The sequence below is a fragment of the Phenylobacterium sp. LjRoot219 genome (genome assembly GCF_964252995.1).
In the GTDB taxonomy this organism is placed as follows: Bacteria; Pseudomonadota; Alphaproteobacteria; order Caulobacterales; family Caulobacteraceae; genus Phenylobacterium.
In genome coordinates this window covers 438052-882521 of record NZ_CAXUQI020000001.1, presented here as the reverse complement: position 1 = coordinate 882521, position 444470 = coordinate 438052, and the positions used below count along the sequence as shown (strand labels likewise).

Below are 444470 nucleotides of genomic sequence, written 5' to 3'. Positions count from 1 at the left end.
GGATCGCCACGTCGTGGACCACCTGGTCGTAGCCGCGCTGCAGGAAGGTCGAATAGATCGCCGCGAACGGCTTCATCCCGTCGGCCGCGAGGCCGGCGGCGAAGGTCACCGCGTGCTGCTCGGCGATGCCGACGTCGTAGCAGCGCTCCGGAAACTTCTGGCCGAACAGGTCGAGGCCGGTGCCCGACGGCATGGCCGCGGTGATGGCGACGATCTTCGGGTCGCGCTCAGCCTGTTTGACCAGTTCGGTGGCGAACACCTTGGTGTAGCTCGGCGCATGGCTCTGCGCCGGCTTGGCCTGCTGGCCGGTGACCACGTCGAACTTGACCACGCCGTGGTACTTGTCCGCCGCGTTCTCGGCCGGGGCGTAGCCCTTGCCCTTCTGGGTCACGACGTGGACCAGCACCGGCTTGTCGGCGATGTTGCGGGCGTTCTGCAGCACATGGACCAGGGCGTCCATGTCGTGGCCGTCGATCGGGCCGACGTAGTAGAAGCCCAGCTCCTCGAAGAAGGTCCCGCCGGTCACCATGCCGCGGGCGTACTCCTCGGCCTTGCGGGCCGCCTCCTGCAGGGGGCGCGGCAGGGCGCGGGCCACCGACTTGCCGAGGTTGCGCAGCGACTGATAGCCGCCGCCGGAGACGAGCCGGGCCATGTAGGCGCTCATCCCGCCGACCGGCGGGGCGATCGACATGTCGTTGTCGTTGAGGATGACGGTCAGCTGCTGGGTGGTCTCGCAGGCGTTGTTCATCGCCTCGTAAGCCATGCCGGCGCTCATCGAGCCGTCGCCGATCACCGCCACCACCTTGTTGTCGCGGCCGTCGCGGTCGCGCGCGGCGCAGAAGCCCAGCGCCGCCGAGATCGAGGTCGCGGCGTGCGCCGCACCGAACGGGTCGTACTCGCTCTCCGCCCGCTTGGTGAAGCCGGACAGCCCGCCGCCCTGGCGCAGGGTGCGGATCCGGTCGCGGCGGCCGGTGAGGATCTTGTGCGGATAGGCCTGGTGGCCGACGTCCCAGATCAGGACGTCCTTGGGCGTCTCATAGACGTGGTGCAGGGCGGTGGTCAGCTCGACGACCGCCAGCCCGGAGCCCAGATGGCCGCCGGTCTGCGAGACAGCGTCGATGGTCTCGGCGCGCAGTTCGTCGGCCAGTTGCCTCAACTCGGCGATCGAGAGGCCGCGGATGTCCGCGGGCGAGGAGACCTTGTCGAGCAGGGGAGTGATGGGCGCCATGAATTCAACTGCCGCTGGTGCGGGACGGTGGACTAGCTTCGGCGCTCTAGCACGAAATCGACGCTATCCCGCAGGAATTCGGCCGCCGGACCGAACGGCTCCAGGTGCGACTTGGTCTGCTCGACGAGCAGCTCCAGCCGCTCGCGCGCCGCATCGGCGCCCAGCAGGGTAACGTAGTTGGTCTTGCCCTTGTCCGCATCCTTGCCGGCCTTCTTGCCGAGCAACGCCTCGTCTCCCTCGGCGTCGAGCAGGTCGTCGACGATCTGGTAGGCCAACCCAAGGTCCTGGGCGAAAGCGAGCAGCGCGTGGCGCTGGCTATCGGTCGGCCGGGCGATGATCAGCGGCAGCTCGAAGGCCGCGGCGATCAGCGCGCCGGTCTTCAGCCGCTGCATGCGGGCCACCGCGCCGAGATCGTCGCGCACGCCGATCAGGTCGATCATCTGGCCGCCGCACATCCCGCGGGCGCCGCTGGCCTGGGCCAGCTTGAGAATCATCTCCGCACGGACGGAGCCGTCCTTGTGCGTGTCCGGGTGCGCCAGGATCTCGAACGCGGCGGTCTGCAGGGCGTCACCGGCGAGCACGGCGGTCGCCTCGTCATAGGCCTTGTGCACCGTCGGCCGGCCGCGGCGCATGTCGTCGTCGTCCATGCTCGGCAGGTCGTCGTGGATCAGGCTGTAGGCGTGGATGCACTCCAGCGCGCAGGCCGCGCGCAGCACCGGCCGGTCGTCGAGGTCGAACATCCGCCCGGTCTCGAGGGCGAAGAACGGCCGCAGCCGCTTGCCCGGGCCCAGCGCCGCATAGCGCATGGCCTCGGTGAGCCGGGATTCCGGCCCCTCCGCACGCGGCAGCAGCTCGTCCAGCGCCACCGTCACAAGATCGGCCGCCTCGGCCGCGCGCTGGGCGTGCAGGCTTTGCATCAGTTGAACTCGGCCGGCTCGACCGCGGGCGCGCCGCCGGCGCCCTGGACGATCTTCTCGACCCGCAGGCGGGCGGCCTCGAGCCGCGTCTCGCAGTGCGTCTTCAGGGCGGCCCCGCGCTCGTAGAGCCGGATCGAATCCTCCAGCGGCGCCTGGCCCGATTCGAGCCGCGCCACGATCTGCTCCAGCTCGGCGAGGGCCTGCTCGAAGGAAAGGGTCTGGATGTCGGGAGCTTCGGACATTGGCCGAACCTAGAGCCCGCTTCTGCCACGGTCCACCGGCTTTACGTTGCGCACGTTCGCCGAACGCGCCGGATGCCTCGCCGACGCGCGGAAGCCGCCGACGGCGTCCCCTTTTCCGTCACCGCCCGGCCTGTCCGGGCCATCCAGCCCAAGGCGCCGACCTCAGCTATGCGGAACAACTTGCAGATCGGTCGCCCGGAGGAGCCGGGCGAGGAGGAAGAGAGAGCGCCTACCGCGCGCGCTCGAAGCGGCGCATCGACCAGTATTTCCAGCCCTCGCTGTGGGCCAGCTTCCAGCCGCGGCGTTTTAGCGCGCGGCCGATCATGAAGTTGAAGAAGCCATGGGCCAGCACGACGACGTCCTCGCCCTGGGCGGCCATGCGCTCGAGCATGTCGGCGGCCTGATCGGCGCGGGCCTCGGCCTGGCGGCGGGTCTCCTGGCCTTCGTGATGGTTGAAGTACCACCACCAGACGCGGGCGATGAATCCCCAGGTCGATGGCGACAGCCGGATCCACGACGGCCAGTTGGGCGGCGGCAGCGGCGCCTCGATCAGTATCGCCTCGCGGACGAACTCCCGCCCCTGGGCCAGCTTCTCGGCGCTTTCGACAGCCCGCTGGCGGGTCGAGGAGATCAACGCGCCGCAGCGTTCGACGAAGCCCATCAGCACCGCCGGCGGGCTCTGGCCGGGCAGCAGGCCGAGGACCTCGTACTTGGCCCAGAACTCGCGGTACTCGCGGGCGCTCAGCTTCACCTTGCGCGACAGCGCCGGCTCGCCATGACGCGCCAGCACGATCGCGCCCGTGCGGGTGTTGGTCGACGCGGCGGGAACCTCGGCGGTCAAAGCGCTGGCCATTCCATCAGGACGGCCGCGACGCCGAAGCGTCCGGGCCGCGTTCCCTACCCCTCTGCCAGGGCCCTGACGTGCGCAAGCGACGACAGGCCCAGAGCCTCAAGGTCGTAACCGCCCTCGAGCGAGGACACAACCCGGCCCTTGGCGTGACCCCGTGCGACCTCGAGGATCGCCCGGGTCGCCCAGGCGAAATCTTCCGCCTCCAGACTTTGCCCGGCCTGGCCGATCGGGTCGGCGCGGTGGGCGTCGAAGCCGGCGGAGACGAGAATCAGGTCCGGGGCGAAGGCGTCGACCTTCGGCAGCAGGCTGGCGAAGGTCGCGCGCCACTGCTCGGCCGACGCGCCGGGGGCCACCGTCGCATTGACGATGTTCGGCGGGTCGTCCTCGCACGGCTGGCCGCTGCCCGGCCACATCGGGAACTGCTGGATGGAGGCGAACATCAGCTCCGGGTGGCCGCGGAAGGCCGCCTCGGTGCCGTTGCCATGGTGGATGTCGAAGTCGATCACCGCGACCTTCTGGAAGCCGGCGGCCCGGGCCGCGCGGGCCCCGACCGCGACGTTCGAGAAAATGCAGAAGCCCATCGGCGTGTCGGGCCCGGCGTGATGGCCCGGCGGCCGCACGGCGCAGAACGAGCGCTCGATCTCGCCGTGAGCGGTCGCCCGCACCGCCGCCACCACCGCGCCGGCGGCGCGGCGCGCGGCCTGCACGCTGCCGGCCGACAGAAAGGTGTCGGGATCGAGCTGCAGCACCTGGCGTCCCGGCGACAGGTTCAGCACCCGCTCGACGTAGGCGCGCGGGTGCACCAGCTCCAGGTCGGGAGTCTCGGCCAGCGGGGCGTCGAAATAGTCCAGACAGAGGTCGCTCGCCTCGTCCAATGCGTCGATCACGGCGGTGAGCCGCTCCGGCCGCTCCGGGTGGGTGGCGCCGGGACGGTGGTCGAGCATGTCGGCGTGGGTGTAGAGCGCCACATCCATGACTTCACTATCTCAGTCCGAACCCCGCCCATTGCAAGGACCGATGCTACGCCGCGCCGGTCCCGACGACGCCGAGACCGTGGCCGCGCTGGGCGCGGCGACGTTCAGCGAGACCTTCGGCCACCTCTATGCGCCCGAGGACCTCGCAGGCTTCCTGACCGCAGCGCACGGCGTCTCCCGCGCCCGGGCCGATCTGTCAGACCCCGGCAAGGCGATCTGGCTGCTCGAGGCGGCGGGCGAGGCGATCGGCTACGTCCTGGCCGGCCCCTGCGACCTGCCGCATCCGGACGCGGCGGCCAGCGACGGCGAGATCAAGCGGCTCTACCTGCTCCAGCGGGCGCAGAGCGGCGGCTGGGGCGGACGGCTGTTCGACGCAGCGCTGGCCTGGCTGCAGGCGGCCGGGCCGCGCGCCGTCTGGATCGGCGTCTGGTCGGAGAACCACGGCGCGCAACGGTTCTACGCCCGGCGCGGCTTCGAGAAGGTCGGCGAGTACGGATTTACGGTCGGCAAGACGATCGACCGGGAATTCATCTTGAGGCGGACTGCGGAGAGTTTTTCTAACGGGCGGCGTTAGCGGCGCTGCAGAAGACATTCTTTTGCCTAAGTGAAGCGTGTTTACCGAAGAAATATTGCACCGAATTAACTCTTTGGATATGTCCGCCCCCGCGCGCCGACCGCATTGTGCTGCTATATCGGCCCGCTCACGGAGGCGCTTGGGACTAAGATGCTCAGGATCGGCTACGTTCGGTTGCGGGATGAGGCTTCAGCGGTCGAAACGACCGCGCTGAAAGCGCTCGGATGCCATGTGGTTCGCGCCGAGGAATCTCCGGGCGAAGACGAGGCCGCGGTCCTGATGTCGATCCTGGATTTCGTCGGCTCCGGCGATCAGCTGGTGGTCACCCGCCTGAACAACCTCGGCGATTCCGCACGCGCCATCCTCGACGTGCTCGACCGGCTGCAACAGCGCGGCGCGGTCTTGGTCATCGCCGATCCCGAACTGACCAGCGAAGGCTCCGGCGGCCGCGCCCTGCGCGCGGCGCTCGAGGCGGTGGCTTCGGTCGAGCCGCAGCCGGCCCTGCGCCGCCGCCGCCCCGCCGCCGACGAGATCCTCGAGCTGCAACGCGCCGGCGTCGGACCGGTGGAGATCGCCCGCCGGCTGGGCGTCTCGCGCATGACCGTCTGGCGCAAGCTGAAGGCCGTCGAGGCCTAGCTGATCGCGCCCCCCGACATCCGCCCGCGCCGGCGGCTGTCATGGTTTGTCACATTGCCGATATCCGGCAGCAACTGCGCCGAACAATTGATCCCCCCGTGAGCCGCCCGCCCTTTTGAGCCGGCGGCCACGGGAGAGGATGCATGATCACCACCGCCGCCCCGAGGGGCAGGTTCTGGCGCACGGCCGCGCTCTGCGCCCTGGCCGCCGCGCCGTCCGTCGCCTTCGCTCAGGTCACCCCCGAAGGCGTGCAGCAGGCGATCGTCACCGTCGAGGATCCGCTCGAACAGGAGACGGTGTTGAGCACCGAGCGCGCGGTCCGCAGCACCCGCGGCGTGTTCCGCACCCCCTACAACGACACCTACCTGCGCGCCTATGTGCACAAGGAGGCCGGCAAGGTGCGGTTCGAGGTGCGCCAGTCGTTCAACTACGCCGGCTCCTACCGGCAATTCGAACAGGTGAACTACGAGACCGCCCGCCTGCCGGCCTCGGCCCAGGTCCGGCTCCTCGAGAGCAACCGGGAGCACTGCCAGGCGATCGAGTTCGCTATGGCCTGCCTGGAGAAGGTCGCCTTCGAGGTCAGCGAGGCGGAGCTGCGGCGGATCGCCCAGGCCTCCGGCGGCGACCTGCCCGACGCCTGGGAGCTGAAGTTCAAGGCCGCCTACGGCCAGGACCACCGCGCCACCCTGCCCAAGGCGGAGATCCAGGGCCTGCTGCGCGCGGTCGACGCCTACCGGACCGCCCGCAACTTCGCCGCGCCGCAAACCGAGCTGGCGCTCAACGACGCGGAGGCGGCCCGATGAGAATTGCACTCTTCGCCGCCTTCGCCATGCTCGCCGTCTCGGCCGGCCCGGCCGCCGCCGGCGGTCCGCAGGCCTCCGGCCTGTGGCTGACCGAAGCGGTCGCCCGCGAGGCCGCCGCCACCGTCACCGTCCGCCACCGGAACGCCGCCTGCCTGGACGCGGCCGCGCAGCAGCTCTCGGCCCAGCCGGGGGTCCGCAAGGTCGCGGTCGGCCGCGCGGCGCTGCGGGTCACCTACCCGACCCCGGCGCTCGCCGCCGAGGCGGCGGCGCAGGTGCGCTCGGCGGTCGACGCCGCCTGCGGCGCGGCGACCGTCGCCGGCGCCGACCCGGCCGTCCCCGACGCGGCCAATCCGTCCGTGGCCAATCCGTCCGTGGCCGGATCGTAACGGCCGCGACCAGAACAGCAGGCGCTTTGACGCAGCCGACAGATGTCTTTCGGTCGACGCCTTGCAGTCAGGGCGCCTGCACTTAAATAAAGCCCCGCTTTGGTGGCGTAAGCGACGCGTGCAAAGGGCGGTATGTTCGAACTGAATCTGGATCTCGCCTCGCCCGGATCCGCCACAGTGCTTGTCGTCGAGGATGACTCCGCCCTCCGCGGCCTGCTGATCCGGACGCTGCGCGAGAACGGCTACCGGCCGCTGAGCGCCGCCTCCGGCGGCGAGATGCTGCGCTGCCTGCAGGGCGGCCCGGTCGACCTGATCCTGCTCGACGTCATGCTTCCGGGGGCGAACGGTTTCGACCTCTGCCGGGCGGTGCGGCGGACCAGCGACGTGCCGATGATCATGCTGAGCGCGCGCGGCGACGAGGCCGACCGCTTCCTCGGCCTCGAGCTCGGCGCCGACGACTACGTCGCCAAGCCGTTCAGCGCCCGCGAACTGCTCGCCCGCATCCGCGCGGTGCTGCGGCGCACGGGGGCCGAGCCGCGGCGGGTGGAGATTTCGCGTGGTCAGCTGCGGTTCGGCGGCTGGGTGCTGGATCCGGCGCACCGCGAGCTGGTCTCGCCGGAAGGCGCCGCCGTCGACCTGTCGGGCGCGGAGTTCGACCTGCTGCTCGCCTTCGTCAGCCAGCCGCAGCGGGTGATCGGCCGCGAACGCCTGCTGGAGCTCTCGCGGGCGCGCATCTCCGACGCCTCCGACCGCAGCATCGACGTGCTGGTCAGCCGGCTTCGCCGCAAGCTGCGCCGCGACGGCGAGGACGGCGTCATCATCCGCACCGTGCGCGGCGTCGGCTACATGTTCGCCCTGCCGGTCGAGCGCAATTGAACAGCTTCCGCCTGCTGCCGCAGGGACTGATCGGCCGCGCCACCCTGGTGGTGATGTGCGCGGTGCTGATCGAATTCTTCGGCAGCTTCATCCTCTACGAGCACGACGAGATCCGCGCCTCGCGCACCGACCAGGCGCGCGAGGTCGCCGAACTGCTGGCGACCGCGGCGAAGGTGCTCGATAAGTCGCCGGAATCGGCCCGCCCGGCGGTGGCCGAGTCGCTGGCGACCGGCCGGGTGAAGGTCTCATGGCAGTGGGTCACCGGCTTGCCGAGCGCGAACGGCGCCGGCGAACTGACTGAGGTGCGGCGGATCATGGAAGCCTGGGAGCCGAAGCTTCACGCCGGCGACCTCAGGCTACAGATCGCGCCGAGCAAGAGCGTCGTCACCCCCAGCCGGCTGAGCGCGGCGGTCGAGCTGCGCGACGGCTCCTGGGCCGAGGTCTCCACCGACCTGCCGAAGAGCGTCCGGCGGCTGGTGGTGCAGCGGCTGGTCTCGGCGGCCATCCTCTGCGCCGGCGTGCTGGCGGCCGCGGTGCTGCTGCTGCGCAGCATGGGCGTGCCGCTGCGCGTGCTCGCCCACGCCGCCGAGACGGTCGGTCACGGCCGGGTGGTGCACGTGCCGGAGGAAGGCGCCCGCGATCTACGGCGGGTGGCGCGCGCGTTCAATTCGATGCAGCGGCGGATCGCCGACCTGCTCGCCGCCCGCACCCAGGCGCTGGCCGCAGTCAGCCACGACCTGCGCACGCCGCTGTCGCGGCTGCGGCTGCGGGCCGGCATGGTCGCCGAGCCGGAGACCCGCGTCGCCCTCGAGCGCGACGTCGACGAGATGTCGGCGATGCTGGACTCCCTGCTCGCCTATCTGGGCGGCCAGCACGAGAGCGAGCCGGCGCGGCTGACCGACGTCGCCGCCACCTGCCTCACCCTGGTCGATGCGGTCTGCGACGCCGGCGGCGAGGCGCGCTACCGCGGGCCGGACCAGCTGATGGCGACCGTGCGGCCGACGGCGCTGAAGCGCGCCGCCGACAACCTGGTGCAGAACGCGATCACCTACGCCGGAAGCGCGGAGCTGAGCCTCGCGCTGGAGGGGCGCGAACTGGTGCTGGCGGTCGAGGACGACGGACCCGGCATCCCCGAGGACCAGCTGCACCGGGTGGTCGAGGCCTTCCAGCGGCTCGACGACGCGCGCGCCCGCAACACCAGCGGGCTCGGCCTGGGCCTGAGCATCGTCGAGCGCATCGCCGCCGGCGAAGGCGGCGTGCTGCGGCTGAGCAACCGGCCGCAGGGCGGCCTGCGCGCCGAGATCCGGCTGCCGCAGGCCGGCTAGCTCCCCCTACTTCACGTCCCAGACCAGCGGCAGGTTGCGGATCGACATCAGCCCCGGGAAGACCGTGGAGTCGGCGCCCGGCTTCACCCGGAACTCGGGGATGCGGTTGAACCACTCCTCGAGCAGGATCCACAGCTCGCGCCGGGCGAGCGGCGCGCCCAGGCAGCGGTGGACGCCGCCGACGAAGGTGAAGTGCCGGTTGATCGGCCGCGCCGGGTCGAAGGTCCGCGCGTCGGGAAACTGCGCCGGGTCGAAGTTGCCCGAGCTGTTGAGGCAGGTGATCGACTCGCCGGCCTTGATCGTCACCCCGTGCCACTCGAAGTCGTGCTTGGCGCTGCGGCCCGAGCTGAGGATCGGCTGGGTGCGGAGGAACTCCTCGACCGCAGTCTCGATCAGCTCCGGATGGCCGCGCAGGCGGGTCTGGATCTCCGGTTCGAGCGCCATGCGGCGGAACATCTGGCTGATGGTGGCGGCGACCGTGTCCAGCCCGCCGAGCCAGAGGAACCAGACCATGCCGATCTTCTCCTCCTCGGTCGGCGCCCGCCCCTCGATCTCGCCGTGGACGATGCGCGACACCAGGTGGTCGTCGGGATTGGCCTCTTTCTCGGCGATGAAGCCGCGCAGGAACTCCAGCACGCCGCGCAGCGCCGCCTGCATCTTCCCCAGGTCGTTCGAGTGGAGGATGTCCCATTCCCAGTCGAGGAACTGGTCGAACATCGGCGGCGGGAAGCCCATCAGGCCCATGAAGATCCGCACCGGGTAGACGCGGCCGAAATCCCAGGCGACGTCCACCTCGCCCTTGGCGGCGAACTCCTCGATCATCTCGACGACCACGTCGCGGATGTGCGGCTCCATCAGCTTCAGCCGGGCCGGCGAGAAGTGCGGCATCAGGTACATGCGGTACTTGGCGTGCTCGGGCGGATCGACCGCCAGCGGGATCGAGCGGAAGGTCTCGCCGATCAGCGCCTGGAACTCGGCGGTGCCCTTGTTCGAGAAGGTGTCGTTGTCGGTGTAGACCCGCTCGATGTCGTCATAGTGGGTGACGACCCAGTTGCCCTTTCCGCCGCCGAGCGCGCTGGGTCGGGCCTGGGGCGCATTGTAGAGGATGCGCGGTATCTCCGGCCCGTTCAGCCAGTCGAAGGGCTCGTAGGGGTCGCGCAGGTCGTTGGGCACGGAGCCCATCGCGAAGGAGATGTCGACCACCCGGTCCTTCGGCACATGCGGCGGAACCGGAACGTCGACCCGGATCGAGTCCAGCGTGCGTGGTTTTGTCATTGTCACCTCCCGCGGCGAGCCTTGCGCGCGCCGGGGGCGGGGCGCAAGCCGTCGCGCTGATCGTCTCTGACCGGGCCGCCAAGACTTCGCCCCAGCGATCGACGACCGGCCGAGGTCAGCCGCCCGCCGGTCCGCGACACACTTTGTCACGCGGCTGCTGTCGAGCAGCAAAGCGCCTCCGCGAAAAGCAGCCTGCGGCGGCGGTCCACTTATCCCCCGTACGGTGGACTATCCCCAATCTTCCACCGGCCGTCCGAGACCGTCGCCGCATCCCCCGCATCCGGAGGCTGCCCATGGACCACGTACTCGAACGCGCCGCGCGTTTTCGCGACCAGGTTTCCCCCCAGCAGCAGGCGCTTTACCGGCGGCTCGCCAGCGACGGCCAGAGCCCGAAGGCGCTGATGATCTCCTGCGCCGACAGTCGGGTGGTGCCTGAGATCATCACCCAGGCCGCGCCGGGTGACCTGTTCGTCTGCCGCAACGCCGGCAACATCGTCCCGCCCTTCTCCCAGGCCAACGGCGGGGTCTCCTCGGCCGTCGAATACGCGGTGATGGCGCTCGGCGTGCGCGACATCGTCGTCTGCGGTCACTCCGACTGCGGGGCGATGAAGGCCTTCTCCAACCCGGCGGCGCTCGCCCGCATGCCCAATGTCGCGGCCTGGCTGCGCCACGCCCACGCCGCGCACAGCGTGGTCTGCTCCGCCTACCACGGACTGGACGACCACCAGGCCACGCGCGTGCTCGCGCTGGAGAACGTGGTGGTGCAGATCAACCACCTGCGCACTCATCCCTCGGTCGCCTCCGGCGTGGCGCGCGGCGAACTGACCCTGCACGGCTGGTTCTTTGACATCGAGACCGGCGACATCCTCGCCCTCGACGGCGACAGCGGGCAGTTCACCACGGTCCGCGAGAACGCGCCGCTGCCGGTGGCGCTGTCGGCGACGCCGCGCCTGGCCGCCGCCGACCTGCTGCGGGACAACGCCGCATGACCGCCGTCCCGGTCAGTTCGGAGACGCCCGGCGACGCGCAGGCGCCCGGGCGCACGATGCGCGACGTCACCGCCTCGGTGGTCGTCTTCCTGGTCGCCCTGCCGCTGTGCATGGGCATCGCCGTCGCCTCCGGCGTGCCGGCGGAGAAGGGCCTGATCACCGGCATCATCGGCGGCCTGGTGGTCGGCGCGCTGGCCGGCTCGCCGCTGCAGGTCAGCGGCCCGGCCGCCGGCCTGGCGGTGATCGTCTTCGAGATCGTCCAGCGCCACGGCCTCAGCATGCTGGGGCCGATCCTGTTCCTGGCGGGGGTGATCCAGCTGGCCGCCGGCGCACTCAAGCTGGGCCAGTGGTTCCGCGCCATCTCGCCGGCCGTGGTGCACGGCATGCTGGCCGGCATCGGCCTGCTGATCGTCGTCGGCCAGATCCATGTGCTGTTCGGCGACGGGCCGAGCCCGCACGGCCTGCAGAACCTGATGGCCATCCCCGGCGCCTTCCTCAGCCTCAACCCGACAGGTCTCGGCGCGGCGGAGTCGGCCTTCCTGGTCGGCGTCGCGACCATCGCCGCCATGCTGGTCTGGGAGAAGATCCGCCCGGCCAAGCTGAAGCTTGTCCCGGGCGCCCTGCTGGGCGTGCTGGCCGGCGCGGGCGTGGCCGCGGCTCTGCAGCTGCCGGTGCAGAAGATCACCGTGCCAGCGTCGATCCTGGGCGCGATCACCCCGCCGGACGCCGGCTCGCTGGCCAGGCTGGCGGAGCCGGCGCTGCTGGTCACCGCGATCGCCATCGCCTTCATCGCCTCGGCCGAAACCCTGCTGTCGGCGGCGGCGGTCGACCGGATGCACTCCGGTCCGCGCACCCGCTACAACAAGGAGCTGGCCGCCCAGGGCTTCGGCAACATGCTGTGCGGCCTGGCCGGGGCCCTGCCGATGACCGGGGTGATCGTCCGCAGCTCGGCCAACGTTCAGGCCGGGGCGCAGACCCGGCTGTCGACCATCCTGCACGGCGTCTGGATCCTGGCCTTCGTCGCCCTGCTGCCGTTCGTCCTGCGGCAGATCCCCAGCGCGGCGCTGGCCGGGGTGCTGGTGGTCACCGGCTGGCGGCTGGTCAGCCTGCAGCACGCCAAGCACCTGTTCGAGCGGCACGGCGTGCTGCCGACCGTCATCTGGGCCGCCACCTTCGTCATGGTCGTCGCCACCGACCTGCTGACCGGGGTGCTGGTCGGCATGGCGCTGACGCTGCTGGAGCTGATCCCGAACCTGCGCCGGCTGCGCCTGCGGATCCGGGCGCATGACATCACCCCGGACGAGCGCGAACTGAGCCTGGAGGGCGCGGCGACCTTCGTGCAGCTGCCGAAAATCGCCAAGGCGCTGGAGTCCGCCCCGCGGGAGGGGATGATCCGCCTGAACCTCGAGCGGCTCTCCAGCCTCGACCACACCTGCGCCGAGGTGCTCACCGAGTGGCTGCGCGGCCGCCGGACGAGCGGCGGGCGCGTCGAGGTGCAGGCGCATGAACCGATGCGCCAGCGCCTGGCCCTGGCCGGCGAACACGGCTGAGCCGGGGCGTCGGGCGGCGGTCAGACCAGGCCAGCACCGCCGCCCGACACAGTTTGCAACACGGCTGATGCGAGCCGGAAAGACACCGCTGACAGGTTCCGCGCGCCCTCCCCGGCGTCAGTAGGACCCGCAAGTGCCCAAGTCTGCGTATGCCCTGTTCGGCGTGGCCGCCGCCTGGCTGGCCGCCGGCCCCGCCGCCGCTCAGGCCGGGACCATCAGCGCCGAGGAGGCCGCAGGGCTGCGGGCCGAGATCGCCGTCTTGAAGGCGCAGATCAACGGCCTGGAGCAGCGCCTGTATCAGGCCGCCTCCGCCCCGCCGGTGCTCCAGATCCCCGCCCCGCCCGCCAAGCCGGCGGAGGAGACCCGCATCCGCTGGAAGGGCTCGCCCGAGTTCGTCAGCGGCGACCGCGCCTTCAAGGTGAAGGGCCGCATCCAGGCCGACGCCGGCTACGTCTCGCAGCCGCCCGGCCTGGAGGATCCGGCGTTCGGCTTCGCCAACGAGTTCCGCCGCATCCGCCTGGGCGGCGAAGGCGCGCTGGGCGCCGGCATCGGCTACAAGCTCGAGCTGGAGCTCTCCGACAACGCCGTCGACCTGGTCGACACCTTCGTCACCTACGAGACCGGCCGCTGGCTGGTGACGGCGGGCAACCACAACGCCTTCCAGGCGCTCGACGAGCTGACCGGCGACACCACGGGCTCGTTCATGGAGCGGGCCGCCTTCACCGACGCCTTCAACTTCGAGCGGCGGCTGGGGGTCTCGGCGCAGTACCGGAGCAAGCCGTGGCTGGTGCAGGCCGGCGTCTTCACCGACGACGTCGAGGCGCTCTCCGACGCCAGCGACGGACCGGACGGCGGCGACGAGAACGACAGCTTCAGCCTCGACGCCCGGCTGGCCTTCGGGCCCCGGCTCGGCGACACCCAGCTGCACCTCGGCGGCTCGGCCCATTGGCGCAAGCTGAACCGGCTGGCCGACGCCACCACCCGCTACCGCCAGCGGCCCTATCTGCACGCCAACAACAGCCGCATCGTCGCCACCCCGGCGCTGAGCGTCGACCAGGAGCTGAACTACGGCCTCGAGGCGGCGCTGATCCGCGGCTCCTGGCATCTGGCCGGCGAGGGCCACTGGCTGCGGGCGCGCCGGCCGGGCGCGCCCGACGCGGCCTTCTTCGGCGGCTATGGCGAAGTCGGCTGGTTCCTGACCCGCGGCGACGGGCGCGGCTATCGCGACGGCCAGTTCACCCGCAACGCCCCGGCCCGGCCGCTGGGCGACGGCGGCTTCGGCTCGCTGCAGCTCAACCTGCGCTACGACTATCTCAGCCTCAACGACGGCGCGATCCGCGGCGGCGTGCAGCGCGGCTACCTGGGCGCGCTGATCTGGGCCCCGCTGCGCGACCTGCGGATCAACCTGAACTACGGCTACCTCGACTACCAGGACGCCGCCCTGGCCGCCGTCGGGGGCGAGCGCGATTACGGCGTCCACGTCGGCGCCGCGCGCTTCGAGCTGGACTTCTAGCCGGTCGTTCGCCTGGACATCGCCGACCCGCGGCTCCATTTTCCCGGCTCAAACAGCCGTTCGCCGCCGCGGGCGCGCCAACCAGAGGATGGGCCGCCCGCGAGGGCGCTCAGGTGGGGACCGCCGCGATGTTCATGCGCTTCTTCACCGAGCTGCGCGAGGCCAAGGTCCCGGTCACCCTCAAAGAGTACCTCATGCTGATGGAGGCGCTCGACAAGGCGGTGATCGACCGCCGGGTCGACGATTTCTACTACCTGTCGCGCGCCGCCCTGGTGAAGGACGAGCGCAACCTCGACAAGTTCGACCGGGTGTTCGGCCACGTCTTCAAGGGCCTGGAGCGGATCGAGGGCGACGAGGCCGCCGACATCCCGACCGAGTGGCTGAAGAAGATCTCCGAGAAGTTCCTCACCGACGAGGAGAAGGCGCTGATCGAGTCGCTCGGCGGCTTCGAGAAGCTGATGGAGACCCTGGCCGAGCGGCTCAAGGAGCAGCAGAAGCGCCACGAGGGCGGCAACAAGTGGATCGGCACCGGCGGCACCTCGCCGTTCGGCGCCCACGGCTACAATCCCGAAGGCGTGCGCATCGGCCAGGACAAGGGCCGCCACGGCCGCGCCGTGAAGGTCTGGGACAAGCGCGAGTACAAGAACCTCGACGACTCCGTCGAGCTCGGCACCCGCAACATCAAGGTCGCGCTGCGCCGGCTGCGCCGCTGGGTCCGCGAGGGCTCGGCCGAAGAGCTGGACATGCCCGGCACCATCCGCGGCACGGCGGAGAAGGGCTACCTCGACATCCAGCTGCGCCCGGAACGGCGCAACAAGGTCAGCGTGCTGCTGTTCCTCGACATCGGTGGCTCGATGGACGGCCATATCAAGGTCTGCGAGGAGCTGTTCTCCGCGGCCCGCTCCGAATTCAAGAACATGGAGTTCTATTACTTCCACAACTGCCTCTATGAGGGCGTGTGGAAGGACAATCGGCGGCGCAACGTCGAGAAGGTCCCGACCTGGGACGTGCTGCACAAGTTCCCGCACGACTACAAGGTTGTCTTCGTCGGCGACGCCAGCATGAGCCCCTACGAGATCACCCACGCGGGCGGCTCGGTGGAGCACTGGAACGAGGAGGCCGGCGGCGTCTGGCTGCAACGGGTCGCCGACATCTACGAGCACCTGGTCTGGCTGAACCCGGTGCCGGAGCGCCAGTGGGAGCACACCAATTCGGTCAACCTGATCAAGCAACTGGTCGGCGGCCGGATGTTCCCGATGACGCTGGACGGGCTGGAGCGGGCGATGAAGGAACTGGCCCGCTGACCGGGCCCGAGCGCACCGGCGACCTGCTCGCCGACGACGGCGCCGAGAACGACGAGGCGCAGGCGGCGACCAAACAGGCCATCTTCCTCACCGCCGAGCGGCTGTGCGCCCTGCGGGGCTTCCAGAAGGTCTCGGTGCGCGAGATCACCGCCGAGGCCGGGGTCAACCTGGCGGCGGTGAACTACCACTTCGGCTCCAAGGACGCCCTGCTGTTCCAGATCTTCCGCCGGCGTGCGGGCGAGTTGAACCGCGAGCGCGCGCGCCTGCTGCACGCCGCCCACGACCGCCACGCCGGCGCGCCGCCGGTGCGCGAGATCCTGGAGGCGCTGTTCGCCCCGCCGCTGAGCTGGTCGGAACCGGCGAACCCGCGGCGCGTGTCGATGCAGTTCATCATCCGCGCACGCTCGGAAGGCACCGCCGAGATGCGCGAGGCGCTGCAGCACGACGTCTCGCACCTGGAGCGCTTCGCTCAGGCGCTGATCGCCGCGCAGCCCAACCTGCCGCGCGAGACGGTCTACTGGCGGCTGCATTTCTGCCTGGGGATGGTCCACAACTGCCGCCCGGCCGAGTTCGAGCGGCTAAACCACCTCTCCAGCGGGCTCACCGCCGGCGGTGACGCCGCGGACCTGCTGGCGCGAATGCTCGACTTCGCTGAAGCTGGGTTCCACTCCGGAGTTGGGGCATGACCATGGTGCGAGCGCTGACGACAGCTGTGGCGATCGACAGCGGCCTGCTGCTCAGGCTGCGTTCGCTCGGCCTCGCCTGTGGGCTCGCCACGAGCTTCGCCTTCCCGCTGGCGCTTTCGCCGCTGCTCGACCCCAGCCAGGCCGACTGCTTCGCCCATTGGTCCTACGCCGTCGGAGAGTTGCTGGCTTTGCTGGCGAGCTTCACCATCGGGTTTCGGCGCGCGCCGTCGACCGTGCTGGCGAACGGGCTGCTGACCATCCCATGGGCGATCGCGGTGGGCGCCAACTGCCATCTGTGGATCGCGCTCTGGACCGGCGAGACGATGGCCCTGCCCCACGCGATGTGAGGCCGCTCAGAAGCCTTCCTGCGCCACCACCGCGGTGACGGCGGCCTTGCGGAAGCGGATCCCCCGGTAGTGCGTCTCGCCACCCTCGTCGGGGCCGCCGGTCAGTTCGAGGAACTGCGCCCAGTCATCCTCCGGCAGCAGCAGGACCAAGTCGGCGTGGTCGCCGGGATAGGCGTCGATCTCGCGGTCGGCCTCCTCGCGGATGTCCCGGACGTCGGCCTTCGCCGGATCGTGCTGGTCGAGATGGCTGGGCTCGGGGGTCGTCATGCCGGGGCAACCCGCAGCGACCCGCGTGGTTCCGCCCCTCTTCAGCCCTTAGTCAGGACCAGCGTGCCTTCCAGCATGGCCATGCGCTTGAACGACGGCGGCAGAGCGGCGTCGAAGCTTTTCAGGATGTCCATCGCCCAGTCCGGCAGCGGCAGGTCAATGCGGCCGGTGGCGAGCCGCAGCTGGATCGGCGCGATCAGCTGGTAGAGGTTGGCGCCGTCGTTGTTCGGCACGATGCGGATCTCGGTGAAGCCCACGTCCTGCGCCATGGCGGTGATGCGCTCGCGCGAGAACAGCCACTTGTCGTCCAGCGCCTTGAACGCCGCCGTCGTCGGGTCGGGATCGGTCCGCGCCGCGGTGTCGATCACCATGTTGCCGAGCACCCGCTCGACGAGCGGATCGAGTGGATCGCCGCGCAGCCTGGCCTCGGAGAGGATCCGTTCGTAGGCGAGGCGCATGATCCCGTAGCCGTCGAACGGCTCGAAGAAGATGGCGTGGCCGCCGGGCTTCAGCGCCCGGGCCGCCGCGGCCAGCCCGGCCTTCGGCCGCTCCAGGTGGTGCAGGATCGCCGCGCCGGTCACTAGGTCGAAGGCGCCAGGGGCCACGTGGTCGCTCATCGCGTCCATCTGCACGCAGACCGCCTGCTCCACCGCGCCGGTCTCGCGCAGGTAGGCGCCGAGCATCGAGAGCAGTTCGCCGGACAGGTCGGTGGCGATGCTGCGCGCGCCGGGGAACAGCCGCATGCACGGCACGATCGAGTTGACGCCCGAGCCGCTGCCGAGGTCGAGGATCAGCGGCCGCTCGGCGACCGTGACGCCGGTCTTCTCCAGCCCCTGATTGAACAGCTTTTCGAAGTGGTCGCTGGCGGCGTAGCGCTGATGATAGTCGCCGGCGTTGGCCTTGAACTGGTCGGAGATCACCGCCGTCGAGGCGTCGTCCTGGATCTTCCAGACCAGCACGTCGGCCCCGTCTGCGACGCACGGCGCCAAGGCCGAGACGAACAGCGGCTGGGCCCAGGCGGGCAAGGCCGCGGGCGTCGCGACTTGCGCCTCGATCGGGCGGGCCGCTGCAGGCTTGCGGCGCAGAAGGCCAAACAGCGAAGACATCATTCCACCCCGATCGCGAACACGGCCGCAGGAGGCCGGGCGAACCCGCCCCCGTCAAGCCTGCCAAGCTGAGCTACGCCGCCGATCGGGCCGCAATTAGGCGGCCAGCGCCCAGGCGAACTTCAGGTCCTCGACGAACATCTCGTAGGCGCGGGCCTTGGCGGCGGCGTCCGGCACCCGCAGCAGGTAGGAGGGATGGTAGGTGACCACGCCCTGCCCCTGGTCCGGCAGCTGGATGGCGTGCTGGCGCATCTCGGCGATCGGCTGCGGCTTGCCGAACACCGCCAGCGCCGCCGTGGCGCCGAGCGCGACCACCACCCGCGGCCGCACCAGCCGCCGTTCGCTGTCGAGCCACCAGCGGCAGGCGCTCACCTCGCCGGTATCCGGCGTCTTGTGCAGCCTGCGCTTGCCGCGCAGCTCGTGCTTGAAATGCTTCACCGCATTGGTGACGTAGGTCTCGGCCCGCGGCACGCCGGCCGCCGCCAGCGCCTTGTCCAGCACCTGGCCGGCCGGACCGACGAACGGCTGGCCGGCGAGGTCCTCCTGATCGCCGGGCTGCTCGCCGACGAACATCAGCCGCGCCGTGCGCGGCCCCTCCCCCGCCACGCCCTGGGTCGCCTCGCGCCACAGCTCGCAGCGTCGGCAGAGCTGCACGCCGGCGACGATCTCCTCCAGGCTGGTCGGCGGCTGGCCGTCCCACGGCGCGTCGCGGCTGGCGCGCTGGGCCTGGCGCACGACGCGGCGGGTGGGTTCGGAAGGGGCCTGACGGACCATGTCTTCGACTTGCGCCTCGGCGCGGGCGATCAGCTCCGGAATGAGGCGCGCCTCGGGCAGGTTCCGCCAATAGCGCTTGGGCATCTCGCGCTGCATCGCGTGCGGGTTCAGCCGCGCCGGGTTGAAGATCGCCGCATAGTAGGTGCGCCAGTAGTCCTCCAGCGCATCCGCCGGCGGCGCGTCAGCTGGATCGGCGCCGGGCGTGAAGGCGAGCGCCTGCGTGTCCCAGTGCACGCAGACGTCCGGCGTCAGGATCGAGAAGCGCATGTTGGCGAAGCGCCGGGCGAAGAAGGGCGCGACGGACTCGGCCACCCGATGCGCCGGCTCGAACCAGGCGACGAAGGCCTCCTGCCCTTCCGCGTCGGCGACCTGCCGGAAGCGGACGAAGGCCTTCATCTTGTGCGCCGCCTGCTCGACCTGGCGCGCGTAGCTGCGGGCCTTGGCGACCTCCGGATCCGAAGCCACGTGCAATAGATGCGGCTCCTCCGCCAGCCGCCACAGCAGCCGGTAGAGCAGGTCGAAACGCTCGTTCGAGCGGTGCAGCACCACCGCCTCGGCCAGCTCCAGGAACTCGCGCGGCACGTGGAAGATCGCGCGTTCGACGCTCCCCCGCAGCGGCGACTCCCGGCCGCTCAGCGCTGTGCCGGCGAACAGCTCGCGCCCCTCCACCGTCCACAGCACGTCCGGCGGCCGCACACCGCGCGCCCGCAGGCTGCGGGCCGCCCCGCGCCAGCCCTCGAAGTCGATCTCCGAGGCGAGGCGCGCGACCTGCATCAGAACAGCCTCAGCTGTTCCGGCGCGGGCGCGACCCGCTCCCGCAGGTCGGCCCGGTCGGTCAGCGCGCCGGGCGTCCAGTCGGCGGTGACGATGAAGGGCTTCAGCTTCTCGATGCTGCGGGCCAGCCGCTTCACGTCGTCGAGGCTGATGCGCTTGTGCCGCCGCGACGCGATCAGCCGGTCGACCACCTTCACCCCCAGGCCCGGCACCCGCAGCAGCCGCTCGCGCTCGGCGGTGTTGAGGTCGACCGGAAATGCGCCGCGGTGCTTCAGCGCCCAGGCCAGCTTGGGATCGATGGCGAGGTCGAGGTCCTCGCCGTCGCCGACGATCTCCGCCCGCGCAAAGCCATAGAAGCGCATCAGCCAGTCGGCCTGGTAGAGCCTGTGCTCGCGCATCAGCGGCGGCCGGGCGAGCGGCAGCCGGGCGCTGGCGTCGGGGATTGGCGAGAAGCCCGAGTAGTAGACCCGCCGCAGCTTGTAGGCGCCGTAGAGCGTCTCGGAGCGTTTGAGGATCTCGCCGTCGCTGGCGGCGTCGGCGCCGATGATCATCTGCGTCGACTGGCCGGCGGGCGCGAACTTCGGCGGCCGGGCCTTGCGCGCCGGCGCCTTCGCCGCCTCGGCGGCGAGCCGCACCGCGCCCATCGACCGCTTGATGCTGGCCAGGTCCTTCTCCGGCGCCAGCCGGGCCAGGCTCTCGTCCTTCGGCAGCTCGATGTTGATCGAGACCCGGTCGGCATAGAGCCCAGCGGCGTTGACCAAGGCGGGCGAGGCTTCCGGGATCAGTTTCAGGTGGATGTAGCCGCGGAAGTCGTGGACCTCGCGCAGGGTGCGGGCGACCCGCACCATCTGCTCCATGGTGTAGTCGGCGCTCTGGATGATGCCGGACGAGAGGAACAGCCCCTCGATGTAGTTGCGCTTGTAGAAGCCGAGCGTCAGGTCGACGACTTCCTCGACGCCGAAGCGGGCGCGCGGGATGTTCGACGACACCCGGTTCACGCAGTAGGCGCAGTCGTAGACGCAGAAGTTGGTCAGCAGGATCTTCAGCAGGGAGATGCAGCGGCCGTCCGGTGCATAGGCGTGGCAGATGCCCATCGCCTCGGTCGAGCCGACCCCGCGGCCGCCCACCGAGTCCCGCTTGCCGGCGCCCGACGAGGCGCAGGAGGCGTCGTACTTCGCCGCGTCGGAGAGGATGGCGAGCTTGCGCTTGAGGTCGAGAACCGCCATGCGCCCACCTTAATGTTCCATTTTTGTTCCGTCTAGCGCGTTGCAGGTGAAACGGCGCAGCTCGCCCTGCGACGGATCGCCCTCGACACGCCGCGCGCCGGCTCTAACTTCGCGCCCATGAACGCGATCACAGAGGCGAACCGCGACGGCATGGTCCTCCTGCGGGGCGCCGAGTTCTGGATGGGCTCGGAGGACTTCTATCCGGAAGAAGCGCCGGTGCGGCTGGCCAACGTCGGCGACTTCTGGATCGACGAGCGGCCGGTGACCAATGCGCAGTTCGCCCGCTTCGTCGCCGAAACCGGCCATGTGACTTTCGCCGAGAAGGCGCCGGACCCGGCCCAGTACCCCGGCATGGATCCGGCGATGGCCAAGGCCGGCTCGGCGGTGTTCACCCCGACCCGCGGGCCGGTCGACCTGGGCGACCCGTCGCAGTGGTGGCGCTTCGTCTTCGGCGCCGACTGGCGGCATCCGCGCGGGCCCGACAGCGCGATCGACCGGCTGATGGACCATCCGGTGGTGCAGATCGGCTACGAGGACGCCGCGGCTTACGCCGCCTGGGCCGGCAAGGCGCTGCCGACCGAGGCCGAGTGGGAGTTCGCCGCCCGCGGCGGGCTCGAACGCGCGGCCTACGCCTGGGGCGAGGAGCTGGAGCCCGGCGGCCGGGCGATGGCCAACACCTGGCGCGGCGACTTTCCCTGGCGGCGCAAGGGGCCGATGGGCGCGCTGACCTCGAAGGTCGGGGCCTATCCGGCGAACGGCTACGGCCTCTACGACATGATCGGCAACGTCTGGGAGTGGACCACCGACTGGTACGCAGAGACCACCGCGGCGACGCAGGACGGCTGTTGCGGGCAGCCGCGCGCCCGGCTGGCCGACGAGGCCGAGAGCTATGATCCGGCCAGCCCGGCGGTGCGCATCCCGCGCAAGGTGATCAAGGGCGGCTCGCATCTGTGCGCGCCCAGCTACTGCCGCCGCTACCGCCCGGCCGCGCGCCACCCGCAGGCGATCGACAGCCCGACCTCGCACATCGGCTTCCGCTGCGTGGTGCGGGCATAGGTCCGTGATCTAGTCGGGCCGATTTTCGACCGCTCACCCCGGCGAAGGCCGGGGCCCAGATGAAATCCACCGGGCGCCCAGGCTGAATCTGGGTCCCGGCCTTCGCCGGGATGTGCGGTGATCTGGGTGGCTAGTCGCTACTTCGGGCAGGCCGCCGTCACGAAGTCCACCCGCCCCGCGGCGGCTTCCTCGCGCAGCACCTTCGAGCTGGTGTCGAAGCTGACGTCGGCGCCGTCGGGGACGTTGACCCGCGGATTGCCTCCCCACCAGAGCACCCGGCAGGTGCGCTTCTTGATCCGCCAGCCGTCGGCGGTGCGCACCAGCAGGTCGTCGTACCAGCCGGTCCCCTGCCAGTGGTCGCCGCCTTCGGTCCCCCGCTTGATCAACAGCCAGGTGCTGTAGACGAAGCTGTTGGCGAGGTCGCCCTTCACCTCCACCAAGTGGTTCATCATCACGTGCTGGGTGGAGTCGAACGGCGTGTGATAGGCGGCGAAGTCGCGCTTGAAGCTCTCCAGGTCGCGCCAGTGCGCCGGGTCGGCGTAGTCGGCGTCGACATCCGGCGTGAAGATCCGGTCGAACAGGTCCCAGCGCTGCGTATCCATCGCCAGCGCATAGAGGTTCAGCGTCCTGACGATCGCCGCTTCGTCCCGCTCCGACATCCCATCCTCCCTGGATTTCGCGCCGGTTCGAGCCGGCGGTTCTAGTCGCTGAGTTTGCCCACCAGCCGCTGGGTCGCCAGTTCGCGCAGCGCGCCGGTCTTGACCTTCTCGCTGCCGGTCACCGCGAACTCTTCCTCGCGGAAGAACAGCACCTCGCGCGGCACCTTGAAGCTGGCCAGCTGCGCCTTGACGAGGTCGGTGACCGCCTTCGCCTGCAGGCTCGCGCCGTCGTGCGGGACGATGCAGGCGACGACCATCTCGCCGAGCGTCTCGTGCGGCACGCCGACGGTCTGGGCGCGCTTCACGCCGGGGATCGCGGCGAGCACCGCGTCGACCTCGACCGGCGAGACGTTGGCGCCGCCGGTCTTGATGATGTCGGTCAGGCGACCTTCCCAGAACAGGTAGCCGTCGGCGTCGACGTAGCCGCCGTCGCCGGTGCGAAAGTAGCCTTCCGCGTCGAAGGTCTCCTCGGCCGCCTTGCCGATGTAGCCGACCATCAGCGTCGGCCCCTTGATGGCGATCTCGCCGCGCTGGCCGCGCGGTACGACCTCGCCGGTCGCCGGATCGAAGACCTTGAGGATATTGCCCGGCAGCGGCTGGCCGTAGCTGCCGCGGTACTCGGCCTCCGGGGTGTTGGCGCACACCGCGGTGTTGATGGTCAGGGTCTCAGTCGTGCCGAACGCCGGGCACATCTTCCAGTCGGTGCTGACCGTCGGATGGTCGTAGATCTTCGAGCCGTAGGTCACGTAGTGCAGGCTTGAGAGGTCGACGCTCGGCCACTTCTCCGAGGCCTCCAGGCGCGCCCACTGGTGCGGCCGGCCGATCGCGAAGCTGACCCGCTCCTGCTCGATCAGCTCCAGCGCCTCCTCGGCCTGGAACAGCGGCTGCAGCACCACCGCCCCGCCGGTCGACAGCGCATAGCCGACCACCTGGGAGATGTTGCCCGACCAGAAGAAGCCGTTGCCTGTCCAGCAGCGCACCGGATGGTTCACCGGATCGAGGTCCATGATCCGCGGCCAGCGCCACCACTGGATCGCGAAGGCCCGCTGGGTGTGGACGATGCCCTTCGGCAGGCTGGTGGTGCCGGACGAGAAGAACAGCGCGCCGAGGTCGGACGGCCTGGTCGTGGCGTCGCGCGCATCGACCAGGGCGGCCGGCACGTCGCGGCCCTGCGCCAGGAAGTCGGCCCAGCGCTCGACCGCCGCCCCGTCGGGCGCGGCTGCGCCGATCGGGTCGGCGACGCTGTCCAGCACCACCAGCCGCTGCAGGAACGGGAACTTGGCCGAGGCGAGCTGGCCCGGCGCGGCGGTCGTGATCCTAGGCTCGAGCTCGCAGAGCATCGCGCCGAAGTCCTTCTTCAGCACCTGGCGGTCGTAGAGCAGGATCGAGACCGCGCCGGCCTGCAGCAGGTATTCGAGCTCGGCCGGGGTCGAGAAGGTGCTGAGCGAGACGGTGACCCCGCCGGCCAGCGCCACGCCGAATACGCAGGACAGGTACTCCGGCCGGTTGGTCATCAGCACGCCGACGCGGGCGTCCTTGCCCATGCCGGCGGCGATCAGCGCCTGGGCCACCTCGACCGAACGCGCCCACAGCTCGGCGTAGGTCCAGGACACGCGGCCTTCGGGGCCGCGCATCACCAGCGCCTCGCGCTCGGCGAAGCGGCGCGTCACGTCCCGCGCGTAGCCGCCGATCGTCAGCGGGCCGAGGCCGGGCTCCTCGTGGAGCTCCGCGCCGCGCACGATCGACAGCTGTTCGGACGGCGCCATGCTCATGCCGCTCTCTTTCACCAGGCCCACGCTCAGTTCGGCAGCTGAACTTCAGCCTTGCCGGTGAGGATGGTGTCGCCGTTCTGGGTGGTCATCTTCAGCTGCACCTGGACCAGCGGGAAGCCGTTCGGCCCCTGCTCGATCTTGTCGACCACCTCGGCGTCGATGAAGGTCACGTCGCCCTCGAAGGCGGGACTCCGGAACTGCGTTTTCGAATGCCAGATGTAGCCGTCGTGGCCGGCCCAGTAGGCGATGGTGTCGAGGAACCAGGCGTTCATCGACGCGCCGTAGCCGTAGGCGCCGCCCATGCCGATGTTCTCGGCCTTCTCCTGGTTGATGTGGCCGCTCGACGGGCCGTGATAGAGGCCGTCGCCCATCCGCGGGTCGACCTTCCGCGCCTCGTGGTCGTAGGTCATGTCGGCGCCGAAGCCGGCGTCTTCCTTCGCCGGGTCGTAGACGCCGTCCGGCACGTTCCAGCGCCAGGTGCCCCAGATGTTCTGCTTATGCGCGCGGCACTCGTTGGCGAAGCTGACCACCGAGTGCGGCCCGACCACGCGGCGGGGCAGCTTGTCGCCGACCTTGACGTCCTCATAGCGGGGCGACTTGCCCTCGCGGTTCGACAGGATCCATTCGTGGCGCAGCTTGTGGATCTCGGCCAGCTCGTCCTTGGTCCACTTCTTCGGCGCGCGCTTCTCCTTGCCGTAGGTCCCGCGCTTGTTGGCCTCCTCGACTAGGTAGCGGATCGCCGTCGCCCGCTCCTTGGCGACCAGCGCGCCATGCTGGTTGCGGTGGAGGGTGTCGCCGCGGGCGAACATCGTCGGGCCGGCGAAGGCGGTGTCGGTGACGCTGTAGCCGTCGAAGCGGCGCTCCTGGGTCAACTTGTCGCCCGGGCGCACCGGCGTGCCGTAGAACCACCACTCCTCGCCGGCGAAGATCAGGTGGGTGCCGGGCACCTTGCCGACGCAGGCCGGGTGGCAGCCGTGGCCGTAGTCCATCGCCACGGTGAACGACTGCGGCGCGACGAGGCCGCCGAACTTGGACTCCTTGGCGAACTGCTCGTCCCAGTGGATCGGGTTCGCGTAGTCGAGCGCCTGCACCCAGCGGCGGATGTCGGTGGCGCTGCACTCGTCCCAGAACTCGGCGAACACCACGGGCTTGCCGATCCACTTGTCGACGTCGCTGGTGTCCAGCTTCACTTCAGCGCCCTCGGACTGGGACATAACTCACCTCGCTTGCAGACAGACCGCCCCTAGGGGCGCCTCCTCTCTGGCGGAGCGGGTGGGGCAATTCTCGATACGAGGCGAAAAGATTTCTGCAGTTAGCGAGAGGGCCTTCCTCCCCTGCGCAGCGGGGGAGGGGGACCGGTCGCCGAGCGAAGCGAAGAGCGGCTGGTGGTGGGGGCGAGCGGCCGCTACGCCTCCGCCTCTGCCGCTTTCGAGACGGGTGCGCCCTGCGCACGGCTTGCCCCCTCCCCCGCTTCGCAGGGGAGGAAGGGCGCAGGGGAAGGAGCCGCCAACTTGCACATCGAGCGTGCAGCCGCTGCGCAGTTTTTCAGCGGAGTCCAAGCCAATCGGCGCCCAGCGGAAAATCCGGCGCCGCCCCCGATTGCGCCGGTTTGCCCACGGTTTATGCGCGCTCTGCCCGGCGAGCAGGCAAGCTTGACCGTAAGAACACTGCGAGAAGACAAAGGGGACATCGCGTGGCGGGAGAATTAACGCGTGCAACCTGGGCGGCGGCGATCGCCCCGCTGGCGGCGCAGGCCTTCGCCGGCGCGGCCCAGGCGCAGCCGGCGCAGGCCGCGGCCAACCCCGGCCACACCGCCTGGATCCTGTCGGCGACGGCGCTGGTGCTGTTCATGACCCTGCCCGGGCTGGCGCTGTTCTACGGCGGGCTGGTGCGCGCCAAGAACGTGCTGTCGGTGATGACCCACTGCGTGGCGGTCGCCTGCCTGGTCTCGGTGCTCTGGCTGCTCGGCGGCTATAGCCTGGCCTTCTCCGGCCCCGGCGCCTGGATCGGCGACCTCGCCAAGTTCGGCCTGCCCGGCGGCCGCGCCGGCGTCACCGGCGAGATCCCGGAGGCCGTCTTCTTCGGCTTCCAGATGACCTTCGCGATCATCACCCCGGCGCTGATCGTCGGCGCCTATGTCGAGCGCATCAAGTTCGCCGCCGTGCTGCTGTTCAGCGGGCTGTGGCTGTACGCCGTCTACGCGCCGGTCGCCCACTGGGTGTGGGGCGGCGGCTGGCTCGCCCAGCTCGGCGTGCTGGACTACGCCGGCGGGCTGGTGGTGCACGCCACCGCCGGCGTCTCGTCGCTGGTGATCGTCGCCATGCTCGGCCCGCGCGACGGCTTCCCGAAGGAATTGCAGCCGCCGCACAACCCCGGCATGACGATGATGGGCGCCGGCATGCTGTGGGTCGGCTGGTACGGCTTCAACGGCGGCAGCGCCCTGGCCGCCAACGCCGCGGCCGGCTCGGCCCTGATCGCCACCCACCTGTCGGCCGCCACCGCCGGCCTGGTCTGGGCGCTGCTCGAGCGGCTGCGCTTCGGCCGCTCCAGCATGGTCGGCCTGGTCACCGGCGTGGTCGCCGGCCTCGCCACCGTCACCCCGGCCTCCGGCTTCGTCAGCCCGACGGCCGGCGTGCTGCTCGGCGGTCTGGGCAGCCTGGTCTGCTTCGGCGCGGTGGAGCTGGTGAAGCACCGCTGGAAGATCGACGACAGCCTCGACGTCTTCGCGGTCCACGGCGTCGGCGGGATCCTCGGCACCCTGCTGGTCGCCGGCCTGGCCTCGGCCGACCTCGGCGGCGCGGGCTATGCGCAGGGCATGACCATGGCCCGCCAGTTCGGCGTCCAGGCGCTGGGCGTGGCGGCGGTGTGCGCCTGGTCGGCGATCGCCTCGATCGTGCTGGTGCTGATCTGCCGCGCGACGGTCGGCCTGCGGGTCAACGACGACGACCTCGAGGAGGGCCTCGACATGTCGGCCCACGGGGAGCGCGCCTACACCATCTGAGGGCGCGCTCCGGCGCTCCGGCGCTCCGCCTCTCATTTGAGCGTGTGCCCAATTGTGGCGGGCGCATTCTGAGCATGCGAGCGGCCCGCGCCCCCCTATCACCCGGATGGTCGCCGGCCCTGCCCACGCCCGGCGTGCGCAAGGCCGTCCGGCTGTCTATTCGGCCGGCTCTGCGGCTGCGCGACGTCCGGCGACGGGCGTGGCCGCCGGGGCGGCGGAAGCGGTCGTCAGGCCGCGGACGCCGGGGATCGGCGGGGCGCCGGACGGCAGCGGCGCGGACGGTTCGCGAACGAACGCCAGGATGTCGCGCCAGACCGTCGGCCCCTGGAGATCGCGCGTCATCAGGTGCCAGCCCCGCCCGTAGTAGGCCGTCTGGTCGGTGGCCTTCAGCTTCCGCGCCGCCTTGAACGCGGCCTCTTTGGGAATGATCTCGTCGTTCGCCCCGTAGAGGTAGAGCGTCGGCACGCCGGCGCGCCCCACCGTCTCGAACGCCCGGTCCATCAGGCCGACCAGGCCGTAGAGGGTGTCGGAGCGCGCGCCCCAGACCATCAGCGGATCGCGGCCCATGGCGATCAACTCTTCGCGGTTGTCGGTCGGCTGGATCTTGCGGGTCAGCCAGGCCGGCGGGGTGTAGACCTTGCCGGCGGTGAAGTTGGCCGCCAGCCACAGCATCGTCCGGTAGGGCAGCGGCTGCTCGCGCCAGCCCCACACCGCCGGCGACAGCAGCACCAGCCGGTCCGCCGCCGGCGGCCGGTCGGAGGCGAAGGCCTCGGCCGCCACCGCCCCGCCCATGCTTTCGCCGGCGACCGCGACGATCGCGTGCGGATAGCGCTGGCGGGCCAGGGCGACGACGGTGCGCAGGTCTTCCATCATCAGGTCGTCGCCGGCCCAGATCCCCCGGCTCGGCGAGCGGCCGAAGCCGCGCTGGTCGTAGGCCAGCGTGGTGACGCCCTGCTCCGCCCACCAGGGGGCGGCCATGTGGAAGGCGTTGGCGTAGTCGTTCATGCCGTGCACGCCGACGATCACCGCCCAGGGCTCGCCCTCAGCCTCCCAGGTGGTCAGGCCCAGGCGCGCGCCGTCGAAGCTGACCACCGCGTCGGTCTCCAGCCGGGGCCCGGAGAAGCCGAACGGCGGTGCCCCGGGGCCCTGGGTCAGCATCGGCGTACAGGCCGCCAAGGTCAGGGCGGCGAACAGAACGGCGAGAAATCGCGTCATGAACTCGAACGGTCGTGGCGGCGGGGCGCTCGCCCCGAACATAGGGGAGAACCTTGGGTTCGAGCCAGAGGGTGTAAACCCGGAGCGTGGCGACCGCGGCCTGTCCCAGGCGATATCGCCCGCGCCGGTCGGCGTTAGGATGCTGTCCCGCGGCGGCGGCTCGCCGCGACCAGAAGCCGGAGGCCGCATGGCCGACACGCCCCCCGGACCCGAGGCGCCCGCCAAGATCGAGGGGATCTTCCGCAGCGGCTCGATCACCGCGATCAGCGTCGTGGTCGGCTTCTCGTTGGCCTTTCTGGTGCGCTGGAGCGGGCTGCCGGGACGCTGGGCGGAATCCGACCTCTTCGCGGTGGCCGGCATCACCCTGGGCGTGGCGCTGCAGATCAAGGCGCTGGTCGACCTGCTGGCCGTGAAGTCGGTGATCGTCACCCACTACGAGCGGGCGATCCGCATCTTCGTCGTCGGCCTGATCCTCGTCGCCATCGGCGTCGTCGCGGCGATCTTCGCCCAGATGATTGGCCACGGCGGCGTGGTCCTGCACGGCTGACGCCGGGATCAGCTCTGCAGGATCGCGGCCACGCTCCGGCGCAGCTCGGGCACGACCTCCGCCTCGAACCAGGGATGGCGCCGCAGCCAGCTGGTGTTGCGCCACGACGGATGCGGCAGCGGCAGGACCGCGGGCGCGAGCGCGCGCCAGTCGCGCACCGTCTCGGTCATCGACCGTGCGCCGCCGAGCGCCCAGGCCTGGGCGTGGCCGCCCACGAGCAAGGTGAGTTCTACGTTCGGCAACTTCGCGAGCAGCTGCTCGCGCCACAGCGCCGCACAGCGCGGCGGCGGCGGATAGTCGCCGCCCTTCGGGTCGGTCCCCGGGAAGCAGAAGGCCATCGCCGCCACGCCGATCTCGGCCCGGCCGTAGAAGGCGGCGCGATCGACGCCCATCCAGTCGCGCAGCCGCTCCCCGGAGGAGTCGTCGAACGGCAGGCCGCTCTCGTGCACCCGCCGGCCCGGGGCCTGGCCGCAGATCAGCAGCCGGGTCTGCGGCGCGACCCGGACCACCGGCCGCGGCTCGTGCGGCAGCTGGCCGGCGCAGGCGCGGCAGCCGCGGATCTCCTCCAGCAGCGCGGCCAGGGCGCGCTCGGGCGGCTGCGAGCGCACGCGCGCGGACGTCGGATCGCCCCTCGTCACGCCCGCTGTCGGGCGCGCATCAGGCGCCCTCTTCCGACGCCGGCGCGCCGGCGGGCTCCGGCAGGCGCAGGCGGTAGACGCCCTTGAAGTCCTCCGGGTCGGCCGGCTTGCCGTGTCGGGTGATCACCAGCTGGTTCTGCCGCGCGAGGCCGACGGCGGTGGCGCGCACATGGCCGAGCAGGCGACGCCAGCCTTCGGGTTCGACCGCACGGGCCACGTCCTCGGGCGATATGGACTTGCCGGGCGCGACCTTCGCCAGAAGGTCGAAGATCGCGGTTTCAACTTGGGCGCTCATCAGCCACCTCGTTTTAGGGTTTCGCGGGCGATCACCACCTGCTGGATCTGGCTGGTGCCCTCGTAGATGCGGAAGATGCGCACGTCGCGGTAAAATCGCTCGACGCCGTGATCGGCGACGTAGCCGGCGCCGCCGAAGATCTGCACCGCGCGGTCGGCGACCCGGCCGACCATCTCCGAGGCGAACAGTTTGGCGGCGGCCGCCTCCAGCGTCACCGCCTGGCCGGCGTCGCTCTGACGCGCCGCCTCCAGCGTCAGCGCCCGGGCGGCCAGCGCCTCGGTCTTGGAGTCGGCGATCATCGCCTGCACCAGCTGGAAGCTGGCGATCGGCTGGCCGAACTGCTTGCGCTCGCTGGCGTAGGCGACGCAGTCGGCGACCAGCCGCTCGGCGATGCCGACGCAGATCGCGGCGATGTTGATCCAGCACCTGCATGGCGATCTTGAAGCCCGCGCCTTCGTCGCCGAGCCGGTTCTCGGCCGGCACGCGGACATTGTCGAAGATCACGTCGCAGATGTGCGCGCCCTGCTGGCCCATCTTGCGCTCGGGCTTGCCGACGCTGAGCCCGGGCAGGCCACGCTCGACGATGAAGGCCGAGACGCCGGCGGCGCCGGCCGTCGCCGGATCGGTGCGGGCCATGACGGTGAAGAGGTCCGCCCGGTCGGCGTTGGTGATGTAGCGCTTGGTCCCGCTCAGCACATAGGCCTCGCCGTCGCGCACCGCCCGGGTCTGGATGTTGGCGCTGTCGGAGCCAGCTTCCGGCTCGGTGAGCGCGAAGGAGATGATCTGCGCGCCGCTGGCGATGCCCGGCAGGTACTTGGCCTTCTGCGCGACGGTCCCAAAGCGCACCAATCCCTGGCTGCCGATGCCGACGTTGGTGCCGAAGGTCGAGCGGAAGGCCGGACTGGTGCGGCCGATCTCGAACGAGACCAGCGTCTCGTCCTCCACCGACAGCGCCAGGCCGCCGTACTCGGCCGGGATCGACAGGCCGAACAGGCCCAGCGCCTTCATCTCCTCGACGACGTCCGCCGGCACTCGGTCCTGCTCGCCGACCTGCGCCTCCAGCGGCCGCAGCCGCTCGGCGACGAACCGGCGGACGGCCTGAAGCAGCGCTTCGCGGGTGTCGCAGTCGAGGGCCATCTTCGTTCCTTGGCGGCGACCGACGCTTGTCCCGGCGCGTGGGCAAACCTAGTCAGGCAGGTCCGCCGGGGCAAACTCCGCGGGCTCGTCGGCGCCGCCGCCGGTGATGAGTTTCCGCGGCGCGCTGAAGAAGATCAGAACACCCGAGGGTTAGTGCGCCCGCGGGCGCGAATTCGCCCCCTGCTGAGCGATCGCCCAGCAACTTGCCGCCAAGGTCGCGAGGCTATGCGCGCAGGAGATATTCCCGACTGAGGCGTCGCCTTGACGCCACAGCTGCGCCGTCTGAGACAATCCGCCCCAAGTATACAAAGCAAATATTGGGGAGAAATCATGCGGCTCAGGAAGTCATTTCTGGCGGCGACGGCGTGCGCGTCCGCACTCCTCGCAGCCATGCCGGTGGCGGCGCAGGAAGCCCAACTTTCGGAAATCATCGTCACCGCCCGCAAGCGTCAGGAATCGATCCTGAACGTCCCGGTCGTCGAAACCGCGATTCCGCAGGAGCAGCTTGAGCGCTTCCAGACCCAGGACCTGAGCGACCTCGCCACGCGCGTCCCCGGCCTGAACCTCGGCGAGTCGGTGCTGTCGATCGGCACCCAGGTGTCGCTGCGCGGCGTCGGCACCAGCACGCTCGACGCCGGCGTCGACCAGTCGGTCTCGCTGAACCTCGACGGGCTGCAGCTCAGCCAGGGCCTGGCCTACTCCAGCGGCTTGTTCGACGTCGGCCTGGTCGAAGTGCTGAAGGGCCCGCAGGCGCTGTTCTACGGCAAGAACAGCCCGGGCGGGGTGATCTCGATGCGCACGGCCGACCCGACCGACCGGTTCGAGGTGATGGTGCGCGGCGGCTACGAGTCCCAGGCCCAGGAAGGCCGCGGCGAGATCGTGATCTCCGGCCCGGTGCACGAGACCCTGAAGCTGCGGCTCGCCACCATGTATGCGGAGCAGGCCGGCTACTTCAAAAACTTCGCCACCGGCCTGGCGCCGACCGGCGCGATCACCCCGCGCAACAAGCGCACGGGCTTCGAGAACTTCGTCGCCCGCGGCACGGCGCTGTGGAATCCGACCGACAAGTTCAGCGCGCGGCTGAAGGCCAACTACGTCTACGACTACATGGACGGCAGTCCGGCGCAGCAATACACCTCCTGCCCGGACGGCGTCGGTGCGGTGCCGGGGTTCGGCATCCCGTTCCTCGGCGGCGGCGAGGACTGCCGCAAGGACCGGGTCTTCCGTATCGTCGACCTCTCGCCGACGGCCTTCCTCGGGGTGAAGAACGCCGGCATCCCCTTCGTCGAGACGACCCAGCAGTTCGGCACCCTGGAGCTGAACTACAACCTGACGCCGGAACTCGCGCTGACCTCGACCACCGGCTACTACCACCTGAAGTCGTCGAGCCTGATCAACGGCACGCAATCGACCTTTGCGGCGACGCCGCTCGGCGCGGCCAACGACTTCCGCCGCGAGGAATTCACCCAGGAAGTCCGGCTGAACTCCGACTGGGACCACCCGGTGAATTTCACGGCCGGCGGCTTCTATCAGGACGCCGAGCTGTCGAACCTGATCAACCTGTACGGCAACACCGCGCTGCTGCTGCCGCCGCTGCTCGCTAAGGGCCAGCACAACCTCGACATCGAATCCCTGTCGTTCTTCGGCCAGGTCCGGTGGGACGTGTGGGAGGAGCTGGAAATCTCGGCCGGCGCGCGCTGGACCGAGGAGAAGCGCTCCGACAGCCCGGTCAACCTGATCACTGGCGTGGCGGTCCCGGTCACCCTCGCCGTTCCGAAGATCAAGTCGGACAACATCTCGCCGGAACTGACCGTGACCTGGCGGCCGACCGACACCTTCACGGCGTTCGGCTCGCTGAAGCGCGGCTATAAGTCGGGCTCCTTCACCATCACCACTCCGGCGATGGACGGCCTGAACAATTCCTTCGGCGACGAGAAGGTCGAAGGCGGCGAGGTCGGGCTGAAGAGCCGTCTGCTGGATCGCCGGCTGGCGATGAACCTCGCCTACTACAACTACCGCTACACGGGCCTGCAGGTCGGGGTGAACTCGCCGGCGGTGAACGGCCTGCCGGTGATCCGCACCCTCAACGCCGGCGCGGCGCAGGTGTACGGCGTCGACTTCGACGCCAGCTACCGGCCGCCGCAGGTCGAAGGCCTGGGCCTGAACCTGGCGGTCAACTGGAACCACGCCCGGTTCAAGACCCTGGACAACGTTCCCTGCTGGGGCGGCCAGATGATCTCCGAGGGCTGCGACCAGCTGCTGAACCCGATGACCGGGCTCTACACCTCGCAGAGCCTGTCCGGCGGCCGGCTGGTGCGGGCCCCCGACTGGCAGGCCAGCTTCGGCTTCGACTATGAGCGGGCGATCGGCGACGGCCTGACCCTGGTCGTCAGCAACGCCAACCAGTACTCGTCGAAGTATCTGGCCAACCTCGGCGACCGCGCCGACTTCTACCAGCAGGGCTTCATCAAGTCGGACCTGACCCTGGCGCTGCGCGGGGCGGACGAACGCTGGGAGGTGGCGCTGATCGGCAAGAACCTCACCGACCGGCTGACCGCCGGCAACTGCATCAACTTCAACGCCGCCAACGGCCAGATCCTCGGCGGCCAGGTCACCGGCGGCACGACCCGCGGTCCGGCCGGCGTCGACGAGGTCGGCTGCTTCGCCGATCGCGGTCGTGAGCTGTGGGTCCGCGTGACCTTCCGGCCGGCCAACTAAGCCGGCGGCCGACCAGAGATACGGGGCCCGTCTCGCAGGAGGCGGGCCCCGTTTTCATGTCGGGGCAGGTTCGCGTTCAGGGCTTCGTGGCGGCCCGAATGTGATGCTCGACCCGGGGGTCCGGGATCAGCCACATCAGCGCCGTCCCGGCGTAGCAGAGGCCCGACAGGCGCGTGTCGACATAGGCCAGGGCGATGCCGGCGACGTACAGCACCGGTGAGAGCTTGCTCTTCAGGTCGCGGCCGAGCGCCCGGTGCAGCGCCCCCTCCGCGCCCTGGTCCCGGAAGATCACCGCCTGCATGATCCCCCAGGCGAGCGCCGCCATCAGCAGCGAGACGCCGTAGAGCGCGGTCGGCGTCGGGGCGAACTGGTTCTCGCCCATCCAGGCGGTGGTGAAGGGGATCAGCGACAGCCAGAACAGCAGATGCAGGTTGGCCCACAGCATCGCCCCGTTCACCCGCTCCACCAGCTGGAAGAAGTGGTGGTGGTTGTTCCAGTAGATGGCCACGTAGATGAAGCTCAGCACGTAGCTGAGGAACACCGGCCAGAGCCGCGCCAGGTCCGCCAGGGTCGTCCCGTGCGGCGGCTTCAGCTCCAGCACCATGATGGTGACGATGATGGCCAGCACACCGTCGGTGAAGGCCGTCAGCCGGTCGCGAGACATGTTTCAACTTTCCCTGAGCGCGGCCCGAGCCTGCCCCCGCCCCGGCGGAGCCGCAAGCCGGGCCGCGCGCAGCGGTCACCAGAGCGGGCGTTCCTGCAGCGCCGTGCGCCGCTCACGGATGATCCGGTCGCGCTGTTCGGGCGTGACGCGGGCGGTGTCGGCCGGTAGCGCCTTGCGCAGCTCGGCGAGCTTCACCTTGCGCACGGTCGGGGTCGGCGTCGCGTCGCAGTCGGCCCAGCGCCCCTGGATCAGGCCGGTCGGATAGCCGGCGGTGTCCAGCCAGTTGGCCACGCCGGGGTCCTTCGCCGAGACGACGATCCGCAGCACCCCGTCCTTGTCGACGCCGGCCTGGGCGTCGTTCAGGCTGGAGTGGTTGTTGTACCAGTCGGTGGTCTCGTAGAGGTCGTTGGTCAGGATCAACGAGCGGTAGCCGCACTTGGCCGGCACCGGGGTCTCGATGATCAGCGCCTCGTCGTCGCGCAGCTCATAGGCGCCCTCGTAGTAGGACTGGCCGGTCAGCAGGCCGGCGGTCTGGCTAATGCCGAACACCTTCAGCTTGTTGACGTAGCCTTCCTGGCGAAGCTTCTCGACGTGGTCGACGAACAGCAGGGCGATGAAGTTCACCGCGCCCGGCAGCCGGCGCAACCGCTGCTCCAGCTCCGCCGCGTTCGGCCGCGAGCGGCTGGCGGGGACGTCGAGCCGCTCGATCGTCAGGGTCGGATCCTGCTCCTTGCCCCAGTCGGCGCTGACCATCCGCACCAGCAGCCGGGTGGTGGTCGGCTCCAATTTCCACCAGTCGCCGGTGTAGCCCTTCGGCCGCTCGGCGCTGAGGATCACGTCGAAACGGCCCTGGGCGTCGACACCCACGTCCGCCAGCTCGTGGCGCGGGCGCGGGGCGCCCTCCGGCCTGAAGCCCGGCTCGCCCGGGCTGGGCGGCGACTGCGAGACGTTGAACAGCCGCAAGGCGCCGCGCACGCCGCGCAGCCGATAGACGCCCTCGGGCCGCACCCGCGCGGTGCGGTAGACGGTGTCGGCGTTGGGCTGGCCGACGTTCAGCACCTGGCCGATCTGCGGCATGAAGACCGGATGGTCGGGATCGCCCGCCAGCGCGTCGAAGGCCTGCGAGGTCAGCGCCTCGAGCGCCAGCCGGCCGATCTCCTGCTGCACCTGCGGATCGTTGCGCTGATCCTCCGGCAGCCTGGCGAGCATGCGGCTCGGCAAGGTCCGCAGGCTGTCGACGAACTCGTCCCAGCCGGCGACGGTCGGCCCGCTGGCTTCAGGCTTCTGCGGCACGGCCGACTGCGCCCGGGCGGCCAGGCCCGGCAGCGCCAGCAGGCCGGCGAGCGGGATCAGCCACTTCAGGTGTTGCTTCTTCATGGAACGCGTTCCTCCCCTGGTCCCGTCCCATCAGGTCGAACCTGATCCGGGCGGGCCCTCATCGTTGGTTTTGGGCGCGTTCCGAGGTTGCGAAACGCGCCCAGGCCACAGCCAAGCCGTTCAGTAGCGCGCGCGCAAGGTCACACCCCAGGTCGCCGGGTCGCCGAGGGCGGCATATATCGCCCCGGTGTTGCCGAGCCCCGGCGCGCGGGCGGTGAAGTACTTCTTGTCGAGGATGTTGCGGCCCCAGACATAGGCGTCCCAGCCGCCGTCGGCGGCCCGCACGCCGAGGCGGGCGTCGACCAGGTTCAGGCTCGGCAGCCGGCTGTAGATGCTGTCCGTGGTGTTCGAATAGATCGACGAGCGGAAGCTGTCGTCGACGGCCGCGTAGGCCTCGACCTCGCGGGCGCCGAGGGTCAGCGGCTGGCGGAATTCCGCTCCGGCCGAGACGCTCCAGAGCGGCACCCCGGCCAGCGGCCGACCGCTCAGGTCGCAGCTCGTGCTCAGGATGTTCTCCAGGCCGCAGGGCGCGTCCGGATAGGATTTGTAGTTGGCGTCGTTGTAGGCGGCCGAGGCGTAGAACGAGAGATGCCGGTTCGGCTCGGCGCGCAGGTCGACCTCAACGCCCTTGACCTCGACTTTCGGGATGTTGGCCAGGTAGGTCTTGGTCGTGCCGGTGACGACCATTGTGCCCTGGTAGTCCTTGTCGCGCTGGTAGTAGGCCGCCACGTTCAAGGTCACGCGGCGATCGAGGAAGCGGGTCTTCAGGCCGATCTCGGCGCTGTCGACGGTCTCCGGATCGATGGTGGCGCTGGCCCCCGCCGGCAACTGGCTGAGGTTGATCCCGCCCGAGCGATAGCCCCGCGCCAAGTTGCCGTAGGCCAGGATGTCGTCGGTCGCCTGGTAGGCCAGGTTCAGCTGGCCCGAGACATCGCTGTCGTCGGTCTTGGCCTTGTACGACACCGGGACCGCCAGCGCCGCGCGCAGCGCGGCCAGCGGCGCCAGCGGCCCGGTCAGCGGCGCGCCGCCGCCGACCGTCTGGTCGAACCGGCCCTTTTTATTGTCCTGGGTGTAGCGCAGGCCGCCGGTCAGCCGCCATTGGTCGGTCAGGTGCAGGGTCGCCTGGCCGTAGGCCGCATAGCTGGTGGTGTCGGCGCTGGAGGTGGTGTCGAGCCCATAGCCGTTGGCGACCACCGCCGGCACGCTCGGGCCGAACAGCAGGTAGCTCGCCGCGTCGCCGTAGCGCTGGGTCGAGTAGCCCTTGATCTGCTCACGGTAGAAGTAGAGGCCGGCCACATAGTCGAGCTTGTTCTCGCCGGCCGAGGCGATGCGGAACTCCTGGGTGAACTGGTTCTGGTGATTGACCTGGTCGGCCTTGGTCATCACCGACAGCGGGCTGTAGTCGACGTCGTTGCGCGGCCACCAGTTCCAGAACCGCCAGGCGGTGATCGAGCTCAGCACGTACTTCGGCTGGGCCCAGTCAGCCTGCAGCGACACGCCGCCGCTCTCCTGCTGCGCCGACACCGTGTTGTTGGCGTTCGCGTGCCGCTCATAGGGATCGACCACCGGCGTGTAGCCGAAGGCCTGGGCGATGCTGCGGTAGTTCTTGCCGTTCGGCGGCGTCACGATGCCGGCCAGCACCTGGTAGCAGCAGTTGGCGGTCTGCCGGCTGTAGTCGCCGATGAAGCGGACCTTCAGCTCCTCGTTCGGCTGGTAGAGCAGCTGGCCGCGGGCCGAGAAGTTGCGGTAGCCGTTGACCTTGTCGCCGTCGAAGTCGTTGGTCGCCAGGCCGTCGCGCCGCGAGGTCGACAGCGACAGCCGGCCGGCCAGCACGTCGCCGACCAGCGGCCCGGAGACCGCGCCCTTGGCGACGAAATAGCCGTAGCTGCCGCCGCTCACCTCGCCGACCGCCTGAGGCGTGAAGGTCGGGCTGGCGGTGGTGATGCTGATCGCCCCGGCGGTGGTGTTCTTGCCGAACAACACGCCCTGCGGGCCCTTCAACACCTCGACCCGCTCGACGTCGACCAGGTCGAAGGTCGCCTGCGCCGGGCGGTTGAAATAGACCTGATCGACGTAGAAGCCGACGCCCGGCTCGGTGCCGTCGCTGGCCACCCCGGTGGCGTTGCCCAGGCCGCGGATGTTGATGCTGGAGTTCCGCGGATTGAACGCGGTGAACTGCACGCTCGGCACGAACTTCACCAGCTGGGCGAAGTTGTTGGTGTTGGTCTGGGCGATGAAGTCGCCGCCGACCACCGACACCGCCAGCGGCGCCGACTGGGCGCTTTCGACCCGGTGGCGGGCGGTGACCACGATCTCGCCGACCGAGCCTTCCGGAACCGCGTCGGCGTCGTCGGCCGCCGTGTTCGCCGTCGCGTCGGCCGCAGCGTCCGACGTCGTGTCCGCCGCCATCGCCGGCGCGGCCGCCATGGCCAGGGCGGCGCAGGCCACGGCGCCCAGCAGGCTGGCGCGGCGGCGGCCGGCGCCGCGATGCGGCGAGGTCGAGAGCTCGGCGTAGGATCGGTCGGTCATGGCGATGCGTCTTCTTGTTCTTGACGGAAGGCGCGGCCGCGAACGGCAGCGCTGCTTCCGCCTTAGCCGCAGCGCCGCGGATCCCGGGCCAGAGATTTTCTATAATTCCCATGAGAATTGTAGACTTTCAGTTCAGACCACCGATCGCCGAGAAAGTTCGCCATAGGGCTCGAAGAGAGAGGTGGCGGATGACGACTTCACACGGCGATCGCACGCGGAGCGTCATCCGCCGCACTGCCCTGGCCACGGCGGCGATCGCGGCCTTGGTTGCCGCCGCGGCGACGCCGTCCGGCGCCGCGCAGGCGCCGGTTCCGGTGCTGGCCACGCCGGCGCAGATCGCGGCGGAGACCACCCTGCTGCGGCTGCTGCAGGACCCGGAGATCAAGGCGGCTCAGGCCCGGCTGCGGGCTGAGCTGGCCACCCGCCCGACCGGCCAGACGCCGAGCGGCGCGGCCCGCATCGACGAGGCGATCGCCCAGTGGACCAATTCGGTGATCTTCAAGGAGATCGCCGCCTGGCGCGCGCCGGACATCCTGTGGGGCACCGACGACACTCCGCGCACCTGGCTCGGCCACACGGTCGGCGGGGTCGGCACCGCCGGCGACAATCCCGACAACATCTACCGGCTCGCCTATCTCGACGGGGCCGGGCGCTACGAGATCCTCGGGCAGGTCGATCCGGCGCATCGCCCGGCGCAGCTGAGCCTGGAGATCGTCCGCGGCGACGGCGGGCTGCCGACCAAGGCCGACACCAAGAAGACCAACGGCGCCGACCTCGGCAACCAGGTGGCGATGCTCACCGACCGCGACCTGGCGATCGGCCCGGACGGCCGCTTCCGTCTCGTCCTGGGCGGCGCCGACGGCGGTCCCGCCCAGGTCGCGCTGCCGCCCCGGCCGCTGACGGTCGGCATCCGCGACACCCTCTCCGACTGGAGCCAGCGGCCCAGCCGGCTGACGATCCGCCGGCTCGACGCCGGCGCGCCGGCGCCCGCCGACCCCGCGGAGCTGCGCCGCCGGGTGCTCGCCAAGCTGGAGGACTATGTGCGCTTCTGGTCGGCCTTCGGCGACGGCTGGTTCGGCGGGCTCGCGCCCAACAGCATCGGCGGGCCGGTCGCCCGCGACGGCGGCTGGGGCTTTGTCTCCGGCGTGCGGTTCAAGCTCGCGCCGGGCGAGGCGATCCTGGTGACCACCACCGCCGGCGGGGCCAGCTACACCGGCTTCCAGGCGACCGATCCGTGGATGATCGCCGCCGACGCCACGCGCCACCAGACCAGCCTCAACTTCTCGCAGGCGCGGCCGAACGCCGACGGCAGCTTCACCTATGTGATCGCGCCGACCGACCCCGGCGTCGCCAACTGGATCGACAGCGCCGGCCTCGCCGAGGGCTACGCAGTGCTGCGCTGGCAAGGCCTGCCGCCCGGCGCGACCAAGGACGGCCTGGTGCGCGACTTCCGCCTGGTGCGCATCGCCGAGATCCAGGACCTGCCCGTGCCCCGCGTCACCCCCGAGCAGCGCCGCGCGCAGCTGGCGGCGCGAGCCGACGGCTACGCCAACCGGGTGCGGTGATCTTCACGTCCGCCATGGCCCGGCTTGTGCGGGCCACCCAGCCCCAGGCGCCGGCCGCAGCTGCTGCGGAGCGACATTGGGATGGGTCGCCCGGACAAGCCGGGCGATGACGGAGAGGGGCTACATCCCCGCCTTCGCCGCAGGCCGCGCGCGCATCGCCGCGGCCCAGCGGTTGAGGTTGGCCAAGGTTTCCGGCGGGCGGAAGCGGATCAGCCGGGCGAAGTCGAGGCCGATGAAGGCGGCGATGTCGGCGATGGTCAGGCGCTCGGCGGCCAGCCACTCGCGCCCGGCCAGGCGCGCGTCCAGGAACTCCAGCCCCTTCAGCGCCTCGGCCTGGTTGTAGGCCGCGACCGCCGGATTCGGCGCCTCCAGCACCGCCAGCGGCGGGGCGGTGTGGCGTACCCAGAACATCGTCGGCGTGGCCACCAGCATCTCGGCGCGGCGCAGCCACATCTCGATGACCGCGGTCTCTTCGGGCGTGCGGCCGAACAGGTTGGGCTCGGGGTGATGGCTTTCGAGATAGCGGCAGATGGCGATCGACTCGGTGATCACCACGCCGTCGTCGAGCTCCAGGGCCGGCAGCTGCGCCAGGCCGGACTTGTCCAGGTAGCCGGGCTGCTTGTGCTCGCCCTTCATGATGTCGAGCGCGACAATCTCGACGTCGTTCACGCCCTTCTCGGCCATCACCCAGCGGACGCGGCGCGGATTGGGCGCGAACGGCGTATCGTAGAGTTTCACGGCGTACGGACTCCCCTCGTTGCGGAAAGGGGAGCCCGCGCGCCGAGGCAGGTCAAGCCGCGGTGACTTCCGCGTCGGTGTAGAGCTGGGCCTCGCGGCGGATCAGCACGTCGGCGAGGAACCAGTAGGCTTCGCCCCAGGCGTTCAGCACCTCGTCGGTGGCGGCTTCGCCGAGCACGTCGCGGATCGCCGGGAGCAGGGCCTCGGCGACCTTCGGATAGTGCTCCGGCTTCACAGCGGTTTCGACGTGGCGCTCGGCCATGCGTTCCACCGCGCCGGCCAGCGCCGGCAGGTTGTCGACATTCTGGGCGAAGGCGACGATGGCGGCGGCCAGCCGGCGGGGCTGCTCGCCCGAGGCCTGCGCGGCCTGGTCGAACATGTGCTTGATCGACGCGTCGACGAACAGGCGCTCATACATGCGGGTGGTGATCGCGACGCCGTGCTGCACCAGCACCGGCGCGGTGGCCTTCACGATGGCGATCGACTCCGGCGACAGCGGCTTGGTCATGAGAGTGGTCCTTGGAAAGCTTGGCCGCCAGAACGGCGACGCCTTTCCAATACCGGCGGTCGGCAATCCCGCCTACTCCGGGGCGTTACGGAGTTGCGATTACATCGTGGCCTGATGATTTCGCCAGCGCCAAGCTTGCGCCCACCGTCACGGCGATGTTGCGCCGACCCGCCCGGACCCGCGCAGGCTTCCCGGCGAATCGGCGGTAATGAGGCGGTTAAGGACCAGCCGCGGAGACTCCCAGGTGCACCAGACCGGCCTCACCCGGGCGCTCTCCACCCCGGCCCTGCTGGCCTTCGCCGCCGCCGGCCTGCCGATCGGCGCGCTGCAGCTCGCCCTGACCGTCCAGCTGCCGCGCTACTTCGCCAGCCACATGGGGCTGAGCCTGGCGGTGGTCGGCGCCGCCTTCGCCATGGTGCGAGCGATCGACATCCCGCTCGACCCCTTGCTGGGGCTGGCGATGGACCGCACCCGCAGCCGGTTCGGCCGCTACCGCCTGTGGGCGCTCGGCGGCCCGCCGGTGATGATGGCGGCGCTCTATGTGCTGATGCATCCGCCCGGCGCGGTCGGCGAAGCCTTCCTGATCGGCGTGCTGCTGGTGATGTACCTCGGCTATTCGGCCATGTACCTGGCGCAGCTGGCCTGGGCGACCAGCCTCGCGCCGACCTACCAGGAGCGCTCGCGGATCTTCGCCGCCATTATCTGGCTCAGCGTCCTGGGCTCGGTCTCGGTGCTGATCGTCCCGGTGGTGATGAACAGCCTCGGCTATTCCGACGCCCAAGGGGTGGAGGCGATGATCTGGTTCGTGATCATCGCCGCGCCGCTGACCACGCTGCTGATGGTCGCCCGCACCCCTGAGCGGATCGCCCCGGACCATACGGCGCATTTCACCCTGCGCGACTACGGCCGGCTGATCACCCAGCCGAACGTCGTGCGGCTGATCATCTCCGACCTGTTCATCCAGATGGGGCCGGGCTGGATGGCGGCGCTCTACCTGTTCTATTTCACCACCAAGCGCGGCTTCGACACCGGCCAAGCCAACCTGCTGCTGCTGATCTATGTCGCCGCCGGCTTCGTCGGCGCGCCGGCGACGGCCTGGCTGTCGGCGCGGCTCAACAAGCACCGCGCGCTGATCGTCTGCACCACCGCCTATTCGCTGTGCCTGATGGCGGTGCCGTTCCTGCCCTACGGCGACCTGCTGGGCACGGTTCCGCTGATGCTGGTCGCCGGGGCGGCCTTCGCCGGCTTCCTGGTGTCGCTGCGCGCGCTAACCGCCGACATCGCCGACGAGATCCGCCTGGAGACCGGCCGCGAGTGGACCGGGCTTATCTTCGCCCTGACCAACGCCACCACCAAGCTGGCGACGGCGATGGCGATCTTCCTGACCTTCCGGGTGCTGAGCGAGGTCGGCTTCGACCCGAAGGTCGGCGCGGTGAACACCGAGCGCGCCCTGCGCGGGTTGGAGATCGCCTTCCTCGCCGGGCCGATCGTATTCGTGATGATGGGCGGCCTGTGCTTCGTCGGCTACAAGCTCGACCGCGAACGCCACGCGGAGATCCGCGAGAAGCTCGAGGCGCGGGACCGGGCGCACGGGGGGGATAAATAATCCGCTCGTCCCGGCGAAGGCCGGGACCCAGATCCCGGACGCCGAAGTCACCGAAAGGCCGCCAGCGGATCCTGCCCCGGCGCTCAGGCTGAACCTGGGTCCCGGCCTTCGCCGGGATGAGCGGCTAGGTCACGCCAGCTTCCTGGCGATCTCCAGGAACACCTTCGAGGCCGGGCTGTCCGGGGTCGTCGCCACCAGCGGCCGGCCGCTGTCGCAGGCTTCGCGCAGCGGCATCTCCAGCGGAACCTGGCCGAGCAGCGGGACGCCGAGGCGCTCGGCCTCCGCCGCCGCCCCGCCTTCGCCGAAGATCGGCAGCTTCGCGCCGGTCGTCGGATCGGCGAAATAGGCCATGTTCTCGACCACGCCGAGGATCTCAGCGCCCATCTTGCGGAACATGGTGGCCGCCCGCCGGGCGTCGATCAGGGCGATCTCCTGCGGGGTGGAGACGATCACCACGCCGTCCAGCTTGAGCCGCTGGGCGATGGTCAGCTGGATGTCGCCGGTGCCGGGCGGCAGGTCGACGACCAGCACGTCCAGGGGCTCGGCCTCGTCGCCCCAGTGGGAGCCGATCAGGGTGCGCACCGCCGAGGACGCCATCGGCCCGCGCCAGATCGCGGCGTCGCCCTCCTCGACGATGAAGCCGACCGACATCACCTTCACGCCCCAGGCCTCCAGCGGGATCAGCCGCTTGTCGGCGTCGAACGTCGGCTCGCCGGCGACCCCCAGCATGTGCGGCGCCGACGGGCCGTAGATGTCGGCGTCGAGCAGGCCGGCGCGCAGGCCGCGGCGGGCGAAGGCCACGGCCAGGCTGGCGGCGACCGTCGACTTGCCGACCCCGCCCTTGCCGCTGGCGATGGCGATGACTTTTTTCACGTGATCCGGGCGCACGGCCTCCGGCATGTGGCCGAGCTTCGCCTGCGGATCCTCCGACACCTTGGCGCGGCGGCCCTCGACCTTCGGCGGCGCCGGCGCGGCGCTCTCGGCGGTCAGCACCACATGGGCGCTGGCGATCCCGCTGGCCTGGATCAGCGCCGCCTCGGCGGCGTCGCGGACGGGGGCGTAAAGCGCAACGTCCGCCGGCGGAACTTCCAACATAAACGCCGCCCGGCCGGCCCGCAGGATCAGCCCGCGCACCAGGCCAGCTGCGGCTAAGCCTTTGCCGCTCTTGGGATCCTTGACCGCGTCCAGGGCGGCGAGAATGGCTGCGCGGTCGGGAACTGGTCCGTCGCTCATGACGCCTATGGCTTGCCTTGCTTGAGAAGGAACCTCATATCCGGCGGACAGCGCCGGTTTACAAGCCCAACGGGGGCTTGGTCCGACCCGGCTGCGCCCTGGAGCCAGCTTGACCAAGACGCGACGCGGCTGATGCCCTGGAACGACAACGCCAACCCTGGCCCCTGGGGCTCGCCCCCCGATGACGATCGGCGCAACCAGCCGCCACGCCCGCCGCAAGGCGGCGGCCGCGGCCCGCGCCGGCCCGGCGGACCCGATCTGAACCCGAACCTCGAGCGCCTGCGGATGCGGCTGCGCCAGTTCCTCGGCGGCCCCGGCGGGGTTCGCCCTGGCGCGGTCGCCGCCATCGCCGGCGGCGTGGTCGGCCTGTGGGCGCTCTCCGGCTTCTACGTCGTGCAACCGAACGAGGAAGCGGTCGTGACCACCTTCGGCGCCTATTCGCGCTCCGAGGGTTCGGGCCTGCGCTACCACTTCCCGGCGCCGATCGAACGCATCGAGAAGGTGCCCGTCACCTCGCTGAACCGCATCGACATCGGCGGCACGGCGGACGCCGACGTGCCGCAAGAGAGCCTGATGCTCACCGGCGACGAGAACATCATCAACCTCGATTTCAGCGTCACCTGGCGGGTCGACAACGCCTCGCGCTTCGTCTTCTCGACGCGCAATCCGGAAGTCGCGGTCAAGGACGTCGCCGAAAGCGCCATGCGCGAAGTCGTCGGCAAGATGCCGCTGCAGGAAATCCTCACCAAGGGCCGCGGCCAGGTGCAGATCCAGGCCGCCGAACTGATGCAGAAGACGCTCAACGCCTGGGGCGTCGGCGTCGTCGTGGTCGAGGTGCAGATCCGCTCGGCCAACCCGCCGCAGGAGGTGGTCGCCGCCTTCCGCGAGGTCGCCAACGCCGGTCAGGACGCCGAATCCGCGGTCAACGAGGCCAACACCTACCGCAACCGCGTGATCAACGAGGCCAAGGGCGACGCGGCGCGCATCGTGCAGTCCGCCCAGGGCTATCGCGAACAGTCGGTCCGCGAAGCGCAGGGCGACGCCGCGCGCTTCGACCAGATCTATGGCGAATACCGCCGCGCCCCGGCGGTGACCCGCGAGCGGCTCTATCTCGAGACCATGGAACGGGTGCTGCAGAAGTCGAACAAGGTGATCGTCGACGGCAAGGGCGTGACCGCCCCGATCGTCCTGCCGCCTGACGTCTTCCAGCGCCGGGCTCCGCCCCCTGCCCCGTCTGCGCCCGCGCAGACCGGCGACCAGGCGCCAGGCGCCTCCGACCAGAGGAGGGCCGCCCAGTGACCCGTCGACAGCTGACCACCTGGGGCGTGACCGCCTTCGCCCTGCTGGTGATCCTCTCCAACACCCTGTTCATCGTCGACCAGCGGGAATCCGCGCTGGTCGTGCGCTTCGGCGAGCCGGTGCGGGTGATCAACGCGCTGGGCAAGGGCGGGCCCGGGCTGAACATCAAGACGCCGTTCCTCGACCGGGTGATCCGCTTCGACCGCCGCAACCTCGGCCTCGAGGCCGACCAGGAAGAGGTGATTTCGGCCGATCAGGAGCGGCTCGTCGTCGACGCCTTCCTCCGCTACCGGATCTCCGACCCGCTGCAGTACTACCGGACCCTGCGCGACGACCGCACCGCGGCCGCCCGGCTGGAGCCGCTGGTCAACTCGGCGCTGCGCCAGGTGCTGGGCTCGACCACCTCGACCAACATCATCTCCGGCCAGCGCGCCGGGCTGATGGCCCAGACCAAGGCCGACGTCGCCCGTCGCGCCCAGGCCGGCCGGTTCGGCATCGAGGTGATCGACCTGCGGATCAAGCGCGCCGACCTGCCGGCCGCCAACCAGGCCGCCGTCTACCGTCGGATGCAGACCTCCCGACAACAGGAGGCCGCGCAAATCCGCGCCGTCGGCGAGCAGCAGAAGCGCGAGATCATCGCCGGCGCCGACAAGGAAGTGGCGATCACCCTCGCCACCGCCACCGAGGAGGCCGAGACCACCCGCGGCCAAGGCGACGCCCAACGCACGCGGATCTTCGCCCAGAGCTTCGGCCGCGACCCGGGCTTCGCCAGCTTCTACCGCTCGATGCAGGCCTACGACACCGCGCTCGGCCAGGGCGACTCGACCCTGGTGCTGTCGCCGGACAGCAGCTTCTTCCGCTACTTCGAACGCGGCGCGGGGCGGTAGGCGCGAGGGTCGGTGGCGAGCGCCGCGCGCCTGGCCAGCCAGGCCGCGGCGGCTTCGCCCTCGGCTCGGGACCTCAACAAGGCGGCTTCGTCACCGCGGCGAGATAGGCCGGATCCCGCAGGACGTCGGTACCGCCGAGAATGCCGTCAGGTAGTGGAGCGCGCGGCAGGGGATCCAGGCGGATGTAGTGCACGCGCCAGCCGGCGATCTTCCAGACGCCGTCGATCTTCCGGTAGAGCTCGTATTCATACCCGAAGCCCTGCTGGCCTCGGCGCTCGCCTGTGGCGGGGTCCGGCGCGAATTCGATGTAATCGTTGACCGCCCATTCGCCCCGGGCCTCGGTCGGGCTGGCGAAGGTGATCTGGGGCAGGAAGGCGCGGTGGACCGAGGTCGCGTTCTCCAACTGGCCGGCGACCGTCGCCACGAAGGCGTCGCCGCCCTCCACCGTGAAGCCGCCGCCGAAGTCGAAAACTCCCTCCGATGGCGTGAACACGGCCCGGTAGCCGTCCCAGTCCTTGGCGTCGACCGTGTGCACGAAGCGGGCCTTGAGCTCGAGGATCGCCCGGTGATCGACGAGCTCCTGCAGCAGCTGTTCGGACATCGGCTTCTCCTTCGGTCACCGCCGCGAGCATGCCACCAGCCGTGACCAGTCACTCCATCCTGGAGTCGCCGCGCCCTGGGGATATCGAGAGGCGTGCACCGGTGCCCCCTTCCAACAGCGCCCGCACCTCGTGCAGGTCGCCGGCGATGCGGACGCAGAGGTCGTGCATCTCCTCGGTGGGGTCGAGCAGGTCCGGGACCATGATGGTCATCATCCCGGCGGCTGCCGCAGCGCGGACGCCGTTGTGCGAGTCTTCCAGCGCCAGGCAGTCCTCCGGCGCGACGCCGAGCGCCGCGGCGGCCTTCAGGAACGGGTCCGGGTGCGGCTTGTGGTGGGTCTGCAGCTCGCGGCTGATGATCGCGTGGAAGCGCTCGACCAGGCCGTGCTGGCCCAGGCTGTGATCCACCGCCCGCCGGGTCGAAGAGGTGGCGACGGCCCGCGGCAGGCCGCGGACGTCCAACAGGTCGATCAGTTCGACCACGCCGGTCTTCAGCGCGATGCCGGCCGCGGCGATGGCGTCGAAATGATGCGAAACTCCGTCGCGCCAGAGCGCCAGGTCGAAGCCGGCCCCGAAGTGCTCGACGACGATCAGGTCGCTGACGTGCCCGGGCAGGCCGACCAGCCGCTGGAACAGCGAAAACGGCATCTCGTGGCCGGAGCCCTGGCAGGACGCGGCCATCGCCTCGAACACCACCTGCTCGGTGTCGACCAGCAAGCCGTCCATATCGAAGACCACGGCTTTGACCGGGCGGGGGAGCGCCATTCTTCACCAACTCCGCTCTTCCCCGCGAAAGCGGGGATCCAGGCTTTTTGCGTTCCGGCTACGCCGGGGCCCAGGCGCTTCAGGAACAGAAAACACCTGGGTCCCCGCTTTCGCGGGGATGACCGGATATAGGGCGGGCGCGGCGCCCTTACGGTCAGTCCGTGACGAACTGGTCGGCGCGGTAGCCCTGGAAGTAGAGCAGCGCGGTCAGGTCGGCGTGGTCGACCTTGGCGTCGGCCTGGGCCGCGACGATCGGCTTGGCGCGGTAGGCGACGCCCAGGCCCGAGGCCTCGATCATCGCCAGGTCGTTGGCCCCGTCGCCGATCGCCAGGGTCTGCGACAGCGCGAGCCCGAGCGCTTGGGCCTCTTCCCTCAGCGCCGCGAGCTTGGCCTCGCGGCCGAGGATCGGCTCGCCGACCTGGCCGGTCAGCGCGCCGGCGGCCTCGATCAGGGTGTTGGCGCGGTTGTCGTGGAAGCCGGTGGCCTGGGCCACCCGGCTGGTGAAGAAGGTGAAGCCGCCGGACACCAGCACGCAGCGCGCGCCCTGCTCGCCCATGGTGCGCACCAGGGTCCGCGCGCCCGGATTGAGCTTCACCCGCTCGTCGTAGGCGGCCTGCAGCGCCGAGAGCCCCAAGCCCTTCAGCATGCCGACCCGCTCGCGCAGCGCGCCCTCGAACTCCAGCTCGCCGCGCATCGCCCGCTCGGTGATCTCGGCGACCTGCGCCTTCACCCCGGCGTAGTCGGCCAGCTCGTCGAGGCATTCGACGTTGATGATGGTGGAGTCCATGTCCGCCAGCAGCAGCCCCTTGCGGCGCTGCGCGATCGGCTGCACGGCGCAGTCGGTCGCGTGGTGGGCAAGCGCGTCGAGCGCCAGCTTGCGCACCGCGCCGAGCTCGCCCTCCAGATAGATGTCGACCGCGCCCGGGCCGAGCGGCTCATGCGCCTTGACGGGGAGATCGGCTCTTGCGAGCGCTTGATCGACGGCGGCTTCGGCCGCAGCGAGGGCCCCGGGGTCGGGGCTGACGAGGGTGAGCACCAGTTCCATGCAGCGCCGCATCTGGCTGATCGCCGGCCCCACGGCAAGCGGCAAGTCGGCGCTGGCGCTGCGGCTGGCCGCCGCGACCGGGGCGGAGATCGTCAACGCCGACTCCATGCAGCTCTATCGCGGACTTCGCGTGCTGACCGCCGCCCCGAACGCCGACGAGGAGGCGCGCGCCCCGCATCACCTGTTCGGAACCGTCGACGCCGCCGACGGCTGGTCGGTCGGCCGCTGGCTGCGCGCGGCGACCGAGGTGCTGGCGGAGATCGAAAGCCGCGGCCGGCCGGCGATCGTGGTCGGCGGCACCGGCCTCTATTTCGCCGCCCTGACAAAGGGCCTGGCCGAGGTCCCGCCGGTGCCGGCCGAAGCGCGGCGCGCCGCCGAGGCCGAGTTCAAGCAGATGGGCGAGGAAGCCTTCCGCGCCCGCCTCGCCGCCGTCGATCCGGCCGCCGCCGCCCGCATCGCCGCCAACGACCGCCAACGGCTGGTGCGCGCCTGGGAGGTCTACGCGGCGTCCGGGACCTCGCTGACCGACTGGCGGCGGACCGGCGAGCCCGCCCTGCCGGCCGAGGCCTGGCGCGGGGTCGCGCTGGAGCCGCCGCGCGAGGTGCTCTACGCCCGCTGCGACGCGCGGCTGGAGACGATGGTGCGCGAGGGCGCGCTGGAGGAGGTCGCCGGCCTGGCCCTCCGCGCGCTCGACCCGGCGCTGCCGGCGATGAAGGCGGTCGGCGTGCGCGAGTTGGCGGCCCACCTGCGCGGCGACGCCTCGCTGGCCGAGGCGCTCGAAGCGGCGCAACGCGAGACCCGCCGCTACGCCAAGCGCCAGCTGACCTGGATGCGCGGCCAGATGGCCGACTGGCCGCGGATCACCGCGCCGGACGCCGAAGGCCAATGGGCGGAGTTCGCGGCGCTGCAAGGCTGAACGCCCCCTCCGTCTCGGCGCGTGCCGCGCCGATCCACCTCCCCCGCTGCGCGGTGGAGGATCTAGGCCCAGATGCTCCACCGCGGAGCGGGGGAGCTGTCGGCGCAGCCGACTGAGGGGGGGTTTCGGCGCCGCGGCCACACCAGCGCCTGAGGCAGTTTCTTCCCCCAGCCGCCCGCTTGACCTGCTGGCACGGGCATGCGAAAGCCTCGACGCTCATTCAAAGAGAATTCCCGTGCGCACCGTGCTCGTAATCGTAAGGCGACCGTCCTAAGGACTGACCCCCGCGTCAGGCCTTTCCGGTCGCTCGTCCCAGGCCCCTCGAAGGGCCTTTTTTATTGCCCATTTGGCCGCTCAGGCCCGTTTTCCAAAAAGGTCGCATCCCATGACCGCCGCCACGCTCGAAGCCCAGCAAGACACCATCTCCGGCGCCGAGATCGTCGTGCGCGCCCTGCTCGATCAAGGGGTCGACGTGCTGTTCGGCTATCCGGGCGGCGCGGTGCTGCCAATTTACGACGCGCTGTTCAACGAGCCGAAGCTGCAGCACGTGCTGGTGCGCCACGAACAAGGCGCGACCCACGCCGCCGAAGGCTACGCCCGCTCGACCGGCAAGCCGGGCGTCGTCCTGGTCACCTCCGGCCCCGGCGCGACCAACGCCGTCACCGGCATCGTCGACGCGCTGATGGACTCCATCCCGATGGTGGTCTTCACCGGCCAGGTGGCCACCCACCTGATCGGCACCGACGCCTTCCAGGAATGCGACACCATCGGGATCACCCGGCCCTGCACCAAGCACAACTACCTGGTGAAGTCGGTCGAGGACCTGCCGCGGATCATCCACGAGGCCTTCCACATCGCCACCTCCGGCCGTCCGGGCCCGGTGGTCATCGACATCCCGAAGGACGTGCAGTTCGCCAAGGGCGTCTACCAGGGCCCGAAAGAGGTGAAGCCGGCGCACAACTACGCGCCGCGCACCAAGGGCGACCCGTCGCGCATCGCCGAGGCTGCGGCGCTGATCGCCAACGCGCGCCGGCCGATCCTCTACACCGGCGGCGGCGTGATCAACGCCGGCCCGCGGGCGGCCGCGCTGCTCCGCGAGTTCGCCGCCCTGACCGGCGCGCCGGTCACCTCGACCCTGATGGGCCTGGGCGCCTTCCCGGCCTCGGACAAGCAGTGGCTGGGCATGGTCGGCATGCACGGCTCGTTCGAGTCCAACAACGCCATGCACGACTGCGATGTGATGATCGCCGTCGGCGCGCGGTTCGACGACCGGGTGACCGGCCGGCTTGACGCCTTCGCGCCGACCTCGCGGAAGATCCACATCGACATCGACCCGTCGTCGATCAGCAAGAACGTGCGCGCCGACATCGGCATCGTGGGCGACGCCGCCTCGGTGCTCGAGGACCTGATCGCGGTCTGGAAGCAGCGCAACTACAAGGTCGAGCCGACCGCGCTGACCGACTGGTGGAAGCAGATCGAGGCCTGGCGGGCGCGCCAGTCGTTCCGCTATCGCCAGGACGACAAGCTGATCAAGCCGCAGCACGCCATCCAGCGGCTGTACGAGCTGACCAAGGACCGCGACGTCTACGTCACCACCGAGGTCGGCCAGCACCAGATGTGGGCGGCGCAGTTCTTCCACTTCGACAAGCCGAACCACTGGATGACCTCGGGCGGCCTGGGCACCATGGGCTACGGCCTGCCGGCCGCGCTCGGCGTGCAGATGGCCCACCGCGACGCCCTGGTCATCGACATCGCCGGCGACGCCAGCGTGCAGATGACCATGCAGGAGATGTCGGCGGCGGTTCAGCACGATCTGCCGATCAAGATCTTCATCCTCAACAACGAGTGGATGGGGATGGTGCGCCAGTGGCAGCAACTGCTGCACGGCGAGCGCTACTCGCACTCCTATTCGGCCAGCCTGCCGGACTTCGTGAAGATGGCCGAGGCGTTCGGCTGCGTCGGCCTTCGCGCCGAGCATCCGGCCGAGCTGGACGACAAGATCCGCGAGATGATCTCGGTCAACAGGCCGGTGATCTTCGACTGCCGGGTGACCAAGGAAGAGAACTGCTTCCCGATGATCCCGTCCGGCAAGGCGCACAACGAGATGATCATGGCCGAGGAGTCCCGCGACCTCGGCTCGATCATCGACGAGGCCGGCAAGCGGCTGGTCTGAGCCACTAAGAACCGGTCATCCCCGCGAAAGCGGGGACCCAGGCTTTTTGAACCACGAAAGGCACGAAAAACACGAAAGAGCGCTCGGCCGGACCGATCCCGCTTCGGGTCGTGTTTTTCGTGTCTTTCGTGGTTCCCTGAACTGCCCGCACCGCGCTCCAAAAAAACCTGGATCCCCGCTTTCGCGGGGACGAGCGGCGGGTAGAAGGCGGCCATGTCCAAGACCACCCCCGCCACCGTCGCGCTCGACAAGGCCGGCGTGCGCTACGCGCTCGCCACCTACGCCTATGACCCCGACGCCGACCGGGTCGGGCTGCAGGCCGCCGAGGCGCTCGGCGCGCCGGCGGGCGAGGTGCTGAAGACCCTGATCGTCAAGGCCGACGGCAAGCCGGCCTGCGTGGTGCTGGCCTCCGACCGCGAGGTCAGCATGAAGAAGCTGGCCGCCGCGCTCGGGGCCAAGGCGGCCGAGATGGCCCCGGTCCCCGAGGCCGAGCGGATCACCGGCTACCGGGTCGGCGGGGTCAGCCCGTTCGGCCAGAAGAAGCGCCTGCCGACCGTGCTCGACGCGGCCGCGGCGGAGCTGGCGGAAGCTTTCGTCAACGGCGGCCAACGCGGCCTGCAGGTGCGCCTTGCGCCTGCCGAGCTGGTGCGGGTGCTGGACGCCAAGGTCGCGGCGGTGGCGGCCTAGGCGACGAAAATCCGGCCGCCGCCGTCGGAACCGTTGGCCTTCGCACGTCCTTCGCAGGAACCTGCGACCCTGGTTCTCCGAGCCCAACGGGAGAGACGCTGCGATGAGCAATCACGGCCGTTACATCTGGTACGAGCTGATGACCTCCGACGTGGAGGCGGCGAAGCGCTTCTACGGCGACGTGGTCGGCTGGACCCATGAAGACATGTCCGCCGGCGACATGACCTACACCGTCCTGAAGGCCGCGGACGCGCCGTCCGGCGTCGCCGGGATGATGACCATCCCGGCCGAGGTGAAGGCGATGGGCGTGCCGCCGAACTGGACCGGCTACGTCTGCGTCGACGATTGCGACGCCGCGGCGGAGAAGGTCCGCAGCCTCGGCGGATCGGTGATGCGGCCGCCGGAGGACATCCCCGACATCGGCCGCTTCGCCGTGGTCGCCGACCCGCACGGCGCGGTGTTCGAGATCATGAAGCCGGCGCCGATGGACGGCGGCTGGCCGGACACCCCGCCGGGCGCGCTGGGCCACACCAGCTGGCACGAACTCTACGGCGGCGACCCGGCCGAGGGGTTCGGCTTCTACGAAGCGATGTTCGGTTGGAAGAAGGGCGACACCCTGGATATGGGGCCGATGGGCCCCTACCAGCTGTTCTCCAACCAGGACGGCGTCGTCGGCGGGATGATGAAGAAGCCCGAGCAGGTGCGTCAGCCAGCCTGGCTCTACTACTTCCAGGTCGGCGACATCGACGCGGCCGTGCTGCGGGTGACCAACGGCGGCGGTAAGGTGGTCAACGGTCCGATGGAGGTCCCGGGCGGCGACTGGATCATCCAGGCCGTCGATCCGCAGGGCGCGATGTTCGCCCTGGTCGGCAAGCGCGGGTAGCCCTAGCGGGCCCCGATCCGCGCCAGCACCTCGCGCGGGATGGCGTACTGCTCGACCACCGCCGCGCGGTCGAGCATGCCCATCACCTCGCGCTGGACGAAGAAGCACCAGGCCGCGTCGGCCGCCGCCTTGAGCGCGGCGGCGCGGCCCTCCTCGCCCTCATGCGCCCGCAGCGCGGCGAGCGCCTTCTCCAGCTTCTCGCCCACCCGGCCGAGCGACGCCGCCTGCTCCTGCAGCAGCTCGTAGCGCAGCACCGCCTCGCCGGTCTCGATGCCGAGACGCTTTGACAGGCTCTGGGGCATGCGCAGGGAGGACATCGGCGGAATCTGGAGGCGCCGTCAGCGGTTGCAAGCTTGACCGTTGACACGCGAACGATGTTCGCGGAACGTTCTGGCATGCTCGACCGCCTTCAGTTCCACTGGTTGAGTACAGACATGGCCGCGACGTCGCACGCCGCGGCTGGAGCGGCAGCCCCGCGGGCGTCAGGACGTTTCAACTCATCATCCCGATTACGGCGGCCTCTACCCGTGGGAGCGGGGCTTCGACGAAGTCTTCGGAGCGGCGGCCCCGCAGCTCTGGGATCCGGCGCTCAACACCAAGGTTGCGGCGAACGGCGGCGTGTGACAGGTCACGCGCGACCTTTCGCCGGACGTTGATCATGACCACCGACCCGCAACCCGCCTCCGTCTACGACCTCGCCCACGAGGAGGAGCCGGAGAACCTCGCCACCTTCGCCGTGCTGGTGGACAACGAGCCGGGCGTGCTGCACCGGCTAGTCGGGCTGTTCGCCGCGCGCGGCTACAACATCGAGAGCCTGACCGTCGCCGAGACCGACCGCCGGGCGCACACCAGCCGGGTGACCATCGTCACCCGCGGCACGCCGCACGTGCTGACGCAGATCGAGGCGCAGCTGGAGAAGATGGTCTCCACCCGCCACGTGCAGGACGTCACCCGCGACCCCAATGGCCTGGAGCGCGAGCTCGCCCTGGTGAAGGTCCGCGGCGCGGGCCCCGAGCGGGTCGAAGCGCTGCGCGTCAGCGACATCTTCCGCGCCCGAGTGATCGACACCACCCACGAGAGCTTCGTCTTCGAGGTCACCGGCGCGCCGACCAAGATCGACAGCTTCATCGAACTGATGCGGCCGCTCGGCCTGGTCGAGGTCTCCCGCACCGGCGTGCTGTCGATCCAGCGCGGCGTCGAGGCGCTGTAAGCTAAGACCCTCCCCTTCGGATCTACCTCCCCCACGTCCACGTGGGGGAGGTAGTGTTCGGGAACTGCCACGGCGCTTCCCGAGCTTGATCCCCATGCGCTCCGCCCTGCTCGCCCTCGCCGCGCTCGCCGTCGTCGCCACGCCGGCCCAGGCGCAGTTCGGCTTCGGCCGCCGCCCGCCCCCACCTGCGCCGCCGCCCGGCGAGGCCGGCGGCTGGCCGTTCCCGCCGCCCGATCCGCAGAGCTGGTGGGACGAAAAGCGGCCCGACGCGCCGGAGGCCGCCGATCCGCTCGGCGGTCGCCGGGTGCCGCGCGGCCAGCGCCTGCCGAGCGTCGACAACGGCGTCGAACCCGCCACCTACCGGCTCTGGGGGCTGATGCCGCTGCAGTGGCAGCTGCTGCGCGGCGACGAGATGGTGCTGGAGGTCTGGGTGCGGCCGGCGCGCAACGTGCGCCAGAGCATCGTGCGGATCACCGTGCGCAATGACGGCCGCGCCTTCGTCCAGGGCCGCGCCGGCTACGCCTGCTGCGACGCCGGCATCGGCCGGCGCATCGGCTTCGACGCCGAACTGCCGCAGGGCTCGGCGCAGAGCTTCCTGGCGCTGCGCGACCTGCCGATCTGGTCGACCCCGCGCGAGGTGCAGGTGGTGCGCGACGCCGCCACCACCGACGTGGTCTGCGTCTCTGGCGTCGGCTACGACCTGACGCTCTTGACCGCGCAGGGCGCGCGCAGCCTGCATCGCGACTGCGACGACATCTCGATCGGCCAGACCGCCGACGTGCTGGAGCCGGTGCTGCGCGCCGCGCTTGGCCGCGAGCCGCGGTTCGACGTGCTGTTCCGCAACAAGATCGACTTCAGCCCCGAACGCCAAGCCTACCAGGAGTTCGCCGCCGGCGGCGGCGTGCTCAAGGCCGCGCCGCACAGCCGCACCGTCGCGCCGGGGCTGGAGAACGCGCCGCAGCCGGAAGGGCCCTGAACCCGCGCAGTTCGGTTGACCGAAGCCGGCCGCGCGCCCTAACGCTCGCGCCGCATGGCCGCCCAGACCCCCTCGCTTCGCTTCCTCATCTCCGTCGCCGCCCTGGTGGCGCTGGCCGCCGTGATCGTCGACGGCTGGCATGACCTGTGGCTGCTGAGCCAGGTGCAGGCCCCGGGGGCGGACTATTCCTGCTTCTGGGCCGGGGCGAAGGCGGCGCTGAGCCGACCGGACAAGCTCTACGACTTCGCCTACATCACCGGGCTGCAGGGCTGGCCGCTCGGGCCGCAGAACCTGCGCCCCTACATCTATCCGCCGTCGGCGCTGTTCGTCTTCACGCCCTTCGCGCTGATGCCCTACTGGGCCGGCTTCGCGCTGTGGGTCGGGCTCACCGCCGCCCTGTTCACCTGGGCCGGGGTCAAGGCCGGCGCGCCCTGGTTCCTGATCCTGGCGCCGCCGGCGCTGCTGATCCTCAACTGCGGCCAGGTGACCTTCCTGGTCGGCGGCCTGGCGATCGCCGCCTTCGCCCTGCGCGAGCGCAGCATCGCGGCGGGCGTGCTGCTGGGGCTGGCGGCGGTGGTGAAGCCGCAACTGGTGCTGCTCGCGCCGATCGCCCTGATCGCCGACGGCCGCTGGCGCACCCTGTTCGTCATGGGGCTGACCGGCTTGGTGGTCTGCGCCGCCGCGCTGGCCGCGTTCGGCCTGCAGCCCTGGCTCGACTGGCTGGCCGCCCTGCCGCGGTTCCGCGAGGTGATCTTCACCCATCCCGGCCTGGTCGCCGACGCGGTCACCCCCTACGCCTTCCTGGAGCACCGCGGCCTGCCCGGCGCCTGGGCCTATGCGCTGGCCCCGCTGGCCGCCGCCGCGGTCTGGTTCGCCTTCAAGAAGCCGCTCGCCCTACCCGACCGGCTGATCGCCTTCTTCGGCGCCGGCCTGGTGCTCACCCCCTATGCGATGAACTACGAGCTCGCCCTCTTCGCGCCGGCGGTCGGCGCCTATCTGATGCGCCGCAAAGACAAGCTCTGGCCGCTCTATGTGCTGCTGGCCGCGGCCCACTACCGCCTGCCCTGGACCTTCGCCTCGGTGCTGCCGGTGCTGCTGCTGCCGGCGGCCGGCTACCTCTCGCAGCGGCTCGAAGCCGGCTGGAGCGCACGGCCCGTCTTCAAATCCTGAGCCGCAGCCCCTATATGTCTCTGCGTCGGGTTCGCCCGACTATGGAGATAAACGCGCACGTAATAAGCGGACTGGACCCGGGTGCGATTCCCGGCGGCTCCACCAATCTTCCCCCGGGTTATCGCCGGAAAGCCAAGTATTTGCTTGGGGAAGCATGGGGCCGATCAGCATCGACAGACGTGTAATGGTGTTAGCTTTCTCTCGGCTTGACCCACCGTTCCGGGTCTTTAACTAACTGCGAACGATAACTTCGCTCAAGAAGTCCGTCTCGCCGCGTAAGCGGTGCGATAGATTTCGACCTAAAGCCCTAACGTCTTAGCAGCGTTAGGCGGGGCCGGAGGGAGCCTGGCAACAGAATCCCTCCACTTCCCTCGGCAATCTTTTCGAGACGGCCGCAAAATCAGGCGGTTGGGCCTTTGCGCTGCGCCGCCCGCAGGCTATTTTTTAGACGCGTGTTTCGTCGGAGATTCCATTGCCCCAGGACCCGCCGGCCCAGGATTTGATGCACTACGAGGCGATGGCTCAGGACGCCCTGCGCGGCGTCGTGAAGGCTGCGCTGAAGCGCGCCGCCGCACCCGAAGGCCTGCCCGGCGCGCACCACTTCTACATCACCTTCAAGACCGACGCGGCCGGCGTGTCCGGACCTGTCGACCTGCTGGGCAAGTACCCCGACGAGATGACCATCGTCCTGCAGCACCAGTACTGGGACCTGGCGCCGGGCGAGACCTTCTTCTCGGTCACCCTGCAGTTCGGCGGCCAGCCGAAGCGGCTGAGCATTCCCTACGCGGCGGTCACGCGGTTCTACGACCCCAGCGTCCAGTTCCTGCTGCAGTTCGAAGCGCCGGCCGCGGCGGCGGGCGGCGACTCCAAGGCCCTGGCCGCAGCGCCCGAACCGGAGGCGGCACCGGCCGGGCCGGAAGGCGCGGCGAAAATCGTCTCGCTCGACCAGTTCCGCAAGAAGTGAGCCCTAGCGAGTGCGGCGCCTGATCAGAGCCGCACTTTCGCTGATGGTCTGGCTCGGCGTCGCGCTGCCCGCCTGCGCCGCGCCGCCGCCGGACCCCGCCGCGCCGTTCGCCGACTGGGCCGCCGTGGTGGTCGCCGGCGATTGGCACGCCAGCTCCGGCCGCCCCTCGGAAGCCTTCGACAACGCCCGCCGCGACGTCGGCGCGGCGCTGCGCAGCGCCGGGTTCCAGCCGCAGAACCTGCGCGAGCTCTCCGCGCGTCCGGCCCGCTACCGGCCGCGGCCCGCTCACAGCGACATCGACAGCGTCTATGCGGCGCTGAGCGAACTTGCCGGGCGCACCCAGGGCGGCTGCCTGGCCTACATCACCTCGCACGGCCAACCGCAGGGGGTGGTCGTCGACGACGATCTGCTGGAGCCCAGCGTGCTGGGGGCCATGCTCGACGACGCCTGCGGCGGCCGTCCGACCGTCGTCGTCATCTCGGCCTGCTTCTCCGGCGTCTTTGTGCCGGAGCTCGCCGCGCCGAACCGCATGGTGCTGACCGCCGCCCGCGCCGACCGCACCTCGTTCGGCTGCGGCGAGAGCGACCGCTACCCCTATTTCGACGACTGCTTCCTGCGCGCCTTCCCCGCCGCCCACGACTTCCGCCAGCTCGGCGCGGCGGTGCAGAGCTGCGTCGCGCGGCGAGAAAAAGAGACCGGCATGGCGCCGCCCTCCGAGCCGCAGCTGTCGATCGGCCCGGCGCTGCGGCCGCTGCTGCCGCTCTACGCCCTGCCGGCGACCAACGCGGGAGCGGCGCAATTTTGAGGGACTCAATTTGCGCCCTACAATCGGGAGACATCCTAATCGAGCCGGGTGACGCCTGATGCGGTCCTGGGTTTCAGCAGCGCTCGCCCTGACGGCTGCGCTCACGGCGGCCTTCCCGACGCAGGCGCAGGAGCCTGCGCCGGCCGCAGTCCCGTCCGTCCCGGCGAGCGTCAGCCCGGCGCTGCCGAAGGGGCCGATTCCCTACACCGCCCTGGCCGCCAAACCGCGATCGAAACCCAAGCCGGCCACCCCGACCGTCGCCGCCGCTCAGCCGGTCGCGGGCCTGGCCGCCGCATCGAGCACTCCGCCGGCCGCGCTGCCGACGCTCCCCCCCGGCGTACGGGCCGACGCCGGCGCCAAGCTCGCCGCCGGCCAGCCGATCCCGCCGGCCCAGCTCGAGGCCTTCGTCGACGGAGTGGTCAGCCAGGCGATGGCGCGCGAGCACATCGCCGGCGTCACCGTGGCGGTCGTGCAGAACGGCCAAGTGCTGCTGAAGAAGGGCTACGGCTTCGCCAGCCTCAGCCCCCGCCGGCCGGTCGACCCCGACCGCACCCTGTTCCGGGTCGGCTCGATCTCGAAGACCTTCACCTGGATCGGGCTGATGCAGGAGGTCGAGGCCGGACGTATCCGGCTCGACCAGCCGGTGAACCTCTACCTGCCGGAGCGCGTGCGGGTGCGCGACCAGGGCTACGACCGGCCGGTGCGCGTGCGCGACCTGATGGCCCACGCGGCCGGTTTCGAGGATCGCGCCTTCGGCCAGCTGTTCGTCCGCGATCCCGACTATGTGCGCCCGCTCGAACTCTATCTGCGGCGCGAGCGGGTCCGGCGGGTGCGGCCGCCAGGCCAGGCCGCCAGCTATTCCAACTACGGCGCCGGACTGGCCGGCGAGGCGCTGGCCTATGTCACCGGCCGGCCGTTCGAGCGGCTGATGGAGGACGAGATCTTCCTGCCGCTCGGCATGGGCCGCACCACCTTCCGCGAGATGCGCCCCCCGAAGGCCTGGCTGCCCGCGCCGATGCCGGCGGCGCTGGCCGCCGACGTGTCCGACGGGTTCCGCTGGACCCGCGGCGGCTTCGAGCGGCGGCCCTACGAGTACATCGGCCAGATCGCGCCGGCCGGCTCGGCCTCGTCCACCGCGGGCGACATGTCGCGCTACATGCTGGCCCTGCTCGGCGGCGGCCAGCTCGGCGGGACCACGCTCTACGGCTCGCGGACGGCGCAGGCGTTCCGCACCCCGATCCTGGCGACGCCGCCGGGGATCAACGGCTGGGCCCACGGCTTCATCGTCGAGACCCTCCCGGGCGAGCGCCGCGGCTACGGCCACGCCGGCTCCACCGTCGCCTTCATGTCCAACATGGTCACCGCGCCGTCGCTGAACCTCGGGGTGTTCGTCGCCGCCAACACCGACACCGGCGAACGCCTGGTGCTCGCCCTGCCCGCGGCGATCGTGCGCGAGTTTTTCGCTGCGCCGCAGCCGTTCCCGCGGGCCGGCTCGTCGGCGCTGGCCGCCGCGCCGGAGCGGTTCGCCGGCCGCTATCTGTCGAGCCGCCGGGCCTACGGCGGGCTGGAGGGTTTCGCCGGGCGGCTGGCCGGCGACGCGGTGGTGCGGATCACGCCCGAGGGCCGGCTGGTCACCACCGACGGCGGCGTCCAGAAAGCCTGGGTGCCGGAAGGCGATCCCGCCGACGGGCGGTTCATCGCCCTGATCGGCGACGAGCGCCTGGCCTTCACCATGCGCGACGGCCAGGCCACCGGCTTCATGAACGCGGCCAACGTGCAGCGTTTCGAGCGCACCTCCGCCTGGCGCTCCCCCGGCACGCTCGGCCTGCTGGCCGGGCTGACCGTCGGCGCTGCGATCGTCAGCCTGGCCGGCGCGATGCTGCGCAACCGCCGCGAACTGCGCGAAAGCCAGGTCCAGAGCCGCGCCGCGCTGGTGCAGAACCTGCAGGCCGGGCTCTGGCTGATCGCCATGGTCAGCTTCGGCGTCTGGGGCGCCGGGGTGCTGGCCGATCCCGCGCGGCTGGTGTTCGGCTGGCCGGGGCCGCTGCTGATCACCGCCTCGGCCTGCGCCCTGGTCGCCGCGACGCTGACCCTGCCGACCCTGCTCGCCCTGCCGGCGGTCTGGCGCGGCGGCCGGCGGGTCGACACCTGGCCGGTGTTGCGGCGCACGGCCTTCACCGTAACGGCGGCGATCTACACCGCCTTCGCGGTGCTGCTGGCCCAGTCCGGCGCGCTCAGCCCCTGGGGCCTGTGAGCGCTTACGCCCGCTCTTCCCCGCGCAAGCGGGGACGAGCGGCGGGCGAGCGCCTAGGACCCGTAGCCGCGCAGCTGCTGCACCGACATGTCGTGATCGGCGGCCAGTTGCTGCAGCTCGATGATGTTGCCGTCCGGATCGCGGCCATAGACCGTCTTGATGCGGCCGCCCTCCACCGAGGTCGGCGGCGCGTGGAAGGTCATGCCGTTCTGCGACAGCCGCGCGTACTCGGCGTCCACGTCGGTGACGTCGAGGCAGATGTGCGTGTAGCCGTGGTCTGACGGGTTCAGCCGGTCGGCGTAGCGCGCGGCCGGGCGCTGGTACTCGAACATCTCGATGTAGGAATTGGCCGCCTTCAGCATCACCACCTTGGAGGCCGAGCCCTTGATGCCGACGATGGTGTCGATCTCCGGCGAGTCCGACCATTCGAAGCCGGTGCTCTCGACCACCTCGAAGCCGACGACGTCGCGGTAGAAGGCGACCAGCCGGTCGAGGTTGGGGGTGTTGATGGCGACGTGGTGAATGCCTCGGATCACGGCGCAGCCTCATTGGTCTGTCGGCGCGGGGCGCGCTTGCTGCGGCCGCCGCGCGGCGTTTCCTCTGCCCCCAGGTTCGACGCCGCGCTTGCGGGATGTCAACGCGGCGCGCGGCAGGTCGAATTTACCTGGCGCGCTACAGCGCCGGCCGGTCATAGATAAATTCAATCGACAACAATCAGATCATCGATTGGACCTTCGCGAGCGGAGCGGCTATCTCAACCGGCGTCAACTCGCACAAGGGAATCTCAATGTCGCTGATCGGCACCGAAATCAAATCGTTCACCGCCCAGGCCTTCAAGGAAGGCAAGTTCATCACCGTCTCCGACGGCGATCTGAAGGGCAAGTGGTCGGTCGTGTTCTTCTATCCGGCGGACTTCACCTTCGTCTGCCCGACCGAGCTCGAGGACCTCGCGGACAACTACGCCGCGTTCAAGGAGCTCGGCGTCGAGATCTACAGCGTCTCCACCGACACCCACTTCGCCCACAAGGCGTGGCACGACACCTCGGCCGCCGTCGGCAAGATCAAGTACACCATGGTTGGCGACCCGACCGGCCAGATCAGCCGCAACTTCGAAGTGATGATCGAAGACGTCGGCCTCGCCGACCGCGGCACCTTCGTGGTCGACCCGGACGGCAAGATCCAGATCGTCGAGATCAACGCCGGCGGCATCGGCCGTGACGCCTCGGAACTGCTGCGCAAGGTGAAGGCCGCCCAGTACGTGGCCAAGCACCCGGGCGAAGTCTGCCCTGCCAAGTGGCAGGAAGGCGAAAAGACCCTGGCTCCGTCGCTGGACCTGGTCGGCAAGATCTAAAGCCAAAAACAAGCCGCCGCCCCATGCAGGGCGGCGGCGCCCTGGCCTCGCGTCGAGGCCGACTCTTTCTCTCGGAGCGCCGCAATGTTGGACACTGGTCTGAAGGCCCAGCTGAAGGGCTACCTGCAAAACCTGGCCATGCCCGTGGAGCTCGTGGCCTCGCTCGACGACGGCCCGAAGTCGCGCGAGCTCCAGGAACTGCTGAACGACATCGCCGAGCAGAGCGACAAGGTGACGGTCGTGACCGACGGCGAGGACGCGCGGCGTCCGTCGTTCGAGATCCGCCGCGCCGGCACGGACGTGAAGGTCGGCTTCGCCGGCCTGCCGATGGGCCACGAGTTCACCTCGCTGGTGCTCGCGCTGCTGCAGGTCGGCGGCCATCCGCCGAAGGTCGAGGCCGCGGTGATCGAGCAGATCCGCGCGCTGGACGGCGACTTCCTGTTCGAAACCTATTTCTCGCTGTCGTGCCAGAACTGCCCCGACGTGGTGCAGGCGCTGAACACGATGAGCGTGCTCAACCCGCGCATCCGCCACGTGGCGATCGACGGCGCGCTGTTCCAGGACGAAGTCAGCGCCCGCCAGGTCATGGCCGTGCCGACCGTGCTGCTGAACGGCAAGGAGTTCACCCAGGGCCGCAAGGGCCTGGAAGAGCTGCTGGCCATGCTCGACACCGGCGCGGCCGCCCGCGCCGCCGAGGCGCTGCGCGCCAAGCCGGTGTTCGACGTGCTGGTGGTCGGCGGCGGTCCGGCCGGCGCGGCCGCGGCGATCTACGCCGCGCGCAAGGGCATCGCCACCGGCGTCGCCTCCGAGCGGTTCGGCGGCCAGGTGCTGGACACCATGGCGATCGAGAACTTCATCTCGGTTCCCGAGACGGAGGGCCCGAAGCTGGCCGCAGCGCTCGAGACCCACGTGCGTAGCTACGAGGTCGACATCATGAACCTGCAGCGGGCGGTCTCGCTGAAGGCGCCGAGCGCGCCGGGCGAACTGGTCGAGGTGGAGTTCGAGAGCGGCGCGACCCTGCGCGCCAAGTCGGTCATCCTGTCCACCGGCGCCCGCTGGCGGCAGATGAACGTCCCCGGCGAGCAGGAGTACCGCAACAAGGGCGTGGCCTACTGCCCGCACTGCGACGGCCCGCTGTTCAAGGGCAAGCGCGTGGCGGTGATCGGCGGCGGCAACAGCGGCGTCGAGGCGGCGATCGACCTGGCCGGCATCGTCAAGCACGTGACGCTGATCGAGTTCGACGCGCAGCTGCGCGCCGACGCGGTGCTCCAGCGCAAGCTGGCCAGCCTGCCGAACGTCACCGTCGTCACCTCGGGCCAGACCTCCGAGGTGCTGGGCGACGGCCAGCGGGTCACCGGCCTGCTCTACACCGACCGGACCAGCGGCGAGAGCCATACGGTCGAGCTGGAAGGTATCTTCGTGCAGATCGGCCTCGTGCCGAACACGGAGTGGCTGAAGAGCTCGGGCGTCCAGCTCAGCCCGCGCGGCGAGATCGAGACCGACGGGCGCGGCGCGACCTCGGCCCCCGGCGTGTTCGCCGCGGGCGACGCGACCACCACGCCGTACAAGCAGATCGTCATCGCCATGGGCGAAGGCTCCAAGGCGGCGCTGTCGGCCTTCGACTACCTGATCCGCCTGGCCCCGGCGGAGCAGGAAGCCAAGGCCGCCTGATCCCCGGCCCGGCCTGATCCGGCCTACGGCCTGACAAGGCGCCGTCCGCGCACCCGCGCGGGCGGCGCTTTGCGTTTCCGCGCGGCGCAGCTAGCGTCCGGCCGACGGCAGGCAGGCGGCTCGGCGAAACGAGCGGCCCCGCCGGACGGGAGGTCGCGATGGGGGCGCGTGGGGGAGGTGTGCGCGGCGCAGGCGCGCGTCTGACGCCATGAGCGCCGCCGCCGCGAACCGCGGCCCGATCACGCTCGGGCTCATGATGGCGACCATCATGAGCATTCTCGACACCACGGTCGTGAATGTCGCCCTGCCGCACATGCAAGGCAGCCTCTCGGCCTCGCCGGAGCAGATCACCTGGGTGATCACCTCCTACATCGTCGCCACCGCGGTCACGACGCCGCTCAGCGGCTGGCTGGCGGCGCGGGTCGGCTTAAAGCCGATGCTGCTGATCTCAGTGCTCGCCTTCACCATCGCCTCGATCCTCTGCGGCATGGCGACCAACCTGCCGCAGATGGTGCTGTTCCGGGTTCTACAGGGCGTCGCCAGCGCGCCGATCGCCCCGCTCTGCCAGGCGGTGCTGTTCAACATCAATCCGCCGGAGCGCCACGGCCGGGCGATGGCCCTGTTCATGATGGGCAACGTCGTGGCCCCGGTGGTCGGGCCGATCGTCGGCGCCCTGCTCACCGAGCATCTCTCCTGGCGCTGGTGCTTCTACATCAACCTGCCGGCGGGGATCGGCTCCATGCTGCTGCTCTGGCGCTATCTGCCGAGCGAGACGCGCGAGCAGCGGCAGTTCGATTTCCTCGGCTTCGGCGCGCTGGCGGTGGCCATCGCCTCCTTCCAGCTGATGCTCGACCGCGGCCCCACGCTCGACTGGTTCAGCTCTCGCGAGATCTGGCTCGAGGCGGTGATCGCGGCGATCGGCTTCTGGGTCTACCTGACGCACACGCTCACGGCGAAGCATCCGCTGTTCGACCCGGCGCTGGTCCGCGACCGCAACCTGGTCGCCGCGACCAGCTTCAACTTCGCCTTCAACATGCTGCTGATGTGCGGGATCACCCTGCTGCCGCTGATGATGCAGGGGCTGATGGGCTATTCGGTGGTGCTGTCCGGCCTGGTCAGCGTGCCCCGCGGCGCGATGATGATGGCGGTGCTGCTGGTCGTCGGCCGGCTCGACGCGGTCGTCGACCGACGCCTGCTGGTCGGCGTGGGGCTCATGCTGTGCATCGCCGGATTCTGGCAGATGGCCCGCTTCGACCTGTCGATGACGCCGCAGCAGATCATCTGGGCCGGCGTGCTGCAGGGCGTCGGCCAGGGCATCGCCTTCGTGCCGCTGGCGACCCTGACCTTCGCCACGATCGACCCACGGTTGCGGCCGGACGCCTCGGCGCTCTCCAACCTGATGCGCAACCTCGGCGGCAGCATCGGCGTCGCGCTGATGCAGGCGCTCACCGCCTACAACGGGCAGAGCATGCACGCCTCGCTCGCCGAGCACACCTCGCCGACCGACCCGGTGGTTCGCGCCGGCCTGCCGGCATGGCTGTCGCCGGAGACGGTCGAAGGCGCCTTGCGGCTGAACGCCGAGATCACCCGCCAGGCCACCATGGTCGCCTACGTCGACAACTTCCGGCTGATGGTGATCCTCGGCCTGTTCTGCATCCCGCTCGTGCTGCTGCTGCGGCCGCCGCCGAAGACCGCCGCCGCGCCGCCGCCGGTCGACGTGCACGTCGGCTGATCACCTGCCCTTCCGCCTCCGGCGTCCGACGGTCATGGTTCTCGCCGAACGCCATCAGCCGAGGAGTCCCGCGATGTACCTGGAACTGCTCGTCAGCACAGGCATGGTGGCGCTGACCGTGATCATCCACGCCCTGGGCCTGTCGGGCATCCGCAGGATCGCCGACATCTTGCTGCTGCGCGAGCGGGACATGACGGCGCCGCCGCGCCTGCGGCTGATCCTGCTGGTGGTGCTGGGCCTGTTCCTGCTGCACGGCTTCGAGATCTGGCTCTACGCCGGCCTCTACCAGCTGCTCAACGCGGTCGAGACGGTCCGCGGCGCGGTCTACCTGTCGACCGTCGCCTACGCCACGCTCGGCTACACCGAGGAGATGATCGCCGAGCACTGGCACCTGGTCGCTGCGGTCGAGGGGATCAACGGCATCCTGCTGCTCGGCTGGACGACGGCCTTCTTCGTCACGACCATGGAGCAGCTGCAGCGCCGCCGCCGCCTCGCCGAGGCGCGCCACCTGCGACGAGCGGCGCGACGCGACACGAGCGCCTAGCGCGGGCGCGAGGTCGTGCTGGCGGGTGGCAACTTCATGAGCTCCGCCGCCGATTGCCGCGTCTGGATGTCGAAGCTTCTGGGATCGCCCGGCTCGGGAACCGCCTTGAGACCGTCCAGCGGGATCTGCACCAGCTTGTCGGGGGTCGGATCGCGCTGATCCAGCTCGACGAGCAGGCCGATGATGCGGCCGTCCGCGTCGGTGACGACCCCTTCGACTTCGCCGATCTCACGGCCCGAGAGGTCGACGAGATCGGCGTCTTCCAGTTGGCCGCGCGTCAGGCCGAGCGCGTCCGCTTGGGCGAGGGCCAGCGAGGGCGCCGCGCAGATGGCCACGACGGCGCAGATCAGGGCGTACTTCATCGGTCCTCCAAAGCCTGTCCGCTCGCCGGCGGCCTTGGCCGGCGGGGGCGAACACAGCTCAACACACGCCCTGGGACAGCGGCATTGGGTGAACCCTGGGGCCGGGCTCAGGGCTTCCCCGGAGAGGTTGCCCCGCCCTTTCGCTGAACCCGCACGGCGCTTCGTGCGTAAGGCTCCTGCCACCGGAGCCGCGGCGTGTTCGAAATCTCCAGCCACCACGTCCTGCTGGCCGCGCTCGGGGTGGCGATCATCCTGGCCTACTGGTTGCCGCGGTTCTTCTCCGGCCGCGAGCCGGCGGCCTATGCGCTGCTGATCGGCCTGGGCTGGGCCCTCTTCGGCTGGATCCCCGGCCTGTCGGCGGCGCTGAGCCCGCTGGCCGCGCCCAAGGCCTGGGAGATCGGCGCCGAGCTGTGCGTGCTGTTCGGCCTGTTCGGCGTCGGCCTGCGGATCGATCGGGTCGCCGGCCTGGCCCGCTGGGGGCCGACCATCCGGCTGCTGGCGATCGGCATGCCCCTGACCATCCTCGGCGTGGCGCTGCTCGGCTGGGCGGCGGCCGGCATGACCCTGGCCGGGGCGCTGCTGCTGGGTTCGGCGCTGTCGCCGACCGACCCGGTGCTGGCCAGCGACGTGCAGGTCGGCCGGCCGACTGAGGGCGGCGAGCATCCGGTGCGGTTCACCCTGACCACCGAGGCGGGTCTGAACGACGGCCTGGCCTTTCCCTTCGTTCACCTGAGCCTCGCGCTCGCCGCCGCCGCCGCGGTCACCCCGGAACTGCTCGGCGTCTGGGCGCTGCGCGACGTCGCCTATCGCATCGTCGTCGGCGCGGCCTGCGGCGTCGGCATCGGCTGGACGCTCGGCAAGCTGCTGTTCGACATCCCGCGCGAGAACGCGCTGGCCAAGTCCGAGGCCGGGGTGTTCGCCCTGGCCGGCGTGTTCGTCGCCTACGGGCTGACCGAACTGGCGGAGGGCTACGGCTTCATCGCCGCCTTCGTCGCGGGCATGACGCTGCGGCGCGCGGAATCCGACCACGCCTTTCACGTCCGGCTGCACGACTTCTCCGAGACCCTCGAGCATGCCCTGACGGCGGTGATCCTGGTCGGGCTGGGCGCGGCGATGCCGGCGTTACTGACCGCGCTGGACGCGCCCGGCGCGCTGATCGGCCTGGGCCTGATCTTCCTGGTGCGGCCGGCGGTCGGCGCGCTGGCGCTCTGGCGTTGCCGGCTGCGCCTGCGCGAGCGGGCGGTGGTCGCCTTCTACGGCGTCCGCGGCGTCGGCTCGGTCTACTACCTCAGCTACGCCGGCGCGCACATGACGCTGACCAACGAGGCGCAGCTCTGGGCGATCACCGCCTTCACCATCCTGACCTCCACGGTGGTGCACGGGTTTTCGGCGGCCATCGCGGTCGAGCGGGCGACCGGCGAGCGGCAGACCGACTAGCCTCGTAGCCGCGTCATCGGCTCAGCTGTAACGGGCCACAGGATTTCTACGCTTCAAACTCGATCAACGAAGTAGGATTTTGGCGACCGTTCCGTGTGCGAGAGCGTCATGCCCACCTCCAAAGTCCCTCCGTTCGACCTCGGCGCGCCGCTCCCGCCCTTCCGGCTGCCGGAGCCGCTCACCGGGCGGCTGGTCGGCCCGGAGGACTTTCCGGAGGCGCAGGCGATTCTCGTGGCCTTCCTCTGCAACGACTGTCCAGACGTGCAGCACTTGGCCGGCGCGCTTAGCGCGCTCACACGGGACCTCGACCTGCTGGGGCTGCGAACCCTGGCGGTGAACTCCGCGGAGGCTCCGCCCGACGCGGTCGCCGCCGAGGCGCTGCGCCAAGGCTATGTCTTCCCCTATCTGATCGACCAGACCCGGGCGGTCGCCCGGGCCTATCAGGCGGTCTGCACGCCGGACTTCTACCTGTTCGGGCGCGACGGCCGGCTCGCCTACCACGGTCGGTTCGACGACACGCGTTTCGGCGGCGGCCGACCGGCGCACGGCGGCGATCTGCGCCGGGCGATCACGCGGGTGCTGAAGGGAGAGCCCGCGTCCGACCACCAGGTCGCGGCTCAAGGCTGCGGCCTGTGGCCGACGCCCGCGACACGCGCGGCGGCTAGAACAGGTTGAAATCGACGTCGAAGCTGTAGTCGAGCGTGATGCCGCCGGTCCATTGGTTGCGCGAGCCCAGGGTGCGGACGATCGGGCTGTCGGCGGCCTGGTCGCCGAGGCGCGCCAAGCCGGCGTCGGCGGTCACCCGCCAGTGGTCGCTGATGCGATAGGCGACGGCAGCCCGGGCGCCGAAGTAGCGCGAGCCGCTGGACGGGTCATAGGCCTGGTCGATCGCTGCGTTGGCCGCCGCCTCGTCCGGAGTGACCCCGAAATACCGGTCCATGTAGCGATGGTCGGCGTAGCCGAACCGCGGCCCGATCGAGGCGTCCCAGCGCTTGCCGGTGTAGACGAAGTCGAACCCGGCGTCGCCCAGCCAGCCGGTGTGGCCGGTCACGCCCTTCCGTCCCTCCAGGTGCACGCGGAACCAGTTGGTCGGCCAGAGGTCCAGGAACAGCCCGGGCTCCGCTGCACGATCCACCTTGCGCAGGCCGGTGAGCTCGTCCTTGTCCTTGCGGCTGCGCCGGAAGGTCAGCACCGGCCCTAAGGTGACGTACTGCGTGTCGATCACGGCGAAGGTTGCGCCCGGGTCGGGCGGATTGAACCGGCGGTAAGGGCTGATCCGTCCGATGGTGATCCGCGGCGAGGCGTTCAGCTTCGTCTCGTCGGACCCTTCCCAGGCGGGCCCGGCGGCGGCCCGACCGCCGACCGTCACGACCCACGGCTCGGCCCAGGCGGCTTCGCCCGCCGCGGCCGCCAGCAGGCCCCCCGCCGCACCTGCCATTCGCTTCCAGATTTTCAGCATCGGGCTCCCCAACCTTGACGGTTGCTCGCGTCAAACGCGCGAGAGCCCACGGTTGTTCTCGCCACAGCGCCGCTCCGGCCCGCGACGTCCGACGCCCGGCGCCGCTTGGCGCTTTCAGCCATTCGCCTCATCCGCGAATTATTTACGAGTTCGCGCACACCGCGCTGGCGGACGAACACCCCGAAACGCCCACAAGCCGCTGATCCAACAGCACTTTGCGATCCGTCGCCGGACCGGGGCGTTAGCGGGTCTTAACCGATCTTAAGACCGCGTTTACCAAATCACTGGGAAATTACTGCCTAGCAACGGGCGGGGGGCTGCCTGACGCGACGCCTTTGTTGGGGGAAGGACGCCTGCGTTGAGTAAGGTTCTGGCGGCGCTTCAGAAGTTCGGGATCGGGCGTTTGGTCGCCCTGCTCGGCATCGGCGCCGGCGTGGCCGCCGCGCTGTTCGCCGTGACAATGAACCTCGGCGAACCGCAGGCGCTGCTCTACGCCAACCTCGACATGAAGGAAGCCGGCAGCATCACCCAGGCGCTGGACCAGGCCGGCGTGAAGTACGAGGTCAAGGGCGACGGCTCGACCCTGATGGTGGCGCGCGACCAGGTCGCCTCCACCCGCCTGATGCTGTCCTCTAAGGGCCTGCCGACCACCGGGTCGGTCGGCTACGAGATCTTCGACAACGCCAATGCGCTCGGCCAGACCGACTTCGTCCAGCAGCTGAACCGCCAGCGCGCGCTGGAAGGCGAGCTGGCCCGCACCATCCAGGGCCTGGACGGCGTCACCTCGGTGCGCGTGCACCTGGTGCTGCCGAAGCGGCAGCTGTTCGAGGAAGAACCCGAGCAGCCGTCCGCCTCGGTCAACATCCACGCCGGCGGCCGCGAGCCCGGCGCCGAGCAGGTGCGGGCGATCCAGAACCTGGTGGCCGGCGCCGTGCCCGGCCTGAAGCCCGACCGCGTCACCGTCGTCGACCAGCACGCCAAGACCCTGTCCGGCGGCGAGCAGGGGATGGCGGCGGAGTCCGACAGCCGCAAGGCCGACGTCGAGCAGCGCATCGCCAAGCAGGTGAAGACCCTGGTCGAAGGCGTCGTCGGCGCCGGCAAGGCGCGGGTCAACGTCACCGCCGACCTGCAGCTCGCCCAGGTGACCGTGCAGCAGGAGACCTTCGACCCCGACGGCCAGGTGATCCGCTCGGAGTCGACCACCGACGAGAACTCCCGCCAGAACGAGCCGGACGCCAGCGGCCAGACCTCGGCCAGCGCCAACATCCCCGGCGCCGGCGGCGAAGCCAGCTCCAACTCCTCGGCCAGCGGCCGGCAGGAATCGACCACCAACTACGAGATCTCGCGCACCACCCGCACCGAGGTGCAGTCGCCCGGCGAGGTGAAGCGGCTCTCGGTGGCCGTCGCCGTCGACGGCCTCACCGCCCCCGGCAAGGACGGCAAGCCCGGCGCCTACACCCCCCGCAGCGCCGAGGAGATGCAGCAGATCGAGCAGCTGGTGCGCTCGGCCGTCGGCTTCAACCAGGACCGCGGCGACCAGATCACCGTCGCCAACGTGCGCTTCCCCAGCGCCGAGGACCCGGACGGCGTCACCACGGCCAGCCCGCTGATGGGCTTCGACAAGAACGACGTCATGCGCAGCGCCGAGCTGGGCGTGCTGGCGGTGGTCGCCGGGCTGATGATCATGTTCGTGGTGAAGCCGCTGCTCGCCCCCTCGGGCGGCGGCAAGGGCCGGGGCAAGGCCCAGGCCGGCGACCTGACGGCGCTGCCGCCGGTCACCCGCGTCGCCATGACCCCCGACGGCCAGCCGCTGCAGCTGACGGTCGACCCGGTCACCGGCCAGCTGGCCCTGCCCGGCCCGATCGGCGCCGGCGGCGAGCTGGACCAGAAGATCGACATCGCCCGCATCGAGGGCCAGGTGAAGGCGAGCTCGGTGAAGCGGGTCGCCGAGTTCGTCGAGCGTCATCCGGAAGAGTCCGTGGCGATCCTCCGTAGCTGGCTGCACGAGTCATGAAGCTGCCCGCCGTCAAAAAAGCCATCACCGACCCCGCGCGTCTGACCGGGCCCGAGAAGGCCGCGGTGGTGCTGCTGTCGCTCGGCGAGGAGCACGCCCAGGTGTGGCAGGCGCTCGACGAGGAGGAGATCAAGGAGATCTCCCAGGCCATGGCCAGCCTCGGCACCGTGCATTCCGCGGTGGTCGAGGACCTGCTGGTCGAGTTCGTCTCCGGCATGACCGGGGCCGGCGCGATCATGGGCTCGTTCGAACAGACCCAGAAGCTGCTCTCGGCGATCATGCCGCCGGAGAAGGTCGACCAGCTCATGGAGGAGATCCGCGGGCCGGCGGGTCGAACCATGTGGGACAAGCTCGGCAACGTGAACGAGGCCGTGCTCGCCAACTACCTGAAGAACGAATACCCGCAGACCGTCGCCGTGGTGCTGTCGAAGATCCGCTCGGAGCACGCCGCCCGGGTGCTGGCGGCGCTGCCCGAGGACTTCGCGCTGGAGTGCGTCACCCGCATGCTGCGGATGGAGCCGGTGCAGCGCGAGATCCTCGACAAGATCGAGCAGACCCTGCGCACCGAGTTCATGTCGAACCTGGCCCGCACCTCGAAGCGCGACAGCCACGAGCTGATGGCCGACATCTTCAACTCGTTCGACCGCCAGACCGAGGCGCGGTTCATCACCGCCCTGGAGGAGCGCAACCGCGAGTCCGCCGAGCGCATCCGCGCGCTGATGTTCGTCTTCGAAGACCTCGGCAAGCTCGATCCGGGCGGCGTGCAGACCCTGCTGCGGGCGGTCGAGAAGGACCGGCTGGGGCTGGCGCTGAAGGGGGCCTCGGACACCCTGCGCGAGATGTTCTTCTCCAACATGAGCGAGCGGGCCGCGAAGATCATGCGCGAGGACATGGAGACCATGGGGCCGGTGCGCCTGCGTGACGTCGACCAGGCGCAGATGGCCATGGTGCAGGTCGCCAAGGATCTCGCCGCCAAGGGCGAGATCATGCTGGCCGGCTCCAACGACGGCGACGAGCTGGTGTATTGATGACCGGCGCCTCGCATCAGAAATTCGCCTTCGACACCGAGTTCGACGCGGCCGGCGAGGTCGCCTATGTGGCGCCCCGCCCGAAGCGCAGCTTCACGCCGGAAGAGGTCGAGGAGATCCGCCAGCAGGCCCGCATCGAGGGCGAGCGCGCGGCGATCACCAGCATCAACGCCCAGCAGATGGCGGCGCTCAACGAGATCTCCCGCGCCTGCAGCCTGGCGCTGTCGACCCTGGCGAACGTCGCCCACCAGCACCGGGTCGGAGCCGCCGAGCTGGCGCTGGCCTGCGGCCGGGCGGTCGCCGGTGCGGCGCTCGACCGCTTCCCCGAGGCCCCGGTGCACGCCGCCCTCGAGGCGCTGGCCCGCGAGATCGAGGCCGCCCCCCGGCTGATCGTCACCGCCGCGCCGCAACTGGCGGAGCTGCTGCAGGGTCAGCTGGACGAGGCCGCCAACCGCGCGGGGTTCACCGGCGCCATCCAGGTGCGCGCCGACCTCGCGCTTGGCCAGCACGCCTTCACCCTCGATTTCGGCGACGGCGCGGGCGGCTTCGACCCGGCCGCGGCCGCCGAACGCGTCACCCAGGCCCTGCACGCGGCGCTGGCCGCCGAGGGCCTGCATGGCGAAGCCCTGACACCTGGCGGCGAAGGCTGACCTCCCCATGTCCAACGATCTCAAGCTCGACGAATTCCACGACGGCGGCCTGCCCGACGCCGGCGGCGGCGAGGACAAGAACGCGGGCGATCTCGCGCCGGTGTTCGACGTGCCGGTCAACATCTCGGCGGTGCTGGGCCGGGCGCACCTGTCGGTCGCCCAACTGCTGCAGCTGGCCCAGGGCAGCGTGCTCGAGCTCGACCGCAAGGTCGGCGAGGCCATCGATATCTATGTGAACAACCGCCTGGTGGCGCGCGGCGAGGTCGTCATCGTCGACGAGCGGCTGGGCGTGACCATGACCGAAATCATCAAGGACGGCGACGCGCAGGCCTGACGGCCGGCGCGGCAGGTAAGGAGACGGTACCATGCGACTTCTGGTCGTCGGTAAACTGAACGGGCAGCTCTCCAGCGCGGCTAAGCTGGCGATGACCGCAGGCGCCAAGGTGAGCCACGTCGAGACCATCGAGGCGGCCACCCACGCGTTGCGCGCCGGCCAGGGCGCGGACCTGCTGATGGTCGACTACCAGCTCGACATCCGCGGGCTGATCCTGGCCAACGAGGCCGAGCGGATCCGGGTGCCGGTGGTGGCCTGCGGCGTGGCGGCCGACGCCGCCGGCGCCGCGGCGGCGATCAAGGCCGGGGCCAAGGAGTTCATCCCGCTGCCGCCGGACGCGCAGCTGATCGCCGCGGTGCTGGCGGCGGTCGCCGACGACAACCGGCCGATGGTGGTCAACGACCCGGCGATGCTGAACGTGCTCGGGCTGGCCGACCAGGTCGCCGGCTCCGAGGCCTCGATCCTGATCACCGGGGAAAGCGGCGCGGGTAAGGAAGTCATCGCCCGCTACGTCCACCAGAAGTCGCGCCGGGCGCAGAAGCCGTTCATCAGCGTCAACTGCGCGGCGATCCCCGAGAACCTGCTGGAGAGCGAGCTGTTCGGCCACGAGAAGGGCGCCTTCACCGGCGCCGTGGCCCGCCGCATCGGCAAGTTTGAAGAGGCCAACGGCGGCACCCTGCTGCTCGACGAAATCTCCGAAATGGACGCCCGCCTGCAGGCCAAGCTGCTGCGCGCGATCCAGGAGCGGGAGATCGACCGGGTCGGCGGCGCCAAGCCGGTGAAGGTCGACATCCGCATCCTCGCGACCTCCAACCGCGACCTGATCCAGGCGGTGAAGGAAGGCACCTTCCGCGAGGACCTGCTCTACCGCCTGAACGTGGTGAACCTGAAGCTGCCGCCGCTGCGTGAGCGCCCGGGCGACATCATCGCCCTGGCCGAGCACTTCGTGCGCAAGTACGCCGCGGCCAACGGCGTGCCGGAGCGGCCGCTCTCGGCCGAGGCGCGCCGCCGGCTGGTGGCCCACCGCTGGCCCGGCAACGTCCGCGAGTTGGAGAACGCCATGCACCGCGCGGTGCTGCTGGCGAGCGGTCCGGAGATCGAGGAGAACGCCATCCGGCTGCCGGACGGCCAGCCGCTGGCCTCCGCCGACCCGCACGCCCGCACCGCCCAGGTCGCCTCGCTCGCCGCCGAGACCGCCACCCGCGGCTTCGTCGGCCAGACGGTCGCCGAGATGGAGCAGCAGCTGATCCTCGACACCCTCGAGCACTGCCTCGGCAACCGCACCCACGCGGCCAACATCCTCGGCATCTCGATCCGCACCCTGCGCAACAAGCTGAAGGAATACACCGAGGCCGGGGTGCCGGTGCCGGCGCCGCAGATGGGCGCGAGCGCGGCCTGAGCCCATCCTCCCCCTCGGGGGAGGTGGCGCGCAGCGCCGGAGGAGGCTTCCTTTCAGATGCGGATCGACAGCACTGACGCGCTTCTGAGCGGAAGCCCCCTCACCGCCTGCGGCGCGGAGCATCTTGGCTCCATCCACCGCTCATCTCCGCGAAAGCGGGGACCCAGGCTTTTTCTGTTGCGCGACTCCATCGAGGTTCAGCCTGTGGCTAAGCTTCGTCAGACCAAGAACACCTGGGTCCCCGCTTTCGCGGGGATGAACGGGATTTGGCCGCATGGCTGACGCCTCGATCCCAGGCCCGAACGCGATCCCGACCCCGAAGGAGATCTGGGGCTGGGTGGCGCGTGGCGAAGTCGCGCTCGCACTGGGCGTGGTCGGCATCGTCGTCCTGCTGATCCTGCCGATCCCGGCGATCCTGCTGGACTTCTTCCTGGCGATCTCGATCGCCACCTCGGTGCTGATCCTGATGACGGCGCTGATGATGCGCCGCCCGCTCGACTTCACCAGCTTCCCGACCGTGCTGCTGGTGGCGACGCTCTTCCGGCTCGCGCTGAACATCTGCACCACCCGGCTGATCCTCAGCCACGGGCATGAGGGCTCGCACGGCGCCGGCAAGGTCATCGAGGCCTTCGGCACCCTGATGATGGCCGGCAACTTCATCATCGGGGTGATCGTCTTCGCCATCCTGGTGGTGGTGAACTTCGTCGTCATCACCAAGGGCTCGAGCCGGATCGCCGAAGTCGCCGCGCGCTTCACCCTGGACTCCATGCCCGGCAAGCAGATGGCGATCGACGCCGACCTGTCGTCCGGCCTGATCGACCAGGAGACCGCCAAGGTCCGCCGCAAGGAGCTGGAGCAGGAGAGCACCTTCTTCGGGGCCATGGACGGCGCCTCGAAGTTCGTGCGCGGCGACGCCGTCGCCGGCCTGGTGATCCTGGCGATCAACGTCATCGGCGGCATCCTGATCGGCGTCATCCAGCACAAGGTGCCGATCGGCGAGGCGCTCTCGACCTACACGATCATGTCGATCGGCGACGGCCTGGTCAGCCAGATGCCGGCGCTGATCATCTCGATCGCCGCCGGCTTCCTGGTGTCGAAATCGGGCGTCGAGGGCTCGGCCGACAAGGCCTTCGTCAACCAGCTCGCGCGCAATCCGATCAGCCTCGGCATGGTCTCGGCCACCGCCGGCGTGCTGGCGCTGGTGCCGGGCATGCCAATCCTCCCGTTCGCGGCGATCGCCGCGGGGGCCGGCGCGCTCGCCTGGCGCCGCTCGCACAAGGCCGACGATCCGACGGTCAGCATCACCCAGGACGGGGCGGCCGCCGAGCCGGAAGAGGAGCCGATCGCCGCCAGCCTGGCGATCGACGAGATCAAGATCGAGCTGGGCTACGGCCTGCTGGGCCTGATCAACGACCTCGAGGGCCGCCGGCTCACCGACCAGATCAAGGCGCTGCGCCGGACGCTGGCCACGGAGTTCGGCTTCATCATGCCGGCGGTGCGGATCCTCGACAACATGCGCCTGCCCTCGCAGGGCTACTGCATCCGCATCAAGGAGATGGAGTCCGGCCAGGGCGAGGTGCGCCTCGGCCACCTGATGGCGATGGACCCGCGCGGCGGCCAGGTCGAGCTGCCCGGCGAGCACATGCGCGAGCCGGCCTTCGGCCTGCCGGCGACCTGGATCGACGACTCCCTGCGCGAAGAGGCGACCTTCCGCGGCTACACGGTGGTCGACCCGGCGACCGTGCTCACCACCCACCTGACCGAGATCCTCAAGGAGAGCATGCCGGACCTGCTCTCCTACGCCGAGGTGCAGAAGCTGCTGAAGGAACTGCCGGCCGAGCAGAAGAAGCTGGCCGACGACCTGATCCCCAACGTGGTCACCGCCACCACCGTCCAGCGCGTGCTGCAGTCGCTGCTGCGCGAGCGGGTGTCGATCCGCGACCTGCCGTCGATCCTCGAAGGCATCGGCGAGTCCGCGCCGCACACCACCTCGGTGACCAACCTGGTCGAGCAGGTGCGCACCCGGCTGGCCCGCCAGCTCTGCTTCGCCAACCGCGGCGACGACGGCACCTTGCCGATCATCACCCTGTCGCCGGACTGGGAGATGGCCTTCGCCGACGCGCTGATCGGCGCGGGCGAGGAGAAGCAGCTGGCGCTGGCCCCGTCGCGGCTGCAGGACTTCATCCGCGGCGTGCGCGAGAGCTTCGAGCGCGCCGCCCTGGCCGGCGAGAGCCCGGTGCTGCTGACCAGCCCGGGCATCCGGCCCTACGTCCGCTCGATCATCGAGCGTTTCCGCGGCCAGACGCCGGTGATGAGCCAGAGCGAGATCCATCCCCGCGCGCGGCTGAAGACGGTCGGGCAGATCTAGAGACCCGCCCCCTCGCCGCCGTCATCGCCCGACTTGTTCGGGCGACCCATCCCGCCATCCTTCCGCAGCAACTGCGCCCGGCGCCTTGGGCTGGGTGGCCCGGACACGCCGGGCCATGACGGGTTCGGAGGATGCGCCGCGACGTCTCGGCCGTTGCAGCCTGCGGCCGGCGCTGGTAGCGGTTCGAGAAAGGGGCGACCACGGCTCCGGTTAGTCTGGGAAACGGATGCGGCGACCTCTGAACAGACCTCAAAGCCCGGGCGCAGCCCTGATCTGGGACCTGCTCACCTTCGAGCGGCTGATGACCAACCAGGTCGTCCACCTGATCTACTGGGCCGGACTGGCGATCATCGCCGTCGGCGTGTTCGGCTTCATCGGCGCCGCCGTCGGCGTGGCGATCCGCGACCCCTTCCCGTTCGGCGTGCTGATGGCCGTCCCGGTGGTCGTCGTCGGCCTGATCGGCATGGGCGCGCTGGTGCTGCTGTGGCGCTCGTTCTGCGAGTTCTACGTCGCCATCTTCAGGATCTGTGAAGACCTCTCGGCGATGCGCGCCGACATGGAAGCCGAAAAGCGCCTCCCGCGCTGAGCCCGCGCGCCCCGCGCGATTAGGCGGGACAGCGGCCGACTTCGCGTGTCTCCTCCCCATAAGCACGGCGGGAGGAGACGTCAGATGGGCGATCTGAGCGGCAAGCGCGCCTTGGTCACCGGGGCCAGTCGCGGGGTGGGCTTCGGCATCGCCAAGGCCTTCGCCGCCGCCGGCGCCGAGGTTGTCGCCACGGCGCGCAACACGCACGCCCTCGAAGACCTGCAGCAGCAGATCCAGGCCGACGGCGGCCGGGTCACCATCCTCGCCGGCGATCTCGCCACCCGCGAAGGCGCGCGCGACGTCGCGCGGCGCAGCGGCGAGATCGACCTGCTGGTCAACAACGCAGCCCTGGTTACCGGCGCCCAGCACTCGCTGCTGGTCGAGGACGACGCCGCCTGGGACCTGGAGTTCGCCGTCAACCTGATCGCGCCGGTGACGCTGATCCAGGCGCTGGTTCCCGGCATGGCGGCGCGCGGCGGCGGCGTGGTGATCAACATCTCCTCGATCGCCGTGCAGCGGCCGAACCCGATGCACGCGGCCTACGCCGCCTCCAAGGCCGCGCTCGAAGTGGTGACCCGGGCCGCCGCAATCGACCTCGGCCCGAAGGGCGTGCGGCTGAACGCCGTGGCGCTGGGCATGACCGCGACCGAGGCCTGGGACGACCTGCTGCCGACGGGCGTCACCCTGGAGCAGATGGGCCGGCGGGTCGCACCGATCGGCCGCGCGACCACGGTCGGCGAAGTCGCCGCGCTGTGCCTCTATCTGGCGAGCGACGCGGCGGCGGCGATCACCGGCACGGTGCTGACCATCGACGGCGGCGCGACCGCGGGCGTCTACACCCCGGCCTGAGCCGCCGCAGGGGATGACACCCCTCCACTGCTGTGCGCATGCTCAGCATCGAGAAGCCGGAGCCACGAAGCATCCGGCCGCCGGAGGAGATGCACATGCCGTTGGTCAGCGACCTGGCCCTGAGCCACCTGCCGCTCGAGGAGCCCGACTTCGCCCGGGATCCGACGCCGTTCATGAACGCGGCCCGCGGAAAGCATCCGTTCCTCGCCACCAGCAACCTCGGTTACGTCGTCACCGAGTACCAGGCGATGAAAGAGATCCTGTACCAGGACGCCCATCTGCACATGCCGAACGCCCAGATCGTGCAGCTGATGGGGGCCGAGGGCACCGGCTGGGGGCGGTTCACCAACGAGATGATGCTGTCGCGCTCCGGCGCCGAGCACCAGCGGCTGCGCGGGAGCGTCGCCGAGGCCTTCACCCCGCGGGCCGTCAACCGCCTGCGGCCGCTGATGCGCAAGGTGGTCTCGGACCTGCTGGACGACTGGGCGCCGAAGGGCGCGTTCGACTTCGCCGACTTCGCCTCCTACTTCCCGATCCGGGTGATGTTCGGCCTGATCGGCGGCTCGCCGGAGGTGATCCCGCAAATCCGCTCGTCGCTGGAGACGCAAGGGTCGAGCTTCGCCCTCGACCCGACCAAGATGCCGACCATCGAGGCGGCCTATCAGGTGCTCTGGCGCTTCGTCGACGAGCAGATCGCCGAGCGCGGTCCGAACGCCGGCCACGACGACCTGCTGGACGCGCTGATCGAGGCCAACACCTCCGGCGCGATCAACGACGTCGAGCTGCGGCAGACGCTCCTCTTCCTGTTCGGCGCCGGCTACGACACCTCGAAGAACCTGCTGACGCTGATCATGCACGCCATGCTGCAGGATCCGCCGATGTGGGTCCGCTGCGCCGAGGACCGGCCCTACTGCGACAAGGTCGTCGAGGAGGCGCTGCGCCACACCAGCCCGGCCAACCCCTACCGGACCGTGCTGGAGGAGTTCGAGTACCGCGACGTGCGGTTCCCCAAGGACTGCATGCTGATCTTCCCGCTCGGCGTCGCCGGCCGCGACCCCTCGGCGTTCGACGAGCCGGCGCGGTTCAATCCCGAGCGCACCCACGCGAACCGCCAGATCGCCTTCGGCCGCGGCATGCACATCTGTCTCGGCCAGTATCTCGCCCGGGCGCAGATCGAGGAAGGCGTGCACCTGATCGCCCAGCGGCTGACTCATCCGCGCGCCACAGCCAAGGAGACCTGGCGGCCGTTCCCCGGCGTCTGGGGCCTGAAGACCCTGCCGATCGCCTTCGACCCGGCCCCGCGTCGGCCGGACGAGGACGCGGCGACCGCGACGGCCGAGGCCGCGCCGCGCGGCTGCCCGGTCTCCGGCGCCGCGGGCCGCTAGCGCCATGGATCTGGGGCTGAAGGGCGCCGCGGTCTGCATCAGCGGCGGCACCAAGGGGCTGGGCCGGGAGGCGGCGATCGCCTTCGCCCGCGAAGGCGCCCGGGTCGTCGTCACCGGCCGCGGGGCCGAGGCGCTGGCGCGCACCGTGGCCGAGCTGCAGGCGGCCGGCGCGCCCGACGCCTTCGGCCTGCAGACCGACGTCGGCGAGTTGGCCAGCATCGACGCGGCCTTCGGCGAGATCACCGCGCGCTGGGGCGAACTGAACACCCTGATCAACATGGCCGGGCCGACCGACCCCAGTCCCGGGGCCGACTTCAGCGAGGCGCCCGACGAGACCTGGCGGCACTACCTCGACGTCGGGATCATGAGCGTCGTGCGCTGCACCCGCGCCGCGCTGCCCTTGATGCGCAAGGCCGGCTGGGGCCGGGTGGTCAACATCTCCTCGGTTTCGGCGCGGGTCGGCTCGCCGTTCGAGGCCCCCTACATGACCGCCAAGGCCGGGCTGAACGGCCTGACCAAGAACATGGCCTGGGCGCTGGCGAAGGAGAACATCCTGATCAACGCCGTGACCCCGGGGGTCTTCACCACCGAAGCGCTGCGGCACTACATGCAGGTCACCGGGGCGACGGCGAAGTACGACCCGGACAACCTGGCCGACATCTGGAGCTGGATGCGCGAGGTGCAGGGCGGGCGCCACGGCGGCGTCATCGGCCGCGTCGCCCAGCCTTCGGAGATCAACCCGCTGCTGCTGCTGCTGGGCTCGCCGGCGAACAGCTACATCGTCGGCGCCAACATCCCGATCGACGGCGGCACGGACTTTTCGATGGGGTGACCCCAGACTGTCATCCCGGTTTCGCGCAGCGAAAACCGGGATCCAAGAACACGGCGATGAAGGCGACGCACCGCGCTTTAGTCGGCCAGCGCCGTGTTCTTGGATCCCGGACGCGACGCTGACGCGCCGCTCCGGGATGACAGGTTAGAACCTACCGCCCGCCGGCGACCCGCCGCAGGCCGAGTTCGTCCATCTGCGCGGCCTCGAGCCGGCCGGCCTTCTTCGCCGCCAGCACCTGGGCCTGCTCGGCGACCTGCTCGTACTTCTTCTGGGTCTCGAACGCCTGGGCGAGCGCGTCGCGGGCGCCCTGTTCTTCCGCCTGGATCTGGCGCAGGTCGTGGCGCACCGCCTCCATCCGCACCTTCAGCGCCTCCATGTAGCTGACGATGCGCCAGCCCAAGCTGGGGTCCTGGGCGGCGGCGGCCTGCTCGGCCTCGCCCTCGGCGTGCAGCATGGCCAGCCGCATCTCCACCTGCGCCCGCACGTCGGCGATCTCCGCCAGGCGCTTCTGCAGCGTCTCCACCTCGTAGTTGGAGAGCTTGATCAGGGACTGGGCCCAACGGGTCATGCGGCTTCACTCAGGATTTGGCCCAGGCGGGCGAAAGACTCGTCCAGGCCGCTCGCGTCGTGCGGGTCCTGGGAGAGGAATTCTTCAAGGGCGGGGTTGAGCACGATGGCGCGGTCGACTTCCGGATCCGCGCCCTGGCGGTAGGCGCCGATGCGGATCAGCTCCTCCATGTTGGAGTAGGCCGACAGCGCCCGGCGCGCGCCTTTGACGATGTCGCGCTCGTGCGGGTGCTGGCAGCCCGGCATGGTCCGGCTGATCGACTTCAGGACGTTGATGGCCGGGAACCGGCCGCGCTCGGCGATGCCGCGTTCCATGACGATGTGGCCGTCGAGAATACCGCGCACGGCGTCGGCGATCGGCTCGTTGTGGTCGTCGCCGTCGACCAGGACGGTGAAGATGGCGGTGATCGGACCGGCGGTGGTGCCGTCCGGCCGGATCGGCCCGGGTCCGGCGCGCTCCAGCAGCTTCGGCAGCTCGGTGAAGCAGGTCGGGGTGTAACCCTTGGTGGTCGGCGGCTCGCCGGCGGCTAGGCCGATCTCCCGCTGGGCCATGGCGAAGCGGGTGACCGAGTCCATCATGCACAGCACCTCGAGGTCCTGGTCACGCAAGTACTCGGCGACGGCCATGGTCATGTAGGCCGCCTGGCGGCGCTTCAGCGCCGGCTCGTCGGAGGTGGCGACCACCACCACGGCTCGCGCCAGCCCCTCCTCGCCCAGAGTCTCCTCGACGAACTCGCGCACCTCGCGGCCGCGCTCGCCGATCAGGCCGACGACGACCGCGCCGCAATCGGCGTTCTTGGCCAGCATCGACAGCAGCACCGACTTGCCGACGCCGGAGCCGGCGAAGACGCCGAGCCGCTGGCCGCGGCAGCAGGTGGTGAAGACGTTCATCGCCCGCACGCCGAGGTCGAGCCGTTCGCCGACCCGGTCGCGGGCGTGCGCCGGCGGCGGCGGCGCGCGCAGCGGATAGGCCGCCACGCCCTGCGGCAGCGGACCCTTGCCGTCGATCGGATTGCCGAAGGCGTCGATTATGCGGCCGAGCCAGGCCTGGGTCGGCCGCACGCTGGCGGCCTGCGGCTCGATGCGGATCTCGGCGCCCGGGGCCACGCCCTCGACCGGGCCGAACGGCATCAATAGCGCGCGGGTCTCGCGGAAGCCGACCACCTCGGCGGCGAGCGGGCGCTCGCCGACCCGGTCGATCTCGGCGCGCGCGCCGACCGCCAGGCGCGAAAGGCCGCCGCGGGCCTCGATCAAGAGGCCGTTCACCGCCGCCACCCGCCCGGAGACGGTCAGAGGATCCAGCCGCTCGACCGCGGCCACCAGACTACGCAAGGAAGATGAGCCCCTAAACCCGCCTGGAGGGTCGGTGCTTCGCTCTTAACCAGTCGTGAAGATCTGGGGCGCTGGTGTGGCCGCGAAATGGCGAAGTTCGCCTAAAGGGCCATGGTCCCCACAGGCCTTGTCATCCCGGAAGCCTCGCAGCGGCTGTCCGGGATCCAAGAACACGGCCCTTCAGAAGGATTTCGAGGCGGCGAGACGGCGAATAGCGCCGCCTCCCGTGGTTTGGATCCCGATCTTTCGCTGGCGCGAAAACCGGGATGACAGCCCGGGATCGGAGCCCCGCCTGCGTCGCCGGCCTGTCCACTCACAAAAGATTCAACACACCCCGCCGGACCCGCCCTGGGACCGCTTGCTCGCCTGACTCAAATCGGATTAACGATTTCAGTCATCGGGGAAGGCTTCCATTAACCAGTTTTAAATGGCCTCGCGCGCAGCTTAACGACGAGGTTCTGGGCGGATTCCAAGAATCCCTTGGGCGAACGGGGACGCAGTAGGAGAAGCTTATGCGCGTACTGTTGATCGAGGACGACAGCGCGACTGCGCAGAGCATCGAACTGATGCTTAAGTCCGAGGGTTTTAACGTCTACACCACGGATCTGGGTGAAGAAGGCGTCGATCTGGGCAAGATCTACGACTACGACCTGATCCTGCTGGATCTGAACCTTCCGGACATGAGCGGCATGGACGTGCTGCGCACGCTGCGCGTCGGCAAGATTAATACGCCGATCATGATCCTGTCGGGCACGGCCGAGATCGACACGAAGGTGAAGACCTTCTCCGGCGGCGCCGACGACTACATGACCAAGCCGTTCCACAAGGACGAGCTGGTCGCCCGCATCCACGCCGTGGTCCGCCGCTCGAAGGGCCACGCGCAATCGGTCATCCGCACCGGCGACATCGTCGTCAACCTGGACGCCAAGACCGTCGAGGTGAACGGCATCCGCGTGCATCTGACCGGCAAGGAATACCAGATGCTCGAGCTGCTCTCCCTGCGGAAGGGCACCACGCTCACCAAGGAGATGTTCCTCAACCATCTCTACGGCGGCATGGACGAGCCGGAGCTGAAGATCATCGACGTCTTCATCTGCAAGCTGCGCAAGAAGCTGGCGGCCGCGGCCGACGGCATGCACCACATCGAAACCGTCTGGGGCCGCGGCTATGTGCTGCGCGACCCGCACGAGAGCGAAGTCGCGGCGTAAGCGCCGCGCGACGAATGTGTTGAGACGCCCGCCCTTCGGCGGGCGTTTTCATTTGCGGCCACGTCTTCAGCAACGACCGGGCCGGAAGCGGAGGGAGGAGCCGTGGGGCGGTCGATCGCGCTCTTTCTGGCGCTCGTCGCCGGGCTCCTGTTCGCCTGGAGCGAACTGCGCCTGCCCGCCGTCGCGCCGGCCGACGCCCCGCTGCACGCCTTTTCCGCCACGCGCGCCATGGCCGATGTGCGCCGCGTCGCCGCCGCGCCCCACCCGACCGGCTCGGCCGCCAACCATGCGGTGCGCGACCGGCTGAAGGCGCGCATGACCGAGCTTGGCCTGGCGCCGCGGCTGCGCCGGGACGACGCCCTGGGCCCGCCCCGCGCCGACGCCCTGTACGGCGGCACGGTCGAGACGCTGATCGGCGTGCTGCCGGGCGCCGACCGCAGCCAGCCGGCGCTCGCGGTGATGGCCCACTACGACAGCGTCCCCGGCGCGCCGGGCGCCGCCGACGACGGCGCCGGCGTCGCCACGGCGCTGGAGATCATCCGCGCGCTGCGCGCCCAGGGCGTTCCGGCGCGCGACGTGGCGCTGATCCTCACCGACGGCGAGGAGGCCGGCCTGCTCGGCGCGCGCGGCTTCTTCGCCGGCGACCCGCTCGCGCGACGCCTCGGCTTCGTCCTCAATCTGGAGGCGCGCGGCTCCGGCGGGCGGGTGCAGATGTTCCAGACCGGCCACGCCAACGGCGCGGCGATCGGGGTCTTCGTCAAGACCGCCGTCCGCCCCTCGGCCGGCTCGCTGTTCGGCGAGGTCTATGCGCGGCTGCCGAACGACACCGACTTCACGCTCGCCCGCGCCGCCGGCCTCGGCGGCTTCAACTACGCCTTCACCGGGCGGGCCTTCGACTACCATTCGCCGACCGACACGCCGCAGCACCTGCAGCGCGGCGCGCTGCAGGACATGGGCGCGCAGGTCCTCGCCGTGGCCGAGGCGCTGGCCTTCGCGCCCCACCTGCCCGAGCCCAAGCCGGACGCGGTCTACGGCGTGCTCGTCGGCGACCTGATGCTGGCCTACCCGGCGGCCTGGGGCTGGGCCCCGCTCGTCCTCGCCGCGGGGCTGATCGCGCTGGCCCTGGTCCGCGCGCGCCGCCGCCGCGCGCTGACCTGGGGCGAGGTCGCCCACGGCGCCGGCGCCGGGCTCTACACCCTGGCCGCGGCCGTCGCCGTATTGCACCTGGCCGGCGCGCTCGCCGGCGGCGGCGATCTCGGCGCGCAGCGGCTGCTGGCGGTCGCGCGCCGCTGGGAGGCGGCGCAGCTGCTGCTGATGGCCGGCGTGCTGATGATCGCCACCGCCGAGGCGCTCGACGCGGCGGCCGCGCCCCGCCGCGGCGCTCGGCCTGATCTGCGCGGCGGCCAGCTGCGCCCTCGCCGGCGGGATCGATCCCGTGGGCCTCGGCGCCGGGCTCGCCGCAGCGGCGCTGGCGCTGGCGATCGGCCGCGAGCCGATCGGCCGGCCGAGGGCCTGGGCCGGCGTCCTGCTGCTCGGCCTCGGCGCGGCGACGGCGGCGCAGCTCGCCGCGCCCCAGGCGGCCTATGTTCTGGCCTGCGCCGCTGCTGCTGGGCGCGCTCGCCGCGACGGTCAGCGCCCTGGCCGCCGACCGCCGTCCGGGCCGGCTGGCGGCGATGACCCTGCTGGCGGCCGCCGCGATCGGCTGGGCCGGCGTCCACGCCCACCTGATCGCAATCGTCGCCGGCCTGCCGCCGCTGCTGGTCGTGCCGCTGTTCATGGCCGCGCTGAGCGTCTGGCCGCTCGCCCAGCCGGCGGCCGGCGCGCCGCCCGAGCGGCTGACCGGCCGGGCGCTGCTGCTCGCCGGGGCGGCGCTGGCGCTGGTCATCCGCCTCGACGCCCCGTGGAGCGCGCGCCACCCGCAGCCGAGCTTCGTCGCCTACCAGCTCGACCAGGACGCCGGCCGCGCCTGGCGCGTGACCCATCCGCAGTTGCGCTCCGCCTGGTCCGACGCCGCGCTGCGCGCCGACGGCGGCCCGATCGCCCCGTTCCGGCATTGGGCCTGGGATCACGAGATGGCCGCGGCGCCGGCACCGCCGACGCCGGCTGCAGCGCCGCAGCTCACGATCGCGCGCAATCTGGCCGGCCAAGTCGCGCTGACCGCGATCCCGCCGCCCGGCGCGCGGGTGCTGACCCTGCAGCTCGCGCCGGAGACGGCCGTGCGCCTGACGCAGGTCGGCGCCGCGCCGACCGAGGTGACGCTGCCGGCCCGCCGCTGGACCCAGCTGCGCTGGAGCGCCCCGCCCGCCGAAGGCCTCAGGCTGATCCTGGATGCGCCCCCCGGAGGCGGCCTGCAGCTGCGCTGGGCGGCGGAGTTCGACCGCTGGCCGGCCGGCGTCGCCGCGCCGCCGAAACCGCCCCCGCGGGTGATGGCGACCGGGCGTTCCGGCGCCACTGTGATCACCGGCGCCCGACGGCTGACTTGGTGAGCAGCCACATTTTCGGCTAAGCCAAGGCCATGAGCGACGTCGTCATCTATCACAACCCGAACTGCGGCACCTCGCGCAACACCCTGGCCCTGCTCCGCGAGAAGGGGCTCGAGCCTCAGGTCGTCGAGTACCTGAAGACCGGCTGGACCCGCGAACAGCTCCAGGACCTGCTCCAGCGCATGGACGCCTCGGCGCACGACATCCTGCGGGTCCGCGGCACCAAGGCCGAGGAGCTCGGGCTGACCGATCCCTCCGCCTCGAACGAGGCGCTGATCGCGGCCATGATCCTCGACCCGGCCCTGGTGAACCGGCCGATCGTCGCGACCCCGAAGGGCGCGGCGCTGTGCCGGCCCGCCGAGATCGCCCTAACCCTGCTTTAGGGCGCGCAAGGCCGCAACGCCCCCTCAGTCAGCTTCGCTGACAGCTCCCCCGCGCGCAGGGGAGCAGCGCCCGCCCCTCCCCTGCGAAGCGGGGGAGGTGGATCGGCGCAACGCGCCGAGACGGAGGGGGCGCGCCCCGCCCCCGCCCCATTCCGGGCCAAATCGCGACCAAGCGTGACAAATCGCGCAGCCGCCGCCGCCGGCAGATCAAGGCATCTTCCGACGCAATAGGGGCGGCGCGGTCAGGTTAGCTTGACCGTTGGCGGGGCTTGACCCTCACTGTCTAAAGCGGAGGCGTAATGCAGGACTTCCGACTGCCTGAGCTTTGTCGGCGGCATGGCCCGCGGGCGCTTGGCTGCGCCGGCGTGGCGATGGCGCTGCTCATGGGTTGGAAGACCGCCGAGCTTTTCCTCGGTTCGCACATGCCGACCGCGCAGCCGGCCGGCCCGGTGCAGACCGTCGCCCAGGTCGCCCGCCCGGTGGTCGCCGCGCTGGAGACCGTTCCGGTCGAGGTGCTGCGCGGCGAGACCCTCGCCGAGGCGGTGCAGCGCACCGGCGTCGCGCCCGACGAGGCGCGCCGCGCGGTCGACGCCCTGGCCGAGGCGATGGACACGGTGAACATCAAGGCCGGGATGGCGTTCGAGGCCATCGTCCGGCCGAACGCCGACGACGCCCACGCCCAGCTGGTCAGCCTGTCGCTGCAGCCCAGCCCGGCCAAGGCGGTCACCCTCTCGCGGACCTTCGACGGGGCGCTGACCCTGAAGGAGATGGAAGAAAAGATCCTCGACCACACCGTCGCGGCGAACGGCGAGATCGAGGGCTCGCTCTACGAGAGCGCGACCAAGCTCGGCGCGACGCCGGCGATCACCGCCCAGGTGGTCAAGCTGTTCGCCCACAAGCTCGACTTCCAGCGCGACATCCAGCCGGGTGACGACTTCAAGCTGGTGTTCGACCGCAGGATCACCGAGAGCGGCAAGACCGTCGAGGTCGGCGACCTGCGCTACGCCGAGCTGCACGGGGTGAAGTTCTACCGCTTCGAGCGCGGCCGCGGCGAGGCCGAATACTTCGACGAGAACGGCAAAAATATCAAAGGCTTCCTGCTGCGCACCCCGGTCGACGGCGCGCGCATCACCTCCAAGTTCGGCCTGCGCCGCCACCCGGTGCTGGGCTACACCCGCGCCCACCAGGGCATCGACTTCGGCGCCGGCACCGGCACGCCGATCCTCGCCGCCGGCGACGGCGTGGTGGTCGAGTCCGGCCGCAAGGGCGGCTACGGCAACTGGCTGCGGATCAGCCACTCCGGCGGCTGGGACACCGGCTACGGCCACATCTCGCGCTACGCCCGCGGCGTGCGCAAAGGCATGCGCGTGCGGCAGGGCCAGGTGGTGGCCTACGTCGGCTCGACCGGCCTGGCGACCGGCCCGCACCTGCACTACGAGATCTTCCAGCGCAACAAGCGGGTCAATCCGCAGAGCGCCAAGGTGCCGCAAGGCACGGTGCTCGCGGGCCGCGAACTCAAGGCCTTCAAGGCCGAGAAGGCGCACATCGACGGCCTGCTGGCCGCGTCCGGGACGCCGCAGAGCCTGGCCCAGGCCGAGACGGCGAAGTCGCTGCGCTGAACCCGCCTAGGCTGCTGGCCAGACTCCGCCGCATCTGATTTGCTCCAGGTTTGAGCGGATCAGAGGCGGCCGTGGGCAACAGCATCACCAGCCAGTACGCCGAGCTCGCCAAGCGGCGCGCCAACGCGCTGCCGGCCGAGCCGACCCCCGACGAATTGAACGAACTGCTGCGGCTGCTCGGCCGCTGGCGCTCGCGGGTGCTGGCCAACACCTACCTGGTGCGCGAGGGCGCGCGCATCCGCGGCGGCCCCTTCGCCGGCATGGAGTACGTCAACGCCGCGACCGAGGGGGCGCTGATCCCGCGCCTGCTCGGCACCTACGAATCCGAGCTGCATCCCTACCTCAAGGCCTTCGCCGACCAGGGGGTCGACACGGTGATCGATGTCGGCTGCGCCGAGGGCTACTACGCGGTCGGCCTGGCGCGGATGATGCCCGAGGCCGTGGTGCACGCCTTCGACATCGACGAGGCGGCGCGCACCGCCTGCGCCGAACTGGCGGCCAAGAACGGGGTCGCCGAGCGAGTGCGGATCGGCGGCGCCTTCGCCCCGCAGGATTTCCAGGCCTTCGCCGGCCGCCGCGCGCTGGTGATCGTCGACGCCGAGGGCGCCGAGCTCGACATCCTCAAACCCGACCTCGCCCCGGCGCTGGCCGGCATGAACGTCGTCGTCGAGACCCACGACGTCTACCGCCCGGGCGCGCTGCAGGAGATGGCCCGCCGCTTCGGCCCGACGCACGAGCTCATCCTGGTGCGCCAGCAGCCGAAAGTGTTCGAGCTGCCCGGCTGGCTGCAGGAGCTGCCGCACCTCGACCAGCTGCTCGCCGTCTGGGAATGGCGCGCCGCGCCGACCCCCTGGCTGGTGATGCGCCCGAAGGGCTGACGGCGCAGTCAATATCGGGAACCACGAAAGACACGAAAAACACACGAAAGGGGCCCGGCGCTGAGACGCGCTAGAACCCTTCGACCGGCCCAAAGGCCGGTCAATCAAAAACCCGGCGGCTCCGGCCATAGCCCTGCCAGCTCGGCCCTTTCGTGTTTTTCGTGCCTTTCGTGGTTCGTTTCAGCCCCGCAGCAGCACCCCCGCTTCGCCGTCCAGCCACGCCAGGCCCGCGGGCGACGCCGGGGTAGTTGACGAGACCTCGACCGCCGGCAGCAGGGTGTCGACCCGCCAGAGGCGGACGAGGTCGCCGACGGTCTGGCGCAGCAGGTCCGGCTCGACCTGTTCGAACCCGTCGAACGGCGCGGCCTCGCCGTGCCGGAACGGGTTGGTCGACAGGCTGATCCGGAAGCCGTCGGCGTCGCGCACGCAGTAGGCGGCTTCCGCCTCGAACACTCGATCGAGCCCCTGCGCCAGCTGCCGCTGGGCCGGGATCTCCTCGGGCAGCTCCTCGAACCGGCCAAGGGTGAACAGCGCGTGGTCGCCGCAGACCACCAGCCCGCCGTCGCGCCGCCGCTGCACCCCGTCGCGGATCTCGGCCGTAAGCCGCAGGCCGGCCATCAGCCCGGAAGAGTTCGGCTGCAGGCGCCAGTCCTCGACATAGATCCCGCTCGGCGCCCACTCGATCAGCGAGCTTCCCACCCGCTGCAGCACGCCCGGCTCCGGCCATTTGTCGTAGGGCTGGAAGGCGCTCCAGTTGTTCCAGGCCATCCGGTCGCCGGCCCAGCCGGTGTCGGCGACGCCGCCTTCGACGCTGGCGAGCAGGGCGAGCTCGTCCGGGCTGAAGCCGTCGAGGTCCGCCTTGCCCTCGGCCGACGGCCGCCAGCGCGGAATCCGCAGGTCGCCGGTCAGGCCGTGGCTCTGGATCCAGATCACCGTGGTGTCGGTGTCCTCCCGGCCGGTCGCATAGGTGATGCAGCGGCGCTTCCAGCAGCCGAGCGTCCAGTCCGGGACCGCCAGCGGCTTGGCGAACGGCGCGTCGCGCGCCAAGTCCTCGAGGGTCATTGGGCGGTCTCCGTCTGGCGGGCTTCCTGGCCGAAGCTGGAGAGGCCGCGCGCGTCGTCCGGCAGCACCAGCTCGCCGCTGGCGCGACGGGCCTTCAGGTAGGCGAAGGTCTGGGCGGTCTGGGCCAGCAGGTGCGCGCCGGAGACGATCGGCGGGTAGGCCGACGGGCGCTCGGCGCTGACGAACCGCGGCAGCGGCTCGACCACGGTGTCGTAGTCGCAGGTGGCGAAGAACGGGAAGGAATAGCGCTCCTCGCCGACCTTGCGGACCCGGTGCGAGGTGGCGACGAACTCGCCGTTGGTCAGGGCTTCGAGCATGTCGCCGATGTTGACGACGAAGGCCCCCGGAACCGGCGGAGCGTCGATCCACTCGCCCGCCCCGTTCAGCACCTCCAGGCCCGGCGCGGTGCCGTAGAGAATGGTGAAGCACTCGTAGTCGGTGTGCGCGCCGATGCCCTGCTGGTCGGGCGCGGCGTGCGGATCGAACGGGTAGTGGATCAGCCGCAGCTGGCTGGGCGGCGACTGGCGCTGGGCCTCGAAGTGATCCTCCGGCAAGTCCATCGCCAGCGCGAAGGCGCAGAACAGCCGGCGGGCCAGCCCGGCGATCGCGGCGTAGTACCGGGTCGCCGCCTCCGGGAAGCCGGGCAGCTCAGGCCAGAGGTTGGGGCCGAGCAGCGGACGCCGGTCCTCGCCCTGGTAGTCGAGGTTGACGTCGAACGCCTCCTTCTTGTCGATCTTGCCGGAAGCGAACACCTCCTCGCCCTCCGGGACGTAGCCGGAGTGGTTCACCGAGCGGCCGATGTAGCTGGCCATCTTGGTCTCCATCGGCTGGGCGAAGAAGGCCGCGGCCGTGGCTTCCAGTTCGGCGATCAGCTCGGCCGGGACGTCGTGGCCGGTCACATAGAGAAAGCCGACCTCGCGGGCGGCCTTGCCGACCGCCGCGGCGGCGGCCTGGCGCAGCGCGGCGTCGTCGGAATAGAGGCCGGAAATATCGACGAGGGGCACGGCGCCGAACGCACGGGACATGGCGAAGGTCCTTGGTGACTGAAGCTGCCGGTTATTACGGTTCGAGATTTTCGTAATAAAAGGTGCACCGCGCCACGGAGCCCCCGAACCCTGCCGAACGACTACGAGTCAGGCGCCCGCAGACCCCGGCGCCGCTTGAATCGGCGCCGGCCGCGATCTGCCGGCCTCCGCCCCCGCCGCGCTCGCGTTATTACGAAAATGCGATCCAGTAACACCAGCGCCCCGGGGGCGGGCGGCGAGCAGAAGGGTGTTGCGAATGAAAAGTTGGATTTCCGGCGGGCTGCGGATCGCCGCCGTCGCCGCCGCCTGCGGCCTGGCGCTCGCCGGCTGCGGCAAGTCGCAGGACAAGGCGGCGACCGGCCCGACGGGGGCGGCCGGCGAGCCGGTGGCGATCGGCTGGAGCGTCTACGCCGGCTACATGCCGCTGCCCTACGCCCAGCAGGCCGGCATCGTCGACCGCTGGAACAAGAAGTACGGCGTCAACATCAAGATGGTGCAGATCAACGACTACGTTGAGAGCCTGAACCAGTACACCGCCGGCAAGCTGCAGGGCGTGGCGACCACCACCATGGACGCCCTGACCATTCCCGCGGCGGGCGGCCACGACACCACCTTCGTGGTGATCGGCGACTATTCGAACGGCAACGACGGCATCGTCCTGAAGGACGGCAAGACCCTGGCCGACATCAAGGGCCGGGCGGTGAACCTGCCGCAGTACTCGGTCTCGCACTTCATGCTGGCCCGGGCCCTGGAGAACGCCGGCATGTCGCTGGCCGACGTGAAGATCGTCAACACCTCCGACGCCGACCTGGTCGCCGCCTTCGGCGCGCCGCAGACGGTGGCGGTCGCGGCCTGGAACCCGATGCTCGACGACGTCGCCAAGATGCCCGGCGCCACCCAGGTGTTCTCGTCCAAGGAGATCCCCGGCGAGCTGATCGACGGCATCGTCATGGACACGGCGCTGGTGAAAGCCAACCCGAACGTCGCCAAGGCGGTCGCCGGGATCTGGTACGAGACCATGGCGCTGATCAAGGCCGGCGGCGCGCCGACCGACGACGCGCTGGGCCAGATGGGCAAGCTGTCCGGCACCGACCTCGCCGGCTTCCGGAACCAGCTCGACCGGGCCTACCTGTACGCCGATCCGAAGGCCGCTGCGGCCTTCATGGAGAGCGCCGACCTCGCCTCGGGGACCGATCGCGTGCGACGGTTCGCCTTCGAGCAGGGCATGTTCGGCAAGGGTGCGAAGTCGGTCGACGAGATCGGCGTCGAGTTCCCCGGCGGCAAGGTGCTGGGCGACCCGGCCAACGTGAAGCTGCGCTTCGACCCCACCTTCGCCAAGCTGGCCGCGGCCGGCGGGCTCTGATCGACGACCGGCGGACGGCTCGCCCGTCCGCCGGAGTTCTCACCTCAATTTCCGCTCATCCCGGCGAAGGCCGGGATCCAGATCCAGCCTAAGCGCTCTGTGGGTTTCACCTGGGCCCCGGCCTTCGCCGGGGTGAGCGGATCAGAACACGATCACCGAGCGGGCGATCTCGCCGGTCTTCATCTCGGCGAAGGCCTCGTTGACCTGCTCCAGCCGGATGCGGCGCGAGATCAGCTCGTCAAGCTTCAGCCGCCCCTGCAGGTAGAAGTCGACCAGCCGGGGCATGTCGAGCGGGAAGCGGTTCGAGCCCATGTTCGAGCCTTGTAGCCGCTTCTCCTGCAGCAGCGTCGAGCCGCGGATGCTGACCATCTGCTTCGGCGGGATCATGCCGACGACGGTGGCGGCTCCGCCGCGGCCGAGCATCTCGAAGGCCTGTTCGGCGGTCTTCGGCAGCCCGATGCATTCGAACGCGTGGTCGACGCCGCCCCTGGCGAGGTCGCGCACCGCCGCGACCGGGTCGCTGGTCGCCGCATTGACGAAGTCGGTGGCGCCGAAGGCGCGCGCCAGCGCCTCCTTCGAAGCGGCCGTGTCGATGGCGATGATCCGCCCGGCGCCGGCGATCAGCGCCGCGTTGATCGCCGACAGGCCGATGCCGCCGCAGCCGAGCACCGCCACGGTCTGCCCCGGTTCGACCCGCGCCGTGCGCACCACCGCGCCATAGCCGGTGATGACGGCGCAGCCGATCAGCGCCGCCCGATCCAGCGGCATGTCTTTGCGGATCGCGACCACCGCATGCTCGTGGGTGAGGATCTGCTCGGCGAAGGCCGACAGGTTGAAGTAGTTCGGCAGCGGCTGCCCGCCCAGGCTGAGGCGCGCCGGCTCGTCCTGGCCGCGCTTGACCTCGTCGGAGACGCAGAGGTTCAGCCGCCCGTCGACGCAGTAGTTGCAGTGGCCGCAGAAGGCGCTGAGGCAGGTGATCACGTGGTCGCCCGGCTTCACCGTGCGGACCTCGGCGCCCACGGCCTCGACGACGCCGGCGGCCTCATGCCCCAGGACGACCGGCTTGCCGATCGGATAGGCGCCCTCGATGAAATGCAGATCGGAGTGACAGACGCCGACGGCGGCGGTGCGGATCAGCACCTCGTGCGGCCCGGGCTTGTCGATCTGCACCTGTTCGATCTGAAGCAGTTGGCCCACCTCGCGCAGCACCGCAGCCTTCATCGCGTCGCCTCCGTTCAACCGCTCCAGCCTTATCGCCGACACAGCCCGTCCGCCACGCCGCGGCGACCAAAAGTAGTCGACAGGCCCGGCTGCCCTGCCGCATGACGGGGCGACGCGGAGCTCCGATGGATCAGGCACAGTCGAAAGCAAGCGAGGCCCGCGAGACAAGCCAGACCACGGCGGTCTTCCTGGCTTTCCTGCGCCAGGGGCTGACGGCGTTCGGCGGCCCGGTCGCCCATCTCGGCTATTTCCGGCGCGAATTCGTCGAGCGGCGCGGCTGGGTCAGCGAGGGCGCCTTCGCCGACCTGCTGGCGCTGTCGCAGTTCCTGCCCGGCCCCGCGTCGAGCCAATTGGCGATGGCCATCGGCCAGCGCCGCGCCGGCTGGCCGGGGCTGATCGCCGCCTGGATCGGCTTCACCCTGCCCGCCGCGGTGGCGATGATCGCGCTGGCCTATCTGGCGCCCAGCCTGACCGCGATCTGGGGCGGCAGCTGGCGGCACGGGCTGATGGTCGCCGCCGCGGCGATCGTCCTGCAGGCGCTGGTGGCGATGGCCCGGACCCTGGCGCGCGGGCCGGTGCGCGCCGGCATGGCCATTGGCGCCGCCGCCGGCCTGGTCGTCGCCCAGGGCCCGATGGCGCAGATCTTCACCCTGCTGGCCGGCGCGGCCTTCGGCTACGCCCTGCTGCGCGACACCCCGGCGACGGACGCGCCCGACCTCGAGCCGGCCGGCCCGGCGGCCTACCGCCCGGCGGTGCTGGCGCTGGCGGCGTTCGCCGTGCTGCTCGCCGGCCTGCCGTTCGCCGCGGCGGCGCTGGACGACCCGACACTGGGGCTGGTCAGCGTCTTCTACCGCGCCGGGTCGCTGGTGTTCGGCGGCGGCCACGTGGTGCTGCCGCTGCTGGAGTCCGAGGTGGTCGGCCGCGGCTGGCTGGATCGCCAGACCTTCCTCGCCGGCTACGGCGCGATGCAGGCCCTGCCCGGCCCCCTGTTCAGCTTTGCGGGCTTCGTCGGCGCCTCGCAGCAGATCGCCGTCTCCGGCTGGGCGGGCGGCCTGCTGGCGGTGACGGCGATCTTCCTGCCGAGCCTGCTGCTGGTGGCCGGGGTGCTGCCGTTCTGGGACCAGCTGAAGCAGCGGCCGGAGGCGCGCGGCGCGCTGGCCGGGGTCAACGCCGTGGTGGTCGGCCTGCTGGCCGCGGCGCTGTGGGACCCGGTGCTGACCAGCGCCGTGCGCCGGCCGACCGACTGGGCGCTGGTCGCCGCGGCCTACGTCTTCCTGGCGGTGGCGCGCCTGCCGCCGTGGCTGGTGGTGGTCGGCTTTGCGCTCGCCACCGGCTTCCTGACCCGCTGATCGTCCCTGCCGCTCAGCCCTGCGCCTGGGCCGGCGCGCCAGCGGGCGCGCCGCTCGGGAAGGCCGGCAGCCGGCCCTTCATCACGCCGAAGCTCGGCAGCTTCGGCAGGCTGAAGCTCCAGCGCCGCTTCGGCGGCAGACACGACTCCAGCGCCGCGATCAGCTCGTGCGCCGGGCCGTCGTTGAGGAAGTGATTGGCGCCCGGGGTGCGGACGAAGCGGATCGGCCGGCGCATCGGGGTCTCCGCCGCCAGCCGCTCGGCGACCTCGATCGGGGCGAAGTCGTCCTTGTCGCCGTGGATCATGTGCACCGGGATGTTCAGCCGCGTCAGGGCGCGCTTGGCGTGGACCAGTTGCGGGCCCTGGCCGGAGGTCTCCATCACCGCATGCCGCAGGTCGCGCGGGATCATCTTCAGCGCCCGGCCGCCCAGGTCGATCAGCCAGCGTGCGGTGGGCCCGGTCTCGGCGAAGAAGCCGGAGAGCATCACCAGGGCGTGCGCCCGGCCGGGATTCTCGGCGGCCATGATCGCGGCGATCGCCGCGCCGTAGCTCTGGCCGACCAGCAGCAGCTTCTGCCCCGGCGCGGCGCGCAGCACCGGCGCCAGCGCCTCGGCCTGGACGCGGATGTCGGGCACCGGATGCAGCGGCTCGGAGCCGGCGTAGCCCGGCCGATCGACGACGATCATCTCCCGATCGGTCGGCAGCTCGACCATGGTCTCGGCCCAATACTCGGCCCAGGACGGCGCGCCGGTGATCACCACGATCCGCCATGGCGCCGGGCGCTCGCGCGGGGTCTCCAGCGCCGAGATCCGCCAGCCGTGTCCGCCGCCGGAGCTGAAGCTGATGCGCCGCAGCACCGAATCGGGAAAATCGGCGGAGGTCGGCGCATGCTCGGCGCGCCCGGTGGCGGCGCACTCCAGGCAGGCCCAACCCATCGCGAGAACGCCCTTCGGCCGTTTGCGAACCACAGCGTAACACCCCAATGTGAACACTCTAGCCTCTGACGGCTAACGCGCCTTTTCCGCCTTGGTTCGCGGTATTGCGCGGGTTGATCCGCCGCCGTGGCCCGGCCGCCACGTTGCGGCGGCGGCGGCCTTGCTTGTGCGCCCTTGCCCCGGCCTGTAAAAACCAGCGTTATCGGAAACTGCCGTGCAAGGAGCAGGCGCATGACCCATGCGGCCGCCGGCGTTGAGTTCCTGGAAGACAAACGCAATGCGATGACCGCCTCGCTGGCGCGCAACTGGTGGGCCGTGGCGCTGCGCGGCCTGGTGGCGCTGGCGTTCGGCGTGGTCGCCCTGTTCATGCCGGGCGTGACCCTGGCCTCGCTGGTGCTGGTGTTCGCCGCCTACATGCTGGCCGACGGCGTGCTGACCATCGTCGCGGCGGTGCGCGCCGCCACCCGGCAGGAGCGCTGGGGTTTGCTGGTGCTGGAAGGTCTGGCCGACCTGGCGACCGGCGCGATCGCGCTGCTGATGCCGAAGGCCGCGCTGTTCGCCTTCATCATCCTGGCCGCGGCCTGGGCCGTGGTCTCCGGCGTGCTGATGCTGAGCTCGGGCTTCAAGCTGCGGGCCGACCGCGGCCGGATCTGGCAGATCCTCGGCGGCTTCGCCTCGATCGCCTGGGGCGTGCTGCTGCTGCTGTTCCCGGCCCCCGGCCTGCTGGTGCTGACCTGGTGGCTGGGCGCCTACGCCCTGCTGTTCGGCGCGACCCTGCTGGCGCTGGGGATCTCACTGCGCTTTACCCGCAACAAGGACCCCGCCGCGGCCTAGGCCGCAGGCTTGGTCACGACCATCATGTAGTTGACGTCGACGTCGCTGGAGCGCGACCAGCGGCCGGTGAGCGGGTCGTAGGCGACGCCGAACGGCCCGGTCATCTCCAGCGGCTCGCCGGCGACGAAGCCGCGCAGTTCCTCGGGCTTGAGGAACTTCTTCCAGTCGTGAGTGCCGGCCGGCACCCAGCGCAGCACGTACTCCGCGCCGAACTTGGCCAGCGCCAGCGCCTTCAGCGTGCGGTTGAGGGTGGCGACGATCATCACCCCGCCAGGCGCCAGCAGCCGCGCGGTGTCGCGCAGGAAGGCGCCCGGATCGGCGACGTGCTCGATCACCTCCATGTTCAGCACCACGTCGAACCCCGGCTCGCCGGCGGCCAGCAGCTGCTCGGCGGTCGAGGCGCGGTAGTCGATCACCAGGCCCTGCTCGGCGGCGTGCGCCGCGGCGGTGCCGATGTTGCGCTCCGAGGCGTCGACGCCGGTCACCGAAAAGCCCAGCCGCCGCATCGGCTCGGACAGCAGGCCGCCGCCGCACCCGATGTCGAGCAGCCGCAGGCCCTCGAACGGCTGGCGCGGCGCCCCGTCGCGGCCGAAATGGGCCAGCGCGGTCTCGCGGATGAAGCCCAGCCGCACCGGATTGAAGCGGTGCAGCGGGGCGAATTTGCCGTTCGGATCCCACCATTCCGCGGCGATCCGCGAGAAGCGTTCGACCTCGGCGGGATCGATGCTGGACTTCGGCGGGGCGGCGGGACTGGTCATGCCATCTCCATTAACGCGCCCCGACGCGCAGGCGAAGTGCGCAGGCCGGTTGCTCCGTGATCCGCGCCCCGCTAGAAGGCTCCGCCTTTTGCGAGAAGAGAGAGCCCTTCGACGCCCATGTCCCGGCTGGTGATGAAATTCGGCGGCACGTCCGTGGCCGACCTGGAGCGCATCCGCCGGGTCGCGCGCCTGGTCAACGCCGAGGTGGAAGCGGGCCACAAGGTGGCCGTGGTGGTCTCGGCGATGTCCGGCAAGACCAATGAGCTGGTCGCCTGGACCGACGGCGCCGGCGCCGCGTCCAAGGGCCTGCGCCCGAGCGACGACGAATACGACGTGGTGGTGGCCTCCGGCGAGCAAGTAACCGCCGGCCTGCTGGCCATGACGCTGCGCAACATGGGCGTGCCGGCCCGGTCGTGGATGGGCTGGCAGGTGCCGATCATCGCCGACGACGCCCACGGCCGCTCGCGCATCGACGACATTCCGCCGGAAAAGCTGGCCGCGGCGATGGACGCCGGGGAAGTGGCGGTGATCGCCGGCTTCCAGGGCGTGACCCGCGACGGCCGCATCGCCACGCTCGGCCGCGGCGGCTCCGACACCAGCGCGGTGGCGATCGCCGCGGCGCTGAAGGCGGTCCGCTGCGACATCTACACCGACGTCGACGGCGTCTACACCACCGACCCGCGCATCGAAGCCAAGGCCCGGAAGCTCGCCAAGGTCTCCTACGAGGAGATGCTGGAGATGGCTTCGCTGGGCGCCAAGGTGCTGCAGACCCGTAGTGTCGAGCTCGCCATGGCCCAAGGGGTGCCGGTGCGGGTTCTGTCGAGTTTCGTTGAGCCGGGCGAAGCGCCGGGCCAGGGCACCATCGTGTGCGACGAGGAGGAGATCGTGGAAAAGCGCATCGTGAGCGGGGTCGCCTACAGCCGCGACGAAGCGAAGATCAGTCTCTTCGGCCTGCCCGACCACCCCGGCGTCTCGTCGGTGATCTTCGGCCGCCTGGCCGACGCCAACGTCAACGTCGACATGATCGTCCAGAGCCACGCGCGCGCCGAAGGCCACGCGAACATGGAGTTCACCGTCGGCAAGCGCGACGCCCAGCGCGCCGTGGAGATCGTCCGCGCCGCCCAGGCCGAGATCGGCTTCGAGGACGTGGCGGTCAATGAGGACGTCGCCAAGGTCTCGGTGATCGGCGTCGGCATGCGCAGCCACGCGGGCGTCGCCAAGTCGATGTTCAGCGCGCTGGCCGACAAGGGCGTCAACATCCAGGTGATCTCCACCTCGGAGATCAAGATCAGCGTGCTGATCGACGCCGCCTACACCGAACTGGCGGTGCGCGCCCTGCACGCCGCCTACGGCCTCGACCAGCTGTAAGGCCACGGCGGCGGCCTACCTAAACTCCGGTCATCCCCGCGAAAGCGGGGACCCAGGTGTTTGTCGTCGCCCGCCATCGCCCGCTGAGCCCGAACAGAAAAAGCCTGGATCCCCGCTTTCGCGGGGACGAGCGGCTGGAATTCAGCGAACCGTCCGCGTCATCCGGAACGCCGCCCAGGTCCCTGCGAGCGCCAGCGGGATGGCGATCACGAACACCGAGACCGAGGCCGCCCGCGCGGTCTCGGCGGTCAGCCCGTCCGAAAACCCGACCAGATTGGCCGCCGCCCCGGACAGCGCCGCGCCGGCCGCGGCCCCGGTCTGGCGCACGGCCATGATCGCCGAGGTGCCGATCGCCCGGTCCTCAGCCGACAGCGCGGCCATGACCCGCTGCGACATGAAGCTCCACGACAGACCGAACGCCACGCCCAGCAGCGTCGCGCCGACCAGCACCCAGAAAAGCGGCTGGTCGGCCATCGCCCAGGGAAGGATCAGCACGCTGGCGACCAGACAGAGCGCGCCGGCCCGCACCCAGGCAGCGTCGAACTTTTCGAGCCGGCCGGTGACCAGGAAGGCTGCAGCGGTCCAGGCCAGCGACTCCACGCCGATCACATAGCCGGCCAACAGCGGGGAATAGCCGCGCAAGGTCTGCAGGATCGGCGGGCCGTAGATGGCGAAGCCCATCGAGGCGGCGGTGAGCAGGAACATGCTGGCGTAGCCGGAGCCGACCACGGTGCCGAGTTGCGCCGCCTCCCGCGGCAGCAGGCGGATGCGCGAGCGCGCGTCGAGTTGCAGCACCAGGACCAGCACCAGGAAGCCGCCGGCGATCAGCGCCAGCGAGAGCGACGGGCGCGGCGCGAGGTCGGCCACCGCGATGGCGCCGACGCCGATCGCCAGCACCCCGAGTTGCAGCCAGGGCACGCCCGCGCCCTCACGGCGCGACTGGGTTCCGCGCAGCAGCCAGCCCGCCGCGATGCTGAAGGCCACGGCCTGCACCGTGAACAGCCAGAACACCCCGCGCCAGTCGTCGCCCGCCGCGTAAAGCCCGCCGACCAGCGGTCCGAGCAGCGTCGCCACGCCCCAGACGCCGGAGACGGTGGCGAACACCCGCGCCAGGTGGCGTTCGGGAAACAGCAGCGCGATGGCGACCATCGAAAAGCCGCTGATCCAGCCGGTCCCGAGCCCCTGCAGCAGGCGACCGGCCAGGAAGGTGAAGATCTCCGGCGCGAGCGCGCTCATCACGCAGCCGACCGCGGTCAGCAGGCCGGACAGCACCGTGGCCACCCGCAGGCCGAAGATCTCCGACACCCGCCCGGCGCTCGCGCCGGCCAGGATCGCGCCGACCAGGAAGCCGGCGATCGACCAGCTGAAATAGGCGTAGCCGCCGAGGTCGACGCCGACGCTAGGCATGATGGTGGCGGTGACCAACGCGTCGGCGGCGTTCAGCCAGACGCCGAGGCAGATCAGGGCGAACTTCGGCAGGCGGCCCTCGGCCAGCAGGTCGCCCCAGCCCCTCGCGTTCACACTGACTTCGGCCATGGGGGCGAGCCCTACCGGAACCGCTCCGTTTCGGCGAGCGTCAGGCGATCACAGAGTCGGAGGCCGACGCGGCCGGCCCGCGCTCCAGCCAGCCGGCCTGACGCACCGCCGCGACGGACGAGCGGGCCACCGGCGCGCTCAGGCCGTTGGTCAGCACCAGGCGCAGGTTGCGGCCGTCGGCGACGACCCCGGCCACCGCCTTCTCGGCCACCCACCAGGAGCGATGCACCCGCAGGCCCGGCGCGCCGCCCAGCGCGGCCACGCCTTGCGCGAAGGTCGCGAGCACCAAGCTGGAGCCGCGCGCGGTGTGGACCCGCACATAGTGGTCCTCCATCTGCAGGCAGAGCACCTCGCCGGGCGCGACGCCGAGCAGGCCCGGCGCCGGCGACGGCGGCCCGCCCGACGGCTTGCGCCGCCGGGTGCGCATGACGACGAACAGCGCCACCTGGGGCGCCGTGATCGTCAGGCCCTCGAGGTACCAGACCAGCGGCGTGAGTCCGGGCACGTGCCGGAGCCTCGGCCAAAGGCTCGTCGCCAAGGTCCAGCTGACCACGCCGAAGGGGACCGACAGCACCGCCACATAGAGGGCGATCGCGACCCAGGCGAGCGGGCGCGAACCCAGCCGCCGAAGGATCAGCGCGGCGCCGCCGCCGAACACCGCAAACCCCAGCCAGGCCAGCGCCACCCAGTAGGCGACGACCTGCCAGAACGGGCCGTTGAGAAAGCTGCCGAACGGTCCGAGCAGCCCGAGAAAGCCGCCGATAGCCGTCGCCACGGCGACTCCTACGGCCCAGCTCCCCCACGGTGCGCGCGACATCCCCTCGGACATGCCCCCTGTATATCGCTGTTCGCCGTCCTGCGAACCCGTTCGCCGGTTCGCGAAGCGGCGCTGGCGGACCCGCGACGGCCGCCGCGAGATGAGCGTCTCAACCAAATCGGACAACGCAGATGCTCCACCGCACCCCCCTGCTCGCCCTCGCCGCCCTGCTGCTCAGCGCCACGCTCGCCCGGGCCGGCGTCAGCTTCCAGCGCCTGACGGTCCCCGACCCGCAGGGCGCGCCGATCGAGGTCGGGATCTGGTCGCCGCAGGCCGACCCCGCCGCGCCGCCGCCGCGCACCCGCCGGCCGCTCGTCGTCATCTCGCACGGCACCGGCGGCGGCCTCGAAAACCACGCCGACACCGCCAAGGCGCTGGCCGAGGCCGGCTTCGTCGCCGCCGCCCTGACCCATCCGGGCGACAACTGGCGCGACCTGAGCCGCCAGGGCCGGATCTGGGAGCGGCCCGGGCAGTTCCTGAGCGTCGTCGACTACCTGCTCACGGCGTGGCCCGGACGCGCGACGCTCGACCCGGACCGCGTCGGCGCCTTCGGCTTCTCCGCCGGCGGCTTCACCGTCCTGGCGGCGGCCGGCGGCGCGCCCGATCTGGCGCTGACCCGGCCGCACTGCCAGACGCACCCCGACTACTTCGACTGCCGCCTGATCACCCGCACCGGGGCCGCCGCGCCGGCCGGGGTGACGTGGCCGCACGACAGGCGGATCAAGGCCCTGGTAGTCGCCGCCCCGGCGCTGGGCTTCACCTTCCGCGACGGGGGTCTGGCCGCGGTCCGCCAGCCGGTGCAGCTGTGGCGGGCCGGGAACGACCAGATCCTGCCCGCCCCCGACTACGCCGAAGCGGTCCGCCAGGCGCTGCCGCAAGCGCCTGACTTCCACACGGTCCCGGACGCCGGGCATTTCGACTTCCTGGCGCCTTGTTCCGCAGCGCTCGCCCAGCGGGCGCCGGAAATTTGCGCAAGCGCGCCGGGCTTCGACCGCGCAGCCTTCCACGCCGACTTCAACCACGAGGTGGTGGACTTCTTCCAGCGGACGCTCGGCCAGCCCCGCTGACTGCGCCTTACGCCCAAAGTCACGCCAATCGCTCCGCTCGCCCCCTTTCCGTCTCCGTAGGACGCGATAAAAGCTGCTAGAGACCTGCAGTGGGACGGGAAGGATTCTGAACAGCGGATGCCGGCCACGGGGATTGCGATCCGGGGACAACGGAGCCTGCTCAAGCAGATCCGTGAGGCTCTAGCCGGCGGCGGCCCGGCCCAGGTGCGCCTGGACCTGGTCGTGCGGACTATCGCCCGCTCGATGGTCGCCGAGGTCTGCTCGCTCTACATGCGCCGCTCCGGCGGCGAGATGGAGCTGTTCGCCACCGAAGGCCTGGACCCGGGCGCCGTCCACCTGACGCGGATGAAGCCGGGCGAAGGCCTGGTCGGCGAGATCATGCGCTTCGGCCGGCCGCTGAACCTCGCCAACGCCCCTGAACACCCGACCTTCTCCTACCGGCCGGAAACCGGCGAAGACCCGTTCCACGCCTTCCTCGGCGTGCCGCTGCTGCGCGGCGGCCGGGCGATCGGCGTGCTGGTCGTGCAGAACCGCACCGAGCGGGTCTACACCGAGGACGAAGTCGAGGATCTGCAGATCGTCGCCATGGTGCTGGCCGAGATGGTGGCCGGCGGCGAGCTGATCGGCCAGGAGGAGCTGAAGGGCGTCGAGATCGCCCCGCGGCGGCCGGAGCGGCTGAAGGGCTCGAAGTTCGGCGACGGCCTGGCCTATGGCGTGGTGGTGCTGCACGAGGCCCCGGTCACCCCCTCCCAGCTGCTGGCCGAGGACGTGGCCGCCGAGGAAATACGGCTGAAGACCGCGATCACCGCCCTGCAGGCGCAGATCGACACCATGCTGGAGGGCCAGCACGGCCTGGTCGAGGCCTCCTACGAGGTGCTCGAGACCTACCGCATGTTCGCCCACGACCGCGGCTGGAACCGCAGTCTCGAAGACGCGGTGAAGAACGGCCTGACCGCCGAGGCCGCGGTCGAGCGGGTCCGCTCGGAGCATCGCGCCCGGCTCGGCCAGGCGCGCGATCCCTATCTGCGCGAACGGCTGCACGACCTCGAGGACCTCAACGACCGGCTGCTGCGGCATCTGTCCGGCGACGCCCACGTCGCCCGCGAGCTGCCGGAGAACGCGATCCTGATCGCCCGCAACCTCGGGCCGGCGGATCTGCTGGAGTACGATCGCAAGAAGCTGCGCGGCCTGTTGCTGGAAGAAGGCTCGGCGGCCAGCCACGCGGCAATCGTCGCCCGGGCGCTCGACATTCCCTGCGTCGGCCGCCTCTCCGGCCTGCGCGACCGGGTGTCCGAAGGCGACATGGTGATCGTCGACGCCGAGACCGGCGAGGCCTACCTGCGCCCGCGTCCCGACGTCGTCAAAGCCATCCAGGCGCGGATCGACGTGCGCCGGCAGCGGCGCGCCGAGTTCGCCAAGCTGCGCGACACTCCGGCCTTCACCCGCGACGGGGCGAAGATCACCCTGCTGATGAACGCCGGCCTCGATGTCGACCTCGACATCCTGGCCGAAACCGGGGCGGAAGGCATCGGCCTGTTCCGCACCGAGTTCCAGTTCATGGTCGCCGAGGAGATGCCGCGGTTCAACGCCCAGGCGGCGCTCTACGAGCGGGTGATGGACGCCGCCGGCGACCAGCCGGTCACCTTCCGCACCCTCGATCTCGGCGGCGACAAGGTGCTGCCCTATCTCGAGGCCGAGCGCGAGGAGAACCCGGCGCTGGGCTGGCGGGCGATCCGCATGGGCCTGGACCGCCCGGCGCTGCTGCGCCTGCAACTGCGCGCGTTGATCGCCGCCTCGCGCGGGCGGCCGCTGCGGATCATGTTCCCGCTGGTCGCCAGCGTCGACGAGTTCCGCGCCGCGCGCGCCCTGGTCGACACCGAGGTGGCCTGGGCGCTGCGCCGCGGCCGCGCGGCGCCGTCGCGGCTCGACGTCGGCGCGATGATCGAGGCGCCGTCGCTGATCTGGCACCTGGACGCGCTGCTGCCGATGACCGACTTCGTCTCGGTCGGGACCAACGACCTGATGCAGTACATGTTCGCCGCCGACCGCGGGAACCCGCGGGTGTCGGATCGCTACGATCCGCTGTCGCCGCCGGCGCTGCGCTCGCTGGAGCAGATCCAACGGGCCTGCGCCGAGACCGGTACCCCGGTCAGCGTCTGCGGCGAGATGGCCGGCCGCCCGCTGGAGGCCTTCGCGCTGGTCGCCCTCGGCTTCGAGCGCCTGTCGATGCCGCCCGCCGGCGTCGGCCCGGTGAAACAGATGGTGCTGTCCTGCGACCGGGAAGCCGCCCGCCGCGGCGTCTCGGCCCTGCTCAAGGGCAGCGCCGGCTCGGTGCGCAACGAAATCGAGACCCTCGCGCGCAAGATCTACCTGGCGGTGTAGGAAAGCCTGTGCGCGTGACTGAACACCGCATTGAGCACCACCGTTACGCGTGTTACCCAAGACTTAATCCAATCACGTCCAAACTCCTCGGGTTGCGCGTCTTCGCGAGCCCGATCGACGCGGCGAAAGCAGGGGTCTGACGGCCATGCCGCTCGACAATGGCGGGGCAAGCGATCTGGACCTGTCGGGTGACGACAGCGGTTCGGCGCGGGCCGCCCCGACACTGCAGAGCGGCGCCGACCTCGGCCAGGCGCTGCGCGCGGTGCGCGAGCACCAGGGCCGCAGCCTGAACGACCTGGCCGACGCCACCCGGGTCAAGCTCACCTACCTGTCCGCGCTCGAGGAGATGCGCCTCGAGCTGCTGCCCTCGCGGCCCTTCACCATCGGCTACATCCGCGCCTACGCCCAGGCGCTCGGGCTCGATCCCGAGACGGCGGTCGAACGCTTCCGGGCCGACGAGCCGGTGCTGGACGAGCCGCTGCGCGCCCCGCTCGGCGTCGAGGACGAGCGCGATCCGCGGCTCAACACCATGATCGTCGGCGCCTGCGTGGTCATCGCGGCGGTCTTCATGTGGAACATCGCCCGCCGGGCGATGATGGAGGAAGGCCCGCCGCCGCCGACCGCCTCGGAGGTCGTCGCCGCCCGGGCGCTGGCCAACGCCAAGGCCGGCCCGATCGTCTTGGGGATGCCGCTGCCGACGCCGGTGGAGTCGACCACCCCGCCGATCTACGAAACCCCCGGCCTGGCCGAGGCGGTGGTCACCGAGACCGGCGTCATCACCCTGCAGGGCCAGCCGAAGACCATCGACCAGCTGCTGCTGGCGCCGCCGCCGACGCATCTGCCGCCGACCTTCGTGCCCAAGGGCAAGGTCTACGGCGCGGCGGCGAACGAGCCCTCCGCCGTGACCATCCAGGCGCTGAAGTCCTCGTCGCTGATGGTGCGCGGGGCCGACGGTTCACTCTACTTCGCCCGGCAGCTCGCCGGCGGCGAGGCGTTCCGCGCGCCGCAGACCAGCGGCCTGACCCTCGACGTCAGCGACCCGAACGCCTTCCAGGTCTTCGTCGGCGGCCGCTCGCGCGGCGTGCTGCCCGCCGCCCAGGCCTCGGTCAGCGGGCTCGCGGGCGCCGCGCCGACGCCAGCCGCGCTCCCGGTGCACCGCGCCGCGACCGCCCCGGCGCCCGACCGGCCGCTGCCGCGGCGACGCCGGCCCCGGCCCCTGCGCCGGCCTCCGCCACGCCGCGACCGGCCGGCTGAACGCGCCACTTCGGGTGAAGGCTTGGGGTTTACCCCTAAAGCCCCTATTTTCGCCGCCGCCATGACCGTCCAAGACCACACCCACGTGCGCCCCTGGCGCGCCATTCAGCGCCGCACGTCGCGCAAGATCCGCGTGGGCTCCGTCGAGGTCGGCGGCGACGCGCCGATCACCGTGCAGTCGATGACCAACACCGTGACCGCCGATGCGGCCGCGACCATCGTGCAGATCCGCCAGCTGGAGGAGGCCGGCGCCGACATCGTCCGCGTCTCCTGCCCGGACGAGGACTCCACGGCGGCGTTCAAGACCATCGCCCGAGCCGCGAAGGTCCCGCTGGTCGCCGACATCCACTTCCACTACCGGCGCGGGATCGAGGCGGCCGAAGCCGGCGCCGCCTGCCTGCGGATCAATCCGGGCAACATCGGCTCGCCCGACCGGGTGCGCGACGTCATCCGGGCGGCCCGCGACCACGGCTGCTCGATGCGCATCGGCGTCAACGCCGGCTCGCTCGAGCGCGAACTGCTCGAGCGCTACGGCGAGCCCTGCCCCGAGGCGATGGTCGAAAGCGCGCTGAACCACGCGCGCATCCTGCAGGACCACGACTTCCACGAGTTCAAGATCAGCGTGAAGGCGTCCGACGCCTTCATGACCGTCGCCGCCTACCAGATGCTGGCCGAGGCCATCGACTGCCCGCTGCACCTGGGCGTCACCGAGGCCGGCGCGCTGCGCACCGGCACGGTCAAGTCCTCGATCGGCATCGGCAGCCTGCTGTGGGCCGGGATCGGCGACACCATCCGCGTCAGCCTGGCGGCCGATCCGGTGGAGGAGATCAAGGTCGGCTTCGACATCCTGAAGTCGCTCGGCCTGCGCCACCGCGGGGTGAACATCATCGCCTGCCCGTCCTGCGCGCGGCAGGGCTTCAACGTCATCGCCACCGTCGAGACCCTGGAGCAGCGGCTGGCGCACATCTCCACGCCGATGAGCCTGTCGATCATCGGCTGCGTGGTGAACGGCCCCGGCGAGGCGCTGATGACCGACCTCGGCTTCACCGGCGGCGGCAAGGGCGCGGGCATGGTCTATGTGGCCGGCAAGCCGGACCACAAGATGGACAACGAGCGGATGGTCGACCACATCGTCGGCCTCGTCGAGACGCGCGCCGCCGAGATCGAGGCGGCGAAGGCGGCCGAAGAGCTCGCGGCGGAAGTGGGCGCCGCCGCCGAGTAGGCCACCCTTGCCGGCTTCCGACATCCGGGCTTAGCTGCCCGCGCAACAACGGGAGACCGCAATGTCGGCTGACGGCAACTGGAAGATCACCATCTCGACGCCCATGGGCCCGCAGGAGGTGACCGCGTCGATCACCACCCAGGGCGACAGCTTCACCGGCAAGAGCGAAAGCGCGATGGGCTCCCAGGAGATCAGCGGCAAGGTCGCGGGCGACACCCTCACCTGGCAGGCCGAAATCACCAAGCCGATGCCGCTGACGCTGGACTTCGAAGCCAAGGTCGACGGCGACAAGATGACCGGCACCGTCAAGCTCGGCGCCTTCGGCAACGCGCCGCTGAACGGCCACCGGATCTAGGAAACTCCGTCATCCCGGACGCGCGCAGCGCGATCCGGGACCCAGGGGCGGTCGCACTGCAGCCCTCTGGGTCCCGGCTCTCCGCTTCGCTGCGGCCGGGATGACGACTGATTATTGCGCCGGCGCCGGCGCAGGCGCCTGGTCCGCCGCGCGGCTGGCGGCGTCGCCGACATTGGTCGCCGCGTCGCCGACGCTCCGGGCCGCGCCGGACGCGCTGTCGGCCACGCTCGAGGCGGCGCCGGTCACCGCGCTGGTGCGCAGGTCGTCGTTGCGGCTCTGGTTCAGCAGGAAGAAGGCGACGATCGCCACCACCGCCAGCACCGCCAGGCCGAGGATGAGACTGCCGACGCCGGAGCCGCCGCGGTCCACATAGGTTGTGCCCCCCTCGTCGCGCTCGACGATGCGTTCCCGGGTGGTCCCGTCGTTGCGCTCCGTTACTCTTTCGGTCGCCATGTGCTCGTCTCCTCATGTGCCGCGCCGTAACCCGCTCACGGCATTTTGCGTTCCGGCCGGCGGTTTTTCCGCGCGCGCCTGTGGTTTTCACGTCCCGGGGGCGGCGCCGCGCCGCGTTTGGCATCCGCCGCGCCAGACGGTAGAGGAAGCGCCAGCCCGTTTTTGACAGGACCGACCTTGCGACTTCCCCAGGCCAGGCTCGACCAGGTGCTCGACCGTTTCCGCGAGGTCGAGGCGCGCATGGGCGCGGCCAGCGACGGCGGCGAGATCGTCCGGCTGTCGAAGGAGCACGCCGAACTGCGGCCGGTGGCCGAGGCCGTGCTGTCGCTGGAGCGCACCCGCTCCGAGCTGCCGGAGCTGGAGGCCATGCTGACCTCCGGCGACCCCGACATGGCCGAGATGGCGCGCGACGAGCTGGAGGCGCTGAAGGCGCGGCTGCCGGCCCTGGAACACGGGGTCGCCCTGCTGCTGGCGCCCAAGGACCGCGACGAGAACGCCTCGGCGATCCTCGAAGTCCGCGCCGGCACCGGCGGCGACGAGGCCGCCCTGTTCGCCGGCGACCTGTTCCGCATGTACCAGCGCTACGCCCAGAGCCAGGGTTGGCGGGTCGAGATCGATTCCCTCACCGAGGGCGAGATGGGCGGCTACAAGGAAATCGTCGCGGCGATCACCGGCGACGGCGTGTTCGGCCGGCTGAAGTTCGAGAGCGGCGTGCACCGCGTGCAGCGCGTGCCGGCCACCGAGGCCCAGGGGCGCATCCACACCTCAGCCGCGACCGTGGCGATCCTGCCGGAACCGGAAGACGTCGAAATCGACATCCGCGACCAGGATCTGCGCATCGACACCTATCGCTCGTCGGGCGCCGGCGGCCAGCACGTCAACAAGACCGACTCCGCCGTCCGCATCACCCACCTGCCGACCGGCATCGTCGTCACCAGCTCCGAGAAGTCGCAGCACCAGAACCGCGCGCGCGCCATGAAGGCGCTGAAGGTGAAGCTGTACGATCAGCAGCGCGAGGCCCTGGACAACGCCCGCGCCGACGCCCGCAAGAGCCAGGTCGGCTCCGGCGACCGCTCCGAGCGGATCCGCACCTACAACTTCCCGCAAGGCCGGGTGACCGACCACCGCATCAACCTGACGGTCTACAACCTGCCGAAGGTGCTCGAAGGCGAAGCGCTCGACGACATCATCGACCCGCTGATCGCCGAGGACCAGGCCGCCCGGCTCGCAGCGCTGGAAGACGAGTTCGCCTAGGGCGCCCCCTCAGCCGCGTCACCAGGGCAGCACCGTCTGGCTGTTGCGGCGCAGCCAGCCGGCCTGCCGCTCCAGGATCGCCCAGGCCAGCCGGGCCTGGTTGCGCACTCCGCCTGAGGACGGACCGACGCCGTCGGCCATCCGCGCACCGCGCGAGCCGATCGGCCGCTCCGGACCGGTGGTGGAGTCGCGCGCGGTCTGGTGCTCCATCTCGGCGTTCAGCTCCCCGCCCAGCAGCACCACCACGATCGAGACCCAGATCCACATCATGAACACCATCACCGTCCCGAGCGGGCCGTAGGTGGCGTCGAAATTGGCCAAGTGGTTCACCCACCAGGAGAAGCCCAGCGAGGTGACGATCCAGGCCACCGCCGCGGCGCCCGCGCCGAGCATCACCCAGGACCAGCGGGCCGGCCGGCGCGACGGCCCGTAGCGGTAGACGACGGCGAACACGCAGGCCGTCAGCAGCAGCAGCAACAGCCAGCGCAGCGGCACCAACAGCGTCTCGCCCAGCTCGAGCAACCTGAGCACGATCGGGACCGCCACGAGGATCGCCGTGGCCGCGGTGGCGAACACCAGGCCGGCGAAGGTGAAGCCGTAGGTCACCACCCGGCGGTAGAAGAAGTTGCGTTTCTCCCGCTCGCCGTAGACGACGTTCAGGCCAAGAAACAGCGCGTTCATGCTGGCGTTCGCCGCCCACACCGACAGGAACAGGCTGACGACGAAGGCCAGCGACAGGGCGTCGGTCCGGGCGGTCGCCAGCCGCACCATCTGTCCCTCGATCAGCGACAGCGCGCTGGCCGGCACGAAGGCCGCCAGGTCCGACAGCTGCGCGCTGACCTGGTCGACGTCGAAGAACAGGCCGTACAGCGAGACAAAGGCGGCGGTCGCCGGGAAGATCGCCAGCAGGGTGTAGAAGGTGACGCCGGCGGAGATGGCCATCACCCGGTCGCGGCCGAATTCGTGCCAGGTGCGCCACAGCACGTCCTTCCAGCCGTCGGGCGGGATCTGCGCCGGCGAGGCGGCCAGCCGCCCACGGGCGGGCTCGGCCGCCTCGTAGAGCGCCGGCAGCGTTTCCGGCGGCACCAGCCGCTCGGGCGGGGAATCGGACCGCGCCTGCAGCCAGAGCACGGCCAGCAAGGCCATCCCGGCCCAGGGCGCGGCGCGCACGGCCCACCCCGCCAAACGCGCCCCGGCCGCGCGATCCCCATCCCTGCCCTGGCTTGCGTCCACCGCCGCCCCTCAAATGGTCACGCTCGCCTAACCGCCCGGCCGTGGTCTCCGTTCCGCTTGTCGGGACGCCGCGCCGCGGTTAGACGCCTGCCGCATGTGCAGGGGAACGCTGTCCGGCCTCTATCGGCACCCGGTGAAGGGGTTCACGCCCGAACCGCTGGCCGAAGTGACGCTCGCGCCGGGCGAAGGCTTCCCCTTCGACCGGCTCTGGGCGGTGGAGAACGGCCCGTCCGGCTTCGACCCCGCGGCCCCGGCCTTCGTGCCGAAGCAGAAGTTCACCGTGCTGGCGAGCCTGCCGCGGGTCGCGGCCGCCACCACCCGCTATGACGCGGCGAGCGGCGTGCTGCACGCCGCGGCCGCCGGCCTAGCCCCCTTCGCCGGCCGGGTCGACCGGGCCGAGGGCCGCGAGGCCTTCGCCGCCTGGGTCGCCGAACTGCTCGGCGAGGAGGCACGGGGGCCGCTGAAGATGATCGAGGCGCCGGCTGAGCACCGCTTCACCGACCACCCGCAGGGCCAGGTCTCGGTGGTCAATCTCGCCAGCGTGCGCGACCTCGCCGCCCGGCTCGGCGTCGAGGTCGATCCCCTGCGGTTCCGCGCCAACCTCTATGTCGACGGCTGGCCGGCCTGGGTGGAGAACGACTGGACCGGCGCGACTGTGCGCCTGGGCGCGGCCGAGGCGACGATGCTGAAACCGATCGTCCGCTGCGCGGCGACCCATGTGAACCTTCAGACCGCCGAACGCGATCTGGAGGTGACGCGCGCGCTGTTCGACAACTATGGCCACATGCATTGCGGCATCTACCTGCAGGTGACTTCCCCCGGCCGCGTGGCGCCGGGCGATGTCGTCGAGGGGCCTGGCCGCGGCGATCCGGGAGCCTGAACGACATGGCCTTGAACCTCGTGCAAGCCTGGACCCGCGCCCGGCGCGAACTGGAAGCCGCCGGCATCGCCGGGCCGGTGATCGACGCCCGCCTGCTGGTGGAGGCCGCCGCCGGCGCCACCCGGGTGGACATCGTCTCCGATCCCTACCGCGCGCTCACGCCCGAACAGGAGGCGACGCTCGAGGACTACCTGGCCCGCCGCATCCGCCGCGAGCCGGTCAGCCACATCCTCGGCCGCAAGGGGTTCTGGAAGATCATGCTGCAGGTTACGCCGGACGTGCTGACCCCGCGGCCGGACACCGAGACCGTCGTCGAATACGTGCTGCGCGACTTCCCCGAGACCGCCGCCTGGTCGGTGCTGGACCTCGGCGTCGGCTCCGGCGCGATCCTGCTGTCGATCCTGGCCGAGCGGCCCGCCGCCAAGGGGCTAGGCGTCGACGTCTCCGAGGAGGCGCTGGCCGTGGCCCGGGAGAACGCCGCCAATCTTGGCCTCGCCGGCCGCACCGCCCTGTTGCGCGGCGACTGGACCTACGGGCTGGGCGACGAGAGCTTCGACCTGGTGGTCTCCAACCCGCCCTACATCGCCAGCCATGTCATCGCCGAGCTCGAGCCGGAGGTGCGCGACCACGAGCCGCGCCTTGCGCTGGAAGGCGGCCCCGACGGGCTCGACGCCTACCGCGTCCTGGCGCCGGAGATCCTGCGCGTGCTGAAGCCCGACGGCCGCTTCGCCGTCGAGATCGGCTACGACCAGAAGGACGCCGTCGAGGCGCTGTTCCGTGACGCTGGGGCCTTCAACGTCGCCACCATCCGCGATCTCGGCGACCGCGACCGTGTTGTCACCGGCTCGAAAAACCCCTTGGAAAAGAAGACCTGACTCGCTACACCTCGAAGTGTCTCCACCCAAATCGCCGGACTGAGGCAGACACGTCCAACGACGGACGTTCAGCCCGACCCGGCAGGCGCGACGCTTCTTAACAAAAAGCCTCTCGCTTCGAGCTTCCGGGCGGAAGACGGGGAATTAGCGTCTTCGAGACTCCCGCGGGCGATCTGCCCGCACACGCTGAAGGCTAGCGCAGAGACCTCAATGAGGTCCGCTCAAGGAAGAGCCAAACGGTCTTATGAGAGATTTCAAGGGCATGAAGCGTCAACGCGGCCGCGGCCGTGGCGGCGGCGGTGGGGGCGGCAAGCCGCAGCAACAGAACGCGAACCGGGCCTTCGATTCGAACGGTCCTGACGGCGTCAAGGTGCGCGGCAACGCCCAGACCGTGTTCGAGAAGTACCAGCAGCTGGCGCGCGACGCGACGTCGGCCGGCGACCGGGTGTTGGCCGAGAACTACCTCCAGCACGCCGAACACTACTTCCGCCTGCTGCGGGCGCTGCAGCCGCAGCGGCCGGCGTCCGAGATCCTCGGCCGCGACCAGTTCGCCTCCGGCTATGACATCGACTTCGAGGACGAGGGCGCCCAGGCCCAGTCCGAAGCCGCCGACGAGGCCGCCTCCGAAGCTGGCGAAACCGAGGGCGAAAGCCGCGACAACCGCTGGCAGGCCCGCGACGAACGTCCGCGCGACGACCGCCAGCGCGATGACCGGCAGCGCGACGACCGGCCGCGGGACGAGCGTCCCCGCGACGACCGCCAACGCGACGATCGCCAGCGTGATGATCGGCCGCGCGACGACCGTCCGCGGGACGACCGCCCGCGCGACCGCTTCGAGGGCCGTGACCGCGACGACCGCAACCGCGACCGCGACGGCCAAGGCGGCCAAGCTGGCCAGACCGGCCGCCGTGACCGCTGGCGCGACGATCGTCCGCGCGACGATCGCCCGCGCGGCGAACGCACCGGCGGCGGCGAACGCGCCGGCGAGGAACGCCGTGGCGAGCGCGCCGAACGCCGCGAGGACCGTCCGGAGCGCGAACCGCAACCGGCGCTCGAGGCCCAGGCCGCCGCGCCGGCCCCCGTCGCCGAGGAGCGTCCCGCGCAGCAAGTCCTGCGCGCCGCCGACGGCGGCGAAAGCCATGCGCCGGCCTTCCTGCAGGCGCCCGCCGCGCCCCGTCCGGAAGGCGGCGAAGAGGAGGCTCCGGCCAAGCGTCCGCGCCGCCGCCGCGCTCCGCGCAGCTTCGAAGGCGGCGACGCCCCGCCGAGCAGCAGCGAGACCGAAGGCGCCTGACGCCGGAAGGTCTTGAAAGACAAGAAAGCCCGCGGGGAGACCCGCGGGCTTTTTCTTTGGACGAAGCCTAGCGCGCCCTCCGTCTCGGCGCTTCGCGCCGATCCACCTCCCCCGCTGCGCAGGGGAGGAGCGGCGCCGCTGCTCCCCTGCCTGCGGGGGAGCTGTCAGCGAAGCTGACTGAGGGGGCGTCCTAGAGCTGGTTGACCTCGCCGCAGCCGCACTTCACGACCACGTCCTTCAGCTCGGCCGGATCGATCGCGGCGTGGATGACGCTGTTGCAGGCGCCGCAGCGGTAGCCGGTGTCTTCGGCGCCGGCCTTCGGCGGCTCGGCGCAGATCAGGGTGCGGCGGCCGATGAACAGGCCCGGCACGGTGCGCATCTGGATGAACGACATCGGTGTCCCTCAAAAAAACTGTACAGCTTTGCGGGGGTCCTTACCGCATCGCACAACGCTGTTGCACGCTTTTTGCTGCGTCGCCGAACAAAGATATCCCTCTGACTGTGAAATGTTCACGACGGAGGCGGTTGGCGCCGCGCCGGGAAGCGCGTTAGCTGGCCGGCGATGAGCCACGCTTGCGATCACGCCGACGGGGCGCACCCCGGCCTGAAGGGCCCCGCGCTGCAACGCGCGCTGGCGACGGCCGAAGCGCGCTGCCTCGACAATCAGGAGCGGCTGACCACGCCGCGCCGACGGGTGCTGGAGCTGCTGCTGCAGGGCGACGCGCCGTTGAAGGCCTACGATCTGATCGCCGCCTTCGGCGAGGCGGGCGTCCCGGCCAAGCCGCCGACCGTCTATCGCGCGCTGGAGTTCCTCGAGCGCCTGGGATTCGCCCACCGCATCGAGAGCCTGAACGCCTATGTGCCCTGCCGGCTGAGCGACACCCCGCACAGCGCCGCCTTCCTGATCTGCGACTGCTGCGGCGCGGCCGAGGAGTTCGAACCCGACTTCGCCGCCCAGCTGAGCGCCGCCGAGCATCGCGGCTACGCGGTCCGTGCGGTGACGCTCGAGGCTCGCGGCCTCTGCCCGGCGTGTCGGTCCTAGCCGCGCTCTAGCGTCCCCGTGCGCAAGCAGATCTTCCTCGACTGCGATGGGGTGCTGGCCGACTTCGACCGCGGCGCCGAGCAGATCCTCGGGCTGCCGCCCAGCCTGTTCGAGGCGCGCCACGGGTCGGGCGAGTTCTGGCGCCGGCTGGCCCAGGCCGACGGCTTCTTCGCCAACCTCGCGCCGATGCCGGACGCCTACGCGCTGTACGAGGCGGTGCGCCACAAGACGCCGGTGATCCTGACCGGCATGCCGCGCGGCGCCTGGGCCGAGCCGCAGAAGCGGCGCTGGACGGCGAAGTACTTTCCCGGCGTGCCGGTGATCACCACCATGGCGGCGCTGAAGCACGAGCACCGGCACCCCGGCGACGTGCTGGTGGACGACCGCGACAAGTACCGCAGCCTCTGGGAGGCGAACGGCGGCGTGTTCGTCCACCACACGTCGGCCGCGGACTCGATCGTCGAGCTCCGGGCCCGCGGCTTCCTCGACTAGGCCTTCACCAGAAGACCGAGCGCACCACCTGGACGATGCGGCCGTTGTAGCCGTCGACCAGCAGCACGTCGGGACCGACGCGCACCCAGTCGTAGCCATACGGCGGCTCCGGCAGGTCGTAGCGCCAGGAGTCGATCAGCCGATATTCCGGTCCGTACCAGCCCCGCGGCAGGACCTCGTTGTAGCGCCAGGCGCGGACGTAGTAGCCGCTCGGCGGCCGCCACACGTGCCCGCGGTAGCGCGACGAGCTGCTGTAGACCGGCGGATAACGATGCCGCTCCCAGCGCGGCCCGTCGGGCCGGCCATGGTTCCGCCCCTGGTCCCAGTCGCGGCGCCCGTCATCGCGCCGGTGATCCCCGCCCCGGCGGTCGTCGCCGCGATGATCGTCGCGCCCGCGCGGGTCGCCGCCGCGATCGGGCCGGGCCTCAGGCCGCGGTTCGGGACGGCGATCGCCGTCGCGCTGCGCCCAGCCCGAGCGATCGGGACCGCGCTGGCCGCGGGCATGATCGCCGCCGCCCTCGCGCCGACCCGGGTCGCGCCGGGCGTCGTCGCGGCGGCCGTCGTCCTGGCGGCCACCCTCCTGACGGCGGTCCTCCGGGCCGCGGCGCTCGCCCTCGTGCGGCCGGCTGCGGTCGGGCCGATCGTCGCCCCGTTGATCGTCGCGGCGTCCCTCGTGCGGCGGCCGCATCTGCGGCGCAGCCGGCGGCGAATGCTGCTGCTCGCGCGCCTGGGTCTCGCGCATCCGGCGCAGGATCGGACTGTTCTCCTGGGCGAGCGCGTTGGTGGCGACCCCGGCCAGCAGCAGGGCCGTCAGACTGACAATCTTCACGTTCATCTTGTGTGTGTTCCGCACGGCCAGGCGGGCCGCAGATGTCCCCTTGGCCCGGGTTATCGTGCGGTCTGGCTGAACCCCGCTTGAATGGCGGCCGCGGCCAAGCCAATTTTGCAGCGACAAGCGGAGCTGGAGTGCGCGTGACCGCGATCCCCAACGACATCATCGGCTTCTGGCGGGCCGCCGGACCTGAGAAATGGTACGCCAAGTCCGACGCCTTCGACGCGGCGATCCGGCTGAAGTTCGAGCCGGTGCACCACGCCGCCGCCCGCGGCCAGTACGACGCCTGGGCCGCGACCGCCGAGGGCGCGCTGGCGCTGCTGATCCTGCTCGACCAGTTCCCGCGCAATCTCTACCGCGGCTCCGGCCACGCCTTCGCCACCGACGGCAAGGCCCGCGCCGTCGCCCGCGCCGCCATCGAGGCGGGCTTCCACCTGGCGGTGGACGCCGAGTTGCGGCAGTTCTTTGTCTTGCCGTTCGAGCATTCCGAAGACCTCGCCGACCAGGACTTCGGCCTGGCGGTGGCCACCGAACTCAGCGACGGCCACGTACTGAAGTGGACGGTCCTGCACCGCGACATCGTCGTCCGCTTCGGCCGTTTCCCGCACCGCAACCCCTGCCTCGGGCGCAAGACCACCGCCGAGGAGCAGGCCTTCCTCGACGACGGCGGGTTCGCCGGCTGAGGCACCCTCCCCCTGACTGTCATCCCGGTTTCGCGAAGCGAAGACCGGGACCCAAGAACACGGCGCGCCAGATAGGGGCGCAGCGGCGCCGCTTGAGCCCAAGCCGCCACGCCGTGTTCTTGGATCCGGGTGCCGCGGCGCGGCTTCCGGGATGACATTTGAAGACGACTCGGCCCGCCGAAGGGTAATCTGGCCGCCATGAACGCCGTCCCCGCCCCCGACGCCCAGGCCGCCGCCGACCATCCGGAGCGGCAGTACCTCGGCCTGCTCGCTGACATCCTGCAGAACGGGGTCCGCCGCGAGGACCGCACCGGCGTCGGCACGCTGGGCGTGTTCGGCCGGCAGATGCGCTTCGACCTGGCCAAGGGCTTCCCGCTGCTGACCACCAAGAAGCTGCACCGCAAGTCGATTATCCTCGAGCTGCTGTGGTTCCTGCGCGGCGACACCAACGTCCGCTGGCTGCAGGAGCGCGGCGTCAGCATCTGGGACGAATGGGCCGACGCGGACGGCGAGCTGGGTCCGGTGTACGGCAAGCAGTGGCGGTCCTGGGCCGCGCCGGACGGCCGGGTGATCGACCAGATCGCCGGCGTCGTGCACAGCCTGAAGACCAATCCCAACAGCCGCCGGCACATCGTCAGCGCCTGGAACCCGGCCGACGTCGACGACATGGCGCTGCCGCCCTGCCACTGCCTGTTCCAGTTCTTCGTCGCCGACGGCAAGCTCTCCTGCCAGCTCTACCAGCGCTCGGCCGACGTCTTCCTCGGCGTGCCGTTCAACATCGCCAGCTACGCGCTGCTGACGATGATGGTGGCCAAGGTCGTGGGCCTCGAGCCCGGCGAGTTCGTGCACACCTTCGGCGACGCCCACCTCTACCTGAACCACCTCGAGCAGGCGCAGCTGCAGCTGACCCGCGAGCCGCTGCCGCTGCCGGTGATGCACATCGCCGACCGGCCCGACCTGTTCAGCTTCGAGTACGAGGACTTCAAGCTGGAGGGCTACAAGCCCCACCCGGCGATCGCCGCGCCGATCGCGGTCTAACCCAAACCAATCCGTCATCCCGGCCGAAGCGTAGCGCAGAGCCGGGACCCAGGGGCGACGCGCATGGTTCCTGGGTCCCGGATCGGCCTTTCAGGCCGTCCGGGATGACGATCCTTATGGGCCTACATCGACGGCCGGCCCTCGTCGCCGTCGGCGAAGGCCTGGATCTTGGCGCGGATGAAGGCGTCCGGCGAGGCGGCGTGGCGTTGCAGGTCCGCCAACACCGTGTCGTCGCTGGGGATCAGGATGCGGCCGTCGCGCATGCCGTCGGCCAGCACCACCGCCACCTGGTCCGGCGTCATCAGCTTGTAGTGCCGGCCGGGCCCGCGCATCGCCACGTCCTTCGACCAGGTCTTCATCCCGTCCATCACCCCGGTCATCACCGGGCCGGGGGCCAGGCAGCTGACCCGCACGCCCTTCGGCTCGAGGTAGAGCGCCAGCGACTCGGTCATGGCGATCACCGCCGCCTTCGAGGCGACATAGGGCAGCCGGTTGGCGGCGTAGGGGTAGAGGCCGGCGAAGGAGGCGGTGTTGACGATGTGACCGCGGCCGCGGGCGATCATCTTCGGCATGAACAGCTCGCAGCCGCGCACCGCCGAGAACAGGTTCAGCTCGACGATCCGCCGCCATTCGGCGACCGGGATGTCCTCGGGATTGCCGCTGAGGATCACGCCGACGTTGTTCATGACGATGTCGAGCTCGCCGAACGCCCGCTCGGCCCGGGCGCCCGCCTCGGCGACCGACTCGTCGCGGGTGACGTCGCAGGCGATGGCGACCGCCTCGCCGCCCGCCGCGGCGATCAGCCCGCAGGCCTCCTCGGCGCCGGCCAGGTCGATGTCGGCGATGGCGACCCGCGCGCCGCGGCGGGCGAACTCCTGGGCGACCGCCCGGCCGATGCCGCGCGCGGCGCCGAAGATCAGGGCGCTGCTGTTTTCGAAAGGCGGCTGCAAGACGCGCTCGGACATGGTTCCTCCCAGAACTCTCAGATCAATTGAGAGCACTCTAGTCCGAGTTCACGCCCGCCGGGAACCGCCATGACGCCGCCGCGCCGCGTGCTAAGAAGCTGCATGCACCGGATCATCCTCTCCGCCGGCCCGATTGCGCGGGCCCGCAACGGCGTCATCGGCGAGGACGGCGGCCTGCCCTGGCGGCTGAAAAGCGACCTGGCGATCTTCCGCGCGGTGACCATGGGCAAGCCGGTGATCATGGGCCGCAAGACCTGGGAGAGCCTGCCGAAGAAGCCCTTGGTCGGGCGCACCAACATCGTGCTGTCGCGCGACGGCTCGTTCGAGCCCCAGGGCGCGCTGGTCTGCGAGGACTTCTCCGAGGCGGTGCAGATCGCCCGTGAACAGGCCGAGGAGGACGGCCAGCAGGAGGTCTGCGTGATCGGCGGCGCCTCGCTGTTCGCCCTGGCGGTGCAAAAGGCCGGGCGGCTCTATCTCACCGAGGTCGAGGCCGAGGTGGAGGGCGACGTCAGCCTGGCGCCGATCGACGAGAGCCGCTGGCGCGAGGTCCGCCGCGAGAGCCACCCGGCTTCCGAGCAGGACGAACACCCCTTCACCTTCCGCGTGCTGGAGCGCCTATAGTCCCCCGACCATAGAGGGAGGCGCGCGATGGAGATGGCGGTCGTCTGCGAGGGGCTGGAGTTCCCCGAGGGACCGGTGGCGATGGCCGACGGCTCGGTGATCGTCGTCGAGGTCAAGGCGCAGCGGCTGACGCGGGTTTTCCCCGACGGGCGCAAGGAAGTGGTGGTCGAGACCGGCGGCGGGCCGAACGGCGCGGCGGTCGGGCCGGACGGAGCGATCTGGATCGCCAACAACGGCGGCGCCTTCTTCTATCCGGACCAGTATCAGGGCGGCTCCATCCAGCGCTACGACCTGACGAGCGGCGAACTCACGACCGTCTACGAGGCCTGCGACGGCGTCCGGCTGATCACGCCGAACGACCTGGTGTTCGACCGCCAGGGCGGGCTCTGGTTCAGCGACCATGGCCGCTCGACCGACGAGGCCCGGCTCTACGGCGCGCTCTACTACGCCCGGCCCGACGGCTCGCGCATCAGCCGGCAGCGTCGCCGGCTACAGTCGCCGAACGGCGTCGGCCTCTCGCCCGACGAGACGGTGGTCTATCTGGCCGACACCGAGACCGGGCGACTGTGGGCCCTCGACGTGGTCGAGCCTGGCGTGCTGACGCCGCAGGAGCGCCACCTGCCCGGCCGGCTGGTCGCCGGCCTGCCCGGACTGCAGGCGTTGGACAGCCTGGCGGTCGAGGCGAGCGGCAAGGTCTGTGCGGCGACCATCGGCGACAGCGGGATCACCGTCTTCGATCCGGACGGGACGACCGAGCTGGTCCGCGCGCCGGACCTGATGACCACCAACATCTGCTTCGGCGGGCCGGACATGCGCGACGCCTGGATCACCGGCTCGATGTCGGGGCGGCTGTACAAGGCGCGTTGGCCGCGCCCCGGGTTGAAGCTCAACTTCAACGGCTGAGCGCCCGGTCTGGACTCTTCGGCTTCCTTGCGCCAGACGCACCGCCATGGACGACGGCGCTCTAGACCCGAAACTTGCTGCGCGCGAAGCGGCCTATGCGATGCCGCTGGAAGCGATCAATCCGGCCAATCCGGAGCTGTTCCGCACCAACAGCTTCTGGCCCTACTTCGAGCGGCTGCGGAAGGAAGACCCGGTTCACTGGTCGGTCTCGCCGGTCGAGGCGGTCGGCGGCTACTGGTCGGTCACCCGCTACAACGACATCGTCGCCGTCGACACCGACCACGAGAGCTTCTCGTCCGAGCCGGCGATCGCCCTGCCCGATCCGCCGGCCGACTTCCAGTTGCCGATGTTCATCGCCATGGACCCGCCGCGGCATGAGCAGCAGCGCAAGACCATTGCGCCGATCGTCTCCGGGCCGAACCTCGCCCACCTCGAGCCGCTGATCCGCGAGCGCGCCGGCACGATCCTCGACGAGCTGCCGATCGGCGAGGAGTTCGACTGGGTCGACAAGGTCTCGATCGAACTGACCAGCATGACGCTGGCGACCCTGTTCGACTTTCCGCAGGCCGACCGGCGCAAGCTGAGCCGCTGGTCGGACGTGGCGACCGCGCCGCCGAACAGCCCGGTGTTCGAGCCGGGCCGCGGCGAGGAGCAGCGCAAGCAAGAGCTGTTCGAGTGCGTCGGCTACTTCGGCCAGCTGTGGAACGAGCGGGTGAACGCCCCGCCCAAGCCCGACCTGATCTCCATGCTCGCGCACGGCGAGGCGACGCGGAACATGGACCGCATGGAGTATCTCGGGAACCTGGTGCTGCTGATCGTCGGCGGCAACGACACCACACGCAACACCATCACCGGCTCGGTGCTGGCGCTGAGCCAGAACCCGGAGCAGGACCGCCTGCTGCGTGCCGACCACGGGCTGATCCCGGCGATGGTCTCCGAGACGATCCGCTGGCAGACGCCGCTCGCCTACATGCGCCGCACCGCGACCCGCGACGTCGAGCTCGGCGGCAAGCTGATCCGCAAGGGCGAGAAGGTCGCCATGTGGTACGTCTCCGGCAACCGCGACGAGACCGTCATCGAACGGCCCGACGACTTCTGGATCGAGCGGCCGCGGGTGCGCCAGCACCTGTCGTTCGGCTTCGGCATCCACCGCTGCGTCGGCAACCGCCTGGCCGAGCTGCAGCTGAAGATCATCTGGGAAGAAATCCTCAAGCGCTTCCCGAAGATCGAAGTCACCGGCCCGCCGACCCACGTCTATTCGGCCTTCGTCAAAGGCTACGAGCGGCTGCCGGTGGTGATCCCCAAGCGGAACTAGGCCGCTCACGTCCGTCACCCCGCGGGATGATGTGCTGTATTGCGGCCTGGGGCCTACTCGACCGGATCGAGGAATTCGACCTGCGGCTCGGCGGCGATCAGGCTGGCGAGGTCGCCCATCGAGGCCTGGAAGTAGTCGGCGGCGGCGTGCGCCTCGAAGGCGGCCTGATCGCGGTAGAACTCGATCATCTTATAGCCGTTCGGTTCGGTCCGGCTCCGGGTCAGCTGATAGACCAGCACCCCGGGCTCGTTGGCCTTCACCTTCGCGGCCATGCGCAGGAACAGCCGCTCGAACGCCGCGCCCTTGCCGTCCTGGATCCTGACGCTGGTCACTACGCTGATCATGCCGTCCTCCCACGTTCTTTGAGGCGAACGCTAGAGGTGGCGACGGGCGGGCTCAAGCACACACGGCATAGCCCGGCTCGCCCGGGCCATCCAGCCTGAGGCCTCAGCTGTTGTGGAAAGGCATGGGGATAGGTCGCCCGGACCAGCCGGGCGGTGACCGAACGGGCGGTGAGCGCCTTAGCTGCGCTCGTTCCAGCCGTAGGCGACCCAGTGATGGCCGCCGAGGTGCCGGGCCTCGATCAGATCGGTCTTCTTGCGGCGCGCGTGCGCCGTGCGGCGCGCGCGCAGCGCCAGGCCGGCGAAGGCCAGGAGCGCGCTCGCCATCACCGCGATGACCGCCACCGTCGCGGCGGCGAACACCGCCATCACCGCACCGACCACCACCGCCGCGGCCGTAGCCAGCGTGCCGCCGACAGCCACCAGGCTGCGGAGCGCGGATCCTTGCCGGGCGGCGAATTCTTTCACCATGGCGTCCTCAATTCAGCCCTGGCGCGGGCTGTGGAAACATTTTGGTCCACAAGCGACTAACGTCAACCAGAGATGATGGTTGAAATGTCGGATGGGCGACTATGCCGCCCCCGGCATCGCCAAGGTCCGGCGCTCGCGCATCACCGTGTCGAAGGCGGCGTTGATCGACGCGGCCTTCGCCTCGGCCACCTCGATGAATTCGTTCGGCAAGCCGCGCGCCCGGGCCCGGTCGGGGTGGGCCTCGGAGAGCTGCGCCTTCCAGGCGACGCGGACCTCCGCGTCGCTCGCGTCGTGCAGTACGCCGAGCACCGCATAGGGATCGTGGCGCTCCAGGCCGAGGTGGGTGGCCTTCAGCCGGCGGAAGGTCAGCGGGCTCTGGCCGAACAGCTCCGAGACCCGCTCGAGATAGGCCAGCTCGTCGGCGGTCAGCACGCCGTCGGAGGTCGCGACGAAGAACAGTCCGTCGACGACGTCTTCGAGCAACTGCGGGCAATGCCGGTAGCGCTTGGCCAGCCGGCGGGCGTAGCTTTCGAAGCCGCGGGTGGTCTGGCGCGCGAGATGGAAGAGACGCCGCACATTGCCTTGGCTGCCGTCCTCCGGCTGGAACACGCCGGCGAAGGCCTCATATTCCACGGCGTGGGCCTGGCCGTCGGCCTTGGCGAGCTTGGCGCCGAGCGCCGTGACCGCCGTGGTGAAGGCCGGATCTTCACCCGGCAAGCCGGGCGGGCAGACTGGACAGTCCGCCTCGTCAAGATTTCGGACCGCCAGGCCCGCTATTTTGCGCCAGAAGCTCATCGGAGTTAGGTGGAACAGCCCTTAAGACGCCTCGAACTGCAATACAACGACACCACTGTTGGGAGACATTAAGTTTTGGACATCGCCTGGAGTTTCGCCATCGACCGCGGCGGGACCTTCACCGACGTGATCGGCCATGCGTCGGACGGGCGGGAAACCTCGCTCAAGCTGTTGTCCTCCTCCCCGGCCTACGCCGACGCCGCGGTCGAAGGCATGCGGCGGATCCTGAGCGCCGCACCCGGCCAACCGTTCCCGGCCGAGCGGGTGACGATGATCCGCATGGGCACCACGGTCGCCACCAACGCGCTGCTCGAGCGCGCCGGGGCCAAGACCCTGTTCGTCACCACCGCCGGGTTCGCCGACGCCCTGGTGATCGGCGACCAGTCACGCCCGGAGCTGTTCGCGCTGGAGATCCGCCGCCCCGCGCCGCTCTACGCCGGCGTCGTCGAGGCCGACGAACGGCTGGGCGCGGACGGCGCGGTCGTGCAGCCGCTCGACGCCGCGGCGCTGCGCGCGCGCCTGCAAGCCGCGGTCGCCGAGGGCTTCCGGTCCTGCGCCATCGCCTTCCTGCACTCCGACCTGAACCCGGCGCATGAGTTCGCCGCCGGCGCCCTCGCGCGCGCGGCCGGCTTTTCCTTCGTCGCCCTGAGCCACGAAGTCTCGCCGCTGCCGCGGTTCCTGCCGCGCGCCGAGACCACCGTCGCCGACGCCTATCTGACGCCAGTGCTGCAGGCCTACGTCCGGAGGGTCGCCGAGGCGGTCGCCGGCGCGCCGCTCTACTTCATGACTTCGGCCGGCGGTCTGGTGCGGGCCGAGGCGTTCCGCGGCCGCGACGCGGTGGTCTCCGGTCCGGCCGGCGGGGTGGTCGGCGTCGCCGAGACGGCGCGGCGCGCCGGGGCTGCGGCGGCGCTCGGCTTCGACATGGGCGGCACCTCGACCGACGTCTGCCGCTTCGCCGGGCAGCTTGAGCGCCGGGATTCCGCGAAGGTCGCCGGCGTGCGGCTGCGCAGCCCGATGCTCGACGTCGAGACGGTGGCCGCCGGCGGCGGTTCGATCCTCGCCTTCGACGGCCTGCGCGCCCGGGCCGGCCCGGCCAGCGCCGGCGCCGACCCCGGCCCCGCCTGCTACGGCCGCGGCGGGCCGGCGACGGTGACCGACGCCAACCTGGTGCTCGGCAGACTCGATGCGACCGCCTTTCCGGCGGTGTTCGGACCGAATGGCGACCAGCCGCTCGACGCCGCGGCGGCGCGCACCCGGCTGGCGGCGCTGGCGCAGGCGATGGGCGCGCCCAGCGTCGAGGCCGCCGCCGAAGGCTTCGTCGCCGTCGCCGTCGAGCAGATGGCCCAGGCGGTGCGGCGGATCTCCACCGAGCGCGGCTTCGACCCGCGCGAGCACGTGCTGACCGCGTTCGGCGGCGCCGCCGGCCAGGTCGCCTGCGCCACCGCCGAAGCCCTCGGTGTCGGCGAAGTGCTCTGCCCGCGGCAGGGCAGCGTGCTGTCGGCCTGGGGCATCGGCGAAGCGCAGCTGAGCGCGCTGCGCCAAGCCGGGCTGGAGGCGCCGCTGGACGCCGCCGGCCTCGCCGCCGCCGAGCGCCGGCTGGCCACGGTCGAGGCCGCAGCCCGCGCGGCGCTGGCCGAGCAGGGCGGCGCGGCCTCCACGGTGCGCCGGACGCTGCGCCTGCGCTACGACGGCGCCGATGCCGAATTGCCGGTCGTCCCGGACGCGGAGCCCGCGGTGCGCGCGGCCTTCGAAGCCGCCCACCAGCGGCTGTTCGGCTTCGTCGAGCCGCAGCGGACGATCCTGATCGCCGCGGTGGAGGCGGAGGCGATCTCCACCTCCGCTCTCCCCCGCGAAAGCGGGGGCCCAGGCGTTTTGCCTGCCGACGCTGCTGACGAACAAAAGAGCCTGGATCCCCGCTTTCGCGGGGACGAGCGGGTGAAGGTGTTTGCCGGCGGGGCGTGGCGTGATGCGCCGCTCATCGACGCGGATGCGCTGCGGCAAGCCGACGGCCCGGCGCTGATCGTCCGTCGCGACACCCAGATCGCCGTGCTGCCCGGCTGGCGCGCGGAAGCCGAGGCCGACGGGCTGATCCGACTGCGCCGCACCGGCGCGGCAGCGGTGCAGGCGACCGACCTGACGCGTCCCGACCCGGTCACCCTGGAGCTGTTCAACCGCCGCTTCATGGGCGTGGCCGAGGCGATGGGCGCGGCGCTGGAGCGCACCGCCCATTCGGTCAACATCAAGGAGCGGCTCGATTTCTCCTGCGCCTTGTTTGACGTCGACGGCGGGCTGGTGGCCAACGCCCCGCACATGCCGGTGCACCTGGGCTCGATGGGGGCCAGCGTGCGCGCCGTGCGCGACCGCCATCCCGAACTGCGTCCCGGCGAGGCCTTCGCGCTGAACAACCCCTACGCCGGCGGCACCCACCTGCCGGACATCACCGTGGTCATGCCGGTGTTTGTGGAGACGGGCGCCTTCCCCGCCTTCTACGTCGCCGCGCGGGGCCATCACGCCGACGTCGGCGGGATGCAGCCGGGGTCGATGCCGCCGTTCTCGCGCAGCATCGAGGACGAGGGCGTGCTGCTCGACGCCTTGCCGATCATGCGCGGCGGCCGGTTCCTCGAGGCGGAGACCCGGGCGGCGCTGGCCGCCGGGCGCTGGCCGGCGCGCGCGCCGGAGCGCAACCTCGCTGACCTGAAGGCGCAGATCGCCGCCTGCCAGGCTGGCGCCGCGGCGGTGCGGGCGATGATCGAGGGCTTCGGCGGGGAGACCGTCGACCGCTACATGGGCTTCGTACAGGACAACGCCGCCGCCGCGGTGCGCCGCGCGCTCGGCCGGCTGGCGGACGGCGCCGGCCGCGCCCCGCTCGACGCCGGCGGCGAGATCGTCGTGCGCACCGAGGTGGACGCCGCCGCCGGCCGCGCCACCCTCGACTTCACCGCCTCGTCGGATCAGCTGGACAGCAATTTCAACGCCCCGTCGGCGATCGTCGACGCCGCCGCGCTCTACGTCTTCCGCACCCTGGTCGACGACGACATCCCGCTGAACGCCGGCTGCCTGCAGCCGCTGGAGATCCGCACCCGCGAGGGCTCGCTGCTGAACCCGCGCCCGCCGGCCGCCGTGGTCGCCGGCAACGTCGAGACCAGCCAGCACGTCGTCGACGCCCTCTATGCGGCGCTGGGGGTGATGGCCAACGCCCAGGGCACGATGAACAACTTCACCTTCGGCGACGAGGCGCGGCAGTACTACGAGACCCTCTGCGGCGGGGCCGGCGCCACCGCCACGGCGGACGGGTGCGACGCGGTCCACAGCCACATGACCAACTCGCGGCTGACCGATCCGGAGATCCTCGAGCGGCGCTTTCCGGTGCGGGTCGAGACCTTCCACATCCGTCGCGGCTCCGGCGGAGCCGGCGCGCGACGCGGCGGCGACGGGGTGGTGCGGCGGATCCGCTTCCTCGCGTCGATGTCCGCGGCGCTGCTCGCCTCACGCCGGACGCATGCCCCGCAGGGCTTGGCGGGCGGCGGGCCCGGCCGTCCGGGGAGCCAGCGTTTGCTCAGCCCGGACGGGACGGCTACACCATTGGCAGGCTGTTTCTCGGTCGAGGTGCGGCCGGGCGATGCGATCGAGATCGAGACGCCGGGAGGCGGCGGGTTCGGATCGGCCGCAGACGCGTTGAATAGTCAGGCTTACACTTGAGGTTCACCGCCGCATGATTTCGCTCGCGCTCGCCGCCGGCCTGTTGCTCGCCGACACCCCCGCTGTTCAGGAGGCGGTCTCGCCCGCGGCCGAGGTCGCGGCTGACCCGACCCATCTGGCCGTGCCCACCGGCGCGCCGCGCGAGGACTACCCGTTCGTCGCCTGGTGCTACGGCGTGCTGTCCGGCTATCTCGACCTGCACGACCAGGTGATGCCGGAGGTGACGCGGATTGAGTCGACCTGGAGCCGGCCGGGCGCCAACCTCGCCGACGACCTCAAGGTCTACGCGACCCAGCAGCGCCAGGGGCAAAAGGACCTCGAACGCTTCAAGGCCGCGCTGGTCGCCGCCGAGAAGGCCAGCCTGCAGCCGATCAACGCCGCCGGCGCCGCAGCCGTGAACCGCGGCCGGGCGGTGTGGATGGCCGGGCCGCAGGTCAGCAAGGCGCGGCTCGCCCAGGAATGGATGAGCTGGAGCCTGCCGGCGCGCTGTCCCGCCGTGGCCGCGACGCTGGAGAAGCGCTCGACGCTGCTGGGCGCCTCGCTCAAGGTGAACGCCGAGACCGAGGTCGCGCCGGAAACCCAGGCCGCCGCGCCGGCCCCGACCGCCTCGAACTGAGCAGCGCCCCGCCGACCTGGGCGGGGTCCGACCCTTCACATGCTCGCCTCGCTGTTGCTGTACCTGGCCGTCGTCAACCTAGCGACGTTCGCCGCCTTCGCGTTCGACAAGCGCGCGGCGGCGCGCGGCGACTGGCGCATTCCCGAGCGCCGCCTGCTCAGCCTCGCGGCCGCCGGCGGCGGGCCGGGCGCGGCGGCCGCCCAGCGCCTGCTGCGACACAAGACCCGCAAGGAGCCGTTCGCCAGCCGGCTGCGGCTGATCCTGGCGGTGCAGGCGATCGCCGCCGGCTTCGGGCTCTGGCTGCTGCGCTGACGCTGGGCTCGCTCGCGCCGCAGCCCGTGCGTGACCAAAAAACAACCCTGGCGAGAAAATATGCTTTGACGCCTGCGGACTGTCGGCTTTTGGGCAGACCGCCGGCGCAGGCTGTGGAACCTTTTCCGCGACGGGGGACGGGCGCGTGGCGGATTATCTGCTCTACGGCATCGACGAGACCGGCGAGGCCGTTTTCTCCGAGGTGGTGAACGAGTGCGATCGCGCCGCGCTGCGCGCGCGCGCCCACGAGCGGCTGCGCGACTGGCCGGCCGTCGAGATTTGGGAAGGCCCGATGTGCGTCGTGCGGATGCGGCGCACCACCGCCTAGGCGCGCCGATTAAAGCCAAGCTCCAGGGATCGATCCCACGGCTGCGCCGTTATCAGAGATCCACTCTAGGAGACTCGATGGCCCACCTCCGCAAGAAGCTTCCCTGCTGCCCTGGCGACGGCGAACTGCGCTATCGCGGCTTCCGCGGCCCGGTCCACTACGAGATCCAGGGCGAACCCTCGACCCTGCGTCCCGGCCCGGCCCGCCTGCGCGGCTCGCTCAGCGCCACGCCCGAAGTCGCAGAAGACGTCTTTCGCGCCGGCGAGGGGCTGCTGACCCTCGAGAGCGGCACGCAGTTCCGCATCACCCTGCTCGGCCACTCGGCCGGCAGCGAAACCGCCTATTTCGAGATGCGCATCTAGCGCGGCGTCAGCGCGGCCGGGTCTGAAAGCGCATGCCGAAGGAGACCGGCCGGTCGCGCGCGCCGTCCAGGCGCATCCGCTCGGCGACCGCCTGCAGCGCCGCGGCCTGCGCATCATAGCGCGCGACCTCCTGCCCGCTCTGCCGGACGATCCACTCGCCGGCGGCCTCTACCACCTCGTACATCGACAACTCACCACAATATTTCAACCGACGCGTTAGGCCCTACGGGTTAACGCAACCTCGCGCTGGGTCTGCGGCACGACGCCGCAGCTGCACGCGGGGGCCGGCCGATTGCTTCCAGATTGGCAGCAATCTTGTGCCCTCAGTGCGGTTTCCACGAAATTTTGAAACACTATCTTGCCTCTCGAACGGCGCCGCTGGGCGCCTCGAGAGGATCTGAAAGATGATCGAGAAACGTCCCTTCGCGGCGCTGGGCGGCGCCGACCATGGCTGGCTGAAGGCCCGCCACCACTTCTCCTTCGCCAACTACTTCGACCCTGCGCGGGCCAGCTGGGGCGACCTGCGGGTGTGGAACGACGACGAGATCGCGCCGCGCTCCGGCTTCCCGCCGCATCCGCACGCCGACATGGAGATCATCACCTATGTGCGCGAGGGGGCGATCACCCACCAGGACAGCCTCGGCAACGAGGGCCGCACCGAAGCCGGCGACGTCCAGGTGATGAGCGCGGGCTCGGGCATCCGCCACGCCGAGTTCAACCTCGAGCCGGAGACCACCCGGATCTTCCAGATCTGGATCCAGCCGACCGAGCGGGGCGGCGCGCCGGTGTGGGGCGCGCGGCCGTTCCCGAAGGCCGACCGCGCCGGGCGCTTCGTCACCCTCGCCTCCGGCCTGCCGGAGGACGGCGACGCGCTCCCGATCCGCGCCAACGGCCGGGTCGCCGGCGCAACGCTGAAGGCGGGCGAGACGACCGAGTACGAGCTGGGCGCCGGGCGCCACGCCTACCTCGTGCCGGCGGTCGGCGCGGTGGAGCTGAACGGCGTGCGGCTCGACGCGCGCGACGGCGCGGCCGTCAAGGACGAGCCGGTCCTGCGGATCACCGCGCTGGAAGACGCCGAAGTGGTGCTGGTTGATGCGGCCTAGGCTTACCTCCCTCACGCCCCGCGTGGGGGAGGAGGACCGCCCGCCGAAGACCGGGGGGTGGTGGGGGCAAGCCCCAGACGCGGCGGATCAACGGCGTTAAGCACCGCTGCGCTAAGTTTCGATTGGTTTTCCGAGCGGCGCGTCGCTGCCCGCGGCTCGCTCCCCCGCTGCGCGAGGGAGGCAGAAACCCCGCCTAGTGGAGGCGCGGGATCTCGACGACCGCCTCTTCCCACTCGCCGGATTCTTCGCGGATCAGGACGTAGCGCTGCTCCGCGCCGGGATAGCCCTCATAGGCCGCGCCGGCGGCGCGCAGGGCGTCGGCGCGCGAGGCGAACGCGCCCAGCTCGCCGTCTTCGTCGTCGACAAGCATCCACCGGCCGCTCTTGGCGACCACCGTAAGGTCGAACATTGGCTGATCCCCCACCAAGGATGACGCAGTTATGTCATCCTCTGCGCCGTCGCGCGCTGAGGTTGAGCGTCGCAGGGGCGCGACCGAATGGCGCAGTCAGCCTTCGCGGAAGTAGGGCTCGACGGGGCCGGTCAGCTTGATCGTCAGCTGCTTGCCGCGGCGGTCGCGCTTGTCGCCGAGCGCCAGGCGCACCCAGCCCTCCGACACGCAGTACTCGTCGACATTGGTCTTGTCTTCGCCGCGGAAACGCACGCCGACGCTGCGGGCCAGCGCCTCGGCGTCGTAGTAGGGGCTGTCCGGGTCGGTCGAGAGCCGGTCGGGAGGTGTGTCGCTCATGGGCGTCGCTCTGTCATGACCTGTCGGCGCGATCAAGCGGCCAGACGGGTGGCGACGTCGTCCGGCGTCTCGAACAGCCAGGTCGGCGAGCGTTCGGCCAGCAGTTCGCGGCGGGCGTAGCCCCAGGCGACCGCGCCGCAGGCGAGCCCGGCCTGGCGCGCGGCCTCGATGTCGCCGGTCTGGTCGCCGATGCAGAGCGTGTCGCTCGGCTTCATCCGGGCGCGGCGGACCACCTGGCGGAACTGCGCCGCCTTGCCGAACAGCGGCGCGCCGCAGGCGTAGTGCTCGATCAGCGCGGCCGCCTCCGGCCCGAGGATGCGCTGCACGTTGGCCGCGGAGTTGGAGCTGACCAGCCCCAGCACCACCCCCTGCCCGGCCAGCCGGCGCAGCAGCGCCTTGGCGCCGGGGAACAGCTGGATGGTCTCGGCGTCCTGCGCCACGCGCCGGCGCAGGTGCTGGGCGATGAACGGCAGTTGCCAGGCCGGCGCCCCCAGGCGGCTGAGGATCTGCCGCGTGTCGCAGCCGCGCAGGGTCTCGATCTCGGTCGCGCACGCCTGGCGGAAGCCGAACCGGGCGGCGAGCGGCGTCAGCTCCCCGACCATCCAGCCCGCGCTGTCGGCGAGGGTGCCGTCGAAATCGAAGATCACCAGCTTGTACATGAAGCGTGGCCGCCGTGGTTTTCGGAGCCGCTGCGCCTAAGCCCCCGCCCCGACGAGGTCAAGCGCCGCGTTTTAAGCATTGGTTAAGCCTGTTGCTGCGCCGCAGCGTCCCCCGAGACCTCGGGTGTCGCCGCGCCCGGCGAACCGGTGCAAGGTGCGACCCGATGTCCCTGCTCGCGCCGCTGCCGACGCTATCCGCGCGCCCGCTGGCCTGGCTGCGCGCGCGCTTCCGCGCCAGCGAAGCCTGGTTCATCGCCCTGGCCATCGCCGTCGGCATCGGCGCCGGCGTCCTGGCGGTGATCCAGAGCCGGCTGGCGCACGGGCTGCAGGAGCAGTTCTTCGGCATCTCCCCGCTGGCCCGGCTCAGCGCGACGACCAACCTCGATCCGTGGAGCCTGCTGTGGCTGCCGGTCGGCGGCCTGGTGCTGGCCGGCTACACCCGGCTGGTCGGCTTCTGGAAGCGGCCGGTGATCGACGTCGTCGAGGCGAACTCGCTGTACGGCGGCCGGATGTCGCTGCGCGGCAGCCTGGTGATCTGCGGCCAGACGCTGATCTCCAACGGGTTCGGGGCCTCGGTCGGGCTGGAGGCGGCCTACGCTCAAGCCGGCGGCGGGCTGGCCTCGTCGCTCGGCCAGCGACTGCGGCTGCGCCGGCACGATCTGCGCACCCTGGTCGGGGCCGGGGCCGGCGCGGCGATCGGCGCGGCCTTCGGCGCGCCGCTGACCGGGGCCTTCTACGCCTTCGAGGTGGTGATCGGCTCCTATGCGCCGTCGATGATCGCCCCGGTCGCCGCCGCCTGCCTCGCCGGAGTGGTGGCGGCCAACACCCTGGGGGTGGATTCCTACGCCATCCACATCAGCGTCACCCAGACACCGGACGTCCCGGCCTATGCGCTCTACGCGGTGCTGGGCGTGATCTGCGCCGTGTTCGGCATCCTGCTGATGCTGCTGGTCGCACGCGGCGAGCAGTTCGCCAAGGCGCTGCCGATGCCGGCCTGGGCGCGCTACCTGCTGGGCGGCCTGGCGCTGGCCGGGCTCGCCTGGATCGAACCGCAGACCCTGTCCTCCGGCCACGGCGCGCTGCATCACGACCTGATCTTCGTCATGCCGCTGGTCACGCTGGCCAGCATCCTGTGCCTGAAGACCCTGGCCTCGGTGCTGGCGCTGAGCATCGGCTTCCGCGGCGGCCTGTTCTTCGCCTCGCTGTTCCTCGGCTCGTTGCTGGGGCAGATCTACGCCCGCCTGCTGGCGATGACCGACCTGCCGGCGGCGCTGCTGCCGCAGAGCGCCGCGCTGGTCGGCATGGGGGCGCTGGCGACCGCAGTGGTCGGCGGGCCGCTGACCATGAGCTTCCTGGTGCTGGAGACGACCCACGACTTCGGCGTGACCGTCGCCACCCTGGCGGCGTCGCTGGTGGCTTCCAGCCTGGTGCGCGAGCGGTTCGGCTACTCCTTCTCGACCTGGCGGCTGCACCTGCGCGGCGAGACCATCCGCAGCGCCCGCGACGTCGGCTGGGTGCGCAGCCTGACCGCCGGGCGGATGATGCGCACCGACGTGCCGACCATCGCCGAGACCACCACCCTGGCCGAGTTCCGCCGCCGCTTCCCGCTCGGCGGCCCGAGCCGGGTCGTGCTGCTGGACTCCGAGCACCGTTACGCCGGCATCGCCCCGACCGCGGCCGCCTACGTCGAGGGCCACCCGGCCGACGAACGGGCCGCGGCGCTGGCGCAGAACAAGACCGCCACCCTGACGCCGGCGATGAACATCGCCGAAGTGATGCAGGCCTTCGACGCGGCGCAGACCGAGGAGCTGGCGGTGGTCGATCCGTCCGGCGAGGTGCTCGGCGTGCTGGCCGAGGTCTATGTCTCGAAACGCTACGCCAAGGAGCTGGAGCGGGCCCAGGAGCAGCTGTTCGGCGAGGCCTAGACGGGACGCTAGCTGAAGGCCCGCCAGAAGAAGACCACCGTGGTGACGTAGCTGATCGCCAGCGTCACCGCCCGCACCCAGACGGCCGGCAGCTTCAGTCCGAGCCGTGCGCCCAGCACGCCGCCCACGACGCCGCCCAAAGCCAGCGGCGCGGCGCGGCCCCAGGCGATCAGGCCGAGCGCGGCGAACAGCACGCAGGCCGCGGCGTTGGCGCAGGCCAGCAAGAGGGTGCGCGCCGGCGCCAGGCGGGGAATCGGCAGGTCGGTGATCAACACCCAGGTGGCCATCATCAGCAGCCCCACGGCGCCGCCGAAGTAGCCGCCGTAGATCCCGAGCGCGAACTGCACCGTCGCGGCGCCGGCCGCGGGCAGGGTGAAACCGGAATGCTCCAGGGCGCGACGCGCCTGCGCTCCGAACGTCAGCGTCAGGCTGGCGACCAGCAGCAGCCAGGGCACGATCGCCCGGAACGCCGCCTCGCTGGTCAGGTGCAGCAGCCAGGCGCCCAGCGCCCCGCCGACCAGGGTCAGCCCGACCATCGCCCGCATTGGCAGCGGTCCGAATGGCGTCAGATGGCCCCGCAGCGTCCAGGCGCTGGCCGCCGCGCCGGGCAGCAGGGCGGCGTTGCTGGTGGCGTTGGCGACCGTCGGGGGCAGGCCGCTGGCGAGCAGCGCCGGAAAGGCCACGAAGGTGCCGCCGCCGGCCAGGGCGTTCATGGCGCCGGCCAGGATCCCGGCCCCCGCGAGCCCCGCCGTCTGAAGCCAGCCGTCCACCCGCGCCTCATGCCTTGGCCGCAGGCGTCCGTGCAAGCCCGCCCGACATGCTTACCAAAAGCTTAAGCGTGTGGCGCCCTGCGTGCTAGGACTCAGGGTGGGAGGTCCCGTTATGAGACTGTTGGCCTGGGTCGCGCTGGCGGCCTGTGTTTCGTCCGCCCCGGCGCTCGCCGCGCCGCTGGCTTCGCCATTGACGGCGCCGCCTGCGGCCGCCGCGGAGACTCCGGCGGACTCGGTGCGCATCGCCATGCGCCAGGAGACCCTCCCCCCCGGCGGCAAGTTGGCCGAGCATCGGCAGGAGGGCGAACGCTACCTGTTCGTGGTCTCCGGCCGGCTGAAGGTCTCGAATCTGGTCACCGGCGATGAGCAGATCGTCGAAGCCGGCAAGATGGCCGCCGAGCAGCCGGGCGACTGGCATGTCGCCGAGGCGCTGGGGGCCGAGCCGGTGTCGCTCTACGTGATCGACCGCACGCCTGCGGAGGCCGCCGCGGCCACCGTCAGCCGCGCAGGGAACTGAGGGTCTTCGTAAGGTTTTCGACCTAGGCTTGCGGGACGTCGAAGTCGTCGCCAGCCTGGGGCAGCGTGGCTTGACCGCCAAGGAGGAGAGACCGGATGAGAGAGGTCATGCGAGACGATCCCTTCGGCCGCGAAGATGCGCCGCCTGAGCTGCGTCTCCCCCCGGTGCAGCGCGCGCTTCGCGTGGTGCGCCCGGTCGGCGACGCCCTGGCGCGCCACAGCCGCGACGCGGCCGACGTGGTCACCCGCCAGAGCCAGACCTTCGGCCGCTTTTCCGCCGCCCAAGTGAAGGCCCGCCCCTTCGCCACGGCCGCGGTGGCGCTGGCCGCCGGCGCAGTGCTCGGCGCGCTGCTCTCGCCGCGCCGCCGGGGCCACTGACCGACCGCTCTCGCAGCGGCGCCGCACTAGGCGCCGCTGATCGCGCGACGTAGCCTTTTTGCGAGGGACGCCTCGGGGGGATCGATCGTGATCAAAGCTCTCTTATGGGGCGCCGGTGCGGCGCTGCTGACTGTGTCGGCCGCCGTCGCCGCCGCGCCCGCGCCGCCCGCCTGGGTCGTCCAGCCCGGCGCCGAGACCTGCCGCACCGAACTCGAATTGGTCGGCCTGTCCGGAAACACCGTCTCCGCCGCGCTGATCTCCGACGGCGCGCAGGTGGAGCTGACCTTCGCCCGGGCCGACGCCCCGGAGCGCGCCTTCCTGCCGATCCGCGTCGACCACAAGCCGTTCGCCAACCTCGTGCTGCGTCAGGCCGACGGCCGCACCGCCATCCAGCTCAGCGCCGACAGCCTGGCGGCCCTGCGCAAGGGCGCGACGCTGCAGATCGGCTGGCTGGCGGACGAGCCGGTGCAGATGGGCCTGAAGGGCTCGGAACAGGGCCTCGCGGACCTGCGCACCTGCGGCGCCCAGGTCGCCGCGCGGTTCCGCGCGCAGCAGGCTGCGCGCCAGGACGCCCGGGCCCGGGACGAGGCCGAGGCCCGGGCCGAGGCGCTCGCCGACGAGCAGATGGCCGCCGCCAAGGCGCAGAAGGCGGCCGCCGAGGCCGCCGCCGAGCGCGACGCGGCCGAGGCCGAACGGCTGCACGCCGCCGCGGACGCCGCACGCCAGCGCGCCCAGGCCGAAGCCGAACGCGCCCGCCAGCAGGCCGAGGCGGACAGCTACCCCTACGCCCGCGTCCGGGTCTATCGGGAAGACCCGCGCTACCGCGACGACCCGCCGGAGCCTTACGACCGCTACGAGCGCTACGACCCGCCCGCGCGCTACAGCCGCTGGTGAGCGGGCGCGCGGGCCGGGCGCTACTCCGGCGAACGATCGTTAGGCCGTCCTTATCCCTCGCGTGCGAGCACGGGTCCGATCGATCCCGCGCTTGTCGGAGTGGCGACGCCCGCAAAGCGCGTCAGGCGAAAGTGGACGCCGGTTTCGCCGCCCGACGCGCTCTAAGTGGATCCGCTGGCCGGCACGGCCAGCGGGGCGGCTTCGGTGCGTGTCTGCTTTCCACGCCGCCGCAGCAATGCTGATGTGGGGGCCGGCCGCGCCCTGACAACGGGTCTCGGAACCACGCCCTGTCGGGCGCAAACAACAAGACGTGTCGCTGGAGGATACCGCCCGATGGCCAAGCATCTGTTCTTCGCCTTCACCGCGCCGCAAGCCGGGCGCGAGGACGAGTTCAACAGCTGGTACGACAGCACCCATCTCGACGACGTGCTGCGCGTCGAAGGCATGGTCTCGGCCCAGCGCTTCGAGGTCTCCCCGCAGTTCGGCACGCCGGACATCCTGCCGCCCTACCTCGCCATCTATGAGGTCGAGATCGCCGACGACAATCCGGAGGCGCTGGAGGAGCTCAGCCGCCGCGCCGGCACCGCGCTGATGCGGATCACCGACGCGCTGGACATGAACTCGGCGAAGACTTTCCTGGCCACGCCGATCACCGATCGGCGGACGCCGTAGTCTACGAAGTATTAAGTATATATTCTTCTTAGCGTTAATCTGTATTTCACGGCCGCGCGGCATCATCCTGCAAAAATAAGTGGGGTTAAGATGCACACGCTCAGACTGGTCGGGGCGAACGACGACGACGTCGTCGACACCCGACTGCTCAACGGACACTACGACGAACTGCTCACTGACTTTCGCCGGCGCATGGACGCCGCGCTGAAAGTCTTGCGAGAGTATGAAGAAGCCGTCCGTCAGGGGGATTACTTCTGATGCGCCCCGCGGAGGGGACCGGCGGCGGCCTGAAAGTGCTGATCGTCGACGACGAGCCGGTCAACCGACTGGTCCTCGCCCGCATGGTGGAGTTGCTCGGCGCGCAGTGGCTGGAGGCCGCGAGCGGCGACGAAGCGCTCGACCTGCTGCGTGCGCAGGCCGTCGACGTCGTGCTGATGGACATCCAGATGCCGCGCATGAGCGGCATCCAGACGGTCGAACAGCTGCGCGCCTGCCCCGGGCCCAACCGGCAGGCGCCGGTCGTCGCCGTCACTGGCGACACGACGCGCGACCGGCGGGATTACTTGCAGCTCGGCTTCGACGATTACGCCAACAAGCCGATTTCGCTGGCGGCGGTGCAGGCGATGCTGACTGCGCGCCGACAGGGCGCCGCGGCCCCCGGCCTAAGAGCCTACGGCTAGGCGAGAATCCCACAAAGCACTCGGAAAGATGGTTCCTGAACATAATACAGTTAGCGATAGTAAAACGGCCATGTATCCAATACACGGCCTGATGGTCGAGGAGACCACCGCCGCGGCGGCGCAGCTGCGGCAGCAGGCGACCGCGCTGGCCGCCGCCGTGGCCCGCTTCGAACTCGGCTCCGGGCGACCGGCCGCCGCCAGCTACGAGGCGGCCCCGCCGGCGAGACCGGCGGCCGAGGCGGCCCCGCGACGGGTCGCCAACGGCGGCTGGAGCGAGTTCTAAGCGCCCGGCGAACGCCCCCGTCTCCCGCCTTCGGCGGGATCCACCTCCCCGCTACGCGGTGGAGGATCTGAGCGCCAAGATGCTCCACCGCTTTAGCGGGGGAGCTGTCCGCGAAGCGGACTGGGGAGGCGTTTTTCTCCGGTGCGAGGGCCCGTGGGCGCTGGGGGTCACCCCGCGCGTCGGCGCGTGGCCCGCCAGATCAACCAGCCGCCCCAGAAGACCAGGCCCTGGGCGATGGCGGAGATCAGCGCCGTGCCCGCCAGGCCCAGGTCCATCATCGCCTGCACCGCGCCGGGCTCCTGGCTGTTGCTGATGTAGATCAGGACCGCGATCGTCAGCGCGCCGACGAGAAACAGCGCAGCGCCCGCCAGCGCCTGCCGCAGCGGCGCCCGGCCTCCTGAATGCGTCTGCGCCATCGCCTCCGATCCTCCGTTCCCGACGCCGCCCGGATCCTGCCGCGGCGGCGACCGGCGCGCCTTGATCCGCCGCAATCAGCGCCGCGCCGTCAGTAGAACGAGTTTGCAGTCCGGTCGGTCCGCCGGCTGGAAGGTGAACTGCTCGAAAGTCAGCCGCCCGTCCTGCGGATGGTCGAAACGGCGCACGCCGCCCTCCTCGCGCGCCAGGACCGCCTGTTCGTCCCACAGGGCGAAGAATTGCGCGTCCTCGCTGCGCAGGTCCTCGACCAGGCGGCGCATCTGCGGATCGGCCAGGCTGCGGCTGAAGTCCGCGCGGAACTCGGCGATCACACGGCGCACGCGGTCCGGCCAGTCGACGATCAGCTGCCGCGCCTGCGGCTCGCGGAACAGGTAGCGCAGCAGGTTGCGCTCCGGCCCGCCCAGCCAGCCGGCGAACAGCCGCTCGGCGGCGGCGTTCCAGCACACCGCGCTCCAGCAGCGATCGAGCCCATAGGCGGGACCCTCGAAATGGGCGACCGCCTCGGCCAGACCGGGCGGCGCCTCGGCGGCGCTGGCCGGCGCGGCCGGATCGCGGCGGCCGGCCAGCTCGAACAGATAGGCGCGCTCGGCGCGGGTCAGCTGCAGGGCCGCGGCGACCCGCGCCAGCGCCTCGGGCGAGGCGGAGACCTCCCGCCCCTGCTCCAGCCAGGTGAACCAGGTGACGCTGACGCCGGCGAGTTGCGCCGCCTCCTCGCGCCGGAGCCCCGGCGTCCGTCGCCGGCCGCCGGCGGCCAGGCCGGCGGCGTGCGGCGCAAGCCGCTCGCGGTGCGTTCGGAGGAAGGCCCCGAGAAGCCGGCGCTGTTCGCTCGAAGCCGTGGTCATGGCGCCGTATATACCAGGATAACGCCTCATATTGTACCCGGTTAAGAACGCCGCAGACTGGAGCGACAAACAGGAGCTCGCCATGACCCAAGACCGCCCCCGGGCCCACGACGCCGTCGTCGACGCCCAGTTCGGCCCGCAGGCCGCCGCCTATGTGCAGAGCGCGGTCCACGCCTCCGGCGCGGATCTCGACCAGTTGGAGGCGATCGCCGCCCAGGCGCGCCCGGCCCGCGCCCTGGACCTGGGCTGCGGCGGCGGCCACGTCGCCTACCGGCTGGCCCCGCACGCCGGCGCCGTGGTCGCCTGCGACCTGTCGGCGGAGATGCTGGCGGCGGTGCGCCAGACGGCGGCGGCGCGCGGGGCGGCCAACATTACGACCGAGCTGGCGGCGGCCGAGCAGCTGCCGTTCGACGACGCCTCGTTCGACTTCGTCGCCTGCCGCTTCAGCGCCCACCACTGGCGTGACTTCGACGGCGGCCTGCGCCAGGCCCGGCGGGTGACGCGCGCCGGGGCGCCGGCGGTGTTCATCGACGTCGTCGCCCCGGGGCGGCCGCTGCTGGACAGCCACCTGCAGGCGGTCGAGCTGCTGCGCGACACCAGCCACGTGCGCGACTACACGATCGCCGAGTGGACCGCCGCGGTCGGGCGGGCGGGCTTCACCGTCGAGGCGGTCCGCCGGCTGCGGCTGCGCATGGAGTTCGCCAGCTGGACCGAGCGCATGCGCACGCCGCCCGTCCAGGTCGAGGCGGTGCGGGCGCTGCAGCGGCAGGCGTCGGACGAGGTCCGCGGGCACTTCGCCATCGAGCCGGACGGCTCCTTCCTGCTCGACGTCATGGTGCTGGAGGCGACGGCGGCCTAGCCGCCCGCCTGACCAGACCTGGGTCAGATCCTACGGACCGCTCTCCCCGGCGAAGGCCGGGGCCCAGGTGAAACCCACGAAGCGCTCAGGCCGAATCTGGGCGCCGGCCTTCGTCGGTATGAGCGGAGAATGGCTCGTCGCGCTTTAGGCGTCGCAGGTCTTGTCGTCGGCGGCGTAGATCGCCCCGCGCGCCGCCTTCAACGCCTCGCGGCAGGGGCAGGCGGCCTGCTCGATCACCCTCAGCTCCAGCACCTCCACCTGGCCGCGGGCGGTGCGCAGCGCGCCGGCCGCCTGCAGCGCGGAGACCGCCGCGGTGACGGTCGTGCGCTGCACGCCCAGCATCTGCGCCAGGGCTTCCTGGGTCGCCGGCAGGGTGTGGCTGCCATCGCAGCTGCGCTCCAGCGCTTCGAGGATGGTGCGGCAGAGCCGCGCCTCCACGGCGTGCAGGGCGTTGCAGGCGACGAACTGGCGCGCCTCGGTCAGCAGGATCTCGACGTACTTGTGCACCGCGACCCGCAGCGCCTCCGAGGCGTCGTACATGCGGCGGTAGTCCTCCGCCGTCATCACCCAGGCCTCGCCCTCCACCAGCACCTCGGCCTGGAGGGCGCTCTGGCGCGTGCCGCAGGCCTCGAAGACCCCCAAGGCGCCGTCCCAGCCGATCATCCCGGTCTGCACCGCCTCGCCGGCTGGCATGGTGCTGATCACGCCGATCAGCGCGCCTTCAGGAAAGTAGACCTTGGCGACCTCGTCGCCGGCCCGCTGCAGCACCTGGCCGCGCGGGAGCTTGATGTCGCGCATGTGCGGCTCGAAGCGCGCGCGGGTCGCCGGCTCCAAGGCGCCAAGCAGCCAGTTTCGTCGCCTCGCCATCGTCCGCACCGGACCTTGCGCCCACGGGCGAACAGCCTCGCACGCCCCCTGGCGCGCAGCGCTCACATTCGTGTGTCGGGCTACGCTTTGCCGGCGGCGGCCGCGCTTCGCCCGCAAGGGCCTGGACGCCGCGGACCTTTTGACGGCAAGACGCCGGGGCGCCGGCCAACGCGCCGACCAGAGGGGGACGCCGAGGTGAAACAGCTGCGCCACGCCGCGCGCCGGGCGCCGTGACCGCTATCTCCGCCGCCAGCCGCGGCCCGATCACCCTCGGGATCATGCTGGCCACGGTGATGGGCGCGCTCGACACCACCATCGTCAACGTCGCCATGCCGCACATGCTGGCGAGCCTCTCGGCGTCGCCGGAGCAGATCACCTGGGTGATCACCTCCTACATCGTGGCCACCGCGGTCACGACGCCGATCTGCGGCTGGCTGGCCGCCCGGTTCGGGCTGAAGCTGATGCTGCTGGTCAGCATCGTCGGCTTCACCGCCACCTCGATCCTCTGCGGGATCGCCACCAGCCTGCCGGAGATGGTGCTGTTCCGCGTCCTCCAGGGCGTGTTCGCCGCGCCGGTGATGCCGCTGGGCCAGGCGGTGCTGCTCAACATCAATCCGCCGGAGCGGTTCGGGCGGGCGATGGCGCTGTTCACCATGGCCGCCGTGGTCGCCCCGGTGGTCGGGCCGGTGGTCGGCGGCTACCTGACCGAGGACTTCTCCTGGCGCTGGTGCTTCTACATCAACGTGCCGACCGGGATCGCCGCCTTCCTGCTGCTGTGGATCTTCCTGCCGAAGGAGGCGACCGCGCCGCGGCGGTTCGACTTCCTGGGCTACGCCTCGCTGGCGGTGGCGGTGGCCTCGTTCCAGCTGATGCTGGACCGCGGGCCGTCGCAGGACTGGTTCTCGTCCAGCGAGATTTGGGCCTGGACGCTGGTCGCCGCGAGCGGTTTCTGGATCTACGTCACCCACTCGCTGACGGCCAGCGAGCCGCTGTTCCCGCCGGCGCTGCTGCGCGACCGCAACTTCGTCACCGCGACGATCTTTGGCTTCTTTTTCAGCGTGCTGATGTTCTCCAGCCTGACCCTGATGCCGCTGATGATGCAGGGGGTGCTGGGCTATTCGGTGATGTACTCCGGCGTGCTCAGCATGCCGCGCGGGGTGATCATGCTGGTGATCCTGCAGATCATCGGGCGGGTGGACGCGCTGGTCGACCGCCGCATCCTGGTGACCCTGGGCCTCAGCCTGATCGTGCTGGGCTTCTGGGAGATGACCAAGTTCGACCTGTCGATGACCGGCCGGCAGATCGTCTGGGCGACCCTGCTGCAGGGCGTCGGCCAGGGCATCCTGTTCGTGCCGCTCGCCACCCTGTCGTTCGCCACCATCAGCCCGGCGCTGCGCGCCGACGCCTCGTCGATGAGCAACCTGCTGCGCAACCTCGGCGGCAGCGTCGGCATCGCCATCACCCAGGCGGTGACGGCGACCAACAGCCAGAGCATGCACGCCGCGCTGGCCGCGCACGTGCGGCCGGACGATCCGGTGTTCCGCGCCGGCCTGCCGCCCTACCTGTCGCCCGACACGCTGCAGGGCGCGATGGCGCTGGACGCCGAGATCAATCGCCAGGCGACCATGGTGGCCTATGTGAACGACTTCCGGCTGCTGGTGGTGATCGGCCTGCTGTGCATCCCGCTGGTGCTGCTGCTGCGCCAGCCGCGCGGGACGACCGCCGCCGCGAACGCGGCGGCGGACGCCGCGCACTGAGGTCAGGACGCGCGGCTGAGCCGCGCCGCCACAGGCTCAGCGGTCGGCGCCTGCCCGCCCACCCGGAAGCGATAGATCAGCTCCGCCAAGGCGCGGGCCTCGCCGGCCAGCGCGCCGCTCGCCGCCGCGCTCTCCTCGACCATCGCGGCGTTCTGCTGGGTGATCTGGTCCATCTGCTGCACTGCAACGTTGACCTCGCGCACGCCGCTGGCCTGCTCCTGGCTCGAGGCGGCGATCTCGGCGACCACCGTGGTCATGGCGGTCACCTGAGCGGCGATCCGCTGCAGCGCCTCGCCGGCGCGCCCGACCATCTCCGCGCCCTCGCCGACGTGGCTGCGCGAGGCGGCGATCAGGCCCTTGATCTCGCGCGCCGCGTCGGCCGAGCGCTGGGCCAGAGCGCGCACTTCGGACGCCACCACCGCAAAGCCCTTGCCGGCCTCGCCGGCGCGGGCGGCCTCGACGCCGGCGTTCAGCGCCAGGAGGTTGGTCTGGAAGGCGATCTCGTCGATCACCCCGATGATCTGGCCGATCTCGCCGGCCGAGCCTTCGATCTGGCGCATGGCGGCGACCGCCCGGTCGACAACCTCGCCGCTCGCGGCCGCCTCGGCGCTGGCCTTGCCCACCAGCGCCCGCGCCGCCTCCGCGCCCTCCGCCGTCGCCCGCACGGTGGCGGTGATCTGGTCGAGCGCCGCGGCGGTCTCCTCCAGGCTTGCGGCCTGCTGCTCGGTGCGACGCGACAGGTCGGCCGAGGCCTGGCTGATCTCGCCGACCCCGGTCTCCATCGCCCCGGCGCCCGCACGGATCGCGCCCAGGGTCCGCTCCAGGGTCTCCATGGCCGCGTTGAAGTCGCCGCGCAGCGCCTCGTACTCGGGCGCGAACGGCTGGTCGATCCGCGCCGTCAGGTCGCCGCCGGACAGTCCGGCCAGCGCCGCGGCAAGGCCCTGCACCACCTCCGACTGGCGGCGGACGGCTTCGGCCCGCTCGGCCTCGCTGGCCGCGCGCTCGGCATCCGCCGCCAGCCGGGTCCGCTCGGCCTCCTCAGTCAGCCGCGCCCGCTCCAGCAGCCCGTCGCGGAACGCGTGCAGCGCCCCGGCGATACGGCCGGTTTCGTTGCGGTCGGCGACGCAAGCGATGGCGATGTCGGTGCGCCCGGCGTTCAGCCGGTCGATCGCCCCCAGCAGTTCGGCGAAGCGCCGGCGCAGGCCGACGGCCACGGCGCCCGCCAGCGTCGCAGCGGCCGCGACCGCCAAGCCGGCGACCGCCAACTGCAGCGCCAGCTGCAACTGCAGCCGGGCGACGCGGGCCGCCAGCAGCCGTTGCAGTTCGCCGGCGCTGGCGTTGAACAGCTTGTCGGCCTCGGCGCCGACCATCGCCGACGAGGGGACCGAGAAAGCGAAGCCGCTCAGCACCATGGCCGCCTCCCGGTCGGCCTCGGCCACGGCGCGGGCGAGCGTCGCCGCCGGGCCGGCGAGTGCGCGCCGAGCCGCCGGGTCGGGGTTCTTGCTCATCGACCGCTGCAGTTCGGCGGCGCTGGCCAGCAGCCGCGAGCGGGCCAACAGCACGCCGTCGCGGTCGCCGCGGGTGGCGGCGTCGTCGAGCGCCGCGGCGGCGCTGACCAGGGCCGGCGCGCGGACCGTCACCACGTCCATCATGTAGAAGCTGGCGAGCTCCGGGTCGAGCGTCAGGTTGGAGCCGTCGGCGACCGCGCCGATCAGCGCCGCGCCGGCCGCGGCGCGCGCCGCCCCCTCGGGCGCGGCGGCGTAGGCTCGGTAGGCGGCGGCGTCGGCGAACCGCCCGCCGCTCGCCGCCAGCGGCTTGCCGCTGCGCATCGCCCGCCAGATGTCGCGGACATAGTGCGCGCCGGCGACCTCGCGAGCGGAGAACGCCAGCTGGCCGACCTGACTGTGCAGGTGCAGCCCGCCGAGGAGCAGGATCGGCGCGCTGAAGACGGCGCAGAGCAGCGTCAGGCGCGCGCCGAGGGAAAGCCTGGAATTGAGAGGTCGGAACATTGCGGCACCATGTTGCGGTGCAGCATCGCTAGTTCCCCAGGCTTGCCGAAACCTTCCCCGGGCGTGACACCTTTGTGAAATCTTCCGCCGGTCAGAGCGCCGTCCGGATCCCCGCCAGGTAGTCCATTTTCCCGACCGGGACGCCCTTCGCCCGCAGGATGTCGTAGGCGGTCACCCCGTGGAAATAGAAGTTCGGAGTCGAGAACGAGAACAGGAAGGCCTCGGCGGAGAACACCCGGCGGGCGCTGGGGACCTCGAACAGCACCTCCTTGCCCTCGAGCGCGTTGACCGCCTCCGGCGTCCATCCGCACAGCTCGGCCTCGGCGTCGGCGATCGCCTTCTGCAGGCCGGCGTAGCCGACCGCGTCGAACTGCGGAAAGCTGAAGGCCCCGTCGCGGACGTTGGCCAGCGCCCCGGCCGAATGCTTGGCAGTCAGCAGCACCTGGCGGAACAGCGGGAACATGTCCTCGGCCAGCCGCCATTCCAGTAGGCTGTCGGGCTCGACGCCGGTCGCCTGGGCGTGCGCCAGGCCCTTGTCGAGCACCCCGCGGATCCCGCCCAGCACCTGCAGAAAGTTCGGCACGGTCGCCTCATAGAGGGTGATCGCCATGGACGTTTCTCCGGATCTCGTGGGGTGGCGCGGACCTTAGCCGTTGCGCGGCGCGCCGGGCAACGCGCGCGCGGGTTTGAGCGCGAGGGGTCCGCATGCTACCTCCCGCGGCTTCGAGAAGGACCCCGAAAGACAACATGGCTCTGAAAGTCGCCATCGTCGGCCTGCCGAACGTCGGCAAGTCCACGCTGTTCAACGCGCTGACCCAGACGGCCGCGGCCCAGGCCGCGAACTATCCGTTCTGCACCATCGAGCCCAACACCGGCGACGTGGCGGTGCCCGAGCCGCGGCTGGACGCGCTGGCCGCCATCATTCCGTCGAAGGAGATCATCCCGGCGCGGATGAACTTCGTCGACATCGCCGGCCTGGTGCGGGGCGCCTCCAAGGGCGAGGGGCTGGGCAACCAGTTCCTGGCCAACATCCGCGACTGCGACGCGGTGGCCTTCGTCGCCCGCTGCTTCATCGACGACGACATCACCCATGTCGAAGGCAAGGTGGATCCGCTCGCCGACCTGGAGACCATCGAGACCGAGCTGATGCTCGCCGACCTCGAGAGCCTGGAGAAGCGCGTCTCCAACCTCGAGAAGCGCGCCAAGACCGGCGACAAGGAAAGCGCCCAGACCCTGCGCCTCGTGCAGCTGGCGCTGACCGAGCTGAACGCCGGCCGCCCGGCCCGCAAGGCCGAGGTGTCCGCCGAGGACGACAAGGCCTGGCGGATGCTGCAGCTGCTGACCTCCAAGCCGGCGCTCTACGTCTCCAACGTCGACGAGGCCTCGGCCGCCACCGGCAACGAGCTGTCCGGCCAAGTGAAAGAGCGCGCCAAGCGGGACGGCGCCGACCACGTGGTGATCTCCGCCCAGATCGAGAGCGAGATCGCCATGCTGGACCCGGCCGAACGCGCCGAGTTCCTGGAGACCCTGGGCCTCACCGAGCCCGGCCTGAACAAGCTGATCCGCGAGGCCTATCACCTGCTCGGCCTGCAGACCTACTTCACGGTGGGGCCGAAGGAGGCCCGCGCCTGGACGATCCACAAGGGCGACACCGCCCCGCAGGCGGCCGGCGTGATCCACACCGACTTCGAGAAGGGCTTCATCCGCGCCGAGACCATCGCCTACGACGACTACGTCCGCCTGAAGGGCGAGGCGGGCGCGCGCGAGGCCGGCAAGTTCCGTCAGGAAGGCAAGGAGTATGTCGTCCAGGACGGCGACGTGATGAACTTCCGCTTCAACGTCTAGGCTAAACGCCCCCTCCGTCTCGCGCCTTGCGGCGCGATCCACCTCCCCCGCTTCGCGGTGGAGGATCTGGGCGCCAAGATGCTCCCCTGCGCAGCGGGGGAGCTGTCCGCGCAGCGGACTGAGGGGGCGTTTAGCCCTTTGCCAAGGAGACCTGCGATGGGCGAGACGATCCGCTTGAAGAGCCGCTTCGACGGCTTCGAGTTCGCCGCCTATCACGCGCCGCCGCGCGACGCCCGCCGCGGCGGGCTGGTGCTGGTTCAGGAGATCTTCGGGGTCACCGAGCACATCCGCGAGCTGTGCGACGGCTTCGCCGAGGACGGCTACGAGGTGATCGCCCCGTCGCTCTACGACCGGGTCGCGCCGGGCTTCACCGCCGACTACAGCCCGCAGAGCATCGAACAGGGCCGCGAGCTGTCGCAGGCCGCGCCCTGGGACCAGGTGCAGGGCGACCTGCAGGCGGCGATCGACGCCCTGGCGGCCAACGTCTTCGTCACCGGCTTCTGCTGGGGCGGAGCGGCCGCTTGGCTGGCGGCCTGCCGTTGCGACGGCCTGACCGCGGCGTCCTGCTTCTACGGCCGGCGGATCAGCGAATTGCTCGACGAGACGCCGAAGGTCCCGACCATCCTGCACTTCGGCAAGACCGATCCGACCATCCCGCCGGAGAAGGTCGAGGAGATCCGCGCCCGCCACCCGGAGCTGCCGATCTACCTCTACGACGCCGGCCACGGCTTCGTCTCCGACCGGCGGGCCGACTATGACGCCGACAGCGCGCGACTGGCCCGGCTGCGCACCCTGGCGCTGTTCTCGCGCAGCGGCGGGGCCCGCGGCGAGGTCTAGGCCGGCGCCGCCGGGTCCGGGCTTTCGATCGACGAACCGCGCGGGCCATACACTTCTTCCGTCATCGCCCGGCTTGTCCGGGCGACCCATCCCAACGTCATTCCGCTACGGCTGGAGCCGGCGCTTTGGGCTGGACGGCCCGGACAAGCCGGGCCGTGACGGGTGGAAAGAAGCAACAGGAGGGCTCACCGCTCCTCGATCAGCGCCCGCACCTCCGGCCGGCGCTCGAGGTCGCGCACCAGGACGGCCTGGGCGGCGAGGATGCCGATGCCGGCGGCGTAGGCCGAGAAGACGTTGGCGCGGTAGGCGCCGGTCACCGCCACCGAGGCGACCTGCCAGTAGATGAACAGCGCCGCGCCAAGCAGCAGCAGCAGGCCGGTGACGATCGAGCCGGGGGTCTGGCCGAAGCCGGCCTGGAAGCTCATCCAGACGTAGCGGGTCAGCCCGCGCCGCACCGGCCTGATCAGCAGCGGCGCGATCAGCGACGCCACCAGGAACATCGCCGGCCAGAGCAGGACCCAGCGCAGCACCAGCGCCTCGCCGCCGGGCAGCCGGCTCAAGCCATGCACCGCCGCGGCCGCGTAGATCAGGCTGGCGACCACGACGGTCATATCCTGCATCCGTTTGAAGTTGCGCCAGGCGCGGGTGTAGGAAGCCATGCGCCTCGCATTTTGCCGCCCCTTCGGGGCAGGCGTAAGGCGCCGCACGGTCCGGTCGCGGATCGATCGCCGCTCCGATATGTTGCGCCGTCCGTGCGCCCTTCAGCCCTGCTCCTCGCCGTCACCGCCCTCTGGCCGCTCGCTGCGCGCGCCGGCGAGACCGCGTGCTGGTACGAGGCCGGCGTATTGGTGGTCCCCGCCGAGGTGATGGGCGTCGCCGGCGACTTTGTGCTCGACACCGGCGCGCCGCGCACCCTGCTGGCCGAGACCCAGGCGCAAGGCGCGGGCTACGCCGAGACCGAGCTCAAGGGCTCGGTGCGGCTGGCCGGTCTCGAGCTGGCCGACCGGCCGGTGCAGGTGATGAAGCTCGACGCGCGGCTGCGGCCGCTGCCGACCCCGGTCGCCGGGGTGATCGGCGCCGACGTGCTGGCTGGACGGGTGCTGGACGTCCAGTTCGCCCCGTGCCGGGTGGCGATCACCGCCGCCGGCGAGGCGCCTTCGTTCGGCCCGGCGGTCCGGCTGCCACTGACCTGGCGCAGCGGCCGGCCGACAGCCCCTGCCGAGGTCTCTGACGGCGCTCGCGTGCTGGGCGGGGACTTCGTGCTGGCGACCGGCTCGGACGCCGCCGTGCGGCTGCGCGACGACCTCGCCGACGCGCCGGGCGCGGCCGAGCGCGAGGCGCTCTATCCCGACGGCGCGGTGCGGCCGCGGCTGCGGGCGTTGTCCTTCGCCGGCGACCTGTTCGAGGCCCAGCCCAGCGGGCTGGCGTCCCGCGCCGAGCTGGATGCGGTCGGCGAGATCGGCGGGCCGGTGCTGTCGCACTACCGCCTGCGGTTCGACTTCGCCGGCGGCGAGCTGCTGCTGGCCAAGCAAAAGGGCCCGCCGGATCGCTCCGACGGGCCCTGAAGGCTCAAACCTGCGCCGCGGCCTAGTGGGCCACGTTGCGCCAGATCCGGCGGTAGCTGGCGTACAGCAGGCCGGTCAGCAGCAGCAGGTAGATCATCGCGCCGAAGCCGAAGGCCTTGCGCTCTTCCATCTTGGGCTCAGCGGCCCAGGCCAGGAAGGCGCCGACGTCCTTGGCTTGCTGGTCGATCGTCGACGGCGTGCCGTCGTCGAACGTCACCTTGCCCGGCGCCAGTTGCGGCGGCATGGCCAGGAAGCCGCCCGGCGGCACGTGGTCATGCGAACCCGACCAGAAGGCCGTCACGTCGCCCGCCATGTAAGGGTTGTAGTGCTGGCCCGGCGGCACGGTCAGGCCGGCCGGCGGCTCCACATAACCCGACAGCAGCGAGGCGAGGTATTGAGCCCCGCCATGGCGCGCCTTGGCGATCACCGACAGATCCGGCGGCAGGGCGCCGCCGTTGGAGGCGCGCGCCGCCGCTTCGTTCGGGAACGGCGACGGGAAGCGGTCCGCCGAGCCGGCCGGCCGCGTGATCGCGTCGCCCGTCTCCGAGTCGACGTCGGGAACCTGCAGGTCGGCGGCCAGCGCCTTCACATACGGGTTGTCGTTCGGGTTCGGGTACTTCGGGTCGTAGAACGGCCCGCCCTTCTGGCCGAGGTTGCGGAAGTACATCAGGTTCATCGAGTGGCAGGCCGAGCAGACCTCCCGATAGACCTTATAGCCCCGCTGCAGTTGCGCCTTGTCGAAGCGGCCGAACGGCCCCTCGAAGGAGTATTCGATCTCCTTCGGGTGCTTTGCGCCGCCGGACGCCTGGGCTTGGCCCGCAATGAGGGCGAGCCCAAGCGCCGCGAGAGTCAAACCTTTACGCAGCATCTTGCGCTCAACCCTTCTTTTCAGGCGACGCCACGGCGCCGGCCGGCGTGGTGGCGGGGTGCGACAGAACCGGCTCGGAGATCGACTCCGGCACGGGCAGCGGGGTCTCGGTGAGGCCGAGGATCGGCAGAACGACCAGGAAGTAGCCGAAGTAGTAAAGGGTCGCGACGCGGGACAGCCACACGAAGCTGTTCAGGTCGGCGTCGCCCAGCGTGAAGCTGGTCAGCCCTGGGATCACCGGATCGTCCGGCAGCTTGGCGCCGCAGAAGCCAAGCACGACGCCCGCCAGCAGGAAGAGGAAGAAGTAGAGCTTCGCCGTCGGCCGATAGCGCATCGAGCGCACCTTGCTGGTGTCCAGCCAGGGCAGGACGAACAGCACGCCGATCGAGCCGAACATGGCCAGCACGCCGCCCAGCTTGTCCGGCACCGCGCGCAGGATCGCGTAGAACGGCAGGAAGTACCATTCAGGGACGATGTGCGCCGGAGTCACCAGCGGGTTGGCCGGGATGTAGTTGTCGGCGTGACCCAGGACGTTCGGGTTGTAGAAGACGAAGTAGGCGAACAGCAGCAGGAACACGCCGATCGCGAAGCCGTCCTTCACCGTGTAGTACGGATGGAACGGAACGGTGTCTTCCTTGGACTTCACGTTGACGCCGAGCGGGTTGTTGTTGCCCGGGACGTGCAGCGCCCAGATGTGCAGGAACACGACGCCTGCGATCATGAACGGCAGCAGGAAGTGCAGCGAGAAGAAGCGGTTCAGGGTGGGGTTGTCGACCGCGAAGCCGCCCCACAGCCAGGTGGTGATCGCTTCACCGACGATCGGCAGCGCGCCCAGCAGGTTGGTGATCACGACCGCGCCGTGGAAGCTCATCTGACCCCAGGGCAGCACGTAGCCCATGAAGGCGGTGGCCATCATCAGCAGGTAGATGACGCAGCCCAGGATCCACAGCACTTCGCGGGGCGCCTTGTAGGAGCCGTAGTAGAGGCCGCGCAGGATGTGGATGTAGACGGCGACGAAGAACATCGAGGCGCCGTTGGCGTGCATGTAGCGGACCAGCCAACCGTAGTTGACGTCGCGCATGATGCGCTCGACCGACGCGAACGCGTGGTCGACGTGCGGCACATAGTGCATGGCCAGCACGATGCCGGTGATGATCTGGAAGACCAGCATCATCGCCAGGATGCCGCCGAAGGTCCACCAGTAGTTCAGGTTCTTCGGCGTCGGGAAGTTGATCGCCGTGTCCATGGCGAACCGGACGACCGGCAGGCGCATGTCCAGCCAGCGTTCGATGCCGGTCTTCGGCTCGTAGGTGGAGTGTCCGCTCATATCCGTCAGCCCACCTTGATCTTGGTGTCGGAGAGGAAGCTGTACTCCGGAACCGCCAGGTTCAGGGGCGCGGGGCCCTTACGGATACGCCCGGAGGTGTCGTAGACCGACGCGTGGCAGGGGCAGAACCAGCCGCCGTACTCGCCGCCGCCGAAGGTCGGCACGCAGCCCAGGTGGGTGCAGGTGCCGACCAGCACGAGGTACTGCGGCTTGCCGGGCTTGTGGCGCGCGGCGTCAGGCTGCGGATCGCGCATCGACGCCCCGTCGTCCTTCACCGCCTCGGCGATTTCCTTTGCGGTGCGGTAGCGGACGAACAGCGGCTTGCCCCGCCATTTCACCGTCACCTGCTGCCCCTCGGCGACCTTGGCCAGGTCGAACTCGATCGAGGCGAGCGCCAGGGTGTCGCCCGCCGGGTTCATCTGGTCGATGAACGGCCAGGCCAGAGCCGCGACAGCGCCGACCGCGGCGGCTCCCGCTGCGATGTGGATGAAGTCGCGACGGCTCGGGTCTTCGCCCGAGACGTGCGGGTCGGGTCTATCGCCCACGACGGTGTCGGCCACCTAAAGCTACCCTTCGAATTTGAGCGCGCCTTCAATTCCCCCGAAGGGCGCCCAGGCTTGAACCCGGCCAGGAGGTCTGGCCGGGCGTTTCTTTTCCAGGACCGGTCGCGGGCTGGACCAATCGGCGGCAGCTGAATTGCGAATGTTTCGCAACGCTTGCCGCGTGATTCGTCTCTTTACGCCCCGGCCTAATCCGTGGCCGTTCGCTTAGAATGCGCTTGGCCCTTTTTCAACCCGACATTCCGCAAAACCTTGGCGCGGCGGTGCGCCTGGGAGCCTGTCTCGGCGTCCCAGTGGACGTAATCGAGCCCTGCGGCTTCCCGCTGTCGGATCGCGCGGTGCGCCGCGCGGCGATGGACTACGCCGACCAGGCCGAGATCCGACGCCACGCCAGCTGGGCGCGCTTCCTCGAGGCCCCGGAGCGGACGGGCGGCCGGCTGCTGCTGTTCACCACCCGCGGAGCCCTTCCACCGCTTCCAGTTCCAGCCGGACGACGTGCTGCTGTTCGGCCGCGAGAGCGCCGGCGTGCCGGAAGAGGTCCATCAGGCGGCGGACGCGCGGCTGTTCATCCCCCTGATCGGCGGCGCGCGTTCGCTGAACCTGGTCAACGCCGCCGCCATGGCGCTCGGCGAGGCCCTGCGCCAGACCGGCGGGTTCGGACCGTCATAAGGCCCGTCGTCCCGGACGGCCGCAGGCCGATCCGGGACCCAGGGGCCGTGCGCACCGCCCTGGGTCCCGGCTCTTCGCTTCGCTGCAGCCGGGATGACGGCGAATTATGTGGCGTTGTCTCCTCCCCCTCCGCATCCGCCCGGAGTTCTCAGGCGCGCCTATCCGGGCTAAGCCCCTGCGCCATGACTGAGACCCCTGCCCTGGATGAGAAGAGCCTGCGCGCGCGGGCGTGGTTCGACAGCCTCCGCGACCGCATCGTCGCCGAGTTCGAGCGGCTGGAGGACGAGGCCCCGGCCGACCTCTATCCCGGCGAGTCCGGCCGTTTCGAGCTGAAGCCCTGGGACCGGCCGGCCGGCGGCGGCGGGGTGATGGGCTTCCTGCGCGGGCGCTTCTTCGAGAAGGTCGGCGTGCACATCAGCCTGGTGCACGGGAGCTTCACCCCGGAGATGGCCGCGACCATGCCGGGCGCCGACGCCGATCCGCGGTTCGTCGCCACCGGGATCAGCCTGATCGCCCACCTGGTCAATCCGCGGGTGCCGGCGGTGCACATGAACACCCGCTACCTGGCCACCACCGCCGGCTGGTTCGGCGGCGGCGCGGACCTGACGCCGCTGATCGACGAGCAGCGCAGCCAGGACGCCGACGACGCCAAGCTGTTCCATGCGGCGTTCAAGACCGCCTGCGACAAGCACGATCCGGAGTGGTTCCCGCGCTATAAGGCGCGCTGCGACGAGTACTTCTTCCTGCCGCACCGCAACGAGCCGCGCGGCGTCGGCGGAATCTTCTACGACCACCACAATTCCGGCGACTGGGAGCGCGACTTCGCCTTCACCCAGGACGTCGGCGAGGCCTTCCTCGACGTCTATCCGAAGATCGCCCGCCACCGCATGGACGAGCCCTGGACCGACGCCGACCGCGCGCAGCAGCTGATCCGCCGCGGCCGCTACGTCGAGTTCAACCTGCTCTACGACAAGGGCACGATGTTCGGCCTGAAAACCGGCGGCAACATCGAGTCGATCCTCAGCTCGATGCCGCCGATGGTGGCTTGGCCGTAAGGCTAAATCCGTCATCCCGGCCGGAGCGCAGCGGAGAGCCGGGACCCAGGGCGGCGCGCACCGCCCCTGGGTCCCGGATCGGCCCTTCAGGGCCGTCCGGGATGACGAGCTAGAATTTCCTCACACCACCGTGCGCCTGGGCGGCGCGCCGTCGGCCAGGGCGTCGGCGAGCGAGCGCAGGGCGCGGTCGAGCACTCCGCGCTGGCTGGGCCCGCCGAGCGAGATGCGCGCGCCGGACGGGTGGTCGGGCGCCGTCGCGAACGCCTGCGCCGTGACCAGCGCCAGACCGCGCGCCTGGGCGGCCAGCTGCAGCCGCTCGGCCGAGGCGCCGGCCGCCAACGGCAGCCAGACGTGGATGTTCTCCGGCCCGCCTTGGGCCAGCGGCAGCGCCGCGGCCGCCAGCGCCCGGCGCGCGCGGGTCTCCGAGCGAACCGCCGCCAGCAGCGCCTCAGCGGCGCCTTCCTGGATCCAGCGGGTCGCCACCGCCGCCATCAGCGGCGGCGGCATCAGCGCGGTCGCCCGCAGGGCGTCGGCGACGCGCTCGGTCCAGGCCGGCGGGCAGACCAGATAGGCGATGCGCAGGCCGGGGCTGAGGCACTTCGCCAGAGTGGCGACGTGGAAGGTGCGCTCCGGCGCGAGCGCGGCGATCGCCGGCGGCGGCGCCTGCAGCAGCCGGCTGTAGGGGTCGTCCTCGACGATCCAGATGTCCGCGGCGACGGCCTGCCGCGCCAGCGCCTCGCGCCGCGCGGGCGGCAGGGTGGCGGCGGTCGGGTTCTGCATGGTCGGCACCAGGTAGAGCGCCTTCGGCCGCTCCCGTCGGCACAGCGCCTCCAGAGCCTCGGGGATCAGCCCGGCCTCGTCGGCCGGACAAGCGATCAGCCGCAGGCCCAACTGCTGGGCGACGCCGAGGAAGCCGGGATAGGTCAGCGGCTCGCAGACCACCGCGTCGCCCGGCCGGCAGATGGTCGCGAACACCGCGGCGAGCGCCGCCTGGGCGCCCGGGCTGACCAGCAGCCGATCGGGCGCGACTGGACCGAGCGTCGGCTCAAGCCAGCGGCCGCCCGCCGCGCGCTGGCCGGCCGTGCCGAACCCCGGGTGGTAGGCCATCAGGATGCCGGCGTCGGCGCGCTCGAGGATCGCCGCCGTCGTCTCGCGCAGCAACCGGCCGAGCGACAGCCCCTTCGGCGGCGGCGGCAGGTTCATGCTGAGGTCGACCAGCCCCGGGTCGTCGTCGTCGGTCCGGGCGCGGACGAAGGTGCCGCGGCCGACCGCGCCCTCCACCAGGCCCTGCGCCTGGGCCGTGGCGTAGGCGCGGGTCACGGTGGTCAGGTCGACGCCCAGCCGCTCGGCCACCGCGCGCTGCGGCGGCAGCCGGTCGCCGGGCTGCAGCTCGCCGGCGCGGATCGCCTGCTCCAGCGCCCGCACCAGCGCCAAGTAGATCGGCCCGTCCTGGCCGCGCGCGCGATCCAGCCAGCTTCCCTCGGTGACAGCCACCCTTGCACCCTCGCCAAGATTCCATACAATATCTACGTAATGTATGGATTGCGTCCAGCATTGTATGGAAGGGTCGCTGGGATGACCACCGAGTTCAAAACCCCGTCGAGCATCAGCGCAGGGCTGCGCTGCCGCTGTCCGCGTTGTGGCGAAGGCCATGTGTTCAGCCGGTTCCTGACCGTCGCCGACGCGTGCGAGGCGTGCGGGCTGGACCTGAAGTTCGCCGATCCGGCCGACGGCCCGGCCTTCTTCGTGATGACCGGCGTCGGCATCCTGGTGACCGCCGTCTGGGCGATCTGGGCGGTGGTCGCGCAGCCGCCGATCTGGGCGCAGTTCGCCGTCGTCGCCCCGGCGCTGATCGGCGGCTGTCTGGCGACGCTGCGGCCGGTGAAGGCCTGGCTGATCGCCGAGCAATATGTGCACAAGGCCGAGGAAGGCCGCTGGCGCAGCGTCGGCGCGCACGGCAAGGCCCCGGAAGGCTACAACCCCCGCGGCTGGTAGGCCGGCTCAGCCCGCGGTGCGGGCGAGGAAGTCGCGGATCCAGCCGCCGACCCGGGCGCGGTCGTCGGGCGCCTGGTAGCTAGCCACCGCTTGGTCCGCCTGCTGGTCGCTGAACAGCTTGCCGCGGCGGTTCTCGATCAGGGCGATAGCGTAGTCCGGCTCGAACTCCGGGTGCAGTTGCAGCGAGATCGCCGGCTGGTCGCGGTAGGCCAGCGCGCCGAACGGGGTGAAGTCGCAGGCGGCGAACACCTCGGCCGCCGGCGGCTTCTCGACCACCTGGTCCTGGTGCGACCCCGGCAGCCGGATCTGGGCCACCTCGTCCATCCAGGGCTCGCGGCGCAGCACGTCATAGGTCTGCTCGCCGACGCCCCAGCCCTTCGGCGACTTGATGACCTTGCCGCCGAACGCCTGGGCCATGACCTGATGGCCGAAGCAGATCCCGACCAGCGCCGCCCGCCCCTTGGCCGCGTTGAGGAAGCCCATCAGCTCGCCGATCCACGGCGTGCCGTCGTAGACGCCGCTGGAGGAGCCGGTGACCAGGTAGGCGTCGCAGGCCTCGGGCCGCGCCGGCAGCTCGCCCTCGTCGACGGCGAAGTCCGCGTACTCGTAGGCGCCCTCGCCCAGCAGCTGGCGGAACATGTCGGGATAGGAGCCGAACTGGTCGACGCCCCGGGGTGGCGCGCCGGTCTTCAGGATCCCCAGTCTCACGCAACCAACTCCTGTAACTTCACCAGCGCCGCGTCGCGGTTAGCGGCGAAGTCGCCGTCGATCCACCAGGCCTCCAGCGCCCGCAGCGTTTCGCCGACCTTCGGCCCCTTCGGCGCCCCGGCCGCCAGCACGTCTGCTCCGCTCACGGGCAGCACGGGCGGGGTCCAGTCGCGGCCGATCGCCAACAGATCCCGCCAGCCGTCGGCCTCGTCGGCTCCAGCGGCCGCCCAGTTCAGCTTCACGCGATCGACGAAGGCCTGGCCGCCAAGCCGGTAAATCGCCGCGTGCGCCGCGTGCGGCGCGAGGCCGGCGGCGAGCTCAGGCGCCGGCTGAAGCGCGGCCGCCAGCCGGTCGCGCTCGGCGTTGGACAGTCGCAGTCGCGCGGCGGTCCGCGCGCCCTCGTCGGCCGCGTCGGGCAAAAGCGCCGCCAGCCGCAGCAGCGGCTGGGTCTCGGACCGCGCCAGCTCCAGGCCGACCAGCGCCTCGAAACGCGCCAGGTCGAGCGGCCCGGGCAGGATCACCGACAGCACCCCGGTCTGCTGCATCAGCCGCACCGCCAGGCGCGGATCGGTCGCGGCGAGCAGCTTCAAGAGTTCAGTGGAGATCCGTTCGGCGGCGAGGCTGGCCACCTGGTCCTTCAGCGCGGTGATCGCCGCGATCGCCGCAGCGTCGGGCTCGCCGCGGCCGTACCAAGCCAGGAACCGGAAAAACCGCAGCGAGCGCAGATGGTCCTCGCGCAGCCGCATCTCCGGATCGCCGACGAAGACGATGCGGCCGGCGCGGGCGTCGGCGACCCCATGCCCGGTCGGGTCGAAGATCTTCCCGTCGCGGCTGGCGTAGAGCGAGTTCAAGGTGAAGTCGCGCCGTTCGGCGTCCTCGCGCCAGTCGGTGGTGAAGGCCACCACCGCCCGCCGGCCGTCGGTCTCGACGTCGCGCCGCAGGGTCGTCACCTCGAGCGGATGGTGCTGGAAGACCGCCGTCACCGTGCCGTGCTCGACGCCGGTCGATACGGCGCGCACGCCGCCGGCCTTCAGCGCCTTGATCACCGCCTGCGGCGTGAGCGAGGTGGCCACGTCGATGTCGGCGATCGGCTGGCCGATCACTGCGTTGCGTACGCAGCCGCCGACGAAGCGCGCGCAGTCCGGTCCGCCGGCCGCCTCCAGCGCGTCGAACACCGCCGTCGTCGCCGGCGCCGTCATCCACGGCAGCTGTCCGAGCGTGTCGGTCACGCGAGCGCCGCGCCATAAAGCCGGTGGTAGAGGCAGCGCAGGATCTCCGCGGTGACGCCCCAGATGAAGCGCTCGTCGTGGACCATGGCGTAGTACTGCCGCGTCCGCCCCTCGCCGAAGTCGTGGTGGTGCACCTGGTGGTTGGCCGGGTCCATCAGGAAGCCGAACGGGGTCTCGAAGACGTCGGCGACCTCGTCGGGATTGGGCTGCAGCTCGAAGCCGTGGCGGATGAAGCCGACCACCGGGGTGATCAGGTAGCCGCTGTGGGTCACCATCGGCGTCGACAGTCCGGCGAGCGAGACGTAGCGGCGGTCCAGCCCGACCTCCTCCTCCGCTTCGCGCAGCGCGGTGTCCCAGGCCGTTTCGCCCGGGTCGCGGCGGCCGCCCGGCAGGGCGATCTGGCCGGTGTGCCGGCGCAGGGTGTCGGCCCGGCGGGTCAGCAGGACGGTGTAGCCGCGCGGCCGCTCGACCAGGCCGATCAGCACCGCCGCCGGCATCGGCGGCCCGTCGAGCATTTCGGCGACGTCCGGCTCGATGTGCACGCCGTCGACCGGCTCGCGGTCCTCCAGCGGGTCCAGGTGATGGCCGATCCAGTCGCGAATGTCCGCCGCCCGCGTGGTCTCGTTCACTGGGCCTGCGCCTCGACCGCGCCGATCGGGAACCAGGCGCCGTTGGAGGCGAGGCCGAACTCGGCGCCGCGCGCCGTCGCCCGCTCCTCGGCGTGATCCACCAGTTCGTAGAACACCGGCCGCGTGATCAGCGCCTCCAGCCCGCCGCGCACGTGGACATAAGGGCGTGGCTCGCCGGCGGCGTCGGTCTCCACCCGGATCGGGTGGTCGGGCCCGGCCTCGACCTCGTCGCCGACATTGGTCAGGAAGCGCAGCGCGCCGTCCTCCACGCGATCCACCCGCACGGCGACGAACGGCGCGTCCTCGACGGCGATGCGCAGCTTCTCGTGCGGGGTGACCAGATAGATCCCGTCCGGATCCCGCCGCAGCACGGTGGAGAACAGCCGCACCAGCGCCTCGCGGCCGATCACGCCGCCCTCGTGCACCCAGGTCCCGTCCTTGCGGATGACGATGTCGATCTCGCCGACGTTGGGCGGATTCCACAGGTGCACCGGCGGCAGGCCGCGGGCCTTCGATCCGCCGTTGGCGGCCTGCGCCGCCGCGACGATGTCTCCCAGCCCCGGCTTGTCCTGCTTCGCGCCCATGGCGGGAAGGTAGGCGGCGCGGGCGGCCGCCTCAAGCCGGCTCAGCGCGCCTCGACGCTGCCGGCGAAGTCCTCGCCCAGTTCGGCGAAGGCGCGGACCAGCACCCGGCGCTGGTCGACCGGGCCGGGCATGCGCACCTGGCGCGCCGGTTCGGCGGCGAAGCCGAAGCGGGCGAAATAGGGACCGTCGCCGACCAGCAGCACGGCCGCCTCGCCGGCCGCCCGGGCGGCCTCGCAGGCGCGCTCGACCAGCAGGCCGCCGACGCCGCCGCTGCGCTGATCGGTGTCGACCGCCAGCGGGCCCAGGAACACCGCCGGCGTATCGCCGACCTGCACCCGCCACATCCGCACCACGCCCGACAGCCGCCCGTCGATCCAGGCGCAGAACGACAGCTCGGGCGCGAAGTCGGCGAACTCGCGCACCCGCTCGGACGACTTCACGAAACGGCCAGGCCCGAAGGCGCGGTCGAGCAGCGCCTCGATCGCGGACTGATCTTCCGGGGTTTCATGAGTGAAGCTGAGCGCGGACAGGCTCGGGCTGGGCTCTACGGACATGGACCTTGGAACTGCGGCGGCGTCGGGAGAGGCCGGCGCAGCGCGCTTCGGCCTTGGGTTCAGCGGAGCGCGCCAGAGGCGCAGGCGGATCTTGATCGTCGCATATGACAGTCTCCGCGCCGGCGGGAGCGCGCGCAGTACGGCCACAAGCCCGGCGCGTCAACCGCGCGGTTGCCGTCAGGCCCGGCGCGCGGCAGGTTCGCGACCCCATGGCTGAGCTCCCCTCCGACGCCGTCCCCTCCGCCCGCGCCCTGCTGAAGGAGCGCGACTATCTGTTGTTCTGGGGCTCGCGCTGGTGCGGCGCGTTCGCCGCGCAGATCCAGAGCGTGGCGCTCGGCTGGCACATGTACGCCCTGGCCCGGCAAACGATGAGCGTCGAGCAGTCGGCCTTCCTGGTCGGGATGATCGGGCTGGCCGCCTTCGTGCCGGTGTTCCTGCTCACCCTGCCGGCCGGCGAGGCGGCCGACCGCTACGACCGGCGGAAAGTGGCGCTGGCCTGCCTGGCCGGCGAGATGGTCACCGCCCTGGTGCTGACGCTGGCCGCCTGGCGCGGCTTCGCCACCCCGGCGCTGCTGCTGCTGGTCGCCGCCCTGTTCGGCGCGGCGCGCGCCTTCTTCGCCCCGGCCAACACCGCCATGGGGCCGATGCTGGTGCCCCGCGAACTTTTGCCGCGGTCGATCGCCTGGAACTCGCTGGCCTGGCAGTCGGCCTCGATCGCCGGCCCCGCGGTCGCCGGGATCCTGGTCGCCATCTCCCCGGCGCACGCCTTCGTCACGGCGCTGATCCTCTATGCGGTCTCGGCGCTGTTCGTCGCGGCGATCCGCAAGAACACCAAGCCCGAGCGCCAGGCCGGGTCGCGCTGGACGCTGATGAAGGAGGGGCTGGCCTACGTCTGGCGCGAGCGGATCGTGTTCGGCGCTATTTCGCTCGACCTGTTCGCGGTGCTGCTGGGCGGGGCCACCGCGCTCCTGCCGGTGTTCGCCCGCGACGTGCTGCATGTCGGCCCCGAAGGCTTCGGCCTGCTGCGCGCCGGCCCGGCGATGGGGGCGACGGTGATCGCCCTGTGGCTCGCCGCCAATCCGATCCGCAGCCGCGCCGGGGGCTACATGTTCGGCGGCGTCGCCGTCTTCGGCCTGGCGACCTGCGTGTTCGCACTGTCGAAGACCCTGTGGCTGTCGGTGGCGGCGCTGGCGGTGCTGGGCGGGGCCGACATGCTCAGCGTCTACATCCGCCAGACGCTGATTCAGCTGGTGACGCCCGACGTGATGCGCGGCCGGGTGGCGGCGGTGTCCTCGGTGTTCATCGGCGCCTCCAACGAGCTCGGCGAGTTCGAGAGCGGCGTGGTCGCCCGCTTCCTCGGGCCGATCGGGGCGGCGCTGTTCGGCGGGATCGGCGCGCTCGGGATCACCGTGCTCTGGGCCCGGCTGTTCCCGGAACTGCGCAAGGCCGACCGGCTGGTCTGAGCCTTTTGAACCGCTCGCCCCGGCGGAGGCCGGGGCCCAGGTGAAGCCCACCAAGTGCTCAGGCTGAATCTGGATACCGGCCTTCGCCGGTACGGACGGTGCTTTTCTAACCCGCCAGCTTCGCCAGCGCCGCGCCGCTGACCCGCCGCACGGTCCAGTCGTCGAGCGCCTCGGTGCCCAGCGCGTCGTAGAAGCCGATCGCCGGCGCGTTCCAGTCGAGCACCGCCCATTCCAGCCGGCCGAGCCCTTCATCGACGCAGCGCCGGGCCAGACGCCGGAGCAGCGCCTTGCCGGCCCCGCCGCGGCGCGCGGCCGGCCGCACGAACAGGTCCTCGAGATAGATGCCGGCCCGGCCCTTGAAGGTGGAGTAGTTGTAGAACCACAGCGCGAAGCCGACCGGCTCGCCGTCGAGCTCGGCGATGTCGCACCAGGCCCGCGGGCTCGGGCCGAACAGGTCGCGGGCGATGTCGGCCTCGCTCGCCTCCACCGCGTGCGACAGCCGTTCGTACTCCGCCAGCTCGCCGATGAAGCCCATGATGGCGGCCGCGTCGGTCGGCGCGGCCGGGCGGATGATCAGGTCGGTCATGCCTGGACCTTCGTGAAGTCCGGCCGGCGCTTCTCGAAGAAGGCGGAAAACGCCTCCTTCGCCTCCGGCGATTTCAGCTGGGCGTAGAAGTGGGTGAACTCCTCGCCGATCCGCTGGGTCAACAGCGCCGGGTCGCGCATCAGCGCCTTGGTGACCGCGACCGCGGCGGGCGGCTGCTGGGCGAGCAGCCGGGCCGCCTCGCGCGCCCGGCCCTGCACCTGGTCGACCGGCACGGCGGCGTTGGCGATCCCCCAGGCCTCGGCGGTGCGGCCGTCGATGCTCCGGCCGAGCGCGAACAGCTCGAAGGCCCGGACGTGGCCGATCCGCGCCGGCAGCAGCAGCGACGAGGCCGCCTCCGGGGCCAGCGCCAGGTTGACGAACGGGCAGGACAGCAAGGCGTCCTCGGCGACGTAGACCAGGTCGCAGTGCAGCAGCATGGTCAGGCCGATGCCGACGGCGCGGCCCTGGACCGCGGCGACCAGCGGCTTTTTGGCGTTGGCCAGCGCCAGCAGCAGCGGCTCGCCCGACGGGGTCTCGGGAACCTGGCCGGCGTTGATCGCGGCGAACTCGGAGATGTCGTGGCCGGCGGTGAACATATCGCCGTTGGCCTGGATCAGCACCACCCGGGCCTGCGGATCGTCATTGGCCGCGTCGATCGCCCCGCCGAACTGCGCATAGATCTCGGTGGTCAGCGCGTTTTTCTTGTCGGGCCGGTTCAGCGTGATCGTCAGCACGCCGTCGGTCTTGTCGACCAGCACCTGGTCGGTCATGCGGGCGCCCTCCTGTCGCGAGCAGCCCTTGTCGCCCGTGCTGGGGCGAGGCGCAAATTCGGGAAACAAAACTTGTCATCCCGGCTCTCCGCTACGCTCCGGCCGGGATGACGGAATATGGTCCTACGCCCCCACCCGCCGCGGCGAAAACCGCTGCGCCCAGGCGCGCAGGGTGGCGGCGTCGGTGACCCCGGCCTGGCGGGCGACGATCTTGCCGCCCTGGAAGACGAACAGCGCCGGGATACTCTGCACGCTGAACTGCGCCGCGAGCCCCGGGTTGGCGTCGACGTCGACCTTGATGAACCGGGCGTCGGGCTCCAGCTCGGCTGCGGCGCGGGCGAAGATCGGCGCCATCGCCCGGCACGGCCCGCACCAGGCGGCCCAGAAGTCGACGATCAGCGGCAGGTCGCTGCTGGCCAGGTGTTTGGCGAAGCGCGGCTGGTCGAGCGCCGCGGGGACCCCGTCGAACAGCGCGCGATGGCAGCGGCCGCACTTGGCCCCGACGCCCAGCCGTTCGACCGGCAGCCGGTTGACGCTGTCGCAGTGGACGCAGACGACGTGCAGGGGCTCGGCCATGATCAACCTCCGCCGATGAAGGTGGCGAGGCGGCGCGCGGTTTTCACGCCGGCGCGGCCGTAGCGGCGATCAAAAATCAGCGAGCGGCGTCGCGATTGCTAGGAATCCGCGCGGTCGGCCCAGTCGCGCTCGGAGAACCAGGTGCGCAGCGCCTTCAGGAACGGCACCGCCTCGCGGAACTCCTCGAGCGTGAAGGCTTCGCGCAGGCGGTCCATCTTCGGACGGATCGCAGCGACCGCGGCCACATAGACCTCCATCCCCTTGGCCGTCACCCAGACCTGCTTCTTGCGGCCGTCCTCAGGGCAGGGATCGATGCGGATCAGGCCGGCGGCTTCGAGCCGCTGCAGGGTGCCGGTGACGACGCTCTTCGGCGCATTCAAGATCTGCGCGATCTCCGCCGGACTGAGGCCCTCGCCTTTCATGTCGAGCACCCGCAACAGCTCGTACTGCGGAACGGTCAGCGTTTCCGGCAGGCACTCGGCGATCTGCTCATGCACCCCGTGGTCGATCAGCCGGATCAGGCCAAAGACCTGCAGGACGGGATGGTCGATCGGTTGCGAGGCCATTCGGAGCCCTTTCGTTCAGCTCCGAACTATCTAGCGATGAGGCCTGCCCGATCAAGCGCCGGACGCCCCCGCCGCGGAACTATCGCCTCCGCGGCGTCGGTTCGGGCGACAGTGCACCATCCCGCCCGTTAGGGGAGCGGGACGTGACGGCGCCGCACGTCGGATCGGAAGAGCGCGGGGGCGCAGCTACGCCCGCCGGCTCCGCACCATGCCGACGATCCACAGCAGGACGATCGCGCCCAGGGTCGCGACCACCAGGCTCATGATCCAACCGTTCGGGCCCATCCCTATCGCCGTTGCGATAAAGCCGCCGAGGAAGGCCCCGATCACGCCGACGATCAGATTCGTCAGCAGGCCGTGGTTCCGCTTCATCACCTTCTCGGCGATCCACCCCGCGGCGATGCCGATGACGATCCAGCCAATGATGCCGATGCCTTGGTCCATATCTCTGGTCCTCGCTGCAATCGGCGCATGAACGCACAAGGACAGTTGAGGTTTCGACGCCCGGCCGCAACCGCCGCCTAAGGCGCAGTCAGATGAACAAATGCAAACAAATCCGCTCCGGCTGCGTTCATGGCCACGGCTGTTTCCTAGGACCATCGCTTCCTGGAAGCGCCCAGTTCAAAACGAAAAGAGGACGTCCCTCATGAAACGTATCCTGCTGACCGTCGCCGCCGCCTCCGCCGTCCTGGTCTCGCTGCCCGTCGCGGCGAACGCCGCACCCTGGCAGTCGATCAACCAGCGCCAGGCGAACCTCGAACGGCGCATCGAGCAAGGCGTGCGGCGCGGCGACCTGACCCGGCCGGAAGCCGTCCGACTGCGGTCTGACTTCCGCGACCTCGAGCGGCTCGAGCGCAACTACCGCTACTCCGGCGGCGGTCTGAGCGGCTGGGAGCGGCAGGACCTCGATCGGCGCTTCGACCGGCTGTCGAACCGCATCTACGCCGAGCGGCACGACCGCCAGGACCGCGTTCGCCGGTACTGACGGCGCCGCTCCGGTCAGCACGCCAGCCTGATCGGAACGGCCCCGGGGGCGGTCGAAAGACCGCCCCCGGCTTGTACTAGGAAGACGCAGGCGGGGCGGTCGCGAGACCGCCCCGCTTTCACGTTCAGACCAGATAGATGCGCCGCAACTCGACGACATCGGCGTCCGAGAGGCCGAACTTCGCCTTGGACAGCGCGACCGGCCCGCCGAACTTCCGGTCGATGGCCGCCAGCGCCTTGCTCATCACCGCCGGGTCGGAGCCCAGCATCACCTCGATCACGTCGCGCGGCATGCGGGCGAAGGCCTTCGCATGCTCGTCGGGAACGCCGGCGGACGGCGCTTGCGCGACCTTCGACAGGTACATCGACGGCGGCGTGTAGACCTGGGTCAGGCCGTAGTCGGCGACCACCGTCTCGCGCGGCACGCCCAGCACCGACAGGATCAGCGCCGCGGCCATGCCCGTGCGGTCCTTGCCGGCCGAGCAGTTGAACGCCAGCGTCTCGCCCCGCTTCAGCCGGGCGAACATGTCGGTGTAGTGCGGCGTCAGCATGTCGACGAACTCGACATAGGCCGTCGCGAAGGTGTCGATCGCCTCCTGCCGGGTGGTGACATGGGCCATCCCCGCCATCGACATCATGTCGTAGTCGGTGGCGACCACCGCCGGGCCGGCCCCCGCCTTCAGGAAGGCGTTCGGCTCGCTCGTCCGCTCCTGCTTGCTGCGGAAATCGCAGACCGCCTGGATGCCGAGGTCCGACAGGTAGCGCATGTCCGCTTCGGTCAGGCCGTTCATCACGCCCGAGCGGTAGATCCGGCCCCAGCGCACCTGCCGGCCGTCGGCCGAGCGGTAGCCGCCGATGTCGCGGAAGTTGCGGCCGCCCTTCAGCGGCAGCAGGCGCTCGGCGACCCGGACCTGGGCGCCGTCCGGCGTGCTGAGCAGGAAGTAGGGCCGCGGCGAAACCGGCGCCGCCAGCTCGGCCTGGGCGCCCTGCAGGCCGGTCTTCAGCAGGCGCATCTTCTGGCGCGGCGCGTCTGCGTCGGACGACACCAGGATCGCCACCGGCCGCTTCTGCTCGGTCCAGGCCAGCCGCACGGCGTCGGCGCCGGTGCGGGTCGCCTCGCCGGTCATCGGCGCCTTGGCGAGCGCGGCCGGCGCGACGGCCAGCACGCCGCCGCCGACGGCGGCGATCAGGAATTCACGACGATCCATAGTTCCTCCGGACATGATGCCCGGGCGGCCTCGTCGCCGCCCGCGCCCTGGGTGAAAATCAGTACTGAAGCTTGGCCTCGACCCCGAAGGTCCGCGGGTCGTTGAAGATGCCGTAGGCGCCGAGGGCCGAGCTGAAGCTCTTCACGAAGAGATGCTCTTCGTCGAACAGGTTGCGCGACCACAGCGACACCTCCAGCGTCGCGGCGTCCGTCAGGCGGATGTCGCTGAGCGCCAGCCGACCGTTGACGATGAAGGAGTCGTCGCTGAGCGTCGGATCGCTCGGGGTGCTGTACTGGCCGTCGGAGTAGTTGCCGTCGAGGTGGGCCCGCAGCAGAGCGCCGAACGCCGGCCGCTCGTAGTCGGCCGAGATGCTGGCTGCGTTCTTCGGCGCGTAGGTCGGATAGACCGTGGCGATGGAATTGGTGAACGGATTGAACGCGTCCGACAGCTCGATGTCGGTGTAGGCGTAGCTCGCCGACAGCGTGAGCCCGTCGACCGGCTGGATCGAGCCGTCGATCTCCACACCCTTAGTCGTGCCGGAGGCGGAGTTCGTCGTCTCCTGGGTGGTGCGGTTGTTGCCGATGATCAGGACGGTGAAATCGACCTGGGCGTCCTTCAGATCGCCGTAGAAGGCGGCGATGTTGAACCGCCCCCGGCGCTCCCAGAACTCGGTCTTCGCGCCGACCTCGAACATCGAGACCTTTTCCGGATCGAACGCCCGGAAGGTCAGCGAACGGGTGTTGCCGCCGCCCGACTTATAGCCAGTGCTCCACTTACCGTAGACGTTGACGTTGTCGGCCAGGTCGCCGGCGAGGACGACCAGCGGGTCGAACCGGTCCCAGCTGTCGTCGAGAGGGATCACGCCCGTGACGCGGACGCCGCTGGCGTCGACATAGCTCGGCAGGGCGCCGTTGACGGTGTCGAGCGAGCCCTTCTTGGCGTCGTGCGTGAAGCGCCCGCCGACGGTCAGGTGCACCCGCTCGTCCAGCACCGGCGGCGTGTAGACCGCCTGGCCGAACACGCCGTAGCTCTCGGTGGTGACGTGGGCCGCTCGGTCGATCTGCACGGCGTTCAGGTCGAGCGACAGCGTCGTGTAGGCGGTGCCCGTCGCGTTCCACTGCATGGTGTTCGGCGCCTGGGCGTTATCCCGCACCTTCTCGTGGTAATAGAAGGCCCCGGCGGCGAACTCGAAGTGATCGAGCTCCCCAATCGCCTGGAATTCCTGGCTGTACTGCTCCTGATTCACCTGCGCGAGGCTGTAACGGGAGAAGGTCCCGTTCGGGAAGAAGGGCGATAGGTTCGGGGCGTTGTCGTACTGGCTCTGGTCGAGCTTGCGGTAGGCGCTGATCGACTTCAGCGTCAGGGTCTCGGACAGCCGCCAGTCAAGGTTGAGGTGGTGGCCCCACGTCTTGCCGACGCTCCACTGCAGCGGGACGCCGACATTCGAGTTCTCGGCACGATCCGGCTGCGCCGGGTTCGCGGGAGCCAGCGGCAGCGAGCCCTTGCTGACGACCTGCAGGTAGTAGGGCGTCGTCGCGTCGTACGAATAGTCGAAGGCGTAGCTGGCGCGGAACGCGTCCGTCGGCCGCCACAGCGCCTGGCCATGGAAGCCCTTCCGGTCGAAGGCGTTGAAGTCCTGCTGGCCTGAGGTGGTCGGGTTCTTCACCGTGCCGTCGCGCTTGGTGATCAAGCCGTCCAGCTTGACGGCGACGTCGTGGAACTCCGGCAGGTTGACGTGAGCTTCGGCCTTGTAGCTGTTGTAGTTGCCGTAGCCAGCGATCATGTCGACGCCGAATTCACCGGTGGGATCGCGGGTGACGATGCTGATCGCCCCGGCTTCGGTGTTGCGGCCGAACAGGGTGCCTTGCGGGCCCTTCAGCACTTCGATCCGCTCCACGTCATAGAGCGCCGAGCCCAGGCCCTGGGCGCGGCCGAGGTAGACGCCGTCGATGTAGACGCCGACCGCCTGATCGCGCGCCGGCTGGTTGGCGTCGCCCACGCCGATGCCGCGCATGCCGATCAGCAGCGCCGAGCTGCGCGAGAAGAAGGGTGCGATCCGCAGCGACGGGATCGCCCCGTCGGAAAGGTCGCCGAGCGACTGGATGTGCCGGTTGGCGAGCGCCTCGGAGCCCATCACCGCCATCGAGATCGGCGTCTCCTGCAGGTTGGTGGCGCGCTTTTGCGCCGTCACGACGACCTCATCGAGCGCAATCGCCTCCGCCTCGGCGGTCGCCGCGGCGCTCGCCTCGACCGCCGCATCGACGTCCGCCGCCCACGCCGGCCCCGCCACGATCAGCGCCGCGGCGCTCGCCAGAAGCCCCGCGCGCCGCGCGAACGAACGTTGAAGTCCCCGTCTCATCACACTTCTCCGAAATCCCCGACCCGCGGTGCGGGCGACGGGGTGCGGTACAGACGGCGTGTGAAACTGGAACGACTGTTATGTTGCAGTCTTACGACGCACGGTGGTCTCCCGCAAGGCTTGCGCCCGAGCGCGGGCCCCAAGACAATGCGGCGATGTCCAGCCGCCCGTCGGCCGCGCGCGCCGCGGCCTCCTCCACCAAAACGCCGGAAGTCGGGGAAGCCGCGAGTCGGGCGGAACGCCTCGTCGCCGCCGCCGCGCTGCAGATCTCCGAGCACGGACTGGCGGCGGCCTCGGCCCGGTCGGTCGCCGCGACGGCGGGCGCCTCGGCCAGCGCGATCAACTACAACTTCGGCGGAATAGAACGACTGTTATCCCTGGCGTTTGAACAGGGAACCGCGCGCACCGCCGCCTGGCTGGAAGCGCGTCGCCAGGAGCTGGACGCCCTGCCCCGCACGCCCGACGGCGCGGTGCGGGCGCTGGAGCACGTCGTGCGCGAATGGACGCTCGGCGCGCGGCCGCTGGCCCTGCTCTACCAGGAGCGGCGGGCGGTCGCCCCGGCGCACGGCGGCGGCCCCTGGACCGCGCTGTGGCGCGACTTCTGGCTGGCGACCGCCGACGACTTCGGCCTGGACGCGGCGCAAGGCCGGCTGATGCAGCTGTTCTTCGAATCCGAGGGCCTCTACCACCTGTCGGCCTGGTCGCCGGCGCTGGAGGGGGCGGTGCTGCGCGAACTCGCCGACCACTTCGGCGCCGTGTGGCTGGGCGCCTCGCCGATGCCGGCGATCGGCGCGCTGGCCCAGGCCGAGCGCAGCGCGGGCGCGCTGACCTACGGGACGCTGACGCCCGCGGCGGCGCGCATCGCCGTCGCCGCCGCGGCCACCGCCGAGGCCGGCCTGGGCGGCCTGACGCACCGCGCGGTGGCGGCGCGCGCCGGCGTCACCACCGGAGCAGTGACCCACCACTTCCGCACCATCGAGGAGCTGACCGCCGGCGCGATCCGCGGCCAGGTGCTGGCGCTGACCCCGCCGGACGGCGAAGCCGGGACGCGCTCGGTCGAGGACAGCCGCAGCCGCGAGGAGTTCATCGCGACGATCCGCCCGCACACCCTGCGCGACGGGCCGGCGGGTCCGGCGCTGGCGCGGCGCAACCTGTTCCTCGCCGCGGTGCGCCGGCCCGAACAGGCCGCCTGCGCCGCGGTCATCCGCTTCGCCCACGGCGGCACCACCCGCCGCGGCCTGCAAGGCCTGCTCGATCTGCCGCCCGAAGTGTTGTCGCTGCGCGCCGCCGTGCTCTCGCGCCTGCTGTCGGCGATCTGGTACGCCACCGCCGCGGACCCCGCGCCGGTCGAAACCCGCGCCCGGCTGTTCGAGGCGATCAGCGCGCGCGCCTTCGTCCCCGAAGCCGGCTAGTCAGGGCGCATGGCCAAAGACCAAGCCACCCAGCCAGGACGCGGCGCGCTAGGGGCCATCTATCAGCAGCCGTACCTCCTGCTGGTCCTGACCACCCTGGCGTGGGGCGGCAACGCCGTGGCCAGCCGGCTGGCGGTCGGCGAGATCTCGCCGATGCTGCTCACCGCCGGCCGCTGGAGCCTGGTGCTGGCGATCGTCGGCGTGCTGGGCCGCGACGCCATCGCCCGCAACGCAGCCCGGATGCGCGCCCAGTGGCGGCCGATCCTGGCGATGGGCGTCTGCGGCTTCACCGCCTTCAACGCGCTGTTCTACGTCGCCGGTCACCTGACCAGCGCGGTGAACATCTCGATCCTGCAGGGCTCGATCCCGATCCTCGTCATGCTCGGCGCGCTGGCGCTGCATCAGACGCCGGTCAAGGCCGGCCAGGTGCTGGGCATGCTGATCACCCTGGCCGGGGTGCTGACCGTCGCCAGCCACGGCGACCTCGCCGGGCTGGCGCGGCTGCGGTTCAATCCCGGCGACCTGCTGATGCTGGTCGCCTGCGTGCTCTACGCCGGCTACACCCTGGGCCTGCGCGGCCGCGAGGGCGTCTCGACGCTATGGTTCTTCGCCGGGCTGGCGGCGGCGGCCTTCGCCAGCTCGCTGCCTTTGGCCTTCGCCGAACTCGCGCTCGGCCAGGCGGAGGCGCCGACCGGGCGCGGCTGGGCGATCCTGCTCTACGTCGCGCTCGCCCCGTCGTTCGTCGCCCAGCTGTTCTACATGCGCGCCGTGCAGCTGATCGGCCCGGCCCGCGCCGGCCTGTTCGTCAATCTTGTCCCGGTGTTCGGCGCGCTGCTGGCGGTGCTGCTGATCGGCGAGCCGTTCCGCCCGCATCACGCCGCAGCCCTGGGCCTGGTGCTGCTCGGCATCGCCCTGGCCGAGACCTCCGCACGCCGCGCCGCGCGACGCGCCGTGGCCTGAGGCGCGACCGCGGGCCGCAGGCCCGCCGCCTTGGTGTGGCCACAACAGCTTGGCAGTGGCGCGGGCAAACTAGAACCGCAGGGGACCTGCATATGCGCAAGACGGTCATCGCCGCCGCCCTCGCCGCCCTCGTCATACCCGTCGCCACCTCGGCGCTGGCCGACCCGCCGCCCTGGGCCCCGGCGCATGGCCGCCGCGCCAAGGAGCGGATCTATGACGACCACGGCCGCTACTACGAGCCGCGGCCGGTCAGCCGCGAGCGGACCTGGCGCGGCAAGGATGGCCGCTACTATTGCAAGCGCGACAACGGCACCACCGGCCTGGTGATCGGGGCCGCCGCCGGCGCCCTGGTCGGCCGCGAGCTCGACGGCGGGCGCGACCGCATGACCGGCACCATCCTGGGCGCCGCCGCCGGCGGCCTGCTCGGGCGCGAGATCGACCGCGGCCCGGTGAAGTGCAGCTAGGCGCGGGCTTAGAGCGCACTTTCTGAACCGCTCTCCCCCGCGAAAGCGGGGGCCCAGGCGTTTTTTGCTGTCCAGGCGGCGGCCTGAAGCTTCCGAACATAAAAAGCCCGGATCCCCGCTTTCGCGGGGACGAGCGGATGAAAGGGGGCTTCTAGGCCGCCCGGCCGAGGCCTTCCTTCAGGCCCTGGCGCGCCAGTTCGTCGGCGCGCTCGTTGAGCTCGTGCCCGGCGTGGCCCTTGACCCAGCGCCAGTCGACCTCGTGGCGCTGGCGCGCGGCGTCGAGCCGCTTCCACAGGTCGTCGTTCTTCACCGGCTTCTTGTCGGCGGTCAGCCAGCCCCGGCGCTTCCAGCCGTGGATCCACTCGTGGATGCCCTTCTGGACGTACTGGCTGTCGGTGTGCAGCTCGACCTTGCAGGGCTTGGTCAGAGCCTCGAGCGCCCGGATCGCCGCCATCATCTCCATGCGGTTGTTGGTCGTCGCCGGCTCGCCGCCCTTCATCTCCTTGCGCTTGTCGCCGTAGATGAGGATCGCGCCCCAGCCGCCGGGCCCCGGATTCCCCGAGCAAGCGCCGTCGGTGTAGATCACCACCTGCGGGGTCATGCGGCGGCTCCGAACAGCACCAGGTCAGGGGCTGCGCGGTGCACCGCCAGCTTGCGCTCGTATTCCAGCGGGTCGTGCGGCTTCACCAGGGCGTCGGCCGGGGTCGAGCCCCAGTCCTGCAGCCGGGTCAGGAAGAAGCGCATCGCCGCCCCGTGGGCCAGCACCGGCAGCGCTGCGCGCTCGGCGCCGCTCAGCGGCCGGTGCGTCTCATAGCCGGCGACCAAGGCGCGTGCGGCGGTGATGTTGAAGCTGCCGTCCGGCTCGAAGCACCAGGCGTTGAGCGCGATGGCCAGGTCGTAGGCCAGGGCGTCGTTGCAGGCGAAATAGAAGTCGATCGCGCCGGCGAACTCCTTGGCGTGGAAGAAGACGTTGTCCGGGAAGAAGTCGGCGTGGATCACCCCGGCCGGCAGGCCGGTCGGCCAGGCCCGCTCGAAATGCGCCAGGTCGGCCTCGATCGTCGCCTTCAGGCCCGGCTTCAACGCCTCCGCCGCGGCGCCCAGCGGCGCGAACATCGGCGCCCAGGCGGCCTGGCCGAGGTCGTTGGCTCGGGTCAGCGGAAAGCCGTCGGCGGCCAGGTGCAGCCGGGCCAGCCCCTCGCCCGCCGCGCGGCAGTGCGCCACGCTCGGCCGGCGCACCGACATACCGGGCAGGAAGCCGACGATGGCGCACGGCTTGCCGCGGATCCGCTTCAGCGCCTCGCCCTGGCGGTCGGCCATCGGCGCTGCGGACGGATAGCCGTGCTGCGCCAGCCAGCGCATCAGCCCGAGGAAGAACGGCAGCTCCTCCTCGCGGGTTCGGCTTTCGTAGACGGTCAGGATGAACCGCCCCGCGTCCGTCTCCAGCAGGAAGTTGGAGTTGGAGACCCCCTCGGCGATGCCCTTGAAGCTAAGCGCCTCGCCAAGATCGAAATCGGCCAGAAGCTTGGCCAGCTCGTCGTCCGTTATGTCCGTATAAACCGCCATGCGCGCTGCCCTGCGCGAGCGCGCCGGGCAGGTCAAGACACCTCGGACGCCGCGTGGTAGGTTCGGGAGCTTTCGGAGGAGCTGTCTATGATCGCGCTGAAGGTCGAAAAAATTGGCGACCAGGTCGCTGTGATCCTCAACGAAGAAGCCATCGACTTACTGAACGCCAAGGTCGGCGGCGTGCTGCACCTCGAGCCCACGCGCGACGGCCACGTGCTGGCGGCGGTCACGCAGGAAGTCTGGGTCGAGGACCCGCACGCCCGCGGCCGCGCCTTCCTCAAGCGCTACAACCGGACCTTCGAACAGCTGAGCTGAGACGTTCGATAAAGGGCCGAGCGCCCCTCCCCGCTCACCCCCGCGAAAGCGGGTTCTGTTCCGATGCGACAGAAGAGCGGCGCCTGCCTGGGCGACAAAAACGCCTGGATCCCCGCTTTCGCGGGGACGAGCGGAGTGGTGATTACTCGACCAGCGCCCGCGGCAGCTTGAAGCTGACCGTCTCCGGCTCGGCCTCGGCCTCGGCGACGGTGAGGTCGAAGCTCTCGCGCAGGCGGTCGAGCACGCCGTGCACCAGCACCTCGGGAGCCGAGGCCCCGGCCGTGACGCCGACCGTCCGCGCGCCCTGCAGCCAGGCGAGATCGAGCGCCGCGGCGTCCTCAATCAGATAGGCCGCAGCGCCCGCCCGGCGGCCGACCTCGGCCAGCCGCACCGAATTCGACGAGTTGGCGCTGCCCAGCACCAGCAGCACGTCGCTCTTCGCGCCGATCGACTTGACCGCCTCCTGGCGGTTGGTGGTCGCGTAGCAGATGTCTTCCTTGTGCGGCGCGGCGATCGCCGGGAAGCGGGCGCGCAGCGCGGCCACGATCTCGGCGGTGTCGTCGACCGACAGGGTGGTCTGGGTGACGAAGGCGACATTGGCGGCGTCGCGCGGGGTGAAGGCCTGGGCGTCGGCGACGGTCTCGATCAGGGCGACCGCGCCGTCGGGCAGCTGGCCCAGGGTGCCGACCACTTCCGGGTGGCCGGCGTGACCGATCAGCACGATCTCGCGCCCGGCGTCATAGTGCCGCTGGGCTTCGACGTGCACCTTGGAGACCAGCGGGCAGGTGGCGTCGAGGTAGAGCATGTTGCGCGCCCGCGCCGCCGCCGGCACCGCCTTCGGCACCCCGTGGGCGGAGAAGATCATCGGCCGGTCGGCCGGCGCCTCGTCCAGCTCCTCGACGAACACCGCGCCCAAAGAGCGCAGCCGCTCGACCACGTGCCGGTTGTGGACGATCTCGTGGCGCACATAGACCGGCGCGCCGTACTTCTCGATCGCCCGCTCGACGATCTGGATCGCGCGGTCGACCCCGGCGCAGAAGCCGCGCGGGCTGGCGAGCAGGACGGTGAGCTTGGGAAGCGGACGGGGATCGGACATGGGCGCGGAATCTAAGGGGTCGCGCCTCTCGCCGCCAGCCGCGTTGCGGCCGCATTCGTCACGCTGTACTTAGGCTCAACACCCGCGCGCGCTTCTCCGCGCCCCTTCTCGATTGATGGACGCCTTTCATGCGCCGCCTGCTCCTCGCCGCCGCAGCCTTCGCGATGGCGGCCACCTCCCTGCCCAACCTGGCCCACGCCCAGGGCGCTCCTGGCGGCGACCAGCAGGACGACGCCGCGTCGAAGAAGAAGAAGTCCGACGAGTGGGGCGACAAACAGGCGCCGCTGCCGGCGATGCGCAACGCCGGCCCCTGCCCGTTCGTGAAGACGCTGTACGACGCCGCCCGCTACGTCGAGTTCAAGGGCGCGCAGGAATCCTCCAGCGCCGTCGGCTTCACCGGCGAGATCCAGGGCGTCTCGGCGTCCTGCGCCTACAAGAGCGACGACCCGATCCGCGTGGAGATGAACCTGCTGTTCGAGCTCGGCCGCGGTCCGCAGGCCGAGGGCTCGTCCAAGACCTTCCGCTACTGGGTGGCGGTGACCGACCGCAACCGCGAGGTGATCGCCAAGCAGAGCTTCGAGCTGCCGGTCAACTTCCCGGCCGGTCAGGACCGCGTCTACAAGTCCGAGACCATCGAAGGCATCGTCATCCCGCGCGCCACGCCGACGGTGTCGGGCGCCAATTTCGAGGTCCTGGTCGGCTTCGAGGTGACGCCGCAGATGGCCGCCTTCAACCGCGAGGGCAAACGGTTCCGGCCGAACGTCGCGCCGACCGTCGCCTCGCAGGATAAATCCAAGCGCCAATGAGCGATCTGAAACGGACTCTGAGCGAAGCGGTCCAGACCGCCTTCGCCAGCCTTGGCTTGCCCGCCGAGCTTGGCCGGGTGACCGCCTCCGACCGGCCCGACCTGGCCGACTTCCAGTCGAACGGCGCGCTCGCCGCCGCCAAGCGCGTCGGCAAGAACCCGCGCGAGCTGGCGACCGCCGTCGCCGAACAGCTGGCCAGCGATCCGCGGCTGGCGTCGGTCGAGGTCGCGGGGCCGGGCTTCATCAACCTCAAGCTCGCCGAGGGCGAACTGTCGCGCCGGGCGAACGAGATCGCCGCCGACCCGCGCGCCGGGGGCGAGACGGTCGAGGCGCCGCGCCGGGTGCTGGTCGATTACGGCGGCCCGAACGTCGCCAAGCCGATGCACGTCGGCCACCTGCGCTCGTCGATCATCGGCGAGTCGCTCAAGCGGCTGTATCGCTTCCGCGGCGACGAGGTGGTCGGCGACGCCCACTTCGGCGACTGGGGCTACCAGATGGGCCTGCTGATCGGCGCGGTGACCGACGAGAACCCGACGATCGCCGCCGCCGTCGAGGCGCTGAACGCCAAATTCGATCGACCGGCCGACCTGCCGGCCAGCTGGACCGAGCTGGAGCCGGCGGAGTTCGAAGGCGTCACCCTGGCCGACCTCGACCGGCTCTATCCGGAGGCCGCGGCCAAGGGGAAGAGCGAGCCCGCCTACCGCGACCGGGCGCGCAAGCTGACCGCCGAGCTGCAGGCCAAGCGTCCCGGCGCCTACCTGCTGTGGCGGCGCTTCGCCAAGGTCACCCGCGTGGCGCTGGAGCGCGACTTCCATGCGCTCGGCGTCGACTTCGACCTGTGGAAGGGCGAGAGCGACGTCGACCCGCTGATCCCGTCGATGGTCGACGACCTCGCCGCCAAGGGCCTGCTGGTCGACGACCAGGGGGCGAAGATCGTCCGGGTCGCGCGCGAAGGCGACAAGCGCGAGCTGCCGCCGCTGCTGGTGGTCTCGTCGGAAGGCTCGGCCATGTACGGCACGACCGACCTGGCGACGATCCTCGACCGCAAGACCAGCTTCGATCCGCAGCTGGTGATCTACTGCGTCGACCAGCGCCAGGCCGACCACTTCGAGATCGTCTTCCGCGCCGCCTACCTCGCGGGCTACGCCAAGGACGGCCAGCTGGAGCACATCGGCTTCGGCACCATGAACGGGACCGACGGCAAGCCGTTCAAGACCCGCGAAGGCGGCGTCCTGAAGCTCAACGACCTGATCCAGATGACCCGGGAGAAGGCGCGCGAGCGGCTGCACGAGGCCGGCCTCGGCGAGAACCTGCCGGAAGCCGAGTTCGAGGCGATCGCCCAGAAGGTCGCCGTCGCGGCGCTGAAGTTCGCCGACCTGCAGAACTTCCGCGGCACCTCCTACGTCTTCGACCTCGACCGCTTCACCAGCTTCGAGGGCAAGACCGGCCCCTATCTGCTGTACCAGGCGGTGCGGGTGAAATCGCTGCTGCGCAAGGCGGCCGACGAGGGTGCGAGCGCCGGGCCGGTGGTGATCGCCGAGCCGGCCGAGCGCGACCTGGCGCTGACGCTCGACGCGTTCGATGCGGCGCTGGTCGAGGCCTACGATCGGTACGCCCCCAACGCGGTCGCCGAGCACGCCTACCGGCTGTCGCAGAGCTTCTCGAAGTTCTACGCCGCCTGCCCGATCCTGCAGGCCGAGCCGGCGGTCCGCGCCAGCCGCCTGACGCTGGCCCAGACGACGCTGCGCCAGCTGGAGCAGGCGCTGGAGCTGCTGGGGATCAGCGTTCCCGAGCGGATGTAGGCGCTTCGCTTCCTCTCCCGTGCAACGGGAGAGGGGGACCGCGCGCCGAAGAGCGCGTGGTGGGGAGGGCGAGCCGCCGGCAGGGCGGTTCAACCTGAAATTCCGCTCAATCGCCGCGGCCGGCTCAGCGGCCGCGGCCTTCCCTCTCCACCGCCCGGTGTTCCCCGGGCGGTCCCCCTCTCCCGCACGCGGGAGAGGAAGAAAGGGCGCCGGGGTCGTCTCCGGAAGGCTCTGGCCCCGGCGGGTCCAGCCAGCGGATCGCCGTCAGCGGCGCGCCCACAGATCCGCCCGCCAGCTCGTCCTGCGCCCAGGCCTCTTCGGCGAGACGCGTCCAGTCGGGCGCCAGGCCCAGGTCATGGCAGACCCGGGCGATGATCTCGCTGACCGGCCGCGCCGTCAGCTCGCCGTAGATGTCGTCGTCTTCGAGCCGCTCATAGGCCTCGTCGGCCAGCCGCTCGCCCTCGGCCTCGTCGGCCGCCTCCGCCCGGATCAGCCGCTCGACGATGCGCTCGACGCGCGCTTTACGCGCCGCCTGCGCCTCCCGCCTTTCGCGGCCGGCCTCGGCCTCACAGCGGACCCGCCGGCGCACCGCCTCCTCGTCCAGCGCCTGCAGCTCCTTGACCACCCGCCCCTGCAGGGCGACCGTCAGCCGCACCGCCCGCGACACCCGCGCATAGGCCAGCGCGACGTCGCCCGACGCCCCGGGCGGCGCCACGGGCGCCGCTTCGGCTGCGTCATCCTCCGCGGCCTCCGCCGCCGTCGCCCGCCGCTCGACCGAAAGCGCGATGTTCAGCCCCGCCTCGGCCAGCCGCCCCAGCACCGCCAGCTGCCGCTCGAGCACGGCCCGCAGCGCGGCGGCGGCCGCCGCCGGAGCGGCTTCGTCCGCTGGCATCGCGGCGGCTGAGGGGGTGGCGGAATGGGACATTGGCGAACATTGCGAGAACATTCGCCCAATTTGTCAAGGCGTGCGGTCCGGCGGCTCCGGCGCCGGGAACGGACAGCGGTCCGTCCGCCCCGAGACGCAACCGACAGCCGATGGATGGACAAGTTAGAAAAGAGGCTGCGGTACGGCGGAGGGCAGCTTCGCCATTTGGTCGAACGCGCTCGACACCGAAGGCCCGCGGATCGTCGGCGTGTGCGCCCCGACGATCACCTCAATGTCGAGCCTCACCAACTTCTCGACCTCGGCCTTGAGCCGGCCTTCGTCCACCAATGAAATCCAGGGGCAGAGAGAATGGTGGTGAAAACGCACCATGCCCTCTGTCCACATCTGGGCGGGCATCTGATCCACGTAGTCGACCAGGTCTGTGGGCATGGGCGCGCAGAACGCGTCCGAGGAGTAGTAGACGCGGGTCATGGGATCAAACAGACCGCGGGTATAGGGGCTGTCGTAGACGGGCGGCCGGACGGCGCGGAGAACGCGATCTCCGACATCCAACAGCTCGCCGTCGTCGATCAACCGCATGCGCTCAAGGGGAACGCCCAGGCACGCCGCGGTACGAAACGAGCCCGCCCGGCTCGCGACGACGGTCGCATTCGGGCACCTCTCAAGGGCCTCGATGAGATTGCCGGCGTGGTCGCCGTCGTCGTGAGTGACGTAGATCCACCGTATCGCCTCGGGCTCGACGAGTGAGAACACGTCGCGGAACCAGTCATCCCGGCTCGTGACGATTCCGGTGTCGACGATGATCGGCTCGCGCGCGCGGATGAGCATGGAATTCATGCTCGTGGCCAAGCCGCCCAGAGACGGCACGGCGGCGCGGATGACAAACGTGTCGGGAGCGACCTCGAGCGGCCTTTGCCGCAGCAATTCGGGCGAAAGGTTCAGTCCGGAAGCGGTCACAGGAACCTCCGAGGAGCCTAGGCCGAGATGAACGCGGTTTGGACTATGCACTGATGCTCGCGGAACGGTAGTTCGGCGGCAGGAACGAACGCTCGCATGTGATGCAGGTCGCGCCAACGGGTTTGGCTTCGCAACGGGCGGCGATTTTCGGGAATGGGTATCCTGTCCCCATATCGCACCGCCCGTGAGACCCGCGCATAGGCCAGCGCGACGTCGCCCGACGCCCCGGGCGGCGCCACGGGCGCCGCTTCGGCTGCGTCAGCCTCGGCGGCCTACGCCGCCGTCGCCCGCCGCTCGACTGAAAGCGCGATGTTCAGCCCCGCCTCGGCCAGCCGCCCCAGCACCGCCAGTTGCCGCTCGAACACCGCCCGCAGCGCGCCGTCGGCCGCCGCCGGGGCGTCGGAGGCCCCCGGGGTCGCGGCGGCTGAGAGGGTGGCGGGACGGGACATTGGCGAACATTGCGAGAACATCCGCGGAATTTGTCAAGGTGTTTGGGCCGGAGCCAGCACCGATAGGCGGCTGAGCAGCGGCAGGAGCGGGCCTTGGCTGCCGGCTGAATAGCGGGAGGGACGCTGCCTGCCCCTCAGCAGTTGCTTCCGACCTTGTCAGATTGGACCGCAACGCAGAACGGACCGATGGCTCAGCACATCCATCAGAGCCGGCGCTGATAGCTTCGGAGGGCAACCGCAATCAGGCGAGGCTAGTCCTCCTCGTCCTCATCGCCGTGGTCGAACACTGTGTCCCTGCCCTCAAGCGAACGACGAAGGCGACGAAGGCAGGCGTCAATCCAGCTCTTGACCTCCTTTCCCTCGCCCGCAGCCTCCATTCGCGACTGCACTAGCGACGCGTCCATCAGCCGGTCGAGCGTCAACTGATCGATGCCGTGGCCGGGTGGGACGACGAGTGCGGCGAAGGACGCTCGGCCCTCATAGGTGCTGAGTTGTCCTGTCAGGCTCTCACGAAGCGAATTGTCCCAGTTACCCGTGTTGCTCAGCGCAAACAGCGCCTCGCAGTTCGGAATGCGACGAAGGAGGCGTCCCTCCGTGAGCGCGGACCTGTAAAGCTTGTCGGTGCTGTCCCGGAGATCTTCTGTTTCGCGTCGGTCGAAGATGAACTCGCCACGCCTTTCGCCCTGCGAGTGATGCGTGAGGCCCCAGCGAAATAGGTGCTTCCGAAGGATGCCCGGCGACAGGATGAGATCGCCATCGTCCACGAGCGCCGCAACGATCTTCTGCACGCGCCCAGCCTCGCTCCTTTCGCGAAGTCCTAGGCGAAAGAGTTGCGCAATTGCATCGTCTGCCACTGCGAAATGCGGCTCAGGCTCCAAGTACCAGTCGTGATCGCGCACGAGAGCGCGAGAAAGGGTGCGGAAAAATGGGACATCCCCGCGCTCAGGGAGCTTGAGCAAGAGATCGTCAAGCCGGTCGAGAATCGGACGCAGTTCGCCCTCGGCCAACAAGCGCCGCAGCGCGAGGGCGAGTTCCGCTTCATCGGGCTCATGCCAAAGCCGCTCAACGGCCACGCGTGAGGTGATGCCCGGTGCATCGCCGAGATAGAGCGTGCGAACCAGATTGCGTCGCCGCGAGAGGCGCTCGCCGCTGTTCTCGCGCCCGCCCTCACCGAACCGGGGAAAAAGAAGCTGCAACAGTTCCTCGTGCGGCTTTGCCGTGACGCCTAGTGCCTCGTCGAGACTTGGCTCCATCTTCTCGATGCGCTCCACGACGCGTCGCGTCATTTCCGGGGCGTTGGGATCGTCGACGAAAGCTTCCAAGTTGCGCGCAATGGCATCCCGCAGCGCCGGAGCCTTGGTCAGGAGCCAGCAATATCCCAGTAGGTCGGCGGCGCTGACTTCCAGTCTCAGCATTCGGTCGAGAACGGCGTAGGCTCCGGCCAGCCGCTTAATCTCCCGTGGCGTCGAGACAGCGTTGCGGATGCACGCCACGACCTCGATTTCGCTGTCCGTCAGGTCGGGTGGAAGCTGAACGCCGTGGTGTTCTAGAAGCCTGTCAAGCAGCCGCTCGACATCGTGCGTAAAGAGCGGCCGCAGCGGGATCGGATGCTGAACGATCTTTTCTAAGTATGCCTCGCCCGAGCGGCGACGCGACTCGCCCTCGCCACGTCCTAGAGCATCGGCAACACGTTCGGGATCGTAGGCGACGAGGTACGAAATCCCCTTGATGTCTCCGACCGCCTTCACAAGTTGGGCGACCGCGCGCACGTCGTCGTCCTCGATCCGGTCGAGCTCGTCGATCAGGACAACGACCGCAACCTCGGCTTTCTCAAGCTTCTCTTCGAGGGCGCGGCGTTCCTCCTGAGGCAAGAGGTCCTTGGGGCGCGTGATGAGTTTCAGTCCCGCGAGGCCTTTCAGAATTGCCTTCCCCACCCATGCCGGCGCCACCGTATCTGCGGCGAACGCCACAACTTGCCCGCCTGCGCTAATGTCCGCCCGATACTTGTCCAGCGCGGTCCGGGCCTCACGGACCTTCTCCGAGGAGCTCCGCCCCAACGCATCGCGAAGTTCGTCGAAAAAGGCTGCGAAGAGTTCATCGCGGCCCTGGAATAGCCAGGGATTGAACGTGGCGACTGCGACGTGCTCGACGCCTCCGAGGTGGTCGGCGAGCAGGTTCACGATGCTTGACTTGCCGGAGCCCCACTTGCCCGTCAGGCCCACGACGATGCCAGTTGCACGGCGCGCCACGAAGCGGCCGTCGTCATCCTTCTCGTCGTAGACCAGCGCGCGAGCTAGGTTCTCAACGAACGGAGTACGGTCGAGCCGGTCGTCGCGAGCACGCTCGATCGGCCGATCCTGAGCGAGGTCGGACATATAGCAGAGCTTATTCAAATGCGATCGCTGCGTCAGCCTCCCCCCCGCCGAGCGGCCCCTCCCCCTCCCCGCCACTCCCGCGTTGACTCCGCCGCGCCTCTCGCCCACCTTCCCGCCGACTCTCGCGGGAGATACCGGATCTTCGAGTCCGGAGCCGAAGGCGCAACCGCCCCGGAAACGCTCAGGCACAACGGACCGCGACGAGCTGATGCACGCTGGAAAGTAGCCGCCGGTTCCCGGTCGGCTCGCCGAAGGAGCAGAGGGCCGCCAACCATCGGCGGAACCCGAAATCTCTCAGGCCCCAGGACAGCGGGGGCGCGAAACGCCGGGACGCGGGTTCCGGCCGTTCGCTGGTCATCAGCCGGAGTCCGCCCATGTCCGACCAGTCGCCTGAACACCCGTCCGGCAAGGTCCTGAAGACCACGCCGCTGAGCGAGGCGCATGTGGCGCTGGGCGCGCGCATGGTCGAGTTCGCCGGCTACCAGATGCCGGTGCAGTACCCCGAAGGGGTGCTCAAGGAGCACCTCTGGACCCGCGAGCACGCCGGCCTGTTCGACGTCAGCCACATGGGCCAGGCCCGGCTGCGCGGGGCCGACCCGCTGGCCGCCTTCGAGACCCTGACGCCCGGCGACTTCGCCGGCCTGAAGCCCGGCAAGCAGCGCTACTCGCTGCTGCTCAACGCCGACGGCGGGATCGTCGACGACCTGATGGCCGCGCGGCCGGACGACGACGGCCTGTTCGTCGTCGTCAACGGCGCCTGCAAGGACAATGACTACCAGCTGATCAGCGCGGCGCTGGCCGGGACCGCCGAGGTCGAGCGGCTGGAAGACCGCGCGCTGATCGCCCTGCAGGGGCCGGAGGCCGCCGCCGTGCTCAAGCAGCACGTGCCCGAGGCCGCGCTGATGACCTTCATGGAGGCCCGCACGCTGCCGGGCTTCGGCGTCGAGCTGATCGTCTCGCGCTCCGGCTACACCGGCGAGGACGGCTACGAGATCTCCATCCCGGCCCACGCCGCGACCACCGTCTGGAACACCCTGCTCGCCGACCCGCGGGTCAAGCCGATCGGCCTGGGCGCGCGCGACTCGCTGCGACTGGAGGCCGGCCTGCCGCTCTACGGCCACGACCTGGACGAGACCGTCTCGCCGATCGAGGGCGACCTCGGCTTCGCCCTCGCCAGGCGCCGGCGCGAGGCCGGCGACTTCCCCGGCGCGGCGCGGATCGGCCGCGAGCTGGACGCCGGCCCGGCGCGGGTGCGCGTCGGCCTGAAGGTGCTGGAAGGGGCGCCGGCGCGCGAAGGCGCCGAGATCGCCGACGAGGACGGCGCCGTGATCGGCCGCGTCACCTCCGGCGGCTTCTCGCCCAGCCTGCGGCAGGGCATCGCGCTGGGCTTCGTGCCGCCGCTGTTCTCCGAGCCGGGAACCCGGCTGAAGGTCATCGTCCGCGGCAAGCCGCAGGCCTGCGAGGTCGCCAAGACCCCGTTCGTCACGCACCGCTACGTCCGCAAGCTCTAGTGTGCTGGATCTGAAGTTCGCCCGCACATCGGTCGCGCGCCGAGCGAACTTCAGATCCGAAAAGCACACTAGAAACATATATTTGCTAGTGTCCTGATCGATTCCGAAGTTCGCCAGAGCCCGCCACAAGACGCATGCGAACTTCGGAATCGGGACACTAGAGCAGGATAGGTTCAAACGGAGTCGTTTCCCCCCAGATCCCGCTCATCCCGGCGAAGGCCGGGATCCAGATTCAGCTTGAGCGGCTCGTGGGTTTCACCTGGGTCCCGGCCTTCGCCGGGACGAGCGGGTTAGAGGATCAGCCTAACCTCAACCCGCTTTAGTCACGAAGAGAGAGAGATCCGCATGCGCTTCACCAAGGACCACGAGTGGGTCGAGCTGAACGGCGATATCGCCACCGTCGGCGTCAGCGCCTACGCCGCCGAGCAGCTGGGCGACGTCGTCTTCGTCGAAGTCCCCGAGGTCGGCCGCCAGGTGAAGGCCGGTGACGGCTTCGCCGTGGTGGAGAGCGTCAAGGCCGCCTCCGACGTCTACGCCCCGGTGTCGGGCGAGGTGGTCGAGGCCAACGGCGAGCTGTCCGCCGCCCCCGAGACCGTCAACGCCGCGCCAGAAGCCGCCGGCTGGTTCGCCAAGGTCAAGGTCGCCAACCCGGCCGAAGTCGAGGCGCTGATGGATCGCGCCGCCTACGAAGCCTATCTGCAGACCCTCTAAACCGGCCGCGCCGAAGAGACCTTGCCCGCATGCGCTACCTGCCCCTGACCCCCGACGACCGCGCCGAGATGCTGAGCGTCATCGGCGCGCCCGACGTCGACGCCCTGTTCTGTGACGTGCCGGCGGCCGCCCGGCCGAAGGACCTGTTCGACCTGCCGCTGCACGCCGGCGAGCTGGAGGTCGAGCGCGAGCTGGCGGGCCTGGCGGCGCTGAACCGGCCGGCCGGGGCGGGACCGTCCTTCTGCGGCGCGGGGGCCTACCGGCACCATGTGCCGGCGAGCGTCGACCACATCATCCAGCGCTCGGAGTTCCTCACCAGCTACACGCCCTATCAGCCGGAGATCGCCCAGGGCACGCTGCAGGTTCTTTTTGAGTTTCAAACGCAAGTCGCCGCCCTCACGGGGCTCGAAGTGGCGAACGCGTCGATGTACGACGGCTCCACGGCCTGCGCCGAGGCGGTGATGATGGCCCAGCGGGTCACCCGCCGCGAGAAGGCGATCCTCTCCGGCGGCCTGCATCCGCACTACGCCGCCACCACCCAGACCATCGCCCACGCCGAGGGCATGGAAATCGTCCGGCTGAAGGCGGCGATCGACGCCGAAGCGGCGGTGATCGACGCGATCGACGCCGAGACCGCCTGCGTCGTGGTGCAGACCCCGAACGTGTTCGGCGTGGCCACCGACGTGACCAAGATCGCCGAGGCGGCCCACGCCGCCGGCGCGCTGCTGATCGTGGTGACCACCGAGGCGGTGTCCTTCGGCCTGCTGAAGTCGCCCGGCGCGATGGGCGCCGACATCGCCGTCGCCGAGGGCCAGTCGATCGGCAACGCCCTGAACTTCGGCGGCCCCTACGTCGGCCTGTTCGCCGCGCGCGAGAAGCTGGTGCGGCAGATGCCCGGCCGGCTGTGCGGCGAGACCCTCGACGCCGAGGGCCGCCGCGGCTTCGTGCTGACGCTGTCGACCCGCGAGCAGCATATCCGCCGTGAGAAGGCGACCTCGAACATCTGCACCAACTCCGGCCTGTGCGCGCTGGCCTTCTCGATCCACCTGTCGCTGCTCGGCCAGACCGGCCTGCGCCAGCTGGCCGAGATCAACCACTGCCGCGCCCGCGAGCTGAAGGCGGCGCTGGCCACCCTGCCCGGCGTCGAGATCCTCACCGCCCGGTTCTTCAACGAACTGGCGATCCGCGTGCCCGGCGACGCCGCGGCCCTGGTCGAGGCGGCGCTGGCCGACGGCGTCGTCGCCGGCGTGCCCTACTCGCGCCTGGATCCCCACGCCAGCCTGGACGACGTCCTGCTGCTGGCCGCCACCGAAACCACCACCTCCGACGACATCGCCGCGCTGACGCGCGCCCTGCAACGGAACCTCGGCCGATGAGCATGAACACCGTGGGCCGCCCGACCCGGCCGGACACCGCCAGCGCCGCCGCGAGCGACGCCCCCGCCTCGCTGACCGGCGCGCGCGGCCTGCTGCAGGACGAGCCGCTGATCTTCGAGCTGGGCGGCTGGGAGAAGACCGGCGTCGACCTGCCGCCGGTCGATTTCGACGCCGCCGACCTGGGCGACCTGGTGCGAGCCGAGCCGATCGGCCTGCCGGGCCTGTCGGAACCCGAGGCGGTGCGCCACTACGTGCGTCTCTCGCAGAAGAACCACGCCATCGACCTGGCGCTCTATCCGCTCGGCTCGTGCACCATGAAGCACAACCCGCGGCTCAACGAGAAGATGGCCCGGCTGGCCGGCTTCGCCGACCTGCACCCGCTGCAGCCGGCGTCGACGACGCAGGGCGCCCTCCAGCTGATGGACCGGCTGGCTCACTGGCTGAAGACCCTGACCGGCATGCCGGCGGTGGCGCTGACGCCGAAGGCCGGCGCGCACGGCGAGCTCTGCGGCCTGCTGGCGATCAAGGCGGCGCACGAAGCCGCCGGCCACGGCGAACGCCGCCGGGTGCTGGTGCCGACCTCGGCGCACGGCACCAATCCGGCGACCGCCGCCTTCGTCGGCTACTCGGTGCAGGAGATCGCCCAGACCGAGGACGGCCGCGTCGACCTCGCCGACCTCGCCGCCAAGCTGGGAACGGACGTCGCCTGCATCATGGTGACCAACCCGAACACCTGCGGCCTGTTCGAGCGCGACATCATCGAGATCGCCCGCCTGACCCACGCGGCCGGGGCCTACTTCTACTGCGACGGCGCGAACTTCAACGCCATCGTCGGCCGGGTGAAGCCGGGCGACCTGGGCGTCGACGCCATGCACATCAACCTGCACAAGACCTTCTCGACGCCGCACGGCGGCGGCGGGCCGGGCGCCGGACCGGTGGTGCTGTCGGCCGCCTTGGCGCCGTTCGCGCCCGCCCCCTGGGTGACCCATGGCGCCGACAACCTGGTTCTGACCGAGGAGGCGATCGGCGAGGCCGCCCAGGCCTTCGGCCGGCTCAGCGCCTTCCACGGCCAGATGGGCATGTACGTGCGGGCCTACGCCTACATGCGCAGCCACGGCGCCGACGGCCTGCGCCAGGTCGCCGACGACGCGGTGCTCAACGCCAACTACGTCAAGGCCCGGCTCTCCGACGTCATGAGCCCGGCCTTCCCCGAAGGCCCGTGCATGCACGAGGCGCTGTTCGACGACGCCTGGCTGGAAGGCACCGGGGTGACCACCCTCGACTTCGCCAAGGCGATGATCGACGAGGGCTTCCACCCGATGACCATGTACTTCCCGCTGGTGGTCCACGGGGCGATGCTGATCGAGCCGACCGAGACCGAGTCCAAGCGCGAGCTGGACCGCTTCTGCGAGGCGCTGCGGGCGCTGGCGGCGGCGGCCAAGGCCGGCGACGTCGAGCGCTTCAAGGCCGCGCCGCGGCTCGCCCCGCTGCGGCGGCTGGACGAGACGCTGGCGGCCCGCAAGCCGCGGCTGACCTGGCGGCCGGAGCCGGCTGTGGCGCCGGCGCCATTGGCCGCGGAATAGCACAGCCGTCGCGACCGGCCGGACAGAAGGTCACCTTTACGCCGCGCCTGCCCGTTCACATATGATGGACAGCGCGGCTCCTCCGAACCTCCCCTCGTTCGGCCGCGCCGTCTCGAGTCGCATGTCCGTGTCCATCGCCCTGCCTTCCTTGCGCGAGAGCGCAGCCGCTGGCGGCTGCGCCCGCACGCTGCTGACCCGGCTCGGCCGGCTGCTGCTGCTGACGCTGGGCGGGCTGGTGCTGCTGGTCGGGCTGATCCTCGCGCCCCTGCCCGGCCACGTCGGCCTGCCGCTGCTGGTCGTCGGCCTGATGATCGTGCTGCGCAACTCCTTCGCCGCCAAGCGCCGCTTCCTGCGCCTGCAGCGGCGCTATCCGAAGCTGGTGTTCCCGGTGCGCCGGCTGATGCGCCGCAAGCCGGAGATCGTGCTCGTGCTGTGGCAGCAATACCTGCGGCTGGAGCGCCTGGTGCTGCCGCGCAAGGCGCGGTTTGCGGTCAAGGCGCGGCGCGGGGTGAAGCGCAAGCTGCGGCGCGCCGATCCCCCGGAAGTGGCGGCCTAGCCGCACGGTGTGGCGCCGCCGCCATAAGCCGACGAATAGCAGCGGCGCCCCAAGAATTAACCGAACGTTGCCTTTACGCCGCCATACCAGCCTCACATATCTGAGACACGCGGCTCGCCACGCTCTCCCGCTCGGGGCCGCGCAATAGGTTGTCGCCCGTGTCTCTCGCTCCGCCGTCTTTGCGTTTTGTTCGTGCGTCCGACGAACTCGCTCGCGAGGTCGTGACACGGCTGGCGCGCTGGCTTCTGCTCGGGCTTGGCGGCCTGCTGATCCTGGCCGGCTTCATCATCGCCCCGCTGCCCGGCCCGCTCGGCCTGCCGCTGACGGTGATCGGCCTGATGATCGTGCTGCGCAACTCCTTCGCCGCGCGGCGTCAGTTCGTCCGCCTGCAGCGCGCCCAGCCGAAGATGGTGTTCCCGATCCGCCGGCTGCTGCGCCGCGAGCCCGAGGTGGTGCTGGTGTTCTGGCAGCAGTACCTGCGCGTCGAGCGCATCGTGCTGCCGCGCCGAGCGCGCTTCTCGGTCAAGACCCGCCAGAAGCTGAAGCGCAAGCTGCGGGCGCGGATGGCCGCCCGCTAGGCACGCCGCCGACGGGCTCGCCCCGATCCACCCTTCTGGCGCGACGCGCGCAACAGGCCCTTGCGTCCCAATATGTTATAACATAACACCTGAGCCATAAGCCTCAGGGGGACGCCATGACGCTGCGCAGCCTGCTTTTCCTCGCCACCAGCCTCAGCACGCTGGCCGGCGCCGCACTGGCGCAGCCCGCGCCGCCGACCGAGGTCGCCGAGGTGGTGGTGCAGGCGACGCCCCTGGGCCACACCTTGGCCGAGGTGGCGACCCCGGTCGCCCAGATGAAGGGCGAGGCGCTGGTGCATCGCCGCCAGGCGACGCTGGGCGAGACCTTGCAGGGCATCCCCGGCGTGAACTCCGACACCTTCGGCGGCGGCGCGAGCCGTCCGGTGATCCGCGGCCAGACCGCGCCGCGGGTGAAGGTGCTCTCCGACAGCTCGGAGCTGATGGACGCCTCGGCGGTCTCGCCCGACCACGCGGTGACCACCGAGCCGTTGCTGGTCAAGGAGATCGAGGTGCTGCGCGGGCCGAGCGCCCTGCTCTACGGCGGCGGCGCGATCTCCGGCGCGGTCAACATCATCGACAGCAAGATCCCGACCGAGGCGCCCCAGCGCGGCGTCGAGGGCGTCGCCGAGCTGCGCGCCGGGACCAACGCCGACGAACGCGCCGGGGTCTTCGGCCTCACGGTCGGCGGCGCGAACGCGACCGGCCAGGGGCTGGCGCTGCACTTCGAAGCGGTGGGCCGCTCGAGCGGCGACTACAAGGCCAAGGCGCGGGTGCCGGGGACCTACAACGACACCTCGACGGTGTCGGTCGGCGGCTCCTGGATCGCCCCGCGCGGCTACCTCGGGGCGGCCTTCACCCACCAGCAGAGCGAATACGGCCTGCCGGGCCACAGCCATGAGTTCGAGGCCTGCCATCCGCACGGGACGGTGCTGCATTGCGGCGACCATGCGGACGACGACGACCACGATCATGATCACGACGCCGGCGGCGAGGACGTGCCCTTCGTGAAGCTCGACAGCGAGCGCTGGGACATCCGCGGTGAGTACCGCGAGCCGTTCGCCGGCGTCGAGCGCGTGCGGCTGCGCGCCGGCTTCACCGACTACCGCCACGACGAGATGGACGAGAACGTCGTCGCCACCACCTTTCTCAACAAGGGCCACGACGCCCGCGTAGAGCTGGAGCACAAGCCGCTGCTGGGCTGGCGCGGCGCGATGGGCGTGCAGACCGCCAAGAGCGACTTCAGCGCGCTCGGCGAAGAGGCCTTCCTGCCGTCCACCGACACCCGCGCCACCGGGATCTTCATCTTCGAGGAGCTGCAGCGCGGGGCCTGGCACTTCGAGGTCGCCGCGCGCAAGGACTGGCAGAAGATCGACGGCGCCGACGTCGTCGGGACCGACCACGATCCGTTCTCGCTGTCGGCCTCGGCCCGCTGGAATTTCAGTGGCGGCTATTCGCTGGCGCTGTCGGCCTCGCGCTCGCAGCGCGCCCCGACCGCGCAGGAGCTGTACGCCGACGGCGTGCACCTGGCGACCAACACCTTCGAAATCGGCGATCCGGGCCTGAAGGTCGAAACCGCCAGCACTCTGGACCTGACCTTCCGCAAGACCTCCGGCGCGACCACCTTCACGCTCGGCGTCTTCCACAATCGCATCAACGACTACATCTTCGCCGAGACGCTGGATCAGTTCGAGGAGTTCCGGCTGATCCGCTACGCCCAGCAGGACGCCCGCTTCACCGGCCTCGACGGCGAGCTGAGCCACGAGGTCTCGCCGGAGGTCAGCGCCACGCTGTTCGGCGACTATGTGCGGGCCAGGCTGACCGACGGCGCCGGCGACCTGCCGCGGATCCCCGCCGGCCGGCTGGGCGCGCGCGTCAACGGCGATTGGAGCCGGCTGAACGGCGAGCTCGAGTACTACCACGTGTTCGAACAGGGGAAGGTCGCCGCCTTCGAGGACAAGACGCCCGGCTACGACATGGTCAACGCCACGGTCGGCTACGACCTGCTGACCGGCGACCGCGACCTGGAGGTCTACCTGCGCGGGACCAACCTGCTCGACAAGCTGGCGCTGAACCACGCCTCCTTCATCAGCCGCGCCGCGCCCCTGCCTGGCCGGACCTTCGTGCTCGGCCTGCGCACCGCCTTCTGACGGCTCAGGCGGCCAGCTCGCGCCGCAGCGTCGCGGACAGGTGATCGGCGCTGCGCAGCGCCAGGGCGACGATCGTCAGCGTCGGGTTGGCCCAGCCCGAGGTCGGGAACAGCGAGCTGCCGGCCACGTAGAGGTTCGGCACGCCGTGCACCCGGCCCTGGGCGTCGGTCACGCCGTCGCGGGGGCTCGCAGACATGCGCGTCGTGCCCATGTGGTGATAGCCGCCGAACGGGTGGGCGCTGACCGTGTCGGCGCGCCAGGTCGCCTCCACCTCGCTCAGCCAGTCGGCCGCCTCGACGCGACCGAGCCCCAGGCGGGCGAACTCGGCGCCGACCACTTCGATCAGGGTACGGACGCTGTCGACGTCGAGCTGGCTGGTCCGCCAGTCGAGCGCCACGCGCGGCAGCCCCAAGGGGTCGGTCTGGTCGGTCAGTCGGACGCGGCTTAGAGGGTTCGGCGCCTGTTCGGCGCGGATGGAGAGGCACAGATCACGCTGGCCCAGCCGGTGCATGAGCCACGGCCGGAGCGGATCGGTCCGCCGCTTGACCCATTTGGCGGCCTTCTTCGTCGCCCGCCGGAACGTCCGGCCGCGACGGTTCGGACCGATGCTGTGCTTGATGCGCATATAGGCCCGCAGACCCCAGAAGGCCTCCTGGCCGGCCGGCGGGCGCAGCCTCAGCGTCAGCGAGGAGTTGAGAATGCCGCGCTCAGCCTGCAGCGCGTCGGAGGGCCGGATCAGCGCGCCGATCTCCTGGCCGTCGACCAGGTGGGTTCGGCCGAACGCGTCGAGCAGCCGCCAGGCTGCGCCGTGAAGAATGCGGCCGCCGCGGGTATGCGGATGCTCCATGAAGTAGCGGCCGACCTGATCGTGGGCGTTGCCGAGCCCCTGCGGCGCGACCGACCGCGAGGCCAGCAGCAGGCGCGGGTTCTCGACGCCGCCGGTCGCCAGGACGACGGCCTGCGCGTCCACCTTCAAGGCTGCGCCGGTCAGGGATTTTGCGGCGACCCGCACCACCCGCCGCCCGTCGGCGCTGAGCTCCAGCTCGGTCGCCGTCGCGTGGGTGACGACCGTGGCGCGGGGGTGCTCCACCAGGTCCTGGCAGGCGTCGAAGACGAAGCGGTTGAACCGGCGGTCGAAGGTCCACAGGCTGAGTTGCAGCCGCGCGTCGGCGAACTCCGGCGGCCGCACGCCGGCGCCGCGTAGGCCGGCCAGGTCCGGCGGCTGCTCCGGCAGGTCGAACAGCCGCCGGGCCGGACCGTAGTAAGGGGAAAGGTCGCTCCAGCCGATCGGCCAGCCGGAATGCGGCACCCAGGCGCGCGTCTCCAGGTCGATCGGATCGAGTTCGACGACGCGGCCGCCCCAGATGGCGGTGGTGCCGCCAAAGAACCGCAGGCGCGCGTCCTCAAGGTCGTAGTAGGGCTCGCCGATGTTCGCCCCGGCGTTCAGTCCGGCGGTCGCGGGCTCGTAATCCAGGCCGCCGCTTTCCAGCAGCACGATGCCGTGGCCGAGCTCCAGCAGTCGTCGCGCGGCGGTGATCCCGGCGGCGCCCGCGCCGATGATGCAGACTTCCGTCTGCAGGGCCTCGGGCCGATCCGCATCCTGCAGGTCCAGGTGCATTCGCCAAGGCTAGGAGTGGGCGCGCGCGCCGCAATGTCCTGCGGTCCTGGAATGCAAAAAGGCCCCGGAGCGTGCTCCGGGGCCTCTTCGTACGCTTGGCGCTGCGAACTATTGCAGCTTGGAGGCGATCTGGCTGATCGCCGCGTCGACCAGCGGGTCCGCCTTGGCGCCGGCGAGGCGCTGGGCGAGCATGGTCTCGGCGGCCTGGGCGGCCATTTCGGCCGCCACGGCCTTAACCTCGGCCGCGGCCTGCATCTCGGCCGTGGCGATCTTGCGTTCGGCGACCGCTTGGCGGCGCGCCAGGCTCTCGGCGAGCTTGGCCTTCGCGTCCGCTTCCAGACGCTCGACCTGGGCCTGGGCCTGGGCGAGCATTTCCTTGGCGTGACGTTCGGCTTCGGCGCGTTCGGCCTTCAGCGTCTCGAGCAGGGCCTGGGCTTCCTCACGGATCCGAGCCGCTTCGTCGAGATTGGCCTGAATGGCCGCCGACTGAGCGTCCAGCGCCGCGGCGACCTTCTTCGGCGCCTTGGCCCCAAAGACCACGATGGCGAGGAAGATGACCAGGCCGGCGGCGACCCAGAATTCCGCGTGCGCGGGATTGAGCAGTGCGGGCATCAGGCCACCCCTTCCGGCGTGCGGGCGGTGAGCGCGGCGTCCACCTCGGACCGCGAAGGCGCGGCCCCGGTGAGCTTGGCGACAATGGCTTCAGCCGTGTCCGCCGCGATCTGGCCGACGTTGGTCATCGCCTGATCGCGCATGATGCGGATCCGCTCCTCGGCCTTTTCCAGTTCGGCCTGGAGGCGCTGGTCCTCGGCGGCTTGGCTGGCGGCCAGATTGGCTTGCGCCTTGGCGCTGGCGTCGGCCGCGACGCGACGCGCCTGGGCGCGGGCGTCTTCGGTCTCCGCCTTGGCGGCGGCGGCCTGAGCGTCAGCCTCGGCCTGGACCCGACGCGCCTGCTCCACCGCATCAGCGATGGTCTGGGCGCGGGTGTCCTGGATTTGGCGCAGGCGAGGCACGAAGACCTTCGCCAGCAAGGCGTACAGGACGGCGAAGACCACGAGCAGCCAGATGATCTGGCCGCCCCAGTATTCCATCCGGAACTGCGGCAGGCCGCCGCTTCCGTGCGCTTCGGTGGTCGCCGTCGTGTGCTCGGCGGCGGGCGCGTGCCCGTCGGCGTGCGGGACGACGTCCATCTCGGTGTTGGTTTCGGCGGCCATCAGGCTTCGTCGATCCTAAGACGGCGAGGCGGGAGCAAGCTCCCGCGCTCGCGCAACGCTATTTAGCTGAAGAGGATGAGCAGGCCGAGCACGAAGGCCAGGATGCCCAGGGCTTCGGTCAGAGCCGCGCCCAGGATCAGGTTCGTGAACTGGCCGCCGGCGGCCGACGGATTGCGGGTCGCGCCTTGCAGGAAGCCCGAGAAGATCATGCCCACGCCGATGGAGGCGCCGAGCATGCCGAGGGTCGCGAGGCCCGCACCGATGAACTTAGCCGCAGCCGGATCCATGTTTTTAGTCCCGTTTGGTTATGAGAGTGGAGGTTGTTGACTTGAAGTTTCGGCCGTCAGTGATGATGGCCGAGGTTCACCACGTCGTTGAGATAGACGCAGGCGAGAACCGCGAAAACGAAAGCTTGCAGAAACGCCACCAGGAACTCGAGCGCGGTGAGCGCCACCACGCCGCCGAGCGCCAGGGCCGCGCCGGGGATGCCGAGCAGGCCGAGGCCGCCGCTGGCGGCCAGACCGCCCAGCGAGACCACGAAGCCGGCGAACACCTTCATCGCCACGTGGCCGCCGAGCATGTTGCCGAACAGACGAAGCGCGAGAGTGACCGGACGCAGCAGGAAGGAGATCACCTCGATCGGGGTGACCAGCGCCAGCATGTACCACGGCACGCCCGAGGGCACGAACAGCTTGAAGAAGCCGAGGCCGTTGCGGGCGAAGCCGACGATCAGCACCAGGAGGATGGTGATCGCGCCGAGGGTCGCGGTGACCGCCAGCTGCGACGTGGCGGTGAACACCAGGAACAGACCCAGGATGTTCATCACCAGGATGAACAGGAAGATCGTGAACAGGAAGGGGAAGAACTTCCGGCCTTCGTGGCCGATGATCCCCACCGCCAGATTGTCGATATAGTTGAACGCGCCTTCGCCGATCACCTGCAGGCGACCGGGCACGACCTTCGGGCTGGCCGTGACGACCGCCATGAAGGCGATGATCAGGCCCGCAGCGAGCGTCATCGCCAGCGTCGAGTTGGTGAACGCCATATCGATGACGCCCACCCCCGGCAGGGTGATGTCGGGGAGGTCCGCGATTTTCGCGACCTCAAACTGATGCATCGGGTCGGCCATGCCGCCTCGGTCTCCGTCAATCGTCGTCTTTGTCGTCGTCGGGGCCGAGGTCCTGCGGAGAACCCCACTCCTGCGCAGCTTCAGCGCTCATCGCCTGGGCTGACCGTACGGCCATCCAGATCGACACGCCGAAGCCCAACAGGACCCCGATGATCAAACCCCAAGGCCCCGTATTCGCGAACCAATCGATCGCGAACCCGAATCCAAACCCAACCATCACCCCGCCGACGAGTACGCCCAGCAAGCGGTAGCCGTAGCCGGCCGCATGCGAGCCATAATCGCTCACCTCCGGGGTCGTCCGCGCCTCAAGCGCGCCGGCCCGTTGTTGAAGGCGTCGAATCGCCTCTTCGCGCGTCTCTTCCGGGGGCGGCATCGTCGCTAGATCTTCCAAGCGACCACGACGTCGCCGCCGCGGCGGGGCTTCCAAAGTCGCGCGGAACCTATAGACGGCGGTGCGGTGCGTCAAGGCTAGGCAGATATTGCCTAACCGACTGATAAATCTGAACTTCTCGCCGCGCGGCACGATCTGCCGCACGCGCCACGCTACGATCTCGAAATATCACGGCGGACTTGCGGCGTCACAGCGGCTGTGGACAAGCCTTCGCGGCTTTGTGGCGGCCTTGCGAGACGCCGCGAGGAATAGGCATCCTCGGCTCCGGATCCGCGCGGAGAGCCTGCTGTTGAGCCTCGCCCTCGAAGAATCGGCCGCGGTCACGACGCCCGCGCGCGGCGGCCCGCGAGCGTTTCTCAGCCGTCACAAGGCGGTGCTCTACGCCTTCCTCGCCAGCCGGCTGGCGCTGTTCGCGGTCGGGCTGATGACGCAGATCTTCATCGAGCCGTTCTCCAGCCAGGTCAGCCCGCTGCAGCTCACCGATTCCGCGGCGCTGCGGATGTGGGGCCAGTGGGACACCGGCTGGTACGTCACCCTCGCAACCGCGGGCTACGCCGCCGAGCCGGGGCTCGACGGGCAGGTGAACTGGGCGTTCTTCCCGGCTTTTCCGCTGCTCTCGGCGGCGCTGGCGCAGCTCACCGGCCTGCCGGTGTTTACCGCCATGCTGGTGGTCTCGAACCTCAGCTTCCTCGCCGCCCTGTTCCTGATCCACCGCTTCGCCCAGGACGAATTCGATCCCCGCACGGCGGACCTCACCGTGGCGCTGATCTGCGCGGCGCCCGGCAGTTACATCTTCTCTTCGGCCTACACGGAATCGCTGTTCCTGCTGGGACTGTCGGGCTGCCTGCTGCTGCTGCGGGCCCGCCGCTGGCTGGCGGCCGGCGGCTTCGCAGCCCTGGCGGTGCTCACCCGCAACCTCGGCGTCGGCCTGCTGCTGCCGTTCGCCTTCGCCGCCGCGCCGGGCCTGTGGGGGCTCGGCCGCCAGGTCCTCGCCGGGCGCCTGGAGAGCCGGCGACCGTTCGTTAGCGAGACCCTCCGCGTCGGCGTGGGCATGGCCCTGCCCGTCCTCGCGCTCGCCGGCTTCTGCCTGTTCCTCTACGCCCGCACCGGCGATCCGCTGGCCTTCGTCACCGCCCAGCAGGCCTGGGGCCGAGATCTGCGCATTCCATTCGTCCGGCCACTGACCCCGCTGATCGCCGGCGATCTCACCGCGAGTCAGGTGTTCAGTTTCGCCGCCTGCTGGCTGTCGCTGAGCCTGGTCGCCGCGCTCGCCTTGATGCGCCGCTGGTCGCTGTTCGCGCTCGCCGCCTTCCTGACGCTGGCGCCGATGGCCTCCGGGCTGACGTCCTATGCGCGGTACTGCCTGGTGGCGCTGCCGCTGTTCCTCGCCGGCGCGAAGCTGCTCGCGTCGCGCCCGGCGGCGGCCGGCGCCGCCTTGGTCACCTTCGCGACCCTCAACGGCTTCCTGATGGTCGCCTGGACGCTCTGCATGGAGGTGACCGCGTGAGCCTCGAACGGATCGCCGCCCGCCTGATCCTCTTCGGCCTGGTGGTCGTCGTCGGCTTCCTGCTGCTGCAGCTGGCGCGCAAGGCCGACCACGCCTACGCGAATCGCCAGACCCCGACGGCCGGGACCAGCCAGCCGGCGGCGGACTGACCCTCGGCCCGCTTCCGCGCCCCTACGGCGCGAGATCCAGCCGCACGGATTGCAGCCCGACGCCGAGCTGACGGCTGTCCGTCGACGGACCCACCGCGCTGGGGGCCAGCGGCCGATCGACCTTCAGCACGACATTCAGCTGGGTCCCTGAAACCAGCGCGCGCGGAATGCGCACCTGATATTCGGCGGGCGGCCCGGCGAGGGTCCAGCGCCCGACCGGCTGGCCGCCCACCATCACCGACACGCCCTGGCCTTCCGGGAACGGCTGGACGACGGCGGTCAGCAGAAGGTCGCGCTCGGGCGCGGCCGGCAGGCGGAAGACCAGTTCCGGCGCAGCGCCGTCCGACCAGACGCCCCACCCCTCCGGCCGGCTCCAGTCGCGGGCGAGCATGCAGCGGAACTGCGGTGTGTCCGGCGCCAAGGCGACAGTCTGGCCGATCGGGAAGGACGCGGCCGGCGCCGGGCGCAAGGCGAACGGATAGCGGGCGTTCGCCGGCGGGATCACCAGGACCCGGTTCACCAGCTTGATCCGGGCAGGATCGACGCCCCCCGGGATGCAGCCGTCGGTAAGGATATAGAGATGCCGCGGATTGAGCTCCCCGCGCAGGAACTGGCGCCGCGCGGCTTCCTCGAACGCCTTCTGCGCCGGATTCTCCCGCGCGGTGTACATGACGTTGACAGGCCGGCTCAGCGACGAGGCGCGCCAGGCGATCTCGTAGAACAGCTTGCCGTCGAGGTGCGGGTCCGGCGGCTGGAATTCGACGACGTCGGCGCTGGCGATCAGCGCCTCCCACTTCTTGCTGGAGGTGAGCACCCAGGTCTCGGGCTGCGCCGCCTCGGCGGTGAGGGCGCGCGCGGCGGTCGTGAAGCCGGGCAGATCGAGGAACTGCAACACGATGGCCGCCAGGCCGACGCCGAGCGCCGCCACCCGCCGCAGCGTGAACACCAGCTCGAGCGCGACCAGGATCAGCACGTAGGCGCAGGGCCAGAACAGCCGCCCCGAGGCGCGGAAGGTGCTGGTCAGATGGAAGGGGATCCAGTCGTACTCGTTGCTGGCCACGTTGCGGGCGTGCAGCTGAATGTCCTCCGACAACGCCAGCCCGGTGAGCACGAACAGCGCGGGCGCGAGCCAGGCCAGCCAGCTCATCGTGCGCAAGCGCCGGCGGGCGGTCGGCGAGACCAGGGCGGCGACGATCGCGACCGCCACCACCAGCAAGAGGCCGGCGCCGAGGTACTGGAAGCCTTCGAAGACCTGGCCCTCGCCCTGCGGCGCGACCGGCAGGAAGCGCGAGTAGCCGGGCGTGCCCGGATTGATCAGCGCGTCCAGCGCCATCGAGTAGTAGCCAAAGCCGCCAGCGTCGCCCTTGTAGCCGCCGAGCGCGCCGGTCGCCCACAGCGCCGCCACCGGCAGCGCCGCGACCGCCGCCGACCGCGCGGCCAGCGCCGCGAGCCCGCCCAGGGACAGGCGGCGCAGCATCGGCCAGGCCCGCCGCATCACGTCCGAGCCCCAGATCGCCGCGTTCATCGGCAGGAAGTAGGGGTGGATCAGCGCCGACAGCAGCAGGATCACGGCGAACCACAGGTCGCGCCGGCGCTCGCGCGGGACGTTGAGATAGACGTGCAGCGACGCCAGGATCGTCCAGTGGGCGCAGAGGTTGGCGTGGCCCATCCGGTTGATCAGCGTCGGCGCCAGCGTCAGCAGCGTGGCCCCCAGCACCCGCAGCCAGCGATCCTCCGTCGCGTGGCGCAGCAGGGCGTAGCCGACGAAGAACTGCAGCAGGAGGCAGCTGAACAGCCACGGCCCGACGAACTGGAACGGCGTCGGCAGGACCGCGGCGAACGGCTTGAGCAGCAGCGAGACCAGCGGATTGGAGTCGGTGAAGGTCACCATCACGCCGTTCGGCCAGGCCAGCAGCTCCGTGGCCCCGAGCGGCCAGCGCCAGGCGTCATGGCGCAGCGCGTTCCAACCGATCGCATTGGCGCCCCAGTCGCCCTGCAGCAGCCAGCGCGTGTTGGTCGGGATCAGGATCTGCCAGTGGAAGAAATAGAGGAAGATCCCGACCGGGATCGCCGCCATCGCCACATAGAACAGCAGGCCGGGGGAGCTCGCGCGCGTTTCGCTCGTCATGGCCTCTGATTACCAACGGTTGTGAAACTGCAAAGCTTAAAGATGCTCCCCCGCAGGGGGAGCTCCGCCGAAGGCGGTGAGGGGGTTGAAGGCCGCTGTCGCCGTGGGCTGCAACCCCCTCCGGCGCTCCGCGCCACCTCCCCCTGGGGGGAGGACCTGCTCGCCTGTCCCTACTGCGCGGCGATCGCCTCGGCCTGGTGCAGGTCGACCGAGACCAGCTGCGAGACGCCGCGCTCGCCCATGGTGACGCCGAACAGCCGGTCCATCCGGGCCATGGTCACCGGGTTGTGGGTGATGGCGATGAAGCGGGTCTTGGTCCGCTTGGTCATCTCGTCGAGCATGTTGCAGAAGCGGTCGACGTTGGCGTCGTCGAGCGGCGCGTCGACCTCGTCGAGCACGCAGATCGGCGCCGGCTGCGCCAGGAACACGCCGAAGATCAGCGCGGCGGCGGTCAGCGCCTGCTCGCCGCCGCTCATCAGGCTCATGGTCGCCAGCCGCTTGCCCGGCGGGCAGGCGTAGATCTCCAGCCCCGCCTCCAGCGGATCGTCCGACTCCACCAGCCGCAGCTCCGCCTGGCCGCCCTCGAACAGGGTGGCGAACAGGGTCTTGAAGTGCCCGTTGATCACGTCGAAGGCGGCCAGCAGGCGCTCGCGGCCCTCGCCGTTCAGCTCGTCGATCCCCTGGCGCAGCCGGGCGATCGCGCCGGTCAGGTCCGAGCGCTCGGTGTGCATGGTCTGCAGCCGCGCGGCGTGCTCGGCGGCCTCCTCCTCGGCGCGCAGGTTGACCGCGCCGATCCCCTCGCGCTGGCGCTCCAGATTGTAGAGGTGGGACTCCATGCCGCCGGCGTCGGTCGGGATGGCCACCGCCTCGTCGGCCAGTTGCCGGGCCAGCTCCATCGGCTCGACCCGGGCGGTCTCGCGGATCTGGGTGGTGATCTCGACCAGCCGCTGCTGCGCGGCCTCGGCGTGGGCGGCCAGGCTCGCCCGCACCTCGCGCGCCTCGGCGGCGGCGGCGTCGGCGGCGCGCAGCGCCCGGTCGGCCTCGCTGCGCTCGCGGTCGCCGGCGGCCAACGCGTCCGACGACTTGGCGCGCCGCGCCTCGGCCGCAACCAGCTCGTCGAGCAGGGCGGCGCGGCGGGTCTCCAGCGTTCCCGGCGCCTCCTTGGCCGCGCGCAGGCCGGCCTCTGCCTTGTCCCGCGCCTCGACCAGGCCCTCCAGCCGCTTCGCCGCGGCCTGAGCCCTGCGGGTCCAGTCGTCGCGATCCTTGGTCAGGCTCTCCAGCCGACGGGCGCGGCCGGCGCGCTCACGGACCTCCTGCTCGAGCGCGCTGCGCGCGGCGTTGGCGGCCTCGCGGGCGGGGGCCTGCGCGGCGCGCGCCGCGGCCAGCTGGCGCGGCAGGTCGGAGGCCGGGGCGCCGTCGCCGGCGTCGGCGCGCGCCGCGTCGAACGCCGCCTGGTGTTCGGCGACCTCCGCCCCGAACCGGCCGATCAGTTCGTCGAGCGAGGCGGCCTGGGCCTCCTTGCGCGCGGCCTCCTGCTCGAACCGGGCGAGCGCCTGGCGGGCGGCGGCGGCCTTCTGTTCCCAGCTCGGCGGCTCGCGGCGGGCGGCCTTCAGCGCCTCCTCGGCGGCGCGCTGGGCCTGGGCGGCCTGGCCCAGGGTCTCGCGGGCGGCCTTGGCGCGCGGCTCGAGCGCCTCGATCTCGGCCTCGAGCTCGGCGAGCCGGGTCTTCTGCTCCATCCGCACCGCGGCGGGCTTGGGCGCCTCGGCGCGCGCGGTGAAGCCGTCCCAGCGCCAGAGGTCGCCCTCGCGCGACACCAGCCGGCAGCCGGGCGCGATCTGGCTTTGCAGCCGCTCGCCGTCGGCGCGCGCGACCAGGGCGGTGAACGCCAGCCGCGCGGCCAGCGCCGCGGGCGCCTTGACCAGCGAGCCGAGCGGCGCAGCACCGTCCGGCCAAGTCGGCGGCCCAGCCTCGCGCCCGCCCCAGTAGGCCGGGGCGTTGGCGTCCAGCGCCGCGTCCAGGTCGTCGCCGAGCGCCGCGGCCAGCGCCGCCTCGTAGCCGCGGTCCGGGCGGACGGAATCCAGCGCCGTTGCGAAGCCGCCGCGACGCGCCTGGCTGGCGACGCTGGCCAGCGCGCGGGCCTCGGCGGTCAGCCGGCCGAGCTGTTCGTCGAGCTTGCGCGCCGCGTCGCGCGCGACGGCCTCGGCCTCGATCGCCTTGGCGCGGGTCTCTTCGGCGGTCTCCAGCGCGGCGCGGGCGGCGGCCAGCGCGGCCTCGGCGGTCTGCAGATCCGATTGCGCCTGGGCCGCCTGAGGGCTGGCGACCACGCCGATCGCCTCGCGTTCGCGGCGGGCCTGGTCGAGCGCGCGCTGGCTGCGGACCACCCGGGCTTCCGCCTCCTGCACCCGCTGGACGGCGGCGCGGCGCTGGGCCTCGTCGGCGGCGACCTGAGCGGCGAGCCGCTCGACCTCGGCGTCGGCGGCGGCGCGGGCGGCTTCAGCCGCCTTGGCCGCGGCCTCCAGCTCCGGCGTGCGTTCGGGCGCCGCGGCGATCGCCGCCTGCAGCGCGCCGAGATCCGCGAGCAGCCGCTTCAGCGCCGCGTCGGCGTCCTCGACGATATGTGCTTCGCGTGCGCGGTCCGCATCGATGCGGGCGATCTCGTCCGACCGCCAGGCGATCTCGGCGGCGAAGGCCTCGGCCTCGCGGTCGAGCCGATCCTTGTCGATCGCCAGCTTGTGCAGGATAGCGGCGGAGACCGTCTCGGCCTCGCGCAATGGCCGCAGCGCCGCTTCGGCGTCGGCGGCCCGCTGGGTCGCCTGGCCGGCGGCGCGCGCGGTGTCCTCGACCGCCCGGACCGCGGCGTGCATGTCCGAGGTCAGCCGCTGGGAGGTCTCGCGCGCCTCGTTCCAGCGGGCGTAGAGCACCGCCCCCTGCAGCGCGCGGATCTCCGCCGACAGCTTCTTGTAGCGTTCCGCCTGGCGCGCCTCGCGCTTCAGCCGGTTGAGGGCCGTCTCCAGCTCGCGGGAGACGTCGTCCAGGCGCGCGAGGTTGGCCTCGGCGGCCTTCAGGCGCAGCTCCGCCTCGTGCCGGCGCGAGTGCAGGCCGGAGACGCCGGCCGCCTCTTCCAGGATCATCCGGCGGTTCTGCGGCTTGGCGCCGATCAGTTCGGAGATCTGACCCTGGCGCACCAACGCCGGCGAGTTCGAGCCGGTCGAGGCGTCGGCGAACAGCAGCTGCACGTCCTTCGCCCGCACCTCGCGGCCGTTGATCCGGTAGGTCGAGCCGGCCCCGCGGTCGATCCGGCGCACCACCTCCAGCACCGGATGGTCGTTGAACGCCGGCGGCGCGCGGCGGTCGGAATTGTCGATGGTGAGCTGGACCTCGGCGTGGTTGCGCGAGGCCCGGCCGCCGGAGCCGGCGAAGATCACGTCGTCCATGCCGCCGGCGCGCAGCGCCTTGGCGGAGTTGGCGCCCATCACCCAGCGCAGCGCTTCCAGCAGGTTCGACTTGCCGCAGCCGTTCGGCCCGACGATGCCGGTCAGGCCGGGCTCGATGCGGAACTCGGTCGGCTCGACGAAAGACTTGAAGCCCGAAAGGCGCAGCCGCTGGAAGTGCACGGCGCGGCTCCGGCCTAGAGCAGGATGCGGTCAGGCGAAATCGCCCGGCCACATCCGGCTCTAAGAGCGAAGATCTGCACGCGCTCCAGCCGCAAAGCCGGTCTCCACGTTTGCTGGCCGCGTCCTACTTGCCGGCCGCGGCGATGGCGGCGTCCAGCTGTTGCAGGCTCATCTCGCCCTCGAACTTCACGCCGTTGACGAACAGGGTCGGCGTCGAGTTGACCCCGGAATCGAGCGCCGCCTTGACCCGGCCGTTGAGCGCCTCGAGCGAAGCCTGGTCGGTCAGGCAGGCGTCAAACTGCGCCTCGCTCAAACCGTTGGCCTTGGCGATGTCGACGAAGATCGGCTTGAGATCGCCGTCGTTCCAGCGCGCCTGGCTCTCGAACACCTCGCCGACGACCTTGAAGTACTTCGACGGCCCGGCACAGCGCGCCATCAGGAAGCCGGCGGCGGCGACCTCGGCCGGCGGGGTCAGCATCTCGCGCAAGGTGAAACGCACCTTGCCGGTGTCGACGTACTTGGCCTTGAACGCCGGGAAGACCTCGGTGTGGAAGCTCGCGCAGTGCGAGCAGCTCATCGAGGCGTACTCGACGACCTGGATCTTGGCCTTGGGCGAGCCCAGGCTCATGTCGCCAGGTTGCGCGGGCAGCTTCGCCGGCGCGGCCAGCGCGGGCGCAGCCGCCGCCACCGCGGCGGCCAGGGCCGAGATCAGGGCGAGGCGGCGGCTCGGCATCATTCTTACTTCTTCGACGCCGCGGCGACGGCTTCGCTGAGCTGGGCCAGCGTCACCTCGCCCTCGGCGATCTTCTTGCCGTTGACGAAGAAGGTCGGCGTGCCGGTCACCTTGTCGTCGCCCGCCCGCTGCACCCGCGCGTTCAGCGCCTTCAGCGCCTCGGGGTCGGAGACGCACTTGTTGAACTGCGCCTCGGTCATGCCGGCCGACTGGGCGATGCGCAGCAGCACGCCGCGGAAGTCGCCGGTCTGGAACATCTCGTTCTGGTTCTTGAAGATCGAGTCCAGCACGGTGAAGTACTTGTCCGGGCCGGCGCAGCGCGCCACCAGGAAGCCGGCCGCGGCGACCTCTTCCGGCGGCGTCAGGAACTCCTTCAGGGTGTAGTGCACCTTGCCGGTGTCGATGTACTGCGCCTTGAAGGTCGGGAAGACCTCGTTGTTGAACTTGGCGCAGTGGCTGCAGCTCGCCGAGGCGTACTCGACGACCTTCACCGGGGCGTCGGCCTTGCCCAGGGTCATGTCGCCCGCGCCTGGGCCGGTGGCTCCGCCCTTGTTGCAGCCCGCGATGCTGAGCCCCGCGACGGCGGCGGCGACGAGGAGGAGACGGCGGCTCAGCATCGGCGGATCCCTTGAATTAGGAAGGAAGTAATAGAGCCCGATTCCCGGGGAATCGAATCCAAGCTCAGCTTTGGCGGCGGAGCACGCCCCGGCCGAGCCTGAGGAGCGCGTCCTTCAGCGGCCCGTCGGGCGCCTCGGCGAGGCCCTTGACCAGCTGCGCCTCCTGGGCCGCGTCGAGCGGCGCGGCGCGCTTGCGCGGCTTGACGGCGGACGGCTCGACGCTCGGCCGCAGCGGGCCCTGGACGATGCGCAACTTCTGCACCGCCTCGGCGCCGAGGAACAGGTTCACCCGCGCCAGGATGTCTTGCGCCTGGTGCTGGATGATCGCCGCCGCCGGACCGGCGACCCGGATCTCCAGCGACGACGGCGCGCCGTTGCGGCCCTTCACCAGCTTCACCGGTTCGGTGCGGCGGGCGACCTCAGGACCGACGATCTCGCGCCAGCGGGCGGCGAGCGCGCCCGGTCCCTGACCGAAGCGGGTGTCGAGCTCCCGCAGCGTCTTGTTCAGCGCGCGGCCGGCCGGCGGCGGCGGCCGGCGCTGCGGCCGCGTGCGCTTGGCGGCGAGGATCGCCAAGGCTTCTTCACGCGTGGGGAGGGGCCGGCGCATGGCGGCAATGTAGCGGGCGCTCGGCCGAGAGGCGAGACGCCAGGTGACGCGGCCTGCCTGGCTCCAGCCCCGGTCCGCCGCGAAAAACGCCGTTCGCCATTTGATCGGCGTCATAAGCCCCGCCGCCCAGGCTGGGCCAAGCTGGCCGGCGGTAGCTTTAGGAAACGCCGACATGCCGATCATGCTTTGGGACGCGAGCCTGGACATTGGGGTCGCCGCGATGAATCAGGAGCACCAGAAGATCCTGGACGCGATGAACCAGATCCACGACGCCCGCGCCGAAGGAAAAAGCGGCCAGGCGGTCAACGACCTGGTGGCCCGGCTGGGCGCGGTCTGCATCAGCCACTTCGCCGACGAAGAGGCCTATATGGCGCGCATCGGCTATCCGGAGCTGGAGCGCCACAAGCAACTGCACAAGCGACTGCTCGAGCAGTTCGGCCAGCACGCTCAGGCCATCAAGGCCGCCAGCGGTCGTCCGACCGACGAGTTCTTCCACTTCCTGAAGTTCTGGCTGAGCTCCCACATCAAGGGGATCGACATGCGCTACGGTCCCAAGGCGGCGTAGCGCGCGCACGGAGGCTTTTGCGGCGGCGCAGCGACAGTGCTAGCGACAGCACGTGACGCCCGCCGAACTCCGCGCCGCCCTGCTCGCCTGGTATGACGAAGGCGCCCGCGACCTGCCCTGGCGGGTGCGGCCGCAGGCCCGCGCCGCCGGCGTCCGCGCCGATCCCTACCGGGTGTGGCTGTCGGAGGTGATGCTGCAGCAGACCACCGTGCCGCACGCCACGCCCTACTTCCTGAAGTTCACCGCCCGCTGGCCGACGGTCTCGCACCTGGCGGCGGAAGCCGACGCCGAGGTGATGGCCGCCTGGGCGGGGCTCGGCTACTACGCCCGCGCCCGCAACCTCCTGGCCTGCGCCCGCGCGGTGGCGCGTGACCACGGCGGGATCTTTCCGGACACGGAGGACGGCCTGCGCGGCCTGCCCGGGCTCGGCCCCTACACCGCCGCGGCGGTGGCGGCGATCGCCTTCGACCGGCCGACCAACGTGGTCGACGGCAACGTCGAGCGGGTGATGGCCCGGCTGTTCGCGCTGGAAGCTCCGCTGCCGGACGCCAAGCCCCAGTTAAAGACGCTGGCCGCCGGCCTAGTCGCCGACGAGCGGCCCGGCGACTGGGCCCAGGCGCTGATGGACCTCGGCGCGACGGTCTGCCGGCCGAAGGCGCCGCTGTGCGACCGCTGCCCGATCGCCGGCCCCTGCGCCGCGCGCGTCGGCGGCGCGCCCGAGACCTATCCGCGCAAGCTGGCCAAGGCCGCCCGGCCCCACCGCTTCGGCGTCGCCTATGTGCTGACGCGGGGCCCCGAAGTGGCGCTGGTGCGCCGGCCGCCGAAGGGGCTGCTGGGCGGAATGCTGGCCTTGCCGACCTCCGACTGGCGGGCCGCGCGCTGGAGCGAGGCCGAGGCGCTGGCCGCGGCGCCGGCGCTCGCGCCCTGGCGCGGCGTCGGCGAGGTCGAGCACGTCTTCACCCACTTCTCGCTGACCCTGCAGCTGCTGCGGGCGGAGGGTGAAGCCGACGGGGTGATCTGGTCTCCGCGCCGCGACCTCGACGCCCTGCCGAGTGTCTTCCTCAAGGCGGCGCGGGCGGGATTGTCGAACCTGCTCTAGGCCAAACTGTCATCCCGGAATGCGCGCAGCGCATATCCGGGATCCATGAGCACCGAAGATGAAGGCTGGCCGCGGCGGCGGCTCGTGGCCCCTCGCCGTGTGCTTGGGTCCCGGACAGCCGCTGCGCGGCTTCCGGGATGACAGCCTATTTGGAGGCCCGCTCGCGCAGGATTTCGCTGAGGATCAGCTCGACTTCCGCCGCCTTCGGGAAGCCCTGGAAGACGCCGAACTGCAGGACGAACTCGCGCAGCTCCTCGGCGGTGATGTCGCCGCTGTCGAGCGCGGCCTGCATGTAGGTCTTGATCGCCATCGGCGCGCGCGCGGCGCAGACGCAGGCCAGGGTGATCCAGCGCCGCGAGCGCAGGTCGAGGCCGGGACGCGACCAGACCTCGGCGAAGACGAAGTTCTGCGCCGCCTCGGTGAAGGGCGAGCTGGCCGGATGGATCGGCCGGCTCATGACCGTCTCGAACGTCTCGGCGCCGCGGGCGGCGCGTTCGTCTTTGTCGGCCATGGCTCGCCCCTTAAGTCGAAGCTGGATCAGATCGTGATCTGGCTGCGCACCTTGGCCCGCAGCACGTCGATCGGCGCCAGGCCCTTGTCCGACTTGAAGTGCCAGTATGTCCAGCCGTTGCAGGCCGGCGCCGACTGCACCAGGGCGCCGACCTTATGGATCGAGCCGGTGTGCTCGCCGACCGCCAGGCTGCCGTCGGCGCGGACGCGCGCGGCGTGGCCGCCCTTCGGATCGTAGAGGATGTCGCCGGCGCGCAGCAGGCCCGCCTCGACGATCTGGCCGAACGGGATCCGCGGCTCGGACTTCTTGGAGCCGGTGACCATCACTTCTTCCGGCGCCGCCTGGACGATCCGGGCGATCCGCTCGCGGGCGAGCTTCACGTAGGCCTCTTCCCGCTCGATGCCGATGAACCGGCGGCCCAGCCGCTTGGCCGCGGCGCCGGTGGTGCCGGTGCCGAAGAAGGGGTCGAGGATCACGTCGCCCGGCTTGGTCGAGGCCATGATCAGCCGGTGCAGCAGCGCCTCGGGCTTCTGGGTCGGGTGCGCCTTGGCCCCGGTCTCGTCCTTCAGCCGCTCCTCGCCGGTGCACAGCGGCAGCGTCCAGTCCGAGCGCATCTGCAGCTCGTCGTTCGCCATCTTCATGGCGTCATAGTTGAAGGTGTAGCGCTTGCCGCCCCGGCTCTTGGTCGCCCAGATCAGGGTCTCGTGCGCGTTGGTGAACCGCGTGCCCTTGAAGTTCGGCATCGGGTTCGACTTGCGCCAGATGATGTCGTTCAGGATCCAGAAGCCCAGGTCCTGCAGCGTCGCGCCGACGCGGAAGATGTTGTGGTAGCTGCCGATCACCCACAGCGCGCCGTCGTCCTTCAGCACCCGGCGGCATTCCTTCAGCCAGGCCTTGGTGAAGGTGTCGTAGGTCTCGAAGCTCTCGAACCGGTCCCAGTCGTCGTCGACCGCGTCGACCTTGGAGTTGTCCGGCCGCAGCAGCTCGCCGCCGAGCTGCAGGTTGTAGGGAGGATCGGCGAACACCAGGTCGACCGAACGGTCCGGCAGTTTCTTCAGCTCTTCCAGGCTATCGCCTTGGATGATCGTCTCGGACGAAAACGCCATCACCACCCTCGCGGAATCAAGACTCCGACTTCTCACGCGCATGGTGAAGGTCGGGTTGCGAAATATGGTGAATGAGAAGTTACGGGGGGATTTACAGCCAGCGAATCAGCTCGCTGGACCGACCTTGCGGAAACAGCCAAGCTTCGCCCCAAGCGCCGCCAAGGCGCACGGGAGGAGAAACCGCAGATGTCGAGATCACCGGGCAATTTCGGGACGTCGGCGCGGGCCGGGCTGCTGGGCCTGGCCGCTGCGTTGTTCGCCTCGACGGCGATGGCCGCCACCCCACCCACCACCGCTGTCGCGGTGCCGGGCAAGCCGGCGCTGTTCCTCGGCGCCTATGACATCGGCCAGCTCGGCTACACCGTCGAGGAGGTGTTCCTCTCGGGAACCGCGAACGCCTACAAGCTGGCCGGGCCGCCCACGGCCGACGGGCGCTGGGACGCCGGGCCCGACGCGTCCGCCCCCTACGCCACCCGGCTGGTGGTCATCCGCCCGACCGATCCGGCGAAGTTCAACGGCACGGTCGTGGTCGAGTGGCTGAACGTCAGCGCCGGCGCCGACGGCGCGCCGGATTGGAACGTCATGCACCGCGAGCTGGTCCGCAACGGCTACGCCTATGTCGGGGTCTCGGCGCAGAAGGTCGGCATTGAGGGCGGCCCGAGCCAGAGCATCGGCCAGCCGCTGAAGACCACCGATCCAGCGCGCTACGCCAAGCTCAGCCATCCCGGCGACGCCTACGCCTACGACATCTTCTCGCAGGCCGGCGCGCAGCTGCGCCGGGTCGACGGCCCGCTCGGGGCGCTGGCGCCGAAGCGGCTGATCGCCGTCGGCGAGTCCCAGTCCGCGGTCTTCCTGACGACCTACGTCAACGCGGTCGATTCGCTGGCAAAGGTCTACGACGGCTTCATGATCAACTCGCGCTTCGGTCCCGGCGCAGCGATCGACGGCCGCTCGATGATGGTCGCCGGCGACAGCCTGCCCAAGGCGGTGAAGCTGCGGCCCGACCTGCGGGTCCCGACAATGACGGTGGTCACCGAAACCGACCTGCTCAGCACCCGCCTGCCCGGCTTCCTGGCCGCACGCCAGCCCGACAACGAACGCCTGCGCACCTGGGAGATCACCGGCGCGGCCCACGCCGACAACTACTTCTTCAAGGCCGGCTACATCGACTCCGGCAAGACGCCGCTGGCCACGCTGGCGGCGGCCTACGCGCCGATCAAGGACGCGCCTGGCGGTTCGCTCGACAAGCCGATGAACCCCGGCCAGCCGCACCACTATGTGCTGAAGGCCGGCCTCGTCGGCCTCGACCACTGGGTCCAGACCGGCAAGCCGCCGGCCCACGCTAAGCCGATCGAGGTCGCCGCCGGGCCGCCCGCCAGCTTCGTGACCGACGCCAACGGCATCGCCAAGGGCGGCGTGCGCACGCCCTGGGTCGACGTCCCGACAGCGCGGGTCTCCGGGGTCGGCAACTCCGGCGGCGTGCTGGGCTTCCTGGCCGGCGTCGGCGAGCCCTATGACGCCGCCACGCTGCAGCGCCTCTACCCGGGCGGCGAGGCCGACTACCTGAAGAAGTTCGAAGCCTCGCTGGACGCCGCGATCAAGGGCGGCTTCATCCTGCCGGCCGACCGCGAGGAGATCCTCGGCCTGGCGAAGATCAGCTACGGCCGCTGAGCCTTCGGCGGCGCGGCCTACTCCGCCGCGTCGCCGAGCTCTTCGAACGCCAACTCGTCCTGCACCACCAGGATCTTGCGCGGATCGATGCCGGCCAGCACCAGCTTCACCGGGTTCCAGGCCCGGCGGTGGATCTCGCAGGGCCCCAGCGCCACCAGCGCTTCGAGGTGCACCGGGGCGTTGTAGCCCTTGTGGCTGGCGAAGCCGTAGCCGGGATAGACGCCATCCATCTCGACCATCAGCCGGTCGCGGGCGACCTTGGCCAGGATCGAGGCGGCGGCGATGGACTTCGACTTGGCGTCGCCACCGACCACCGTCTTCACCTCGCAGGGCAGCTTGAAGGGATAGTTGCCGTCGACCAGGGCGTACTTCGGCTGCACCGCCAGCGCCTCGACCGCGCGGCACATCGCCAGGCCGGTGGCGTGCAGGATGTTGAGCTCGGCGATCTCTTCCACCGAGGCGAAGCCGACGCCCCAGGCCAGCGCCTTGGCCTTGATCTCGATCTCCAGCGCTTCGCGCGCCTTGGCCGTGAGCTTCTTGGAGTCGTCGAGGCCCTTGATGACCTTGCGGGTGTCGAGGATCACCGCGCCGGCGCTGACCGGCCCGGCCCAGGGACCGCGCCCGGCTTCGTCCACGCCGCAGACCGGTCCGTCGATGAAGGCCTTCTCGAGGATCATGGTGGGACCCTGCGCTGTCCTTCTCGGAGCCATCAACGCGCCATCGCTTTCACCGGTTCGTACCGGAAACAGGTGGTGAGGTGGTCGTTGACCAGTCCGGTCGCCTGCATCCAGGCGTAGACGATCACCGGGCCGACGAACTTGTAGCCCTTGGCCTTCAGCGCCTTGGAGATTTCGACCGCCAGCGGGGTCTGCGCCGGCACCTGGCCGACCTCGCTCCAGCCGTTCTGCAGCGGCTTGCCGTCAACGAAGCTCCAGCAGAAGGCGGAGAAGTCCTCGCCGCGCTCGCGCATGTCCAGATAGATCCGGGCGCTGGCGATCGCCGCGTCGATCTTGGCGTTCGAGCGGACGATGCCCGGATCGGCCATCAGCCGGGCGCGCTCGGCCTCGCCGTAGCGGGCGACCTCCTCCGGATCGAAGTTGTCGAAGGCGGCGCGAAACGCCTCGCGCTTGCGCAGGATGGTGATCCAGGCGAGCCCGGCCTGGAAGCCGTCGAGCACCAGCTTCTCCCACAGCGCGCGGGAGTCGTACTCGGGCGCCCCCCACTCGGTGTCGTGGTAGGCCTCATAAAGCGGGTCGCCGGCCATGCCGCGCCAACCGCACCTGTGCAGGGGGTCGTCCATCGGCGGCGACTTTCAGCCGAGCTTGCGCGCCAGCACAAGCCCGCACGTCGGCGGAATCCGGACGCGGCGTCCAACCGCCGCAGCGCTACTTCGCCGACACCGCCAGGCTGTAGTCGGCGACTCCGCCGCGCCGCGCCGCGGCCCGGACCAGATAGACCTGCAGCCGATAGGGGCCGGAGGCCGGCGTCACGCCGCGAAAAGCGTTGCCGGCGGCGCTCGAGGCGCCGTCGAACAGCACGCCGCCGTCGGGACGGGTAATCGTCAGGTAGAGGAAGCGGCTGCGCGAGGTGAGCCGCGCGTTCAGCGTCTGGCCGCGCCGCAGGGTCAACCGGTACGCCCGCGCATCATGGCCGCGCACCGTGCCGGTGACCGTCACACTGCTGGCGCCTGGCGGGAAGCGCAGGTCGACGGCGGCCGGCGCGGGCGCGCCCTTGCCCGGCGGCGGCGGGGCCGGCCCGCAGGCGCCGGCGTACTCGACCTGATTGATGGTGATGAACCGGGCGTCGGCGAGCTGCACCTCGGCGCAGACCTCTTTGTTGCTCCAGTAGCCGTAGCGCGAGCCGCCGATCGCCGTCGACTTGACCTGGGTGTAGCCGCGCCGCTGCAGCGTCTTCTCGCCGCTGCTGGCGTAGACGCCGACGAGGTCCGCCAGATCCTTCGGCGGCGCGGCGTGGGCGACGCCGCCCAGCAACGTCGCGCCAACGCTCGCGCCCACGACGAAGCGCTTGATCGAACCGGCCTTCATCAGCTTCCGCCTCGCAGGTGAAGCCCTGACAGCGCGACCATAGGACGGCGCCGCCGGCGCGGCCTTAGCCTAGGGCGTGTTCGCCCAACGCCTCGGCGATCCAGGCCGGCCGCTCGACCCGCACCGGCCGCCCGTCGACCTCCAGCCCGCCGGCGATGCGGTCGAGCCTGAGCATGGCGATGGCGCGCCCGTCGATTCCTGCGCAGACCTCGCCGGCCCGCAGGGTCCCTGCCAGCACCTCGGCGCCCGGCGGTGGCGGCGGGCCATCGAAGACGATCGGCAGCATGCGGGTCTTGATCTGCCCGCGGCGCTTCATCCGCGAGGTCGTCTCCTGGCCGACGAAACAGCCCTTCTTGAAGTCGATCCCGTGCAGCAGGTCGAAATTGGCCTCGATCGGATAGGTCTTGTCCGAGCCCCAGTCCGCCGTCCCGGGCACGCCGAGCGCCAGGCGGTGGGCGTCATAGGCCGCCTCGTCGGCCACCACCGCCTCGGCCGGCGCGGCCGCGCCGTAGCCGCGCAGCCCGAGTTCGGGGAGACGGGGATCCGCCACCCAAATTTCCCCCGCTCGTCCCGGCGAAGGCCGGGATCCAGATCGGAGGGCGCCGGGCTCGTCATCTGGGCCCCGGCCTTCGCCGGGGCGAGCGGAGAAGAGAACGGCAACGCCAGCCTCGTCCGGCGCGATCTCGACCTTGGCCCGCAGGCGGAACATCGACAGCCGCTGGACGATCGCCGCGCGGTGCTCGGCGGCCACGTCGAGCCAGCAGCCGTCGGCGCGGCCGACCACGAACAGGTCCCACAGCAGCCGGCCCTGCGGCGTCAGCAGGCCGGCGAACCGCGCCTCGCCGACCGCCAGGGTCTCGACGTCATGGGTCACCTGGCCCTGCAGGAAGCTGCGCCAGTCGGGACCGCTCAGGGCGATCAGGGCGCGGCTGGGAAGCTCGGCGAACATCGGCGGGGTGATCATGAGGACAATTTGGGCGCGGCGGCGGTGGAGCGCCAGCGGAGGCCGGCATATAGAGGAAGGATGGCTCGTGGGTCTTTCCCAATTCTATTCATTACGGCGACCAACATCGGCGACGCCGTGCTCGCGTCGGGCCTGATCAAGCGCCTGGCCGACGAGATTCCGAACGCCCGCTTCACCATCGTCGCCGGCCCCGCGGCCGCGCCGCTGTTCGGCTTCGTGCCGAACCTCGACGAGTTGATCGTCTTCGCCAAGCAGAAGGACGGCAGCCACTGGTTCGACCTGTGGCGCAAGGTGCGCCGGCGGCGCTGGGGGCTGGTGGTGGACCTGCGCGGCTCGGCGATCTCGCGGCTGGTCTCGACCAAGCGCCGGGCGGTGCACCGCAAGCTCGTCGGCGAGCCGATACACAAGGTGATGGAGGCCGCCCGCGTCCTGAAGATCGAGGACCAGCCGGCCGCGCCCTACATCTGGACCTCGCCGGAGGTGGAGGCCTACGCCGCCGATCTCACCGCCGGCCAGGGGCCGATCCTGGCCATGGCCCCGGCCGCCAACTGGGTCGGCAAGACCTGGCCGCTGGAGCGCTTCAGCCGCGTGGCGATGAAGCTGCTCGGGACCGGCGGCCCGCTCCAGGGCGGGCGGCTGATGGTGCTGGGCGCTCCCGGCGACCGCAAGACCACGCTGGGCCTGAAGGACTGCGTGCCGCGTCACCGGTTCATCGACCTCGCCGGCCAGGTCGACCTGGTCACCTCCTTCGCCTGCCTGAAGCACGCGCGGCTGTTCGTCGGCAACGACAGCGGCGCGATGCATCTGGCCGCCGCTTCCGGCGCGCCGACGCTCGGCCTGTTCGGACCGTCCGACGACCGGCGCTATGCGCCCTGGGGACCGAACGCCCGGCTGGTGCGCGGCGGCCGCAGCTTCGAGGAGATCATGAGCGGCGACCCGGGCTCGGCCCAGGCGGTGTGCCACATGATGGACTTGAGCGTGGACCGGGTCTACGAGGCCGCGCGCGCGCTGCTCGCCGCCACCGAGCCCAAGAAGACCGCGCCATCCCAGAGCTAAAGGACGCCCGCCATGGCTGAGACCTTCGACCTGATCGTTCGTGGCGGCGAGGTCATCAACCACGCCGGGCGCGGGCTCGCCGACGTCGGCGTCCGCGGCGGCAAGATCGTCGCCGTCGGCGACCTCGGCCAGGCCTCGGCGGGCGAGGTGTTCGACGCGACCGGCCTGACCGTGATGCCGGGGGTGATCGACAGCCAGGTGCACTTCCGCGAGCCGGGGATGGAGTGGAAGGAAGATCTCGAGACCGGCAGCCGCGCCGCGGTGCTGGGCGGCGTCACCGCCGTGTTCGAGATGCCCAACACCGAGCCCACCACCACCGACCCCGAGGCGCTGGCCGACAAGCTGGCCCGCGCCGCCGGGCGCATGCACTGCGACCACGCCTTCTACGTCGGCGGCACCCACGAGAACGCCGACTTCCTCGGCGAGCTGGAGCGGCTGCCGGGCTGCTGCGGGATCAAGGTCTTCATGGGCGCCTCGACCGGCAGCCTGCTGGTGCAGGACGACGCGGGCGTCGAGCAGGTGCTGCGCCACGTCAACCGCCGCGCCGCCTTCCACTCCGAGGACGAGTACCGTCTGGCCGACCGCCGGCCCTTGGCGCGAACCGGCGACTGGACCAGCCATCCAGAGGTGCGCGACGCCCAGTCGGCGATCCAGTCGACCGAGCGGCTGGTGCGGATCGCCCGCGCGCTCGGCAAGCGCATCCACGTGCTGCACGTCACCACCGCCGAGGAGATCGCCTACCTCGCCGCGCACAAGGACGTCGCCAGCGTCGAGGTCACCCCGCAACACCTGACGCTGGCCGGGCCCGAAGCCTATGAGCGGCTGAAGGGCTACGCCCAGATGAACCCGCCGATCCGCAGCGCCGAGCACCGCGCCGGCCTGTGGGTCGGGGTCGCCAACGGCGTCGCCGACGTGATCGGCTCGGACCACGCGCCGCACACCTCCGAGGAGAAGGCCCGTCCCTATCCGGCCTCGCCCTCCGGCATGCCCGGCGTGCAGACCCTGCTGCCGGTGATGCTGACCCACGTCGCCGAGGGCCGGCTCAGCCTGGAGCGGCTGGTCGACCTGACCAGCCACGGCGCCCACCGGGTCTTCGGCCTTGCCGACAAGGGCCGGCTGGCGGTCGGCTTCGACGCCGACCTGACCATCGTCGACCTGAAGGCCCGGCGGACCATGACCCATGCGATGATGGCCAGCCGCGTCGGCTGGACGCCGTTCGACGGCATGGAGGCCAAGGGTTGGCCGATGGCGACCATCATCCGCGGCCGGATCGTCATGCGCGACGGCGAGATCGCCGCCCCGCACCTCGGCCAGCCGGTGCGCTTCCACGAGACCCTCGCCGGCTGACCACGCCGCGATCCTCCGCGACCGGATACCTATCAAGCTAAATAGCCAGCCGGCGCCGGCCGGTGCTATCGCCGTTGGGCTCGGGCGTACTGCGCGGCCGAGGCGGAGCGGCTGTAATGGGTGCGGCGGAGCACGAGGCCGGAAGAGCGCCAGATCCGGCGAGCGCGGCCGCGCCGCACGTCCGGCCGGCGCGGCCGACGGCGTCGGTCCGCTCGCGGCTGGTCGGGCTGGTGCTGATCCTGCTGATCCCCGGCCTGCTGCTCGCCGGCATCCTGCTCTGGAGCCTCGAGCGGCAGGTCAGCCTGACGCAGGAGCGCCAGATGCTCGCCACCGCCCGCACGCTGGCGCTGGTCATCGACGGGCGCATCAGCGAGCAGATCGCCACCCTGGAGGCGCTTTCGGTCTCGCGGGAACTGGGCCGCGCCGACTGGACCGAGTTCGCGGACCAGGCGCGCACCGCCCTGAAGGGATCAGATTCCTGGGTCATCGTCTGGGATCCGACCGGCCGGCAACAGGTCAACACCTTCAGTGACGCCGCCCCCAAGGTGACCCTGCCGCGGTCGCGTGCCGGCAGCAACGCCTGGTCGGGACGGCGCGGCCGCGTCTACATCTCCAACCTGATCTATGGGCCGGTGGCGCATCAGCCGGTCGTCGTCGTGATGAAGCCGGTGGTGCTGGACGACGGCAGCGCGGTGAACCTCAGCGTCGCGACGAGCGCCGCCAGTTTCAGTAAGCTGCTCGCCCGCCAGGAGCTGCCGCCCCGCTGGAGCGCGGCCGTCCTCGACGGCCAGGAGCGGGTCGTCGCCTTCAACCCGGACGGGGAACAGTACGTCGGCCGCCAGACCTCCCCCGCCATGCTGGCCGCCATGGAGGCCGCGCCGCGCGGCGTCGTGCGCAGTCTCAAGATCGGCAAGCTGCAGGTGATGGCCGCCTTCGACAAGCTGCCGGCCTACGGCTGGTCGGCGGCGGTGGCGATGCCGCGCGACGAGGCGTTCGGCGCGGTCCGGCAGGCGATGCTGATGGGGGTGATCATCGCCACCCTGCTGCTCACCGCGGCGGTGGTCTTCGCGCTGCGGATCGGCCGGCGGATCGCCCAGCCGGTCGAGACCGTCGCCCAGGCGGCCAACGAGTGGGTCGCGGGCGGCTCGCCGAGCTTTCCGACCGCCACCGGCCTGGTGGAGACCGACCACCTGAGCGCCGCCTTCGCATCGGCGCTGAAAGCCGTCGAGGACCGCGACCAGCGTCACCGGCTGCTGATCAACGAGCTCAACCACCGGGTGAAGAACACCCTGGCGACCGTGCAGTCGATCGCCATGCACACCCGCAAGACCGCGGGCTCGGTCAGCGACTACCACGACGCCCTGGAAGGCCGCGTCGTGGCCATGAGCAAGGCGCACGAGATCCTGACGCGCACCGAATGGAAGGGCGCCGAGCTCGGCGTGCTGGCGCGCGAGGCGCTCGACGCCTTCGCCGGCCCGCAGCTCAGGATCGAGGGCCCGCCGACCCAGGTCGGGCCGACCGATGCGCTCAACCTGGCGCTGGTGCTCTACGAGCTGGCGACCAACGCCTCCAAGCACGGGGCGCTGTCCGAGCCCGGTGGCCAGGTGTCCTTAAGCTGGACGCCGCAGGACGAAGGGACCCGGGTCTCCTGGGTGGAGAGCGGCGGACCGCCCGTCGTCCCGCCGACCCGCGACGGCTTCGGCTCGCGGCTGATCCGGCGCGCCACCGTAGCCTTGCAGCCGTCGAACCTGATCTTCGCGCCGGAAGGCCTGCGCTGCGAGTTCACGGTCCATTCGCCCGTCGCCTGAGCAGGGCTTTCCAAGCGGCGCCGTGCTTGGAATAAGTCACGCCATGGGTCTCGACGGCGCCACGGCGAAAGCCCCGATCCGCGACGCCTTCTACGCGCCCCGCCGCCTGGAGGTGGAGCAGCGCGCGCGCGGCGAACTGGTGCTGCGCAACATCACCCCCTACTCCGAGCGGTTCCAGACCCAGACCGCCGCGCTCGACCACTGGAGCCAGGTCGCGCCCGACCGCGTCTGGCTGGCCGAGCGCTCCGGCGACGGCTGGCGCACGCTGACCTTCGCCGAGGCCAGGGCCCGCGTCGAAACCCTGGCCGCCGGCCTTGTCGAGCTGGGGATCGCCGGGCCGCGGCCGCTGGTCATTTTGTCGCCCAACGCCATCGACCACGCCCTGATCGCCTACGCGGCGATGAGCCAGGGCATGCCGATCGCGCCGCTGTCGCCGCAGTACGGCCTGCCCGGGGCCAACCTCGCGCGGCTGGCCCACGCCTGCGCCACCCTCAAGCCGGCGGCGGTCTACACCCAGGACGCAGCGATCTTCGCCGAGGGGCTGGCCAGCGCGGCGCTGGCCAGCCTGCCGGTGATCGCCGCGCGCCACGCCCGGCCCGGCGACATCCCGCTCGATCGGCTCTACCGGTCCGGCGCGCGGGCGGCCGCGGCCGCGCCGGACGACCACGCCAAATACCTGCTGACCTCCGGCTCGACCGGCCTGCCGAAGGCGGTGATCTGCAGCCACCGCACCATAAGCCTGAACTCGGCGCAGATCGCCGCCTGCTTCACCGATCCCGAACCGCCGGTGATCGTCAGCTCCGCGCCCTGGAGCCACAGCCTGGGCGCCAATTCGGTGCTGCACATGTCGCTGCACCGCGGCGGGTCGCTGTACATCGACGGGGGCCAGCCGACCGCCGCGCGGTTCGGCGAGACGCTGCGCAACCTGCGCGCGGTCGAGGCCACCTACCAGTACATGGTGCCGGCCGGCTGGAGCCTGCTGGTCGAGGCGCTGGAGACCGACCCCGCGCTGGCGCGGACCTTCTTCGCGCGGGTCAGGGTGATGCTCTATGGCGGCGCGGCGCTGGGCCAGGCGGTCGGCGACCGCATCCAGGCCTGCGCGGTGCGCACGGTCGGCGAGCGGGTCACCTTCTCCAGCGGCTATGGCGCGACCGAGACCGGCCCCAGCGCCTGCAGCGTGCACTGGCCGAACGACCGGATGGGGCTGATCGGCCTGCCGATTCCCGGAACTGCCGTGCGGTTGGTCCCGGCCGCGGACAAGCTGGAGCTGCGCGTAAAGGGCCCGCAGCTCACGCCCGGCTACCTCGGCCAGCCGGAGCTGACCGCCGCCGCCTTCGATGACGAGGGCTTCTACCGGCTGGGCGACGCAGTGCGGCTGCGCGACCTGGAGGACCTCGCCCAGGGCCTGGCGTTCGACGGGCGGCTGTCGGAGAACTTCAAACTGTCCAACGGCTCGTTCGTCAGTTGCGGCGAGCTGCGGATCGGCGCCGCCGGGGCGATCGGCGGCGCGGTCACCGACGCCGTCGTCTGCGGCGAGGGCGAAGCCGGCGTCGGCCTGCTGCTCTATCCCAACCCGACCCTGCCGCCCGAGGCGGTGGCCGCGGCCGCCCGCCGGGGGATCGAAGCGTTCAACGCCCGGACCACCCACGCCACCGCCCGCGTCGCCCGCGCCCTGGTGCTGGCCGGGCCGCCGGAGCACGCCTGCGGCGAGATCACCGACAAGGGCTACATCGCCCAGCCGATCGCCCGCGCGCGCCACGCCGAGACCATCCGCCGGCTGTTCGCCGACCCGCCGGGCGAGGAAGTGATGGTGTTCAACGGATCCACGAGCTCAGAGCCCCTGGCTGTCATCCCGGAAGTCGCGCAGCGGCTGTCCGGGATCCAAGAACACTGACGTCGGCCGCCTCGCGACGACCGCGCCACGCCGTGTTCTTGGGTCCCGGTCTTCGCTTCGCGAAACCGGGATGACACTCGAAGTCCGCCCTAGTCGCGCAGCTCCGGAAAATCCTCCTCGCGGTGCTCCTCGACCGGCCGTTCGCCAACCCGCGCCCGCTCCACCTCCAACCGGCGCAGCTCGACCCGGCGGATCTTGCCGGAGATGGTCTTCGGCAGCTCGATGAACTCGATCCGCCGCACCCGCTTGTAGGGCGCGAGGCTCGTCTGGATGTGGCGGAACACCGCCAGCGCCGTCTCCCGGCTGGGCTCGTGGCCGGGCGCGAGCGCAATAAAGGCCTTGGGCGTCGCCAGGCGCACCGGATCGGGCGCCGGAACCACCGCGGCCTCGGCCACCGCCGCGTGCTCGATCAGGGCGCTCTCCAGCTCGAACGGGCTGATCCGGTAATCGGACGCCTTGAACACGTCGTCGGCGCGGCCGACGTAGGTGAACCAGCCGTCGGCGTCGCGGCTGGCGACGTCGCCGGTGCGGTAGAAGGCCCCCGAGACCGGCTGCACGCCGCCGTCCTCGGCCTGGTAGCCGCGCATCAGCCCGGCCGGGCGCGGGCTCAGGCGGAGCGCGATCTCGCCCTCGTCGACCTCGTTGTCGTCGGCGTCCAGCAGGACGACGTCATAGCCGGGCAGCGGCCGGCCGACCGAGCCCGGGCGCACCGGCTGGCCGGGCGAGTTGGCGATCTGGGCGGTGGTCTCGGTCTGGCCGAAGCCGTCGCGGATGGTCAGCCCCCAGGCCGCCTGCACCGCGGCGATCACCTCGGGATTGAGCGGCTCGCCGGCGCCGCAGAGGTTGTTCAGCCGCGTCGCCCACTGGGTCAGGTCTTCCTGGATCAGCATCCGCCAGACCGTCGGCGGCGCGCACAGCGAGCTGACGCCGTGTTCGGCCACCGCGTCGAGCAGGGTGCGGGCGTTGAACCGGCCGAAGTTCGGGATGAACACCTCGGCCCCGGCGTTCCAGGGCGCGAAGAAGCAGCTCCAGGCGTGCTTGGCCCAGCCCGGCGAGGAGACGTTCAGGTGCACGTCGCCGGGGCGCAGGCCCAGCCAGTACATGGTCGACAGGCTGCCCGCGCCGTAGCTTGCGTGGCTGTGCATCACCAGCTTCGGCTTCGCCGTGGTGCCGGAGGTGAAATAGAGCAGGATCGGATCGTCCGCCCGGGTCGGCCCGTCCGGCGAGAAGGCCGCCGGCGCGTCCAGCAGCGCATCGAAGCTGGTCCAGCCCGGCCGCGCGCCGCCGACCACGACCCGGGTCACGTCGGGGCCGAGCCCGTCGAACTTCGCCGCCAGCGCCGCGTCGGTGATCCAGGCGCGCACCCCGCCCTGGGTCATCCGCGCGGCGAGGTCCTCGGCGGTGAGCAGCGTCGTCGCCGGAATGGTCACCGCGCCCAGCTTCATCGCCGCCAGCATGGTCTCCCACAGCGGCGCGCAGTTGCCGAGCATCAGCAGGATCCGGTCGCCGCGGCCTACGCCGAGCGCGCGCAGTCCGTTGGCGACCCGGTTCGAGCGCTCCGACAGCTCGGCGAAGGTTCGCGTCGCCGCATCCTCGCCGACGATCCGCAGCGCCGTGCGCGTCCCGGCCTCGCCCCGGGCCAGCTCGGCGTCGAACCAGTCGAGCGCCCAGTTGAACGCGTCGAGCTGCGGCCAGCGGAACTGGGCGCGCGCCTGGTCGTAGTCCTCGCGCAGCGTCAACAGCAGGTCCCGGGCTTCGCGGAACGCGGTCTGGGTCATCGGGTCTCCTCCTGGCGGCGCGGAGTCTACGCTCCTGGGCGCGTAAACGCCCCCTCAGTCGGCTTCGCCGACAGCTCCCCCGCACGCAGGGGAGCAGCGATCCAGCTCCTCCCCTGCGAAGCGGGGGAGGTGGATCGGCGCGCAGCGCCGAGACGGAGGGGCGTTCGTCAGCGGCCCAACGAAAAAGGCCCGCGGGTTTCCCCGCGGGCCTCGATCGTTCGGCGGATCCGCCGAGCTTAGGTGTTGCCCTTCAGCTGGCAGCCGCCAGTGAAGGCGCAGCCGCTGGCGCCGATGGCGCTGACGGTCGGCTTGGTGTTGTACTCGATCATGTAGCCCTTCAGGCCGTCGGCGCAGGCCACCTCGACCATCACCGTGCCCTTGGCGGTCTGGCCGCTGATGCGGGCGTCGGAGACCGAGCAGGTGCTCTTGCCGTGCTTCTTCAGGTCGGCGGTCAGGGCGGCGAAGCCCCGGTCGCTGCCTTGAGTGCACTTGAAGCCGAGGGCGAGCGCGTGCCCGCAATCCAGCACCTGGCCCTTGCCGGTGGCCGGGAACAGGCCGACGGCGCCGGTGCCGTCCTTGCAGACCAGTTCGACGGCTTCGTCGGTGCTGCCAGCGCGCGGCGGGAAGACCGCATACTTGGTGACGTCGCAGTTGGAGCCGGCGTTGCGGGCCAGCGTGGTGTAGGTCGCCGCCTGCTCGGCCCCGGCCTGCCGCGAGTCGGTCAGGGTGCAGCCGCCGAGGATGTTCTGCGCCTGGCCGCAGCTCCAGGTCTGGGCGAGCTTGCCCTGGCTGACCTTGAACATGTAGCCCTTGCCGTCCTGGCAGGAGGCCTCGAAGAAGTCCGAGCCGTCCTTGGCGTTGCCGATGAAGCGGCGGTCCTTCACGACGCAGCCGTTGTTGGCGGACTGCGCCAGGCTGTCGACCACGGCGAGCCGCGTGGCCTTGTCCGACAGTTCGCAGCGCACGTTGCCGGTGGCGTCGTCGAAGTTCAGGCAGTTCTGCGCTTCGGCCGGCTTAGTGGTGTCGAGCGGCGCGCTGGCGATCAGGATGTAGCCGGTGCCGCCCTGACAGGCGACCTCGAGGATGGTGTTGGTCTTGGTCTGACCGATGCCGCGGGCCTTTTCAGGCAGGCATTGCACGCCGGCCTTCGCCAGCAGCGGCGCGAGCTGCGCCTTCGGGTCGGAGTTGCCCGGCAGCACGCAGGTGATGGCGCCTTCCTTCGGCGGCTGGCCGGCCGGCTGGGCCATCTCGATGCAGCTGAAGGCCGCCGGCGGCGCGCCGGCCGCAGCCTGCACGACGAAGCCCATGTTCGAGCCGCAGGCCACTTCGTAGTAGGCGGTCTCGACCTTGGTCTTGGGGTCCTTGGACTTGCCGATCAAGCGGGCGTCGCTGACCTGGCAGCCGAGGCCCGCGGCCTGCACGATCGCCGGCGCTTCGGCCATGCCCTGCTTGCGCTGCGCGTCGGACACCGGCGCCGCGCCCTTCGGGGCGGAGATGACCACGGCCGGCGCCAGCACCGCCGCGCATAGGGCCGCGGCGACCCCCCATCCGATAGGCCTCATGTCGCTTCTTCTCCTGGGTGTTTCGTTTTTTAAGCGGGCACATAAGCGCCCGGATCATTCCGCGGTCAAGAAGAGGCGCCAAGCCGGCCGAAGTGTGGCCAAAGCCCCGCACCGCGGCCTTGAGTAATCAGACGCCGCGCACCTTGAGCCGCGCGCCGGAGACGCCGGCCACCCGGACCTTCGCGCCTGCTTCCAGGGCCTCGTCGCCTTCCAGCTCCGCCGCCCACTCCTTGCCGTCAATGAAGACGCGGCCCTCGCCGCCGTGGAAGGCGGCGACCACCCGCCCCTCGTGGCCGACCACCCGGGCGATGTTGTCGTTGATGTCCTCCTCGCCGCCGCGGGCGCGGCGCGGGAAGTAGCGTCGCGCCGTCAGCGTCGAGGCGATCACCAGCACCGCGAAGATCATCACCGCCACCGCCACCGGCAGTTGGCCGAAGACTTCGATCATCGCGACCACCGCGGCCGAGGCCGCGGCCCAGAGCAGCCAGCCGGTGCCGGTCGCCACTTCCGCCGCCAGCAAGGCCGCGGCCAGGCCCGCCCAGATCCAGGCCGGATGCGTCAGATAAAGGTCGCCGATCAGCGACATGGCTCATCCCTCCGTCGGGGGAACCGCCGGGCCGCGGGCGCGGCCGCGCGGCGGCGGAGCGGACGGCCCCAGGTCGCCGCCGGACCTCAAGAGTTCGGCGACCCCGGCGATCGAACCGACCAGCGACCCCATGTCGGCCGGCACGATGACCGTCTTCTGTTGCGGGCTCTCGGCCAGCCGGCCGAAGGCCTCGACGTACTTCTGGGCGACGAAATAGTTGATCGCCTTCACGTCGCCCTTGGCAATGGCGCTGGAGACCAGCTCGGTCGCGGTGGCCTCGGCCTGGGCGGAGCGCTCGCGCGCCTCGGCGTCGCGGAAAGCCGCCTCCTTGCGCCCCTCGGCCTCGAGGATGGCCGACTGCTTGGAGCCCTCGGCGCGAGCGATCGCCGCCTGTTTCTCGCCGTCCGCCTCGGTGATCACCGCCCGCCGCTCGCGCTCGGCCTTCATCTGCCGGGCCATGGCGTTGGTGATGTCCGGCGGCGGCTGCAGGTCCTTGATCTCGATGCGGGTGACCTTGACGCCCCACGGGCTGGTGGCCTCGTCGATCACCGTCAGCAGCCGCGAGTTGATGTGGTCGCGCTGGGACAGCACCTCGTCGAGCTCCATCGAGCCCACCACCGTGCGCAGGTTGGTCATGGTCAGCTGGGCGATGGCGTAGTGCAGATTGTCCACCCGGTAGGCCGCGGCTGCGGCGTCCATCACCTGGATGAAGACGATGGCGTCCACCTGGACGGTGACGTTGTCCTTGGTGATCACCTCCTGGCGCGGCACGTCGAGCACCTGCTCCATCAGGTTCACCCGCCGGCCGATGGTCTCGACGAAGGGGGTGAGGAAGCTGATCCCGGGCTTTAGCGTGCGCGTGTAACGGCCGAACCGCTCCACGGTATACTCGCGTCCCTGAGGCACGATCTTGATCGCGCCGAGCGCCACGACCACCGCCAAGATGACGAAGACGACGAGAACGGTGAAACCCATGCGGCCCTCCAACAACCCTTTGGCGAGCTTATCCACAGGCCGCGGTTCGCGCCATCCCGGTGACCGGGACACGCTCCCGCCCTGCTCCGGGTTTTGCTAAGCCGTCGACATGATCCGCAAAGCCCTCGCGCTCGCCGTCGTCGCCGCAGCCTGCATGGGCGCCGCGCCCAAGCCCGCGGCGCGCGCCGCCAAGCCCGCCGCCGCGAGCCCTTCGCGCGCCCTCGACAACCGCGACCCGGCGAGCATGATCGCGGTGCTGTCGGCCTTGGGCGCCGAGGCGACGGTCGCCCGCCGCGACGGCGACGCGGTGTTCCTGGCGGTCACCTCGGCCACCGAGGTGTTCTCCGCCCAGTTCGCCGGCTGCGACGCCCAGGGCCGCGGCTGCCAGGCGGTGTTGTTCGACCGCCAGGGCGAGGAGGGCGCGCCGACGCTGGCCCAGCTGAACGCCTTCAACCAGACCTCGGTGATGTGCCGCCTCTACCAGGACCGCTCCGGCCGGCCGCACGTGCAGTACTCGGCGCTGTTGTTCCCGAAGGACGGCCGCGACGAACTGGTGATGCACCTGAACGCCTGGCGCGGCTGCATCGCAGACTTCAACGCCTTCCTCAAGGACCCCGCGGGCTTCCTCGCCGGCGCGGCCTGACGCGACGACGTCAGGGCGTCGGCGGCTCCGGCAGCCGCACGGCGACGATCTGCCGGTCGGCGCGACGAACGCCGTACAGGCGACGCGGGTCGCTCGGATCCAGGGCGATCGCCTGGCCTTCGATCGGCGCGGCGATCGTCGCCACATGCTCGAGCAGGGCGCCGTCGGGCGGCGCGCGGAGCACATAGATTTCCGGCGCGTCGTGGCCGGTGACGTAGAGCAGGCCGCCCTCGCCCCAGACGCCGCCCGACGCGCTTTTCGGCGCGAGGCGCGCCAGCACGGTCGGCGGGAAGCGCCAGACATGGAGCCGGCGCCAGTCATCGTCGAACTTGACCAGAAGGGTGGCGCGATGGTCGCGGCCGGGCTCCCCGCCCTTGCCGTCGTAGTTGGCGAGGCAGGCCCACCAGGCGCCGTCGCGGCGGGTGAGCCAGGTCAGCGATCCCCCTTGCCGACCCAGGGCGATCGACCGGAGGTGGCTGAGGCTGCGGCGGTCGAAAACCTCCACCGTGCTGAGCATCGGCGTGGCCGGATAGTTCGAGCTGGCGCAGACCAGCTCGCGCCCGATCGCGGAGCAGGAATTGAGGTGCGGGAACACCGCCGGATCGCCCGACCAGGCGCCGGTCTTGCGGCCGCTCGCTTTGTCGTAGCGGCCGATCTCGGAATTGCCGATGGCGTAGAGGGCGTCCTCGTCGGCCGCGACGCCCTGGGTCGCTTCCGGCGCGTCGTAGCGGCGCACCAGCTCGGCGCTCAGCGGCGACTGCGCCAGGGCCGGCGCCGCGGCGAGCGAGGCCTGCGCCAGGCAGAACAACGCCAGCCGCCGGCGCCCGCGGCTCACGTCGCCGTCCAGCCGCCGTCCAGCGAGAAGGCCGCGCCGGTGGCCGACGCGCCGAGGTCGGAGACCAGGTAGAGCAGCAGCCCCGCCAGCTCGTCGTATTCGACGAACCGCTTGTTCGGCTGGGCGGCGAGAATGACCTCGTCCAACACTCGCGCTTCGGGGATGCCGCGGGTCTTGGCCTGGTCGGCGATCTGCGCCTCGACCAGCGGCGTGCGCACATAGCCCGGGCAGATGGCGTTGACGGTGATGTTGGTGCGCACCAGCTCCAGGGCCACCGACTTGGTGAAGCCGACCACCCCGTGCTTGGCCGCGACATAGGCCGACTTGAACGGCGAGGCGACCAGCCCGTGAGCCGAGGCCAGGTTGACGATCCGCCCGCGGCCCTGGGCCTTCATGATCGGCACCGCCGCGCGGGTCGCATGGAAGGCCGAGGACAGGTTGATGGCGATGATCTGGTCCCACTTCTCCGGCGGGAAGTCCTCGACTGCGGCGACGTGCTGGATCCCGGCGTTGTTCACGAGGATGTCGAGCCGGCCGAACTCGGCCTGGGCGAAGCCGACCATTTCGGCGACCTCGACCGGATGGGTCATGTCGGCGCCGTGATAGTGGACGCGGACCCCGGTCTCGGCCGCCAGCTCCGCGCGCTCGGCCTCGATCTGCACCGGGTCGCCGAGGCCGTTCAGCACGACGTCGACGCCTTCCAGGGCGAGGCTGCGGGCCAGGGCGTGGCCGATGCCGCTGGTGGAGCCGGTGACGATCGCCGCCTGGCCCTTCAGGCCGTAGTCCCTGGCCATGCCCTCAGGCCTCCTGTTTGCGCCGCGCCGCGGCTGGCGGGTCCGGCTGCGGCCGGGCGAAGGTGAACTCGTCGTCGTTCGAAAGCGAGGGGGCGAAGCGGTAGCCCGCCACGTCGAACGCCTTCAGGTCGCAAGCCTGCTCGATCCGGTTGTCGATTGCGTAACGGGCGAGCATGCCGCGGGCCTTCTTGGCGTAGAAGGAGATGATCCGCGCCTCGCCGTCCTTTTCTTCCAGGAAGCGGCAGGACAGCACCGGCAGCTTCAGCGCCTTGCGGTCGACCGCGCCGAAATATTCGCCGCTGGCGCAGTTCACCAGCGTCTTGTCCTTGTGGCCCATGGCCGCCGTGTTGAGCGTCGCCGAGATGCGGTCGCCCCAGAAATCGTAGAGGCTCTGGCCGCGCTTGGTCTTCAGCCGCGTGCCCATCTCCAGCCGGTAGGGCTGCATGGCGTCGAGCGGCCGCAGCACGCCGTAGAGGCCCGAGAGGATGCGGACGTGGTCCTGCGCCCAGGCCAGCCCCTTCTTGTCGAGCTCGCGCGCCCGTAGGCCGGTGTAGACGTCGCCGTTGAAGGCGAACACCGCCTGCAGCCCCTCCTCCGACTCCGGCTCGAAGGCCTGGAACCGCTCGCGGTTGAGCTTGGCGAGGTTCTCCGACAGCGACATCAGCCGGCGCAGATCCGCCGAGGTCAGCTTGCGGGTCACCTTGGCGAGCTCGGCGGTGTCCTCGGTGAGCTGCGGCGTGGTGAGGGAGACGGCCTCCTGCGGCGCGGTGAAGTCGAGGGCCTTGGCCGGCGAGAGGACGATCAGCATGGGGGTGGGTTTGCCGCTCTGCCGAGCTTGGCGCAAGCGGCCTCTTGCCACGCTCCACGCCACAGCTGTCATCCCGGTTTTCGCGCAGCGAAAGACCGGGACCCAAGAACACGGCAGCTGAGGTGAATCGCTGCAACGCCGCGCGACGAAGTCTGACGCCGTGTTCTTGGGTCCCGGACAAGCCGCTGCGCGGCTTTCCGGGATGACAGGGGTATTAGAACAGCACCCGCGGGTTCATGATCCGCTTCGGGTCCAGGGCGGCGCGGATGGCTTCCAGCGCGGCGACCTCGACCGGGCTCTTGTAGCGCCGGGCCTCCTCGGTCTTCATCGCCCCCAGGCCGTGCTCGGCGGAGATCGAGCCGCCGAGGCTGGCGACGAGGTCGTGCACCCGCCGCGAACCCGCCTCACGCCGGGCCGAATGCTCGGCGTCGGACCCGCCGTCCGGGCGCAGCACGTCGTAGTGGATATTGCCGTCGCCGATGTGGCCGAAGGCGGTGATGCGGGCGTCGGGCACGATCTGGCGCACCGTCGCATCCGCCTGCTCCAGGAAGGTCGCCACCTGGCTGACCGGCACGGCGACGTCGTGCTTCCAGGTCGCGCCCTCGGGCTTCTGGGCCGGCGACTGGTTCTCGCGGATCGCCCAGATCGCCTTCGCCTGAGCCTCGGTCTGGGCGACCACCGCGTCGCGGATCAGCCCGTCCTCCAGGCCGCGCTCGAGGAAGCGCTCCATCGCCGCCTCGGCCGCGCCCGGCTCGCCGGAGCCGAACTCCGCCAGCACATACCAGGGATGGGCCTCGGCCAGCGGATCGCGCGTGCCGGGGATGTTCTTCAGCGCAAAGTCGATCCCCAGCCGACACATCAGCTCGAACGCCTCGACCCCGCCGCCGGTCTCTTCCTTGGCGCGGGCCAGCAGACGAATGGCGGTCGCCGGCGCATCGACGCCGACCAGCGCCACGGCGCGCGAGGCCAGCAGCGGATAGAGCTTCAGGGTCGCGGCGGTGACCACCCCCAGCGTCCCCTCGGCGCCGATCAGCAGCTGCTTGAGGTCGTAGCCGGTGTTGTCCTTGCGCAGCCGCTTCAGGCCGTTCCAGACCTCGCCGTTGGGCAGCACGGCTTCCAGGCCCAGCACCAGGTTGCGCACCATGCCGTAGCGCAGCACCTGGGTGCCGCCGGCGTTGGTCGAGATCACCCCGCCGACCGTCGCGGTGCCTTCCGACGCCAGCCCGACCGGAAAGCGCCGCCGCACGCCCGCGGCCGCCTCGTGCACCGCGGCCAGGGTGGCGCCGGCCTCGGCCACCAGCACCTCGTCGTCGACGTCGATGTCGCGGATCGCCCGCATCCGCTCGGTCGAGAGCAGCACCTCGCCTTGCGGGATCTGACCGCCGACCAGGCCGGTGTTGCCGCCCTGTGGGGTGATCGCCACGCCGGCCTCGGCGCAGATCCCGATCACCGCGGCGACCTCGGCCGTGGTTTTCGGCAGCACCAGCAGCGGCGTGGTCCCGCGCCAGCGGTCGCGCCATTCCAGCAGCTTCGGCGCCAGCCGGTCCGGATCCTCGCTCCAGCCGGCCTCGCCGAGCACGGACTTCAGGCGGGACAGGACGTCGGCGGGCACGGGCTTGGTCATGAGCGGGAAGATAGACCCGGGGGCTCGCGGCGGGGAGCCGGAATACGCCCGCCCGAGCTTCGTCACGCCGCATCGACCGACGGCCGGCGCTCGCCTATTGCCCAGGCGGCGAACGCCGCAGCGATACCGCAGGCCGGGCTATGGCCCCGCGGGGCCTGCGCCGATATGGCTGATCGCCGCCATCACCTGGAAGGAGCGCCGCCTTGCGCGACGAGACCTCGCTCGCCGTCGTCGACCCGGACCACGCCTGGCCGGCCCCCGATCGGACGTTTCCCGACGTCGGCGGCCCGTACGTCGAGATGATCGACACGCTACGCGAGTTCCTCGACACGGTCGCCGGCGCGCGGCCGGACGCGGCGACGATCGCTGCGTTGAAGGACGACCTCGCCGCCTGGACCAAGCGGCTGGGGCCGCAGGTCGTGCCCGAGCGCGAGCAGCTGTTCGCCCGCCTGCACGAGGCCCCCGGCCGCGGCCAGACCATGTCGCCGGCGCTGCACGTCGAGGTCTGCGATCCCGGCGACTTCCGCGGCCACGTCACCTTCGGCCGCTACTTCCTCGGGGTGAACGGCGCGGTGCACGGCGGGACCCTGCCCTTGATGTTCGACGAGGTGCTGGGCCGCACTGCCGCCCATTCGGGGCTGCGCCTACGCACCGCCTATCTGAAGACCAACTTCCGTGCGTTGACGCCGCTCGACACCCGGCTGGAGGTGCGCGGCTGGCTCGAACGGCAGGAAGGCCGCAAGTACTTCGTCCGCGGTGAGCTGCGCCACGGCGACGTGGTCTGCGCCGACGCCGAGGGGCTGTTCGTCGCCCTGCGGCCGGAACAGCAATAGCCCCCGCTAGCCGACGAACCCGGCGGCGCGCTTCAACCGGTCGTTGATCGCCTCGCCGAGGCCCTCGTGCGGGATCGGCGCGACGGCGATGGCGGTCGGCGCGCTGCGATCGGCGGCGCGCAGATAGGCGAACAGATTGGCGGCGACCTCGCGCAGGTCGCCGCTGGGGCTGAGGTTCCACACCTGCTCGCCAGCGGCCGCCGGCCCGAAGGCCAGGTAGGCCTCGCCGGGCTGCGGCGCCTCGGCCTCCAGCCGCACCGGCGACTTGGGCGCATAGTGGCGCGCCAGTCGGCCTGGCGAGCGCTTGGCGTCGGCTTCGGCCTCGGCCAGCGGGCCGATCAGCGCCTCGATCTCGCTCCGGGTCACCGCGCCCGGCCGCAGCAGCCGCGGCGCGTCGAGCAGGGCGACGACCGTGGATTCCAGGCCGACCGCGCAGGGCCCGCCGTCGAGCGCGGCGGCCGCCTTGTCGCCGGTCTCCTCGACCGCGTCGGCGTAGGTGGTGGGGCTCGGCCGCCCCGAGCGGTTGGCCGAAGGCGCGACCACCGCGCCGCCGAACGCCGCCAGCAGCCGCCGCGCCAGCGGGTGCGCCGGCATCCGCACCGCCACCGTGTCCAACCCGGCCCGCGCCAGGTCGCAGACCGCGTCCGTGTCGCCGACCGGCAGCACCAGCGTCAGCGGCCCCGGCCAGAAGGCCTGCGCCAGCCGCTCGGCGCGGGCGTCGAAGCGGGCGATGCGCCGCGCCGCGGCCAGGTCGCCAACGTGGGCGATCAGCGGATTGAAGCTCGGCCGGCCCTTGGCCTCATAGACCGCGGCGACCGCCTGCGGGTTCGCCGCGTCCGCCGCCAGACCGTAGACGGTCTCGGTCGGCAGGATCACCAGCCCGCCGGCGCGCAGCGCGGCGGCCGCCTCTGCGATCTGCATCTCGCCGGGCTGGGAGCGGTCGTCGTTCACGCCGGCTGGTTACACCGCCAGGCCGCGCCTTGTCGAACGCAGGCGAGACATGATCCGCTCGTCCGGGCGAAGGCCGGGATCCAGATGCCGGCCGCGGCGCGTACAGAAGCTCCATGGCGATCTCCCTTCGGACACCAGCGTCTTTCATCTGGATCCCGGCCTTCGCCGGGACGAGCGGAATCGGGGGACGTGTGCGGGGAGAACCCGTGCGCCACGCCGCTTGGATCGCCGGGTCGCGTGGCCTAAAGAGGCCGGGTTCTTTTCGATCTTGAGGCCCGATCCATGACCTTCCGCGCGCCAGTCCGAGAACTCGCCTTCGCCATGAAGACCGCCGGCTTCGACGCCGTTCTCGAGAAGGGCTACGCGGACACCGACTTCGAGACCGTCGCGGCGGTGCTGGAGGCGGCCGGCGATTTGTCGAACGAGGTGCTGGCGCCGCTCAACCGGGTCGGCGACACGGTCGGCGCGAAATACGCCAACGGCCGGGTGACCGCCGCCCCGGGCTTCGCCGAGGCCTACAAGCAGTTCGCCCAGGGCGGCTGGACCGGCCTCGTCGCCGAGCCCGAATTCGGCGGCCAGGGCCTGCCGAAGGCCGTCGAGCTGGCGGTGTTCGAGATGGTGCAGTCGGCCAACATGGCCTTCGCGCTCTGCCCGATGCTCAGCCTGGCCTCGATCGAGGCGCTGACCCGCCACGGCACCGAGCGGCAGCAGAAGTACGTCCTGCCGAAGCTGATCAGCGGCGAATGGACTGGCGCCATGGTGCTGACCGAGCCGCAGGCCGGCACCGACCTCGCCGCGCTGACCACCGTCGCCAAGCCCGACGGCGAAGGCGGCTATCGGCTCTACGGCCAGAAGATCTTCATCACCTGGGGCGACCACGACATGGCGGACAACATCGTCCACCTGGTCATCGCCCGCACCCCCGACGCGCCTCCCGGCGTGAAGGGCATCAGCCTGTTCCTGACCTCGCAGAAGCTGATCGACGAGAACGGGAACCTCGGCGCGCGCAACGATTTCCGACCGATCTCCATCGAGCACAAGATGGGCATCCACGGCTCGCCCACCTGCGTGATGCACTACGACGGCGCCCAGGCCGAACTGGTCGGCGAGCTGAACAACGGCCTGGCGCACATGTTCGTCATGATGAACGCAGCGCGGCTGGAAGTCGGCGTGCAGGGCGTGGCGATCGCCGAGCGGGCCTTCCAGCAGGCGCTGGCCTTCAGCCAGGAGCGCGTGCAGGGCAAGCCGCTCTGGTCGAACGGCGGGACGGGGATCTACGGCCACCCGGACGTGCGCCGCACCCTGCTGCTGGCCAAGGCCAAGACCGAGGCGGCGCGCGGCATCTGCCTGATGACCGGCGTGGTGGCCGACCTCGCCAAGGTCGCCCCGACCGCCGAGGAGCGCGCCGGCGCCCTGGCCCGCCAGGAGCTGCTGACGCCGATCGCCAAGGCCTGGTCGACCGACGTCGGCGTCGAGATCGCCTCCTCGGCGCTGCAGGTGCACGGCGGCATGGGCTACATCGAGGAGACCGGCGCGGCGCAATACTACCGCGACGCCCGCATCCCGCCGATCTACGAGGGCACCAACGGCATCCAGGCGATCGACCTCTCCGGTCGGAAGCTGAAGATGACCAACGGCGCGACCATGCGCGAGCTGTGCGCCGAGATCCTACTGACCGCCGAGGCCCTGACCGAGAGCGCCGAACTGGCCCCGGTCGGCCGCCGGCTGGCGCTCGGCGTCCAGGCGCTGGAGAAGGCCACCGACTGGCAGCTCGCCAACCAGGGGCCGAACAGCCTGCTCGGCGCGACCACCTACCTGAAGCTCGCCGGCGACGTGATCGGCGGCTGGTTCCTGGCCCGCCAGGCGCTCGCCGCAGACGGGGCCGACGCCCCGTGGCTGAAAGCCAAGGCCTCGCTGGCGCGGATCTTCGCCAGCCAGGTGCTGACCCAGGCGCCGGGCCTCGCCGAGGCGGTCATGGAGCCGCTGCCGGAGATGGCCGAGATCGCCCCCGAGGCGCTCGCCGGCTGAGCCCCGCTTGGAGCTTGCGGCCTTCTTCGCCCGCCATCCGCTCGCGGTCGCCCGCGACCTGATCGGCTGGACGCTCAGCGTCGACGGGGTCGGCGGGCGGATCGTCGAGACCGAGGCCTATCACCACGAGGATCCGGCGGCGCACAGCTACACCGGGCGGACGCCCCGTAACGCGGCGATGTTCGGCGCGGTCGGCCGCGCCTACGTCTATCGCTCCTACGGCATCCACTGGTGCCTGAACCTGGTCTGCGGCGAGGATCCCGGCAGCGCGGTGCTGATCCGCGCGCTGGAGCCCGCCGCCGGGCTGGAGCTGATGCGCCATCGCCGCGGCCTGGACGAGCCGCGCAGCCTCTGCTCGGGCCCCGGGAAGCTCTGCCAGGCGCTGGCGGTCACCCGCGCCCACGACGGCCTGCCGCTGGACCACGCGCCGTTCGCCCTCAGCTCCGGCCCCGCAGCCGGCGTGGTCGCCGGCCCGAGGATCGGCATCAGCAAGGCCGCCGACCTGCCCTGGCGGTTCGGCGAGGCCGGCTCGCGGTTCTTGAGCAAGCCGTTTCCCTCTCCCACTGTCATCCCGGTTTCGCGCAGCGAAGACCGGGACCCATGAACACGGCGCGGCAGGCTGGAGCGCGGCGTTCCCGCGAAGACTTCCCGGCGCCGTGTTCATGGGTCCCGGACAAGCGCTACGCGCTTTCCGGGATGACAGCCTGAGAGAGCCCTACTCCGCCACCGCGAACGCGCCGCTGAGGTCCAGCATGCCGCGGCCGTAGACCTCCTCGCCGCCGGCCGCCGGCGGGCGCGCCGCGGCCAGCACGCGCTCGGCCGCCTGCGGGCCGCTGAGACCGGGATGGGCCTCCATCATCAGGGCGATGGCCCCGGCGACGAACGGGGCGGCGAACGAGGTGCCGGAGGCGTACTGGCAGCTCTTGCGGCAGTCGGTGAGGATCCACTGGCCAGGGGCCAGCACGTAGCGGGCCTTGGCCTCGCCAGCGCGGTTCGACCAGGGCGCGATGTCGCCGTCGAAGCCGGCTGCGCCCGCGACCACCATGGACCTGGCGAACCTCGGATCGGCGGCGTAGCGCGCCGGCCAGGCCGGGGCGCTCTGGGTGTCGTTGCCGGCGGCCACGACGACGACCGCGCCGCTGTCGACCGCGCGCCGCAGCGCCGCCTCGAACAGCGGGCCGAGCGGACGCTGGGCCTGCACCGGCAGGATGATGATCCGCGCGCGCAGCGCCACGGCGGTGTCGACGGCGCGGGCGATGTCCGCCGGCCAGAAGGCGCACTCTCCGCGATAGCCGCCGTCCATGTCGGCGCGGATCTCCAGCAGGGTGGCGTTGTAGGCGACGCCGACCGTGCCGGCGCCGTTCAGCGCCGAGCCGAGCGGCTGGGCCACCCAGGCGCCGTGCCGATCGGTGAAGCGCGCGGTGCGCTCCACCAGGTCGACGGAGTCGCGCGACAGGTTGCGGCCCAGGTCGTCGCGGCGGCGGACCCCGCAATCCACCAGGGCGATGCGCACGCCGCGCCCGGTGTAGCCGGCGGCGTAGGCGCGGTCGGCGCCGATCGCCTGCAGGCCCCAGCTGCGGCGGTACTCGATGCTTTCGGCGTCCGGACGCTTGACCCGCGCCCCGTTCACCCGCGTCCAGGCGGCGCCCGGCGCCAGCGCACTGACGGCGACCGCCGCGAGCCCGACGATGGCGGCGCCGCGCAGGCGCCGCGCCAAGCTGTTGAGCACCTAAGGACCTCTTCGGTCCGGCCAGCAGGCCGGGGACCGAGGAAGGATGAGCGCGCCGCCGAGCGCCCGCAAGCGCAGCGGGGGCGCGCACTTAACCTAAAGCTGGGTCAGCATGTGATCGGCGGCGGAGACCTTGAATTCGCCGGGGGCCTCGACGTTCAGCGTCGTCACCACGCCGTCCTCGACGATCATCGAATAGCGCTGCGAGCGCTTGCCCATGCCGAAGCCGGTGGCGTCCATCTCCAGGCCGATCGCCTTGGTGAAGTCGCCGCTGCCGTCGGCCAGCATGGCGATGTCGTCGCCGACCGCCTGGTCCTCGGCCCAGGCGCGCATGACGAAGGCGTCGTTGACCGACAGGCAGGCGATCGCGTCGACGCCCTTGCCCTTGAGGTCGTGGGCCGACAGCTTGAAACCCGGCAGGTGCTTGGCCGAACAGGTCGGCGTGAAGGCGCCGGGCACGGCGAACAGCGCCACCCGCTTGCCCTTGAAGAAGTCGTCGCTCTTCACCGGCTTGGGCCCCTCGGCCGTGGCCTCCGTCAGCGTCACGCTGGGCAACTTGTCCCCAACCTTGATGGTCATCGCCGTTCCTCCTCAACCGAGGCTTGGCAGATAGCGACCATTGCGCTCGCCGCAACCGGCGTTTGAACGATCGCGCTTGAAAGCCCGGCGTTCCGGGCCAAATCTGTTGGGGATGGATCACGGCTTCTTTTCCGGCCAACTGCTGATCGCCATGCCCGGCATCTCGGACCCGCGGTTCGAGCGCGCGTTGATCCTGGTCTGCGCCCACGACGAACATCACGCGATGGGGCTGGCGCTGAACCAGCCGGTCGAAGGACTCAGCGTCCCCGACCTGCTGGAGCGGCTGGACATCGCCGACGAGGTCAAGGCCCCGCCGGACCTGGTGCTGATCGGCGGGCCGGTGGAGCGCGAGCGCGGCTTCGTGCTGCACACCGACGACTACGCCAGCGCGCATTCGATCGACGTCGGCCCCGGCCTGACCCTGACGGCGACCCGCGACGTGCTGGAAGCCATGGCCCAGGCCAGCGGCCATCCGCGCAAGGCGATCCTCGCGCTCGGCTACGCCGGCTGGGGCCCGGCCCAGCTGGAGAACGAGATCAAGGAGAACGTCTGGCTGACCTGCGAGCCCGATGAGGCGCTGATCTTCGGCGGCGAATATGAGCGCAAATGGACCCGCGCCCTGGCCAAGCTCGGCATCGACCCCGAGCGGCTGAGCTCGATCGCCGGGCGGGCTTAGACTAACCCGCTCATCCCCGCGAAAGCGGGGACCCAGGTGTTTTTGTTGTGCTGCGGCGGTCGGCGTCTGAGCGAACAGAAAAAGCCTGGATCCCCGCTTTCGCGGGGACGAGCGGGGGGAAGGACCGGCGAGCGCTGCTACCCCACCTTCCGCGCTGGTCGGCCGGCGATGTCGCAGCTCTCGATGTAGGCGGTCGCGTCCTGCGGGCAGAGCGGCTGCGAGAAGCCGAAGCCCTGGGCGTAGTCGCAGCCGAGCTCGTACAGCCGCTGCGCGGTCGCCGCGTCCTCGACGCCCTCGGCCACCACCTCGAGCGCCAGGTCCTGCCCGAGCTTGACGATCGAGGAGACGATCTTCGCCGAGCCGGGGTCGCTGCACATGGTGCGCACGAAGAAGCCGTCGATCTTCAGCGTGTCGAACGGCAGTCGCGTCAGATAGGACAGCGACGAGAAGCCGACGCCGAAGTCGTCGAGCGCCAGGGTGACGCCGGCGTCGCGCAGGCTGCGCAGCACCACGGCGGCGCGCTCGGGATCGCGCATCACCTCGCCCTCGGTCACCTCCAGCTTCAGCGCCCCGGGGGGCAGGTTGGCCTCGCGGCGCAGCGCCCGGGCCTCGCCCGGCAGGTCGGGGCGCTCGAGCTCGCCGACCGAGAGGTTCACCGCCACGGTCAGCTCGGCGGCGGCCGGCCGCACGCGGCGCCAAGCCGCCAGCTGGGCGGCCGCCTCGCGGCGCATCATCGCCCCCAACTCGCCCATCATGCCGAGCTCTTCGCAGAGCGGCAGGAAGTGCTCCGGCGTCAGCAGGCCGCGGCGCGGGTGGCGCCAGCGGACCAGCGCCTCGAAGCCGGCCAGCGCGCCGGTCCCGAGCCGGACGATCGGCTGGTAGAAGGGCCCGAGCTCGCCGCGGCCGATGGCGCCTTCCAGGTCCGCCTCCAGCGCCAGGCGTGAGATCCCATCGCCGAGCACGCCGGGCGCGCGGCGGCCGCCGGTCTTGCCCGCCTCCACCTGCAACTCGGCGCGGCGCAGCAGCTCGGTGGCCTCCAGCGCGTCGGCCCCGCCCGCCGCCTCGATCACCGCGAGCGACAGTTTCGGATGGATGTCGAAGCCGGCGATCCGCATCGGCCGCTCGAGCTCTGCGCGCAGCGCGTCGAGCGACGGCTCGCCGGCGGGCCAGAGCGCGGCGAACTCGTCCTCGCCGATGCGCGCGACGATCGCCCGCGACGGCAGGGCGGCGGCCAGCCGCGAGCCCAGCGCCGCCAGCACCAGGTCGGCGCGTTCGTGCCCGAGCGCCTCGTTGAGCCGGCGCAGGCGGTCGAGGTCGGCGACCAGCAAGCGGTGCTGGCCCGGGGCCTGCAGCCGTTCGCGGGCGCAGCAGATGAAGCTCTGCCGATCGAGCAGGCCGGTGAGGCTGTCGCGCTCGGCGGCGGCGAAGCGGGTCTCCGGGGCCAGCACGCCGACGGCGCGCCCATCCTCCAGCCACTGGCCGCGCCAGACGCAGGGCTCGGCGCCGCGCATCCGCAGGCGCGCGGCGACCTCGACGCCGGCCGGTTGCGGCTGCAGCAACTCATCGGCCTGGTGGCGATCCTGGGGCAGCACCAGCGCGCGGAAGGCGGCGGAAGAGCAGTCGGGCGTCAGCGGGCCCAGGCCCAACTCGCGGGCGACGCCGGTCAGCAGCAGGCGGTCCTCGTCAGGGCTCCAGGCCCAGAGCGCCGCCCCGCCCGCGCCGAGCGCGGCGAGCGTCGTGGACACGTCCCAGAATGAGCCCCCGCCCGCCATTGGACGCGATCGCCTGCCTCGCGGCGCGCGGCGCCGCACTCATGAACTGCGGGCGTCGCTCACACCGACACCCCTGCGTCCAGGCCGTCGGCCCCGCCATAGGGCGAGACCTGGCCGAACAGCACATGATCGCGCCAGGCGCCGTTAATTTTGAGATAAGCTTTGGCGTAGCCTTCCTCGGCGAAGCCGGCCTTCAACAGCAATCTGCGGGAGGGCGCGTTGTCGGGGATGCAGGCGGCCTCGACCCGATGCAGGCCGAGCGTGCGGAAGGCGAAGGTGCAGGTGGCGCGCACCGCCCCCAGCGTATGGCCCTGGCGGGTGAACGGCTGGCCGCACCAGTAGCCGACCGAGCCCATCTGGGCGACGCCGCGCCGAACGTTCGACAGGGTGATGCCGCCACACAGCGCGTCGTCGTCGGCGCGGAAGACGAAGAACGGATAGGCCAGGCCGAGGTCGCGGTCGCGCGAATAGGCCATCAGCCGGCGGCGGTAGGCGGCGCGGGTCAGGTCGTCGGACGGCCAGGTCGGCTCCCACGGCTGCAGGAAGGCGCGCGAGGCGGCCCGCAGCTCACGCCATTCGCCGTAGTCGGCGGCGCGCGGCGGGCGCAGGTAGATCCCCTCGCCCTCGAGGCGCAGGCCGCTCTCCGGCGCGATCCAGTCCAGCAAGGCCATCGCCGCAGGGTCGCCTATTTGGGCAGGGCGTCAAGCGGGGCGTTGCAAGCCTGAAACGCCCGCCCTGGCCCTAGCCCTAGCCCTAGCCGAACAGCGCCTTCTCGAAGGCCGGCGCCGCTTTCAGCGCGGCCTTGGGGCCGAGCACGGCCACCGCCGCGCGGCGGGGGGCCAGGATCGCCTCCGTCAGGCGCACCAGGTCGGCGGCCACGACCGCGTCGACTTCGGCGCCGAGCTCCTCCGGCGGCAGGATGCGGCCGAACATCAGCATGTGGGCGGCGGCCTGTTCGGCGCGCGCCAGCGGCTGCTCGCGGGCCATGAACATCGAGCCCTTCAGCTGCGCCTTCGCCCGGGCCAGTTCGGCCTCGGTGACCGCCTCGGTCATGCCGGCGATCTCGCCGGCCACGACCCGGGCGAGCTCGGCGGCGTCCTCCGCGGCGCAGCCGGCGAAGACGCCGAGCACGCCGGTGTCGATGTAGGTCTCCGAATAGGCGTCGATCGCGTAGGCCAGGCCGCGCTTCTCGCGCGCCTCCTGGAACAGCCGCGAGGCCATCCCGCCGCCGAGGATCTCGGCCAGCAGCCGCAGGGCGAAATAGTCCGGGTGGCCGGCGCCGACGGCCGGCAGCAGCAGCACCAGGTTGGCCTGCTCGAGCTTCTTGGCGGTCGGCCGCATCCCGCCTTGGAAGCTGGCGGCCTGGGCCGGCGGCGGCGGCGACACCGCCTGGGCCTGGCCGAAGTCGCGCTCGGCGAGCCGCAGCACCTGGTCTTCGTCGACCGCGCCGGCGGCGCTGACGACCAGGCTGTCGGGGGCGTAGAGCGCCGCGCGCCAGGCGTTGAGCGCGGCCGGGTCGGCGGCGCCGATCGAAGCCGGCGTGCCGAGGATCGGCCGGCCCAGCGACTGGCCTTCGAAGGCCGCGGTCTGGGCGAGTTCGAACACCAGGTCGTCCGGGGCGTCGGCGGCCTCGGCGATCTCCTGGCCGACCACCTGCTTCTCGCGAACCAGGTCGCCCTCGTCCATGTGCGGGCGCAGCACCAGGTCGGCGATCACCGCCGAGCCAAGGTCGAGCCCGTGCTTCAGCGCGCGGACTTGGTAGCTGGTGCGCTCGTAGCCGGTGGCGGCGTTGATGTGGCCGCCTTCGGCCTCGATGGCCTCGACGATGCCGCGCGCGCTACGGCCGCCGGCGCCCTTGAAGACCATGTGCTCGAGCAGGTGCGACCAGCCCGAGCGGAGCTCGTCCTCGCTGCGCGCGCCGCGGCCAGCGACGACCGACAGCGCCACCGTCTGCAGCCCGGGCATCGGGTCGCAGACGACCCGCACCCCGTTGCCGAGGACGTGGACTTTGGGCCCGGGGGCCTCAGGCGCCTGCGAATGTTCGGACATAGGCCTTGATCGTCTCCGCCTCGGCGGGCAGTCGCTCGAACCGCTCCGGGCGGCCGGCGAGATCCGCTGCGCCGCGCGGCAGCTGCGGGGTCAGGCCGGAGACCTTGGCCACGTCTTCAGGGAACTTGGCGGCGTGCGCCGTCGACAGCACCACGACCGGGCCCGGAACATCGACGCGGCCGAGCGCCGAGACCGCGACCGCGGTGTGCGGATCGATCAACTCGCCCGAAGTGTCGAGGGTGGCGACGATGGCCTTGGCGGTGTCGTCCTCGCCGACGCCGACGCCGACGAACATCTGGCGCATCTTGGCCAGCGCCGCGGGCGGCACGTTGATCGCGCCGTTCGCGTTGAAGCCCTCGAAGGCCTGGGCGGTGGCCGCCGCGTCGCGGCCGGTGGCCTCGAAGAACAGCCGCTCGAAGTTCGACGCCGACTGGATGTCCATCGCCGGGCTCATGGTGGCGTGCACCTGGCCCCGGGCGTAGCGGCCGGTCTCGAACGCGCCGGCCAGGATGTCGTTGGAGTTGGTGGCCACGACGATGCGGGCGATCGGCAGGCCCATGCGGCTGGCGACATAGCCGGCGAAGGCGTCGCCGAAGTTGCCCGACGGCACGCAGAAGCTGACCGGCCGGTGCGGCGCGCCGAGCGCCACGGCGCTGGTGAAGTAGTAGACCGCCTGGGCGGCGATGCGGGCGAAGTTGATCGAGTTGACGCCCGACAGGTCGACCGCCTGGCGCAGCGCCTGGTCCTGGAAGGCCTGCTTCACGATCGCCTGGCAGTCGTCGAAGGTGCCGCTGACCGCGACGCAGGCGACGTTGGCGTCCGGCGCCGTGGTCATGAAGCGCCGCTGCACCTCGCTGATCCGGCCTTCGGGGAAGAGCGCCACCACGCGGACGTTCTTGCGCCCGCGGAAGGCTTCGACCGCCGCCCCGCCGGTGTCGCCGGAGGTCGCGCAGAGGATGGTCTGCACGCGGTTCTGCTGGCCCAGCACGTGGTCATAGAGACGCGCCAGGATCTGCATGGCGACGTCCTTGAACGCCAGGCTCGGCCCGTGGAACAGCTCGGCCATGAAGACCTCCGGCGCCAGCTGCACCAGGGGCGTGACGGCGGCGTGCTTGAAGGTCGCGTAGGCCTCGCGGCACATCTCGGCGAGCGCGTCGGCGGGGATCTCGTCGCCGGCGAAGGCGCCGATCACCGCGGCGGCGACCTCGTGGTAGGGCTTGCCGGCGAACCCGGCGATCTGCGCGGCCGTGAAGGTCGGCCAGGCTTCCGGGATGTACAGGCCGCCGTCGGGCGCCAGCCCCGCCAGCACCGCATCGACGAAGCCCACCGCGGGCGACTGACCGCGCGTCGAGACGTAACGCATCTAATTCTTCCGCCTTCTCAAGAGGACGGCGGCATAGACGCCGGCCAGGGCCGCGGCAAGGCCGAACCAGGTCAGCGCGTACTCCAGATGCCGATTGGGGATCTGCGCCGGCAGCGGCGCCGGCTGCAGCCCGGCGAAGGCCGGATTGGTCGCGCTTTCGGCGAACAGGTAGACCGGCGCCGGGGCCGGCGCGCCCAGCGCCCGGGCCATGGCCTCGGCGTCGCGCGAGAACCAGCGGTTGGCCTGCAGCTGGTTCGGCGGCGTCATGAAGGTGGCGCGGTCCGGGACCCGCAGCACGCCGACCACCTCGACCGGCGCGGTGTCGGCCGCGTCGACGGGCGGGCGCGCGGAGATGGTGTCGACGACGAAGCCGCGGTCGACCAGGACGGTGCGGTACTTGCGGCTGGCGACCGTGCAGGCCGAGATCAGCCGCGAGCCGGCCTGGCCGTCCTTCAGACCGTAGAGCTCGAGGAAGGGCGCGCCGGCGATCCCCGGGCAGCTGACGCGGACCCGGGTGAAGTCGACGTCGCGGCCGTCAGCCAGGGCGTCGAGCACCGGCTCCAGCGGGCGGGCCGGGGCGTTCTGCAGGGCGGCGACGTGGGCGAGCAGCTGCTGCTTCCACGCCATCCGCTGGAGCTGCCAGGCGCCGAGTGCGAGCAGGATGGCGAGCGCGATCGCCGTCGCCGCCGTCAGGCCGATCGGAAAGCCGGCGGCGCGCGCGGCCGGCGCAGGCGCCGGGCCGTCAGCCATGACGGGATTCAGCCGCCTTGTTCTTGAACTGGGCGGCCAGCAGCAGGCCCTTGGTGGGCCGCAGCAGCCCGAGGCAGATGATCAGGGTGGCCGGAAGCCACAGCACCAGGTGGACCCAGACCGGCGGATGGACCGCCACCTCGGTGAACAGCGCCGCGAACGCGACGATGAAGCCGGCGATGAGGATGACGAAGACCGCCGGACCGTCGCCGGAGTCGGCCTTCGCCAGATCGAACCCGCAGGCCTCGCAACGAGGGGCCACCTTGAGGAAACCCTCGTAGAGGTGGCCCTCGCCGCAGTTGGGACAGCGCCCCGCCAGTCCCGCCAGGAACGGGTTGGGCGCGTTCGCCACGGTCAGTGCCCGGCCGCGCCGGCGAACACCACGTAGATGAAGGCGAACAGGAACAGCCACACCACGTCGACGAAGTGCCAGTACCAGGCCGCCGCCTCGAAGCCGAAGTGCTTCTGCGGGGTGAACTGGCCGGACAGCAGACGCAGCAGGCAGACGGTCAGGAAGATCGTCCCGATCAGCACGTGGAAGCCGTGGAAGCCGGTGGCCATGAAGAAGGCCGAGCCGTACAGGCCCGAGTTCACCGCCTCGGTGTTGAAGAAGTACTTGTGCTCCAGGATGTGGGCGTACTCGTACACCTGGATGGTCGTGAACAGCACGCCCAGCGCGACGGTCAGGATCAGGCCCCACTTGGCGCCCTTGCGGTCGCCGGTCTGCAGCGCGTGGTGCGCCCAGGTGACGGTGGTGCCGGAGAGCAGCAGGGTCAGGGTGTTGACCAGCGGCAGGTGCCAGGCCGGGACGGTCTCGACGCCATGCGGCGGCCAGGTGGCCCAGGCGGCGCGCACTTCCTCGATCGACGAGAGGGTGCGGTGCTGGTGGAACAGCGCCATTTCGAAGAAGACCCAGAACCAGGCCACGAAGAACATCACTTCGGAGGCGATGAACAGGATCATGCCGTAGCGCAGGCCGAGCCCGACGACCGGGGTATGGTCGCCGGCGCGGCTTTCCTTCACCACGTCGCGCCACCAGCCGAACATGCTGTAGAGCACGCCGGCGAGGCCAGCGAGGAAGACCCAGCTGGTGCCCTTCTCGAGGCCGAACAGGCCCTTCATCCAGACCACGCCGCCGAGCATCATGATCGTCGCCGCGGCCGACGAGACGAGCGGCCACGGGCTCGGGTTGACCAGGTGGTAGTCGTGCTTCACGCCTTGGGCCATCTCGGTCCTAATCCTCTAAATCCCCCAAGCGGCCAGGGGCCCGCAGCTTCTCAGCGCGTGCGTCAGGCCGTTTCGCGTGACGCTATAGACCTGCGCTGCGGGGTCCGCCAAGGGGGAAAGGCAGCCGTTTTCCTACACTAGCTCTGCGGTGTGGCCGCAGGAGCGTCCGTCGCCGGGAAGAAGGTGTAGGAAAGGGTGATCTCGCGCTTGCCGCGGGTCTCGAAATCCTCGGCGAACTTGGGATCGACGAAATACAGCACCGGCATGTCAACCGACTGGCCGGCGCCGATGGTCTGGTCGTTGAAGCAGAAGCACTGCAGCTTCTTGAAATAGCCGCCCGCCTGCTCCGGCACGACGTTGAACGTCGCCCGCGCGGTGACCGGCTTGTCGGAATTGTTCACCACCCGGAAGAAGGCGATCTTGGTCTCGCCGAGCCTGACCTCCTGCGAGGTCTGTTCGGCGGTGAAGGTGAACGGCAGCTCGCGGGTGTTGGCGTCGAACCGCACGGTGACCGCCTGGTTGCTGACCGCGACCGGCGCGGCCTCGGCCCGGCCGACGGTGCCGTCGAAGCCGGTGACCTGGCAGAACATGCGATAGAGCGGCACCGAGGCGTAGGCCGCCCCGACCATGCCGCAGAACACCGCAGTGCAGATCAGGCCGAGCTTACGGTTGCGCCGCTGCTGCGGGGTGGGCTCGCGCTTAGAGCGGACGGTGGGCGACATTCCCGCCGAGCCTCACGACCGTGACTACGAAGACCAGGACCACGAACAGCACCAGGCCGAGCGCCAGCGCGATATTGCGGCCGCGCCGGGCCTTGGCCTCGGCGTCGGATTCCCGGGCGGGATCGCTCATCAGAACAGCTCCATCGGCGGCAGCCCGGCGACGTGCTCGACGAGCAGGGTTGCGAACAGCAAGGTCACGTAGAGGATCGAGAAGGCGAACAGGTTGCGCGCGTCCTTGGCCGTCGCGCGCACGTCGTAGAGACCGTCGTCCTTGCGCGGATCGGGGCTCTCGCCGGCCCGGCTGCGGAACAGCCGCCAGGCGAGCAGCAGGAACACCAGGCCGCCGAGCACCGAGACCGCCAGATAGGCGACGCCGCCGAGGCCGGTGAACGCCGGGGCCACGCCGAGCGGGGCCAGCAGCAGGCTGTAGATCAGGATCTGCTTGCGGGTCGAGGCCGCGCCGGACACCAGCGGCATCATCGGCACCCCGGCGCGGGCGTAGTCCTCGCTGGTGTACAGCGACAGCGCCCAGAAGTGCGGCGGCGTCCACATGAAGATGATGGCGCACAGCAGCCAGGCGTTCATCGGGGCGTCGCCGGTCGCCGCGGCCCAGCCGATCACCGGCGGCAGCGCCCCGGCCAGGCCGCCGATGACGATGTTCTGCGCCGTCGAGCGCTTCAGCCACATGGTGTAGACGACGGCGTAGAAGACGATGGTGAAGGCCAGCAGGCCCGCCGCCAGCCAGTTCAGCGCCATGCCCATCAGCATGACCGAGAACAGCGACAGCACCACGCCCAGCCCGGCCGCGTCGGCCCCCTGGACCCGCCCAGCCGGCACCGGCCGGCCGCGGGTGCGGCGCATCTTCGCGTCGATGTCGGCGTCGTACCACATGTTCAGCGCGCCGGACGCGCCCGCGCCGACCGCGATGCAGAGCACGGCGACCGCCGCCAGCACCGGATGGATCGCCTGACCGGACGCCACCAAGCCGGTGAAGCCGGTGAACACCACGAGCGACATCACCCGCGGCTTCAGGAGTTGAAGGAAGTCCTGCCAGCGCGCCGGGGCGCCGGCGCCGGAATGGGCCTCAAGCATGGCCATAAGTTTACCCCGAATGTTCGAAGGGCGCGCGCCGTTTCCAGCGCGCGCCCCCCGTTAAGACTGGTCGCCGACCGTAGGCCTTAGTGCTTGGCCTCGGGTTCGATGACGGGCAGTTCGTTGAACTGGTGGAACGGCGGCGGCGAGGACAGCGTCCACTCCAGCGTGGTCGCCCCTTCACCCCACGGATTGGCCTCGGCCTTGCGGCGGAAGATCATCGCGTCGAGCAGCACCAGCATGAAGATGCCCACGCCGACGACGGTGATCGCGTAACCGAGCGACGACACCTTGTTCCAGAGCGTGAAGGCTTCCGGATAATCGATGTAGCGGCGCGGCATGCCCTGCAGGCCGAGGAAGTGCTGCGGGAAGAACACCAGGTTCACGCCGACGAACATGACCCAGAAGTGCAGCGCGCCGAGCCATTCACGGTACTTCACGCCGAAGATCTTCTCGAACCAGTAGTAGAAGCCCGCGAAGATCGCGAACACGGCGCCGAGGCTGAGCACGTAGTGGAAGTGCGCGACCACGTAGTAGGTGTCGTGCAGGCTGTAGTCGATGCCGGCGTTGGCCAGGACCACGCCCGTCACGCCGCCGACGGTGAACAGGAAGATGAAGCCGATCGCCCAGAGCATGGGCGTCTTGAAGTCGATCGACCCGCCCCACATCGTCGCGATCCAGGAGAAGATCTTCACGCCCGTCGGCACCGCGATGACCATGGTGGCCGCCACGAAGTAGGCGCGCAGATTGATGTTCATCCCGACGGTGTACATGTGGTGCGCCCACACGACGAAGCCGACGAAGCCGATGGCGACCATGGCGTAGGCCATCGCGAGGTAGCCGAACACCGGCTTGCGCGAGAAGGTCGACACGATGTGGCTGATGATGCCGAAGCCCGGCAGGATCAGGATGTACACTTCCGGGTGGCCGAAGAACCAGAACAGATGCTGGTACATGACGGGGTCGCCGCCGCCGGCCGGGTCGAAGAAGTGGGTGTGGAAGTTGCGGTCCGTCAGCAGCATGGTGATCGCGCCCGCCAGCACCGGCAGCGAGAGCAGCAGCAGGAAGACGGTGACCAGCACCGACCAGACGAACAGCGGCATCCGGTGCAGGGTCATGCCCGGCGCGCGCATGTTGAAGATGGTGGTGATGAAGTTGATGGCGCCCAGGATCGAGCTGGCGCCCGCCAGGTGCAGCGCGAGGATGGCGCAGTCCATCGCCGGGCCGGCGTGGCCGGTGGTGGACAACGGCGGATAGGCCGTCCAGCCGCCGCCAAAGCCCATGCCCGGGCCGCCGTCGACGAACATCGAGGTGAGCAGCAGCACCCAGGCCGCGACCAGCAGCCAGAAGGAGATGTTGTTCATCCGCGGGAAGGCCATGTCCGGCGCGCCGATCATCAGCGGCACGAACCAGTTGCCGAAGCCGCCGATCATCGCCGGCATGACCATGAAGAAGATCATGATCAGGGCGTGGGCGGTGACCACGGCGTTATAGCCGTGCTTGGAGGCTTCGATCAGGCCGAGCTGCGACAGCAAGCTGCCGTCGGTGAACACCTGGATGCCCGGCTCGGCCAGTTCCCAGCGGATCAGGCCGGAGAGCGCGCCGCCCACCAGGCCCGCCATGATGGCGAACAGCAGGTAGAGGGTGCCGATGTCCTTGTGGTTGGTCGACAGGAACCAGCGGGCGAAGAAGCCCGGCTTATGGTCATGCTCGTCGTGACTGTGAGCGGCGGCGTTTGCCATCGTACGCTTGTCCTAGATCAGTGCGCAGCCGGCGCCGCGGGCGCCGGGGACGTGGTGGCCGCAGCCGGCGCGCCTTGCGGCGCGGGGGCGGCGGGAGTGTTCGCAGCGGTCGCGGCGGCCGGCTGAGCGGCGTCGGCCGCAGCGGCCACGGCCGGCGCAGCGCCGGCGACGCTGCCGCCCTTCGAGGCCACCCAGGCGTCGAATTCCGGCTGGGTCACGACGCGGACCTCGATCGGCATGAAGGCGTGATCGACGCCGCACAGCTCGCGGCACTGGCCGTAGTAGGTGCCGACCTTCTCCGCCTTGAACCAGGTCTCGTTCACCCGGCCCGGGATGGCGTCGATGATCACGCCGAACGACGGCACGGCGAAGGCGTGGATCACGTCGGCGCCGGTCACCAGCACGCGCACGGTCTTGTTGACCGGCACCACCAGCGGCTCGGTCGCCGCCAGACGATAGGGCACGCCCTTCGCCTTGGCCTGATCCTCAGGCAGCTGGTTGGAGACGAATTCGCCGACCTTCTGGTCCGGGTACTCGAAGCCCCAGTACCACTGGTAGCCCGTCGCCTTCACCGTCAGATCCGGCTTCGGCATGTCGTGATAGGCGAACAGCAGCTTGAACGAGAAGATCGAGATGAACACCAGCACCAGCACCGGCGCGAGGGTCCAGATCACTTCGATCGCCGTGTTGTGGCTCCAGCGCGCCGGCGTCGGATTGGCGCGGCGGTTGTAGCGCACCGCCACCCACACCAGCAGGCCGAGCACCAGCAAGGTGATCGCCGTGATGATCGGCAGCAGAATCGCATTGTGGAAGAAGATCGCGTCATGCCGCAGCGGGGTCACCCCCGGCTGCAGGTCGATCGCGCCCGGCGTGGGTTGGCCCACCAGGTCCTCGGCGAGGGCTGAAGCACCCCAGAACGCCGCCATCGCGCCCGCCGCGACACCGGTCGCCAGCGCCCGCATCCCCTTAAACCTCGACTTCATGTCCCCTCGGTCTGGTTGGCGCGGCCGCGCTCGCGAATCCGACGATCCCGCCGCCTGACAGAATGAGCGCGCGCAGGCGCTTTCGCGCCGGTCCGCCCCTTCAGCGCGCGTGCATACGCGCATCCCTGGTCGTTGCCAAGGCGCTTGCGTCAGATATGGGCATCCATGCCGCCGCACCGGAATTTCGCGTCCCAAGGGAGGATTGCGATGCATTTGCATCCTGACGACGCCCGGGCCGTCCGCCGCGAGTTCGCTCGCCTGACGAACCTCACCCAGGCCGAGCTGCGCGCCTGGCTGGAGACGCCGCAGAGCAAGCAGGTCGGCATGGTGCGCAAGGGCGAGCACGAGTCGGTCGGCCGCCAGTCGGCGCGGCGCATCCTGGAGATCCGCGATACGCCGAACGACGACCTCACCGACGCCGATTACGCGCATATGAAGAAGGTGATCGGCTACTGCCGCCGCCACCTCGCCCAGCGTCCCTGGGGCGAGGTCGCCGACACCCGCTGGCGCTATAGTCTAATGAATTGGGGGCACGACCCGCTGAAGCGGTGACCGGATATATCCGTCATGGCCCGGACAAGCCGGGCGATGATGAAAGGATGATGAAAGGAGGGAGTTCCAACGCCCGCAGGTGACGCCGGGCCGGGCGGTCCCTATCTTTCACGCATGAACGCCCACGCCCCCGCCCCTTCGATCCTCGACGCCGCCGGCGTCGATCCCGAACGCGCCGTCTCGGTGCTGCGCGACGCGCTCGCCGGCGCCGACGACGGCGAGCTGTTCGTCGAACGCTCCGAGAGCGAGTCCTTCCTGTTCGACGACGGCCGGCTGAAATCCGCGGCCTACGACGCCACCGAGGGCTTCGGCCTGCGCGTCGTCGCCGGCGAGACCGCCGGCTACGCCCACGCCAGCGAGATCTCGGAAGCGGCCATCCGTCGCGCCGGCGATTCCGCGGCGCTCGCCAAACGCGGCTACGCCGGGGTCGCCGCCGAAGGCCCGCGGGCGACCAACGCCAAGCTCTATGGCGAGGAGAACCCGCTCGCCTCGCCGGACTTCGCCGACAAGGTCGCGCTGCTGCAGGAGATCGACGCCTGGGCCCGCGAACGCGATCCGCGGGTCGTCCAGGTGATGGCCTCGATGGCCGGCGAGCGGCGGACGGTGGAGATCGTCCGCGCCGACGGGCGGCTGATCCGCGACGTGCGCCCGCTGTGCCGCCTCAACGTGCAGGTCAGCGTCGAGCGCGACGGCCGCCGCGAGACCGGCACCAGCGGCGCCGGCGGCCGCACCGGCTTCGAAGCCTGGATCACCCCGGACCGCTGGCAGGAACAGGTCGACGAGGCGCTGCGCCAGGCGCTGGTGAACCTCGAGGCGGTGCCCTGCCCGGCCGGCGAGATGGACGTCGTGCTCGGCCCCGGCTGGAACGGCGTGCTGCTGCACGAGGCGGTCGGCCACGGGCTCGAAGGCGACTTCAACCGCAAGGGCACCTCGGCCTTCTCCGGCCGGATCGGCGAGCGGGTCGCCGCGCCGGGCGTCACCGTGTTCGACGATGGCACCATCCTCGGCCGCCGCGGCTCGCTGACCGTCGACGACGAGGGCACCCCGACCGAGCGCACCATCCTGATCGAGGACGGCATCCTGGTCGGCTATATGCACGACCGGATGAGCGCGCGGCTGATGGGCGCGCAGGCCACCGGCAACGCCCGGCGGCAGTCCTACGCCCACATGCCGATGCCGCGGATGACCAACACCGCCATGCTCGGCGGCGACGCCAGCCGCGAGGAGATGATCGCCTCGACCAAGCGTGGCCTCTACTGCGCCAACTTCGGCGGCGGTCAGGTGGACATCACCAACGGCAAGTTCGTCTTCCAGTGCACCGAGGCCTACCTGATCGAGGACGGCAAGGTGACCACGCCGGTGAAGGGCGCGACGCTGATCGGCGACGGGCCCTCGGCGCTGACCCGGGTGACCATGATCGGCGACGATTTCGGCTTCGACCCCGGCATCGGCAGCTGCGGCAAGGCCGGCCAGAGCGTGCCGGTCGGCGTCGGCCAGCCGTCGCTGAAGCTCACCGGCCTGACGGTCGGCGGCACGAGCCTGTAGGCCGCCTAGATCCTCCCCCTCAGGGGGAGGTGGCCCGATAGGGCCGGAGGGGGTTTCAGCCGCTGACTCGGCGGCCTTCAACCCCCTCACCCGCTTCGCGGGAACTCCCCCTCAGGGGGAGCATCTTCTTTAGCTACCCTTCCGCTCCGCGCGGATCGCCGCCCGGCCGACAGCCGGGCGGTCGCCGCCGCCGAGCGGCTCCGGCTGCACCACCGTCTCGTCGGCGCCGTGGGCCCAGCCCTTGATCAGGAAGCTGAGGGCGACAAAGGCGACGCCGATGCCGACGCCCCACCAGCCGAGCAGGTTGAAGACCCGCAGCGACGCGGCCAGTGCGGCCGCCGGGTCGAGCACCTCGCCGCCGACCGTCTCGGTTCCGGCCAGGCCGGCGATGATCCCGCCGACGTACTGGGCGATCGACGAGGCCAGGAACCAGACCGCCATCATGAACGAGACCAAACTGGCTACGCTGAGCTTGGTGATCTGCGACAGCCCCACCGGCGACAGGAACAGCTCCGCCGTGGTGTGGAACATATAAAGCAGGCCGAGCAGGATCACCGGCAGCCGGTACTGGGCGTCGGCCAGCGGCGCGCCCCAGACCACCACCAGGAAGCCCAGGCCGATCTGCAGCAGCGACAGGCCGAACTTCAGCGTCGGATTGGGGTCGCGGCCGCGACGCCCCAGCCAAGCCCAGAGCGCGGCGAACATCGGCGCGAAGACCAAGATGAAGAACGGGTTGAACGACTGGGTCTGGGCTGCCGGCAGCCCCATCAGGTCGACGTTGCGCGCGGCGAACAGGTTGAGCGAGGTGCCGGCCTGCTCGAACAGGGTGAAGAACACCACCGCGCCGAAGATCAGCACCATGGCCAGCGCCATCCGCTCGCGCTCGACCTTGCCGCACTGGGCGAACATGAACCAGAAGATGTAGGCCACGGCGACCACGGTCGCGACGCCCAGGCCCCAGCCGACCAGAGTGTTGTGCTGCACCAGGAACCACACCGGGATCACCGCCAGCACGCCAAGGCCATAGATCAGCTGTTCGCGGTTGAGCGGCCCGACCACCTTCTCGCGCAGCCGCTGCGGGGCCGGCGGCTCGCCGCGCCCGAGCAGGTGTTTTCGCCCGAGGATAAAGACGAGCAGGCCCGCCGCCATGCCGATTCCGGCCAGACCGAAGCCGGCCCACCAACCGACCGACTGCCCCAGCATGGCGCACAGGATCGCCGCCCAGAAGGCCCCGAGGTTGATGCCGTAATAGTAGAGCGTGAAGCCGGCGTCCCGTCGCGGGTCGCCCTGTTCGTAGAGCTGCCCGACCAGGACCGACATGTTCGGCTTGAGGAAGCCGACCCCCATGATGATCAGCGAGATCGCCAGATAGAAGGCGTTGCGGCCGAGCAGGTCGGTCTTGGTGGTCATCGAGAATTCGCCGGCCGGCAGGACCGCCGGCAGCGAGGCCCCAGCCGGCAGGTTCTTGATCTGCAGCCCGCCGTCCTGCGCCGCGGCGAAGGCGTGGGCTTTGCCGTCGACCACGACATGGACCTTGCGGTCGTCCATCCGGCCTTCGGCCTGGATCTCGTAGCTGCGGCCGGCGAAGTGCAGGGTCTGTTCGGAGGGACGGCCCTCGATCGCCATCGCCATGTGGCCGGCGGTCAGCAGCAGCGCGCCGAACACCACCGCCTTGCGGGTGCCGAGCCAGCGGTCGGCGATCAGCCCCCCGGCCAGCGGGATCAGGAAGACCAGCGAGGTGTAGGAGCCGTACTGCGCCGAGGCGGTCTTGTCGTCGAACAGCAGGTGCTGGGTCAGGTAGAAGACCAGGATGGCGCGCATCCCGTAGTAGGAGAACCGCTCCCACATCTCGGCGAAGAAGGCGATGATCAGCCCGCGCGGGTGGTTGCGCAGCAGTTGCACCAGCACCGGCGCGCCGGTCGCCACGGTGACCAGCAGGCCGATAAGAACGACGGGATTCATGCGAAGGCGTTTCCGGTGAAGCTCTTAGATGAAGCGGCGCGTGGCGCGCCGGGTCAGGTTACGAGCTAGAGATCACGCGGCAAGCGATGTCACAAGGCGTAACAATTGCCCTGCGGGAGCCGGTCGCAGGCCTGCACGTTGAAGGTCGCAAGGAGAACCTCCCGCATGCAGACCTCAGACCCCGATCCGCAGATCACGCTGAAGCCCGCCACCCGGCGCTGGCGCGCCCGCCTCAACAACCACGTCATCGCCGACACGGACGACGCGATCATCCTGCACGAGAAGGGCTTGGCGCCGGTCGTCTATTTCCCGCGTCAGGACGTGGGCATGGAGTACATGGGGCGGACCGACCGCCACAGCTTCTGCCCGCACAAGGGTCAGGCGAGCTATTTCACCCTCACCTTTGACGGCGAAATTCTCGAGAACGTCGCCTGGTCCTACGAGGACCCGTACGACCCGGTGGGGCCGATCCGCGGCCGCGTCGCCTTCTATCCGGGCGACATCGAGCTCTACGAAGTCGACGACGCCGTGGTGAACCCGCACCACCACCACCGCGAACCGCGTCCGGAAGCCGACGCCACGCTGTCGCGACGCGACATCGACGAGATCGTCCAGCACACCGACTCCGGCGACGGCGTCGCCCAACGCGAACACTGGGCGCCGAACGTCGAGACACCCGGGCGGGAGGACCGCCGCGGGTTCAGCTAAGGACGGCGCGGTAAAACGCCCCCTCCGTCTCGCGCCTCCGGCGCGATCCACCTCCCCCGCTGCGCGGTGGAGGATCTAGAGCGCCAAGATGCTCCACCGCGCAGCGGGGGAGCTGTCCGCGCAGCGGACTGAGGGGGCGTTTTACGGCTTGGACGCAGTCACCGCCGCGCCTGTACGCTCCCGGCGAACGTACGAGACCCCGCACCATGCCCAGCTTCACCACGCGCGACGGCTGTCGCCTGCAATATGCGCTGCGCGGCGCGGGGCCATTGGTCGCGCTGACGCCCGGCGGCCGGGAAGCCGGGGCGGCGGTCGACGCGCTGGCCGAGGCGCTGGCGGCGCAGGCGCGGGTGCTGACCTGGGACCGCCGCAACACCGGGGCGAGCGACGTCTTCTTCGGCGGCGCAGGCTCCGAGCAGGAGCTCTGGGCCGACGACCTCGGCGACCTGATCGCCGAGCTTGGCGAGGGCCCGGCCTGGCTGGCCGGCGGCTCGGCCGGCTGCCGGGTGTCGGTGCTGACCGCGCTCAGGCGGCCGGAGGCGGCGCGCGGCCTGATCCTCTGGTCGGCGTCGGGCGGGCCCTACGGCTGCCAGTTCCTCGGCTTCCAGTACCACGTGCCCTACATCATGGCCGCCGAGCGCGGCGGCATGCCGGCGATCGCCAAGACGCCGTTCTTCGCCGAACGGATCGCCGCCAACCCGGAGAACCGCGACCGGCTGCTGGCGCTGGATCCCGCCGACTTCATCGCCACGCTGAAGCGCTGGAACACCTTCTTCTACTATTCGCCGGACGCCGCCTTGGCCGGCGTGCCGGACGCGGCGCTGCGCGGGCTCGCCCTGCCGACGCTGATCTTCGAAGGCGGCGACGACATCCACCCGCCGGAGGTGTCGCAGGCGCTGGCGCGGCTGATTCCCGGCGCGACGCTCGTGCCCTCGGCCTGGCCGGGCGCGGCCTGGATGGACCGCTTCACCGGCCGTGCGCCCGGCAGCGTGTTCGATCTCTATCCGCGGCTCGCCCCGGCGATCGCCGACTTCCTCAACCGTCCGCGTTGACGGACCCCGGCGCGTCGCCGCAAAGGACCCCATGGCTTCAGGATTCGCCGCCCTCCTCGACGACATCGCCGGCATCGCCAAGATCGCGGCCGCCTCGCTGGACGATGTCGGCGCCGCCGCCGGCAAGGCCGGCGCCAAGGCCGCCGGCGTGGTGGTCGACGACACTGCGGTCACGCCCGGCTACGCCATGGGCTTCACCCCGGACCGCGAGCTTCCGATCGTCTGGAAGATCGCGATGGGCTCGCTGCGCAACAAGTTCTTCTTCCTGCTGCCAGGCGCCCTGCTGCTCAGCTACTTCGCCCCCTGGGCGGTGACGCCGATCCTGATGCTCGGCGGGGCCTATCTCTGCTTCGAGGCGGCGGAGAAGGTGATCGAGGCGGTCCTGCACGGCGACGACGCGGCGGACGAGCCGGAAGAGTTGGCGCTGAGCTCCAAGGAGCTCGAGCAGCGCAAGGTCTCCGGCGCGATCCGCACCGACCTGATCCTGTCGGCCGAGATCATGGCCATTTCGCTGGGCAGCGTCGCCGACCAGCCGTTCGTCGTTCAGGCCGCGGCGCTGGCGGCGGTCGGCTTCGCGATCACCGTCGGCGTCTACGGCGTGGTCGGGTTCATCGTGAAGATGGACGACATCGGCCTGCATCTGGCGAAAGGCCGCCTGCGCAGCCTGCGCCTGGCGGGCCGGCTGCTGGTGCGCGCCATGCCGGCGGTGATGAACGGCCTAACCGTGATCGGCACCGCGGCGATGCTGTGGGTCGGTGGCGGCATCATCGTCCACGGCCTGGAGCAGTATCAGCTGACGCCGATCCCGGGGCTGATCCACCAGCTGCAGCACTGGGCCGCGGCCGCGCCGATGCTCGGGTCCGTCGCCGGCTGGCTGGCCTTCGCCGTGGCCTCGGCGCTGGTCGGCTTCCTGATCGGCGGCGTCATCGCCGGCGTCCTGCACCTGATGCCGAAGAAGAAGGCTGCGGCCTAACCAAGCTCCGCGCGTACCGGCGAGGGCCGGTATCCAGATTCAGCCGGAGCGCTTGGTGGGGTTCACCTGGGCCCCGGCCTTCGCCGGGGTGAGCGGTTCATTCAATCGCCGTGCGGGCGGCTAGTAGGCGAAGGCCTCGAACACCTTGCCGGCGTCGCCGGCCCAGCGGGTGTTGTAGAGCTCCAGCAGCCGCTCGGCCGGGGTGATCCCGCTCTCGGCTATCTCATGCAGTTCGCCGAGATAGCCGCTCTCGTCGACCAGGCCGCCGGACAATCGGTTACGCCGCTTCAGCCCGTCGCGGGCGATCGCCAGCATGTCCTTGGCGACGTCCTGCACGCTGCGCCCATTGACCTCGGCCTTCAGGCCCAGCCGGGCGACGTCGGCGCGCAGCCGCTCGTGATCCTCGGTCGCCCAGTCCTTGCAGAGGTCCCAGGCCGCCGCCAGCGCCGCGGAGTCGTAGAGCACGCCCATCCAGAGCGCCGGCAGGGCGCAGAGCCGGCTCCATGGCCCGGAGTCCGCGCCGCGCATCTCCAGGTACTGCTTCAGCCGCACCTCGGGGAACAGGGTGGTGGTGTGGTCGGCCCAGTCCTTGAGGGTCGGGCGCTCGCCCGGCAGCTCGGCCAGCTTGCCGTCCATGAAGTCGCGGAACGAGCGGCCGGCGACGTCGACGTAACGGCCGTCGCGCTTGACGAAATACATCGGCACGTCGAGCGCGTAGCGGGCGTAGGTCTCGAAGCCGAAGCCGTCCTGGAAGACGAAATCCAGCATGCCGGTACGGTCCGGATCGGTGTCGGTCCAGACGTTGGCGCGGCTGGACAGCAGGCCGGTCGGCTTGCCTTCCTTGAACGGCGAGTTGGCGAACAGCGCCGTGGCGATCGGCTGCAGCGCCAGACTGGTGCGGAACTTCGCGACCATGTCGGCTTCGGAGCCGAAATCGAGGTTCGCCTGCACCGTGCAGGTGCGGAACATCATGTCCAGGCCCATGCCGCCGACCTTGGGCATGTACTCGCGCATGATGGTGTAGCGGCCCTTGGGCATCACCGGGATCTCGTCACGCCGCCACTGCGGGGTGAAGCCCAGGCCGAGGAACCCCAGGCCAAGCTCGTCGGCGACGATCTTCACCTCTTGCAGGTGCGAGCCGGTCTCCTCGCAGATCTCGTGGATGGTCTCGAGCGGCGCGCCGGACAGTTCGAACTGGCCGCCGGGCTCGAGGCTGACGCTGGCCTTGCCGCGCTCCAGCGCGATGACGTTGTCGCCTTCGTAGACCGGCTTCCAGCCGAAGCGGGTCAGCCCCTCCAGCAGGGCCTTGATGCCGCCGGGCTCATACGGGACCGGCCGGTTCGAGCCGAGCTGGAAGACGAACTTCTCGTGCTCGGCGCCCACGCGCCATTCGGACGCCGGCTTGGACCCGGCCTCGAACCAGCGGACCAGATCGTCGAAGACGAGCGGGCGATCTTGGCATGCGATGTCGGCCAAATGCAGCTCTCCAGCCCGTAACAGACGTCTCAGCGGGGGTGGCCCCGCGCGGCCGCGATCTTTACGCGCATGAGTGACATGGGTGCAAACGGTCGCAGCTCAAGTACGCCAGTCGCCCAGCGCTGCTTGCCATAAGGTTAGTGCGCTGATCGCCGCCGTGTCCGCGCGCAGGATTCTCGGGCCCAACGTCGCCGGCGTCGCGAAGTTCAGCGACCGCAGCATTTCGCGCTCCTTCGGCGAAAAGCCGCCTTCCGGGCCGATGAGGATCGCCCAGGGCGCCTCCGGCTGGGCCTCCAGCGCCGTCAGCGCCGGTTGCGCGTCGCCGGCCTCATCGCAGAACAGCAGCCTGCGGCCGTCCTCCCAGCCGCCGACCAGCTTGTCGAGGCGGACCGGCTCCAGCACTTCGGGGACGTCCAGCCGGCCGGTCTGCTCGGCGGCCTCGACGGCGATCGCCCGCAGCCGGTCGACCCGGGTGTGGTCAGCGTTCGTGCGTTCCGTGATCGTCGGGCGCACCCGCCGGGCCCCGAGCTCGGCGGCCTTCTCGACGATGGTCTCCAGCCGCGCGCGCTTGACCAGGGCGATCACCAGGTCGAGGTCCGGCCCCACAGCCTGCGGCCGGACCAGCTCGACCGCCTCCAGCGTCACCGCCTTCTTGCCGACGCTGGCGACGCGGGCGCGCCACTCGCCGTCGCGGCCGTTGAACGCCAGCAGCTCGTCGCCCGGCGTCAGGCGCATCACCGCCGCCAGATAGCGGCTCTGCCCCTCGTCCAGCCTGAGTTCGGCGTCCTGGGCGAGGTCGTGGGCGACGAACAGGCGGATCATGACGCGGTTGTAGCGGCGCACGCGGCGCACGCAAACGCCCCCTCCGTCTCGCGCCTGCGGCGCGATCCACCTCCCCCGCTGCGCGGTGGAGGATCTGGGCCGAAGGTGCTCCACCGCGAAGCGGGGGAGCTGTCGGCGCAGCCGACTGAGGGGGCGTTCACCCACGGATGACAAAAACGCGGCGTTCGGGCGTTACTTCACCATGTCCCGCAAAGACGACGATCCGGAACTCGAAGCCCGCCAGCTGGTGCTGGTGAAATGGCAGCAGCGCGCTATGGCCGAAGGCGAGAAGGCGCTGATCATCTTCGAAGGCCGCGACGCCGCCGGGAAGGACGGCGCGATCCGGGTGCTGACCGAGCACCTGTCGGTGCGCAACACCAAGGTCGTCGCCCTGCCCAAGCCGTCCGACCGCGAAAGCAGTCAGTGGTTTTTCCAACGCTACATCCCGCACCTGCCGGCCTGCGGCGAGACGGTGATCTTCAACCGCTCCTGGTACAACCGCGCCGGAGTCGAGCGGGTGATGGGCTTCTCCACCCCGGAGGAGCAGGAGGTCTTCCTGCGCGAGGCGCCGACGGTGGAGTCGATGCTGCTGGAGAGCGGCCTGAAGATCGTCAAACTCTGGCTGGACGTCTCCAAGGACGAGCAGGCCAAGCGGCTGGCGGAACGCCACTCCGATCCGCTGAAGGTGCTGAAGAGCTCGCCGCTCGACGACGCCGCGCAGAAGCGGTGGAAAGAGTACACCAACGCGCGGGATAACATGCTGCAGCGCACGTCGACGGCGTTGGCCCCGTGGATCTGCGTACGCGCGGACAGCAAGCGCAAGGCGCGGCTCGCCATCCTCAGTCACATCGCCCACACGCTCGCGCCGCCGCAGATCGCCGCCGACGCGCCCCCGCCGGATCCGGACATCCTGTTCCGCTTCGAGAGCGCCGCCCTGACCGACGGCCGGCTCGAGAAGTAGACCCGAGCGTTTCATTTCCGCCTTGACTCCGTCCGAGACACAAGGCTCGCATCCCCCCGGGGAAACGATTGTGCATCATGCCACGCGACGGGCTACCGCCCGCGCTGAGGGCGCGCAACATCAGGAGTCGGCGGATGAGTTATCTGGGCGAGTTCCGGGCGAATTGGCGCGCGCTGCTAGCCGCGGCCCTGGGGCTCGGCGGCGGCACCGCGCTGCACATCTATTCGCTCAGCGTCTTCGCCCCGCCCCTGCTCGCGGAGTTCGGCTGGACCAAGGCGCAGTTCGCCCTGGTCGGGGTGATCGGGATGCTGACGCTGGTCACCGTGCCGGTGGCCGGCCGCCTCGCCGACAGCTTCGGCGTCCGCCGCACCGCCGCGTTCGGGGTGTTCGGCGTCCCGGCCTGCTTCTTCGCCTACAGCCTGATGCGCGGCGGCTTCACCGAGTTCCTGGCGATCACCGTCGCCCTGACGACGATCGGCGCGACCACCACCTCGTCGGTCTACAGCCGGCTGGTCGCCGAGCGGTTCGAAAAGGCCCGCGGCCTGGCGCTGGCGGTGGTCGTCTGCGGACCGGCCGCGGTGTCGGCGCTCGGCATCCCGGTGCTCAGCCACATCAACGACGTCCACGGCTGGCGGGTCGGCTACCAGGCGGTGGCGGCGCTGTCGCTGTGCTTCGGCCTGCTGGCGCTGACCATCATGCCGCGCTCGACGGCGAGCGGCCGCACCGTGGTCCGCGCGCCGGGCCGGATGCTGCAGGACTATCGCCAGGTCGCCGGCCGCTCGGCCTTCTGGGTGATCCTGGCGGGCATGCTGTTGTGCAACATCGCCGCCGCCCTGCCGGCCTCGCACATGAAGCTGATGCTGCTCGACAAGGGCGCGAGCTCCGCGGTCGCCGCGATGATCATCTCGTCCTACTCCACCGGAGTGATCATCGGCCGGTTCGCCTGCGGCCTGTCGCTGGACCGCTTCCCGCCGCACATCGTCGCCGCGGTCAGCATGGGCCTGCCGGCGCTTGGGCTGTTCATCCTGGGTTCGCCGATCGACGCGACGGTGGCGCTGGCCGCGGCGGTGCTGCTGCTCGGCCTGTCGCAAGGGGCTGAGGGCGACCTGGCGGCCTACCTGGTGGTGCGCTTCTTCGGCATCCAGGTGTTCTCCAGCACGCTCGGCCTGGTGACGGCGGCGATCGGCAGCGCCAGCGCCATCGGCGCGCTGGTGATGGGTGCGACGCTGAAGCTCACCGACGACTTCACCGTCTATCTCTACATCTGCACCGCCGCGACCTTCATCGGCAGCCTGCTGTTCATGCTGCTCGGCCGCCCGCCGAAGCTCGAACCGGTGCTTGCGCCGCAGGGGGCCTAGGCGCTTTCCTCCGCCTGAGCAGTCGCGAGCGGCGGGGGAGCCTTGGGCCAGGACAGTCTGACGCCGGCGGAGGCGCGCCGCATCGCGCTCGCCGCCCAGGGCTTCGGCGCGGCGCGGCCGGCCGGCGAGGTCGGCAAGCGCCAACTGCTGAAGACGATCGCGCGCCTCGGCGCGGTGCAGATCGACTCGGTCAATGTCGTCTCGCGCACCCACTACCTGCCGGCCTTTTCGCGGCTGGGCGCCTATCCGCGGGCCCTGCTGGAGGAGCTCGCCTGGGGCAAGAAGCCTGAGCTGTTCGAGTACTGGGGCCACGAGGCCAGCCTGCTGCCGCTGGCCAGCCAGCCGCTGCTGCGCTGGCGGATGGCCGACGCCCACGACGGCGTCGGCGTCTGGCGCGGCATCGCCCGGTACCTGCGCGAACATCGCCCCCAGGTCGACCGGGCGCTCGCGCAGATCCGCGACCGCGGGCCGCTTGCCGCCTCCGAGCTGGAGCTCGGGATCAAGGGCAACGGCGGCTGGTGGGGCTGGAGCGAGGGCAAGCGGGCGCTGGAATGCCTGTTCTGGACCGGCGAGCTGACCGCCGCGACCCGCCGCGGGACCTTCGAACGGGTCTACGGCCTGCCGGAAAGGGTGCTGCCGCGCGCGGTGCTGGAAACGCCGACGCCCGACCGCGACGCGGCCCAACGCGGCCTGCTGCGCATCGCCGCCGGCGCGCTCGGCGTCGCCACCGAGCGCGACCTGCGCGACTACTTCCGCATGAGCGTGGCCGAGACCCGCGCCCGGCTCGCCGAGTTGGTCGAGGCCGGCGAGTTGCAGCCCGTCGCGGTGCAGGGCTGGCGCGAGCCGGCCTATCTCGACCCCGCCGCGCGCAAGCCCCGGCGGATCGCCGCCGCCGCGCTGCTGTCGCCGTTCGACAACGCCATCTGGTTCCGCGAGCGCACCGAGCGGATGTTCGGCGTGCGCGTGCGGCTGGAGATCTACACCCCCGCGGCCAAGCGCACCCACGGCTACTACGTGCTGCCGTTCCTGGAGGGCGACGCGCTGACCGCCCGCGTCGACCTGAAGGCCGAGCGCAAGGCCGGCGTGCTGCGCGTCCAGGCCAGCCACGCCGAACCCTGGGCGACGCCGGAGACCCCGGCGCGACTGGCGAGCGAGCTGAAGCTGATGGCCGGCTGGCTGGGGCTGGCGACCGTCGCGGTCGAGCCGCGCGGGGACCTGGCCGAGGCGCTGGCGGGCGAGGTCTGAATTCAAGCTGTCATCCCGGAATGCGCGCAGCCATGTCCGGGACCCAAGAATACTGACGGTGAAGGCGCCCGCCGCGCTGGCCGCGCCTCTCGTGCAGCGCCGTGTTCTTGGATCCCGGTCTTCGGCGCTCCGCGCCGAAACCGGGATGACAGTGTGGGGCAGGCGTCTTCGCCCGCCCCGCGCCATCTGCTAAGCCCCCGGCCATGAGCCAGTCCGCGCCGCTGCCCGACGCCGTCCCCACCAACTGGGTCGACCGCCGCGCGCCGGCCGCGCTGCGGCCGTGGTTGAAGCTCGGCCGGTTCGACCGGCCGACCGGCATCTGGCTGCTGATGCTGCCCGGCTGGCAGGCGATCGCACTGGCCGACGCGACCTACGGCCGGCTGCCCGACCTCTGGCTGATGCTGGAGTTCTTCGTCGGCGCGGCGCTGATGCGCGCCGCTGGCTGCGCCTTCAACGACATCGTCGATCGCGACATCGACGCCAAGGTCTCGCGCACCGCCGGCCGGCCGATCCCGTCCGGCCAGATCAGCGTCAAGCAGGCCTGGGGCTTCATCGTCGGCTGCAGCCTGGTCTCGCTGCTGATCCTCCTGACCATGGGTCCGTTGGCGATCGGCCTGGGCGTCGCCTCGCTGGCGCTGGTCGCGGCCTACCCGTTCATGAAGCGGATCACCTGGTGGCCGCAGGCCTGGCTGGGACTGACCTTCAACTGGGGCGCGCTGCTGGGCTTCGCCGCCGCCAACGGCCGGCTCGACCTGTCGGCGGTGCTGCTCTACGCCGGCGGCGTGTTCTGGACCCTCGGATACGACACCATCTACGCCATCCAGGACCTGGAGGACGACGCTCTGGCCGGGGTGAAGTCCTCGGCCCGCCGGCTCGGCGCAGACATCCCGCGCGGGGTCGCCGGCTTCTACGGCCTGTCGCTGGTGCTGACCTTCGCCGCCTACGTCTGGGCCGGCCTGAGCTTCCTGTTCCTGCCGGTGTTCGCGCTCTACGCCACCCACCTGATCCTGCAGGCGCGGCGGGTGCAGGCGGACAACCCGGTCCGCGCGCTGGCGCTGTTCAAGGCCAACACCTGGGCCGGGGTGATCCTGTTCGTCGCCTTCGCCGTCGGCGCGCTGGGGTTCTGAGCCGGATGATCACGCCTACGCCGGAGGGCCGCCGCGCCTTCGTCCTCGACAACACCCGCCCGCAGCGTCCGCCGCACACGCCCGAGCTGGAGCTGCTCCTCGCCGACGAGATCATGCCGATCTGGCGGCTGACCGAAGAAGCGCTGGAGGAGATGGGCCTGCCGCCGCCGTTCTGGGCCTTCGCCTGGGCCGGCGGCCAGGCGCTGGCGCGCTACGTCCTCGACCATCCGGAGCTGGTCGCCGGCAAGCCGGTGATCGACTTCGCGACCGGCTCGGGCCTGGTCGCGCTCGCCGCGATGAAGGCCGGCGCCGCCAGGGTGCTCGCCGCCGACATCGACGTCTTCTGCCAGGCCGCGGTGGCCGCCAACGCCGAGCTGAACGCCGTCGCCGTCGAGTTCACCGAGCAGAACCTCCTGGACCAGCCGCCGCCGGCCTGGGCCGAGGTCATCCTGGCCGGCGACATCTGCTACGAACAGCCGCTCGCCGGACAGGTGCTGGCCTGGCTGGCCGCGGCCCGCGCCGCCGGCGCGACCGTGCTGATCGGCGACCCGGGCCGCAGCTACTTCCCGCGCGACGGCCTGGTGAAGCTCGCCGAATACCAGGTGCCGACCACCCGCGAGCTCGAGGACATGGAGGTCAAGAAGACCTCGGTCTGGCGGCTGCCTTAGCCCTCTTTCCGCTCTTCCCCGCGAAAGCGCTTTCGCGGGGAAGAGCAGGTTGGTGAGTCGCGCGTTCCGGGATGACAGGGAGAGGGCGCAGGGGACTTCCCATCCACGCCGCGCCCAACTAGAACATTCAACGAACATTCTACAGGAGCACCCCATGGGCGAGGACGGCCGGATCGACTACATCGAGCTGCCGGGCGGCGACTTGATCGCCACCAAGCGGTTCTACGAGCAGGCCTTCGGCTGGGCCTTCACCGACTACGGCCCGGGCTATGCGGCGTTCGACGAGGGCCTCGACGGCGGCTTCAACGGTCACGCGGAAGACCAGAGCCCGATGCCGCTGGTGATCCTCTACGCCGACGACCTTGAGGCGATGGAGGCCAAGGTCCGCGCCGCCGGCGGCGAAATCATCCGCCCGGCCTACGACTTCCCCGGCGGCCGCCGCTTCCACTTCCGCGACCCCAGCGGCAACGAGCTCGGGGTGTGGAGCGAGACCTGAGGACCTAGGTGACCGCCGAGCAGTTCCACGCCGTCGTCATGGCCTTCCCCGGCGTCGAGGAAGGGACCAGCTACGGCCATCCGGCCTACAAGGTGGCGGTGAAGTTCTTCACCCGGCTGCGGGCGGAGGACTTGAGCGTGGTCTTGCAGGAGGTCGGCTTCGACGAGCGCGAGATGCTGATCGCGGCGGCGCCGGCGACCTTCCACTTCACCGACCACTACCGGAACTACCCGATCGTGCTGGCGCGGATCGCGCAGATCGAAGGCGACGAGCTGCGCAGCTTCCTTGAACGGCGCTGGCGCAAGATCGCGCCGAAGGCGGCGGTGAAGGCCTGGGACGTCGCGCACGCCGGCGAAGCGTGACACGGCGGCGGTCGCGGCCTAGCTTCCGCGCGGGCTGAGCGCCCCCTCAGTCGGCTTCGCCGACAGCTCCCCCGCAGGCGGGGAGCAGCGATCGCTCCTCCACCGCAAAGCGGGGGAGGTGGATCGGCGCGCAAGCGCCGAGACGGAGGGGGCGTTCGGCGCGAGCCTTGGAGACGAGATGGCCTATCGGTCTTTGCGCGAATTCCTCGAGACGCTGGAAGCGGCCGGCGAGCTGGTGCGGGTGAAGGAGCCCGTCTCCACCGTGCTCGAGATGACCGAGATCCAACGCCGGCTCTTGGCGACCGGCGGGCCGGCGGTGCTGTTCGAGCAGCCGATCCGCGCCGACGGCGAGATCTCGCCGATGCCGGCGCTGGTCAATCTGTTCGGCACGGTCAAGCGGGTCGCCATGGGCGTGACGCTGGAAGGCCGCGCACGCTCGACGCCGGAAGACCTGCGCGAGGTCGGCGAGCTGCTGGCCTTCCTGCGCGCGCCGGAGCCGCCGCGCGGCTTGAAGGACGCGATGGAGATGCTGCCGCTGGCCAAGACGGTGATGGCCATGCGGCCGGCGACGGTGAAGCGCGCGCCGGTGCAGGAAGTGGTGCTCACCGGCGACCAGATCGACCTGACCAAGCTGCCGATCCAGACCTGCTGGCCGGGCGAGCCGGCGCCGCTGATCACCTGGCCGCTGGTGGTCACCAAGGGGCCCTCGGCGGACCGTGAGGACGATTACAACCTCGGCATCTACCGCATGCAGGTGCTGGGCAAGGACCGCACCATCATGCGCTGGCTGGCGCACCGCGGCGGGGCCCAGCACCACCGCCGCTGGAAGGCCGCCGGCAAGCCTGAGCCGCTGCCCGCCTGCGCGGTGATCGGCGCCGATCCCGGCACCATCCTGGCGGCGGTGACGCCGGTGCCGGAGACGCTGTCGGAGTACCAGTTCGCCGGCCTGATGCGCGGCGCCAAGCTCGACCTGGTCCCGGCCAAGAGCGTGCCGTTGATGGTCCCGGCCCAGGCCGAGATCGTGCTGGAAGGCCACGTGCTGCTCGACGAGTACGCCAACGAGGGCCCGTATGGCGACCACACCGGCTATTACAATTCCGTCGAGCGCTTCCCGGTGTTCCAGGTGACCGCGATCACCATGCGCAAGAACCCGATCTACCTGACCACCTTCACCGGCCGCCCGCCAGACGAGCCCAGCGTGCTCGGCGAGGCGCTCAACGAGGTGTTCATCCCGCTGCTGCGCCAGCAGTTCCCGGAGATCGTCGACTTCTGGCTGCCGCCCGAGGGCTGCAGCTACCGCATCGCCGTGGTGTCGATGAAGAAGGCCTACCCCGGCCACGCCAAGCGCGTGATGATGGGTGTCTGGAGCTACCTGCGGCAGTTCATGTACACCAAGTGGGTGATCGTCGTGGACGACGACATCAACGCCCGCGACTGGAAGGACGTCATGTGGGCGATGTCCACCCGCATGGACCCGGCCCGCGACATCACCCTCGTCGAGGGCACGCCGATCGACTACCTCGACTTCGCCTCGCCGGAGAGCGGCCTGGGCTCGAAGATCGGCCTGGACGCCACCAACAAGTGGCCGCCGGAGACCAAGCGCGAATGGGGCGAAAAGCTCGGCATGGACCCCGGGGTGGTCGCTGAGGTCAGCCGCAAGTGGAAGAGCCTCGGCCTGCCCGGCGACGGCGACGAGGTCTAGAAATCCGCTCATCCCGGCGAAGGCCGGGACCCAGCTTCAGCCGCCGCGCTCGCGATCGATGACCCGGACCGGTCTGCGGCGACGCCCTGCGCGTTACCTGGGTCCCGACCTTCGCCGGGATGAGCGGAAGACGGGAGCATCTGATTCGCTGAACTTGCCCCCGCCCCTCCGCTCCGCCATATCCGAGGGATGGACGAAAATCTGCTGCAAGACGTCGTCGCCGCCGCCCTCAAGGCCGGCGCCGACGCGGCCGAGGCCGTGGGCGCCGAGCGCCGCGCGCTTTCCATCGGCGTGCGCCTGGGCGAACTGGAAGAGGTCGAGCGCGAGGAATCGCGCGACCTCGGCCTGCGCGTCTTCGTCGGCCGCCGGCAGGCCAGCGTCTCCGGCTCGGACATCAGTTCCGAGGCCCGCGCCAAGCTGATCGAGCGCGCCGTCGCCATGGCCCGGCTGGCCCCGGAGGATCCCTACGCCAGCCTCGCCGACCCGGAGCGGCTGGCCCGCGGCCCGCTCGCCGACCTCGACCTCTACGACCCCAGCGAGCCGAGCGCCGAGGCGCTGGAGGCCCGCGCCCGCACCGCCGAGGCCGCCGCCCGCGCGGCGCCGAAGGTGACCAACTCCGACGGCGGCTCGGCCTCCTGGTCGGCCGCGCAGTGGACCATGGTGACCAGCGGCGGCTTCACCGGGGTGCACCGCGCCTCCGGCTTTTCGCTGGGCGCCTCGGCGATCGCCGGCGACGAGAACGGCATGGAGAACGGCTACGACGGCCGCTCGACCCGCTGGGAGGCCGACCTGCCCTCGGCGGAGTCGATCGGCGCCGAGGCCGGCCGCCGCGCCGCCAGCCGCCTGGGCGCGCGCAAGATCGCCTCGACCACCGCCCCGGTGATCTTCGAGAACCGCCTCGCCGCCTCGCTGATGGGGCCGCTGATCGGCGCCATCTCCGGCCCGTCGATCGCCCGCGGCGCCTCGTTCCTGAAGGACAAGCTCGGCCAGCAGGTGTTCGCCAAGGGGATCAACATCGTCGACGACCCCCACCGGCTGCGCGGCCTGGGCTCGAGCCCGTTCGACGACGAAGGCGTCGCCAACCAGCGCACCGCGATCATCGACGACGGGGTGCTGACCACCTGGCTGCTGAACACCGCCGCGGCGCGCCAGCTCGGCCTGGAGACCACCGGCCACGCCTCGCGCGGGCTGGCCGGCCCGCCGGGCGTGTCGCCGTCGAACCTGACCTTCGAGCCCGGCGAACAGGACCAGGCGGCGTTGATGCGCGACGCCGGCGCCGGCCTGCTGGTGACCTCGATGTTCGGCCCGTCGCTGAACGGCAACACCGGCGATTGGTCGGTCGGCTGTTCGGGCTTCTGGTTCGAGGCCGGCGAGATCGCCTATCCGGTCACCGAGATCACCGTCGCCGGCAACCTGATCGAGGTGTTCGGCCGAATCGTGCCGGGCGCCGACCTGGAGATCCGCGGCGCGTCGAATTCGCCGTCGCTGCTGATCGACAGCCTCGCCATCGCCGGTCGGTGACGCCGGGCTTGGGCGACGACCTCACCCTCATCGTGGAGGCCGCCCGGGCGGCCGGCGAGCTGGCCACCGGCCTGCGCGACGACGGCCTGACCGTCGACTTCAAGGCCGGCGACTCGCCGGTCACCAACGCCGACTTCGCCGCCGACGCGCTGCTGAAGGCGACGCTGCGCGGGGCGCGGCCGGACTACGCCTGGCTGTCGGAGGAGACCGCCGATGATCCGGCCCGGCTGGCGGCCCGCCGGGTGTTCGTCGTCGATCCGATCGACGGCACCCGCGCCTTCGCCGCCGGCGAGCCTTTCTGGACCGTCTGCGTCGCGGTCGTCGAGGACGGCCGGCCGATCGCCGCCGCCGTCGTCGCCCCGCAGCTGCAGGAAGCCTATGCCGCCGCGGTCGGGGCGGGCGCCACGCTGAACGGCCGACCGATCCACGCCAGCGCCGCGACGGCGATCGCCGACTGCCGGATGATCGCCCACCCGGCGATGTTCGCGCACGAAGCCTGGCGGGAGCGCTGGCCGGACATGCGGATCGCCCGGCGCAACTCCACCGCCTACCGCCTGTGCCTGGTCGCCGCCGGCGCCGCCGACGCGACGGTGACCTTCGCCAGCAAGCACGACTGGGACCTGGCGGCCGCCGACCTCATCGCCAGCGAGGCCGGATGCTTTGTCGGCGATCACACCGGACGGCCATTTGCCTACAATCGCAGCAAGCCCATACAGTCCAGCTTGGTGTGCGCCGCCCCGTCCCTCGCTCCGTTGATCCTGGAACGGGTCCGGCATATCGCGCTTTGATTCAGTTCAAGCCCCCGAAAGGTGAGCCATGCCCGACAAACAACTCCTGCACCTGGTGATCGGCGGCGAGTTGAAGTCGCTGGAGGGCCCGCCGGAGTTCCGCGACCCGTCAAAGGTCGATTTTGTCGGCGCCTACCCGACCTACAACGCCGCGGTCAGCGCCTGGCGCAGCAAGGCCCAGGAGACCGTCGACAACGCGCTGATGCGCTATTTCGTGATCCATGCGCACCGGCTGCTGGACCCCGCGGTCCACGGGGATGACCACGCCCACTGAGGGGCGTCAGGCCCGTCGACGTCGGGCCAGCTGATCGATCAGCTGGCCGTCGCACCAGACCTCGACAAAGCTGCAGCTCAGGTGCTCACGCAACAGCGCCTCGGCGCAGCGGCGCACGTCCAGCGAACTGTCGGCGGGAACGAGGTCTACGACCGAGGCGACGCCGTCCGGCCGCACGCCCAACAACGTGTAGAAAACGTCCGGCAGCTCATGGAGGGCGGTGTTGTCCACGCTTCACCGTGGCACGCCGCCAACCTGGCGTCGGTCGCCTGGACGACCTTGCCGATCACTCCCGCTTGAGCAGGCCTTCGGTGAGCACCCGGCCCCACATCTGCGAGCGGAACTGGGCCTTCATGCCGGCCGGGTCGTACATCGGGCTCTGCACCCACTCGAGGAACGACATCCCCGCCGGCTCGCCCTCGGCGAGGTAGCGCTCGAAGGTGTAGTCGAGCACGCCGCACTTGCCCTGCTTTACGTGCAGGTAGCGCAGGTGCAGCTGCTCGAGCGCCTCGCGGATCGTCTTGCCCTTGCGGAAGTGCATGTAGAACACGCTCATGATGCCGGCCCGGTCCGCCCCGGACTTGCAGTGCATCAGCGCCGGATAGGCGATGCTCTCGAACAGCCGCTGGGCGCCCAGCACCCGCTCGCGGCTCGGCACCTCGCGCGAGGTGATGGTGAAGTCGACCATCTCCAGGCCGTGGCGCTCGCAGGCGTCCTTCTCCAGCGCGTGGAAGGCGGCGTCGAAGCCGCCGCGCAGGTTGATCACCGTGCGGACGCCGCGCTGCTTCCAGGCGGCCAGTTGGTGCGGCCACGGCTGGTTGGTGCGCACCAGTTCGTCGGAGATCCAGTGGGCGTTCTGGAAGCCCAGCCGCAGATAGGCGTGGTCCTTCCAGAGATAGTCGCCGTAGGCCTTCAGCTTCCCGCCAGGGGTCGACAGGTCGTATCCATTGATGACGGGCTCGGCGCTCATGCGCCCTAACTAGGGGGTCGGGACGGATTTCGGAAGCGACCGCGACGTCAGGTCCCCCCACACCCGAACTGTCATCCCGGTTTTGGCGCGGAGCGCCGAAGACCGGGATCCAAGAACACGGCGTTGCGTGGAGAAGCGCGGCTATCGCCGCGGGCGTCCGGCGAGCTGCGGTGTTCTTGGGTCCCGGACATGCGCTGCGCGCATTCCGGGAAGACACTGCCGGTCGCGCGACCGGCCGCCGGCTTGACTTGTCGCGCGCATCGGACGACCCCTCGGCCATGAGCGAGCCCGCCCTGCCCGAGCTTTCGGCCCGCGCCCTCATGGGGCGGGTGGCGCGGATCTATCTGAAGCCGCGCTGGAAAGGCTTCGCCGGCGCCCTGGTGGCGGCGGTGTTCGTCGCCGGCTTCTCGGCCTGGCTGGTGCAGATCCTCAGGCCGGCGACCGACCAGCTGCTGGTGGCGCATGCGCCGGGCGCGCTGATCGTGCTGCCGATCACTATCGCCCTGCTGGCGCTCGGCCGCACCCTCGCCCAGGTCACCCAGGCGACGCTGATGAACCGCATCGGCAACGGCGTGGTCGGCGACATCCAGCTGCAGCTGTTCGGCCGGCTGGTGCGCGCCGACCTCGGCCACCTGCGCAACCAGCACTCGGGCTCCTACGTCGCCTCGGTGCTCTACGACGCCGGGCTGATCCGCGAGGCGGCGACCTCCGGCGTGGTCAACTACACCCAGCACTTCCTGACCGTCGCCGGCGCGGTGGCGGTGATGTTCTACAACGACTGGCTGCTGTCGCTGGTGCTGCTGGTCGCCGCCCCCGTGGCCAGCGGGATCATGCGGCGGTTCTCCAAGCAGACCACCAAGGCCGCGAAGGGCGCGATGGCCGAGACCTCGGCCCTGTCGACCGCGATCATGGAGAGCCTCGACGGCGTCCGGGTGGTGAAGATCGAGAACCGCGAGGCCTTCGAGGAGGGCCGCGTCGCCGAGGTGGTGCGCCGGCGCGAGAAGTTCCTGGTCAAGGGCGCCAACGCCCGCGCCCGCGCCGCCCCGGCCACCGAACTCTTGATGACCCTGATCATGGCGGTCGTCTTCGCCTACGCCGGCTGGCGCTCGCAGCACGGCGGCATGAGCGCCGGGGCCTTCATCTCCTTCGTCGCGGCGCTGGGCATGGGCTCGCAGTCGCTGCGGCAGTTGGCCAACCTGCAGACCGTGTTCGCCGAGGGCATGTCGGCGGCGCAACGGCTGTTCGCCGCGCTCGACGTCGAGCCGGAGATCGGCGACGCGCCCGACGCCACGGCGCTCGGGCGGGCGAACGGCGACCTCGCCTTCGACCAGGTCGGCTTCGCTTACGGAACCGACGGCCCGGCGGCGCTGCGCGACGTGACGCTGCAGGTGCGCCGCGGCGAGACCGTGGCCCTGGTCGGCCCCTCCGGCGGCGGCAAGACCACCCTGCTCAACCTGATCCCGCGCTTCTACGACGCGACCCTGGGCCGGGTGCTGCTCGACGGCCATGACGTGCGCGCGGTGACCCTGGCCTCGCTGCGCCGGCAGATCGCCCTGGTCACCCAGGAGCCGTTTCTGTTCGACGACACCATCCGCGCCAACATCGCCTACGCCCGGCCGGAGGCGAGCCAGGCGGAGATCGAGGCGGCGGCCCGGGCGGCGGCGGCGCACGACTTCATCACCGACCTGCCGGCCGGCTACGAGACCAGCGTCGGCGAGGCCGGCGCGCGGCTGTCCGGCGGCCAGCGCCAGCGGATCGCCATCGCCCGCGCCTTCCTCAAGGACGCGCCGATCCTGCTGCTCGACGAGGCGACCAGCGCGCTCGACACCGAGAGCGAGGCCCAGGTCCAGGCGGCGCTGAAGCGGCTGATGGCCGGACGCACCACCCTGCTGATCGCCCACCGGCTGTCGACCGTGCGCGGCGCCGACCGCATCTACGTCATCGACAAGGGCCGGGTCGTCGAGACCGGCGACCACGACAGCCTGGTGCGCCAGGGCGGTCTCTATGCGCGGCTCGCCCGCAGCCAGGATCTGGAGGCGGTTTGAAGAACGTCCTGCGCAACGACGGCGTCCAGGCCGCGCTGGGCTGGGTGCTGGGAACCTATCTGCGCGTGATCCTGCGCACGGTCCGCTGGCGCCATGAGAACGTCGAATGCGTCGAGCCGGTGCTGGCCGGCGACAGCGGCGCGATCGCGCTGTTCTGGCACGGCCGCATTCCGCTGTGCCTGGCGACTGCGCCGCAGTGGTGGCGCAAGCGCACGCGCGCCTTCGTCAGCCCGTCGGCGGACGGCGAGTTCATCGCCCAGGCGCTGGCCATGTCCGGCTTCCCGGCGATCCGCATCTCCTCGGCCAAGAAGGGCGACGCGGCCAAGGCGCGCCAGGCGGTGGCGGCGATCCGCGAGGCGGTGACCTGGGTCGCCGACGGCGGCGCGCTGGTAGTCACCCCCGACGGGCCGCGCGGCCCGAACGAGATCATCGCCCCCGGCGCGCTGCAGATCGCCCGCCGCTCCGGCCAGCCGGTGTTCCTGATGGGCATCGCCGCCAACCCGGCGACGCAGCTGAAAAAGACCTGGGACAAGGTGATGTTCGCCGCCCCGTTCGGCCGTGGCGCGGTCGTCTGGGAGGGTCCGCTGCACGTGCCCGCCGAGGCCGATGAGGCGGCGATCGCCGCCCTGGTCGAGGACTGGTCGGCCCGGCTGTCGGCCGTCACCCGCCGCGCCGAGGCGCTGGTCGGCCGCACGCCCGTTGATCCCCACGCGCCCGGGTGAGACATAGGCCCATGGCCCACGCCCATCCGCATGATCACGACCATGATCACGACCACGATCATGCGCATGCCGCTGGCCACAGCCACGGGCCCGGGCATCACCATCATCACCTGCCCACCGACGGCATGAACCGGGCGTTCGCCATCGGGGTGGTGCTGAACTCGCTGTTCGTGCTGGCCGAAGCCGTCGCCGGGCTGTGGGCCGGCTCGCTGTCGCTGCTGGCCGACGCCGGCCATAACCTCTCCGACGTGCTGGCGCTGATCCTGGCCTGGGGCGCGGCGACCCTGGCCAAGCGCGCGCCGACCGGCCGGCGCACCTACGGCCTGCGCAAGAGCACCATCCTCGCCTCCCTCGCCAACGGCGTGCTGCTGATGGTGGCGGTCGGCGCGATCGTCTCGGAATCGATCCGCCGGCTCTCGGCCCCGGCCGCCGTCGACACCAACATCGTCATGCTGACCGCGGGGATCGGCGTGCTGATCAACACCGCCACCGCCATGCTGTTCTTCCGCGGCAGCCACAATGACCTGAACGTCCGCGGCGCCTTCCTGCACATGGCCGGCGACGCCGCCGTCTCGGTGGCCGTGGTGATCGGCGCCTTCGTGATGGCCCGCACCGGCATTCTGTGGGTCGACCCGGCGCTCAGCCTGGCGATCGCCGCCTTCATCCTGGTGGCGACCTGGGGGCTGCTGAAGGAGTCAATCGATCTGACGCTCGACGCCGCGCCGAAGGAGATCGACGTCGCGGCGGTTCGCGACTGGCTGGCCGCCCAGCCCGGCGTGGTCGAGCTGCATGACCTGCACATCTGGGCGATGAGCACCACCGAGACGGCGTTGACCGTCCACCTGATCCGCCCGGACATCAGCGACAACGACGCCTTCCTGCACGCGCTGTGCGACGGCCTGTTGCAACGCTTCAACATCGGCCACGCCACGGTGCAGGTGGAGACCGACGCCGCGCACGCCTGCCGCCTCGCCCCCGCCGAGGTGGTGTGAAACACATCCTCCGGCCCCTGCCGCTGGCGCTCTACGGGGCGGCGACCGGGCTGCTCGAGCCGTTCGCGCCGCGCCTGCTCGCCAAGCGCGCCCGCGCCGGCAAGGAGGCCCCCGAGCGGATCGCCGAGCGGCTCGGACGGAGCGCCCGGCCGCGCCCCGCCGGCCGGCTGGTCTGGCTGCACGGGGTCAGCGTCGGCGAGAGCCTGTCGCTGCTGCCGCTGGTCGAAGCGCTCATGGCGCGCGGCCTGTCCGTGCTGGTCACCTCCGGCACCGTCACCTCGGCCGAGATCCTGGCCCGGCGGCTGCCGCCGGGCGCAATCCACCAGTTCGCCCCGGTCGACGCGCCCGGCGCGGTGCGACGCTTCCTCGACCACTGGCGGCCGGACGCCGGCCTGCTGGTCGAAAGCGAGCTGTGGCCGAACCTGATCCTGGCGGCCCGCGCGCGCGGCGTGCGCCTGGGCCTAATCTCCGCCCGGATCACCGCGGCCAGCGCCGCCGGCTGGGCCCGCGCGCCGCGCTCGGCCCGCGCGCTGCTGGGCGGCTTCGATCTGATCCTGCCGCAGGACGAGGCCTCGGCCGAGCGGCTGCGGCGGTTGGGTGCGCAGCCCGGGCCGCACCTGAACCTCAAACGCGCCGGCGCGCCGCCGCCGGTCGATCCGGCCGAGCTGGAGCGGCTCACCGGGTTGCTCGCCGGACGCCCGGTGGTGCTGGCCGCCAGCACCCATCCCGGCGAGGAGCCGCTGATCGCCGAGGCGTTCCGCGCGGCGCACAGCGACGCCCTGCTGATCGTCGCGCCGCGGCACCCGGAGCGCGGGGCGGAGGCGGCCGACGCCCTGGCCGCCCAGGGCCTGGCCGCCGCGCGGCGCAGCCAGGGCGCTGCACTGGCGCCGGAGGCCCAGGCCTATGTCGCCGACACGCTCGGCGAAATGGGGCTGTTCCTGCGCCTGGCCGACGTCGTGGTGATGGGCGGCAGCTTCGTTGCGGGGATCGGCGGACACAATCCGCTGGAGGCCGCCCGGCTCGGCGCGGCGATCGTCACCGGGCCGCACGTCGCCAACGCCGAGGCGCTCTACGCCGAAATGGCCGCCGAAGCCGCGGTGATCCCGGCCGCCGACGCCGCGGCGCTGGCCCGCCACATCGCCGGCCTGCTCGACCAGCCGCAGATCGCCCAGCGGCTCGGCGAGGCGGCGCTGGACTACGCCCGGCGGCAGGACGCGGCGCTCGACGCGGCCCTGCCGCTGATCGACGCGCTGGTCGGCGCATGAAGCTTTCGACCCCGCGCTGGTGGTACAGCCGCGACCGGCGGGTGATGCCGGTGACCCGCGCCGTGCTCACCCCGGTCTCCTGGATCTGGGCGGCGGTGACCGCGCGGCGCATCGCCAGGGCCACGCCGCTCGATCCCGGCGCGCCGGTGATCTGCGTCGGCAACCTGACCATGGGCGGCGTCGGCAAGACCCCGGTGGTCCGGGCGCTGGCCGAACGGCTGGCCGCGCGCGGCGTCGCGGTCCATCTGCTGTCGCGCGGCTATGGCGGCCGGCTGGAAGGCCCTGTGCGGGTCGAGCCCGATCGCCATGCCGGGGCCGACGTCGGCGACGAGCCGCTGATGCTGGCGCGCGACTTCCCGGTCTGGGTGGCGCGCGATCGCGCCGCCGGCGCACGGGCGGCGGCGGAAGCCGGGGCCGAGGTCATCATCATGGACGACGGCCACCAGAACCCGTCGGTGCTGAAGGCGCTGTCGCTGATCGTCGTCGACGGCGAGACGCGCGGCGAGGAATGGCCGTTCGGCGACGGCCGGGTGTTCCCCGCCGGGCCGCTGCGCGAGCCGCTGCGCGCCGGGCTGGCGCGGGCCGACGCCAGCCTGGTGCTGCGCCCCGCCGATCTGCCGGAGGTGGATGCGGAACTGGCCGCGGCGCTGACGGCCCGGCCGATGCTGAGCGCCCGGCTGGAGCCGGCCGAGGCCCCGCCGACCGGCCCGCAGGTCGGCTTCGCCGGCGTCGGCAAGCCCTGGAAGGTGGAGCGCGCGCTGCGCGCGGCCGGCTGCGAGCTGGCCGACTTCGCCCCCTTCCCCGATCACTTCGCCTATGACGAGGCGACGCTGCAGGCGTTGGCCGAACGCGCCGCGCAGTTCGACGCCGGCCTTGTGACCACCGAGAAGGACTGGGTGCGGCTGCCGCCGGCCTGGCGCGCGCGGGTCGTCGCCTGGCCGGTGCGAGCGGTGTTCGACGCGCCGCAGGCCGTGGACGACCTGCTGGCGCGTTTAGTGCCGGCTAGTGCTCGTAGCTGAGGACGCGCGGACGCTCGACCGCGCCTTCCGGTTCCAGATCCGACCCGGCGATGGCGCGCACCAGCTCCAGCACCTTGCGGCGCACGCGGCTGCGGCCGAGCTTGGGGAACAGGCTGGCGAGCTCGGCCCCTTCCGGGGTGAGCAGGAAGGCGTGAGCCTCCAGGTTCGGCGCGGCCGCCTCGGCCTCGAGCTCCTCGTTGGAGGCTAGGCCGACGTAGAAGTAGGCCACGCTGGTGTTCAGCGCCCGGGCGATCTCGAACAGCTTGGAGGCGCTCACCCGGTTGGCGGCGCGCTCGTACTTCTGGACCTGCTGGAAGGTGAGCCCAAGGGCCTCGGCCAGCTTCTCCTGGCTGATGCCGAGCTCCTTGCGGCGCATGCGGATGCGCAAGCCGACGTGACGGTCCACCGGATGCGGGCCGTTCAACGCGACGTCTTCCCGCCCTTCGATGTCGGGCTCGATCCCGAGGTGAGACGCCGTCTTCATATGCCTTGCTCCAACTACAACTCCGGGACGAGACCGGGGATGCCCAAACGGAGCGGTCCCGTCATCCTCTGGTTGAGACAAGCGCCTTTTTTCTGCCTCAATGAAGCAGAGCCCTACTCGTTTTGGGGGGGCGATACCCGTTTTGAGTGAGCCAAGCGGCCGCACGGGTTCGCCGAACCCGTGACGTGAGGCTTTCAGGACACGGAAAAGGCGTAGGGCGACGCCCCGGAGCTAGCGGGCGAGCGCGCGCCAGCCGATGTCGCGGCGGAAGAAGCCGTCGGCGAAGTCGATTCGGTCGATCGCCCCATAGGCGCCGGCGAGCGCCGCCTTCAGGTCCGCCCCCTTGGCGCAGACGTTCAGCACCCGACCGCCCGCAGCGCGCAGCGCGCCGTCCTCGTCGCGCGCCGTGCCGGCGTGGAAGACCACCACGTCGGGCCCGAAGTCCTGCTCCAGGCCGCGGATCTCGCCGCCGGACTTCGGCGTCTCGGGATAGCCCTTGGCGGCGACCACCACGCAGGCGGCGGCCTCGTCGCGCCAGACCGGCTGCGGCGTCTGCGCCAGCGTGCCGTTCGCGCAGGCCAGCAGGTACGGCACCAGGTCGCTCTCCAGGCGCAGCATCAGCACCTGGCATTCCGGATCGCCGAAGCGGACGTTGAACTCGACCAGTTTCGGGCCGTGCCTGGTCGCCATCAGCTCGACGAACAGCACCCCGCGATAGGGCGCGCCGTCGGCCGCGATGCCGGCGAAGGCCGGCTCCACCAGCCGGGTGCGCACCTGCTCGACCAGTTCGGGCGTGAACACCGGGGCCGGCGAATAGGTGCCCATGCCGCCGGTGTTCGGCCCCTGCTCGCCGTCGAAGGCGCGCTTGTGATCCTGGGCCCAGCCGAACAGCATCGAGTCCTTGCCGTCGCAGAGCGCGAACAGCGAGCCGATCTCGCCTTCGAGGAACTCCTCGATCACCACCCGCGCGCCGGCCGCGCCGAAGCGGCCGCCGAGCGCGTCGTCGATCGCCGCCTCGGCCTCGGCGCGGGTCGCCGCGACCACCACGCCCTTGCCGGCCGCCAGGCCGTCGGCCTTGACGACATAGGGCGGCTCGAACCGGTCGAGCGCGGCGCGCGCGGACGCCGGATCCTCGCAGATCACATAGGCCGCGGTCGGCAGGCCGTAGCGGTCGGCGAAGGCCTTGGTGAAGGCCTTGGAGGATTCCAGCTGGCCGGCCTGGGCGGTCGGGCCGAAGCAGGGCACGCCCGCGCCCTGCAGCGCGTCGGCCAGGCCCGCGGCCACCGACACTTCCGGCCCGATCACCACCAGGTCGGCGGCGATCTCGCCGGCCAGGGCGACCAGCCCGTCGACGTCGGTCGGGCCGACCTTGCGGGTCTCGCAGAGCGCGGCCATGCCGGGGTTGCCGGGCGCGGCCACCAGGCGGGTCAGAAGCGGCGACTGGGCGATCTTCCAGGCCAGGGCGTGCTCACGGCCGCCGGAGCCGACGAGTAGGATGTTCATGGCGCCGGGCTTTCGCGCGAGGGCGAGGCGGGGTCAAGCATCAACGAAACCGCTCATCCCGGCGAAGGCCGGGACCCCGTTTCAGCCCGAGCGCCAGCATAAGCGTCACGCGAGGCCTTGCGGTCAGATCCGCGCACGTCAGCTGGGTCCCGGCCTTCGCCGGGATGAGCGGGTTTAAAGGTGAACTACCGCGCCACGTCCAGCGCGTAGCCGGCGGCGCGGACGGTGCGGATCGGGTCGGCGGTCTCCGGCAGGTTCAGCGCCTTGCGCAGCCGGCCGATGTGCACGTCGACGGTGCGCGCCTCGACATAGACGTCGGAGCCCCAGACCGCGTCCAGCAGCTGCTCGCGCGACAGCACCCGGCCGGGGTGGCGCATCAGGTAGTCGAGCAGGCGGAACTCGGTCGGGCCGAGGTGGACCTCCAGTCCGGCGCGCCTCACCCGGTGGCCGACGCGGTCGATGACGATGTCGCCGATCCGCACCTCGTCCTCCGCCAGGCCGGGCCGCAGGCGGCGCAGCACGGCCCGGGCGCGGGCCGACAGCTCGCTCATCGACACCGGCTTGACCACATAGTCGTCGGCGCCGGTGTCCAGGCCGCGGATGCGGTCGCTTTCCTCGCCGCGGGCGGTGAGCATGATGATCGGCACGTTGCGGGTCTCGTTCCGCTGGCGCAGCCGCCGGCAGACCTCGATGCCGGAGATCTTCGGCAGCATCCAGTCGAGCACGATCAGGTCCGGCAGCTTCTCGTCGACCGAGACCAGCGCCTCCTCGCCGTCGCCGGCGACCCGCACCTCGTAGCCTTCCTTCTCAAGATTGTACTGGAGGAGGGTCGACAGCGCGTCCTCGTCCTCGACGATCAGAATGGTGGGGCGCACGGCGTCCGGGCTCCGCTCAGCCGCCGAAGGCGTCGGTCTTCGGACGCACCGGAGCGATCATGTCCTCGCCGGTGATCTGGTAGTAGACGATCTCGGCGATGTTGGTCGCGTGGTCGCCGATCCGCTCGAGGTTCTTGGCGACGAACAGCATGTGGGCGCAGGCGGTGATCGTCCGCGGATCGCCCATCATGTAGGTCAAGAGCTCGCGGAACAGGCTGTTGTAGTGCTCGTCGACGTCCTCGTCCTGGGACCAGACGGCCACCGCCCGCTCCAGGTCCTGCCCGGCGTAGGCGTCGAGCACGGCGGTGAGCCGTTGCACCACCAGCTTGCCCATCCGGTCGATCGAACGGGTGATCGGCGTCAGCGGGTCGGATTCGACGATCACCAGCGTCCGCTTGGCGATGTTCTTGGCGAGGTCGCCGCAGCGCTCGAGGTTGTTGGCGACCTTGATCGCCGCCACCGTCCGGCGCAGGTCGTCGGCCATCGGCTGGCGCAGGGCGATCAGCCGCAGCGCGCGGCGCTCGATGTCGCGCTCGGCCACGTCCAGCCGGTCGTCGCGGGCGACGACATTGCCGGCGAGCTCCTGGTTGCGCTTGACCACCGCGGTGATCGCATCGGCGACCTGGGCCTCGGTCAGCCCGCCCATGCGCGCGCACTCCGCCGAGAGCGCGTTGAGCTCTTCTTCGTAGGACCTGACGGTGTGCTCGGTCATTTCGGGACGATCTCCTGCGTCTCAACACCTGTGACGCGTCTGGGCGTATGCAACAGTGTCATGACACTTTCGCGACGACCTCGGCCGCTGACGCGACCTTCGCGGACGGGCGCATCGGCAGGTAGACGGTGAAGGTCGTGCCCTCGCCGACCACGCTTTCGACGGTCATGCCGCCGCGGTGGCGGTTGACGATGTGCTTGACGATGGCCAGCCCCAGGCCGGAGCCCGAGCGCTCGCCGCTCTTCTGGCCCTCGACGCGGTAGAACCGCTCGGTCAGCCGCGGCAGGTGTTCGCGCGGAATGCCCGGACCGCGATCGCTGACCCGCAGCGCGGCGTAGGTCGGCGCCGGCACGTCGGGGCCGAGCAGCGACAGGCGCGCGGCGCCCGGCCGGTAGGGGGCACTCGCCGCTTCCGGCGACAGCATCGCCTGCAGCGCCACTTCGACAACGCCCCCGTCGGGCGAATACTTCATGGCGTTGTCGACCAGGTTCTGGATCACCTGCAGCAGCTGGTCGCGATCGCCGCGCGCCCGCGCCGCGCCTTGCCGCGGCAGCTTGATCTTGAGCTTGATGCCGCGCCGTTCGGCGATCGGCGCCGACGCGTCCAGCACGTCGCTGACGCAGGCGGCGAGATCCACCTCGTCGGCCGGCGCGATGTGCTCACCCAGCTCGATCCGCGACAGCGACATCAGGTCGTCGACCAGCCGCGACATCCGCGCCGCCTGGACCTGCATGATCGACAGGAACCGCTCGCGCGCGCTGGCGTCGTCCTTGGCGTGGCCGCGCAGGGTCTCGATGAAGCCCGACAGCGAGGCAAGCGGGGTGCGCAGTTCGTGGCTGGCGTTCGCCAGGAAGTCCACGCGGGTGCGCTCGACCTGGCGGATCTCGGTCTCGTCGCGGAACACCAGCACCGCCAGCCGGCGGCCGTCCAGCGCCAGGCCGAGCGGCCGCGCATAGGTCCGCAGCGTCCGCGACTGGGCGCCGCCGCCCTCGTAGACGCACTCGGCGTCCTGCCCGGCGAACAGCGCGCGATCCACCGCGTCGAGCACGTCGGGGTCGCGGATGGCGTTCACCAGCAGCCCCTCGCCGCGCTCGATGCGCAGCAGGTCGCGCGCCGCGGCGTTGGCGAAGATGTAGCGCCGGCTGGTCAGGTCGTCCGGCTCGGTCGCGGAGACCACCAGGATCGGATCCGGCAGGGCGTTGACCAGGCTGGCGAAGGGCGGCTGCTCGCCGGCGCGGCTCGCCGCGGCCCGCATCAGCTCGCGATAGCGCGCCTCGCCCGAACGGTCGGCGGCGAAGACGCAGATCGCGGTCGCCGCGGCCACCGCCGCGCCGGCGGCGATCGCCGTCAGCGGGTCGAGCCGTGCGGCCAGGGCCACAGCCACGATCGCCAGCACCCCGACCGCGCCGGCGGCCATGATCGGCCAGGCGGTCGACGAGGTGGAGCGAATCGGATCGGGCGGCGTGGTGGACAACAGAATCTCCCGCGGCGAAAGCATCGAGCATCCTCACGGGTGTGTCACGGCCATGACAACGCGCCCTTTCCGGGTGTCTGGAACCAAGCCGACGGCGTATCGTTGGTCGACGGGGTAATCCAGGCTGGACAAGGCGATGGCTGAAGCTCCCGACCGCGGCGAGCTCACGCAGGCCCAGACGATCGCGGCGCTGCAAGCCGCGCTTGAGGCCGAGCGTGTGAGATCGCGGGAAATCGACCACCGCGCCAAGAACAGCCTGCAGCTCGTCGCCTCGCTGCTATTGCTGCAGAGCAAGCGCAGCAAGGAGCCGGAGACCCAGCGCACGCTCAAGGCCATGCATCAGCGGCTGGGCGCCGTCGCCGCGGTGCACCGCGACATCCTCACCGCCGAGCGGCCGGAGGCCTTCGACTTCACCCAGTTCGTCCGCGAGCACCTGACGGCGCTGACCGAGAGCCACGAGGGCGCGGCGGTGCGGCTGGCGCTGGATCCCGTCGAGGTGCGGGCGGCTCACGCCTGCCCGCTCGCGCTGATCGTCAACGAGCTGGCGATGAACGCGCTGACCCATGGCGCAGGCGGGCCGAGCGGGACGGCGGTGTCGCTCGATCTGAAGTCGGCCGACGGCGGCTTCCGGCTGACCGTGCAGGACGACGGGGCCGGCCGGCCGCCGGAACCGGCGGAGAGCGGCTTCGGCCTGACCATGGTCAAGCTCCTGGCGCAGCAGGTCGGCGCCAGCTTTACGCTGGAGCCCGCGCAACCGGGCGTGCGGGCGGTCGTCACCGCGCCTTGAGCTTTTCGCCTGCCGCCCGTCGCGCCAGGCGCGGCCACCTAGCCACGGACAGCGCTGCGGCTTAAGGCTCGAAGCGAATGCGCCTGTGCGGCGCGCGCGGAACCTTGAGGCATGAGCGATCGATTGGCGGCGGCGCAGGCGGCGCTCAACGCGGGCCGGACGGCGGAGGCCATCGAGCACCTCACCGCCGCGCTCGAGGAGAACCCGGCCCGGCCCGTCGCGGTCTATCGCGCGCTGCTGCTGCAGCTCTACCGGGCGGGCCGCTTCGAGGATGGCGTCCGTTGGGCCGAGCAGGCCCGCCGGCAGCTGCCGCGCGAATCCGATCTCGCCAACCTGCACGGGGTCATGCTGCGCCGGCTGAACCGCCTCGAGGCGGCGCTGGCGGCGCTCGACGAGGCGGTGCGCCTGGCCCCGAAGGACGACGCCCCGCAGGTCAACCGCTGCAACGTGCTGCTGGACCTCCGGCAGGGCGCCAAGGCCGAGGAAGGCCTGACCCGGCTGATCCGCCAGCAGCCGCGCAACGCCGAGCTGCAGCGCCAGCTCGGGCGGGCGCTGATGCTGCAGGGCAAGACCGACCAGGCCCTGGTGCGCCTGCGCCAGGCGGTGGCCCTGCAGAAGACCTCGATCGACGCCTGGCTCGACCTGTCCGGCGCGCTGAGCGAGCAGCACCGCACCAAGCAGGCCGAGGACGTGCTGGACAAGGCGCTCGCCGCCAATCCGGGCGAGCCGCGGCTGGTCGAGGCCCGCGCCATCGTGCTGCGCCGCGCCGGCCAGTTCCGCGCGGCCGCGGCCTATCTGGAAAGTCTGCTCGCGCAGTATGGGCAGGCGGCGTGGCTGCACTATCAGCTGGGCGTGACGCTCGGCGAATACGACCGGCCGACCGGCAACCTGCACCTGCGCCGCGCCGTCGAGCTGGCTCCGGACAACCAGGAATACCTCGTCGCGCTGGTCGAGAGCCTGGAGCGCACCCGCGCCGGCGACGAAGGCGCCAACATCGAGGAAGCCTACCAGCTGGCCAAGGCCGGCCTGATCCACGCCGGGGAGATCCGCGATTCCGGCGCGAAGAAGATCCTCTACGAGGTGCTGCAGCGGGTGGCCGACTTCGACGCCCTGCCGATGGTCGGCGATTTCCGCACCCGCGGCCGCGCCTGGGCCGAAAGCGGCCGCCATGCGGCGCTGATGAAGCAGCTGTCGGCGGTGGAGGCGCCCGAGGATCGCGAGGAGCTGCTCGAACAACACCGCATCTGGGGCCGCAAAGTCGAGGCCCGGGCCGCCGAGACGCCGCTGCGTCGGCCGAAGCCGCGCGCCGGCGACGGCCGGATCCGGCTGGGCCTGATGTCGTCGGACCTGCGCCGCCACCCGGTCGGCTACTTCGCCATGCCGCTGTTCGAACAGGTCGACCCGCGCTTCGACCTCTACTGCTACTCCTACTACCAGGGCGCCGAGGACGAGGTGCAGAGGGCGATGGCCGCGCGCGCCACGGCCTTCCGCTGGAATCCGGAGATCGGCCCGCGCGAGGCCGCCCAGGTGATCGCCGACGATCAGCTCGACCTGCTGATCGAGCTCGGCGGCTCGACCTTCATGAACAAGCTCGACGTGATGGCCTACCGGCCCGCCGCCAAGCAGGCGAGCTGGCTCGGCTATCCGCACTCGGCCGGGCTGTCGACGATCGACTACCTGGTGGTCGATCCCTACGTGATGCCGGAGAAGCCGGGCTTGATCTCCGAGCAGCCGCTGATGCTGCCGCACGCCTGGTACCCGCTGGGCGCCTTCCACTTCCGTCCCGAGCCGGCCGCCGCCCCGCAGCCGCCGGTCGCGCGCAACGGCTACGTGACCTTCGGCACCGCCAACAATCCGCAGAAGTACAACGCCCAGGTCGTCGCCACCTGGGCCCGGGTGATGCGCGAGACGCCGAATTCGCGCTTCCTGTTCATCCGGCCCGAGGGCGCCGCGCCGTCGTTCCGGCGGCACCTCTGCGCCATCTTCGAGGCCGCCGGCGTGGCCGCCGACCGGATCCTGTTCGAGCCGGTGCGCGGGGCGCACCTGCCGCACTACAACCGCATGGACATCAGCCTCGACTGCTTCCCGCAGACCGGCGGCACCACGACCTGCGAGTCGCTGTGGATGGGCGCGCCCTGCGTCACCCTGGTCGGCGACGGCGTCTTCGAGCGGCTCAGCTATTCGACGCTGATGAACCTCGGCCTGCCGGAGCTGTGCGCGCGCAGCGTCGACGACTACGTCGCGATCGCCGCCGGCCTGGCCGCCGACCCGGCCCGCATCGCCGAGCTGCGCGCCAGCCTGCGCGGACGCATGCAGGCCAGCCCGCTCGGCCAGACCGACGCCTGGGCGCGCGACTTCTACGCGGCCGTGGCGCGGACGCTGGAGGCGGCTTAGGGGCCGAACGCCCCCTCAGTCAGCTTCGCTGACAGCTCCTCCCCTGCGAAGCGGGGGTGGTGGATCGGCGCACAGCGCCGAGACGGAGGGGGCGTTCAGCGCCGCGCTTGATACCAGCCCACGTACGCGTCCCAGAACGCCGCCTCGTCCCAGTCCGGCGCCGGGTCGCGGTTCACCCGGCGCAGCGGCTCGGGGAACTCGGTCTGCTCGGCGAAGGCGACCGGACAGGGGCGGCCCAGCCGGCGCGCGGCCTCGGCGGCGACCTTCTCGGCGAAGGCGCCCTGGGTGGCGATCCAGCCGCTCGGGCGGCAGACGCCCGGCGTCGCCGGATCCGCCAGCAGGCGCGCGAGATGCTCGGCGTAGGCCCGCGCCAGCCGGGGCGCCGGCAGGTGGTCGCGCAGGTAGAGCGGCGTGCGCACGGCCGGGGTCTCGCCGGCGAACCAGCTGCGGAACAGATAGGCCGGGAACGACCGCTGCTGCTCGAACGGCCCGTAGGGGCTGGGGATCACGAAGCGGCCGAACCGCAGGCCGGCCCAGCTCGCGTGGTGCTGCAGGGCGACGTTGGTCAGGGTCTTGGAGAGGCCGTAGGGGGTGACCGCCAGCGGTTCGGCGGGATCGCCGCCCTCGCCGGCCTCGAACACCGTGCCGGTGACCAGCGCCACCGCGCAGCCCTGGGCGGCCAGCAGTTCCAGCGCTTGCGGCGCGCCGGCCAGATTGCGGTCGAAGGCCGCCGTCGCGTCGAAGCCGGGGTCGCGGTAGCCGGTGACGTCGGCCGCGTGGTGCGCGAGCGCGGCGATGTCCTTGCGGCCGCGCACGAGGTCGAGGAAGGCCGGCGAGCCGAACGGAACGCCGAAGACCACCTCGGCGACCTGCTCGACCCGGGTGATGCGCGCGGCGCGCTCGGGGTCGTAGTCGCCCCGGTCGCGCAGCAGCGGCGCGACCACCGCGAAGCCGGCCTGCGCCAACGCCTCGGCGATCCACATGCCGGTGAAGGAGCTGGCGCCGGTGAGGAGGACGACCGCGCCCATCAGCCGGCCCGGTAGTCCGCGTACGCCGCGTCGCGCGGCGAGATCACCTGGGGCTGCGCCGGCCAGGCGATGGCGAAGGTGGGATCGTCCCAGCGCACGCCGGCCTCGCGGCCCGGCTGGTACAGCGGCGAGATCTGGTAGAGCACGTCGCAGTCCGGCTCGAGCGTCAGGAAGCCGTGCGCCACGCCCTCCGGCACCAGCAGGGCGCGGCCGGTCTCGGCGGAAAGCTCGGCCGCGGTCCAACGGCGGTGCGTCGGGCTGTCGGGCCGCAGGTCCACCGCCACGTCGAAGATCCGCCCGCGCACGCAGCGCACCAGCTTCACCTCGCCGTACGGATCGGGCTGGTAGTGCATCCCGCGCAGGGTGCCGAGGTGCGGGTTGCGCGACAGGCTGGTCTGGGCCGGGACGAACGGATGGCCGGCCGCGGCGAACTCGTCGGGGCAGTGCAGCCTGGCGAAGGCGCCGCGCTCGTCGCTCCGCGGCTCGAGCTCGACCACCACCACGCCCGCGATCTCGGTCGCGGTGAACCGCATCAGCCGACGACCTCGGTGCGCGGCGAGGCGACCACGAAGCGGCCGCCCCATTCGCCGATGTAGGCGAGCTGCGCCATGATCTCGTCCTTCAGGTTCCAGGGCAGGATCAGGACGTAGTCGGGGCGCACCGCGCGGATCTGGTCGGGGCCGAAGATCGGCGCATGCGAGCCCGGCGTGAAGCGGCCCTGCTTGGCCGGATTGGCGTCGAAGGCCGCGACGATGTCCTCGGCGGTGGCGCCGCAGTAGTTGAGGAAGGTGTTGCCCTTCGCGGCCGCGCCGTAGGCGGCGATCCGCTTGCCCTCGGCCTTGGCCCGCGCCAGGAAGGCCGTGAAGCTGTCGCGCACCGCCTCGACCTTCGGTGTGAAGTCCAGGTAGGTCTCGATCCGCGACAGGCCGGCCGCCGCCTCGCGGGCGCGCAGCGCCGTCAGCGCCTCGGTCTCCGACCGCCCCGAGCCGACGTGGCAGCAGAACAGCCGCAGCGACCCGCCGTGGGTCGGCAACAGCTCGACGTCGAACGGCCGCAAGCCGTTGGCCTGCAGCACCTGCTCCACCGCCACCAGCGACAGGTAGGAGTAGTGCTCGTGGTAGATGGTGTCGAACTGCACCAGCTCGATCAGGTTCAGCAGGTGCGGGAACTCGAAGGTCAGCACGCCCTCGTCCTTCAGCACGTGGCGGAAGCCGGCGACGAAGGCGGAGATGTCGGGCACGTGGGCCAGCACGTTGTTGGCCGCCATCAGGTCAGCGCGCACGCCGCGCGCCGCCAGCGCCACGGCGGTCTGCTCGTTGAAGAAGATCACCTCGGTCGGCACGCCACGGGCGCGGGCGGCCTCGGCGGTGTTGGCGGTCGGCTCGATCCCCAGCACCGGCACGTCCATCGCCACGAAATGCTGCAGCAGGTAGCCGTCGTTGCTGGCGATCTCGACGACCAGTGAATCCGGACCGAGGTTCAGCCGATCGGCCATCGCCTCGGCGTAGCGCTGGGCGTGGGCGACCCAGCTGGAGGAGAAGGACGAGAAGTAGGCGTAGTCCTGGTCGAAGATCGCTTCGGCCGGCACGACGTCGTCGGCCTGCACCAGGAAGCAGGCGTGGCAGACCCGGGCGTGCAGCGGATAGCGCCGCTCGGTCCCGGCCTCGAGCTGCTCGGCCGTCAGATTGCTGTTGGCCAGCGGCTGCAGGCCCAGGTCCAGGAAGGTGTGGGTCAGCGGCGTCTGGCAGAAGCGGCAGTGCGGAGGGGCGCTCATCGGCGGGTTTCGTAGCCTTCGATCTCTTCCAGGCACAAGTCGAGCGCGGCCTCGCCGGCCGCCTGACGACGGTGCCAGTCCATGGTCAGCGCCACCGCTTCCGGCGCGTCGAGCACGCTCTGAAAGCCGAGAACCTCGCGGGCGCGGGTCGCGTCGATCGCCAGGGCCTTGGCCTCCAGCGAGTTGGGGTCGGGATCGTGCCGCCAGGGCCTGGCGCCCAGCGCGGCCACGCCGAGGCTGGCCAGCTCGCCGACCGTCACCTCCGGCCCGCCGGGACGCGGCCCGAAGTTCAGCGCCCGCGGCGCGTCCGGCCGCTCGGCCAGCGCCTGCAGGTAGGTGAAATAGCCGGCGACGCAGTCGAGCACGTGCTGCCAGGGCCGGGTGGCCTCCGGATGGCGCAGCACGACGGTCTCGCCGGCGCCGGCGGCGCGGACGATGTCGGCGACCAGCCGGTCGCGCGAGAAGTCGCCGCCGCCGATCACGTTGCCGCCGCGGGCGGTCGCCACGGCCACGCCCAGGCGGTCGAAGTAGCTTTTCGCGAAGCTGGCGGTGACGAGCTCCGCCGCGGCCTTCGAGGCCGAGTACGGGTCCTTGCCGCCCAGGGCGTCGTCCTCGACGAAGGCGCGGCCGGTCTCGGCGTTGGCGTAGACCTTGTCGGTGGTGACCACGAGCACCGCCTTCAGCGCCGGCTGCGCCCGCAGCGCCTGCAGCAGGTGCGCCGTGCCCATGACGTTGGTGGCGTAGGCGCCGACCGGATCCTCGATCGCCGCCCGCACGATCGGCTGGGCGGCCATGTGCAGCACGAGGTCGAACCTCGCTCCGGCTACTGCCTCCTGCACCGCCGCGGCGTCGCGCAGGTCGGCAAGCCGGGAGACCAGACGACGTTCGACGCCGGCCAGCTCGAACAGGCTCGGCGTCTGGTCCGGCGCCAGCGCCAGGCCGGTGACCTCCGCACCCATCCGCGTCAGCCAGATCGCCGCCCAGCCGCCCTTGAAGCCGGTGTGGCCGGTGAGCAGGACGCGCTTGCCGCGCCAGAACTCCGGGTTCACCGCCACGGCGCGGCGCCCGACGCCCACAGCGCCTCCAGCTGGTTCTTGTCGCGCAGGGTGTCCATCGCCGCCCAGAAGCCGTCGTGGCGGAAGGCGCTCAACTGGCCGTCGCGGGCCAGGCCTTCCAGCGGCTGATTCTCCCAGACCGTGGCGTCGCCCTCGATGCGGTCGAGCACGCTGGGCTGCAGCACGAAGAAGCCGCCGTTGATCAGGGCGTTGTCGCCGGGCGGCTTCTCGCTGAAGCGCTGCACCTGATCGCCGGCCAGCTCGAGCGCGCCGAAGCGGCCGGGCGGCGCCACGGCGGTGACCGTCGCTTCGCGGCCGTGGCCGCGGTGGAAGGCCGCCAGCGCCATCAGGTCGACGTCCGACAGGCCGTCGCCATAGGTGAGGAAGAAGGGCTCGCCCGGCTCGAGGTAGCGCGCGACCCGCTTCAGCCGGCCGCCGGTCATGGTCTGCTCGCCGGTCTCCACCAGCGTCACCCGCCAGGGCTCGTGGTTGGTGGCGTGATACTCGATCGCGCCCTTGGCGAGGTCGACGGTGACGTCGGCGTTATGGAGCACGTAGTTGGCGAAGTACTCCTTGATCATGTAGCCCTTGTATCCAAGGCACACGATGAAGTCGTTGAAGCCATGGCGCGAGTAGAGCGTCATGATGTGCCAGAGGATCGGCCGCCCGCCGATCTCGATCATCGGCTTCGGCCGCAGGTGGCTCTCTTCCGAGATGCGCGTGCCCAGCCCGCCCGCGAGGATCACCGTCTTCATGTCTTCCCGCTCGCCGGTCGCCGTCCGATTCCCGCGCCACGTGCGCGTCCTGCCCGTCGTCTTATCGTGATCCTCTCGGCGGATGAAGGGACCAGCCCCGCTGCGGGGCTTGCGCCGCGGGCCGCGCCGCGGGATGGGTGCGCCATGGCGCAGCCGCCCCCCGTCAGCTTCCTCATCGCCGGCGTCCAGAAGGGCGGCACCACGGCGCTCTACGACTATCTGGCGGACTATCCCGACCTGGCGTTGTCGCAGCCGAAGGAGGTGCACTTCTTCGACGACGAGACCCGCGACTGGGACGCCCCCGACTACGGCGCCTACCACGCCCATTTCCCCGCCGCCGACGGCCGGCCGTGCGGCGAGGCCACGCCGATCTACCTCTACTGGCCGAACGCGCTGGAGCGGATCTGCGCCTACAACCCGGCCATGCGGCTGATCGTGACGCTGCGCGATCCGGTCGCGCGGGCCTGGTCGCACTGGCGCATGGAATACGCCCGCGGGGCCGAGCGCGAACCCTTCGCCTGGTGCATCCGGCAGGGCCGCCAGCGGCTGTTCGACGCCCGCCCCTGGGGCCATCACCGTGAGTTCTCCTACGTCGAGCGCGGCTTCTACGCCGAGCAGTTCAAGCGCCTGTTCACCCGGTTCCCGCGCGAGCAAGTGCTGGTGCTGCGGGCCGAGGACCTGCGGGCCGAACCGGCCGCGACGCTCGGCGCGGTGCGCCGCCACCTCGGCCTGCCGCAGGCGGCCGCCCCGGCCCACCGCGACGTCCACGTCGGCCGCGACATCGACTACGGCTCGGAGCTGAGGCCCGAGGACGTCGCCTGGCTGCGCCAGGTCTACGCGCGCGACCAGGCGCGGCTGCGCGACCTCGTCGGCTTCGCCTACGGCTGAAGGCCGACCGCCGTCAGAACTGCGTGTTCTCGCGCAGGAACTTGTTGAGCACGTTGGTCGGCCGGATGCCGTAGCGCACGCTGGCGCGCTCGACGCGGCCGTGCGGCGCTTCGCGAATGGCGGCGAAGAAGGCGCGGTCGGAGGTCACCCCCGGGCCTTCCGACCAGCGGCCGAAGGCGCGGGCGGCGGCGAGCTTGTCGACCAGCAGGCAGTTCGGGTCGACGAGGCCGCCCTGCGGGGCGAACCGGCCGGCGTCGGGGCCGACCGAGTCCCAGCGGTCGACGCCCAGTTCGCGCCCGGTGGTCTCGTCGATCAGCATCCGCAGGGAATAGGCCCAGGCCTTGCCCTGGATCGCCTGCATGACCCCGCCCAGGTGGTCGGGCTCCCAGGCGTTGTCGTCGTCGAGGTAGGCGACGTAGCGGGTGTTGGCCATGAAGCTGAGGATCGACCGCAGCGAGCCGCCGTCGGTCGCCGGGTGGACGCCGCCGTGGCGGATCGAGGTCGACCAGGGCAGCGCCAGCACCACGGCCGAGACATTGGCCGGCCGCCCCTGCAGCACCGCATCGAGGTCGATCGCCGCCTCGGCGGCCTTGTCGACGCCGATCATCAGTTGGATCCGCCCCGGGTAGGACTGCCGGAAGACCGACTCCACCGCAGCCCCGATGCAGGGCCGAAGGATGGTCGGCATCACGACCGCCACACGGGCCGGGGTCTGCGGATCCAGGGCGTCGGGATAGAACTGCCCGAGCGGAAGCGGCGCGGCGCGGGTGGCGGCGTTAGTCATCAGCGGATCGTCTCCCCCGGAGGCTGGGCCACTGGTTAAGTCGATCGGCGGCCGCACGCCAGGGGCGCGTGGACGCAGGGCGCTCGCCAGAAGTTGATAAGCCCCGCCATTGGATTTTCTTTGCCCGAGCTGCACTTTCGGTTAAGCTTCGGTGTCAGCCTAGCTCTCCATGGCTGTGTCGCTTCGGCCGGGCAGCGTTCCGCAAGGTTCGCCGTCCGGCCTTTGCGTTTGTGGCGCAGCCTTCAGCCGACTCGCATTTCAGCCGACTCGGTCGGACGGCGTCAGCGTGAACGCGCCGAAGCGGGCCATCCAGAGAATTGCACGTTGCACGAACGGCCGCAGGCCGGCCGAAAACTGCGCGACCGCTTCGGCCGCCGTCGTCGGGCCGCGCGTGGCGACATGTTCGAACAGCTTGGCGCAGTCGACGAGCGCAGGCCGGTTGATGCCGCTGTGGGCCGCGAGCGGCGAGGTGAGCAGCGCCTCAACGTCGCTCCAGGCCACACCGGGCGGCGCGCTGACTATCCAGTCGCCGCGGAAGTGCCGCGTGGGATAGCTGGCGAACAGCGTGAAGGGATCCGGGCGGAACGGGTTGCCCGGATCGGTCGCCACGACAGGCGCCGCGCGGCGACGAGCGTCCTGCTCGGCCCACAGGGCCTGGTACTGCGGGATGATCGCCGCCCAGTCGAAAACCGTCTGCGCCCGCGCCTTCGCCTGGGCGCCCAGGCGCGCCCGCAGGTCGGGATTCTCGGCGAGGTCGACGATCGCCTGCGCCGCGGCGGCCAGGTCGATGGCCGTGTACTGCGCCGCGCCGCCGACATAGGCCTGATAGTTGATCGCGGTGTCGGCGTAGAAGTGGGCGAAGTCGCCGCCGGCGCCGGGCGGTGGCGCATAGGTCGGGATGCGGAAGCCGTCCTCGCCGTGGCGCACGGTGTCGCGATAGCCGTTCCAGTCGGTGACCACGCAGGGCAGGCCGGCGGCCATCGCCTCGACCGGCGTCAGGCCGAAGGTTTCCTGGATATTGTCCGAGAAGCTGATGAACAGGTCGGCCGCCGACCAGATCGAGAAGCGGACGTCCGCCGGTCGGCCGTCGACATGACGATAGTGAACCGACGGGCAGAGCGCCCGCGAGTTCGCGTGGTAGTCGGCGGCGGACGTCTCGGTCTCGGCCCAGCCGGAGTTCAGCCAGTACAGCGGCCGGGTGGTCCGGCCCGCCGCCTGCTCCAGCGCCATGGCCATCAGCGCGGGGTTCATCTTCCCGCGCGGCTCGAAACGACCGACGTAGAGCACCACGACGGCGTCCTCAGGGATATCGAGGCGCTCCCGCCAGGCCTTGCGCTGGGCGGCGCTGACCGCGAAGTCGGCGACGTTGACGCCCAGCGGAATGACGGTGCGCAGCGGCTCCGGCCGGCGACGGGGTCCGTACTCCTGCGCCAGGTAGGCGCGGACGCCATCGAGCTCGGCCTCCACCGAGGCGCGGACGACGCTGGAGGTGCAGATCAGCGCGTCATAGTCGTGCAGCGGCGACAGCAACAGGTCGGACACGTTGCGCATGATGGTGTCTGACGCGGTCGTATGGGTGACGCCGCAGATGGCGTAGGCCTGCTCGCCCAGCGGCCGGCGCGCCCAGGCCTCGTTGGCGATCCCGGGGATCGGCAGGTTCAGCACCCCGACCTCGCCCAGGCGTCCGCGGTCCGCGTGCCAGTCGCGCGGCGTGTCCGGGGCGTCATGCCGGCGCAGCAGCGCCTCGATGTCGGCTTGCGGCTGCTTCTTGACGTTCCAGAGGTGGAACCGGTCGACTTCGGCGTGGCGCAGGTAGCCGCGCAGGAAGCTTTCCCCGGCCGAATGTCGCCCCATCAGGCGCGCGCCGGTGGTGTCGTAGGCGTCCGGGTGGATGTAGAGCGCGGCGTTCGACATGGCCTCTTAAGACCGCGCCGCCGCCGGAAATGGAAGCCGCAAAAAAGAAAAGGGGCCGCCCCGAAGGGCGACCCCCAAACTCTCGTCTAGGCCGTGAGGCTTAGATGATGTTCGTGCCCGAGATGTCGGCCAGCGAGCGGCCGACCAGCACCACGGCGCTGTCGTTCGCGTCGAGGTCGTTGCCGGTGCCGCCGTTGTCCGCGAAGACAACCACGGAGTCGCCGACTTGCACCGCAACCACGTCCGCGCCGCCGCCGAACTGGGCGTCGGCGAAGGCAGTCGCCGCCGCGTAGTCAGTGACGGTGGTGGTGAACAGGGTGTTCGAGGCCACGCCGAACTCGAGCTTGTCGACCGACGACCAATCGCGGATCTGATCCTGGCTGCCAACGGTCAGGCTGGATTCGCCCGAGCCGAAGACGAAGGTGTCAGCGCCGTCGCCGCCGAACAGGATGTCCTGGTTGGCGCCGCCGACGATGGTGTCGTCGCCCGCGTTGCCGCTGATCAGGTCGCTGCCGCCGAGGCCGGTGATCGAGTCGTTGCCGTCGCCACCGTTGACGGTGTCGTTGCCCAGGCCCGCTTGCAGCAGGTCGTTGCCCTGGCCGCCGCCGATCGAGTTATGGCCGCTGTGCAGCGAACCATTGATCGTGTCGTCGCCCAGACCGCCGAGGATGGTGTCGTTGCCGGTGCCCAGGTCGAGGACGATGCGGTCGTTGCCCGCGCCGAGGTCGACATTGAGCGTGCCGGTGTAGCCAGCGTCGCCGTCGATGGTCACGACGTCGTTGCCGTCGCCGCCCAGGATGGTGTCGTTGCCGACGCCAGCGCCGTGGATCACGGTGATGGAGTCGTCGCCGGCGCCGCCGTCGATCGAGGCGTTGAAGCCCGTGCCGGTGTGGCTGATGGTGTCGTTGCCGTCACCGCCCAGGATGGTGTCGTTGCCGCCCGCCGTCACCGTGATGGTGTCGTTGCCGGCGTCGCCGAACACTTGCTTGTCGCCGGTGCCGCTGATGATCAGCACGTCGGCGCCTTGGCCGCCGTGGATCGCGGCGTTGCCAGCGTCGCTGGCGGTGATCGAGTCGTCACCGACGTTGCCGTTGATGTCGATCAGCGCGGTGTGGGTGCCGCTGACGTTGATGGTGTCGTTGCCGTCGCCACCGAAGACTTGGCCGTCGTTACCCGCCGCGAAGACTTGCGTCAGGGTGTCGTTGCCGTCAGCGCCCAGCAGGGTGTCGTTGCCGCCCAGGCCGACGATGGTGTCGTTGCCCAGGTCGCCGCTGAGGTACTCGGCCGCCGAGGTGCCGGTGATCGAGTCGTCGCCTTGGCCGCCCAGCAGGGTGGCGTTGGCGCCGCCGCCAGTGATGGTGTCGTCACCCATGTTGCCGTTCACGCGGACAGTGCCGCTCAGGCTGATGGTGTCGTCGCCTTGACCGCCGAACAGCGAGTCGTTGCCGCCGTTGCCGGCGATCGAGTCGTCGCCCTGGTTGCCTTGCAGCCAGTCAACAGTGGTCGTGCCGGTGACCGAGTCGTTGCCCTCGCCGGCGAAGACGCCGACGTTCGTGCCCGACGCGAGGATCGGGTCGGCGCCGGCCGTGCCGACGTACACGTTCGAACCGGTCAGCGGGATCGCGACGGTGTCGCCGAGCAGGTTCTCGCCGAAGGTCACCGTGCGGCCGGTGGCCACGTCGGTCACGATGGCCAGGTCCTGGGCCGGGGTCGTCGCGTTGCCCGGATCTTCACCGAAGGCCACGCGGAAGTTGTTGCCGCGCGCGGTCGCGCCGGAAACTTGCAGGGTGTCGGAGACGCCGAAGGTCAGCGCTTCGGCCGCCGTGATCGTCTCAAAGTTAAAAGTCGCCATTAGTCTCTCCAGTCTGTGTCACACGGACCCCGGCACGCCTGACCCCCACAATGTGGAGCGGTCCCGACGATCCATCACCCCATGCGCCGTGGCGGAACCACGGCGAAGGTTAAACGAGCCCGACGAAATGCGTATCGGAAGCTAGACAATCGCGCAATATCAAAAACGGCCACACTACGGCGGGACGGCGCCGAAGCTTGACCACAGCGCAAACCACCCGGTTTCAAGGGGAAAACCGGAGCCGCGCGGGCGCCTTAAGGACGCCGCAGCGCCTTGCCCGCCGAGGGGCGGCGCAGGTCGTCGCCGGTCGGCGTTCCGTGCGCCGACGGGCGGTCTTAAGCCGGTCTACGCCCGACTCTGGATCGGAGGCTCGCCCCGGTTCATGACCGTAATGTGGCGAACTTCCGTCCAGATCGGGCAGCCGTCTATTCCTCGCGGAAGGCGTGTTCCAGGGTGCTGGTGATCGGCGAGATCAGGAAGCCCAGGAGCGTGCGCTTGCCGGTGATCAGCATGACGCTGGCGGGCATGCCGGGGGTGACCCGCTCGCCAGGCTTCAGCTTGGTCAGCTCCCGTGGCTCGATCCGCACGTCCGCCCGGTAGAAGGACTGGCCGGACTTCTCGTTGTGGATCGCCGCCGGCGAGACCATGACCACCTTGGCGTCCATCGGGCTATGCCAACGCGGATCGAAGGCCAGGATCCGCACGCGGGCGTGCTGGCCGACGCTGACCGACTCGATGTCCTGCGGCTTGATCATCGCCTGGACGTACATCGGCGCGTTCGACGGCACGATCTGCATCAGCACCTCGCCGGGAGTGGCGGCGCCGCCCGGGGTGTACTGGGTCAGGTTGAACACATAGCCGTCGACCGGCGCCCGCACGACCGTGCCGGCGAGCGTGGAGCTGGCGGCGGTCAGCCGCGGCAGCACGTCGGCCAGCTTGCCCTGGGCGTCGCGCAGCTCCTCGGCGGCCTGGGTGTGGCGCTGGTTGCTCATGCTGACCATCTGCATGCGCGTCTCGCCCTGCTGCTGCCGCAGGCGAGCGATCTCGGCCTGCAGCGAGCCGCGTCGACCGGTCAGCTCGGCCATCGAGCGCTCGTAGCGCAGGATCAGCTGCTTGGGCGCGTAGCCCTTGGCGTAGAGCGTCTTGTAGCCGGCCATCTCCTCCTCGGTCAGATCGGACTGATCCTTGACCGAAGCGACCTGGGCCTGGGCGCCCTGGATCTGGTTCTGGATCTGCTCGAGCCGCTGGGTGAGCACCGAGTTCTGGCTCTGGAACAGCTGCTGGCGGGTGGTGAACAGGAACTCCTGGTCGCGCACCAGCCCGGCGACCCGCGGGTCGGCCATGCGGCCGCTGAGCTGCGCCGGCCACTCGATCGACGGCTTGCCGACCGCCTCGGCCGAGGCGCGGGCGGCCTGGCTCATCAGGATGTCGGCCTGGTTCTGCAGCACCTCGACCGAGGCGCGCGCGTCGGTGTCGCGGAAGGTGACCAGCGGCTGGCCGGCGCGCACCTGCTGGCCTTCGCGCACCAGGATCTGGTTGACCGTCCCGCCCTCGCGGTGGCGCAGCGTCTTGAGGTTGAAGTCGACCGCCACTTCGGCCGGGGCGGAGATCCCGCTGGCCAGCGGCGTCAGCGCGGCCCACAGGCCGAGCCCGATCACCAGCAGGCCGATCACCCAGGCGCCGACGATCATCGGCCGGCGCATCCGCGCCTGCAGGCTCGGGTGGATCGGCTCGGCGCTGTCGCCGAAGGTCGGGGCTATGTAGTTCTGCCGCACCGGGCCGAGATCAAGCTTCATCGTCCGGCCTCCACGGCGCGCACTTCGGCCGGCTTCATCAGCCGCGCCATGACGCCGTCGCGCGGGCCGAACAGATCCATCCGGCCGTCGCGCATGGCGAGCATCTTATCGGCGGCGCGGAACACGCCGACCTTGTGGGAGATGATCACCACGGTGGCGCCATTCTCCTTCATCGCCTCGATGGCGTTCATCAGCGCCTGCTCGCCCTCGGCGTCCAGGCTGGCGTTCGGTTCGTCGAGCACGATGAAGGCCGGGTCGGCGAGCATCGCCCGGGCCAGGCCGACGCGTTGCCGCTGGCCGACCGACAGCACCACCCCGCTCTCGCCGACTTCGGTGTCGTAGCCCTTCGGCGTGCGCAGCACGAGCTCATGCACCCCGGCGAGCTGCGCGGCGCGCACCACCTGCTCGTCGGTGACGTCGTCACGGAAACGGGCGATGTTCTGGCGGATGGTGCCGGCGAACAGCTCGGTGTCCTGCGGCAGGTAGCCGACGTGGCGGCCAAAGTCGGCGCGATCCCAGGTGAACACGTCCGCGCCGTCGAGGCGCACCACCCCGTTGATCGGCCGCCAGATGCCCATCAGCAGGCGCGCCAGCGTCGACTTGCCGGCGCCGGAAGGCCCGACGATGCCCAGCACTTCGCCGGGCTCGACCTGGAAGTTGATGCCCTGCAGCAGCAGCTTGTTGGCGCCCGGCGGGGCGAAGTTCAGCCCTTCGACGCTCAGCCGGCCCTTCGGCCGCGGCAGCACGGTCGTGCTCGACGGCGGCTCGGCCTTCTGCAGCACCTCCATCAGCCGGCCGTGCGCCCGGGCCATGTTATTCAGCGGCTCCCAGGCGGCGACGATCTTCTCGATCGGCTGCAGCGCGCGGGCGGCCAGGATCATGTTGGCGAACAGCATGCCGGAGTGCAGTTGCCCGCGCATGATCAGCCAGGCGCCGACGGCGATGGTCAGGATCTGGATGACCATCCGCACCGCCTTGATCGTGTCGGTGTAGGCGTTCGACTTCTCCGCCGCCACCGCGCCCCGGTCGATGGTCACGCCGCGGAAGCGCGCCCAGGCCGCGCCGAGCGTCGGCAGCATGCCCATGGCCCGCACGACCTCGCCGTTGCGCAGCGCCGCTTCGGTGAAGGCGTAGCTCTTGATCGCCGCCTCGTTGGCGTCCTTCATCGGCGGCCGCAGCGCACGCTCCTGCATCAGCGCCAGGGCCAGCAGCACCAGGGCCCCGACGGTGGTCAGCACGCCGACCCAGGGGTCGATCAGATAGAGCACGACGATGAAGACCGGAATCCACGGCAGGTCGAAGAAGGCCGCCGCGGCGACGCCGGTCAGGGTCTGGCGGAAGGTGTCGAGGTCGCGCAGCACCTGCGAGCGGCCGCTCGGGTCGCCGCGCACCGCCGCGTCGAACAGGCCGGAGAACAACCGCCCCGAGACCCGCTGATCGAGCATCACCCCGTAGTTGATCAGGATCCGCGCCCGGTAGTCGTCGATCACCGAGGACACCGCGAACACGAACACCGTGATGAAGGTCAGCACCCAGAGCGTCGACTGACTCTCGCTCTGCATCACCCGGCCGTAGACCTGGAACGTGTAGAGCGGCATCGCCAGGTAGAGGACGTTCGAGAAGAAGCTGAACACGGCCGCCACGATGAACGGGCGTTTGCCGTCGTGCAGCGCCCGGGTGAGCGCGTTGTCCGGCTGGTTGGCGAGAAAAGTCAGAAATTTCATGGCCGCAGAGGTGTCCCGTCCGAGCCGCCGCCCAAGATACCCGAAAGGTGGCGTAATTGCGGTATTCGCCGACGTGACGCGCGGCCGGCACAGCGCCCCCGGAACGTTGGGAGCGGCCGAGAGATGCTAGCGGCCCCCCGTTCTGTCAATCACTCAAGCGGCGATCCGTCACAGTCCGCGCCCAGTGCGCCAGCGGTGTCGCGCCCTGCGCGACCAGCTCGGGATGGGCCGCCACATAGGCCGCCGTCGAGAACCCCGGAGCCGGCTCGCTCACCGTCCAGGCGCCCACCAGAAGGTAGTCGATCAGCGGATCTTCGCCCGTGGCGAGCGCCGGACCGCGACGGCTCATATAGTGCGCGGGGTCGAAGAACGGACTGGGGCTGAGCCCGGCGGCGGCGCCCTCCGACAGATAGTGCGCCAGCAGGTCCAGGCCCTCGCCTGCCTCCGGGGCCTGGGTCGCATACCAGGCCGGGTCGAACAGCGGATGCGGCGACAGCCCCGCGGCGGCGCCCTCGGCCAGGTAATGCAGCAGCGGCGCGGCGCTCGCGGCCGCCGGCGCCTGGGCGACGTACCAGGCCGGATCGAACAGCGGATGCGGCGAGAGGCCGAGCTGCCAGCCCTCGCGCACATAGTGGGCGACCAGGTCCTCGCCGGGCGCCAGTTCCGGGGCCTGGGCGGCGTAGTAGGCGAGGTCGAACAGCAGGTGCGGGTTGCGCGCCGCCGCGGCGCCGACGCGCACGAAGTGCGCCAGCGGCCACAGCCGGCTGGCCGCCAGCGCCGCGCCGTTCCGCTGGGCGTAGAAGGCCGCGTCGAACAGCGGGTGCGGCGCGCGGCCTTCGTGCTGGCCGGCGGCGAGATAGTGCGCCAGCGGCGCAAGCCGACCCGCCGCGACGTCGGGGTTGGTCGCCAGATACCAGGCCTGGTCGAACAGGCTGGCGGGCGCGACCGTCGGGTCCGCGCCGCGCCGCAGATAGGCCGCCAGGTGCCGCAGGTCGTAGAGCGGCCGGCCGCTGAACCGCCAGGCGCCCGAGCCGGCGACCAGCAGCGCCTGCCCGGCCAGCCCCAGCTTGGTCAGCACGCGTCGCAGCCGCCAGATCACCCCTCGCGCGGGCTTCGCGCGGTCGCCGGCGGGCGGACGGGCCGCGAGCATCGCCTGACGCTGCTCGGCCCGCAGCGCCGTGCGCTCGACCGCCACCGACAGCAGCGCCTGGGTCAGGGCGGAGCGGGTCACCGCTTCGCGGCCCTGCTGGTGGGCCGCCTCCACGCCCAGCGCCTCGATCTCCGCGCGCAGCGCCGCGCTCTCCGCGCGCAGCGCCGCGACCAGCGCGGCGACCTCGGCGGTCTTGCGGATGACCGGCGGCAGTTCGCGCTCCTCAGGCGGTTGTTTGCGGGCGACCGCGCTCACGCCACATGCTCCGCGAGCCAGGCGCGGAAGCCGTCAGGCCCCGCGGCGTAGGGATCCGGGAACTGCGCCTGCAGGTCGGCGCGGCGACGGTACAGCAGCCGATGCTCCCGTTCGATCGGCCGTCCGTCCTCATAGACGCCGTAGGCCCACCAGCGCGGCGGGATCGCCGCATCGGTCGCCTCGGCGATCTCGCGCTTGTACCAGCTCCACAGCTCGTAGACCGGGAAGTTGTCCCCGGCGTAGCGGCGCGTCATGGCGTCCCCGACTTCGCCCAGCTTGGTGAAGTGCCAGAATCGCAGCGGGAAGCCGTTGACCAGAATGCGGCCGTCCTTCTCCACGCTGAGCTTCCGCCGGCTGAGGTTCCAGCTGGCCACGTTGTAGCCGGGATCGCGCACGACCTTGACCTTGTCGAACAGCGCCGGGACGTGGTCGCACCAGCGCTGGTCCACGAACAGCCCGTTCGGGATGTCGTCGTAACAATGGGTGAGCAGGCGGTCGTTCCACCACTGGGCGAAGCGCGCGCCCTCGCCGGTCGTGCGGATGGCGACGAAGCCGAGGTTGAAGATCCCGGTGCGCAGGGTGGCGACGTCGTTGTCCTCGATCGCCAGCGGGTCGTCGTTGGGATCCAGCAGGTGCGGCGTGAGCAGGATGTCGTCGTGCTCGAGCCAGGCCTCCAGCGGCGCCAGGCTGCCGAGCAGGGCGGTGTCCGGGTCGAGATAGATCACCGCGTCGGCGCCCGACTGGCACGCCTGCAGCAGGAAAGGCCCCTTCACCGCGGTGCAGACCTCGACGACGTCGTGCTTGAACAGCCAGCCGTCGAAGTTCGGAATGCCCAACTCGCCGGCGTAGACGACGCGGTCGAACGGCTCGTCGGCGACGTCCAGGGTGAACCCCGGCGGCGGCGCGTCAGTGATCAGCGCCACCAGCTCCCAGTGCGGGTGGAACCGGCGCAGGGTGGAGAACAGCACGCGCGCGCGGTTCAGGTAGGAGAAGGTGAAGCTGGTGAAGCAGAGGACCTTCATGCCGCCGCGCCCGTCGCTGCAAGGTCGGCGCTCATGCCGCTGAACGCCAGGTCGTAGAGGGCCGGCCGGCGGACGCTGCGGGCCAGGTCGAGCAGGTCGCCGCTCCGCAGCGCCTGGGTCAGCGCCGCCTCGTCGGCCAGCACCCGGCCGGCGCCGCCGGCGGCGACCAAAGCCGCGACATTGGCGCTGTCGGGCGAGGTGACGATCGCGGCGCCGGCGGCGATCGCCTCGTAGGCGGCCAGACAGAAGGTCTCGCGGAAGATCGACCAGATCACCGCCACGTCGACCTCGAGCTCCTCCAGCGTGCGCCGCATCGCCGCCGGATCCTCGAGGCTCACCGAAACCGGGTGGAACTCGACCGGCGCGCGCGGGTCGCGGCGACTGCCCAGGTGCAGGAAGCGGTAGCGCGGATCGGCGGCGAACTCGGTCGCCAGCTCGGCGAAGATCGGCCAGCCCTTGTGCGCGGCCGGCATCCCCAGGAAGGCGAGCCGCAGGGGGCCGGAGGCCGCGACCGGCGCCGGCTGCGCCGCGCGCGGGATGAGCTGCAGATGCGGATGCACCACCTCGCCGGCGGTGGGATAGCTGGCCCGGGCGCGCCAGAAGTCGAGCGTCACCTGCGCCGGGCTCACGACGGTGAGCTCGAGCTTGCCGAACAGCCGTTCGTGCTCGGCGCTCTGGGGCGCGCGGCCCGGACCGTAGAGGCAGACGTTGCAGGCGGCGCTGTCGGCCGGCGGCGCGCCGCAGTCCTGCACGTCGTTGCGCAGCAACTGGTAGCCGGCGCACAGGCTGGTGAAATCGTGCAGCCAGAAGACGCCCGCGTTCAGGCCCGCGGCGTCGAGGATCGCCAGCACCTCGTCGACGTCATGGCCCAGCAGGTTGTGGATGGCGAAGCTGCCGCGGGCGCCCGGGCCACGCAACGCCGCCAGGCCGTCGGCGACGGCCTCGGCGCTGAAGCTTCCCAGCAGCCGGCCGTTGAGAATGGCGCTGAGCGCTGCGGGCTGGCCGCGCCGCAGCACCGGCCACGGGGTCGCCGGGCAAAGGTGCAGGTGATCGCGGCCGAGCTTGGCGAACTCGGCGGCCTCGTGCTGCAGGCAGAGCTGCACCCCGCCGACGTGGGCGGAAAAGTCGTCGTGGCTGAAGGTGACGTGCAGGTTCATCAGCGCGCTGCGCGACCCGGCGGCCGCCGCCGCCGCGGCGAAGGCTTCGGCCGTCGGCGCGACCGCCGCCGCCCGGTTGGCGGCTTCGGCGACGCGCGCCTCCAGCGAGCTGAGCCCGGCGATGATCTTGTAGCGGAAGCCGAGCGCATTGCGCGGGCAGCGGCCCTCGGCCCGGCCGGCCTGGAGGTAGTGGACGAACGGATTGATCCCGGCGTCGGCCACGTCCGGATTGTCCGTCAGGTACTCGCGGACGGAGAATTGCGGACAGGGATCGCGGCCCTCTTCCCAGCCGTGCAGCAGGAAATGCTCGATCGGGTCGACCCCGGCGTCGGCGATGTCGGGATTGGTCTCCAGGTAGAACCGGCTGTCGAACTCGGCCGCGACGACGACCCGCGTCGCAGGGTCGACCAGCGGCGCGGGCTTCAGCTCTTCGGCTGACGGGGGCAGGACCTGCTGCGCCGCCGGCGCGAGCGCCTTCGGCGGGTAGTCCCAGAGCCCGTCGCCGCCGGCCCGGCGAAACGCTTCGGCCTTGCTCGAGGGGAAGATCGCCCGCCCCTCCCGGCCGCCGTAGCGCAGGTAGTGCTGCAAGGGCTCCTGGCCGCCAGCGGCGACGTCGCGATGCAGCTCCAGATAGCGGCGGACGGAAAACCAGGGCGCAGGGTCGCGGCCCTCGCGCCAGCCGCGCTCGAGATAATGGCGGATCGGGTCGAGGCCGGGATCGTCCAATTCGGGATTGGCGGTCCGGTAGAAGGCCTGGTCGACCGCGACCGAGACGATCTCGTAGGCCTCTTCAACTTCGGCCCTGGCGGCCATACGGCGTGCTGTCCCTTCGCGGCGGAGGCCTGTCTGTAACAAGGCCTGTGTGCAACAGTTGGTCTGACCGATCAACCAGCCGCCTGAGAGTTGCAGCGCGGCGCAAGCGCGCCTACCACCCGATTCCGATGATCAGGAGTGCGACATCCCGCCCGACCGATTCCGCCGCCGACGGCGCGCGGACGGCCTATCTCGTGCTCGGCATGCACCGGTCCGGGACTTCGGCGGTCACCCAGCTCCTGTCGCTCGCCGGAGCTGAGCTGCCGCAGAACGTCATGCCCGGCGACGAGCACAATGCGCAGGGCTACTTCGAGCCCTGGCGGATCGCCACCTTCAACGACGAGCGGCTGCGCGCCGCCGGCTCGGCCTGGGACGACGTTTTCAGCTACCCCTGCCCCGCCGTGCCCGCCGAGGACGCGGCGATCTGGCGCAAGCGCGCCGTGGCGCTGTTCCAGGAAGAATTCGCGGGCCGCCGCCATCCGCTGATGAAGGACCCGCGGGTCACCGTCCTGCTGCCGTTCTGGCGCCAGGCGTTCGATGATCTCGGGCTCGCCGCGCGCTGCGTGATTCCCGTGCGCCACCCGCTCGCCGTCGCCGGCTCGCTGGCGCGCCGCGACGGCTTCGCGATCGAGAAGTCGGTGCTCCTGTGGAGCGCCTACATGCTGGCGGCGGAGGCCTACAGCCGCGACCTGCCGCGCGCCTTCGTGGGCTATGACCAGGTGCTCAGCGATTGGCGCGGCGAGGTCGCGCGGATCGAGCAGGCGCACGGCGCCGCCCTGCCGAAACTCGGCAAGCGCGCCGAGCGGGAGATCGACGCCGCCTTGACCTCGGAGCTGCGCCACAACCGCGCCGAAGGCCAGTTGGCGAATCTCGGCTGGGCCGGCGAGATCGCCGCCGCCGTCTATGACTGGTTCGCCGCCGCCGCGCGCGACGCGGCGCCCGGCCCCGCGGCGCTGGAGGCGACTGCGGCCGCCCTGGCCGAGCGCCAGCACGAGGTCGGCGCCCTGGTGTCGCCCGCCGCCCGCGACCTCGACGCCACCCGCAGCGAGCTGCTCAGCCTGCGCCAGACGCTGGCCTGGGAGCGGCGCGAGCTGGAGGTGCTGAAAGCCCGCGTCGAGCAGGTTCAGCGCGACTGGTGGGCCCAGAAGGGCGTGATGGACGAAGCCGAGTGGGCGCTCGACAAGATCCTCGGCCGCTGAACCACGGCGCCGGGGCGACGCCGATGCGCGTCGTCTACCTGCTGGCGCATTTCGACGACGAGTACTGCGCCCTGCCGCTGATCTGGGAGGCCGCCCGCCAGGGCCTGGAGCAGCACTTCGTCTATCTGGCCGACTACCGCGACCCGGCGATGGGCGCGCGGCGCCTGGCCGAGACCCGCCGCTTCCTGCAGCGGCAGGGCATTCCCCGCGAGGCGGTCGTTCCGCTGGGCCTGGGAAGCGGAGCCTACGACCAGAGCCTGCACCGCTGCGTCGACCTGCTGTTCCCGCGACTCGTCGAGACGGTCTCCGCCGCCCTGACAGCCCGCTTGGTGGCCCCCGCCTGGGAGGGCGGCCACATGGATCACGACGCCTGCGCCTTCATGGCGGCGCGGCTGGCGGCGCGGATCGGCGCGCCCGAGGTCCGTCAGTTCACCCTCTACAGCGGGGCGGGCCTGCCCGGTCCGCTGCTGCGCGCCGGCGCGCCGCTGGCCGAGAACGGGCCGGTCACGCCGCTCAGCCTGACGCCGGCGCAATGGCTGCGCTGGATGGCCGGGGTGCGCGCCTTTCCCTCGCAGGCCTACGCCTGGTCGGGGATCTGGCCGGCGATGTTCGCGGGGCTGCTGCGCCGCGGCTTCGGCTGGCAGGCGCTGGCCCCGGCGCGGCTCGAGGCCCGGCCGCACGCCGGGCCGCTGTTCTACGAACGGATGTTCCGGGTCCCTTACGCGGAGGTCCGCACAGCGCTCGATGGGGCTGCATCCTGCCCCCTGCGGCGCAGCGTCGGATCGACGGCGAGGTAGAGCACGCCGGTGATCGCCGCCAGGTCGACCGCGTAGAGGTAGCGGTAGTCGCAGGCCAGCGAGACGATCAGGAAGCTTGCGGCGAACCCCAGGACCCCGACCATCAGCCCGGCCATCGCGAGGTCGGGCGGATCGCGCCGGATCAGCAGGACGATCGCCACCGCCGCCGCCACGAGCGCGTAGGTCAGGTGCGAATAGAGCGGCGTGCCGAACCAACGCTGGGCGTAGGCGTAGAGGCGCGCATCCTGCGGCCAGTGACCGCGCGGCAGACCAAGCGCCTGGGCCACCTGCGGCAGCCCGTCGACCCCGAGATGCAGCGGCGAGCACAGCCGCAGGTCAGGCGTCAGGAGCACCCAGCCGAACACCTCCAGCCGCCGGCGCAGATAGCCGAGCGGATCGTCGGCGATCATCGCCCGCCATTCGGCGGCGATCGTCGGCGCCTTGAACCGCCACAAGGCGGCCCCGAGCGCCGGCGAGCGGTCGAGGGTGTCGACCCGGGTCGGCGACCAGGCGGCCGGGGCCTCGCGCCGCAGCACCGCCAGCTCGCCGGGACGTTCGGCGGCCAGCCGGGGCATCGGCCGGGTCGGGTCCTCGGCGAGCGCGGCGGTCAGGTCGTAGTGCGCCAGCAACCGCGGGCCGATGGCGAAGCTTTGGCCGGGCGGGTCCTGCACCGGGTTGGCGTGATTGATGGCCAGCGCCAGCAGGATCGGCGCCGCCAGCCCCGCGCCGGTCCAGACCAGGCCGCGGCTCCAGCGGCCCTGCGCCGCGATCCAGCCCAGCGCCAGCGCCCAGGGGCCGATCACCACGAAGCCGTTCTGGCGCACCAGCGCCGCCACCGCGAGCACCAGCGTGGCCAGCGCCAGCAGGGGCCAGCGCGCCGCCCGGCGCGGCCAGGCCTGCGCCGCGGCCGCCAGGGCGACGAAGCCCGCGACGACGAGATTGGCGAACAGCACGTCACGCCAGACGATGCCCTGGAAGATCAGCACCTGCGGCGGCAGGAAGCTGAGCGCCAGCACCACCGGCCCGCTCCAGGCGACGCGGCCGCGCAGCGTCGGCAAGGCGGCCCAGGCCAGCGCCGTCACCGCCAGGCTGGCCGTGGTGTAGAGCCCGGTCCCAGGGAGCAGGGAATCGAAGCCGCCGAGCATCGCGCTGTACAGCCGCGGCCCCCAGCTCATGCGCACGTGATGGCGGCCCTCCCACAGGCCGGTCAGCGAATCGAAGGCCAGGTGACCGGGCAGATTGAGCGCCGCGATCAGCGCGAACCCGGCGACCAGCACCCAGCGCCAGGCGGTGCGGGCGGCGGCGGATCCCTGTGCGTCCATGTCCGCTCCCCCTCGCCGGCCCGGCGCCGCGCTCAGCCGGCCGCAGAGCGGCTGATCACCACCAGCCCCGCCAGGATCAGGCCGACGCCGGCCCAGTAGCTCGCCGAGATCGGCTCCTTCAGGACCAGCATCCCGCCGAGCGGGGTCAGCACGAAGCTGAGCGCCATCAGCGGGTAGATCCGGCTGAGCGGCGCGTGCTTCAGGGTCATCACCCACACCAGCGTGGCGCCGGCGTAGAGCGCCAGCGCCAGGCCGAGGATCGCCAGCCCCTGCGGCTCGGCCAGCGGCCGGCGGAAGTCGATCAGGCCGGCGGCGAGCTTGAACAGCAGCTGGCCGGCCGAGATCACCGCGACGCAGGCCAGCGGCGCGACCAGCCCCCAGAGCCATCCCGCGGAGCCCAGGCCGGTCATCCGGCGCGCTCCTCGGCGCCGCCGGGGCGCTCCATCCGCGCGACGGTGCGCAGGTAGGGGTGGATCGGCCGGGTCGGCACGTTGAGCACGTCGAAGTTGATCGCCTGCAGCAGCAGCTGTGCGCCGAGGAACAGCGGCAGCGCCACGGCCATGACCACCCCGGCCGAGGCCGTCTGGCCGGGGACCCGGGTGGCGATGTAGTGCGCCGCGTAGCCGACGCCGAACAGCATCAGGAACAGGCCGGACACCAGCTCCAGGCTGGCGACGTTGAAGTCGCGCACATAGTACTGGCCGAGCACCCGCTGGAAGAAGTTGCGCAGGTGTTTGAAGGCGAACGGCCCGACGATCGCGCTGATCCGCAGGTTGGAGATCTCGTCGGCGTGCCGCGCCGGGATCGGCACGTCGCGCACCACCGCGCGCAGGGTGCCCAGGTGGTAGAGCAGGTCGGTCTCGAAGAAGAAGCGCCGCGAGACCCGCTTGCGCATCACCATCTTGGCGACCTGGGCGTCGATGGCGGTGAAGCCGTTGGTCGGGTCGAAGATGTTCCAGTAGCCGGTCGACAGCTTGGCCGCGAAGCTTAGCGCCGCATTGCCCAGCACGCGCTGGATCGGCATCTCCTGCAGGTCGCTGATCGAGGTGAACCGGTTGCCCTTGGCGTAGTCCGCCTCGCCCAGCAGCAGCGGCGCGACCATGTGGGCGGCGTAGCTCAGGTCCATCTGGTCGTCGCCGTCGACCTTGACCAGCACCTGGGCGCCGCGGCGCTCGGCCTCGCGGTAGCCGGCCATCGTCGCCCCGCCGACGCCGAGGTTCTTGGGCAGCGTCACCACCACCACCCGCGGATCGCCGGCGTGCTCGCGGATGAAGGCCCCCGACCCGTCCGGACAGGCGTCGTCGACGCAGACGATCCCCTCCACCCAGGCCGGCGTCTTGGCCAGCACCTTCAGGATATGCGCCTTGACCTTGTAGCAGGGGATCACGAACCACACCCCGGCGCCCGCCAACGGCGGCGGGGCGGCGGCGTGTCGGCGCTCGGCCGTGAGCGAGGTCTGATTCGGCGGCTTATGCGTCAGCATCGACACACCGCGCCTCGCAGAGGTGATGGAAGTGGCGCCGGCGTGCGGCGATGTGGCCGCTGCACCATTTCACGCGGATCCGCGGACCGTCGCCGGAACACCCGTGGCCGTGACATTTGGAGGAACGTCTTTTAACACGACAGCTCCCGCACCAATCACGGCGCCTCGGCCGATCGTGACCTTTTCGATGATCGTCGCGTTCGCTCCGATAAAGCAACCTTCGCCCAGCACCGTGTCGCCGCTCACAACGGCGCCGGGCATGACCGAGACATAGTCCTGCACTTCACAGTCGTGCCCAACCATAGAGCCATAAGAGAGACATGCATGTTCGCCGATCGTGACCAGCGGACTGACGTGAGCAGCGGCGAGGATGACCACCCCTTTTCCGATCGACACGCCGGCCGGGACCTCGGCCCGCGGATGAATCACGATGGCCGGCTCCAATCCGCAATCCGCAACCCGCGCAGCGACCATCTTCCGCGGCAGACTGTATCCGATGGCGAGAACATAGTGGCTGGCGTCTATAGATCTAAGATCTGAGAGATCGCCGATCTGCCTGACGCCGCGATGCGCGAAACGTCGCAAATCTATTTCGACATCCGCGACTAAGCCAATAACGGGATGGGGCTCACCAGAGCTTTCGCTGATCGCCTCGTAAGCGCCCAATATATCGCTCGCATGCCCGCCGCCGCCGACCAGTACAACCCTAGTCATAGATATCTGTCGAAGCTAAGCGACGCCGCGGCGAGGCGCCGTCGGGTCTGCGGCGGCGACACTGCTGGCGACTCGGCAGTCGGTGTGATCATTGGCCGGCATTCCTAAAGAACGACGCGTCATGGCCCCCCGCAAACTCATTCGCAACAAAGCCGACCTCGCCATCGCAGGCGCACCTCCCGCCTTCGCCGAGCCGATGCACGTGGGCCGCCCGAACATCGCCGACCCGGAGGGATATCTCGGGATGATCCGCGGCATGCTTGAATCGCGGATGTTCACGAACCACGGGCCGCTTGTACAGGCGTTTGAAGCCCGCCTCGCTGAGGCGCTCGACGTCGAGCACGTGGTGGTGATGTGCAACGCCACCATTGCCCTGGAGATCGCCGTCCGCGCCCTCGGCCTCACGGGGGACGTCATCGTCCCGTCGTACACGTTCATCGCGACCGCGCACTCGGTCTATTGGCAAGGCCTGACCCCGCTCTTCGCAGACATCGATCCGGACACTCACTGCCTCGACCCGGCTTCTGTGGAGCGAATGATAACCTCGCGCACCTCCGGCATCGTTGGCGTCCACCTTTGGGGACGCACCGCTGACGTGGAGGCGCTCCAAGACATCGCGGATCGGCGTGGATTGAAACTGATGTTTGACGCCGCGCATGCGTTCGGAGTGACGCGCGGCGGCCGTAAGGTCGGGTCCTTCGGAGCCTGCGAAGTTTTCAGCTTTCACGCCACCAAGTTCCTGAACAGCTTGGAGGGCGGCGCACTGGCGACCAATGACGCCGAACTCGCCGAGGCTGCCCGCAAGATGCGGAACTTTGGTTTCCACGGATATGACAACGTCATTTATCCGGGCACCAACGGAAAGATGGTCGAGGCTTGCGCGGCTATGGGACTGGCCAACCTCGCGAAGCTGGACACTTTGCTGGAAGTGAACCGCCGCAACTACAGACTCTATGCGGAGGGCCTCTCGGGCCTGCCCGGGGTAAAGCTGCTCGAATATTCTGCAGAGGAAGAAAACAACTACCAGTACGTCGTGCTTGAGATCCACCCGGACTCTCCGGCCAACCGGGACGAGATCGTCGAGGCCCTCCACGCTGAAAACGTTCTTGCCCGAAAGTATTTCTGGCCCGGCTGCCACAGAATGAAGCCTTATTCGGACCTTTATCCCTGGGCCGACGCCCACCTTCCACGCACGAACGAAGTCGCCAGTCGCGTGGTGGTTCTCCCCACCGGAATGGCGGCGTCGCCGCAAGACGTCGAGCAGATCTGCGCCGTCATTCGGACTCTCTGTTCCTGAACAGCTCGGTTGCCGGGGTTTCGCAAAGCCACCTCGCCGGCAACCGCCAGATCATGAAGATCTCGTCGCCAACCTCCGCCGAGGCGCACCGAACAGGCGCTTGGGCGGAGCCTCCGGCCGACCTCTATGGCGGCGGCTCCTGGGCATGCTAAGGCTCGGTCATGCTTCAGGCGCGCACGCTTTGCTCCCCGGATTTCCAAGATGCGCTGGATCACGTCCGGAGCCGCTCGGCCGACTATCGATGGCTTTGGGAGGAGTGCCGGCGTGCCCCGAACCCAGACCAGGCTTTTGGCGCGCTGCGGGCCCGGGTTGATCCGGCAAAGCCCTATTTTTTTGGCGAGTTGTCGAACGGTATACGCTTCGCGGGCGACGCCAGGGACTTTCCCGCGGCCCTCCACGCCCTCAACCCGGACTGCAACTCCACGCTCATTCGCGCCCTGATCTCGGCCCTCCCGGAGGGGCCCGGCAACGTCGTGGACGTGGGAACGAACATTGGCGTGGTCGCAGCGTCCCTCGCACGCCATCTCGGATCGCGCGGACGAGTTCTGGCATTCGAGCCCTCCCCAACGACCACCTTGATCGCTGCCGCCACTCTAGCGCTCAACGGCCTGGAGAACGTGTCCCTCATCCAAGCGGCCGCAGGCGACCTCGACGGGGAGATCACATTCCACGCCACGCCAGGGAACTCCGCGATCGCCTCGACGCGCAATCACGGGTTCACGCACCTGAACAGTTGGCAAGAGATCACCGTGCCGTCGCGGCGGCTCGACAGCATGGATCTCGGTTCAGTCCTGTTGATCAAGATCGACGTGGAAGGCCATGAACTGAACGTACTGCGCGGGGCCATCGAAACGCTTCACCGCGCGCGCCCGATCACCGTCTATGAGTACACCCCCATTGCAGCGCCCACGCATGGGTGGACCGCTGAAGACTCCGTGGCCCTGTTCTCCGGCCTTGGGCCTTACCGGTTCACGGCGCTCACCGAGCCGCCAGTCCACCAACAAGCCGAGGGCGGGCGCTGGCTCCCCTTCCCCCTGCCGGACGGGATCCGCGACCAGGTGAACGTCTTCGCCCAGCCTCAGGACTGAGGCCAGGCGGCGCCGTTCGGCCTGACTGACGGCGAAGCCCGCAGCGGCTCGTCCTGCGAAGTCGCTGCGGCGTCACCCCTCGAGGCGAATGTGCACACCGGCGCGCGCCGCCGCCGCGCCTATGAAGCGCTTCCGGCGGCCGACCTGCAGGTCGGGGTGGAACAGGGCGTGAGTGGTCCGGCGGCCCGCCTCGCCGAGCGCAGCGAGGTGGTTCGGATTTTCCGCCAACGCAAGAATTTGGTCGACCAAGGAACGAGCGTTGGGTTCCACCAAGGCGATGTCTTGACCGTCGCTATAAGCGGGGTTCATTCCGAGGACATCGGAGACGATCATCGCCGCCCCCGAGAGGGACGCCTCAACGCAACTCGCCGTCGGAAACCCGTCGAAGTTCCCCGAATGCAGCTTGAACGGTTCATTCGGTGACACAACCGCATCCATCGCGAGAAGACGCTCGCGGAGCGCCTCGGTCACTGCGCGGCCATGAAACGCAACACGGCTCCGCGGCAGCGGCGGGCCGACGTAGTCGCCTTCGCCAAACCCGCCGATAATGTGCAGGCGAATCCGCGGATTGCGGGCGAGCAATTCCGCCATCGCCGCGGCGAAGATCGGCCAGCCCTTGTTAGCCCCGCCAGGCATGTACTTCTCGGCCACGAAGCAGACGTCGAATTCTTCTTTATCGCGACCATAGCGCGGCCGCCTCGCGACCTCCGCCTGGTGCCGCGCTGTGAAATAGGCCGGGTGGATCACCGCACCGAACACGAAGTCCCGCGGCACGTGGGGCGCCTTCTCCGCGAGGTAGGCCTCGGTCACGTTCTGGGTCGTCAAGACGCCCTGCAGAAGATCCGAACCAGTCACGCGTAGCAACTTCGCGTCGCTCTCAGGTTCATTGAGGCCAAACCCTCCGCCAGGATACAGCGTGAAGGCGTAGGGGATGCCGAGATTATGGAGACCGGCGAGGAAGGTGTTGGCGTTGTTGAGAAACACCAAGTAGGCGAAGCGGTGCCCCTGGACAGATTTTCCCTCGGCCGGCTGAACCCGCTCGGCGAATTCAGGATAAAATTGAGCGTAGGTGGCTTTGAACTGGGCCAGCCGCGGATGGCTCGAAAAGATCGTGAGCTCCGGCGACGCGGCGAGATAGGCGTTGTACTCGGCAATCCGGAACGCCGAGAGCACGTTCGGGAAGAAGTCATCGAGGATGCACCACTTGTCAGCCATGACGACTCCTTTTTTCGGCGGCGGAAGCGCTCTCACCGGGGGTGGGGCAAGCAGCGATTCCCAGCAAGCCCGGCCGCCTTCCTGCCGATGCGCGCGCGCCGGATTTCCCAAGCTGGACGCGGAAGGCGCGACAGGCCATTGCTTCAGCCTCGCGCACACGGGCTAGGAACGCCCGCCGACGACAGGATTCGCGAATTGAAGGTCAGCGTCGTCATTCCGGCCTACCGGCCAACCTTCCTAAGACAGGCCATCGCCAGCGTTCTCGCTCAAGGACGCGAAGATTTCGATCTGTTGATAAGCGACGATAGCGGCGGCGGCGCCGTGAACGACGTAGTTGCATCGTTCCGCGACCCGAGGATCCGGCTCGTCCACACGGAGGGGAAGGTCGGCGGGGCGGAAAATCTGCGGCGCCTCTGGCAGGCGGCGGAAGGCGACGCCATCAAGATTCTGCACGACGACGACGTGCTGCTGCCGAACTGCCTGCCGGACCTCTGCCACGTGCTGGAACAGAAGCCCGCCGCGTCCTTCGTCTTCGGCCACCGGGATGTGATCAGTTCGGAAGGCAGAGTGCTCAAGTCGCCGCGATACATACAGGAGAATGTTGTCGTCGGCTTGAACCGGGAGCGCCTATCGCAGACGCAGGTGCCGTCCTGCACCAACCGCGTCGGCGAGTTCCCGAACATCTTGATCAATAAATCCAGCGGCGTGACCTGGGACGACTTCTCGTCCTACGCCGGATTCGAGCTCGAGATGCTCATCGATGTCGCCCTTTACCTGAACGCGTCCGCGAAAGGGCCCGTCGTGGGAATCGGCCGCACCGTTTCGCAATACCGGCAGCACGGCGCCCAGAACTCCACGCCCGGCTTCAGCCCCGGCTACGCCAAGGTCGTCGGCGAATGGGAGATCTTCGTCCGCGGCGAGTACCAGGCGGGCCGGCTCAACGCCGAGCAGGCGCGGGCGGGCGCAGAGACCCTCGGTCGCCTCTACGCGCTGTTTGTGGACCGCGTTCCGGAACTCGCCATCCTGCAGCCTGGGATCCCGATTCTGCTCGAGCGGATCGCCGCCCAGGATGCTGACGTGCTGGATGCTGACTTCCGGCGCAGCTGGGCCGGCATCGACGCGGCGGTCAGCGAGCGCAAGGCCAAGGCGAAGCTGGCGGCCGGTTAGGCCTGTATTGGCGGCGAGCCCGCCGCCTTCCGCGCCGCGATCGCCGCCTCGACGTCGCTCAACCGCCGCCGGAAGTCGGCGTCCAACAGCTCCCGCGCGCCGGCCTGCAGTTGCTGGCGCAGGCGCGGCAGCTCCGCCGCCAACGGCGCGAGTTCCGGAAACGCCGCCAGGTGGTTGCGGTAGTGCAGCTCCAGCCGGTCGAAGCCGCGCAGCGCGGCTTGCGGGGCGATCACGCCGCGGCTGACCGCGCCGCGGACGAACAGCTCCCACTCGGCGACGCCGTAGGAGAAGTCCGCCGCCTGCCGCAGCGAGGTCACCTGGTTGGCGTGGCGGCGGAAGGCGGCGCCGAAGGCCGGGGTCCCGACGCAGGGCCCGCGCTCGGCGGCGTTCATGAAGAAGGCGACGTCGATATGGTGCCGCACCGGCGCGCCGCCGTACTGCCGCAGGCAGGCGGCGTCGCCGAAGCTCGAGCGGCGGATCAGCAGGTTGGTCGGCTCGCCGATCGGATTGATGATCCCGCCGACCAGTGCATCGGTCAGCGTCGCGCCCGGGAGGACCGTGATCTCGCCGCTGCGGAGCGGGCTGTTCGAATGCAGGATCCGCCCGTCGGCGTCGACGATATGCCGGGCGCAGAAGGCGAAGGTCAGGCCGGGATCGCGGCCGAGCAGGTCGACCAGATCGGCCAGTCCGAACGGCAGCAGGAAATCGTCGTCGTAGACATACTTCAAGAGGTCGGCGCCCGCCTGCTCCCACAGGTGCACGCTGTTGGCGACCAGGCCCTGGCGGGGCCCCTCGATCAGGCGGATGCGCGGGTCGCGAAACTGCGCGACCACGGCGCGCACCGCATCGTCCGGGCAGTCGTCGGAGATCAGCAGTTCGAAATCGGCGAAGGTCTGGCCAAGGACGCTGGCGATCGCCTGGCCCAGGTGCGCCGGCTTGTAGGCGGGGATCGCCACGGTTACGCGCGGCATGGCGCACCTCTCGGGGCGGGCGTTGCTGGACGAACCGCGCTACCACGGTTCGCGCAGGACGGGCAAAGCCCGCATCGGCGCGCTTCGCCACAGCCCAGCCATTTTCCCGCGGCAGCTAGGGCCTCGCTGAGCGTGGGCGCCGTCCTTGCGCCGGCATAGGTCAGCTGTTACCCCAGCGGCCGCTTTCGGAGAGCAGATGGATACGGCGACTCACATGCTGCGGACCGGACGGCGGGGTACGCTGTTCGAGTACGCCATGGCGTTCCAGGACCTCAAGAATTCGGTCCACCGCATGGATCTTGCCTGGTCGCTGGCCTGGCACGACGTCGGCTCGCGCTATCGCGGCTCGATCCTCGGCCCGTTCTGGATCACCCTGTCGATGGGCATGATGGTCGTCGGCATCGGCCTGGTCTACGGCAAGCTGTTCGGCATCACCGCCAGCGAGTTCCTGCCGCTGGTGGCGCTGGGCATCGTCTTCTTCGGCACGATCAGCGGCATCATCAACGACGGCTGCACCACCTTCACCTCGGCGTCGAGCATGCTGGCGCAGACCAACCTGCCGATGTTCACCTTCGTCTGGCGCACGGTGCTGCGCAACGTGATCAACCTCGCCCATCACATGCTGATCGTGGTCGCGGTGCTGCTGATCTACGGCTACTGGCGCGAGATCCAGGTGACCGGCGCGCTGCTCGGCCTGTTCTTCCTGATGGCGAACTCCGCCTGGATCAGCATGCTGGTGGCGATCGGCTCGGCGCGGTTCCGCGACATCCCGCAGGTGGTGATCTCGATCATGCAGTTCGCGATCTTCATCACGCCGGTGTTCTGGCCGGCGCAGCGCCTGGCGGACGGCCGCCACGCGGTGCTCGATCTGAACCCCTTCTATCACATGCTGGAGGCGATCCGGGCCCCGCTGATGGGCGCGGCCCCCGCGCCGCACACCTACGGGATTCTCGCCATTATGGCCGTGGCCGGCTGGGCGCTGACCTTCAGCGTCTTCGCCTCCACCCGTCGCCGGATCGTGCACTACCTATGAAGCGCGTGCTGAACCTCGCCCGTCCCGACCCGTCGAAGCCCGCGCCGCCCGCCAAGGCGCCGCCGGTGTCGGTGTCCTGCCGCGACCTTTCGCTGCGCTTTCCGGTCTATGGCGTCGACGCCAAGTCGCTGAAGAAGAGCCTGGCGGCGGTGACCGTCGGCGGCCGCCTCGGCCGCCATGCCGGCGTCACCGAGGTCAAGGCGATCTCGCACCTGAACCTCGAGCTGAAAGCCGGCGACCGGCTGGGCCTGATCGGCCACAACGGCTCGGGCAAGACCACCCTCTTGCGCGCGCTCTCCGGGGCCTACGAGCCGGACGACGGCGAGGTCGAGGTGCAAGGGCGCATCGCCGCCCTGCTGGACCTGAACCTGGGCATCGACCCGTCGGCCTCGGGCTACGACAACATCCGCCTGCGCGGCCGCATCAGCGGCCTCACCTCGCGCGAGATCGAGGCGCGGATGGACGAGATCGCCGAGTTCACCGGCCTGGGGCCGTTCCTGGCCATGCCGGTGAAGACCTATTCGGCGGGCATGCAGGCCCGGCTGGCGTTCGCCGCGGCGACCGCGGTGGAGGCCGACGTCATCCTGATGGACGAGTGGATCGCCGTCGGCGACTCCGACTTCAAGAAGCTGGCGCACAAGCGGCTGCTGAAGCTGGTCGAGCGCGCCGGCATCCTGGTGCTCGCCTCGCACGACCACAATCTGCTGAAGCTCTACTGCAATAAGGTCATGCGGATGGAAGGCGGCGTCGCCTCGCCGATCACCGACATCCGCAAGCTCAACGAGCTGCTGGCCGCCTAGAGCGCTTCCCACTCGCGATGGATCACGCGAGTGGGTGAGAAGCCTGCCTTGCCTCAAGTCGGCGGCCGAAAGCTTATCTCAGCCGAAAGTCTGAGCCCGTTCGCGCACCACCAGCGGCTGCGCCTGCGCAACCGGCTCGCGCCCGGCCGCCGCGTCGAGCGCCTCGGCGACCCTGGCGGCGAAGGCGGCGGGCTGGCATTCGGCGGCGATGCGCGCCTGCGCGCCGGCCCGCACGGTCTCCCACAGCGCCGCGTTCTGGTAGAGCCGCTGGCAGGCGCGGGCGAAGGCGTCAGCGCTCTCGCCGACGGTCACCGCCTCGCCGTCCGCCCAGCCGAGCTGACGCGCGAGCAGCGGCGTGACCGCCGCCGGCAGGCCGCGGGCGGCCGCCTCTTGCACCTTCATCGGGATCCCCGCCGCATAGCGGGTCGGGGCGATGAACACGCGGCTCTGGGCGTAGAGCGGCTGCAGGTCGTCGACCCGGCCGAGCAGCTGCACGCGCGGTCCGGCCAGGGCCTGGACGCGCGCGGCGCCGTTGCGGCCGACCACCCGCAGCACGTAGTCGGCGCCGATCAGGGCGTCGAGCTTCGGCATCACCTCGCGGACGAAGAAGTCGAGCGAATCGGCGTTGGGCGACTCGTCCTCGTCCAGCGCGCCGACGAACAGCAGGTCGCCGCGGGCCTCGAACGGCTGCCGCGTCGGCCGCGCCTCGAGCGCATGGCCCAGCACCCGCACGTCCGGCGCGCCCGCCCCACGGAAGACCCCCGCCTCGGCGGCGTTCACCGCCAGGATCACCCCGGCCCCGTCGGCGAGCGCCAGCTCGGCGGCCATGCCGTCCTTGCGCGCCTTGTCGGCTTTCGGATGTTCGACTTGGCCCGTCAGCCGGGCGAGCGCCTCGTCGCGCAGGGCGAAGATCGCCTCGGCGTCGTAGACCACCCGCGACAGGTCGATGAACTCGGGCGCCTCGGCCAGGGCGGCGCGGAAGACGTCCATGTTGTGCGGCCGGCTGACCAGGGCCACGTCGTAGTAGCCCGCCCGCGCGCGCATGAACTCGGCCAGCCCCGGAGCGCCATGTTCGGCGGCGATCTCCACCCCGGGCGGCACGACGCCGTAGGCTTCCGCCCAGTCCACGTCCGAGTAGACCAGCGGGTAGTAGGTGACGAACCACCCCGCCTCGACCGCCGCGCGCAGGATGTCGAGCGCGCGCGGGTAGCCCGCGCCGAGTTGCGGATAGGGGATCTGGTCATCGACGATCAGCACCCGCCCGCGCGAAGGCCCGCGCATCCGCGCGACGAGCGGCGAAGCGGCCGGGGCGCAGTGCTTCGCCAGCGCTGCAGCATGGCGCGCCTGGAACAGCTTGTGATGCGCGGCCTGCAGCTCCAGCGCCGCGTCGGAGCTGGCCGAGCTGCCGAATTCGAAATGGGAGAGCTGGATCCGCGGGTCATACCCGATGCGCAAGCCGGCCTCGCGGATGCGCATGCACAGGTCGGTCTCCTCGTAGTAGGCCGGCGCGAAGGTCTCGTCGAAGCGCCCGAGCCGCTCGAACAGCTCGCGGCGCATCATCAGGAAGGCGCCCGAGCAGTAGTCGACGTCGCGGCGGAACTGGAACTCCCCGGCCCAGGGATCGGCGCCGCGGCCATAGCCAAGGCAGCTGCCGTCGTTCCAGATGATGCTGCCGGCTTCCTGCAGCGTTCCGTCGAGCAGGATGATGCGGCCGCCGACGGCGCCGAGATCCGCTTCGCCGTCGAGCCGCTCGACCGCCGCCGCGATCGAGCCGGGCGCCACGCGCGCGTCGTTGTTCAGCAGCAGCAGGTGGCGGCCGCAGGCCAGCTCCGCCCCCAGATTCACGCCGCGCAGGAAGTGCAGATTGTCGGCGTTGCGGAGGATCTTCGCCCCGTCGATCCGGTCGAGCAGTTCGCCGGTCCGATCGGAGGAGGCGTTGTCGACCAGGATCACCTCGCATGGCGCGTCCAGCGCGCACTGCAGCGCCCGCAGGCACTCGAAGGTGAGCTCGGCCTGGTTGAACAGGACCAGCAGGATCGAGACCGCCGGCTGCTCGGAGGTCGGCAGCACGAGGCGCTGGCCGCTCGCCAGGAACTCCTCGAGTTCGCCGGCGCAGGCGGCGCGGAACGCAGCCTTCGGATCGGGGTAGGCGAACAGGGTGTCGGCGTCGGTGCCGCTGGTCGGCTGCGCCGCGCGTCCTGGCAGCAGCACGGTGCGGCCGCGGTCGGTCAGGGCGCGGGCCAGCACCCGCGGCGTCCAGGCGTTGTAGAAGGCCTCCGGCGTCATCGGGTCGAGCTGGACGCCGGCGCGCGCCCAGCGGTGGCCGGACAGCTCGCAGGCGTGGAAGATCAGCCGTTCGAGCGCGTGCGCCAACGTGCCGTCCTTCTGGCCCGCTTCCGGCGCGAAGTCCTCCCAGTCGAGGTCGAGGTCGAGCAGCGGCTTCAGCGCAGCAGCGCGCGCCCAGAACATGAAGCCGGCGGGGAAGTCGAGCGGGCTGTCGGGGAACAGGGCGAAGCCCATCCGCTCGGCCAAGCCGCGGCAAGCCGGGTAGTTCTCGCCCCAGATCAGGTGGCGGCGCACGGTCAGGAAGGTGCGCGGGGCGAGCACGCCCAGCTTCGGCAACCGGGCGAAGGTCTCCATCACCCCGCGGGTCACGGCCGGCGAGCCGATCAGGTCGCGCAGCAGGAACTTGCGCCACCCGGCGAGCGCGTCGGTATGGTCCGAGACCTTGGTGTGCAGGATCAGCACCAGCTCGGCGCGGTCGAAGACGTCGCGGCAGGCGATCAGCTGAGGGCCGACGTTGCGGCCGCGATTGGGCGTAACCCGCACCTCGAAGCGGCCGAGCGACCAGCCGGCGAACGCCGCCTCGGCCGCCGCCTGCTTGGTCTCGGTGTCGGTCGTGACGACCAGGTCGGCGGGGAACGGCAGTCGGCGCAGCAGGGCCGCCATCTCCGGCAGCACCTCCACGTGGTAGGCGTGCAGCAGGATCGCCGTGGACAGCGGCGGGGCCGCCGGCTCGTAGTCCAGCGGCAGGCGCAGCACCGGCTCCCACACGGTGGGCGGCGGCGCGCGGCCGGCCCAGAGCATCAGCCGGATCAGCGGGTCTCCGAGAACGCGCAGAAATGCGCGGATTCGGGGCCGCTCCAGGACCACCTCGCGAACGCTTAACACCAGCCAATAAAGCAGCGACTTCAGCTGCGCTTTGGCGACGCGGATCGGGCTCATGCGGCCTTCAACCATGTGGCGGCGGTCCGGTCCACCCTCGCGGGCGGGGCGTCGAGTCGCAGGGCCGGCCGCGTCATGCAGAGCTTGGCCTTGGGTTCCGAACCGCGCTGCGGCGCGTTGCGGCAACACGTTCCGCAATCGCCGGCCCCGGCCGTCCGATCAGGACGCGCGCAAACCTTTGATTCGCCCCGTTCTTCTCCGCGCCAGCCGATCCCGCCGGATCGGGACCGGACCGAAGACCACAGAGGAGCCCTTCCGAATGAGCATCTTCGGCTCGATCATGTCCAAGATCTTCCACCACCCCAAGGCGAAGGCGGCGCCGGCGCCGGCCCAGGCGGCTCCGCAGCCGGCCCCGCAGGCGGCTCCGGTGCAGTCGGCGCAGCCCGCGCCGCAGCCGGTCCCGGTCGCGCCGATGGAGCAGGTGGACGTCGCCGCCGTGCTCGACGTGATGGCCCAGGACACCCCCGAGAAGCTGGATTGGCGGCGCTCGATCGTCGACCTGATGAAGCTGCTGTCGCTGGATTCCAGCCTCGCCGCGCGCAAGGAGCTGGCCGGCGAGCTCGGCTACCGCGGCGACACCGGCGACTCGGCCTCGATGAACATCTGGCTGCACAAGCAGGTCATGACCAAGCTGTCCGAGAACGGCGGCCTGGTGCCGGATTCGCTGCGCTGAGCCGGCTCAGGTCGGCCAGTCGATAAAGCCGTACTTGGCGAGCCACAGCAGGCCGAGCTCCATCGGCCGCCGGCGCTCCGGCGGGGCGGCCATCAGCACGTCGCGCGCGGTCCGCGCCTGACCGCTGGCGATCTGTTCGAAGGCCTGGGCGCATTCGGCCACGGTCGCGCGCAGGCTGGGGAAGGCCACGTCCAGCGGCTGCTGGGCGGCGCGCAGCACCCGCTCGGCGCTCGCCCCCGGCGCCGCCGTCAGCGGCGTGTCCAGCCTGAGCGCCGCTGTCGCGAAGCCGGCGAAATCCCGGAACGGGTCGCCCTTGACCGGGTGCGTCCGGTGGTTGCTCGCCGGGTCCGCCGCCGCGGCTCGGCGCGCCGCCAGGTCGTCGACCAGGCTGTTGTACTGCCTGGCGACCACCTTCCAGTCGAACGCCTCGCGGACCCGCGCGCGGCCCGCCGCGCCCATCCGGCGGCGCAGCTCCGGATCGGCGATCAGCCGCGACAGCGCCTCGGCGGCGCGGCCGACATGCACCGCGGTGTGCTGCGCGAGCGCGCCGACATAGACCTGATAGCTGGTCGCCTCGAGCACGTGGTTTTGGGCGATGGTGGCGCTCAACCCGCCCGGCGAACCGATCAGGGTCGGGATCAGGAAGCCCTCGATCCCGTCGCGCACGGTGTAGCGGTAGCCGTCCCAGTCGCTGACCACCACCGGCCGGCCGGCGGCCATCGCCTCCAGCGGGGTCAGGCCGAAGGTCTCCTGGATGTTGTCGACCAGCGACAGGAAGACGTCGCTGGCGGCCCAGAGGTCGGCGACGCGGCCTGCGTCGTTGCCGTCCACCAGCCGCACGTCGATGTCCGGCGCATGCACCCTGGCGGCCTGCGCGTAGGATTCGCGATCGGCCTCCGCCGGGAACCAGCCGGCCATGACGAAGGCGACCTTGGCGCCGGTGGCGCGCTGCGCCTGCTGCACGGCGGCGAACATCGGCTGCGGGAAGGCCTTCTCGTAGAAGGACAACCGGCCCACCCACAGCACCAGCACGTCGTCTTCGGCCAGGCCGAGCTCGGCGCGCAGGCGGGCGCGGGCCTCGGGGCGGTCGGCGCGGGCGGCGAACACCTCGCCCTCGACCCCCAGCGGGACCACCGGCAGCTGCGGCTGCGGCGGCCGCACGCCGTGGGTGCGCTCGCCCAGGAAGTCGCCGTACTCGTCGAACATCCGCGCCAGGGCGTCGCGCACCGAAGGCGAGGTGCAGATCACCGCGTCCCAGGGCTGCACCGGCGAGGTCAGGGTCATTCCGATCATCTCGCGGATCGCCGGCGGCGCGAGGGTGTGCACCAGCCCCAGCAGGCTGTAGGCGCGGTCGCCGCCCCCGCGCCGCCGCAACCAGGCCAGCTCGTGCAGGTAGGGCTGGCCGCGCAGCAGCGCGCCGGCGGCGGCCGGAACCGCCTGGTTCAGGATGTTGTCGGCGGTCAGCCGCAGCGCCGCCGGCGCGTCGTCGAGCAGCGCCTGGCGCAGCTCGGGCTCGCGCGTCGGCGCGTGGCTGAGCACGTCCAGCTGTTCGAAGCCGCCGTGCTGCGCCAGCGCCCGCCAGAGCTGCAGGTTGGCGACGTCCTTGCCGAACGGGTTGGCCCCGTAGCCCATCCGCCCGGGCGGATGAAAGATCGAAAGCCGGCTCGCCATCAGGCCTCTCCCTCGCCCGCCGCCAACGTGACCAGCTCCAGCTTGGCCAGGCGCGCGACACGTTCCAATACCGCAAGCTGCGGCTCGCCCAGCAGTTCGGCCAGCTGGGCCAGGCGGGTTCCCGCGCCGCCGCAGGCCGCCAGCGTCCGGCCGATCACCTCCGGCGGCGAGCGCCACAACGCGTGCATGCCCCCCTCCGTGGTCAGCGCCTTATAGGCCGCCGCATCGGCCCCTTCGACGGCGCGGACGCGGGTGGCCGGGCCGAGGTGACGGGTCGGATAGTGGGCGAAGGCGGTGAAGGGGTCGGGCCGCACGGGCGAGGCCTGGGGCGCCGCGGCCAGCCGCAGCGCCGGATCGTCTGCGCAGCGCCCGCGGATCGCCGCCAGCTCCAGCCAGAGCGCCTCGTAGCGGGCATAGACCCCGGCCCAGTCGAACTCGCGGCGCGCCCGTTCACGACCCGCCTCGCCCATCCGCCGGCGCAGGTCGGGGTTCTCGATCAGCGCGGTGAGCCGCGCCAGCAGCGGTCCCGGCTCGACCGAGGTCGCCGTGCTCGTGCGCGACAGGAAGTAGTCGTAGTTGGTGGCGCCGGTCTCGAAATCGAACGCCATCTCGGCGCCGGCGCCGGGCGGCGGGGCCCAGCTGGGCACGCGGAAGCCGTCGACGCCGTCGCGCACCGTGTCCTTGTAGCCGTCCCAGTCGCTGACCAGCACCGGCAGGCCGGAGGCCATCGCCTCGATCGGCGTGATGCCGAAGGTCTCCTGGATGTTATCGGAGAGCGAGACGAAGATGTCCGTTCCCCGCCAGGTCGCGGCGAACGCCTGGGCGTCGCCGCCATCAACGAACAGCACCCGCACGCTCGGGCACCACTGCGCCACGGCGTTGCGGTAGGTCTGCTCGATGGCCGGCGATGGAAACTTGCCGGCGTGGATCAGCACCAGCTTGCGGCCGGTGGCGCGAGCGGCGCGCTCCAGCCCGGCGTACATCTGGAATGGGTGCGCCTTGGCGTTGAAGGTCAGCCGGCCGGCGAACAGGGCGCAGACCTCGTCATCGGCCAGGCCGAGCGCCGCCCGCGCGGCCGCGCGAGCGCCGGGGCCCGCGGCGAAGTCCTCGCAATGGACGCCGAGCGGGATCACCGGCAGCTGCGGCCGCGGCGCGGCGAGCCGCTGGCCGAACCGCCAGGCGAGGTAGTCCTCCTGCGTCGCCAGCAGGGTCTCGACGAAGGTCCGCGCGACGGTCGAGGTGCAGATCAGCGCGTCCCACGGCATCACCGGCCCGGCGATCATCTCCGCCAGCACCTCGGCCGGGGCATGCGACGACAGGGTGTGGGTGACGCCGCAGATGCTGTAGCGCGCCGCGCCGACCCGCAGGCGCGCGCGGGCCTGGGCCACGAGGTTGACGTCGGGCCGGTAAAGCACGCCGCGCTCGGCGATCCCGGCCGGCCGCGAGGCGGGGATCCAGCGCGGCTGGGCCTGCGGGTCCATCCGCAGCACCACGTCGCGAAACACCTCGGCGGCCTTGCGCGACGACGTCACCGCGTGGATCGGCCGACCGGCGTGGCCGCGCACCGCGGCCCGCAGGAAGCCGTTGCCGGCGGACTGGCGGCCCATCAGCAGGGGCCCGTCGAGCACGTAGCCGTCGGCGTCGAAGAAGATCGCGGGAGTCACGACGCTCGGGTTAGCACGCAACCCCCGAACCGCCCAAACCAGCCCCTCAGGACGGCGCGGTCCAGCCGCCGCCCAGCGCTGCGATCAGCGCCACCGCCGTGGTCTGGCGGGCGGCGGCGACCTGCACGGCGCTGCGCTGGGCGTTGAGCGCCGTCGCCTGGGCGGCGACCACGTCGGTGTAGGCGACCTGGCCCTCGCGGTACTGGTTGAGCACCATGGTCGCCGCGCGGTCGCCGTCGGCGGCGGCCTGGCGGCGCAGCTCGTGCTGCTCGGCGAGGCTGCGCTGAGCGGCCAGCTGGTCCTCGACGTCCTGGAAGGCGGCCAGCACGGTCTGCCGGTACTGCGCCACGCTCTGGTCGTAGGCCGCGCGCGCGCCGGCGACCCGGGCGCGGGTCGCGCCGCCGTTGATCAGGGTCTGGGCCGCCGAGGCCCCGAAGGACCAGACGTTGGCCGACGAGCCGAGCAGATTGGCCAGCTCGCTGGTCGCGAACCCATAGGAGCCGGTCAGCACCAGGCTCGGGAAATAGGCCGCCGTCTCGGCGCCGATCCCGGCGCTGGCCGAGGCGGCGCGCCGCTCGGCCGCGGCGATGTCCGGCCGCCGCTGCAGCAGGATCGAGGGCACCCCGGCCGGGATCTGCGGCACGGCGCCGGCCCAGTTCGGATCGGCGGCCAGGGTGAAGGCTTCCGGCGTCTCACCGACCAGCACGGCGATGGCGTGTTCGAACACCGCGCGGCTGCGGACCAGGTCCTTCAGGTCGGCCTGGGTGGTGGCCAGCTGGCTCTGCGCCTGCAGCAGGTCGCTGTGCGGCGCGACCCCGGCTTCGTAGCGGTTGCGGGCGATCTTCAGGCTACGCTGGTAGCCGTCGACCACCCGGGTCAGCAGCGCGATCTGGGTGTCGGCCGCGCGCAGCTCGAAATAGCTGCTGGCCAGCTCGGCCTGCGCCGACAGGGTGGCGGCCGCCAGGTCCGCCTCGCTGGCCTGGGCCGCGCCCTTGGCGCCCTCGATCGAGCGGCGGATGCCGCCCCAGACGTCGGCTTCCCAGCTGGCGTTGACGTTGCTGCGATAGCTGGTCGAGGCGCCGCCGGCCCCGCCGGTGACCACTCCGGTCCCGCCGCCGCCCGGGCTGGTGACCACCGTGCCGCGCCCGCTGCCGGAGCGGGTAGCGCCGACATCCAGGCCGATCGCCGGGAACAGCGACGCGCGCTGTTCGCGCACGATCGCCTGCGCCTGGCGATAGGCTGCGTCGGCCGCCGCGACGTTCTGGTTGGAGACCGCGACGCGCGCAGCGAGCGCGCTCAGCGTCGGATCGTTGAACACGACCCACCACTCGCCGCTGGGCGCGAGGCGGCCCGGCCGCGCCGGCGCCCAGCCGTCGGCGTTGGCCGGGGCCGGCTCCTTGTAGGCCTGGGCGACCGGCGTGGTCGGGCGCGCATAGTCGGGGCCGACGGCGCAGCCAGCGAGCGCGGCCGCGGCGGCCCCGGCGATCAGGCATCGAACGAAACGGTCTTGCATGCAGGTCACCCGTTGGCCGGCGCGGGATCGGTCCCGCTGCTGCGGCTCAGGAAGCGCTCGTCGCCGCGGCGGGAGCGCAGGCGGTCGAGGTAGATGTAGACGACAGGCGTGGTCAGCAGGGTCAGCAGCTGGCTGCCGATCAGCCCGCCGATGATCGCCACCCCCAGCGGCTGACGCAGCTCCGAGCCCTCGCCGAAGCCGATGGCCAGCGGCAGCGCGCCCAGCACCGCGGCCAGCGTCGTCATCAGGATCGGCCGGAAGCGCAGCAGGCAAGCCTCGCGCACCGCCTCGGTGGCCGACAGCCCGCGCGAGCGCTCCGCCTCGAGGGCGAAGTCGATGATCAGGATGGCGTTCTTCTTCACGATGCCGATCAGCAGGAAGATGCCGATCAGGGCGATGATCGAGAACTCCATCTTGAACAGCAGCAGGGCGACCACCGCGCCGACGCCGGCCGAGGGCAGGGTCGACAGCACGGTGATCGGATGGACCAGGCTTTCGTAGAGCACGCCCAGGACGATGTAGATCGCCACCAGCGCCGCCAAGATCAGCACCGGCTGGCTCTTGAGCTGGGTCTGGAAGCTGCGCGCGGTCCCCTCGAAGCTGCCGCGGACGTTGGTCGGCATGGCGATCTGCGCCTCGGCGTCGGCGATGGCCGCCTGGGCGTCGCTGAGCGACTGACCCGGCGCGAGGTTGAACGAGATGGTGGCGGCCAGTTGGGCGTCCTGGTGATTGACGCTGGCCGGGCTCGCCCGCTCCGAGAAGGCGGCGATCGCCGGCAGCGGGACCATCCGGCTGGCGCTGGTGCTGACGCCGCTGCCGCTGGCGGAATCCCGCAGGCCGGGATTGGCCTGGGCCGAGCTCTGCGCGCTCGCCGCCGTCGCCGCGCCCTCGCCGATCGGCGCGAACGGATTGGCGATCGGCCCGCTGACGGCGGAGATAGGCGAGCCTCCGGCGACCGGCTGGAACACCGAGGCCGGCGGCGCCTGGCTGACCTGCCGCGAGCCCGAAGACACGCCGCGCGTCGGCACGTTCACGCCGGCCAGCGCCTCCGGTCCCTGCCCGTCGGCTCCGCCGTTCTCCAGCACCACCGTGTACTGGTTGATGTCCCGGTAGATGGTCGCGATCTGCCGCTGGCCGAAGCTGTTGTAGAGCGCATTGTCGACGTCGCGCGGAGTGATGCCGACCCGGGCTGCGCTGTCGCGGTCGATGGTCACGAAGGCCTCGACGCCGTTGTCCTGCACGTCGTTGTCGATGTCGGTGAGCCGCGGGTCGCCCTTCAGCGCATTCGCCAGCTGGATGGTCCATTTCTTCAGGTCGGCGTCGTTGTCCGCCTTCAGCGTGTACTGGTAGCTCGCGCCGCCGCCGCGCCCGCCCATCCGCACGTCCTGCTGCGGGTTGAGGAAGGCCGAGACCCCGGTCACGTGGCTGAGCTGCGGCCGCAGCCGCTGGATGACGTCCTGGCCGCGGACGCCGGGGCGCTCCGACGGCGGCTTCAGCTGCACCGCCAGGAACCCGCCGCCGGCGCGGCCGCCGCCGGTGAAGCCGATCACCGTCTCCACCGCCGGGTCGCGGCGGATGATGGTCACGATCTGCGTCAGCTTCTGGCCCATCGCCTCGGCGGAGATGCTCTGGTCGGCGCGCAGGAAGCCGTTCAGCCGGCGGCTGTCCTGCTGCGGGAAGAAGCCCTTCGGCGCGGCCGTGTAGAGGTAGACGTTCAGGCCCACCACCACCGCCAGGATCAGCATGATCAGCGGCTTGTGGCCGAGCGCCCAATCCAGGCTGACGGCGTAGGTCCGCAGCACCCGGTCCCAGGCGGCCTCGAAGCCGCGCGCCAGGCGGTTCGGCCGGCGGCCGGGCGTCTCGCGGCGCAGCAGCCAGGCGCACATCATCGGCGTGGTGGTCAGCGAGATCACCAGCGAGATCAGCACCGCGGCCGACAGGCTCACGGCGAACTCGCGGAACAGCCGGCCGACCTGGCCGCCCATGAACAGCAGCGGGATGAAGACCGCGACCAGGCTGACGCTGATCGACAGCACGGTGAAGCCGACCTCGCGCGCGCCGAGCAGCGCCGCCTGGAACCGGTCCATGCCGGCCTCGAGGTGGCGGGCGGTGTTCTCCAGCACGACGATGGCGTCGTCGACGACGAAGCCGGTCGCCACCGTCAGCGCCATCAGGCTGAGGTTGTTGAGCGAAAAGCCCAGCAGGTACATCACCCCGAAGGTGCCGAGCAGCGAGACCACGGTGGCGACCGCCGGAATGACGGTCGCGCGGCCGCTGCGCAGGAAGGCGCTGACCACCAGCACCACCAGGATCACCGAGATCAGCAGCGTCACCTGGATCTCGTGCAGCGAGGCGCGGATCGAGGAGGTGGCGTCGGAGGCGACCTCCAAGGTGACGTCGGCCGGCAGGTCTTCGCGCAGCGCCGGCAGCTCGGCGCGGACCTTGTCGACGGTGGCGATGACGTTGGCGCCGGCCTGCTGGGTGACGTTGACGACGATCGCCCGGCGGCCATTGAACAGCCCCATGACGCGGTCGTCCTGCACCCCGTCGACGACCCGGGCGACGTCCTTCAACCGCACCGGCGCGCCGTTGCGCCAGGCGATGATCAGCTCCTGGTAGTCGGCCGCCCGGACGCCGGCTTCCGGCGTATAGATCTGCAGCCGCCGCTCGCCCTCGTCGACCGCGCCCTTCGGCCGGTTGGCGCTGGCCGCCTGCACCGCGGCGCGGACGTCCTCGCCGGACAGGCCGTAGGCGTTCAACGCATGCGGGTACAGCTCCACCCGCACCGCCGGCTGCGAGGCGCCGCCGAGCTCCACCTCGCCGACGCCGTCGATCTGGCTCAGCCGCTGCTGCAGCAGGTTGCTGGTGAGGTCGTAGATCTCGCCGGGCGTCCGCGTCTCGGAGGTCAGCGCCAGGATGATCACCGGCTGGGCCGCGGCGTTGCGCTTGCGGTAGGTCGGGTTGGAGCGCAGCGTGGAGGGCAGGTCGACCCGCGCGGCGTTGATCGCCGCCTGCACCTCGCGCGCGGCGACGTCGATGTTCTTGGACAGCTCGAACTGCAGGCTGATGCGGCTCGAGCCGGTCGAGCTCGAGGAGGTGAGCTCGTTCAGCCCGGAGATCGTCGCCAGCCGCCGCTCCAGCGGGGTGGCGACGCTGGTGGCCATCGTGGCCGGGCTGGCGCCGGCGAGGTTGGCGCTGACCGAGATCGCCGGATAGTCGACGTTCGGCAGCGGCGCCACCGGCAGCGAGAAGTAGCCGGCGATCCCGGCCAGCGCCAAACCCGCGGTCAGCAGGATGGTGGCGATCGGCCGGCGGATGAACGGCGCCGACAGGTTCATTCCGCCGGCTCCGGCTTCGGCCCCGCCTCGCCCACCGCAGCCCCAGTCGCCCGCTTGCCGGGCGCGAGGCGATCGAACGCCAGATAGATCACCGGGGTGGTGAAGATGGTCAGCAGCTGGCTGACGATCAGCCCGCCGAAGATCGCCACCCCGAGCGGGCGTCGCAGCTCGGCCCCTTCGCCGAAACCGATCATCAGCGGCACGGCGGCGAACAGCGCGGCCATGGTGGTCATCAGGATCGGCCGGAAGCGCAGCAGCGCCGCCTGGTGAATCGCCTCGCGCGGGCTCTTGCCCTCGTTGCGCTCGGCGTCGATCGCGAAGTCGATCATCATGATCGCGTTCTTCTTCACGATGCCGATCAGCAGGATCAGGCCGATGATCGCGATGACGCCCAGCTCATGGCCGGTCAGCAGCAAGGCGAGCAGCGCGCCGACGCCCGCCGACGGCAGGGTCGAGAGGATGGTCAGCGGGTGGACGAAGCTCTCGTAGAGCACGCCCAGCACGATGTAGACGCAGACCACCGCCGCCAGGATCAGCCACAGGGTGTTGCCGAGCGACGTCTCGTAGGCCCCGGCGGCGCCGAGCATCTTCACCGACACCGCGCCGGGCATGCCCAGCTGGTCCGCCGCCTTGCGCACCGCGCCGACCGCGGTGCCCAGCGCCACGCCCGGGGCGGTGTCGAAGTTGACGGTGGCCGAGGGGAACTGCTCGACGTGGGTCACCTGCAGCGGCGAGTCCGCCACCCGGATCGTCGCCATCGCCGACAGCGGCGTGGTGCCGCCCGAGCCGGTCGGGATCTGCAGCTGGCCAAGCCCTTCCGGCGTGGTGGCGAGCCCGGGCCGCGCCTCGAGGATCACCCGGTACTGGTTGGTCTCGGTGAAGATGGTCGAGACGATCCGCTGGCCGAACGCCGAGTAGAGCGCGTCGTCGATCGCCGAGGTGCTGATCCCGAGTCGGGCGGCGGTGTCGCGGTCGAGGTCGACATGGATCGCCGGCGCCGTGGCGTTGGCGTCGGTGGAGACGTTGCGCACCTGCTTCAGGGTGGCGAGCTTGGTCGTCAGCCGGTCGGCCCAGAGCTTGACCTGGGCGGTGTCCGCGCCCTCCAGCGACAGCCGGTACTGGGTCGGGCCGGTCTCGGCGTCGATGGTCAGGTCCTGGGTCGGCTGCAGATAGAGGGTCGCGCCCGGCACGTTGGCCGCCCGCGCCTTCAGCCGCTCGATCAGCTTGTCCTGCGAGCCGTGGCCGCGCTCGAAGTTGATCAGCATCTGGCCGGTGTGCAGCATGCTGTTGGCCGACGCGTCGACGCCGACCAGCGAGCTGAGGTTGACCACCGCCGGGTCCTTGAGCAGCTCGGCGGCGACCTGCTGCTGCAGCGCGCTCATCCGGCTGAAGGAGATGTCCCGGGAAGCCTCGACGCGGGCCTGCAGCTGGCCGGTGTTCTGGGTCGGGAACAGGCCCTTGGGGATCACCACGTAGAGCAGCACGGTCAGCGCCACCGTGCCGACCGCCACCAGCAGGGTCGCGCGCTGGCGGTCGAGCACCCAGATCAGCGCCCGGTCGTACTGGTGCAGCAGCCGGTCGAAATAGTGCTGGGCGCGGCGGCCGAAGGCGGTGTCCTGCGCCTGCTCGCCAGGCTTCAGCCAGCGCGCCGCCAGCATCGGCGTCAGCGTCAGTGACACCACCCCGGAGATCAGGATGGTGATCGCCAGCGTCACGGCGAACTCGCGGAACAGCCGGCCGACCACCTCCTGCATGAACAGCAGCGGGATCAGCACCGCGATCAGCGAGACCGTTAGCGAGATGATGGTGAAGCCGATCTGCCGGGCGCCTTTCAGCGACGCCTGGAACGGGTGCTCACCCTCCTCCACGTGGCGCTGGATGTTCTCCAGCATGACGATGGCGTCGTCGACGACGAAGCCGGTGGCGATGGTCAGCGCCATCAGGCTGAGGTTGTTGAGGCTGTAGCCCAGCAGATAGGTCACGCCGAGCGTGCCGATCAGCGACACCGGCACCGCCAGGCTGGCGATCGCCGTGGCCCGCAGGCTGTGCAGGAAGACGAAGATCACCGCGACCACCAGGGCGACGGCGAGGAACAGCTCCAGCGCGACGTGGTGCACGCTGGCGCGGATGCCGGTGGTGCGGTCGGTCAGCACCGTGACCTTCACCGAGGCCGGCAGGCCGGCGGTCAGGGTCGGCAGCTGCTTCTTGATGGCGTCGACGGTGGCGATGACGTTGGCGCCCGGCTGGCGCTGGACGTTGATCAGGATCGCCGGCGTCAGGTCGGCCCAGGCGGCCAGCCGCACGTTCTCCGCCGCATCCACCACATGGCTGACGTCGGACAGCCGCACCGGCGCGCCGTTGCGGTAGCCGACCACCAGGCTCTTGTAGTCCTCGGCGGTCAGCAGCTGGTCGTTGGCGTTGATGGCGTAGGCGCGCAGCGGTCCGTCGATGCTGCCCTTGGCGGCGTTGGCGTTGGCGCTGCTGATGGCGCTCTGCACGGTGTTCATGCCAAGGCCGCGGGCGGCGAGCGCCTGGGTGTCGACCTGGATGCGCACCGCCGGCCGCTGGCCGCCGCTCAGGGTGACCAGACCGACGCCGGGGGTCTGGCTGATCTTCTGCGCCAGGTCGGTGTTGACCAGGTTCTGCACCTCGGTCAGCGGCATGGCGTCGGAGGTCACCGCCAGGGTCAGGATCGGCGCGTCGGCCGGGTTCACCTTGGCGTAGACCGGCGGCGCCGGCAGGTCGGCCGGCAACAGCGCGCCGCCGGCGTTGATCGCCGCCTGCACCTCCTGCTCGGCGACGTCGAGGCCGACGTCGAGGTCGAACTGCAGGGTGATCACCGAGGCCCCGGCGGAGCTGACCGCGCTCATCCGCGACAGCCCCGACATCTGGCCGAACTGGCGCTCGAGCGGGGCGGTGACGGTCTGGGCCATCACGTCGGGGCTGGCCCCCGGATAGAGGGTCTGCACCTGGATGGTCGGATAGTCGACCTGCGGCAAGGCCGAGAGCGGCATCAGCCGCATGCCCACCAGCCCGGCCAGCACGATCGCCACCATCAAGAGCGAGGTCGCGATCGGCCGCAGGATGAACGGTCGCGACGGACCGCCGCCGGCGGGCGGTCCGCTGTACAGCGCCGCCGCCATCAGGCCGGTCCCGCCCCGCGCCGAGGCATCTTGGCGAGCGCCGCCTGACAGCCCGCGCTGGTCTGGTCGGCGTGCTGCCGCAGGCACATCATGGCCTCACGGCCTTCGGCGCCGGCGCACAGCTTGGCGATGTCGCCGCCGCAGGCCTTCAGCAGCGCCGCGCGCGCCGCCTGACGGTCCGGCGACGGCGCGCCGCCGCCGGCATCCGCGCCCGCCGCCGACGATGGGCCGGCCTGCGCCTGACCGCGGCGGCCGCGCTGGCCGCCCTGGCCCGGCAGCATGATCCGGCCGCCCTCGGTCAGCCGATCGCCGCCCTCGGTCACCACCTTGTCGCCGACCGTCAGGCCGGAGAGGATCGCCACCTGGGTCGGCGTGGTCTGGCCGCGCTTCACCGCGCGCATGGTCACGGTCTGGTCCGGCTTGACGATCCAGACGAAGTCGCCGTTCGGCCCGGTGCGCAGCGCCGTCAGCGGCGCCACCACCGCGCCGCGGATCACGTTCAGCGTCACCCGGACGTTGACGAACTGGTTGGGGAACAGCACCCCGTCGCCGTTGCCGAAGCGGGCCTTGGCCCGCACCGTGCCGGTGCTCGGGTCGACCTGGTTGTCGAGCGTCGAGAAGGTCCCGGTGGTCAGCGGGCTGCTGCGCGTGCGGTCGAGCACCGCGACCGGCAGGGTCCCTTTCGCGGCGAGCGCCATCACCTCCGGCGCCTGGTCCTGCGGCACGGTGAACTGCACGTCGATCGGGGTCACCTGGGTCTGCACGACGATGCCGGTGGCGTCGTTGGCGGCGACCACATTGCCGACGTCGACGGCGCGCAGGCCGACCCGGCCGTCGACCGGCGCGATGACGCGGGTGAAGCTGAGATTCAGCTTGGCCGTGCCGACGGCGGCGCGGTCGGTCAGCACCGTGCCCTCCAGCTGCTTCACCGTCGCCGCCTGGGTGTCGACCTCCTGGCGGGCGATGGAGTCCTGGGCCAGCAGGTTGCGGAACCGCTGCAGCGTCAGCCGCGCGTTGGCGAGCTGCGCCTCGTCGCGGGTGAGCTGGCCCTGCGCCTGCATCAACTGCATCTCGTAGGGGCGCGGATCGATGACCGCGAGGGTCTGCCCGCGCTTCACCATCTGGCCTTCGGTGAACAGGATCTGGGTGATGGTCCCGCTGACCTGCGGCCGGACCGTGACCGTCGCCACCGGGGTCACCGTGCCGATCGCGTCGAGCGTCACCGGGATGTCGGCGAGGCTCGCCTGCGCCGTGCTCACCGTGGTCGGCGGCCGGCCGCCGCGCCGCCCGAAGCCGCCGCCGGGACCGCCGCTCTCGCTCTTGGCGTTCTGCACCAGCGCCCAGGCGCCCCAGACCGCCAGGCCGAGCAGCACCAGCACGAGCAGCACGATCCACGGGCGCCTCGAGGTGACCCGCCAACTGCTCTTCAGGCGCCGTTTCGCGGCCAGATCGTCCATTCGCCCTCCGACAGAAACACCCAGGCTTGAAGTCGTCTAACGCTCCAGATGCGCCATTCCGGCGCTCCGGGCGATACGTCGTTAGCCGGGCTCTGTGACCAAGTCGCCACGCCACAAGGCCAATATCGCGACCGAATGACGAAAAACCGGATTGGCGTTAGAATTGGCAGTTCTCGTCGCCTGCGTGGGGCCTGCAGACAGCCGGGACGTCCATGAAAGGGGAGCCTCGAGGAGGAGGAAGCCCAATGCAGACCCTGATACGTGTTGCGGCCGCGCTGGCGATTCTGGCGGCCGCGCCGGTCGCCCACGCCGCGACGGACGCGACGGCGAAGAAGAGCAGCAACTGCTTCGCCAGCAACAACTGGAACGGCTGGACCACGGCGGACAAGGGCGACGCCCTGTATCTGCGCGTCGGCCTGCGCGACTACTACAAGGTCGAGCTGACGCCGGGGACGCATGCGCGCAAGGGCGCCGACCAGTTCCTGATCAACGAAGTGCGCGGCTCCAGCTGGATCTGCTCGCACCTCGACCTCGACCTGGCGATCTCCGACAGCCTGGGCTTCCGGCAGCCGCTGATCGCCACCTCGCTGCGCAAGCTCACGCCGGCCGAGGTCGCGGCGATCCCGAAGAAGGACCTGCCGTAGCGGCAATCCGTCCACGCCCGAAAGCCCTTCGGGCGCTGGCGGACTGAAGCCTCACTGCTACAAGCGCTGGCCTGCCGTATGCCCGGCGGGCCAGAAGCAGCAGTGACGCCCCATGAGTTCCGCCTATCCCAATCCGCCAGGCGGACGCACGGCGCTGGCCGTCGCCCATCCGGGCCATGAGCTGCGGTTGGCGAAATGGGTCGAGCTGACCCGACCGACCGTCTTCATCCTGACCTCCGGATCCCGCAGCGGCGACGACCGCAGCCGCGTGGACGCCGGGTCAGTGTCGAGCGGCTCGCGACGGAGATCGCCCGCGGTGCGGCGACGGCAGTTGGAGTTCCTCGACGAAGCCTTGCCGCGCCGACGCATCGACGGCAGCAGGAGCTCGCCGCCGCGCGCCGCGGCGGCGGCTGAACTCAGCCGACGTTAGGCCTGCGGGATCTGGCGCGCTTTCCACGCCGCGTAGAGGTCGGGGCCGGCCGGGCGGGTCGGCGCGTAGCGGATCTTCATCGCCTGGTCGGCGAACGGCTTGGCCAGTTCGGCGTAGAGCGCCGCCGTCGACAGGCCGTAGGGCGCGCCGTCCTCCTGCGAGTAGGCGTAGGCGACCTCGTCGACCCCGGCGAGGCGCATCGCCGCCAGGCACATCGGGCACGGGTGGCCGCTGGCGTAGACGACGCAGCCGGCGAGGTTCGGCGAACCGAGCGCCTGGCCGGCGGCGCGGATCGCCGACAGCTCGGCGTGCGCGGTCGGGTCGTGGGTCTGATGGATCTGGTTGACGCCGCTGGCGATCACCCGGCCGTCCCTGACGACGACCGCGCCGAACGGCCGGCCGCCGGCGGCGACATTGGCCCGGGCCAGTTCGATGGCCTCGCAGAGAAAGCGCTCGTCGGGGCTCATCACCGGTTCCCCACGGCCAAGTTTCGTGTGCGGTCAAGTCTGACTGCGGCGGCGAATAGGACGGCCGCCGCTATTTCGCCGGTAATGCGTCGGCGCGCCTGACAACCATAACACCCGGCGCGCCGCGGGAGGAAAAGGCGCATGCCGGGGCGGGTTCTCGTCGTCGTGCTGACGATACTGATGCTGCTGGTCGGCGGCGTGTTGCTGGTCGGCGGCGGCGCGCTGAGCCTGGCCGGCGGCAGTCCCTACTACCTGCTGGCGGGCGCCGCGGTCGTGGCGGCCGCGCTCGGGATCGCCATCCGTCGCGCCTGGGCGCTGCCGCTGTTCGGCCTGCTGCTCGCAGCCACGCTCGGCTGGGCGGTCTGGGAGGCGGGGTTGGACGGCTGGGCGCTGGCGCCGCGGCTGATCGCGCCGGCCCTGCTCGGCCTCTGCCTGCTGGCGCCGGCGGTGCGCCGCCGGGCGGGCGATGCGACCCCCTGGTGGATCGCCGCCCCGGTCCTGGCGATCGCGCTGACGTTCGGGATCGCTACGCTGCAGCCGACCACGGCCGCCGGGCCGCAAGCCGCGGCGCCGGTGCGGGCGGCCGCCGCAGCGCCGGACCCGGCGCAGGGCGAATGGCGCCACTGGGGCCGCACCCTGGCCGGCGACCGGTTCGTCCCGTTGGCGCAGATCGACGCCGGCAACGTCGCCAAGCTCGAGCTGGCCTGGGCCTTCCGCTCCGACGTCGCCCCGTTCGGCTTCCACAGTTTCGAGGCGACGCCGCTGGCGGCGGGCGGGCGGCTGTATCTCTGCCTCGACCGCGACGTCGTCGTGGCGCTGGACCAGGAGACCGGCGAGCAGCTCTGGCGCTTCGACCCGAAGACCAAGCTGGACGGCGTCTTCGCCGCCACCTGCCGCGGGGTCTCCTACTACGAAGCGCCCGGCCGGGTGGCCGACTGCCCACGGCGCATCCTGTTCGGCGCGCACGACGGGCGGATGCTGGCGCTCGACGCCGAGACCGGCCGGCCGTGCCGATCGTTCGGGAACGGCGGCGCCGTCTCGCTGCTGGAGAACCTCGGCGAGACGCCGACCGGCATCACCTTCCCGACCTCGCCGCCGACGGTGCTGAACGGCGTCGCGGTGATCGGCGGCTGGGTGACCGATGGCCTTTACGTCGGCGAGCCCTCCGGGGCGGTGCGGGCCTACGACGCGGTGACCGGCCAGCTGCGCTGGGCGTGGGACGCCGCACGCCCCGACCCGAGCGCCCCGCTCGCGCCCGGCGAGACCTACGCGCGGGGATCGCCCAACGCCTGGGGCGTGTTCAGCGGCGACGAGGCGCTGGGCCTGATCTATGTGCCGACCGGCGTCACCACGCCGGACTACTTCGGCGCCCACCGCTCGCCGGCGGCCGAGCGCTACGGCACCTCGGTGGTCGCGCTCGAGGCCGCGACGGGCAAGGTCCGCTGGGCCTTCCAGACGGTGCACCACGACATCTGGGACTACGACGTCGGCGCCCAGCCGGTGCTGACCGACATCCCCCGTCCGGGCGGGCCGGTCCCGGCGCTGATCCAGCCGACCAAGCGCGGCCAGTTCTTCGTCCTCGACCGCAGAGACGGCCGGCCGATCTATCCGGTGGTCGAGAAGCCCGCGCCGCAGGGCGCGGCGGCCGGCGAATGGACCGCGGCGACCCAGCCCTACAGCCCGGGCTTCGCTGACGTCGCTGGCCCAGCCTTGCGCGAGGTCGACATGTGGGGGATCACGCCGCTCGACCAGCTGTGGTGCCGGCTGCAGTTCCGCCAGGCGCGCTACGACGGCGAGTTCACGCCGCCCGGCCTGAAGAAGGCGATCGCCTATCCGGGATCGGCCGGCGGGGTGAACTGGGGCAGCGTGACCATCGATCCGGCGCGCCGGCTGATGATCACCAACAGCCTCTACATGGCCGACATCGCCCGGCTGGTGCCGCAGGCCGAGGCCGCGAAGATCCCGCCGCCGAAGCCGGGCGGCCACGCCGACGCCTTCCTGTTCCCGCAGCAGGGGACGCCCTACGCCTTCCAGCGCGCGGTGTTCCAGTCGCCGCTTCGGGTCCCCTGCCAGGAGCCGCCCTATGGCCGGCTGAGCGCCGTCGACCTCGCCACTGGCCAGCTGGTCTGGAGCCAGCCGTTCGGCGTGGCGAGGCACGCCGGCCCGATGGGGGTGGAATCGCGGCTGCCGTTCCGCATGGGCGTGCCCAACCTGGGCGGCTCGATCGCCACCGGCGGCGGCCTGGTGTTCATCGGCGCCTCGCAGGACCGCAGCTTCCGGGCGATCGATATCGGGACCGGCCGGGAGCTGTGGCGCACGCCGCTGCCCAGCATCGGCGCGGCGACGCCGATGAGTTACCTCTCGCCGAAGAGCGGGCGGCAGTTCGTGGTCATCGCCGCCGGCGGCCATCCCGGCCTGCCGGGACCGGCCGGCGGAACGCTGATGGCCTACGCCCTGCCGGCGAAGTGACGGCGCTCAGGCCGGCGTCGCCGGGCAGTCGTGCGCGAGGGTGTGCGGCGGCGTGGCGCGCTCGCCCAGCACCACGACGAAGCTGCCGGCCAGGATCATCGCCCCGCCGGCCGCGAGCCCGACGGTCAGGTTGTCGCCGAACATCATCACCCCGAGCGCCGCGCCCAGCAGCGGCTCGATGTTGATGAACACCCCGGCCGTCGCGCTGCCCACGCGGGTCGCGCCGTACTGCCAGGCCGCGGTCGCCACCAGGGTCGAGAAGATCCCCTGCCCGACGATGCCGGCCCAGGCCTGCGGGCTCAGCGTCAACGTCGGCAGGCCGTGCAGCGCCAGCGACACCGGCAGGATGGCCAGCGCGGCGATGACGATGGTCACCGCCGGCACCGCCAACGGCGTCGGGTCCGCCGGCACGCGCTTCAGCGCCACCAGCCAGCCGAGGAAGAGGAACAGCGACGCCAGCGACAGGCCGATGCCGAGCGGCGTGCCGGCCCCCTCCGGCTTGCCGGCGATCAGCGCCGCGCCCAGCGTCGCGCCGGCGACGCCGATCCAGACCAGCCGGTTCAGCCGTTCGCCCATCAGCCGGGCGCAGACCGCGACCAGCGCCGGCATGGCGCCGACCAGCAGCGCGCCCAGGGTGACGCTGACCCCCGCCAGCCCCTCGAACTGCAGCACGAAGGCGACGCCATAGAGCACGCCCGCGACGATCACCGGCGGCGAGCGGAACAGGGCGCGGGTCTCGCGGCGGGCGAAGGCGAACGGCGCGGCGGCGAGCGCCGCCACCGTAAAGCGCAGCAGCACCATGTGCGCGGGATCGATCTCGCGCAGCGCCAGCTTGCCCAGCGGCAGGCCGATCCCCCAGCCGGCGCCGGCGAGGACCAGGGCGAAGATGGCCAACCACTGCATGCTTCGCCCTGCACCTGCGCCCCGACGCGACTGCGGGCTGACTAGCCGCCCCGCCGCGCCCTCTCAAGCCCGGGCGGCCGCTTTACGGCGTCGGCGGGCTTCGCGCCGCCTGGCTGGGCAGTCAGGCGGCGGGGGCGCCCTCGCGTATGGCCTGCTTGATCATGGTGCGCAGTTCCGGCGTGTCCGGGTGGTGGTGCACCGCCACGGCGTGCTGCACGGCGGCCTCGAGAAGCTCGGTCTCATTGTCCGCGGAGATCGCGACGGTGCAGCCGCTCTCGCTGGGGACCTCGCGACAGTCGATGTATTTTCGCATGGACGCTCTCCCTCGTTCGGCCGCCGGCCGGCGGCGCGAGGACAGAGGCAGTCTAGCGCGCGCGCCCGCGGCCTCTCACGCCGGCGACAATTCACCCCCGCGCCGCGCCGGGGTCAGGCGCACATCGCGCAATGCCCGGCGTCGCCTTGCAGACGGCGCCAGTCCGGGCCGCCGACATGCACCAGGGTGCGGTGGTCGCCGCCCTCGAAATAGATGTCGTCGGCGCTCATCAGCTCATCGTCGAGGATGGTCTGCAGGCCGAAGGCGGCGCCGATCGGCGGCATGGCGCCGAGCTCGCAGTCGGAGAACAGCGGCGCGGCGTCGGCCTCCTCGGCCAGCATCACGTCCTGGCCGAGCCAGCGCGCTAAGTCGTCCAGCTGGATGCGCCGCGACGACGGGGCCACCGCCAGCATGTAGCGGTCGCCGACGCGCACGAGCACGCTCTTGGCCACGCGCCGGCCGGGAATGTGCGCCGCCTCGGCGACCTTCGCCGCCTGCATCGCGTGCGCATGCGGGACCTCGTGGAAGGTCACGCCGCAGCCGTCCATATAGTTTCGTAGCGTTTGTGAAATCGCCATCACGTCCTCCCGCAACAGGTCGGAGCGAATGCTGCGGATCGGCGCCGCGAGACGCCAATCCTGGTCAGCGCCCTAGAGCGGCATCATAGCCGAGAGGCGCCCGCGGCCAAAGCGTGGCCGGCGCGCGCAACCTCCGCCCTCAGAAGGATGTGAATACGGAGCCGAGGACGATCACCACCACCAGCGCGATCAGCGCGCCGACGATCGCGGTCATGACGATGTCGAAGTAGGCGTCCTTGTGCGTCGCGCCGCAGACCGCGAGCAGGCTCACCACCGCGCCGTTGTGCGGCAGGCTGTCGAGGGTGCCGGCGCCGATGACGGCGACGCGGTGCATCGTCCCGGGATCGATCCCGGCCTGGGCGGCGAGCTGCAGGTAGCTGGGCGCGAGCGCATCGAGAGCGATGGTCAGCCCGCCCGAGGCCGAGCCGGTCAGCGCCGCCAGCAGGTTGGTGGCGATGGCCAGCGAGACCAGCGGCCCGCCCTGAATGCCGAGCACCCAGTTTTTCACGACCTCGAACGCCGGCAGACCGGCGACCACCGCGCCGAAGCCGACCAGGCTGGCGACGCTGAGGATCGGCAGGGCCGCCGCGTTGACGCCCGCGGAGATGGTCTCGCGCAGGGTCGGCAGCCGCGCGGCGTTGAGCGCGAGCGTGAGGGCGATCGCGGCGGACAGGGCGACGATGACCGACCACACCCCGCCGACCGCCGCCAGCGATGTCGCCCCCCAGCGCGGCTCCGCCAGGAAGTCTGCGTCCATGCGCGGCAGGACCAGCAGCGACATGACCAGATTGACTGTCACCACCGTGACCAGCGGCAAGGCGGCGATCAGTATCGGCGGCGGCGGCGGCGCGGCATGGACGCCCCGGGGCAGCTCGCGCGGGTCGAACTCGCGCGCGAGGGTGGCGCGCTCGCGGATGATGTCGTCCTCGACCGCGCGCTGCGGCGTAGCCGATCCGGTGTAGGCATAACCTTCGCCGCGCCGCCGCGCCCGCGTCTCCGCCCGGCCCAGCCACCACAGGCCGAAGGCGAGCATGATCGCCGAGGCGATCAGGCCGAGCACCGGGGCGGCGAAGGCCGTGGTGCCGAAGAACGGCATGGGAATGGTGTTCTGGATCGCCGGCGTGCCCGGCATCGCCGACATGGTGAAGGTCGCCGTGCCGAGGGAGATCGCCGCCGGCATCAGCCGGTGCGGAATGTCGGCCGCCTTGAACAGGGCGTGGCCCATCGGCGCGAGGACGAAGAAGGCGACGAACAGGCTGACGCCGCCATAGGTGACGAAGGCCCCGGCCAGCACGATGGCGAGGATGGCGCGCTGCGCCCCGAGCTTTGCGGTCATGTAGTTGGCGATCGCCTCGACCGCACCGCTGGCCTCCATCAGCTTGCCGAACAGCGCGCCGAGCAGAAAGATCGGGAAGAACTGGCCGATGAAATCCGCCGCGATGCGCATGAACGTCTGGGTCCAGTTGGCGAGCAGCGGCTGGCCGGCGGTCAGGGCGGCGATCAGCGCGCAGATCGGCGCCAGCAGCAGGATGCTCCAGCCGCGGTAGGCCAGGTAGATCAGCAGGCCGAGCGCCAGGAGGATGCCGAGCAGGCTCACGGCTCAGCCCTGTTCCAGCAGCGTGTGGAGCAAGGTCGAGATGTCGTAGCTGGAGCGCACGCCGAGGTCGTCGGCATGTTTCTCGAGGAAGGCCGCGGTGCGCTCGTGGCCTTCCTGGCGGAGCATCGACAGGAACGCCCACTCGGCGTTGAGCTTCGAGGAGGCGCCGAGCTCGACCATCATCGGCGTGGTCACGCGATGGATGCGGGCGCTCGCCCAGTCATCGGCCCAGCCGATGTCGCCCAGGTTCTCGCCCGCGGCGATCAGGCGCTGGAACATGGCGATCCCGCGCAGTTCCTTCTTCAGGCTGGAGTTGAACGAGATCTCGTTCAGCCGGTCGAGGATCTCCCGCGCCGTCCGCGGCACCCCCGGCCGTTCGATCGGATTGATCTGCACCAGCAGGATGTCGCGGGCCCGGCATTCGTGCACCAGCGGCGTCATCAGCGGATTGCCGGAGAAGCCGCCGTCCCAATAGGGATCGCCCTCGATCTCGATCGCCTGATGCATCAGCGGCAGGCAGCTGGAGGCCAGGATGACGTCGGCGCTCAGCTCGGCGTTGCGGAACACCCGCGGCAAACCGGTGCGCACATTGGTGGCGTTGATGAACAGCTTGATCGGCGAGTCTTTCAGCCGCTCGAAGTCGATACTCGCCTCAAGGATGTCGCGCAGCGGATTGAGGTTCCCCGGATTGACCTCATAGGGCGAGAACAGCCGGCTGAAGATGTCGAAGAACCAGTAGCCCGGCGAGCCGTCGAGCGACCAGTTGCCCGTCGCCACGTTCCACGGCGTCCGCTGGATCGGGCTGAAGCGAGCGGCGTCGCTGATGCTGCGCCAGAACGTCTCCAGGACGGTTTTGACCCCGGCGGGGCCGCCCAGCAGGTGGCCGTAGGCGGCCAGGACGGCGTTCATCGCCCCGGCCGAGGTGCCGGTGATGCTTTCGACCTGCAGCCCCGGCTCGTCGAAGACGCGTTCGATGACGCCCCAGGTGAAGGCCCCGTGGGAGCCGCCGCCCTGCAGGGCCAGGTTGATGGGCAGTGGACCGTCCCGCGCTCCGGCCGTCTTCGGCTCAGACGTCGGCTCAGAGGCCGGCCCAGGCGTCGACTCGGCCATGGAACTTCTCCCGTCCGCAGGCCCCGCCGACCGCGGACCCTAGGCGGCCGGGGCGGGCGGCGCCCCCTCAAAAGGGATCCCGGCTGACAAAACCGCGCGCCCGCCGCCGCCCAGGGCGGAAAATTCGCGCTCACGCACAATTCGCTTGCGTTCCGTCGCGAGGAGGCAGAAATGAAACGTACCGGGTGCCATTAAGGCCCCGCCAGAATTAGGAGCGTGGCATGGGAGCCGCCGTCGAGCGCCTGACCCGGCTTGTGTCGGATGAAACCCGATTTGACATCCCCTATTCGGAGCTGCGGCAGACGCAGCTCGAGGCGCTGAACGAGCGCTTCCAGGAGCGCAAGGACAACATCAAGCTGCTCGCCCACCGCGCCAAGGAAGCCGGCGCGAGCGAGATCCGCTCGGTCGACGACGCGGTCCCGCTGCTGTTCCCGCACACCGCCTACAAGAGCTATCCGGAAGGCTGGCTGATGGAGGAGAAGTGGGACCGGCTGACCAAGTGGCTGGGCACCGTCTCCTCGCATCCGATCAAGCCGATCGACCTCGACGGCATCGCCGACATCGACGACTGGATCGCCCGGCTGCAGGCCGCCGGCCACTTCATCTCCTGCTCGAGCGGCACCACCGGCAAGTCGGCGATGCTGATCGCCTCGCAGGCGGACATGGACTGGTCGAAGATCGACACGGTCAACGTGTTCGCCTGGGGCTCGGGCGTGAAGCCGGCCCAGGACCGGCTGATCGTCGGCTGCGCGCCGGTCGCCAGCGTGCCGAAGAACATCACCATCGGCGAAGCCCAGAAGGCCGCTTTCGCCAATCCGGAATGGGGCCGCATCGACTATCCGGTGCCGCCGATCACCGTCGGGTCGCTGACCAAGATGGTGGTGCTGCGCAAGAAAATCGCCGACGGCACGGCCCGCCCGGGCGAGCTCGCCGACTTCGAGGCCACCACCAAGGAGCGCGCCGCGGCGGTCGAAGCCGCGGTCGGCATCACCGCCCAGCGGCTGGTGGAGAACCGCGACAAGAAGCTGATGATCTCCGGCCTGTGGAACGGCCTCTACCAGGTCGCCAAAGCGGTCCGCGAGCTCGGCTACAGCGCCAAGGACTTCAACCCGGACAACTGCATCTACGTCGGCGGCGGGCTAAAGCGCGCCCAGCTGCCGGCCGACTACCAGGAGTTCGTCCACGAGACCTTCAACATCCCCGCCGGCCGGCAATTCCAGAACTATTCGATGCAGGAGCTGAACTCCGGCATGCCGAAGTGCCAGGACGGCGGCCGCTATCACGTTCCGCCGTGGATCGTGCCGATGATCCTCAACAAGGACGGCGACGCGCTGCAGGAGGGCTTCGGCGAGGGCGAGATCGAGGGCCGCGCCGCCTTCTTCGACCTGTCGCTCGACGGCCGCTGGGGCGGCGTCATCACCGGCGACAAGATCTCGCTGTCGTTCGACGCCTGCGGCTGCGGCCGCAAGGGCCCGTCGATCCGCGACAACATCGTCCGCTACGCCGACCTCGAAGGCGACGACAAGATCGGCTGCGCGGGCACCGTCGATGCTTACGTGCGAGGTGTGGCGTGAACGCGATCAGCAAGACCGACGCGATCCGCGTCAACCACGTCATCCGCGGCCAACTGGTCGAGGGCCAGGAGGTCACCCACCGCTCGCGCGACCTCGGCGTCGACTTCACGACGCCGGCGATCGACCTCGACGCCCTGGTCACCCCGCGCTCGGAGATGCCGCCGCTCTATGAGCTGAAGCTCTCGGAGATCATCGACTTCCTGGTCGAGGTCGGCGAGCGCCTGGACGTGGCCAAGAACCCCTACCTGCAGGAGGCGATGGAGTTCATCATCGCCACCAATCCCCTGCCGCGGCGGATCATCGAGAACTCGTTCCACCGCGCCCGGCCGATGCTCAGCCGCGACGTGCTGCTGGCGCAGATGCAGTCCAACTTCCCAGACCTGCGCTACTTCGACGAATGGGTGGAGCGCACCGACGCCCACGGCCAGACCGCGGCGCTGCGGGCCTTCCCGCCGCGGATGATCCACATGCTGGCCGGCAACTCGCCGTCGTCCTGCGTCTCGTCGATCGCCCAGGGCGCGATGCTGAAGGCGATCAACGTCTTCAAGATGCCGTCGAGCGACCCGTTCTCCTGCGTGGCGGTGCTGCGCACCATGGCCGACATCGATCCCGAGCATCCGGTCGTGAAGTCGATGTCGGCGGTCTACTGGCGCGGCGGCGACGAGCGGATCGAAAAGACGCTGTACCGGCCGCAGTACTTCAATCGGATCATCGCCTGGGGCGGCGGCTCGGCGATCGACAACGTCATCAAGTACCTGAGCCCGGGCCTGCAGCTGGTGTCGTTCGACCCGAAGACCTCGATCTCGATGATCGGGCCGGAGGGCTTCCAGTCGGAGGAGGTGATCGCGCAGATCGCCGAGGCCGCGGCGACCGACGTCAGCGTCTACAACCAGGAAGCCTGCCTCGCGAGCCGGTTCATCTTCGTCGAGGGCGAGCGCGCCGGGGTCGAGACGTTCTGCGCGCAGCTGCAGGCGCGGCTGAACGCCGACCGCGACCTGGCCTCGTCGGACGCCCCGGCCCCGCCGGCGGAGCTGCACGAGGAGGTCACCGCGCTGGAGCTGATGGACGAGGCCCAGGTGTGGGGCAAGCCGGACGGCCGCGGCCTGGTGCTACTGACCGACGAGCCGGTGCAGTTCCACCCGTCGAACAAGACTGCCAACGTCGTGCACCTGAAGTCGCTGGACCAGGCGATCCGCTACGTGAACGTCGCCACCCAGACCGTCGGGGTCTATCCGGAGGCCACCAAGGTGAAGCTGCGCGACCGGCTGGCCAACTCCGGCGCCCAGCGGGTCGTCCGCCTCGGCTCGGCGTCCAAGCATGTGATGGGCTCGCCGCACGACGCGATGTTCCCGCTGCAGCGGATGGTCCACTGGATGTCGCAGGAAGACGCCTGACCGCCCTCGCGGCCCAGGCCTGAACAGAGCCGCGCCGGCGCTTCCTGGAAGCGCCGGCGTCGTGCTGACTGGACGTCTTCTCAGTCGTTCGCCGGCGCCGCGGGCATTTCCGACGCCGGCGGCCGCCCGCGGCCGACGCCGAGCGCTGCGGCCAGGCGGTCGATCTCCTGGGCCAGATCCTGCGGCCGGTGCTCCGACGTGATCTCGATGTAGCGCACGCCCGCGCGGCGCAGCGCCTCCGTCTTGACCGCGTCGCGGACCGGCGCGGCGCCCTGATAGTGGCCAGTCCCCTGGTGCTCGATCGCCGCGATCGGCTGGCTGGCCGCGTTGATCAGCAACAGGTCGACCCGCTTGCTGTTGATCGCGGCATACGCCCGGGCGTTCGGCGAGGCGAGGATCTCGCCCAGGCAGACCTGCGCCATCACCCGCCAGGGCAGCCCCCGTTCGGCGATCGCCACCTCCGCCGTGCGCAGGATCCGCGCCTCCGCGCTGGAGAGCAGCGGTTTCGTCCGGAAGGTCGCCGTCATCACGTACCGCAGTTGGTCCGCCGCTTCCGGCGTCAGAGGCGGCGCGGGCGCAGGACTGGGCGGCACGATCCGCAGTTGCGGCCTGCCCGTCGGCCGCGGCCGACGGGCCTTGCGCGGCGCGCGCAGGCGTGACCGCCAGCGCCGGCCATAGATGCCCAGCAGGAAGGCCCCCGCCACCACGGCGAAGAGGAAGAATTGGAACGCGTTGTCCATCGCCCAGCCCAGGCCTTGCGCCCTCCCATGCGCCGCGCGGACGTCGTTCGGCCGCGCAGCCGAAGGTTGAGGTTCCGCCGACGGACAGCGGCTGTCCCACTCTTTCGATCAGCCGCCACAGTGAAGCCTGGCGCAGGCTAAGGCGCAGCTCGGGTTCTCAAATGCCGGGATACGCCCGGCGGAAGCCGGACATGGTGACGCGCTGAGCGGGTCGCGCGGCGCGCCGTAAGCGCGCGTGCGGCCCCAACCGGAGACCTCCGATGCACTGGCCCTGGTTCCAGACCTTCCTCAGCTCCACCCCGCTGCCGTGGGTCGCGCTGGGCCTGTTCGCCGCCATGTGCGCCGCCGCTGCCCTCGGCATCCTGCTGAAAGTCCAGCGCAATCGCCGACGCGACGCCAGCGAGGCCGACGGCCAGGAAGGCTACATCGTCTCGGCGGTGCTGGGCCTGCTGGCGCTGCTGATGGGCTTCACCTTCTCGCTGGCGGTCGACCGGTTCGACGCGCGCCGCGCCCTGGTGCTGCAGGAGGCCAACGCCATCGGCACGACCTATCTGCGGGCCCAGCTGCTGATCGAGCCGCACCGCAGCCGGATGACCGACCTGCTGGTCCGCTACACCGACAACCGGATCCTGCTGGCCAAGGCCCCCCCGTCGAAAGTCGGCCCGTACCTGGTGGTGAACGACGCGCTGATCGTCGACATGTGGGCGGCCGCCAGCGCCGCCTTCGACTCGATCAAGGCCCGCGACTTCTCCAGCGTCTACCTGGAGAGCGTCAACGAGGTGATCGACCTCGACACCTCGCGCAAGGCCGCCCGGCTGGCGCGCGTTCCGGCCGAGGTGTTTGCGGTGCTGTGCATCTATCTGATCACCACCGCGGGCGTGCTGGGCTACGTGCTGCGGGGCCTGCGCGGGCGCTTCGCCGCGGTCTTCCTGATGGCCCTGCTGACGCTCTCGCTGGTGCTGATCGTCGACATCAACCGCCCGGCGCTCGGCCTGATCGTCGAGGGCCAGGGCCCGATGGAGATGGTGCAGAGCTTCATGCGCGCCCAACCGCCGGCGACGTTCGACCATTGGCGACCGCCAGGCCCGGTGATCCCGTAGGCGGCGGCGACATGCAGGTGGGGGTTTTCAGGAAGAAATGGCGCGCCCGGAACGATTCGAACGTCCGACCCTCAGATTCGTAGTCTGATGCTCTATCCAGCTGAGCTACGGGCGCGCATCGCCTTGCGGCGAGGGCGGCTATCTAGCGTCGTCGCTCGCCCTGTTCAACCCCTAACACGACAGTTGGGTGAAAGCCTTCGCCATCAGAGGCCGCGGCGGGTCCGTTCGGCGGCGACTGCGGCGGCCAGGCCGGGCATCCGCGCCAGCGCCGCCCGGTTCAGCGCCTCTCGGCGAGACCACAGGTCGCGGTACCAATCGCGCCGTTCGGCGACCTGGCGGGCGAACATCCGCTCGGCCCGCACATAGTCCCAGGCCCGGCGGCCCATCGCCCGGGTCGCGACCGGATCGGCCAGCGCCTGGCGCAGCAGCGGCGCCCAATCCTCCAGCCGCGGCGCCAGCAGGCCGTTCTCGCCGTGCCGGATCACCCGGTCGTAGATCAGCGGCGAGGCGATGGTGACCACGCCGGCGCGGGCGGCGTCGAGGAACTTGGCGTCGCTCTTGGTCTCGCGGCCCGGGGCCGGCTCGATCGGCGACAGCGAGACGGCGCAGCCGGCCATGCGCGCCAGGTAGCCCTCATACGGCAGGTAGTCCTCGTAGACCTTATTGGCGGTCGGCAGGGCGTCGAACACGGCGCGGTCGCCGAGCACGACGAACTCGAGGTCGGGGAATTCGGCGGTCACCGGCGCCAGCGAGCGGGCCACCTCGACGCCGAAGCCGCCGCGGGTGACTGCGCCGTAGAACACCCGGCGCGGCGCCGGCTTGGTCGGAAACGGCGCCAGCTCGAACACCGCGTTCTCGAAGATGCGCACCTCGCCGACGTGCGGCCGGAACACCTCGGCGAGCGGCGCGGTCGTGGTCTGCAAGGCGTGGGTGTAGCCGAAGCGGTCCATGTCGCCGGGCCCGAACGGCCGCTTCAACGCCTCGGCGACCAGGACCGGGTGGTCGTCGTACTCGGTGACCAACACCCAGCCGCAGACGATGGCGAAGGCCATCAGCGCCCGCCCCTGCTCCAGGCTCGTCGGACCGGGCCGCTGCAGCACCAGCACCTTCGGCCGGTCCAGCGGCAGCGGCCGCGGCGTATGCGGCGCGGTGGCGTACGCGACCTCCAGCTCCGGGTCCGAGCGCAGGCCCCGCGCCGGCAGCCGCGAGCGGATGTCCATCAGGAAGTTGGCGAAGGCGACGGTCTCGAGCCGCAGCGCCGGCGGCCGGGCGGAGGCAGCCTTGCAGGCGCGCAGCACCCCGGTCCCGCCGGCGTCGACCGGCTCGCGCAGCGCCAGCCCGGCGGCGGCCAGGGCGGCGCGGATCGGCGGTGGTGCGGCCTGGGCCGAGGTCCAGCGCGCCAGCAGATGGCCGCCGGGCCGCAGCGCCGCGGCCAGGCTGGTCAGCACCGCCGCCGCCGGGGCCGCGCCGAGGACCACGGCGTCATACGGTTCGGCGGGCCGTGGCGCGGCCGCCGGGTCCATCCCCAGCACCTCGATCTCGGCGTTCGGGTTCCACGACAGATAGGCGCCGGCGAAGGCGCGTCCGCCGGGTCCCCAGTGCGCCACCCGCCGCGCCTCGAGCGGCGCGGCTTCGACCAGCGCCTCGTCCAGGCCGGCGACCGCGTAGGCCGGCGCGGCCGAGGCGCGGCGGCAGGCCTCGAAGACCACTTCCTTGAGCAGCTTGGCGGCGTCGGCCTGCACGTTGTGGCCGACGCCGGGCGCCAGGTGCAGGCGCGCCGGCGGCAGGGCGGCGAGCCGCGCACGCTCGGCCGGTGCGACCAGGCTCGGAAAGGCGGTGACCGCGCGCGGTTCGCCCAGCAGCTCGCCGCCGAGGATCACGTCGACCGGAACCGCGAGGCCGTCGAGCGCCTGACGATGATCGCGCGGCGCCGTCCGCTCGCGGCTGACGCCGAACAGCCGCCAGAACAGGTTGCGGCTCTGCGGGTCGTCGGGCCGGCTGCGCAGATGGCCGCGCAACGGCTCGGCCAGCGGCCAGAGCGCCTCGGTCGCCAGGATCGGCTCGATCGCCACGATGCGACGCACGGCGGCGGCGCGGACGCCGAGCGCCACGGTCGCGCCGATCGAGGCGCCCAGCACGACCACCGCGCGATCGGCGTACAGCCGGTCGATCACCTCGCCCACGGCGCGGGCGAGGTCGGCCAGCGCGCCGTCGGCGAGCAGCGACGGCGGCAGGTCGCCGAGCCGCAGGAGGACCGCGTCGGCCACCTGCGCGACGACCTCGGGCAGGTTGGCCAGGTCCTCGGGGTCGCCGAACAGGCCGGGCAGCGCCAGCACCATCGGCCGCCGCGAGGCGGCGACCTCCGGACGACTCCAGACCGGAACCACGCCCAGGCTGGTCGTCACCTCTCGCCGCGCCAACGTCTTCAGCGTCACAGATCGGCCCTCCGCGCAGCGGTCCTAGCGGTAACCGCCGCGCATCGGAAGCGCCCGGCTCAGAAGCCCGGCGTCGGCACGCCCAGCGCCCCGCCCAGCGCGCCGCCGAGACCGCGCATGATCGCCTTGCGGCCCTTGTCCTGCTTCGGCTGCTGCCCGGCTTCCGGCGGCGCGCCGTCGTCCGCCGCCGTGGCCATGTTCGGCGCGGCCATGCCGAGCATGCCCCCCGTGGCCGAGCGGTAGCGCACCTTCACCTGCCATTCCTTGTTCCAGGCGACCTTCGGGTCGCTGGGCCGCGGCGGATGGATGAAGTTCGCCTCCGGCCCGTAGGCGACCAGCTGCACCAGCGCGTGCGGCGCGGCGTCGACCACCTCCTTCGGCACCGCGCAGGTGGTGGTCTGCGGGCTGAGCAGCGCCTTGGAGGCGACCAGCTTGGCGGCCTCGGCCGGCGGCAGGTAGTCCGGCGCGGCGAAGGCCGAGGCCTGCACCTCGGCAGAGGTCCACAGCACGACGGTCTCCTCCGCCCCGCCGATGACGGTGGCGAAATAGCCGGTGGCGTTGGGCACGGCGTTCCAGCCCAGCTGCACCGCGCCGCCGCCGGTGGGCGCGTTGGTGACCAGGTTGAGCGGGCTCAGGAAGTCCTGGTCCTGCGCCAGGCTGAAGCGGATCGGCGGGCTGTAGCTGCCCTGCACCGTGTGCTCGCCGACCAGCGAGCCATTGCCCGGCACGGCGGCGCGGGTCTCTGGATTGGGCCATTCGCCATAGGTGGCGTTGCGGCCCGGCGACGGCGGCTGCATCGGCGCGCCGCCGAGGCCGCGGGTCGCCGCCTGGAAGCCGGCCGGCATCTGCCCGGCGGCGACCTTGGCGAAGTCGATCACCACCGGCTGGTTCGGCCGGGCGCGCTCGCCGCAGCCCCAGAAGATCAGCATCCGCCCGCGCGGCTTCTGGTACTCGCGCGGCAGGCTTGGGGTGTCGTCGACCGGCTGGGCCGGCTGGTTGACCGGGGTGACCAGCGGCAGCTTCGCGCCGGCGCGCAGGCCGGCCGGCGGCAGGTGGTCGGCCTCGGCCGCGCCCTGCGGCTTCTGCGACGAGCCGAGCTGGAGAATGAGCGCGTGCTGCGGGCCCTGCCCGCCGCCCATCATCATCCGCATCATCGCCCCGCGATCGGGCTGGCCGCCGCCGGCCCCCATCATGCCGAAGCCGGACTGGGTCTGGGCGCTCATCCAGTAGGTGGCGACGGGGCCGGTCACCTTCTGCGCCGACTGGGCGGCGGCGGACCCCGCCACGGCCGCAACGGCGGCGATTGCAATCGGACGTGACCAAGCCATGCGAGCCTCCCAGCAATATCGCAGGCGGCCAGCGTAACAGCGGTCTTCAAGCTAGACTATTACATCGGTCCAGCAGCGCGCGTCGGATCCCGGCCAGGGCGTCGCCGCATAGACCCCGCGCGCCACCGCCCGGGCCAGGCAGTCCGCGGCCAGCGCGCCCAGCCGGGCCAGGGTGTAGGGGGCGGGCTCCGCCAGCGGCTTGCGGGCGGTGGAGAGGGCGAACACCACGTCGCCGTCGAACGGGGCGTGCACCGGCCGGATGGCGCGGGACAAGCCGTTCTGCGCCATCACCGCCAGCCGCCGGGCCTGGGCCGGGGTCAGCGCCGCGTCGGTCGCGACGACGGCGATGGTGGTGTTGCGCAGGTCGGCGGCGGCCTTGGCCAGCCCCCAGTCGTCCGGCGCCGCGGCCAGCCCCGCCGAGCCCAGGCCGCCGAACTCGCCGTCGATCTCGAACGGCGCGGCCCAGAAGCTGCGGCCGCCCGGGGCCACCACCGAGCCCCAGGAATTGACCGCGACGATCGCCCCCACGGTGTAGCCGTCGGCGGTGACCACCGAGGCCGAGCCGGTTCCGCCCTTCAGCGCGCCGGCCATCGGCCCGTAGCCGGCGCCCGCGGTGCCCAACTGGAACGCCGCGTCCGCGGCGGCGACCGCGGCGCGGCCGAGCTCGCGATAGGGCGGCGCCTCGCCCCAGCGCTTGTCGCCGCCGTTGGCCAGATCGAACAGGATGGCCGACGGCACCACCGGCGAGGGCGGAACCGCCGGATCGGCCGAGACCACGAAGCCGCGGCCGCGCGCGCCCAGCCAGGCCGCGACCCCGTCGGCCGCCGCCAGCCCGTAGACCGAGCCGCCGGACAGCACGACGGCGTCCACCGCCTCGACCAGGTTCTCCGCCGCCAGGGCGTCGGTCTCGCGGGTGCCCGGACCGCCGCCGCGCACGTCGGCGGCGCAGACCGCGCGCTCGTCGGGCAGCACCACGGTGACGCCGCTGCGGACGGCCGGGTCCTCGGCCTGGCCGACCTTCAGGCCTGGCACGTCGGTGATCAGATTGCGGGGCCCTGGGCGGGCGCGTGCGGCATCGGCGGGCATGACCCTAGGGGTGGCGCCGCGCGCGGTTGTTGTCCACCGGCGCGCGGCTATGGTGCGGCCAAGCTCGGAGCCCTCGCCTTGTCCCTGACCTCCCGCCTGCTGGCCGTGGCGCTGGCCGCCACGGCCGTCGCCTGCAGCACCACGCCGGCGCCGCGGCCCGCCGTTCCGGCCGCGCCATCGCCGGCTGCTGACGTCGCGCCGCGGGCGATGGTCGCCGCGGCCAATCCGATGGCGGTCGACGCCGGCCTGGCGGTGCTGCGCCGCGGCGGCTCGGCGATCGACGCGGCGGTGGCGGTGCAGGCGGTGCTCGGGCTGGTCGAGCCGCAGAGCTCCGGGATCGGCGGCGGCGCCTTCATGGTCCACTACGACGCCCGCACCCGCGCGGTGACCGCCTACGACGGGCGCGAGACCGCGCCGGCGGGCGCGACCCCGGACATGTTCCTCGGGCCCGACGGCAAGCCCCTGTCCTTCGCCCGCGCGGTGCTGAGCGGCCGCTCGACCGGCGCGCCCGGCGCCGTCGCCATGCTGGCGCTGGCCCAGGCCCAGCACGGCAAGCTTGCCTGGTCGGAGCTGTTCGGCGACGCCGAGCGGCTGGCCGAACAGGGCTTCGTGGTCCCCCGCCGGTTCGCCGCGGCGGCCAATTCCGCCGCCCCGCAAGCCGCCGCGCCGGACGCCGCGCGCTACTTCACCAAGCCGGACGGGACCCGCATCCAGGCCGGCGACGTGCTGACCAACCCGGCCTACGCCGCGAGCCTGCGGACCATCGCCGCGCTGGGCCCCAAGGGCCTGCTGGAGGGCCCGCTCGCCGAGGCCATCGTCGCCAGGGTCCATGAGGGCGAACTGCCCGGCGCGCTGACCGTGGCGGACCTCAAGCGCTACCAGCCCAAGGTAGGGCCGGCGCTCTGCCGGCCCTACCGGATCTACCTGGTATGCCTGCCCCCGGCCCCCTCGGGCGGACCGGCGGTGCTGCAGACGCTGGGCCTGCTCGAACGCACCGACATCGCCGCGCGCGGGCCGGCCGACCCGCAGGCCTGGTATCTGTTCTCCCAGGCCAGCCGCCTGGCCTACGCCGACCGCGACCGCTACATCGGCGATCCGGCCTTCGTCGAGGTGCCGGTCGAAGGCATGCTCAGCGCCGGCTACCTCGACGCCCGTGCGGCGCTGATCGGGCCGATCGCCGGTCCGGCGCCCGCGCCGGGGACCCCGCCCGGCGCCGCCGCCCGCGCGCCCGACCGCACTCGCGAGCCCGCCGGCACCAGCCATTTCGTGATCGTCGATGCCGCCGGGAACGTGGTCTCGATGACCACCACGGTGGAGAGCATGTTCGGCTCCGGCCGGATGGTCGGCGGCTTCTTCCTCAACAATCAGATGACCGACTTCTCGTTCGCGCCGACCACCGCCGACGGTCTGCCGGCGGCCAATGCGGTCGCGCCCGGCAAGCGGCCGCGCTCGGCGATGAGCCCGGCGATCGTGCTCGACCGCGACGGCCGCTTCGTCGCCGCGGTCGGCTCGCCGGGCGGCCCGGGGATCATCGCCTACAATCTGAAGGCCCTGGTCGGCGTGCTGGCCTGGCGGCTGCCGATGCAGGCCGCGATCGACCTGCCGAACCTGATCGCCCGGGGCCAGGTCTACGACGCCGAGATCGGCAAGTTCGCGCCGGGCGTCGTCGCCGGCCTCGCCGCGCGCGGGGTGCAGCTGACGACCGGATCGGGGGCCGAGGGCTCCGGCCTGCACGGCGTCGAAGTGGTCCCGGGCGGCCTGCGCGGCGGCGCCGATCCCCGCCGCGAAGGCGTGGCGCGGGGGTTCTAGCGCAAGCTCAGATCCTCCCCCTCAGGAGGAGCATCTAGCCCGCCGCTACGCCGAACTGCGCGCCCGCGGGGCCTTGAGCGGCGCGCGCGGCGGGGCGCCGGGGAGGCGGAGCTCGAACACCGAGCCGGAGGGGCTGGTCTCGGCCAGCGCCAGGTCGCCGCCATGCGCTTGCGCCAACTCGCGGGCGATCGCCAGGCCGAGGCCGGCGCCTTCCGGCCGGCCGGAACCGGCGAAGGCCTGGAACAGCCGCTCGCGCGCACGGTCCGGCACGCCGGGGCCGTTGTCGGCGACGCGCACCTGGCTGACTCCGTCGGCCTGGGCCAGCGAGACGCGGATCACCCCGGGGGCGGTGCGGCCGTCCTGATGCTCGATCGCCTCGCGCGCGTTACGCATCAGGTTCACCAGAATGCGGTGCAGCTGGTCAGGGTCGGCGCTGACCTGATCGCCGTCGGCCACGTCGTTGACCAGCCGGACGGCCTCGTCGGACAGCCGCGCCTCCTCGGCCGCCACGTCCACCGCCGGGCGCAGCGGCAGCACGCGGGACTCCGGCGCCGGCTCCTGGGTCTTGCCGTAGGCCAGCACGTCGGAGGCCAGCCGCACCGCCCGGTCGAGCGCCCGCTCGAGCCGCGGCAAAGCCTGGCTGACCTTCGGGTCCTTGAGCGCCGCCAACCGCTCCGAGGCGATCTGCGCGCTGGTCAGCATGTTGCGCAGGTCGTGGTTGATCTTGGCCACCGCCTCGCCCAGCGCCGCCAGTCGGGCCCGGGAATGCAGCGCCGCGCGCAGATCGGCCTGCATGCGCGACAGCTCGACCTCGGCGCGGCCGATCTCGTCGCGGCGGCCGGACAGCTCGATGCGCGCCTCCGGATCCTCCGGCTCGGTGCGGAACCGCTCCATCGCCCGGGTGATGCGCTGCATCGGCCGCACCAGGAACAGGTTCAGCGCCAGGTAGACCAGGACGCCGGTGATGGTGGAGACGAAGGCGGTGATCAGGATCTGACGGCGCAGATAGTTGGCCAGCGCCCGCTTCAGCTCGGCGTCGGAGGCGACGAACTCGACGAAGTCGGCCTTGCGGATCCGCGGCTCGGCCACCACCCGCACCCGCCGGCCGTCCGGCCCGAACAGGGTGCGGAACGGCGCCAGCCAGCCCAGGCCCGGTCCACGGTCGCGCAGATCGACCAGATAGGGCGCTTCCGTCGCGCCCGGCCGCGGCTGGGCGAACACCAGCGAGCGCGCGCCGTCGACCGAGACCGCGACGATGTCGACGCCGGCGCCGTTGAGGAACTGGGCCTTCAGCTGCTCGCTGACCACGCGGTCCGGCGCGACCTCGGGCGCCAGGGAGGCGAGCTCGGCGGCGCGCACCCGGTCCAGCAGCCACTGTTGTTCATAGGAGGCCAGCGACGGCGGCAGCGTCAGCGCGCCGCCCAGGGCGACGAACAGCACCGTAAGCACCAGCAAACGGGCGGAGAGTCCGCCGGGCCAGAAGTAGCGGCGGGGGGACGGCTTCGGCAGCTTCTCCGTCGTGGGCGCATCCGCCATACCCTAGTCCGTAAATCACCCGGGCCGGTTCGGCAACGCAGCGTGCGTGTCTAGCTGCGAACGCCGACCGCTTCCTGCACGCTGGCGAAGCCGTCGCGGCGCAGACATTCGGCCAGTTCGCGCTTGATCCGCGTGACCAGGCCGGGGCCTTCGTAGACCAGGGCGGAGTAGAGCTGCACCGCCGCGGCGCCGGCGCGGATCTTGGCGTAGGCGTCCGCGCCGCTGGCCACGCCGCCGGCGCCGATCAGCACCAGCCGCCCGGCGGCGGCCTGGGCGAACTCGCCGAGCTTCTGCGTCGACAGCGTCTTCAGCGGCGCGCCGGACAGTCCGCCGGCCTCCTCGCGGAAGCCTGACTTCAGCGCCGGGCGGCTGATGGTGGTGTTGGAGACGATGATCCCGGCGAGGCCGTTGGCCATGACCGTCTCGACGATCGCCTCGACCTCGCCCTCTTCCAGGTCCGGGGCGACCTTGAGGAACATCGCGACCCGGCCCTGCGCCGGCAGCGCGTCGCGCGTCTCGGCGAGCCGGCCAAGCAGTTCCTGCAGCGCCGCCTTGGTCTGCAGGGCGCGCAGGCCCGGCGTGTTCGGCGAGGAGATGTTGATGGTGAAGTAGGAGGCCAGGCCCCACAGCCGCTTCAGGCCCTCGACATAGTCGCCGACCCGGTCATCGGAGTCCTTGTTGGCCCCGATGTTGGCCCCGACCACGCCCGGACCGCGGACCGCCAGGCGGGCCGCGAAGGCCTCGAGCCCCTCGTTGTTGAAGCCCATGCGGTTGATCACCGCCTGGTCCTCGGTCAGCCGGAACAGCCGCGGCCGCGGATTGCCGGCCTGCGGCTTGGGCGTGACGGTGCCGCATTCGACGAAGCCGAAGCCGGCCTTCAGCATCGGGGCGAACACCTGGGCGTTCTTGTCGAACCCGGGCGCCAGGCCGATCGGGTTGGGCAACGAAAGCCCCGCGACCTCGGTCGCCAGGATCGGCGCGTCGCGGCCGCCCCGCGGGCCAAGCCCCGCCTGCAGCGCGCGGATCGCCAGGCCATGGGCGTCTTCCGGATCGAAGGCGTGCAGCGCCCGGGTGGCCAGGCCGTGAAGCGCAGTCATGCTGAAATCCTCAGAAACTAATGCGGAGGGCCGAAGCGCCCCCTCCGTCTCGCGCCTGTGGCGCGATCCACCTCCCCCGCTGCGCGGTGGAGGATCTAGGCCCAGATGCTCCACCGCAACGCGGGGGAGCTGTCGGCGAAGCCGACTGAGGGGGCGTTCGGCGCATGATCACGCCAGCGACCCGAGTTGCGGAACGCCGTCCTCGCCGAGCGGGGCTGCGGTGACGGCGCGGACCTGCGTCACGTCGAGCGGTCCGTAGAGGTGCGGGAACAGCGCCCCGCCGCGCGACGGCTCCCAGCGCAGCGCCGCGCCCAGGTCGTCGGCCTCGATCGCCAGCACCACCAGTTCGGCCTGACCGTGGAAGTGGCGACGCGCGGTCTCCTGGGCCTGTTCGGCCGTGGAGAAGTGGATGTAGCCGTCCTGCAGGTCGACCGCCGAGCCGGCGAAGCGGCCGGCCGCCTGAGCCGTCGCCCATTCGCCGCGCGGCAGGATCTTGTAGATGCGGCTCACGCCTCGCGCTCCGGATAGAACAGCCCGTCGGCGATCGCCCGACCGGCCGCGTCGATGTCGAACACCGCGACCGCCGCCGGCGGGAAATCGCGCAGCGCGCGCGCCAGGAACGACGCCGGCGCCGCGCCGTCGCGCATCAGGCTGACGGTCAGCTCCTGCAGGCCGGGATTGTGCGCCACCACCAGCACCGTGCCGCCGCCGGTCCCGGCGATCTCGGCCAGCCGGCGGATGGTCTTGGCCTCGGCGTTGTAGAGCGCCGGGTCGAAGCGCACCTCGCCGGCGGCCAGCGATTCGGCGGCGATCTCGAAGGTCTCGCGGGTGCGCAGCGCCGGCGAGACCAGCGCCATGTCGGCCTTGAAGCCGAGCGCCGCCAGTCGCGCGCCCATGGCCTTGGCCTCGCGCCGCCCGCGCGGCGCCAGCGGACGGTCGAAATCGTCGCCGCTGGCGGCTTCGGTTTCCGCCTTGGCGTGCCGCAACAGGATGAGCCGGTTCATCGTCGCCCCTTTCGCGCGCCTCTTAGCGGGCGAAACAGCGCCTGCGAAGCCATTGACACTGAAAGGGCTTGGCGGTCCAAGGCCTTCATGACCGAGACCGCCGCAGCGACCGCCGGCCCGGGGATCCACGGCGGGACGATGAGGTTCCCGGCGAGCAAGCCCCTGCGCCTGGATTCCGGGGCGCGCCTGGCGCCGCTGGAGATCGCCTACAACACCTACGGCACGCTGAACGCCGACCGCTCGAACGCGGTCCTGGTGTGCCATGCGCTGACCGGCGACCAGCACGTGGCGTCGGTGCATCCGACCACCGGCAAGCCCGGCTGGTGGGGCCGCGTGGTCGGTCCCGGCAAGCCGCTCGACCCGGAGCGCTACTTCATCATCTGCTCGAACGTCATCGGCGGCTGCATGGGCTCGACCGGGCCGGCCTCGACCGACCCGAAGACCGGCCAGCCGTACGGCCTGGCGTTCCCGGTGATCACCATCGGCGACATGGTGCGGGCCCAGGCGATGCTGATCGAGGCGCTGGGCATCGAGACCCTGTTCGCCGTGGTCGGCGGCTCGATGGGCGGCATGCAGGTGCTGCAGTGGGCGGCGGACTATCCGGAGAAGCTGTTCTCGGCGATCTGCATCGCCTCGGCGCCGCGCCATTCGGCGCAGAACATCGCCTTCCACGAGGTCGGCCGGCAGGCGATCATGGCCGACCCCGACTGGCGCGGCGGCGCCTACGAGCAGGCCAGCATGCGGCCGGAGAAGGGCCTGGCCGTGGCGCGGATGGCCGCGCACATCACCTATCTGTCGGAAGCCGCCCTGCAGCGGAAATTCGGCCGCGAGCTGCAGCGCGACGGGCTGTCCTGGGGCTTCGACGCCGACTTCCAGGTGGAGAGCTACCTGCGCCACCAGGGGGCCAGCTTCGTCGACCGCTTCGACGCCAACTCCTACCTCTACATCACCCGCGCGATGGACTACTTCGACCTGGCGGCCAAGCACGGCGGCGTGCTGACGGAAGCCTTCCGCGCCGCCCGCCCGGTGAAGTTCTGCGTGCTCTCCTTCTCCTCCGACTGGCTCTATCCGACCTCGGAAAGCCGCGACGTGGTGCGCGCGCTCAACGCCGCCGGCTGCCGGGCGAGCTTCGCCGAGATCACCAGCGACAAGGGCCACGACGCCTTCCTGCTCGACGAGCCGCAACTGGACGCCACCCTGCGCGGCTTCCTCTCGGCCCAGTCGCAGGCGCGGGGACTGGCCCCAATACCGGCCGCACCATTGGGATGACCGCCTTGCGCGAAGACTTCTGCGAGATCCTCCGGCTCGTGCGCCCGGGCGCGCGGGTGCTCGACGTCGGCTGCGGCGAGGGCGAACTGCTCGAGCTGCTGACCCGCGAAAAGCAGGTCGACGGCCAGGGGCTGGAGATCAGCCAGGAAGGCGTCTCGACCTGCCTCGCCAAGGGACTGGCGGTGGTGCAGGGCGACGGCGACCGCGACCTCGACTACTTCCCGACCCAGGCGTTCGACTACGCCGTGCTGTCGAAGACGCTGCAGCAGATGCGCGAACCGGCCCACGTGCTGTCGGAGCTGCTGCGGATCGCCGACCAGGCCGTGGTGTCGGTGCCGAACTTCGGCCACTGGCGGGTGCGCTGGGCGCTGCTCGCCACCGGCCGCATGCCGGAGACCCGCTCGCTGCCGGATCCCTGGTGGTCGACGCCGAACATCCACCTGTGCACGCTTCGCGACTTCGTCGAGCTGTGCCGCGAGCTCGACCTGCGGATCGACGCCTGCTCGGCGCTGTCGAACGGCAAGTCGGCGCGCCCGATCGATCCGCACAAGCCGATCGAGAACTGGCGCTCGGAGACCGCGCTGTTCCTGCTCAGCCGCCGCAGCACCCCGGCGCGCGCGCCGGCGCCGGTCGACCTGTTCGGGACCGCGCCGACGCCGGTCGAGACCGAGCCGAAGCGGCGCAAGGCGAAGGCGTAAGACCCGACCGACCGCCATCGGCTGAAGATCGGCCAATCATCGGCGCCGGGTCCTGCCGGCGCGGCCGGCGAAGGGGTTTTCTTGCGGGCATGGCGCTGAGGCGTCGAACCCAACAAGGAACCCAGCCATGCTCCGCAGCCTCCTCCCCGCGCTGCTCGCCGCCACCACCCTGGCCGTGGGCGCCGCCTCCGCTGAACCCGCGCCAGAACGCGTGACGATCGCCGTCCAGGTCGCCGACCTCGACCTGCAGAGCGACGCCGACGCCCAAGTGGCGCTGAACCGCATCCGCCGGGCCGCCCACACGATCTGCGGCGAGACCGACAGCCGGCAACTGGCCCGGCAGGCGATGATCGACTCTTGCGTCCGCGAAGCGGTCAACGCCACCGTGGCCACCTCATCCAGCCCGGCGCTGGCCGCGCTCAACGGCACGCCGCTGCGGGCGACGACGCTTGCGGCCGCAAACTGATCCCGTGCGCGGGCGGCTTCGCGCAGCCCGCCAACGGCGCTATCCTGGGGGCCCTCCCCCCGGAGCCTTAGCCGTCATGGGCGCGTCGCACGAAATCCTGGAGGCTCGCCGCATCGACCTAGCGAGCGAGCCCCCGCTGGCCATCGGCGAGCTGCGGCTGGAGCCGCGGCTGCGCCGTATCGTCGACGCCGCCGGCCACGAGGAGCTGCTCGAGCCGCGGGTCATGCAGGTGCTGGTCGCCCTCGTGCGGGCCCAGGGCGGCGTGGTCTCGCGCGATGAGCTGCTGCAGTCCTGCTGGAACGGCGCGATCGTCGGCGAGGACGCGATCGAGCGCGTCCTCGGCCGGATCCGGCGCCTGACCCAGCGCTTCGCGGGCCTGCGCCTGGAGACCGTGACCAAGGTCGGCTACCGGCTGCTGGCCGACGCGCCGGCGGCCAGCCTGACGGCCGAGACGCCGGCGACGGCGCGCCAGCCGTCGGTCGTCGTGCTGCCGTTCCTCAACATGAGCGACGACCCGCAGCAGACCTACTTCAGCGATGGGATGACCGAGGACGTCATCACCGACCTGAGCAAGGTCTCGGCCCTTTCGGTGCTGGCGCGGACCACCTCCTTCTCGCTGCGCGAGGTCGCCACCCCGGTGCCCGAGCTCGCCGAGCGGCTGGGCGTCACCCACGTGCTGGAGGGCAGCGTGCGCAAGGCCGGCGGCCGGGTGCGGGTCACCGCCCAGCTGGTCGACGGCGCCTCCGGCACCCACCTGTGGGCCGAGCGCTACGATCGGGCGAGCTCCGACGTCTTCGCCCTGCAGGACGAGCTGACCGGGGCGATCGTCGAGGCCCTGCGCCTACGGCTGCTGCCCGAGGAGCGGCAGGCCATCGTGCAGCGCCGGACGCACAATCCCGACGCCTATGAGCTCTACCTGATGGCGCGCCGCTACTACGAGGGTGGCGGCATCGATTCCGGCGAACTGCGGCAGCTCGAGGTGATCGAGCGGCTCTGCCGCCGCGCCGTCGACCTGGACCCCGAATTCGCCCAGGCCTGGTCGCTGATGGCGGTCTCGCAGACCGCCCTGCTCTGCCACCTGTCGGCGCCCGGCGACGGCGGCCGGGCGGCGATCGAGCGGGCGCTGGCGCTGGATCCCGACCAGGCCGAGCCGCATGCGATCAGCGCGCGCTACCTGCTGCAGGACGGGCGCATGGACGAGGCCTGCGCCGAACTCGACATCGCGCTGCGGCTCGATCCGGACTCCGCCCTCGTGCACGCGGTCACCGGCCGCTTCCACTACGTCCAGCGGGAGTTCGCCAAGTCGGTCCCCCACCTCGAGTATTCGACCAACGCCAGCGAGATCTGGGCCGCCGAAGCCGGGTTGCTGCTGTCCAGCTACAACGCGCTCGGCGACGTCCCCGGCATGCGCGCCACGGCCCAGAAGATCTGGGCGCGGGCCGAGAAGGTGCTGGCCCGGGACTACGTCAATCTCGGCGGCATCGGCTGCGGGGTCAGCGCGCTGGCGGCGCTGGGCGAAGTTGAGCGCGCCCGGACCCTGGTCGACCGCGCCCTGCTGATCGCCCCGGACAACGGGCGCATGCTCTACAACTTCGCCTGCGGGCTGAGCGCCTTCGTCGGCGACCACGACGGGGCGCTGAAGCTGCTGGAGCCGGTCTTCAAGGAGTGCTCCGTCGGCCTGCTGCGGCACGTCGCGCACGATCCGGACCTCGACGCGATCCGCAAGGACCCGCGCTTTATCGCCATGATCGAGGCGGCGGCGACGCGGCTGGGGCTGGAGGAGCTTCCGAGCTGAGGTCGAGATCCTCCCCCTCAGGGGGAGGTGGCCCAAAGGGCCGGAGGGGGTTGAAGCCCCCCGGTGTCAGCGGCTTGCAACCCCCTCAGTCGCTACGCGACAGGTCCCCCTGAGGGGGAGCATCTTGGCGCTCACCCCGCGATCGCCGCGGCGTCGCGGTCGCCGGTGCGGATGCGCAGCGCCTGTTCGAGGTCGAGGACGAAGACCTTGCCGTCGCCGATCTTGCCGGTGTTGGCGGTGCGCGCCACGGCCTCGACCACCGCGTCGGCGATGTCCGACGGCACGGCGATCTCCAGCTTCACCTTGGGCAGCAGCTTTATTTCGTACTCCGCCCCCCGGTAGACCTCGGTCTTGCCGCGCTGCCGGCCGTAGCCGCGCACCTCGGTGACGGTGAGGCCCGAGGCGCCCGCTTCGGTGACGGCGTCGAGCACCGCGTCCAAGCGGCTGGGCTTGATCACCGCGATGATCATCTTCATGGGCGCGCGCCTCCGGCTAAAACCTGCAAAGGACAAGCTACGGCTTTCGCGCGGGCTCTCCAAGACCGCCGCGCGAGACGGGCGCCGCCGCGCCCGGCGACAGCACCGGCCGGACCGCCCGCCCCAGCACCCGCGCCGGCCGCGGCTTGACCGCGAAGGTCTGCTTGACCGCCTCCATCAGCACTAGGCCGGAGACCCCGGGCGCCAGCCGCGAGCCGACCTGTTCGAAGCCCTCGGCCCAGCGCGCCATCCAGGCGACCGGCGGCACATAGAGCGCGCGGGTCCAGCCGGACGGCTCGAGCTCGGCCTCGCGCAGCAGCTCGGCGAGCTGGCCGCGGGTGTAGGGCCGGCCATGGCCGAAGGGGGTCCGCTCGAGGTTCGCCCACGGCCCGTTGCGCGAGGCGACGGCGACGATCACCCGACCGGAGGGCGCCAGCACCCGCCAGATCTCGCGCAGCAGCGCCACCGGGTCGGGCGATTCCTCGATCGCGTGCACCGCCAGGATGCGGTCGAACAGGGCGTTGGTGAACGGCAGGGCGTCCTCGGCCACCAGGGTCGCCAGATTGTGCTGTCCGCCCGGCCAGACCTCGACGCCCTGCTGCGCCGGCATGGCGGCGATCACCCGGCGCGCCTGCTCGAGCCCCGCCAGGAACGGCGTCGCATAGCCCACGCCCAGCACGTCGAGGGCGTGGGCGTCGCCCCAGGCCTCGGCCACCTTGCGCGCCACCATGGTGCGCGCGGCGCGGCCGAGGTCCGACGCGTAGAACTGGCGTAGCTCGAGGACGTCCCTGCGCATTCAGGCCCGTGTCTGTTGCATCTCGACCAGCACCGCTGGACCGTGACGGAGCGCCAACCTAAATGGCTGGACTGGCGCTGTCGCCACCGGAGAAACTTAGGGATGCCCGTCACCGTCCACCAGTTTCCCTGCCTGCAGGACAACTACGGATTCCTGGTGCGCGACGACGCCACCGGGCTGGCCGCCTGCATCGACACCCCGGACGCCGGGGCGATCCTGGCGGAGCTGCAACGGCTCGGCTGGCGGCTGGCGCTGATCCTCAACACCCACTGGCACCCCGACCACGCCGGCGGCAACGCCGAAGTGCAGGCCGCGACCGGCGCCCAGGTGGTCGGCCCCGCCGAGGTCACCCGCATCGCCCAGCTGGACCGCGAGGTGCGCGGCGGCGACCATGTGATGCTCGGCGAGACCCGCTTCGAGGTGATCGAGAGCGGCGGCCACACGCTGGGCCACATCGCCTACTACGACGCCGCCGACCACCTGGCCTTTGTCGGCGACACCCTGTTCGCCCTGGGCTGCGGCCGGCTGTTCGAGGGCCAGCCCGACCAGATGTGGGCCAGCCTGCAGCGCCTCGCCGCCCTGCCGGACGACACCCGCGTCTACTGCGCCCACGAATACACCGCCTCGAACGCCCGCTTCGCGCTGTCGGTCGACGACGACCCGACGGTCGCCGCGCGCGCCGCCGAGGTCTTCGCCGCGCGCGAACGCGGCGAGCCCACGGTGCCGACCACCATCGGCCTGGAGAAGGCGACCAATCCGTTCCTGCGCGCGCCCAAGCTCGCCGCCCGGATCGGCGCGGCCGGCCAACCGGACTATCAGGCCTTCGCCGCGGTGCGCGCGGCCAAGGACGTCTTCAAGGGATGAGGCCCGGCGCCAGCCGTTAGAGCCCTTCCCACTCGCGATGGATCACGCGAGTGGATGAGAAGGGCTCTCACTCCAAGACGACGACCCTGTTTATCCCGCCTGCCTTGCCTCAAGTCAGGCGGGACAGGGTCTAGGGGCTGGCCGCGAGCACGATGCGTTCCGACGACGGCCGGCCGGCCAACCCTTGGGTCGGCGCGACGGTGATCTTCATCACGCCGTTGGCCAGTTGCGCGCTGGAACGGCGGCCTTCGCTGAGCCGCACCTGCTTGACCTGGGCCAGCGCCGCACGCCCGTCCGGCCGCCGGCTCAGCCGCACTATCGCCTCGCTGGCGACCAGGGCGGCGTCGGCGATCAGCGCCGACGAGGCGGGCGTGGCGTCGGCGTCGAAGGCGATCAGCCGCCGCGCCGCCTTGCTGGAGCGGGCGCTGGCCTGGGCCAGCCGCTCGAGCAGCGCCTGCGGGCCCATCGGCTGCAGCTTCAGCGGCGCGCCATTGCCGGTGAGCGCCGCGGCCGAGCCGCCCGGCCGCCGGTCGGTGAAGATGGTGACGCCGCCCAGCCGGGTCGCGCGCAGCACCGGTTCGCCGAGGTCGTTCTTGTAGATGACGTCGCCGCGCGGCGCCGGCTGCGCCTGCAGCGCCCAGACCTCCGGGCTGTCGTCGAACTTCAGCAGCACCCGCCCCTGGCTGCGGTCGACCACGAAGGCGCCGCCGTCGGATACGTAGCGGGCGACCGGCGGGGCGGGGAGCTGGCGCGAGTCGCCGCCGCCGAACAGGCCCTGCCGCAGGCTTTCCGGCGCCGCCCAAGCGGGCGCAGCGCAGGCCGACACGAGCGCCGTCGCTGCGAACATGGCCCGGCAATTCGCGCGTAGGTCGCCCGTCATGACTCCGTTCTAGATGCCGTCCGACTGGGGCGCTTTTTGGACGTGCGAACGGCCCCTATCCGGGCATGAACTGAGCCCCGCCAATGGTCAAGCTTGTGCAGGCGCCATACTGGGCCCCTCGCGTCCGCTCCTCGGGCGAGGAGCGGACCTTAAGGTTGCCGTCCGGCCTAGTCAGACCTTCTCGACGCAGACGGCGACGCCCATGCCGCCGCCGACGCACAGGGTGGCGAGACCTTTGGTCGCGGACGAGCGCTTCAGCTCGTGCAGCAGGGTGGTCAGGATCCGCGCGCCCGAAGCGCCGATCGGGTGGCCGATGGCGATCGCCCCGCCGTTGACGTTCACCTTCGCCGGGTCGAGGCCGAGCTCGCGCACCACGCAAAGCGCCTGGGCGGCGAAGGCCTCGTTGGACTCGATCAGGTCGATGTCGGCGACCGACCAGCCGGCCCGCTCCAGCGCCTTGCGGCTGGCCGGGATCGGCCCGGTGCCCATCACCTCCGGCTCGACGCCGGCGTGCGCCCAGGAGGCGATCCGGGCGATCGGGGTGAGCCCGCGGGCCTGGGCCTCCTTGGCGGTCATCAACACCACCGCCGCGGCCCCGTCGTTGAGCCCCGAGGCGTTGCCGGCGGTGACCGAGCCGTCCTTGGTGAAGGCCGGCTTCAGACCGGCGATGCTCGCCAGCGTCACCCCGTGGCGGATGTACTCGTCCTGGTCGACCACCACGTCGCCCTTGCGGGTCTTGATGACCACCGGCGCGATCTCGTCGGCGAACCGGCCGGCCTTCTGGGCGGTCTCGGCGCGGTTCTGCGAGCTGACGGCGAAACCGTCCTGGTCCTCGCGGGTGATCTGCCAGCGGGCGGCGATGTTCTCGGCGGTCTGGCCCATGTGATAGCCGTGGAAGGCGTCCCACAGACCATCCTTGATCATGGTGTCGACCATGCCGAAGTCGCCCATCTTCACGCCGTTGCGCAGCTGGGCGGCGTGTGGCGACTGGCTCATGCTTTCCTGACCGCCGGCGACGACGATCTTCGACGAGCCGTCCTGGATCTGCTGGGCGCCCAGCGCCACGGCGCGCAGGCCCGAGCCGCAGAGCTGGTTCAGCGACCAGCCCGGCGAAGTGATCGGCACGCCGGCTTTCACCGCCGCCTGGCGCGCCGGACCCTGGCCAGCGCCGGCCTGCAGCACCTGGCCCAGGATCACCTCCTCGACCTCGGCGGCGGAGATGCCGGCGCGCTCCACCGCCGCCTTGATCGCCACCGCGCCGAGCTCGTGCGCCGGGAGGCTGGACAATGCGCCGTTGAAGGAGCCCACTGGGGTGCGGGCGGCGGAGACGATGACGATGTCGCTCATATGGGAAAAGCTCCTGGAGAGGCGGAGATCAACGTTATCCAGCTAGGTGCATGCTGCGACTGCGGGCAACCGGCAACCGCTGAAAGTTCAAACATTTCCTATTAAGATCGCATCCGCGATACTGCAGTGCAGAAAACGGCCGCGGGCGTCGCGGCCGCCAAAAAAACAAGGACTTGGGATGGCGAGCACCCAGGAGACCGGCGCCCCGCAGGACGCGCGGGTCGTGATCAAAAAATACGCGAACCGACGGCTCTACAACACCGCGTCGTCCAGCTACGTGACCCTCGAGCACCTCGCCGACATGGTGAAGAAAGGGGTCGACTTCGTCGTCTACGACGCCAAGACGAACGAAGACATCACCCGCACGGTGCTGACCCAGATCATCTTCGAGGAGGAGAGCCAGGGCGAGAGCCTGCTGCCGATCCAGTTCCTGCGGCAGCTGATCGGCTTCTACGGCAACTCCATGCAGGCCTTCCTGCCGAGCTACCTGGAGCTGTCGCTGAGCGCCTTCTCCCAGCAGCAGGAGCAGCTGCGCAGCCAACTGGCGTCGATCGGCCAGACCACCTCCGGCATCGGCGGCTATGAAGACCAGGTCCGGCAGAACCTCGCCCTGTTCGACCGGGCGATGAAGATGTTCTCGCCGTTCGCCTTCGCCAAGGCCGGCGAGGCCGCCGCAGCCGCCGCCCCGCCGCCGGCCGCCCCACCCGCCGCCGCGGAGCCCGCGCAGGACGACGCCATGGCCGAACTGCGCAAGCGGATGGAGGAGATGCAGGCGCAGATCGAGAAGCTGGCCTCGAAAAGCTAACCTCGCAGCGCGAGCGTTTCTTAACTGTCCGCGCGCAAGGATGACCGCCTGATGACCTCTTCGATCGACCCCATCCGCCGCGCCGCCCGGTTGCGGCGCGCCCGCGCCGCAGCCGACCGGGTCGAGGCGGCCGCCGCGGCCGAACACGCCATCGGCCTGCCGGTCCCGCAAGGGGCCGCCTACACCGTGCCGCCGTCCCCGGAGGCGCCGGCCAGCGCCGCGGTGTTCGACGCCCAGCTGCTCGGCCAGGACGGCCAGAAGCGCGGTCTTCGCGCCGGCCCGGCGGCGATCGACAGCGCCTCGGCCAGCTACAACCGGGTCGAATGGTCCGGCTCGAAAGACCGCCGCGCGCGCACCGGCCGCTTCAAGACCGAAATCTGAAGACCGTTACTGACCGCCGGCAGATCCTGCTGAGCAGAAGGCGCCGCGGCGCCCCGTCAACGCAGCGACGCCCCTAGGGCCGCGGCTGGCGCAAGTCTTGCTCCACCCAGGCCATGCTGCAACTGGCCTCCCGCTTCTTCGACATCGCCGTGGTCGCGCTGATCTTCACGGCGCTGACGTAAGCGCGCCCAGATGCTCCCCCTCAGGGGGAGTATCCACCGCCCCTACCCCTCGTCGACCGCGCCGGGATTGCGGGCGCGGGACTGCAGCCACATCACGCCGTAGAGGTCCGACAGCGAGGCCCACAGGCGGCCGAGGTTGGTGTACTTCGAGCGGCCGGTCTGGCGGTGGCGATGGTTCACCGGGCGGAACTCGGTGCGGTAGCCCTCGCGCAGCATCAAGGCCGGCAGGTAGCGGTGGATGTGGTCGAAGTAGGGGAGCCGCAAGAAGGCCTCGCGCCGGAACGCCTTCAGCCCGCACCCGGTGTCGTTGGCGGTGTCCTTCAGGAGCCGCTTGCGCACGCCGTTGCCGATCCGCGAGGCGATCTTCTTGCCCTGGCTGTCCTGGCGCTTGACCCGCTCGCCGCCGACCAGGGCCAGCTCCGGCGGACCGGCCAGCAGGGCGTCGACCAGGGCGGGACCGTCGGCCGGATCGTTCTGGCCGTCGCCGTCGAGGGTGACGATCACCGCCCCGCGCGCGCCGAGGATGCCGGTGCGGATGGCGCGGCTCTGGCCGGAGTTCTTGCCGTGGCTGAGCACCCGCAGCTGCGGGATCTCGCTGCGCAGCGCCAGCAGGGCCGCGCGCGTGCCGTCGCGGCTGGCGTCGTTGACGAAGATCAGTTCGAAGCTTCGCCCGGCGAAGGCGGCCGCCACCTCGCGCGCAAGCGCGGGCGCGGCGCCCTCCTCGTCGAAGACCGGGATCACTACAGAGATGTCGGGGGCGGAAGCCATGGCCCTCCCATAGCGGAAAAGGCCGCGCAGGAAAGGATCGTGCTATCACCGCGACCATGACGCTCGACGGACAACTGGCGCGGCTGAGCCGCGGCTGGCGCGGCCCTGCGCTGGCGGCCCTGATCGCCTTTCTCGCCGGATTGCCCGGTCTGCTCGCGGTCCCGCCGCTCGACCGCGACGAATCGCGCTTCGCCCAGGCCACGGCGCAGATGCTCGAGAGCCGCGACTTCGTGGTCATCCGCTACCAGGACCAGCCGCGCTTCAAGAAGCCGGTCGGCATCCACTGGATGCAGGCCTTCAGCGTCTCGCTGTTCTCCGATCCGGCGGTGCGCGCCATCTGGGCCTACCGCCTGCCCTCGCTGGCCGGGGCGATGCTGGCGGCGGCGGCCTGCGCCTGGGGCGCCGCCGCCTTCTTCGGCCGGCCGGCCGGGCTGCTGGCCGGGGCGCTGCTCGGCTCGACCCTGCTGCTGTCGACCGAGGCGCTGATCGCCAAGACCGACGCCATGCTGTGCGGGATGACGACCCTGGCCATGGCGGCGCTGGCGCGGATCTACGCCGCCGCCCGCGACGGCCCGCCGGCGCCGCGCAGCGCGGTGTGGCTGTTCTGGACAGCGATCGGCGTGGCGGCCCTGGTCAAGGGGCCGATCGGGCCGATGACCGTGGCCCTGGCGATCGTGCTCTTGGCGCTGCTCGACCGCCGCCCCGCCTGGCTGGTCGGCCTCAAGTGGTGGTGGGGCCTGGTGATCGTCGCGGTGATCGTCGGCCCCTGGGCCGGCGCGGTGACCGTCGCCACCGACGGCGGCTTCTGGACCCAGGCGTTCGGCGGCGACCTGGCCCCGAAGCTGGCCGGCGGCCAGGAGACCCATGGCGCGCCGCCCGGCTACCACACCCTGCTGGCGCCGCTGCTGACCTTCCCGATGACGCTGCTGCTGCCGGCCGCGGCGGTCACCGCCTGGCGGCGCTGGCGCGAGCCCGGCGTGCGCTTCGCGATCGCCTGGCTGGTCCCGGTCTGGCTGGTGTTCGAGGCGATGCCGACCAAGCTGGTGCACTATCCGCTGCCGGCCTACGGCGCCCTGGCCTGGCTGGCCGCCGCCGCCCTGGTCGAGCCGATCGGCCCGCGGGCGCGCTGGACCGGCGCGATCCTCAGCGCCCTGGTCGGCCTGCTGCTCGCCGCCGCCGTCGGCTACATCCTGGCGACCTACGGCGACCGCAGCGACGCGCCCGTCGCGGTGATCGCCGCGGTGCTGCTGGCCGCCGCCGGCCTGGTCGGCGCGGCGCTGCTGGTCCGCGACAAGCCGCGCGAGGCGGCGATCGCCGCGATCCTGCTGGGCGCTGCCGGCCACGCAGCGCTGACCGCCGGCGTCGCCCCCCGGCTCGAGCCGCTGTGGCTCTCGGCCCGCGTCGAGGCGGCGCTGGAGCAGGCCCGGCTGCTGCCCCGCCAGGGGGTCGCCGACGCGCCGGTGGCGGTCACCGGCTACGCCGAGCCCAGCCTGGTGTTCGCGCTCGGCACCCCGACCGAACTCACCACCCCGGAAGCGGCCGCCCAGGCGATCGCCGAGAACCGCCCGGCCGTGGTCGAAGACCGCAAGGCCGCCGCCTTCCATCGCGCGCTGGCGAGCCTGGGCGTGCAGGCGCGTCAGGTGGGCGCGGTGAAGGGTCTGGACTATTCCAACGGGGATGAGATGACGCTGCGGATCTACGTCGCCGCCACCGCCGCAGGAGTTTCCCCGTGAGCCGCCGCATCGAAATCGTCGAAGTGGGCCCGCGCGACGGGCTGCAGAACGAGAAGGCCCTGCTCGAGGTCGACCAGAAGCTGAGGTTCATCCATCGACTGGAGGACGCCGGCGTTCGGCGGATCGAGACCGTCTCCTTCGTCAATCCGAAGCGCGTGCCGCAGATGGCCGGCGCCGAGGAGATCAGCGCCGCCCTGCCGCGCCAGGCCGGCCGTTCGCGCATTGGCCTGGTGCTCAACGAACGCGGCTGGGACCGCTGCGTCGAGGCTGGCTGCGACGAGGCCAATGTGGTGGTCTGCGCGTCCGACGGCTTCGGCATCCGCAACCAGGGCGCCTCCACCGACGAACAGATCGCCGCGCTGCGCGCCATCGCCGCCAAGCGCGCGCAGTACGGCGGGCCGCCGATCACGCTGACCGTCACCGTGGCGTTCGGCTGCCCGTTCGACGGCGAGGTCTCCGACGAGCAGATGCTGAAGGTGGTCCGCGTCGCCGACGAGCTGAAGCTGCCCGAGGTGGCGATCGCCGACACCATCGGGGTGGCCGATCCCTGGCTGGTCCGCCGCCGCATCGAGCTGGCCCGCCAGGCCGCCCCGGACACCCGGCTGCGGATGCACTTCCACGACACCCGCAACACCGGCCTGGCCAACGCCTTCGCCAGCGTCGAGGCCGGCGTCGACGTGCTGGACGCCAGCTGCGGCGGCCTCGGCGGCTGCCCGTTCGCGCCGGCCGCCACCGGCAACATCGGCACCGAGGACCTGGTCTACATGCTGGAGCGCGCCGGCTTCGACACCGGGCTGGACCTCGACCGGCTGATCGAAACCGGCCGCTGGATCAACGGCCTGCTGGACAAGGCCCCCGCCGCCGCGCTGAGCCGCGCAGGGGTGTTTCCGGCGAAGGCGGTCTGATCCTTCCCCCCCGTTTCACCGGGGAGGTCAATTACCCCGTCCGGCCCTTCAGCCGCCACATCACCGGGCGCGCCACGGCGGTGCAGACGATGACCGGCAGCAGGGCCCAGGCGAGCAGCCGCTGGGAGATGTTGTCCGCCCGCTTGCGGAAATAGCGGGCCAGGCCGACGCCCTTGTGGAACTCCACGCGCAATGGGCTGGTCTGGCTGGTGTGGCCCAGGTGGATCACCTCGGCCTTGGGATGGAACAGCACCGCGCCGCCCTGCTGGCGCACCCGCCAGCACAGGTCGACGTCCTCGACGTGCAGGAAATAGCCCTCGTCGAAGCCGTCGACGGCCTCGAAGTCCTCGCGCCGCATGCAGAAGCAGGCGCCGGAGATGGTGGGCACCGCCGCCGGGGCGTCCGGCGGAGCGTCGGCTTCCCAGTGCACCTCGTATTCGCGCAGCGCCGGGACGCGGCCGGACAGCCGGCTCAGCGAGACCAGCGCGCTCATCGGGGTGATGTCGCCGCGGCGGGCCCCGCGCTGCTCGGTGCGGTCGGCGTTCAGCACCCGACCGCCGACGATGCACGGCACCGGCCGGTGTTCGATCTCGCGGGCCAGCGCCGCCACGCAGCCCGGCTGCAGGAAGGCGTCCGGGTTGAGGAAGACCAGCACCTCGCCGCGGGCGGTGCGGGCGCCGAGGTTCGCGGCGCGCGCGAACCCGACGTTGCCGTGGCCGGACAGCAGGGTGACCCGCTCATCCCGCTCGGCGAGGTTGCGCAGCCGCGCCGCGTCGCCGGGCGTCGAGCCGTTGTCGACAATGACGAATTCGTCCACCAGCGGGTCGCTGAGCACGCAGGCGACGCTCTGCTCGAGCGCCTCGCCTGTCATGTAGACCACCATCACCACCGAGACCCTGGGGCGCGACCTCAGGAAGTCCGGCGTGAGTGCGGGCTCTGCAGCGACAATCGGTGCGACGATGCCGTTCATCCAGCCTCCATGGCCCCGACCACCTCGCGAGCCGATGAATCATCAACTCGCCTAGCGGGAGCAAGATCCGGCGGACTCGCCTGTAAGGCAAGTCCGTTCGCCGCCGCCTGGAGATCGAGAATCTCCTGCCGGTCGGAACCCAGGCGCCGGATAGCGACCTGCCCCAGCTCGGCTTCACGACGACCAACTACAGTAATTACTGGAATCTTGGCTAGACTGTGTTCGCGCACTTTGTAGTTGATTTTTTCGTTCCGCAGGTCGGTCTCGACCCGCAGGCCCTTGGCCCGCAGCGTTTCGGCGACCTGGCGGGCATAGTCGTCGGCGTCGGAGGTGATCGTCGCCACCACCACCTGGACCGGTGACAGCCACAGCGGGAAGGCGCCGGCGTAGTTCTCGATCATCACGCCAATGAACCGTTCGACAGAGCCGAAGATGGCACGATGCAACATCACTGGGCGCTGCTTGGCTCCATCTTCTGCAATGTAGGTGGCGTCGAGACGCTCCGGCAGGACGAAATCTAGCTGCAGCGTGCCGCATTGCCACGTCCGGCCGATCGCATCGCGCAGGTGGAACTCGAGCTTCGGGCCGTAGAAGGCGCCTTCGTTCGGCAGCATCTCGACCTCGACGCCCGCCGCGCGGGCCGCGCGCTCGAGCTTGGCCTCGGCGACGTCCCAGACCTCGTCGGTGCCGGCGCGCACGTCCGGACGCAGCGCCAGCTTGACGCTCGCCAGCTCCATGTCGAGGTCGGCGTAGACCTGCTCGAGCAGCTTCACGAACTTCGTCGTCTCGGACTCGATCTGGTCCTCGCGGCAGAAGATGTGCGCGTCATCCTGGGTGAAGGCGCGCAGCCGCATGATGCCGTGCAGCGCCCCCGACGGCTCGAACCGGTGGCAGGCGCCGAACTCGCTCATCCGCAGCGGCAGGTCGCGGTACGACTTCTGGCCGACGTTGAAGATCTGGATGTGGCCCGGGCAGTTCATGGGCTTCACGGCCAGCTCTTCGCCTTCGGTCGTCTCGCAGACGAACATGGCCTGGCCGAACTTCTCCCAGTGGCCCGAGCGCTCCCACAGCGAGCGGTCCATGATCTGCGGCGTCTTCACCTCGTGATAGCCGTCGGCGTCGAGGCGGCGGCGCAGATAGGCCTCCAGCGTGCGGTAGAGCGTCCAGCCCTTCGCGTGCCAGAAAATCATCCCCTTGCCCTCTTCCTGCAGGTGGAAGAGGTCCATGGTCTTGCCGATGCGCCGGTGGTCGCGCTTCTCGGCCTCCTCGATGCGGTGGATGTAGGCCTCGAGGTCGGCCTCGCTGGCCCAGGCCGTGCCGTAGATCCGCTGCAGCTGCGCGTTGCGATGGTCGCCGCGCCAATAGGCGCCGGCGAGCTTGGTCAGCTTGAACGCCTTGCCGGCGAACTTCGTCGACGGCAGGTGCGGCCCGCGGCAGAGATCTTTCCAGTTGCCCTGGCGGTAGACGCTGATGTCTTCGCCGGCCGGCAGGTCCTGGATGATCTCGGCCTTGTAGGCCTCGCCAATCGACGTGAAGTGTTCGATCGCCTCTTCGCGGCTCCAGACTTCGCGGCGGATCGGTTCGTCACGGTCGACGATTGCCCTCATGCGCTGCTCGATCTTGGCCAAGTCATCGAGACTGAATGGCTCATCACGCGCGAAGTCGTAATAGAAGCCATCCTCGATAGCGGGTCCGATCGTCACCTGAGTTCCAGGGAATAATTCCTGGACCGCTTCAGCCAGGATGTGGCTGACGTCGTGGCGGATCGTCTCCAGCGCTTCCGGGCTGTCGCGCGTCAGCAGCTCGAAGCGGCCGCCCTTGTGCAGCGGCCGGTCGAGGTCGAGCAGCTCGCCTTCCAGCTTCACCAGGATCGCCTTCTTCTCCAGCGACTTGGAGATGGAGGCGGCGATCTCGCGGCCCGTGGCCCCGTCCTGGACCTCGCGCTTGTTCCCGTCCGGAAAAATCAGTTCGATCATGTCTCACATGTCCACGTTTGCGCCCGGGCGGAGGCCTTTCGGCCCATCCTCTCGGCGCGGCGGCGGCGGGTCATATCCCGCTCCGCCCCAGGGATTGCATCGGCACAGCCTGCGGGCGGCGAGCGCTCCGCCACGCCACGGGCCATGGCTGATCAGGACTTCGGCCGCATATTCCGAGCAGGTCGGAAGGAACCGGCACTGCCGCCCGATCAGCGGCGAAAGCGTCAGTTTATAGGTGCGGAGCGCACCTCTGACGCAGCTTTCGTAGAAGGTCATGCCGGCTGCAGGATAAAGGCGTCGGACCCCAGCGCTTACGCCGGGCGCCGCTGCGGATCAAGCCGCGCCGGCGGGGGTAGTTCGCGTCGCAGCCTGGCGGACGGCCTCGGCCACCGCCTCGAACGCCAGCAGCGTCGAGGCGTGACGAGCAGGATAATCCTTCACCGGCGCCAGCATCGAAAGGTCCGAAAATCGTCCGTCGGGCGCAGCTCCGCCCGTCTTGAGCATAGCACGGAACTGGTCGCGGGCGAGTTCCAGCTCCTCGGCCGTGGCGCCGATGACATGGGCGCCGAGCACCGCGGCGGCGGCCTGGCCGAGCGCGCAAGCCTTCACCTCCTGGGCGAAATCGACCACCCGCCCATCGGCGACGACGACGTCGACCAGCACCCGGCTGCCGCACAGCTTGGCGATCTTTTCGACGCTCGCGTCGGGCGCCGCCAGCCGGCCGCTGCGCGGCAGGTTGGCCGCCAGCTTGAGCAGCTGCGCCGAATAGAGGTCGTCGATCATGGAGCTTAGTTCGGGGCCCGAGGGGCGGATGTCAAATGGCGCGGCCATCCACCTCACCGCTCGTCCCCGCGAAAGCGGGGATCCAGGCTTTTTCCGGCCCTCGAAGCCAGCTGAGGTTCTGCGACGAAAACACCTGGGTCCCCGTTTTCGCGGGGATGAGCGGATCATCAGGCGACAGCCGCTGCGCGGCTTCCGGGATGACAGCTATTTTTGCTGCCGCCAGCGCGTCTCGGCCTGCTCCTTCAGCGCCTCGTTCATCAGCCGCAGGCCCTTGAAGATCTTGCTGCCGACGCTGCGCGCCACGGTCGGGCCGAGCAGGCCGCCGGAGATCTCGCCGTTGGCGACGATGCAGCTTTCCGGGCCGAGCTGCTCGATCTCGACGTAGCGCAGCCCGCGGACCAGGCCGCCGAGCCCGGTCACCTGGTAGTGCAGCTGCTCGTTCGGCACCCATTCCTGCACCGTGGCCTGGACGGCCTGCGGCTTCATCCCCGGCAGGACGATGGTCATGTTGAGCTTCTCGCCGATGTGGATAGCGCCGCTCGCCTCGGCGTAGAGCGGGTTCCAGTCGCGGTAGCCGTCCAGGTCGTAGACCAGCTGCCAGATCACTTCGGCGGGGGCCTGGATGCCGATGCGGTGCTCGATGCGCACGCCGTTCGGCGCCTTCGGCGCAGGCTTCGCGCCCTTCGGCGGCTTCGGCCCGCCCACGGGCATGCGGCCGAACATGCTGGCCTTCAGTTGCGGCGGAGGTTGAAAGGGCATTCGCGGGCTCAGGTCTATTCCTTGATCCGCCAGGTCGCCCCGGCCGGACCATCCATCACTTCAACGTTCAACTGTGCAAGCTCGTCGCGGATGCGGTCGGCCTGCGGCCAGTCCTTCGCCGCGCGGGCGTCGGCGCGCGCGGCGATCAGCGCCTCGACCTTGACCTTGAGGTCGTCGTCGGCCCCGCCCTGGAACCAGGCGTCCGGGTCGGCGCAGAGGAAGCCCATCAGGTTGGCGCCTTCGAGCAGCGCCGCCCGCTGCAGGGCGACCGCGCTCCACTGCTCGGCCATCAGCGCGGCGCGCACGCCGTTGCCCAGCGCAAATAGGGCCGAGAAGGCCGCCGGGGTGTTCAGGTCGTCGTCCAGCGCCGCCAGCAGTCCGGACGCCCGGAGCTGATCCTGGACCTGCCAGTCGACGATCGCCGGTAGCTGGACGGCGCGGTCGCGGACGGTCCGCGCGACGTCCTGCAGCACGCCGTAAAGCCGGTCCAGCGAGCGCTTGGCCTGCTCGATCAGGTCGCCGGTCCACTCCAGCGGCGCGCGGTAATGGCCCGCCAGCAGGGCCCAGCGGATCGCCTCGCCCGGATAGCTGCCGATCAACTCATGAGCCAGGGCGACGTTGCCCAGGCTCTTGGACATCTTCTCCTCGCCCATGTTGAGGAAGCCGTTGTGCAGCCACCAGCGGGCGTAGGTGTCGACGTGGTCGGCGCAGCAGCCCTGCGCCATCTCGTTCTCGTGGTGCGGGAAGACCAGGTCGATGCCGCCGCCGTGGATGTCGATCGGCAGGCCGAGCACCTGCTCGATCATCGCCGAGCACTCGATGTGCCAGCCCGGGCGGCCCTGGCCCCAGGGACTGCCCCACTCCGGCTCGTTCTCCTTCGACGGCTTCCACAGCACGAAGTCGGCCGGGTGGCGCTTGTAGGGGGCGACGTCGACCCGGGCGCCGGCGACCATCTCGTCCATCGGCCGGCCGGACAGCTTGCCGTAGTCGGGGTAGGCCTGGGTGTCGAACAGCACATGGCCTTCGGCGGCGTAGGCCGCCCCGTTGTCGATCAGCCGGCCGATCATCGCGATGATCGCGTCCATCGTCTCGGTGACGCGCGGCTGAAAGGTGGGCTTGAGCGCGCCGAGCGCCGCGGCGTCGGCGTTGTAGGCCTCGAGGTAGCGGTCGGTGATCGTCGCGATCGGCACGCCCTCGTCGGCGGCCTTCTTGTTGATCTTGTCATCGACGTCCGTGACGTTCGCCGCGTAGAGCACGGCCTCGGCGCCATAGGCGTCGCGCAGCACCCGGAACAGCAGGTCGAACACCACCACCGGCCGGAAATTGCCGATGTGGGCGAAGTTGTAGACCGTCGGCCCACAGACATACATCGACACCCGCTTCGGATCGCGCGGGACGAACTCCCGCTTCGAGCGGGTCATGGTGTCGTAAAGGCTCAGGGTCATCGTACGGCCGATATTAAAGCGTCACGGTTGCCCGGCAGGGCGTCGCGCCCATATACAGGCGGCCAAGATCGGAAGCCACGCCTAGCCGTGCGCGTTCGCATCTCAAAAGAGGAAGGGTGGCACGCGTACTCTCCGGGACCGTCGTCCCGGCGCAACTCAGCCCTGGAAAGAACCGCTCTCAGACATGGATGCTCCCGCTCGCGACCGCACCCTGATCGGGTCCGACGCTCTTGAACCTGTGAAGCGCCCGACGCGCGAAGAAGCCATGGAGGCCGTGCGCACGCTGATCGCGTGGGCCGGCGACGATCCCCGCCGCGAGGGCGTGATCGACACGCCGAAGCGCGTGGTCGACGCCTACGGCGAGTGGTTCGAAGGCTACGAAGCCGATCCCGGCAAGGAGCTGTCGCGCACCTTCGAGGACGTGCAGGGCTACGACGACATCGTCATGCTGCGGGAGATCGAGGTGGAGAGCCACTGCGAGCACCACATGGCGCCGTTCCTCGGCAAGGCCTACGTCGCCTACATGCCGACCAACCGCGTGGTCGGCATCTCCAAGATCGCCCGCGTGGTCGAGATCTTCGCCCGTCGTCTCCAGACCCAGGAGACCATGACTCAGCAGATCGCCGACGCCCTGACCGACAGCCTGCGTCCGGCCGGCGTCGCGGTGCTGATCGACGCGGCCCACCAGTGCATGACGACCCGCGGCGTGCACCACCGCCACGTCTCGACCATCACCACCCAGTTCACCGGCGTCTTCAAGACCGACCCCAGCCTGCGCCAGCGCTTCCTGGACTTCGTCAACAAGCGCTGACGCCAGCGCCTCCCAACCATTCCGTCATGGCCCGGCTTGTCCGGGCCACCCAGCCCGACACGCCAGCCGCTACTGATGCCTAGCGGCCTTGGGATGGATCGCCCGAACAAGTCGGGCGATGACGGAGTATGGTGGGTCGACGCAACAACCCCCTGCTCCATGACCCAGACCACCTTCCCGACCGCCGCCTCCAAGCACGAGCTCGAGCACGGCGTGGCGCTCAGCCCGCGGTTCGACGCCAACGGCCTGATCGCGGCGGTGACCACCCACGCCGAGACCGGCGAGCTCCTGATGCTCGCCTGGATGAACGCCGAGGCGCTGGCCAAGACGCTGGAGACCCGCGAGGCGCACTACTTCAGCCGCTCGCGGAACGAGCTCTGGCACAAGGGCGCGACCAGCGGGCAGATCCAGCAGGTGGTCGAGGCCCGCATCGACTGCGACCAGGACGCGGTCTGGCTGAAGGTCCTGCCGCAGGGCGACGGCGGCGCCTGCCACACCGGCGCGCGGTCCTGCTTCTACCGCATCGTCGAGAAGGACCAGCTGGTGCGCGCGGCCGACTGACGGCTTCCAGGGGCGTGGCCCGATCGCCGCCGGCGGACGTTTCCTAGGTCTCCCGAACCGAAGGACGACAGCCGATGTCCAGCGAAGCCCTCCACGTCGCGCGCGAGAAACTCAGCCGTCAGACGCTGGAAATGCACTATGCGATCACCTCCTTGATGGAGGAGCTCGAAGCCGTCGATTGGTACCGTCAGCGGGCCGACGACATCGAGGATCCGGAGCTGAAGGCGATCGTGCTGCACAACGCCCGCGAAGAACTGGAGCACGCCTCGATGGTGCTGGAGTGGATCCGCCGCCACGATCCGGAGATCGACGTCCAATTGCGCGAATATCTGTTCACCGACGGCTCCATCGTCGGCCGGGAAAAAGACTCCGCGGACTCGCATGGACTCTGAGGCCCCGCTCGAGACTTTCGACGAAGGGCTGGAGGAGACCTCCAGCCGGCTCGTCGTCGCCCTGCCGGCCGAAGCGGCCGGCGGCCGGGTCGACAAGGCGCTGGCCCAGCGCCTGCCGGAGCTGTCGCGCGCACGCCTCCAGGCGCTGATCGCCGAAGGCCGGGTCAGCCGCGCCGGCCGGCCGGTGACCGACGCCTCGGCCCGCGCCGAGGCCGGCGACTACGAGATCGTCGTGCCGCCGCCGGCGCCGGCCGAGCCGCTGCCCGAGGCCATGGCGCTGGTCGTGCTCTACGAGGACGACCAGCTGATTGTCATCGACAAGCCGCCGGGCCTGGCCATGCACCCGGCTCCCGGCTCGGAGAGCGGCACCCTGGTCAACGCCCTGCTGCACCATTGCGGCGCGAGCCTGTCGGGGATCGGCGGCGTGGCCCGCCCGGGCATCGTCCACCGCATCGACAAGGAGACCTCCGGCGTGGTGGTGGCGGCCAAGACCGACCTCGCCCACCAGGCGCTGTCGGCGCTGTTCGCCGCCCACGACATCGACCGGCTGTACGTCGCCCTGACCCGTGGCGCGCCGAAGCCCGCACGCGGCAGCATCGAAGGCGCCATCGCCCGCTCCACCCACGACCGCAAGAAGATGGCGCTGGTGAAGTCGGGCGGCCGCCACGCGGTCACCCACTATGTCGTCGAGCGGACGTTCGGCGCGCTGGACAAGCCCTCGGCGGCCCGCGTCGCCTGTCGCCTGGAGACCGGCCGCACGCACCAGATCCGCGTGCACCTGGCCTCGAAGGGCGCGCCCTGCCTGGGCGACCCGGTCTACGGCTCCGGCGTGCCGGCCGAGCCGGTCCGAAGGGCGATCGCCGAGGCCGGCCTCAAGCGCCAGGCGCTGCACGCCGCGGTGCTCGGCTTCCGCCACCCGACGACCGGCGAGACGCTGCGCTTCGAAAGCCCGCTGCCGCCGGACATGGCGAAGCTGGAGCAGATGCTCGGCGAGCTGTGAGCAAGATGCTCCTCCTCAGGGGGAGCTGTCGCGAAGCGACTGAGGGGGTTGAAGGCGGCCGACGCCGGGGGCTTCACCCCCCTCCGGCCCTCCGGGCCACCTCCCCCGGAAGGGGAGGATCTCGCGGCGCCGCCCAAGCTTACCTATCTCACTTGTAAGAATCCTTGCCTTGAAGGCGCCCCGTTCGCGGCCTAAATAACCCACTGGATTAGTCGGACATTCGGACCGCCTCCCCACGCATCTAGCTCTACCGCAACCTCGTACCTATCTGAGGGGTTGGGGGGCCAGGTGCGATTGCGCGACCCTCGCGCGACGGCCCGACGTCCGGATTTTGAGGGGAAGTCCATGGCCACGAATTCGCTGACCGTTATGTCGCCGGAAGGCGGCCTGAGCCGGTATCTCTCGGAGATCCGGAAGTTTCCGATGCTGGCCAAGGACCAGGAGTTCATGCTCGCCAAGCGCTGGCAGGAGCATCAGGACCCCAACGCCGCGCACCAGCTCGTCACCAGTCACCTGCGCCTGGTGGCGAAGATCGCCATGGGCTACCGCGGCTACGGCCTGCCGATCGGCGAGGTGATCTCCGAGGGCAACGTCGGCCTGATGCAGGCCGTGAAGAAGTTCGATCCGGACAAGGGCTTCCGCCTGGCGACGTACGCCATGTGGTGGATCCGCGCGTCGATTCAAGAATACATCCTGCGGTCCTGGAGCCTGGTGAAGATGGGCACCACCGCGGCGCAGAAGAAGCTGTTCTTCAACCTGCGGAAGGCGAAGTCCGAGATCGCCGCCCTGCAGGAGGGCGATCTGCGTCCCGAACAGGTGAGCCTGATCGCCACCAAGCTCGGCGTGCTTGACGAGGAAGTGATCTCGATGAACCGCCGGCTGGCCGGCGGCGACGCGTCGCTGAACTCGCCGCTGCGCGCCGACAGCGAGGCCGAGTGGCAGGACTGGCTGGTCGACGAGAACACGCCCAGCCAGGAGCACGTGGTCGCCGAGACCCAGGAGAAGAACATCCGCATGAGCCTGCTCGAGGAGGCGATGACCGAACTCTCCGACCGGGAGCGGCACATCCTCACCGAGCGGCGTCTGAAGGACGAACCGACCACCCTGGAAGAGCTCGCCGCGCAATACGGCGTCAGCCGCGAGCGCGTGCGCCAGATCGAGGTGCGCGCCTTCGAGAAGCTGCAGAAGTCGATGCGTGCGGCGGCCGAAGAGCGGAACCTAGTCGACGCGTAAGGGCAGGCCTAGAACCTTGGGAGGGGGCGGACCAACGCCCCCTCCGTCTCCCGCCTGCGGCGGGATCCACCTCCCCCGCTACGCGGTGGAGGATCTGGGCGCCAAGATGCTCCACCGCTTTAGCGGGGGAGCTGTCGGCGAAGCCGACTGAGGGGGCGTTCTGAGCGCCTCACGCCGCCCGCGGCTCGCGGCCGGCGTAGTTGAGCAGCCCTTCCGCCCGCGCCCGCGCCTCGGCGGCGTTGAGCGCGGCTCCGGTCCGGACGGCCTCCAAATAGCTGTGCAGCGAACTGTTGGCCGTCGCCAGCCGCTGGTCGGAGGCCTCGGCGGCGGCCGCCTCCAGCTCGGCGGTCTGGGCCAGAAGCGCCCGCATCGCCTGGGCCGGATCGCGGTCGATGGCGGCCAGCGCCGCACGAACCACCTTCAGCGCCTCGCCGACGCGCACCGCCCGCGGCGGGGCCGGCAGGTCGGCCTGCCGCTTCAGCGGACCCTCGAACTCGGCCGAATTGAACCGCCGCCGGTCCGGGCCGACGTAGTCGACCGCCTCGACCCAGCCGCGCGACTGCAGGGTGACGGCCTCCAGCCGACGGTGCAGGTCCTTGTGGGTGAACGGCCGGCGCAGGAACTCGTGGGCGCCGGCGTCGCGGGCCGACAGCACCGCCGCGGGATCGCCCTTGGCGCTGACCAGCACCACCGGCGCCTTGCGGCAGCCCAGGTCGCTGCGCCGCAGCGCGCGGGTGAAGGCCAGGCCGTCGAGCTTGTCCGTCGCCAGCTCGCAGAAGATCACGTCGGGGTTGACCTTGGCGGCCATCGCCAGCGCCTTGGCCTGGGTCGCCGCCGCCCAGATCTCCGGCCGCCCGGCCAGCGCCAGCATCGCGCCGAGCGCCTGGGCGCTGACCGGCTGCGGATCGACGATCAGCACCCGGCGCACCTGCGGGACCACGGGCGGGGGCGTCTTGGTGATGAGCTTGAACACGGCGGACTCCAGTCGTCCGCCTACGGTGGGCGCGGGTCCGTAAAGATCGCCTTGACGGACCCGCGTTCCGCTTAAGTTTAGTCCTGGCCCGATCAGTCCTGGAACGGATCGCGCATCAGGATGGTGTCGTCGCGTTCCGGGCTGGTGGACAGCAGCGCCACCGGCGCGCCGATCAGTTCCTCGATGCGGCGCACGTACTTGATGGCGTTGGCCGGCAGGTCGCGGGTGTCGCGGGCCCCGGCGGTGGTCTCCGACCAGCCGTCGAGCTCCTCGTAGATCGGCTGCAGCGCGGCCTGCGCCTTCAGGCCGGCCGGCAGGTAGCTGAAGGTCTGGTCGCCCAGCTTGTAGCCGACGCAGACCTTGAGCTTCTCGAAGCCGTCCAGCACGTCGAGCTTGGTCAGCGCGATGCCGCTCATGCCGTTCAGCGCCACCGACTGGCGCACCAGCGCCGCGTCGAACCAGCCGCAGCGGCGGGCCCGGCCGGTGACGGTGCCGAACTCATGGCCGCGCTCGCCGAGCCGTTGGCCGACGGCGTCGAACAGCTCGGTGGGGAACGGCCCCTCGCCGACCCGGGTGGTGTAGGCCTTGACGATCCCCAGCACATAGCCCGCGCCGCGCGGGCCGATGCCGGAGCCGGCGGCCGCCTGGCCGGCGACGGTGTTGGACGAGGTGACGTACGGATAGGTGCCGTGGTCGACGTCGAGCAGCGCGCCCTGCGCGCCCTCGAACAGCACGCGCTTGCCGCTCTTGACGATCTCGTCCAGCAGCAGCCAGGCCGGACGGGCGAACGGCAGCACCTTCGGCGCCAGCGCCTCCAGTTCCGCCAGCAGCGCCGCCGGATCCGCCTCGGGCAGGCCGAGGCCGCGGCGCAGCGGCGTGTGGTGGGCCAGCAGGCGGTCGATCTTGGCTTCCAGCGCCTCGCGGTCGGCGAGGTCGCCGACGCGGATCGCCCGGCGGCCGACCTTGTCCTCATAGGCCGGGCCGATGCCGCGGCCGGTGGTGCCGATCTTGTTGGTCGCCGCCGCCTCGCGCGCCTGGTCGAGGTCGCGGTGCAGCGGCAGGATCAGGCAGGCGTTGTCGGCCAGCACCAGCAGCTCGGGCGTGATCGCCACGCCCTGGCCGGCGATCTTCTCGATCTCGCTCAGCAGGTGCCAGGGATCGACCACCACGCCATTGCCGATGACGGAGAGCTTGCCCTGCACGACGCCCGAGGGCAGCAGCGACAGCTTGTAGACCTTGCCGTCGACCACCAGGGTGTGACCGGCGTTGTGGCCGCCCTGGAAGCGCACGACCACGTCGGCGCGGTTCGACAGCCAGTCGACCAGCTTGCCTTTGCCTTCGTCGCCCCATTGAGCGCCGATCACAGTCACATTGGCCATGGATATGTCTCTTCGACCCGCCGGGAGGGACCCAACCGCCCTTCGACAGGTGCTCGGCGAATGGGCATGGGATCGCTTATCGCGCAGGCGAGGGCCGCCGACGCGGGCGCGGTGTAGACGAGACGGCGACCGGGCTCAAGGGGAATAGGCGCCTGACCGCCGCAGCCCCCTCCACCGCTTCGCGGTCCCCCTCCCCCTGTGGGGGAGGAGAAGGAAGCTGCAGCCTCGATTCTCCTCCCCCTCTAGGGGAGGGGGCCCCGAAGGGGTGGAGGGGGCGCGCGGGGCGCGCTATCCCTTCACTCATGTCCCTCGCCGTCACCCTCGCCGATGTCGAAGCCGCCGCGGATCGGCTCGCCGGCGTGGCGGTGGAGACGCCCTTGCTCGAGAGTCCGGCGCTGAACGACCAGCTCGGCGCGCGGGTGCTGATCAAGGCTGAGACGCTGCAGCGGGTCGGCGCCTTCAAGTTCCGCGGCGCCTACAACCGGCTGGTCCAGCTTTCGCCCGAGGAGCGGCGGCGCGGGGTCGTCGCCTTCTCCTCGGGCAACCATGCCCAGGGCGTCGCCCTGGCCGCGCGGCTGCTCGACATGCCGGCGGTGATCGTCATGCCGAGCGACGCGCCGGCGGTAAAGGTCGAGGCGACCCGCGGCTACGGCGCGGAGGTGCGCAGCTACGACCGGCTGACCGAGAGCCGCGAAGCGATCGCCGCGGAGATCGCCGCCGAGCGCGGCGCGATCGTGGTCCCGGCGTTCGACGACCCGCACATCATCGCCGGCCAGGGCACGGTCGGACTGGAGCTGGCCAGCCAGGCCGAGGCGCGCGGCGTCCGGCTCGACCTGGCGCTGGCGCCGGTCAGCGGCGGCGGCCTGCTCGCCGGCCTCTCCGTGGCGCTCAAGGCGCATACGCCGGCCACGCAGATTTGGGGCGTCGAGCCGGCCGGCTTCGACGACCTGGGCCAGTCGCTGGCGGCCGGCCGCCGGATCACCATCAAGCCGCCGGGCCGCTCGCTGTGCGACGCGCTGGAGAGCCCCTTCCCCGGCGAACTGACCTTCCCGATCCTGCAGCGCCATCTGGCCGGCGCCGCCGCCGTCAGCGACGCCGAGGTCGCGGAAGCCATGCGCTACGCCTTTGCGACCCTGAAGCTGGTGGTCGAGCCCGGCGGCGCGGCGGGATTGGCCGCCCTGCTCGCCGGCCATGTGCCGACGGCCGGGCGGACGGTCGGCCTCGTGCTGTCCGGCGGCAACGTCGATCCCGAGCTGTTCGCCCGCGTGATCCGCGGCGAGCTCTAGCCCGATGCCGAAACCCAGCGCCGCTGACGAGGACAAGCCGCAGATCGACCCCGGCCGCCTGTGGGGCCTGCTGGGCTTTCACCTGCGGCTGGCGCACGTGACCATGCAGCGCGGTTTCGCCGAGGCGCTCGCCGGCCTCGACCTGACGCAGAAGCAGTGCGCGACGCTGGAGCTGATCGCCGTCAATCCCGGCGTCTCCCAGGTCGACATCGCCTCGCGGTTGCGCAACGACCGGGCGACGATGATGGCGCTGATCGACCGGCTCGAAGAGCGCGGCCTGGTCGCGCGGCGCCGCTCGGAGGCCGACCGCCGGCGCCAGGAGCTGACCTTGACCCCGGACGGCGAGGCGCTGCTCGCCCAGGCGATGCAGGCCGTCGAAGCGCACGAACGCCGCTTTACCTCCCGCTTCACCGCCGCCGAGCAGGCGACGCTGGTTGAGCTGCTGGGCCGGGTGCGCCAAGCCCCCTGAACCTGCAGCAAGGTCGCGATTGCGCCCGTCGGCGCCGCTACATATCGTATGCAATACATACTAATTGACCCGGGCGCATCGCGACGCCCGGGCGGGAGGAAGACGCCTATGCGAATGACCCGACGCGCTGTCGCCACTGGCGCGCTTGGCCTGGCGGCCGCCGCCGCCGCTCCCGGTCTGACACTCGCTCACGCCAAGGATGGACTGATGACTGACGATCTCACCGCGCTGCACGTTCCGGCCCAGGTCATTCCGCCGCCGAACTCGCTGAGCCCGCAGGCCCGCGCCTTCCTCAACGGCGCAGCGAAACGCATCGCCGCCGCCTCGGCCGCCGCCCAGCCGGCGGGCGGGTCGAGCGACCAGAAGGACGAGGCCGCCGCCGCGCTGCAGATCCTGCGGCCGATGGCGTCGCGCTTCCAGGGCACGGCCGAAACCATCGACCTGCCGCACGGGGCGAAGCTCTACCGCATGACCCCGGCGAAGCGCGAAGGCCGCCGCGCCGAGGTGGTCTATTTCGACATCCACGGCGGCGGCTTCACCGCCGGCGGCGGCGAGATGTGCCAGGTGCTCGCCAAGCTGCGCGCGGCCGACTACGGCGTCGTGGTCTACGCCGTCGACTACCGGCTGGCGCCGGAGCACCCCTACCCGGCGGCGCTGGACGACGTGATGGCCGCCTACAAGGCGATCCTCGCGCAGCATTCCGCCTCGACCTTGATCGTCGGCGGCTCCTCGGCCGGCGGCAACCTGGCCGCGGCGCTGATGATGCGGGCCCGCGACGAGGGCCTGCCGCGGCCGATCGCGCTCTTGCTGCTGACCCCCGGCCTCGACATGACGCGGTCGGGCGACACCTACCTGACCAACCGCTATCTCGACGTGAACCTGTACGGCGGGGCGGTCGGCGGGCCGTCGTCCTACGCCGGCGGCGCGGATCCGAAGCAGCCCTACCTGTCGCCGATCTACGGCGAGATCGACAAGGCCTGGCCGCCGACCATCCTGACCAGCGGCACCCGCGACCTGCTGCTGTCGGACACGGTGCGCATGCACCGGGCGATCCGCCGCGCCGGGGTCAACGCCGAGTTGCACGTGACCGAGGCCGGACCGCACGGCGGCTTCATGGGCACCGCGCCGGAGGACCATGAGGTCATGGGCGAATGCCGCCGGTTCATGTACGCGGCCTGGGGCATCCAGGCCTAGCCGCCCGCGCGAAGAAGCCCGATCAGGCGCAGCGGCCTGATCGGGCGACGCGTCAGCGCGCCTCTTCCGGCTCGGCCGGCGGTTCGGCCTCGCGCGGCGTGATCAGCTTGCCGAGCTTCGGCCGCAGCCACTGCTCGAAGTCATCGATGAACTCGTAGACCACCGGCACCAGCACCAGCGACAGCATGGTCGAGGTGATCAGGCCCCCGATCACCGCCACCGCCATCGGCTGGCGGAACTCCGCCCCCTTTTCCAGCGCCAGCGCGGTCGGCAGCATGCCGGCGGCCATCGCCACGGTGGTCATGATGATCGGCCGGGCGCGCTGGTGGCAGGCCTCGAGCAGGGCGGCGCGCTGGTTCATGCCCTCGCGCTCCCGCTCGATGGCGTACTCGACCAAGAGGATCGAATTCTTCGCCGCCAGGCCGAGCAGCATCAGGAAGCCGATCAGCGAGGGGATCGACAGCGAGAGCTTGAAGATCAGCAGGCCGAGGAAGGCGCCGCCGACGGCCAGCGGCAGGGCCGAGAGGATCACCACCGGCTTGAAGAACGACCGGAACAGCAGGATCAGCACGCCGTAGATCATGCCGACGCCGGCGATCACCGCCAGGCCGAAGGAGCTGAACAGCTCCTGCATGAACTTGACGTCGCCAGTCGGCGCCGGACGCACGCCCTTCGGCGGGTTCTTCATGATCGGCAGCTGCTGAACCGCCTTGGCGACCTCGCCGATGGTGGTGTCGCCGACCAGCTCGGCCTTGACGCCCATCTGCTGCGTACGGTCGAGCCGGCTGATCTGGCCCGGTCCGGCCTGGAAGGTCACGTCGGCCACCGCGCCCAGCGTCGTCACGCCGCCGCTGGCGGTCGGCACCCGCAGATTGCGGATGCGCTCCAGGTCGGATCGCGCGTCCGCCGGCAGGCGGATCCGGATCGGAATACGCCGCACGCCTTCGTCGAACTTGGCGACGTTGGCGTCGATGTCGCCGACCGTCGCCACCCGGGCGAGCGATGCGATGGTGTCGGTGGAGACCCCCAGGCGCGCGGCCTCGTCCTGCCGCGGGCGGATGATCAGCTCCGGCGAGGCCGAGGGCAGCGACGGGCGGACGTCCTTCAGGACCGGGATGGTCCGCATCTGCCGCTCGAGCTCACCGACGGCGGCCAGCAGCGCCGCGGGGTCGTTGCCGGTCAGCACCTGCTCGTAGCCGGCTTCGCCCTGGGACCCGAGGAAGTTCACCCGGGCGTCGGGAATGGCCTCCAGCCGATCCTGCAGCCGGGCGCGGATCTCGTTGCCGCTGGCCTTGCGGTGCTCGTCGAGGAGAACCGTGGCGGTGCCGCGCTGCGCCTCCACGGCGCCTCCGAAGCCGCCGGACGAGGCCGCCACGACCGTGAAGACGTGGGTGACCGCCGGTTCGTCGCGGAAGGCCGCGTCGACCTGCTCGGCGGTGCGCTGCATGTCCTGCTTGGTGGCGCCGGGCGGCCCCTGCAGGTTGACGAACATGTAGTCCGGGTCGCCGATCGGCTGGAAGCCCTGCGGCAGCATCGGCACCAGGGCGAGCGAGGCCAGGAAGATCACCCCGCCGGCGACCGACGCGACGATGCGATGGTCCAGGGCCCATTCCAGGATGCGACGATAACGGCCCTCGAAGGGCTTGGCCTGGTGTGGCCGCACCACCGGCTTCAGGAAGTAGGCGGCCATCAGCGGCGTCAGCAGCCGCGCCACGAGCAGCGAGAACAGCACCGCGACGGCGACGGTCAGGCCGAATTCGCGGAAGAACTGGCCGCCGATGCCGGACATGAAGCTGACCGGCGTGAACACCACGACGATCGCCATGGTGGTGGCGACGACCGCCAGGCCGATCGCGTCGGCGGCGATCATCGACGCCGCGTAGGGCCGCAAGCCGGCGGCGACCCGCTTTTCGATGTTCTCGATCTCGACGATCGCGTCGTCGACCAGGATGCCGATCACCAGCGTCAGCGCCAGCAGCGTCACGACGTTCAGCGAGAAGCCGACCATCTGCATCACCAGGAATGTCGGGATCAGCGAGACAGGCATGGCGAAGGCGGTGATGACGGTGGCCCGCCAGTCGCGCAGGAAGAAGAAGACCACCAGGGCGGCGAGCAGCATGCCTTCGAGGAGGACGTGCTGGGTGGCGCGGAAGCTGGCGCGAGTCTCGTCCACCCGCGAGAAGATCTTGGTGAAGGTCACGCCGGGATAGGTCTTCTGCATCTCGGCCAGCTTGGCCTTGACGGCGTCCTCGACCGCGACCTCGCTGGCGTCGCGCGACTTCACGACCTGGAAGCCCAGCACCGGACGTCCGTCCAACTGGGCGAAGCCACGCACCTCCGAGGCCCCGTCGCCGATGTCGGCGACGTCGGTCAGCCGCACGAAGCCGCCGTTGTTGGTCGGGATGGTGAGCTGGCGGAGCTTTTCCACGGTCTCGACGGTGCCGACGACCCGCAGGCTCTGCTCGCGGCCGCCGACCGTGACGCGGCCGCCAGGGGCCTCGGTCTGCACGGTCCGCAGCACATTGTTCACCTGGGCGGCGGTGAGCCCGCGCGCCGCGAGCCGATCGGGATCGATCAGCACGTTGATCTCACGCTCGACGCCCCCGACCCGCGAGACCTGGGCCACGCCGGCGACGGACTGCATCTCCCGGGCGATGGTGTCGTCGACGAACCAGGAGAGCTCCGCATCGCTCATGCCCGGCGCAGCGACCGCGTAGGTGAAGACCGGCAAGGACTCGACTTCGACCCGCTGGATGATCGGCTCGTCGATGTCGCGCGGCAGCTGGGCGCGGATCCGGTCGATCGCCGAGCGGACCTCGTCGGTCTTCTGCTGAATGTCCTCGCCCATCTCGAATTCGATGCTGGTCGTCGAGACGCCCTGGTTCACCGCCGAGGTGATTTCCTCGACGTCGGTGAGACCGGCCAGCGCGTTCTCGACCGGCCGGGTGATCTGCGACTCCATCTGCGCCGGCGCGGCGCCGTTCTGGGTCACCGTCACCGTCACCAGCGGGAAGGTCAGGTTCGGGAAGTTCTTCACCGGCAGGCCGGCGTAGGCGATCATCCCGGCCAGGATCAGGCCGAGGAACAGCACCGCCACGGGCACCGGATTGCGGATCGCCCAGGCGGAGATCTGGAAGCCGCCGCCGGGCCCGACGTCGTGGGGCGCGCCGCTCATCGCTTCGCCGCGACCGGCTTGGCTGCGACCGGATTGGCCGCGCCGTCCGTCGGTTTGATCAGGTCACCGTCCAGCAGGAAGCTCGCCGCGCTGCCGACCACCCGGGTCCCGGCCGGCGGGCCTTCGAGGATCTCCACCAGGCCCGACCCGCGCAGGCCGGTCCTCACCGGCGCCCGCTTCACCCGGTTGTTGGCCAGCACGACCATCACGCTGGCGCCGTCGGCGTCGTAGCGCACCGCGGTCTCCGGCACGGTCAGGACCGTCCCGGCGGCGTCGGAGAACACTGCCCGGGCGAAGCCGCCGGCGCGGATGTCCGGTCGCACCGGCAGGGTCACGCGTACGAAGCCCAGCTTGGTTTGCTGATCGATCTCCGGGCTGATCAGGCGCACCACGCCGGTGACGGTCTGGCCGCTCGGCAGGGTGACCTGGGCCCGCTGGCCCGGGCGGATGTGGGCGAGGTCGTCTTCCGACATCTGCGCCTGCAGCTCGATCTGGCCTTCGCTGGCGATCCGGAACCACGGCGTGCCGCCGCCGCCCTGCGAGACGTCGCCGGGACGCACGGTCTTCTCCAGCACCAGGCCGCTGACCGGCGCGGTCACCTGCAGCTTGCCGTAGCGGGTGCGCAGATCCTTCAACGCGGCGGCCTGGGCCTTGGCCGTGGCGCGCGCGGCGCGGGCCTGGAAGCGCCGTTGGGCGATCTGCTCCTGGCTGAGCACGCCCTGGTTATCGAGGCCCTGGACGCGCGACGCCTGGTCCTCGGCCTGGGCCGCCTGGGCCTCGGCCTGGGCGAGCTGCGCCTCGGCCTGGGCGATCTGGGCTTCCAGCAGCGCCGGGTCCATACGGGCCAGCACCTGGCCCTGCTTCACATACTGGCCGAAGTCGCTCAGCACGGCGGAGACGCGGAAGCCGGAGACCTCCGGCAGCACGGCGGCTTCCTGGCGCGAGACCAGGTCGCCGGAGGCCGTCAGCGCGCCGGTGATCGAGCGCTGCTGGACCGCGACCACGGTCACGGCGCGCGCTGCAGCCGGCGCGGCCTTGTCCCGGGCCTCGGGCTTGTGACAACCCGACAATGCCAGGGCGGCGGCGACCGCGGTCACGGCGAGGAAGGCGGGCGTCGGTCGTCTCATCCGGGAAAATCTCATGGGTTCCGCGCCGCAACGGCTTGCGGGGCGGGAGCGTCCTGGCCGATCGGCCAGCCGCCGCCGATCGCCTTGTAGGCCTGCACCGCGCCGCGCACGGACTGCACCTGGGCGGAGGTGAGCTGCACGCGCGTCTGGCGCCAGGCCTGTTCGGCGGACAGGGTGGTTTCGAGGTCGTTCAGACCGAGGGTGAAGCCCTGCCGGGCGGCCTTGTAGGCGCGTTCGGCGCGCGCCTCGCCGTCGGTCAGCAACTTCACGCGGCGACGGTCGGCGCCGAGCCGGACCAGCGTGCCTTCGGCCTCGGCGAAGGCGGTCTGCACCACCGCCTCATAGGCGGCGGCCGCCGCCTCGGCGCGGGCGTCGTAGATCCTGGTCTGGGCGATCAGGTTGGGGATGTCGAACACCGGCTGGGTCACGGCGCCGCCGATGCTCCAGTTGGAGGTCTCGTTGACGAAGCCGGGCTGCTCGTTGCGCGACCAGCCAAATCCGGGGTTCAGGGTGAAGGTCGGCAGGAACGCCAGCCGGGTGAGATCCTGCCGTCCGAACACGCCGCGCAGCTGCGCTTCGGCGCTGCGCACGTCGGGCCGCCGCCGCAGCAGGTCGCTGGGCAGGCTGGCGGGCACTTCCGGCGCGACGCCCACGAACGGTTGGATGTCGACGCTGGCGGTCGGCTCCCAGGTGCGACCGGCGAAGATCAGCACCGTCCGCTTCTGGACCTGCAGCTCGGCCGCGAGGGTCTCCGCCTGGGCTTCGGCCTGGGCGAGGTCGCCCGCGACGCGATCGGCCTCGGAGGTGGGCGCGAGGCCCCGCTCCGCGCGACGGGTGGTCAGGTCGTAGAGATCGCGGCGGATCCGCACCGTCTCGCGGGCGTCGGCCAGCTGGATGGCCAGGCCGCGCGCCTGGAAGTAGGCGTCGGCGACCTGGGCGGCCAGGCTGGTGCGCGCCGTGTAGTAGTCGAAACCGGCAGCTTCGACGTCGGCGTCGGCCGCCCGGCGGGCGGCGAACACGCGGCCGAAGATGTCGACCTCCCAGCTGACGTTGAAGTTCCCGGAGTAGGCCTCCGAGACGCCGCCGGCCTCGAGGCCCGGGATCCCGAAGCCGCCTGCGATCTGCGTGGTGTCCGTGCGGGTCGCCGAGGCGCCCGGATTGCCCTGCGGCAGGAAGCTCGACAGCTGGCTGACCCGGGTCGCGCGCGCTTCGCGCAGGCGCGCCGCCGCGGTCTTCGCGTCGGGGTTGGCGACCAGCGCGCTGTCGATCAGCGCGTTCAGCTGCGGGTCGTTGAAGGTCGTCCACCAGCGGTCCAGCTCGACCGCGGGGGCCTGCTTCGGCTGGGAGACCTCATAGGCGGCGGGCAGCCGCAGATCCGGCTCAGGCCGGGTGGCGCAAGCGGCCAGCGCGAGGCAGGCCAGGACGGCGGTCGATGAAACGAGGAGGCGCATCAGTGATGATTTCGAAGCCGGCGTCGCCGACGATTCTCCCCCGTGGACGCTACCGCGCCGCTTGTTGGCTAACTGTACGCAGACTGGCGCCGGCGCAAGGACTTGACCGACACACCCGCCGCCAAAACGCCTCCTCCCGGTCGTCGCCTTCTCTGGGCGCGCGTCCTGGTGGTACGCGGAATTTGTTCATCCTGTGAAGTGTATTGTCTGTAAGGTTAAGGCCGGGTTGGCGCGGCTGGCGGGATCAGCGCCCGGGCGATAGGTTTCCGGCCGGCTTCAGACGCGAAAGGACGGCTTATGGCGGACGCGGGTCGCATCCGGGCGGGGGTCGGCGGCTGGACGTTCGAGCCCTGGCGCGGCGTCTTCTATCCGAAGGGTCTCAAGCAGGCGCTGGAGCTGGACTACGCCTCGCGCCACCTGACGGCTATCGAGATCAACGGCACCTACTATTCGACCTTCAAGCCGGACAGCTTCGCCAAGTGGCGGGCGGCCACGCCGGAGGGCTTCAAGTTCTCGGTGAAGGCCTCGCGCTACTGCACCAACCGCAAGGTGCTGGCCGAGATGGGCAAGTCGATGGAGGTGTTCCTGAACCAGGGCCTCGTCGAGCTCGGCGACCGGCTGGGGCCGATCCTCTGGCAGTTCATGGGCACCAAGAAGTTCGAGCCGGAGGACTTCGAGGGCTTCCTCAAGCTGCTGCCCAATCAACTGGAGGGCCTGCCGCTGCGCCACGTCGTCGAACCGCGCCATGACAGCTTCAAGGACCCGGCCTTCGTCGCGCTCTGCCGCAAGTACGGGGTGGCGATCTGCCTGGCGGCGCACGAGACCTATCCGCTGATCCCCGACGCCGCCGCGGACCTGGTCTACGCCCGCCTGCAGACCGGTTCGGACGAGATCGAGACCGCCTACTCCCCGGCGGAGCTGGATGTGTGGGCGATGCGGTTGCGCACGCTGGCGCAGGGCGGCCAGCCTGACGACCTGCCGCTGGTCGCGCCGGACCAGCCGGCGGCGCAGACGCCGCGCGAGGTGTTCGCCTTCTTCATTCACGAGGGCAAGGTGCGCGCGCCGGCCGCCGCCATGGCGCTGCTCGAGCGGGTCGGCGAACGCGCCGCCGGGTGATCGAGCCGGCCGGCCGGACGCGGGGGGCCGATTTGCCGCCGGCGGCGCTCCTCACCTAATGCTCGCAAGGCTCGAGCTTCCAGCAAGGCGATGATGTCCCGCGCGCCCAGGCGATCCAAGTCCGCCGTGACGATCCGCACCGTCGCCCGCCGCGCCGGGGTCTCGGCGATGACCGTCTCCAACGTGCTGAACGGCCGCAAGGTGGCGCCCGAGACACGCGCGGCGGTGCAGCAGGCGATCGCCGAGCTGAACTACACGCCCAACCCCGCCGCCCGGCAGCTGGCCACCGCGTCGGCGGTCGCCATCGGCGTGCTGCACGCCCGTTTCGAGCACAGCTTCTTCAGCGAATTGCTGGTCGGCGCGCTGAACGCCGCCGCGCGGGAAGGCGCGCAGATCCTGCTGCAGCCGGTCGACGTCGGCGACGCCTCCGGCGCCTGGGACGCGGTGCGGGCGCTGCGCGACCGCGGGGCCAACGCCATCCTGCTGCCGTCGTTCGTCGCCGAGACCATGGCGCGCAGCGGCGAGCTCGAGGAGCCGGATCTGCCGCTCGCGGCCATCGCGCCCGGCGAGCGGCTGGCGGGCATCGCCTCAGTGCGCATCGACGAGTTCGCCGCCGCGCAGGAGGTCACCGAGCTGCTGATCGCCAAGGGCCGGCGCCGCATCGGCTTCATCGGACCGCCGGAGGGGCTCGGCCTCTCGCCGGCGCGGCGCGACGGCTACCTCGCGGCGCTGCAGGCGCACGGCCTCGCCGCCGATCCGGCGCTGAGGGTCGCCGGCGGCCGGACCCTGGCCGCCAGCCTCGCGGCGGCCGACGCCCTGCTCGACCTGCAGCCGCGGCCGGACGCGATCTTCGCCTGGAACGACGACTTCGCCGCCTCCGCGCTGACGGCGGCCCATCGGCGCGGCCTGGACGTGCCTGGCGACCTCGCGGTCGCCGGCTTCGACGACAGCCCGCTGGCCAGCAAGGTCTGGCCGCCGCTGACGACGGTGCGCCAGCCGCTGAACGAGATGGCCGCCTGGGCCGTGCAGACCCTGGTGCGTCAGGTCCGCGGCGAGGCCGCCGCCGGCGACGCCCTGCTGCCCCACGCCATCATCCGTCGCGCCTCCACCGGCGACTGAGCGCCCGCCCTCAAAATCCGCCCTTTGACGCGACTGGCGAAGATGTTTTATTTTACCGGTAAATTATGGGGAGAGGCAGATGGGATGGGATCGACGCGAGTTCCTCGGCGCGGCCGGCGCCAGCGCCGCCGCCGCCGCGCTGAGCGCCACCGAGGCCGCCGCGCAGTCCGCAGCGGGCTTCCCGAAGGGCTTCCTCTGGGGCGCGGCGACCGCGGCCCATCAGATCGAGGGCAACAACGTCTCCAGCGACCTGTGGCTGGCCGAGACGGTGAAGCCCACCTTGTTCCGCGAGCCGTCGGGCGACGCCTGCAACAGTTTCGCGCTGTGGCCGACCGACCTCGACCTGGTCCGCGACCTCGGGCTCAACACCTACCGGTTCTCGATCGAGTGGGCGCGGATCGAGCCTGAGCCCGGCCAGTTCTCGGCCGCCATGCTGGACCACTATAAGGCGGTCATCGACGGCTGCCGCGCGCGCGGCCTCAACCCGGTCGTCACCTTCAACCACTTCAGCTCGCCGCGCTGGTTCGCCGCCCGCGGCGGCTGGACCAATCCCGAGGCGCCCGAGCTGTTCGCCCGCTACTGCGACCACGCCGCCCGCCGGCTGGCGGCGAACATGGGCTCGGCGGTGACGCTCAACGAGCCGAACATGATCACCGTCATCGGCTAGGTGCTGCCGCCGCCGATGCTCGAGATGGTGCGGCAGATGAACGCCGCCGCCGGCCGCGCCTGCGGCGCGCCGAACTTCAAGAACGCCATGGTGCCGGAGGCCGCCGACATCCCAGCGATGCAGGCGAACATGATCGCCGCGCACAAGGCCGGTCGGGCGGCGATCAAGGCGGCGCGCGGCGATCTGCCGGTCGGCGTCAGCCTGACCATTTCGGACGACCAGGCGGTCGGCGAGAACAGCCTGCGCGACGCCAAGCGGGCGAAGTTCTACGGCGCCTGGCTCGAGGCGGCGAAGAGCGACGACTTCCTCGGCGTGCAGAACTATGCGCGGGCGCAATGGGGCGACAAAGGCCAACTGCCGCCGCCCAAGGGCGCGAAGATGAACGGCATGGGCGCCGAGATCTATCCGGCCTCGCTGGCCGGCGCGGTGCGCTACGCCCATGCGGCCACCGGCGTGCCGATCCTGATCACCGAGCACGGCTTGAGCACCCCCGACGACGCGCTGCGCGCCGCCTTCATCCCGGCCGCCCTGGGCGACCTGCAGAAGGTGATCGCCGAGGGGGTGCCGGTGCAGGGCTACATCCACTGGTCGCTGATCGACAATTTCGAGTGGATCTTCGGCTACAGCCAGCACTTCGGCCTGCACAGCGTCGACCGCGCCAGCTTCCAGCGCACGGCCAAGCCGAGCGCCGGCGTGCTGGGCGCGATCGCCAGGCGCAACGCCGTCTAGTGTCCCGATTCCGAAGTTCGCATGCGCATTGTGGCGGCCTCTGGCGAACTTCGGAATCGTTCAGGACACTAGCAAGCACATGTTTCTAGTGCGCTTTACGGATCTGAAGTTCGCTTCGGCGCGTGACCGATGTGCAGGCGAACTTCAGATCCAGCACACTAGCTGAACAGACGACAGCAAAACGCCTCCGCGCGTCGGCGCGGAGGCGTTGCAATACTCGAAACTCAGCTGGCTGAGGTTTAGCCGCCGCCCGGGAAGCGCAGCGGAACCTTCACTTGGCCGGTCTTGGCGCCCATCGGCAGGACTTCGGCCACGCACAGCGCCGCCTTGTCGAAACCCTTGCCCGGCGCGCTGTCCGAGACGACCTTGCAGGCCGAAAGCTTGCCCGCTTCGGCATTGCAGTCGAGCATGACCGTCGCCGCATCGCGAGTGTTGGCGTTGCGCGAAAGGCAACGCGACATGCTGTCTTCAAAAGAGGCCGCAGTCGCAGCGCTCGTCAGGACCAGGCTCAAGCCAATCCCACTCATCAAACCGATGACGTTCTTCATCTCCCCACTCCATCACTTTTGTCAGGATGATGATGAATATCGACGGCACTTGTTAAAATAAACTGAGTCGCAGCGACCGTTATTCCTAACGTGATGTAAACGATGCTTATCACTTAGCTAAAGTCGCTTTCACCTCGGGATTCATAATGAAGAGCGCATGGCGCGCACGAGGCTTGGTGACGAAACGTTAGCTTGCTCGGGTGACCATTCCGCAAAATTGGGTCACTCGGGGGGAATCCATGAAACGGTTCAGGCTTGAAGACCTGCCGTTGGTCATCAAGATCGGTTTTGCACCGGCCTTCGCGGTCGCCATGCTCGCTGTCACCGCGCTCGGCGCGGTCGTGCTTCAGAAAAGCCAGCTGCATGCGCTGCAACAGGTCGTGCATACCGACATGCCCAACAGCATGCGGATGCAGAAGATCTCCGAGCGGATCACCGCCGTGCACGGCGAACTCTACTACCTGCTGACGCACCAGGCCGCGCAGATCGAGACCGACCAGATCGAGCCCAAGACCCAGGCGCTGATGGCCGAGATCGACAAGATCGCCGCCGAGGTGAAGGTGGCCCGCGCCGCCGCGCCGGCCGAGCAGCGGCCGCAGTACGACAAGCTGTCGAAGGACCTGAAGGAGACCCGCGAGGGGCTGGACGTGGTGACGGCCATGATGACGGCCGACTTCGCCACCGCCGCCGGGTTCGCCGCGCCGTTCGAAGAGCAGTACGCCAAGATGAGCACCACCTTGCGCGACATCGTCGCCAAGGCGCAGGCCGAGACCGACCAGCAGGCCCAGGCCACCGAGGCCCGCTCGGAGATGGCCCAGTTGATCACCATCATCGCCGCCCTGGCCACCATGCTGGGGTCGGCGGCGCTGGCCTGGTTCCTGACGATGAACATCAAGGGCGCGGTGCAGAAGATCGCCGGCGCGACTGAGAAGCTCGCCCGCGGCGACGCCGAGGTGAATCTCGACGGCCTGGCGCGCAAGGACGAGTTGGGCGCGATCGTCGGCTCGCTGACGGTGTTCCGCGACAACCAGCGCCACCTGGAGCAACTGCGCCAGGAGCAGGAGGCCAACCGCTCGGCGACCGAGGACGAGCGTCGCCGCGGCGAGGACGCGCAGCGCGTGATCGCCGAGCAGCAGCGGCTGGTGGTCACCTCGCTGGCCGACGGGCTCGACAAGCTCGCCGCCGGCGACCTGACGATCCGGCTAGGGACTGCCTTCCCCGGCGAGTACGAGAAGCTGCGCAACGACTTCAACGCCGCCGTCGCGACGCTGGAGGAGGCGCTGCGCGCCATCGCCACCTCGACCGCCTCGATCAGTTCCGGCTCGGCCGAGATCTCCAACGGCGCCGAGGACCTGTCGCGCCGCACCGAGCATCAGGCCGCGACGCTGGAACAGACCGCCGCGGCGCTCGACGAGATCACCGCCACCGTCCAGCGCACCGCCCAGGGCTCCGCCGCCGGGCGTGAGGCGGTGGGCGCCGCCAAGACCGAAGCGGAACGCTCCGGCGACGTGGTCAGCCGCGCCGTCGTGGCGATGAACGCGATCGAGAAGTCGGCGCGCGAGATCAGCCAGATCATCGGCGTGGTCGACGAGATCGCCTTCCAGACCAACCTGCTGGCCCTGAACGCCGGCGTCGAAGCCGCCCGCGCCGGCGACGCCGGCAAGGGCTTCGCGGTCGTCGCCTCCGAGGTCCGCAGCCTGGCCCAGCGCTCGGCGGACTCGGCCAAGGAGATCAAGGGGCTGATCTCGGCCTCGTCCAAGCAGGTCGAAGAGGGCGTGTCGCTGGTCGGCGAGGCGGGGGACGCGCTGCAGCGCATCGTCGCCCACGTCAACGAGATCTCCGGCCTGGTCGGCGACATCGCCTCGTCGGCCCGGGAGGAGGCCCAGGGCCTCAACGAGGTGAACACCGCGGTCAACCAGATGGACCAGGTCACCCAGCAGAACGCCGCCATGGTCGAGGAGGCCACCGCCGCCAGCCGGATGCTGGCGGAGGAGACCAAGGAGCTCGCCCGGCTGGTGTCGCGCTTCAGCATCAGCGGCACCGAGACCCTGCAGTACTCCAGCGCCGGCCGCACGGCGCCGGCGGCGCCGCGCCCGTCCGCGCCGGCCCCGAGCGCGCCGGCCAGCATCGGCGCGACCGCGCTCAAGGCCCGGCCCGCCGCCGCGCCGCAGGCCGCGGTCGACGACTGGGAAGAGTTCTGAGCCGCTAGTCCGGCTCAGCTGTTGCGAGAGGAGCGCCGCCCCCCGCGGCGCTCCTTTTTCGTTGCGCCCTATTCCGGGTGGGCCTCGAGGGTCTCCGAGGGCGCGGCGTCCGCCGGCCGCAGGATCAGGATCAAAGGCGCCAGCAGCAGGCTGAGCACGGCCATCCAGGCGAACATGGTGTCGTAGCCGATCATCGCGCCCTGCCGGGTCACCTCGCCGTTCAGCGCGTCCAGCCCGCCCGGACTGTCGAACGCCTGCGGCAGCGACCAGCCGATCACCGGATCCGACGGGATGATCCCGGCGGCCAGCCGCTCGTGGGCGGTGGCGCTCTGGGCGATGAGATTGGCCTGCAGCATGGCGATGCCCAGGCTCGAGCCGAGGGTGCGGACCACATTGCCCAGCACCGCCGCCTCGGTGCGGTGCGCCGGAGCCAGAGTGGCGAAGCCGAGCACCGCCAGCGGCCCGAACATCAGCCCCATGCCCATCCCCTGGACGAAGCCGGCGACCTTGATCGGCGTCGCGGTCATCATCAGGTCGAAGTGGGCCATCCGCCACATCGAGAAGAAGGCGATGACGATGCCGGCAGCGATGGTCGCGCGCGCGCCCATCTTGCGCATCAGCAGGGTGACGACGGTGAAGGCGACGATCGAGCCGAAGCCGCGGTACATGCTGGCCAAGCCGCTCTGCAGCGCCGAATAGCCGAGCAGGTTCTGCATGAAGGTCGGCAGCAGCGCGCTGGTGCCGAACAGCATCGCCGACATCATGAAGCTGAAGATCGCGGTGGTCATGAAGTTGCGGTCGGCGAAGACGGCGCGGTGGAAGAAGGGCTGATCGGCGGTCAGCGTCTGCATGACGAAGACGTGCAGGCTGCACAGCGCGACGATGGCGTAGGTCCAGATCTCCGCGCTGTCGAACCAGTCCTGGCTCGGCCCGCGGTCGGCCATCAGCTGGACGGCGCCGGTGCACAGCACCAGGGCGGCGAAGCCGAGGACGTCGAACGGACGCTGCAGCCCGCCCTCGTCGCGCTCCAGGGTCAGGTAGACCAGCACGAAGGCCAGCAGCCCGAACGGCACGTTGACGTAGAAGACCCAGCGCCAGGAGAAGTGCTCGGTCAGCAGTCCGCCCAGGGTGGGACCGAGGATCGGCCCGACCATGATCACCGCGCTCCACATCGCCATCACCCGTGGCATCAGCCGCTGCGGCCACATGTCGAGGATGGCCGCCTGGGAGATCGGCATCATCCCGGCGCCGGCGACGCCCTGCAGCAGGCGGAAGACCACCATCTCCGGCAGCGTCGTGGCCATGCCGCAGAGCACCGAGGCGACCACGAAGCCGGCGATCGAGAGCAGAAACAGCGGCTTGCGGCCGATCTTCAGCGACAGCCAGCCCGACAGCGGCGTCATGATCGCGGTGGCGACGATGTAGGAGGTAAGCACCCAGGTGATCTGGTCCTGGGCGGCCGACAGGCTCCCCTGGATGTGCGGCAAGGCGACGTTGGCGATCGTCGAATCCAGCGAGTTCATGGTGGTCGCCAGCATCATCCCGCCGGTCGCGACCACCCGCGCCGCTGCGCCTTGCCTGGAGCTCATTGCGCTCCTCCCCGGCGGACCTTAGTCCGCCGGCCCCGACCTTGGCCAGCCAGCCCGCCGGCGCATCACTCGATGTGGATTTCCTGCAGCTTTTCGCCCTGGGTAGAGGGCGGCCGCATCATCAGCACCAGCGGCAGGATCAGCAGGGTGCCGACGCTCATCCAGGCGAACACCGAGTCATAGGCCATCATCGAGGCCTGCCGGGTGATCTCGGCGTTCAGCGCCTCCAGGCCACCCAGGGCGCCGTTGACGATCTCCGGCGCGCGCCAGCGGATGATCGGGTCGGAGGTGACGATGCCCGCCGCCAGCCGCTCGTGGGCGGTGGCGCTCTGCTGCAGGTAGGCGGCCTGTAGGGCGGCGATCCCCAGGCTGCCGCCGAGCGTGCGGAACATGTTGGAGAACACCGCCGCCTCGGTGCGGTGCTCGACGTTCAGCGTCGCGAAGGCCAGCACGGTCAGCGGATTGAACGCCAGCCCCTGGCCGAGCCCGAGCAGGAAGCCGGCGGTCTCGATCGGGCGCTGGTCCATCGACAGGTCGAACTGGCTCATCCGCCACAGCGCCGCCACGGTGACGAGCAGGCCCAACAGGATCGTCCGCCGCGGCCCGAAGCGGGCGGCGGCGAACGGCGCGAGGGTGAAGGAGATCAGCGAGCCGATGCCGCGCGGCATCATCGCCCAGCCGCTCTCGATCGCCGAATAGCCGAGCAAATTCTGCATGAAGCTCGGCAGCAGGGCGGTGGTCGACAGCAGCAGCGCCGAGAGGAAGACGGCGAAGCCGACCGAGCTGAGGTAGTTGCGGTCCTTGAACAGGGCGACGTGGAAGAAGGGGTTCTTGGCGGTGATCGTCTGCACCACGAAGATGTAGGCGCCGCACATCGCCAGGATCGCATAGGCCCAGATCTCGGCGGAATCGAACCAGTCCAGCTGGTGCCCGCGGTCGACCATCAGCTGCAGGCCGCCGGTGAGCAGCACCAGGGCGACGAAGCCGAGCGTGTCGAACGGTCGCTGGCGTCCGCCGCGGTCACGCTCGAGCGCGAGATAGGTCATGGCGAAGGCGACCGCGCCGACCGGCAGGTTGATGTAGAAGACCCAGCGCCAGGAGAGATGCTCGGTCAGGAAGCCGCCCAGCGTCGGGCCCATGATCGGGGCCACCATGGTCACCGCGCTCCACACCGCCATCACCTGCGGGATCACCGTCGGCGACCACATGTCGAGGATCGCCGCCTGCGACAGCGGCATCATCGCCGCGCCGGCCACCCCCTGCAGGAAGCGGAACAGCACCATCTCCGGCAGGCTGGTGGCCATGCCGCAGAGCATCGACACGCCGACGAAGGCGACGATCGAGATCAGGAACAGCGGCTTGCGGCCGACCTTCATCGCCAGCCACCCGGACAACGGGGTCATCAGCGCGGTGCCCACGATGTAGGAGGTCAGCACCCAGGTGATCTGGTCCTGCGAGGCCGAGAGGCTGCCCTGCACGTTCGGCAGGGCGACATTGGCGATCGTCGAGTCCAGCGCCACCATCAAGGTGGCGAGCATGAGCCCGCCGGTCGCGATCCCGCGCGTCGTCGCGCTGTGACTGGAGCTCATTGAAACTGCGCGCCTCCCCGCCGGCGCCACATAGGCGTACGCGAACGGCGTTGGCCAGCCGCGCCGATGGCGCAGCCCGGCATCATCGGCGGGGCGATCCGGCCCGACCGGCCGCCGAAAGACCTGCGGTATAGATCCGCCGATCACGTCGGGCGAGACTGGAGAAGAGGCTGAACTCTCATCCGCCGCGTCGCCGATTAGGGGCGCCGTTCTAGAGATTTGCCGGACAGGCCGATTGACTCCTCCCAGCGCTTCAACTATCCACCGCGCCTCGATTTTCGACCCTGGAGCTTTCTCGTGAAGCGGACCTTTCAGCCGTCCCGGCTTGTGCGTAAGCGCCGTCACGGCTTCCGCCTGCGCATGTCCACCGCCAATGGACAAAAAGTGCTGGCTCGCCGCCGCGCCAAGGGCCGTAAGCGCCTGAGCGCTTAAGTCCCGACGGTTCTGCGACTTACTGGATAAGGGCGTCGGCATGGCCGACCCCGCCTTCGCTATCGAACGCCTGAGGAAGCGCGCAGACTTTTTGGCCTGCGCGCAGGCGCCTTCGTGCGCTCGCGGCGCGATAGTGATTCAGGCGCGCCCGCGCGGTGACGACCAGTCCCTGGTCCGCGCGGGCTTCACCGCCACAAAACGCATCGGCGGCGCCGTGCAACGCAACCGCGCCAAGCGCCGGATGCGTGAGGCTGCGCGGCTGTTGCTGCCCGATTTGGCGCGCCCTGGCTTCGACTATGTACTCATCGCCCGCGGCGGTGTGACCACCCGCGCGTGGGAGCGTCTGCTTGACGATGTGAAAAGCGCGCTGATAAGGCTCGCCGCCGAACGCGACGGCCGGGCCCGCGACCCTGCGGGCGCCCCACCCGCAGATTGAGCGCTTCCCCGATGCAAGACGATTCCAGCCGCAACACGATCATCTTCCTCGTGTGTGCGGTCCTCCTGTTCTTCGTCTATCAGCACTTCGTCCTCGATCCGGCGGCCGCCCGGCGGCAAGCCGAGGTCAAGGCGCGTGCGGCAGCGGAAGCCACCGCCCCGGTCAAACCGGGCGCCCCCGGCCTCGCCGCCGTACCCGTGACCCGCGGCCAGGCGCTGGCCGCCAGCCCGCGGGTGGCGATCGACACGCCGGCGCTGAAGGGCTCGATCGCCCTGCGCGGCGCGCGCATCGACGACCTGCAGTTGACCCAGTTCCGCCAGACGGTGGCCAAGGATTCCCCGCCGGTGGTCCTGCTGCGTCCTGAGGGCGCGCCGTACGCCTGGTTCGCCGAGTTCGGCTGGACCGGCGCCAACGTGCCCGGCCTGCCGACCGCCGACACCGTCTGGACCCTGGCCCAGGGCGCGACCCTGGCGCCGAACCAGCCGCTGGTGCTGACCACCACCAACGGCGCCGGCCTGACCTTCACCCGCAAGATCGAAGTCGACGACCGCTTCATGTTCACGGTCACCGACACGGTCGCCAACGCCTCCGTCGCGCCGGTGACGCTCGCGCCCTACGGCTCGATCCAGCGCCAGGGCCTGCCGCCGTCGAAGGACGCCAGCGCCATCGTCCACGAAGGCGCTGTCGGCGCGCTCGGCGGCGACGACCCGACGCTGAAGCTGATCAAGTACAAGAAGTGGACGAAGGACGGCGGCATCGAGCCGATCGCCTCGACCCGCGGCTGGGTCGGCATCACCGACAAATACTGGCTGGCGGCGATCATCCCCACCCAGGGCCAGGCCTTCAAGGGCCAGTTCCGCGACACCAAGGTCGGCGACGTGAGCGTGTTCGACGCCAACTTCGTCGGCGACGCGCACACCATCGCGCCCGGCCAGCAGGTCACCCAGACCACCCGCTTCTTCGGCGGCGCCAAGGTCGTGCCGACCCTGCGCGCCTACGAGAAGAAGTTCGAGATCCCGCACTTCGACTCCGCCGTCGACTGGGGCCACTTCTGGTTCCTGACCCGGCCGATGTTCCAGTTCCTGGAGTTCATCTACCGCTACGTCGGCAGCTTCGGCGTCGCCATCCTGCTGCTGACCGTGGCGGTGCGGGCGATCTTCTTCCCGCTGGCGCACAAGCAGTACGAGTCCATGGCCAAGATGCGCCGGGTCCAGCCGCTGGTCGAAGAGCTGCGCAAGAAGTTCAAGGAAGACCCGGCCAAGCAGCAGCAGGAGCTCCTGGCGCTCTATCAGCGCGAGAAGGTCAACCCGCTGGCCGGCTGCCTGCCGATCCTGTTCCAGATCCCGGTCTTCTTCGCCCTCTACAAGGTGCTGACCGTCACCATCGAAATGCGCCACGCGCCGTTCATGGGCTGGATCCAGGACCTCTCGGCCCGCGATCCGACGACGATCTGGAACCTGTTCGGCCTGATCCCCTGGCACCCGGCGACCGCGCCGATGATCGGCGGCCTGCTCGACAGCAGCCTGCACATCGGGATCATGCCGCTGCTCTATGGCCTGACGACCATGATGAGCATGTCGATGAGCCCGCCTGCGCCGGATCCGACGCAGCAGAAGATCATGCAGCTGATGCCGATCATGTTCACCTTCTTCATGGCGCCGTTCGCCGTGGGGCTGCTGATCTACTGGACCTGGAGCAACATCATCACCGTGATCCAGCAGTACGTGCTGATGCGCCACTACAAGGTCGACACCCCGATCGATCGGCTGTTCGCGCGCTTCGGCGGGCAGAAGAAGGCCGCGGAGTGAGCGACACCCCGGCCTTCGACGAGGACGCGCTCGAGGCGGCGCGCATTCTGTTCGCCCACGAGACCCACTTCCTGATGGGCGCGGCGGCGATCGCCGGCCTGCCGGCCCCGGACCTGCCGGAGGTGGCCTTCGCCGGACGCTCCAACGTCGGCAAGTCGTCGCTGATCAACGCGGTGACCGGCCGCAAGGAACTGGCCCGCGCGTCCAACGCGCCGGGGCGGACCCGGGAAGTGAACTTCTTCGTCGTCGACGAAAAGCTGCGGCTGGTCGACCTGCCGGGCTACGGCTTCGCCAAGGTCAGCCGCGACACGGCGAAAAAGTTTCAGAACCTCGGCCGCTCCTATCTGCGCGGGCGGCCGAACCTGAAGCGAGCCTATCTGCTGATCGACGCCCGTCACGGGCTGAAGCCGGTGGACACCGAGGCGCTCGACGCCTTCGACCTGGCGGCGGTCTCCTACCAGATCGTCCTGACCAAGGCCGACAAGATCAAGCCGGCCGAGGTGACCCGGCTGGTCGACGCCACGCTGCAGGCGATCGCCAAGCGCCCGGCCGCCTTCCCGCGGGTGATCGCCACCTCCTCGGAGACCGGCCAGGGCATCCCCGAGCTGCGCGCCGAGATCATCGCCGCCTGCGCGATCGCCTAGCCCTCTCCCCGCCCGCGGGGAGAGGAGCGCTCTTGCGTTGATGACACGGCCCCTCGCGTCCGCTATCGGGACCCGCGAATTGCAGCCCGGGGCGCGCCAGTGAGCGAAGTGACGGAAGAACAGGGTTGGGCGACCGCCAAGACGCTCGCCGAGGCCCTGCCCTACATCCAGATCTATGACCGCGAGACGGTGGTCATCAAATACGGCGGCCACGCCATGGGCGAGGACGAGGTGGCCAAGCTGTTCGCCGCCGACGCCGTGCTGCTGAAGATGCTCGGCGTGCACCCGGTCGTGGTGCACGGCGGCGGGCCGCAGATCTCCGCCTGGCTGGCCAAGGCCGGGGTGAAGTCGACCTTCGTCGACGGCCTGCGGGTCACCGACGAGGCGACGATGGAGGTCGCCGAGATGGTGCTGTCGGGCGCCATCAACAAGGAGATCGCCAGCTGGATCACCCAGGCGGGCGCCGAGGCCGACGTGCGCGGCGTGGGCCTGTCGGGCAAGGACGCCCGGCTGATCACCGTCGACAAGGTCCAGCGCACCCGCAAGGACCCGGACTCCGACGAGGAGAAGATGGTCGACCTGGGCTTCGTCGGCGAGCCGAAGAAGATCGATCCGAAGATGATCGAGGCGCTGATCTACGCCGAGCAGGACTACATCCCGGTGATCGCCCCGATCGGCGTCTCCGAGGCCGGCGAGACCTACAACATCAACGCCGACACGGTGGCCGGCGCGCTGGCCGGCGCACTGGGCGCCAAGCGCATGCTGCTGCTCACCGACGTCGCCGGCGTGCTCGACAAGAACGGCGCGCTGATGCGGCAGATGACCGTCGCCGAAGCGCAAGCGGCGATCGCCACCGGCGTCGCCACCGGCGGCATGATCCCCAAGCTGGAGACCGCCATCGCCGCGGTCGAGGCGGGCGTCGAGGCGGTCGTCATCCTCGACGGCCGGCGGCCGCACGCCATGCTGGTCGAGCTGTTCAGTGAACACGGGGCGGGCACGCTGATCTGCAAATGAGCGCCGACCTCAGCCATGTGAACACTTGGCTCTTCGACTTGGATGACACGCTCTATCCGTCGGAGTCGGGCCTCATGGCCGAGATCGAGCGGCGGATGACGGCCTTCGTCATGCGGGTCACCGGCCTGCCGCGCGACGAGGCCTACCGGCTGCAGAAGGACTATCTGCTCGAGCACGGGATCACCCTGCTCGGGCTGATGCGCCATCACGGGGTCGATCCCGTGGAGTTCGCCGACGCCTATGTCGACATCTCGCTGGACATCCTGGCGCACGATCCGGAGCTGGTGTCGGCGATCGCCGCCCTGCCCGGCCGTCGGCTGGTGTTCACCAACGCCGACGAACGCCACGCCCAGCGCGTGCTGCAGCGGCTGGGCCTGACCACCCTGTTCGACGACGTGTTCCACATCGCCTCGTTCGACTATACGCCGAAGCCCGACCCGGCGGTGTTCACCCGGATGTGCGCCGAGCACGCCCTGGAGCCGCAGGGCACCGTCTTCTTCGAGGACTCCGAGCGCAACCTGAAGCCCGCCGCCGACCTCGGCATGACCACCGTGCTGGTCGGCCCGCGGGCGGAGACCTCCACCGCCCCCTTCGTCCATCACCGCACGCGCCATCTCGCGCCCTTCCTCAGGGCCGCGCGCCTGCGCCCAGCCTGCTGAAAGAGAGCCTCATGAGCACCATCACCGCCGACGACCTGAAGACCGAGATCGAACAAGCCTGGGCGGCCCGCGACGGCGTCTCGATCGCGACCACGGGCCCGGTGCGCACGGCGGTGGACGAGACCCTGCAGCGCCTCGACGCCGGCCAGTTGCGCATCGCCGAGCGCGGCGCCGACGGCCGCTGGGAGGTCCAGCAGTGGGTCAAGCAGGCGATCCTGCTGTCGTTCCGCCTGAACCCCAACAGCGTGGTGCACGGCCCGGCCCCGGGACCGTTCTGGGACAAGGTGCCGACCAAGTTCGCCGGCTGGGACGCCCCGCAGTTCGAGGCCGCCGGCTTCCGCGCGGTGCCTGGCGCCGTCGTCCGCCGCGGCGCCTACATCGCCAAGAACGTCGTGCTGATGCCGTCGTTCGTGAACATCGGCGCCTACGTCGACGAAGGCACGATGATCGACACCTGGGCCACGGTCGGCTCCTGCGCCCAGGTCGGGAAGAACTGCCACATCTCCGGCGGCGCCGGCCTCGGCGGGGTGCTGGAGCCGCTGCAGGCCAACCCGACGATTATCGAGGACAACTGCTTCATCGGCGCCCGTTCGGAAGTGGCCGAGGGCGTGATCGTCCGCGAAGGCAGCGTGCTCTCGATGGGCGTCTACCTGACCTCGACCACCCCGATCATCAACCGCCAGACCGGCGAAGTGATGTACGGCGAAGTGCCGCCCTACTCGGTGGTGGTCTCCGGCGCGCGGCCGAACAAGACCGACCCGTCGCTGCCGTCGACCTACTGCGCGGTGATCATGAAGACCGTCGACGAGCGCACCCGCTCGAAGACCGGGGTGAACGAACTGCTGCGGGACTAACGTCCGATGCTTCCCCTCAGGGGGAGCTCCCGCGAAGCGGGTGAGGGGGTTGAGGGCCACAGATTCGGCGGCTGAAACCCCCTCCGGCCCTCCGGGCCACCTCCCCCTGAGGGGGAGGTGGCCCGCTCACCGTCTCGTCAGTACGCCGTCCCGTCGCGGCGGATGTAGCCAGCGCGGCCCGGCGGCGCGAGCATGTCGATGTCGGGATAGTCGCAGCCGTCCTCGGCCGGGCGACGCGCGCCGACCTCCAGCAACACCAGTTCGCGGTCCGAGCGGTTCTGGATGTGGTGGCCGTCGGGCTCGCCGGCCGGGAAGGCCGCGCAGTCGCCGGCCTGCAGCAGCTCTTCGCCCGCCTCGGTGACCAGCACGCCCTCGCCTTCCAGCACATAGACGAACTCGTCCTCGGCGGTGTGCCAGTGGCGCTGGCTCGACCACTGGCCGGGGGGCAGGCGCAGCAGGTTGACGCCGAACTGGGTCAGGCCGGCGGCGTCGCCGAGCTTCCAGCGGCGGCGATCCTTGCAGCGTTCGTCGAACGGCGCCGGGTATCCGGTGCCGAAGCGGGTCGGGGCCTTGGCGATGTCGATCTTGGGCATGCGGCGTTTCCGGTCTAGAGCACGCCGGAAGCTTAGAACCGTACGACCCCGGGTGTGAATGTGATCGACGCCGTAGACCTGACGCGGGAGCTGATCCGCCGTCCCTCCGTGACCCCGGCCGACGCCGGCGCCATGGACGTGGTCGAACAGACCCTGAAGGCCCTGGGCTTCGCCTGCCGGCGGATGAAGTTCGGCGAGATCGAAAACCTCTACGCCCGGCTGGGGACCGCGCGGCCCAACCTCTGCTTCGCCGGCCACACCGACGTGGTGCCGGTGGGCGACGCCGCGGCCTGGACGCAAGGGGCCTTCGCCGCCGAGATCATCGACGGGGTGCTGGTCGGCCGCGGCGCGGTCGACATGAAGGGCGCCATCGCCGCCTACATCGCCGCCGCGGCCAAGGCGATCGCCGCCGGCGAGGTGAGCGGCTCGCTGTCCTTCCTGATCACCGGCGACGAGGAGGGCGTGGCGCTCGACGGCACCAAGAAGGTGGTCGAGGCGCTGCTGGCCGAGGGCGAGGCGGTCGACCACTGCGTGGTCGGCGAGCCGACCTCGGCGCAGATCTTCGGCGACATGGTCAAGGTGGGCCGCCGCGGTTCGATCAACGCCGACATCGTCATCGAGGGCGTGCAGGGCCACGTCGCCTATCCGCACCGCGCGGCCAATCCGGCCCGGGCGCTGATCCCGCTGCTGGCCGCGCTGCAGGGCCGGGTGCTCGACGAGGGCTACCCCGAGTTCCAGCCGTCGAACCTCGAGATCACCCTGGTCGAGATGCCGAACACGGCGACCAACATCATCCCGGCGACGGCGCGGGCGCGGCTGAACATCCGCTTCAACCCGGCCCACACCGGCCAGGCGCTGGCCGACTGGATCACGTCCGAGGCGCAAGCAGCGGTCGCGGGCACCGGCTGCAAGGCCAAGGTGACGCCGCAGATCAGCGGCGAAGCCTTCCTGACCGAGCCCGGGCCGTTCACCGAGGTGGTCGCCGCCGCGGTCGCCGACGTCGCCGGCAAGCCGCCGGAGCTGTCGACCTCAGGCGGCACCTCCGACGCGCGGTTCATCCGCGCGCTGTGCCCGGTGGTCGAGGTGGGGCTGGTCGGGACCACCATGCACCAGGTCGACGAACGCACCCCGGTGGCCGAGATCCAGCGCCTGCAGGCGGTCTACGAGCGGCTGATCGCCCGCTACTTCGCGGCCTTCGGCTAGGGCGGCTTAGCGCGCGCCCTGCGCCAGCCGGGCGAACACCGCTTCGAGCGGCAGCTTACGGGCGTCGTCGGCGCTGGCGACCGCCGCCTGGGTGGTCGGCGCGACGTACTTGCCGAGCCGCAGGCCGCCCATGCCGCGGGTCGAGCGCGCCGCAGCGGCCTCGCGCATCTGGGCCGCCAGCACAGGCTCTGGCTCCGGCAGCTCTTCGGCGACGATCGGCTCGACGACCACCGCGGCCGACTTCGGCGCCGCCCGGTCCAGCCGGTCGAGCAGGGCCCAGCCGCCCGCGCGGGCGGCCGGCGCGACCGGGGCGTTGAACTCCCGGTACTCCACATCCCCGCGGAGCGTGTCCATCAGCTTGCGAACGTCGTTCACCGGCGAAAAGCCCTTACCAAACCGCCCTGCCGCCCTCTGGGCCGCGAGGCATCTAAACAGTGTTTAGACGATCTAAGCGATGCTTAGACTTGCCACAAGCGGATGTGCGCAGGGTGCGACAAAAATGGCCGGAAAAAGGCCGCGCCCTCTAGCGGAGCGCAGCCTTTCGGTCCGTGACGGGAGCCGCCGCTAGCTGCCCCAGGGGCCGCCGCGGCGCTCCTCGGTGACCGGCACCGCGGTGCCGCCGCCGCGGCTGTGGCGCAGCGGGGCGCGGGCGGCCTCGCCGGCCATCGCCAGCAGGGCGCTGACCCGGTTGTCGGTCGCCGGGTGGGTGGAGAACAGGTTGTCGCCGCCGCGCCCGGCCAGCGGGTTGATGATGAACATATGCGCGGTCGCCGGATTGCGCTCGGCGTCGGGGTTGTGGACCCCGCCGCGGGCGTAGGACTCGATCTTGCGCAGCGCCGAGGCCAGCGCCTGCGGGTCGCCGCTGATCTCCGCGCCCTCGCGGTCGGCCTCGTACTCGCGGCCGCGGCTGATCGCCATCTGCACCAGGGCCGCGGCGATCGGGGCCAGCACGGCGACGACGATCGCGCCGATCATGCCGGTCGGCCGGCCGTCCTGGTCGCGGCCGCCGAAGAAGACCGCGAAATTGGCCAGCGCCGAGACCGCGCCGGCGATCGTCGCGGTGATCGTCATGGTCAGGGTGTCGCGATTTTTCACGTGCGCCAGCTCGTGGGCCATCACCCCGCGGATCTCTCGGCGGTCGAGCATGTGCAGCAGGCCGCGGGTCGCGGCGACGGCGGCGTGCTGCGGGTCGCGGCCGGTGGCGAAGGCGTTCGGCTGGTCCTGGTCGATGATGTAGATCTTCGGCAGCGGCATGCCGGCGCGCTGGGCCAGCTCGCGCACGTCGGCGGCGTAGGCGCGCACCACCGGGTCGGGGTCGCGCTCGTCGGCCGGCTGGGCGCGGTACATCGACAGGACGATCTTGTCGGCGTTCCAGTAGCTGATGACGTTCATGCCCGCCGCCAGGACGAAGGCGATCAGCATCCCGGTGGGCCCGGCCACGGCGTAGCCGGCGCCGACGAACAGGGCGGTCAGGGCCGCCAGCAGCATGAAGGTGCGAAGGTGGTTGCGCATGGATCCGTGCGTGACTTCCGGGCCAAAGGGGCCCGGGGGATATATGGGAAGCGCGTGGCTTGGCTTGAAGAGGCCCCTTGGACCGCTCATCCTGGCGAAGGCCGGGACCCAGTTGACGATCATGGCTCCGCCGGAACGGGCGCATCGGCTCGTCCTGCCGGCGCGGAGAATGGATCTGGGTCCCGGCCTTCGCCGGGATGAGCGGCTTTCTTGCGCCTACCGCGCCGCGCCGATCCGGCGGGCCGGGGTCGGCGAGCGGACCAGGCGGCGTTCGTCGTGCAGACGGGTCTCCATCGCCGCAAAGTCCATCGGCCGGGCGAACCAGTAGCCCTGCATCCGGTCGCAGCCGGCGGCGCGCAGGATGATCGCCTGGGCCTCGTCCTCGACGCCCTCGGCCACCACCGAGACGCCGAGCGCCCGGGCGGCGTGCATCATCGAGCTGACCAGCTTGGAGACCCGCGGATTGCGCGCCACGTCGTCGATCAGGCTGCGGTCCAGCTTCACCGTCTGGATCGGCAGGTTCATCAGCGCGCGCAGGTTGGAGTAGCCGGTGCCGAAGTCGTCGAGGGCGATGTTCACCCCGCGTGCGGCCAGCCGCTCGATGTGCCGGCGCGCCAGCGCCATGTCCTGCAGCAGGAAGGTCTCGGTGATCTCGACGGTCAGCGCCGTCGGTGGCAGGTCGGTCTGCGCCAGCCGGCCGATCAGCTTGCGCGAGAAGGCCGGGTCCAGCAGGTCGCGCGGCGAGACGTTGCACGAGACATTGGCGATCAGCCCTTCGGCGACCCACGGCGCGGCGCGGGCGCAGGCGGCTTCGAACACCGCCTCGTCGATGCGGCCGATCAGGCCCAGCTCTTCGGCCAGCGGAATGAAGGCGGCCGGGGCCAGCAGCCCCTGCTCCGGGTGGCGCCAGCGGCACAGCACTTCGACGCCGACGGTGCGGCCGTCGTGGCAGTCGACCACCGGCTGGAACCAGGGCTCGATCTCGCCGGCGGGAATGGCCCGGCGCAGCTCCGCCTCGAGCGTACGGCGCCGCTCGTTTTCTTCATGCAGCTCAGCGTCGAACGCCGACCAGCGGCGGCCGCCCTGGGCCTTGGCGCGCTGCAGGGCGCGGTCGGCGAACCGCTGCAGGTCGCCCGCCTCGACGGCGTCATTCGGATAGAGGGCGACCCCGACGCTGACGCCGGGCGCCAGGCCGCGGCCGTGCACCGAGTACGGCTGCGACAGCAGCGCCAGCAGGCGCTGGGCCCGCCGGGCGACGTCAAGGTCGGGGGTGATCAGGGCGAACTCGTCGCCGCCCAGCCGGCCGACCAGCTCGCCGCGCGCGGCGTCGGCCTTCAGCCGCGCGCCGACCTCGGCCAGCAGCAGGTCGCCGCCGGTATGCCCGAGGCTGTCGTTGAGGTTCTTGAAGCGGTCGAGGTCGATGACGAACAGCGCCAGCGGCTGGCCGTCGCCGTCGATCCGCGACAGCCGGTCGGCGAGCGCTGCGGTGAAGGCGGCGCGGTTGAGCAGGCCGGTCAGCGAGTCGGTGCGGGCCAAACGCAGCATCATCGCCCGCTCGGCCTCGAGTTCGGCGACGCGCGCGGCGAGATCGTCAGCGATGTTGGACGGCGACTGCACGACGGACGCGAAGGCCTCGATTGAACTGACCCTGAGCTTCGCCGGTCGAGGCAAATCCGGCGTAAAGAGAGATGGCTAAGGCGCGTTAGGCATTTTATGCCGAGTGACCGCGCCGCACGCTTGGGCGAGTGACCGGGCGCCGGGGATGTCGCTTGATCTCGCCGGGCCGGCGCGGCGGGGCTAAGAAGTGGCCATGAACGCCATCGACGCCGCCCACCTCGTCGACCAGCTCGAGCACGAGTATCGCAACAGCGTCGACGCGCTGCGCAATGCGCTGCGCACCTTCCTGGACGGCGGCCCGCCGCCGATCGCCGACACCCGCCACAACGGCGCCTTCGTCTATCCGGAGCTGCGCCTGACCTGGCCCTCCGGCCAGCCGTTCCCGCGCATCGGCCGGGCCTTCGCCCGGATCAGCGCGCCCGGCAGCTATGCGGTGACGGTCACCCGGCCGGACCTGTTCCGCAGCTATCTGATCGAGCAACTGTCGCTGCTGCAGCAGGATTTCGCCGTCGAGATCGAGGTCGGCCGCTCGACCCAGGAGATCCCCTTCCCCTATGTGCTGGAGGGCAGTCCGGACCTGGCGCTGGCGGACGTCTCCTCGGCGGAGATCGCCCGCCACTTCCCGACCACCGAGCTTGCCTACATTGGCGACGAGATCGTCGACGGCTACTCCCCGGCGTCGCCCGATCGGCCCCGGCCGCTGGCGCTGTTCGACGGCCTGCGGACCGATTTCTCGCTCGCCCGGCTGGCCCACTACACCGGCGCCCCGGCCGAGCACGTCCAGCAGTACGTGCTGTTCACCAACTACCACCGCTATGTCGACGAGTTCGTCCGCTGGGCCTGCGGCCAGCTGAAGGCCGGCGGTCCATACAAGGCGCTGTCGGCCGCCGGCGGCGTCGTGGTCACCGCCGAGACCGAGGATCCCGAGGCCAAGGTCGCCAACGCCGCCTGGCGCCGGCACCAGATGCCGGCCTACCACCTGATGGCCGAAGGCCGCGCCGGCGTGACCCTGGTCAACATCGGCGTCGGCCCGTCGAACGCCAAGACCATCTGCGACCACCTGGCGGTGCTGCGCCCGCAGGTCTGGCTGATGATCGGCCACTGCGGCGGCCTGCGCGGGTCGCAGACCATCGGCGACTATGTGCTGGCCCACGCCTACCTGCGCGACGAGCACGTGCTGGACGACGTGCTGCCGCCGGAGATCCCGATCCCGCCGATCGCGGAGGTGCAGGTGGCGCTGAACCGCGCCGCTGAGATCGTCACCGGCGAGACCGGCGAGATCCTCAAGCGCCGGCTGCGCACCGGCACGGTGGTCACCACCGACGATCGGAACTGGGAGCTGCGCTATACGAAGAGCGCGCTGCGCTTCAACCAGAGCCGGGCGGTGGCGATCGACATGGAAAGCGCCACCATCGCCGCCCAGGGCTACCGCTTCCGGGTGCCCTACGGGACGCTGCTGTGCGTCTCCGACAAGCCGCTGCACGGCGAGATCAAGCTGCCCGGCCAGGCCAACGCCTTCTATGAGCGGGCGATCGGCCAGCACCTGCAGATCGGCCTGGCCAGCCTCGACCTGCTGCGCCAGGAGGGCGTGCGGCTGCACTCGCGCAAGCTGCGCAGCTTCGACGAGCCGCCATTCCGCTAGCCACTTATTCGAGCAGTCGATCGAGCGCCGCGGCGACCGCCGTCATGCCCGCCAGGTTGGGGTGATAGAAGACGCCGGCGACCGGCGCGCCCGGCCGCGGGAAGCCGTTCATCCAGGCGTTTTGGGCGCAGGCGTCATGGCCCCCCGACAGCTGGTCGGCGGCCAGCAGGTCGGCGCCTGCGTCCTTCGCCGCCCGGGCGGTGATCGCGGCGAGTTGCGCGGCGATGCGGCGGCCGGCGTCGGCCTGGGCGTCGGTGATCGGCGTCGCCGCACAGGTCCCCTGCGCCGGCAGCACCACCGGGTATTGCACGAACACCAGCCGCGCGGCGGGCGCGCGGCGGCGCACCTCGGCGGCGATGGCGCGCAGGCGCGCCTCAGTCTCCTGGAAGCTCTTGTCGGTCGGCGGGGCGATCACCGGGCATTTGCTCGCCGGCCGACCGGCCTCGGCCGCGAGGCCGGCGCAGGAGGCCGCCATCAGCCCGCCGATGTAGCCGAGGTCATTGCCGCCGATGGTGATGGTCACTAGGCGGGTGTCGGCGTCCACGGCGTCGAGTTGCGGCGGCAGCTCGTCCCAGGGGCCGAGCAGGTGGGCGGTGGTCGCGCCGCTGCAGCTGACGTCGGTCAGCGCCAGGCCGCGCTTGCGGGCCAGCTGATGCGCGTAGTTGTCGATCGAGCGGCTGCAGCGGTTCGCCGGCGTGTCCGCCGACGTCGTGACGCCCGGCCCCGCGGCGAACGAACTGCCCATGGCGACATACTTCGCCCCCGCCGGCAGCGGCGCGGCGACGGCCGGGGCGGCCAGGACGCCCGCCGACAGGGCCAGGCCGGCAAGCAGCCTACGACAGACGTTCGGCATCAGTTGTCCTTCCCCAAGCTTTGCCTTTGCATAGCGCCAACATCCTCCACCGCGAAGCGGGGGAGGTGGATCGCGCCGCAGGCGCGAGACGGAGGGGGCGTTTAGTGAACCCCTGCAATGCCATGCCAAGCGGCGAGGTCCGAACGCCCCCTCAGTCAGCTGCGCTGACAGCTCCCCCGCTTCGCGGTGGAGCATCTAGCCTGCGCCGCCGCGCCCCCTCGATTTTGCCGCGCCGCGCCACTAGCTTGCCGCCCCATGACCCGGCATCTCGACTTCGACGGCATCCACAACTTCCGTGACTTCGGCGGTTACGCCACCGGCTGCGGCCGGCGGGTGAAGACCGGGCGGCTGTTCCGCTCGGCCAACCATCACCGGGCCAGCGACGCCGACCTCGAGCGGATGCGCGCGCTGGACCTGGCGGTGATCGTCGACCTGCGCCAGCCGGACGAGCGGACGCGCGAGCCGTCGCGCCGCTGGGACGGCTTCGCCTGCGACCTGGTGCAGAACGACCTGGTCGAGAACCACCTCGACTTCATCGCCTTGCTGCAGAGCTCGGACCTCTCGGCCGACTGGTTTCACGGCCATTCGACCGACTTCTACGCGCGCGCGCCGTATGAGCCGCGGCACGTCGACCTGTTCCGCCGTTACTTCCAGGCGCTGGCCCGGACCGAGGGGCCGATCCTGGTGCACTGCGCCGCCGGCAAGGACCGCACCGGCCTGATCTGCGCGCTGACCCATCACGTCGCCGGCGTGCACCCGGACGACATGCTGCAGGACTATCTGCTGACCAACGACGAGGCGCGGCTGGCCGAGAAGATGCGGTTCATGGCGCCATGGCTGGAGCGGGTTCTGGGGCGCGCGGCGCCGGACGACGCGCTGCGGGTCGCCGTCTCGGTGCACCCGGCCTATCTGGAGCGGGCGTTTGCGGTGATCGGCGAGCGCGACGGCTCACTCGATGGTTATCTGGAGCGGACCTTGGGTCTCGACGCCCCGCTGCGCGAGCGCCTGCGTGAGCGGCTGGTCGCCTAGCAAGCAACCAGGAAGTAAACGGGCGCCGCAAACGCGATACGCCCGCCGCAGTTTCCGCCAACTGCGACGGGCGCCTCAGGGACAGACCTCTCGGAGAAGCCTGTGGACAACATTGCGCAAGCAAGGCGTGGAAGCCTAATCACCTGCGCGTGTTTCACGGAGTGATGATGCAGAGCTTTCAGCGGCTTGGCGGCCTGAGCCGGGCTGGGTCCCGGTGATCCCGCCCGACGACCGCGGCTTCACGCTCGGCGACGGTCTGTTCGAGACCGTGCTGGCGCGCGCCGGCGCGTTCGTCGCCCTGTCCGCCCATCTCGACCGGCTGACCGCCGGCTGCGCCGTGCTCGGCCTGCCGGCGCCGGACCGCGCCGAGGTCGAGCGGCTGATGCGCCAGGCGCTGGCCGGCGCCGGCCTGGCGGCGGATCGCGCCGCGGTGCGGCTGACGCTGACCGCCGGCTCCGGCGGCCGCGGGCTCGACCGGCCCGACGCGCCCGTCCCGCGCCTGGTGGCGACCGCCGCTGCGGCCCCGCCGCCGACCACGCCCGCCCGACTGATCACCGCCCAGGTGCGGCGCAACGACCGCTCGCCGGCGGCGCGGCTGAAGACCCTCTCCTATCTCGACAATGTGCTGGCCCGGGCCGAAGCCAGGGCCGCCGGCGCCGACGAGGCGGTGATGCTGAACACCGCCGGCGCGCTGGCCTGCGCCGCGGCCGCCAACCTGTTCTGGATCAAGGACGGTGCGCTGTTCACCCCGGCGCTGGACTGCGGCGTGCTGGCCGGGATCGCCCGCGGCGAGGCGCTGGCCCGCGCCGCCGAACTCGGCGTGGCGATCTGCGATACCACCGCCGGCCCCGAAGCGCTGGCCGCGGCCGAGGCCGTCTTCCTCACCAATGCGCTGATCGGCGTGCGCGCCGTCGCGGCGATCGACGGCCGGGCCTACGCGCCCCATGGCCTGGTCGAACGGCTGGCCAAGGCGCTCGGCCGCTAGCGGCCAGACGCGCGCGCCCACCGCGGTGCAACCTTCAAGATGATCCCCGGCGCGGCTGACATGCTTAAGCGCGGATCAACCACGACTTCCGGGATATCACAGTAAACAACAAGGTAATTATGCCGCTTCATCCCCATTAAACCGGCCAAACGCAAATCTACACATGCATTCGGGGCGAGCAGGCCAAACGGCTTGATCCCTCAAAAGTCTGCTCGCGAAACAAAGGAGATGAGCATGTCGAAGTTTGTGACCCGCTTCCTGAAGGACGAATCCGGCGCCACGGCGATCGAATACGGCCTGATCGCCGCCCTGATCGCCGCCGTCCTGGTGACCGTGATCGGCCAGATCGGCCAGTCGCTGCTCGGCAGCTTCGAGAAGATCGACACCGAGATCAAAGCGAAGCCGCCGGCCTAAGCTTCCCCTCGTTAGTGTTCGCGAGCCCCCGGAGTTCAACTCCGGGGGTTTTGCTTTGGGGCGAACGCTCAACCGTCTGTTCATCGGTGCACGGCATGCTGGCGGCGGAGGCCCGATGATCCACACTGTCCTGACCGCCGCGCTCATGGCGTTTCCCGCCCTCGTCATCCTCGGCGGGGTTCGCGATCTCATCAGCTACCGAATTCCGAACTGGATTTCGCTGGCCCTGCTGGCCGCCTTCATCCCGGCCGCACTCATCGGCCTCGCGGCCGGCGTGCCGCTGAGCGCGCTGGGGCTGAACCTCGCGGTCGGCGCCGCCGCGCTGGTCGCCGGCGTGGTCATGTGGAGCCTGCGCTGGATCGGCGGCGGCGACGCCAAGCTGTTCGCCGCGGCGGCGCTGTGGATCGGCTGGCCCGCCGCCGGGACCTACCTCGCGGTCACCGGCCTGGTCGGCGGCGTGTTCGCCCTGCTGTTGCTGCGCTTGCGCGCAGCGTCCCTCCGCTCCTTCGTCTTGTCCGGGCCGGCCTGGTTCACGCGCCTCGCCGAGCCGGGCGAAAGCGTGCCCTACGGCGTGGCGATCGCCATCGGCGCGCTCGTCGCCTTTCCCAACTCGGCGCTGGTGCTGGCTGCCGCCGCACTCTGATCGGTTGCGGAGCGGCGCGCGTTACGACACAGGATTCGGAGCAACCGCCCGGCCCGCTTCGCCGCCCCTGAAATCATCAGCCGCCTGAAAGACCGATGTCCGAAGTCATTCTCGACGCGTCCGAAGGCGCCCTCGTTCCGCTGTACGCCGTGACGGACCAGGAGACCGCCGGGTTCCTCGCGACCCAGCCCGGTTTCGTCCAGGCGATCGCCCGCTTCGCCGAGTTCAAGGGCCGGGCCGGCCAGATCGTCGCCGTGCCCGACGCCGACGGCGTGCTCGAGCGCGTGCTCGTCGGCCTGGGCTCCGCGCCGGACGCCATGGCCTTCCGCGCCCTGCCCGCCAAGCTGCCGGTGGCGACCTACCGCATCGCCCAGGCGCCCGCCGTCCTGGCGCGCGAGCAGCTGGCGCTGGCCTTCGCCCTCGGCAGCTACCGCTTCGACCGTTACCGCAAGCACGGCGGCGAGCGGCCGAAGCTGCTGGTCGACGGCTACGACGGGGCGGAGGTGCGGCGGGTGGCGCACGCCTGCGCCCTGGCGAAGGACATGATCAACACCCCGGCCAACGACATGGGGCCGCTGCAGATCGAGACCATCGCCCGCGAGATCGCCGAACAGTACGGCGCCCAGGTGACGGTGTTCGAGGGCGAAGGGCTGCTGGAGGCCAACTATCCGGCCGTCCATGCGGTCGGCCGCGCGGCGACGCCCGAGCGCGCGCCGCGGATGCTGGAGATGACCTGGGGCGAAGGCGGACGACCGCTGGTGGCGATCGTCGGCAAGGGCGTGGTGTTCGACACCGGCGGCCTCGACATCAAGCCCTCCTCGGGCATGCGGCTGATGAAGAAGGACATGGGCGGCGCGGCCCATGCGCTGGCGCTCGCGCGGATGATCATGGGCGCCAACCTGCCGGTGCGCCTGGCGGTGCTGGTTCCAGTGGTCGAGAACGCAATCTCCAGCGACGCCATGCGGCCGGGCGACGTGATCGGCTCGCGCAAGGGACTGACCATCGAGATCGGCAACACCGACGCCGAAGGCCGGCTGATCCTGGCCGACGCGCTGAGCCGGGCGGCCGAGCTGTCGCCGGCGCTGACCTTGACCCTGGCCACCCTGACCGGCGCGGCGCGCGCGGCGCTGGGGCCGCAGCTGCCGCCGTTCTTCACCGACGACGAGGAGCTCGCCGCGGCGCTCTATCGCCACGCCGAGGCCGCGGCCGATCCGATGTGGCGGCTGCCGCTGTGGAAGGGCTACGCCGAGGCGCTCGACACCGACATCGCCGACCTGAAGAACGATCCCGACGCCTGGGCCCAGGCCGGCGCGGTCACCGCGGCGCTGTTCCTGCAGCGCTTCGCGCCGACCGGCCCCTGGGCGCACTTCGACATCTACGCCTGGAACTCCAAGCCGGGCCCCGGCCGGCCCAGCGGCGGCGAGGCCCAGACGATCCGCGCGCTCTACGCGCTGATCCGCGAGCGCTTCCAGTGAGCTTCGATCCCCGGGTCACGCCGCTGCGCGACGGGATCGCTTCCCGCGCGCTGGAGGGCGAGCTGCCGGCCGAGGTCTATCTCGACCCGCGGACGCTGCGCTGCGCGGTTCGCGCCGCGGCGATCCGTCGGGCCCCCGACGCCGCCTCGGAACAGATGGACCAGTTGCTGTTCGGCGAGCTGTTCGACGTGGTCGAGGAGGAAGGCGCCTTTCTCTGGGGGCAGGCGCGGCGCGACGGCTACGTCGGCTTCGTCGAGGCCGCCGCCCTGGCCCAGCCGGCCGCCGCGCCGACCCACCGCATCGCCGCCTTGCGGACCTACGCCTTCGCCGAGGCGAGCATCAAGTCGAAGGCCGGCGGCCCCTACTCGCTGAATTCCTTGGTCGCCGTCGAGACGGTCGAGAACCGCCTGGCGAAGGTCGAGGGCGCCGGCTGGATGGCGGTCGATCACCTGACGCCGATCGGCCGCTTCGAGCGCGACCCGGCGGCGGTCGCCGAGCGCTACCTGGGCGCGCCCTACCTGTGGGGCGGGCGCGAAAGCCTCGGGCTGGACTGCTCCGGCCTGGTGCAGCAGGCGCTGCTGGCCTGCGGCCTGGCCTGCCCGCGCGACGCCGACCTGCAGCAGACGCTCGGCCGGCCGATCGCCCGCGAGGCCTTCGGTCGCAACGACCTGGTGTTCTGGAAGGGCCATGTGGCGCTCGGCCTCGACGCCGAGCGGATCGTCCACGCCAACGCCCATCACATGGCCGTGGCGATCGAGCCGCTGAACGCCGCCCTGGAACGCATAAAGGCGGCGGGCTCCGGGGAGCCCACCGCCTTCAGGAAGCTCTAAAGCTCCAGCGACTTAGTGCTGGGCGGCCGGGGCCTTCTGCTCGGCCGGAGCGCCGCCGGCCGGAGCCGCCGCGCCCTGACCGGCCGGACCGCCAGCGACGGCGGTCGTGTTGCCCGCCTCGGCGTTGCCGGTGGCGGTCGGCGCGCCTTCGGCCGCCGGAGCCGTCGCGGCGGCCGGGTTCGGCGCCGGGATCGGCAGGGTCGAACCCTGGGCGTGCAGGTAGGCGATCAGGTTGATCCGGTCTTCCTGCTTCTTCAGGCCGACGAAGGTCATCTTCGTGCCCGGCATGTACTTCTGCGGGTTCTTCACGAACTCGTAGACGTGCTCGTAATCCCAGATCGGCTGCTTCGCGGCGAAGGCTTCCATCGCCGGCGAATAGGCGAAGCCCGCGTGGCTGCCCGGCTTGTGGCCGACGACGCCCCACAGGTTCGGACCGGTGCCGTTGGCGCCGCCGTTGGTGATGTTGTGGCAGGATTGGCACTTGGCGAACACCGCCTGGCCGGCGGCCACGTCGGCGGTCGGCAGCACCGTGCCCCAGTCCGGCGGCACTTCGGCCGCGGCCGCGTCGCCGCCGGTTTCAGCCGCGACTTCGACGGCGAAGCCCGGCTTCTCGACCTTCTCGTGGCCGAAGATCCCGCTGGAGAGCTCGCGGAGGCCAAAAATGGCCAGTCCCGTCGCCAGCACAGCGCCGGCGACCTTGTTGAAGGTAAGGTCGCTCATAGTCCTGTTGTCGTGCCCTCTCACGGGCCGGCTGTCGGCCGGCGAAAGCGCGGGAATCCCGCCCCTTATTGCGCCGGGCTCTCTTACACGCTACCGCCGCGGGCGCAACCCGCCCAAGCGACACCATGAACCCGATCATCCTCATCCCGGCCCGAATGGCTGCGACCCGCCTGCCGGGAAAGCCGCTGGCGGATATCGCTGGCATACCGATGATCGTCCGCGTGCTGCGGCAAGCCGAGGCCGCCGACGCCGGCCCGGTCGCGGTCGCCGCGGGCGATCGCGAGATCGTCGAGGCCGTCCGCGCGGCGGGCGGGCGCGCGGTGCTGACCGATCCCGCGTTGCCGTCCGGCTCCGACCGCATCCTGGCGGCCCTGGCCGAGCTCGACCCGGACGGCCGGCACGACCTGGTGGTCAACCTGCAGGGCGACATGCCGTTCGTGGAGCCGTCGGTCCTCGCCCACTGCGTGGCGCTGATGGCGCGCGAGCCGGCCTGCGACATCGCCACCGTGGTGGCGCCGGAAAGCGCCCCCGCCGACCGCAGCAATCCCGACGTGGTCAAGGCGGTGCTGTCGCTGCAGGCCGACGGCGCCAGCGGTCGGGCGCTCTATTTCACCCGCTCGACTCTCTATGGCGACGCGCCGGTGTGGCGCCATATCGGCATCTACGGCTACCGCCGCGCCGCGCTGGAGCAGTTCAACGCCGCCCCGCCCTCGCCGCTGGAGCTGCGCGAGAAGCTGGAGCAACTGCGGGCGCTGGAGCTGGGCTTGTCCATTTGGGCGGCCGTCGCCGACGCCGCCCCCATATCCGTCGACACGCCCGCCGATCTCGAGCAGGCCCGCGCGCACGCAAGGAACCTTCGATGAGCCAACGACGCATCGCCTTCCAGGGCGAGCTGGGGGCCAACAGCCACGAGATCTGTGCGGCCGCCTACCCGGACTACGAAGCCGTGCCGCACGCCAGCTTCGAGGACGCCTTCGAGGCGGTGCGGGCCGGCGACTGCCAGCTCGGCATGATCCCGGTGGAGAACTCGATCGCCGGGCGGGTCGCCGACGTGCACCACCTGCTGCCGGACTCCGGGCTGAAGATCATCGGCGAACGGTTCAAGCCGATCCACTTCCAGCTGATGGTCAATCCCGGCGTGAAGCTGGAGGAGGTGAAGATCGCCTGCTCGATGCCGATCGCGCTCGGCCAATGCCGCAAGACCCTGCGCCGGCTGGGACTGAAGACCGAGCCGGTGGGCGACACCGCGCTGGCCGCCAAGATGCTGGCCGAGCGTCCCGATCCGACCCGCGCGGCGGTCTCGCCGGCGCTGGCGGCCGAGATGTACGGGCTGGAGGTTTTGCTGCGCGACGTCGAGGACGAGCACAACAACACCACCCGCTTCCTGGTGATGACCGCCGAGCCCGATCCGGAGCCGCCACCGTTCACCGACCCCTGCATCACCAGCTTCGTGTTCCGGGTGAAGAACCTGCCGGCGGCGCTCTACAAAGCGCTCGGCGGGTTCGCGACCAACGGCGTGAACATGATCAAGCTCGAGAGCTACATGGAGAACGGCAGCTTCACGGCGACCTTCTTCTACTGCGAGGTCGAGGGCCGCCCGGAAGACCGCGGCGTGGCCCGGGCCTTCGACGAGCTGCAGTTCTTCTCCGAGCGGTTCGAGATCCTCGGGGTGTATTCGGCCGATCCGTTCCGCAAGCGGGGGTAGGCGGCGGAGTAACGCCCCGCGACAGCTCCCCCGCTAAAGCGGTGGAGCATCTTTGCGCTCAGATCCTCCACCGCGCAGCGGGGGAGGTGGATCGCGCCGCAAGGCGCGAGACGGAGGGGGCGTTTAGCCCTCCCCCGCCCAGGCCTTGATCAGCTGGTGGGCGATCGCCGAGCGGGGCGGGCAGAAGACGCCGTCGAGTTCGCCGGCCAGCAGGGCGCGGGCCTCGGCGCGGGTGAACCAGCGGACTTCCGACAGCTCGGTCTGGTCCGGGCGGCCTTCGTCGTCCTCGACCTCGGCGATCAGGCCGATCATCAGCGACGACGGATAGGGCCACGGCTGGCTGGAGTGGTAGCGGACGTTTAGCGCCCTTAAGCCGGCCTCCTCGGCCAGCTCCCGCGCGCAGGCCTCCTCGATCGCCTCGCCGGGCTCCAGGAATCCGGCCAGGGCGGAGAACATCCCCTTCGGCCAGGACTCCTGGCGGCCGAGCATGCAGCGGTCGCCATGGTGCGGCAGCATGATCACCACCGGATCGGTGCGCGGGAAATGCTCCGCCTCGCAGGCCTCGCAGACCCGCTTCCAGCCGCCGTCGGCCGGCCGGCTCGGCTCGCCGCAGACCGCGCAGCGACGGTGCCGCCTACGCCATTCGAACATCCCCTTGGCGGTCGAGGCGATCGCCGCGTCGGTCGGCGGCAGGTCCAGCGCGATCAGCCGCAGGTCCTCGAAGCGGCCGAGGCCGCTCAGCGCCGAGGCCGTGGGATCGGCCAGGCCCTCGAGATCGATGGCGAACACCGCCGTCTCCTTCCAGAGCCCCAGGAACAGCAGCCGCTCGCCGGTCGGATCGAGCTCGCCGGCCAGCTTGGCCGGCAGATAGGCGAGTTGCAGCTCCCCGTCCGCCTTGTTCTCGACCAGCGGCCGGCCGTTCCACAGCGCCACGGCCAGGGCGTCGTCCGACGCCAGCTGCTGGGCCAGCCATTCGGGCTCGATGCGGCGGTCGCTCGCCCGGTCGAGCGGGTTGCCGGCGAAGGTGTTCAGGAAGAGGTGCAGCGGCATGGGTCAAAGTTGTACGCTGCACAGGCTTGCGCGTCATGTGCGCGCAAAGGCTTCGCCGCCGGCTTGCGCACGCGGCCTTCAGCGGCGATATAGGGGGCGGAGATCGCGGGCGGACGCCTCGCCAACCCGGTCAGGTCCGGAAGGAAGCAGCCGTAACGAGTTACGCTTCGGGTCGCGGTCTCCACCTCATTTCCGCCCAGGGCTCAATGGCCGACGAAGACTTCCCGCTCGAAGACGACCTTCCTGAGCGTGACCCCAATACGGGCGACATGTTCGGCGATGCGCCGCCGCCGCCGGCCGAGCCGGGCGCCGCCTACACCGTCATCGCGCGCAAATACCGGCCGCGCACCTTCGAGCATCTGTATGGCCAGGAAGCGATGGTGCGCACGCTGCGCAACGCCTTCGCCACCGGCCGCATCGCCCACGCCTTCATGCTCACCGGTGTCCGCGGGGTCGGCAAAACCACCACCGCGCGCCTGCTCGCCCGGGCGCTGAACTACCAGACCGAGGCGGTCGACGAACCGACCATCGACTTCAAGGACGAAGGCCGCCACTGCCGCTCGATCATCGAGGGCCGGCACATGGACGTCCTCGAGCTCGACGCCGCCAGCCGCACGGGCGTGGCCGACATGCGCGAACTGCTGGAGGGCGTGCGCTACGCCCCCGTCGAGGCGCGCTACAAGGTCTACATCATCGACGAAGTGCACATGCTGTCGACCGGGGCGTTCAACGCCCTGCTGAAGACGCTGGAAGAGCCGCCGCCGCACGCCAAGTTCATCTTCGCCACCACCGAGATCCGCAAGGTCCCGGTGACCATCCTGTCGCGCACCCAGCGCTTCGACCTGCGCCGCGTCGAGCCCGACATGCTGGTCAAGAACCTGGAGATGATCTGCGCGAACGAGGGGGCCCGGGTCGACGCCGAGGGCCTGATGCTGATCGCCCGCGCCGCCGAGGGCTCGGTGCGCGACGCCCAGTCGATGCTCGACCAGGCGATCGTCCAGGCCGAGGCCGGCCAGACCGTCGCCGCGGCCTCGATCCGCGACATGCTGGGCCTGGCCGACCGCGCGCAGACCATCGGCCTGTTCGAGCAACTGATGCGGGGCGAGGCCGGCCCGGCGATCGAGACCTTCCGCACCCTCTACGGCTACGGGGCCAACCCCGACCAGGTGATGCTGGACCTGCTGGACCACTGCCATGGCGCGAGCGTCGCCAAGGCGGTCGGGCCGCACGCCCTGGTGCTGCCGAAGGAACAGGCCGCCCGGCTCGCGGCGATCGGCGCATCGATCTCCGCCGGCACCCTGTCGCGCATCTGGCAGCTGCTGCTGAAGGCTTACGACGAGGTGCGCCGGGCGCCGGACGCCGCGGCGGCGACCGACATGGCGCTGGTGCGGCTGGCCTACGCCGCCGACCTGCCGGGACCGGAAGAGGCGCTGAAGCGGCTGCAGGCCGGCGATCCGGTGGGCCCCGGCCCGTCGGGCGGCGGCGGGGGCGGCGGTGTCGCCGCCAGCGGCGGCGGCGGGGCCAGCGCGGTCGCCCGCAGCTTCGCCCAGCCACAGCCGCAGTCCTCCAGCGAGCCGGTCGCCTCGGCGAGCCTGCGCAGCTTCGAGGACATCCTGGCGCTGATCGACAAGAAGCGCGACATCACCCTGAAGCTGGACGTCGAGCGCTATGTGCGGCCGATCAGCGTCCGGCCCGGCGCCATCGAGTACGAGCCGGCCCCCGGCGCGCCCAACAACCTCGCCCAGCGGCTGGTCGGCCGGCTGAAGGAATGGACCGGCGAGCGCTGGCTGATCGCCGCGCAAGGCGGCGGCGGGGCGGAGAGCGCCTGGGAGCGGCAGAAGCGCGAACAGCGCGAGGCGCGCGTGCGGATCGAGCAGGATCCCTTCGTCGTTGCGGTGATGCAGGCCTTCCCGGGCGCCGAGATCGTAGGCATCCGCAAACCGCCTCAGCCCGAGCCGCCCGCCGCGGCGCCGGAGGACGAGGCCGACAGTGACGAGGACTAAGCCGTGAAAGACCTTGGCTCCCTGATGAAGCAGGCCCAGGCCATGCAGGAGAAGCTGGCCGAGGCCCAGGCGAGGCTCGCCGAGCTGTCGGTCGAAGGCACCTCCGGGGGCGGCATGGTGAAGGTGACGCTGAAGGGCTCCGGCGAACTCGCCCGGGTCGACCTCGACGAGAGCCTGATGCAGCCCGGCGAAGGCGAGGTGGTCGCCGACCTGGTGGTCGCCGCCCACGCCGACGCCAAGCGCAAGCTGGATACCGCCCAGGCCGAGGCGATGCGCGAGGCCGCCGGCCCGCTGGCCGGCATGGGCCTGCCCGGCATGCCGAAGTTCTGACCACCTAAACAGCACGTCATCCCGGACGGCCTAAGGCCGATCCAGGACCCAGGTGCGGTGCGCACCGCCCCTGGTTCCCGGCGCTCCGCTACGCTGCGGCCGGGATGACGGAGAGAATTCAACGACCTTGGCCAGCTCCGCCGGACCCGAAATCGAACGCCTGATCGGCCTCCTGGCCAAGCTGCCGGGACTGGGGCCGCGCTCGGCGCGGCGTGCGGCGCTGGCGCTGCTCAAGCGGCGCGACCAGCTGCTGAATCCGCTGGCCGACGCCCTGGCCGAGGCCGCGGCGCGGGTGAAGACCTGCCAGACCTGCGGCTCGCTCGACACCCAGGATCCGTGCGCGATCTGCGCCGACCCGCAGCGCGACCGCTCGCTGATCTGCGTCGTCGAGGAAGTCGGCGCGCTGTGGGCGATGGAGCGGGCCGGCGCCTTCCGCGGCCGCTACCACGTGCTCGGCGGCCTGCTGTCGGCGCTCGACGGGATCGGCCCCGACGCCCTGCGGGTCGGGCCGCTGGTGTCGCGCGCTTCGGACGGGGTGGTGCGCGAGGTGGTGCTGGCGCTGCCGGCCACCGTCGACGGCCAGACCACCGCCCACTACCTCGCCGAGCGACTGGCCGGGACCGGGGTGGCGATCACCATGCTGGCGCGCGGCGTGCCGGTCGGGGGCGAACTCGACTGGCTGGACGACGGCACCATTGCTCAGGCCATGCGGGCCCGCCGGCCCGCCTGACCCTTTCCGCTCCAGGCCGATCTCTTTGCCGCCGGCGCGGCGACAGGGCGGCGGCGCGCCTGTAGGACCTGAGGCGACGGAGGGGCTTTCCATGCACGACCGCGCCGACTGGTATTCCGGCGAGATGCTCGGCCTGCCGGTCCCGGCCCACGCCGCGGCGCTGCGCGACGGCGGCGTCGGTTGGCTGACCGACGCCTTCCGCGCGGCCGGCGCGCTGGGCTACGACAACCGCGTCGCGGCGATCACCCGCTTCGAGGAGCGGCTGGGCGGCGGCACCGGGCGCAAGCTCTTGCTGTCGGTCGATTACGAACGGCCGGACCCGGCCCTGCCCGCCGACCTCTTCGTGAAGTTCTCGCGCGACTACGACGACGACTTCCGCGACAGCCTGAAGAGCCAGATGGCCCCGGAGGTGCAGCTCGCCCTGCTGTCGCGGGCGCCGGATTTCCCGGCGACGGTCGCCCGCTGCATGTACGCCGACCTGCACGCGCCGTCCGGGACCGGGGTGCTGATCACCGAACGCATCGGTTTCGGCGAGGGCGGGATCGAGCCGGCCTACGAGAAGTGCCGGGACCACGAGCTGCCCGAGCCGCTCGCGCACTATCGGGCGTTGCTGACGGCGGTGGCCCGGCTAGCCGGCGGGCACAAGGCCGGGCGGATGCCCGCGATCGCGCGCTATTTCCCGTTCGCGCCCGAGCGCATCGCCTTCATGGCGCCGATCCCCTACAGCGCCGAACAGCTGCAGCGACGGGTCGAGCGCTACGCCGCGTTCGCCGCGCGCCATCCGCAGCTGTTGCCCGAGCACATCCGCACCTCGGATTTCCTGGCGGGGCTGTCGGCGGCGATTCCCCGGGTGCTGGCGCACGAGGCGGCGATCAAGGCCTTCCTGCACGGCGACCCGCGGCTGATCGCGCTCTGCCACTGGAACGCCAACGTCGACAACGGCTGGTTCTGGCGCGACGCCGACGGCGAGTTGGCCTGCGGCCTGCTCGACTGGGGCGGGGTCGGCCAGATGAGCGTGGCGCTGGCGCTCTACGGCGCGCTCAGCGGCGCCGAGCCGGAGCTGTGGGACGCCCACCTCGACGAGCTGCTCGCGACCTTCGCTGCGGAGTACCGCCGCAGCGGCGGGCCGGAGGTGACCGCGGGCGAGCTGAAGCTGCACCTGCAGCTGATGACCGCGATCATGGGCCTGGCCTGGCTGCTGGACGCGCCGGCGGTGATCCAGAAGGAGATCCCCGACCTGGGGACGGCCGAGAGCCGCTTCGATCCCCGGTTCCGGAGCAACGAGACCGCCCGCATGCGGCTGCACATGATCACCATGTTCCTGCACCAGTGGGCGAAGCAGGATCTCGGCGCGGTGCTGGAGCGGTTCTTACGCGACCAGAGGCTGGCGGCGCCCGTCGCGGCGAGCTGAGTTTCCTCCGGACCCTTTCCCTGGGGGAGCGCAGGCGGGAAAGGGCCCGAAGGTTCGGCCCGCTCAGCCGAAGATCGCGCGCGCCACGTCGGTGATCACGCCGGTGCGGGTGCGGACCAGATAGGCGTCCCGTTCGATCACCACCCAGCGATAGCCGGACGGCGCATAGCGCAGGCCATAGCGCCGCGGATCGCTCAGGGAGTTGCGCGGTTCGCCGACGTAGGCGGTCGGCAGCCGTTCGCCGACGCCGTAGTACTTCTTGGCGAGACCCGGCGGCATGTGGTGCGGCTTCTTGGCCAGGCCGGGCGGCGCCGGGCGATCCTCATGGTAGCGGTCGTCCGCGTAGGCCGCCGGACGCGCGTGCGCCGCGTCGCGATCATAGTAGCGGTCGGCGACCGGCGCGGCGGCCGGCGCCGGGGCGGCTGCCTTGTTCGCGTCGCTCTTCTGCATGCGGCAGCCGACGTAGGAACCGGCCGCGGCGCCAGCGGTGGCGCCGACCACCGTGCCGGTCGTGCGGTCGTTCTTGGCCAGATTGCTGCCGGCGACCCCGCCGATCACGGCGCCGAGCACGGCGCCGCCGATCTGCTTATTGCCCGACGCGTCGCAACCGATCACGCCGCCGGCCACCTCAGCGCGCGCCGCGAAAGGCGCGGCGGCAAGTATAATGGCGGCGCTCGCTGCAGCGAGCCTGGCCTTTTGCGCCATTCTCATCCGTCTTCACCTCGTCCGATCGACGCGCACGAGACAGCGCGCCACGGTCGGAGCATGGCGCCGCATGATTTACGGCCGTTGAGAGGTGCTGGTTAAATGCGCGCCAGCCCATCGGACCGCGCCTCACCGCACGAGGTGGTAGACCGCGACGCCCAGCACGCCCGCGCTGATCGTCAGGCCGATCAGCACCAGCAGGCCGTCGCGCGCGATCAGCCCCAGCCCGAAGATCGCGACGGCGGCCGAGGGGAAGAAGGCGACCAGCGGCAACAGCTCGAGCGGCGGGGTCATCAGCGCCAGCACCGTGCAGGCGAGCGCCACCATCCGGTCCGCAGTCGGCCCGGTGAACACCTCCAGGCGCGGCTTGACCAGCCGGTCGACGAAGCGCGCCGGCTTGCGGACGACCTTGACCGCCCGCTTCAACTTGTCGGCCTTCACCGACAGCTTCAGCAGGACGCGCGGCAGCCAGACGCTCTTGCGCCCGAACAGCAGCTGCACCGACATCAGGAGGATGAGCACGGCGATGATCGTCGGCGCGCCCGGGACTGCCGCCACCGGCGTCATGCCCAGCAGGCCCGCGACGAGCAGCAGCGGACCGAACGAGCGCCGGCCGATCGCGTCGACGACCTCCTGGACGGAGACTTTATCGCCGGCCTGATCGGCGCAGCGGTCGAGCTCGTCCAGCAGATCGTCGAGATCCTGCAGCTGTTCGCGACCGCTCATTCGTCTCCTCCATTTCGGTGGAAGCACAACGCCCGACGGCGCCGCTCGGCGCCGCGCCGCGACGCCGACGCCGCTGGTCCCGACTCAGCCGCCGCGCTAAGAACACACCATGAACGCATCCTTGCTCGCGGCGCTGGTCTGCGCCCTCGTCGCCGTCGCGGCCCTGGTCTGGGGCTTCCTGGAGCGCAAGCGCGCGGCCGCGGCCGACGAGCGGGCGTTCGCGCTGACCGAGCGGGCGACCGCCGCCGAGGCGCGGATCCGGATGCTGGAGGAGCAGACCACGGTCCACGCCGAGCTCGCCAAGGCCCAGGCCGCGCAGTCGGCGACCGCCGTGGCCGAGGCGCTGGTCAAGCAGACCGAGGAAACCTTCCGCAACCGCGAGCAGCTGGCCCAGGCCCGGATCGAGGCGCAGCTGAAGCCGGTCGCCGAGACCCTGGCCAAGTTCCAGGAACAGGTCGCCGCGGTCGAGAAGACCCGCGCCGAGGAAAACGGCGGCCTTAAGCAGCAGATCGCCCAGTTGCTCGCCGCCTCCGCCGCGACCCAGGAGGAGGCGCGCAAGCTCTCCCAGGCGCTGCGCCGCGGCGCCGGGGTGCAGGGCCGCTGGGGCGAGCAGACCCTGCGCAACGTGCTGGAGGCGGCCGGGCTGGCGCACCGCTTCGACTTCCAGGAGCAGGCCTCCACCGACACCGAGGAGGGCCGCCGGCGGCCGGACGTCACCGTGCGCCTGCCGGGCGGCGGGGTCTTCGTGATCGACGCCAAGTGCTCGCTGAACGCCTTCCTGGAGTTGCAGGACGCGCCCGACGACTTGACCCGCGACGCCTGCGGCCTGCGCCACGTGCAGAGCGTCAAGAGCCACGTCCAGGGCCTCGCGGCCAAGGCCTATTGGGACCAGTTCGACGCCTCGCCGGACTTCGTCGCCATGTTCGTGCCGCTGGATTCGGCGATGGCCGCCGCCCTCGACCGCGCTCCGGACCTGATGAACGAGGCGATGGAACGCCGGGTGGTGATCGTCACCCCGACCACCCTGTTCGCCCTGTGCAAGGCGGTGGCCTACGGCTGGCGGGTCGAGGAGCAGGCGGTCAACGCGCGCAAGATCGCCGACCTCGGCCGCGAGCTCTACAAGCGGATCTCGGTGATGGGCGAGCACGCCGCCGGCATGGGCAAGGCGCTCGGCCAGGCGGTCGACCGCTACAACCGCTTCGCCGCCTCGCTGGAGACCCAGGTGCTGACCCAGGCCAAGCGGTTCGAGGACCTCAAGGTCGACCACGAAGGCAAGGAGATCGCCGCGCTGGAGCCGATCGAAAGTTCGGTCCGTCCGCTGGCCAAGCTCGCCGTGCCCGAGGCCTCGCCGGTGCGTTTGGTCGCGGGCGACGAGCATTGAGGCTATAATCACCCACCTTGACGCTCAGGAATTCGACACCTACCTCCGCCCCCATGGCCATCCGCGAAATCCTCACCGTTCCCAATCCTGTGCTGAAGCAGGTCTCCGAGCCCGTCGCCGCCGTCGATGACGCGCTGCGCGGGCTGATGGATGACATGCTGGAGACCATGTACGACGCCCCCGGCATCGGCCTGGCGGCGATCCAGATCGGCGTGCCGAAGCGGGTGATCGTCATGGACCTGGCCCGCGAGGGCGAGGACAAGCAGCCGCGCTTCTTCGTCAATCCGGAGATCGTCTGGGTCTCGGACGACACCCAGGGCTACGAAGAGGGCTGCCTCTCGGTGCCGGAGTACTACGACGAGGTGCAGCGCCCCTCGCAGGTCAAGCTGCGCTACCTGAACTACCAGGGCGAACAGATCGAGGAAGACGCCGACGGCCTGTTCGCCGTCTGCATCCAGCACGAGATGGACCACCTGAACGGCGTGCTGTTCATCGACCACCTGTCGCGCCTGAAGCGCGAGCAGGCGGTGAAGAAGGTCCGCAAGCTGCGCGCGGCTTAATGCCCGCTCATCCCGGCGAAGGCCGGGACCCAGATGACGTGCGCGCGGTCAGCAAGTTTTCCTCAGCCCTTTTGAACGAACCCTCGGGCTAAATCTGGGTCCCGGCCTTCGCCGGGACGAGCGGAATTGGGGCGTCACCCCTTGCTCTTCTCCGCCGGCGCCTTCGCCGCGTCGGCGGCGTCCTTGTCGTCCTTGGAGGCGTCCTTGGCGGCGGCGCCGAGCCCCTTCAGGGCGGTCTCCACCTCCTTGGCAGCCTTCTTGACGTCCTCGTCCTGGGCCACCTTCTTCACGTCGATGCCGAGGTCCTGAGCGACGTCCTTGATGTCGGCGCCGGCCTTCTGGGCGGTCTCCTTCACATCCTGAGCGGCGACGGCGCTCTTGGCCTGGGCTTCTGCCTGGGCGTTCTGCTGCTCGGCCTGGCTGCAGGCGGCCACGGCCAGCCCGAAGCCCAGGGCGAGCGCGACGGTCAAACTACGCATGAAAGTCTCCTTCGACACCGCGGAACCAACTGCCAAGCTTTCCTGCCGGTTCCCGTCTCGGTAAACCCCCGACATGCGCCTAGCCTTTCTCGGCACCCCCGAATTCTCCGTCGCTGTACTCGGCGCCCTTGTTGAGGCCGGACACGAAATCGTCTGCGCCTATTCCCAGCCGCCCGCGCCGCGCGGCCGCGGCCAGACGCTGAAGCCGTCGGCGGTCCACGCCTTCGCCGAGGCCCGCGGCATCGCCGTGCGCACGCCGGCCTCGATGCGCGACCCCGCCGAGATCGAAGCCTTTCAGGCGCTCGGCGCCGACGCCGCCGTGGTCGTCGCCTTCGGCCAGATCCTGCCGGCCGCAGTGCTCGACGCGCCCCGGCTCGGCAGCTTCAACCTGCACGCCTCATTGCTGCCGCGCTGGCGCGGCGCCGCCCCGATCCAGCGCGCGCTGATGGCCGGCGATGCGGCCACCGGCGTCCAGGTGATGCGCATGACCGAGGGCCTGGACGAAGGTCCGGTGCTGGCGACCGCGACAGTGCGGATCGGCCCGCTGGACACCGCGGGCTCCTTGCACGACCGGCTGGCCGCCGCGGCCGCCGACCTGATCGTCCGCACCCTGCCCGACATCGAGGCCGGCCGCGCCGTCGAGGTCGCGCAGGCCGAGCACGGCGTCACCTACGCCAAGAAGATCCGCTCCAAGGAGGCGCGGATCGACTGGAGCCGGCCGGCCCGCGAGGTCGACCTGAAGATCCGCGGCCTGTCGCCGTTCCCCGGGGCCTGGTTCACCCTGCCGACCGAGAAGGGCGAGGTGCGGGTCAAGGCGCTGCTGTCGACGCTCGAGGACGCCGACGGAGAGCCTGGTATGGTGCTCGACGACCGCCTGCTGGTGGCCTGCGGCGAGGGCGCGGTGCGCTTGCTGAAAGCCCAGCGCGAGGGCAAGGGCGCCCAGGACGCCGAGGTGTTCCTGCGCGGCCAGCCGGTGGCGGCCGGGACGCGGCTCAGCTGATGCCGCGCTACCGGCTTCTGATCGAATACGACGGGCGCCCCTACCATGGCTTCCAGGCGCAGGACGGGCTGGCCTCGGTGCAGGGCTCGATCGAGCGCGCCGTCAAAGGCTTCTGCGGCCAGACGCTGCGACTGCACGCGGCCGGGCGCACCGACACCGGGGTGCACGCCACCGGCCAGGTGATCCACATCGACCTGGAGAAGGACTGGAAGCCGGAGGTGGTGCGCGACGCGCTGAACGCCCACCTGGTGCCGGAGCCGATCGTCATCCTCGAGGCGTCGGTGGCGGCGGGGGACTGGCACGCGCGATTCTCGGCGCGCGAGCGCCGCTATCTCTACCGGATCATCAACCGCAAGAGCCCGCCGGCGCTCGACCAGGGCCGGGTCTGGCACGTGAAGAAGCCGCTCGATGCGGCGGCCATGCACGAAGCCGCCCAGTTGCTGGTCGGCCACCACGACTTCACCACCTTCCGCGACCTCGGCTGCCAGGCGAAGTCGCCGATGAAGACGCTGGACGTCGCCGCCGTCCGCCGCGAAGGCGAACACCTGCTGCTGGAGTTCGCCTCGCGCTCGTTCCTGCATCGGCAGGTCCGCTCGATGACCGGCAGCCTCGCCGAGGTCGGGCTCGGCCGCTGGAGCGCGGCGGACTTGAAGGCGGCGCTGGAAGCCCGCGACCGCAAAGCCTGCGGCCCGGTCGCCCCGGCCTGCGGGCTGTACCTGACCCATGTGGGATACGAGGAGTAGGCCCTACCGGTCATCCCCACGAAGCGGGGTTCTGGGGAACCACGAAACACACGAAAAACACGAAAGTAGGCTGAGACGCGGGATCAGTCGGTTCGACCGGCCTTAGGCCGGTCAGTCCCAATCTGAAGCGAGCACGAAAGCTCGCACTCTCGGCGCGGCGCTTTCGTGCTTTTCGGTGTCTTTCGTGGTTCTTCGAACCTGCTCGGGTAGTTCGAACGCAAAAAGCCTAGATCCCCGCTTTCGCGGGGACGAGTGGAGAGGGTGCGCCCTACTCCACCGGCAGGCTGGCGTCCGAACGCTTGACCAGCATCCGGTCGAACTCGGCCCAGACGCCGTCGTTGCCGTGCCATTGGCCGCGGGTGGCGGCCTTGGAGTATTCGGTCGCGCGGGCTTCGAAGAAGTTGGCGTGCTCGACGCCCGACAGCATCGACTGCAGCCAGGGCAGCGGGTTCTCCTTGGCGCCGAAGACTTCCGGCAACTGCAGCTGCCGGAGGCGCCAGTCGGCGATGAAGCGGATGTACTTCTTGATATCCTCGGGCGTCATGCCCTGGATCTCGCCGGCCTCGAAGGCCAGGTCGATGAACTTGTCCTCCAGCCCGACCACCGTCTTGCAGCAGTCGACGATGTCGTCGGCGACGCTCTTGGTGACCGCGCCGGTCTCCTTGTTGAAGGCGTGGTAGAGCTTGATGATGCCTTCGCAGTGCAGGCTCTCGTCGCGCACCGACCAGGACACGATCTGGCCCATGCCCTTCATCTTGTTGTGGCGCGGGAAGTTCAGCAGCATGGCGAAGCTGGCGAACAGCTGCAGCCCTTCGGTGAAGCCGCCGAACATCGCCAGCGTGCGGCAGATGTCGGCGTCGGTGTCGACGCCGAAGCTCTGCATGTAGTCGTGCTTGTCGCGCATCGCCTGGTAGTCGAGGAAGGCCGTGAACTCGGCCTCGGGCATGCCGATGGTCTCGAGCAGCAGGGCGTAGGCGGCGATGTGGATCGTCTCCATGTTGGAGAACGACGCCAGCATCATCTTCACCTCGGTGGGTTTGAAGACGCGCGAGTAGCGCTCCATGTAGTTGTCGTTCACCTCGACGTCCGATTGGGTGAAGAACCGGAAGATCTGGGTGAGCAGGTTGCGCTCGCGGTCGTTCAGCTTCGAGGCCCAGTCCTTCAGGTCCTCGCCGAGCGGAACCTCCTCGGGCATCCAGTGGACCTGCTGCTGCTTCTTCCAGAAGTCGTGGGCCCACGGATAGCGGAACGGCTTGTAGGCGAAGGAAGGCGTGAGCAGGCCGGGCAGCTGACGGGCGGTGGGCTGGTTCACGGGCATCTTCTCTCGGACGGAATCATTCGGCGTTCGCCAATAAGATGAGGGTAGCAGCGGCAAGTTCAACATCTAGCGCCAAGTTCCGCCCTACGGCCCAGATGTTGTGAAGAACCCTGGGGACAAACCATGACCGGCTATGTGATCTACGGGGCGATCGGCTCCGGTTCGACGGCGGTGGAAGCGGCGCTGACGCTGATCGACGCACCCTACCAGGTGATCGAAAACGCGCCTTTCGAGAGCGCCGCCGACGCCGAGGCGCTGGCCCCGGTCAATCCGATGCGGCAGGTGCCGGTGCTGGTGCTGCCGGGCGCCGACGGCCAGGCCGGCGAGCTGATGACCGAGAGCGCCGCCATCCTGCTGCACCTGACTGAGCGCCATCCCAAGGCGCGGCTGGCGCCTGCGGTCGACTCGCCGTTTAGGCCGCAGTTCCTGCGCTGGATGAGCTTCATATCGGCCCAGATCTACGCCTTCTACTGGATCCGCGACGACCCGAGCCGGCTCGCCGCCGATCCGGCGCACGCGGCGGTGCTGCAAGAGCGGACCGCCGAGCGCATCGGCCGCAACTGGGCGACGATGGACGCCGGCATCGCACCGCTCGGCCCATTCCTGTTCGGCGAGACGATCTCAGTGCTGGACCTCTATCTCGCCGTGGTCTCGCGCTGGCGGCCCGGGCGGCGGGCCTTCTACGCCGCGGCCCCGGGGCTGGCCGACGTGGCGCGCGCGGTCGACTGCGAGCCGCGGCTGGCGGCGCTGTGGGCCGAGCGCTTCCCCTTCTACGACGGCTGGGAGGACTGAGGCTTTTCCCGGCGCCCGACGGGGCTTACGACCAGCTTATGGACGACCGTGCAGAGCGCGCCCGCCGGCTGGAGCAGGAAGCTCGCGGACTGATCCGCGAGGGGCGGCTGGACGCCGCCGAGGCGCGGCTGCGCGAGGCCCTGCAACTGGAGCCCACCGCCGGACGGCTGCACGACGTCGCCACGGTGCGCATGCTGGCCGGCGATCCGGCGGCGGCGGAGCCCGACTTGCGCCAGGCCCTGGCCGCCGCCGACCATCCGCGCATTCGCGCCTCGCTCGGCCTGTCGCTGCTGGCCCAGGGCCGGCTGGCGGACGGCTTTGCGCTCTACGACGCCTGGCGCGAGATCCCCGACAACCCGGTTCGGCCGGCGCCGGATCTCGGCGCGCCGCTGTGGGCCGGCGAGGACCTAGCCGGCAAGCACGTGCTGGTCTGGGGCGAGGAGGGCTTCGGCGACCAGATCATGTACGCCCGCTTCGCGCCGCTGCTGCGCGACGCCGGGGCCGAAGTGATCTGGGTCTGTGATCCGTCGCTGGAACGGCTGGTGCGCGAGGGCCTCGGTCTGCCGGCGGTCGCCGGCAAGGGAAAGCTGCAGATCGCCGGCCTGGACTATGTCGCGCCGACCAGCCGGCTGCCGGTGGTGTTCCTGCAACGGCTCGCGAGCCCGCCGGCCGCGCCCTACCTCGCGCCGCCGCGGCCGAACCTCGTGGACGGCCTAAGCGTCGGGGTCGTCGCCCAGGGCAACCCGCAGCACCATAACGACCACCACCGCTCGCTCCCCGCCGCGGCGGCGGCCGAACTGCTGGCCCTGCCGGGCGCGGTCAGCCTGACGCCGGACGTCACCGGCGCGCGCGACTTCTGGGACACCGCCGGGATCATCATGGGGCTCGACCTGGTGATCACCGTCGACACCTCGGTGGCGCATCTGGCCGGCGCGCTCGGCAAGCCGGTCTGGCTGCTGCTGCCGGCGGTCGGCTGCGACTGGCGCTGGGGCCGCGGACGCAGCGACTCCGCCTGGTATCCGAGCATGCGGCTGTTCCGGCAGGCCGCGCCGGGCGACTGGGCGGGCGTGCTGGCGCAGGTGCGGACGGCGCTGGCCGCGCGGTGAGGCAGATCCTCCCCCTCAGGAGGAGGTGGCCGAAGGCCGGAGGGGGTGAAGCCCAGGGAGGCTGTGGCTCTCAACCCTCTCAGTCGCTTCGCGACAGCTCCCCCTGAGGGGGAGCATCTAGCGCTACTCCCGCGGCCGGACGGCGAAGGAGAACGCCACCAGGGTGTCGCCTTCGGACTGGTAGCCGTAGTAGGCGTGCTGGGCCTTGGCTTCCCGGTGCAGCACGCCCAGTGAGGTCTGCATCGCGCCCTTGCGCCAGCCGACGCCGACCTGAGCGTCGCCGACCAGGGTCGAACTCTCGTCAGTGGTCCAGCCGGCGCGGTCCCAGCCGGCGCCGCTGCGCAGCATGTTGAGCCCCACCGCCCGGCCGCTGGCGGCGGCGAACAGGTACCAACGGCCCTTGTCGCCAAACACCTGGCCGTCGTCGACGCCCATCGCGTTGAGGCCGGCGACCACCTCGTCCTCCACCCCCTGATGGCTCAGCTCCACCCGGGCCCCGGCCTCGGCCAGGCCGCCCTTGGGGGTGACGCCGACCGCGGCGTGCGGCGAGACGTCGATGCCGACCTTGCCGCTCTTGAAGGACACCGCGCCCGGCCAGTCGCGCACCACGCTGACTTCATAGTTCTGCGTCTCGGCCCCGGCGCGGGCCAGCTGGGCGCCGGTCGCGCCTGGCGCGGTCAGCGGATCAGTGACGCTGACCCGCAGCTTGGTCTTCGGCGACAGCGGAACCTGGGTCGAGCGCCAGCGGACCGGCGCGGCGTCAGCCGAGGGCGAGGCCTGCTCGAACATCGCCGACAGCGAATCCTGCGGCGCCAGCGCCGGCGAGACCGCCCCGGACGTCGAAAAGGCGGACGACGAAAGGGATAAGGGCGCAATGGGCGAGAGGGTCGGGATCGTCGGCGCGCGGGATTGCGCCTGCGCCGCGCTCGCGGCTCCACAGATCAAGACGAGTTGCAGCCCAGCCCAGCGCCGCATGTCCGCCTCCAAAGCCAGAACGGCTAGGATCACCCCACAGTGTCACGCTTCACTCAAAGCCGCACCGTCGAATGAGGTTCCCCGAACAGTGGCGCCGGCGGGTCGGAGCCGTCCATCAGGCGCACCCCTGAGGCGAGTCTCAGGCCACTCGGCTTACGGAGTTTTGATCGCCGCCGGGTCGCGGTGGCCCGGGTCCAAAAAAAGTGGCCCCAAAACGACAAGGACCGCACGCCGGGGCGTGCGGTCCAGGTGGTCCGCATCGGGAGTGCGCCGCCGCCTATTGGCAGGCGAGGCATTCCTCGTAGTCGGTCTTGCCTTCGTCCGGCAGCGCGATGTGGACGATCTCCTCGCCGCCGGCGTGGGCGGCGCGCTGCACCGACTTGGAGCGCAGGTAGTAGAGCGACTTGCAGCCGCGCTCCCACGCCATCCAGTGCAGCATGTGCAAGTCCCACTTATCGACGTCGCCCGGCAGGAAGACGTTGACCGACTGGGCCTGGCAGATGTCCGGCGTGCGGTCGGCGGCCAGTTCGATGACCCAGCGCTGATCGAGCTCGAAGGCGGTCTTGTAGACGTCCTTCTCGTCCTGGCTGAGGAAGTCGAGGTGCTGCACCGAGCCTTCGTTCTGCAGGATCGAGTCCCACACCGGCGGCGTGTTCTGGCCCTTCTCGACCAGCAGGCGCTCCAGGTAGGGGTTCTTCACCGCGAACGACCCCGACAGGGTCTTGTGGGTGTAGATGTTGGCCGGGATCGGCTCGATGCCGGCGCTGGTGCCGCCGCAGATGATCGAGATCGAGGCCGTCGGCGCGATCGCGATCTTGTGGCTGAAGCGCTCCATCACGCCGCGCTCGGCCGCGTCCGGGCAGGGCCCGCGTTCGGCCGCCAGCTTGCGCGAGGCCGCGTCGCAGCCGCGGCGCAGGGTCTTGAACAGGCGCATGTTCCACGACTTCGCCAGCGCGCTCTCGAACGGCACGTTCTGAGCCTGCAGGAAGGAGTGGAAGCCCATCAGGCCCAGGCCCACCGAACGCTCGCGCTGGGCGGCGTAGACGGCGTGCTTCATCTCCGGCGGCGCGCGCTGGATGAAGTCCTCGAGCACGTTGTCGAGGAAGCGCATGACGTCTTCGAAGAAGGTCGGGTGGTCGCGCCACTCCATGAACTTCTCGGCGTTGACCGAGGACAGGCAGCAGACCGCGGTCCGCTCCTCGCCCAGGTGGTCCTTGCCGGTGTGCAGCATGATCTCGGAGCACAGGTTCGACTGGCGCACCGACAGGCCCAGGTCGCGCTGGTGCTGCGGCATGGCCCGGTTCACGGTGTCGGAGAAGATCAGGTAGGGCTCGCCGGTCTGCAGGCGGATCTCGAGGATCTTCTGCCACAGGCTGCGGGCGTCGACCTCGCGGATCACCTCGCCGGTCTTCGGCGAGCGCAGGCCGAACATCGCGCCGTCGCGGACCGCTTCCATGAACTCGTCGGTGATCGAGATGCCGTGGTGCAGGTTGAGCGACTTGCGGTTGAAGTCGCCCGACGGCTTGCGGATCTCCAGGAACTCCTCGATCTCCGGGTGGTGGATGTCGAGGTAGACCGCGGCCGAACCGCGGCGCAGCGACCCCTGGCTGATCGCCAGCGTCAGCGAGTCCATCACGCGGATGAAGGGGATGATGCCGCTGGTCTGGCCGGCGCCCTTGACCTTCTCGCCGATCGAACGGACGCCGCCCCAGTAGGTGCCGATGCCGCCGCCGTTGGAGGCCAGCGCCACGTTCTCGTTCCAGACGCTGACGATGCCGTCGAGGTTGTCGGGCACCGCGTTCAGGAAGCAGGAGATCGGCAGGCCGCGCGCCGCGCCGCCGTTCGACAGCACCGGGGTCGCGGGCATGAACCAGAGGTTCGAAATGTAGTCGTAGATCCGCTGGGCGTGCTCGGCGTCGTCGGCGAAGGCCGTGGCCACCCGGGCGAACATGTCCTGGTAGGACTCGCCCGGCAGCAGGTAGCGGTCCTCGAGCGTCGTCTTGCCGAAATCCGTGAGCAGGTCGTCACGGCTGCGGTCGACCTCGACCTTCCGGACGAGTTGCAGTTGCGGCCGCTGGGCTGGCTTTCCCGCCCGGTCGGCGCCGCCCGCGATCTCAACCTTGGCCGCTTCGCTGGTGCTCATGTCCCAAAACCCATATCATTCAGGAGCTTCAGCGCGGTGCGCCCGGAACCCCTGGTCCCCCTACATCTTGTGGGCTCACCAGCCCACCTGACCCATATATGGGGACACTTGGCGCAGGAGTCGTCAATGAGGCGATCCATCCGCCCCCAGCCTTTTTTGCTAACGAGGCGTTAAACGCGGGATTTCTCCCTCGAGAAGATCGTGTTTGTCCCCCGGTTGCGCACAGCCCCTCTCACACGACTGTGAATGCCGTTGTCGCCCTCACCCGCCGAGCGGCCAGACGGCGGCGATCAACAGCGGCCCGAGCAGGACCACCAGCAACGAGAGCGGCGCCCCGAGCCGCGGGTAGTCGGCGAATCGATAGCCGCCGGGGGCCATCACCAGGGTGTTGCACTGGTGGCCGATGGGCGTGAGGAAGTCGCAGGCCGCGCCCAGCGCCACCGCCATCAGGAACGGGTCGGGGTTGAGTCCCAAGAGCCGCGCCAGGCTGGCCCCGATCGGCGCTACGATCAGCACGGTGGCGGCGTTGTTGAGAAATGGCGTGGCGGCCATCGCCGTCGCCAGAATCGCCACCAGCGGCAGCATCGGCGGCAAGCCCTCGAACAGCCCGGCCAGCCCGCGGGCCAGCAGGTCCGCCCCGCCGGTCGCCCGGATGGCGTCGCTGACCGGAATCAGCGCGGCGATCAGCACCAGCACCGGGCCGTCCAGCGCGGCGTAGGCCTCGCGCATGCGAATCGCGCCGGTGATCACCATCAGCACCGCCGCGCCGAAGAAGGCGATGGCGACCGGCGTCAGTTGGAAGGCGACCAGCAGCATGGCGGCCGCCAGGATCACGGCCGGCCCGGCGACGTGGCGAATGCCGCCCAGCCGCACCTCGCGCTCGGCCAGCGGCAGCAGGCCCAGGTCCTTCAGTGCGCCAGGCAGGGTGCGCTCGCCGCCCTGGATGACGACGATGTCGCCGCGCCGCAGCCGCACGCGGCGCAGCTCGCGGGTCAGCCGGTAGCCGCTGCGGCTCACCGCCAGCAGGTTGACGCCGTGGCGGGCGTGCAGCTCCTCCTGCTGGGCCGAGCGGCCGGCGAGGCTGGACTCGGCGCCGATCACCGCCTCGACGATGCGGACGTCCTCGGTCGGCTCCTCCATCGCCACCGGCTTGTCGGAGCGGGTGAGCTTCAGCTTCGCCCGCGCGATCAGGTCGTCCAGCGCCTGATGCTCGCCCTCCAGCAGCAGCACGTCGCCGGAATGCAGGCGCGTGTTGGGGTGCGGATTGGAGATCCGCCGCTCGCCGCGCAGCACGGCGCCGACCGTCACGTCGCCCTCCCCCAGCTTGCGCAGCCGGCCGATCGACGCCCCGGCGAGGCTCCAGTCTTCGGGAATCTGCGCCTCGGTGACATAGGGCTGGGCGGCGAGCGCCGCGTCGATGGTCTCCGCGGCCGGCCGCGAGATCGGCAGCAACCGGTAGCCGAAGGCCAGGAACAGAAGTCCGGCGGCGGTGACGCCCAAGCCCACCGGCGCGTAGTCGTACATGCCGAAGGGGCGGCCGAGGATCTCTTCGCGCACCTGCGAGACGATGATGTTCGGGGAGGTGCCGACCAGGGTGACGGTGCCGCCGAGCAGCGAACCGAACGCCATCGGCATCAGCAGCTGCGACGGCGGAACGTTCGTTCGCCGCGCCACCTGCAGGGCGATCGGCATCATGATCGCCAGCGCGCCGACGTTCTTGGTCGCCATCGACAGCAGGGTGACCGCGGCGGTGAACAGCGGGACCTGGGTGCGGGCGCTCTTCAGGTGCGGCAGCACCGGCCGCAGCACCTTCTCGACGATCCCCGAGCGGGCGAAGGCGGCGCTGACCACCAGGGCCGAGGCGATGATCACGGTGATGTCGTTGCGCAGGCCGTCGAACGCCTGATCCGCCGGCACCACGCCGACGACCACCCCGGCCAGCAGGGCGGTCAGCGCGACCACGTCATAGCGCCAGCGGCCCCAGATGAAGCAGGCGATGGTCAGCCCGATCAGCGCGAAGGCCAGGGCCTGCTGCAGCGTCATGCATTCCTCGTGCAGGTCCCGCCCCGCTCAAGCTGCACAACGCACCAGTGTCGGGAACGGCTGCGCGCCGCGCTCAGAGGCCCAGGCGGCGCAACGCCTCGGACACCCGCCCAAGCGCGGCGGGATCGTGGAACGGGAAGGCCTGCAGGAAGGCGCGCCGGTCGAGACCCGGGCTGCGGCGGCGCGCTGAGTCGCGCCAGACGGCGGCGCGGGCCGGATCGCCGTTCAGCGTGTGGGCGACGGCGGCGATCATCTCGATCAGCGCGTGCGCGCCCGGCGCGCGGGCGGCGCGCTCGCCCCACTGCGCCGCCTCGGGAATCTCGTCGCAGATCAGGTGCGAGAAGGCCCGCACCCCGAGCATGCCGTAGGCCAGGGGATCCAGCGGGCTCAGCGCCAGCGCCTGGTCGACGCTGCAGCGGCCCTTCAGCCCGTTCCCCAGCAGCGTCTCCGCCCAGCCGCGGGAGTACTTGGCCTGGGCGTAGTTGGGGTTCAGCCGGATCGCCCGCTCGAGCCACGGCAGGCTGGCGTCCAGTTCGGCGTTCAGCCAGTGCACCCGCCCGCGCACGAGGTTGCAGAACGGATCCAGCGGATCCTCGGCGATCGCCCGCTCGGCAAGCTGTTCGGCCTGCGCCGCCGCGGCCGGCCGGTCGTCGGCGAACCCCAGGAAGGCGCTTTCAAAATGCGCGAAGGAGAGGCCGGCGTAGGCGCGGGCGAACTCCGGCTCGCGGGCGATCGCCTGGGCGAACAGGACCGCGGCGCGCGCCGTGCCCTCGCGGTCGAACCGATAGAGCTGCTGCAGGCCCAGATGGTAGCTCGACCAGGCGTCGAGGTTTTCCGGCGAGCTCAGGCGGGCGTCGCGCGCCTCCGCCAGCGGGATCTCGAGCTCCAGGGCGCTGATCACCGCGGCGACGATGCGCTCGCGGATCTCGTGCACGTCCCCCGCCCGGCCGGCGAACGCCTCGGCCCAGATCACCTGGCTGCTGCGGGCGTCGCACAGCTCCACGGTGGTCGACATCCGGCCGGCCTCGAAGCCGACCGCCCCGCTCAGGCAGTAGCGGACGCCGAGCGCCGCGCCGACATCCTCGGCGGTCACGCCCGGACCGCGGAAGCGAAACGACGAGCCGCGGGCGATCACGAACAGCCAGCGCAGCCGCGACAGCGCGGCGATCAGGTCGTGCGGCAGGGCGTCGGCCACCAACGCCTCCGGCCCGCCCGGCCGCAGCGCCAGAAACGGCAGCACGGCGATCGACGGACGGCGGCGCCCCTCGCCCGCCGGCGGCGCGACCGTCGGCGCCGCTTCGGGCGCGCCGTCGACCGTCACCTCCGCCACGAAGCGGAAGCCGAGCTTGGGAATGGTGCGGATCACCGCCTGGGCCTCGCCGTCGTCGCCGACCGCCTGGCGCGCCGACTTGATCCGGCTGGCGATCGCCGCGTCGGAGACGATCCGTCCTTTCCAGACCTGGTCGACGACCTCGTCCTTGCTGACCAGCCGGCCGCGGTTCTCGATCAGCAGGCGCAGCACCGCCAGCACCTGGGGCTCGGCCGGCACGACGAGGCCTGCGGCCCGCAGCTCCCAGTTCTCGGCGTCGAAGCTGTAGCGCCCGAAGCGATAGATCATGCGCCAAGCCTACAGCGACCGGCGTTCTCCGGAAAATCTCCCGGACTTCTACAGACCACCTGCAAGCGGGCCGGCCCGGCTCGGCGCAATCTCCTTGCGACGTCGGGGACGCGATGTCCCGGACCAGCCAGGAGAAGTTCAATGCCGCTCGTGACCATCGACCTGATCAAGGACGTCTTCACCCCCGCCGAGAAGCAGGAGCTCATCCACCGCGTCACCGAGGCGATGATCGCCGTCGAGGGCGAGCCGCTGCGCCCGGTCACCTGGGTCCGGATCCAGGAGGTCGAACAGGGCGACTGGGGGATCGGCGGCCAGACCCTGCGGGCCCGCGACGTGCACGCCATGAGGGCCAAGGAGCCAGCCTGACGCCGCCGCCGTGCCCCGTCGTCCCGGGGCGGGGCATGGCGCTCTATAGATATGGCTCTCTACAAGTTCAGCAGCGCCGGGTCGCCGCCCTGGGCGGCGGTGTTGACGCTCAGCGCGCGCTCGACCGCATAGCGCAGCAGCGCATGCGGGCCGCCGGCCTTCGGACCGGTGCCGGACAGTCCCTCGCCGCCGAACGGCTGCACGCCGACCACCGCGCCGATCATCGAGCGATTGACGTAGGCGTTGCCGGCCGGAACGGCCCGGCGCACCCGCTCGGCGAAGGCCTCGAGCCGGCTGTGGATCCCCAGCGTCAGGCCGTAGCCGGCGGCCCGCAAAGGCGCGGCCGCGGCCTCCAGCGCGGCCGGATCGTAGCGGACCACGTGCAGGATCGGGCCGAACACCTCGCGAGTCAGGAAGCCCGCGTCGGCGACCTCCGCCAGCACCGGGCCGAAGAACATCCCCTGCTCCGGAACCGGCAGTTGGCGGACCAGCTTCGCCTCGCGCGCCAGGCGGGCGACATGGGCGTCCAGCGCGGCCTTGGCCTCGGCGTCGATCACCGGGCCGACATCGGTGCGCGGATCGGCCGGATCGCCGACCACCAGGGCGTCCATCGCCCCGGCCAGCCCCTCGATCAGCCCCGCGGCGGTCTCGTGCGGGACAAACAGCAGCCGTAGCGCCGAGCAGCGCTGACCGGCCGAGCCGAAGGCCGAGGCCAGCACGTCGTCGATCACCTGCTCGCGCAGCGCCGTGGTGTCGACGAACATCGCGTTCAGGCCGCCGGTCTCGGCGATGAAGGGGACGATCGGCCCTGACTTCGCCGCCAGCGCCCGATTGATCGCCCAGGCCGTCTCGGTGCCGCCGGTGAAGGCCACGCCGGCGCAGGCCGCATGGCCGACCAGCGCCTGGCCGACGCCGGGCCCGTCGCCAGGAATCAGGTGCAACAGATCGGGATCCAGGCCTGCGGCGTGAAACAGCCGCACCGCCTCGGCGGCGATCAGCGGCGTCTGCTCGGCCGGCTTGGCCAGCACCGCGTTGCCGGCGGCCAGCGCCGCGGCGATCTGGCCGGTGAAGATCGCCAGCGGGAAGTTCCAGGGGCTGATGCAGACGAACACCCCGCGGCCGTGCAGCGACAGCTGGTTGGCTTCGCCGACCGGGCCCTGCAGAGTCTCCGGCCGGGCGAACTGCCGCTCGGCGAGGCTGGCGTAGTAGCGGCAGAAGTCGGCGGCCTCGCGCACCTCGGCGATCCCGTCGGCCAGGGTCTTGCCGGCCTCGCGGGCGCAGAGCGCGATCAGCCGCTCGCGGTTCGCCTCCAGCGCGTCGGCCATGGCGCGCAGCACCGGCGCCCGCCGCTCGCCGCCGATCGCATCCCAGGGCCCTTGCGCCCGCTGCGCCGCCTGGAATGCGCGGTCGATGTCGCCGGCGCCGGCCTGGCCCGCCCGGCCCAGGCGGCGGGCCGGATCGGCCGGCGAGACCCGGACCTCCACATCCTGGCCCGGCGAGGCGCGGCCGCCGACGATCGGCCCGGCTTCGAGCGGCCGCCCGTCCAACGTATCGACCGCTATCTCCAGGTCCCGGCGCACGGCGGCGATGCTGAGGTCCAGGCCCTGGCTGTTGCGGCGGGCCGGCCCGTAGAGGTCGACCGGCAGCGGAATGCGCGGGTGCGGCCCGCCGCCGGCGCCGCGCACCCACTCGACCGGCTCCATGACCACCTTCTCGACCGGCGTGCGCTCGTCGAGCAGGGCGTGGACGAAGGAGGTGTTGGCGCCATTCTCCAACAGCCGGCGGACCAGGTAGGGCAGCAGGTCTTCGTGGCTGCCGACCGGCGCGTAGACGCGCAGCGGAAACGTCCCATAGCGCTCGTGCGCCGCGGCGTAGAGCGGCTCGCCCATGCCGTGCAGCCGCTGATACTCGACTTCGAGCCCGGCCTGACGGGCCAGGGTGCGCACCGCGGCCAGGGTGTGGGCGTTGTGGGTGGCGAACTGCGGATAGAGCGCCGGCGCCGCGGCGATCAGCGCCTCGGCGCAGAGCAGGTACGACAGGTCGGTCGCCGCCTTGGTGGTGTAGACCGGATAGCCCGGCAGGCCGGCGACCTGGGCGCGCTTGATCTCGGTGTCCCAGTAGGCGCCCTTCACCAGCCGCACCATCAGCCGGCGGCCGCTCGACCGGGCGATCCCGGCGACCTCGGCGATCACTTGCGGGCTGCGCTTCTGGTAGGCCTGGACGGCGAGCCCCAGGCCGCGCCAGCCGCCCAGCTCCGGTTCGCGGGCGAGCCGGTCGAGCAGCTCCAGCGACAGCACCAGCCGGTCGGCCTCCTCGGCGTCGAGCGTCAGGTTGAGGTCGGCGTCCGCCGCCTGCACCGCCAGCCGCTTGAGCCGGGGATAGAGTTCGGCCCAGACCCGATCGGCCTCGCGCGCTTCGTAGCGCGGCGACAGCGCCGACAGCTTGACCGAGACGCCGTGGCCAGCCTCCGGCCCGCGCGCGTCGGCCTGGCCGGCGGCGTGGCGGGCGACCGCGGCGATGGCCTGGGCGTAGGCTGCCTCGTAGCGCGCCGCGTCCGCGGCGGTGCGGGCGCCTTCGCCCAGCATGTCGAAGGAGCAGATGAAGCCTTCGGCGGCGGCGCGCTTCAGGGCCCGCTCGATGGTGGCGCCGAGCACGAACTGTTCGCCCATGATCTGCACCGCCGCGCCGACCGCGCTGCGGATCACCGGCTCGCCGAGCCGGCTGGCCAGGCGGCGGATGAAACCCGGCAGGTCGCGGCCGGCCTGTTCGTCCGGGTCGATCAGCCGGCCGGTGAGCATCAGGCTCCAGGTCGAGGCGTTGACCAGCAGCGAGTCCGAGCGGCCGGCGTGGCGCGCCCAGTCGGCCGAGGCGACCTTCTCGGCGATCAGCTGGTCGCGGGCTTCCGGATCGGGGGTGCGCAGCAGCGCCTCGGCGAGGCACATCAGCGCCAGGCCCTCGGGCGTCGAGAGGCTGAACTCCTGCAGGAAGCTTTCGACCACGCCCTGGCGGCGCGGACCGCGGCGCGCGCCGCGCACCAGCGCTTCGGCCTCGGCGCGTACGGCGGCGCGGGCCTCCGGGCTCAGCTGCTGTGCGGCCAGCGCGGCCGCCAGGGCCCGCCGCTCGTCCGCAAACTTTTCACCGTCCAGCGCTTCGAAGGACATGTTCACCCCACCCTTCTGCTCGAGGATGGGAAAGTCTGCCGCCCAAAACAAGGCCGACCGTAAGTTTCTACCGGCGCGGCTTGTCCCGGGCCGAAACGCAAGAAGCCCGGCCTTTCGGCCGGGCTTCCGCTAGTCGTCCGACGAACTCGCCGGCGATCGAGATCAGAAGTTGATGTCGATCGTCGAACGGCGGTTCAGCGGTTCCTTCACGCCGTCGCCGGTCGCGACGGCCGGAGCGGTCTCGCCCTTCCAGTCGACGGACAGCGCGGTCTGGTTGACGCCAGCGCCCACCAGAGCATCGGCCACCGCCTTGGCGCGGCGTTCCGACAGGCGGACGTTGTAGGCCGGCGAACCGGAGGTGTCGGTGTGGCCGACCACCACGACGCGGGTTGCGTTGCCGCTGCTCGCGTAGTTGGCGGCCTCAGTCACCACCGCCTGGGCTTCCGGCGTCAGCACGTACTGATCGAACGGGAAGTAGACGATGAACTGCTTCGCCTCGTAGGCCGGCGGCGGAGGCGGCGGCGGCGGGGGCGGAGGCGGCGGGGGCGGCGGGGGCGGCGGCGGCGGCGGCGGCGGCGGGGCGAACGAGTAACGCAGGCCCAGGGTCACCGACGAGTCACGCAGCTCGCCTTGCAGGGTGCCGGGCTGATAACCGCCGGTCGCGACGTTGGTCGCACGGAAGTTCAGGTCCGACGTGCCCAGATAGCGGTAGGTCAGGTCGACGTTCAGGCGGTCCGTGGCGCGCCACGCAAGACCGGCCAGCACCTGCCAGGCGAAGGCGGTGTCGTCGTCGTCGATGGCGACGTTCTGGATGGCCGGGTTGGTCGCCGAGATGACGCCCGGGATGTTCGAGGCCTGACCAGTGACATCCATCTTCACCCGCGCGGCGCCGATGCCGACGCCGATGAACGGATTGAAGGAGGAGCCCGGCAGCACGTCATAGATGACGTTCGCCATCAGGGTCCACGCGTCGCCGTCGCCGTCCGGTTGGCCGCACGACGGAGAGGCGGCGGAACGCGCGACGCCCGGCGAGCAGAGCGCGAGGACGCTGCCCGGAACGGCGTTGCCGTTGATCACCGACTTGATGTCGCTCTTGCGGTAGCCGAGCTCGCCTTCGACCCGGAAGTTGTCGGTCAGCTGATAGCCGAGACGGGCGAAGCCGGCCCAGTCATCGTCGAGACGGACATCGAGCGAGCGACCCGCGGAGGTGTCGGCGTCGATCGTTTCCGGCCAGTGGTAGCCAAGGTCGACGGCGCCGTACCAACCAACTTGCGCGGCTGCGCCAGTGGCGGTGAACACCGCTGCCAGGGCTGCGCCCGCCAGGAGTTTGAACTTCATTCTCAGAGCCCTCTCGTTGCCCTCAACGCTGCGGCCATTTGACCCAGCTGCCTTATAACAAGACTGAGTCTTTACGTAAGTGTCACCGAAGCCACACTCGGAACGCAAAGTTCATCAATCTTCCGAACCTCGGCCAGGAAGGTATGTGAAGTTCCCCCCATCGATCAACTCTGGGGTGAGGAACAGATCCACCGTGAGACCCGCCCCCATGCGCCTGGCCTGCGCAGGAGGGTCCACGGCTTCCTCTTGAGTCCTGTGAACAACTTGCCCGAGTTGGCGCTTGGCCCCTCCGGAAGCGTTCGGAATGCTTATCTTTTCTTGTAAAGCGACATGAACGCCGCACCCGCCTCGCCGCAGGCCTTCGGCCTGAACGTCCGCGTGTGGTCGCCCCTGATCCGCCCCTCTTCCGAGCCCATTCCAGCCGCCAAAACGTCCCATGGCGCCGCTTGGTTCCCGCCCAAGCGCCAGCAAATGATTCTTTCTCGCCTCATTTCCGGCGCCGATCGTTCAGCGCGACCGTGAAACCCGCTTATGGCGAAGCTGTGGCCGCTTGCCACTTGGCCGGAAGGCTGTAGGAAGCCGCCGCATGGAGCTTGGCACGGCCAGGACAGGCGGTCATCGCCGGCGCGCAGGCGTCGCGGCGTGGCTTGGCGTGCTCGCCCTGCTGATCCAGGCGCTGCTGCCGGCCGCCGCCCTGGCCGCCCAATCACGCGCCACCGGCCAGCAGGTCGTGATCTGCACCTTGCAGGGCGTGCGCACCGTCACCGTCGGCGCCCACCAGACCGGCGGCAAGGGCTTCGCCGGCCTGCCTTGCGAAAACTGCCTGGCTGCGGCGACCGCGGCGATCCCGCTCCCCGACCCGGTGGCCGAACCGACGGTCTACGCGACCACGCGGATCGAGCATGCCCCGGAACGCGCCTGGGCCCCGCAGCTCGCCCGCGCGCCGCCGCGCCCGCCCGGGCAGGGACCACCACAGACCTGAACCTCGCGCACTGACCCCGCGCCGACGCCCCGCGTCGGCGCGCTCCGCCGTTGTTCAGGATCCCGTTTCCATGTCGCAAGCTTTCCGGGCGCCGTGCCCGACCGTTCCTCCGCGCCGTCCCTCGGCCGCGCCGCGGCTCGCCGCCCTCCTCGCCTCCGCCGCCGTCTGCGCGGCGCTTGCGCCCGCCGCCCAGGCCGACGAGGCCGCAGACTCCGAAGCCCAGGCCGTGGACTCGGTCATCGTCACCGCGCGGCGCAATCCCGAAGACCCGCCGGTGGTCGCCGCCGCCCGCGCCCGGCTGTCCGAGACCCCCGGCGCGGTCGCCGTGGTCTCGGCGGAGTCCTATCGCGACCGCTTCGCGCCGGGCACGGCCGACCTGCTGCGCGACGTGCCCGGGGTCTACGCCCAGAAGAAGTGGGGCGGCGACACCCGACTCTCGATCCGCGGCTCCGGCATCGGCAACAGCAGCCACAACCGCGGCGTCCTGCTGGCCCAGGACGGCGTGCCCTACAACGAGGCCGACGGCTACGGCGACTTCCAGCTGATCGACCCGTCGATCGCCCGCTTCACCGAGGTCTACAAAGGCGGCAACGCGCTGCGCTTCGGCGGGGCGCTGCTGGGCGGGGCGGTGAACCTGGTGACGCCCACCGGCCGCAACGCCGGAGCCGAGAACCTGCTGCGCCTCGACGGCGGAGCCTGGGGCACGCTGCGCGGCCACGCCGAGGTGGCGCGCGTCGCCGGCGACTGGGACGTCTTCGCCGCCGCCACCGGCCAGACCGCCGACGGCTGGCGCCAGCAGAGCGCCGGCCAGGAGCAGCACGCCAGCCTCAACCTCGGCCGCAGCTTCGGCGAGGACCGCGAAGTCCGCCTGCTGGTCAACGGCGGCTACGTGCACCAGGAGATCCCCGGGTCGCTGACGCTCGCCCAGGCGCTCGACACGCCAAAGATGGGCAATCCCGGCAATGTCGCGCTGAACTACCAGCGCGACATGGGCTCGGTGCGCGGCGCGCTGCAGACCCGCTGGCGCTTGAGCCCGTCGACGGTGTTCGAGGGCGGCGTCTACGCCACTTGGAAAGACCTCGATCATCCGATCTTCCAGGTGATCGCCCAGGAGAGCCGCAACTGGGGGGCCTTCGGGCGTTTCGACTGGAGCGGCGAGCTCGCCGGCCGTCGAGCCGACGCCTTCTACGGCGCCTGGCTGCGCCTCGGCGACCTCGACGCCGCCCAGTACTTCAACCTCCGCGGCTCGCGCGGCGCGCAGACCGCCAAGAGCCGGCAGAACGCCACGGGCCTGGACGTCTTCGGCGAAGGCCGGCTGTTCGTCGCCGACAACCTGGCGCTGGTCGCCGGCGGCTCCTACGGCCACGCCACGCGCGACTACCAGAGCTACGCCCTGCCCGGCGTAGCGACGAGCTTCAACCTGAAGCAGGACCTCGACTTCGACTGGTTCGCCCCGCGGGTCGGCGTGCTCTGGGAGGCCGCCGACGGCGCCCAGGTCTACGCCAACCTGACCCGTTCGGTGGAGCCGCCGAACTTCTCGGCGCTGAGCCCGACCGTCGGCGGCTTTACGCCGCTGAAGCCGCAGTCCGCCTGGACCGCCGAGATCGGGACCCGCGGCCGGCGCGGCCCGCTGGCCTGGGACGTGGCGCTCTATCGCGCCGAGCTCAGCCATGAGCTGCTGAATTACACGGTCAGCCCGAGCGTCCCCGCGTCGACCTTCAACGCCGACGAGACCGTCCACCAGGGCCTGGAAGCCGGCCTCGACTGGAACATCACCGCGAACCTGCGGCTGCGGCAGACCTACACCTGGTCCGACTTCCGCTTCGAGGACGACGTGCAGTACGGCGACAACCGTCTGCCGGTGGTGCCGGAGCACTTCTATCGCGCCGAGCTGAAGTACGAGCATCCCGCCGGCTGGTGGATCGCGCCGAACCTGGAATGGGCGATCAGCGACGTCTGGGCGGACTACGCCAACACCCTGAAGGCGCCGTCCTATGCGACCTTGGGCCTCGGCGCCGGCTGGAAGCTGCCGCACGGAGTCAACCTGTTCATCGACGCGCGCAACCTGACGGACAAGCGTTACGTGTCCAACGTCAGCGCCATCACCAACGCCGGCGACCCGCGGGTGTCGACGGCCGTCTTCTTCCCCGGCGACGGCCGGTCGGTATTCGGAGGGATTTCATGGGCGTTCTGAAGACGGCCGGCTTGGCCGCGGCTTTCGTCCTCGCCGTTCCGCCGGCGGCGCTGGCCCACGTCAGCGTCACGC

Annotated in this window: 420 protein-coding genes, 1 tRNA gene, 2 other RNA genes, 4 pseudogenes and 1 riboswitch (2 of these 428 only partly in view); of the genes and pseudogenes, 219 read left to right on the top strand and 208 right to left on the bottom strand. The window is 70.8% G+C overall.

The genetic code is table 11. The features are described 5' to 3' along the window. The 5 genes from dxs to ACSQ14_RS04335 form a co-directional block, all read right to left on the bottom strand. On the bottom strand, positions 1-1228 hold the 5' portion of the coding sequence (gene dxs / locus ACSQ14_RS04355; protein ID WP_436010095.1) for a 1-deoxy-D-xylulose-5-phosphate synthase. 692 nt of this gene lie to the left of the window's left edge; the window shows 1228 of its 1920 coding nt (coding positions 1-1228); it begins with the start codon at positions 1226-1228; its stop codon lies beyond the left edge, outside the window. Between the two features lie 32 nt (positions 1229-1260). Then, positions 1261-2145 (bottom strand): polyprenyl synthetase family protein, encoded by an 885-nt coding sequence (locus ACSQ14_RS04350; RefSeq protein ID WP_436010093.1) that lies wholly within the window; start codon positions 2143-2145, stop codon positions 1261-1263. Beyond that, positions 2145-2387 (bottom strand): exodeoxyribonuclease VII small subunit, encoded by a 243-nt coding sequence (locus ACSQ14_RS04345; RefSeq protein WP_436010091.1) that lies wholly within the window; start codon positions 2385-2387, stop codon positions 2145-2147. The genes ACSQ14_RS04350 and ACSQ14_RS04345 overlap by 1 nt, the downstream gene beginning before the upstream one ends. 229 nt (positions 2388-2616) lie before the next feature. Next, positions 2617-3240, bottom strand: coding sequence for a histidine phosphatase family protein (locus tag ACSQ14_RS04340; protein ID WP_436010089.1), 624 nt, complete (start codon positions 3238-3240; stop codon positions 2617-2619). A 44-nt stretch (positions 3241-3284) separates the two neighbouring features. Then, positions 3285-4211 (bottom strand): histone deacetylase family protein, encoded by a 927-nt coding sequence (locus tag ACSQ14_RS04335; protein WP_436010087.1) that lies wholly within the window; start codon positions 4209-4211, stop codon positions 3285-3287. 43 nt (positions 4212-4254) lie between these two features. Here ACSQ14_RS04335 and ACSQ14_RS04330 point away from each other — a divergent pair, with 43 nt between their 5' ends. From ACSQ14_RS04330 to ACSQ14_RS04305, 6 genes are all read left to right on the top strand, one after another. Continuing rightward, complete coding sequence (locus ACSQ14_RS04330) at positions 4255-4785, top strand: N-acetyltransferase family protein (protein ID WP_436010085.1); 531 nt, start codon at positions 4255-4257, stop codon at positions 4783-4785. 150 nt (positions 4786-4935) lie between these two features. Continuing rightward, positions 4936-5421, top strand: a complete 486-nt coding sequence (locus ACSQ14_RS04325) for a recombinase family protein (protein WP_436010083.1) — start codon at positions 4936-4938, stop codon at positions 5419-5421. A 143-nt stretch (positions 5422-5564) separates the two neighbouring features. Then, a complete protein-coding gene (locus ACSQ14_RS04320) occupies positions 5565-6224 on the top strand; it encodes a hypothetical protein (RefSeq protein ID WP_436010081.1) in 660 nt (219 codons plus the stop codon). Then, entirely contained in the window at positions 6221-6610 is a 390-nt protein-coding gene (locus ACSQ14_RS04315) for a hypothetical protein (RefSeq protein ID WP_436010079.1), read from the top strand. The genes ACSQ14_RS04320 and ACSQ14_RS04315 overlap by 4 nt, the downstream gene beginning before the upstream one ends. A 132-nt stretch (positions 6611-6742) precedes the next feature. Next, positions 6743-7486 carry a response regulator transcription factor gene (locus ACSQ14_RS04310; RefSeq protein WP_436010077.1) on the top strand — a complete coding sequence of 248 codons (744 nt, stop codon included), beginning with the start codon at positions 6743-6745 and terminating at the stop codon, positions 7484-7486. Beyond that, positions 7483-8811 (top strand): ATP-binding protein, encoded by a 1329-nt coding sequence (locus ACSQ14_RS04305; RefSeq protein ID WP_436010075.1) that lies wholly within the window; start codon positions 7483-7485, stop codon positions 8809-8811. Before ACSQ14_RS04310 ends, ACSQ14_RS04305 begins: the two co-directional genes overlap by 4 nt. Before the next feature lie 6 nt (positions 8812-8817). On the opposite strand, the gene ACSQ14_RS04300 is transcribed toward ACSQ14_RS04305, so the two are convergent. Continuing rightward, on the bottom strand, positions 8818-10086 hold the full coding sequence (locus ACSQ14_RS04300; RefSeq protein ID WP_436010073.1) for a cytochrome P450: 1269 nt from the start codon (positions 10084-10086) through the stop codon (positions 8818-8820). A 293-nt stretch (positions 10087-10379) separates the two neighbouring features. Here ACSQ14_RS04300 and ACSQ14_RS04295 point away from each other — a divergent pair, with 293 nt between their 5' ends. The 6 genes from ACSQ14_RS04295 to ACSQ14_RS04270 all read left to right on the top strand — a co-directional run bounded on the left by ACSQ14_RS04295 (position 10380) and on the right by ACSQ14_RS04270 (position 16475). Continuing rightward, positions 10380-11075 carry a carbonic anhydrase gene (locus ACSQ14_RS04295; protein ID WP_436010071.1) on the top strand — a complete coding sequence of 232 codons (696 nt, stop codon included), beginning with the start codon at positions 10380-10382 and terminating at the stop codon, positions 11073-11075. After that, positions 11072-12625: a SulP family inorganic anion transporter gene (locus tag ACSQ14_RS04290; RefSeq protein WP_436010069.1), complete on the top strand. Its 1554-nt coding sequence runs from the start codon at positions 11072-11074 to the stop codon at positions 12623-12625. The genes ACSQ14_RS04295 and ACSQ14_RS04290 overlap by 4 nt, the downstream gene beginning before the upstream one ends. A gap of 133 nt (positions 12626-12758) precedes the next feature. Further along, a complete protein-coding gene (locus tag ACSQ14_RS04285; RefSeq protein WP_436010067.1) occupies positions 12759-14138 on the top strand; it encodes an OprO/OprP family phosphate-selective porin in 1380 nt (459 codons plus the stop codon). Positions 14139-14266: 128 nt separating this feature from the next. Beyond that, positions 14267-15442, top strand: coding sequence for a vWA domain-containing protein (locus tag ACSQ14_RS04280; protein WP_436015353.1), 1176 nt, complete (start codon positions 14267-14269; stop codon positions 15440-15442). Continuing rightward, positions 15334-16128, top strand: a complete 795-nt coding sequence (locus ACSQ14_RS04275; protein ID WP_436010065.1) for a TetR/AcrR family transcriptional regulator — start codon at positions 15334-15336, stop codon at positions 16126-16128. Before ACSQ14_RS04280 ends, ACSQ14_RS04275 begins: the two co-directional genes overlap by 109 nt. Next, positions 16125-16475 (top strand): hypothetical protein, encoded by a 351-nt coding sequence (locus ACSQ14_RS04270; RefSeq protein WP_436010063.1) that lies wholly within the window; start codon positions 16125-16127, stop codon positions 16473-16475. The genes ACSQ14_RS04275 and ACSQ14_RS04270 overlap by 4 nt, the downstream gene beginning before the upstream one ends. A 6-nt stretch (positions 16476-16481) precedes the next feature. Here the strand turns inward: ACSQ14_RS04270 and ACSQ14_RS04265 are convergent, their stop codons facing one another. The 4 genes from ACSQ14_RS04265 to ACSQ14_RS04250 all read right to left on the bottom strand — a co-directional run bounded on the left by ACSQ14_RS04265 (position 16482) and on the right by ACSQ14_RS04250 (position 20622). Next, positions 16482-16742 carry a hypothetical protein gene (locus ACSQ14_RS04265; RefSeq protein ID WP_436010061.1) on the bottom strand — a complete coding sequence of 87 codons (261 nt, stop codon included), beginning with the start codon at positions 16740-16742 and terminating at the stop codon, positions 16482-16484. A gap of 41 nt (positions 16743-16783) precedes the next feature. Further along, positions 16784-17848, bottom strand: a complete 1065-nt coding sequence (locus ACSQ14_RS04260) for a class I SAM-dependent methyltransferase (protein WP_436010059.1) — start codon at positions 17846-17848, stop codon at positions 16784-16786. Positions 17849-17944: 96 nt separating this feature from the next. Next, positions 17945-19396, bottom strand: coding sequence for a UdgX family uracil-DNA binding protein (locus ACSQ14_RS04255; protein ID WP_436010057.1), 1452 nt, complete (start codon positions 19394-19396; stop codon positions 17945-17947). Next, the gene (locus ACSQ14_RS04250; protein WP_436010055.1) at positions 19396-20622 is read right to left on the bottom strand and encodes a putative DNA modification/repair radical SAM protein; all 1227 of its coding nucleotides are present in this window, start codon (positions 20620-20622) and stop codon (positions 19396-19398) included. The genes ACSQ14_RS04255 and ACSQ14_RS04250 overlap by 1 nt, the downstream gene beginning before the upstream one ends. 117 nt (positions 20623-20739) lie before the next feature. On the opposite strand from ACSQ14_RS04250, the gene ACSQ14_RS04245 reads away from it, so the two are divergent. Beyond that, a complete protein-coding gene (locus tag ACSQ14_RS04245) occupies positions 20740-21678 on the top strand; it encodes a formylglycine-generating enzyme family protein (RefSeq protein WP_436010053.1) in 939 nt (312 codons plus the stop codon). Positions 21679-21815: 137 nt separating this feature from the next. Here the strand turns inward: ACSQ14_RS04245 and ACSQ14_RS04240 are convergent, their stop codons facing one another. From ACSQ14_RS04240 to ACSQ14_RS04230, 3 genes are read right to left on the bottom strand one after another with little or no spacing between them, the layout of a single operon-like run. Continuing rightward, positions 21816-22337, bottom strand: coding sequence for a nuclear transport factor 2 family protein (locus ACSQ14_RS04240; protein ID WP_436010051.1), 522 nt, complete (start codon positions 22335-22337; stop codon positions 21816-21818). A gap of 41 nt (positions 22338-22378) precedes the next feature. Continuing rightward, positions 22379-24109 (bottom strand): class I adenylate-forming enzyme family protein, encoded by a 1731-nt coding sequence (locus ACSQ14_RS04235; protein ID WP_436010049.1) that lies wholly within the window; start codon positions 24107-24109, stop codon positions 22379-22381. Between the two features lie 26 nt (positions 24110-24135). Then, a complete protein-coding gene (locus ACSQ14_RS04230; RefSeq protein ID WP_436010047.1) occupies positions 24136-25323 on the bottom strand; it encodes an FAS1-like dehydratase domain-containing protein in 1188 nt (395 codons plus the stop codon). A gap of 479 nt (positions 25324-25802) precedes the next feature. Between ACSQ14_RS04230 and ACSQ14_RS04225 the strand changes: the two genes are divergently transcribed. Continuing rightward, entirely contained in the window at positions 25803-27110 is a 1308-nt protein-coding gene (locus ACSQ14_RS04225) for an ammonium transporter (RefSeq protein ID WP_436010045.1), read from the top strand. 156 nt (positions 27111-27266) lie between these two features. On the opposite strand, the gene ACSQ14_RS04220 is transcribed toward ACSQ14_RS04225, so the two are convergent. Next, on the bottom strand, positions 27267-28325 hold the full coding sequence (locus ACSQ14_RS04220; RefSeq protein ID WP_436010043.1) for an alpha/beta fold hydrolase: 1059 nt from the start codon (positions 28323-28325) through the stop codon (positions 27267-27269). A 187-nt stretch (positions 28326-28512) separates the two neighbouring features. On the opposite strand from ACSQ14_RS04220, the gene ACSQ14_RS04215 reads away from it, so the two are divergent. After that, positions 28513-28872 carry a hypothetical protein gene (locus ACSQ14_RS04215; RefSeq protein WP_436010041.1) on the top strand — a complete coding sequence of 120 codons (360 nt, stop codon included), beginning with the start codon at positions 28513-28515 and terminating at the stop codon, positions 28870-28872. An 8-nt stretch (positions 28873-28880) separates the two neighbouring features. Here ACSQ14_RS04215 and ACSQ14_RS04210 read toward each other — a convergent pair whose 3' ends face one another. The 3 genes and pseudogenes from ACSQ14_RS04210 to ACSQ14_RS04200 all read right to left on the bottom strand — a co-directional run bounded on the left by ACSQ14_RS04210 (position 28881) and on the right by ACSQ14_RS04200 (position 30942). Beyond that, positions 28881-29453 (bottom strand): uracil-DNA glycosylase family protein, encoded by a 573-nt coding sequence (locus ACSQ14_RS04210; protein WP_436015351.1) that lies wholly within the window; start codon positions 29451-29453, stop codon positions 28881-28883. Between the two features lie 76 nt (positions 29454-29529). Continuing rightward, positions 29530-29805 (bottom strand): DUF3253 domain-containing protein, encoded by a 276-nt coding sequence (locus ACSQ14_RS04205; protein ID WP_436010039.1) that lies wholly within the window; start codon positions 29803-29805, stop codon positions 29530-29532. Continuing rightward, a pseudogene (locus ACSQ14_RS04200) lies at positions 29805-30942 on the bottom strand (acyl-CoA dehydrogenase family protein). Before ACSQ14_RS04200 ends, ACSQ14_RS04205 begins: the two are co-directional and overlap by 1 nt. A gap of 330 nt (positions 30943-31272) precedes the next feature. On the opposite strand from ACSQ14_RS04200, the gene ACSQ14_RS04195 reads away from it, so the two are divergent. Next, positions 31273-33660: a TonB-dependent receptor gene (locus tag ACSQ14_RS04195; protein WP_436010037.1), complete on the top strand. Its 2388-nt coding sequence runs from the start codon at positions 31273-31275 to the stop codon at positions 33658-33660. 76 nt (positions 33661-33736) lie between these two features. Here the strand turns inward: ACSQ14_RS04195 and ACSQ14_RS04190 are convergent, their stop codons facing one another. From ACSQ14_RS04190 to ACSQ14_RS04180, 3 genes are all read right to left on the bottom strand, one after another. Continuing rightward, a complete protein-coding gene (locus tag ACSQ14_RS04190; RefSeq protein ID WP_436010035.1) occupies positions 33737-34324 on the bottom strand; it encodes a TMEM175 family protein in 588 nt (195 codons plus the stop codon). Positions 34325-34399: 75 nt separating this feature from the next. Beyond that, positions 34400-35701: a hypothetical protein gene (locus ACSQ14_RS04185; protein WP_436010033.1), complete on the bottom strand. Its 1302-nt coding sequence runs from the start codon at positions 35699-35701 to the stop codon at positions 34400-34402. Between the two features lie 120 nt (positions 35702-35821). After that, complete coding sequence (locus ACSQ14_RS04180; protein WP_436010031.1) at positions 35822-38230, bottom strand: TonB-dependent receptor; 2409 nt, start codon at positions 38228-38230, stop codon at positions 35822-35824. Positions 38231-38418: 188 nt separating this feature from the next. Between ACSQ14_RS04180 and ACSQ14_RS04175 the strand changes: the two genes are divergently transcribed. Next, positions 38419-39795, top strand: coding sequence for a hypothetical protein (locus ACSQ14_RS04175; protein WP_436010029.1), 1377 nt, complete (start codon positions 38419-38421; stop codon positions 39793-39795). A 120-nt stretch (positions 39796-39915) separates the two neighbouring features. Here ACSQ14_RS04175 and ACSQ14_RS04170 read toward each other — a convergent pair whose 3' ends face one another. Then, positions 39916-40533 carry a glutathione S-transferase family protein gene (locus ACSQ14_RS04170; protein ID WP_436010027.1) on the bottom strand — a complete coding sequence of 206 codons (618 nt, stop codon included), beginning with the start codon at positions 40531-40533 and terminating at the stop codon, positions 39916-39918. Positions 40534-40585: 52 nt separating this feature from the next. Next, entirely contained in the window at positions 40586-41041 is a 456-nt protein-coding gene (locus tag ACSQ14_RS04165; RefSeq protein ID WP_436010025.1) for a globin domain-containing protein, read from the bottom strand. Between the two features lie 244 nt (positions 41042-41285). Here ACSQ14_RS04165 and ACSQ14_RS04160 point away from each other — a divergent pair, with 244 nt between their 5' ends. Further along, complete coding sequence (locus ACSQ14_RS04160) at positions 41286-42647, top strand: MFS transporter (RefSeq protein WP_436010023.1); 1362 nt, start codon at positions 41286-41288, stop codon at positions 42645-42647. A 129-nt stretch (positions 42648-42776) separates the two neighbouring features. Here ACSQ14_RS04160 and ACSQ14_RS04155 read toward each other — a convergent pair whose 3' ends face one another. Then, a complete protein-coding gene (locus ACSQ14_RS04155; RefSeq protein WP_436010021.1) occupies positions 42777-43880 on the bottom strand; it encodes an Mrp/NBP35 family ATP-binding protein in 1104 nt (367 codons plus the stop codon). Between the two features lie 132 nt (positions 43881-44012). On the opposite strand from ACSQ14_RS04155, the gene hflK reads away from it, so the two are divergent. Further along, on the top strand, positions 44013-45179 hold the full coding sequence (hflK, locus tag ACSQ14_RS04150; protein WP_436010019.1) for an FtsH protease activity modulator HflK: 1167 nt from the start codon (positions 44013-44015) through the stop codon (positions 45177-45179). After that, the gene (gene hflC / locus ACSQ14_RS04145) at positions 45176-46066 is read left to right on the top strand and encodes a protease modulator HflC (RefSeq protein WP_436010017.1); all 891 of its coding nucleotides are present in this window, start codon (positions 45176-45178) and stop codon (positions 46064-46066) included. The genes hflK and hflC overlap by 4 nt, the downstream gene beginning before the upstream one ends. Before the next feature lie 73 nt (positions 46067-46139). On the opposite strand, the gene ACSQ14_RS04140 is transcribed toward hflC, so the two are convergent. The 3 genes from ACSQ14_RS04140 to serB form a co-directional block, all read right to left on the bottom strand. Then, positions 46140-46667 (bottom strand): nuclear transport factor 2 family protein, encoded by a 528-nt coding sequence (locus ACSQ14_RS04140; protein WP_436010015.1) that lies wholly within the window; start codon positions 46665-46667, stop codon positions 46140-46142. A 49-nt stretch (positions 46668-46716) separates the two neighbouring features. Continuing rightward, positions 46717-47430 carry an HAD family hydrolase gene (locus tag ACSQ14_RS04135; RefSeq protein ID WP_436010013.1) on the bottom strand — a complete coding sequence of 238 codons (714 nt, stop codon included), beginning with the start codon at positions 47428-47430 and terminating at the stop codon, positions 46717-46719. 154 nt (positions 47431-47584) lie between these two features. Then, on the bottom strand, positions 47585-48475 hold the full coding sequence (serB, locus tag ACSQ14_RS04130; protein ID WP_436010011.1) for a phosphoserine phosphatase SerB: 891 nt from the start codon (positions 48473-48475) through the stop codon (positions 47585-47587). On the opposite strand from serB, the gene miaA reads away from it, so the two are divergent. The 4 genes from miaA to ACSQ14_RS04110 all read left to right on the top strand — a co-directional run bounded on the left by miaA (position 48474) and on the right by ACSQ14_RS04110 (position 53134). Beyond that, positions 48474-49391 carry a tRNA (adenosine(37)-N6)-dimethylallyltransferase MiaA gene (miaA, locus tag ACSQ14_RS04125; RefSeq protein WP_436010009.1) on the top strand — a complete coding sequence of 306 codons (918 nt, stop codon included), beginning with the start codon at positions 48474-48476 and terminating at the stop codon, positions 49389-49391. The genes serB and miaA overlap by 2 nt on opposite strands. Before the next feature lie 385 nt (positions 49392-49776). After that, positions 49777-51564 (top strand): acetolactate synthase 3 large subunit, encoded by a 1788-nt coding sequence (locus tag ACSQ14_RS04120; RefSeq protein ID WP_436010007.1) that lies wholly within the window; start codon positions 49777-49779, stop codon positions 51562-51564. A 213-nt stretch (positions 51565-51777) separates the two neighbouring features. Continuing rightward, entirely contained in the window at positions 51778-52251 is a 474-nt protein-coding gene (ybaK, locus tag ACSQ14_RS04115; protein ID WP_436010005.1) for a Cys-tRNA(Pro) deacylase, read from the top strand. 103 nt (positions 52252-52354) lie between these two features. Further along, on the top strand, positions 52355-53134 hold the full coding sequence (locus ACSQ14_RS04110; protein ID WP_436010003.1) for a VOC family protein: 780 nt from the start codon (positions 52355-52357) through the stop codon (positions 53132-53134). A gap of 2 nt (positions 53135-53136) precedes the next feature. Here ACSQ14_RS04110 and ACSQ14_RS04105 read toward each other — a convergent pair whose 3' ends face one another. After that, positions 53137-53451, bottom strand: a complete 315-nt coding sequence (locus tag ACSQ14_RS04105; protein WP_436010001.1) for a DUF6665 family protein — start codon at positions 53449-53451, stop codon at positions 53137-53139. Positions 53452-53792: 341 nt separating this feature from the next. Here ACSQ14_RS04105 and ilvN point away from each other — a divergent pair, with 341 nt between their 5' ends. The 7 genes from ilvN (at position 53793) to ACSQ14_RS04070 (ending at position 60513) form a co-directional block, all read left to right on the top strand. After that, a complete protein-coding gene (gene ilvN, locus ACSQ14_RS04100; RefSeq protein WP_436009999.1) occupies positions 53793-54344 on the top strand; it encodes an acetolactate synthase small subunit in 552 nt (183 codons plus the stop codon). Positions 54345-54438: 94 nt separating this feature from the next. Continuing rightward, entirely contained in the window at positions 54439-55320 is an 882-nt protein-coding gene (locus tag ACSQ14_RS04095; RefSeq protein ID WP_436009997.1) for a hypothetical protein, read from the top strand. 54 nt (positions 55321-55374) lie between these two features. After that, positions 55375-56490 (top strand): glycosyltransferase family 87 protein, encoded by a 1116-nt coding sequence (locus tag ACSQ14_RS04090; protein WP_436009995.1) that lies wholly within the window; start codon positions 55375-55377, stop codon positions 56488-56490. Further along, positions 56475-56857, top strand: a transfer-messenger RNA (tmRNA) gene (ssrA, locus tag ACSQ14_RS04085). Before ACSQ14_RS04090 ends, ssrA begins: the two co-directional genes overlap by 16 nt. A 135-nt stretch (positions 56858-56992) precedes the next feature. Beyond that, complete coding sequence (locus tag ACSQ14_RS04080; protein WP_436015349.1) at positions 56993-57454, top strand: SspB family protein; 462 nt, start codon at positions 56993-56995, stop codon at positions 57452-57454. A 10-nt stretch (positions 57455-57464) separates the two neighbouring features. Continuing rightward, positions 57465-58259: a C13 family peptidase gene (locus tag ACSQ14_RS04075; protein ID WP_436009993.1), complete on the top strand. Its 795-nt coding sequence runs from the start codon at positions 57465-57467 to the stop codon at positions 58257-58259. Between the two features lie 58 nt (positions 58260-58317). After that, entirely contained in the window at positions 58318-60513 is a 2196-nt protein-coding gene (locus ACSQ14_RS04070; RefSeq protein ID WP_436009991.1) for a serine hydrolase, read from the top strand. A 53-nt stretch (positions 60514-60566) separates the two neighbouring features. Here ACSQ14_RS04070 and ACSQ14_RS04065 read toward each other — a convergent pair whose 3' ends face one another. Further along, positions 60567-61049, bottom strand: a complete 483-nt coding sequence (locus ACSQ14_RS04065) for a VOC family protein (RefSeq protein WP_436009989.1) — start codon at positions 61047-61049, stop codon at positions 60567-60569. Positions 61050-61300: 251 nt separating this feature from the next. On the opposite strand from ACSQ14_RS04065, the gene ahpC reads away from it, so the two are divergent. The 4 genes from ahpC (at position 61301) to ACSQ14_RS04045 (ending at position 65811) form a co-directional block, all read left to right on the top strand. Next, positions 61301-61864 carry an alkyl hydroperoxide reductase subunit C gene (ahpC, locus tag ACSQ14_RS04060; protein WP_436009987.1) on the top strand — a complete coding sequence of 188 codons (564 nt, stop codon included), beginning with the start codon at positions 61301-61303 and terminating at the stop codon, positions 61862-61864. A gap of 84 nt (positions 61865-61948) precedes the next feature. Continuing rightward, on the top strand, positions 61949-63535 hold the full coding sequence (gene ahpF / locus ACSQ14_RS04055) for an alkyl hydroperoxide reductase subunit F (protein ID WP_436009985.1): 1587 nt from the start codon (positions 61949-61951) through the stop codon (positions 63533-63535). Between the two features lie 208 nt (positions 63536-63743). Continuing rightward, positions 63744-65267, top strand: a complete 1524-nt coding sequence (locus ACSQ14_RS04050; RefSeq protein ID WP_436009983.1) for a DHA2 family efflux MFS transporter permease subunit — start codon at positions 63744-63746, stop codon at positions 65265-65267. 73 nt (positions 65268-65340) lie between these two features. Then, positions 65341-65811, top strand: coding sequence for a two pore domain potassium channel family protein (locus tag ACSQ14_RS04045; RefSeq protein WP_436009981.1), 471 nt, complete (start codon positions 65341-65343; stop codon positions 65809-65811). On the opposite strand, the gene ACSQ14_RS04040 is transcribed toward ACSQ14_RS04045, so the two are convergent. Further along, entirely contained in the window at positions 65808-66173 is a 366-nt protein-coding gene (locus ACSQ14_RS04040) for a PRC-barrel domain-containing protein (RefSeq protein ID WP_436009979.1), read from the bottom strand. The genes ACSQ14_RS04045 and ACSQ14_RS04040 overlap by 4 nt on opposite strands. A 195-nt stretch (positions 66174-66368) precedes the next feature. Between ACSQ14_RS04040 and ACSQ14_RS04035 the strand changes: the two genes are divergently transcribed. Together ACSQ14_RS04035 and ACSQ14_RS04030 are read left to right on the top strand one after the other, a co-directional pair. Then, a complete protein-coding gene (locus ACSQ14_RS04035) occupies positions 66369-67610 on the top strand; it encodes a cation:proton antiporter (protein WP_436009977.1) in 1242 nt (413 codons plus the stop codon). Between the two features lie 108 nt (positions 67611-67718). After that, complete coding sequence (locus ACSQ14_RS04030; protein WP_436009975.1) at positions 67719-68285, top strand: thioredoxin family protein; 567 nt, start codon at positions 67719-67721, stop codon at positions 68283-68285. Here the strand turns inward: ACSQ14_RS04030 and ACSQ14_RS04025 are convergent. After that, a complete protein-coding gene (locus ACSQ14_RS04025) occupies positions 68272-69048 on the bottom strand; it encodes a MipA/OmpV family protein (protein ID WP_436009973.1) in 777 nt (258 codons plus the stop codon). The two genes, ACSQ14_RS04030 and ACSQ14_RS04025, sit on opposite strands and share 14 nt — an antisense overlap. 379 nt (positions 69049-69427) lie before the next feature. Here ACSQ14_RS04025 and fliF point away from each other — a divergent pair, with 379 nt between their 5' ends. The 10 genes from fliF (at position 69428) to ACSQ14_RS03975 (ending at position 80514) form a co-directional block, all read left to right on the top strand. Beyond that, positions 69428-71083: a flagellar basal-body MS-ring/collar protein FliF gene (fliF, locus tag ACSQ14_RS04020; RefSeq protein ID WP_436009971.1), complete on the top strand. Its 1656-nt coding sequence runs from the start codon at positions 69428-69430 to the stop codon at positions 71081-71083. Beyond that, positions 71080-72111 (top strand): flagellar motor switch protein FliG, encoded by a 1032-nt coding sequence (fliG, locus tag ACSQ14_RS04015; RefSeq protein ID WP_436009969.1) that lies wholly within the window; start codon positions 71080-71082, stop codon positions 72109-72111. Before fliF ends, fliG begins: the two co-directional genes overlap by 4 nt. Next, on the top strand, positions 72111-72761 hold the full coding sequence (locus ACSQ14_RS04010) for a flagellar assembly protein FliH (RefSeq protein WP_436009967.1): 651 nt from the start codon (positions 72111-72113) through the stop codon (positions 72759-72761). Before fliG ends, ACSQ14_RS04010 begins: the two co-directional genes overlap by 1 nt. A gap of 7 nt (positions 72762-72768) precedes the next feature. Beyond that, a complete protein-coding gene (gene fliN, locus ACSQ14_RS04005) occupies positions 72769-73095 on the top strand; it encodes a flagellar motor switch protein FliN (RefSeq protein WP_436009965.1) in 327 nt (108 codons plus the stop codon). 31 nt (positions 73096-73126) lie between these two features. Beyond that, positions 73127-74494, top strand: coding sequence for a sigma-54-dependent transcriptional regulator FlbD (gene flbD / locus ACSQ14_RS04000; RefSeq protein ID WP_436009963.1), 1368 nt, complete (start codon positions 73127-73129; stop codon positions 74492-74494). A 274-nt stretch (positions 74495-74768) separates the two neighbouring features. Further along, positions 74769-76862: a flagellar biosynthesis protein FlhA gene (flhA, locus tag ACSQ14_RS03995; protein ID WP_436009961.1), complete on the top strand. Its 2094-nt coding sequence runs from the start codon at positions 74769-74771 to the stop codon at positions 76860-76862. A 226-nt stretch (positions 76863-77088) separates the two neighbouring features. Beyond that, complete coding sequence (locus ACSQ14_RS03990) at positions 77089-77448, top strand: DUF4282 domain-containing protein (protein ID WP_436009959.1); 360 nt, start codon at positions 77089-77091, stop codon at positions 77446-77448. Positions 77449-77532: 84 nt separating this feature from the next. Next, positions 77533-78297 (top strand): SDR family NAD(P)-dependent oxidoreductase, encoded by a 765-nt coding sequence (locus ACSQ14_RS03985; RefSeq protein ID WP_436009957.1) that lies wholly within the window; start codon positions 77533-77535, stop codon positions 78295-78297. Positions 78298-78392: 95 nt separating this feature from the next. After that, entirely contained in the window at positions 78393-79682 is a 1290-nt protein-coding gene (locus tag ACSQ14_RS03980) for a cytochrome P450 (RefSeq protein WP_436009955.1), read from the top strand. A gap of 4 nt (positions 79683-79686) precedes the next feature. Next, complete coding sequence (locus tag ACSQ14_RS03975) at positions 79687-80514, top strand: SDR family NAD(P)-dependent oxidoreductase (RefSeq protein ID WP_436009953.1); 828 nt, start codon at positions 79687-79689, stop codon at positions 80512-80514. Between the two features lie 151 nt (positions 80515-80665). Here the strand turns inward: ACSQ14_RS03975 and ACSQ14_RS03970 are convergent, their stop codons facing one another. Together ACSQ14_RS03970 and fliI are read right to left on the bottom strand one after the other, a co-directional pair. Next, a complete protein-coding gene (locus tag ACSQ14_RS03970; protein WP_436009951.1) occupies positions 80666-81082 on the bottom strand; it encodes a flagellar export protein FliJ in 417 nt (138 codons plus the stop codon). Next, the gene (gene fliI, locus ACSQ14_RS03965; protein WP_436009949.1) at positions 81079-82413 is read right to left on the bottom strand and encodes a flagellar protein export ATPase FliI; all 1335 of its coding nucleotides are present in this window, start codon (positions 82411-82413) and stop codon (positions 81079-81081) included. The genes ACSQ14_RS03970 and fliI overlap by 4 nt, the downstream gene beginning before the upstream one ends. Positions 82414-82925: 512 nt before the next feature. Here fliI and ctrA point away from each other — a divergent pair. From ctrA to ACSQ14_RS03935, 6 genes are all read left to right on the top strand, one after another. Continuing rightward, positions 82926-83621 carry a response regulator transcription factor CtrA gene (gene ctrA / locus ACSQ14_RS03960; protein WP_436009947.1) on the top strand — a complete coding sequence of 232 codons (696 nt, stop codon included), beginning with the start codon at positions 82926-82928 and terminating at the stop codon, positions 83619-83621. Positions 83622-83723: 102 nt separating this feature from the next. Further along, positions 83724-85298 carry a M20/M25/M40 family metallo-hydrolase gene (locus tag ACSQ14_RS03955; protein ID WP_436009945.1) on the top strand — a complete coding sequence of 525 codons (1575 nt, stop codon included), beginning with the start codon at positions 83724-83726 and terminating at the stop codon, positions 85296-85298. After that, positions 85205-86107 (top strand): hypothetical protein, encoded by a 903-nt coding sequence (locus tag ACSQ14_RS03950; protein WP_436009943.1) that lies wholly within the window; start codon positions 85205-85207, stop codon positions 86105-86107. Before ACSQ14_RS03955 ends, ACSQ14_RS03950 begins: the two co-directional genes overlap by 94 nt. 29 nt (positions 86108-86136) lie before the next feature. Next, complete coding sequence (arsC, locus tag ACSQ14_RS03945; RefSeq protein ID WP_436009941.1) at positions 86137-86487, top strand: arsenate reductase (glutaredoxin); 351 nt, start codon at positions 86137-86139, stop codon at positions 86485-86487. Positions 86488-86786: 299 nt separating this feature from the next. Continuing rightward, positions 86787-88106: a peptidoglycan DD-metalloendopeptidase family protein gene (locus tag ACSQ14_RS03940; RefSeq protein WP_436009939.1), complete on the top strand. Its 1320-nt coding sequence runs from the start codon at positions 86787-86789 to the stop codon at positions 88104-88106. Positions 88107-88177: 71 nt separating this feature from the next. Beyond that, complete coding sequence (locus tag ACSQ14_RS03935) at positions 88178-88984, top strand: methyltransferase domain-containing protein (RefSeq protein WP_436009937.1); 807 nt, start codon at positions 88178-88180, stop codon at positions 88982-88984. A gap of 180 nt (positions 88985-89164) precedes the next feature. Here ACSQ14_RS03935 and ACSQ14_RS03930 read toward each other — a convergent pair whose 3' ends face one another. Together ACSQ14_RS03930 and ACSQ14_RS03925 are read right to left on the bottom strand one after the other, a co-directional pair. After that, complete coding sequence (locus ACSQ14_RS03930) at positions 89165-90046, bottom strand: hypothetical protein (RefSeq protein WP_436009935.1); 882 nt, start codon at positions 90044-90046, stop codon at positions 89165-89167. Continuing rightward, positions 90043-91071 carry an isopenicillin N synthase family dioxygenase gene (locus tag ACSQ14_RS03925; RefSeq protein ID WP_436009933.1) on the bottom strand — a complete coding sequence of 343 codons (1029 nt, stop codon included), beginning with the start codon at positions 91069-91071 and terminating at the stop codon, positions 90043-90045. Before ACSQ14_RS03925 ends, ACSQ14_RS03930 begins: the two co-directional genes overlap by 4 nt. Positions 91072-91327: 256 nt before the next feature. On the opposite strand from ACSQ14_RS03925, the gene ACSQ14_RS03920 reads away from it, so the two are divergent. Next, complete coding sequence (locus ACSQ14_RS03920; RefSeq protein WP_436009931.1) at positions 91328-92434, top strand: putative urea ABC transporter substrate-binding protein; 1107 nt, start codon at positions 91328-91330, stop codon at positions 92432-92434. Between the two features lie 141 nt (positions 92435-92575). On the opposite strand, the gene ACSQ14_RS03915 is transcribed toward ACSQ14_RS03920, so the two are convergent. Further along, the gene (locus ACSQ14_RS03915) at positions 92576-93655 is read right to left on the bottom strand and encodes a Zn-dependent alcohol dehydrogenase (protein ID WP_436009929.1); all 1080 of its coding nucleotides are present in this window, start codon (positions 93653-93655) and stop codon (positions 92576-92578) included. A 125-nt stretch (positions 93656-93780) separates the two neighbouring features. Between ACSQ14_RS03915 and chrA the strand changes: the two genes are divergently transcribed. Continuing rightward, a complete protein-coding gene (chrA, locus tag ACSQ14_RS03910) occupies positions 93781-95004 on the top strand; it encodes a chromate efflux transporter (protein WP_436009927.1) in 1224 nt (407 codons plus the stop codon). Between the two features lie 13 nt (positions 95005-95017). Here the strand turns inward: chrA and ACSQ14_RS03905 are convergent, their stop codons facing one another. Next, positions 95018-95938 (bottom strand): alpha/beta fold hydrolase, encoded by a 921-nt coding sequence (locus ACSQ14_RS03905; RefSeq protein ID WP_436009925.1) that lies wholly within the window; start codon positions 95936-95938, stop codon positions 95018-95020. A 231-nt stretch (positions 95939-96169) separates the two neighbouring features. Between ACSQ14_RS03905 and ACSQ14_RS03900 the strand changes: the two genes are divergently transcribed. Continuing rightward, positions 96170-96772 carry an HdeD family acid-resistance protein gene (locus tag ACSQ14_RS03900; RefSeq protein ID WP_436009923.1) on the top strand — a complete coding sequence of 201 codons (603 nt, stop codon included), beginning with the start codon at positions 96170-96172 and terminating at the stop codon, positions 96770-96772. Here ACSQ14_RS03900 and ubiG read toward each other — a convergent pair. After that, positions 96769-97530 carry a bifunctional 2-polyprenyl-6-hydroxyphenol methylase/3-demethylubiquinol 3-O-methyltransferase UbiG gene (gene ubiG, locus ACSQ14_RS03895; RefSeq protein WP_436009921.1) on the bottom strand — a complete coding sequence of 254 codons (762 nt, stop codon included), beginning with the start codon at positions 97528-97530 and terminating at the stop codon, positions 96769-96771. The two genes, ACSQ14_RS03900 and ubiG, sit on opposite strands and share 4 nt — an antisense overlap. 117 nt (positions 97531-97647) lie before the next feature. On the opposite strand from ubiG, the gene ACSQ14_RS03890 reads away from it, so the two are divergent. Continuing rightward, a complete protein-coding gene (locus ACSQ14_RS03890) occupies positions 97648-98898 on the top strand; it encodes an aspartate kinase (protein WP_436009919.1) in 1251 nt (416 codons plus the stop codon). Positions 98899-99039: 141 nt separating this feature from the next. Here the strand turns inward: ACSQ14_RS03890 and ACSQ14_RS03885 are convergent, their stop codons facing one another. Continuing rightward, complete coding sequence (locus tag ACSQ14_RS03885; protein WP_436009917.1) at positions 99040-100434, bottom strand: MFS transporter; 1395 nt, start codon at positions 100432-100434, stop codon at positions 99040-99042. Positions 100435-100474: 40 nt separating this feature from the next. Next, entirely contained in the window at positions 100475-101209 is a 735-nt protein-coding gene (locus ACSQ14_RS03880; RefSeq protein WP_436009915.1) for a LytTR family DNA-binding domain-containing protein, read from the bottom strand. A 173-nt stretch (positions 101210-101382) separates the two neighbouring features. Here ACSQ14_RS03880 and ACSQ14_RS03875 point away from each other — a divergent pair, with 173 nt between their 5' ends. From ACSQ14_RS03875 to ACSQ14_RS03855, 5 genes and pseudogenes are all read left to right on the top strand, one after another. After that, positions 101383-102318 carry an alpha/beta hydrolase family protein gene (locus ACSQ14_RS03875; protein WP_436009913.1) on the top strand — a complete coding sequence of 312 codons (936 nt, stop codon included), beginning with the start codon at positions 101383-101385 and terminating at the stop codon, positions 102316-102318. Between the two features lie 117 nt (positions 102319-102435). After that, a complete protein-coding gene (gene ptsP, locus ACSQ14_RS03870) occupies positions 102436-104700 on the top strand; it encodes a phosphoenolpyruvate--protein phosphotransferase (RefSeq protein ID WP_436009911.1) in 2265 nt (754 codons plus the stop codon). 145 nt (positions 104701-104845) lie between these two features. Further along, positions 104846-105121, top strand: a pseudogene (locus tag ACSQ14_RS03865) (helix-turn-helix domain-containing protein); the annotation flags it as partial. A gap of 894 nt (positions 105122-106015) precedes the next feature. After that, positions 106016-107176, top strand: a complete 1161-nt coding sequence (gene ispG, locus ACSQ14_RS03860) for a flavodoxin-dependent (E)-4-hydroxy-3-methylbut-2-enyl-diphosphate synthase (RefSeq protein WP_436015347.1) — start codon at positions 106016-106018, stop codon at positions 107174-107176. A 61-nt stretch (positions 107177-107237) separates the two neighbouring features. Continuing rightward, positions 107238-107531, top strand: a complete 294-nt coding sequence (locus ACSQ14_RS03855; RefSeq protein WP_436009909.1) for a hypothetical protein — start codon at positions 107238-107240, stop codon at positions 107529-107531. 111 nt (positions 107532-107642) lie between these two features. Here ACSQ14_RS03855 and ACSQ14_RS03850 read toward each other — a convergent pair whose 3' ends face one another. After that, a complete protein-coding gene (locus tag ACSQ14_RS03850; protein ID WP_436009907.1) occupies positions 107643-107984 on the bottom strand; it encodes a hypothetical protein in 342 nt (113 codons plus the stop codon). A gap of 177 nt (positions 107985-108161) precedes the next feature. Here ACSQ14_RS03850 and prfA point away from each other — a divergent pair, with 177 nt between their 5' ends. Further along, positions 108162-109238: a peptide chain release factor 1 gene (prfA, locus tag ACSQ14_RS03845; RefSeq protein WP_436009905.1), complete on the top strand. Its 1077-nt coding sequence runs from the start codon at positions 108162-108164 to the stop codon at positions 109236-109238. An 18-nt stretch (positions 109239-109256) separates the two neighbouring features. Here the strand turns inward: prfA and ACSQ14_RS03840 are convergent, their stop codons facing one another. Further along, positions 109257-110408 (bottom strand): YihY/virulence factor BrkB family protein, encoded by a 1152-nt coding sequence (locus ACSQ14_RS03840; RefSeq protein WP_436009903.1) that lies wholly within the window; start codon positions 110406-110408, stop codon positions 109257-109259. A gap of 157 nt (positions 110409-110565) precedes the next feature. Between ACSQ14_RS03840 and ACSQ14_RS03835 the strand changes: the two genes are divergently transcribed. The 3 genes from ACSQ14_RS03835 (at position 110566) to ACSQ14_RS03825 (ending at position 113517) form a co-directional block, all read left to right on the top strand. Next, positions 110566-111351 (top strand): MOSC domain-containing protein, encoded by a 786-nt coding sequence (locus ACSQ14_RS03835; protein ID WP_436009901.1) that lies wholly within the window; start codon positions 110566-110568, stop codon positions 111349-111351. Between the two features lie 5 nt (positions 111352-111356). Continuing rightward, positions 111357-112226 carry a peptide chain release factor N(5)-glutamine methyltransferase gene (prmC, locus tag ACSQ14_RS03830; RefSeq protein WP_436009899.1) on the top strand — a complete coding sequence of 290 codons (870 nt, stop codon included), beginning with the start codon at positions 111357-111359 and terminating at the stop codon, positions 112224-112226. A 262-nt stretch (positions 112227-112488) separates the two neighbouring features. Further along, positions 112489-113517: a DUF4167 domain-containing protein gene (locus ACSQ14_RS03825; RefSeq protein ID WP_436009897.1), complete on the top strand. Its 1029-nt coding sequence runs from the start codon at positions 112489-112491 to the stop codon at positions 113515-113517. A 190-nt stretch (positions 113518-113707) separates the two neighbouring features. On the opposite strand, the gene ACSQ14_RS03820 is transcribed toward ACSQ14_RS03825, so the two are convergent. After that, complete coding sequence (locus ACSQ14_RS03820; RefSeq protein ID WP_436009895.1) at positions 113708-113911, bottom strand: hypothetical protein; 204 nt, start codon at positions 113909-113911, stop codon at positions 113708-113710. Positions 113912-114079: 168 nt separating this feature from the next. Here ACSQ14_RS03820 and ACSQ14_RS03815 point away from each other — a divergent pair, with 168 nt between their 5' ends. Together ACSQ14_RS03815 and ACSQ14_RS03810 are read left to right on the top strand one after the other, a co-directional pair. Continuing rightward, positions 114080-114559 (top strand): Fur family transcriptional regulator, encoded by a 480-nt coding sequence (locus tag ACSQ14_RS03815; RefSeq protein WP_436009893.1) that lies wholly within the window; start codon positions 114080-114082, stop codon positions 114557-114559. A gap of 18 nt (positions 114560-114577) precedes the next feature. Next, positions 114578-115051, top strand: coding sequence for a 5' nucleotidase, NT5C type (locus tag ACSQ14_RS03810; protein WP_436009891.1), 474 nt, complete (start codon positions 114578-114580; stop codon positions 115049-115051). A gap of 4 nt (positions 115052-115055) precedes the next feature. Here the strand turns inward: ACSQ14_RS03810 and ACSQ14_RS03805 are convergent, their stop codons facing one another. Further along, positions 115056-115886, bottom strand: coding sequence for an RcnB family protein (locus ACSQ14_RS03805; RefSeq protein WP_436009889.1), 831 nt, complete (start codon positions 115884-115886; stop codon positions 115056-115058). Positions 115887-116023: 137 nt separating this feature from the next. Here ACSQ14_RS03805 and ACSQ14_RS03800 point away from each other — a divergent pair, with 137 nt between their 5' ends. Together ACSQ14_RS03800 and ACSQ14_RS03795 are read left to right on the top strand one after the other, a co-directional pair. After that, positions 116024-116566, top strand: coding sequence for a DUF924 family protein (locus ACSQ14_RS03800; protein ID WP_436009887.1), 543 nt, complete (start codon positions 116024-116026; stop codon positions 116564-116566). Positions 116567-116764: 198 nt separating this feature from the next. Beyond that, complete coding sequence (locus tag ACSQ14_RS03795; protein ID WP_436009885.1) at positions 116765-117604, top strand: thymidylate synthase; 840 nt, start codon at positions 116765-116767, stop codon at positions 117602-117604. 122 nt (positions 117605-117726) lie between these two features. Here ACSQ14_RS03795 and ACSQ14_RS03790 read toward each other — a convergent pair whose 3' ends face one another. Then, positions 117727-118569 carry an SDR family oxidoreductase gene (locus tag ACSQ14_RS03790; RefSeq protein ID WP_436009883.1) on the bottom strand — a complete coding sequence of 281 codons (843 nt, stop codon included), beginning with the start codon at positions 118567-118569 and terminating at the stop codon, positions 117727-117729. Between the two features lie 102 nt (positions 118570-118671). Between ACSQ14_RS03790 and ACSQ14_RS03785 the strand changes: the two genes are divergently transcribed. Genes ACSQ14_RS03785 through ACSQ14_RS03775 form a run of 3 tightly spaced genes read left to right on the top strand, consistent with a single transcriptional unit; the run spans position 118672 to position 121408 of the window. Next, entirely contained in the window at positions 118672-119190 is a 519-nt protein-coding gene (locus tag ACSQ14_RS03785) for a dihydrofolate reductase (RefSeq protein WP_436009881.1), read from the top strand. A gap of 27 nt (positions 119191-119217) precedes the next feature. Next, on the top strand, positions 119218-120093 hold the full coding sequence (locus tag ACSQ14_RS03780; RefSeq protein ID WP_436009879.1) for an SMP-30/gluconolactonase/LRE family protein: 876 nt from the start codon (positions 119218-119220) through the stop codon (positions 120091-120093). Between the two features lie 46 nt (positions 120094-120139). Next, positions 120140-121408 carry a cytochrome P450 gene (locus ACSQ14_RS03775; RefSeq protein WP_436009877.1) on the top strand — a complete coding sequence of 423 codons (1269 nt, stop codon included), beginning with the start codon at positions 120140-120142 and terminating at the stop codon, positions 121406-121408. A gap of 53 nt (positions 121409-121461) precedes the next feature. On the opposite strand, the gene ACSQ14_RS03770 is transcribed toward ACSQ14_RS03775, so the two are convergent. The 3 genes from ACSQ14_RS03770 to ACSQ14_RS03760 all read right to left on the bottom strand — a co-directional run bounded on the left by ACSQ14_RS03770 (position 121462) and on the right by ACSQ14_RS03760 (position 123015). Next, on the bottom strand, positions 121462-121752 hold the full coding sequence (locus ACSQ14_RS03770; protein WP_436009875.1) for a putative quinol monooxygenase: 291 nt from the start codon (positions 121750-121752) through the stop codon (positions 121462-121464). Between the two features lie 177 nt (positions 121753-121929). Then, complete coding sequence (locus ACSQ14_RS03765) at positions 121930-122220, bottom strand: hypothetical protein (RefSeq protein WP_436009873.1); 291 nt, start codon at positions 122218-122220, stop codon at positions 121930-121932. Positions 122221-122319: 99 nt separating this feature from the next. Then, positions 122320-123015: a TerB family tellurite resistance protein gene (locus ACSQ14_RS03760; RefSeq protein WP_436009871.1), complete on the bottom strand. Its 696-nt coding sequence runs from the start codon at positions 123013-123015 to the stop codon at positions 122320-122322. 75 nt (positions 123016-123090) lie between these two features. Between ACSQ14_RS03760 and ACSQ14_RS03755 the strand changes: the two genes are divergently transcribed. From ACSQ14_RS03755 to ACSQ14_RS03735, 5 genes are all read left to right on the top strand, one after another. Further along, complete coding sequence (locus tag ACSQ14_RS03755) at positions 123091-126714, top strand: hydantoinase B/oxoprolinase family protein (protein WP_436009869.1); 3624 nt, start codon at positions 123091-123093, stop codon at positions 126712-126714. Between the two features lie 13 nt (positions 126715-126727). Next, on the top strand, positions 126728-127330 hold the full coding sequence (locus tag ACSQ14_RS03750; RefSeq protein ID WP_436009867.1) for a hypothetical protein: 603 nt from the start codon (positions 126728-126730) through the stop codon (positions 127328-127330). Positions 127331-127369: 39 nt separating this feature from the next. Further along, positions 127370-127642 (top strand): DUF1294 domain-containing protein, encoded by a 273-nt coding sequence (locus ACSQ14_RS03745; RefSeq protein ID WP_436009865.1) that lies wholly within the window; start codon positions 127370-127372, stop codon positions 127640-127642. Between the two features lie 145 nt (positions 127643-127787). After that, complete coding sequence (locus ACSQ14_RS03740; protein WP_436009863.1) at positions 127788-127970, top strand: hypothetical protein; 183 nt, start codon at positions 127788-127790, stop codon at positions 127968-127970. A 77-nt stretch (positions 127971-128047) separates the two neighbouring features. After that, positions 128048-128332 (top strand): hypothetical protein, encoded by a 285-nt coding sequence (locus ACSQ14_RS03735; RefSeq protein ID WP_436009861.1) that lies wholly within the window; start codon positions 128048-128050, stop codon positions 128330-128332. 7 nt (positions 128333-128339) lie between these two features. Here ACSQ14_RS03735 and ACSQ14_RS03730 read toward each other — a convergent pair whose 3' ends face one another. Continuing rightward, positions 128340-128516: a hypothetical protein gene (locus ACSQ14_RS03730; protein WP_436009859.1), complete on the bottom strand. Its 177-nt coding sequence runs from the start codon at positions 128514-128516 to the stop codon at positions 128340-128342. Positions 128517-128736: 220 nt separating this feature from the next. Here ACSQ14_RS03730 and ACSQ14_RS03725 point away from each other — a divergent pair, with 220 nt between their 5' ends. Further along, the gene (locus tag ACSQ14_RS03725) at positions 128737-129435 is read left to right on the top strand and encodes a pirin family protein (protein ID WP_436009857.1); all 699 of its coding nucleotides are present in this window, start codon (positions 128737-128739) and stop codon (positions 129433-129435) included. Positions 129436-129628: 193 nt separating this feature from the next. Here ACSQ14_RS03725 and ACSQ14_RS03720 read toward each other — a convergent pair whose 3' ends face one another. The 3 genes from ACSQ14_RS03720 to ACSQ14_RS03710 form a co-directional block, all read right to left on the bottom strand. After that, positions 129629-129844, bottom strand: a complete 216-nt coding sequence (locus ACSQ14_RS03720) for a hypothetical protein (protein ID WP_436009855.1) — start codon at positions 129842-129844, stop codon at positions 129629-129631. Positions 129845-129940: 96 nt separating this feature from the next. Beyond that, positions 129941-130180, bottom strand: coding sequence for a DUF3297 family protein (locus ACSQ14_RS03715; RefSeq protein WP_436009853.1), 240 nt, complete (start codon positions 130178-130180; stop codon positions 129941-129943). 32 nt (positions 130181-130212) lie between these two features. Next, the gene (locus ACSQ14_RS03710) at positions 130213-130839 is read right to left on the bottom strand and encodes an HAD hydrolase-like protein (RefSeq protein WP_436009851.1); all 627 of its coding nucleotides are present in this window, start codon (positions 130837-130839) and stop codon (positions 130213-130215) included. Positions 130840-131003: 164 nt separating this feature from the next. Between ACSQ14_RS03710 and ACSQ14_RS03705 the strand changes: the two genes are divergently transcribed. Continuing rightward, the gene (locus ACSQ14_RS03705; RefSeq protein ID WP_436009849.1) at positions 131004-132764 is read left to right on the top strand and encodes a chloride channel protein; all 1761 of its coding nucleotides are present in this window, start codon (positions 131004-131006) and stop codon (positions 132762-132764) included. An 8-nt stretch (positions 132765-132772) separates the two neighbouring features. Here the strand turns inward: ACSQ14_RS03705 and ACSQ14_RS03700 are convergent, their stop codons facing one another. Further along, on the bottom strand, positions 132773-133534 hold the full coding sequence (locus tag ACSQ14_RS03700; RefSeq protein WP_436009847.1) for a sulfite exporter TauE/SafE family protein: 762 nt from the start codon (positions 133532-133534) through the stop codon (positions 132773-132775). A 112-nt stretch (positions 133535-133646) separates the two neighbouring features. Between ACSQ14_RS03700 and ACSQ14_RS03695 the strand changes: the two genes are divergently transcribed. From ACSQ14_RS03695 to ACSQ14_RS03665, 7 genes are all read left to right on the top strand, one after another. Next, positions 133647-134051 (top strand): cupin domain-containing protein, encoded by a 405-nt coding sequence (locus ACSQ14_RS03695; RefSeq protein ID WP_436009845.1) that lies wholly within the window; start codon positions 133647-133649, stop codon positions 134049-134051. A 107-nt stretch (positions 134052-134158) separates the two neighbouring features. Further along, positions 134159-134428, top strand: a complete 270-nt coding sequence (locus ACSQ14_RS03690) for a hypothetical protein (protein ID WP_436009843.1) — start codon at positions 134159-134161, stop codon at positions 134426-134428. 87 nt (positions 134429-134515) lie between these two features. After that, a complete protein-coding gene (locus ACSQ14_RS03685) occupies positions 134516-135322 on the top strand; it encodes a hypothetical protein (protein ID WP_436009841.1) in 807 nt (268 codons plus the stop codon). A 333-nt stretch (positions 135323-135655) separates the two neighbouring features. After that, a complete protein-coding gene (locus ACSQ14_RS03680) occupies positions 135656-135994 on the top strand; it encodes a hypothetical protein (RefSeq protein WP_436009839.1) in 339 nt (112 codons plus the stop codon). A gap of 90 nt (positions 135995-136084) precedes the next feature. After that, positions 136085-136252, top strand: a complete 168-nt coding sequence (locus tag ACSQ14_RS03675; protein ID WP_436009837.1) for a hypothetical protein — start codon at positions 136085-136087, stop codon at positions 136250-136252. Beyond that, positions 136252-136674: a response regulator gene (locus ACSQ14_RS03670; RefSeq protein ID WP_436009835.1), complete on the top strand. Its 423-nt coding sequence runs from the start codon at positions 136252-136254 to the stop codon at positions 136672-136674. The genes ACSQ14_RS03675 and ACSQ14_RS03670 overlap by 1 nt, the downstream gene beginning before the upstream one ends. 70 nt (positions 136675-136744) lie before the next feature. Then, complete coding sequence (locus tag ACSQ14_RS03665) at positions 136745-136957, top strand: hypothetical protein (protein WP_436009833.1); 213 nt, start codon at positions 136745-136747, stop codon at positions 136955-136957. 167 nt (positions 136958-137124) lie between these two features. Here the strand turns inward: ACSQ14_RS03665 and ACSQ14_RS03660 are convergent, their stop codons facing one another. Beyond that, positions 137125-137373, bottom strand: a complete 249-nt coding sequence (locus tag ACSQ14_RS03660) for a hypothetical protein (RefSeq protein ID WP_436009831.1) — start codon at positions 137371-137373, stop codon at positions 137125-137127. A gap of 75 nt (positions 137374-137448) precedes the next feature. Beyond that, positions 137449-138234 carry a helix-turn-helix transcriptional regulator gene (locus ACSQ14_RS03655; RefSeq protein WP_436009829.1) on the bottom strand — a complete coding sequence of 262 codons (786 nt, stop codon included), beginning with the start codon at positions 138232-138234 and terminating at the stop codon, positions 137449-137451. 82 nt (positions 138235-138316) lie between these two features. Here ACSQ14_RS03655 and ACSQ14_RS03650 point away from each other — a divergent pair, with 82 nt between their 5' ends. Next, positions 138317-139093: a class I SAM-dependent methyltransferase gene (locus ACSQ14_RS03650; RefSeq protein WP_436009827.1), complete on the top strand. Its 777-nt coding sequence runs from the start codon at positions 138317-138319 to the stop codon at positions 139091-139093. Positions 139094-139237: 144 nt separating this feature from the next. Here ACSQ14_RS03650 and ACSQ14_RS03645 read toward each other — a convergent pair whose 3' ends face one another. Continuing rightward, positions 139238-139960, bottom strand: a complete 723-nt coding sequence (locus tag ACSQ14_RS03645) for a Crp/Fnr family transcriptional regulator (protein ID WP_436009825.1) — start codon at positions 139958-139960, stop codon at positions 139238-139240. Positions 139961-140190: 230 nt separating this feature from the next. Here ACSQ14_RS03645 and ACSQ14_RS03640 point away from each other — a divergent pair, with 230 nt between their 5' ends. Continuing rightward, positions 140191-141717 (top strand): DHA2 family efflux MFS transporter permease subunit, encoded by a 1527-nt coding sequence (locus ACSQ14_RS03640; protein ID WP_436009823.1) that lies wholly within the window; start codon positions 140191-140193, stop codon positions 141715-141717. A gap of 2 nt (positions 141718-141719) precedes the next feature. Here ACSQ14_RS03640 and ACSQ14_RS03635 read toward each other — a convergent pair whose 3' ends face one another. Both ACSQ14_RS03635 and ACSQ14_RS03630 read right to left on the bottom strand, forming a co-directional pair. After that, complete coding sequence (locus ACSQ14_RS03635; protein ID WP_436009821.1) at positions 141720-143726, bottom strand: methyl-accepting chemotaxis protein; 2007 nt, start codon at positions 143724-143726, stop codon at positions 141720-141722. Between the two features lie 91 nt (positions 143727-143817). Beyond that, positions 143818-144336, bottom strand: coding sequence for a DUF1993 domain-containing protein (locus ACSQ14_RS03630; protein ID WP_436009819.1), 519 nt, complete (start codon positions 144334-144336; stop codon positions 143818-143820). A 137-nt stretch (positions 144337-144473) separates the two neighbouring features. Here ACSQ14_RS03630 and ychF point away from each other — a divergent pair, with 137 nt between their 5' ends. Beyond that, positions 144474-145571, top strand: a complete 1098-nt coding sequence (ychF, locus tag ACSQ14_RS03625; protein WP_436009817.1) for a redox-regulated ATPase YchF — start codon at positions 144474-144476, stop codon at positions 145569-145571. Positions 145572-145727: 156 nt separating this feature from the next. After that, entirely contained in the window at positions 145728-146408 is a 681-nt protein-coding gene (locus tag ACSQ14_RS03620; RefSeq protein ID WP_436009815.1) for a dienelactone hydrolase family protein, read from the top strand. 185 nt (positions 146409-146593) lie between these two features. Here the strand turns inward: ACSQ14_RS03620 and ACSQ14_RS03615 are convergent, their stop codons facing one another. Next, positions 146594-147067 carry a hypothetical protein gene (locus ACSQ14_RS03615; protein WP_436009813.1) on the bottom strand — a complete coding sequence of 158 codons (474 nt, stop codon included), beginning with the start codon at positions 147065-147067 and terminating at the stop codon, positions 146594-146596. 93 nt (positions 147068-147160) lie between these two features. Here ACSQ14_RS03615 and ACSQ14_RS03610 point away from each other — a divergent pair, with 93 nt between their 5' ends. Continuing rightward, a complete protein-coding gene (locus ACSQ14_RS03610) occupies positions 147161-147973 on the top strand; it encodes an aspartyl protease family protein (protein ID WP_436009811.1) in 813 nt (270 codons plus the stop codon). Between the two features lie 22 nt (positions 147974-147995). Here the strand turns inward: ACSQ14_RS03610 and ACSQ14_RS03605 are convergent, their stop codons facing one another. The 3 genes from ACSQ14_RS03605 to petA are packed head-to-tail and all read right to left on the bottom strand — an operon-like array spanning position 147996 to position 150728. Continuing rightward, the gene (locus ACSQ14_RS03605; RefSeq protein WP_436009809.1) at positions 147996-148841 is read right to left on the bottom strand and encodes a cytochrome c1; all 846 of its coding nucleotides are present in this window, start codon (positions 148839-148841) and stop codon (positions 147996-147998) included. A 7-nt stretch (positions 148842-148848) separates the two neighbouring features. Further along, positions 148849-150168, bottom strand: a complete 1320-nt coding sequence (locus ACSQ14_RS03600) for a cytochrome b (protein ID WP_436009807.1) — start codon at positions 150166-150168, stop codon at positions 148849-148851. A 5-nt stretch (positions 150169-150173) separates the two neighbouring features. Next, positions 150174-150728, bottom strand: a complete 555-nt coding sequence (gene petA / locus ACSQ14_RS03595; RefSeq protein ID WP_436009805.1) for a ubiquinol-cytochrome c reductase iron-sulfur subunit — start codon at positions 150726-150728, stop codon at positions 150174-150176. Between the two features lie 212 nt (positions 150729-150940). On the opposite strand from petA, the pseudogene ACSQ14_RS03590 reads away from it, so the two are divergent. The 3 genes and pseudogenes from ACSQ14_RS03590 to ACSQ14_RS03580 all read left to right on the top strand — a co-directional run. Next, positions 150941-151397 (top strand): annotated as a pseudogene (locus ACSQ14_RS03590) (tRNA (cytidine(34)-2'-O)-methyltransferase). A gap of 182 nt (positions 151398-151579) precedes the next feature. Continuing rightward, positions 151580-152452, top strand: coding sequence for an oxygen-dependent coproporphyrinogen oxidase (hemF, locus tag ACSQ14_RS03585; protein ID WP_436009803.1), 873 nt, complete (start codon positions 151580-151582; stop codon positions 152450-152452). Positions 152453-152464: 12 nt separating this feature from the next. Continuing rightward, positions 152465-152558 (top strand): annotated as a pseudogene (locus ACSQ14_RS03580) (hypothetical protein); the annotation flags it as partial. A 14-nt stretch (positions 152559-152572) separates the two neighbouring features. On the opposite strand, the gene ACSQ14_RS03575 reads toward ACSQ14_RS03580, so the two are convergent. Beyond that, positions 152573-153946, bottom strand: a complete 1374-nt coding sequence (locus ACSQ14_RS03575; protein ID WP_436009801.1) for a PLP-dependent aminotransferase family protein — start codon at positions 153944-153946, stop codon at positions 152573-152575. A gap of 81 nt (positions 153947-154027) precedes the next feature. On the opposite strand from ACSQ14_RS03575, the gene ACSQ14_RS03570 reads away from it, so the two are divergent. Further along, entirely contained in the window at positions 154028-154447 is a 420-nt protein-coding gene (locus ACSQ14_RS03570) for a DUF983 domain-containing protein (protein ID WP_436009799.1), read from the top strand. A 6-nt stretch (positions 154448-154453) separates the two neighbouring features. On the opposite strand, the gene ACSQ14_RS03565 is transcribed toward ACSQ14_RS03570, so the two are convergent. Genes ACSQ14_RS03565 through ACSQ14_RS03545 form a run of 5 tightly spaced genes read right to left on the bottom strand, consistent with a single transcriptional unit; the run spans position 154454 to position 158151 of the window. Further along, positions 154454-155155, bottom strand: a complete 702-nt coding sequence (locus ACSQ14_RS03565) for a glutamine amidotransferase-related protein (RefSeq protein WP_436009797.1) — start codon at positions 155153-155155, stop codon at positions 154454-154456. Beyond that, on the bottom strand, positions 155152-156384 hold the full coding sequence (locus tag ACSQ14_RS03560) for a CCA tRNA nucleotidyltransferase (protein WP_436009795.1): 1233 nt from the start codon (positions 156382-156384) through the stop codon (positions 155152-155154). The genes ACSQ14_RS03565 and ACSQ14_RS03560 overlap by 4 nt, the downstream gene beginning before the upstream one ends. Further along, the gene (locus tag ACSQ14_RS03555) at positions 156381-157013 is read right to left on the bottom strand and encodes an NUDIX hydrolase (protein ID WP_436009793.1); all 633 of its coding nucleotides are present in this window, start codon (positions 157011-157013) and stop codon (positions 156381-156383) included. The genes ACSQ14_RS03560 and ACSQ14_RS03555 overlap by 4 nt, the downstream gene beginning before the upstream one ends. Beyond that, positions 157010-157597: a DUF1285 domain-containing protein gene (locus ACSQ14_RS03550; protein ID WP_436009791.1), complete on the bottom strand. Its 588-nt coding sequence runs from the start codon at positions 157595-157597 to the stop codon at positions 157010-157012. The genes ACSQ14_RS03555 and ACSQ14_RS03550 overlap by 4 nt, the downstream gene beginning before the upstream one ends. A 41-nt stretch (positions 157598-157638) precedes the next feature. Further along, positions 157639-158151, bottom strand: coding sequence for a GNAT family N-acetyltransferase (locus ACSQ14_RS03545; protein ID WP_436009789.1), 513 nt, complete (start codon positions 158149-158151; stop codon positions 157639-157641). A 209-nt stretch (positions 158152-158360) separates the two neighbouring features. Between ACSQ14_RS03545 and ACSQ14_RS03540 the strand changes: the two genes are divergently transcribed. Then, complete coding sequence (locus ACSQ14_RS03540; protein ID WP_436009787.1) at positions 158361-159614, top strand: MFS transporter; 1254 nt, start codon at positions 158361-158363, stop codon at positions 159612-159614. Between the two features lie 106 nt (positions 159615-159720). On the opposite strand, the gene ACSQ14_RS03535 is transcribed toward ACSQ14_RS03540, so the two are convergent. From ACSQ14_RS03535 to ACSQ14_RS03515, 5 genes are all read right to left on the bottom strand, one after another. Further along, entirely contained in the window at positions 159721-160200 is a 480-nt protein-coding gene (locus ACSQ14_RS03535) for an N-acetyltransferase family protein (RefSeq protein WP_436009785.1), read from the bottom strand. Further along, positions 160197-160970, bottom strand: coding sequence for an enoyl-CoA hydratase (locus tag ACSQ14_RS03530; RefSeq protein WP_436009783.1), 774 nt, complete (start codon positions 160968-160970; stop codon positions 160197-160199). Before ACSQ14_RS03530 ends, ACSQ14_RS03535 begins: the two co-directional genes overlap by 4 nt. A gap of 123 nt (positions 160971-161093) precedes the next feature. Next, positions 161094-161546 carry a thioredoxin TrxC gene (gene trxC / locus ACSQ14_RS03525; protein ID WP_436009781.1) on the bottom strand — a complete coding sequence of 151 codons (453 nt, stop codon included), beginning with the start codon at positions 161544-161546 and terminating at the stop codon, positions 161094-161096. Between the two features lie 98 nt (positions 161547-161644). Next, positions 161645-162112, bottom strand: a complete 468-nt coding sequence (locus ACSQ14_RS03520; RefSeq protein WP_436009779.1) for a MarR family winged helix-turn-helix transcriptional regulator — start codon at positions 162110-162112, stop codon at positions 161645-161647. A 186-nt stretch (positions 162113-162298) separates the two neighbouring features. Beyond that, positions 162299-162556: a GlsB/YeaQ/YmgE family stress response membrane protein gene (locus ACSQ14_RS03515; protein ID WP_436009777.1), complete on the bottom strand. Its 258-nt coding sequence runs from the start codon at positions 162554-162556 to the stop codon at positions 162299-162301. A gap of 202 nt (positions 162557-162758) precedes the next feature. On the opposite strand from ACSQ14_RS03515, the gene ACSQ14_RS03510 reads away from it, so the two are divergent. Continuing rightward, the gene (locus ACSQ14_RS03510; RefSeq protein WP_436009775.1) at positions 162759-163097 is read left to right on the top strand and encodes a hypothetical protein; all 339 of its coding nucleotides are present in this window, start codon (positions 162759-162761) and stop codon (positions 163095-163097) included. A 124-nt stretch (positions 163098-163221) separates the two neighbouring features. Here the strand turns inward: ACSQ14_RS03510 and ACSQ14_RS03505 are convergent, their stop codons facing one another. Together ACSQ14_RS03505 and ACSQ14_RS03500 are read right to left on the bottom strand one after the other, a co-directional pair. Further along, positions 163222-164304 carry a tyrosine-protein phosphatase gene (locus ACSQ14_RS03505; RefSeq protein ID WP_436009773.1) on the bottom strand — a complete coding sequence of 361 codons (1083 nt, stop codon included), beginning with the start codon at positions 164302-164304 and terminating at the stop codon, positions 163222-163224. A gap of 58 nt (positions 164305-164362) precedes the next feature. Next, positions 164363-166663 carry a TonB-dependent receptor gene (locus tag ACSQ14_RS03500; RefSeq protein ID WP_436009771.1) on the bottom strand — a complete coding sequence of 767 codons (2301 nt, stop codon included), beginning with the start codon at positions 166661-166663 and terminating at the stop codon, positions 164363-164365. Between the two features lie 155 nt (positions 166664-166818). Between ACSQ14_RS03500 and ACSQ14_RS03495 the strand changes: the two genes are divergently transcribed. The 3 genes from ACSQ14_RS03495 to ACSQ14_RS03485 all read left to right on the top strand — a co-directional run bounded on the left by ACSQ14_RS03495 (position 166819) and on the right by ACSQ14_RS03485 (position 169499). Further along, positions 166819-168075: a TetR/AcrR family transcriptional regulator gene (locus ACSQ14_RS03495; RefSeq protein WP_436009769.1), complete on the top strand. Its 1257-nt coding sequence runs from the start codon at positions 166819-166821 to the stop codon at positions 168073-168075. A 9-nt stretch (positions 168076-168084) separates the two neighbouring features. Further along, on the top strand, positions 168085-169035 hold the full coding sequence (locus ACSQ14_RS03490) for a DMT family transporter (protein WP_436009767.1): 951 nt from the start codon (positions 168085-168087) through the stop codon (positions 169033-169035). Between the two features lie 92 nt (positions 169036-169127). After that, positions 169128-169499, top strand: coding sequence for a glycine zipper 2TM domain-containing protein (locus ACSQ14_RS03485; protein ID WP_436009765.1), 372 nt, complete (start codon positions 169128-169130; stop codon positions 169497-169499). Between the two features lie 151 nt (positions 169500-169650). Here ACSQ14_RS03485 and rnhA read toward each other — a convergent pair whose 3' ends face one another. Further along, a complete protein-coding gene (gene rnhA / locus ACSQ14_RS03480) occupies positions 169651-170100 on the bottom strand; it encodes a ribonuclease HI (protein WP_436009763.1) in 450 nt (149 codons plus the stop codon). Beyond that, entirely contained in the window at positions 170097-171062 is a 966-nt protein-coding gene (gene thrB, locus ACSQ14_RS03475) for a homoserine kinase (protein WP_436009761.1), read from the bottom strand. The genes rnhA and thrB overlap by 4 nt, the downstream gene beginning before the upstream one ends. A gap of 87 nt (positions 171063-171149) precedes the next feature. Here thrB and ACSQ14_RS03470 point away from each other — a divergent pair, with 87 nt between their 5' ends. Continuing rightward, complete coding sequence (locus ACSQ14_RS03470) at positions 171150-171377, top strand: hypothetical protein (RefSeq protein ID WP_436009759.1); 228 nt, start codon at positions 171150-171152, stop codon at positions 171375-171377. Between the two features lie 142 nt (positions 171378-171519). Here the strand turns inward: ACSQ14_RS03470 and ispH are convergent, their stop codons facing one another. Continuing rightward, positions 171520-172473, bottom strand: coding sequence for a 4-hydroxy-3-methylbut-2-enyl diphosphate reductase (gene ispH, locus ACSQ14_RS03465; RefSeq protein ID WP_436009757.1), 954 nt, complete (start codon positions 172471-172473; stop codon positions 171520-171522). A gap of 128 nt (positions 172474-172601) precedes the next feature. On the opposite strand from ispH, the gene ACSQ14_RS03460 reads away from it, so the two are divergent. Next, positions 172602-173279: a Tat pathway signal sequence domain protein gene (locus ACSQ14_RS03460; RefSeq protein ID WP_436009755.1), complete on the top strand. Its 678-nt coding sequence runs from the start codon at positions 172602-172604 to the stop codon at positions 173277-173279. Continuing rightward, positions 173276-175081 (top strand): arginine--tRNA ligase, encoded by a 1806-nt coding sequence (locus tag ACSQ14_RS03455; protein ID WP_436009753.1) that lies wholly within the window; start codon positions 173276-173278, stop codon positions 175079-175081. The genes ACSQ14_RS03460 and ACSQ14_RS03455 overlap by 4 nt, the downstream gene beginning before the upstream one ends. Before the next feature lie 124 nt (positions 175082-175205). On the opposite strand, the gene ACSQ14_RS03450 is transcribed toward ACSQ14_RS03455, so the two are convergent. The 4 genes from ACSQ14_RS03450 to ACSQ14_RS03435 all read right to left on the bottom strand — a co-directional run bounded on the left by ACSQ14_RS03450 (position 175206) and on the right by ACSQ14_RS03435 (position 179748). Further along, positions 175206-175973: a hypothetical protein gene (locus tag ACSQ14_RS03450; RefSeq protein WP_436009751.1), complete on the bottom strand. Its 768-nt coding sequence runs from the start codon at positions 175971-175973 to the stop codon at positions 175206-175208. A 156-nt stretch (positions 175974-176129) separates the two neighbouring features. Then, positions 176130-176924 (bottom strand): MBL fold metallo-hydrolase, encoded by a 795-nt coding sequence (locus tag ACSQ14_RS03445; RefSeq protein ID WP_436009749.1) that lies wholly within the window; start codon positions 176922-176924, stop codon positions 176130-176132. 272 nt (positions 176925-177196) lie between these two features. Next, positions 177197-177373, bottom strand: coding sequence for a hypothetical protein (locus ACSQ14_RS03440; RefSeq protein ID WP_436009747.1), 177 nt, complete (start codon positions 177371-177373; stop codon positions 177197-177199). Positions 177374-177624: 251 nt separating this feature from the next. Continuing rightward, complete coding sequence (locus tag ACSQ14_RS03435; RefSeq protein ID WP_436009746.1) at positions 177625-179748, bottom strand: KAP family NTPase; 2124 nt, start codon at positions 179746-179748, stop codon at positions 177625-177627. Between the two features lie 115 nt (positions 179749-179863). Beyond that, positions 179864-179956: riboswitch (glycine riboswitch) on the top strand. Positions 179957-180122: 166 nt separating this feature from the next. Here ACSQ14_RS03435 and gcvT point away from each other — a divergent pair. The 7 genes from gcvT (at position 180123) to ACSQ14_RS03400 (ending at position 188210) form a co-directional block, all read left to right on the top strand. Then, the gene (gcvT, locus tag ACSQ14_RS03430) at positions 180123-181259 is read left to right on the top strand and encodes a glycine cleavage system aminomethyltransferase GcvT (RefSeq protein WP_436009744.1); all 1137 of its coding nucleotides are present in this window, start codon (positions 180123-180125) and stop codon (positions 181257-181259) included. A 345-nt stretch (positions 181260-181604) separates the two neighbouring features. Then, positions 181605-181970 carry a glycine cleavage system protein GcvH gene (gene gcvH, locus ACSQ14_RS03425; protein WP_436009742.1) on the top strand — a complete coding sequence of 122 codons (366 nt, stop codon included), beginning with the start codon at positions 181605-181607 and terminating at the stop codon, positions 181968-181970. Positions 181971-181999: 29 nt separating this feature from the next. Next, positions 182000-183346, top strand: coding sequence for an aminomethyl-transferring glycine dehydrogenase subunit GcvPA (gcvPA, locus tag ACSQ14_RS03420; RefSeq protein WP_436009740.1), 1347 nt, complete (start codon positions 182000-182002; stop codon positions 183344-183346). Next, positions 183343-184929 carry an aminomethyl-transferring glycine dehydrogenase subunit GcvPB gene (gene gcvPB, locus ACSQ14_RS03415; protein ID WP_436009738.1) on the top strand — a complete coding sequence of 529 codons (1587 nt, stop codon included), beginning with the start codon at positions 183343-183345 and terminating at the stop codon, positions 184927-184929. The genes gcvPA and gcvPB overlap by 4 nt, the downstream gene beginning before the upstream one ends. A 121-nt stretch (positions 184930-185050) precedes the next feature. Then, entirely contained in the window at positions 185051-185485 is a 435-nt protein-coding gene (locus ACSQ14_RS03410; protein WP_436009736.1) for a hypothetical protein, read from the top strand. Positions 185486-185634: 149 nt separating this feature from the next. Then, a complete protein-coding gene (locus ACSQ14_RS03405) occupies positions 185635-186063 on the top strand; it encodes a hypothetical protein (protein WP_436009734.1) in 429 nt (142 codons plus the stop codon). 116 nt (positions 186064-186179) lie between these two features. After that, the gene (locus ACSQ14_RS03400; RefSeq protein WP_436009732.1) at positions 186180-188210 is read left to right on the top strand and encodes a TonB-dependent receptor domain-containing protein; all 2031 of its coding nucleotides are present in this window, start codon (positions 186180-186182) and stop codon (positions 188208-188210) included. A 4-nt stretch (positions 188211-188214) separates the two neighbouring features. Here ACSQ14_RS03400 and ACSQ14_RS03395 read toward each other — a convergent pair whose 3' ends face one another. From ACSQ14_RS03395 to ACSQ14_RS03370, 6 genes are all read right to left on the bottom strand, one after another. After that, positions 188215-189828 carry an FAD-dependent oxidoreductase gene (locus ACSQ14_RS03395; RefSeq protein WP_436009730.1) on the bottom strand — a complete coding sequence of 538 codons (1614 nt, stop codon included), beginning with the start codon at positions 189826-189828 and terminating at the stop codon, positions 188215-188217. A gap of 108 nt (positions 189829-189936) precedes the next feature. After that, positions 189937-190440 carry a F0F1 ATP synthase subunit B gene (locus ACSQ14_RS03390; RefSeq protein ID WP_436009728.1) on the bottom strand — a complete coding sequence of 168 codons (504 nt, stop codon included), beginning with the start codon at positions 190438-190440 and terminating at the stop codon, positions 189937-189939. Then, positions 190440-191042 carry a F0F1 ATP synthase subunit B family protein gene (locus tag ACSQ14_RS03385; protein ID WP_436009726.1) on the bottom strand — a complete coding sequence of 201 codons (603 nt, stop codon included), beginning with the start codon at positions 191040-191042 and terminating at the stop codon, positions 190440-190442. Before ACSQ14_RS03385 ends, ACSQ14_RS03390 begins: the two co-directional genes overlap by 1 nt. Before the next feature lie 62 nt (positions 191043-191104). Beyond that, complete coding sequence (locus tag ACSQ14_RS03380) at positions 191105-191329, bottom strand: F0F1 ATP synthase subunit C (protein ID WP_436009724.1); 225 nt, start codon at positions 191327-191329, stop codon at positions 191105-191107. A gap of 56 nt (positions 191330-191385) precedes the next feature. Continuing rightward, positions 191386-192171 (bottom strand): F0F1 ATP synthase subunit A, encoded by a 786-nt coding sequence (locus ACSQ14_RS03375; protein WP_436009722.1) that lies wholly within the window; start codon positions 192169-192171, stop codon positions 191386-191388. Between the two features lie 16 nt (positions 192172-192187). Continuing rightward, positions 192188-192706: an AtpZ/AtpI family protein gene (locus tag ACSQ14_RS03370; protein WP_436009720.1), complete on the bottom strand. Its 519-nt coding sequence runs from the start codon at positions 192704-192706 to the stop codon at positions 192188-192190. A 145-nt stretch (positions 192707-192851) separates the two neighbouring features. On the opposite strand from ACSQ14_RS03370, the gene ACSQ14_RS03365 reads away from it, so the two are divergent. Both ACSQ14_RS03365 and ACSQ14_RS03360 read left to right on the top strand, forming a co-directional pair. Continuing rightward, positions 192852-194069 (top strand): mannosyltransferase family protein, encoded by a 1218-nt coding sequence (locus ACSQ14_RS03365; protein ID WP_436009718.1) that lies wholly within the window; start codon positions 192852-192854, stop codon positions 194067-194069. Continuing rightward, complete coding sequence (locus ACSQ14_RS03360) at positions 194066-194218, top strand: hypothetical protein (RefSeq protein WP_436009716.1); 153 nt, start codon at positions 194066-194068, stop codon at positions 194216-194218. The genes ACSQ14_RS03365 and ACSQ14_RS03360 overlap by 4 nt, the downstream gene beginning before the upstream one ends. A 22-nt stretch (positions 194219-194240) precedes the next feature. On the opposite strand, the gene ACSQ14_RS03355 is transcribed toward ACSQ14_RS03360, so the two are convergent. From ACSQ14_RS03355 to ACSQ14_RS03335, 5 genes are all read right to left on the bottom strand, one after another. Beyond that, positions 194241-196346 carry a DUF6311 domain-containing protein gene (locus ACSQ14_RS03355; protein ID WP_436009714.1) on the bottom strand — a complete coding sequence of 702 codons (2106 nt, stop codon included), beginning with the start codon at positions 196344-196346 and terminating at the stop codon, positions 194241-194243. A 170-nt stretch (positions 196347-196516) separates the two neighbouring features. Continuing rightward, the gene (locus ACSQ14_RS03350; protein WP_436009712.1) at positions 196517-199960 is read right to left on the bottom strand and encodes a chromosome segregation SMC family protein; all 3444 of its coding nucleotides are present in this window, start codon (positions 199958-199960) and stop codon (positions 196517-196519) included. A gap of 124 nt (positions 199961-200084) precedes the next feature. Beyond that, the gene (locus tag ACSQ14_RS03345; protein ID WP_436009710.1) at positions 200085-200693 is read right to left on the bottom strand and encodes a DsbA family protein; all 609 of its coding nucleotides are present in this window, start codon (positions 200691-200693) and stop codon (positions 200085-200087) included. A gap of 5 nt (positions 200694-200698) precedes the next feature. Beyond that, positions 200699-201310 carry a DsbA family protein gene (locus tag ACSQ14_RS03340; RefSeq protein WP_436009708.1) on the bottom strand — a complete coding sequence of 204 codons (612 nt, stop codon included), beginning with the start codon at positions 201308-201310 and terminating at the stop codon, positions 200699-200701. Positions 201311-201374: 64 nt separating this feature from the next. Beyond that, entirely contained in the window at positions 201375-201917 is a 543-nt protein-coding gene (locus ACSQ14_RS03335) for a DUF721 domain-containing protein (RefSeq protein ID WP_436009706.1), read from the bottom strand. 172 nt (positions 201918-202089) lie between these two features. Between ACSQ14_RS03335 and ACSQ14_RS03330 the strand changes: the two genes are divergently transcribed. Next, positions 202090-202482, top strand: coding sequence for a bacteriohemerythrin (locus ACSQ14_RS03330; RefSeq protein ID WP_436009704.1), 393 nt, complete (start codon positions 202090-202092; stop codon positions 202480-202482). Between the two features lie 52 nt (positions 202483-202534). After that, complete coding sequence (locus ACSQ14_RS03325) at positions 202535-203581, top strand: A/G-specific adenine glycosylase (RefSeq protein ID WP_436009702.1); 1047 nt, start codon at positions 202535-202537, stop codon at positions 203579-203581. A gap of 145 nt (positions 203582-203726) precedes the next feature. On the opposite strand, the gene ACSQ14_RS03320 is transcribed toward ACSQ14_RS03325, so the two are convergent. Together ACSQ14_RS03320 and ACSQ14_RS03315 are read right to left on the bottom strand one after the other, a co-directional pair. After that, the gene (locus ACSQ14_RS03320) at positions 203727-204092 is read right to left on the bottom strand and encodes a carboxymuconolactone decarboxylase family protein (RefSeq protein ID WP_436009700.1); all 366 of its coding nucleotides are present in this window, start codon (positions 204090-204092) and stop codon (positions 203727-203729) included. A 26-nt stretch (positions 204093-204118) separates the two neighbouring features. Next, on the bottom strand, positions 204119-205198 hold the full coding sequence (locus ACSQ14_RS03315) for a site-specific DNA-methyltransferase (RefSeq protein WP_436009698.1): 1080 nt from the start codon (positions 205196-205198) through the stop codon (positions 204119-204121). A 186-nt stretch (positions 205199-205384) separates the two neighbouring features. Here ACSQ14_RS03315 and ACSQ14_RS03310 point away from each other — a divergent pair, with 186 nt between their 5' ends. Continuing rightward, positions 205385-206869, top strand: coding sequence for an alpha/beta hydrolase domain-containing protein (locus tag ACSQ14_RS03310; protein WP_436009696.1), 1485 nt, complete (start codon positions 205385-205387; stop codon positions 206867-206869). Between the two features lie 17 nt (positions 206870-206886). Here the strand turns inward: ACSQ14_RS03310 and ACSQ14_RS03305 are convergent, their stop codons facing one another. From ACSQ14_RS03305 to ygfZ, 4 genes are all read right to left on the bottom strand, one after another. Continuing rightward, positions 206887-207546 carry a ribonuclease HII gene (locus tag ACSQ14_RS03305; RefSeq protein WP_436009694.1) on the bottom strand — a complete coding sequence of 220 codons (660 nt, stop codon included), beginning with the start codon at positions 207544-207546 and terminating at the stop codon, positions 206887-206889. Between the two features lie 32 nt (positions 207547-207578). Next, on the bottom strand, positions 207579-208169 hold the full coding sequence (locus tag ACSQ14_RS03300) for a DNA-3-methyladenine glycosylase I (protein WP_436009692.1): 591 nt from the start codon (positions 208167-208169) through the stop codon (positions 207579-207581). A gap of 85 nt (positions 208170-208254) precedes the next feature. Further along, complete coding sequence (locus ACSQ14_RS03295) at positions 208255-208914, bottom strand: hypothetical protein (protein ID WP_436009690.1); 660 nt, start codon at positions 208912-208914, stop codon at positions 208255-208257. Positions 208915-208978: 64 nt separating this feature from the next. After that, positions 208979-209875, bottom strand: coding sequence for a CAF17-like 4Fe-4S cluster assembly/insertion protein YgfZ (gene ygfZ / locus ACSQ14_RS03290; protein ID WP_436015345.1), 897 nt, complete (start codon positions 209873-209875; stop codon positions 208979-208981). Positions 209876-209938: 63 nt separating this feature from the next. Between ygfZ and ACSQ14_RS03285 the strand changes: the two genes are divergently transcribed. The 4 genes from ACSQ14_RS03285 (at position 209939) to ACSQ14_RS03270 (ending at position 215983) form a co-directional block, all read left to right on the top strand. Further along, positions 209939-210934 carry a glycosyltransferase family 9 protein gene (locus tag ACSQ14_RS03285; RefSeq protein ID WP_436009688.1) on the top strand — a complete coding sequence of 332 codons (996 nt, stop codon included), beginning with the start codon at positions 209939-209941 and terminating at the stop codon, positions 210932-210934. Between the two features lie 12 nt (positions 210935-210946). Beyond that, positions 210947-212281 carry a dihydroorotase gene (locus ACSQ14_RS03280; protein WP_436009686.1) on the top strand — a complete coding sequence of 445 codons (1335 nt, stop codon included), beginning with the start codon at positions 210947-210949 and terminating at the stop codon, positions 212279-212281. A 116-nt stretch (positions 212282-212397) separates the two neighbouring features. After that, positions 212398-214089 carry a sensor histidine kinase gene (locus ACSQ14_RS03275; protein ID WP_436009684.1) on the top strand — a complete coding sequence of 564 codons (1692 nt, stop codon included), beginning with the start codon at positions 212398-212400 and terminating at the stop codon, positions 214087-214089. Positions 214090-214132: 43 nt separating this feature from the next. After that, on the top strand, positions 214133-215983 hold the full coding sequence (locus tag ACSQ14_RS03270) for an AMP-binding protein (RefSeq protein WP_436009682.1): 1851 nt from the start codon (positions 214133-214135) through the stop codon (positions 215981-215983). Between the two features lie 89 nt (positions 215984-216072). Here the strand turns inward: ACSQ14_RS03270 and ACSQ14_RS03265 are convergent, their stop codons facing one another. The 4 genes from ACSQ14_RS03265 to ACSQ14_RS03250 all read right to left on the bottom strand — a co-directional run bounded on the left by ACSQ14_RS03265 (position 216073) and on the right by ACSQ14_RS03250 (position 220884). Continuing rightward, positions 216073-217761 carry an AMP-binding protein gene (locus tag ACSQ14_RS03265; protein WP_436009680.1) on the bottom strand — a complete coding sequence of 563 codons (1689 nt, stop codon included), beginning with the start codon at positions 217759-217761 and terminating at the stop codon, positions 216073-216075. A gap of 236 nt (positions 217762-217997) precedes the next feature. Further along, complete coding sequence (locus ACSQ14_RS03260) at positions 217998-219323, bottom strand: hypothetical protein (RefSeq protein WP_436009678.1); 1326 nt, start codon at positions 219321-219323, stop codon at positions 217998-218000. A gap of 127 nt (positions 219324-219450) precedes the next feature. Continuing rightward, positions 219451-219909 (bottom strand): NfeD family protein, encoded by a 459-nt coding sequence (locus ACSQ14_RS03255; RefSeq protein WP_436009676.1) that lies wholly within the window; start codon positions 219907-219909, stop codon positions 219451-219453. Between the two features lie 3 nt (positions 219910-219912). Further along, entirely contained in the window at positions 219913-220884 is a 972-nt protein-coding gene (locus tag ACSQ14_RS03250; protein WP_436009674.1) for an SPFH domain-containing protein, read from the bottom strand. 109 nt (positions 220885-220993) lie between these two features. Between ACSQ14_RS03250 and ACSQ14_RS03245 the strand changes: the two genes are divergently transcribed. Further along, positions 220994-221527, top strand: coding sequence for a YbjN domain-containing protein (locus ACSQ14_RS03245; RefSeq protein WP_436009672.1), 534 nt, complete (start codon positions 220994-220996; stop codon positions 221525-221527). Between the two features lie 10 nt (positions 221528-221537). On the opposite strand, the gene ACSQ14_RS03240 is transcribed toward ACSQ14_RS03245, so the two are convergent. From ACSQ14_RS03240 to ACSQ14_RS03225, 4 genes are all read right to left on the bottom strand, one after another. Beyond that, the gene (locus tag ACSQ14_RS03240; protein ID WP_436009670.1) at positions 221538-222362 is read right to left on the bottom strand and encodes a hypothetical protein; all 825 of its coding nucleotides are present in this window, start codon (positions 222360-222362) and stop codon (positions 221538-221540) included. Next, entirely contained in the window at positions 222359-223156 is a 798-nt protein-coding gene (locus ACSQ14_RS03235) for a 3-hydroxybutyrate dehydrogenase (protein ID WP_436009668.1), read from the bottom strand. Before ACSQ14_RS03235 ends, ACSQ14_RS03240 begins: the two co-directional genes overlap by 4 nt. Before the next feature lie 4 nt (positions 223157-223160). Next, positions 223161-223964, bottom strand: a complete 804-nt coding sequence (gene yaaA, locus ACSQ14_RS03230) for a peroxide stress protein YaaA (RefSeq protein ID WP_436015343.1) — start codon at positions 223962-223964, stop codon at positions 223161-223163. A 214-nt stretch (positions 223965-224178) separates the two neighbouring features. Then, entirely contained in the window at positions 224179-225588 is a 1410-nt protein-coding gene (locus ACSQ14_RS03225; protein ID WP_436009666.1) for an FAD-binding oxidoreductase, read from the bottom strand. Positions 225589-225791: 203 nt separating this feature from the next. Between ACSQ14_RS03225 and ACSQ14_RS03220 the strand changes: the two genes are divergently transcribed. Beyond that, entirely contained in the window at positions 225792-226421 is a 630-nt protein-coding gene (locus ACSQ14_RS03220) for a PaaI family thioesterase (protein WP_436009664.1), read from the top strand. Between the two features lie 6 nt (positions 226422-226427). Here ACSQ14_RS03220 and ACSQ14_RS03215 read toward each other — a convergent pair whose 3' ends face one another. Further along, the gene (locus ACSQ14_RS03215) at positions 226428-227342 is read right to left on the bottom strand and encodes an L-threonylcarbamoyladenylate synthase (RefSeq protein WP_436015341.1); all 915 of its coding nucleotides are present in this window, start codon (positions 227340-227342) and stop codon (positions 226428-226430) included. A 312-nt stretch (positions 227343-227654) separates the two neighbouring features. Between ACSQ14_RS03215 and ACSQ14_RS03210 the strand changes: the two genes are divergently transcribed. Both ACSQ14_RS03210 and ACSQ14_RS03205 read left to right on the top strand, forming a co-directional pair. Next, on the top strand, positions 227655-229400 hold the full coding sequence (locus tag ACSQ14_RS03210) for an acyl-CoA dehydrogenase (RefSeq protein ID WP_436009662.1): 1746 nt from the start codon (positions 227655-227657) through the stop codon (positions 229398-229400). A gap of 7 nt (positions 229401-229407) precedes the next feature. Beyond that, positions 229408-230004, top strand: a complete 597-nt coding sequence (locus ACSQ14_RS03205) for a DNA-3-methyladenine glycosylase (protein ID WP_436009660.1) — start codon at positions 229408-229410, stop codon at positions 230002-230004. A 111-nt stretch (positions 230005-230115) separates the two neighbouring features. Here ACSQ14_RS03205 and ACSQ14_RS03200 read toward each other — a convergent pair whose 3' ends face one another. Further along, positions 230116-231129 carry a S8 family peptidase gene (locus ACSQ14_RS03200; RefSeq protein WP_436009658.1) on the bottom strand — a complete coding sequence of 338 codons (1014 nt, stop codon included), beginning with the start codon at positions 231127-231129 and terminating at the stop codon, positions 230116-230118. Positions 231130-231225: 96 nt separating this feature from the next. Continuing rightward, on the bottom strand, positions 231226-231708 hold the full coding sequence (locus ACSQ14_RS03195) for a peroxiredoxin (RefSeq protein ID WP_436009656.1): 483 nt from the start codon (positions 231706-231708) through the stop codon (positions 231226-231228). 112 nt (positions 231709-231820) lie between these two features. Here ACSQ14_RS03195 and ACSQ14_RS03190 point away from each other — a divergent pair, with 112 nt between their 5' ends. Next, positions 231821-232384: a YqgE/AlgH family protein gene (locus ACSQ14_RS03190; protein ID WP_436009654.1), complete on the top strand. Its 564-nt coding sequence runs from the start codon at positions 231821-231823 to the stop codon at positions 232382-232384. A gap of 137 nt (positions 232385-232521) precedes the next feature. Here the strand turns inward: ACSQ14_RS03190 and ACSQ14_RS03185 are convergent, their stop codons facing one another. The 12 genes from ACSQ14_RS03185 to coxB form a co-directional block, all read right to left on the bottom strand. After that, positions 232522-234156, bottom strand: a complete 1635-nt coding sequence (locus ACSQ14_RS03185; protein WP_436009652.1) for a putative bifunctional diguanylate cyclase/phosphodiesterase — start codon at positions 234154-234156, stop codon at positions 232522-232524. 59 nt (positions 234157-234215) lie between these two features. Then, positions 234216-234827, bottom strand: coding sequence for a GNAT family N-acetyltransferase (locus ACSQ14_RS03180; RefSeq protein WP_436009650.1), 612 nt, complete (start codon positions 234825-234827; stop codon positions 234216-234218). A gap of 82 nt (positions 234828-234909) precedes the next feature. After that, a complete protein-coding gene (locus tag ACSQ14_RS03175) occupies positions 234910-236205 on the bottom strand; it encodes a M16 family metallopeptidase (RefSeq protein ID WP_436009648.1) in 1296 nt (431 codons plus the stop codon). Further along, positions 236180-237568, bottom strand: coding sequence for a threonine synthase (thrC, locus tag ACSQ14_RS03170; RefSeq protein WP_436009646.1), 1389 nt, complete (start codon positions 237566-237568; stop codon positions 236180-236182). Before thrC ends, ACSQ14_RS03175 begins: the two co-directional genes overlap by 26 nt. Beyond that, positions 237569-238318 (bottom strand): SURF1 family protein, encoded by a 750-nt coding sequence (locus ACSQ14_RS03165; protein WP_436009644.1) that lies wholly within the window; start codon positions 238316-238318, stop codon positions 237569-237571. Beyond that, the gene (locus tag ACSQ14_RS03160) at positions 238311-238670 is read right to left on the bottom strand and encodes a DUF983 domain-containing protein (RefSeq protein ID WP_436009642.1); all 360 of its coding nucleotides are present in this window, start codon (positions 238668-238670) and stop codon (positions 238311-238313) included. The genes ACSQ14_RS03165 and ACSQ14_RS03160 overlap by 8 nt, the downstream gene beginning before the upstream one ends. 2 nt (positions 238671-238672) lie before the next feature. After that, positions 238673-239545 carry a cytochrome c oxidase subunit 3 gene (locus tag ACSQ14_RS03155; protein ID WP_436009640.1) on the bottom strand — a complete coding sequence of 291 codons (873 nt, stop codon included), beginning with the start codon at positions 239543-239545 and terminating at the stop codon, positions 238673-238675. Between the two features lie 137 nt (positions 239546-239682). Beyond that, a complete protein-coding gene (locus tag ACSQ14_RS03150; protein ID WP_436009638.1) occupies positions 239683-240267 on the bottom strand; it encodes a cytochrome c oxidase assembly protein in 585 nt (194 codons plus the stop codon). After that, positions 240245-240397 carry a hypothetical protein gene (locus ACSQ14_RS03145; protein ID WP_436009636.1) on the bottom strand — a complete coding sequence of 51 codons (153 nt, stop codon included), beginning with the start codon at positions 240395-240397 and terminating at the stop codon, positions 240245-240247. The genes ACSQ14_RS03150 and ACSQ14_RS03145 overlap by 23 nt, the downstream gene beginning before the upstream one ends. Then, complete coding sequence (gene cyoE, locus ACSQ14_RS03140; RefSeq protein ID WP_436009634.1) at positions 240397-241365, bottom strand: heme o synthase; 969 nt, start codon at positions 241363-241365, stop codon at positions 240397-240399. The genes ACSQ14_RS03145 and cyoE overlap by 1 nt, the downstream gene beginning before the upstream one ends. Positions 241366-241445: 80 nt before the next feature. Continuing rightward, positions 241446-243101 carry a cytochrome c oxidase subunit I gene (gene ctaD, locus ACSQ14_RS03135; RefSeq protein WP_436009632.1) on the bottom strand — a complete coding sequence of 552 codons (1656 nt, stop codon included), beginning with the start codon at positions 243099-243101 and terminating at the stop codon, positions 241446-241448. A 17-nt stretch (positions 243102-243118) separates the two neighbouring features. Next, positions 243119-244084 (bottom strand): cytochrome c oxidase subunit II, encoded by a 966-nt coding sequence (gene coxB, locus ACSQ14_RS03130; RefSeq protein ID WP_436009630.1) that lies wholly within the window; start codon positions 244082-244084, stop codon positions 243119-243121. A gap of 207 nt (positions 244085-244291) precedes the next feature. Between coxB and ACSQ14_RS03125 the strand changes: the two genes are divergently transcribed. Together ACSQ14_RS03125 and tldD are read left to right on the top strand one after the other, a co-directional pair. Then, positions 244292-244636, top strand: coding sequence for a DUF3140 domain-containing protein (locus ACSQ14_RS03125; protein ID WP_436009628.1), 345 nt, complete (start codon positions 244292-244294; stop codon positions 244634-244636). Positions 244637-244750: 114 nt separating this feature from the next. Next, positions 244751-246181: a metalloprotease TldD gene (gene tldD, locus ACSQ14_RS03120; protein ID WP_436009626.1), complete on the top strand. Its 1431-nt coding sequence runs from the start codon at positions 244751-244753 to the stop codon at positions 246179-246181. Between the two features lie 129 nt (positions 246182-246310). On the opposite strand, the gene ACSQ14_RS03115 is transcribed toward tldD, so the two are convergent. Further along, complete coding sequence (locus ACSQ14_RS03115; protein WP_436009624.1) at positions 246311-248143, bottom strand: peptide MFS transporter; 1833 nt, start codon at positions 248141-248143, stop codon at positions 246311-246313. 165 nt (positions 248144-248308) lie between these two features. Between ACSQ14_RS03115 and ACSQ14_RS03110 the strand changes: the two genes are divergently transcribed. The 3 genes from ACSQ14_RS03110 (at position 248309) to ACSQ14_RS03100 (ending at position 250876) form a co-directional block, all read left to right on the top strand. Continuing rightward, a complete protein-coding gene (locus ACSQ14_RS03110; RefSeq protein ID WP_436009622.1) occupies positions 248309-248851 on the top strand; it encodes a DUF427 domain-containing protein in 543 nt (180 codons plus the stop codon). 206 nt (positions 248852-249057) lie between these two features. Beyond that, on the top strand, positions 249058-249903 hold the full coding sequence (locus ACSQ14_RS03105) for an alpha/beta fold hydrolase (RefSeq protein ID WP_436009620.1): 846 nt from the start codon (positions 249058-249060) through the stop codon (positions 249901-249903). Between the two features lie 31 nt (positions 249904-249934). Beyond that, on the top strand, positions 249935-250876 hold the full coding sequence (locus ACSQ14_RS03100) for a DUF808 domain-containing protein (RefSeq protein WP_436009618.1): 942 nt from the start codon (positions 249935-249937) through the stop codon (positions 250874-250876). A gap of 120 nt (positions 250877-250996) precedes the next feature. On the opposite strand, the gene ACSQ14_RS03095 is transcribed toward ACSQ14_RS03100, so the two are convergent. Beyond that, positions 250997-252352 (bottom strand): glutamate--cysteine ligase, encoded by a 1356-nt coding sequence (locus tag ACSQ14_RS03095; protein WP_436009616.1) that lies wholly within the window; start codon positions 252350-252352, stop codon positions 250997-250999. A 99-nt stretch (positions 252353-252451) separates the two neighbouring features. Beyond that, positions 252452-253174, bottom strand: coding sequence for a 16S rRNA (uracil(1498)-N(3))-methyltransferase (locus ACSQ14_RS03090; protein ID WP_436015339.1), 723 nt, complete (start codon positions 253172-253174; stop codon positions 252452-252454). A gap of 202 nt (positions 253175-253376) precedes the next feature. On the opposite strand from ACSQ14_RS03090, the gene ACSQ14_RS03085 reads away from it, so the two are divergent. From ACSQ14_RS03085 to ACSQ14_RS03035, 11 genes are all read left to right on the top strand, one after another. Continuing rightward, on the top strand, positions 253377-254135 hold the full coding sequence (locus tag ACSQ14_RS03085; protein WP_436009614.1) for a polyphosphate kinase 2: 759 nt from the start codon (positions 253377-253379) through the stop codon (positions 254133-254135). A 134-nt stretch (positions 254136-254269) separates the two neighbouring features. Further along, on the top strand, positions 254270-255493 hold the full coding sequence (locus tag ACSQ14_RS03080) for an MFS transporter (protein WP_436009612.1): 1224 nt from the start codon (positions 254270-254272) through the stop codon (positions 255491-255493). A gap of 42 nt (positions 255494-255535) precedes the next feature. Continuing rightward, positions 255536-256738 carry a winged helix-turn-helix domain-containing protein gene (locus ACSQ14_RS03075; protein WP_436009610.1) on the top strand — a complete coding sequence of 401 codons (1203 nt, stop codon included), beginning with the start codon at positions 255536-255538 and terminating at the stop codon, positions 256736-256738. Between the two features lie 203 nt (positions 256739-256941). Then, positions 256942-257865 carry a 4-hydroxybenzoate octaprenyltransferase gene (ubiA, locus tag ACSQ14_RS03070; protein ID WP_436009608.1) on the top strand — a complete coding sequence of 308 codons (924 nt, stop codon included), beginning with the start codon at positions 256942-256944 and terminating at the stop codon, positions 257863-257865. A gap of 5 nt (positions 257866-257870) precedes the next feature. Further along, positions 257871-258533, top strand: coding sequence for a class I SAM-dependent methyltransferase (locus ACSQ14_RS03065; RefSeq protein WP_436009607.1), 663 nt, complete (start codon positions 257871-257873; stop codon positions 258531-258533). 154 nt (positions 258534-258687) lie between these two features. Next, positions 258688-259029: a VOC family protein gene (locus ACSQ14_RS03060; protein WP_436009605.1), complete on the top strand. Its 342-nt coding sequence runs from the start codon at positions 258688-258690 to the stop codon at positions 259027-259029. Positions 259030-259037: 8 nt separating this feature from the next. Then, positions 259038-259391: an MmcQ/YjbR family DNA-binding protein gene (locus tag ACSQ14_RS03055; protein ID WP_436009603.1), complete on the top strand. Its 354-nt coding sequence runs from the start codon at positions 259038-259040 to the stop codon at positions 259389-259391. 178 nt (positions 259392-259569) lie between these two features. After that, positions 259570-261093 carry a UbiD family decarboxylase gene (locus tag ACSQ14_RS03050; protein WP_436009601.1) on the top strand — a complete coding sequence of 508 codons (1524 nt, stop codon included), beginning with the start codon at positions 259570-259572 and terminating at the stop codon, positions 261091-261093. A gap of 189 nt (positions 261094-261282) precedes the next feature. After that, positions 261283-262614, top strand: coding sequence for a TldD/PmbA family protein (locus tag ACSQ14_RS03045; protein ID WP_436009599.1), 1332 nt, complete (start codon positions 261283-261285; stop codon positions 262612-262614). 8 nt (positions 262615-262622) lie between these two features. Continuing rightward, on the top strand, positions 262623-263402 hold the full coding sequence (locus ACSQ14_RS03040; RefSeq protein ID WP_436009597.1) for a 3'(2'),5'-bisphosphate nucleotidase CysQ: 780 nt from the start codon (positions 262623-262625) through the stop codon (positions 263400-263402). Positions 263403-263430: 28 nt separating this feature from the next. Then, complete coding sequence (locus ACSQ14_RS03035; RefSeq protein WP_436009595.1) at positions 263431-263676, top strand: DUF4170 domain-containing protein; 246 nt, start codon at positions 263431-263433, stop codon at positions 263674-263676. Between the two features lie 6 nt (positions 263677-263682). Here the strand turns inward: ACSQ14_RS03035 and ACSQ14_RS03030 are convergent, their stop codons facing one another. Beyond that, the gene (locus ACSQ14_RS03030; RefSeq protein ID WP_436009593.1) at positions 263683-263907 is read right to left on the bottom strand and encodes a hypothetical protein; all 225 of its coding nucleotides are present in this window, start codon (positions 263905-263907) and stop codon (positions 263683-263685) included. Positions 263908-263962: 55 nt separating this feature from the next. Next, complete coding sequence (locus tag ACSQ14_RS03025; RefSeq protein ID WP_436009591.1) at positions 263963-264646, bottom strand: fused DSP-PTPase phosphatase/NAD kinase-like protein; 684 nt, start codon at positions 264644-264646, stop codon at positions 263963-263965. A 278-nt stretch (positions 264647-264924) separates the two neighbouring features. Here ACSQ14_RS03025 and ACSQ14_RS03020 point away from each other — a divergent pair, with 278 nt between their 5' ends. Genes ACSQ14_RS03020 through lpxK form a run of 5 tightly spaced genes read left to right on the top strand, consistent with a single transcriptional unit; the run spans position 264925 to position 270689 of the window. Further along, positions 264925-266691, top strand: a complete 1767-nt coding sequence (locus tag ACSQ14_RS03020) for an ABC transporter ATP-binding protein (protein WP_436009589.1) — start codon at positions 264925-264927, stop codon at positions 266689-266691. After that, on the top strand, positions 266688-267413 hold the full coding sequence (locus ACSQ14_RS03015) for a lysophospholipid acyltransferase family protein (protein ID WP_436009587.1): 726 nt from the start codon (positions 266688-266690) through the stop codon (positions 267411-267413). Before ACSQ14_RS03020 ends, ACSQ14_RS03015 begins: the two co-directional genes overlap by 4 nt. 11 nt (positions 267414-267424) lie before the next feature. Next, positions 267425-268405 (top strand): cation diffusion facilitator family transporter, encoded by a 981-nt coding sequence (locus ACSQ14_RS03010; RefSeq protein WP_436009585.1) that lies wholly within the window; start codon positions 267425-267427, stop codon positions 268403-268405. Continuing rightward, on the top strand, positions 268402-269670 hold the full coding sequence (locus ACSQ14_RS03005; RefSeq protein WP_436009583.1) for a 3-deoxy-D-manno-octulosonic acid transferase: 1269 nt from the start codon (positions 268402-268404) through the stop codon (positions 269668-269670). Before ACSQ14_RS03010 ends, ACSQ14_RS03005 begins: the two co-directional genes overlap by 4 nt. Next, complete coding sequence (gene lpxK / locus ACSQ14_RS03000) at positions 269667-270689, top strand: tetraacyldisaccharide 4'-kinase (protein WP_436009581.1); 1023 nt, start codon at positions 269667-269669, stop codon at positions 270687-270689. Before ACSQ14_RS03005 ends, lpxK begins: the two co-directional genes overlap by 4 nt. Here lpxK and ACSQ14_RS02995 read toward each other — a convergent pair. The 5 genes from ACSQ14_RS02995 to ACSQ14_RS02975 all read right to left on the bottom strand — a co-directional run bounded on the left by ACSQ14_RS02995 (position 270673) and on the right by ACSQ14_RS02975 (position 275737). After that, positions 270673-271173, bottom strand: coding sequence for a helix-turn-helix domain-containing protein (locus ACSQ14_RS02995; protein WP_436009579.1), 501 nt, complete (start codon positions 271171-271173; stop codon positions 270673-270675). The genes lpxK and ACSQ14_RS02995 overlap by 17 nt on opposite strands. A gap of 231 nt (positions 271174-271404) precedes the next feature. Further along, positions 271405-272676 carry a phosphoribosylamine--glycine ligase gene (purD, locus tag ACSQ14_RS02990; protein ID WP_436009577.1) on the bottom strand — a complete coding sequence of 424 codons (1272 nt, stop codon included), beginning with the start codon at positions 272674-272676 and terminating at the stop codon, positions 271405-271407. 185 nt (positions 272677-272861) lie between these two features. After that, a complete protein-coding gene (gene phoB, locus ACSQ14_RS02985) occupies positions 272862-273551 on the bottom strand; it encodes a phosphate regulon transcriptional regulator PhoB (RefSeq protein WP_436009575.1) in 690 nt (229 codons plus the stop codon). A 16-nt stretch (positions 273552-273567) separates the two neighbouring features. After that, positions 273568-274263 (bottom strand): phosphate signaling complex protein PhoU, encoded by a 696-nt coding sequence (gene phoU, locus ACSQ14_RS02980; RefSeq protein ID WP_436009573.1) that lies wholly within the window; start codon positions 274261-274263, stop codon positions 273568-273570. A 58-nt stretch (positions 274264-274321) separates the two neighbouring features. After that, positions 274322-275737, bottom strand: a complete 1416-nt coding sequence (locus ACSQ14_RS02975; RefSeq protein WP_436009571.1) for a sensor histidine kinase — start codon at positions 275735-275737, stop codon at positions 274322-274324. 136 nt (positions 275738-275873) lie between these two features. On the opposite strand from ACSQ14_RS02975, the gene ACSQ14_RS02970 reads away from it, so the two are divergent. Then, positions 275874-276524 carry a sensor histidine kinase gene (locus tag ACSQ14_RS02970; protein WP_436009569.1) on the top strand — a complete coding sequence of 217 codons (651 nt, stop codon included), beginning with the start codon at positions 275874-275876 and terminating at the stop codon, positions 276522-276524. Between the two features lie 111 nt (positions 276525-276635). After that, positions 276636-278918 carry a tetratricopeptide repeat protein gene (locus ACSQ14_RS02965; protein WP_436009567.1) on the top strand — a complete coding sequence of 761 codons (2283 nt, stop codon included), beginning with the start codon at positions 276636-276638 and terminating at the stop codon, positions 278916-278918. A 95-nt stretch (positions 278919-279013) separates the two neighbouring features. Here ACSQ14_RS02965 and ACSQ14_RS02960 read toward each other — a convergent pair whose 3' ends face one another. The 5 genes from ACSQ14_RS02960 to rfbF are packed head-to-tail and all read right to left on the bottom strand — an operon-like array spanning position 279014 to position 283530. Next, on the bottom strand, positions 279014-279946 hold the full coding sequence (locus ACSQ14_RS02960; RefSeq protein WP_436009565.1) for an NAD-dependent epimerase/dehydratase family protein: 933 nt from the start codon (positions 279944-279946) through the stop codon (positions 279014-279016). Continuing rightward, positions 279946-280479 carry a dTDP-4-dehydrorhamnose 3,5-epimerase family protein gene (locus tag ACSQ14_RS02955; RefSeq protein WP_436009563.1) on the bottom strand — a complete coding sequence of 178 codons (534 nt, stop codon included), beginning with the start codon at positions 280477-280479 and terminating at the stop codon, positions 279946-279948. The genes ACSQ14_RS02960 and ACSQ14_RS02955 overlap by 1 nt, the downstream gene beginning before the upstream one ends. Next, positions 280479-281720, bottom strand: a complete 1242-nt coding sequence (locus ACSQ14_RS02950; RefSeq protein ID WP_436009561.1) for a methyltransferase domain-containing protein — start codon at positions 281718-281720, stop codon at positions 280479-280481. Before ACSQ14_RS02950 ends, ACSQ14_RS02955 begins: the two co-directional genes overlap by 1 nt. Next, entirely contained in the window at positions 281717-282796 is a 1080-nt protein-coding gene (gene rfbG, locus ACSQ14_RS02945) for a CDP-glucose 4,6-dehydratase (protein WP_436009559.1), read from the bottom strand. The genes ACSQ14_RS02950 and rfbG overlap by 4 nt, the downstream gene beginning before the upstream one ends. Further along, the gene (gene rfbF, locus ACSQ14_RS02940; RefSeq protein ID WP_436009557.1) at positions 282766-283530 is read right to left on the bottom strand and encodes a glucose-1-phosphate cytidylyltransferase; all 765 of its coding nucleotides are present in this window, start codon (positions 283528-283530) and stop codon (positions 282766-282768) included. Before rfbF ends, rfbG begins: the two co-directional genes overlap by 31 nt. A 144-nt stretch (positions 283531-283674) precedes the next feature. Here rfbF and ACSQ14_RS02935 point away from each other — a divergent pair, with 144 nt between their 5' ends. Beyond that, on the top strand, positions 283675-284418 hold the full coding sequence (locus ACSQ14_RS02935) for a sulfotransferase (RefSeq protein ID WP_436009555.1): 744 nt from the start codon (positions 283675-283677) through the stop codon (positions 284416-284418). A 13-nt stretch (positions 284419-284431) separates the two neighbouring features. On the opposite strand, the gene ACSQ14_RS02930 is transcribed toward ACSQ14_RS02935, so the two are convergent. The 8 genes from ACSQ14_RS02930 to ACSQ14_RS02895 all read right to left on the bottom strand — a co-directional run bounded on the left by ACSQ14_RS02930 (position 284432) and on the right by ACSQ14_RS02895 (position 296885). Further along, positions 284432-285202: a hypothetical protein gene (locus ACSQ14_RS02930; RefSeq protein WP_436009553.1), complete on the bottom strand. Its 771-nt coding sequence runs from the start codon at positions 285200-285202 to the stop codon at positions 284432-284434. Positions 285203-285460: 258 nt separating this feature from the next. Next, the gene (locus tag ACSQ14_RS02925) at positions 285461-287116 is read right to left on the bottom strand and encodes a glycosyltransferase family 4 protein (RefSeq protein WP_436009551.1); all 1656 of its coding nucleotides are present in this window, start codon (positions 287114-287116) and stop codon (positions 285461-285463) included. A gap of 100 nt (positions 287117-287216) precedes the next feature. Further along, positions 287217-288968: a calcium-binding protein gene (locus tag ACSQ14_RS02920; RefSeq protein WP_436009549.1), complete on the bottom strand. Its 1752-nt coding sequence runs from the start codon at positions 288966-288968 to the stop codon at positions 287217-287219. Positions 288969-289393: 425 nt separating this feature from the next. After that, a complete protein-coding gene (locus ACSQ14_RS02915; RefSeq protein ID WP_436009547.1) occupies positions 289394-290764 on the bottom strand; it encodes an HlyD family type I secretion periplasmic adaptor subunit in 1371 nt (456 codons plus the stop codon). Beyond that, positions 290761-292488, bottom strand: a complete 1728-nt coding sequence (locus tag ACSQ14_RS02910; RefSeq protein WP_436009545.1) for a type I secretion system permease/ATPase — start codon at positions 292486-292488, stop codon at positions 290761-290763. The genes ACSQ14_RS02915 and ACSQ14_RS02910 overlap by 4 nt, the downstream gene beginning before the upstream one ends. A gap of 145 nt (positions 292489-292633) precedes the next feature. Continuing rightward, complete coding sequence (locus ACSQ14_RS02905; RefSeq protein WP_436009543.1) at positions 292634-293893, bottom strand: hypothetical protein; 1260 nt, start codon at positions 293891-293893, stop codon at positions 292634-292636. Next, complete coding sequence (locus ACSQ14_RS02900) at positions 293890-294915, bottom strand: hypothetical protein (protein ID WP_436009541.1); 1026 nt, start codon at positions 294913-294915, stop codon at positions 293890-293892. Before ACSQ14_RS02900 ends, ACSQ14_RS02905 begins: the two co-directional genes overlap by 4 nt. Next, positions 294912-296885, bottom strand: coding sequence for a hypothetical protein (locus tag ACSQ14_RS02895; RefSeq protein ID WP_436009539.1), 1974 nt, complete (start codon positions 296883-296885; stop codon positions 294912-294914). The genes ACSQ14_RS02900 and ACSQ14_RS02895 overlap by 4 nt, the downstream gene beginning before the upstream one ends. Before the next feature lie 128 nt (positions 296886-297013). Between ACSQ14_RS02895 and ACSQ14_RS02890 the strand changes: the two genes are divergently transcribed. Both ACSQ14_RS02890 and ACSQ14_RS02885 read left to right on the top strand, forming a co-directional pair. Further along, positions 297014-298084 carry a sulfotransferase family protein gene (locus ACSQ14_RS02890; RefSeq protein ID WP_436009537.1) on the top strand — a complete coding sequence of 357 codons (1071 nt, stop codon included), beginning with the start codon at positions 297014-297016 and terminating at the stop codon, positions 298082-298084. A 23-nt stretch (positions 298085-298107) separates the two neighbouring features. After that, entirely contained in the window at positions 298108-298881 is a 774-nt protein-coding gene (locus tag ACSQ14_RS02885; protein ID WP_436009535.1) for a PIG-L deacetylase family protein, read from the top strand. On the opposite strand, the gene ACSQ14_RS02880 is transcribed toward ACSQ14_RS02885, so the two are convergent. The 4 genes from ACSQ14_RS02880 to ACSQ14_RS02865 form a co-directional block, all read right to left on the bottom strand. Further along, positions 298803-300203 carry a hypothetical protein gene (locus tag ACSQ14_RS02880; RefSeq protein ID WP_436009533.1) on the bottom strand — a complete coding sequence of 467 codons (1401 nt, stop codon included), beginning with the start codon at positions 300201-300203 and terminating at the stop codon, positions 298803-298805. The genes ACSQ14_RS02885 and ACSQ14_RS02880 overlap by 79 nt on opposite strands. A 32-nt stretch (positions 300204-300235) precedes the next feature. Next, positions 300236-300613: an EamA family transporter gene (locus ACSQ14_RS02875; protein ID WP_436009531.1), complete on the bottom strand. Its 378-nt coding sequence runs from the start codon at positions 300611-300613 to the stop codon at positions 300236-300238. After that, on the bottom strand, positions 300610-301686 hold the full coding sequence (locus ACSQ14_RS02870) for a glycosyltransferase family 2 protein (protein WP_436009529.1): 1077 nt from the start codon (positions 301684-301686) through the stop codon (positions 300610-300612). The genes ACSQ14_RS02875 and ACSQ14_RS02870 overlap by 4 nt, the downstream gene beginning before the upstream one ends. 69 nt (positions 301687-301755) lie before the next feature. After that, on the bottom strand, positions 301756-302400 hold the full coding sequence (locus ACSQ14_RS02865; RefSeq protein WP_436009527.1) for an acetyltransferase: 645 nt from the start codon (positions 302398-302400) through the stop codon (positions 301756-301758). Between the two features lie 121 nt (positions 302401-302521). Between ACSQ14_RS02865 and ACSQ14_RS02860 the strand changes: the two genes are divergently transcribed. Both ACSQ14_RS02860 and ACSQ14_RS02855 read left to right on the top strand, forming a co-directional pair. Then, on the top strand, positions 302522-303697 hold the full coding sequence (locus tag ACSQ14_RS02860; RefSeq protein ID WP_436009525.1) for a DegT/DnrJ/EryC1/StrS family aminotransferase: 1176 nt from the start codon (positions 302522-302524) through the stop codon (positions 303695-303697). 161 nt (positions 303698-303858) lie between these two features. Next, positions 303859-304785: an FkbM family methyltransferase gene (locus ACSQ14_RS02855; RefSeq protein WP_436009523.1), complete on the top strand. Its 927-nt coding sequence runs from the start codon at positions 303859-303861 to the stop codon at positions 304783-304785. 72 nt (positions 304786-304857) lie between these two features. Here the strand turns inward: ACSQ14_RS02855 and ACSQ14_RS02850 are convergent, their stop codons facing one another. Continuing rightward, positions 304858-306000, bottom strand: coding sequence for a glycosyltransferase family 4 protein (locus tag ACSQ14_RS02850; protein WP_436009521.1), 1143 nt, complete (start codon positions 305998-306000; stop codon positions 304858-304860). A gap of 195 nt (positions 306001-306195) precedes the next feature. Between ACSQ14_RS02850 and ACSQ14_RS02845 the strand changes: the two genes are divergently transcribed. After that, entirely contained in the window at positions 306196-307167 is a 972-nt protein-coding gene (locus ACSQ14_RS02845) for a glycosyltransferase family 2 protein (RefSeq protein ID WP_436009519.1), read from the top strand. Here ACSQ14_RS02845 and ACSQ14_RS02840 read toward each other — a convergent pair. Then, positions 307164-308138, bottom strand: a complete 975-nt coding sequence (locus ACSQ14_RS02840) for a glycosyltransferase family 2 protein (protein ID WP_436009517.1) — start codon at positions 308136-308138, stop codon at positions 307164-307166. The two genes, ACSQ14_RS02845 and ACSQ14_RS02840, sit on opposite strands and share 4 nt — an antisense overlap. A gap of 196 nt (positions 308139-308334) precedes the next feature. Between ACSQ14_RS02840 and ACSQ14_RS02835 the strand changes: the two genes are divergently transcribed. Next, a complete protein-coding gene (locus ACSQ14_RS02835; protein WP_436009515.1) occupies positions 308335-309171 on the top strand; it encodes an ABC transporter permease in 837 nt (278 codons plus the stop codon). After that, positions 309168-309971 (top strand): ABC transporter ATP-binding protein, encoded by an 804-nt coding sequence (locus tag ACSQ14_RS02830; protein ID WP_436009513.1) that lies wholly within the window; start codon positions 309168-309170, stop codon positions 309969-309971. The genes ACSQ14_RS02835 and ACSQ14_RS02830 overlap by 4 nt, the downstream gene beginning before the upstream one ends. A gap of 78 nt (positions 309972-310049) precedes the next feature. Here ACSQ14_RS02830 and ACSQ14_RS02825 read toward each other — a convergent pair whose 3' ends face one another. Beyond that, a complete protein-coding gene (locus tag ACSQ14_RS02825) occupies positions 310050-313196 on the bottom strand; it encodes a rhamnan synthesis F family protein (RefSeq protein WP_436009511.1) in 3147 nt (1048 codons plus the stop codon). A 259-nt stretch (positions 313197-313455) separates the two neighbouring features. On the opposite strand from ACSQ14_RS02825, the gene ACSQ14_RS02820 reads away from it, so the two are divergent. Then, positions 313456-313869 (top strand): DUF3597 domain-containing protein, encoded by a 414-nt coding sequence (locus ACSQ14_RS02820; RefSeq protein ID WP_436009509.1) that lies wholly within the window; start codon positions 313456-313458, stop codon positions 313867-313869. 6 nt (positions 313870-313875) lie between these two features. Here ACSQ14_RS02820 and ACSQ14_RS02815 read toward each other — a convergent pair whose 3' ends face one another. The 6 genes from ACSQ14_RS02815 to ACSQ14_RS02790 are packed head-to-tail and all read right to left on the bottom strand — an operon-like array spanning position 313876 to position 326655. After that, complete coding sequence (locus ACSQ14_RS02815) at positions 313876-315540, bottom strand: glycosyltransferase family 4 protein (protein WP_436009507.1); 1665 nt, start codon at positions 315538-315540, stop codon at positions 313876-313878. Then, a complete protein-coding gene (locus tag ACSQ14_RS02810) occupies positions 315540-317204 on the bottom strand; it encodes a glycosyltransferase family 4 protein (RefSeq protein ID WP_436009505.1) in 1665 nt (554 codons plus the stop codon). Before ACSQ14_RS02810 ends, ACSQ14_RS02815 begins: the two co-directional genes overlap by 1 nt. Before the next feature lie 46 nt (positions 317205-317250). Beyond that, positions 317251-318717: an efflux transporter outer membrane subunit gene (locus ACSQ14_RS02805; protein ID WP_436009503.1), complete on the bottom strand. Its 1467-nt coding sequence runs from the start codon at positions 318715-318717 to the stop codon at positions 317251-317253. A gap of 5 nt (positions 318718-318722) precedes the next feature. Continuing rightward, positions 318723-322055, bottom strand: a complete 3333-nt coding sequence (locus tag ACSQ14_RS02800; RefSeq protein ID WP_436009501.1) for an efflux RND transporter permease subunit — start codon at positions 322053-322055, stop codon at positions 318723-318725. Then, positions 322052-325198: an efflux RND transporter permease subunit gene (locus tag ACSQ14_RS02795; protein ID WP_436009499.1), complete on the bottom strand. Its 3147-nt coding sequence runs from the start codon at positions 325196-325198 to the stop codon at positions 322052-322054. Before ACSQ14_RS02795 ends, ACSQ14_RS02800 begins: the two co-directional genes overlap by 4 nt. Continuing rightward, complete coding sequence (locus ACSQ14_RS02790; protein WP_436009497.1) at positions 325198-326655, bottom strand: efflux RND transporter periplasmic adaptor subunit; 1458 nt, start codon at positions 326653-326655, stop codon at positions 325198-325200. Before ACSQ14_RS02790 ends, ACSQ14_RS02795 begins: the two co-directional genes overlap by 1 nt. Before the next feature lie 245 nt (positions 326656-326900). Between ACSQ14_RS02790 and ACSQ14_RS02785 the strand changes: the two genes are divergently transcribed. Continuing rightward, a complete protein-coding gene (locus tag ACSQ14_RS02785; RefSeq protein ID WP_436009495.1) occupies positions 326901-327299 on the top strand; it encodes a DUF6491 family protein in 399 nt (132 codons plus the stop codon). 112 nt (positions 327300-327411) lie between these two features. Next, a complete protein-coding gene (locus ACSQ14_RS02780; protein WP_436009493.1) occupies positions 327412-327729 on the top strand; it encodes a hypothetical protein in 318 nt (105 codons plus the stop codon). Here ACSQ14_RS02780 and ACSQ14_RS02775 read toward each other — a convergent pair. Continuing rightward, positions 327726-328196, bottom strand: coding sequence for a nucleoside deaminase (locus tag ACSQ14_RS02775; RefSeq protein WP_436009492.1), 471 nt, complete (start codon positions 328194-328196; stop codon positions 327726-327728). The two genes, ACSQ14_RS02780 and ACSQ14_RS02775, sit on opposite strands and share 4 nt — an antisense overlap. A gap of 141 nt (positions 328197-328337) precedes the next feature. Here ACSQ14_RS02775 and ACSQ14_RS02770 point away from each other — a divergent pair, with 141 nt between their 5' ends. Beyond that, the gene (locus tag ACSQ14_RS02770; RefSeq protein WP_436009490.1) at positions 328338-330665 is read left to right on the top strand and encodes a membrane-bound PQQ-dependent dehydrogenase, glucose/quinate/shikimate family; all 2328 of its coding nucleotides are present in this window, start codon (positions 328338-328340) and stop codon (positions 330663-330665) included. A gap of 6 nt (positions 330666-330671) precedes the next feature. Here ACSQ14_RS02770 and ACSQ14_RS02765 read toward each other — a convergent pair whose 3' ends face one another. From ACSQ14_RS02765 to ACSQ14_RS02745, 5 genes are all read right to left on the bottom strand, one after another. Next, positions 330672-331568 (bottom strand): DMT family transporter, encoded by an 897-nt coding sequence (locus ACSQ14_RS02765; RefSeq protein ID WP_436009488.1) that lies wholly within the window; start codon positions 331566-331568, stop codon positions 330672-330674. Between the two features lie 121 nt (positions 331569-331689). Then, a complete protein-coding gene (locus ACSQ14_RS02760) occupies positions 331690-331881 on the bottom strand; it encodes a DUF1059 domain-containing protein (RefSeq protein WP_436009486.1) in 192 nt (63 codons plus the stop codon). A 113-nt stretch (positions 331882-331994) separates the two neighbouring features. Next, the gene (locus tag ACSQ14_RS02755) at positions 331995-332459 is read right to left on the bottom strand and encodes an aminoacyl-tRNA deacylase (protein WP_436009484.1); all 465 of its coding nucleotides are present in this window, start codon (positions 332457-332459) and stop codon (positions 331995-331997) included. A gap of 139 nt (positions 332460-332598) precedes the next feature. Continuing rightward, complete coding sequence (locus tag ACSQ14_RS02750) at positions 332599-334056, bottom strand: GntP family permease (RefSeq protein ID WP_436009483.1); 1458 nt, start codon at positions 334054-334056, stop codon at positions 332599-332601. Positions 334057-334059: 3 nt separating this feature from the next. Further along, complete coding sequence (locus ACSQ14_RS02745) at positions 334060-335166, bottom strand: patatin-like phospholipase family protein (RefSeq protein WP_436009481.1); 1107 nt, start codon at positions 335164-335166, stop codon at positions 334060-334062. A gap of 221 nt (positions 335167-335387) precedes the next feature. On the opposite strand from ACSQ14_RS02745, the gene ACSQ14_RS02740 reads away from it, so the two are divergent. Beyond that, a complete protein-coding gene (locus ACSQ14_RS02740; protein WP_436009479.1) occupies positions 335388-336740 on the top strand; it encodes a hypothetical protein in 1353 nt (450 codons plus the stop codon). Continuing rightward, on the top strand, positions 336737-338134 hold the full coding sequence (locus tag ACSQ14_RS02735) for an acyl-CoA reductase (RefSeq protein WP_436009477.1): 1398 nt from the start codon (positions 336737-336739) through the stop codon (positions 338132-338134). Before ACSQ14_RS02740 ends, ACSQ14_RS02735 begins: the two co-directional genes overlap by 4 nt. Before the next feature lie 80 nt (positions 338135-338214). On the opposite strand, the gene ACSQ14_RS02730 is transcribed toward ACSQ14_RS02735, so the two are convergent. After that, positions 338215-338874, bottom strand: a complete 660-nt coding sequence (locus ACSQ14_RS02730) for a DUF2726 domain-containing protein (RefSeq protein ID WP_436009475.1) — start codon at positions 338872-338874, stop codon at positions 338215-338217. Between the two features lie 260 nt (positions 338875-339134). Between ACSQ14_RS02730 and ACSQ14_RS02725 the strand changes: the two genes are divergently transcribed. Then, positions 339135-339974, top strand: a complete 840-nt coding sequence (locus ACSQ14_RS02725; RefSeq protein ID WP_436009473.1) for a hypothetical protein — start codon at positions 339135-339137, stop codon at positions 339972-339974. Positions 339975-340012: 38 nt separating this feature from the next. Here ACSQ14_RS02725 and ACSQ14_RS02720 read toward each other — a convergent pair. The 4 genes from ACSQ14_RS02720 to ACSQ14_RS02705 all read right to left on the bottom strand — a co-directional run bounded on the left by ACSQ14_RS02720 (position 340013) and on the right by ACSQ14_RS02705 (position 344769). Continuing rightward, a tRNA-Arg gene (locus ACSQ14_RS02720) sits at positions 340013-340089 on the bottom strand. Positions 340090-340177: 88 nt separating this feature from the next. Beyond that, positions 340178-342409: a hypothetical protein gene (locus ACSQ14_RS02715; protein ID WP_436009471.1), complete on the bottom strand. Its 2232-nt coding sequence runs from the start codon at positions 342407-342409 to the stop codon at positions 340178-340180. Between the two features lie 59 nt (positions 342410-342468). Next, positions 342469-343737 carry a hypothetical protein gene (locus ACSQ14_RS02710; protein ID WP_436009469.1) on the bottom strand — a complete coding sequence of 423 codons (1269 nt, stop codon included), beginning with the start codon at positions 343735-343737 and terminating at the stop codon, positions 342469-342471. Positions 343738-343788: 51 nt separating this feature from the next. Beyond that, complete coding sequence (locus ACSQ14_RS02705; protein ID WP_436009467.1) at positions 343789-344769, bottom strand: P1 family peptidase; 981 nt, start codon at positions 344767-344769, stop codon at positions 343789-343791. Positions 344770-344901: 132 nt separating this feature from the next. Between ACSQ14_RS02705 and ACSQ14_RS02700 the strand changes: the two genes are divergently transcribed. Then, positions 344902-346632: a gamma-glutamyltransferase family protein gene (locus tag ACSQ14_RS02700; protein ID WP_436009465.1), complete on the top strand. Its 1731-nt coding sequence runs from the start codon at positions 344902-344904 to the stop codon at positions 346630-346632. A gap of 45 nt (positions 346633-346677) precedes the next feature. Here ACSQ14_RS02700 and ACSQ14_RS02695 read toward each other — a convergent pair whose 3' ends face one another. The 4 genes from ACSQ14_RS02695 to ACSQ14_RS02680 form a co-directional block, all read right to left on the bottom strand. Next, on the bottom strand, positions 346678-348168 hold the full coding sequence (locus tag ACSQ14_RS02695) for a sensor histidine kinase (RefSeq protein ID WP_436009463.1): 1491 nt from the start codon (positions 348166-348168) through the stop codon (positions 346678-346680). A gap of 50 nt (positions 348169-348218) precedes the next feature. Next, a complete protein-coding gene (locus ACSQ14_RS02690) occupies positions 348219-349265 on the bottom strand; it encodes a quinone-dependent dihydroorotate dehydrogenase (protein ID WP_436009461.1) in 1047 nt (348 codons plus the stop codon). Positions 349266-349433: 168 nt separating this feature from the next. Beyond that, positions 349434-349775, bottom strand: a complete 342-nt coding sequence (locus ACSQ14_RS02685; protein WP_436009459.1) for a DUF952 domain-containing protein — start codon at positions 349773-349775, stop codon at positions 349434-349436. Then, complete coding sequence (locus ACSQ14_RS02680; RefSeq protein ID WP_436009457.1) at positions 349772-350269, bottom strand: SixA phosphatase family protein; 498 nt, start codon at positions 350267-350269, stop codon at positions 349772-349774. The genes ACSQ14_RS02685 and ACSQ14_RS02680 overlap by 4 nt, the downstream gene beginning before the upstream one ends. 87 nt (positions 350270-350356) lie before the next feature. On the opposite strand from ACSQ14_RS02680, the gene metX reads away from it, so the two are divergent. From metX to ACSQ14_RS02660, 4 genes are all read left to right on the top strand, one after another. Continuing rightward, positions 350357-351538: a homoserine O-acetyltransferase MetX gene (gene metX / locus ACSQ14_RS02675; protein ID WP_436009455.1), complete on the top strand. Its 1182-nt coding sequence runs from the start codon at positions 350357-350359 to the stop codon at positions 351536-351538. Next, positions 351535-352236 (top strand): methionine biosynthesis protein MetW, encoded by a 702-nt coding sequence (gene metW / locus ACSQ14_RS02670; protein WP_436009453.1) that lies wholly within the window; start codon positions 351535-351537, stop codon positions 352234-352236. The genes metX and metW overlap by 4 nt, the downstream gene beginning before the upstream one ends. Positions 352237-352363: 127 nt before the next feature. Further along, entirely contained in the window at positions 352364-352702 is a 339-nt protein-coding gene (locus ACSQ14_RS02665) for a UrcA family protein (RefSeq protein ID WP_436009451.1), read from the top strand. 76 nt (positions 352703-352778) lie between these two features. Next, positions 352779-354497 (top strand): TPR end-of-group domain-containing protein, encoded by a 1719-nt coding sequence (locus ACSQ14_RS02660; RefSeq protein WP_436009449.1) that lies wholly within the window; start codon positions 352779-352781, stop codon positions 354495-354497. Between the two features lie 131 nt (positions 354498-354628). Here ACSQ14_RS02660 and ACSQ14_RS02655 read toward each other — a convergent pair whose 3' ends face one another. Both ACSQ14_RS02655 and ACSQ14_RS02650 read right to left on the bottom strand, forming a co-directional pair. After that, on the bottom strand, positions 354629-354973 hold the full coding sequence (locus ACSQ14_RS02655) for a P-II family nitrogen regulator (RefSeq protein ID WP_436009447.1): 345 nt from the start codon (positions 354971-354973) through the stop codon (positions 354629-354631). Between the two features lie 37 nt (positions 354974-355010). Continuing rightward, the gene (locus ACSQ14_RS02650; protein WP_436009445.1) at positions 355011-355769 is read right to left on the bottom strand and encodes a class I SAM-dependent methyltransferase; all 759 of its coding nucleotides are present in this window, start codon (positions 355767-355769) and stop codon (positions 355011-355013) included. Between the two features lie 102 nt (positions 355770-355871). Between ACSQ14_RS02650 and gloB the strand changes: the two genes are divergently transcribed. Next, entirely contained in the window at positions 355872-356633 is a 762-nt protein-coding gene (gene gloB / locus ACSQ14_RS02645; protein WP_436009443.1) for a hydroxyacylglutathione hydrolase, read from the top strand. Positions 356634-356763: 130 nt separating this feature from the next. Here the strand turns inward: gloB and ACSQ14_RS02640 are convergent, their stop codons facing one another. Together ACSQ14_RS02640 and ACSQ14_RS02635 are read right to left on the bottom strand one after the other, a co-directional pair. Next, entirely contained in the window at positions 356764-357480 is a 717-nt protein-coding gene (locus ACSQ14_RS02640) for a DUF4908 domain-containing protein (RefSeq protein ID WP_436009441.1), read from the bottom strand. A gap of 204 nt (positions 357481-357684) precedes the next feature. Beyond that, positions 357685-358860, bottom strand: a complete 1176-nt coding sequence (locus ACSQ14_RS02635) for an acetyl-CoA C-acetyltransferase (protein ID WP_436009439.1) — start codon at positions 358858-358860, stop codon at positions 357685-357687. Between the two features lie 178 nt (positions 358861-359038). Between ACSQ14_RS02635 and phaR the strand changes: the two genes are divergently transcribed. The 3 genes from phaR to ACSQ14_RS02620 all read left to right on the top strand — a co-directional run bounded on the left by phaR (position 359039) and on the right by ACSQ14_RS02620 (position 360228). Further along, positions 359039-359665, top strand: a complete 627-nt coding sequence (phaR, locus tag ACSQ14_RS02630; RefSeq protein ID WP_436009437.1) for a polyhydroxyalkanoate synthesis repressor PhaR — start codon at positions 359039-359041, stop codon at positions 359663-359665. 51 nt (positions 359666-359716) lie between these two features. Next, a complete protein-coding gene (locus ACSQ14_RS02625) occupies positions 359717-360046 on the top strand; it encodes a hypothetical protein (protein ID WP_436009435.1) in 330 nt (109 codons plus the stop codon). A gap of 113 nt (positions 360047-360159) precedes the next feature. After that, the gene (locus ACSQ14_RS02620; RefSeq protein WP_436015337.1) at positions 360160-360228 is read left to right on the top strand and encodes a hypothetical protein; all 69 of its coding nucleotides are present in this window, start codon (positions 360160-360162) and stop codon (positions 360226-360228) included. A gap of 42 nt (positions 360229-360270) precedes the next feature. On the opposite strand, the gene ACSQ14_RS02615 is transcribed toward ACSQ14_RS02620, so the two are convergent. Next, on the bottom strand, positions 360271-360996 hold the full coding sequence (locus tag ACSQ14_RS02615; RefSeq protein WP_436009433.1) for a glycosyltransferase family 2 protein: 726 nt from the start codon (positions 360994-360996) through the stop codon (positions 360271-360273). Positions 360997-361052: 56 nt separating this feature from the next. On the opposite strand from ACSQ14_RS02615, the gene ACSQ14_RS02610 reads away from it, so the two are divergent. Together ACSQ14_RS02610 and ACSQ14_RS02605 are read left to right on the top strand one after the other, a co-directional pair. Further along, positions 361053-362729: an ArnT family glycosyltransferase gene (locus ACSQ14_RS02610; RefSeq protein ID WP_436009431.1), complete on the top strand. Its 1677-nt coding sequence runs from the start codon at positions 361053-361055 to the stop codon at positions 362727-362729. Beyond that, positions 362726-363634, top strand: a complete 909-nt coding sequence (locus tag ACSQ14_RS02605; protein WP_436009429.1) for a hydroxymethylglutaryl-CoA lyase — start codon at positions 362726-362728, stop codon at positions 363632-363634. The genes ACSQ14_RS02610 and ACSQ14_RS02605 overlap by 4 nt, the downstream gene beginning before the upstream one ends. 31 nt (positions 363635-363665) lie before the next feature. On the opposite strand, the gene ACSQ14_RS02600 is transcribed toward ACSQ14_RS02605, so the two are convergent. The 6 genes from ACSQ14_RS02600 to cysS all read right to left on the bottom strand — a co-directional run bounded on the left by ACSQ14_RS02600 (position 363666) and on the right by cysS (position 369567). After that, entirely contained in the window at positions 363666-364604 is a 939-nt protein-coding gene (locus ACSQ14_RS02600) for a glycosyltransferase family 2 protein (protein WP_436009427.1), read from the bottom strand. Continuing rightward, complete coding sequence (gene thrS, locus ACSQ14_RS02595) at positions 364601-366580, bottom strand: threonine--tRNA ligase (protein ID WP_436009425.1); 1980 nt, start codon at positions 366578-366580, stop codon at positions 364601-364603. The genes ACSQ14_RS02600 and thrS overlap by 4 nt, the downstream gene beginning before the upstream one ends. Before the next feature lie 3 nt (positions 366581-366583). Continuing rightward, entirely contained in the window at positions 366584-366856 is a 273-nt protein-coding gene (gene yidD, locus ACSQ14_RS02590; protein ID WP_436009423.1) for a membrane protein insertion efficiency factor YidD, read from the bottom strand. Positions 366857-366913: 57 nt separating this feature from the next. After that, positions 366914-367363, bottom strand: a complete 450-nt coding sequence (locus tag ACSQ14_RS02585) for an iron-sulfur cluster assembly scaffold protein (protein ID WP_436009421.1) — start codon at positions 367361-367363, stop codon at positions 366914-366916. A 204-nt stretch (positions 367364-367567) separates the two neighbouring features. Next, positions 367568-368122 (bottom strand): SRPBCC domain-containing protein, encoded by a 555-nt coding sequence (locus ACSQ14_RS02580; RefSeq protein ID WP_436009419.1) that lies wholly within the window; start codon positions 368120-368122, stop codon positions 367568-367570. Positions 368123-368136: 14 nt separating this feature from the next. Continuing rightward, positions 368137-369567 (bottom strand): cysteine--tRNA ligase, encoded by a 1431-nt coding sequence (cysS, locus tag ACSQ14_RS02575; protein ID WP_436009417.1) that lies wholly within the window; start codon positions 369565-369567, stop codon positions 368137-368139. A 184-nt stretch (positions 369568-369751) separates the two neighbouring features. Between cysS and folE the strand changes: the two genes are divergently transcribed. The 5 genes from folE to rpoH all read left to right on the top strand — a co-directional run bounded on the left by folE (position 369752) and on the right by rpoH (position 373564). Next, positions 369752-370378 carry a GTP cyclohydrolase I FolE gene (gene folE / locus ACSQ14_RS02570; protein ID WP_436009415.1) on the top strand — a complete coding sequence of 209 codons (627 nt, stop codon included), beginning with the start codon at positions 369752-369754 and terminating at the stop codon, positions 370376-370378. 159 nt (positions 370379-370537) lie between these two features. After that, positions 370538-370939, top strand: coding sequence for a phosphoribosyl-AMP cyclohydrolase (gene hisI / locus ACSQ14_RS02565; RefSeq protein ID WP_436009413.1), 402 nt, complete (start codon positions 370538-370540; stop codon positions 370937-370939). 74 nt (positions 370940-371013) lie between these two features. Then, entirely contained in the window at positions 371014-371331 is a 318-nt protein-coding gene (locus ACSQ14_RS02560) for a ferritin family protein (protein WP_436009411.1), read from the top strand. Beyond that, positions 371321-372331 carry an RluA family pseudouridine synthase gene (locus ACSQ14_RS02555; protein ID WP_436009409.1) on the top strand — a complete coding sequence of 337 codons (1011 nt, stop codon included), beginning with the start codon at positions 371321-371323 and terminating at the stop codon, positions 372329-372331. Before ACSQ14_RS02560 ends, ACSQ14_RS02555 begins: the two co-directional genes overlap by 11 nt. Before the next feature lie 345 nt (positions 372332-372676). Continuing rightward, positions 372677-373564 (top strand): RNA polymerase sigma factor RpoH, encoded by an 888-nt coding sequence (gene rpoH, locus ACSQ14_RS02550; protein ID WP_436009407.1) that lies wholly within the window; start codon positions 372677-372679, stop codon positions 373562-373564. Between the two features lie 169 nt (positions 373565-373733). Here rpoH and ACSQ14_RS02545 read toward each other — a convergent pair whose 3' ends face one another. After that, positions 373734-374537 carry a response regulator gene (locus ACSQ14_RS02545; protein ID WP_436009405.1) on the bottom strand — a complete coding sequence of 268 codons (804 nt, stop codon included), beginning with the start codon at positions 374535-374537 and terminating at the stop codon, positions 373734-373736. A gap of 92 nt (positions 374538-374629) precedes the next feature. Next, positions 374630-375916, bottom strand: coding sequence for an adenylosuccinate synthase (locus tag ACSQ14_RS02540; protein WP_436009403.1), 1287 nt, complete (start codon positions 375914-375916; stop codon positions 374630-374632). A 302-nt stretch (positions 375917-376218) separates the two neighbouring features. Between ACSQ14_RS02540 and ACSQ14_RS02535 the strand changes: the two genes are divergently transcribed. The 3 genes from ACSQ14_RS02535 (at position 376219) to ACSQ14_RS02525 (ending at position 378865) form a co-directional block, all read left to right on the top strand. Next, complete coding sequence (locus ACSQ14_RS02535; protein WP_436009401.1) at positions 376219-377202, top strand: threonine ammonia-lyase; 984 nt, start codon at positions 376219-376221, stop codon at positions 377200-377202. Positions 377203-377206: 4 nt separating this feature from the next. After that, entirely contained in the window at positions 377207-377671 is a 465-nt protein-coding gene (locus tag ACSQ14_RS02530) for a MarR family winged helix-turn-helix transcriptional regulator (RefSeq protein ID WP_436009399.1), read from the top strand. Between the two features lie 207 nt (positions 377672-377878). Further along, complete coding sequence (locus ACSQ14_RS02525; protein WP_436009397.1) at positions 377879-378865, top strand: alpha/beta hydrolase; 987 nt, start codon at positions 377879-377881, stop codon at positions 378863-378865. A 52-nt stretch (positions 378866-378917) separates the two neighbouring features. Here the strand turns inward: ACSQ14_RS02525 and ACSQ14_RS02520 are convergent, their stop codons facing one another. Genes ACSQ14_RS02520 through ACSQ14_RS02510 form a run of 3 tightly spaced genes read right to left on the bottom strand, consistent with a single transcriptional unit; the run spans position 378918 to position 384618 of the window. After that, a complete protein-coding gene (locus tag ACSQ14_RS02520) occupies positions 378918-382040 on the bottom strand; it encodes an efflux RND transporter permease subunit (RefSeq protein ID WP_436009395.1) in 3123 nt (1040 codons plus the stop codon). After that, a complete protein-coding gene (locus ACSQ14_RS02515; protein ID WP_436009393.1) occupies positions 382037-383167 on the bottom strand; it encodes an efflux RND transporter periplasmic adaptor subunit in 1131 nt (376 codons plus the stop codon). Before ACSQ14_RS02515 ends, ACSQ14_RS02520 begins: the two co-directional genes overlap by 4 nt. Before the next feature lie 11 nt (positions 383168-383178). Beyond that, positions 383179-384618: an efflux transporter outer membrane subunit gene (locus ACSQ14_RS02510; protein WP_436009391.1), complete on the bottom strand. Its 1440-nt coding sequence runs from the start codon at positions 384616-384618 to the stop codon at positions 383179-383181. Between the two features lie 297 nt (positions 384619-384915). On the opposite strand from ACSQ14_RS02510, the gene ACSQ14_RS02505 reads away from it, so the two are divergent. From ACSQ14_RS02505 to ACSQ14_RS02490, 4 genes are all read left to right on the top strand, one after another. Next, entirely contained in the window at positions 384916-385734 is an 819-nt protein-coding gene (locus ACSQ14_RS02505) for a DUF72 domain-containing protein (RefSeq protein WP_436009389.1), read from the top strand. A gap of 126 nt (positions 385735-385860) precedes the next feature. Next, positions 385861-386853 (top strand): LacI family DNA-binding transcriptional regulator, encoded by a 993-nt coding sequence (locus tag ACSQ14_RS02500; protein WP_436009387.1) that lies wholly within the window; start codon positions 385861-385863, stop codon positions 386851-386853. A gap of 79 nt (positions 386854-386932) precedes the next feature. After that, a complete protein-coding gene (locus ACSQ14_RS02495; RefSeq protein ID WP_436009385.1) occupies positions 386933-387520 on the top strand; it encodes a family 1 glycosylhydrolase in 588 nt (195 codons plus the stop codon). Continuing rightward, positions 387521-388249 carry a family 1 glycosylhydrolase gene (locus tag ACSQ14_RS02490; protein ID WP_436009383.1) on the top strand — a complete coding sequence of 243 codons (729 nt, stop codon included), beginning with the start codon at positions 387521-387523 and terminating at the stop codon, positions 388247-388249. 239 nt (positions 388250-388488) lie between these two features. Here the strand turns inward: ACSQ14_RS02490 and ACSQ14_RS02485 are convergent, their stop codons facing one another. After that, on the bottom strand, positions 388489-388797 hold the full coding sequence (locus ACSQ14_RS02485) for a hypothetical protein (protein WP_436009381.1): 309 nt from the start codon (positions 388795-388797) through the stop codon (positions 388489-388491). Positions 388798-389036: 239 nt separating this feature from the next. Between ACSQ14_RS02485 and ACSQ14_RS02480 the strand changes: the two genes are divergently transcribed. Continuing rightward, entirely contained in the window at positions 389037-390998 is a 1962-nt protein-coding gene (locus ACSQ14_RS02480; protein ID WP_436009379.1) for a methyl-accepting chemotaxis protein, read from the top strand. Positions 390999-391066: 68 nt separating this feature from the next. Here ACSQ14_RS02480 and ACSQ14_RS02475 read toward each other — a convergent pair whose 3' ends face one another. Both ACSQ14_RS02475 and ACSQ14_RS02470 read right to left on the bottom strand, forming a co-directional pair. Then, on the bottom strand, positions 391067-392587 hold the full coding sequence (locus ACSQ14_RS02475) for a DHA2 family efflux MFS transporter permease subunit (RefSeq protein ID WP_436009377.1): 1521 nt from the start codon (positions 392585-392587) through the stop codon (positions 391067-391069). A gap of 65 nt (positions 392588-392652) precedes the next feature. Further along, positions 392653-394176 carry a DHA2 family efflux MFS transporter permease subunit gene (locus tag ACSQ14_RS02470; RefSeq protein WP_436009375.1) on the bottom strand — a complete coding sequence of 508 codons (1524 nt, stop codon included), beginning with the start codon at positions 394174-394176 and terminating at the stop codon, positions 392653-392655. Between the two features lie 297 nt (positions 394177-394473). Between ACSQ14_RS02470 and rpmH the strand changes: the two genes are divergently transcribed. The 7 genes from rpmH (at position 394474) to dapD (ending at position 400023) form a co-directional block, all read left to right on the top strand. Beyond that, on the top strand, positions 394474-394608 hold the full coding sequence (gene rpmH, locus ACSQ14_RS02465; protein ID WP_436009373.1) for a 50S ribosomal protein L34: 135 nt from the start codon (positions 394474-394476) through the stop codon (positions 394606-394608). 40 nt (positions 394609-394648) lie between these two features. Continuing rightward, complete coding sequence (gene rnpA / locus ACSQ14_RS02460) at positions 394649-395044, top strand: ribonuclease P protein component (protein WP_436009371.1); 396 nt, start codon at positions 394649-394651, stop codon at positions 395042-395044. Positions 395045-395055: 11 nt separating this feature from the next. Continuing rightward, the gene (gene yidC, locus ACSQ14_RS02455; RefSeq protein ID WP_436009369.1) at positions 395056-396852 is read left to right on the top strand and encodes a membrane protein insertase YidC; all 1797 of its coding nucleotides are present in this window, start codon (positions 395056-395058) and stop codon (positions 396850-396852) included. After that, on the top strand, positions 396849-397496 hold the full coding sequence (gene yihA / locus ACSQ14_RS02450) for a ribosome biogenesis GTP-binding protein YihA/YsxC (protein WP_436009367.1): 648 nt from the start codon (positions 396849-396851) through the stop codon (positions 397494-397496). Before yidC ends, yihA begins: the two co-directional genes overlap by 4 nt. 99 nt (positions 397497-397595) lie before the next feature. Then, positions 397596-398510, top strand: a complete 915-nt coding sequence (argB, locus tag ACSQ14_RS02445) for an acetylglutamate kinase (RefSeq protein WP_436009365.1) — start codon at positions 397596-397598, stop codon at positions 398508-398510. Then, a complete protein-coding gene (locus ACSQ14_RS02440; protein ID WP_436009363.1) occupies positions 398507-399169 on the top strand; it encodes a pyrimidine 5'-nucleotidase in 663 nt (220 codons plus the stop codon). The genes argB and ACSQ14_RS02440 overlap by 4 nt, the downstream gene beginning before the upstream one ends. Positions 399170-399180: 11 nt before the next feature. Then, positions 399181-400023, top strand: coding sequence for a 2,3,4,5-tetrahydropyridine-2,6-dicarboxylate N-succinyltransferase (gene dapD, locus ACSQ14_RS02435; RefSeq protein WP_436009361.1), 843 nt, complete (start codon positions 399181-399183; stop codon positions 400021-400023). A gap of 137 nt (positions 400024-400160) precedes the next feature. Here the strand turns inward: dapD and ACSQ14_RS02430 are convergent, their stop codons facing one another. After that, complete coding sequence (locus ACSQ14_RS02430; RefSeq protein ID WP_436009359.1) at positions 400161-400616, bottom strand: cupin domain-containing protein; 456 nt, start codon at positions 400614-400616, stop codon at positions 400161-400163. A gap of 54 nt (positions 400617-400670) precedes the next feature. On the opposite strand from ACSQ14_RS02430, the gene dapE reads away from it, so the two are divergent. Then, positions 400671-401819, top strand: coding sequence for a succinyl-diaminopimelate desuccinylase (gene dapE / locus ACSQ14_RS02425; protein WP_436009357.1), 1149 nt, complete (start codon positions 400671-400673; stop codon positions 401817-401819). 6 nt (positions 401820-401825) lie between these two features. Here the strand turns inward: dapE and ACSQ14_RS02420 are convergent, their stop codons facing one another. The 3 genes from ACSQ14_RS02420 to ACSQ14_RS02410 form a co-directional block, all read right to left on the bottom strand. After that, on the bottom strand, positions 401826-402194 hold the full coding sequence (locus ACSQ14_RS02420) for a hypothetical protein (RefSeq protein WP_436009355.1): 369 nt from the start codon (positions 402192-402194) through the stop codon (positions 401826-401828). Between the two features lie 189 nt (positions 402195-402383). Continuing rightward, on the bottom strand, positions 402384-403331 hold the full coding sequence (gene htpX, locus ACSQ14_RS02415; RefSeq protein WP_436009353.1) for a zinc metalloprotease HtpX: 948 nt from the start codon (positions 403329-403331) through the stop codon (positions 402384-402386). 216 nt (positions 403332-403547) lie between these two features. After that, positions 403548-404948: a putative bifunctional diguanylate cyclase/phosphodiesterase gene (locus ACSQ14_RS02410; RefSeq protein WP_436009351.1), complete on the bottom strand. Its 1401-nt coding sequence runs from the start codon at positions 404946-404948 to the stop codon at positions 403548-403550. Positions 404949-405141: 193 nt separating this feature from the next. Here ACSQ14_RS02410 and ACSQ14_RS02405 point away from each other — a divergent pair, with 193 nt between their 5' ends. Continuing rightward, positions 405142-406590, top strand: coding sequence for an AMP nucleosidase (locus ACSQ14_RS02405; RefSeq protein WP_436009349.1), 1449 nt, complete (start codon positions 405142-405144; stop codon positions 406588-406590). Positions 406591-406594: 4 nt separating this feature from the next. On the opposite strand, the gene ACSQ14_RS02400 is transcribed toward ACSQ14_RS02405, so the two are convergent. Then, a complete protein-coding gene (locus tag ACSQ14_RS02400) occupies positions 406595-407443 on the bottom strand; it encodes an SGNH/GDSL hydrolase family protein (protein WP_436009347.1) in 849 nt (282 codons plus the stop codon). A gap of 255 nt (positions 407444-407698) precedes the next feature. Between ACSQ14_RS02400 and ACSQ14_RS02395 the strand changes: the two genes are divergently transcribed. The 6 genes from ACSQ14_RS02395 (at position 407699) to ACSQ14_RS02370 (ending at position 412819) form a co-directional block, all read left to right on the top strand. Beyond that, positions 407699-408472 (top strand): tyrosine-protein phosphatase, encoded by a 774-nt coding sequence (locus ACSQ14_RS02395; RefSeq protein ID WP_436009345.1) that lies wholly within the window; start codon positions 407699-407701, stop codon positions 408470-408472. A gap of 214 nt (positions 408473-408686) precedes the next feature. Continuing rightward, complete coding sequence (locus ACSQ14_RS02390) at positions 408687-409457, top strand: aminotransferase class IV (RefSeq protein WP_436009343.1); 771 nt, start codon at positions 408687-408689, stop codon at positions 409455-409457. 234 nt (positions 409458-409691) lie between these two features. Then, complete coding sequence (locus ACSQ14_RS02385) at positions 409692-409871, top strand: Flp family type IVb pilin (protein ID WP_436009341.1); 180 nt, start codon at positions 409692-409694, stop codon at positions 409869-409871. A gap of 115 nt (positions 409872-409986) precedes the next feature. Then, entirely contained in the window at positions 409987-410514 is a 528-nt protein-coding gene (locus ACSQ14_RS02380) for an A24 family peptidase (RefSeq protein WP_436009339.1), read from the top strand. Positions 410515-410609: 95 nt separating this feature from the next. Continuing rightward, a complete protein-coding gene (locus ACSQ14_RS02375) occupies positions 410610-411989 on the top strand; it encodes a leucyl aminopeptidase family protein (protein ID WP_436009337.1) in 1380 nt (459 codons plus the stop codon). Then, a complete protein-coding gene (locus ACSQ14_RS02370; RefSeq protein ID WP_436009335.1) occupies positions 411986-412819 on the top strand; it encodes an NlpC/P60 family protein in 834 nt (277 codons plus the stop codon). The genes ACSQ14_RS02375 and ACSQ14_RS02370 overlap by 4 nt, the downstream gene beginning before the upstream one ends. 12 nt (positions 412820-412831) lie before the next feature. Here the strand turns inward: ACSQ14_RS02370 and ACSQ14_RS02365 are convergent, their stop codons facing one another. Next, positions 412832-413539 (bottom strand): c-type cytochrome, encoded by a 708-nt coding sequence (locus ACSQ14_RS02365; RefSeq protein WP_436009333.1) that lies wholly within the window; start codon positions 413537-413539, stop codon positions 412832-412834. Between the two features lie 125 nt (positions 413540-413664). Here ACSQ14_RS02365 and ACSQ14_RS02360 point away from each other — a divergent pair, with 125 nt between their 5' ends. Together ACSQ14_RS02360 and ACSQ14_RS02355 are read left to right on the top strand one after the other, a co-directional pair. Continuing rightward, on the top strand, positions 413665-414402 hold the full coding sequence (locus tag ACSQ14_RS02360) for a 3-deoxy-manno-octulosonate cytidylyltransferase (protein ID WP_436009331.1): 738 nt from the start codon (positions 413665-413667) through the stop codon (positions 414400-414402). Beyond that, positions 414399-415244 carry a prephenate dehydratase gene (locus ACSQ14_RS02355; RefSeq protein WP_436009329.1) on the top strand — a complete coding sequence of 282 codons (846 nt, stop codon included), beginning with the start codon at positions 414399-414401 and terminating at the stop codon, positions 415242-415244. Before ACSQ14_RS02360 ends, ACSQ14_RS02355 begins: the two co-directional genes overlap by 4 nt. A 123-nt stretch (positions 415245-415367) precedes the next feature. Here the strand turns inward: ACSQ14_RS02355 and nudC are convergent, their stop codons facing one another. Then, on the bottom strand, positions 415368-416294 hold the full coding sequence (gene nudC / locus ACSQ14_RS02350; protein WP_436009327.1) for an NAD(+) diphosphatase: 927 nt from the start codon (positions 416292-416294) through the stop codon (positions 415368-415370). Between the two features lie 95 nt (positions 416295-416389). On the opposite strand from nudC, the gene ffs reads away from it, so the two are divergent. The 5 genes from ffs (at position 416390) to ACSQ14_RS02325 (ending at position 420768) form a co-directional block, all read left to right on the top strand. Next, positions 416390-416483: signal recognition particle sRNA small type (ffs, locus tag ACSQ14_RS02345), an RNA gene on the top strand. Positions 416484-416500: 17 nt separating this feature from the next. Next, positions 416501-418297 (top strand): DNA polymerase III subunit gamma/tau, encoded by a 1797-nt coding sequence (locus tag ACSQ14_RS02340; RefSeq protein ID WP_436009325.1) that lies wholly within the window; start codon positions 416501-416503, stop codon positions 418295-418297. Between the two features lie 3 nt (positions 418298-418300). Further along, positions 418301-418627: a YbaB/EbfC family nucleoid-associated protein gene (locus ACSQ14_RS02335; protein WP_436009323.1), complete on the top strand. Its 327-nt coding sequence runs from the start codon at positions 418301-418303 to the stop codon at positions 418625-418627. A gap of 127 nt (positions 418628-418754) precedes the next feature. Next, complete coding sequence (recR, locus tag ACSQ14_RS02330; protein ID WP_436009321.1) at positions 418755-419357, top strand: recombination mediator RecR; 603 nt, start codon at positions 418755-418757, stop codon at positions 419355-419357. Positions 419358-419448: 91 nt separating this feature from the next. Next, on the top strand, positions 419449-420768 hold the full coding sequence (locus ACSQ14_RS02325; RefSeq protein ID WP_436009319.1) for a hypothetical protein: 1320 nt from the start codon (positions 419449-419451) through the stop codon (positions 420766-420768). A 63-nt stretch (positions 420769-420831) separates the two neighbouring features. On the opposite strand, the gene ACSQ14_RS02320 is transcribed toward ACSQ14_RS02325, so the two are convergent. After that, the gene (locus ACSQ14_RS02320) at positions 420832-421479 is read right to left on the bottom strand and encodes an RcnB family protein (RefSeq protein WP_436009317.1); all 648 of its coding nucleotides are present in this window, start codon (positions 421477-421479) and stop codon (positions 420832-420834) included. Positions 421480-421602: 123 nt separating this feature from the next. Beyond that, the gene (locus tag ACSQ14_RS02315) at positions 421603-422199 is read right to left on the bottom strand and encodes an exopolysaccharide biosynthesis protein (RefSeq protein ID WP_436009315.1); all 597 of its coding nucleotides are present in this window, start codon (positions 422197-422199) and stop codon (positions 421603-421605) included. A 109-nt stretch (positions 422200-422308) separates the two neighbouring features. Here ACSQ14_RS02315 and rmuC point away from each other — a divergent pair, with 109 nt between their 5' ends. Then, positions 422309-423580 carry a DNA recombination protein RmuC gene (gene rmuC / locus ACSQ14_RS02310; protein WP_436009313.1) on the top strand — a complete coding sequence of 424 codons (1272 nt, stop codon included), beginning with the start codon at positions 422309-422311 and terminating at the stop codon, positions 423578-423580. Positions 423581-423633: 53 nt separating this feature from the next. Continuing rightward, positions 423634-424140, top strand: a complete 507-nt coding sequence (gene def, locus ACSQ14_RS02305; protein WP_436009311.1) for a peptide deformylase — start codon at positions 423634-423636, stop codon at positions 424138-424140. 134 nt (positions 424141-424274) lie between these two features. Here def and ACSQ14_RS02300 read toward each other — a convergent pair whose 3' ends face one another. Next, positions 424275-424619 carry a hypothetical protein gene (locus ACSQ14_RS02300; RefSeq protein WP_436009309.1) on the bottom strand — a complete coding sequence of 115 codons (345 nt, stop codon included), beginning with the start codon at positions 424617-424619 and terminating at the stop codon, positions 424275-424277. A gap of 73 nt (positions 424620-424692) precedes the next feature. Here ACSQ14_RS02300 and fmt point away from each other — a divergent pair, with 73 nt between their 5' ends. Together fmt and truA are read left to right on the top strand one after the other, a co-directional pair. Continuing rightward, complete coding sequence (gene fmt, locus ACSQ14_RS02295) at positions 424693-425619, top strand: methionyl-tRNA formyltransferase (protein WP_436009307.1); 927 nt, start codon at positions 424693-424695, stop codon at positions 425617-425619. Beyond that, a complete protein-coding gene (gene truA / locus ACSQ14_RS02290) occupies positions 425619-426362 on the top strand; it encodes a tRNA pseudouridine(38-40) synthase TruA (protein ID WP_436009305.1) in 744 nt (247 codons plus the stop codon). The genes fmt and truA overlap by 1 nt, the downstream gene beginning before the upstream one ends. 268 nt (positions 426363-426630) lie before the next feature. On the opposite strand, the gene ACSQ14_RS02285 is transcribed toward truA, so the two are convergent. Continuing rightward, entirely contained in the window at positions 426631-427674 is a 1044-nt protein-coding gene (locus tag ACSQ14_RS02285) for a ribonucleotide-diphosphate reductase subunit beta (RefSeq protein ID WP_436009303.1), read from the bottom strand. 129 nt (positions 427675-427803) lie between these two features. On the opposite strand from ACSQ14_RS02285, the gene ACSQ14_RS02280 reads away from it, so the two are divergent. Both ACSQ14_RS02280 and ACSQ14_RS02275 read left to right on the top strand, forming a co-directional pair. After that, the gene (locus ACSQ14_RS02280; protein WP_436009301.1) at positions 427804-428472 is read left to right on the top strand and encodes a glutathione S-transferase family protein; all 669 of its coding nucleotides are present in this window, start codon (positions 427804-427806) and stop codon (positions 428470-428472) included. A gap of 38 nt (positions 428473-428510) precedes the next feature. Further along, positions 428511-429578 (top strand): hypothetical protein, encoded by a 1068-nt coding sequence (locus ACSQ14_RS02275; protein WP_436009299.1) that lies wholly within the window; start codon positions 428511-428513, stop codon positions 429576-429578. 123 nt (positions 429579-429701) lie between these two features. Here the strand turns inward: ACSQ14_RS02275 and ACSQ14_RS02270 are convergent, their stop codons facing one another. The 4 genes from ACSQ14_RS02270 to ACSQ14_RS02255 all read right to left on the bottom strand — a co-directional run bounded on the left by ACSQ14_RS02270 (position 429702) and on the right by ACSQ14_RS02255 (position 436357). Beyond that, on the bottom strand, positions 429702-430553 hold the full coding sequence (locus tag ACSQ14_RS02270) for a lipid A-modifier LpxR family protein (RefSeq protein WP_436009297.1): 852 nt from the start codon (positions 430551-430553) through the stop codon (positions 429702-429704). A 277-nt stretch (positions 430554-430830) separates the two neighbouring features. Continuing rightward, the gene (locus ACSQ14_RS02265) at positions 430831-432696 is read right to left on the bottom strand and encodes a ribonucleoside-diphosphate reductase subunit alpha (protein ID WP_436009295.1); all 1866 of its coding nucleotides are present in this window, start codon (positions 432694-432696) and stop codon (positions 430831-430833) included. Positions 432697-432957: 261 nt separating this feature from the next. Next, on the bottom strand, positions 432958-434739 hold the full coding sequence (locus ACSQ14_RS02260) for an SLC13 family permease (RefSeq protein ID WP_436009293.1): 1782 nt from the start codon (positions 434737-434739) through the stop codon (positions 432958-432960). A 73-nt stretch (positions 434740-434812) separates the two neighbouring features. After that, positions 434813-436357, bottom strand: coding sequence for a winged helix-turn-helix domain-containing tetratricopeptide repeat protein (locus ACSQ14_RS02255; protein WP_436009291.1), 1545 nt, complete (start codon positions 436355-436357; stop codon positions 434813-434815). Positions 436358-436498: 141 nt separating this feature from the next. Here ACSQ14_RS02255 and ACSQ14_RS02250 point away from each other — a divergent pair, with 141 nt between their 5' ends. Then, complete coding sequence (locus ACSQ14_RS02250) at positions 436499-436723, top strand: tautomerase family protein (RefSeq protein ID WP_436009289.1); 225 nt, start codon at positions 436499-436501, stop codon at positions 436721-436723. Between the two features lie 59 nt (positions 436724-436782). Here the strand turns inward: ACSQ14_RS02250 and putA are convergent, their stop codons facing one another. Together putA and ACSQ14_RS02240 are read right to left on the bottom strand one after the other, a co-directional pair. Next, positions 436783-439884 carry a bifunctional proline dehydrogenase/L-glutamate gamma-semialdehyde dehydrogenase PutA gene (gene putA / locus ACSQ14_RS02245; protein ID WP_436009287.1) on the bottom strand — a complete coding sequence of 1034 codons (3102 nt, stop codon included), beginning with the start codon at positions 439882-439884 and terminating at the stop codon, positions 436783-436785. A 162-nt stretch (positions 439885-440046) separates the two neighbouring features. After that, the gene (locus ACSQ14_RS02240) at positions 440047-441222 is read right to left on the bottom strand and encodes an OmpA family protein (RefSeq protein WP_436009285.1); all 1176 of its coding nucleotides are present in this window, start codon (positions 441220-441222) and stop codon (positions 440047-440049) included. 586 nt (positions 441223-441808) lie between these two features. On the opposite strand from ACSQ14_RS02240, the gene ACSQ14_RS02235 reads away from it, so the two are divergent. The 3 genes from ACSQ14_RS02235 to ACSQ14_RS02225 all read left to right on the top strand — a co-directional run. Further along, on the top strand, positions 441809-442204 hold the full coding sequence (locus ACSQ14_RS02235) for a DUF2946 family protein (RefSeq protein ID WP_436009283.1): 396 nt from the start codon (positions 441809-441811) through the stop codon (positions 442202-442204). 70 nt (positions 442205-442274) lie between these two features. Next, entirely contained in the window at positions 442275-444398 is a 2124-nt protein-coding gene (locus tag ACSQ14_RS02230) for a TonB-dependent receptor family protein (protein ID WP_436009281.1), read from the top strand. Further along, on the top strand, positions 444386-444470 hold the start of the coding sequence (locus ACSQ14_RS02225) for a YcnI family copper-binding membrane protein (RefSeq protein ID WP_436009279.1). The gene runs 434 nt beyond the window's last position; only the first 85 of its 519 coding nucleotides appear in the window; the start codon lies at positions 444386-444388; the stop codon falls past the right edge of the window. The genes ACSQ14_RS02230 and ACSQ14_RS02225 overlap by 13 nt, the downstream gene beginning before the upstream one ends.

Excerpts from the sequence above, each read along its gene's own strand:
- ACSQ14_RS04350 (WP_436010093.1), bottom strand. The coding sequence starts at position 2,145 with ATGCAAAGCCTGCACGCCCAGCGCGCGGCCGAGGCGGCCGATCTTGTG.
- ACSQ14_RS04345 (WP_436010091.1), bottom strand. The coding sequence starts at position 2,387 with ATGTCCGAAGCTCCCGACATCCAGACCCTTTCCTTCGAGCAGGCCCTC.
- ACSQ14_RS04340 (WP_436010089.1), bottom strand. The coding sequence starts at position 3,240 with ATGGCCAGCGCTTTGACCGCCGAGGTTCCCGCCGCGTCGACCAACACC.
- ACSQ14_RS04335 (WP_436010087.1), bottom strand. The coding sequence starts at position 4,211 with ATGGATGTGGCGCTCTACACCCACGCCGACATGCTCGACCACCGTCCC.
- ACSQ14_RS04330 (WP_436010085.1), top strand. The coding sequence starts at position 4,255 with ATGCTACGCCGCGCCGGTCCCGACGACGCCGAGACCGTGGCCGCGCTG.
- ACSQ14_RS04325 (WP_436010083.1), top strand. The coding sequence starts at position 4,936 with ATGCTCAGGATCGGCTACGTTCGGTTGCGGGATGAGGCTTCAGCGGTC.
- ACSQ14_RS04320 (WP_436010081.1), top strand. The coding sequence starts at position 5,565 with ATGATCACCACCGCCGCCCCGAGGGGCAGGTTCTGGCGCACGGCCGCG.
- ACSQ14_RS04315 (WP_436010079.1), top strand. The coding sequence starts at position 6,221 with ATGAGAATTGCACTCTTCGCCGCCTTCGCCATGCTCGCCGTCTCGGCC.
- ACSQ14_RS04310 (WP_436010077.1), top strand. The coding sequence starts at position 6,743 with ATGTTCGAACTGAATCTGGATCTCGCCTCGCCCGGATCCGCCACAGTG.
- ACSQ14_RS04300 (WP_436010073.1), bottom strand. The coding sequence starts at position 10,086 with ATGACAAAACCACGCACGCTGGACTCGATCCGGGTCGACGTTCCGGTT.
- ACSQ14_RS04295 (WP_436010071.1), top strand. The coding sequence starts at position 10,380 with ATGGACCACGTACTCGAACGCGCCGCGCGTTTTCGCGACCAGGTTTCC.
- ACSQ14_RS04290 (WP_436010069.1), top strand. The coding sequence starts at position 11,072 with ATGACCGCCGTCCCGGTCAGTTCGGAGACGCCCGGCGACGCGCAGGCG.
- ACSQ14_RS04280 (WP_436015353.1), top strand. The coding sequence starts at position 14,267 with ATGTTCATGCGCTTCTTCACCGAGCTGCGCGAGGCCAAGGTCCCGGTC.
- ACSQ14_RS04270 (WP_436010063.1), top strand. The coding sequence starts at position 16,125 with ATGACCATGGTGCGAGCGCTGACGACAGCTGTGGCGATCGACAGCGGC.
- ACSQ14_RS04265 (WP_436010061.1), bottom strand. The coding sequence starts at position 16,742 with ATGACGACCCCCGAGCCCAGCCATCTCGACCAGCACGATCCGGCGAAG.
- ACSQ14_RS04260 (WP_436010059.1), bottom strand. The coding sequence starts at position 17,848 with ATGTCTTCGCTGTTTGGCCTTCTGCGCCGCAAGCCTGCAGCGGCCCGC.
- ACSQ14_RS04255 (WP_436010057.1), bottom strand. The coding sequence starts at position 19,396 with ATGCAGGTCGCGCGCCTCGCCTCGGAGATCGACTTCGAGGGCTGGCGC.
- ACSQ14_RS04250 (WP_436010055.1), bottom strand. The coding sequence starts at position 20,622 with ATGGCGGTTCTCGACCTCAAGCGCAAGCTCGCCATCCTCTCCGACGCG.
- ACSQ14_RS04245 (WP_436010053.1), top strand. The coding sequence starts at position 20,740 with ATGAACGCGATCACAGAGGCGAACCGCGACGGCATGGTCCTCCTGCGG.
- ACSQ14_RS04240 (WP_436010051.1), bottom strand. The coding sequence starts at position 22,337 with ATGTCGGAGCGGGACGAAGCGGCGATCGTCAGGACGCTGAACCTCTAT.
- ACSQ14_RS04235 (WP_436010049.1), bottom strand. The coding sequence starts at position 24,109 with ATGAGCATGGCGCCGTCCGAACAGCTGTCGATCGTGCGCGGCGCGGAG.
- ACSQ14_RS04230 (WP_436010047.1), bottom strand. The coding sequence starts at position 25,323 with ATGTCCCAGTCCGAGGGCGCTGAAGTGAAGCTGGACACCAGCGACGTC.
- ACSQ14_RS04220 (WP_436010043.1), bottom strand. The coding sequence starts at position 28,325 with ATGACGCGATTTCTCGCCGTTCTGTTCGCCGCCCTGACCTTGGCGGCC.
- ACSQ14_RS04215 (WP_436010041.1), top strand. The coding sequence starts at position 28,513 with ATGGCCGACACGCCCCCCGGACCCGAGGCGCCCGCCAAGATCGAGGGG.
- ACSQ14_RS04205 (WP_436010039.1), bottom strand. The coding sequence starts at position 29,805 with ATGAGCGCCCAAGTTGAAACCGCGATCTTCGACCTTCTGGCGAAGGTC.
- ACSQ14_RS04195 (WP_436010037.1), top strand. The coding sequence starts at position 31,273 with ATGCGGCTCAGGAAGTCATTTCTGGCGGCGACGGCGTGCGCGTCCGCA.
- ACSQ14_RS04190 (WP_436010035.1), bottom strand. The coding sequence starts at position 34,324 with ATGTCTCGCGACCGGCTGACGGCCTTCACCGACGGTGTGCTGGCCATC.
- ACSQ14_RS04185 (WP_436010033.1), bottom strand. The coding sequence starts at position 35,701 with ATGAAGAAGCAACACCTGAAGTGGCTGATCCCGCTCGCCGGCCTGCTG.
- ACSQ14_RS04180 (WP_436010031.1), bottom strand. The coding sequence starts at position 38,230 with ATGACCGACCGATCCTACGCCGAGCTCTCGACCTCGCCGCATCGCGGC.
- ACSQ14_RS04175 (WP_436010029.1), top strand. The coding sequence starts at position 38,419 with ATGACGACTTCACACGGCGATCGCACGCGGAGCGTCATCCGCCGCACT.
- ACSQ14_RS04165 (WP_436010025.1), bottom strand. The coding sequence starts at position 41,041 with ATGACCAAGCCGCTGTCGCCGGAGTCGATCGCCATCGTGAAGGCCACC.
- ACSQ14_RS04155 (WP_436010021.1), bottom strand. The coding sequence starts at position 43,880 with ATGAGCGACGGACCAGTTCCCGACCGCGCAGCCATTCTCGCCGCCCTG.
- hflK (WP_436010019.1), top strand. The coding sequence starts at position 44,013 with ATGCCCTGGAACGACAACGCCAACCCTGGCCCCTGGGGCTCGCCCCCC.
- ACSQ14_RS04140 (WP_436010015.1), bottom strand. The coding sequence starts at position 46,667 with ATGTCCGAACAGCTGCTGCAGGAGCTCGTCGATCACCGGGCGATCCTC.
- ACSQ14_RS04135 (WP_436010013.1), bottom strand. The coding sequence starts at position 47,430 with ATGGCGCTCCCCCGCCCGGTCAAAGCCGTGGTCTTCGATATGGACGGC.
- miaA (WP_436010009.1), top strand. The coding sequence starts at position 48,474 with ATGCAGCGCCGCATCTGGCTGATCGCCGGCCCCACGGCAAGCGGCAAG.
- serB (WP_436010011.1), bottom strand. The coding sequence starts at position 48,475 with ATGGAACTGGTGCTCACCCTCGTCAGCCCCGACCCCGGGGCCCTCGCT.
- ACSQ14_RS04120 (WP_436010007.1), top strand. The coding sequence starts at position 49,777 with ATGACCGCCGCCACGCTCGAAGCCCAGCAAGACACCATCTCCGGCGCC.
- ybaK (WP_436010005.1), top strand. The coding sequence starts at position 51,778 with ATGTCCAAGACCACCCCCGCCACCGTCGCGCTCGACAAGGCCGGCGTG.
- ACSQ14_RS04110 (WP_436010003.1), top strand. The coding sequence starts at position 52,355 with ATGAGCAATCACGGCCGTTACATCTGGTACGAGCTGATGACCTCCGAC.
- ACSQ14_RS04105 (WP_436010001.1), bottom strand. The coding sequence starts at position 53,451 with ATGTCCTCCCTGCGCATGCCCCAGAGCCTGTCAAAGCGTCTCGGCATC.
- ilvN (WP_436009999.1), top strand. The coding sequence starts at position 53,793 with ATGACCACCGACCCGCAACCCGCCTCCGTCTACGACCTCGCCCACGAG.
- ACSQ14_RS04095 (WP_436009997.1), top strand. The coding sequence starts at position 54,439 with ATGCGCTCCGCCCTGCTCGCCCTCGCCGCGCTCGCCGTCGTCGCCACG.
- ACSQ14_RS04090 (WP_436009995.1), top strand. The coding sequence starts at position 55,375 with ATGGCCGCCCAGACCCCCTCGCTTCGCTTCCTCATCTCCGTCGCCGCC.
- ACSQ14_RS04080 (WP_436015349.1), top strand. The coding sequence starts at position 56,993 with ATGCACTACGAGGCGATGGCTCAGGACGCCCTGCGCGGCGTCGTGAAG.
- ACSQ14_RS04070 (WP_436009991.1), top strand. The coding sequence starts at position 58,318 with ATGCGGTCCTGGGTTTCAGCAGCGCTCGCCCTGACGGCTGCGCTCACG.
- ahpC (WP_436009987.1), top strand. The coding sequence starts at position 61,301 with ATGTCGCTGATCGGCACCGAAATCAAATCGTTCACCGCCCAGGCCTTC.
- ahpF (WP_436009985.1), top strand. The coding sequence starts at position 61,949 with ATGTTGGACACTGGTCTGAAGGCCCAGCTGAAGGGCTACCTGCAAAAC.
- ACSQ14_RS04050 (WP_436009983.1), top strand. The coding sequence starts at position 63,744 with ATGAGCGCCGCCGCCGCGAACCGCGGCCCGATCACGCTCGGGCTCATG.
- ACSQ14_RS04045 (WP_436009981.1), top strand. The coding sequence starts at position 65,341 with ATGTACCTGGAACTGCTCGTCAGCACAGGCATGGTGGCGCTGACCGTG.
- ACSQ14_RS04040 (WP_436009979.1), bottom strand. The coding sequence starts at position 66,173 with ATGAAGTACGCCCTGATCTGCGCCGTCGTGGCCATCTGCGCGGCGCCC.
- ACSQ14_RS04030 (WP_436009975.1), top strand. The coding sequence starts at position 67,719 with ATGCCCACCTCCAAAGTCCCTCCGTTCGACCTCGGCGCGCCGCTCCCG.
- ACSQ14_RS04025 (WP_436009973.1), bottom strand. The coding sequence starts at position 69,048 with ATGGCAGGTGCGGCGGGGGGCCTGCTGGCGGCCGCGGCGGGCGAAGCC.
- fliG (WP_436009969.1), top strand. The coding sequence starts at position 71,080 with ATGAAGCTGCCCGCCGTCAAAAAAGCCATCACCGACCCCGCGCGTCTG.
- ACSQ14_RS04010 (WP_436009967.1), top strand. The coding sequence starts at position 72,111 with ATGACCGGCGCCTCGCATCAGAAATTCGCCTTCGACACCGAGTTCGAC.
- fliN (WP_436009965.1), top strand. The coding sequence starts at position 72,769 with ATGTCCAACGATCTCAAGCTCGACGAATTCCACGACGGCGGCCTGCCC.
- flbD (WP_436009963.1), top strand. The coding sequence starts at position 73,127 with ATGCGACTTCTGGTCGTCGGTAAACTGAACGGGCAGCTCTCCAGCGCG.
- flhA (WP_436009961.1), top strand. The coding sequence starts at position 74,769 with ATGGCTGACGCCTCGATCCCAGGCCCGAACGCGATCCCGACCCCGAAG.
- ACSQ14_RS03990 (WP_436009959.1), top strand. The coding sequence starts at position 77,089 with ATGCGGCGACCTCTGAACAGACCTCAAAGCCCGGGCGCAGCCCTGATC.
- ACSQ14_RS03985 (WP_436009957.1), top strand. The coding sequence starts at position 77,533 with ATGGGCGATCTGAGCGGCAAGCGCGCCTTGGTCACCGGGGCCAGTCGC.
- ACSQ14_RS03980 (WP_436009955.1), top strand. The coding sequence starts at position 78,393 with ATGCCGTTGGTCAGCGACCTGGCCCTGAGCCACCTGCCGCTCGAGGAG.
- ACSQ14_RS03975 (WP_436009953.1), top strand. The coding sequence starts at position 79,687 with ATGGATCTGGGGCTGAAGGGCGCCGCGGTCTGCATCAGCGGCGGCACC.
- ACSQ14_RS03970 (WP_436009951.1), bottom strand. The coding sequence starts at position 81,082 with ATGACCCGTTGGGCCCAGTCCCTGATCAAGCTCTCCAACTACGAGGTG.
- ctrA (WP_436009947.1), top strand. The coding sequence starts at position 82,926 with ATGCGCGTACTGTTGATCGAGGACGACAGCGCGACTGCGCAGAGCATC.
- ACSQ14_RS03950 (WP_436009943.1), top strand. The coding sequence starts at position 85,205 with ATGTTCTGGCCTGCGCCGCTGCTGCTGGGCGCGCTCGCCGCGACGGTC.
- arsC (WP_436009941.1), top strand. The coding sequence starts at position 86,137 with ATGAGCGACGTCGTCATCTATCACAACCCGAACTGCGGCACCTCGCGC.
- ACSQ14_RS03940 (WP_436009939.1), top strand. The coding sequence starts at position 86,787 with ATGCAGGACTTCCGACTGCCTGAGCTTTGTCGGCGGCATGGCCCGCGG.
- ACSQ14_RS03930 (WP_436009935.1), bottom strand. The coding sequence starts at position 90,046 with ATGACCCTCGAGGACTTGGCGCGCGACGCGCCGTTCGCCAAGCCGCTG.
- ACSQ14_RS03925 (WP_436009933.1), bottom strand. The coding sequence starts at position 91,071 with ATGTCCCGTGCGTTCGGCGCCGTGCCCCTCGTCGATATTTCCGGCCTC.
- ACSQ14_RS03920 (WP_436009931.1), top strand. The coding sequence starts at position 91,328 with ATGAAAAGTTGGATTTCCGGCGGGCTGCGGATCGCCGCCGTCGCCGCC.
- ACSQ14_RS03915 (WP_436009929.1), bottom strand. The coding sequence starts at position 93,655 with ATGAAGGCTGCGGTGCTGCGCGAGGTGGGCCAACTGCTTCAGATCGAA.
- chrA (WP_436009927.1), top strand. The coding sequence starts at position 93,781 with ATGGATCAGGCACAGTCGAAAGCAAGCGAGGCCCGCGAGACAAGCCAG.
- ACSQ14_RS03905 (WP_436009925.1), bottom strand. The coding sequence starts at position 95,938 with ATGGGTTGGGCCTGCCTGGAGTGCGCCGCCACCGGGCGCGCCGAGCAT.
- ACSQ14_RS03900 (WP_436009923.1), top strand. The coding sequence starts at position 96,170 with ATGACCCATGCGGCCGCCGGCGTTGAGTTCCTGGAAGACAAACGCAAT.
- ubiG (WP_436009921.1), bottom strand. The coding sequence starts at position 97,530 with ATGACCAGTCCCGCCGCCCCGCCGAAGTCCAGCATCGATCCCGCCGAG.
- ACSQ14_RS03890 (WP_436009919.1), top strand. The coding sequence starts at position 97,648 with ATGTCCCGGCTGGTGATGAAATTCGGCGGCACGTCCGTGGCCGACCTG.
- ACSQ14_RS03885 (WP_436009917.1), bottom strand. The coding sequence starts at position 100,434 with ATGGCCGAAGTCAGTGTGAACGCGAGGGGCTGGGGCGACCTGCTGGCC.
- ACSQ14_RS03875 (WP_436009913.1), top strand. The coding sequence starts at position 101,383 with ATGCTCCACCGCACCCCCCTGCTCGCCCTCGCCGCCCTGCTGCTCAGC.
- ptsP (WP_436009911.1), top strand. The coding sequence starts at position 102,436 with ATGCCGGCCACGGGGATTGCGATCCGGGGACAACGGAGCCTGCTCAAG.
- ispG (WP_436015347.1), top strand. The coding sequence starts at position 106,016 with ATGACCGTCCAAGACCACACCCACGTGCGCCCCTGGCGCGCCATTCAG.
- ACSQ14_RS03855 (WP_436009909.1), top strand. The coding sequence starts at position 107,238 with ATGTCGGCTGACGGCAACTGGAAGATCACCATCTCGACGCCCATGGGC.
- ACSQ14_RS03850 (WP_436009907.1), bottom strand. The coding sequence starts at position 107,984 with ATGGCGACCGAAAGAGTAACGGAGCGCAACGACGGGACCACCCGGGAA.
- ACSQ14_RS03835 (WP_436009901.1), top strand. The coding sequence starts at position 110,566 with ATGTGCAGGGGAACGCTGTCCGGCCTCTATCGGCACCCGGTGAAGGGG.
- prmC (WP_436009899.1), top strand. The coding sequence starts at position 111,357 with ATGGCCTTGAACCTCGTGCAAGCCTGGACCCGCGCCCGGCGCGAACTG.
- ACSQ14_RS03825 (WP_436009897.1), top strand. The coding sequence starts at position 112,489 with ATGAAGCGTCAACGCGGCCGCGGCCGTGGCGGCGGCGGTGGGGGCGGC.
- ACSQ14_RS03820 (WP_436009895.1), bottom strand. The coding sequence starts at position 113,911 with ATGTCGTTCATCCAGATGCGCACCGTGCCGGGCCTGTTCATCGGCCGC.
- ACSQ14_RS03815 (WP_436009893.1), top strand. The coding sequence starts at position 114,080 with ATGAGCCACGCTTGCGATCACGCCGACGGGGCGCACCCCGGCCTGAAG.
- ACSQ14_RS03805 (WP_436009889.1), bottom strand. The coding sequence starts at position 115,886 with ATGAACGTGAAGATTGTCAGTCTGACGGCCCTGCTGCTGGCCGGGGTC.
- ACSQ14_RS03795 (WP_436009885.1), top strand. The coding sequence starts at position 116,765 with ATGAACGCCGTCCCCGCCCCCGACGCCCAGGCCGCCGCCGACCATCCG.
- ACSQ14_RS03790 (WP_436009883.1), bottom strand. The coding sequence starts at position 118,569 with ATGTCCGAGCGCGTCTTGCAGCCGCCTTTCGAAAACAGCAGCGCCCTG.
- ACSQ14_RS03785 (WP_436009881.1), top strand. The coding sequence starts at position 118,672 with ATGCACCGGATCATCCTCTCCGCCGGCCCGATTGCGCGGGCCCGCAAC.
- ACSQ14_RS03780 (WP_436009879.1), top strand. The coding sequence starts at position 119,218 with ATGGAGATGGCGGTCGTCTGCGAGGGGCTGGAGTTCCCCGAGGGACCG.
- ACSQ14_RS03775 (WP_436009877.1), top strand. The coding sequence starts at position 120,140 with ATGGACGACGGCGCTCTAGACCCGAAACTTGCTGCGCGCGAAGCGGCC.
- ACSQ14_RS03770 (WP_436009875.1), bottom strand. The coding sequence starts at position 121,752 with ATGATCAGCGTAGTGACCAGCGTCAGGATCCAGGACGGCAAGGGCGCG.
- ACSQ14_RS03765 (WP_436009873.1), bottom strand. The coding sequence starts at position 122,220 with ATGGTGAAAGAATTCGCCGCCCGGCAAGGATCCGCGCTCCGCAGCCTG.
- ACSQ14_RS03760 (WP_436009871.1), bottom strand. The coding sequence starts at position 123,015 with ATGAGCTTCTGGCGCAAAATAGCGGGCCTGGCGGTCCGAAATCTTGAC.
- ACSQ14_RS03750 (WP_436009867.1), top strand. The coding sequence starts at position 126,728 with ATGATTTCGCTCGCGCTCGCCGCCGGCCTGTTGCTCGCCGACACCCCC.
- ACSQ14_RS03745 (WP_436009865.1), top strand. The coding sequence starts at position 127,370 with ATGCTCGCCTCGCTGTTGCTGTACCTGGCCGTCGTCAACCTAGCGACG.
- ACSQ14_RS03735 (WP_436009861.1), top strand. The coding sequence starts at position 128,048 with ATGGCCCACCTCCGCAAGAAGCTTCCCTGCTGCCCTGGCGACGGCGAA.
- ACSQ14_RS03730 (WP_436009859.1), bottom strand. The coding sequence starts at position 128,516 with ATGTACGAGGTGGTAGAGGCCGCCGGCGAGTGGATCGTCCGGCAGAGC.
- ACSQ14_RS03725 (WP_436009857.1), top strand. The coding sequence starts at position 128,737 with ATGATCGAGAAACGTCCCTTCGCGGCGCTGGGCGGCGCCGACCATGGC.
- ACSQ14_RS03720 (WP_436009855.1), bottom strand. The coding sequence starts at position 129,844 with ATGTTCGACCTTACGGTGGTCGCCAAGAGCGGCCGGTGGATGCTTGTC.
- ACSQ14_RS03715 (WP_436009853.1), bottom strand. The coding sequence starts at position 130,180 with ATGAGCGACACACCTCCCGACCGGCTCTCGACCGACCCGGACAGCCCC.
- ACSQ14_RS03710 (WP_436009851.1), bottom strand. The coding sequence starts at position 130,839 with ATGTACAAGCTGGTGATCTTCGATTTCGACGGCACCCTCGCCGACAGC.
- ACSQ14_RS03705 (WP_436009849.1), top strand. The coding sequence starts at position 131,004 with ATGTCCCTGCTCGCGCCGCTGCCGACGCTATCCGCGCGCCCGCTGGCC.
- ACSQ14_RS03695 (WP_436009845.1), top strand. The coding sequence starts at position 133,647 with ATGAGACTGTTGGCCTGGGTCGCGCTGGCGGCCTGTGTTTCGTCCGCC.
- ACSQ14_RS03690 (WP_436009843.1), top strand. The coding sequence starts at position 134,159 with ATGCGAGACGATCCCTTCGGCCGCGAAGATGCGCCGCCTGAGCTGCGT.
- ACSQ14_RS03680 (WP_436009839.1), top strand. The coding sequence starts at position 135,656 with ATGGCCAAGCATCTGTTCTTCGCCTTCACCGCGCCGCAAGCCGGGCGC.
- ACSQ14_RS03675 (WP_436009837.1), top strand. The coding sequence starts at position 136,085 with ATGCACACGCTCAGACTGGTCGGGGCGAACGACGACGACGTCGTCGAC.
- ACSQ14_RS03670 (WP_436009835.1), top strand. The coding sequence starts at position 136,252 with ATGCGCCCCGCGGAGGGGACCGGCGGCGGCCTGAAAGTGCTGATCGTC.
- ACSQ14_RS03665 (WP_436009833.1), top strand. The coding sequence starts at position 136,745 with ATGTATCCAATACACGGCCTGATGGTCGAGGAGACCACCGCCGCGGCG.
- ACSQ14_RS03660 (WP_436009831.1), bottom strand. The coding sequence starts at position 137,373 with ATGGCGCAGACGCATTCAGGAGGCCGGGCGCCGCTGCGGCAGGCGCTG.
- ACSQ14_RS03655 (WP_436009829.1), bottom strand. The coding sequence starts at position 138,234 with ATGACCACGGCTTCGAGCGAACAGCGCCGGCTTCTCGGGGCCTTCCTC.
- ACSQ14_RS03650 (WP_436009827.1), top strand. The coding sequence starts at position 138,317 with ATGACCCAAGACCGCCCCCGGGCCCACGACGCCGTCGTCGACGCCCAG.
- ACSQ14_RS03645 (WP_436009825.1), bottom strand. The coding sequence starts at position 139,960 with ATGGCGAGGCGACGAAACTGGCTGCTTGGCGCCTTGGAGCCGGCGACC.
- ACSQ14_RS03635 (WP_436009821.1), bottom strand. The coding sequence starts at position 143,726 with ATGTTCCGACCTCTCAATTCCAGGCTTTCCCTCGGCGCGCGCCTGACG.
- ACSQ14_RS03630 (WP_436009819.1), bottom strand. The coding sequence starts at position 144,336 with ATGGCGATCACCCTCTATGAGGCGACCGTGCCGAACTTTCTGCAGGTG.
- ychF (WP_436009817.1), top strand. The coding sequence starts at position 144,474 with ATGGCTCTGAAAGTCGCCATCGTCGGCCTGCCGAACGTCGGCAAGTCC.
- ACSQ14_RS03620 (WP_436009815.1), top strand. The coding sequence starts at position 145,728 with ATGGGCGAGACGATCCGCTTGAAGAGCCGCTTCGACGGCTTCGAGTTC.
- ACSQ14_RS03615 (WP_436009813.1), bottom strand. The coding sequence starts at position 147,067 with ATGGCTTCCTACACCCGCGCCTGGCGCAACTTCAAACGGATGCAGGAT.
- ACSQ14_RS03605 (WP_436009809.1), bottom strand. The coding sequence starts at position 148,841 with ATGCTGCGTAAAGGTTTGACTCTCGCGGCGCTTGGGCTCGCCCTCATT.
- ACSQ14_RS03600 (WP_436009807.1), bottom strand. The coding sequence starts at position 150,168 with ATGAGCGGACACTCCACCTACGAGCCGAAGACCGGCATCGAACGCTGG.
- hemF (WP_436009803.1), top strand. The coding sequence starts at position 151,580 with ATGACTGAGACCCCTGCCCTGGATGAGAAGAGCCTGCGCGCGCGGGCG.
- ACSQ14_RS03570 (WP_436009799.1), top strand. The coding sequence starts at position 154,028 with ATGACCACCGAGTTCAAAACCCCGTCGAGCATCAGCGCAGGGCTGCGC.
- ACSQ14_RS03550 (WP_436009791.1), bottom strand. The coding sequence starts at position 157,597 with ATGGGCGCGAAGCAGGACAAGCCGGGGCTGGGAGACATCGTCGCGGCG.
- ACSQ14_RS03545 (WP_436009789.1), bottom strand. The coding sequence starts at position 158,151 with ATGTCCGTAGAGCCCAGCCCGAGCCTGTCCGCGCTCAGCTTCACTCAT.
- ACSQ14_RS03540 (WP_436009787.1), top strand. The coding sequence starts at position 158,361 with ATGGCTGAGCTCCCCTCCGACGCCGTCCCCTCCGCCCGCGCCCTGCTG.
- ACSQ14_RS03535 (WP_436009785.1), bottom strand. The coding sequence starts at position 160,200 with ATGACCGACCTGATCATCCGCCCGGCCGCGCCGACCGACGCGGCCGCC.
- ACSQ14_RS03530 (WP_436009783.1), bottom strand. The coding sequence starts at position 160,970 with ATGACCGACCAGGTGCTGGTCGACAAGACCGACGGCGTGCTGACGATC.
- trxC (WP_436009781.1), bottom strand. The coding sequence starts at position 161,546 with ATGGCCGAGCCCCTGCACGTCGTCTGCGTCCACTGCGACAGCGTCAAC.
- ACSQ14_RS03520 (WP_436009779.1), bottom strand. The coding sequence starts at position 162,112 with ATGGCCTCGCAACCGATCGACCATCCCGTCCTGCAGGTCTTTGGCCTG.
- ACSQ14_RS03515 (WP_436009777.1), bottom strand. The coding sequence starts at position 162,556 with ATGGACCAAGGCATCGGCATCATTGGCTGGATCGTCATCGGCATCGCC.
- ACSQ14_RS03510 (WP_436009775.1), top strand. The coding sequence starts at position 162,759 with ATGAAACGTATCCTGCTGACCGTCGCCGCCGCCTCCGCCGTCCTGGTC.
- ACSQ14_RS03505 (WP_436009773.1), bottom strand. The coding sequence starts at position 164,304 with ATGGATCGTCGTGAATTCCTGATCGCCGCCGTCGGCGGCGGCGTGCTG.
- ACSQ14_RS03500 (WP_436009771.1), bottom strand. The coding sequence starts at position 166,663 with ATGAGACGGGGACTTCAACGTTCGTTCGCGCGGCGCGCGGGGCTTCTG.
- ACSQ14_RS03495 (WP_436009769.1), top strand. The coding sequence starts at position 166,819 with ATGTCCAGCCGCCCGTCGGCCGCGCGCGCCGCGGCCTCCTCCACCAAA.
- ACSQ14_RS03490 (WP_436009767.1), top strand. The coding sequence starts at position 168,085 with ATGGCCAAAGACCAAGCCACCCAGCCAGGACGCGGCGCGCTAGGGGCC.
- ACSQ14_RS03485 (WP_436009765.1), top strand. The coding sequence starts at position 169,128 with ATGCGCAAGACGGTCATCGCCGCCGCCCTCGCCGCCCTCGTCATACCC.
- rnhA (WP_436009763.1), bottom strand. The coding sequence starts at position 170,100 with ATGACCCCGCAGGTGGTGATCTACACCGACGGCGCTTGCTCGGGGAAT.
- thrB (WP_436009761.1), bottom strand. The coding sequence starts at position 171,062 with ATGGCGGTTTATACGGACATAACGGACGACGAGCTGGCCAAGCTTCTG.
- ACSQ14_RS03470 (WP_436009759.1), top strand. The coding sequence starts at position 171,150 with ATGATCGCGCTGAAGGTCGAAAAAATTGGCGACCAGGTCGCTGTGATC.
- ispH (WP_436009757.1), bottom strand. The coding sequence starts at position 172,473 with ATGTCCGATCCCCGTCCGCTTCCCAAGCTCACCGTCCTGCTCGCCAGC.
- ACSQ14_RS03460 (WP_436009755.1), top strand. The coding sequence starts at position 172,602 with ATGCGCCGCCTGCTCCTCGCCGCCGCAGCCTTCGCGATGGCGGCCACC.
- ACSQ14_RS03455 (WP_436009753.1), top strand. The coding sequence starts at position 173,276 with ATGAGCGATCTGAAACGGACTCTGAGCGAAGCGGTCCAGACCGCCTTC.
- ACSQ14_RS03450 (WP_436009751.1), bottom strand. The coding sequence starts at position 175,973 with ATGCCAGCGGACGAAGCCGCTCCGGCGGCGGCCGCCGCCGCGCTGCGG.
- ACSQ14_RS03440 (WP_436009747.1), bottom strand. The coding sequence starts at position 177,373 with ATGTCCCGTCCCGCCACCCTCTCAGCCGCCGCGACCCCGGGGGCCTCC.
- ACSQ14_RS03435 (WP_436009746.1), bottom strand. The coding sequence starts at position 179,748 with ATGTCCGACCTCGCTCAGGATCGGCCGATCGAGCGTGCTCGCGACGAC.
- gcvT (WP_436009744.1), top strand. The coding sequence starts at position 180,123 with ATGTCCGACCAGTCGCCTGAACACCCGTCCGGCAAGGTCCTGAAGACC.
- gcvH (WP_436009742.1), top strand. The coding sequence starts at position 181,605 with ATGCGCTTCACCAAGGACCACGAGTGGGTCGAGCTGAACGGCGATATC.
- gcvPA (WP_436009740.1), top strand. The coding sequence starts at position 182,000 with ATGCGCTACCTGCCCCTGACCCCCGACGACCGCGCCGAGATGCTGAGC.
- gcvPB (WP_436009738.1), top strand. The coding sequence starts at position 183,343 with ATGAGCATGAACACCGTGGGCCGCCCGACCCGGCCGGACACCGCCAGC.
- ACSQ14_RS03410 (WP_436009736.1), top strand. The coding sequence starts at position 185,051 with ATGTCCGTGTCCATCGCCCTGCCTTCCTTGCGCGAGAGCGCAGCCGCT.
- ACSQ14_RS03400 (WP_436009732.1), top strand. The coding sequence starts at position 186,180 with ATGACGCTGCGCAGCCTGCTTTTCCTCGCCACCAGCCTCAGCACGCTG.
- ACSQ14_RS03395 (WP_436009730.1), bottom strand. The coding sequence starts at position 189,828 with ATGCACCTGGACCTGCAGGATGCGGATCGGCCCGAGGCCCTGCAGACG.
- ACSQ14_RS03390 (WP_436009728.1), bottom strand. The coding sequence starts at position 190,440 with ATGCCCGCACTGCTCAATCCCGCGCACGCGGAATTCTGGGTCGCCGCC.
- ACSQ14_RS03385 (WP_436009726.1), bottom strand. The coding sequence starts at position 191,042 with ATGGCCGCCGAAACCAACACCGAGATGGACGTCGTCCCGCACGCCGAC.
- ACSQ14_RS03380 (WP_436009724.1), bottom strand. The coding sequence starts at position 191,329 with ATGGATCCGGCTGCGGCTAAGTTCATCGGTGCGGGCCTCGCGACCCTC.
- ACSQ14_RS03375 (WP_436009722.1), bottom strand. The coding sequence starts at position 192,171 with ATGGCCGACCCGATGCATCAGTTTGAGGTCGCGAAAATCGCGGACCTC.
- ACSQ14_RS03355 (WP_436009714.1), bottom strand. The coding sequence starts at position 196,346 with ATGACGAGCGAAACGCGCGCGAGCTCCCCCGGCCTGCTGTTCTATGTG.
- ACSQ14_RS03345 (WP_436009710.1), bottom strand. The coding sequence starts at position 200,693 with ATGCCGAGCCGCCGCCTCGCCCTGATCTCGGCCCTGGCCGCCGCGGTG.
- ACSQ14_RS03340 (WP_436009708.1), bottom strand. The coding sequence starts at position 201,310 with ATGCTGAGCCGCCGTCTCCTCCTCGTCGCCGCCGCCGTCGCGGGGCTC.
- ACSQ14_RS03335 (WP_436009706.1), bottom strand. The coding sequence starts at position 201,917 with ATGCGCCGGCCCCTCCCCACGCGTGAAGAAGCCTTGGCGATCCTCGCC.
- ACSQ14_RS03330 (WP_436009704.1), top strand. The coding sequence starts at position 202,090 with ATGCCGATCATGCTTTGGGACGCGAGCCTGGACATTGGGGTCGCCGCG.
- ACSQ14_RS03320 (WP_436009700.1), bottom strand. The coding sequence starts at position 204,092 with ATGGCCGACAAAGACGAACGCGCCGCCCGCGGCGCCGAGACGTTCGAG.
- ACSQ14_RS03315 (WP_436009698.1), bottom strand. The coding sequence starts at position 205,198 with ATGGCGTTTTCGTCCGAGACGATCATCCAAGGCGATAGCCTGGAAGAG.
- ACSQ14_RS03310 (WP_436009696.1), top strand. The coding sequence starts at position 205,385 with ATGTCGAGATCACCGGGCAATTTCGGGACGTCGGCGCGGGCCGGGCTG.
- ACSQ14_RS03305 (WP_436009694.1), bottom strand. The coding sequence starts at position 207,546 with ATGATCCTCGAGAAGGCCTTCATCGACGGACCGGTCTGCGGCGTGGAC.
- ACSQ14_RS03300 (WP_436009692.1), bottom strand. The coding sequence starts at position 208,169 with ATGGACGACCCCCTGCACAGGTGCGGTTGGCGCGGCATGGCCGGCGAC.
- ACSQ14_RS03295 (WP_436009690.1), bottom strand. The coding sequence starts at position 208,914 with ATGAAGGCCGGTTCGATCAAGCGCTTCGTCGTGGGCGCGAGCGTTGGC.
- ACSQ14_RS03285 (WP_436009688.1), top strand. The coding sequence starts at position 209,939 with ATGGCTCGTGGGTCTTTCCCAATTCTATTCATTACGGCGACCAACATC.
- ACSQ14_RS03280 (WP_436009686.1), top strand. The coding sequence starts at position 210,947 with ATGGCTGAGACCTTCGACCTGATCGTTCGTGGCGGCGAGGTCATCAAC.
- ACSQ14_RS03275 (WP_436009684.1), top strand. The coding sequence starts at position 212,398 with ATGGGTGCGGCGGAGCACGAGGCCGGAAGAGCGCCAGATCCGGCGAGC.
- ACSQ14_RS03270 (WP_436009682.1), top strand. The coding sequence starts at position 214,133 with ATGGGTCTCGACGGCGCCACGGCGAAAGCCCCGATCCGCGACGCCTTC.
- ACSQ14_RS03265 (WP_436009680.1), bottom strand. The coding sequence starts at position 217,761 with ATGACCCAGACCGCGTTCCGCGAAGCCCGGGACCTGCTGTTGACGCTG.
- ACSQ14_RS03260 (WP_436009678.1), bottom strand. The coding sequence starts at position 219,323 with ATGAGGCCTATCGGATGGGGGGTCGCCGCGGCCCTATGCGCGGCGGTG.
- ACSQ14_RS03255 (WP_436009676.1), bottom strand. The coding sequence starts at position 219,909 with ATGTCGCTGATCGGCGACCTTTATCTGACGCATCCGGCCTGGATCTGG.
- ACSQ14_RS03250 (WP_436009674.1), bottom strand. The coding sequence starts at position 220,884 with ATGGGTTTCACCGTTCTCGTCGTCTTCGTCATCTTGGCGGTGGTCGTG.
- ACSQ14_RS03245 (WP_436009672.1), top strand. The coding sequence starts at position 220,994 with ATGATCCGCAAAGCCCTCGCGCTCGCCGTCGTCGCCGCAGCCTGCATG.
- ACSQ14_RS03235 (WP_436009668.1), bottom strand. The coding sequence starts at position 223,156 with ATGGCCAGGGACTACGGCCTGAAGGGCCAGGCGGCGATCGTCACCGGC.
- yaaA (WP_436015343.1), bottom strand. The coding sequence starts at position 223,964 with ATGCTGATCGTCCTCTCGCCGGCCAAGGCCCTCGACTTCACCGCGCCG.
- ACSQ14_RS03225 (WP_436009666.1), bottom strand. The coding sequence starts at position 225,588 with ATGACCAAGCCCGTGCCCGCCGACGTCCTGTCCCGCCTGAAGTCCGTG.
- ACSQ14_RS03215 (WP_436015341.1), bottom strand. The coding sequence starts at position 227,342 with ATGCAGATCGCAGAGGCGGCCGCCGCGCTGCGCGCCGGCGGGCTGGTG.
- ACSQ14_RS03210 (WP_436009662.1), top strand. The coding sequence starts at position 227,655 with ATGACCTTCCGCGCGCCAGTCCGAGAACTCGCCTTCGCCATGAAGACC.
- ACSQ14_RS03195 (WP_436009656.1), bottom strand. The coding sequence starts at position 231,708 with ATGACCATCAAGGTTGGGGACAAGTTGCCCAGCGTGACGCTGACGGAG.
- ACSQ14_RS03190 (WP_436009654.1), top strand. The coding sequence starts at position 231,821 with ATGGATCACGGCTTCTTTTCCGGCCAACTGCTGATCGCCATGCCCGGC.
- ACSQ14_RS03185 (WP_436009652.1), bottom strand. The coding sequence starts at position 234,156 with ATGGCGGGCGGGGGCTCATTCTGGGACGTGTCCACGACGCTCGCCGCG.
- ACSQ14_RS03180 (WP_436009650.1), bottom strand. The coding sequence starts at position 234,827 with ATGGCCTTGCTGGACTGGATCGCGCCGGAGAGCGGCCTGCGCCTCGAG.
- ACSQ14_RS03175 (WP_436009648.1), bottom strand. The coding sequence starts at position 236,205 with ATGTCCGAACATTCGCAGGCGCCTGAGGCCCCCGGGCCCAAAGTCCAC.
- thrC (WP_436009646.1), bottom strand. The coding sequence starts at position 237,568 with ATGCGTTACGTCTCGACGCGCGGTCAGTCGCCCGCGGTGGGCTTCGTC.
- ACSQ14_RS03165 (WP_436009644.1), bottom strand. The coding sequence starts at position 238,318 with ATGGCTGACGGCCCGGCGCCTGCGCCGGCCGCGCGCGCCGCCGGCTTT.
- ACSQ14_RS03155 (WP_436009640.1), bottom strand. The coding sequence starts at position 239,545 with ATGGCCCAAGGCGTGAAGCACGACTACCACCTGGTCAACCCGAGCCCG.
- ACSQ14_RS03150 (WP_436009638.1), bottom strand. The coding sequence starts at position 240,267 with ATGTCGCCCACCGTCCGCTCTAAGCGCGAGCCCACCCCGCAGCAGCGG.
- ACSQ14_RS03145 (WP_436009636.1), bottom strand. The coding sequence starts at position 240,397 with ATGAGCGATCCCGCCCGGGAATCCGACGCCGAGGCCAAGGCCCGGCGC.
- cyoE (WP_436009634.1), bottom strand. The coding sequence starts at position 241,365 with ATGGCCATGCTTGAGGCCCATTCCGGCGCCGGCGCCCCGGCGCGCTGG.
- ctaD (WP_436009632.1), bottom strand. The coding sequence starts at position 243,101 with ATGGCAAACGCCGCCGCTCACAGTCACGACGAGCATGACCATAAGCCG.
- coxB (WP_436009630.1), bottom strand. The coding sequence starts at position 244,084 with ATGAAGTCGAGGTTTAAGGGGATGCGGGCGCTGGCGACCGGTGTCGCG.
- ACSQ14_RS03125 (WP_436009628.1), top strand. The coding sequence starts at position 244,292 with ATGCATTTGCATCCTGACGACGCCCGGGCCGTCCGCCGCGAGTTCGCT.
- tldD (WP_436009626.1), top strand. The coding sequence starts at position 244,751 with ATGAACGCCCACGCCCCCGCCCCTTCGATCCTCGACGCCGCCGGCGTC.
- ACSQ14_RS03115 (WP_436009624.1), bottom strand. The coding sequence starts at position 248,143 with ATGAATCCCGTCGTTCTTATCGGCCTGCTGGTCACCGTGGCGACCGGC.
- ACSQ14_RS03110 (WP_436009622.1), top strand. The coding sequence starts at position 248,309 with ATGCAGACCTCAGACCCCGATCCGCAGATCACGCTGAAGCCCGCCACC.
- ACSQ14_RS03105 (WP_436009620.1), top strand. The coding sequence starts at position 249,058 with ATGCCCAGCTTCACCACGCGCGACGGCTGTCGCCTGCAATATGCGCTG.
- ACSQ14_RS03100 (WP_436009618.1), top strand. The coding sequence starts at position 249,935 with ATGGCTTCAGGATTCGCCGCCCTCCTCGACGACATCGCCGGCATCGCC.
- ACSQ14_RS03090 (WP_436015339.1), bottom strand. The coding sequence starts at position 253,174 with ATGATCCGCCTGTTCGTCGCCCACGACCTCGCCCAGGACGCCGAACTC.
- ACSQ14_RS03085 (WP_436009614.1), top strand. The coding sequence starts at position 253,377 with ATGTCCCGCAAAGACGACGATCCGGAACTCGAAGCCCGCCAGCTGGTG.
- ACSQ14_RS03080 (WP_436009612.1), top strand. The coding sequence starts at position 254,270 with ATGAGTTATCTGGGCGAGTTCCGGGCGAATTGGCGCGCGCTGCTAGCC.
- ubiA (WP_436009608.1), top strand. The coding sequence starts at position 256,942 with ATGAGCCAGTCCGCGCCGCTGCCCGACGCCGTCCCCACCAACTGGGTC.
- ACSQ14_RS03065 (WP_436009607.1), top strand. The coding sequence starts at position 257,871 with ATGATCACGCCTACGCCGGAGGGCCGCCGCGCCTTCGTCCTCGACAAC.
- ACSQ14_RS03060 (WP_436009605.1), top strand. The coding sequence starts at position 258,688 with ATGGGCGAGGACGGCCGGATCGACTACATCGAGCTGCCGGGCGGCGAC.
- ACSQ14_RS03050 (WP_436009601.1), top strand. The coding sequence starts at position 259,570 with ATGGCCTATCGGTCTTTGCGCGAATTCCTCGAGACGCTGGAAGCGGCC.
- ACSQ14_RS03045 (WP_436009599.1), top strand. The coding sequence starts at position 261,283 with ATGGACGAAAATCTGCTGCAAGACGTCGTCGCCGCCGCCCTCAAGGCC.
- ACSQ14_RS03035 (WP_436009595.1), top strand. The coding sequence starts at position 263,431 with ATGCCCGACAAACAACTCCTGCACCTGGTGATCGGCGGCGAGTTGAAG.
- ACSQ14_RS03025 (WP_436009591.1), bottom strand. The coding sequence starts at position 264,646 with ATGAGCGCCGAGCCCGTCATCAATGGATACGACCTGTCGACCCCTGGC.
- ACSQ14_RS03020 (WP_436009589.1), top strand. The coding sequence starts at position 264,925 with ATGAGCGAGCCCGCCCTGCCCGAGCTTTCGGCCCGCGCCCTCATGGGG.
- ACSQ14_RS03010 (WP_436009585.1), top strand. The coding sequence starts at position 267,425 with ATGGCCCACGCCCATCCGCATGATCACGACCATGATCACGACCACGAT.
- lpxK (WP_436009581.1), top strand. The coding sequence starts at position 269,667 with ATGAAGCTTTCGACCCCGCGCTGGTGGTACAGCCGCGACCGGCGGGTG.
- ACSQ14_RS02995 (WP_436009579.1), bottom strand. The coding sequence starts at position 271,173 with ATGAAGACGGCGTCTCACCTCGGGATCGAGCCCGACATCGAAGGGCGG.
- purD (WP_436009577.1), bottom strand. The coding sequence starts at position 272,676 with ATGAACATCCTACTCGTCGGCTCCGGCGGCCGTGAGCACGCCCTGGCC.
- phoU (WP_436009573.1), bottom strand. The coding sequence starts at position 274,263 with ATGACCGAGCACACCGTCAGGTCCTACGAAGAAGAGCTCAACGCGCTC.
- ACSQ14_RS02970 (WP_436009569.1), top strand. The coding sequence starts at position 275,874 with ATGGCTGAAGCTCCCGACCGCGGCGAGCTCACGCAGGCCCAGACGATC.
- ACSQ14_RS02965 (WP_436009567.1), top strand. The coding sequence starts at position 276,636 with ATGAGCGATCGATTGGCGGCGGCGCAGGCGGCGCTCAACGCGGGCCGG.
- ACSQ14_RS02960 (WP_436009565.1), bottom strand. The coding sequence starts at position 279,946 with ATGGGCGCGGTCGTCCTCCTCACCGGCGCCAGCTCCTTCACCGGCATG.
- ACSQ14_RS02955 (WP_436009563.1), bottom strand. The coding sequence starts at position 280,479 with ATGCGGTTCACCGCGACCGAGATCGCGGGCGTGGTGGTGGTCGAGCTC.
- ACSQ14_RS02950 (WP_436009561.1), bottom strand. The coding sequence starts at position 281,720 with ATGAGCGCCCCTCCGCACTGCCGCTTCTGCCAGACGCCGCTGACCCAC.
- rfbF (WP_436009557.1), bottom strand. The coding sequence starts at position 283,530 with ATGAAGACGGTGATCCTCGCGGGCGGGCTGGGCACGCGCATCTCGGAA.
- ACSQ14_RS02935 (WP_436009555.1), top strand. The coding sequence starts at position 283,675 with ATGGCGCAGCCGCCCCCCGTCAGCTTCCTCATCGCCGGCGTCCAGAAG.
- ACSQ14_RS02930 (WP_436009553.1), bottom strand. The coding sequence starts at position 285,202 with ATGACTAACGCCGCCACCCGCGCCGCGCCGCTTCCGCTCGGGCAGTTC.
- ACSQ14_RS02925 (WP_436009551.1), bottom strand. The coding sequence starts at position 287,116 with ATGTCGAACGCCGCGCTCTACATCCACCCGGACGCCTACGACACCACC.
- ACSQ14_RS02920 (WP_436009549.1), bottom strand. The coding sequence starts at position 288,968 with ATGGCGACTTTTAACTTTGAGACGATCACGGCGGCCGAAGCGCTGACC.
- ACSQ14_RS02915 (WP_436009547.1), bottom strand. The coding sequence starts at position 290,764 with ATGAAGCTTGATCTCGGCCCGGTGCGGCAGAACTACATAGCCCCGACC.
- ACSQ14_RS02910 (WP_436009545.1), bottom strand. The coding sequence starts at position 292,488 with ATGAAATTTCTGACTTTTCTCGCCAACCAGCCGGACAACGCGCTCACC.
- ACSQ14_RS02900 (WP_436009541.1), bottom strand. The coding sequence starts at position 294,915 with ATGAAGGTCCTCTGCTTCACCAGCTTCACCTTCTCCTACCTGAACCGC.
- ACSQ14_RS02895 (WP_436009539.1), bottom strand. The coding sequence starts at position 296,885 with ATGGCCGCCAGGGCCGAAGTTGAAGAGGCCTACGAGATCGTCTCGGTC.
- ACSQ14_RS02890 (WP_436009537.1), top strand. The coding sequence starts at position 297,014 with ATGATCAGGAGTGCGACATCCCGCCCGACCGATTCCGCCGCCGACGGC.
- ACSQ14_RS02885 (WP_436009535.1), top strand. The coding sequence starts at position 298,108 with ATGCGCGTCGTCTACCTGCTGGCGCATTTCGACGACGAGTACTGCGCC.
- ACSQ14_RS02880 (WP_436009533.1), bottom strand. The coding sequence starts at position 300,203 with ATGGACGCACAGGGATCCGCCGCCGCCCGCACCGCCTGGCGCTGGGTG.
- ACSQ14_RS02875 (WP_436009531.1), bottom strand. The coding sequence starts at position 300,613 with ATGACCGGCCTGGGCTCCGCGGGATGGCTCTGGGGGCTGGTCGCGCCG.
- ACSQ14_RS02870 (WP_436009529.1), bottom strand. The coding sequence starts at position 301,686 with ATGCTGACGCATAAGCCGCCGAATCAGACCTCGCTCACGGCCGAGCGC.
- ACSQ14_RS02865 (WP_436009527.1), bottom strand. The coding sequence starts at position 302,400 with ATGACTAGGGTTGTACTGGTCGGCGGCGGCGGGCATGCGAGCGATATA.
- ACSQ14_RS02860 (WP_436009525.1), top strand. The coding sequence starts at position 302,522 with ATGGCCCCCCGCAAACTCATTCGCAACAAAGCCGACCTCGCCATCGCA.
- ACSQ14_RS02855 (WP_436009523.1), top strand. The coding sequence starts at position 303,859 with ATGCTTCAGGCGCGCACGCTTTGCTCCCCGGATTTCCAAGATGCGCTG.
- ACSQ14_RS02850 (WP_436009521.1), bottom strand. The coding sequence starts at position 306,000 with ATGGCTGACAAGTGGTGCATCCTCGATGACTTCTTCCCGAACGTGCTC.
- ACSQ14_RS02840 (WP_436009517.1), bottom strand. The coding sequence starts at position 308,138 with ATGCCGCGCGTAACCGTGGCGATCCCCGCCTACAAGCCGGCGCACCTG.
- ACSQ14_RS02835 (WP_436009515.1), top strand. The coding sequence starts at position 308,335 with ATGGATACGGCGACTCACATGCTGCGGACCGGACGGCGGGGTACGCTG.
- ACSQ14_RS02830 (WP_436009513.1), top strand. The coding sequence starts at position 309,168 with ATGAAGCGCGTGCTGAACCTCGCCCGTCCCGACCCGTCGAAGCCCGCG.
- ACSQ14_RS02825 (WP_436009511.1), bottom strand. The coding sequence starts at position 313,196 with ATGAGCCCGATCCGCGTCGCCAAAGCGCAGCTGAAGTCGCTGCTTTAT.
- ACSQ14_RS02820 (WP_436009509.1), top strand. The coding sequence starts at position 313,456 with ATGAGCATCTTCGGCTCGATCATGTCCAAGATCTTCCACCACCCCAAG.
- ACSQ14_RS02815 (WP_436009507.1), bottom strand. The coding sequence starts at position 315,540 with ATGGCGAGCCGGCTTTCGATCTTTCATCCGCCCGGGCGGATGGGCTAC.
- ACSQ14_RS02805 (WP_436009503.1), bottom strand. The coding sequence starts at position 318,717 with ATGCAAGACCGTTTCGTTCGATGCCTGATCGCCGGGGCCGCCGCGGCC.
- ACSQ14_RS02800 (WP_436009501.1), bottom strand. The coding sequence starts at position 322,055 with ATGAACCTGTCGGCGCCGTTCATCCGCCGGCCGATCGCCACCATCCTG.
- ACSQ14_RS02795 (WP_436009499.1), bottom strand. The coding sequence starts at position 325,198 with ATGGCGGCGGCGCTGTACAGCGGACCGCCCGCCGGCGGCGGTCCGTCG.
- ACSQ14_RS02790 (WP_436009497.1), bottom strand. The coding sequence starts at position 326,655 with ATGGACGATCTGGCCGCGAAACGGCGCCTGAAGAGCAGTTGGCGGGTC.
- ACSQ14_RS02785 (WP_436009495.1), top strand. The coding sequence starts at position 326,901 with ATGCAGACCCTGATACGTGTTGCGGCCGCGCTGGCGATTCTGGCGGCC.
- ACSQ14_RS02780 (WP_436009493.1), top strand. The coding sequence starts at position 327,412 with ATGAGTTCCGCCTATCCCAATCCGCCAGGCGGACGCACGGCGCTGGCC.
- ACSQ14_RS02775 (WP_436009492.1), bottom strand. The coding sequence starts at position 328,196 with ATGAGCCCCGACGAGCGCTTTCTCTGCGAGGCCATCGAACTGGCCCGG.
- ACSQ14_RS02770 (WP_436009490.1), top strand. The coding sequence starts at position 328,338 with ATGCCGGGGCGGGTTCTCGTCGTCGTGCTGACGATACTGATGCTGCTG.
- ACSQ14_RS02765 (WP_436009488.1), bottom strand. The coding sequence starts at position 331,568 with ATGCAGTGGTTGGCCATCTTCGCCCTGGTCCTCGCCGGCGCCGGCTGG.
- ACSQ14_RS02760 (WP_436009486.1), bottom strand. The coding sequence starts at position 331,881 with ATGCGAAAATACATCGACTGTCGCGAGGTCCCCAGCGAGAGCGGCTGC.
- ACSQ14_RS02755 (WP_436009484.1), bottom strand. The coding sequence starts at position 332,459 with ATGGCGATTTCACAAACGCTACGAAACTATATGGACGGCTGCGGCGTG.
- ACSQ14_RS02745 (WP_436009481.1), bottom strand. The coding sequence starts at position 335,166 with ATGGCCGAGTCGACGCCTGGGCCGGCCTCTGAGCCGACGTCTGAGCCG.
- ACSQ14_RS02740 (WP_436009479.1), top strand. The coding sequence starts at position 335,388 with ATGGGAGCCGCCGTCGAGCGCCTGACCCGGCTTGTGTCGGATGAAACC.
- ACSQ14_RS02730 (WP_436009475.1), bottom strand. The coding sequence starts at position 338,874 with ATGGACAACGCGTTCCAATTCTTCCTCTTCGCCGTGGTGGCGGGGGCC.
- ACSQ14_RS02725 (WP_436009473.1), top strand. The coding sequence starts at position 339,135 with ATGCACTGGCCCTGGTTCCAGACCTTCCTCAGCTCCACCCCGCTGCCG.
- ACSQ14_RS02710 (WP_436009469.1), bottom strand. The coding sequence starts at position 343,737 with ATGGCTTGGTCACGTCCGATTGCAATCGCCGCCGTTGCGGCCGTGGCG.
- ACSQ14_RS02695 (WP_436009463.1), bottom strand. The coding sequence starts at position 348,168 with ATGGCGGATGCGCCCACGACGGAGAAGCTGCCGAAGCCGTCCCCCCGC.
- ACSQ14_RS02690 (WP_436009461.1), bottom strand. The coding sequence starts at position 349,265 with ATGACTGCGCTTCACGGCCTGGCCACCCGGGCGCTGCACGCCTTCGAT.
- ACSQ14_RS02680 (WP_436009457.1), bottom strand. The coding sequence starts at position 350,269 with ATGAACCGGCTCATCCTGTTGCGGCACGCCAAGGCGGAAACCGAAGCC.
- metX (WP_436009455.1), top strand. The coding sequence starts at position 350,357 with ATGACCGAGACCGCCGCAGCGACCGCCGGCCCGGGGATCCACGGCGGG.
- metW (WP_436009453.1), top strand. The coding sequence starts at position 351,535 with ATGACCGCCTTGCGCGAAGACTTCTGCGAGATCCTCCGGCTCGTGCGC.
- ACSQ14_RS02665 (WP_436009451.1), top strand. The coding sequence starts at position 352,364 with ATGCTCCGCAGCCTCCTCCCCGCGCTGCTCGCCGCCACCACCCTGGCC.
- ACSQ14_RS02660 (WP_436009449.1), top strand. The coding sequence starts at position 352,779 with ATGGGCGCGTCGCACGAAATCCTGGAGGCTCGCCGCATCGACCTAGCG.
- ACSQ14_RS02655 (WP_436009447.1), bottom strand. The coding sequence starts at position 354,973 with ATGAAGATGATCATCGCGGTGATCAAGCCCAGCCGCTTGGACGCGGTG.
- ACSQ14_RS02650 (WP_436009445.1), bottom strand. The coding sequence starts at position 355,769 with ATGCGCAGGGACGTCCTCGAGCTACGCCAGTTCTACGCGTCGGACCTC.
- gloB (WP_436009443.1), top strand. The coding sequence starts at position 355,872 with ATGCCCGTCACCGTCCACCAGTTTCCCTGCCTGCAGGACAACTACGGA.
- ACSQ14_RS02640 (WP_436009441.1), bottom strand. The coding sequence starts at position 357,480 with ATGTTCGCAGCGACGGCGCTCGTGTCGGCCTGCGCTGCGCCCGCTTGG.
- ACSQ14_RS02635 (WP_436009439.1), bottom strand. The coding sequence starts at position 358,860 with ATGAGCGACATCGTCATCGTCTCCGCCGCCCGCACCCCAGTGGGCTCC.
- phaR (WP_436009437.1), top strand. The coding sequence starts at position 359,039 with ATGGCGAGCACCCAGGAGACCGGCGCCCCGCAGGACGCGCGGGTCGTG.
- ACSQ14_RS02625 (WP_436009435.1), top strand. The coding sequence starts at position 359,717 with ATGACCTCTTCGATCGACCCCATCCGCCGCGCCGCCCGGTTGCGGCGC.
- ACSQ14_RS02615 (WP_436009433.1), bottom strand. The coding sequence starts at position 360,996 with ATGGCTTCCGCCCCCGACATCTCTGTAGTGATCCCGGTCTTCGACGAG.
- ACSQ14_RS02610 (WP_436009431.1), top strand. The coding sequence starts at position 361,053 with ATGACGCTCGACGGACAACTGGCGCGGCTGAGCCGCGGCTGGCGCGGC.
- ACSQ14_RS02600 (WP_436009427.1), bottom strand. The coding sequence starts at position 364,604 with ATGAACGGCATCGTCGCACCGATTGTCGCTGCAGAGCCCGCACTCACG.
- thrS (WP_436009425.1), bottom strand. The coding sequence starts at position 366,580 with ATGATCGAACTGATTTTTCCGGACGGGAACAAGCGCGAGGTCCAGGAC.
- yidD (WP_436009423.1), bottom strand. The coding sequence starts at position 366,856 with ATGACCTTCTACGAAAGCTGCGTCAGAGGTGCGCTCCGCACCTATAAA.
- ACSQ14_RS02585 (WP_436009421.1), bottom strand. The coding sequence starts at position 367,363 with ATGATCGACGACCTCTATTCGGCGCAGCTGCTCAAGCTGGCGGCCAAC.
- ACSQ14_RS02580 (WP_436009419.1), bottom strand. The coding sequence starts at position 368,122 with ATGCCCTTTCAACCTCCGCCGCAACTGAAGGCCAGCATGTTCGGCCGC.
- cysS (WP_436009417.1), bottom strand. The coding sequence starts at position 369,567 with ATGACCCTGAGCCTTTACGACACCATGACCCGCTCGAAGCGGGAGTTC.
- folE (WP_436009415.1), top strand. The coding sequence starts at position 369,752 with ATGGATGCTCCCGCTCGCGACCGCACCCTGATCGGGTCCGACGCTCTT.
- hisI (WP_436009413.1), top strand. The coding sequence starts at position 370,538 with ATGACCCAGACCACCTTCCCGACCGCCGCCTCCAAGCACGAGCTCGAG.
- ACSQ14_RS02560 (WP_436009411.1), top strand. The coding sequence starts at position 371,014 with ATGTCCAGCGAAGCCCTCCACGTCGCGCGCGAGAAACTCAGCCGTCAG.
- ACSQ14_RS02555 (WP_436009409.1), top strand. The coding sequence starts at position 371,321 with ATGGACTCTGAGGCCCCGCTCGAGACTTTCGACGAAGGGCTGGAGGAG.
- rpoH (WP_436009407.1), top strand. The coding sequence starts at position 372,677 with ATGGCCACGAATTCGCTGACCGTTATGTCGCCGGAAGGCGGCCTGAGC.
- ACSQ14_RS02540 (WP_436009403.1), bottom strand. The coding sequence starts at position 375,916 with ATGGCCAATGTGACTGTGATCGGCGCTCAATGGGGCGACGAAGGCAAA.
- ACSQ14_RS02535 (WP_436009401.1), top strand. The coding sequence starts at position 376,219 with ATGTCCCTCGCCGTCACCCTCGCCGATGTCGAAGCCGCCGCGGATCGG.
- ACSQ14_RS02530 (WP_436009399.1), top strand. The coding sequence starts at position 377,207 with ATGCCGAAACCCAGCGCCGCTGACGAGGACAAGCCGCAGATCGACCCC.
- ACSQ14_RS02525 (WP_436009397.1), top strand. The coding sequence starts at position 377,879 with ATGACTGACGATCTCACCGCGCTGCACGTTCCGGCCCAGGTCATTCCG.
- ACSQ14_RS02520 (WP_436009395.1), bottom strand. The coding sequence starts at position 382,040 with ATGAGCGGCGCGCCCCACGACGTCGGGCCCGGCGGCGGCTTCCAGATC.
- ACSQ14_RS02515 (WP_436009393.1), bottom strand. The coding sequence starts at position 383,167 with ATGAGACGACCGACGCCCGCCTTCCTCGCCGTGACCGCGGTCGCCGCC.
- ACSQ14_RS02510 (WP_436009391.1), bottom strand. The coding sequence starts at position 384,618 with ATGCGCCTCCTCGTTTCATCGACCGCCGTCCTGGCCTGCCTCGCGCTG.
- ACSQ14_RS02505 (WP_436009389.1), top strand. The coding sequence starts at position 384,916 with ATGGCGGACGCGGGTCGCATCCGGGCGGGGGTCGGCGGCTGGACGTTC.
- ACSQ14_RS02495 (WP_436009385.1), top strand. The coding sequence starts at position 386,933 with ATGGGATGGGATCGACGCGAGTTCCTCGGCGCGGCCGGCGCCAGCGCC.
- ACSQ14_RS02485 (WP_436009381.1), bottom strand. The coding sequence starts at position 388,797 with ATGAAGAACGTCATCGGTTTGATGAGTGGGATTGGCTTGAGCCTGGTC.
- ACSQ14_RS02480 (WP_436009379.1), top strand. The coding sequence starts at position 389,037 with ATGAAACGGTTCAGGCTTGAAGACCTGCCGTTGGTCATCAAGATCGGT.
- ACSQ14_RS02475 (WP_436009377.1), bottom strand. The coding sequence starts at position 392,587 with ATGAGCTCCAGGCAAGGCGCAGCGGCGCGGGTGGTCGCGACCGGCGGG.
- ACSQ14_RS02470 (WP_436009375.1), bottom strand. The coding sequence starts at position 394,176 with ATGAGCTCCAGTCACAGCGCGACGACGCGCGGGATCGCGACCGGCGGG.
- rnpA (WP_436009371.1), top strand. The coding sequence starts at position 394,649 with ATGGCCGACCCCGCCTTCGCTATCGAACGCCTGAGGAAGCGCGCAGAC.
- yidC (WP_436009369.1), top strand. The coding sequence starts at position 395,056 with ATGCAAGACGATTCCAGCCGCAACACGATCATCTTCCTCGTGTGTGCG.
- ACSQ14_RS02440 (WP_436009363.1), top strand. The coding sequence starts at position 398,507 with ATGAGCGCCGACCTCAGCCATGTGAACACTTGGCTCTTCGACTTGGAT.
- dapD (WP_436009361.1), top strand. The coding sequence starts at position 399,181 with ATGAGCACCATCACCGCCGACGACCTGAAGACCGAGATCGAACAAGCC.
- ACSQ14_RS02430 (WP_436009359.1), bottom strand. The coding sequence starts at position 400,616 with ATGCCCAAGATCGACATCGCCAAGGCCCCGACCCGCTTCGGCACCGGA.
- htpX (WP_436009353.1), bottom strand. The coding sequence starts at position 403,331 with ATGCGCAACCACCTTCGCACCTTCATGCTGCTGGCGGCCCTGACCGCC.
- ACSQ14_RS02405 (WP_436009349.1), top strand. The coding sequence starts at position 405,142 with ATGAACGCCATCGACGCCGCCCACCTCGTCGACCAGCTCGAGCACGAG.
- ACSQ14_RS02400 (WP_436009347.1), bottom strand. The coding sequence starts at position 407,443 with ATGCCGAACGTCTGTCGTAGGCTGCTTGCCGGCCTGGCCCTGTCGGCG.
- ACSQ14_RS02395 (WP_436009345.1), top strand. The coding sequence starts at position 407,699 with ATGACCCGGCATCTCGACTTCGACGGCATCCACAACTTCCGTGACTTC.
- ACSQ14_RS02385 (WP_436009341.1), top strand. The coding sequence starts at position 409,692 with ATGTCGAAGTTTGTGACCCGCTTCCTGAAGGACGAATCCGGCGCCACG.
- ACSQ14_RS02380 (WP_436009339.1), top strand. The coding sequence starts at position 409,987 with ATGATCCACACTGTCCTGACCGCCGCGCTCATGGCGTTTCCCGCCCTC.
- ACSQ14_RS02375 (WP_436009337.1), top strand. The coding sequence starts at position 410,610 with ATGTCCGAAGTCATTCTCGACGCGTCCGAAGGCGCCCTCGTTCCGCTG.
- ACSQ14_RS02365 (WP_436009333.1), bottom strand. The coding sequence starts at position 413,539 with ATGAGCGACCTTACCTTCAACAAGGTCGCCGGCGCTGTGCTGGCGACG.
- ACSQ14_RS02360 (WP_436009331.1), top strand. The coding sequence starts at position 413,665 with ATGAACCCGATCATCCTCATCCCGGCCCGAATGGCTGCGACCCGCCTG.
- ACSQ14_RS02355 (WP_436009329.1), top strand. The coding sequence starts at position 414,399 with ATGAGCCAACGACGCATCGCCTTCCAGGGCGAGCTGGGGGCCAACAGC.
- nudC (WP_436009327.1), bottom strand. The coding sequence starts at position 416,294 with ATGCCGCTGCACCTCTTCCTGAACACCTTCGCCGGCAACCCGCTCGAC.
- ACSQ14_RS02340 (WP_436009325.1), top strand. The coding sequence starts at position 416,501 with ATGGCCGACGAAGACTTCCCGCTCGAAGACGACCTTCCTGAGCGTGAC.
- ACSQ14_RS02325 (WP_436009319.1), top strand. The coding sequence starts at position 419,449 with ATGCACGACCGCGCCGACTGGTATTCCGGCGAGATGCTCGGCCTGCCG.
- ACSQ14_RS02320 (WP_436009317.1), bottom strand. The coding sequence starts at position 421,479 with ATGAGAATGGCGCAAAAGGCCAGGCTCGCTGCAGCGAGCGCCGCCATT.
- ACSQ14_RS02315 (WP_436009315.1), bottom strand. The coding sequence starts at position 422,199 with ATGAGCGGTCGCGAACAGCTGCAGGATCTCGACGATCTGCTGGACGAG.
- rmuC (WP_436009313.1), top strand. The coding sequence starts at position 422,309 with ATGAACGCATCCTTGCTCGCGGCGCTGGTCTGCGCCCTCGTCGCCGTC.
- def (WP_436009311.1), top strand. The coding sequence starts at position 423,634 with ATGGCCATCCGCGAAATCCTCACCGTTCCCAATCCTGTGCTGAAGCAG.
- ACSQ14_RS02300 (WP_436009309.1), bottom strand. The coding sequence starts at position 424,619 with ATGCGTAGTTTGACCGTCGCGCTCGCCCTGGGCTTCGGGCTGGCCGTG.
- fmt (WP_436009307.1), top strand. The coding sequence starts at position 424,693 with ATGCGCCTAGCCTTTCTCGGCACCCCCGAATTCTCCGTCGCTGTACTC.
- truA (WP_436009305.1), top strand. The coding sequence starts at position 425,619 with ATGCCGCGCTACCGGCTTCTGATCGAATACGACGGGCGCCCCTACCAT.
- ACSQ14_RS02280 (WP_436009301.1), top strand. The coding sequence starts at position 427,804 with ATGACCGGCTATGTGATCTACGGGGCGATCGGCTCCGGTTCGACGGCG.
- ACSQ14_RS02275 (WP_436009299.1), top strand. The coding sequence starts at position 428,511 with ATGGACGACCGTGCAGAGCGCGCCCGCCGGCTGGAGCAGGAAGCTCGC.
- ACSQ14_RS02270 (WP_436009297.1), bottom strand. The coding sequence starts at position 430,553 with ATGCGGCGCTGGGCTGGGCTGCAACTCGTCTTGATCTGTGGAGCCGCG.
- ACSQ14_RS02265 (WP_436009295.1), bottom strand. The coding sequence starts at position 432,696 with ATGAGCACCAGCGAAGCGGCCAAGGTTGAGATCGCGGGCGGCGCCGAC.
- ACSQ14_RS02260 (WP_436009293.1), bottom strand. The coding sequence starts at position 434,739 with ATGACGCTGCAGCAGGCCCTGGCCTTCGCGCTGATCGGGCTGACCATC.
- ACSQ14_RS02255 (WP_436009291.1), bottom strand. The coding sequence starts at position 436,357 with ATGATCTATCGCTTCGGGCGCTACAGCTTCGACGCCGAGAACTGGGAG.
- ACSQ14_RS02250 (WP_436009289.1), top strand. The coding sequence starts at position 436,499 with ATGCCGCTCGTGACCATCGACCTGATCAAGGACGTCTTCACCCCCGCC.
- putA (WP_436009287.1), bottom strand. The coding sequence starts at position 439,884 with ATGTCCTTCGAAGCGCTGGACGGTGAAAAGTTTGCGGACGAGCGGCGG.
- ACSQ14_RS02240 (WP_436009285.1), bottom strand. The coding sequence starts at position 441,222 with ATGAAGTTCAAACTCCTGGCGGGCGCAGCCCTGGCAGCGGTGTTCACC.
- ACSQ14_RS02235 (WP_436009283.1), top strand. The coding sequence starts at position 441,809 with ATGGAGCTTGGCACGGCCAGGACAGGCGGTCATCGCCGGCGCGCAGGC.
- ACSQ14_RS02230 (WP_436009281.1), top strand. The coding sequence starts at position 442,275 with ATGTCGCAAGCTTTCCGGGCGCCGTGCCCGACCGTTCCTCCGCGCCGT.